Annotated in this window: 390 protein-coding genes and 8 tRNA genes (2 of these 398 cut by a window edge); 195 read left to right on the top strand and 203 right to left on the bottom strand. The window is 68.3% G+C overall.

What is annotated here, in order from left to right:
- The 3 genes from JQX13_RS42125 to JQX13_RS42115 all read right to left on the bottom strand — a co-directional run.
- On the bottom strand, window positions 1-70 hold the 5' end (the start) of the coding sequence (locus JQX13_RS42125) for a 3-deoxy-7-phosphoheptulonate synthase (protein ID WP_203405051.1). Its footprint begins 1,004 nt before the window's first position; the window shows 70 of its 1,074 coding nt (coding positions 1-70); the start codon lies at window positions 68-70; its stop codon lies beyond the left edge, outside the window.
- 42 nt (window positions 71-112) lie between these two features.
- Window positions 113-1,129 (bottom strand): endolytic transglycosylase MltG, encoded by a 1,017-nt coding sequence (mltG, locus tag JQX13_RS42120; protein ID WP_203405050.1) that lies wholly within the window; start codon window positions 1,127-1,129, stop codon window positions 113-115.
- Between the two features lie 110 nt (window positions 1,130-1,239).
- On the bottom strand, window positions 1,240-2,166 hold the full coding sequence (locus JQX13_RS42115; protein WP_203405049.1) for an MBL fold metallo-hydrolase: 927 nt from the start codon (window positions 2,164-2,166) through the stop codon (window positions 1,240-1,242).
- A 65-nt stretch (window positions 2,167-2,231) separates the two neighbouring features.
- On the opposite strand from JQX13_RS42115, the gene JQX13_RS42110 reads away from it, so the two are divergent.
- Both JQX13_RS42110 and JQX13_RS42105 read left to right on the top strand, forming a co-directional pair.
- Window positions 2,232-3,125 carry a LysR family transcriptional regulator gene (locus JQX13_RS42110; RefSeq protein WP_203405048.1) on the top strand — a complete coding sequence of 298 codons (894 nt, stop codon included), beginning with the start codon at window positions 2,232-2,234 and terminating at the stop codon, window positions 3,123-3,125.
- Window positions 3,126-3,226: 101 nt separating this feature from the next.
- On the top strand, window positions 3,227-4,555 hold the full coding sequence (locus JQX13_RS42105; RefSeq protein ID WP_430384115.1) for a M24 family metallopeptidase: 1,329 nt from the start codon (window positions 3,227-3,229) through the stop codon (window positions 4,553-4,555).
- 110 nt (window positions 4,556-4,665) lie between these two features.
- On the opposite strand, the gene JQX13_RS42100 is transcribed toward JQX13_RS42105, so the two are convergent.
- From JQX13_RS42100 to JQX13_RS42085, 4 genes are all read right to left on the bottom strand, one after another.
- Entirely contained in the window at window positions 4,666-5,727 is a 1,062-nt protein-coding gene (locus JQX13_RS42100) for a DUF2891 domain-containing protein (protein WP_239014180.1), read from the bottom strand.
- A gap of 42 nt (window positions 5,728-5,769) precedes the next feature.
- Complete coding sequence (locus JQX13_RS42095) at window positions 5,770-6,783, bottom strand: PKD domain-containing protein (RefSeq protein WP_203405046.1); 1,014 nt, start codon at window positions 6,781-6,783, stop codon at window positions 5,770-5,772.
- A 137-nt stretch (window positions 6,784-6,920) separates the two neighbouring features.
- Window positions 6,921-7,520, bottom strand: a complete 600-nt coding sequence (locus JQX13_RS42090) for a hypothetical protein (RefSeq protein WP_203405045.1) — start codon at window positions 7,518-7,520, stop codon at window positions 6,921-6,923.
- A gap of 89 nt (window positions 7,521-7,609) precedes the next feature.
- Complete coding sequence (locus JQX13_RS42085; RefSeq protein ID WP_239014179.1) at window positions 7,610-9,535, bottom strand: ATP-binding protein; 1,926 nt, start codon at window positions 9,533-9,535, stop codon at window positions 7,610-7,612.
- Window positions 9,536-9,777: 242 nt separating this feature from the next.
- On the opposite strand from JQX13_RS42085, the gene JQX13_RS42080 reads away from it, so the two are divergent.
- From JQX13_RS42080 to glnD, 3 genes are all read left to right on the top strand, one after another.
- Window positions 9,778-10,542, top strand: coding sequence for a DUF3592 domain-containing protein (locus JQX13_RS42080; protein ID WP_203405044.1), 765 nt, complete (start codon window positions 9,778-9,780; stop codon window positions 10,540-10,542).
- A gap of 100 nt (window positions 10,543-10,642) precedes the next feature.
- A complete protein-coding gene (locus tag JQX13_RS42075; protein ID WP_203405043.1) occupies window positions 10,643-12,220 on the top strand; it encodes an N-acetylmuramoyl-L-alanine amidase in 1,578 nt (525 codons plus the stop codon).
- 86 nt (window positions 12,221-12,306) lie between these two features.
- Window positions 12,307-14,997, top strand: coding sequence for a [protein-PII] uridylyltransferase (glnD, locus tag JQX13_RS42070; protein WP_203405042.1), 2,691 nt, complete (start codon window positions 12,307-12,309; stop codon window positions 14,995-14,997).
- Here the strand turns inward: glnD and JQX13_RS42065 are convergent, their stop codons facing one another.
- Window positions 14,998-15,795, bottom strand: coding sequence for a TVP38/TMEM64 family protein (locus JQX13_RS42065; protein WP_343211043.1), 798 nt, complete (start codon window positions 15,793-15,795; stop codon window positions 14,998-15,000).
- A gap of 293 nt (window positions 15,796-16,088) precedes the next feature.
- Here JQX13_RS42065 and JQX13_RS42060 point away from each other — a divergent pair, with 293 nt between their 5' ends.
- The 6 genes from JQX13_RS42060 to xerD are packed head-to-tail and all read left to right on the top strand — an operon-like array spanning window position 16,089 to window position 21,095.
- The gene (locus JQX13_RS42060; RefSeq protein WP_203405041.1) at window positions 16,089-16,526 is read left to right on the top strand and encodes a general stress protein; all 438 of its coding nucleotides are present in this window, start codon (window positions 16,089-16,091) and stop codon (window positions 16,524-16,526) included.
- A gap of 37 nt (window positions 16,527-16,563) precedes the next feature.
- Window positions 16,564-16,902 carry a hypothetical protein gene (locus JQX13_RS42055; RefSeq protein WP_203405040.1) on the top strand — a complete coding sequence of 113 codons (339 nt, stop codon included), beginning with the start codon at window positions 16,564-16,566 and terminating at the stop codon, window positions 16,900-16,902.
- A gap of 34 nt (window positions 16,903-16,936) precedes the next feature.
- On the top strand, window positions 16,937-18,163 hold the full coding sequence (locus JQX13_RS42050) for a sodium:proton exchanger (protein WP_203405039.1): 1,227 nt from the start codon (window positions 16,937-16,939) through the stop codon (window positions 18,161-18,163).
- Entirely contained in the window at window positions 18,160-19,458 is a 1,299-nt protein-coding gene (locus JQX13_RS42045; RefSeq protein WP_203405038.1) for a cation:proton antiporter, read from the top strand. Before JQX13_RS42050 ends, JQX13_RS42045 begins: the two co-directional genes overlap by 4 nt.
- Before the next feature lie 11 nt (window positions 19,459-19,469).
- A complete protein-coding gene (locus tag JQX13_RS42040; RefSeq protein WP_203405037.1) occupies window positions 19,470-20,081 on the top strand; it encodes an L-threonylcarbamoyladenylate synthase in 612 nt (203 codons plus the stop codon).
- A gap of 57 nt (window positions 20,082-20,138) precedes the next feature.
- On the top strand, window positions 20,139-21,095 hold the full coding sequence (gene xerD, locus JQX13_RS42035) for a site-specific tyrosine recombinase XerD (protein ID WP_203405036.1): 957 nt from the start codon (window positions 20,139-20,141) through the stop codon (window positions 21,093-21,095).
- Between the two features lie 38 nt (window positions 21,096-21,133).
- Here the strand turns inward: xerD and JQX13_RS42030 are convergent, their stop codons facing one another.
- A complete protein-coding gene (locus JQX13_RS42030) occupies window positions 21,134-21,568 on the bottom strand; it encodes a DUF3574 domain-containing protein (RefSeq protein ID WP_203405035.1) in 435 nt (144 codons plus the stop codon).
- Window positions 21,569-21,698: 130 nt separating this feature from the next.
- On the opposite strand from JQX13_RS42030, the gene JQX13_RS42025 reads away from it, so the two are divergent.
- The gene (locus JQX13_RS42025; RefSeq protein ID WP_203405034.1) at window positions 21,699-22,301 is read left to right on the top strand and encodes a Uma2 family endonuclease; all 603 of its coding nucleotides are present in this window, start codon (window positions 21,699-21,701) and stop codon (window positions 22,299-22,301) included.
- Window positions 22,302-22,356: 55 nt separating this feature from the next.
- Here the strand turns inward: JQX13_RS42025 and JQX13_RS42020 are convergent, their stop codons facing one another.
- The 3 genes from JQX13_RS42020 to JQX13_RS42010 are packed head-to-tail and all read right to left on the bottom strand — an operon-like array spanning window position 22,357 to window position 24,656.
- Window positions 22,357-22,854: a tetratricopeptide repeat protein gene (locus JQX13_RS42020; RefSeq protein WP_203405033.1), complete on the bottom strand. Its 498-nt coding sequence runs from the start codon at window positions 22,852-22,854 to the stop codon at window positions 22,357-22,359.
- The gene (locus JQX13_RS42015; RefSeq protein ID WP_203405032.1) at window positions 22,839-23,435 is read right to left on the bottom strand and encodes a serine/threonine-protein kinase; all 597 of its coding nucleotides are present in this window, start codon (window positions 23,433-23,435) and stop codon (window positions 22,839-22,841) included. Before JQX13_RS42015 ends, JQX13_RS42020 begins: the two co-directional genes overlap by 16 nt.
- A gap of 27 nt (window positions 23,436-23,462) precedes the next feature.
- Complete coding sequence (locus JQX13_RS42010; protein ID WP_203405031.1) at window positions 23,463-24,656, bottom strand: DUF4388 domain-containing protein; 1,194 nt, start codon at window positions 24,654-24,656, stop codon at window positions 23,463-23,465.
- 236 nt (window positions 24,657-24,892) lie between these two features.
- On the opposite strand from JQX13_RS42010, the gene trpS reads away from it, so the two are divergent.
- The 7 genes from trpS to JQX13_RS41975 all read left to right on the top strand — a co-directional run bounded on the left by trpS (window position 24,893) and on the right by JQX13_RS41975 (window position 34,661).
- On the top strand, window positions 24,893-25,906 hold the full coding sequence (trpS, locus tag JQX13_RS42005; RefSeq protein ID WP_203405030.1) for a tryptophan--tRNA ligase: 1,014 nt from the start codon (window positions 24,893-24,895) through the stop codon (window positions 25,904-25,906).
- Window positions 25,907-25,924: 18 nt separating this feature from the next.
- Window positions 25,925-26,791: a segregation and condensation protein A gene (locus tag JQX13_RS42000; protein ID WP_203405029.1), complete on the top strand. Its 867-nt coding sequence runs from the start codon at window positions 25,925-25,927 to the stop codon at window positions 26,789-26,791.
- Window positions 26,778-27,755, top strand: a complete 978-nt coding sequence (scpB, locus tag JQX13_RS41995; RefSeq protein ID WP_203405028.1) for an SMC-Scp complex subunit ScpB — start codon at window positions 26,778-26,780, stop codon at window positions 27,753-27,755. The genes JQX13_RS42000 and scpB overlap by 14 nt, the downstream gene beginning before the upstream one ends.
- 31 nt (window positions 27,756-27,786) lie before the next feature.
- Complete coding sequence (locus JQX13_RS41990) at window positions 27,787-29,904, top strand: pseudouridine synthase (RefSeq protein WP_203405027.1); 2,118 nt, start codon at window positions 27,787-27,789, stop codon at window positions 29,902-29,904.
- 66 nt (window positions 29,905-29,970) lie between these two features.
- Window positions 29,971-32,091, top strand: a complete 2,121-nt coding sequence (locus JQX13_RS41985; RefSeq protein ID WP_203405026.1) for a HEAT repeat domain-containing protein — start codon at window positions 29,971-29,973, stop codon at window positions 32,089-32,091.
- A gap of 1 nt (window position 32,092) precedes the next feature.
- On the top strand, window positions 32,093-33,754 hold the full coding sequence (locus JQX13_RS41980) for a cyclic nucleotide-binding domain-containing protein (RefSeq protein WP_203405025.1): 1,662 nt from the start codon (window positions 32,093-32,095) through the stop codon (window positions 33,752-33,754).
- 82 nt (window positions 33,755-33,836) lie between these two features.
- Entirely contained in the window at window positions 33,837-34,661 is an 825-nt protein-coding gene (locus JQX13_RS41975) for a hypothetical protein (RefSeq protein ID WP_203405024.1), read from the top strand.
- 7 nt (window positions 34,662-34,668) lie between these two features.
- On the opposite strand, the gene JQX13_RS41970 is transcribed toward JQX13_RS41975, so the two are convergent.
- Window positions 34,669-35,916: an SLC13 family permease gene (locus JQX13_RS41970; protein ID WP_203405023.1), complete on the bottom strand. Its 1,248-nt coding sequence runs from the start codon at window positions 35,914-35,916 to the stop codon at window positions 34,669-34,671.
- A 66-nt stretch (window positions 35,917-35,982) separates the two neighbouring features.
- Here JQX13_RS41970 and rtcA point away from each other — a divergent pair, with 66 nt between their 5' ends.
- Window positions 35,983-37,056 carry an RNA 3'-terminal phosphate cyclase gene (rtcA, locus tag JQX13_RS41965; RefSeq protein ID WP_203405022.1) on the top strand — a complete coding sequence of 358 codons (1,074 nt, stop codon included), beginning with the start codon at window positions 35,983-35,985 and terminating at the stop codon, window positions 37,054-37,056.
- A 16-nt stretch (window positions 37,057-37,072) separates the two neighbouring features.
- On the opposite strand, the gene JQX13_RS41960 is transcribed toward rtcA, so the two are convergent.
- From JQX13_RS41960 to JQX13_RS41905, 12 genes are all read right to left on the bottom strand, one after another.
- A complete protein-coding gene (locus tag JQX13_RS41960) occupies window positions 37,073-37,267 on the bottom strand; it encodes a hypothetical protein (RefSeq protein ID WP_203405021.1) in 195 nt (64 codons plus the stop codon).
- 27 nt (window positions 37,268-37,294) lie between these two features.
- Window positions 37,295-38,746: a hypothetical protein gene (locus JQX13_RS41955; protein WP_203412638.1), complete on the bottom strand. Its 1,452-nt coding sequence runs from the start codon at window positions 38,744-38,746 to the stop codon at window positions 37,295-37,297.
- A 1,013-nt stretch (window positions 38,747-39,759) separates the two neighbouring features.
- A complete protein-coding gene (locus JQX13_RS41950) occupies window positions 39,760-40,548 on the bottom strand; it encodes a glycosyltransferase (RefSeq protein WP_203405020.1) in 789 nt (262 codons plus the stop codon).
- Window positions 40,545-41,465: a radical SAM protein gene (locus JQX13_RS41945; RefSeq protein WP_239014178.1), complete on the bottom strand. Its 921-nt coding sequence runs from the start codon at window positions 41,463-41,465 to the stop codon at window positions 40,545-40,547. The genes JQX13_RS41950 and JQX13_RS41945 overlap by 4 nt, the downstream gene beginning before the upstream one ends.
- 100 nt (window positions 41,466-41,565) lie before the next feature.
- On the bottom strand, window positions 41,566-42,630 hold the full coding sequence (locus tag JQX13_RS41940; protein ID WP_203405018.1) for an SPASM domain-containing protein: 1,065 nt from the start codon (window positions 42,628-42,630) through the stop codon (window positions 41,566-41,568).
- Complete coding sequence (locus JQX13_RS41935) at window positions 42,627-42,854, bottom strand: hypothetical protein (protein WP_203405017.1); 228 nt, start codon at window positions 42,852-42,854, stop codon at window positions 42,627-42,629. The genes JQX13_RS41940 and JQX13_RS41935 overlap by 4 nt, the downstream gene beginning before the upstream one ends.
- 30 nt (window positions 42,855-42,884) lie before the next feature.
- Window positions 42,885-43,718: a serine/threonine-protein kinase gene (locus JQX13_RS41930; RefSeq protein WP_203405016.1), complete on the bottom strand. Its 834-nt coding sequence runs from the start codon at window positions 43,716-43,718 to the stop codon at window positions 42,885-42,887.
- A 65-nt stretch (window positions 43,719-43,783) separates the two neighbouring features.
- Window positions 43,784-44,593, bottom strand: a complete 810-nt coding sequence (locus tag JQX13_RS41925) for a sigma-70 family RNA polymerase sigma factor (RefSeq protein WP_203405015.1) — start codon at window positions 44,591-44,593, stop codon at window positions 43,784-43,786.
- A 19-nt stretch (window positions 44,594-44,612) separates the two neighbouring features.
- Window positions 44,613-45,524, bottom strand: a complete 912-nt coding sequence (locus tag JQX13_RS41920; RefSeq protein ID WP_203405014.1) for a cyclic GMP-AMP synthase DncV-like nucleotidyltransferase — start codon at window positions 45,522-45,524, stop codon at window positions 44,613-44,615.
- 10 nt (window positions 45,525-45,534) lie between these two features.
- Window positions 45,535-47,340: an SAVED domain-containing protein gene (locus JQX13_RS41915; protein WP_203405013.1), complete on the bottom strand. Its 1,806-nt coding sequence runs from the start codon at window positions 47,338-47,340 to the stop codon at window positions 45,535-45,537.
- A gap of 101 nt (window positions 47,341-47,441) precedes the next feature.
- Window positions 47,442-50,837 (bottom strand): serine/threonine-protein kinase, encoded by a 3,396-nt coding sequence (locus JQX13_RS41910; RefSeq protein WP_239014177.1) that lies wholly within the window; start codon window positions 50,835-50,837, stop codon window positions 47,442-47,444.
- Between the two features lie 87 nt (window positions 50,838-50,924).
- Complete coding sequence (locus JQX13_RS41905) at window positions 50,925-52,028, bottom strand: M48 family metallopeptidase (RefSeq protein ID WP_203405011.1); 1,104 nt, start codon at window positions 52,026-52,028, stop codon at window positions 50,925-50,927.
- A gap of 75 nt (window positions 52,029-52,103) precedes the next feature.
- Between JQX13_RS41905 and JQX13_RS41900 the strand changes: the two genes are divergently transcribed.
- The 8 genes from JQX13_RS41900 (at window position 52,104) to JQX13_RS41865 (ending at window position 66,015) form a co-directional block, all read left to right on the top strand.
- A complete protein-coding gene (locus JQX13_RS41900; protein WP_203405010.1) occupies window positions 52,104-55,457 on the top strand; it encodes an AAA family ATPase in 3,354 nt (1,117 codons plus the stop codon).
- Entirely contained in the window at window positions 55,454-58,951 is a 3,498-nt protein-coding gene (locus tag JQX13_RS41895; protein ID WP_203405009.1) for an AAA family ATPase, read from the top strand. Before JQX13_RS41900 ends, JQX13_RS41895 begins: the two co-directional genes overlap by 4 nt.
- Window positions 58,948-61,248: an AAA family ATPase gene (locus JQX13_RS41890; RefSeq protein ID WP_239014176.1), complete on the top strand. Its 2,301-nt coding sequence runs from the start codon at window positions 58,948-58,950 to the stop codon at window positions 61,246-61,248. The genes JQX13_RS41895 and JQX13_RS41890 overlap by 4 nt, the downstream gene beginning before the upstream one ends.
- Window positions 61,249-61,284: 36 nt before the next feature.
- Complete coding sequence (locus JQX13_RS41885) at window positions 61,285-62,157, top strand: serine hydrolase (RefSeq protein WP_203405008.1); 873 nt, start codon at window positions 61,285-61,287, stop codon at window positions 62,155-62,157.
- A gap of 62 nt (window positions 62,158-62,219) precedes the next feature.
- On the top strand, window positions 62,220-63,098 hold the full coding sequence (locus JQX13_RS41880; RefSeq protein ID WP_203405007.1) for an outer membrane beta-barrel protein: 879 nt from the start codon (window positions 62,220-62,222) through the stop codon (window positions 63,096-63,098).
- 30 nt (window positions 63,099-63,128) lie between these two features.
- Window positions 63,129-63,836: a response regulator transcription factor gene (locus JQX13_RS41875; RefSeq protein ID WP_203405006.1), complete on the top strand. Its 708-nt coding sequence runs from the start codon at window positions 63,129-63,131 to the stop codon at window positions 63,834-63,836.
- Window positions 63,811-65,421, top strand: a complete 1,611-nt coding sequence (locus tag JQX13_RS41870) for a sensor histidine kinase (protein ID WP_239014175.1) — start codon at window positions 63,811-63,813, stop codon at window positions 65,419-65,421. The genes JQX13_RS41875 and JQX13_RS41870 overlap by 26 nt, the downstream gene beginning before the upstream one ends.
- A gap of 39 nt (window positions 65,422-65,460) precedes the next feature.
- Complete coding sequence (locus JQX13_RS41865) at window positions 65,461-66,015, top strand: DUF7710 domain-containing protein (protein ID WP_203405005.1); 555 nt, start codon at window positions 65,461-65,463, stop codon at window positions 66,013-66,015.
- 54 nt (window positions 66,016-66,069) lie between these two features.
- Here the strand turns inward: JQX13_RS41865 and JQX13_RS55705 are convergent, their stop codons facing one another.
- Window positions 66,070-67,233, bottom strand: coding sequence for a hypothetical protein (locus JQX13_RS55705; RefSeq protein ID WP_203405004.1), 1,164 nt, complete (start codon window positions 67,231-67,233; stop codon window positions 66,070-66,072).
- 3 nt (window positions 67,234-67,236) lie between these two features.
- Window positions 67,237-68,544 (bottom strand): hypothetical protein, encoded by a 1,308-nt coding sequence (locus JQX13_RS41855; RefSeq protein ID WP_203405003.1) that lies wholly within the window; start codon window positions 68,542-68,544, stop codon window positions 67,237-67,239.
- Between the two features lie 137 nt (window positions 68,545-68,681).
- Between JQX13_RS41855 and JQX13_RS41850 the strand changes: the two genes are divergently transcribed.
- A complete protein-coding gene (locus JQX13_RS41850) occupies window positions 68,682-69,389 on the top strand; it encodes a glutamine amidotransferase-related protein (RefSeq protein ID WP_203405002.1) in 708 nt (235 codons plus the stop codon).
- Window positions 69,390-69,440: 51 nt separating this feature from the next.
- The gene (locus JQX13_RS54815) at window positions 69,441-69,887 is read left to right on the top strand and encodes an aldo/keto reductase (RefSeq protein ID WP_239015473.1); all 447 of its coding nucleotides are present in this window, start codon (window positions 69,441-69,443) and stop codon (window positions 69,885-69,887) included.
- On the opposite strand, the gene JQX13_RS41840 is transcribed toward JQX13_RS54815, so the two are convergent.
- Window positions 69,846-69,919 (bottom strand) — tRNA-Arg (locus tag JQX13_RS41840). The two genes, JQX13_RS54815 and JQX13_RS41840, sit on opposite strands and share 42 nt — an antisense overlap.
- Before the next feature lie 82 nt (window positions 69,920-70,001).
- Window positions 70,002-70,637 carry an endonuclease III gene (gene nth, locus JQX13_RS41835; protein ID WP_203405001.1) on the bottom strand — a complete coding sequence of 212 codons (636 nt, stop codon included), beginning with the start codon at window positions 70,635-70,637 and terminating at the stop codon, window positions 70,002-70,004.
- 76 nt (window positions 70,638-70,713) lie between these two features.
- On the opposite strand from nth, the gene JQX13_RS41830 reads away from it, so the two are divergent.
- Complete coding sequence (locus JQX13_RS41830; RefSeq protein WP_203405000.1) at window positions 70,714-71,619, top strand: LysR family transcriptional regulator; 906 nt, start codon at window positions 70,714-70,716, stop codon at window positions 71,617-71,619.
- On the opposite strand, the gene JQX13_RS41825 is transcribed toward JQX13_RS41830, so the two are convergent.
- Window positions 71,570-72,115: a carboxymuconolactone decarboxylase family protein gene (locus JQX13_RS41825; protein ID WP_203404999.1), complete on the bottom strand. Its 546-nt coding sequence runs from the start codon at window positions 72,113-72,115 to the stop codon at window positions 71,570-71,572. The genes JQX13_RS41830 and JQX13_RS41825 overlap by 50 nt on opposite strands.
- 19 nt (window positions 72,116-72,134) lie before the next feature.
- Window positions 72,135-72,872: an SDR family oxidoreductase gene (locus JQX13_RS41820; RefSeq protein ID WP_203404998.1), complete on the bottom strand. Its 738-nt coding sequence runs from the start codon at window positions 72,870-72,872 to the stop codon at window positions 72,135-72,137.
- A gap of 207 nt (window positions 72,873-73,079) precedes the next feature.
- On the opposite strand from JQX13_RS41820, the gene JQX13_RS41815 reads away from it, so the two are divergent.
- Window positions 73,080-74,024 carry an AraC family transcriptional regulator gene (locus tag JQX13_RS41815; RefSeq protein WP_239014174.1) on the top strand — a complete coding sequence of 315 codons (945 nt, stop codon included), beginning with the start codon at window positions 73,080-73,082 and terminating at the stop codon, window positions 74,022-74,024.
- A 30-nt stretch (window positions 74,025-74,054) separates the two neighbouring features.
- Here JQX13_RS41815 and JQX13_RS41810 read toward each other — a convergent pair whose 3' ends face one another.
- From JQX13_RS41810 to JQX13_RS41795, 4 genes are all read right to left on the bottom strand, one after another.
- Complete coding sequence (locus tag JQX13_RS41810; RefSeq protein ID WP_203404997.1) at window positions 74,055-76,535, bottom strand: non-ribosomal peptide synthetase; 2,481 nt, start codon at window positions 76,533-76,535, stop codon at window positions 74,055-74,057.
- 51 nt (window positions 76,536-76,586) lie between these two features.
- A complete protein-coding gene (locus JQX13_RS41805) occupies window positions 76,587-77,831 on the bottom strand; it encodes a Bcr/CflA family multidrug efflux MFS transporter (RefSeq protein ID WP_203404996.1) in 1,245 nt (414 codons plus the stop codon).
- A 152-nt stretch (window positions 77,832-77,983) separates the two neighbouring features.
- Window positions 77,984-79,201, bottom strand: coding sequence for a cytochrome P450 (locus tag JQX13_RS41800; RefSeq protein WP_203404995.1), 1,218 nt, complete (start codon window positions 79,199-79,201; stop codon window positions 77,984-77,986).
- 191 nt (window positions 79,202-79,392) lie between these two features.
- The gene (locus tag JQX13_RS41795; protein WP_203404994.1) at window positions 79,393-80,829 is read right to left on the bottom strand and encodes a GuaB1 family IMP dehydrogenase-related protein; all 1,437 of its coding nucleotides are present in this window, start codon (window positions 80,827-80,829) and stop codon (window positions 79,393-79,395) included.
- Window positions 80,830-80,923: 94 nt separating this feature from the next.
- On the opposite strand from JQX13_RS41795, the gene JQX13_RS41790 reads away from it, so the two are divergent.
- Together JQX13_RS41790 and JQX13_RS41785 are read left to right on the top strand one after the other, a co-directional pair.
- Entirely contained in the window at window positions 80,924-81,694 is a 771-nt protein-coding gene (locus tag JQX13_RS41790; RefSeq protein ID WP_239014173.1) for an ABC transporter ATP-binding protein, read from the top strand.
- On the top strand, window positions 81,691-83,421 hold the full coding sequence (locus JQX13_RS41785; RefSeq protein ID WP_203404992.1) for a putative ABC exporter domain-containing protein: 1,731 nt from the start codon (window positions 81,691-81,693) through the stop codon (window positions 83,419-83,421). The genes JQX13_RS41790 and JQX13_RS41785 overlap by 4 nt, the downstream gene beginning before the upstream one ends.
- A 21-nt stretch (window positions 83,422-83,442) precedes the next feature.
- Here JQX13_RS41785 and JQX13_RS41780 read toward each other — a convergent pair whose 3' ends face one another.
- The 6 genes from JQX13_RS41780 to JQX13_RS41755 all read right to left on the bottom strand — a co-directional run bounded on the left by JQX13_RS41780 (window position 83,443) and on the right by JQX13_RS41755 (window position 87,576).
- Entirely contained in the window at window positions 83,443-83,742 is a 300-nt protein-coding gene (locus JQX13_RS41780) for a hypothetical protein (protein ID WP_203404991.1), read from the bottom strand.
- A gap of 61 nt (window positions 83,743-83,803) precedes the next feature.
- Entirely contained in the window at window positions 83,804-84,790 is a 987-nt protein-coding gene (locus tag JQX13_RS41775; protein ID WP_239014172.1) for a type VI immunity family protein, read from the bottom strand.
- Entirely contained in the window at window positions 84,787-85,356 is a 570-nt protein-coding gene (locus JQX13_RS41770) for a hypothetical protein (RefSeq protein ID WP_239014171.1), read from the bottom strand. The genes JQX13_RS41775 and JQX13_RS41770 overlap by 4 nt, the downstream gene beginning before the upstream one ends.
- Before the next feature lie 186 nt (window positions 85,357-85,542).
- Window positions 85,543-86,712, bottom strand: a complete 1,170-nt coding sequence (locus tag JQX13_RS41765; protein ID WP_203404989.1) for a fatty acid desaturase family protein — start codon at window positions 86,710-86,712, stop codon at window positions 85,543-85,545.
- A 207-nt stretch (window positions 86,713-86,919) separates the two neighbouring features.
- Window positions 86,920-87,201 carry a cytochrome c gene (locus tag JQX13_RS41760; RefSeq protein ID WP_239014170.1) on the bottom strand — a complete coding sequence of 94 codons (282 nt, stop codon included), beginning with the start codon at window positions 87,199-87,201 and terminating at the stop codon, window positions 86,920-86,922.
- 21 nt (window positions 87,202-87,222) lie between these two features.
- On the bottom strand, window positions 87,223-87,576 hold the full coding sequence (locus JQX13_RS41755; protein WP_203404988.1) for a hypothetical protein: 354 nt from the start codon (window positions 87,574-87,576) through the stop codon (window positions 87,223-87,225).
- 79 nt (window positions 87,577-87,655) lie between these two features.
- On the opposite strand from JQX13_RS41755, the gene sppA reads away from it, so the two are divergent.
- The 12 genes from sppA to JQX13_RS41695 all read left to right on the top strand — a co-directional run bounded on the left by sppA (window position 87,656) and on the right by JQX13_RS41695 (window position 99,388).
- Window positions 87,656-89,371 (top strand): signal peptide peptidase SppA, encoded by a 1,716-nt coding sequence (gene sppA, locus JQX13_RS41750; RefSeq protein WP_239014169.1) that lies wholly within the window; start codon window positions 87,656-87,658, stop codon window positions 89,369-89,371.
- Window positions 89,372-89,384: 13 nt separating this feature from the next.
- A complete protein-coding gene (locus JQX13_RS41745) occupies window positions 89,385-89,924 on the top strand; it encodes a zf-TFIIB domain-containing protein (protein ID WP_203404987.1) in 540 nt (179 codons plus the stop codon).
- Window positions 89,925-89,939: 15 nt separating this feature from the next.
- On the top strand, window positions 89,940-90,566 hold the full coding sequence (locus JQX13_RS41740) for a hypothetical protein (protein WP_239014168.1): 627 nt from the start codon (window positions 89,940-89,942) through the stop codon (window positions 90,564-90,566).
- 124 nt (window positions 90,567-90,690) lie between these two features.
- Window positions 90,691-91,779, top strand: a complete 1,089-nt coding sequence (locus JQX13_RS41735; RefSeq protein WP_203404985.1) for an Mrp/NBP35 family ATP-binding protein — start codon at window positions 90,691-90,693, stop codon at window positions 91,777-91,779.
- A 31-nt stretch (window positions 91,780-91,810) separates the two neighbouring features.
- Entirely contained in the window at window positions 91,811-92,275 is a 465-nt protein-coding gene (locus JQX13_RS41730; protein ID WP_203404984.1) for a hypothetical protein, read from the top strand.
- A 4-nt stretch (window positions 92,276-92,279) separates the two neighbouring features.
- Window positions 92,280-92,684 carry a hypothetical protein gene (locus JQX13_RS41725; RefSeq protein ID WP_203404983.1) on the top strand — a complete coding sequence of 135 codons (405 nt, stop codon included), beginning with the start codon at window positions 92,280-92,282 and terminating at the stop codon, window positions 92,682-92,684.
- A gap of 68 nt (window positions 92,685-92,752) precedes the next feature.
- Window positions 92,753-93,601 carry a 3-hydroxyacyl-CoA dehydrogenase family protein gene (locus JQX13_RS41720; RefSeq protein ID WP_203404982.1) on the top strand — a complete coding sequence of 283 codons (849 nt, stop codon included), beginning with the start codon at window positions 92,753-92,755 and terminating at the stop codon, window positions 93,599-93,601.
- 18 nt (window positions 93,602-93,619) lie between these two features.
- A complete protein-coding gene (locus JQX13_RS41715) occupies window positions 93,620-94,396 on the top strand; it encodes an enoyl-CoA hydratase-related protein (protein WP_203404980.1) in 777 nt (258 codons plus the stop codon).
- A 135-nt stretch (window positions 94,397-94,531) separates the two neighbouring features.
- A complete protein-coding gene (locus JQX13_RS41710; RefSeq protein WP_203404978.1) occupies window positions 94,532-95,674 on the top strand; it encodes an acyl-CoA dehydrogenase in 1,143 nt (380 codons plus the stop codon).
- A 9-nt stretch (window positions 95,675-95,683) separates the two neighbouring features.
- Complete coding sequence (locus JQX13_RS41705; protein ID WP_203404976.1) at window positions 95,684-96,172, top strand: AgmX/PglI C-terminal domain-containing protein; 489 nt, start codon at window positions 95,684-95,686, stop codon at window positions 96,170-96,172.
- Between the two features lie 10 nt (window positions 96,173-96,182).
- Window positions 96,183-97,328, top strand: coding sequence for an acyl-CoA dehydrogenase family protein (locus tag JQX13_RS41700; RefSeq protein ID WP_203404974.1), 1,146 nt, complete (start codon window positions 96,183-96,185; stop codon window positions 97,326-97,328).
- 350 nt (window positions 97,329-97,678) lie between these two features.
- Complete coding sequence (locus tag JQX13_RS41695; RefSeq protein WP_203404972.1) at window positions 97,679-99,388, top strand: 30S ribosomal protein S1; 1,710 nt, start codon at window positions 97,679-97,681, stop codon at window positions 99,386-99,388.
- A 114-nt stretch (window positions 99,389-99,502) separates the two neighbouring features.
- On the opposite strand, the gene JQX13_RS41690 is transcribed toward JQX13_RS41695, so the two are convergent.
- Window positions 99,503-101,221, bottom strand: a complete 1,719-nt coding sequence (locus tag JQX13_RS41690; protein WP_203404970.1) for an HAD-IG family 5'-nucleotidase — start codon at window positions 101,219-101,221, stop codon at window positions 99,503-99,505.
- Window positions 101,222-101,620: 399 nt separating this feature from the next.
- Here JQX13_RS41690 and JQX13_RS41685 point away from each other — a divergent pair, with 399 nt between their 5' ends.
- The gene (locus JQX13_RS41685) at window positions 101,621-103,759 is read left to right on the top strand and encodes a serine/threonine protein kinase (RefSeq protein WP_203404969.1); all 2,139 of its coding nucleotides are present in this window, start codon (window positions 101,621-101,623) and stop codon (window positions 103,757-103,759) included.
- Between the two features lie 4 nt (window positions 103,760-103,763).
- Entirely contained in the window at window positions 103,764-104,423 is a 660-nt protein-coding gene (locus JQX13_RS41680) for a response regulator (protein WP_203412450.1), read from the top strand.
- 36 nt (window positions 104,424-104,459) lie between these two features.
- On the opposite strand, the gene JQX13_RS41675 is transcribed toward JQX13_RS41680, so the two are convergent.
- The 3 genes from JQX13_RS41675 to JQX13_RS41665 all read right to left on the bottom strand — a co-directional run bounded on the left by JQX13_RS41675 (window position 104,460) and on the right by JQX13_RS41665 (window position 108,006).
- Entirely contained in the window at window positions 104,460-105,695 is a 1,236-nt protein-coding gene (locus tag JQX13_RS41675; RefSeq protein ID WP_203404967.1) for a cytochrome P450, read from the bottom strand.
- A gap of 326 nt (window positions 105,696-106,021) precedes the next feature.
- On the bottom strand, window positions 106,022-106,483 hold the full coding sequence (locus JQX13_RS41670) for a hypothetical protein (protein WP_203404966.1): 462 nt from the start codon (window positions 106,481-106,483) through the stop codon (window positions 106,022-106,024).
- Window positions 106,484-106,794: 311 nt separating this feature from the next.
- Complete coding sequence (locus JQX13_RS41665; RefSeq protein WP_239015472.1) at window positions 106,795-108,006, bottom strand: hypothetical protein; 1,212 nt, start codon at window positions 108,004-108,006, stop codon at window positions 106,795-106,797.
- 247 nt (window positions 108,007-108,253) lie between these two features.
- Here JQX13_RS41665 and JQX13_RS41660 point away from each other — a divergent pair, with 247 nt between their 5' ends.
- On the top strand, window positions 108,254-110,311 hold the full coding sequence (locus JQX13_RS41660; RefSeq protein WP_203404964.1) for a trehalase family glycosidase: 2,058 nt from the start codon (window positions 108,254-108,256) through the stop codon (window positions 110,309-110,311).
- 10 nt (window positions 110,312-110,321) lie between these two features.
- On the opposite strand, the gene JQX13_RS41655 is transcribed toward JQX13_RS41660, so the two are convergent.
- The 4 genes from JQX13_RS41655 to JQX13_RS41640 form a co-directional block, all read right to left on the bottom strand.
- A complete protein-coding gene (locus JQX13_RS41655; protein ID WP_203404962.1) occupies window positions 110,322-112,733 on the bottom strand; it encodes an LPS-assembly protein LptD in 2,412 nt (803 codons plus the stop codon).
- Between the two features lie 83 nt (window positions 112,734-112,816).
- Window positions 112,817-114,043 (bottom strand): type II toxin-antitoxin system HipA family toxin, encoded by a 1,227-nt coding sequence (locus JQX13_RS41650; RefSeq protein ID WP_203404961.1) that lies wholly within the window; start codon window positions 114,041-114,043, stop codon window positions 112,817-112,819.
- Window position 114,044: 1 nt separating this feature from the next.
- On the bottom strand, window positions 114,045-115,676 hold the full coding sequence (locus tag JQX13_RS41645) for a DUF262 domain-containing protein (protein ID WP_203404958.1): 1,632 nt from the start codon (window positions 115,674-115,676) through the stop codon (window positions 114,045-114,047).
- Window positions 115,677-115,818: 142 nt separating this feature from the next.
- The gene (locus JQX13_RS41640; protein ID WP_430384229.1) at window positions 115,819-116,157 is read right to left on the bottom strand and encodes a BlaI/MecI/CopY family transcriptional regulator; all 339 of its coding nucleotides are present in this window, start codon (window positions 116,155-116,157) and stop codon (window positions 115,819-115,821) included.
- A 253-nt stretch (window positions 116,158-116,410) separates the two neighbouring features.
- On the opposite strand from JQX13_RS41640, the gene JQX13_RS41635 reads away from it, so the two are divergent.
- Complete coding sequence (locus JQX13_RS41635) at window positions 116,411-118,129, top strand: ATP-binding protein (RefSeq protein WP_239014167.1); 1,719 nt, start codon at window positions 116,411-116,413, stop codon at window positions 118,127-118,129.
- Window positions 118,130-118,152: 23 nt separating this feature from the next.
- Here the strand turns inward: JQX13_RS41635 and JQX13_RS41630 are convergent, their stop codons facing one another.
- Together JQX13_RS41630 and JQX13_RS41625 are read right to left on the bottom strand one after the other, a co-directional pair.
- Window positions 118,153-118,839 carry a hypothetical protein gene (locus JQX13_RS41630; protein ID WP_203404955.1) on the bottom strand — a complete coding sequence of 229 codons (687 nt, stop codon included), beginning with the start codon at window positions 118,837-118,839 and terminating at the stop codon, window positions 118,153-118,155.
- A 115-nt stretch (window positions 118,840-118,954) separates the two neighbouring features.
- Window positions 118,955-120,178 carry a cytochrome P450 gene (locus tag JQX13_RS41625; RefSeq protein WP_203404954.1) on the bottom strand — a complete coding sequence of 408 codons (1,224 nt, stop codon included), beginning with the start codon at window positions 120,176-120,178 and terminating at the stop codon, window positions 118,955-118,957.
- A gap of 127 nt (window positions 120,179-120,305) precedes the next feature.
- Here JQX13_RS41625 and JQX13_RS41620 point away from each other — a divergent pair, with 127 nt between their 5' ends.
- From JQX13_RS41620 to JQX13_RS41600, 5 genes are read left to right on the top strand one after another with little or no spacing between them, the layout of a single operon-like run.
- Window positions 120,306-121,649, top strand: a complete 1,344-nt coding sequence (locus JQX13_RS41620) for a M16 family metallopeptidase (protein ID WP_203404953.1) — start codon at window positions 120,306-120,308, stop codon at window positions 121,647-121,649.
- The gene (locus tag JQX13_RS41615; RefSeq protein WP_203404952.1) at window positions 121,650-123,029 is read left to right on the top strand and encodes a M16 family metallopeptidase; all 1,380 of its coding nucleotides are present in this window, start codon (window positions 121,650-121,652) and stop codon (window positions 123,027-123,029) included. It begins immediately after the preceding gene.
- Complete coding sequence (locus JQX13_RS41610; protein ID WP_203404951.1) at window positions 123,026-123,751, top strand: RluA family pseudouridine synthase; 726 nt, start codon at window positions 123,026-123,028, stop codon at window positions 123,749-123,751. The genes JQX13_RS41615 and JQX13_RS41610 overlap by 4 nt, the downstream gene beginning before the upstream one ends.
- Window positions 123,752-123,778: 27 nt before the next feature.
- Window positions 123,779-124,273, top strand: a complete 495-nt coding sequence (locus JQX13_RS41605; RefSeq protein WP_203404950.1) for a hypothetical protein — start codon at window positions 123,779-123,781, stop codon at window positions 124,271-124,273.
- On the top strand, window positions 124,270-124,836 hold the full coding sequence (locus JQX13_RS41600) for a hypothetical protein (RefSeq protein ID WP_203404949.1): 567 nt from the start codon (window positions 124,270-124,272) through the stop codon (window positions 124,834-124,836). Before JQX13_RS41605 ends, JQX13_RS41600 begins: the two co-directional genes overlap by 4 nt.
- 5 nt (window positions 124,837-124,841) lie before the next feature.
- Here the strand turns inward: JQX13_RS41600 and JQX13_RS41595 are convergent, their stop codons facing one another.
- The 9 genes from JQX13_RS41595 to JQX13_RS41555 form a co-directional block, all read right to left on the bottom strand.
- Window positions 124,842-125,651 carry an anti-sigma factor family protein gene (locus tag JQX13_RS41595; RefSeq protein ID WP_203404948.1) on the bottom strand — a complete coding sequence of 270 codons (810 nt, stop codon included), beginning with the start codon at window positions 125,649-125,651 and terminating at the stop codon, window positions 124,842-124,844.
- A complete protein-coding gene (locus JQX13_RS41590) occupies window positions 125,648-126,211 on the bottom strand; it encodes an RNA polymerase sigma factor (RefSeq protein ID WP_203404947.1) in 564 nt (187 codons plus the stop codon). The genes JQX13_RS41595 and JQX13_RS41590 overlap by 4 nt, the downstream gene beginning before the upstream one ends.
- A gap of 21 nt (window positions 126,212-126,232) precedes the next feature.
- A complete protein-coding gene (locus JQX13_RS54810; protein WP_239014166.1) occupies window positions 126,233-126,997 on the bottom strand; it encodes a c-type cytochrome in 765 nt (254 codons plus the stop codon).
- 12 nt (window positions 126,998-127,009) lie between these two features.
- Window positions 127,010-128,128: a metallophosphoesterase family protein gene (locus JQX13_RS41580; RefSeq protein WP_203404946.1), complete on the bottom strand. Its 1,119-nt coding sequence runs from the start codon at window positions 128,126-128,128 to the stop codon at window positions 127,010-127,012.
- A gap of 3 nt (window positions 128,129-128,131) precedes the next feature.
- Entirely contained in the window at window positions 128,132-129,397 is a 1,266-nt protein-coding gene (locus tag JQX13_RS41575) for a cytochrome-c peroxidase (RefSeq protein ID WP_203404945.1), read from the bottom strand.
- A 91-nt stretch (window positions 129,398-129,488) separates the two neighbouring features.
- Window positions 129,489-130,862, bottom strand: a complete 1,374-nt coding sequence (locus tag JQX13_RS41570) for a M50 family metallopeptidase (RefSeq protein WP_203404944.1) — start codon at window positions 130,860-130,862, stop codon at window positions 129,489-129,491.
- Window positions 130,863-130,874: 12 nt separating this feature from the next.
- Entirely contained in the window at window positions 130,875-131,555 is a 681-nt protein-coding gene (locus tag JQX13_RS41565; protein ID WP_203404943.1) for a hypothetical protein, read from the bottom strand.
- Window positions 131,552-132,955: a hypothetical protein gene (locus JQX13_RS41560; protein WP_203404942.1), complete on the bottom strand. Its 1,404-nt coding sequence runs from the start codon at window positions 132,953-132,955 to the stop codon at window positions 131,552-131,554. The genes JQX13_RS41565 and JQX13_RS41560 overlap by 4 nt, the downstream gene beginning before the upstream one ends.
- Window positions 132,956-132,993: 38 nt before the next feature.
- Window positions 132,994-133,572, bottom strand: coding sequence for a hypothetical protein (locus JQX13_RS41555; protein ID WP_203404941.1), 579 nt, complete (start codon window positions 133,570-133,572; stop codon window positions 132,994-132,996).
- Window positions 133,573-133,776: 204 nt separating this feature from the next.
- Here JQX13_RS41555 and JQX13_RS41550 point away from each other — a divergent pair, with 204 nt between their 5' ends.
- The 15 genes from JQX13_RS41550 (at window position 133,777) to JQX13_RS41480 (ending at window position 147,604) form a co-directional block, all read left to right on the top strand.
- Window positions 133,777-134,601, top strand: coding sequence for an MlaE family ABC transporter permease (locus JQX13_RS41550; protein ID WP_203404940.1), 825 nt, complete (start codon window positions 133,777-133,779; stop codon window positions 134,599-134,601).
- 23 nt (window positions 134,602-134,624) lie between these two features.
- Window positions 134,625-135,359: an ABC transporter ATP-binding protein gene (locus tag JQX13_RS41545; protein ID WP_203404939.1), complete on the top strand. Its 735-nt coding sequence runs from the start codon at window positions 134,625-134,627 to the stop codon at window positions 135,357-135,359.
- A 19-nt stretch (window positions 135,360-135,378) separates the two neighbouring features.
- The gene (locus JQX13_RS41540; protein WP_203404938.1) at window positions 135,379-136,905 is read left to right on the top strand and encodes an MlaD family protein; all 1,527 of its coding nucleotides are present in this window, start codon (window positions 135,379-135,381) and stop codon (window positions 136,903-136,905) included.
- A 112-nt stretch (window positions 136,906-137,017) separates the two neighbouring features.
- The gene (locus JQX13_RS41535; RefSeq protein WP_203404937.1) at window positions 137,018-137,941 is read left to right on the top strand and encodes a PfkB family carbohydrate kinase; all 924 of its coding nucleotides are present in this window, start codon (window positions 137,018-137,020) and stop codon (window positions 137,939-137,941) included.
- A 155-nt stretch (window positions 137,942-138,096) separates the two neighbouring features.
- Window positions 138,097-138,444: a TIGR02266 family protein gene (locus JQX13_RS41530; RefSeq protein ID WP_203404936.1), complete on the top strand. Its 348-nt coding sequence runs from the start codon at window positions 138,097-138,099 to the stop codon at window positions 138,442-138,444.
- A gap of 28 nt (window positions 138,445-138,472) precedes the next feature.
- Window positions 138,473-139,204 (top strand): metallophosphoesterase family protein, encoded by a 732-nt coding sequence (locus JQX13_RS41525; protein ID WP_203404935.1) that lies wholly within the window; start codon window positions 138,473-138,475, stop codon window positions 139,202-139,204.
- A 135-nt stretch (window positions 139,205-139,339) separates the two neighbouring features.
- Complete coding sequence (locus JQX13_RS41520; protein WP_203404934.1) at window positions 139,340-140,062, top strand: hypothetical protein; 723 nt, start codon at window positions 139,340-139,342, stop codon at window positions 140,060-140,062.
- Between the two features lie 52 nt (window positions 140,063-140,114).
- Window positions 140,115-140,957, top strand: coding sequence for an archaetidylserine decarboxylase (gene asd, locus JQX13_RS41515; RefSeq protein WP_203404933.1), 843 nt, complete (start codon window positions 140,115-140,117; stop codon window positions 140,955-140,957).
- A gap of 26 nt (window positions 140,958-140,983) precedes the next feature.
- On the top strand, window positions 140,984-142,228 hold the full coding sequence (gene hisS / locus JQX13_RS41510; RefSeq protein ID WP_239015468.1) for a histidine--tRNA ligase: 1,245 nt from the start codon (window positions 140,984-140,986) through the stop codon (window positions 142,226-142,228).
- A gap of 95 nt (window positions 142,229-142,323) precedes the next feature.
- The gene (locus tag JQX13_RS41505) at window positions 142,324-142,731 is read left to right on the top strand and encodes a S24/S26 family peptidase (protein ID WP_343211042.1); all 408 of its coding nucleotides are present in this window, start codon (window positions 142,324-142,326) and stop codon (window positions 142,729-142,731) included.
- A complete protein-coding gene (locus JQX13_RS41500; RefSeq protein ID WP_203404930.1) occupies window positions 142,728-143,018 on the top strand; it encodes a PqqD family protein in 291 nt (96 codons plus the stop codon). Before JQX13_RS41505 ends, JQX13_RS41500 begins: the two co-directional genes overlap by 4 nt.
- Window positions 143,015-143,518, top strand: coding sequence for a hypothetical protein (locus JQX13_RS41495; protein WP_203404929.1), 504 nt, complete (start codon window positions 143,015-143,017; stop codon window positions 143,516-143,518). The genes JQX13_RS41500 and JQX13_RS41495 overlap by 4 nt, the downstream gene beginning before the upstream one ends.
- Window positions 143,519-143,529: 11 nt before the next feature.
- Window positions 143,530-146,595, top strand: a complete 3,066-nt coding sequence (locus JQX13_RS41490) for a PQQ-binding-like beta-propeller repeat protein (RefSeq protein ID WP_203404928.1) — start codon at window positions 143,530-143,532, stop codon at window positions 146,593-146,595.
- A gap of 6 nt (window positions 146,596-146,601) precedes the next feature.
- A complete protein-coding gene (locus JQX13_RS41485) occupies window positions 146,602-146,799 on the top strand; it encodes a hypothetical protein (protein WP_203404927.1) in 198 nt (65 codons plus the stop codon).
- 19 nt (window positions 146,800-146,818) lie between these two features.
- The gene (locus tag JQX13_RS41480) at window positions 146,819-147,604 is read left to right on the top strand and encodes a hypothetical protein (protein WP_203404926.1); all 786 of its coding nucleotides are present in this window, start codon (window positions 146,819-146,821) and stop codon (window positions 147,602-147,604) included.
- A gap of 12 nt (window positions 147,605-147,616) precedes the next feature.
- Here the strand turns inward: JQX13_RS41480 and JQX13_RS41475 are convergent, their stop codons facing one another.
- Complete coding sequence (locus tag JQX13_RS41475; RefSeq protein WP_203412447.1) at window positions 147,617-149,836, bottom strand: S9 family peptidase; 2,220 nt, start codon at window positions 149,834-149,836, stop codon at window positions 147,617-147,619.
- Window positions 149,837-149,849: 13 nt separating this feature from the next.
- On the opposite strand from JQX13_RS41475, the gene miaA reads away from it, so the two are divergent.
- On the top strand, window positions 149,850-150,755 hold the full coding sequence (gene miaA / locus JQX13_RS41470; protein ID WP_203404925.1) for a tRNA (adenosine(37)-N6)-dimethylallyltransferase MiaA: 906 nt from the start codon (window positions 149,850-149,852) through the stop codon (window positions 150,753-150,755).
- Entirely contained in the window at window positions 150,752-151,567 is an 816-nt protein-coding gene (locus tag JQX13_RS41465) for an SDR family oxidoreductase (protein WP_203404924.1), read from the top strand. The genes miaA and JQX13_RS41465 overlap by 4 nt, the downstream gene beginning before the upstream one ends.
- Window positions 151,568-151,579: 12 nt before the next feature.
- On the opposite strand, the gene JQX13_RS41460 is transcribed toward JQX13_RS41465, so the two are convergent.
- From JQX13_RS41460 to JQX13_RS41450, 3 genes are all read right to left on the bottom strand, one after another.
- Window positions 151,580-153,313, bottom strand: coding sequence for a response regulator (locus tag JQX13_RS41460; protein ID WP_203404923.1), 1,734 nt, complete (start codon window positions 153,311-153,313; stop codon window positions 151,580-151,582).
- Between the two features lie 47 nt (window positions 153,314-153,360).
- Window positions 153,361-154,320, bottom strand: a complete 960-nt coding sequence (locus tag JQX13_RS41455; protein ID WP_203404922.1) for a diguanylate cyclase — start codon at window positions 154,318-154,320, stop codon at window positions 153,361-153,363.
- Between the two features lie 363 nt (window positions 154,321-154,683).
- On the bottom strand, window positions 154,684-155,436 hold the full coding sequence (locus JQX13_RS41450; RefSeq protein ID WP_203404921.1) for a tetratricopeptide repeat protein: 753 nt from the start codon (window positions 155,434-155,436) through the stop codon (window positions 154,684-154,686).
- Window positions 155,437-155,529: 93 nt separating this feature from the next.
- Here JQX13_RS41450 and JQX13_RS41445 point away from each other — a divergent pair.
- The 6 genes from JQX13_RS41445 (at window position 155,530) to JQX13_RS41420 (ending at window position 158,488) form a co-directional block, all read left to right on the top strand.
- Window positions 155,530-155,615, top strand: a tRNA-Leu gene (locus JQX13_RS41445).
- 86 nt (window positions 155,616-155,701) lie between these two features.
- Window positions 155,702-156,355 (top strand): response regulator, encoded by a 654-nt coding sequence (locus JQX13_RS41440; RefSeq protein ID WP_203404920.1) that lies wholly within the window; start codon window positions 155,702-155,704, stop codon window positions 156,353-156,355.
- 24 nt (window positions 156,356-156,379) lie between these two features.
- On the top strand, window positions 156,380-157,747 hold the full coding sequence (locus tag JQX13_RS41435) for an RsmB/NOP family class I SAM-dependent RNA methyltransferase (RefSeq protein ID WP_239014165.1): 1,368 nt from the start codon (window positions 156,380-156,382) through the stop codon (window positions 157,745-157,747).
- A 74-nt stretch (window positions 157,748-157,821) separates the two neighbouring features.
- Window positions 157,822-158,220: a hypothetical protein gene (locus JQX13_RS41430; RefSeq protein ID WP_203404919.1), complete on the top strand. Its 399-nt coding sequence runs from the start codon at window positions 157,822-157,824 to the stop codon at window positions 158,218-158,220.
- Between the two features lie 54 nt (window positions 158,221-158,274).
- A tRNA-Ala gene (locus JQX13_RS41425) sits at window positions 158,275-158,347 on the top strand.
- Window positions 158,348-158,415: 68 nt separating this feature from the next.
- Window positions 158,416-158,488 (top strand) — tRNA-Ala (locus tag JQX13_RS41420).
- 189 nt (window positions 158,489-158,677) lie between these two features.
- On the opposite strand, the gene JQX13_RS41415 is transcribed toward JQX13_RS41420, so the two are convergent.
- Together JQX13_RS41415 and JQX13_RS41410 are read right to left on the bottom strand one after the other, a co-directional pair.
- Window positions 158,678-159,781: a polyprenyl synthetase family protein gene (locus tag JQX13_RS41415; RefSeq protein WP_239014164.1), complete on the bottom strand. Its 1,104-nt coding sequence runs from the start codon at window positions 159,779-159,781 to the stop codon at window positions 158,678-158,680.
- A gap of 358 nt (window positions 159,782-160,139) precedes the next feature.
- Entirely contained in the window at window positions 160,140-161,063 is a 924-nt protein-coding gene (locus tag JQX13_RS41410; RefSeq protein WP_203404917.1) for a class I fructose-bisphosphate aldolase, read from the bottom strand.
- Between the two features lie 210 nt (window positions 161,064-161,273).
- Here JQX13_RS41410 and JQX13_RS41405 point away from each other — a divergent pair, with 210 nt between their 5' ends.
- Both JQX13_RS41405 and JQX13_RS41400 read left to right on the top strand, forming a co-directional pair.
- Window positions 161,274-162,728, top strand: a complete 1,455-nt coding sequence (locus tag JQX13_RS41405; RefSeq protein WP_239014163.1) for a TolC family protein — start codon at window positions 161,274-161,276, stop codon at window positions 162,726-162,728.
- A 66-nt stretch (window positions 162,729-162,794) separates the two neighbouring features.
- The gene (locus JQX13_RS41400; RefSeq protein ID WP_203404916.1) at window positions 162,795-163,358 is read left to right on the top strand and encodes an MlaC/ttg2D family ABC transporter substrate-binding protein; all 564 of its coding nucleotides are present in this window, start codon (window positions 162,795-162,797) and stop codon (window positions 163,356-163,358) included.
- Between the two features lie 101 nt (window positions 163,359-163,459).
- Here JQX13_RS41400 and JQX13_RS41395 read toward each other — a convergent pair whose 3' ends face one another.
- Both JQX13_RS41395 and JQX13_RS41390 read right to left on the bottom strand, forming a co-directional pair.
- Complete coding sequence (locus JQX13_RS41395) at window positions 163,460-164,641, bottom strand: N-acetyltransferase (RefSeq protein WP_203404915.1); 1,182 nt, start codon at window positions 164,639-164,641, stop codon at window positions 163,460-163,462.
- Between the two features lie 4 nt (window positions 164,642-164,645).
- Window positions 164,646-166,187, bottom strand: a complete 1,542-nt coding sequence (locus JQX13_RS41390; protein WP_203404914.1) for an aminotransferase class I/II-fold pyridoxal phosphate-dependent enzyme — start codon at window positions 166,185-166,187, stop codon at window positions 164,646-164,648.
- Between the two features lie 402 nt (window positions 166,188-166,589).
- On the opposite strand from JQX13_RS41390, the gene JQX13_RS41385 reads away from it, so the two are divergent.
- The 7 genes from JQX13_RS41385 (at window position 166,590) to JQX13_RS41355 (ending at window position 175,379) form a co-directional block, all read left to right on the top strand.
- Entirely contained in the window at window positions 166,590-169,076 is a 2,487-nt protein-coding gene (locus tag JQX13_RS41385) for an efflux RND transporter permease subunit (protein ID WP_203404913.1), read from the top strand.
- On the top strand, window positions 169,073-170,020 hold the full coding sequence (locus tag JQX13_RS41380) for a phosphatase PAP2 family protein (RefSeq protein ID WP_203404912.1): 948 nt from the start codon (window positions 169,073-169,075) through the stop codon (window positions 170,018-170,020). The genes JQX13_RS41385 and JQX13_RS41380 overlap by 4 nt, the downstream gene beginning before the upstream one ends.
- Before the next feature lie 16 nt (window positions 170,021-170,036).
- Window positions 170,037-171,233 carry an aminotransferase class I/II-fold pyridoxal phosphate-dependent enzyme gene (locus JQX13_RS41375; protein WP_203404911.1) on the top strand — a complete coding sequence of 399 codons (1,197 nt, stop codon included), beginning with the start codon at window positions 170,037-170,039 and terminating at the stop codon, window positions 171,231-171,233.
- A gap of 65 nt (window positions 171,234-171,298) precedes the next feature.
- On the top strand, window positions 171,299-173,200 hold the full coding sequence (locus JQX13_RS41370; protein WP_343211041.1) for an acyl-CoA mutase large subunit family protein: 1,902 nt from the start codon (window positions 171,299-171,301) through the stop codon (window positions 173,198-173,200).
- A gap of 112 nt (window positions 173,201-173,312) precedes the next feature.
- Complete coding sequence (locus JQX13_RS41365) at window positions 173,313-174,041, top strand: class I SAM-dependent methyltransferase (RefSeq protein ID WP_203404910.1); 729 nt, start codon at window positions 173,313-173,315, stop codon at window positions 174,039-174,041.
- Complete coding sequence (locus JQX13_RS41360; RefSeq protein WP_203404909.1) at window positions 174,034-174,438, top strand: cobalamin B12-binding domain-containing protein; 405 nt, start codon at window positions 174,034-174,036, stop codon at window positions 174,436-174,438. Before JQX13_RS41365 ends, JQX13_RS41360 begins: the two co-directional genes overlap by 8 nt.
- A complete protein-coding gene (locus tag JQX13_RS41355) occupies window positions 174,405-175,379 on the top strand; it encodes a hydroxymethylglutaryl-CoA lyase (RefSeq protein WP_203404908.1) in 975 nt (324 codons plus the stop codon). The genes JQX13_RS41360 and JQX13_RS41355 overlap by 34 nt, the downstream gene beginning before the upstream one ends.
- A gap of 63 nt (window positions 175,380-175,442) precedes the next feature.
- On the opposite strand, the gene JQX13_RS41350 is transcribed toward JQX13_RS41355, so the two are convergent.
- Window positions 175,443-177,002, bottom strand: a complete 1,560-nt coding sequence (locus JQX13_RS41350; RefSeq protein WP_203404907.1) for a penicillin-insensitive murein endopeptidase — start codon at window positions 177,000-177,002, stop codon at window positions 175,443-175,445.
- Between the two features lie 194 nt (window positions 177,003-177,196).
- Between JQX13_RS41350 and JQX13_RS41345 the strand changes: the two genes are divergently transcribed.
- The 9 genes from JQX13_RS41345 (at window position 177,197) to JQX13_RS41305 (ending at window position 187,826) form a co-directional block, all read left to right on the top strand.
- Window positions 177,197-178,216, top strand: coding sequence for a DUF2169 family type VI secretion system accessory protein (locus tag JQX13_RS41345; RefSeq protein ID WP_203404906.1), 1,020 nt, complete (start codon window positions 177,197-177,199; stop codon window positions 178,214-178,216).
- A 5-nt stretch (window positions 178,217-178,221) separates the two neighbouring features.
- On the top strand, window positions 178,222-179,331 hold the full coding sequence (locus JQX13_RS41340; protein WP_203404905.1) for a beta-ketoacyl synthase N-terminal-like domain-containing protein: 1,110 nt from the start codon (window positions 178,222-178,224) through the stop codon (window positions 179,329-179,331).
- Window positions 179,328-180,473 (top strand): AHH domain-containing protein, encoded by a 1,146-nt coding sequence (locus JQX13_RS41335; RefSeq protein WP_203404904.1) that lies wholly within the window; start codon window positions 179,328-179,330, stop codon window positions 180,471-180,473. Before JQX13_RS41340 ends, JQX13_RS41335 begins: the two co-directional genes overlap by 4 nt.
- A 26-nt stretch (window positions 180,474-180,499) precedes the next feature.
- Window positions 180,500-181,090 carry an imm11 family protein gene (locus JQX13_RS41330; RefSeq protein WP_203404903.1) on the top strand — a complete coding sequence of 197 codons (591 nt, stop codon included), beginning with the start codon at window positions 180,500-180,502 and terminating at the stop codon, window positions 181,088-181,090.
- A gap of 22 nt (window positions 181,091-181,112) precedes the next feature.
- Window positions 181,113-181,883 carry an Imm49 family immunity protein gene (locus JQX13_RS41325; protein ID WP_203404902.1) on the top strand — a complete coding sequence of 257 codons (771 nt, stop codon included), beginning with the start codon at window positions 181,113-181,115 and terminating at the stop codon, window positions 181,881-181,883.
- A gap of 8 nt (window positions 181,884-181,891) precedes the next feature.
- On the top strand, window positions 181,892-182,356 hold the full coding sequence (locus JQX13_RS41320) for a DUF4150 domain-containing protein (protein ID WP_203404901.1): 465 nt from the start codon (window positions 181,892-181,894) through the stop codon (window positions 182,354-182,356).
- On the top strand, window positions 182,356-183,675 hold the full coding sequence (locus JQX13_RS41315) for a TIGR02270 family protein (RefSeq protein WP_203404900.1): 1,320 nt from the start codon (window positions 182,356-182,358) through the stop codon (window positions 183,673-183,675). Before JQX13_RS41320 ends, JQX13_RS41315 begins: the two co-directional genes overlap by 1 nt.
- Window positions 183,676-183,681: 6 nt before the next feature.
- Window positions 183,682-184,467, top strand: a complete 786-nt coding sequence (locus JQX13_RS41310) for an Imm49 family immunity protein (protein WP_203404899.1) — start codon at window positions 183,682-183,684, stop codon at window positions 184,465-184,467.
- A 92-nt stretch (window positions 184,468-184,559) separates the two neighbouring features.
- Window positions 184,560-187,826, top strand: a complete 3,267-nt coding sequence (locus JQX13_RS41305) for a C45 family autoproteolytic acyltransferase/hydolase (RefSeq protein ID WP_239014162.1) — start codon at window positions 184,560-184,562, stop codon at window positions 187,824-187,826.
- Between the two features lie 3 nt (window positions 187,827-187,829).
- On the opposite strand, the gene JQX13_RS41300 is transcribed toward JQX13_RS41305, so the two are convergent.
- The 7 genes from JQX13_RS41300 to JQX13_RS41270 form a co-directional block, all read right to left on the bottom strand.
- The gene (locus JQX13_RS41300; RefSeq protein WP_203404897.1) at window positions 187,830-188,855 is read right to left on the bottom strand and encodes a nucleoside hydrolase; all 1,026 of its coding nucleotides are present in this window, start codon (window positions 188,853-188,855) and stop codon (window positions 187,830-187,832) included.
- A 13-nt stretch (window positions 188,856-188,868) separates the two neighbouring features.
- Complete coding sequence (locus tag JQX13_RS41295; RefSeq protein WP_203404896.1) at window positions 188,869-189,891, bottom strand: alpha/beta hydrolase; 1,023 nt, start codon at window positions 189,889-189,891, stop codon at window positions 188,869-188,871.
- A 465-nt stretch (window positions 189,892-190,356) separates the two neighbouring features.
- Window positions 190,357-191,157, bottom strand: coding sequence for a hypothetical protein (locus JQX13_RS41290; protein ID WP_203404895.1), 801 nt, complete (start codon window positions 191,155-191,157; stop codon window positions 190,357-190,359).
- An 87-nt stretch (window positions 191,158-191,244) separates the two neighbouring features.
- The gene (locus JQX13_RS41285) at window positions 191,245-191,796 is read right to left on the bottom strand and encodes a hypothetical protein (RefSeq protein ID WP_203404894.1); all 552 of its coding nucleotides are present in this window, start codon (window positions 191,794-191,796) and stop codon (window positions 191,245-191,247) included.
- A gap of 331 nt (window positions 191,797-192,127) precedes the next feature.
- Window positions 192,128-193,363 carry an ISL3 family transposase gene (locus tag JQX13_RS41280; protein ID WP_203404893.1) on the bottom strand — a complete coding sequence of 412 codons (1,236 nt, stop codon included), beginning with the start codon at window positions 193,361-193,363 and terminating at the stop codon, window positions 192,128-192,130.
- A gap of 426 nt (window positions 193,364-193,789) precedes the next feature.
- The gene (locus JQX13_RS41275) at window positions 193,790-194,221 is read right to left on the bottom strand and encodes a RidA family protein (RefSeq protein WP_203404892.1); all 432 of its coding nucleotides are present in this window, start codon (window positions 194,219-194,221) and stop codon (window positions 193,790-193,792) included.
- Window positions 194,222-194,256: 35 nt separating this feature from the next.
- Window positions 194,257-198,228, bottom strand: coding sequence for a serine/threonine-protein kinase PknK (locus tag JQX13_RS41270; RefSeq protein ID WP_203404891.1), 3,972 nt, complete (start codon window positions 198,226-198,228; stop codon window positions 194,257-194,259).
- Between the two features lie 268 nt (window positions 198,229-198,496).
- Here JQX13_RS41270 and JQX13_RS41265 point away from each other — a divergent pair, with 268 nt between their 5' ends.
- Both JQX13_RS41265 and JQX13_RS41260 read left to right on the top strand, forming a co-directional pair.
- The gene (locus JQX13_RS41265; RefSeq protein WP_203404890.1) at window positions 198,497-199,576 is read left to right on the top strand and encodes an amidohydrolase family protein; all 1,080 of its coding nucleotides are present in this window, start codon (window positions 198,497-198,499) and stop codon (window positions 199,574-199,576) included.
- Window positions 199,566-199,940, top strand: coding sequence for a metal-sulfur cluster assembly factor (locus JQX13_RS41260; RefSeq protein ID WP_203404889.1), 375 nt, complete (start codon window positions 199,566-199,568; stop codon window positions 199,938-199,940). The genes JQX13_RS41265 and JQX13_RS41260 overlap by 11 nt, the downstream gene beginning before the upstream one ends.
- Before the next feature lie 54 nt (window positions 199,941-199,994).
- Here JQX13_RS41260 and JQX13_RS41255 read toward each other — a convergent pair whose 3' ends face one another.
- From JQX13_RS41255 to JQX13_RS41245, 3 genes are all read right to left on the bottom strand, one after another.
- Window positions 199,995-201,941, bottom strand: coding sequence for an alpha/beta hydrolase (locus JQX13_RS41255; RefSeq protein WP_203404888.1), 1,947 nt, complete (start codon window positions 201,939-201,941; stop codon window positions 199,995-199,997).
- 57 nt (window positions 201,942-201,998) lie between these two features.
- Window positions 201,999-202,460 carry a TerB family tellurite resistance protein gene (locus JQX13_RS41250; protein WP_203404887.1) on the bottom strand — a complete coding sequence of 154 codons (462 nt, stop codon included), beginning with the start codon at window positions 202,458-202,460 and terminating at the stop codon, window positions 201,999-202,001.
- 95 nt (window positions 202,461-202,555) lie between these two features.
- Window positions 202,556-203,605 (bottom strand): alpha/beta fold hydrolase, encoded by a 1,050-nt coding sequence (locus JQX13_RS41245; protein ID WP_203404886.1) that lies wholly within the window; start codon window positions 203,603-203,605, stop codon window positions 202,556-202,558.
- Between the two features lie 126 nt (window positions 203,606-203,731).
- Between JQX13_RS41245 and JQX13_RS41240 the strand changes: the two genes are divergently transcribed.
- Window positions 203,732-205,105, top strand: coding sequence for a hypothetical protein (locus JQX13_RS41240; RefSeq protein ID WP_203404885.1), 1,374 nt, complete (start codon window positions 203,732-203,734; stop codon window positions 205,103-205,105).
- 341 nt (window positions 205,106-205,446) lie between these two features.
- On the opposite strand, the gene JQX13_RS41230 is transcribed toward JQX13_RS41240, so the two are convergent.
- The 14 genes from JQX13_RS41230 to JQX13_RS41165 all read right to left on the bottom strand — a co-directional run bounded on the left by JQX13_RS41230 (window position 205,447) and on the right by JQX13_RS41165 (window position 221,899).
- A complete protein-coding gene (locus JQX13_RS41230; RefSeq protein ID WP_239014161.1) occupies window positions 205,447-208,764 on the bottom strand; it encodes a Kelch repeat-containing protein in 3,318 nt (1,105 codons plus the stop codon).
- A 75-nt stretch (window positions 208,765-208,839) separates the two neighbouring features.
- Complete coding sequence (locus JQX13_RS41225; RefSeq protein ID WP_203404884.1) at window positions 208,840-209,289, bottom strand: hypothetical protein; 450 nt, start codon at window positions 209,287-209,289, stop codon at window positions 208,840-208,842.
- A gap of 13 nt (window positions 209,290-209,302) precedes the next feature.
- Complete coding sequence (locus tag JQX13_RS41220) at window positions 209,303-210,454, bottom strand: zinc-dependent alcohol dehydrogenase (protein ID WP_203404883.1); 1,152 nt, start codon at window positions 210,452-210,454, stop codon at window positions 209,303-209,305.
- 110 nt (window positions 210,455-210,564) lie between these two features.
- The gene (locus JQX13_RS41215; protein ID WP_203404882.1) at window positions 210,565-211,356 is read right to left on the bottom strand and encodes an SDR family NAD(P)-dependent oxidoreductase; all 792 of its coding nucleotides are present in this window, start codon (window positions 211,354-211,356) and stop codon (window positions 210,565-210,567) included.
- A gap of 118 nt (window positions 211,357-211,474) precedes the next feature.
- Window positions 211,475-213,385, bottom strand: coding sequence for a two-component system sensor histidine kinase NtrB (locus JQX13_RS41210; RefSeq protein WP_203404881.1), 1,911 nt, complete (start codon window positions 213,383-213,385; stop codon window positions 211,475-211,477).
- Between the two features lie 137 nt (window positions 213,386-213,522).
- A complete protein-coding gene (locus tag JQX13_RS41205) occupies window positions 213,523-214,074 on the bottom strand; it encodes a VOC family protein (RefSeq protein ID WP_203404880.1) in 552 nt (183 codons plus the stop codon).
- A gap of 50 nt (window positions 214,075-214,124) precedes the next feature.
- Complete coding sequence (locus JQX13_RS41200; protein ID WP_203404879.1) at window positions 214,125-214,907, bottom strand: SDR family oxidoreductase; 783 nt, start codon at window positions 214,905-214,907, stop codon at window positions 214,125-214,127.
- The gene (locus JQX13_RS41195) at window positions 214,904-215,683 is read right to left on the bottom strand and encodes a cupin domain-containing protein (RefSeq protein ID WP_203404878.1); all 780 of its coding nucleotides are present in this window, start codon (window positions 215,681-215,683) and stop codon (window positions 214,904-214,906) included. The genes JQX13_RS41200 and JQX13_RS41195 overlap by 4 nt, the downstream gene beginning before the upstream one ends.
- Window positions 215,680-216,744, bottom strand: coding sequence for a zinc-dependent alcohol dehydrogenase (locus JQX13_RS41190; protein WP_203404877.1), 1,065 nt, complete (start codon window positions 216,742-216,744; stop codon window positions 215,680-215,682). The genes JQX13_RS41195 and JQX13_RS41190 overlap by 4 nt, the downstream gene beginning before the upstream one ends.
- The gene (locus JQX13_RS41185) at window positions 216,741-217,124 is read right to left on the bottom strand and encodes a hypothetical protein (protein WP_203404876.1); all 384 of its coding nucleotides are present in this window, start codon (window positions 217,122-217,124) and stop codon (window positions 216,741-216,743) included. The genes JQX13_RS41190 and JQX13_RS41185 overlap by 4 nt, the downstream gene beginning before the upstream one ends.
- The gene (locus JQX13_RS41180; RefSeq protein ID WP_203404875.1) at window positions 217,121-217,876 is read right to left on the bottom strand and encodes a cupin domain-containing protein; all 756 of its coding nucleotides are present in this window, start codon (window positions 217,874-217,876) and stop codon (window positions 217,121-217,123) included. Before JQX13_RS41180 ends, JQX13_RS41185 begins: the two co-directional genes overlap by 4 nt.
- Entirely contained in the window at window positions 217,869-219,053 is a 1,185-nt protein-coding gene (locus JQX13_RS41175; RefSeq protein ID WP_203404874.1) for a sedoheptulose 7-phosphate cyclase, read from the bottom strand. Before JQX13_RS41175 ends, JQX13_RS41180 begins: the two co-directional genes overlap by 8 nt.
- 253 nt (window positions 219,054-219,306) lie before the next feature.
- A complete protein-coding gene (locus JQX13_RS41170) occupies window positions 219,307-220,185 on the bottom strand; it encodes a sugar phosphate isomerase/epimerase family protein (RefSeq protein ID WP_203404873.1) in 879 nt (292 codons plus the stop codon).
- On the bottom strand, window positions 220,178-221,899 hold the full coding sequence (locus JQX13_RS41165; RefSeq protein WP_203404872.1) for a GMC family oxidoreductase: 1,722 nt from the start codon (window positions 221,897-221,899) through the stop codon (window positions 220,178-220,180). Before JQX13_RS41165 ends, JQX13_RS41170 begins: the two co-directional genes overlap by 8 nt.
- A gap of 149 nt (window positions 221,900-222,048) precedes the next feature.
- Between JQX13_RS41165 and zwf the strand changes: the two genes are divergently transcribed.
- Complete coding sequence (gene zwf / locus JQX13_RS41160) at window positions 222,049-223,593, top strand: glucose-6-phosphate dehydrogenase (RefSeq protein WP_239014160.1); 1,545 nt, start codon at window positions 222,049-222,051, stop codon at window positions 223,591-223,593.
- Window positions 223,594-223,596: 3 nt separating this feature from the next.
- Here zwf and JQX13_RS41155 read toward each other — a convergent pair whose 3' ends face one another.
- Entirely contained in the window at window positions 223,597-224,217 is a 621-nt protein-coding gene (locus tag JQX13_RS41155) for a DUF2239 family protein (RefSeq protein WP_203404871.1), read from the bottom strand.
- Between the two features lie 161 nt (window positions 224,218-224,378).
- On the opposite strand from JQX13_RS41155, the gene agmC reads away from it, so the two are divergent.
- Together agmC and JQX13_RS41145 are read left to right on the top strand one after the other, a co-directional pair.
- Complete coding sequence (gene agmC / locus JQX13_RS41150; protein ID WP_203404870.1) at window positions 224,379-226,115, top strand: adventurous gliding motility protein AgmC; 1,737 nt, start codon at window positions 224,379-224,381, stop codon at window positions 226,113-226,115.
- Window positions 226,116-226,236: 121 nt separating this feature from the next.
- Window positions 226,237-226,821 (top strand): hypothetical protein, encoded by a 585-nt coding sequence (locus JQX13_RS41145; protein WP_203404869.1) that lies wholly within the window; start codon window positions 226,237-226,239, stop codon window positions 226,819-226,821.
- A gap of 21 nt (window positions 226,822-226,842) precedes the next feature.
- Here the strand turns inward: JQX13_RS41145 and JQX13_RS41140 are convergent, their stop codons facing one another.
- Entirely contained in the window at window positions 226,843-228,747 is a 1,905-nt protein-coding gene (locus JQX13_RS41140; protein WP_203404868.1) for a TIM44-like domain-containing protein, read from the bottom strand.
- A 102-nt stretch (window positions 228,748-228,849) separates the two neighbouring features.
- On the opposite strand from JQX13_RS41140, the gene JQX13_RS41135 reads away from it, so the two are divergent.
- The gene (locus tag JQX13_RS41135; RefSeq protein WP_203404867.1) at window positions 228,850-229,626 is read left to right on the top strand and encodes an enoyl-CoA hydratase-related protein; all 777 of its coding nucleotides are present in this window, start codon (window positions 228,850-228,852) and stop codon (window positions 229,624-229,626) included.
- A gap of 21 nt (window positions 229,627-229,647) precedes the next feature.
- Entirely contained in the window at window positions 229,648-229,911 is a 264-nt protein-coding gene (locus tag JQX13_RS56020) for a hypothetical protein (protein WP_203404866.1), read from the top strand.
- Between the two features lie 21 nt (window positions 229,912-229,932).
- On the opposite strand, the gene JQX13_RS41125 is transcribed toward JQX13_RS56020, so the two are convergent.
- Window positions 229,933-230,634 (bottom strand): head GIN domain-containing protein, encoded by a 702-nt coding sequence (locus JQX13_RS41125; RefSeq protein WP_203404865.1) that lies wholly within the window; start codon window positions 230,632-230,634, stop codon window positions 229,933-229,935.
- A 164-nt stretch (window positions 230,635-230,798) separates the two neighbouring features.
- Window positions 230,799-231,803, bottom strand: a complete 1,005-nt coding sequence (locus JQX13_RS41120) for a Kelch repeat-containing protein (RefSeq protein ID WP_203404864.1) — start codon at window positions 231,801-231,803, stop codon at window positions 230,799-230,801.
- 302 nt (window positions 231,804-232,105) lie between these two features.
- Between JQX13_RS41120 and JQX13_RS41115 the strand changes: the two genes are divergently transcribed.
- Together JQX13_RS41115 and JQX13_RS41110 are read left to right on the top strand one after the other, a co-directional pair.
- Entirely contained in the window at window positions 232,106-233,650 is a 1,545-nt protein-coding gene (locus tag JQX13_RS41115; RefSeq protein WP_203404863.1) for an aldehyde dehydrogenase family protein, read from the top strand.
- Between the two features lie 30 nt (window positions 233,651-233,680).
- Window positions 233,681-234,931, top strand: coding sequence for a saccharopine dehydrogenase family protein (locus JQX13_RS41110; protein WP_203404862.1), 1,251 nt, complete (start codon window positions 233,681-233,683; stop codon window positions 234,929-234,931).
- On the opposite strand, the gene JQX13_RS41105 is transcribed toward JQX13_RS41110, so the two are convergent.
- Entirely contained in the window at window positions 234,921-235,490 is a 570-nt protein-coding gene (locus JQX13_RS41105) for a hypothetical protein (protein ID WP_203404861.1), read from the bottom strand. The genes JQX13_RS41110 and JQX13_RS41105 overlap by 11 nt on opposite strands.
- Before the next feature lie 20 nt (window positions 235,491-235,510).
- Window positions 235,511-236,149 carry an autotransporter outer membrane beta-barrel domain-containing protein gene (locus JQX13_RS41100; protein ID WP_203404860.1) on the bottom strand — a complete coding sequence of 213 codons (639 nt, stop codon included), beginning with the start codon at window positions 236,147-236,149 and terminating at the stop codon, window positions 235,511-235,513.
- 265 nt (window positions 236,150-236,414) lie between these two features.
- Here JQX13_RS41100 and JQX13_RS41095 point away from each other — a divergent pair, with 265 nt between their 5' ends.
- The gene (locus JQX13_RS41095; RefSeq protein WP_203404859.1) at window positions 236,415-237,617 is read left to right on the top strand and encodes a glycoside hydrolase family 16 protein; all 1,203 of its coding nucleotides are present in this window, start codon (window positions 236,415-236,417) and stop codon (window positions 237,615-237,617) included.
- On the opposite strand, the gene JQX13_RS41090 is transcribed toward JQX13_RS41095, so the two are convergent.
- Complete coding sequence (locus JQX13_RS41090; RefSeq protein WP_203404858.1) at window positions 237,590-238,192, bottom strand: hypothetical protein; 603 nt, start codon at window positions 238,190-238,192, stop codon at window positions 237,590-237,592. The genes JQX13_RS41095 and JQX13_RS41090 overlap by 28 nt on opposite strands.
- 404 nt (window positions 238,193-238,596) lie before the next feature.
- Window positions 238,597-241,329, bottom strand: coding sequence for a M16 family metallopeptidase (locus tag JQX13_RS41085; protein WP_203404857.1), 2,733 nt, complete (start codon window positions 241,327-241,329; stop codon window positions 238,597-238,599).
- Window positions 241,330-241,643: 314 nt separating this feature from the next.
- Here JQX13_RS41085 and JQX13_RS41080 point away from each other — a divergent pair, with 314 nt between their 5' ends.
- Window positions 241,644-243,101 (top strand): chondroitinase-B domain-containing protein, encoded by a 1,458-nt coding sequence (locus JQX13_RS41080; protein ID WP_203404856.1) that lies wholly within the window; start codon window positions 241,644-241,646, stop codon window positions 243,099-243,101.
- Here JQX13_RS41080 and JQX13_RS41075 read toward each other — a convergent pair.
- Complete coding sequence (locus tag JQX13_RS41075; protein ID WP_203404855.1) at window positions 243,083-243,235, bottom strand: hypothetical protein; 153 nt, start codon at window positions 243,233-243,235, stop codon at window positions 243,083-243,085. The genes JQX13_RS41080 and JQX13_RS41075 overlap by 19 nt on opposite strands.
- A gap of 297 nt (window positions 243,236-243,532) precedes the next feature.
- On the opposite strand from JQX13_RS41075, the gene JQX13_RS41070 reads away from it, so the two are divergent.
- A complete protein-coding gene (locus JQX13_RS41070) occupies window positions 243,533-244,687 on the top strand; it encodes a glycoside hydrolase family 5 protein (protein WP_203404854.1) in 1,155 nt (384 codons plus the stop codon).
- Window positions 244,688-244,696: 9 nt separating this feature from the next.
- Here JQX13_RS41070 and JQX13_RS41065 read toward each other — a convergent pair whose 3' ends face one another.
- Together JQX13_RS41065 and hutG are read right to left on the bottom strand one after the other, a co-directional pair.
- Complete coding sequence (locus JQX13_RS41065; protein WP_203404853.1) at window positions 244,697-246,082, bottom strand: formimidoylglutamate deiminase; 1,386 nt, start codon at window positions 246,080-246,082, stop codon at window positions 244,697-244,699.
- A gap of 15 nt (window positions 246,083-246,097) precedes the next feature.
- Entirely contained in the window at window positions 246,098-246,895 is a 798-nt protein-coding gene (gene hutG, locus JQX13_RS41060) for an N-formylglutamate deformylase (protein ID WP_203404852.1), read from the bottom strand.
- Between the two features lie 329 nt (window positions 246,896-247,224).
- Here hutG and JQX13_RS41055 point away from each other — a divergent pair, with 329 nt between their 5' ends.
- Together JQX13_RS41055 and JQX13_RS41050 are read left to right on the top strand one after the other, a co-directional pair.
- Window positions 247,225-248,013 carry an alpha/beta fold hydrolase gene (locus JQX13_RS41055; protein WP_239014159.1) on the top strand — a complete coding sequence of 263 codons (789 nt, stop codon included), beginning with the start codon at window positions 247,225-247,227 and terminating at the stop codon, window positions 248,011-248,013.
- Window positions 248,014-248,027: 14 nt separating this feature from the next.
- Window positions 248,028-250,016, top strand: a complete 1,989-nt coding sequence (locus tag JQX13_RS41050; RefSeq protein WP_203404850.1) for a PAS domain-containing hybrid sensor histidine kinase/response regulator — start codon at window positions 248,028-248,030, stop codon at window positions 250,014-250,016.
- A 293-nt stretch (window positions 250,017-250,309) separates the two neighbouring features.
- On the opposite strand, the gene JQX13_RS41045 is transcribed toward JQX13_RS41050, so the two are convergent.
- Window positions 250,310-250,528, bottom strand: a complete 219-nt coding sequence (locus JQX13_RS41045) for a hypothetical protein (RefSeq protein ID WP_203404849.1) — start codon at window positions 250,526-250,528, stop codon at window positions 250,310-250,312.
- Between the two features lie 24 nt (window positions 250,529-250,552).
- Between JQX13_RS41045 and JQX13_RS41040 the strand changes: the two genes are divergently transcribed.
- From JQX13_RS41040 to JQX13_RS41005, 8 genes are all read left to right on the top strand, one after another.
- Window positions 250,553-251,296: an ABC transporter ATP-binding protein gene (locus JQX13_RS41040; RefSeq protein WP_203412441.1), complete on the top strand. Its 744-nt coding sequence runs from the start codon at window positions 250,553-250,555 to the stop codon at window positions 251,294-251,296.
- Between the two features lie 5 nt (window positions 251,297-251,301).
- The gene (locus tag JQX13_RS41035; protein ID WP_203404848.1) at window positions 251,302-252,108 is read left to right on the top strand and encodes an ABC transporter permease; all 807 of its coding nucleotides are present in this window, start codon (window positions 251,302-251,304) and stop codon (window positions 252,106-252,108) included.
- A gap of 48 nt (window positions 252,109-252,156) precedes the next feature.
- The gene (locus JQX13_RS41030) at window positions 252,157-253,152 is read left to right on the top strand and encodes an LLM class flavin-dependent oxidoreductase (RefSeq protein WP_203404847.1); all 996 of its coding nucleotides are present in this window, start codon (window positions 252,157-252,159) and stop codon (window positions 253,150-253,152) included.
- Between the two features lie 57 nt (window positions 253,153-253,209).
- Window positions 253,210-254,202 (top strand): protocatechuate 3,4-dioxygenase, encoded by a 993-nt coding sequence (locus JQX13_RS41025; RefSeq protein ID WP_203404846.1) that lies wholly within the window; start codon window positions 253,210-253,212, stop codon window positions 254,200-254,202.
- Between the two features lie 163 nt (window positions 254,203-254,365).
- Window positions 254,366-254,965 carry a TetR/AcrR family transcriptional regulator gene (locus JQX13_RS41020; protein ID WP_203404845.1) on the top strand — a complete coding sequence of 200 codons (600 nt, stop codon included), beginning with the start codon at window positions 254,366-254,368 and terminating at the stop codon, window positions 254,963-254,965.
- A gap of 7 nt (window positions 254,966-254,972) precedes the next feature.
- On the top strand, window positions 254,973-255,425 hold the full coding sequence (locus JQX13_RS41015; RefSeq protein ID WP_203404844.1) for a hypothetical protein: 453 nt from the start codon (window positions 254,973-254,975) through the stop codon (window positions 255,423-255,425).
- Window positions 255,422-256,921, top strand: coding sequence for a DUF3943 domain-containing protein (locus JQX13_RS41010; protein WP_203404843.1), 1,500 nt, complete (start codon window positions 255,422-255,424; stop codon window positions 256,919-256,921). The genes JQX13_RS41015 and JQX13_RS41010 overlap by 4 nt, the downstream gene beginning before the upstream one ends.
- Before the next feature lie 60 nt (window positions 256,922-256,981).
- Window positions 256,982-258,832, top strand: coding sequence for a two-component system sensor histidine kinase NtrB (locus JQX13_RS41005; protein WP_203404842.1), 1,851 nt, complete (start codon window positions 256,982-256,984; stop codon window positions 258,830-258,832).
- 1 nt (window position 258,833) lies between these two features.
- On the opposite strand, the gene JQX13_RS41000 is transcribed toward JQX13_RS41005, so the two are convergent.
- From JQX13_RS41000 to JQX13_RS40985, 4 genes are all read right to left on the bottom strand, one after another.
- Window positions 258,834-261,158 (bottom strand): hypothetical protein, encoded by a 2,325-nt coding sequence (locus JQX13_RS41000; protein ID WP_203404841.1) that lies wholly within the window; start codon window positions 261,156-261,158, stop codon window positions 258,834-258,836.
- A gap of 13 nt (window positions 261,159-261,171) precedes the next feature.
- Complete coding sequence (locus JQX13_RS40995; RefSeq protein ID WP_203404840.1) at window positions 261,172-261,834, bottom strand: trypsin-like peptidase domain-containing protein; 663 nt, start codon at window positions 261,832-261,834, stop codon at window positions 261,172-261,174.
- Window positions 261,831-262,610 (bottom strand): hypothetical protein, encoded by a 780-nt coding sequence (locus JQX13_RS40990; RefSeq protein ID WP_203404839.1) that lies wholly within the window; start codon window positions 262,608-262,610, stop codon window positions 261,831-261,833. Before JQX13_RS40990 ends, JQX13_RS40995 begins: the two co-directional genes overlap by 4 nt.
- 177 nt (window positions 262,611-262,787) lie before the next feature.
- A complete protein-coding gene (locus JQX13_RS40985; RefSeq protein WP_203404838.1) occupies window positions 262,788-263,408 on the bottom strand; it encodes a nuclear transport factor 2 family protein in 621 nt (206 codons plus the stop codon).
- Window positions 263,409-263,748: 340 nt separating this feature from the next.
- Here JQX13_RS40985 and JQX13_RS40980 point away from each other — a divergent pair, with 340 nt between their 5' ends.
- Complete coding sequence (locus JQX13_RS40980; protein ID WP_203404837.1) at window positions 263,749-265,002, top strand: TonB C-terminal domain-containing protein; 1,254 nt, start codon at window positions 263,749-263,751, stop codon at window positions 265,000-265,002.
- A gap of 339 nt (window positions 265,003-265,341) precedes the next feature.
- Here the strand turns inward: JQX13_RS40980 and JQX13_RS40975 are convergent, their stop codons facing one another.
- On the bottom strand, window positions 265,342-265,686 hold the full coding sequence (locus tag JQX13_RS40975; RefSeq protein ID WP_203404836.1) for a YtxH domain-containing protein: 345 nt from the start codon (window positions 265,684-265,686) through the stop codon (window positions 265,342-265,344).
- A 243-nt stretch (window positions 265,687-265,929) separates the two neighbouring features.
- Between JQX13_RS40975 and JQX13_RS40970 the strand changes: the two genes are divergently transcribed.
- The 13 genes from JQX13_RS40970 to JQX13_RS40910 all read left to right on the top strand — a co-directional run bounded on the left by JQX13_RS40970 (window position 265,930) and on the right by JQX13_RS40910 (window position 279,145).
- A complete protein-coding gene (locus tag JQX13_RS40970; RefSeq protein ID WP_203404835.1) occupies window positions 265,930-267,459 on the top strand; it encodes an acyl-CoA carboxylase subunit beta in 1,530 nt (509 codons plus the stop codon).
- Window positions 267,460-267,494: 35 nt separating this feature from the next.
- Window positions 267,495-268,640, top strand: a complete 1,146-nt coding sequence (locus tag JQX13_RS40965; protein ID WP_203404834.1) for an acyl-CoA dehydrogenase family protein — start codon at window positions 267,495-267,497, stop codon at window positions 268,638-268,640.
- A complete protein-coding gene (locus JQX13_RS40960; RefSeq protein ID WP_203412440.1) occupies window positions 268,640-269,509 on the top strand; it encodes a hypothetical protein in 870 nt (289 codons plus the stop codon). The genes JQX13_RS40965 and JQX13_RS40960 overlap by 1 nt, the downstream gene beginning before the upstream one ends.
- A 4-nt stretch (window positions 269,510-269,513) precedes the next feature.
- Window positions 269,514-270,554 (top strand): methylmalonyl Co-A mutase-associated GTPase MeaB, encoded by a 1,041-nt coding sequence (gene meaB, locus JQX13_RS40955; protein WP_203404833.1) that lies wholly within the window; start codon window positions 269,514-269,516, stop codon window positions 270,552-270,554.
- Between the two features lie 5 nt (window positions 270,555-270,559).
- Window positions 270,560-271,333, top strand: a complete 774-nt coding sequence (gene rnc, locus JQX13_RS40950) for a ribonuclease III (RefSeq protein WP_203404832.1) — start codon at window positions 270,560-270,562, stop codon at window positions 271,331-271,333.
- A gap of 73 nt (window positions 271,334-271,406) precedes the next feature.
- Entirely contained in the window at window positions 271,407-271,964 is a 558-nt protein-coding gene (locus tag JQX13_RS40945) for a peptidylprolyl isomerase (protein WP_203404831.1), read from the top strand.
- Between the two features lie 141 nt (window positions 271,965-272,105).
- On the top strand, window positions 272,106-273,047 hold the full coding sequence (era, locus tag JQX13_RS40940; RefSeq protein WP_203404830.1) for a GTPase Era: 942 nt from the start codon (window positions 272,106-272,108) through the stop codon (window positions 273,045-273,047).
- Window positions 273,048-273,058: 11 nt separating this feature from the next.
- On the top strand, window positions 273,059-274,522 hold the full coding sequence (gene der, locus JQX13_RS40935; RefSeq protein ID WP_203404829.1) for a ribosome biogenesis GTPase Der: 1,464 nt from the start codon (window positions 273,059-273,061) through the stop codon (window positions 274,520-274,522).
- 79 nt (window positions 274,523-274,601) lie between these two features.
- On the top strand, window positions 274,602-275,411 hold the full coding sequence (locus JQX13_RS40930; protein WP_343211040.1) for a tetratricopeptide repeat protein: 810 nt from the start codon (window positions 274,602-274,604) through the stop codon (window positions 275,409-275,411).
- Window positions 275,412-275,421: 10 nt separating this feature from the next.
- A complete protein-coding gene (locus JQX13_RS40925; protein ID WP_203404828.1) occupies window positions 275,422-276,582 on the top strand; it encodes a PQQ-binding-like beta-propeller repeat protein in 1,161 nt (386 codons plus the stop codon).
- The gene (locus JQX13_RS40920; protein WP_203404827.1) at window positions 276,579-277,010 is read left to right on the top strand and encodes a (deoxy)nucleoside triphosphate pyrophosphohydrolase; all 432 of its coding nucleotides are present in this window, start codon (window positions 276,579-276,581) and stop codon (window positions 277,008-277,010) included. The genes JQX13_RS40925 and JQX13_RS40920 overlap by 4 nt, the downstream gene beginning before the upstream one ends.
- Window positions 277,010-277,894 (top strand): ribonuclease H-like domain-containing protein, encoded by an 885-nt coding sequence (locus JQX13_RS40915; RefSeq protein ID WP_203404826.1) that lies wholly within the window; start codon window positions 277,010-277,012, stop codon window positions 277,892-277,894. The genes JQX13_RS40920 and JQX13_RS40915 overlap by 1 nt, the downstream gene beginning before the upstream one ends.
- 132 nt (window positions 277,895-278,026) lie before the next feature.
- A complete protein-coding gene (locus tag JQX13_RS40910) occupies window positions 278,027-279,145 on the top strand; it encodes a serine/threonine-protein kinase (RefSeq protein ID WP_203404825.1) in 1,119 nt (372 codons plus the stop codon).
- Here the strand turns inward: JQX13_RS40910 and JQX13_RS40905 are convergent, their stop codons facing one another.
- The gene (locus JQX13_RS40905; RefSeq protein WP_203404824.1) at window positions 279,146-279,694 is read right to left on the bottom strand and encodes a hypothetical protein; all 549 of its coding nucleotides are present in this window, start codon (window positions 279,692-279,694) and stop codon (window positions 279,146-279,148) included. It abuts the gene before it with no gap.
- A gap of 408 nt (window positions 279,695-280,102) precedes the next feature.
- On the opposite strand from JQX13_RS40905, the gene JQX13_RS40900 reads away from it, so the two are divergent.
- On the top strand, window positions 280,103-282,184 hold the full coding sequence (locus tag JQX13_RS40900) for a S46 family peptidase (RefSeq protein WP_203404823.1): 2,082 nt from the start codon (window positions 280,103-280,105) through the stop codon (window positions 282,182-282,184).
- Window positions 282,185-282,276: 92 nt separating this feature from the next.
- On the opposite strand, the gene guaA is transcribed toward JQX13_RS40900, so the two are convergent.
- Window positions 282,277-283,830: a glutamine-hydrolyzing GMP synthase gene (gene guaA / locus JQX13_RS40895; RefSeq protein WP_203404822.1), complete on the bottom strand. Its 1,554-nt coding sequence runs from the start codon at window positions 283,828-283,830 to the stop codon at window positions 282,277-282,279.
- Window positions 283,831-283,925: 95 nt separating this feature from the next.
- Here guaA and JQX13_RS40890 point away from each other — a divergent pair, with 95 nt between their 5' ends.
- Window positions 283,926-284,549, top strand: coding sequence for a hypothetical protein (locus JQX13_RS40890; RefSeq protein WP_203404821.1), 624 nt, complete (start codon window positions 283,926-283,928; stop codon window positions 284,547-284,549).
- 31 nt (window positions 284,550-284,580) lie between these two features.
- On the opposite strand, the gene guaB is transcribed toward JQX13_RS40890, so the two are convergent.
- Window positions 284,581-286,038: an IMP dehydrogenase gene (guaB, locus tag JQX13_RS40885; RefSeq protein WP_203404820.1), complete on the bottom strand. Its 1,458-nt coding sequence runs from the start codon at window positions 286,036-286,038 to the stop codon at window positions 284,581-284,583.
- Window positions 286,039-286,206: 168 nt separating this feature from the next.
- Between guaB and JQX13_RS40880 the strand changes: the two genes are divergently transcribed.
- Window positions 286,207-288,633, top strand: coding sequence for a TIGR02266 family protein (locus JQX13_RS40880; protein WP_203404819.1), 2,427 nt, complete (start codon window positions 286,207-286,209; stop codon window positions 288,631-288,633).
- Window positions 288,634-288,693: 60 nt separating this feature from the next.
- On the opposite strand, the gene JQX13_RS40875 is transcribed toward JQX13_RS40880, so the two are convergent.
- The 6 genes from JQX13_RS40875 to JQX13_RS40850 form a co-directional block, all read right to left on the bottom strand.
- Window positions 288,694-289,443, bottom strand: coding sequence for a DedA family protein (locus tag JQX13_RS40875; RefSeq protein ID WP_203404818.1), 750 nt, complete (start codon window positions 289,441-289,443; stop codon window positions 288,694-288,696).
- Between the two features lie 340 nt (window positions 289,444-289,783).
- Window positions 289,784-290,239 carry a Crp/Fnr family transcriptional regulator gene (locus JQX13_RS40870; RefSeq protein ID WP_203404817.1) on the bottom strand — a complete coding sequence of 152 codons (456 nt, stop codon included), beginning with the start codon at window positions 290,237-290,239 and terminating at the stop codon, window positions 289,784-289,786.
- Window positions 290,240-290,277: 38 nt separating this feature from the next.
- Complete coding sequence (locus JQX13_RS40865) at window positions 290,278-290,793, bottom strand: gamma carbonic anhydrase family protein (RefSeq protein WP_203404816.1); 516 nt, start codon at window positions 290,791-290,793, stop codon at window positions 290,278-290,280.
- Between the two features lie 10 nt (window positions 290,794-290,803).
- The gene (gene miaB / locus JQX13_RS40860; protein WP_203404815.1) at window positions 290,804-292,186 is read right to left on the bottom strand and encodes a tRNA (N6-isopentenyl adenosine(37)-C2)-methylthiotransferase MiaB; all 1,383 of its coding nucleotides are present in this window, start codon (window positions 292,184-292,186) and stop codon (window positions 290,804-290,806) included.
- A 92-nt stretch (window positions 292,187-292,278) separates the two neighbouring features.
- Window positions 292,279-292,782 (bottom strand): hypothetical protein, encoded by a 504-nt coding sequence (locus JQX13_RS40855; RefSeq protein WP_203404814.1) that lies wholly within the window; start codon window positions 292,780-292,782, stop codon window positions 292,279-292,281.
- A gap of 12 nt (window positions 292,783-292,794) precedes the next feature.
- Entirely contained in the window at window positions 292,795-294,192 is a 1,398-nt protein-coding gene (locus tag JQX13_RS40850) for a VWA domain-containing protein (protein WP_203404813.1), read from the bottom strand.
- Between the two features lie 102 nt (window positions 294,193-294,294).
- Here JQX13_RS40850 and JQX13_RS40845 point away from each other — a divergent pair, with 102 nt between their 5' ends.
- The 3 genes from JQX13_RS40845 to JQX13_RS40835 are packed head-to-tail and all read left to right on the top strand — an operon-like array spanning window position 294,295 to window position 296,635.
- Window positions 294,295-295,020 (top strand): SDR family NAD(P)-dependent oxidoreductase, encoded by a 726-nt coding sequence (locus tag JQX13_RS40845; protein WP_203404812.1) that lies wholly within the window; start codon window positions 294,295-294,297, stop codon window positions 295,018-295,020.
- The gene (locus JQX13_RS40840; RefSeq protein ID WP_203404811.1) at window positions 295,017-295,853 is read left to right on the top strand and encodes a dihydroneopterin aldolase; all 837 of its coding nucleotides are present in this window, start codon (window positions 295,017-295,019) and stop codon (window positions 295,851-295,853) included. Before JQX13_RS40845 ends, JQX13_RS40840 begins: the two co-directional genes overlap by 4 nt.
- On the top strand, window positions 295,847-296,635 hold the full coding sequence (locus tag JQX13_RS40835; protein WP_203404810.1) for an SDR family NAD(P)-dependent oxidoreductase: 789 nt from the start codon (window positions 295,847-295,849) through the stop codon (window positions 296,633-296,635). The genes JQX13_RS40840 and JQX13_RS40835 overlap by 7 nt, the downstream gene beginning before the upstream one ends.
- 3 nt (window positions 296,636-296,638) lie before the next feature.
- Here the strand turns inward: JQX13_RS40835 and queD are convergent, their stop codons facing one another.
- The 11 genes from queD to JQX13_RS40780 all read right to left on the bottom strand — a co-directional run bounded on the left by queD (window position 296,639) and on the right by JQX13_RS40780 (window position 306,901).
- Window positions 296,639-297,001, bottom strand: coding sequence for a 6-carboxytetrahydropterin synthase QueD (gene queD / locus JQX13_RS40830; RefSeq protein WP_203404809.1), 363 nt, complete (start codon window positions 296,999-297,001; stop codon window positions 296,639-296,641).
- A 26-nt stretch (window positions 297,002-297,027) separates the two neighbouring features.
- Window positions 297,028-298,317 carry a class I SAM-dependent RNA methyltransferase gene (locus JQX13_RS40825; protein WP_203404808.1) on the bottom strand — a complete coding sequence of 430 codons (1,290 nt, stop codon included), beginning with the start codon at window positions 298,315-298,317 and terminating at the stop codon, window positions 297,028-297,030.
- Window positions 298,318-298,444: 127 nt separating this feature from the next.
- The gene (locus tag JQX13_RS40820) at window positions 298,445-299,101 is read right to left on the bottom strand and encodes a CoA transferase subunit B (protein WP_203404807.1); all 657 of its coding nucleotides are present in this window, start codon (window positions 299,099-299,101) and stop codon (window positions 298,445-298,447) included.
- Between the two features lie 9 nt (window positions 299,102-299,110).
- Entirely contained in the window at window positions 299,111-299,809 is a 699-nt protein-coding gene (locus tag JQX13_RS40815) for a CoA transferase subunit A (protein WP_203404806.1), read from the bottom strand.
- A 90-nt stretch (window positions 299,810-299,899) separates the two neighbouring features.
- The gene (locus tag JQX13_RS40810) at window positions 299,900-301,078 is read right to left on the bottom strand and encodes a thiolase family protein (protein WP_203404805.1); all 1,179 of its coding nucleotides are present in this window, start codon (window positions 301,076-301,078) and stop codon (window positions 299,900-299,902) included.
- A gap of 668 nt (window positions 301,079-301,746) precedes the next feature.
- Window positions 301,747-302,550: a hypothetical protein gene (locus JQX13_RS40805; protein ID WP_203404804.1), complete on the bottom strand. Its 804-nt coding sequence runs from the start codon at window positions 302,548-302,550 to the stop codon at window positions 301,747-301,749.
- Between the two features lie 59 nt (window positions 302,551-302,609).
- Window positions 302,610-303,425: a class I SAM-dependent methyltransferase gene (locus JQX13_RS40800; protein WP_239014158.1), complete on the bottom strand. Its 816-nt coding sequence runs from the start codon at window positions 303,423-303,425 to the stop codon at window positions 302,610-302,612.
- Between the two features lie 31 nt (window positions 303,426-303,456).
- Entirely contained in the window at window positions 303,457-305,622 is a 2,166-nt protein-coding gene (locus JQX13_RS40795; RefSeq protein WP_203404803.1) for a diguanylate cyclase, read from the bottom strand.
- A 2-nt stretch (window positions 305,623-305,624) separates the two neighbouring features.
- Complete coding sequence (locus JQX13_RS40790) at window positions 305,625-305,861, bottom strand: FtsB family cell division protein (protein WP_239014157.1); 237 nt, start codon at window positions 305,859-305,861, stop codon at window positions 305,625-305,627.
- A 105-nt stretch (window positions 305,862-305,966) separates the two neighbouring features.
- Window positions 305,967-306,488: a TlpA family protein disulfide reductase gene (locus tag JQX13_RS40785; RefSeq protein ID WP_203404801.1), complete on the bottom strand. Its 522-nt coding sequence runs from the start codon at window positions 306,486-306,488 to the stop codon at window positions 305,967-305,969.
- On the bottom strand, window positions 306,485-306,901 hold the full coding sequence (locus JQX13_RS40780; RefSeq protein WP_239015461.1) for a Fur family transcriptional regulator: 417 nt from the start codon (window positions 306,899-306,901) through the stop codon (window positions 306,485-306,487). The genes JQX13_RS40785 and JQX13_RS40780 overlap by 4 nt, the downstream gene beginning before the upstream one ends.
- Before the next feature lie 255 nt (window positions 306,902-307,156).
- Between JQX13_RS40780 and JQX13_RS40775 the strand changes: the two genes are divergently transcribed.
- From JQX13_RS40775 to JQX13_RS40760, 4 genes are all read left to right on the top strand, one after another.
- Window positions 307,157-308,380 carry a hypothetical protein gene (locus JQX13_RS40775; protein WP_203404800.1) on the top strand — a complete coding sequence of 408 codons (1,224 nt, stop codon included), beginning with the start codon at window positions 307,157-307,159 and terminating at the stop codon, window positions 308,378-308,380.
- Window positions 308,381-308,397: 17 nt separating this feature from the next.
- Window positions 308,398-308,727, top strand: coding sequence for an FmdB family zinc ribbon protein (locus JQX13_RS40770; RefSeq protein ID WP_203404799.1), 330 nt, complete (start codon window positions 308,398-308,400; stop codon window positions 308,725-308,727).
- 298 nt (window positions 308,728-309,025) lie between these two features.
- Window positions 309,026-309,616 carry a hypothetical protein gene (locus tag JQX13_RS40765; protein WP_203404798.1) on the top strand — a complete coding sequence of 197 codons (591 nt, stop codon included), beginning with the start codon at window positions 309,026-309,028 and terminating at the stop codon, window positions 309,614-309,616.
- An 11-nt stretch (window positions 309,617-309,627) separates the two neighbouring features.
- Window positions 309,628-310,368: a hypothetical protein gene (locus JQX13_RS40760; protein ID WP_203404797.1), complete on the top strand. Its 741-nt coding sequence runs from the start codon at window positions 309,628-309,630 to the stop codon at window positions 310,366-310,368.
- A 44-nt stretch (window positions 310,369-310,412) separates the two neighbouring features.
- Here the strand turns inward: JQX13_RS40760 and JQX13_RS40755 are convergent, their stop codons facing one another.
- Both JQX13_RS40755 and JQX13_RS40750 read right to left on the bottom strand, forming a co-directional pair.
- Window positions 310,413-311,165 carry a PHP-associated domain-containing protein gene (locus JQX13_RS40755; RefSeq protein WP_203404796.1) on the bottom strand — a complete coding sequence of 251 codons (753 nt, stop codon included), beginning with the start codon at window positions 311,163-311,165 and terminating at the stop codon, window positions 310,413-310,415.
- A gap of 65 nt (window positions 311,166-311,230) precedes the next feature.
- On the bottom strand, window positions 311,231-311,506 hold the full coding sequence (locus JQX13_RS40750) for a hypothetical protein (protein WP_108070312.1): 276 nt from the start codon (window positions 311,504-311,506) through the stop codon (window positions 311,231-311,233).
- Window positions 311,507-311,714: 208 nt separating this feature from the next.
- Here JQX13_RS40750 and JQX13_RS40745 point away from each other — a divergent pair, with 208 nt between their 5' ends.
- The 7 genes from JQX13_RS40745 to JQX13_RS40715 all read left to right on the top strand — a co-directional run bounded on the left by JQX13_RS40745 (window position 311,715) and on the right by JQX13_RS40715 (window position 325,277).
- On the top strand, window positions 311,715-311,906 hold the full coding sequence (locus JQX13_RS40745; protein WP_203404795.1) for a hypothetical protein: 192 nt from the start codon (window positions 311,715-311,717) through the stop codon (window positions 311,904-311,906).
- Window positions 311,907-312,090: 184 nt separating this feature from the next.
- Entirely contained in the window at window positions 312,091-316,593 is a 4,503-nt protein-coding gene (locus tag JQX13_RS40740) for a HEAT repeat domain-containing protein (protein ID WP_203404794.1), read from the top strand.
- Window positions 316,594-317,272: 679 nt separating this feature from the next.
- Entirely contained in the window at window positions 317,273-319,273 is a 2,001-nt protein-coding gene (locus tag JQX13_RS40735; RefSeq protein ID WP_203404793.1) for an alpha-1,4-glucan--maltose-1-phosphate maltosyltransferase, read from the top strand.
- Window positions 319,274-319,289: 16 nt separating this feature from the next.
- The gene (treS, locus tag JQX13_RS40730; RefSeq protein ID WP_203404792.1) at window positions 319,290-320,951 is read left to right on the top strand and encodes a maltose alpha-D-glucosyltransferase; all 1,662 of its coding nucleotides are present in this window, start codon (window positions 319,290-319,292) and stop codon (window positions 320,949-320,951) included.
- Window positions 320,948-322,285 (top strand): phosphotransferase, encoded by a 1,338-nt coding sequence (locus tag JQX13_RS40725; RefSeq protein ID WP_203404791.1) that lies wholly within the window; start codon window positions 320,948-320,950, stop codon window positions 322,283-322,285. The genes treS and JQX13_RS40725 overlap by 4 nt, the downstream gene beginning before the upstream one ends.
- Entirely contained in the window at window positions 322,282-324,480 is a 2,199-nt protein-coding gene (gene glgB / locus JQX13_RS40720; protein ID WP_203404790.1) for a 1,4-alpha-glucan branching protein GlgB, read from the top strand. The genes JQX13_RS40725 and glgB overlap by 4 nt, the downstream gene beginning before the upstream one ends.
- Before the next feature lie 287 nt (window positions 324,481-324,767).
- Window positions 324,768-325,277: a DoxX family protein gene (locus JQX13_RS40715; RefSeq protein ID WP_239014156.1), complete on the top strand. Its 510-nt coding sequence runs from the start codon at window positions 324,768-324,770 to the stop codon at window positions 325,275-325,277.
- Window positions 325,278-325,344: 67 nt separating this feature from the next.
- Here the strand turns inward: JQX13_RS40715 and JQX13_RS40710 are convergent, their stop codons facing one another.
- The 3 genes from JQX13_RS40710 to JQX13_RS40700 all read right to left on the bottom strand — a co-directional run bounded on the left by JQX13_RS40710 (window position 325,345) and on the right by JQX13_RS40700 (window position 333,114).
- The gene (locus tag JQX13_RS40710; protein ID WP_203404789.1) at window positions 325,345-327,642 is read right to left on the bottom strand and encodes an FAD-binding protein; all 2,298 of its coding nucleotides are present in this window, start codon (window positions 327,640-327,642) and stop codon (window positions 325,345-325,347) included.
- Window positions 327,643-327,730: 88 nt separating this feature from the next.
- Complete coding sequence (locus tag JQX13_RS40705; protein ID WP_203404788.1) at window positions 327,731-332,011, bottom strand: protein kinase domain-containing protein; 4,281 nt, start codon at window positions 332,009-332,011, stop codon at window positions 327,731-327,733.
- An 11-nt stretch (window positions 332,012-332,022) separates the two neighbouring features.
- On the bottom strand, window positions 332,023-333,114 hold the full coding sequence (locus tag JQX13_RS40700) for an acyltransferase domain-containing protein (protein ID WP_203404787.1): 1,092 nt from the start codon (window positions 333,112-333,114) through the stop codon (window positions 332,023-332,025).
- A 268-nt stretch (window positions 333,115-333,382) separates the two neighbouring features.
- Between JQX13_RS40700 and JQX13_RS40695 the strand changes: the two genes are divergently transcribed.
- Window positions 333,383-335,161: a serine/threonine-protein kinase gene (locus JQX13_RS40695; RefSeq protein WP_203404786.1), complete on the top strand. Its 1,779-nt coding sequence runs from the start codon at window positions 333,383-333,385 to the stop codon at window positions 335,159-335,161.
- Between the two features lies 1 nt (window position 335,162).
- Here the strand turns inward: JQX13_RS40695 and JQX13_RS40690 are convergent, their stop codons facing one another.
- A complete protein-coding gene (locus tag JQX13_RS40690; RefSeq protein ID WP_203404785.1) occupies window positions 335,163-336,359 on the bottom strand; it encodes a trans-sulfuration enzyme family protein in 1,197 nt (398 codons plus the stop codon).
- A gap of 80 nt (window positions 336,360-336,439) precedes the next feature.
- Window positions 336,440-336,661, bottom strand: a complete 222-nt coding sequence (locus tag JQX13_RS40685; RefSeq protein WP_203404784.1) for a microviridin/marinostatin family tricyclic proteinase inhibitor — start codon at window positions 336,659-336,661, stop codon at window positions 336,440-336,442.
- A 299-nt stretch (window positions 336,662-336,960) separates the two neighbouring features.
- On the opposite strand from JQX13_RS40685, the gene JQX13_RS40680 reads away from it, so the two are divergent.
- Window positions 336,961-337,182 (top strand): hypothetical protein, encoded by a 222-nt coding sequence (locus JQX13_RS40680; protein ID WP_203404783.1) that lies wholly within the window; start codon window positions 336,961-336,963, stop codon window positions 337,180-337,182.
- A gap of 177 nt (window positions 337,183-337,359) precedes the next feature.
- Here JQX13_RS40680 and JQX13_RS40675 read toward each other — a convergent pair whose 3' ends face one another.
- Entirely contained in the window at window positions 337,360-337,815 is a 456-nt protein-coding gene (locus JQX13_RS40675) for a YaiI/YqxD family protein (protein WP_203404782.1), read from the bottom strand.
- 223 nt (window positions 337,816-338,038) lie between these two features.
- On the opposite strand from JQX13_RS40675, the gene JQX13_RS40670 reads away from it, so the two are divergent.
- The 3 genes from JQX13_RS40670 (at window position 338,039) to JQX13_RS40660 (ending at window position 340,828) form a co-directional block, all read left to right on the top strand.
- The gene (locus JQX13_RS40670) at window positions 338,039-338,521 is read left to right on the top strand and encodes an FKBP-type peptidyl-prolyl cis-trans isomerase (RefSeq protein ID WP_203404781.1); all 483 of its coding nucleotides are present in this window, start codon (window positions 338,039-338,041) and stop codon (window positions 338,519-338,521) included.
- Between the two features lie 173 nt (window positions 338,522-338,694).
- Window positions 338,695-340,407 (top strand): PA14 domain-containing protein, encoded by a 1,713-nt coding sequence (locus JQX13_RS40665; protein ID WP_203404780.1) that lies wholly within the window; start codon window positions 338,695-338,697, stop codon window positions 340,405-340,407.
- A gap of 127 nt (window positions 340,408-340,534) precedes the next feature.
- Complete coding sequence (locus JQX13_RS40660; protein WP_203404779.1) at window positions 340,535-340,828, top strand: hypothetical protein; 294 nt, start codon at window positions 340,535-340,537, stop codon at window positions 340,826-340,828.
- Window positions 340,829-340,897: 69 nt separating this feature from the next.
- Here JQX13_RS40660 and JQX13_RS40655 read toward each other — a convergent pair whose 3' ends face one another.
- Complete coding sequence (locus JQX13_RS40655) at window positions 340,898-342,667, bottom strand: DUF4832 domain-containing protein (protein ID WP_203404778.1); 1,770 nt, start codon at window positions 342,665-342,667, stop codon at window positions 340,898-340,900.
- Between the two features lie 135 nt (window positions 342,668-342,802).
- Here JQX13_RS40655 and JQX13_RS40650 point away from each other — a divergent pair, with 135 nt between their 5' ends.
- Window positions 342,803-345,145, top strand: a complete 2,343-nt coding sequence (locus JQX13_RS40650) for a Kelch repeat-containing protein (RefSeq protein ID WP_239014155.1) — start codon at window positions 342,803-342,805, stop codon at window positions 345,143-345,145.
- A gap of 81 nt (window positions 345,146-345,226) precedes the next feature.
- Here JQX13_RS40650 and JQX13_RS40645 read toward each other — a convergent pair whose 3' ends face one another.
- Complete coding sequence (locus JQX13_RS40645; RefSeq protein ID WP_203404777.1) at window positions 345,227-347,122, bottom strand: S8 family serine peptidase; 1,896 nt, start codon at window positions 347,120-347,122, stop codon at window positions 345,227-345,229.
- Window positions 347,123-347,283: 161 nt separating this feature from the next.
- Complete coding sequence (locus tag JQX13_RS40640; protein ID WP_239014154.1) at window positions 347,284-347,850, bottom strand: TetR/AcrR family transcriptional regulator; 567 nt, start codon at window positions 347,848-347,850, stop codon at window positions 347,284-347,286.
- Window positions 347,851-348,074: 224 nt separating this feature from the next.
- Here JQX13_RS40640 and JQX13_RS40635 point away from each other — a divergent pair, with 224 nt between their 5' ends.
- From JQX13_RS40635 to JQX13_RS40625, 3 genes are all read left to right on the top strand, one after another.
- Window positions 348,075-349,379 carry a glycosyltransferase gene (locus JQX13_RS40635; protein ID WP_203404775.1) on the top strand — a complete coding sequence of 435 codons (1,305 nt, stop codon included), beginning with the start codon at window positions 348,075-348,077 and terminating at the stop codon, window positions 349,377-349,379.
- A gap of 19 nt (window positions 349,380-349,398) precedes the next feature.
- Complete coding sequence (locus JQX13_RS40630) at window positions 349,399-351,135, top strand: MDR family MFS transporter (RefSeq protein WP_203404774.1); 1,737 nt, start codon at window positions 349,399-349,401, stop codon at window positions 351,133-351,135.
- Window positions 351,136-351,207: 72 nt separating this feature from the next.
- Complete coding sequence (locus JQX13_RS40625; protein WP_203404773.1) at window positions 351,208-352,509, top strand: UDP-glucose dehydrogenase family protein; 1,302 nt, start codon at window positions 351,208-351,210, stop codon at window positions 352,507-352,509.
- 11 nt (window positions 352,510-352,520) lie between these two features.
- Here JQX13_RS40625 and JQX13_RS40620 read toward each other — a convergent pair whose 3' ends face one another.
- Both JQX13_RS40620 and JQX13_RS40615 read right to left on the bottom strand, forming a co-directional pair.
- On the bottom strand, window positions 352,521-353,303 hold the full coding sequence (locus JQX13_RS40620) for an arylamine N-acetyltransferase family protein (RefSeq protein ID WP_203404772.1): 783 nt from the start codon (window positions 353,301-353,303) through the stop codon (window positions 352,521-352,523).
- 283 nt (window positions 353,304-353,586) lie between these two features.
- Window positions 353,587-355,146, bottom strand: a complete 1,560-nt coding sequence (locus JQX13_RS40615) for an FAD-dependent oxidoreductase (RefSeq protein WP_203404771.1) — start codon at window positions 355,144-355,146, stop codon at window positions 353,587-353,589.
- Between the two features lie 79 nt (window positions 355,147-355,225).
- Between JQX13_RS40615 and JQX13_RS40610 the strand changes: the two genes are divergently transcribed.
- Together JQX13_RS40610 and JQX13_RS40605 are read left to right on the top strand one after the other, a co-directional pair.
- Window positions 355,226-355,741, top strand: coding sequence for a hypothetical protein (locus JQX13_RS40610; RefSeq protein ID WP_203404770.1), 516 nt, complete (start codon window positions 355,226-355,228; stop codon window positions 355,739-355,741).
- Between the two features lie 70 nt (window positions 355,742-355,811).
- Window positions 355,812-356,144 carry a GNAT family N-acetyltransferase gene (locus JQX13_RS40605; protein WP_203404769.1) on the top strand — a complete coding sequence of 111 codons (333 nt, stop codon included), beginning with the start codon at window positions 355,812-355,814 and terminating at the stop codon, window positions 356,142-356,144.
- Here the strand turns inward: JQX13_RS40605 and JQX13_RS40600 are convergent.
- From JQX13_RS40600 to JQX13_RS40585, 4 genes are all read right to left on the bottom strand, one after another.
- Window positions 356,117-356,198: transfer RNA gene (locus JQX13_RS40600), tRNA-Arg, on the bottom strand. The two genes, JQX13_RS40605 and JQX13_RS40600, sit on opposite strands and share 28 nt — an antisense overlap.
- Window positions 356,189-356,710 carry a gamma-glutamylcyclotransferase gene (locus tag JQX13_RS40595; protein ID WP_203404768.1) on the bottom strand — a complete coding sequence of 174 codons (522 nt, stop codon included), beginning with the start codon at window positions 356,708-356,710 and terminating at the stop codon, window positions 356,189-356,191. The genes JQX13_RS40600 and JQX13_RS40595 overlap by 10 nt, the downstream gene beginning before the upstream one ends.
- Before the next feature lie 28 nt (window positions 356,711-356,738).
- A complete protein-coding gene (locus JQX13_RS40590; protein WP_203404767.1) occupies window positions 356,739-357,317 on the bottom strand; it encodes a GbsR/MarR family transcriptional regulator in 579 nt (192 codons plus the stop codon).
- Complete coding sequence (locus JQX13_RS40585) at window positions 357,314-358,318, bottom strand: polyprenyl synthetase family protein (RefSeq protein WP_203404766.1); 1,005 nt, start codon at window positions 358,316-358,318, stop codon at window positions 357,314-357,316. Before JQX13_RS40585 ends, JQX13_RS40590 begins: the two co-directional genes overlap by 4 nt.
- Before the next feature lie 181 nt (window positions 358,319-358,499).
- Here JQX13_RS40585 and JQX13_RS40580 point away from each other — a divergent pair, with 181 nt between their 5' ends.
- Window positions 358,500-360,032 carry an MFS transporter gene (locus JQX13_RS40580; RefSeq protein WP_203404765.1) on the top strand — a complete coding sequence of 511 codons (1,533 nt, stop codon included), beginning with the start codon at window positions 358,500-358,502 and terminating at the stop codon, window positions 360,030-360,032.
- 96 nt (window positions 360,033-360,128) lie between these two features.
- Here the strand turns inward: JQX13_RS40580 and JQX13_RS55700 are convergent, their stop codons facing one another.
- Together JQX13_RS55700 and JQX13_RS40570 are read right to left on the bottom strand one after the other, a co-directional pair.
- Window positions 360,129-361,799, bottom strand: a complete 1,671-nt coding sequence (locus tag JQX13_RS55700; protein ID WP_203404764.1) for a type IV pilus twitching motility protein PilT — start codon at window positions 361,797-361,799, stop codon at window positions 360,129-360,131.
- Window positions 361,800-361,805: 6 nt separating this feature from the next.
- Window positions 361,806-362,201, bottom strand: a complete 396-nt coding sequence (locus tag JQX13_RS40570; RefSeq protein ID WP_239014153.1) for a hypothetical protein — start codon at window positions 362,199-362,201, stop codon at window positions 361,806-361,808.
- Window positions 362,202-362,507: 306 nt separating this feature from the next.
- On the opposite strand from JQX13_RS40570, the gene valS reads away from it, so the two are divergent.
- Complete coding sequence (gene valS, locus JQX13_RS40565; RefSeq protein WP_203404762.1) at window positions 362,508-365,183, top strand: valine--tRNA ligase; 2,676 nt, start codon at window positions 362,508-362,510, stop codon at window positions 365,181-365,183.
- Window positions 365,184-365,201: 18 nt separating this feature from the next.
- Here the strand turns inward: valS and JQX13_RS40560 are convergent, their stop codons facing one another.
- From JQX13_RS40560 to JQX13_RS40540, 5 genes are read right to left on the bottom strand one after another with little or no spacing between them, the layout of a single operon-like run.
- Window positions 365,202-366,431 (bottom strand): TIGR02270 family protein, encoded by a 1,230-nt coding sequence (locus JQX13_RS40560; RefSeq protein WP_203404761.1) that lies wholly within the window; start codon window positions 366,429-366,431, stop codon window positions 365,202-365,204.
- Window positions 366,432-366,439: 8 nt separating this feature from the next.
- Window positions 366,440-367,270 (bottom strand): hypothetical protein, encoded by an 831-nt coding sequence (locus tag JQX13_RS40555; protein ID WP_203404760.1) that lies wholly within the window; start codon window positions 367,268-367,270, stop codon window positions 366,440-366,442.
- A gap of 2 nt (window positions 367,271-367,272) precedes the next feature.
- Complete coding sequence (locus JQX13_RS40550) at window positions 367,273-368,391, bottom strand: PAAR-like domain-containing protein (protein WP_203404759.1); 1,119 nt, start codon at window positions 368,389-368,391, stop codon at window positions 367,273-367,275.
- A complete protein-coding gene (locus JQX13_RS40545; protein WP_203404758.1) occupies window positions 368,388-369,446 on the bottom strand; it encodes a hypothetical protein in 1,059 nt (352 codons plus the stop codon). The genes JQX13_RS40550 and JQX13_RS40545 overlap by 4 nt, the downstream gene beginning before the upstream one ends.
- Window positions 369,443-370,477 carry a DUF2169 family type VI secretion system accessory protein gene (locus JQX13_RS40540; protein WP_203404757.1) on the bottom strand — a complete coding sequence of 345 codons (1,035 nt, stop codon included), beginning with the start codon at window positions 370,475-370,477 and terminating at the stop codon, window positions 369,443-369,445. The genes JQX13_RS40545 and JQX13_RS40540 overlap by 4 nt, the downstream gene beginning before the upstream one ends.
- Window positions 370,478-370,497: 20 nt before the next feature.
- Here JQX13_RS40540 and JQX13_RS40535 point away from each other — a divergent pair, with 20 nt between their 5' ends.
- The 3 genes from JQX13_RS40535 to JQX13_RS40525 all read left to right on the top strand — a co-directional run bounded on the left by JQX13_RS40535 (window position 370,498) and on the right by JQX13_RS40525 (window position 372,749).
- Window positions 370,498-371,058: a 2'-5' RNA ligase family protein gene (locus JQX13_RS40535; protein ID WP_203404756.1), complete on the top strand. Its 561-nt coding sequence runs from the start codon at window positions 370,498-370,500 to the stop codon at window positions 371,056-371,058.
- Between the two features lie 84 nt (window positions 371,059-371,142).
- Window positions 371,143-372,036 carry a transporter gene (locus JQX13_RS40530; RefSeq protein ID WP_203404755.1) on the top strand — a complete coding sequence of 298 codons (894 nt, stop codon included), beginning with the start codon at window positions 371,143-371,145 and terminating at the stop codon, window positions 372,034-372,036.
- Window positions 372,033-372,749, top strand: a complete 717-nt coding sequence (locus JQX13_RS40525) for a hypothetical protein (protein WP_203404754.1) — start codon at window positions 372,033-372,035, stop codon at window positions 372,747-372,749. The genes JQX13_RS40530 and JQX13_RS40525 overlap by 4 nt, the downstream gene beginning before the upstream one ends.
- Before the next feature lie 21 nt (window positions 372,750-372,770).
- On the opposite strand, the gene JQX13_RS40520 is transcribed toward JQX13_RS40525, so the two are convergent.
- The 4 genes from JQX13_RS40520 to JQX13_RS40505 are packed head-to-tail and all read right to left on the bottom strand — an operon-like array spanning window position 372,771 to window position 375,712.
- Window positions 372,771-373,559 carry a hypothetical protein gene (locus tag JQX13_RS40520; protein WP_203404753.1) on the bottom strand — a complete coding sequence of 263 codons (789 nt, stop codon included), beginning with the start codon at window positions 373,557-373,559 and terminating at the stop codon, window positions 372,771-372,773.
- A gap of 5 nt (window positions 373,560-373,564) precedes the next feature.
- Window positions 373,565-374,335 carry a hypothetical protein gene (locus tag JQX13_RS40515; protein WP_203404752.1) on the bottom strand — a complete coding sequence of 257 codons (771 nt, stop codon included), beginning with the start codon at window positions 374,333-374,335 and terminating at the stop codon, window positions 373,565-373,567.
- Window positions 374,332-375,063, bottom strand: coding sequence for an ABC transporter ATP-binding protein (locus tag JQX13_RS40510; protein WP_203404751.1), 732 nt, complete (start codon window positions 375,061-375,063; stop codon window positions 374,332-374,334). Before JQX13_RS40510 ends, JQX13_RS40515 begins: the two co-directional genes overlap by 4 nt.
- 4 nt (window positions 375,064-375,067) lie before the next feature.
- Window positions 375,068-375,712 carry a TetR/AcrR family transcriptional regulator gene (locus JQX13_RS40505; RefSeq protein ID WP_203404750.1) on the bottom strand — a complete coding sequence of 215 codons (645 nt, stop codon included), beginning with the start codon at window positions 375,710-375,712 and terminating at the stop codon, window positions 375,068-375,070.
- Window positions 375,713-375,856: 144 nt separating this feature from the next.
- Here JQX13_RS40505 and JQX13_RS40500 point away from each other — a divergent pair, with 144 nt between their 5' ends.
- The 6 genes from JQX13_RS40500 (at window position 375,857) to JQX13_RS40475 (ending at window position 382,601) form a co-directional block, all read left to right on the top strand.
- Window positions 375,857-377,419: a sigma-54-dependent Fis family transcriptional regulator gene (locus tag JQX13_RS40500; RefSeq protein WP_203404749.1), complete on the top strand. Its 1,563-nt coding sequence runs from the start codon at window positions 375,857-375,859 to the stop codon at window positions 377,417-377,419.
- A 189-nt stretch (window positions 377,420-377,608) separates the two neighbouring features.
- On the top strand, window positions 377,609-379,138 hold the full coding sequence (locus JQX13_RS40495; RefSeq protein ID WP_275424910.1) for a catalase: 1,530 nt from the start codon (window positions 377,609-377,611) through the stop codon (window positions 379,136-379,138).
- A 47-nt stretch (window positions 379,139-379,185) separates the two neighbouring features.
- On the top strand, window positions 379,186-379,824 hold the full coding sequence (locus JQX13_RS40490) for an ankyrin repeat domain-containing protein (protein ID WP_239014152.1): 639 nt from the start codon (window positions 379,186-379,188) through the stop codon (window positions 379,822-379,824).
- A 112-nt stretch (window positions 379,825-379,936) separates the two neighbouring features.
- On the top strand, window positions 379,937-380,755 hold the full coding sequence (locus tag JQX13_RS40485; protein WP_203404748.1) for an ABC transporter ATP-binding protein: 819 nt from the start codon (window positions 379,937-379,939) through the stop codon (window positions 380,753-380,755).
- Entirely contained in the window at window positions 380,752-381,534 is a 783-nt protein-coding gene (locus JQX13_RS40480) for an ABC transporter permease (RefSeq protein WP_203404747.1), read from the top strand. Before JQX13_RS40485 ends, JQX13_RS40480 begins: the two co-directional genes overlap by 4 nt.
- A 29-nt stretch (window positions 381,535-381,563) precedes the next feature.
- Window positions 381,564-382,601: an ABC transporter substrate-binding protein gene (locus tag JQX13_RS40475; protein WP_203404746.1), complete on the top strand. Its 1,038-nt coding sequence runs from the start codon at window positions 381,564-381,566 to the stop codon at window positions 382,599-382,601.
- A gap of 803 nt (window positions 382,602-383,404) precedes the next feature.
- Here JQX13_RS40475 and tesB read toward each other — a convergent pair.
- Entirely contained in the window at window positions 383,405-384,274 is an 870-nt protein-coding gene (tesB, locus tag JQX13_RS40470; RefSeq protein WP_203404745.1) for an acyl-CoA thioesterase II, read from the bottom strand.
- A 207-nt stretch (window positions 384,275-384,481) separates the two neighbouring features.
- Between tesB and JQX13_RS40465 the strand changes: the two genes are divergently transcribed.
- On the top strand, window positions 384,482-385,018 hold the full coding sequence (locus JQX13_RS40465) for a hypothetical protein (RefSeq protein ID WP_203404744.1): 537 nt from the start codon (window positions 384,482-384,484) through the stop codon (window positions 385,016-385,018).
- Here the strand turns inward: JQX13_RS40465 and JQX13_RS40460 are convergent.
- Together JQX13_RS40460 and JQX13_RS40455 are read right to left on the bottom strand one after the other, a co-directional pair.
- Window positions 385,005-385,448: a protease gene (locus tag JQX13_RS40460; protein WP_239014151.1), complete on the bottom strand. Its 444-nt coding sequence runs from the start codon at window positions 385,446-385,448 to the stop codon at window positions 385,005-385,007. The genes JQX13_RS40465 and JQX13_RS40460 overlap by 14 nt on opposite strands.
- 249 nt (window positions 385,449-385,697) lie before the next feature.
- A complete protein-coding gene (locus JQX13_RS40455; RefSeq protein WP_203404742.1) occupies window positions 385,698-386,798 on the bottom strand; it encodes a M35 family metallo-endopeptidase in 1,101 nt (366 codons plus the stop codon).
- 566 nt (window positions 386,799-387,364) lie between these two features.
- Between JQX13_RS40455 and JQX13_RS40450 the strand changes: the two genes are divergently transcribed.
- The 5 genes from JQX13_RS40450 to JQX13_RS40430 all read left to right on the top strand — a co-directional run bounded on the left by JQX13_RS40450 (window position 387,365) and on the right by JQX13_RS40430 (window position 396,325).
- Window positions 387,365-391,489: a M4 family metallopeptidase gene (locus JQX13_RS40450; RefSeq protein WP_203404741.1), complete on the top strand. Its 4,125-nt coding sequence runs from the start codon at window positions 387,365-387,367 to the stop codon at window positions 391,487-391,489.
- A gap of 3 nt (window positions 391,490-391,492) precedes the next feature.
- On the top strand, window positions 391,493-392,287 hold the full coding sequence (locus tag JQX13_RS40445; RefSeq protein WP_203404740.1) for a hypothetical protein: 795 nt from the start codon (window positions 391,493-391,495) through the stop codon (window positions 392,285-392,287).
- Window positions 392,288-392,478: 191 nt separating this feature from the next.
- Window positions 392,479-394,908, top strand: coding sequence for a PQQ-dependent sugar dehydrogenase (locus JQX13_RS40440; RefSeq protein ID WP_203404739.1), 2,430 nt, complete (start codon window positions 392,479-392,481; stop codon window positions 394,906-394,908).
- A 68-nt stretch (window positions 394,909-394,976) separates the two neighbouring features.
- Window positions 394,977-395,669, top strand: coding sequence for a 2OG-Fe(II) oxygenase (locus tag JQX13_RS40435; RefSeq protein ID WP_239014150.1), 693 nt, complete (start codon window positions 394,977-394,979; stop codon window positions 395,667-395,669).
- Window positions 395,666-396,325, top strand: coding sequence for an SRPBCC family protein (locus tag JQX13_RS40430; protein WP_239014149.1), 660 nt, complete (start codon window positions 395,666-395,668; stop codon window positions 396,323-396,325). Before JQX13_RS40435 ends, JQX13_RS40430 begins: the two co-directional genes overlap by 4 nt.
- A gap of 9 nt (window positions 396,326-396,334) precedes the next feature.
- Here JQX13_RS40430 and JQX13_RS40425 read toward each other — a convergent pair whose 3' ends face one another.
- From JQX13_RS40425 to JQX13_RS40400, 6 genes are all read right to left on the bottom strand, one after another.
- Complete coding sequence (locus JQX13_RS40425) at window positions 396,335-399,370, bottom strand: DEAD/DEAH box helicase (RefSeq protein WP_203404738.1); 3,036 nt, start codon at window positions 399,368-399,370, stop codon at window positions 396,335-396,337.
- A gap of 110 nt (window positions 399,371-399,480) precedes the next feature.
- Entirely contained in the window at window positions 399,481-400,395 is a 915-nt protein-coding gene (locus tag JQX13_RS40420; RefSeq protein WP_203404737.1) for a hypothetical protein, read from the bottom strand.
- Window positions 400,392-400,583: a hypothetical protein gene (locus tag JQX13_RS40415; RefSeq protein WP_203404736.1), complete on the bottom strand. Its 192-nt coding sequence runs from the start codon at window positions 400,581-400,583 to the stop codon at window positions 400,392-400,394. Before JQX13_RS40415 ends, JQX13_RS40420 begins: the two co-directional genes overlap by 4 nt.
- A gap of 94 nt (window positions 400,584-400,677) precedes the next feature.
- Window positions 400,678-401,745, bottom strand: a complete 1,068-nt coding sequence (locus tag JQX13_RS40410; protein WP_203404735.1) for a hypothetical protein — start codon at window positions 401,743-401,745, stop codon at window positions 400,678-400,680.
- Window positions 401,746-401,837: 92 nt separating this feature from the next.
- Entirely contained in the window at window positions 401,838-403,433 is a 1,596-nt protein-coding gene (locus JQX13_RS40405) for a carboxylesterase/lipase family protein (protein WP_239014148.1), read from the bottom strand.
- Between the two features lie 371 nt (window positions 403,434-403,804).
- Window positions 403,805-405,553: a DUF4215 domain-containing protein gene (locus JQX13_RS40400; RefSeq protein WP_203404734.1), complete on the bottom strand. Its 1,749-nt coding sequence runs from the start codon at window positions 405,551-405,553 to the stop codon at window positions 403,805-403,807.
- A gap of 1,099 nt (window positions 405,554-406,652) precedes the next feature.
- Here JQX13_RS40400 and JQX13_RS40395 point away from each other — a divergent pair.
- A complete protein-coding gene (locus tag JQX13_RS40395; RefSeq protein ID WP_239015458.1) occupies window positions 406,653-407,807 on the top strand; it encodes an MFS transporter in 1,155 nt (384 codons plus the stop codon).
- Here the strand turns inward: JQX13_RS40395 and JQX13_RS40390 are convergent.
- Window positions 407,783-408,694 (bottom strand): glycoside hydrolase family protein, encoded by a 912-nt coding sequence (locus tag JQX13_RS40390; protein WP_203404732.1) that lies wholly within the window; start codon window positions 408,692-408,694, stop codon window positions 407,783-407,785. The genes JQX13_RS40395 and JQX13_RS40390 overlap by 25 nt on opposite strands.
- Complete coding sequence (locus JQX13_RS40385; protein WP_203404731.1) at window positions 408,691-410,670, bottom strand: glycoside hydrolase family 3 protein; 1,980 nt, start codon at window positions 410,668-410,670, stop codon at window positions 408,691-408,693. The genes JQX13_RS40390 and JQX13_RS40385 overlap by 4 nt, the downstream gene beginning before the upstream one ends.
- Window positions 410,671-410,867: 197 nt before the next feature.
- On the opposite strand from JQX13_RS40385, the gene JQX13_RS40380 reads away from it, so the two are divergent.
- Both JQX13_RS40380 and JQX13_RS55695 read left to right on the top strand, forming a co-directional pair.
- A complete protein-coding gene (locus JQX13_RS40380) occupies window positions 410,868-413,696 on the top strand; it encodes an ELWxxDGT repeat protein (RefSeq protein WP_203404730.1) in 2,829 nt (942 codons plus the stop codon).
- 137 nt (window positions 413,697-413,833) lie between these two features.
- A complete protein-coding gene (locus JQX13_RS55695) occupies window positions 413,834-413,962 on the top strand; it encodes a hypothetical protein (RefSeq protein WP_275424909.1) in 129 nt (42 codons plus the stop codon).
- 65 nt (window positions 413,963-414,027) lie between these two features.
- Here JQX13_RS55695 and JQX13_RS40375 read toward each other — a convergent pair whose 3' ends face one another.
- Window positions 414,028-414,525 carry an Hsp20/alpha crystallin family protein gene (locus tag JQX13_RS40375; RefSeq protein ID WP_203404729.1) on the bottom strand — a complete coding sequence of 166 codons (498 nt, stop codon included), beginning with the start codon at window positions 414,523-414,525 and terminating at the stop codon, window positions 414,028-414,030.
- 290 nt (window positions 414,526-414,815) lie between these two features.
- On the opposite strand from JQX13_RS40375, the gene JQX13_RS40370 reads away from it, so the two are divergent.
- Entirely contained in the window at window positions 414,816-416,627 is a 1,812-nt protein-coding gene (locus tag JQX13_RS40370; RefSeq protein ID WP_203404728.1) for an NUDIX hydrolase, read from the top strand.
- An 18-nt stretch (window positions 416,628-416,645) separates the two neighbouring features.
- On the opposite strand, the gene JQX13_RS40365 is transcribed toward JQX13_RS40370, so the two are convergent.
- Window positions 416,646-417,365 (bottom strand): siderophore-interacting protein, encoded by a 720-nt coding sequence (locus tag JQX13_RS40365; RefSeq protein ID WP_203404727.1) that lies wholly within the window; start codon window positions 417,363-417,365, stop codon window positions 416,646-416,648.
- A gap of 31 nt (window positions 417,366-417,396) precedes the next feature.
- Window positions 417,397-418,338, bottom strand: coding sequence for a helix-turn-helix domain-containing protein (locus tag JQX13_RS40360; protein WP_203404726.1), 942 nt, complete (start codon window positions 418,336-418,338; stop codon window positions 417,397-417,399).
- A 139-nt stretch (window positions 418,339-418,477) separates the two neighbouring features.
- Between JQX13_RS40360 and JQX13_RS40355 the strand changes: the two genes are divergently transcribed.
- Complete coding sequence (locus JQX13_RS40355; RefSeq protein WP_203404725.1) at window positions 418,478-419,215, top strand: SDR family oxidoreductase; 738 nt, start codon at window positions 418,478-418,480, stop codon at window positions 419,213-419,215.
- Between the two features lie 47 nt (window positions 419,216-419,262).
- Here the strand turns inward: JQX13_RS40355 and JQX13_RS40350 are convergent, their stop codons facing one another.
- On the bottom strand, window positions 419,263-419,787 hold the full coding sequence (locus JQX13_RS40350) for a DinB family protein (RefSeq protein ID WP_203404724.1): 525 nt from the start codon (window positions 419,785-419,787) through the stop codon (window positions 419,263-419,265).
- A 268-nt stretch (window positions 419,788-420,055) separates the two neighbouring features.
- Here JQX13_RS40350 and JQX13_RS40345 point away from each other — a divergent pair, with 268 nt between their 5' ends.
- Genes JQX13_RS40345 through JQX13_RS40335 form a run of 3 tightly spaced genes read left to right on the top strand, consistent with a single transcriptional unit; the run spans window position 420,056 to window position 425,170 of the window.
- Window positions 420,056-422,269 (top strand): peptidase domain-containing ABC transporter, encoded by a 2,214-nt coding sequence (locus tag JQX13_RS40345; protein ID WP_203404723.1) that lies wholly within the window; start codon window positions 420,056-420,058, stop codon window positions 422,267-422,269.
- 22 nt (window positions 422,270-422,291) lie between these two features.
- Window positions 422,292-423,668 (top strand): HlyD family secretion protein, encoded by a 1,377-nt coding sequence (locus JQX13_RS40340; RefSeq protein WP_203404722.1) that lies wholly within the window; start codon window positions 422,292-422,294, stop codon window positions 423,666-423,668.
- Window positions 423,665-425,170, top strand: a complete 1,506-nt coding sequence (locus JQX13_RS40335; protein ID WP_203404721.1) for a TolC family protein — start codon at window positions 423,665-423,667, stop codon at window positions 425,168-425,170. The genes JQX13_RS40340 and JQX13_RS40335 overlap by 4 nt, the downstream gene beginning before the upstream one ends.
- A gap of 87 nt (window positions 425,171-425,257) precedes the next feature.
- Here the strand turns inward: JQX13_RS40335 and JQX13_RS40330 are convergent, their stop codons facing one another.
- Genes JQX13_RS40330 through JQX13_RS40320 form a run of 3 tightly spaced genes read right to left on the bottom strand, consistent with a single transcriptional unit; the run spans window position 425,258 to window position 426,949 of the window.
- Window positions 425,258-426,046, bottom strand: a complete 789-nt coding sequence (locus JQX13_RS40330; protein ID WP_203404720.1) for a hypothetical protein — start codon at window positions 426,044-426,046, stop codon at window positions 425,258-425,260.
- Window positions 426,043-426,513, bottom strand: a complete 471-nt coding sequence (locus JQX13_RS40325) for an SMI1/KNR4 family protein (protein ID WP_203404719.1) — start codon at window positions 426,511-426,513, stop codon at window positions 426,043-426,045. Before JQX13_RS40325 ends, JQX13_RS40330 begins: the two co-directional genes overlap by 4 nt.
- Window positions 426,514-426,517: 4 nt before the next feature.
- Window positions 426,518-426,949, bottom strand: coding sequence for an HNH endonuclease (locus JQX13_RS40320; protein ID WP_203404718.1), 432 nt, complete (start codon window positions 426,947-426,949; stop codon window positions 426,518-426,520).
- Between the two features lie 1,063 nt (window positions 426,950-428,012).
- Between JQX13_RS40320 and JQX13_RS54795 the strand changes: the two genes are divergently transcribed.
- From JQX13_RS54795 to istB, 3 genes are all read left to right on the top strand, one after another.
- A complete protein-coding gene (locus tag JQX13_RS54795) occupies window positions 428,013-428,567 on the top strand; it encodes a hypothetical protein (RefSeq protein ID WP_239014147.1) in 555 nt (184 codons plus the stop codon).
- Window positions 428,568-428,643: 76 nt separating this feature from the next.
- The gene (locus tag JQX13_RS54790) at window positions 428,644-429,297 is read left to right on the top strand and encodes a Mu transposase domain-containing protein (RefSeq protein ID WP_239014146.1); all 654 of its coding nucleotides are present in this window, start codon (window positions 428,644-428,646) and stop codon (window positions 429,295-429,297) included.
- Complete coding sequence (gene istB / locus JQX13_RS40310; RefSeq protein ID WP_239014145.1) at window positions 429,294-430,058, top strand: IS21-like element helper ATPase IstB; 765 nt, start codon at window positions 429,294-429,296, stop codon at window positions 430,056-430,058. Before JQX13_RS54790 ends, istB begins: the two co-directional genes overlap by 4 nt.
- A gap of 889 nt (window positions 430,059-430,947) precedes the next feature.
- Here the strand turns inward: istB and JQX13_RS40305 are convergent.
- From JQX13_RS40305 to JQX13_RS40280, 6 genes are all read right to left on the bottom strand, one after another.
- Window positions 430,948-431,856, bottom strand: coding sequence for a GGDEF domain-containing protein (locus JQX13_RS40305; RefSeq protein WP_203404717.1), 909 nt, complete (start codon window positions 431,854-431,856; stop codon window positions 430,948-430,950).
- 123 nt (window positions 431,857-431,979) lie between these two features.
- Entirely contained in the window at window positions 431,980-432,456 is a 477-nt protein-coding gene (locus tag JQX13_RS40300) for an SMI1/KNR4 family protein (protein WP_203404716.1), read from the bottom strand.
- Window positions 432,457-432,458: 2 nt separating this feature from the next.
- Entirely contained in the window at window positions 432,459-433,004 is a 546-nt protein-coding gene (locus JQX13_RS40295; RefSeq protein ID WP_239014144.1) for a hypothetical protein, read from the bottom strand.
- A 212-nt stretch (window positions 433,005-433,216) separates the two neighbouring features.
- Window positions 433,217-434,155: a DUF2381 family protein gene (locus JQX13_RS40290; RefSeq protein ID WP_203404714.1), complete on the bottom strand. Its 939-nt coding sequence runs from the start codon at window positions 434,153-434,155 to the stop codon at window positions 433,217-433,219.
- Between the two features lie 117 nt (window positions 434,156-434,272).
- Window positions 434,273-436,108 carry a serine/threonine protein kinase gene (locus tag JQX13_RS40285; RefSeq protein ID WP_203404713.1) on the bottom strand — a complete coding sequence of 612 codons (1,836 nt, stop codon included), beginning with the start codon at window positions 436,106-436,108 and terminating at the stop codon, window positions 434,273-434,275.
- 248 nt (window positions 436,109-436,356) lie between these two features.
- Window positions 436,357-437,706, bottom strand: coding sequence for an IS1380 family transposase (locus JQX13_RS40280; RefSeq protein ID WP_203404712.1), 1,350 nt, complete (start codon window positions 437,704-437,706; stop codon window positions 436,357-436,359).
- A gap of 212 nt (window positions 437,707-437,918) precedes the next feature.
- Between JQX13_RS40280 and JQX13_RS40275 the strand changes: the two genes are divergently transcribed.
- From JQX13_RS40275 to JQX13_RS40265, 3 genes are all read left to right on the top strand, one after another.
- On the top strand, window positions 437,919-438,713 hold the full coding sequence (locus JQX13_RS40275) for a hypothetical protein (RefSeq protein WP_203404711.1): 795 nt from the start codon (window positions 437,919-437,921) through the stop codon (window positions 438,711-438,713).
- A 122-nt stretch (window positions 438,714-438,835) separates the two neighbouring features.
- Window positions 438,836-439,189, top strand: a complete 354-nt coding sequence (locus JQX13_RS40270; RefSeq protein ID WP_239014143.1) for a helix-turn-helix domain-containing protein — start codon at window positions 438,836-438,838, stop codon at window positions 439,187-439,189.
- A 56-nt stretch (window positions 439,190-439,245) separates the two neighbouring features.
- Entirely contained in the window at window positions 439,246-440,331 is a 1,086-nt protein-coding gene (locus tag JQX13_RS40265) for a tyrosine-type recombinase/integrase (protein ID WP_239014142.1), read from the top strand.
- Window positions 440,332-440,376: 45 nt separating this feature from the next.
- Here JQX13_RS40265 and JQX13_RS40260 read toward each other — a convergent pair.
- From JQX13_RS40260 to JQX13_RS40190, 15 genes are all read right to left on the bottom strand, one after another.
- A tRNA-Asp gene (locus JQX13_RS40260) sits at window positions 440,377-440,453 on the bottom strand.
- A gap of 74 nt (window positions 440,454-440,527) precedes the next feature.
- A tRNA-Pro gene (locus tag JQX13_RS40255) sits at window positions 440,528-440,604 on the bottom strand.
- 92 nt (window positions 440,605-440,696) lie between these two features.
- Complete coding sequence (locus tag JQX13_RS56610) at window positions 440,697-441,131, bottom strand: integration host factor subunit alpha (RefSeq protein ID WP_203404710.1); 435 nt, start codon at window positions 441,129-441,131, stop codon at window positions 440,697-440,699.
- A 111-nt stretch (window positions 441,132-441,242) separates the two neighbouring features.
- A complete protein-coding gene (gene pheT, locus JQX13_RS40245) occupies window positions 441,243-443,654 on the bottom strand; it encodes a phenylalanine--tRNA ligase subunit beta (RefSeq protein ID WP_203404709.1) in 2,412 nt (803 codons plus the stop codon).
- Window positions 443,654-444,703: a phenylalanine--tRNA ligase subunit alpha gene (gene pheS, locus JQX13_RS40240; RefSeq protein WP_203404708.1), complete on the bottom strand. Its 1,050-nt coding sequence runs from the start codon at window positions 444,701-444,703 to the stop codon at window positions 443,654-443,656. Before pheS ends, pheT begins: the two co-directional genes overlap by 1 nt.
- Window positions 444,704-444,853: 150 nt before the next feature.
- Window positions 444,854-445,201 carry a 50S ribosomal protein L20 gene (gene rplT / locus JQX13_RS40235; protein ID WP_203404707.1) on the bottom strand — a complete coding sequence of 116 codons (348 nt, stop codon included), beginning with the start codon at window positions 445,199-445,201 and terminating at the stop codon, window positions 444,854-444,856.
- Window positions 445,202-445,291: 90 nt separating this feature from the next.
- On the bottom strand, window positions 445,292-445,501 hold the full coding sequence (rpmI, locus tag JQX13_RS40230; RefSeq protein WP_203404706.1) for a 50S ribosomal protein L35: 210 nt from the start codon (window positions 445,499-445,501) through the stop codon (window positions 445,292-445,294).
- A 100-nt stretch (window positions 445,502-445,601) separates the two neighbouring features.
- A complete protein-coding gene (infC, locus tag JQX13_RS40225) occupies window positions 445,602-446,357 on the bottom strand; it encodes a translation initiation factor IF-3 (protein ID WP_239014141.1) in 756 nt (251 codons plus the stop codon).
- 60 nt (window positions 446,358-446,417) lie between these two features.
- On the bottom strand, window positions 446,418-448,346 hold the full coding sequence (gene thrS, locus JQX13_RS40220) for a threonine--tRNA ligase (RefSeq protein ID WP_203404705.1): 1,929 nt from the start codon (window positions 448,344-448,346) through the stop codon (window positions 446,418-446,420).
- Between the two features lie 73 nt (window positions 448,347-448,419).
- Window positions 448,420-448,491 (bottom strand) — tRNA-Val (locus JQX13_RS40215).
- An 87-nt stretch (window positions 448,492-448,578) separates the two neighbouring features.
- Entirely contained in the window at window positions 448,579-449,301 is a 723-nt protein-coding gene (locus JQX13_RS40210; protein ID WP_275424908.1) for a uracil-DNA glycosylase, read from the bottom strand.
- Window positions 449,302-449,327: 26 nt separating this feature from the next.
- Entirely contained in the window at window positions 449,328-450,515 is a 1,188-nt protein-coding gene (locus JQX13_RS40205; protein ID WP_203404704.1) for an AI-2E family transporter, read from the bottom strand.
- Window positions 450,516-450,628: 113 nt separating this feature from the next.
- Entirely contained in the window at window positions 450,629-451,015 is a 387-nt protein-coding gene (locus JQX13_RS40200) for a PEGA domain-containing protein (protein ID WP_203404703.1), read from the bottom strand.
- A gap of 23 nt (window positions 451,016-451,038) precedes the next feature.
- Window positions 451,039-451,818, bottom strand: a complete 780-nt coding sequence (locus JQX13_RS40195) for an LPP20 family lipoprotein (RefSeq protein WP_203404702.1) — start codon at window positions 451,816-451,818, stop codon at window positions 451,039-451,041.
- Window positions 451,819-451,918: 100 nt separating this feature from the next.
- Entirely contained in the window at window positions 451,919-452,260 is a 342-nt protein-coding gene (locus JQX13_RS40190; protein WP_203404701.1) for a PilZ domain-containing protein, read from the bottom strand.
- 157 nt (window positions 452,261-452,417) lie between these two features.
- Between JQX13_RS40190 and JQX13_RS40185 the strand changes: the two genes are divergently transcribed.
- Window positions 452,418-453,128: an FKBP-type peptidyl-prolyl cis-trans isomerase gene (locus JQX13_RS40185; RefSeq protein ID WP_203404700.1), complete on the top strand. Its 711-nt coding sequence runs from the start codon at window positions 452,418-452,420 to the stop codon at window positions 453,126-453,128.
- An 86-nt stretch (window positions 453,129-453,214) separates the two neighbouring features.
- On the opposite strand, the gene JQX13_RS40180 is transcribed toward JQX13_RS40185, so the two are convergent.
- From JQX13_RS40180 to uvsE, 5 genes are all read right to left on the bottom strand, one after another.
- Complete coding sequence (locus tag JQX13_RS40180; protein WP_239014140.1) at window positions 453,215-453,964, bottom strand: SGNH/GDSL hydrolase family protein; 750 nt, start codon at window positions 453,962-453,964, stop codon at window positions 453,215-453,217.
- A 128-nt stretch (window positions 453,965-454,092) separates the two neighbouring features.
- The gene (locus tag JQX13_RS40175) at window positions 454,093-456,075 is read right to left on the bottom strand and encodes a hypothetical protein (protein WP_430384228.1); all 1,983 of its coding nucleotides are present in this window, start codon (window positions 456,073-456,075) and stop codon (window positions 454,093-454,095) included.
- A 206-nt stretch (window positions 456,076-456,281) separates the two neighbouring features.
- Complete coding sequence (locus JQX13_RS40170; protein ID WP_203404698.1) at window positions 456,282-456,485, bottom strand: cold-shock protein; 204 nt, start codon at window positions 456,483-456,485, stop codon at window positions 456,282-456,284.
- A gap of 122 nt (window positions 456,486-456,607) precedes the next feature.
- Window positions 456,608-458,512 (bottom strand): M2 family metallopeptidase, encoded by a 1,905-nt coding sequence (locus JQX13_RS40165; RefSeq protein WP_203404697.1) that lies wholly within the window; start codon window positions 458,510-458,512, stop codon window positions 456,608-456,610.
- Between the two features lie 43 nt (window positions 458,513-458,555).
- Window positions 458,556-459,482: a UV DNA damage repair endonuclease UvsE gene (gene uvsE, locus JQX13_RS40160; protein ID WP_203404696.1), complete on the bottom strand. Its 927-nt coding sequence runs from the start codon at window positions 459,480-459,482 to the stop codon at window positions 458,556-458,558.
- A gap of 124 nt (window positions 459,483-459,606) precedes the next feature.
- On the opposite strand from uvsE, the gene JQX13_RS40155 reads away from it, so the two are divergent.
- Window positions 459,607-460,134, top strand: a complete 528-nt coding sequence (locus JQX13_RS40155; protein WP_203404695.1) for a DUF3105 domain-containing protein — start codon at window positions 459,607-459,609, stop codon at window positions 460,132-460,134.
- Window positions 460,131-461,225 carry a heparan-alpha-glucosaminide N-acetyltransferase domain-containing protein gene (locus JQX13_RS40150; RefSeq protein ID WP_203404694.1) on the top strand — a complete coding sequence of 365 codons (1,095 nt, stop codon included), beginning with the start codon at window positions 460,131-460,133 and terminating at the stop codon, window positions 461,223-461,225. The genes JQX13_RS40155 and JQX13_RS40150 overlap by 4 nt, the downstream gene beginning before the upstream one ends.
- A 45-nt stretch (window positions 461,226-461,270) precedes the next feature.
- Here JQX13_RS40150 and JQX13_RS40145 read toward each other — a convergent pair whose 3' ends face one another.
- A protein-coding gene (locus JQX13_RS40145; RefSeq protein WP_203404693.1) for a thiol-activated cytolysin family protein crosses the window boundary here: on the bottom strand, window positions 461,271-461,373 show its 3' portion. 1,469 nt of this gene lie beyond the right edge of the window; the window shows 103 of its 1,572 coding nt (coding positions 1,470-1,572); its start codon lies beyond the right edge, outside the window — the gene reads right to left on this strand; its stop codon occupies window positions 461,271-461,273.

Below are 461,373 nucleotides of genomic sequence, written 5' to 3'. Positions count from 1 at the left end.
CCTTGATCTCCGCGGGGGAGGGCATGCGGTCGAAGCCGACGACATTCAGGTTTTCAGTGCGAGCGGTCATGGAGGGCCCGGTATTCTAACAGGGCCACCACCGCCATGTGTTTCAGTACACGTTGTACTTGCGGCGCAGGGCCTCGTGCTCCTCGGCGTTGCGAGAAGGGTGGAGGCGCCGCTCGGCGTCGTGGAGGTAGTACCAGAACTCGCTCGGCTTGGGAGCGAGCGCGGCCTGGAGTGATTCCACGGTGGGCGCGCCGATGGGCCCCGGAGGCAATCCCTTGCGATGGCGCGTGTTCCAGGGGTCCTGGAGGTCGCGCAGACGCTTGAGGAAGGCCAGCCGATCATTCCACTCGGCCAGCTCGTAGCGGGAGGTCGCGTCCACGCCCAGCGGGAATCCCTTGTCGACGCGCTTCCAGAGGATGCCGGCGACCAGTGGCCGCTGCGCCGGCACGGGCTCCTCACGCTCCAGCATCGAGGCCATCACCACCACCTCGTGGAGGCTGCGGCCACTGCGGGCGAGGGCCTCCTTGTTGGGCGTGTAGAAGCGCTCGGCGAAGGTGTCCAACTGACGCTGGAGCAGCTCCTGCACCTTGAAGGCACCGGGCACCACCCGGTACGTCTCGGGGTAGAGGTAGCCCTCGAGCGTGCCCTTGGGGAGAGGGAAGGGGGCGGTGAACCGCTCGGGTTGGCTGGCGGCGGCCACGTAGGCGCCGGGCTTGATGAGGCCCGCCGCGGCGAGCGCCGCATCGGTGTCGCGCAGGCGCCAGCCCTCGATGACGACGAAGGGGACGTCATCGGGGATGGGGCTGCCCTCGAGCGCGGTGGCGATCTCCGCCATCGTCATGGAGGGGCTCACCGCGTGGCGGCCGGCCTTGGGGGCGAAGTGGCCGCGGCGGAAGAGGTGCCATCGCCAGAGCCGGGCATCGCTGATCAGCCCCTGTGACGCGAGCTGCGGCCCCAGGCCGCGCCCCGTGGTGCCCTTGGGCACGGTGAACTCCACGGTGGGGGCACCCGGAGGGGCCACGGAGCGCTGCACCTGGCCCTCCGCCCAGAAGAATGTACCGGCAACCGCGCTCACGGCGAGGACGACGACCCCGACCAGGACGAGAAGAATGCGCTTCATCACCGGCGCAGGTTAGCACCCGCGCGGGCTTCTACGGTGGATGAGTCAGCGGCCCGGGGGGTGCTCTGGCTGGTAGAGAACTCCCTCGCCAGGCGAGTGGGCTTGCTTGTTTACAGCTGGTGGCCGAGGTGTACCTCGAGGGTGGGGTGCTCGGTGGCGAGCTGGCGCAGGCGCGCGAAGCTGTCGGCGCTCTTGGGGATGTCGCTGGAGAAGGTGCCCGGCTCGACGTCGTGCTCCCAGCCCCAGCGGGTGTGGCTCGCGTCACCGGTGAGGAGCACGGGGCCCTTCGTCGTGCGCACGAGGTACGCGGTGCTTCCCGGCGTGTGGCCCGGCACCCAGAGCGCCCACACCGAGCCGTCCCCGAAGATGTCGAGCACCCCGGCGAAGCGGCCGGTCGCATCGGGTGCGAAGGCCCACTCGCTGATGGGGGCCTTCCCCTCGAGCGCGCGATCCGAGTTGCCCTGCATGAACATGTTCTGGAATTCGCGGAACGAGGCCTCGCCCGGTCCGGTGTAGACGGCTGTCCCCGCGGGGACATCCGCCATGCCCGCGATGTGATCGAAGTGCAGATGCGTGAGGAACACGCCCTGGAGGGGCACCTGCTGCTTCGCGAGCCAGTCTCCCAGCGGTTCGTTGAACTTCATGGTTTCGAGCTTCATGACCGAGGCCACCAGCCCGCGTACGGCGGCCTTGCTGGGATTGTCGCGCAACGCCTTCTCGACGCCGGTGTCGACGATGAAGGTGCCGTGCGTGGGGTGGCGCAGCACGTGGAAGAACACCTGGATCTTCTCCGGCCCGTCGGTGAGGCCCGCCTCCTTCGCGCGCGGGTGCTCGAGATTGATGAGGCCACTCCGGTCGACCTGCCAGTCGCAGGAGGCGACTGTCTCGAACACGATGGGGCCGGGTTGGTCGATGACCGCCAGCATGTCCGCGGACGAGCGGGGGACACCGAGGGTGGACTTCTGGGTGGCATGGGAGCTCACCGCGCATCCGGAGAGCAGGGCAGCGAGGGCAGTGGTGACGAGCAGGTTTCTCATGGGCGCGACCCTACCCATTCGCTGGTGGATTGAAATCGAGCGTTTCGGCATGATGCCATCCATTCATGGATATCCCCTGGGAAGACGTGCGGTTGTTCCTGGCGGTGGCGGAGACGGGCAGCCTGAGCGGCGCGGCGCGGAAGCTGCGCATCGGACAGCCCACCGTGAGCCGCCGTCTGGCCGCGTTGGAGTACTCGCTCGGCGCGGCGCTCTTCCGGCGGAGCGTGGACGGGGCCTCGCTCACCAGCGCGGGCGAGCGGCTGTTGGTTCCGGCGAAGAAGATGGCGGAGTGGGCCGGTGAGGTGGGCCGGGCCGTGGACTCCTCGGACCGGTCGCCGCGAGGGCTCGTCCGCATCACGGCGAGTCCTTATCTGTCTTTCGACTTCCTCGCGCCCTTCGCGGCGTGGCTCGCGGGCAAGCACCCGGGCCTGCGTCTCGAGGTGCTCTCGAGCGTTCAATACCTCGACCTCAACCGGGGAGAAGCGGACCTCGCATTGCGCGGCAAGGCGCCGTCCCAGGAGGGATTGAAACAGGTGCTGGCGCTCGAGTTCGAGAACGCCGTCTGTGTTTCGAAGTCGCTCGCCGCGAAGCTGCCACGCAAGCCGAGCCTCTCCGACCTGCCGTGGATCGCCTGGTCACCCCCGTTCGACCTGCTGCCGCCCAATCCGCAACTCGAGGAGCTCATTCCCGGGTTCACCCCGGCGTTCACCTCGGACAACTACCTCGTCCAGCTCGCGGCGGCGGAGGCCGGCATCGGCGCGATGGTGATGGCCCGCTTCCGGCACCGATTCTCGCGCCCGACGTCGCTCGTGCCGCTGTCCATCGACCTCGGACCCTTCCAGCGCAGCACGCTCCATCTGGTGTGCGCGAAGTCGGCGCTCGACATCCCACGCGTGCGCCGGGTCTCGGAGTTGCTCGTGTCCGAGCTCGAGAAGACAGGGGTCTCGAAGGCCTCATGACACCTGGAGGACATCTCGGTGAAATGGAGGCAATCGGGTTGGTCGAGGTCGGGCCCTGGGTGAGAATGGCGGCCCCTGTTGCCCCAGGAGGCATCCGCTCGATGCGACGTGCCCTGCTCTCCGCTATCCTACTCCTCATGGCCCTGCCCGCGAGCGCCGCCGAGCCCCACGCCCAGCGAGCCTGGCCGCGCATCCGGAAGGCTCGTATCCAGCAACTGCTGCCGGAGGCCATGGCGCGGGCGAAGGTGGACACCTGGGTCGTGCTCTGCCGCGAGAACGACAATGATCCGCTGGCCGCGCACGTCGGCTGTGAGAACGCGGGCTCTCCCGCCGCTTTTCTCTTCCTGAAGCAGAAGGCCGGGGTGCGTTCCATCGCGCTCTCTCCGGCCGGCGAGGCCAAGGCGCTCCAGGACGTGGGCCTTCATGACGAGGTGCTCTCACTGGATCGCGGCACGGACCTGTACGCCCGGGTGGCCGCGAGGCTCGCCGAGGCGAAGCCCCAGCGCATCGCGGTGAATTCCTCGAGCACGCTGACGGTGGCGGACGGGCTGTCGGCCACCCAGCGTGCGCGGCTCGAAGCGGCGCTGCCTCCCGCGTTGCGCGCTCGCCTCACGTCCTCCGAGGAGCTCGTCTTCGAGTGGCTGTCGGTGAAGCTGCCCGAGGAGGTGGAGATCATGCGCCGTGCCGCCGCGCTGACGGCCTCGCTCCAGGAGGAGGCCTACCGCACCGTGGTGCCGGGGAAGACGCGTGACTCGGACGTGGCGCGCTTCCTCAAGAAGCGCATCGCCGAGCTGGGCGTGGAGGATGGCTGGCAGCCGGACCAGAACCCCAATGTGAACTCAGGCGTGGACCGTGGCCACTCGCACGCGACGGACCGGGTCATCCAGCCGGGCGACTTCATCCAGACGGACTTCGGCATCAAGGTCGAGGGCATGTGGGTGACGGACATCCAGCGCTTCGCCTACGTGCTCGCCCCGGGCGAGACGCAGCCGCCGAAGGACGCGCTGGAGAAGTGGGAGAAGTCGAAGAAGGGCAACCGGGTGGCGCTCGCGGCGCTGAAGCCGGGAGTGCGCGGCTATGACGTGGACAAGGCCCAGCGGGACTGGATGCGCGAGGCGGGCTCGGAGCCGGTGATGTGGGGCACGGGGCATCCCGTGGGGTATTGGGCGCACGACGTGGGGCCGGCGCTCTCGGGGGCGCAGACGGGCAAGCCGCCCACGGGCAGTGCACTCGAGCCCATCCGCCCCGGGCAGGTCTTCGCCTTCGACGGCTTCTTCGCCTGGAAGCTCGCGACTCCTGGCGAGACGAAGACGCTCTCAGTCGAGGAGATGGCCGTGGTGACGGAGAAGGGCGCGGAGTACCTCATCCCGCCGCAGGAGGAGCTCATCCTCATCCCCTCGCCAGCGGCTAAAGGACCTGGCGGAACGTGAGGCTCATCCGAGGCGGCGCCTCGGGTTCGGGCGGCAGTGCGTGCATCCACTCGTGGGATCGGCGACGAATGCCTCGATGTGCCCGACTCCCCCGATGAGGGGATGTGGATTCATGGCTTCCGCAGGCCCCTCCCGGTCACGAGGTACACGGCGAAGCTGCCCAGCCAGTGGCCGCCCTCGTAGTGAGCGCCCGTCACCGCCCGCAGTCCCGCCTCGCGGTGCAGTCGTGCCGTCGCCTGGAGCGAGCGGAGCCGTTTGTCCGCGGGCGGAAGGCCGGAGACGATCCCCTCCAGCATCCACGCCCGGCTCAGGTTGAGGCCATCCAGGTGCGCCAGCTTCGGATCGCTCGGATCGGTCACGACCGCCGGCTCGAGCCACTTCGTGGAGCCATCGCTCGGAATCTCCGGCAGGAAGCCGCGCAGCCACGTGGCGAAGCGCGCCGGTGGGAGGATGCGCCTCATCAAGTCCGCCTCGGCGAGGCACGGCGAGAGGAAGTCCTGTCCGGAGGGTTCGTAGGCGAGCGGTCCCCGGCGATCCCTTCCGTAGAATGCCTCCACGCGCTCCGTCAGCAGTTGCTCCATCGCGCGATCCTCCGCCTTCCGCGCCCAGTCCAGGATGAGCCCGAAGGCGAAGGCCGTCTGATCGTGCTCGCCCTCGCGGATGGGCCGCGAGAGCTTGGGGAGCCACTCGCGGATCCGATCGGCCGCGCGCGCCTCGAGGGGCTTCAGCGTGGCCGACCACTCGCGCGCCTGGGGATCGTCCCACTCCCTCAGCTCCGCCGCGAGCTGGAGCAGCCACGCCAGTCCGTAGGGGCGCTCGAAGGAGACCCGGCCCGGGGCGCTCAGGTAGCGCACCTCCGCGTCGATGTTCACGGGCGTCAGGCTCCTGGCCACCGCCTCCCGGGCGCGCGCGGCGAAGGGCGCGTCCGGATGGGTCCTCGCCAGCCGCACGAGGAGCCAGTGCCCGTGCACGGCGGAGTGCCAGTCATAGCAGCCGTAGAATGCGGGGGTGAGCTCGCGGGGCGGGCGTACGTCCGCGTCACCGCTCATCACGTGGGCGATCTTGTTCGGGTACTCCCGGTGGACGCAGGCGAGCGCGAGGTCCGCGAAGCGCGTCGCGGCCTCGACGCCGAAGTCCGCGGGCGAGGGCGTGTTGGCGGACAGTGTGGCCATGAGGATCGTCAACGTGAGCGGCGACATCATGAGGCGTGCGGGTCAGTTGTTGAGCGCGCCGGCGAGAACCCACGAGCGGATGCGGGTGAGCTCGCCGGGGTGCTCGTCGAAGTGGGCCTGGTTGTTCGGCGGCATCCTGTTGCCGCAGGGCATGGGGGGGCTGCCGAGCTTCGTCACCATCAGGGACTCATCGGGCTTGCCCGGCAACACGCGCTTGAGGCCCGTGGGGCCGCAAGGCGTTCCCGCGGCTCCGACGTTGACGATGGAGGCGTAGGACTTGTCCGCGTCCAGGGTCAGGTTTCCGCGACCTGGAGAGCCGGTGTGGCAGCCAACGCACTGCGCGTTCCAGATGGGCTGGATGTGCGCGGCATAGGAGGGGACGTCGACCCGCACGTCCACCGAGCGCGTCACGGAGTCGGTTCCATCGGACACGGTGACCTGGAAGGTGTAGGTCGTGGCCTCGTTGATGTCGGAGGAGCGCCACTGGGCGGTGGCCGCCGTCGGGTTCGTGAAGGTGCCCTGGCCGGCCGGGCTCGTCGTCCAGGTATAGGTGAGTGTGTCGCCGTCCGGATCGCTGGCGACGATGGTGAGCTCGGCGGTGTCACCGGCGATCACCGAATCAGGGGCGGTGATGCTCTCGGCCACCGAGGGCGCGCGGTTGGGGGTGGCGACGTTGGCCACCGCCACATCCACCGTGGCCTGGCTCGAGCCTCCCTTTCCATCCGAGACCGTCACCTGCAGGGTGAAGGTCGTGTCGCTCGCCAGGAGGGGCGCGGTCCACGTGCGGGTCTCTCCCGTCTCGTCGCTGAAGGTGCCCGTGGGCGCGGCCGGGAGCTGGGTCCAGGAGTAGGTGAGGGAATCTCCGTCCGGGTCGCTGGCGGTCACCGAGAGCGTGGTGCTCGCTCCCTCGTTGATGGAGGTCGGCGTCGCGGTCACCCGGGTGATGGTGGGGGCCCTGTTCTCCTTCTCCTCATCTCCCTGGAACAGATCGCATCCGAGCCCTCCCAGGCTCAGCAGCAGTACCGCATGGAACGACGTCCTTTGAAACGCGAGCATGGCACTTCCCCTGTTGTCACGTATTGCCTGTTTGGCAGGGAGCGCTGCCTAGCGCACGCAGGTCCGATAGAAAAGAAAAACGGCCCGGGCACGCATCCGCGCCCGAGCCGTCTTGTTGTCTCATGATCCGCGAACTTTCAGGCCTGCGGCACCGACCAGCTCCCCGTCCACTCGGTGGGCTTGTCCGGATGCAGCGAGGTGACCTTGTAGTTGCAGTGCTTCTCGCCGCTCGGGTCCGGGCTCCGGATGGTGTAGAGCGGCGACAGCCGCGAGCCGCGCTCCGTGCCAGCGTACTGCACCTCGTACTCCTTGCTGGTGGTGCTCGTGGTGGTGGTCTCGCCGCGCTCGGTCTTGCGCGTCGTGGTGCACTGGACCTCGAACTTCACCTTCCAGGTGCCCTTGTCGCCGACGCGCGGCACCTTGAGCTCGGCGCGCATCATGTACTCGCCGGGTGGCAGATCCTCGGCGTTGACGCCGACGAACTCCTCACAGTCGCGGCCCTGGCCCTTGCAGATGCCGATGCTCTGGTCGCTCCAGGGCTGCACGCCCTCGCGCACGTCCGTGAGCAACGGACCCACCAGGCCCTGCTCGAAAGCCGAGAGCCCGGACGAGCTTCCCGAAGAAGAAGATGATGAAGATGTGGCGCAATCCGCCGGGCTGGCCGCGTGGGCCGTGTCTCCGCCCTTGCATGCCAGGAGCGTGCTCGCGGCCGTGAGTGCCAGGATGAATGTTCTCATGGTGTTCCCCCCTCGTGTGATGTCGAGTGAGGACGCTATAGCACCGGCTCCCGGGCCCGGCTGTGAACGGGTTCACACTCGCGGCCGGCTCAGCTCCGGGGATCCTCGCACTGCATGGGCAGCTCGAGGGTGAAGGTGGCGCCCTGACCGGGCCCCGCGCTGTCACAGGTGAGGCTCCCGGCCATCTCGATGGCGGCCAGCGCGCTGATGTGCAGCCCGAAGCCGTGGCCGTCCTTCTTGGTGGTGAAACCCTGGGTGAAGAGACGCCCGAGGTGCTCGGCGGAGATGCCCTTCCCATTGTCGGACACCTGGATGCGCAGTCGATCCTCGGGAGCGGGCCGGACGCGCAGGGTGAGGCGCTTGTCCGGGCGGCCACTGTCGATCAGCGCGTGGCGCGCGTTGCTCAGCAGGTTGAGGAGGATCTGCAACAGCTTGTGCCGATCCAACAGGATGGGCGGCACCTCGGCGTACTCGCGCTGGATGTCGATCTTCGCGCGCTCGAAGGTGACGGCGTGCAGGCGCAGGGCGTCATCGATGAGCCGGGTCACGGACATCAGCTCCATCATGCCGGCGACGCGGGCGTGTCCCTGCTGCATGGTGACGATGGACTTCACGTGATCCAGTCCGTCGGTGAGCGTCTGCTGCTCGGCCAGCAGCGCCTGTTGATCCTCGGCGAGCTGCCCAGAGAGGGCGATGAGATAGGCCGGGAGCTGCTGCCCGCGGGGATCCGTGGCGAGGAAGGTGCAGAGATCCTCCTGATGCTCACGCAGGAGCGCCGCGGCCCGGATGAGCCCTCCCACGCGAAGGCCGCGGATGCGGTCGGTGATGAGGCTGGCCGAGACGTTGACGCTGTTGAGGGTGTTGCCCACGTTGTGCATCAGCCCCGTGGCCATCTCCGCCATGCCCGCCTGCCGCGACACGTCCAGCAGGGTGCGGTGCATCTCGCCGAGCTTCATCTCCGCCTCCCTTCGCTCGGTGACGTCCCGTCCGAAGAGGGTCACGCCCTGGGGCTGGCCGTCCTCTCCGAAGACGGGCTTGATGGAGATATCCACCACCCGCACCCGATCTCCCTGCGTGTGGATGTCCTCGAGCCGTACGCTTTGTCCGGTGATGGCCTGGCTGATGCGCTGTCGTATCTTCTCTTGGATCCCCGCGGGTTCCTGGATGGGGAGCGGCTCGCCCGGCACCGGCTCCCTGCCATGGCGCTCACGGAAGGCCCGCCGCATCGCCGAGTTGGCGATGATGACCCGTCCCTCCATATCGAGCGAGCACACCTGATCATCGGTGTTCTCGATGAGGCTGTGCAGCTTGCGCTCGCTCTCGCGGAGCGTGCGCAGTGCCTGCTCGCGTGCCGTCTGGGCGTGATCGCGCGCGGAGGTGTGCAGCCAGCTCACGGCCCAGATGCCCAGCATGCAGAGGGCGGCGAAGGTGTCCAGCATCCACAGGTGACCGGCCGGGATGGGGGTGGCCACGACGCCCGGGGTCGTGAACCGGAGCGGGTGGAGGATGCCCACGTACAGGCTCACGAGCACGGTGAGGACGAGCCCCGGACGTGCCCCCACCAGGTAGACCGAGAGCGCCGGGAGCAGCATGGCCGCCGCGTGGGAGGCCGTGTAGGGCCAGCCGCTGGTGAGGCTGGAGACCACGAAGGCGCCGGCGATGGTCCAGCAGACGAGCAGCGCGGAGAGCTCGTGCGAGGAGCGCTGGCGCAGGAGCGTCAGCGCGAGCGCGTTGAGCAGGAGGGAGATGAGCGCGACCGGGCCGTCGCTCCAGGCCTGGGGGTTGAACGGGAGGAAGAGCAGGGCCAGCACGTCGACGAGCATCAGGCCCAGGGCGATGCAGACCAGCAGGCGGTAGCGGCCGAGATCCTCCGGTGGGGCCCGGCGCAGGGGCTCCGACAGGAAGACGTCCAACCGGGAGAGGAACCGTCCCCCGGCTCTCCGGGGCAACGGCTCCCGGGATGTCACGAGCCCCGGCGCGGCCTGTTCCATTTCAGCGGTGGATGTTCTCGACATGACGAAAGCGAATCCCCCATGCCGCGAACTCGAGGAGGGTCTGTGAACAATCATACACCGTTGAAGAAGAAGCCTGGCCCACTTCTTCGCCTCCGCCACGGGCAGGCCGTTGCAGTCGCTGTTGGCGGGCAGTGCTCGGTGACGTGGGACGAGTCGAGGCGGGCCCGCGTCCTGTTCGAGCACGACTTCCTCGCTGTGAGTACTCGCTGACCTGGGTGTGAGCCGGGAGGTAGGATGGGGGCATGCAGCTCGCCATCCCCCAGGCCCCCAGGCGCGTCCCCCTCTCGAAGGTTCCCGGAGCCATTGCCCGGCTCCTCCGGGTGCTGGCCATGGGGCTGGTGCTGATGGCGGCGCTCGGCGCGGGAGCGTCGGCCCTGGGCCGTTTCGTGGTGGAGGAGCAGGGCTTCCTCTCGCGAGCCCAGGAGCTGGAGGGCCGGGTGGCGGCCATGACGCTGCCGCCCCGGGGCGAGCGCGAGGGCGCCGAGGCGAAGCTGGAGGTGCTCTACGCCGTGGACAAGGTGCAGTACTCGGCCAGTGGCGTGCGCACCCATGCCGAGTACGCCGAGGGGCTGGCTCCGGGCGCCCTCGTCACGCTGCTGGTGGATCCCCGCGTGCCGGACAAGCCCCGGGAGGCGGCCTACGTGCGCTCGCGCGCGCAGGCGCTGGGACTGGTGCCCTGGGGATTGGGGCTCGGGGCGTTGGTGGCCGTGGGGCTCTTCGCCCGGGAGCTGCGGCGGACATTGCGCGCGGAGCTGGAGCCGCTGCGCAAGGGCATGCTGGTGTGGCTGACGCCGGACGGCCCGCTGCCCGAGTCCCGTCGGGAGGTGCTCTTCCCCGCCACCTTCCGCAAGCAGGAGCAGACGCTCGCGGTACGCGCGCGCCTGAGCCCCGGTCGGGCTCCGGTGCGCAATGGGGAGAAGGTGCTGGCGGCGGTGTTGTCCTCTCTGCCCGGCCAGGCCCGCGTCATCGACGAGGAGCTCGCCCGGGCGCTGGGTTGGGTGCGCTGAGACCCTCGTCGAGCCAGGGTTCATTGGGGGGCGAAAATTTGCGGGGGCAGGGGGGCCGTGACACACGTCTGTAGCCCTCTCCGTCCTTGGAGGACTCCTCATGGTCCCTCGCCTCATCCTGTTGCTGGCCCTGTTGTCGCCGATCGCCGCCCAGGCGAAACGTGACGCGGCCGAGGAGGCCTACCAGGAAGCCCGCAGGTCCTATTACGCCCTCAAGGACGACGCGGCGCGACGCAAGCTGCGCCACAACTGGCTCAACGTGGCGCGCAAGTTCGAGTCCGTGGCCAGCCGCTTCCCCAAGAGCGCGCGAACCGCCGAGGCCCTCTACACCGCGGCGGAGCTGCTCAACGAGCTGAGCCGCATCTCCTTCGTCGTCGAGGATCAGCAGGCGGCCATCGCCGACTACACCCGCGTGGTGGAGTCCCACTCGCGGCACCGGCTCGCGGACGACGCGGCGTTGGTGCTCGCGCGCATCTACTTCGAGCGGTTGGATCAACCCGAGGCCGCGCGTCGCGTCATCACCAACAGCCTCGCCGTCTACAAGGGCGATCGTGCCCGGGAGCTGAGGGCGCTGCTGGCCACGCTGCCACCGCCTCCTTCGCCCAAGACGCCCGCGCCCGCGCGCCCCAAGGCCCCGGTTCGTGCTCCGGAGCCGACGCCCGCGCCAGCTCCGGCCGAGCAGCAGGCTCCGGTGGTTCGTGTCGAGCTGTCCAAGCCGGCCAATCCGGACCCGGCCCCCGCCCAGGCCGTGGCTTCCGCCCCGGAGGTCGCGAAGCCCGAGGTGTCACCGTTGATCGAGGCCATCAACAGTCAGTCTCGAGAGCCCGCCGCGAAGCAGCCCCAGGCCCCGCAGCCGGTGGAGGCGCTCGCGTCCAACAAGCCCGTGACCGCTCCGGTGGACGAGCACGTCGCCCAGGCCCGCCTCGAGGCCGTGGCCAAGGCGTCCAACGCCTCCGAGCTGACGCTGGCGGAGCAGCTCGGGCTGAAGGTGCGCCGGGTGGTCATCGACGCCGGACACGGTGGGCACGACACCGGCGCCATCGGCCGCAAGGGCACCCAGGAGAAGGAAGTGACGCTGGCCATCGCGCGCAAGCTCGCTCGTGAGCTGCGCACCCGCGGGCTGGAGGTGATGCTCACCCGCGAGGATGACCACTACCTCAAGCTGGAGGAGCGCGCGCGTCTGGCCAACGAGATGAAGGGCGACCTCTTCATCTCCATCCACTGCAACGCGGCGCCCTCCTCGAAGCTGCGGGGCATCGAGACGTATACGCTCAACACCTCGGCGGATCGCTACTCCATCCGGCTGGCGGCGCGCGAGAACGCGTCCTCGGAGAAGGGCATCAGCGACCTGCAGTTCATCCTCGCGGACCTGGCCACCAAGGCCAACACCGAGGAGTCCACGCGGCTGGCCAACCAGGTGCAGAAGAACCTGGTGAGCCACCTGTCCAGCCACTACAAGGGTGTGAAGAACCTGGGCACCAAGGAGGCGCTCTTCTACGTGCTGCTGGGCGTGAAGATGCCGGCCATCCTCGTGGAGACGTCCTTCCTGTCCAACCCCGAGGAGGAGAAGCGTCTGGCCTCGGACGCGTACCAGGAGGAAGTGGCCCAGGCCATCGCTCACGGCGTGGAGGACTTCCTGGGTGGCCGCCGCCAGATGGCCACGGTGAACGTGCGGTGAAGGTGCAGTAGCGGGACCGTGGCGCTTCTTGCATCCTTCGGTCGTGACGGGGTCGCCAGGCCCGTCCGAGCGATTGCGAGTCAGCCATGAGCGTCCCGCCCATTCCGCCACCGCCACCGTCCAGCCATCGCGAGGCCATCGGCTCGCTCCCCGGGTTCCCCACCGGTGCGCCCGAGGACCGATTGACCCGCGCGCGTGAGTACCTCCGCGACTCCCACGCCCGCGCCGAGTCCTTCCACCGGGGCGGCGCCGCCGGCCTGTCCACCTGCCGCCTCCTCTCCGCCGCCACGGATCGGCTCGTCCAGGGGCTCTTCTCCGAGCTCTCCGCCGAGCTCCACGCGCCCCCGGGTCTCGCCCTCGTCGCGCTCGGCTCCTACGGGCGCCGCGAGCTGTCTCCCCAATCGGACCTGGATCTGCTCCTGCTGCGCGGCCCCGGTGTCTCCGAGGCGTCCGTCGCGCCCCTGGCCCGTGCGTTCCCCACGCTCCTGTGGGATCTCAAGCGCGCCGTCGGCTGGAGCGCCCGCGGCCCCGACGAGTGCGTCCGCGCCGCCGACGCCGATCACACCATCCGCACCGCGCTGCTCGACGCGCGCTTCCTCACCGGCGACGCCGCCGTCTCCGACGTGTTCGAGGCGAAGATCCTCCCCGCGCTCCTCGCCCACCGCGCCGACGCCTACATCCAGGACAAGGTCCAGGAGCTGCGCTCCCGCCGCGAGCGCTTCGGCGACTCCGTCTTCCTGCTCGAGCCCAACCTCAAGCAGGGTGATGGCGGCCTGCGCGATCTGGAGACGGCCCTGTGGATCGCCCGCGTCCGCTTCCGCACGCGCGGCCTCACCGGCCTGCTGCAGCAGTCCATCCTGCCCGGCTCGCAGGTGACGCGCCTCAAGGCCGCCCGCGACTTCCTGCTGCGCATCCGCCACCAGCTCCACTTCCTGCGCGGACGCAAGGAGGATCGGCTCACCTTCGATCTCCAGGAGGAGCTGGCGCGCTTCCTCGGCTACCAGCAGGGCCCCGTGCTGCCCGTCGAGGCCTTCATGCGCGACTACTACCTGGCCGCCAACGCCCTGCGCCAGGCCGCCGACGCGCTCATCGCCCGCTGCGAGGAGCTCCGCCTCGCCCGGAAGATCTCGTTCCTTCCCGAGCGCCGGCTCGGTGCCTTCAAGGTCTTCCGCGGCAAGCTCACCGTGTCCGATCCGGGCCTCTTCACCCGGGAGCCCGCCTCCATCCTCGACTTCTTCCGCACCGCCGAGGAGAACGGTCTGCCCCTCTACTCGTGGGCCCGCGAGCAGGCGGTGCAGGCCCTGCCCGCGTTGGAGGTCGCTCGCGCCACGCCCGCCGTCACCGCCGCCTTCAAGGCCCTCTTCGCCCGGCCGGGCACCCGGGGCGAGCGCCTCTTCGAATTGCATGACGCCGGCGTGCTCGGCGCCGTGGTGCCCGAGTTCGGCCGCGTCACCGCCCACCACCAGCACGACCTGTACCACGTGTACACCGTCGACGTTCACACCCTCTTCGCCGTGCGCCGCCTCTACGCCCTTCGCGCCGGAGACCTGGTGGAGCAGGAGCCCGAGCTCTCCCGCGAGATGCGCGACCTGAAGGATCCGCTCCCGCTCTACCTCGGCATGCTCCTGCACGACGCGGGGAAGGGGATGGGAGGCAACCACTCGGAGAAGGGCCGGTTGCTGATGGTCGCCCTCGGCGAGCGCCTGGGCCTCTCGCCCCGCCAGCGCGAGGTGGCCGAGTTCCTCGTGAAGGATCACCTGGTGATGAGCCACACCGCCCAGCGCCGCGATCTGAGCGACCCGGCCCTCATCGCCGACTTCGCCCGGAGCGTGGGCGACGTGGAGAAGCTCACCTGCCTCTACCTCCTCACCTGGGCGGACATCAGCTCGGTGGGGCCTCGCATGTGGACGGGGTGGAAGGCACAGCTCCTGCGCGAGCTGTATGAAAAGGCCCGGGCCCACCTGGTCGGCTCGGCGGCGCCCTCGGGCGAGACTCCCTTCGAGCGTGTGCGCTTCCATGCGCGCTGGGCCCGGGTCCTCGGCGAGACGCGGGCGCGCGAGCTGGGCCGGGTGCTCCCCGAGCGCTACTTCCTCGGGACGGATCCCTCGCACGCCACGCTCCATGCGCGCCTGCTCGCGTGCGCCCGGAAGCGTCCGCTGGCCGCGGCCCTGCGCCACCACCCGGAGGCCGGCTACAGCGAGCTGTCCCTCGTGGCCCCTGACAGGCCCGGCCTGCTCTCGCTGCTCACCGGCGTGTTGTCCGCCCACCGCATCGACATCCTCTCCGCGCGTATCATCTCCACCTCGGACGGGCTCGCGCTGGACGTCTTCGACGTGCGGCCTCCCCATGGGCACCTGCTCGAGCGCTCGCGCTGGCGCATGGCCCGGACGGATCTCCTGCGCGTCCTCATGGGCGAGGTCTCCCTCGAGGACGTGCTGCGCCGCCGCCGCACGGGCTCGCTCCTGCATCGCCACCTGCCGCCCGTGCCTCCCCGGGTGACGGTGGACAACCGCGCCTCCCGCGACTTCACCGTGGTGGACGTGGTGACGCAGGATCGTGTCGGCCTGCTGCACGCCATCTCCTCCGCCCTCACCCGGGCCGGCGTGCAGATCGCCGTCGCCAAGGTGGCCACCGAGGCCCACCGCGCCATGGACTCGTTCTACATCACCCGGCAGGGCGCCCGGGTGGAGGGCCCGGGCGACGAGGCGGCGTTGGTGGGGGCGATCACCGCGGCGCTGGAAGCGCTGGAGCGGGAAGGGGCGGAGATCCGCGCCTGATCACGGGCCCGCGGGCGGGAGCTCCTGGAAGGTGGAGATCGCGGGCCGGCCGAGTTGCCCCTTCGCCGCGAGCGGTGCACCCCGCTTCGGGGCCCGCTTCCCGTGCTGCTCCTCCTCGCCCGCCGGAGCCTCCTCGTTGATCTCGTGGTAGATGCGGCGGCCGAGCAACGCGCCCAGCACCAGCGACGCCACCATCCCCACGCCGGACACCACCGTCATCACCGTGTGGCCCTGCGCCAGTCCGCTGCCGAACTGCGCGGTGAGGAACGTGCCCGGGATGGTGCCCAGCAGCACGCCCAGCGTCAGGGGCCAGAAACGCGCCCCCGCGGCCGTCGCCGCCGCGATCATCACGTCCGTGGGAAACAGCGGGTTGATGCACATGAGCAGCGCGAACTTGAAGCCGTGCCGGCGCGCCACGCGGGTGATCGCCGGGTAGCGGCTGCCCGCCATGCGCTTCATCAGCCGCGTGCCCAGCCAGCGCGACAGTCCGAAGATGAGCGCCGCGGCCAGGAAGCTGCCCAGCAGTGAGTAGAGCGTCGCCGCCCGGGTCCCGAAGATCATTCCGCCCACCGCGGTGAACACCTGGCCGGGCAGGAGCGTCACCGGCCGCACCGCCAGGAAGAGGACGAAGAGCACCGGGGCCCACTTCCCCATCGGCGCCAGGAAGCCGTGCAGCTCCTTCTGGTTGATGAAGTCAGGCCCCAACAGCCGCAACATCGTCAGCCCCGCGATCGAGGCCAACACGGGCGTCAGTATCCGGAGCCAGACCTTCAGACCGCCTCCGCCGCCACCATTCACGCAAACCCTCCCGGGCTGGATTGGCGTGAAAGGTGGGACAGCGAACGGGAATCGGCAATGCGTAGTGGCGTGTTGTTGACAGTGAAGCATCCGGGCGGGCAGGCCGTAGTCTCGCCCGTACGGAGAGCGTGTACCCCCAACCCCCTGAAATTCCTGGGGATATGGATGTGCTCTGTCCGGTGTGAACGGCTGGCGGTGTACGGAGCTTGCTTGCATCGGGGCGCTTCCGTCCCAAGTTTTGGGGCAAGGGGCACCCTCGCGGGGAAGGGGGAGTCAGCAGGAGGAGGCAAGACATGCAGCAGGACAAGGACAACAAGGGCAGCATGACGGTGGCCGAGGCGGGGCGGAAGGGCGGAGAGACCGTCCGCAACGAACGGGGCCGGGAGTTCTACGAGACGATCGGCCGCAAGGGCGGAGCGACCGTGAAGGCCGAGCGGGGTCGTTCCTTCTACGAGGAGATTGGCCGCAAGGGCGGAGAGACCGTCAAGGCCGAGCGCGGCGCGAAGTTCTACGAGGAGATCGGCAAGAAGGGCGGAGACCGGGTGAAGGCCACGCGGGGTCCGAACTTCTACGAGGAGATCGGCCGCAAGGGCGGCCAGAAGGTGAAGAAACTCATCGAGGAGGGCAAGCGGGCGGCTCGGGCGGCCATGGAGAAGCAGGAGGGCGCGGCGGCGGAGTCGCCATCCGCGGCGGAGCCTCCCAGCGAACCGGGCCCGGACCGCACCGAGTAGCGTGACGGAATGGCCGCGGACCGGATAGACACGGGTCGTGTACCTCTTCCTCGCGTTCCTCGACCACGCGGACCAACCTGAACGGGCCATTCAACGGCTCCGGGATTTCGGTATCCCGGAGCCGTTGGTCGTACGGGCCCGAAGTGCCGCGGCGACCCTGTCCGCCGAAGTCCCCGTCTTCGCCGGTCTGCGCAGCCTCGCGCTCGGAGCGGACGAGGACCGGCTCATCCTGGTGAGCCTCCTGCCGGCCCTGCCCGCCGAGGAGGTGGAGCGGCTCGTCCACCGCGTCCAGTTGGAGATGGATGCGGACGACCCACCGATGGGCCGCCTGGTGGCCCTGCCGGTGATCGGAGCCCCCGTGCATCGCCGGGAGTGACGGCACGGCCCGGAGCGGTGTAAGCACCTGCCTCGTGCAGGTGCTGCTCGTTCTACTCGCCATCGCGGCGCTATCGCTGCTGGCCTCGAGCCGGACGGTGCTGGACCCTGGCCGTTTCCCGGCCCTGGCCCAGCTGGCCGCCAGTGGTCTGCTCTTCCTCGCCTTTGGCGCGGTGATGGGCCCGGACGCCCTGCGCCTGCTGTCCTGGAAGGATCTGGCGGCGCTGCGCCCGTTGCTCGCCCTGGGGCTGGGTATGGCGGGTGTCATGATCGGCCTGAACCTGGAGCCCCGGTTGCTGCGGCTGCTGCCCCGGGAGGTGTACGCGGCGGCGCTCGCTCATGCCGGGACGGCGTTCCTCTGGGTGGCGCTGCCCCTGGCGGGTCCACTGCTGTTCACCATGGGGCTGCCTCCCGGGGCGGCGGTGGCGGCGGCGGCGCTGCTGGGGGCGTCGGCGAGCCTCTCCTCCGGCCACTTCGCGGTGCTGGGCTATCGCAGCGGGCGCATGGAGCGCCGACGCGGGCTGTCCGTGGCACTGCTCACCATGTTGGATGATGCGGTGGGGCTGGGGGTGCTCGTGCTGGCGCTCGCTTTCGGCGCGGCGGCCAATCCCCTGGAGGGGCTGGGCCTGGTGGCGCTCGCCCTGCTGCTGGGCATGGCGTGTGGAGCGCTGCTCGCCTTCCTCATGCATGGAATCAAGGATCAGGGCGAGCTGATGGCGGTGCTGCTGGGTGGGGTGGCGCTGGTGTCCGGGGCGGCGGCGTACCTGAGGGTGTCGGCGTTGCTGGCGGGGGTGGCCTGTGGGGCGACGCTGGCCCTGGTGGGGAGCCGCGCGGTGGAGCAGGCGGCGCGCATGCTCGGACGCTTCGAGCGGCCCTCGTACCTGCTGCTCGTCTTCCTGGTGGGCGCGCACGTGCATGCGCGCGACGTCATGGCGTGGGCGCTGCTCCCCGCGTACCTGGGCCTGCGCTTCCTGGGCAAGGTGCTGGGAGGCGCGCTCGCGCAGCGCATCGCCGGGAACACGCTCGCGCTGCCGCCGAGGCTGGGCTACGCGCTCATCTCCCAGGGCGGGCTGGCGCTGTGTCTGGTGGTGGAGTACCTGACGCTGGTACCGGGGCCGCTGTCCCAACGCGTCTTCGACGTGGTGGTGGCGGGGGCCTTCGTCAACGAGGTGCTCGGCAGCCGGGCCTTCCGCCACGTGCTGGAGTCCACCTCCGAGCAGGCCCCGACAGGAACGCCGCAGGCGCCTGGAGGTCCCTCATGAAGGGCGCGCTCCTGCGCTTGCTGCTGTTGGTGGTGGTACTGGCGGCCATTGGTCGGGCCCAGGTGTGGCGCGTGGACGCCGGCACGTCGGTGACGCTCGCCGCCGGGGCGCTGCTGCTGTGCGGATTGTTCGCGGGGAAGGTGGCCAAGGGGATCGGGCTGCCCCGGCTCACGGGCTACCTGCTGGTGGGCGTGGCGGTGGGGCCCTATGCCCTGGGCTTCATCCCCGGCGCGGGCGTGAAGGGGTTGGAGCTGGTGAAGGGGCTCGCGGTGAGCCTCATCGCGCTGGTGGCGGGCACGGAGCTTCAGTTGGGGCTCATCCGCAGGGTGGGCACCAAGGTGGCGGCCCTGTGCGCCGCGGTGTGCGGGGTGACGTTCCTGGCCATCTTCGGGGCACTCTTCGCGCTCAAGCCGCTGTTGCCCTTCCTCGCGCCCATGTCGGTGCCCCAGGCGCTGGCCGTTAGCGCGCTCGTGGCCTCCGTGGTGGTCTCCTTCTCGCCCACGGTGACGATCGCCATCGTGCAGGAGACGAGCGCGCGCGGCAGCTTCACCGAGTTCCTCATGGCCCTGGTCATCATCGGGGATCTGCTCGTCATGGTGGGGTTCGCCGTGGCGGCGGGCCTCACGCGGGCGAGCTTCGGCGGCGGGCTGGATTTGTGGGGGCTGTTGCGCGAGGTGGGGTGGGAGCTGTTCGGCTCGGTGGTGGTGGGGGGCGTGCTCGCGGTGGCGATGCTGGTGTACATGCGGCAGGTGAAGCGCGAGCTGCCGCTCTTCCTGGTGGGGTTGTGCTTCGCCTCGGCCGAGGGCGGCGCGCGCCTGCACCTGTCTCCGCTGCTGGTGTCGCTGGCGGCCGGGGCGCTGATCGCCAACCTGGACGAGCGCGAGGGCGAGCGCATCCACCATGCGATCCAACGGGCGGGCCTGCCCATCTTCGCGCTCTTCTTCGCCGCGTCCGGGGCGGGGCTCAAGCTGAACGCGCTCATGACGGTGGGCCCGGCGGCCCTGCTGCTGGTGGCGCTGCGCGCGGTGGCCATCTACGGCTCGTGCCGGCGCTTCGCCCCGGTGGAGGATGTCCGGCTGCGCCGCTACCTGTGGATGGGGCTCATCTCGCAGGCGGGCGTGACGTTCGGACTGGCGGCGCTCATTTCCCGAACCTTCCCGGACTTCGGGCCGCAGGTGGAGGTGCTCATCGTGGCGATGATCACCGCCCACGAGCTGATCGGCCCGGTCCTCACCCGGCGTGCCCTCCAGCGGAGTGGGGAGATACACTCCGAGGACGCTCCCGGAGCGGCCTGAGGAGACACATCATGGCGGCAGCGCCCATCATCGAGGTGAACGCGGATCACCCGCAGCCCCGGCATGTGCAGCGCGCGGTGGAGGTGCTCTCCAGCGGCGGGGTGATCGCCTACCCGACGGACACGTACTACGGCCTGGGGTGCGATCTGGGCTCCAAGAAGGGAATCGAGCGGCTGTATCAGCTCAAGGGTCGGGACAGGAAGAAGCCCCTGTCGATCCTGTGCCCGGACCTGTCGGACGTGGCGAAGTACGCGCGCGTGAGCAACTTCGCCTACCGGACGATGAAGAGCCTGACGCCCGGGGCCTTCACGTTCATCCTCGATGCCACGCGCCTGGTGCCCGAGGCGATGATGTCGAAGCAGAAGCAGGTGGGCATCCGCGTGCCGGACTCGGGGCTGGCACGGGCGCTCGCCGAGGCACTCGGGCGGCCCATCGTCACCACCTCGGCCACCAACGCGGAGGGCGAGCCCCTCATCGACGCCAGGGACATCAAGGACACGCTGGGGCACGGGTTGGATCTCATCCTCGATGGCGGCGTGAGGCTGATGGAGCCCTCGACGGTGGTGTCGCTGATCGGCGACCAGCTCGAGGTGCTGCGGCAGGGCAAGGGCCAGCTGGACTGAGGGCCCGTCCCGTCCACAAGGTTGCTGGAACTCCGCGCTCGGCTAGCCTGCGAACCCATGGAAGGGTACCTCGACGCGTTCATCGCCTTCATCCGCGCCGAGCGCGGGCTGTCCGGCAAGACGGTGGATGCCTACGCCGCGGATCTGTCGGTGTACTTCGCGGACTTGAAGCGCAAGGGCATCACCGACGTGACACGCGTGAAGCCGGATGACATCACCGGCCACCTGGTGACGTTGAACACGCGTCGGCTGTCCCGGCGCAGCCAGGCGCGGCACCTGGCGGCGATCCGCGGCTTCCACCGCTTCCTCGTGGCCGAGAAGTACGTGGACAAGGATCCGACCGAGGACATCGACACGCCGCGCTCGGCGCGCAAGCTGCCCGTCTTCCTCACGCTGGAGGAGGTGGAGCAGCTGCTCGCCGCGCCCGACGAGCGCACCCCGGCGGGCCTCCGGGACAAGGCGATGCTCGAGGTGCTGTACGCCACGGGCCTGCGCGTGAGCGAGCTGGTGGGCCTGGGCATCAACGACATCCAGCTGGGCGCGGGCTACCTGGTGGCGAAGGGCAAGGGCTCCAAGGAGCGCATCGTCCCGGTGGGCAGCATCGCGGCGGAGAAGGTGCGGGCGTACCTCGAGGGACCCCGGCAGCTGCTGCTGGGCGAGCGCGAGTCGAAGGCCCTCTTCGTCACCCCACGTGGGGACGGCTTCACCCGGCAGGGCTTCTGGAAGCTGCTCAAGCGCTACGCGCTCAAGGCCGGCATCCGCAAGCCGCTGTCACCGCACAAGCTGCGGCACTCGTTCGCCACGCACCTGGTGGAGCGCGGAGCGGATCTGCGCGCGGTGCAGGCCATGCTGGGCCACGCGGACCTGGCCACCACGCAGATCTACACGCACGTCAACAGCGCGCGGCTGCGGGCCGTCTACGACAACGCCCATCCCCGCGGAGACGACGTGCGTGGCCGGGGAGGCGCCATGGGCGGCCGGGCCGCGGCGAAGAAGCGGGCAGGGGGCACGTAGCGCACCCGCGGGCCTGCCCGTTCATCGGACGGAACTGCTCAGAAGGCTACGCAGGAGAGGGTGTCGACGCGGAGCACGGACTCCTGGTCGAAGCGCCGCTTGTACTCCTCGCGGATGGTGTCGATGTCCGTCGAGCGCTCGGGGGCGCCATCGTGGAGCAGGACGATGACCTTGCTGTTCTCGTGGATGAGCTCCCCGTTGTCCATCTGGTACTGGCCATCCGCGTCGAACATCGTCAGCCCGTCCTTGAACCGGGGCGTGACGGAGGTATCGACGAAGTCCTGCCACTCGGCTTCGCTGACGGGCTCGGCGTTCTCCCGGTCGAGGCCGAAGAACAGCTCCGTCCGGTGAAGCTCCGAGCCCACGGCACAGGCATCCTCGTTTCCGCAGGCCGTGACGGTCAATCCCAGGGCCAGCAGGAGGGGCAGGTGGAGGGAGGCGGGCTTTCTCGGGAGCACGGGTAGGGTTTTCATGGAACGGGGGTTCTACCTCGGGAGGGAGTCCCTCGGCGCGCGGCTGTGAACTCCTTGTCATCTCGAAGACCCTACCGGAAAAGTCAGGCCCTGATGTAGAATCGGAGTACTCGGAAGGAAGGGGGCGGAGATGGGGAAGGCGAAGAAGCCGGCGACGTACGAGGACCTCGAGGCACTGCCGGTCGGGTGGGTGGGGGAGATCCTGAGCGACGAACTGGTTGCCTCACCGCGACCCGCCATGCCCCATGCTCGGGTGGTCTGGGCCCTCGGTGCCCTGCTGGGCCCCGCTTTCGACCTGGGGCAGTCCGGGATTCGCGGCGGATGGTGGCTTCTCCATGAGCCGGAGCTTCATCTCGGCCGGGATATCGTGGTGCCGGACCTCGCGGGTTGGCGCCGGGAGCGGGTGCCCGTCCCTTCGTTCATGAACGAGCCCTTTTCGACGGTGGCTCCGGACTGGGCGTGCGAGGTGCTCTCTCCCTCGACCGAGGACGTCGACAGGAAACGCAAGCTTCCGCTCTACCACCGGGAAGGTGTGATCCATGTCTGGCTCATCGACCCGTCGACGCGCACCTTGGAGGTATACCGCCGGCAGGAGCGGGATTGGCTGCGAGTGGCCAGTCACCGGGGCGACGGGGAGGTACTCGCTGAGCCGTTCGACGCGCTCCCGTTGAAGCTGGGCTCACTGTGGTGGCCCCGAGCCGGAGCCACACAGGCCCCGGTACCCTCACCCTGAGCTGACTGCTCGTCGCCGAGACACACCGCGCCCGTTCCACGGCGGCGCGGAAGTTCTACTCCGGGAGCTCGCCCCAGCGCTGGTGGGCCAGCTCGAGGGTGCGGGCGTTCTCGGGCACCTGGTGTAGGAAGCGCTCGCGAAGGGTGGGGTCGGGGATGTCGCTGGCCCGTTCCCACACACACTGGAGGGCCTTGCGCAGGGCGGCCTCTCCCGCGCTGACGTCTCCTTGCGCGAAGCAGGCCCGCGCCAGCGCCAGTCGCATGGCGACTGCGTACACGCCCGAGTTTCTCATCTGCTCCAACTCTCGCACACCGTGCTCCGCCGCCTCCCGAGCCTCCGCCGCGCGTCCCTGGGCGAGAAGTACGGCGCTGAGGTGCGCGCGGGCGTGGAGCAACTCGTTCCCATACGGAGTCAGCAACTCACAGGCCTTGCGCGCGTACGGCTCGGCCTCGCGCGGCTCACCAAGGTTCGTCATCACCTTGGCCAGCACGGCGTGGGCCATGCCCAGTCTGTAGGAGTAACCGTTCTCCGCGCCAATCATCCACTTGGGCACCTGGGCATGGGCCTCCTGCCAATGTTGGGGGTTGGGACTGTTGGCCAGCGCCTGGCACAGGAAATCCTGGGTCGCTTCATTCCGGAGAGGATCCAACTGCGAGTTGGCAAGATGTCGCGGTGGACGATGCCCTGGCGGTGGGCGGAGGCGAGGGCCTCGGCGGCGCGGCGCAGCAGGGCGAGGGTCTCGGGGAGGCCAAGGGGTTGGCGGGAGAGCCGGCGCGCGAGGTCTTCGCCCTCGAGCCACTCCATGGCCAGGAAGGGCTGGCCCTCCTCCGCGGTGCCGTGGGCCACGTAGGAAACGATGGCGGGGTGGCTCAACCCGGCGAGCAGAATGGCTTCGCGGTTGAAGCGGTAGGCGACATCCGGGGCCGGGGAGGAGGAGGCATGCAGCAGCTTGAGGGCAACGTCGCGGCCCGTGCTCAGGTCGGTGGCGCGGAACACGGAGCCCATGCCGCCGCGGCCCGCCATTTCCTCGATGCGGAACCGGTCCGCGACGAGGGTCCCGGGGGACAGGGAGGCGCGCTCGCTGCCTCCATCTGGAGATCTGGGAGGGTAGGTAACCGTGCTGTCGACGGCCATGCTGGGTTCCTTCCTCCCACGCTCCGCCTACCTGCTCAACCCTCTCCCAGTGGACGAGGGGTCATACACGGGGACTCCGTAGGGGTCCGTTCTGGACCTTCGCTTCGGCGCCGTGTTGTCCGGCATCACCCGTGCGATGCCCGCGTCAACCAGCCGTCTCAGCGCCCGGTAGGCCGCCAGCTCGCCCATGGCCGTGTTCCTCAGGACCTCGCGCACGCTCCGGCTGCCCCTCAACTTCGCGTACAGGTACAGATCGTCCGCCGTCAGCGAAGGCGGGAGGGGGCGCGGCAGGGGCTCGAAGTAGAGCCGCCCGTCCAGCGACAGCACCTCGTCCGCCAGCGCCACCGTCAGCCGCACCTCCGCCTCCCGGTAGAGCGCGTGCGCCTCCGGCACGGGCGCACGCTCCAGCGCCTGCGCCACCACCGCCACCGCTTCCTCGCACCGGCCCGCTTCCACCAGGCCCCGCGCCAGCGCCAGCAGATCCGCCAGCGCCGTCGCCTCGCCCACCTTCGGGCCCCGGGCCTTGCGTGGCGTCAACGCCCCTCTGCGGTACAGGCGCAGCACCCACCGCGCCCCGTGCAGGGGACCTTCCGGTGACGCCGCAAGCAGCTCGCTCAGCGTCGCCCCCTTCTCGGCCAGCTGCAGCAGCTGCTCCTCCGCCGCCGACACCCGCTCCACCGCGAACTCCCGGTACACCCCGAACGTGGTGCCCGGCCCCGGGAACAGATCCCAGAACACCTTCCACTCGCGCAGCCGCGCCAGCGCGTCCCGGTGCAGCTCCCTCAGGCCCAGCTGCAGCTCCACCGCCCGCCCCAGCGGCGGCAGTCCCGGGCGGAACTCCACCTCGCCGGACTCCCACCCGTAGCAGTCGAAGAGCGCCTCGCGCGCCTTGTGCTCCATCGCCTCCATCAGCCGCGCCTTCGCCACCAGCCCCCGCTCCACCAGCAGCGTGCCGAAGGGCACCTCCGCCGCCTCCGCCGCGTCGAAGGCCGCCGCCGCCCCCGCCGCGTCCAGGATGCGCAGCCTCGCCAGCACCTGCCCCAGGTGCTCCCTCGGCTCACTCGAGCTCTCTCCCACCAGATACCCGCGCCGGAAGAAGAAGTGCCGGCGCACCGCCCCCCGCTCCACGCGCAGCATCCCATCCACGGCCGGTGCCTCGAAGAACGCGGGCATCAACAGCTGCAGCCGGTAGCTCGCCAGATTCCCCTTGAACCGTTCCATGCCGAAACTTCCTTCTTCCTGGGGGGGAAGGGCAGGGTAGCGAACGCTGCTCCCCGCCGCAACCCTTTGATTTCACACACTTTTGTCTCGCGTCCCGAGAAGTTCACGGTAGTCGGGATGGCCGGGGAGCGGGCGGGCAGGAGGGAAGGGTGGGAAGGGCTTGCAGGAAAGTTGCAGGGTGCCTCTGGGTGTGCGAACCAGGGCTGTCACCCCCTTCGTGTATAGGCGTGGAAGTCATGCGGATCCTCTCGGGAGTCCAGTCCTCGGGCCGGTTGCACATCGGCAACTACTACGGAGCCCTCCGGCAGTTCGTCCAACTGCAGGATGAGGGCGAGGCGTATTTCTTCATCGCCAACCTGCACGCGCTCACCACCGTGCGAGATCCCAGGCTCGCCGAGGAGCTCACGCGAGAGGCCGCCATCGCCTACCTCTCGCTCGGGTTGGATCCCAAGAAGGCCATCCTCTTCCGGCAGAGCGACGTGAAGGAGGTGCTGGAGCTCAACTGGATCCTCGGCACCGTCGTGCCGCACGCCCACCTCGAGCGCGCCCACAGCTACAAGGACAAGGTGGCCAAGGGCATCAGCCCGGACTTCGGCCTCTTCGCCTACCCGGTGCTCATGGCCGCCGACATCCTGCTCTACAGCGCGGATGCCGTGCCGGTGGGCAGGGATCAGATCCAGCACATCGAGTTCGCCCGTGACTGGGCGGTGAAGTTCAACGTGACCTACGTGCCCGGGTACGATCCCCAGGATCCCGAGGGCAAGGAGAAGGGGCACAGCCCCGGCATCCTCAAGCTCCCGGCGGCACGCATCCAGGAGAGCACCGCGGTGGTGCCCGGTATCGACGGACAGAAGATGTCCAAGTCGTACGGCAACACCATCGAGCTCTTCGGGGACGAAAAGGAGATCAAGAAGCGGATCATGAGCATCAAGACGGACTCCACGCCCGTCGAGGCTCCCAAGCCCACCGAGAACGCGCCCCTCTACGATCTGCTCAAGGTGATGCTGCCCGAGTCCCGCTTCCAAGAGGTGGATGCCTCGTGGCGAGCGGGCGGCAAGGGCTACGGCGAGTACAAGAAGCTGCTCGTCGAGGCCTTCCATGACGCCTTTGGTCCGGCGCGCAAGCGCCGCCAGGAGCTGATCAACGATCCGGCCGAGCTCGAGCGCATCCTCCAGGATGGCGCCGAGCGCGCCCGTGCCGAGGCCTCCCGCCTGATGCAGCGGGTACGCCGCGCCGTCGGCATCCCCTGACCCCGTGAAGGAAGTTCGGTGACCGCAGGTCGTCGCAGCACCCCTCCCACCGAGGAGACCCTCGAGGCGGACGTCCCCACCAGTGTGGGTGACGCCTTCCGGGTCGCCTTGCCCAATTTCGAGGGGCCGCTCGACCTGCTGCTTCACCTCATCAAGGAACACCGGCTCGACATCTTCGACATCCCGCTCGCGCTCATCACCGAGAAGTACCTGGAGCACCTCGAGCGGATGCGGGAGATCAACCTCGACATCGCCGGCGAGTTCCTGGTGATGGCCGCCACGCTGGCGCACCTCAAGAGCCGCATGCTGCTGCCGCGCCAGGACACCGCGGAGCAGCCGGTGGACGCGGTGGCGGAGCTCCAGCAGGAGGAGGCGGAGGATCCCCGCGCCGAGCTGGTGCGCCGGCTGCTCGAGTACCAGAAGTACAAGGCCGCCGCCGAGCAGCTGGCCATGCAGGACATCCTCGAGCGCGACGTCTTCCCGCGCCGGGTGCCCGTGGAGGCCGTGCCCATCCCCGAGGAGGAGGTGGGCCTGCAGGAGTTCTCCGTCCTCAAGCTCATCGAGGCGCTCGACCGGGTATTGGAGCGCCTGACTCCCAAGTTGCAGCACGAGGTGGTGCGCGAGCAGGTGAGCATCACCGAGGCCATCCGCCGGATCGCCGAGCGCTTGAAGGGCCAGGAGTCCTGCTCGTTCGAGAGCCTCTTCGATGAGCAACGGACGCGGCAGGAGGTGGTGATTACCTTCCTGGCCATCCTGGAGATGGTGAAGAGGCGTCTGCTCAAGGTCCGCCAGGAGGCCCCCCTGGCGGACATCATCCTCACGCCCAACGGAGACGCCCTGGAGCGGCTGCTCCCATCGGAGGTGGACGAGAGTGACTACCGGTAACAACGGCCCCGAGGACACCGGCCCGAAGACGCCGCGCGGCTCCGGCGGCCCCAGCCCCTTCACCGAGGAGGAGATCGCCGCCGTCACCGGTCCCGGCGACGAGGACGAGCTGGAGGACTCCGACGTCGCCACCATCGAGGCCGACGAGGTCCCGGACCTCCAGACGTCCTTCGAGAAGCTCGTCCAGAAGAGCCGCAACCTCTCCCCGGAGCGCATCCGCACCATCGTGGAGAGCGTGCTCTTCGTGGCGGACAAGCCCCTGGACCTGGACCAGCTCTTCGAGGCCACGGGCATCGATCGCGAGAAGATCCAGGAGGCGCTCAATCAGATCTCCGGCGTGCACAGGGATGGCATCAGCGGCATGGTCCTGTACGAGGTGGCCGGCGGGTGGCAGTTCCGCACGGATCCGCACTCGGCGGAGTACGTGCGGCGCTACCTGCGCGTGAAGCCCCAGCGCCTCACCCGCGCCGCCGTGGAGACCCTGGCCATCATCGCCTACCGGCAGCCCGTTACCCGTCCCGAGGTCGAGGACATCCGCGGCGTGGACTGCGGCGCCGTCATCAAGGCGCTGTTGGATCGCAAGTTGATCAAGATCCTGGGCAAGAAGGAGGAGGTGGGCCGGCCCATGCTGTACGGGACGACCCGTGAGTTCCTCGAGTTCTTCGCCCTGAAGGATCTGTCCGCCCTGCCCACGCTGCGCGAGTTCCACGAGCTGACGCAGGAGCACCAGGAGATCGTCGAGAAGGAGCGGCCCGCCGTTCCGGGTGCCAGTGGCACCGTGGAGACGTTGGCGGACCCGGAGTTCCAGAAGCGGATGGAGAAGAGCGTGGCGGCCTCCGAGGCGGCGCTCGAGGAGCTGGAGCAGGCCATGGACGCCGCGGAGCAGACACAGAAGGCGGCCAGCAGCATCCTGAACCCGACCCCGCCGCCCTCCGAGGGCGACAAGGGGTCCGAACCCGCTTGACGGGTGGGCGAAGAAGTGGAAGGTGGCGGAAATGGCGGCTGAACGTTTACAGAAATACCTCGCGCGCGCGGGCGTGGCCTCGCGCAGGCACGCGGAAGAGCTCATCACCGAAGGTCGTGTCACGGTGAACAACGAGAAGGTCACCGAACTGGGCACGAAGGTGTCTCCGGGTGACCTGGTGACGGTGGACGGCAAGCTCGTCTCGCCGCCGGAGGAGTCCTCGTACTTCCTCCTCTACAAGCCCGTGGGCGTGGTGACGACGCTGTCGGATCCGCAGGGCCGGCCCACCGTGGCCAGCTATATCGAGCAGACCGGCAAGCGGCTCTTCCCGGTGGGCCGGTTGGACTACGACGCGGAAGGCGCGTTGCTCGTCACGGACGACGGGGCGCTGGCGCACAAGCTGACGCACCCGAGCTTCCAGGTGCCGCGCACGTACCTGGCGAAGGTGAAGGGCACGCCGGACGCGGCCACGCTGGACAAGCTGCGCGGAGGCGTGCGGCTGGAGGACGGCATGGCCACGCCGCTGTCCGTGGAGGTCTTCGAGCAGGCCGAGCGCAACACCTGGCTGAAGCTGGTGGTGGCCGAGGGCCGACCGCACCTCATCAAGCGGCTGTGCGCCGCGGTGGGCTACCCGGTGGTGCGCCTGTACCGGCCGTCGTACGCGGGCATCACCGTCGAGGGCGTGCGCCCCGGCGAGCTGCGGCCGCTCACCGAGAACCAGGTGCGCATGCTGCAGGAGGTGGCCGACGGGAAGGCCACGCCTCCCGAGCGGGAGCTGAAGCTGCCGCCGCGGCGTCACGGGCGTTCGGCACCGGGCTTCGCGGCGGACATGGACGACGAGGATTTCGGCGAGGAGGCTCCCGCGCCGGTGCGTTCGCGTGCGGCGGGGAAGCCCGCGCGGGCCACCCGGACGGAGCGCCCCGCGCGGAAGGCCGTGAAGACGGAGCGTCCCGGGAAGGCCGAGCGTCCGGCTCGCGCCGCGGGTCGTCCCGAGCGCAAGGAGTGGGCACCGCGTGGTGGGGGTGGCTCCCGGCCCGCGTTCCGTGGCGCGGCGGGTGGCCGTGCCGAGCGCCGCACGTGGACGCCTCGCGAGGACGAGCAGGAGGAGAGCCAGGGCGAGTTCGGCGAGGAGGCTCCTCGTCGAGAGGCTCCTCGTCGAGAGGCGCGAGCCGAGCGGGGTGAGCGTCCGGAGCGCCGTGAGTGGGCGCCTCGTGGCGAGGGGCGCGGTGGCGAGCGCGGTGCGCGTCCCGAGCGCAAGCCGTTCGCTGGCGGAAGTGCCGAGCGCCGGGTTCCCGCCCGCGCTGAGCGTCCGGAGCGTCGTGAGTGGGCGCCTCGTGGCGAGGAGCGTGGTGCGCGTCCCGAGCGCAAGCCCTTTGGTGCGCGCGCTGAGCGTCCGGAGCGTCGTGAGTGGGCTCCGCGTAGCGAGGGTCGTGGCGGCGAGCGCGGTGCGCGTCCCGAGCGCAAGCCGTTCGCGGGCGGAGGTGCCGAGCGCCGGGTTCCCGCCCGTGCTGAGCGTCCGGAGCGTCGTGAGTGGGCGCCTCGTGGCGAGGAGCGTGGTGCGCGTCCCGAGCGCAAGCCCTTTGGCGCGCGTGCTGAGCGTCCGGAGCGCCGTGAGTGGGCTCCGCGTAGCGAGGGTCGTGGCGGCGAGCGCGGTGCGCGCCCCGAGCGCAAGCCGTTCGCGGGCGGAAGTGCCGAGCGCCGGGTTCCCGCCCGCGCTGAGCGTCCGGAGCGTCGTGAGTGGGCTCCGCGTAGCGAGGGTCGTGGCGGCGAGCGCGGTGCGCGTCCCGAGCGCAAGCCGTTCGCTGGCGGAAGTGCCGAGCGCCGGGTTCCCGCCCGCGCTGAGCGTCCGGAGCGTCGTGAGTGGGCGCCTCGTGGCGAGGAGCGCGGCGAGCGCGGTGCTCGTCCCGGGCCTCGGGGCACGGGCGCAGCGAGGCCCGCGCGCAAGACGTGGGGTGCCTCCGGCGAGGACTCGGGACGCCCGGTCCGCCGCGGCGCGGCACGTCCGGAGGGCGAGGGAGCCGGCGAGGGCTCGAAGTCCTTCGTGAACTGGCGCACCAAGAAGCACCAGGAGCCCACGCCCGAGTGGAACGCCCGCCCGCCCCGGGGCGCTGGGGGGCCCAGGGGGCGAGGCCCTCGTAAGGGCCGCTGAGTCGTGGGCGGTCGCGCGCACCGCTGATATAACCGCCCGCGTCTCATGTCTTTCCCCCGGAGACCGATGCGAACCGGCGCGCGCACCTTCCTCTTCGTCCTGGCCTTCCTCCTCACCGCCGGGTGCAGTGGGAGTCGGGATCAGCTTCTCGCGGATCTGCAGAGCCCACGCCCCGAGGTGCGGGCTCTCGCGGTGAGGAAGCTGGCCGAGGAGTCCCGTCCCGACGACCTCGCCCTCTTCACCCGCGCGGCCAAGGACATGGCCTCCATCGTCCGCGGCGAGGCCGCCGCCGCGCTCGGCAAGAGCCAGGATCCCCGCGTGGTGGATCTGCTCGGCGAGCTGCTCGAGGACTCCGATGAGGATGTCCAGGGCAAGGCCGCCATGGCGCTGGCTCAGGTGAGGAACGACAAGGCCAAGGCCTACCTCACCCTGCAGTACGGTCGCCGGGGCCGGCAGACCCGCCAGGTCATCGTCCAGGCCCTCAAGCAGGCCAACGTGCCGGGCGCCATGGCCGAGGTCGTCGCCGCTGAGTCCAAGGCCATCTGGGAGCGCAACCTGCTGGCCCTCACCGAGGGCACCCTCCCCGAGCGCGTGGGCGCCGCCGAGGAGCTGGGCAAGAGCGGCCGCCCCGATGCCTTCAAACGGCTCGTGCCGCTGGTGCGCGACAGCCAGATCGTCCTCGCCGCCGCCGCGGTCCGGGGCCTGGGCGACCTGGGCGACAAGCGCGCCGTACCCGCCATCCTGCCCCTGCTCGACGAGAGCTTCCCCGAGCTGCGCGAGTCCGCCATCACCGCGCTCGTGCGGCTGCAGGAGCCCGAGGCCATTGCCCGGCTGCAGGCCGTGGCCGTGGAGAAGAGCACCGTGAGCCCCCTGGCCATCGACGCCCTCCTCGGTCTGCCGCGCCAGCCCCAGACCGATGCGGCGCTGTGCTCCATCGCGCTCGACGCCGAGACCTCCGAGGCCATCCCCGTGGCCCGGGTGATGCGCGAGCGCGGGGGCTGTCCGCTCGAGCCCATCGCCGAACGCCTGTCTCGCCCCGCGTCCGCCGTCAGCGGGTTGCGGGTGGTGATCGGCCTCGGCCCCCTGGCGAAGGACCTGCTGCCCAAGGTGCTGCCCCACGTCTCCCAGGGTGACGCCGCGCTGCGCGCGCTCGCGGTGGACGCGGCCGCGGCCATCGGGGACGCCTCCGCGGCCCCCGTGCTGCAGAAGGCCTTCGAGCAGGAGCTCGCATCCGTGCGGGCGCTTCGGCAGGACTGGGTCACCCAGGCGTTGCCCGAGCGCTACGGGCCGGGGTTCGACCCCTCCCAGCCCCAGGAGGGCTCCGCGACGGACCGGGAGAAGCAGAAGGGCGAGAAGCACGCCAGCCTCATGTCGCGCGTGAAGGCGCTCAACGCCGCCAAGGCGCGTGGCCTGGGTCGGCCCGTGGTGCGGCAGCGCGCGCCCACCGAGCTGTTCGACGACGTGGAGTCTTCCCAGCTCGAGCCCCTGGCCGGGCTGCTGCGGGCGCTCGGGGCCGTGAAGGCGCCCGGGGCGTTGGAGCTGCTCAAGGGCTTCGCTGGTGACTCCAGCGTGACACTGCGCACGGCCGCCCTGGTGGGGCTGACGCGGCTGGGGCCCGAGGGGGTTGCGCTCGCCAGGAATGGCCTGTTCGAGGCCGAGAGGGATCTGCTGAAGGCCCTGGCCCAGGCGCTCGCCGAGCAGGGCGAGGCCGGACAATCCGCGCTGGTGGAGCTGCTGCCGCAGATCAGCGGCGAGAAGCTGGTGCTGCTCGACGCGCTGAGCAGGACCGGCGCGCCGGCTTCCGCGGTGGAGCCGCTCCAGAAGGTGGTGTCCGAGGGCGGTCCCGAGGCGGTGCTGGCCGCCTCGCTGCTCGGCCGGATGAAGGCGAAGGCGGCGGTCCCCACGTTGGTGAAGGCGCTGGAGGATCCCACGAGCGTCGGACGGCGCGAGATGCTCACCGCCCTGGGGGAGATTGGCGACACCTCGGCGGCCGAGGTGGTGGCGCGCGACCTGTACCATGATCTGCCGGAGATCCGGGCCGCGGCGGCCGGTGCGCTGGCGAGGATCGGCACGGGCGCCCAGGCCGACGCACTGGACGCGCTCAAGAGTGACTACTACCGTCGTGTCCGTGAAGCCGCTGTGACGGCGTTGGCGAAGACGACCACAGCAGCGGAGGGGGCACGCTGACATGGAGCCACGGCAGCTCAGGGACAAGGCCAACGAAGCGCTCACCAAGGGACGCTTCGCCCGAGCAGCCGAACTCTTCGAGGAATACTGTCAGCTGGACCCGAAGGACCACCAGGCGCGCGTACGCCTGGGAGATGCCTGGGTGAAGGTGGGCGACAACGCCCGCGCCATCACCGCCTACCAGGCCGCCGCCGAGGGCTTCGCCCGAGAGGGTTTCCTCCCGCGAGCCATCGCCGCCAGCAAGCTCATCCTGGAGCTGGAACCCTCGCATCAGGGGGTTCAGCAGATGCTCGCTGGCCTCTACGCCCGTCGCGGAGGAACGGGAGGTGGGGCTCGCGCGGTGACGCCCGCGCCCGTGACGCCTCCGCCGACAGGACCCGCCGAGCCGCCGGCTCCGACGACCCGGGCCGCGCTGTTCATCGAGCTGCCACCGGAGCTCGACGAGGCCCTGGCCCGGGACGAGGCCACCGATGTGGAGCTGGAGCTCAGCGACGCGGAGAAGGGGAGAACGGAGGCCGCGCCGTCCCAGCCGACCATGGCCAAGGCCGCGCCTCCGGGGCTGCGCCGCCGCTCGAGCGACGCCCAGCCACCCGAACCCGCGCCTCAGCCCCAGCCTCAGCCCCTCCGGGTGGCCGAGATGCCGGCGACGTCCCCTGTGGACGTCCAGCCCCCGGTGCCGGGCAATTCGCCCTTCACGGAGCTCGTCGTCCAGGCCGACTCGCTCCTGCATGCGGTGGAATTGGCGGCGCTCGCGGCCGATGGCGCGGGCAAGGCGGTCGAGGAGGAGACCGTCTCCGAGGCGCCTTCCCAGGACGACGGGCTGCCGAAGATCCCCCTCTTCTCGGATCTCCCGCGGGACGCCTTCATCGCGCTCTTCGAGCGCTGCCCGCTGCGCCGCTTCCCCGAGGGCACGCGCATCATCGAGCAGGGCACCCGGGGTGATGCCTTCTACGTCATCTGCGCGGGCCGCGTGCGCATCGAGCGGCGGAGCGGCTCCGAGCTGCGTTCGCTGGCCGTCCTGGGCGAGGGGGCCTTCTTCGGCGAGATGGCACTGCTGTCCGGTGCGCCGCGCTCGGCCTCGGTGGTGAGCGCCTCCGAGGAGACACAGGTGCTGGAGATCTCCGCGCCGGTGCTCGCGGCCCTGTCGCGCCGCTTTCCGCAGGTGGCCAGGGCGCTGAGGCGCTTCTGCCGGCAGCGGCTGCTGTCGGACGTGGTGAACACCTCGGCGCTCTTCCAGCCCTTTGGCCGCAAGGACCGGCGCGAGCTGGTGGAGCGTTTCCGGGCCCGGGAGGTGCGCCGGGGAGACGTCATCATCCACGAGGGCCACCAGGTGGACGGCCTCTACGTGGTGCTCTCCGGCGAGGTGGCCGTGAGCAAGGGTGGCCAATCGCTGGCGCGGTTGCGCGAGGGTGAGTTGTTCGGGGAGATGTCCCTGCTGCAGAAGACGCCCGCCAACGCCACCGTGACGGCCGCGCGCAACACCTCGCTGCTGCGGCTGCCCCGCGAGGACTTCGACACCCTCATCCTCACGCACCCGCAGATCCTCATCCTCGTCTCCGAGCTGACGGAGGCCCGTCAGCGCAGCAACGAGGCCCTCCTTGGGGGGCATACGAACGTCGCGGGAGAGACGGAGGAGCCGCACGAGGAGCTGTTGCTGTTCTGAAGCCTGCTCCCTCTGGGAGAGAGTGTGCTCGATCTGACGCCGTTCGTTGGGTGGACACGGAAATCTGCTGTATGTGTGAGGAATGGCGCGGAACTCTTCTTTCCTCTTCCTGGCGCTGCTCACCGCGAGTTGTGCCTCGCAGCGGCTGGCCGGCTCGGACCTGGATCGGGTAGCCCGGCCCGCCTTCATCTCCCGCATCGAAATCGATGCCGGCCCGCGGAGCCTCGTGTTCCGCGAGGACAACGCCTACAAGGGCAAGCTGAAGAAGCTGGAGCCGAAGGAGGCGGATCGCCGGCTGCAAGCGAAGCTGGCCTCGGCGGTGTCTCGCTTCGAGGTCTCCGAGCGCCTGCGGGTGAACACGTTCCGGCAGCTCCCGCCGGAGCGGCCATGGGTGGACGCGTTGGACCCCGCGCGGGTGGCGACGATCCTGGAGAGCTTCCTGGTGGAGGAGGTGCCGGCGAACGCCCCGGACTATGATCTGCTGGCGCGCCTGGGCGCGGACACGGTGGTGGAGTTCGTCATCCAGGACTACGGTATGCGCAGCGATGACGGGCGCGCGGGCGCGTACATGAAGGGCTACGCGCGCATGTTCAAGATCAACGGGCGCTCGGAGATCTGGCGCCGCCCGTTCCAGGTGGATCGCGTGGCCGAGGGCGCGGAGCACCTGGATCCCTTCAAGGTGGGCAAGGATCCGTCGCTGTTCCGCCAGGAGCTCACGGCGATGCTGGACGTCCTCTCGGATCAGTTCGCCCAGGAGCTGAGCCCGAAGGATCGCAAGGGGAGCGTGCCGCCCGAGGCGCAAGGCGAGCCGGATGGCGTGAACCGCCCGGGCCGCGAGCCGCCGCGGCCCACGACGCCCCCCGAGCCGACCCTGGCACCGGGTGAGCTGCCGGATCCGGATCCGTAGGCCCTGATCAGAACAGCGCGTGCTCGGCGAGGAGCACCGCGAGCCCCAGCACGAAGCTGATGAGCGTGATGGGGAGGCCCACGCGCAGGTAGCCGAGGAAGCTGATCTCGGCCTTGCCGCGCGCGGCCTCGAAGACGATGAGGTTGGCCACGCTGCCCACGAGCGTGAGGTTGCCGGCCAGCGTGGAGCCGAGCGCCAGCACGTGCCAGCCCAACACCGGCTCGTGCAGCGTGGGAACCCAGGCGCGCGCCAGCATGACGAAGGGCACGTTGCTGAAGAGGTTGGAGGCCACCAGCGTCAGCCCCGCGAAGCCGAGCGTCTCGCGCCAGGGCGGCCCGGACATGAAGGGCGAGAAGACGCGGTAGATCTCATCGGCCCAGCCGGCCTTGTTCACGCCGTAGACGACCACGAAGAGACAGGCGAAGAAGAGCAGCAGCACGTAGTCCACGCGCTCGATGGCCTGGCGTGGGAAGCGGCGGGCCAGCGTCATCAACACCGCGGCGCCAGTGAGGGCGCTCCAGCTCATGGGCAGGCCGGCGAAGAAGGCGGCGACCACCCCGAGGAGCGTGACGAGCGTGAGCCCCAGCAGCGGCCGATCCACCGCGGGCGGGGGCGGATGGGTCTCGAAGCGCTCGTGGGACAGCTCCTTGCGGAAGACGAAGAGGAGCCCCGCGACGACCACGGCGGTGGAGACCACGGCCGGCAGCGCCATGTAGGCGACGAACTGCGCATAGGGCAGGCCGGAGGCGCCCTGGATGAGCATGTTCTGCGGGTTGCCGGTGAAGGTGGCCACCGAGCCCGCGTTGGAGGCCATGCACACGGCGAGCAGGTAGGGGATGGGGGGCAGGCGCGCGTCCTCGACCACCACCAGCACGAGCGGGGTGAGCATCAGACAGAGGGTGTCGTTGACGAGGAAGGCGGACAGGAAGGCGCTGGTGCACGCCACGGCCACGAGGAGCAGCCGGGGGGTGTGGGCCTTGCGCAGCGCCCAGGCGCCGGCCGCGCGGAAGAAGGCCGCCTGCGAGAGGTAGTCCGCGATCAGCATCATCCCCAACAGCAGCACCAGCGTGTTCATGTCCACGGCGTGCCGGGACGGGTCGGCGCTATAGTTGAAGACCTCGGCGGGGGCGACGACGCCGGCCACCACCATCAGGACCGCCCCCACGAGCGCGCCGCCCGGGCGGTCCAGCTTGGGGTAGGGGAGGCGGATGCCGGCGATGAAGACGTAGGTGAACAGGAAGATGGCGAGGGCCAAAGCGGGCGGACAGTAACCGAATGCCTTCTGCTACGCTGCGCCGACCTTTTTTGGACGGGGAGGGGCATGGCAGGCGCCGACCGCCACGACGGACCGGTGGAGCTCGATGGGAGTGAGGGCGAGGGAGGAGGGCAGATGCTCCGCTCGGCGCTCTCGCTGTCGCTCATCACCGGGCGGCCCTTCCACATGACGCGGGTGCGGGCCCACCGCGAGCCGCCGGGGTTGCGTCCCCAGCACCTCGCCTGTGTCCGGGGCGCGGAGGCCATCAGCGGAGGCCGGAGCGAGGGCGCGGCGGTGGGCTCCTCGGAGCTGCGCTTCGAGCCGGAGCCGGTACGTCCGGGTGACTACGTGATCGAGGTGGGCACCGCGGGCAGCACACCGCTGCTCTTCCAGTGCCTCTTCTACCCGCTAGCGCTTGCGGGGGGAGGCTCGCTCACCTTGCGAGGAGGGACGCACCTGCCGCACAGCCCCAGCTACCACTACGTCGTCGGGGTATGGCTGCCGGTGACACGGGCGTACGGGCTGCACACCTCGCTGCGCCTGATGCAGGCGGGCTTCTACCCGGAAGGAGCGGGGGAGTTCTTCGCCGAGGTGGAGCCGGTACGCGATCCCCCGAGCCGGGTGGAGCTGCCTGCGCGCGGGACACTGCGGGACATCTCGGTGGGCTCGTTCGTGGGCGGATTGCCGTTCTCCATCGCGGAGCGGCAGTCCAGGGCGGCGGTGGCGGCGCTGCGCGAGCGAGGCATCTACAGCCACGCGGAGAACCGGCCGCTGCCGACGACGCGCTCGGCGGGCTCGGTGACGTTCATCCTGGCGCAGTTCGAGAACACCCTGGCCGGCTTCACGGCGCTGGGGGAGCGGGGACGTCCGGCGGAGGAGGTGGGGCGCGAGGCGGCCGAGGATCTGGCGCGCTTCATGGAGAGCGGGGGCGCGCTGGACGAGCACCTCGGGGATCAGATCCTCCTGCCCGCGGCGCTGCTGGCGGCGGGGAAGCTCGGCCCGGCTTCACCCGGTACGACGCGCTACACGACGGAGCGGGTGACGGAGCACCTCACCACGCACGCCCGGCTCATCGAGCGCTTCCTCCCCGTACGGGTGACGGTGGAGCCGGGAGGCGCGGTCGAAGTCGTCCCCGCGTGACGAACCAGGTGCCGCTCTACGTCCCTTCCGACTCCGGGGACTTCGGGCGGAAGAGCGGGCAGCTGAGCACCGGCTGCGGTGGGTACTTCCGTGGCAGCAGCGGGCAGAGGATGAACGTGGACGTCTTCGTCCGCACGTACTTCGGCGGTGCGGCGCAGCGGTGGCAGAGACTCGTCGGGAACGGCAGTGGGGACGGAGGGGCCTCATCCATGACCCCCTCCGTCTATCACGCCCTCCCTCAGGGCATGCTGGCGTTGGGGCAGGCGAGCTGCCCCCCGTTGAGGAAGTAATCGTTCGCTCGCAGCAGGGCGTGCCCGTTGTCTGTGGAGGGGTTCGTCTGGGCCTGTTCGCCCGCGCCGAAGATCATGCCAATGCCATGGGCGGCGGCGACCTCCTGTGGGTGGTCGAAGAAGTAGTCCAGACGGTTGTCCTGCCAGTGCAGGTCGTAGCCGGGCATCGACATGTTCCCCACGGGGATCTGCCACCACAGGTTGGGCAGGTTCATCCGCTCCGAGAGTGCCTTGGCGAACCGGAAGGCCTGGCGGAAGTTGGGGAGCGTGGCATTGGTCGCGTCCCACCAACTGTTGCGCCCCAGCCGCACCTGGTAGTACTGGGCGTCGCGGTCGCTCGTCTCCACCACGACATAATCCCCCGAGCCCCCGCCACACTCGCGCAGGAAGTCGGCCACCTTGATCGCCTCGGCCTCGACGTCGAGTGAGGGATCCCGGTTCATCATGGCGTCGATCTTCGTGGCCCACGCCGAGGCATGCAGGCCCACCTTGGCATTGGGAGCGTACTTGCGCGCCATGGCGATCATGCAGCGGCCCATGCCGGCAATCGTGTTCTCGATCGCCCCGCAGTCCGTGGGGTTGGCCGAGGCGACCGCCGCCGGAATCATGTGAGGATTCGTGTTCACCTGCTGGGCATACGCCCAGAAGTCTGGCTCGATGTGGAGCAGGACGGTGGAATTCCCGATCTGCTTCAGCACGAAACGCCAGTCATTGTAGTAGCGCTGCATCATGGCGACGTCCTGCGCCTTGGCGACCTCCTGCGCTCCCTCCGCCACGCGGCTGGTGTGGAGTATCTCGTAGTAGGTGATCATGGGGATCTGCCCCAGGAGGGTGGTCTGCGAGAGGAAGTCGCGCAGGTACTGCCCGGGGGCGAGCTGGTCCCACTGCCAGCAACCCCACCACCCACAGCCGTTGGAATTCCAGCTGGCGCAGGACTGCCCCGCGGCGGAGCAGCTCGTGCTGCACGAGTTGCACACATCCTCGCTGTCGAACAGTCCACCCGCGAGGTAGATGTAACGGATATCGAACGGAGCCTGCCCGGCCACGTCGTCGTTCGTCTTCGCGCCAACGAGCACGTGGTCCTTCCCGAGGGAGTCGAGCAGCGGCCCACCGAGGCAGCCCGTTACCGGGGGCGTACCGGCATCGGAGCCGGAGCCCGCGTCGGGAGTGCCAGCGTCATGGCCCGTACCACCGTCGGAGCCGGAGCCCGCGTCGGGCGTGCCAGCGTCATGGCCCGTGCCGCCGTCGGAGCCGGTGCCGCCGTCCGTAGGCGGGCACTTCCTGCACGTCCCGCCTCCCTTGTTGGGAGCCGCCTCGGCCACGGTCGGTGCTCCGCCAAGGGTATAGAAGACCAACAATCCGGGGACCAAGAGCAACAACCAACGCGAGCTGGATCGCATGTGGAACCTCGTGGGTTTCGCGCCTGATGCTTCGACGTAAAACCAGACTCTCGATCCTCGAGAACGACCACTCGCAGTTCATCTTTATCTTCTAATTCATGTTTGTGATTTCGATGCGGGTGGAAGTTTTTGGTGTCTTTCTGGGATTTCCAATACGGATAAATGTTTTCAGTAGCTGATTTATCGGAATGTCAATCCGAGTCGCGCTCTGGGTGTCAGCGGGCGTTCGGGGTCCGCGGTACGAGCCCCTGCTCGCGGAGGAACGTGACGGTCCGTGCGATGCCCTCGACGAGCGGTGTGGGGCGGCGCGGACACGGGGGAGAGCAGGGTCATCAGCGCCGCGGGGGCGGTGGGCGGCACGCATCCTTCGCCAGCGGCCCGGAGGAGCTCCGTGGCCAGTTCCCGGTTGCTCACGTGGGTGTCGGAGACGAGGAACCGTTCCGAACTCCTCGGACGAACCAGGTGCGGTGTGCGGCAGGTGGGTTGCTGGCTCGATTTGGAAGCCTTGAATGGGCACCCATTATGCCTACATTTCTTCACATTTCATGCAAAGCCTGGTGTTGAGTGGTTATGCCTACATTTGCTCCATTTGTATGGGTGCAATCCTGACTCAAATGCATATCAAATTCGAAATTAATTACAAAACGCATCGCCATGTTGTCGGTTTTGCGTGTTTGTGTTTGTGTTTGGTTTTTGTTTGAGAAGTGTGCTTGTTTGTTATTTATTGAAAATAATTGTCATTGTGCATGAAATTAGAGGGCGCGTAGTGGAAGAAAATCCTTGCATCATCCGGCATTCGGCCGAGACGGGCGAACGCACCCGGATCGTTCTCGCGCGGGAGGGGGCCGTGAGCAGCCTAGGGCTGGCACTCGAGCCGTGGGCGGAGCTCGCGGGTCTTGGCCCCTGGTGCCCTTCGGTGAGCGAGCCGGGCTGCCTCTTGGCATGGTGGGCAGTCTGGCGCCCCTGCCTCCATCGGAACCCGCCAGCGCCAGCCTTGCTTCTTCCTGCTCCCGTCAGGCGGATTCCGAGTTCGGCAGGTTTCCGAAATGCATGGCCATTGGCACGGTGGAGGGGGGACTGTTGAGGCTTGAGACGTACTGGTCTGTCTGCAGCCGGCAGCCCTTTCCATAACGGAACAGGGTTCGGGCGAAATCCAGGAGACTCGGGCGGTAGTGGTGGTGGACGATCGCCTCTGGCCGGTAGTTCAGCAGATACCCGCGCTCCAGCAGCTTGAAGCACAGTCCCGGGTCTTCTCCCCCGGGCTGGCGGAGCTCCTCGTCGAAGCCACCGACCTCCTCCAAGGTGCTTCGCCGGAAGGCGCAGTTCGCCGTGACGACGTACAGGTAGCGACCCTGGTGCAGGTAGGGATCGAGCAGCTTGTGATAGCTGTAATACCGGCTGAACACGTCGTCACCGACCGCGAGAGTCCGGCCTCCGACTCCCGCGACTTTCGGCGATGCATCCTGGAGATGTGTCACCAGCTCCCTGGCCCAGCCTGGCTGAACGATGCAGTCGTTGTCCGTGAAGGCGATGAACGGATGCCGGGCCGCCGCGATGCCGCGGTTGCGCGCGGCGGCGGGGCCGCGTCTCCACCGCTGGCGCAGACACTCGATGTCGAGCCTAGTGTCGAGCCCGTCCAAGAGCCGATCGGTGGGCTCGGGAGAGGCGTCGTCGACCAGAATCACCTGAAACCGATCCGGCGAGGCCTCCAGTGAGGACAACATCCGCCGTGTGAGTTCCAGACGGCCGAAGCAGGGGACGACCACGGAGAGGGGCAGCGTGTGACTTTGTGTCTGGCTCATGGAGCCTCCTGCTTGCGATGACAATTCAGCATTCCGCAGTTCCTCCGGCACCCGGCCATCACGTCACGGGCCTGGATCGCGAGGTCCGACTCCCACAGCTCTCGCAGACCTGACTGGCGGACGTTGCCGATGACGCGTCCGTCCAGGAGAGCGCGCATGAAGAAGCAGAGCTGCACGTTTCCATGCTGGTCCACCATCATGTTGCGCTCGGCGCTGCCGCACACCTGTTCGCCGATGAAGTCCGGATCCCGGGCGTAGAGCTTCATCCACCGCAAATCATTCTCGGTCGTGGCGACAGGGGCTCCTGCGTTCTTCAGTTCCAGGAGCCGATCGATGGCAGCGTCCACTCGCGTGACATCCCTTGGAAAATGCCGCTCGAAGAAGGTGTCCCGGCGGGATGCCCTCATGAACGTGCGGGAGAGCATCTGGAATGTCATGCCGTCCACACCGAGTTCCCGCGCGAATTCCACATACGCGTCGAGCTCGCCAACGTTCCCATCGAAGATGATGGTGTTGGTGAGGAGTCGCAGGTCCGAGCCAGGAAAGGTCTCTCTCCGTCGGGCGAGCAGCCGACGGATCACCGAGACCGCCCGGTCGTGGGTCCCCGGAGCCCCGCGTATCCAATCGTGCAGCGCCGGTCGATGGGAATCGAGCGACACGAGCAGGTACTGAGGTCCCTCGAGGAGCAGCCGATCCACGGCGTCCTCATCCAGGAGGGTGGCGTTGGTGTTCGCGGCCACCGGCAGGGACATCCGCCGGCAGGTGCGCGTGAGTGAGAAGAATTCATCCTTCTTGTGCAGAGGCTCGCCACCCGTGAGCACCACGGTGGCGCCGGGAGACCAGGTGGCGAAGGGGTGCAACAGCGCCGTCTTCTCCTCCGTGCTCAGGGCCGTGGGCGGTTCCTGGGAATGCCACATGTGGCACTGCCGACAGCGGAGGTTGCACTCGGTCGTCACCTCTATGAAGAGGGTGCGGGGCGGAGCGGGTTGCATTCCGTGTGATCGATTCGAACGAGGCTCAGCCCTTTCGGACATGGACGTCCTTCAGGAAGTAGCAGCCCCGGCAGTAGGGATGGCACCGGGGTGTATTGAGGTTCTCCCGGAAGAGCTGTGCGAAGGCTCCTCGCCAGACGTGCTCGAAGGGTCTCAGCGACAGGTTTCCATACGTGTACGGGTTGAACATGTTGCAGACCTGCACATCGAGGTCCCAACGGATGACGACCTCCTTCCAGGGACGATCGCAGCCCGAGCCCGCCGTACGAGAGGCGGACGCCAGTGACACGTGGTGCCCCGCGAGGGTGTCTGGGAGAAAGAGCCGGATGCCCGAGCGCTGGGCCCGGTTCTCCGCCTCCCCGAAGACGGCGAGGAGTTCCTCCATGCACGGCTGGATCCATGCATCGCTGCGCTGCTTCACCACGTTGACGAGGAGATGGGGGATGCCCCACTCCGCGGCCCGGTCCACGAGGGCGGGGAGCTCGGCGCGGTTGGCCCCCTGGAGGGTGAAGAGCAGGAAGAGCTGCTGCTCGCGGTGCTGTCGCCGGGCATGTTCCGCCACGGCCCGGAGGGTTCCCACCAGCACGTCCCAGCGCGCCGGACGCCGCAACCGCTCGAAGAGCGCGGGCTGAGCGGCATCCCAGGAGAAGAGCAGGGTGGCGCCCTCATCCACCATTCGTGTGTAGAGCGGCACGGCTCCTGTTCCGTTGGTGATGAGCTCCACCTGGACGGGATGCTCCCGGAGCACGTCGAGGTACGCGCCGAAGTCCGGAATGAGCGTACTCTCCCCCAGTCCGTTGAGCCGGACCTCCCGGACATGCGGAAGGAGCTGAGAGGCCAGATCCTTGAAGGAGCCGAGAGGCATGACGCGCGCCAGATTCACGCCGTTGGCACCAACCCTGCACATGGGGCAGTCGAGGTTGCACGTGTTGGCGAGCTCGATGATGACGCGCTCGGGCCAGGGGAGCTCCGGTGCTCGCCGCACCTTCTGGAAACGGCTGCTCCAATGAACACGCTCGGCCTCGGGCAGGGCATCGAAGTTGCGCTGGGCGAGGACCAGGGCGTGGGACTCGGGAGGCAGTGTGCTCATCGCCGGCCTCCGAAGTGCCAACCGAGATTGTAGGAGACGCGCTGCACGATACGCAGCCCGAGGAACGCGAGCTGATCGCGCAGGGGCAATCCGTCCTCGACGTAGAGCGCCCGATGCCAGGTGAGATCCCTCCAGAGTTCGGAGATCCCGAGCGAAGGTGGGCGCAGGCCCTCCCAGGTCCGGCGAGAACGCCTCCACCAACCATTCAAATCGACCAGCGACATCTCTCTCCCCCTTCGTTCGATATGGAAACGTCAGACGACGAGCCGCTCCATCACCTCGCGCATCGTGGGGCGTTGGGCGGGCTTCTTGCCCAGCATTCCGGCGACGAGGTCACGGAGGGTTACTGGCACCTGGCCCTCGAGCAACTCGAGCGCCGGTGGCTCCATGAGATGGAGGTACATCAGATCCTTCTGCTGCTCGGCGATGAAGGGCAGGCGGCCGGTCACCAGCTGGAACAGGAGCACTCCCAGTGCATAGACGTCGGCCTTCGGGTCGACGCGCCTGGATTCGATCCATTGTTCCGGGGCCATGTAGTCCCACGTCCCGAGCATCGCGCTGCTCCCCGTCGAGACGGGAGCGGGGCCCGGTCCGGCGCCTCCATCCGGGTGATCCTCCGCCCCGCCGGGGGGGACCTTCGCGAGGCCCAGGTCCGCCAGCTTGACCTCCAGGGATGGCAGCTCCTCCCGGGCCAACAGCACGTTGGCCGGCTTCAGATCGCGGTGGACGATGCCGCGTTCGTGTAGCGCGGTCAGCGCATCGGCCAGCTGCGCGCTGATGCGCACCGCGGCTCCCGGCGGAAGAGGACCTCCCGTTCGCGAGAGCAACTGGTGGAGGTCCACTGGCAACCATTCCAGGATCATGAAGGGCGGTCCCTCGGGAAGGGTCCCATACGTGAAGGCCGTCACGATCCGCGCGTGCCTCAGGCTCTGGAGCGCACGTGCCTCGTTGAGGAAACGCGCGACCACTTTTTCATGCGCGTTCCACTCGGGGAACAGGACCTTCACCGCGACCGGATGTCCGAGGGTCTCATGGCGGCCCTCGTACACCTCGCTCATGGCACCGATCGCCACGCGACGGACCAGCACGTGCTCTCCGATTCGTGAACCTGGTGACAGCATGGGCACCTCGTACGCCCGTCTTCCGGGTCGCGTTACGATTGGGGGGTTGCTGGCCGTAGAGCCTGGAGGCGTTCGATCCAGTGGAGCATGGCGCGAAGCTCGTCCGCGCAATCTGGGTTCTCGGCGATGAACGCAGCCGGCTCTACCTTCTCCCCCGCATCACGCCGCCGCAGATACGTCAGAAGGGCGGCCGCCGCGTCGTTCACGGTGGCCGTGAGGCTGGGGGACTCCCCGGTCTCCGCGCCCAGGCTCTCCGCCATGCGCGCTCGCAGCGCCTTCAATCCCCGCTGCAGAAGTCCCGCCACCGAGGGCTCCGTCCGGCCCAGGCGTCGAGCGGCCTCGGCAACCGGGAGCTCCTTGAGGTGACAGAGCCAGATCGCATCGCGCTGATCGTCCGGGAGTCGATAGAGGTGCGCGAGGAGCAGCCGCCATTCCTCCTGGACGGAAGCGACCTGGCTGGGGCTCTTCTGCCGTGTGGCAGCCACAGCCGCCTCGGGGCTGTCCAGGGGAACGGTGCTGGGCGCGCTCCGTTTCTTCCTCCGCTCGTTCCGGACGGATTGCGCTGCCTGGTTGCGGAAGATGCGATGCAGCCAGGCGAACCACTCCGCCTCCGTGGTCCCGTTGAACGAGGACAGATGGCGGTACGCGAGCTCCGCTGTGTCCTGTGTGATGTCCGAGGGGCGGGCAAGGCCTGGTGGCACATGGGCGAGATCCCGTGCGGCCCACTGGCCGATTCTCGGCCGACACCGCTTGAAGAGCTCCGCGCGCGCGCCCTCATCCCCGGCACGTGCGCGGCGGAGCAGTTCCTCGATGGACACTTCGGGGAGCTCTTCGTGGCCCATGTGCTGATGCTCGAGGTCCCTAGCGCGATGGGAATTGTGCGCCGAATGCGCGCTGGAGCGGGGCGGCGGATTGGGTCCTCGCTGCCTCCTCCAACCATCCACTGAGTTTATCGAGGCGCTCACGGAACTCCTTCATCTGCTGATCGTTCATCCGTGCGAAGACGTCATCCTGGGGCGCGGTGGGAAAGCGCAGAGACAATCGCGAGCCGAAGTGTTGGCGCATCGCTCGCACCAGGGCGGTGGTCGCCGCGAGATCATCGTACTGGGCACTCTGATGCCAGCCTGTCTTCACGGGCTGGAACCAATGGTACGCGGCGACGGTGAGCGCGAGCCCTGTGGGTGCCGCTTTCCCCTCTATGGGGAAGTGCTCGTCCTTCCATCGCTTCAGGTAGCGGATGACCCGGCAGAACTGTCCCGCGTCCTCACCCGTGAATCTTCTCTCGAGGGCTTCCATGAAGCCCTTGCGATCATCGGGCTGCCACTTGCGCTGCTCCGGGAGCGCGTTCTGCTTACCGAGCGCCAGGTACAGCGAGCCGGAGGACGGAGCCTTCGCCAGGATGGCCAGGTCGACGTGATAGATGACCTCGCGCGCCTCCTGGTAGTACACCGTGATGCACGGGCGGCGCCATTCCACCCTGGCGGTGTGCTCGCTCACAGCCTTGTAGACCCACTCCTTGACCTTGACGGGATCGTTCGCCCGAGGGTCGAGGTCGAGTTCGATTCCCACGTCGAGGTCGTAATGCCCGTTGAGAGGCTTGATGCCCGTCCCCATGACGTAGCTGCCCTGATAGAACGGTTGGAAGGAGACCGGCAGGTTGTCCCGGAGCCGTTTGAAGATGCGTTGGCTCTTCTCGAGGAGCTCCGCGCTTTCTCCGTGGCGTTTCAGCTGAATGATTTCGTGGAACTGCCGGAACATCGGCTGGAATGACATGTGATCTCTTTCAGTGCAGCGTCAGGGTGAAGGCCGAGCGCAGGACCTCGAGGATTCCCTTCCCGTCGCGGGCGCGTACTCTCTCGAGGAGCGCGTTGATGTTGAAGTCGGGGCGCGTTCCGTGCCGATGAAGGCGGCCCTCGTGATAGACGCCGAGCTCGGGAACGTTCACCCGCGCGGTATCGAGCGCGAAGAAGACGCGCTCGTCGTGGGCAATCACGGTGGGGCCCGCCAGCTCGATGAGGGGGCGCTGCGCGAGGCGTGCGAGGATGGACTCGAGCGTCGTCTTCTGTCCCCGTCCGGCGCCGCGCTCCAGGAGCAGGTACTGCCAGTACCAGATGAGGTACCGGTTGAGGCGGCGGGTCTGGATCTCCTGCAGGGGAGGGCCATCGTCGTCGAAGGCCCACATGGTCTCGGTCGCGATCCGGACCAGGTCCACGAAGAACTTCCGTGGATCGGCGACCTCATCCGGAGCCCGCGTCTTCGTGAGCGCGTACTCGTGCAACATCGCCCAGACGTCCGCGTGATAGTCGATCTCCTCGAGCACCTTGGGGAAACGCCCGATCTCCTTGCTCGACCAGCTGGTGAGTGCCTGAGGCCCACGATGGGCCAGCTCGTGAAAGACGAGCATGCGCAGGGCGCGGCGCCGCCTCGCCGCTTCCGGAATCCTCCGCGCGAGTCGTGCCAGCCAGTGCGCGTCGATCTGCCAGGCGTTGCTGGAAGAATCGAGGCGGAAGCTGTCCTCCACGGCTCGTAGCCCCACCTCCACCGTCGTCTCGGACAACGGTGTCTCGTACAGGGCTGACAGGTGCAGCCAATGGGCGGAGAACTCCAGAAGTGCCTCGGTCCCCGGCAGGAGCCCCGCGATCCAGCTTCGTCCCGGGTTCTCCTGCTCCCGCCGGGCAAGCTCCTTCATCTGTTCGAGGTCTTCCAACAGGTTCCCGCGATCACCGTCGGCCCGGGATTGCTCTTCCTCGGTCAGCGGCAAGGGTTCGAGGTGGCTCGGGGCGTTCACGAGCAACGCACGCAGGTGGTACGGCTCGTTCTCCACGTGCCGCGCGTACTGGTACGTCTGCACGGGTGGGTGCATCGTCTTGTTGATCTGCGCGCCGAGCAGGAGCGCCATTCCCGGTTGGACCGAGGCGAACAGGTGGACGCGCTGGATGCCCGGGAACCGGGTGCCGATGACATTCAGGGCCTCCCGGAACGCGCGGGCGACCTCCTGCATCTCCTCCTGGCGGGTAAAGGCGTCTTCGGCGGGCGACTCCAGCGCGATGTCGAGCTCCAACAGGGGATTGGAAACCACCCGCTGCGTCATATGGGGATCGACGCGGTGTGACGTCGAGACCCGGATGACGGCGACACCCGATGACTGATCCCTGTAATCCGGCAGTTGTACCCGCGCGAGGCGGGCAGGGGCTCTTCCGGGCTCGGGGAACCATCCCCAGGCTCGTCGCGCATGGTGGTGCGGGATGACCTCCACCTGCTGCCAGGTGTAGAGCAGGAAACCAAGGTAGAGCGCGAGTGGGACGGGCGAGGAACCGAAGTACACGAGCCGATAGTCGGGGTGTTTCTCCCGGAGCGGCGCGAGCTTCGTGCGGAACAACTCCTCAAGCGTGCGCTGGGCCTTGCCCCAATCACGAGAGTGGACCGCCTGCCTGGCGATCTCCGCCATGTCCAGTTCGACATCCAGCCGGGGTAGGAGCTTGTAGGCATCCGGCAGCGCGCCGGTCATGTCCCTCGGCGAGATGCCGATCTGCTCGGGTTGGGACAGGAGGATCAACCCGCTCCGGGGTGTGTCGTTCGGCTCGTTCATGGAATTCTGGTCCAGGAGGAAGAGGGATCCCGATCTTCATGGACGCCATCCGCGCACGGATCGAGCGCGACCGATTTCTTTTTATTTTTTCGGGCTCGGCTTCAGTGGCAGGCCAGCCGCTGGAAGCGGACGTCCCGCGGGTCCTTGCTCAGGAATTCGTTCACCAGCGCACATCGCTCATCGCGTACGTGTCTGGCGTGGGTCGGGTCGCCTCGGGTGTGCGCCAGGTGTTCGTCCCCGTACAGGCCCTGGCTCAGGGCCAGCGCGTAGCGCTTGTTTTCTGGCTCTCCCTTGCGCAGCGCTCGTCCCAGGTCTTGCGCCTCGTGGTAGTGGAGGTCCGCGGAGCCGAGTCGGCCCTCCGTGACCCGGAGTTCCGCGAGTGCGATGTGAATCCGGGCCAGAATCCACCGGAAGTATTCGTTCCCCGGGTTGGAGCGGACGAGTGAATCTTCGAGCTCCAGCGCCTGCGCGAGAGCGATGCTCGCTGTCTTCAGGTCTCCGCCCCGGCGGTGTATTTCCCCGACCTGGCAGAGCGCTTCTGCCAGCAGGGCGCGATCGTAATCCTTGTCGCGATTATGTTCGAAGAGCAGGAGGGCTCGCTCATTCAATGAGGCCGCAGCCGCTGTTCGACCCCTCTCGAGCTCCAGGTCCGCCTGCTCGGACAGGCTCGTCGCGAGGGTCCGCCTGTAGTCCCTGATCTCGTCGGCGTTGCCCTCCACGGGTGGGCGTTCGAAGAGCGTGAGGGCTTCACCGAAATGGCGCTCGGCCTCATCCAGGTGGCCGAGCGCCAGTGCGACCTTCCCGCGCTTCGAGTGATTCAGTCCCAGCAGGAACGTGAGGAACTTGTCCTCGGGCTGGAGCTCGAGGTTCCGGTGAAGCTCCTCCCATGCACCCTTCAGGTGGGTATCCGCCTCATCGAGCGAACCATCGAGGAACGCGAGGTCCCCAAGCCGGTGTTTGGTTTCAATGATCGTCCCACGTATCTCGGGCCTCTGGCGATGCTGTTCCTGGAACGAGGCCAGCCTCTCCTCGTAGGCGCGCAGCAGCTTCCGCCGGATGTCGAGCGTGCCCGAGAGCCTGCCGAGCTCCCAATCCGCATTCGAGACGAAATCACTCATGACTGCGGAGAGCTGCTGGAGGAGCTCCTTGACGTTCTGTTGCTCCTGGAGGGCACGAGCCTCACTTGCCTCGGCCCGCCGTCGTGCTTCCTCGGCGCGAACCGCGAAGAGCACGATCGCCGCCATGGCCACGGCCGATGCGAGCATCAGCGTGCGTTTGATCCAGGTGCGCCGCCGGTCGAGCCGTTGCGCGGCATCGAGGAAGCGCATCGCGCGGTCACTCGTCATCCGCGTGAACTGATCGCGCGGGCGTGTGGGGCCCGTGTGCCCACGATAGTGCGCCAGCAGGGTGCCCGAAGGCAGCCAATCGGCCCGACACTCCGCCTGTTCCCACTCGTGCGCGGCCGCCTCCAGAGCGGCATGCCGCTCGAGCGGCACGCGCTCACGCTCGATCCACTCCGCGAGGGATGGCACCTTCTGGAGCAGGGTCTCGTGGACCAGGTCGACACGTTGCTGCGTGGGCTCCGGTCCTCCGGAGAGCACGACGAGCCGCAGCCCCGGAGCCTCGTCGTCCGGAGCCCCGGTCCTCATCCCGGACAGCCACATCAATACCTGCTCGGCACGTTCACCGCCGCCCGCCGCCACGACCACCTCCTGCCTGGTTCGCGGACGGCGGGTATCGGGGACACCCCGGCCCACCTGCACGAGCTCCAGGAGGATCCACTTCGCGCGCTCTCGCCCCTCTTCACCCAGGCCGTCCAGGAGTTGCTCGGCCTGCCGCGCCAGCGCGCCTCCGACACCGCCGAGCTGTTCATAGCGTTCGTGCGTCAGGAGCGAGCCGCTGCGCAGCGACCAGAGCCCACGGAGCGCATGGCCGAGCAGCGGAAGCTGACTCCCTTCGTTCCTGACGTCCTGGACCATCCGGGCTGGAAGGCCCTCGGAGAGCCGCAGCCCCGCACGCCTGGCCATTCCCTGGATCACCTGCGTGAGTGCTTCCTGATCCATCGGGCTCAAGTGATGGCGCGTGGCCTCGTTGAGCTGGCGCGCGAGGAGGGGCATCCGCTCCAGACAGTGGATGAAGTCGCTGCGCAGGGTCGTGAGCAGCCGCAGGGGGGAGCCGGTCGCGGCGAGCGCGGTGGCCACGAGCTCGTCCAACCGGGGGCAATCCGCCGCGCCAATCGTGAAGAGTTCCTCCATCTGTTCGAGGACCAGCAGCAAGCAACAGCCTGGAGGCATGTGCTCCGTCACCAGGGTCCGGAGGGCTCCGGGATCCGTACGGAACGCGTGCTCGAGCTCCTCTGGGGTCTGTTCGAGGCCCGTGCCCGTATAGGCCGCGACGAGCGCCAGTGCGAGACCGCGCAGTGGCTCGTCGGAGGGTCGCATGCTGGCGATTCGCCACAGCGGGGCGTCCTGGGGACGGTTCTCCTTCAATCGGGGCAGGAGCCCTGCCTGGACCAGTGAGGACTTTCCGATGCCACTCGGCCCTTCGATCTGAATCCAGCGCCGCTCGCCCGTACGTGCCCTCTCGAGCTGTCTCAACAACTCGTCGATCTCCGCCTTGCGCCCGAAGAACAGCTCGACCTGGGCCTCCGTGAAGGGCGCGAGTCCTGGGAGGGGGCACTCGTCCTGCCCGCCCTCCCAGAGCTGGCCCAGCTTGTCCCGGCACTGGAGCATCGTCGGCCGCTCCGAGGGCGCCTTGGCGAGCATGGCGGTGGTGATGAAGGTGGAGAGTGCCCCCGGGAGCGCTGGCACGACGGACTGCAGAGGCGGTGGTTCCGCATGCAGGTGGAGCGAGAGCATTTCGATGGACGTATCGGAGATGAACGGAAGGTGCCCGGCGAGGAGCTCGTAGAGCAACACTCCCAACGCATACACATCCGCGCGGCCGTCGATATCCGCCGCGTTCCGACATTGTTCGGGTGCCATGTACGCGGCGGTACCGAGGAAGATGGGCGCCACGGTCTGCACCTGCGTATCCCCATGCGCTCCAGTCGCGGCTGGTGGCACCTTGGCGATACCGAAATCCAGGAGCTTGATCCGGTGGCCTGGTGCGATGCTCTCGTCGGGGCACAGGAAGACGTTTTCGGGCTTCAGATCCCGATGGACGATCCCTTTCGCGTGAATGTCGGCCATCACGTCCGCGATCTGCCAGCCGATGGCCAACGCGGTCTCGAGCGGTACGGGGCCTGGGTGGCTTCGCATCCAGTCGCGAAGGGAGAGACCGGCGAGGAGCTCCATCGCGAGGTAGACCGTGCCGTCATCGAGCCGGTCGCATTGATGAACGCGCACGACACCGGGATGCTGGAGTCGCGCCAGGGCGCGCGCCTCCTGAATGAATCGGGCGACGAGCTGGGGGTCCCGCGCCGCATCCGGCGAGAGGAGCTTGAGCGCGACCTCCTGCTCCATACGTTCGTGGACGGCGGCGAAGACTCGTCCCATGCCGCCGCTGCCAATCAAATGCCTCAGCCGGTACGGGCCGATCAGGTCACCAGGAAGCCCCATGATCCAAACGATAGCGGAGTCCGGTCAGTCCAGAGGGTGTGAGGCGGCTCGGAGCGCCTCGTCCACGAGCCAGGCGGGCACGGAGAGCGCTTCGGCCACACGCCGCAGCTCCAGGAATCCCTCGTCGGACACGTTTCCATCCGGGGCCGCCACCAGGGTGAGGTGCTGCACCAGCCGGGCCCTCTCGGAGAGGGTCGTCTCCTGGGCCCGTCGCGGCAACTCGGCATGCGCGGGCATCTCCTCCTGCTGCGAGGGAGGCTCCAGCTCCCGGAGGTCATCCGCCAGGAGGCGGTCTGCATCCTCGTCCAGGTGCCCCTCCTCGCTCGCGTAGCGGCCCGCGATCCTCAGGAAGGTCCTCGTCCTGGCGAATGCCGCGATACCGCGCAGCCGTGGCGGACCGAAAGCGTGGGTGCTGAAGAGGCCGAGCGTCTCCTCGTCCTCGCGGGGTTTCTCCCGAGCCGAGGCTCCGGACAGCAGCGCATCGACCTGGCGTGTATGGGCCCGCAGCTCGGACTTCACGGGCGCGGAGGTCATACCGCTCGCCAGCTTGAACAGGGCGCTCGCGGCGGCCTCGGCGTCCCTGGCGCACAGCAGTCCCGCGCGGTCCGCGCTGCTCTCCGCGGCCCGGCTCCACTGGTACAGCCGGAGGGCCGTGGTGTTCCGGACGATCCGCCCCGAGCCTTCCCCCGCCAGGGCCGTGGCCGGCAGCGGGAGGGCGAAGTGCCCGAAGGCGAGGTGGCCGAGCTCGTGTCCGAGGACGAAGCGCAGCTCGGCCTCCGGCAGCACCTCGAGCAGCCTCGCGGAGAGGACGATGGCGGGGGTCTCCGGAGGGCGATGCACCGCCGCGACCCGGAGTCCCGGCTCCGGATGGACGAACACCTCCACTGTTCCCTCGTAACCGAGCGTCTCCTGGCACGAGGCCAGCGCCCCCATGATCCCCGGTGCCGTCGAGTGCGTCAGCCGGAACGCGTCCGACAGCAGCCGTCTGCGCCTCGCGAGGGAGGCAGACCCGGCCGGGTGCTCGTCCAGGTGACGCAGTGCCCGTTGGATGTCCTTGTCGGCGAGCAGCTCGTCGCGCAGGCGCCGCTCGGTCGCGGACTGGAAGAGGATGGGGTTCACGTGCGCCATGATGAGGTACGCCTCCTTCCACCAGCGTACCCCACCTATCAGGGAAGGTCTGCGCGGACATAGACTGCGCGGCTCATGGCCCCTTCCGATGCCGCGCCCGGGACCCTCGATTTCTCCACGCCGCTTCTATGCCAGCAGCTCTGGAGCGGTGACTATCAGGTGTTTCCCGTAGCCGCGCCCACCCTGACGAGCCACGCACACAGCCTCGAGGCCTGCCTGTCGGAGCAGCGGCTGTTCCTCGAGGAGCATCTGTCCAAGGTGGAGCCCGAGGAGCTCGCCCGGTTCTCCCTCCCCGCGCAGGTGCGGCTCGAGACGCTGGAGATCCTGGCGCCGCGCGCCGATCTGCCCAAGCGTCTCGTCAAGCCGACCACCCTGGAGCTGGCCGCGGTCGTCGTCCCGCTCCCGGAGGAGACCTGGGTCTTCGTTCCCGCGCTGGATCACACGGTCTATGTGGGCCCGAAGCAGGACGTCCGCGAGACCGTCCGCGCGGACGTGGAGCGGCTGCTCGCCGCGCAGGAGCCGACCGCCCACGAGTACCTGCGGCTGCTGCCTCCGAGATCGGTGACGCTCGAGACCCTCCCGCTCACGCTCCGGCGTCTGGACGTGAGCGACAAGGCCCGGCAGGCGAAGAAGAAGTGGGAGGAGAAGCTCGAGCGCGACCGGGCGAACGAGGTGCTCCTCTCCGTCTCCACCCCCTTGCACACCCGTGACGAGGCGAAGCACGGGCCACCGCTCGTCGGCCGGGATACCGAGCTCACGCTGCTGTCCGGCCTGCTCGGAGGGGAGAAGCGGCAGGGCGTGCTGCTCGTCGGCCCCGAGCTCGTGGGCAAGTCGGAGTTGCTCCACGCGTGGCTCCGTGCCGAACGGAAGGCGGGCCGCCACCGCCAGGTGTTCGCGACGAGCGGCTCGCGGCTGATCGCCGGCATGTCCGGCTTCGGCCAGTGGCAGGAGCGCGTGCTTCGCGTGATGCGCGCGGCGCAGGAGCTCGATGCCGTCCTCTATTTCGAGAACCTCGGCGAGCTGCTCGCGCAGCACTCCACGGAGTCCATCGACATCCCCGGCGCGATGAAGCCCTTCCTGGAGGAGGGCAGGGTGCGCTTCCTCGGCGAGCTCTCGCCCGATGCGTTGGATCTGCTGGAGAACCGGCACCCGGGCCTCTTCGCCGTGCTCGCGCGCGTGCGCCTGGAGCCCCTGGTGACCCGGCACACCCGCGAGGCGCTCCGGAGCCGGGCGGCCTGGCAGCGGCAGGCGGAACCCTCCAGGCCCACGCTGGCCGATGACGCGGTGGAGCCCCTCGTGGACCTGGCCGAGCGCTACCTGCCGAGCCGCGCGCTACCGGGCAAGGCCGTGCGTTTGTACGAGGAGATGCGCGCGGGCCTGCAGCAGGAGCGCACGGGGGATGGCCGGGTGCCCGTCCTCACTCGCGAGCGGGTGTATTCGCTCTTCAGTCTCAAGACCGGCGTTCCCGAGTTCCTGCTGCGCGAGGACCGCGCGCTGCTCGCCGCCGAGGTCGAGGCGCACTTCCGCCGCCAGCTCGTAGGCCAGGAGCTCGCGGTTCGCCGCGTCGTGGAGACGCTGTGCATGGTCAAGGCGGGGTTGCAGCCGCAGGGCAAGCCGCTGGCCACCTTCCTCTTCGTGGGCCCCACCGGCGTCGGGAAGACGGAGCTCGCGCGGCTGCTCGCCACGTTCCTCTTCGGCTCGCCGGAGCGGATGTTCCGCTTCGACATGAGCGAATTCATGGACGCCTGGGCCGCCGAGCGTCTCATCCGAGGCAACAATCAGGGCGAGGGGCTGCTCACGCGCCGCGTCCGCCAGCAGCCCTTCTGTGTGCTCCTGCTCGATGAGATCGAAAAGGCCCACCCGGCCGTCTTCGATCTGCTCCTGCAGGTCTGTGGGGAAGGGCGACTCACCGATGCCCGGGGGCAGACCGCCTGGTTCCACAACGCCCTCATCATCATGACGAGCAACCTCGGGGTGGCGCATCGCCGCGCTCCGCTGGGCATCGGTGCCACCGCGGTGGAGGATTCCTCGTACTACTTGCGCGAGGTGCACCGGCACTTCCGGCCCGAGTTCGTCAACCGCATCGATCAGCTCATTCCCTTCCACCCGCTCACGGCCGAGCAGGCGGCGGAGGTGGCGCGACTCGGGGTGGACAGGCTGGGGCAGCGGCGCGGGTTGTTCCAGCGCGGTATCTCGCTCCACGTCCCGCCGGAGATCACCACCGCGCTCGCCGCGTCGGGGTACCAGGAGGCCTATGGCGCTCGCGCCATGCGGAGGCACCTGGATCAGCAGCTCGTGGTCCCCATCGCCCGTGTGCTCTCCGCGGCCGGGCCCGATGCCCAGGGGGGACACGTGGAGATCTCCTCGCGTCCGGAGGGGCTCTCGGTGGAGCTGTCCAGGGGGAGTCCGAAATCGGCTCGGAACCAGCTCCGCCTGGTGTACGGCCTGCAGGAGAAACGGCGGGAAATCGACACGCTCTTCCGGTTGGACGCCGTGGAGCACCTCGCGGAACAGCTCCGCTTCCTGGTGGCCCAGCTCGCGCAGGGCGACCAACGAAATGCTCGCGGACCCGAGGCTGTCTCGGTGGGGAAACAGCGGCACGAGCACAGCCGGCTCGAGGAGCTCTGGTCCGAGAGCCAACGGCTGCGCTCGGCGCTGCTCGCCGCCGAGGAGCTGGCGCTGATGGCGCTCTTCGAGCAACAGGACGCCACCCCTTTCGTGGACGACGGCCACGAGCAGATCCGGGCGCTCCGCCGATTGATGCCCTTGGTGCTGCTCGCCCTGCAACCCCGGCGGGATGGGATCACGCTCATCCTCCAGGAAGCGGGGGAGACGCGGGCGCTCGATCGCTGGCTCCTGCCGCTGTTCGAGGATCTCCCGCGGCGCGGCTGGTCGGTCGGCGGTCGCCCCTCCATCACCAGCAAGGGCAGCGACCGCACGCGCAAGTGGGCCGACGAGGTCCTCGGCCTCGAGCAGCTGCGGAAGGCGCTCATGAATCCCTCGCGCACCTTCCGGGAGATCCTGCTGTCGGTCAGTGGTCCGTATGCCGGAGCCTTCCTGGCGCTCGAGGCCGGGTTGCATCGCTTCCCGCCCACGGAGAAGGAAGCGCCGGTCCTGCTCACCGTCAGGCCCGTGGGGATGGTCACCATCCTCTCCGAGAAGGAGCTCGAGCTGCCCGCCATCGCCCCTCCAACGCAACCGCCCCTCAAGGAGCTCCGGTTGACGCCGGCCGAGCGTGAGCACCTCCCCGAGGGCTGGCTCGCGCTGTGCGATGGCGCGCGCAAGCTCCAGCTCGACGGCGGGAGCTACTTCCAGCAGCTCGAGTTGATCCTCCTCGAACACATCCTCCACCTCGAGCGCTCCGGCGGTTTCGATCCCGAGAGTGGGTTCTCCTTCGTGCTCGACACGATCAGGGGCGCGAACCGATGAACCTCACCATCGCCGTCTACCAGAGCCGGTATGCCTCCGGTGGCTTCCGGTGGACCACGCTCGCACTCGGCCCCCATACCCGCGACCGCGAGGGCCGGAGCACGGTCAAGATCCAGCAGAAGCTCGTGGAGGACCTCCGGAACATCATCGGCGAGCTGCCGGTCCGTGAGCTCTCGTACTTCCAGCTTCCTCGCGGCATCCGCCTGGAGCGGTTGCAGCTCGAGCTCGACTTCAAGCGCGTGCGCGCCGGAGCCGAGACCCCCCGGCTATCGGGGCTCTTCCCGTTGATCCTCGAGCCGCGCTGGCGCACGCGCGACGAGCTCATGACCATCGCGTACCACCCCGCGCGCCAGGGCGAGTGGTTCCCGGTCGATACCGGCGCCAGCCTCGAGGAGCAGGCGAAGGTCTTCTTCACCCGCTCCTGGGCCGGGCTGGAGTCCTACGAGCTCGAGGAGCTGCGCTCCAACCGCAAGGACAGCCTCAAGGCGCTCGCGTTCGTGGCCAGACCGAAGTCGTTGCTCGACACGCTCGGTAAGAAGAACGGCCCCTGGGACGATCTGGAGATCGAGGACCGGCCCGGCAAGGAGAAGGGGAAGAAGAAGAAGAGGTCGGGCAACGGCAACCGGGTGCTGGGCAACCTGGGAACGAACCTCACCCTCCAGGCGGCGGAGGGCTCGCTCGACACCGGCATGGCACGGAGCCCCTACCGCGAGCAGTTGCAGCTCCTGCTCAGTGGCGAGCGGCGCACGCCGGTGCTGCTCGTCGGGCCTCCGGGTTGTGGGAAGCGGACCCTGCTCAAGCGCTTCGTGGCCGAGCAGCTCGAGGCCGAGGGCTTCCAGACCCACCGCAACCTGGACAAGGTGACCGAGGTCTGGATGCTCGCCGGCAAGCGGATCATCGCCGGCATGAGCTACGTCGGCGACTGGGAGCAGCGCTGCCTCGAGCTGCTCGAGGACGCGAAGGGCGGACGGCGCATCCTCTTCATCGAGGACCTACATGCCTTCGGACGCATCGGCCGCTCGCGCGACAGTGACGCCAACCTCGCGCTCTTCTTCCAGGGAGCGCTCGCGCGGGGGGAGATCACTCTCGTGGGCACGGTGACACCGGAGCAGCTCCAGCGGCTCGAATCGGATGCCCCGTCCTTCGCCGCGCTCTTCACCCAGCTCCACGTGCGGCCCACCCGCACCGACGAGACGCTCCGCATGCTGCTGCACGAGTCGCGCGAGCTGGAATCCAAGCACCGCGTCTCCTGGGAGGTCCCGCTCTTTCCGGCCCTGCTCGAGCAGGCCCAATCGCTCTTCTCCGGGAGCGCGCTGCCGGGCAAGGCGCTCGATCTGTTGCGTGCGCTGGCCACCGACGTGGGGGCTCCGGAGAAGCGCATCGGGATCGAGCAGTTCTTCGAGTACCTCTCGCGCCGCACGGGTCTGCCGGATTTCCTGCTCCGCCCCCAGGAGAAGCTGGCACCGGAAGAGGTCCACGAGGCCCTCTCGCGCAAGGTCATGGGGCAACCGGACGCGGTGGAGGTGGCGTGCGATCTCGTCGCGCGCATCCACTCCGGGCTCACCGATCCCCGGCGGCCCTATGGTGTCTATCTGTTCACCGGTCCCACGGGTACCGGGAAGACCGAGCTCGCACGCGCGCTGGCCAGCTACCTGTATGGCGATGCCTCGCGCATGGTGCGGCTCGACATGGCCGAGTTCCAGACGGCGGATGCCGTCGCGCGGCTCACTGGCGATGCCTGGCAGCCGGAGGGCCGTCTCACGCGCCTCATTCGCGAGCAGCCGTTCTCGCTCGTGCTGTTCGATGAGATCGAGAAGGCGCACTCCTCGCTGCTCAACCTGCTCCTGCAGACGTTCGACGAGGGCCGGCTGACCGACGCCTCGGGCGAGACGGCGGATTTCACGCATACCGTCATCGTGATGACGAGCAACCTCGGGGCCCGGCGCAAGCCGGCGGTGGGCATCGGGACTCCGGACTCGCGGGCCCTGGCGCTCGACGCGGACCGCGCCGTGCGCGAGTTCTTCCCGCCCGAGCTCTTCAACCGCATCGATCACATCGTGCACTTCGCGCCGCTCTCACGGGAGGTGGGCGAGAAGGTCGTCGAGAAGGAGCTCGCGCGGCTGCTGTCGCGGCACGGGTTGACCTCGCGCCACATCTTCGTGTCCGCGGACGACGCGGTGAAACGCCGCATCGTCGAGGAGGCCTTCGACCCGCAGCTGGGCGCGCGCCCGCTGAAGCGCTACCTGGAGGAGAAGGTCGGGCAGGTTCTCTCCGAGGCCATCATCCAGGGACCCCAGGCCCTGATGCGGCTGTTCCAGCTCTACACCCGGGACGGTCGTTTCGAGGTGCAGGCCGATGCGCTGATCCCCCGGGAGCCGGTGGTCGAGGGTTTCGCGCTGGAGCCGCTCCTGTCTCTCCCTGTCGCGCGGCTGCGCGAGAGGATGCTCGAGGCGCGCGAGGTGGTACGGGAGATGGGCGAGAGCGCCGCCCTCGGTTCGCTGTCCGAGCAGGTCCGCTTCCACCTCGAGCGGCTGCGCGCGGGCGAGCGTGAGCATGCCGAGTCGCTGTACACGCTCGATGCGATGCGGATGTACCTGGAGGAGTTCGCCTCCCAGCTCGAGTCCTTCGCCCGCGCTCCCGAGGAGGAGGCGCGCGAGATGATCGAGGTCGAGCGCTTCGGCATCCTGGAGCGGCCCAGGATGGACAGCTGGGATGGGGAGCGCGTCCGGATCTTCGACCGGCGGGCGCTCGCGCCGGTGAAGGTCGTCTCCCGCGAGCAGATGCTCGATGCGCTGGCCGAGGTGTACTTCCTGCAACGCATCCTCCGGAATCTCTCCAGCCCCGACCAACACGTGATCACCCTGGAGCTGCTGCCGCTCGGGCAGTGGCGGCAGGGCGCGTCCAACGGCTCCCTGCTCACCCGGTGGCTCTGCACGGCCTACGCCTGGTCTCGAGGCGCCATCGAGTCCTTCGCCGTGCACCTGCCCGGAGGCGCCGTGGTGACGGGAGGCGCCCGGCGGCTCCGGGAGTTCCTGGGCTCGTCGATGGCGGAGCCGGTGCACGCCGCGATCAAGCTGGTGGGTCCCGGTGTGCGGCCCTTCTTCGAGGGGGAGGGGGGACTGCACGTCTGGCAATCCTCGGGGCGGCTTCCGGAGATCGTGAAGGTCCGTGTCCACGAGGCGAGCGCGCCCGAGCCCTCGGAGTTGCTCGCGTTGCACGCCGTGAAGCTCCAGGCCTTCCACAAGGCGCGCCAGGAGGGGGTGAGCCCGCTGCCGGAGGATCCCGAATCGGCGGCCCCCGTCGTTCGCGCCTACCGCTTCGAGCCGCCCGCGCGGCCAGGGACGATCTCGGTGCTGGAGCTCGATGACTACCTGCTCACCCACAGCGGCGGCCACCGCGTGAGAACCCCGGCGGACGCCCTGCCAGCCCTGTGGCGGTTGAGGATGAGCCAGAACCCGGTGGACGGCCGCGAGAACGAGCGGGTGACGCCATGAGTGACAAGAGCCTTCGCGTCTACTTCACGACCCACCACGATGGCCGGCTCACCGGGCAGCTCCTGCCCGTCTGGGACCGCTTCTTCGATGCGCCTCCGCCTTCCGCCTACGGCACCAGCGAGGCCGAGGTCTACGCCCTGCTCGAGATGCAGGTGCGGCAACTGCTGCTCCAGGATTCCTCCGCGCTCGAACGCTTCCTGTGGGAGGAGACCCTGGAGGCCCGGACCATCTCCGTGGAGATCCACCCGCAGACCGTGCACAAGAAGCGGCCGGTGATCGCCAAGGCGCTCGTCCCGCTGAAGCTGACGTATGTCTACGGGAAGATGGAGAGTGGTGCCTGGCGCGTGCGGGTGCCGCGCTTCGGCTGGTCGTTCGTGATCGAGGATCTCTCCATCGCGCGCGAGGTGTTGCAGAACGCGCTCACCGCCGTGCTGCTCGGGGAGAAGCCCAAGGGCCTCTACGACTTCCGCCATGAGGGCCCGGAGTACGTGTGCAGCTGGGACCCGGGAGGGCTGCAGCGGGACTCCCGGAGCGGCAAGCGCGAGGTCCAACGGCCCGAGGTGCTGGAGCAGATCGGCGAGGAGCTGACCTCTCGCGCCCTGGGCGGCAGGCAGCCGGCGCTGGTGTACGACGGTGAGGCGATGCGCTCCTGGCTCGCCCATGCGCGGCGGCAGCCTCCGCAGTCGCTGTTGCTCGTCGGAGGGCCAGGGGTCGGCAAGACGAGCCAGGTGCTGATGCTCGCGCGTTTCATCGCCGAGCAGCGGCGTGAGGACAAGGAGACGCGTCTGCCGGACATCTGGCGCACCAGCGCCGAGCGCATCGTGGCCGGCATGGTGTACCTGGGCATGTGGCAGGAGCGCTGTCTGAAGATCGTCGACGCGCTCTCATATGAGAACGACTATCTCTACGTGGATCGGCTCACGTCGATCCTCGCGCCCCAGCCGGATGGCTCGTCGATTGGAGATCTGCTCCTCCCCGCCGCGATGAGCGGGGAGATCTCCCTCATCGCCGAGTGCACCGAGGCCGAGCTCGAGCGCTGCCAGCGGCGTTTCCCGGAGGCCCTGCGGCCCTTCCGCGTCATCCGCATCGAGCCTCCACCGGCCTCTCAGGTCCCTGAGTGGATGCTGCGCTACCAGTCGGCGAAGCGCAGCCGCGTGAGCATCCACGCCCTGGGCCTGAGACAGCTCGTGGGGCACCTCGAGACGTTCCAGCGCGACAGTCTGTTCCCGGGAAAGGCCTTCCGTTTCCTCGACTGGCTCGAACAGCAGGGGGAACGGGGCAAGGCCCGCACGCTCTATCCGCGTGATGTCTCCGAGGCCTACGCGCGCTACACGGGACTGCCACTCCAGCTCATCAGCGATGAGATCCCCGCCGAGCAGGCCACGCTCGCGGCGCAGCTGAGGCAGGGTGTCATCGGTCAGGAGCGCGCCTGCGATCTGGCCGCGGGCGTGCTCGCGCGGTTCAAGGCCGGGCTCAATGATCCGGACAAGCCCGTGGGCACGTTGCTCTTCGCCGGGCCCACGGGCGTGGGGAAGACGGAGTTGTCCAAGCAGCTCGCGCGCACGCTTTTTGGCAACGAGGATCGGATGATCCGGATCGACATGTCCGAGTACATGCTGCCCGGCTCGGCCCAGCGGCTGATGGAGGTGGGCCCCGGCATCACCAGCCTCGCCGAGCGCGTGCGCCAGCAGCCCATGTCGCTCGTCCTCTTCGACGAGCTCGAGAAGGCCCACCCGGATGTATTCGATCTGCTGCTCGGCATCCTGGGGGAGGGGAGGCTCACCGACAGCCTGGGACGGCTGGTGGACTTCCGGATGACGGTGGTCTGCATGACGAGCAACCTCGGCGTCGAGCCATCCGAACCGGCGGGCTTCGGTGCCGAGCGGGGCTCGGAGGACTTCCTTCGGGCCATCCGTCAGGCGTTCCGTCCGGAGCTGTTCAACCGCATCGATCACGTCATCCCGTTCCGCCGCCTGTCGGAGGCGGACGTGCTGCGCATCGTGGACCTGGAGCTGGAGAAGGCGGCGTCACGGGCGGGACTCCTGCGGCGCAGGCTGCGGCTGGTGGTGGAGCCGGACGCGCGAGCCTGGCTGGCCCGCAACGGGTACGAGCCGAAACTGGGAGCCCGGCCGTTGAAGCGGCTCATCGAGGCGAAGGTGATGGCCCCCATCGCGGTGCGGCTCTCGGCCGACGCCGCTCTGGAGGGGGCGATGCTCCCGGTGGTCGTGGCCGGCAGTGCCGCCGAGCGGATGCTGAGGCCGGAGTACCGCGCGCTCGCGACGGTGCTCGATGGGTGAGGGGAGCTGGACGTGGCGAAGATGTAATCTCCGGCCATGTTCTCCACCGCGCTCCTGCTCCTCCTCGCCGCGACACCGTCTGGCACCGAAACCCTCCGCGCCTCCCTCCAGGAGCGCATCGCCCAGGTGAAGGGCGCGTCCGTGGCGGTCGCCTTCCAGCACCTCGGTGATTCCAAGGACTCACTGTTCCTGGAGGCCGACCGCTCCTTCCATGCGGCCAGCACCATGAAGGTGCCGGTGATGATCGAGCTCTTCCGACAGGCCGATTCCGGCAAGCTGTCGCTGGACCAACCGGTGACGCTGGCCAACCAGTTCGCGTCCATCGTGGATGGCTCGCCGTACTCCCTGGAGGCCAAGGACGACGAGGACGCGGCCCTCTACGAGCGGCTCGGCAAGCCGGTGCCGGTGCGCGAGCTCGTCAAGCGGATGATCACCCGCTCGAGCAACCTGGCCACCAACACGGTCATCGCCCTGGTGGACCCGAAGCGCGTCACGAAGACCCTGCGCTCGCTGGGGGCCCGCCAGATGGCCGTCCTGCGCGGTGTGGAGGATGGGAAGGCGTACGAGAAGGGTCTGAACAACACCACGACTGCGAGGGATCTCGCCACCGTGATGGCCGCCATCGAGCGGGGGCAGGCCGCGTCACCCGCTTCCACGAAGGCCATGCGCTCCATCCTGCTGGCCCAGGAGCTGAACCAGGAGATCCCAGCGGGACTGCCCGCGGGCACTCCCGTGGCGCACAAGACGGGGCAGATCTCCGGTGTCCTTCATGACGCCGCCATCGTCTACCCGTCGGGCCGTTCGCCCTATGTCCTCGTGGTGCTCACCAGCGGCATCCCGGACGAGAAGGTGGCCCGCGCGCTCATCGTGGAGCTCTCCCGGCGGGTTTACGCGCACGTGACTCGCTGACGCCTGGAGCCACGTACGGGCGAAGTGCTATGTGCTGGCGCCCTTCTTCGGAGGAGAATTTCTTGCGTACGCTGTTCATCTCATTGGCCGTGCTCGCCACGGGTTGTGCCACGACACCGCCGGCCAAGACCGCGGCCCAGCGCCTCGCGGAGCTCAAGCGCGAGCGCCAGGAGCAGGGGGCCGGGCAGGATCAGGTTTCCGAGCAGGCCGATGCCCCGGAGGCACGGCAAACCGAGAGCACTCCCACGAACGAGGCTTCGGCTCAGCCCACGGAGGAAGCCCAGCCGTCCACTCCGGTTGCCTCCGTGAATGAGCCGTCTCCGGAGCCGCCCGAGCCCCCGGAGCCGCCCGAGCCCCCGGAGCCGCCCGAGCCCCCGGAGCCGCCCGAGCCCCCGGAGCCGCCCGAGCCCCCGGAGCCGCCCGAGGCTCCGACCCTGGTGGTGGTCCCTGTTCAGCCGGAGGAGACGACGGGTCCTCGCGCGGGTCGGTTCGGCATCCGCGGCACGCTGTTCGGCGCTGGTTTCGGCCTTCCCACGATCAGTACGCCCCAGGGTTCCGGCTCGACGGTGGGCGTTCGCTATTTCCTCAGCGACTGGGTGGGCATGGACTTCGAGGTGGGCTTCGCCCTCGCGTCGGCGGACAAGGAGATCGTCACGGGGCTGGGCGCGGGCATCGGGCTGAACCTCTACGGCGGCACCCCAGGAGACGCGTTCCGTCCCTACTTCGCGGCCGGGTTGGGGGCGACCGGCGTCACGGGCAGCGGGCTCGAGGGCTCCACCTCGGTGTCGTTCTCCGCGGGTGGAGGAATGGAGTTCTGGCTGATCCCCCGACTCTCGGTGAACGCGGGCCTGATGCTGTCACTGGCCGCCGACCCGGAAAATGACGTCCTCTTCCTCGGGACGGTTCGCCCGGGAATCGGCCTGACGCTCTACACGAAGTGAGGCAATCGTCCGTGATAGGGTTCGGATGCCGTGACCGAACCTCCTTCCATCCTGGTGGTCGATGATGATCCACACCTGCGTGAGGTGGTGGGGTTCGCCCTCACGCAGGCGGGCTTCCATGTCGAGCAGGCCTCCGATGGGAGAGCAGGCCTGGAGCAGGTGCGGCGCTCGGTGCCCGCGCTGATCGTCCTGGACATCATGATGCCCGAGATGGATGGGCTGGAGATGTGCCGCGAGGTCCGCCGCACGCACGAGATTCCCATCGTGTTCCTCTCCTCGCGAGACGACGAGGTGGACCGGATTCTCGGGCTGGAGCTGGGCGGTGACGACTACATCACCAAGCCCTTCAGTCCGCGCGAGCTGGTGGCGCGCATCAAGGCCGTGCTGCGCCGGGTCCGAGCCACCCCGAGCGCGAGTCCCGCGGCACCCGCTGCCACGGCCTCGCAGGTGCTGCAACGGGGGCCTCTGCGGCTGGACCTCGACCTGTGGCGCGCGTACTGGAACGAGCGGGAGGTGGTGCTGACGGTCACCGAGTTCCACCTGCTCGCCGCGCTTCTCCGCGCGCCCGGCAAGGCGTTCACCCGGGACGAGCTGATGACGCGTGTCTATGAGGACGTGGTGGTGAGTGATCGCACCATCGACAGCCACGTGCGGCACATCCGGCAGAAGTTCGCCGCGGCCGGAGGCGAGGTCATCCAGACGGTGCACGGCCTTGGCTACCGGCTCGCGATCCCCTGAGTTCACGCGCGCCCGCCCGCGCCTGTGGATGGTCTTCGCGGCGGTGGGGCTGGGGACTCTCGTGCTCGCGCTGCTCGGCCTGGTGCTCGTCCGGGTCTATGACGATCAGCTCATCCGCCAGACGGAGAGCGAGCTCATCGCCCAGGGCGTCGTGGTCTCCGAGGTGTACCGCGATTTGCTGCGCGAGAAGGTGGGGACCCGGGACTATGGCCTGAGCCGTGTCGCGCCCTGGCCGTTCCCGACAGCCAAGGGCTCGCATCTGCGGCCCATCCTCCCTTCACTCCGGGCCTCGGACGAGGTGCTGCCCCCGGCGGAAGGACCCCCGGATTCCGCCATCCCCGCCGAGCCCCTCGCGCGACAGGCGGGCGACCAGCTCGCTCCGCTGCTCATCCACGTGGGGCGATCCACGCTGGCCGGCATCCGGGTGGTGGACCTTCAGGGCGTGGTGGTGGCCAGCAGTGCCTCGGGCCTCGGAACCACGCTGATGGCCCGGGAGGAGGTCCAGCGGGCCCTGCGCGGCGAGCTCCGGAGTGTGCTGCGCCGGCGCATCGCGGATCCCGAGGACGCACCGCTCGCCTCGCTGAGCCGCGACACGGGTGTGCGGGTGACGGTGGTCCTGCCCGTGCTCGAGGAGGAGAAGGTCTGGGGCGCGGTGGTGCTCTCCCGTACGCCCATGACGTTCGCCAAGGCCGTCTACGCGGACCGGTGGAATCTCACGGCGACCGGGTTGGTGTTGCTGGGCGTGGTGGCGCTGATGTCCCTGGCCGCCGCGGCGCTGGTGGTCCGTCCGGTGCGAGCCCTGGTGCGGCAGACGCGAGCCATCGCCGCCAGCGCGCCCGAGGGCTTCGAGCCGGTTGCACGCCCGGTCGTGCAAGAGCTCGCCGAGCTCTCCGAGTCCCTGGCCGGAATGGCCACCGCGCTGAGGGATCGCAACCAGTACATCCGCTCCTTCGCGGCGAACGTGTCGCACGAGTTCAAGACGCCGCTGGCCTCCATCCAGGGCGCGGTGGAGCTGCTGCGCGACAGCGCCGACAGCATGTCCCCCGAGCAGCGCGAGCGCTTCCTGTCCAACATCGACGCGGACGCGCGGCGTCTCACCCGGCTGGTGCAGCGGCTGCTGGAGCTCGCGCGCGCGGACTCGCTGGTGGCCCGCCCCTCGCGGACGGAGGTTGCTCCGGTGCTGGAGGCCCTCGCGGAGCGTGGCCGGGCGCAGGGACTCGCCGTGGAGGTGGGCGCGGTATCGCCAGGGCTCACCCTGGGGCTGCCCGCGGAGGTGCTGGAGGACACCGTCTGGCAGCTCATCGTCAACGCCTCGCAGCACGGGGGCGAGGGCGTGCGGGTGCGGCTGGAGGCGGACGCGGTGCCGGGCGAGGGGAGGGGCTGGGTGGTGGTACGGGACGATGGGAGGGGCATCTCCGAGGCCAATAGGGCGCGCGTCTTCGATGCCTTCTTCACGACGGCGCGGGAGCGGGGAGGCACGGGGCTCGGGTTGACGATCGCCCAGTCGATGCTGCGCGCCTTCGGTGCCCGCCTGGAGCTGCTGCCCACGGAGGAGAAGGGGACTGCCTTCGCCGTGGTGGCGTAGGCTACGTCACCTGGTCCTCAACGGAGGTCGCGACTCCCCATGCGTCGGCTGCGCTTTCCCATCGTCATGCCCTATCGCCGGTCCAGTGATTACCTCGTGTGGATCCCGGCCACTCGCGAAGTACTTCTTCCGTTGGGGGCACCTGGCTACGTGGAGGACGATCCCACCCGTACGGGTGGCATGCGTGAATTCTTCTGGGCCTTCGAAGCGGAGAATGGACTGCGGTTCCAGGTTTCATGGGATGAGGGCGCGGGGGGTGCTCTCGTCCAGGCCGATCCACCCGATGCACAACAGACCATCTCGGCCCTACGCGCCCTGGGAGTGGATGCGGCCTTCGAGATAAATACGGTTCCCGAGGGGCTTCCGCTGCGGCGATACCATGCATTCGGAGCTGTGTGGCTCTTCACGGGCCAGGGCGCGGCGCAGCCAACGGCCGTCTTTTCTCGCAAGCAACTGGCCGACGAGTGGCTCGCCAGGACGAAGTACTCGGGCACGCTCGTGGCGTACCCTCTCGACGAATCTCGCTATGACATGGAAAGGCGGCTGGGTAGATACCCTCTGCCACTCGCTGGCTCGGCAGCCGCCTCCCGTTGAAACACGGAGGCGACTACCCTCACCCCCCGCCCTCTCCCAGAGGGAGAGGGGGCATCACCGGAAGTAGCTCTTGGAGATGTCCACCGAGTAGCCCAGCTCCAGCGTCGGCGCGGAGGCCGACACGAGGTACTGCCGGAAGTGGAGCACCTTGCCCGGCAGCGGCGTCTTCGTCTCGAGCCCCGCGTCTTCTCCCTCCCTGGCCTCGTACTGCTCCATGCTTCCTCCCTCCCGCCGGTAGTTGAAGACGGCCGGGAAGTGCGCCCGCCCCCGCACCGTGCCCACCGGCCAGGACACCCGGGGCAGCGCCAGCTTCAAACGGCCCGACAGGTGGAAGACGCCCAGATCCCTCGCCAGGACCACCTCCAGCGAGGCCTCCGTCTCCCCGAAACGCGCCGGGGCTACCTTCAACTTCAGCCGGCCGTCCTTCTCGTCGGGCACGAGCGGGACCGAGTCGAGCAGCACCCGCTCGAGGTGGTGGCCCTCGGGGAGCTCCAGCTCCAACTCCTGCTCGCGATCCAACCGCAACGCGTAGCGCACGCGCACGGAGGCCTTGCCCTCCAGCGTGGACACCCAGGAGGCCTGGGCCTCGGGGATGCTCGGCTCCATCGGCGGACGCACCACCTGACGGGCCACCTTCGGCGTGACGGCGGTGCGCCAGCCGATCCTCAGCACGCCCTGCCGGGGATACACCTCGGAGTCCTCACTTCCGGAGGCGGCCGGCTCGGTCAGCGTGAAGGCCGTGGCGTCCGCTTCCAGCCGGAGCGGCACTGGCGTGACGTGAGGTCCGAAGCGCAGCTGCACCTGGCGCTCGGGGCCGGTCACCGTGGGTCGCAGGGCGAGGCTGACATCGAAGGCGTAGCGGCCCGGCGTTCGCGTCACCAGGCTCAGCTGCCCCTCCAACGCGCCCACCGTGGCTTCCTCCAGTGAGGGCAGCTCGGTCAGATACATATCCGGGTCGAGCTGCAGCAGCCTCACCCGCGTCCAGTGTCCGCTGGCGAGGACTTCCACCTCGAAGTGCGCATCCACCAGCAGGGCGTCCGCGGTGAGGCGCCCCTCGAGCTGGCTCTTCACCACCAGGGCATCCGTGGGGGGGGCGGGGGGCGTCTGCTCCTGGTGCTTCGCATACAGCGGGAGCAATTCCTGGAGTGGCACCGTCGCCGAGCCCGAGGGCGTTTGCGCGGTCAGCATCAATACGAGCACGAGAGAAGAGGTCCACATGGTTCACCTCGCTTCCTGGGTGACGGGGGCGTGCGGCGGCTCGCCTCCGGGTGGGAGATCCGAGAGCAGGGCCCGCACACTCGCGCGGGTGGAGAGGGCCATCAGGCCGAGCAGCGCCGCGAGGAGCTCCAGCGTGTAGATGAGTCCGGTGTAGCCCTGGAGGATGACGGCGGTGGTGGGCACCACGAGGGTGGCGCCCCAAACGCCCGCCAGCCGCGAGGTGCGCTCTCCTGGATAGAGACGCTTCGCGTAGGCAACCACGGCGGCGCCGAGGCCGAGGGTGGCCAGCGCGTAGGCCACGTAGAAGTTCATGAAGGCCGCCAGGTACGCGAGCAGCACGAAGAAGAAGCCGTAGGCGGCGGCCAGCAGGTAGGACTCGTAGAAGGCCAGCGGTCTACGGTGGTGGATGCTGAAGGCGGCGAGCAGGGCCAGCAGGCCGAGGAAGGGCACCCAGGCCCGGCCCGCCATGGTGGAGACGACGTCGTCGTACGCCTCCTCCGAGGGGAGGATGACTCCCAGGTTCACGCCGGACTCGAGCGACTGGAAGGCCCAGTCGAGCGCCACCGTGTCGCGTCCGGTCTCCACCGTGTTGGCCACGAGGACCTGGGGCGGATAGTCATAGTTCTCGCCCCCCTCCACGGTGAGGTGCAGCCGCACGTCGCGGGCCGGCAGCGAGGGATCCAGCTTGTAGAGGAAGGAGTCGAGACCCCGGGCGCGGTAGCGGATGGAGAAGTGGCTGGTGGCGCCCTGGGGGATACGGCCCGTCCAGACGAGACGGTTTCCGGACTCGCCCAGGTCCAGGTCCGCCTCGCCGCCGTTGACGAGGAACTGCAACTCCGAGAGGAGCACCTGGGACTTGTCCACCTCGATGGGGAAGATGAAGGCCACGTCGATGTCGTGGCCCTCCCGGTTGACGGCGGCGTAGTCGGCGGAGAGGGTGAAGTCGAAGCCGGAGAAGTAGCGCAGGCCGCGCTTGCGGTAGTTCATCCGGGCCTGCACCTGCACGTGCTGCTTGTCGAAGGGCAGGGGCTTGAGCTCGGTGAAGATGGTGCCGCTCTGCACATAGCGCAGCGAGGGCGCCGGCTGCACGACGGGGGCGCCCCAGCGCTCCTCGACATCCCGGGCGAGCTCCGAGCTGGCGAAGTCGGTCCGGTCCGCCACCTGGCTGGCGATGACGGCGGTGGCGAAGACGACGATGAAGAGGCTGCCGAAGACGTGGTGGCGGACGAGCCACGTCAGCGCCCGCCTGACCGCCGAGCCCGTGGGACGCGGCGGCGGCGTGGGTGTGGGGTTGAGGGTGTCTGGGCTCATGGGCCCAGAGTGGGGCAGGGGGGTGCAGTGCGAATGGATGCCCCGTGCACTTCCCCAGGAATGTTCGTGCAGAAATTGTTGCGGGGCCCGAGCGGTACTCTGGTTTGTTGGGAACGGACTCCCACCCTGGAGGAGACATGCGCGCGGTGGTGATGCAGCACGAGGAAAACGAGGGGCCAGGGCTGCTCGGTCCGGCCCTGGAGGCGGCGGGCTTCACGCTGGTGAAGCGCTTCCGTGGTGTGAAGCGGGAGGACCTGGACGCGGAGCTGGTGGTGGTGATGGGCGGCACCATGGGCGTCTACGAAGCGGACCGCCATCCCTTTCTCGGAGAGGAGCTGGCTCTACTGATCGAGCGGCTCGCGCTCGGGCTGCCGGTACTGGGCATCTGCCTGGGCGCGCAGCTCCTGGCGGCGGCGGCCGGCTCCGAGGTCTTCGTCGGGAAGAACGGGCTCGAGGTGGGTGTGGCACCCGTGCGCTGGACGAAGGAGGGCCTGGCCGATCCCGTCATCGCGGGCGTGCGCCCACGCACTCCCGTGGCCCATTGGCATCAGGACACCTTCAAGCCCGTGTCGGGGGCCACCCTCCTGGCCTCCACGGATCGCTACTCGCAGCAGGCCTTCCGGCTCGGCGACTCGTATGGGTTCCAGTTCCACCTGGAGCTCACCGCGGACGAGCTCGAGCGCTGGTACACCGAGGGCGCCGAGGAGCTGGTCGAGCTGTACGAGAAGAACCTGGACGAGCTGCGCTCCCAGCTCCCCAAGCTGCGCGCCGCGGAGCCCGAGAACCGGGAGCTCATCGAGCGGCTCGCCCACCACTTCGCCCGGGTGGCTCGCGCCTCCAGGTGAACACTCGTGGCTCCCGGGGGAGGGATGATCCACATTCCGCTTCCGCGGTGATTGTCCCCGGCGGATATAGGGGCGATCAGGATTCGCAACCCAAGGGGAGACTCACATGCAGAAGCGGCAGCTCGGCAACTCGGATCTCCACATCACTCCGATCGGCTTCGGAGCCTGGGCCCCATCGGTGGCTCGGGTTGGACCTACGCCTGGGGTCACCAGGACGATGAGCAGTCCATCCGCGCCATCCAGCACGCGCTCGAGCGGGGCATCAACTGGATCGACACCGCCGCCGTGTACGGGCTCGGCCACTCGGACTTCCAGGAGCCCAAGCTGTCGCGCAACCTGGCCCTGGTGGAGCTGCTGAAGAAGATCGGCGAGCGGCACGGGCGTGCCCCTTCCGAGATCGCCATCGCGTGGACGCTGCGGCGGCCCGTCGTCACGGGCGAGTGGGGAAGGGGAGAGCGCTTCCTGGAGGATTCGAACCTCCGGCCTTCGGATTCGTAGTCCGACGCTCTATCCAGCTGAGCTAAGGAAGCGTGGGGCGCGAGGTACCACGGCGGCTGGCGCAGCTCAATCTTCTTTTCACCTCGCGCAACCTGCGCCTCCAACGGGTGGTGCCTACTCCACCCCGATCCTCGGGCAGGTGTCGTTCAGGGGGCAGGCGTCGCACCTGGGCTTGCGGGCCGTGCAGGTGTAGCGGCCGTGAAGCACGACCGCGGGCCCGAAGAAGGTCCACTCATCCTGGGGGACGAGCTTCATCAGATCCTTCTCGATGTCGTCGGGCTTCTCCTTCTTGGTGAGGCCCAGACGCTGGCTGACCCGGGCCACGTGGGTGTCGACGATGACGCCCGAGGGGATACCGAAGGCGGTGTTGAGCACGACGTTCGCCGTCTTGCGGGCCACGCCGGGGAGGGTGATCAGCTCCTCGATCGTCTTCGGCACCTCGCCCCCGAAGCTGGCGAGCAGCTCGCGGCTCATGGCCTGCACCGACTTCGTCTTCTGCTTGTAGAAGCCCGTGGGCTTGAGGTCCTCCTCAAGCCCGGCGGTGTCGGCCTCGGCGAAGGCCCGGGGGCCCTGGTACTTCTTGAAGAGGGTCGCGGTCACCCGGTTGACGCGCTCGTCCGTGCACTGCGCGGCCAGGATGGTGGCGACGAGCAGCTCGAAGGGGGTCGTCCAGTTGAGCTCGTAGCGAGCTCCCGGGTGGGCCTCGTGGAGGCGGGTGAGGACGGTCTTGGCGGTCTGGGCGGCGGTCATGGTAGGTGGAGCTCCTTCTGCTCCAACGCTAGACGGCTCCTGGAGGCGCGGCTACTGTTCCCTCGGGAGAACAATCGTGGGCGCATCCCTCGACGACCTCGTCGCGATGACCGTGTTCGCACGCGTCGTGGAGGCCAACTCGTTCTCGGGCGCCGCGGCCCGGCTCGGCCTGTCCAAGTCCGCGGTGAGCACCCGCATCACCGCGCTCGAGCGCAGGCTGGGCGTCCAGCTCCTCCAGCGCACCACGCGGCGGCTGTCCCTCACCCACGAGGGCGCCCGCCTCTATGAGCGCTGCGCGCACCTGCTCTCCGTAGCGGACGAGGCGTCCGATCTCCTCGGCCACGTCGGGACCATTCCGGAGGGCACCGTGCGCGTCGCCGCCCCGGTGGGCCTCTCCCTGCACCCGCTCGTCTCCGTGCTGGAGAAGTTCGCGGAGCGCTACCCCCGGGTACAGGTGGATCTGTCCGTGTCGGACCGGCAGGTGGACATGCTCGCGGAGGGCTTCGACGTGGCGGTGCGGCTCCGCCCGCATCCCCATGAGCGCACCCTCATCGAGCGCAGGCTCGGAACCGAGCGGACCGCCATCTGTGGCGCTCCCTCGTACTTCGCCAGACGCGCGCCTCCCCAGACTCCGCACGACCTGACCCATCACAACTGCCTGCGCATGAAGGGCAGCAAGTGGGTCTTCCAGGGGCAGGGCGGTGCCCCGCTCCTCGTTCCGCTCTCGGGTACGCTCGTCGCGGATGATATCGCGGTGGTGCGCGAAGCGGCGCTCGAGGGCATGGGGCTGGCGCGCCTGCCCCGGTCGCTCATCGACGCGGACCTGAGGGAGGGACGGCTCGTCACCGTCCTCGATGCCTACGTGCCCGACGTGTTCACCATCACCCTCGTCTACCCCCAGCGCAAGCACCTGCCCCACAGGGTGCGCGTGTTCATCGACTTCGTGACCGAGCACTTCCGGAAGGTGTTTCGCGGAGGGTGAGCTCAATCCCCCGTTCGTCGAACAGTTGCTTCAGGACCTGGGACGCGTCGATGGCGCGAGGGAAGCCCGCGGGCACGGTGATGAGATAGACGATCTCCTTGAGCTCCTCCGGCTTCACTCCGGCGTTCAGCGCGTAGCCCGCGTGGATCTTGAACTGGGCCAGCTGGCCCAGGGAGGCGAACGCCGCCATCGCCGCGAGCTGGCGCGTCCGCACGTCGAGCTCCTGGCGTCCCCAGACGTCGCCGAGAGCGTAGGCCGCCGTCGCCTCGGCGAGGAATGGGAAGTCGCGGCGCATCGCCTCCAGCGCCGGTTGGGGCTTGCCGCCATTCAGCTCGGACACGAGGGCCTCGCCTCGTGCGACGCGGTCGGCGACGGTGGGACTGGTACGCGCGGGCTCTCCTGGCGGGCTGGCCCGCGCGGTCGGTATCGCGTGCACGCAGCCGCCGAGGGAGAGTGCCAGGAGAGGGGGAATCAGCATGAGGGGACGCAAGCGCACGGCGGTTCCTCCCGGCGGTTCAGTACGGGCTCGCGGTGGGCCGGACGATGATCTCGCTGACGTCGACATCGGCGGGCTGCTCGATGGCGAAGGCGATGGCCCTGGCGACGGAGTCGGCGGGAATCGCGATCCGCCGGAAGTCCTTCATCGTCTTCTGGGCAAGGGGATCGCTGATGCTCTCCGCGAGCTCCGATTCGGTGACTCCCGGCGAGATCACCGTCACCCGGATGTCGCCACCGACCTCCTGGCGAAGCCCCTCGGAGATGGCCATGACGGCGAACTTGGTCGCGCAGTACACGGCCGCCGTGGGCGAGACGCTGTGGCCACCGATGGACGAGAGGTTGATGAACTGCCCGCTCCGCTGCTTCTTCATCAGCGGCAGTCCCGCGGCGATGCCATGCAGCACCCCCCGGATGTTCACGTCGATCATCCGGTTCCACTCGTCGACCTTCAGCGCCTCCAGCATGGACAGCGGCATGACGCCCGCGTTGTTGATGATCACGTCCACGCGGCCGAAGGTACCGAGCGCGAAGTCGACGAACGCCTCCATGTCCTCGCGCCGGGTCACATCCAGCTGCCGGTACCGGGCCGAGCCTCCCTCGGCGGTGATGGCCTTCGTGAGCGCCTCGAGTCTGTCGGTGCGCCGGGCACCGAGCACCACGTGCGCTCCCTGCCTGGCGAGCAGGCGGGCCGTGGCCTCGCCAATGCCGCTGCTGGCCCCGGTGATGACAACGACCTTTTCCTTGATTCCGGACATGGCTATTCCCTCGCAGGTTTGTGTCGAACGCCCGGGGCTGGTGCGCCCCGGAAGCGAGCCAAAACTACGAATCAGGCGCTGTCCGCCGGTAGACCATTCCTGGCGCGCTCTTGCCTATTCCTGCAAGGCGCCGCGAAGTCGTGGGGCACTCCCCAATCGAAGGGAGTAGTCTGATTCTCCATGGCGATGACCTCCAGGGAAAGACCCGTGAGCGGTTCGAACGGTGAAAGCGGGAACCAGAAGGACTCCGCGCGCCTGGCCGAGCTGGCCTCGCTGATCGAGCGCTTCACCCCGGGCGATGGCGTGCACCCGACAGCCATTCCACGCGTGTCGCTCCTGCGCGCCGAGCGGCCGGGCGAGCCGCTGCACGTCCTCTATCAACCCGCGCTGTGCGTCATCGCCCAGGGGAGCAAGCAGGTGATGCTGGGCGAGGAGGTCTACCCGTATGACGCCTCGCACTACCTCGTGGTCTCCGTGGACCTCCCCGTCACGGGCCAGGTGACGCGAGCGACGCCCAAGGCGCCGTACCTCTGCTTCCAGCTCGATCTGGACCCCGTCGAGCTCGCCGAGCTGATCCTGAAGGCGGGCCTGCCCGCGCCGGTGCAGCGGGGCCCGTCCCGAGGCCTGTTCCTCAGCCAGACGACTCCGGCGCTGCTGGATGCGGTGCTCCGGCTGGTGCGCCTGCTGGATGCGCCCGAGGACATCCCCATGCTGGCTCCGCTGGCCATCCGCGAGATCCTCTATCGCCTGCTCAAGGGGGAGCACGGCTGGAGGCTGGGGCAGATCGCCACGGCGAACAGCCAGGCGGAGCGCATCGCCCGGGCCATCGCCTGGATCAAGAGCCGCTTCGCGGAGCCGCTGCGCATCGAGGATGTCGCGCGCGAGGTGCACATGAGCCCCTCCTCGCTGCATCACCAGTTCAAGGCCGTTACCGCCATGAGCCCGCTGCAGTATCAAAAGCAGCTCCGGCTCCAGGAGGCCCGCCGCCTCCTGCTCAGCGCGGACGTGGATGTGGCGACGGCGGGCTTCCGGGTGGGCTACGAGAGCCCCTCACAGTTCGGCCGCGAGTACCGCCGCCTGTTTGGCACGCCGCCCGGGAGGGATCTGCGACGGCTGCGGGAGATGGAGCCGGGCCTCCTGTCCGCGCAGTGAGCCTCGCGGCCATAGAGCATGGATCCGGAGTCACAGCCGCAGGACGTGCAGCCGCAGCTCCGCGCCGCCCTCTGGCACCTGGGCGAAGGGGCGTGTCCCCTCGTGGACGAACCCACGCACGTCCAGGCGTGCCTCGGTGCGATAACCCAGCTCCTCGCAGACCTGCTGCGTCAGGGCATGAGAGTTGACCGTGACGACTCCCCGGTAGCCCCGGGCGCGGGCCGAGGCGATCACCGCGGTCTCGAGCTCGCGCGTGACCCGGGCCACCTCGCGCTGCTGCCCCGCGACCGCGAGCAGCAACACGTAGACCCATTCGCCCGGTCCTGGATCCGACTCGTGGTGGCACCAGGGGTCCGAGAGGGCGCTCATGACTGCGTCCAGCGGCCCGAGCGCCGGAGCCAATACGAAGCGGCCCTCCCGTGCATGGGTATGCACCCGCGAGAAATCGGCGGCCACCACGCACCCCACCAGGTCTCCTCGCTCATCAGTGGCCACGAAGGACAGACCTTCCATCCCGCAGGCCTCGAGATAGCTGGTGAACAGCGCATGCAGATCAGCTCGCGTCCCGCCAAGCACCCGCGCGAGCGGATCGATCTCCTCGAAGCGATCGGCGAGCAGGTTCACCGCCGCCGTGCCTTGTTCCCCCCGCGCCGTCTCGACCCCGCGCAGGATGAGCCCGTGGGGGGTTGCCTCCTCCGTGCCTCCCCCTCGTCTCAGCGCTCCGAGAGAGGGCGCCGCGTAGAACCGCTCCAGGGACACCGTCACACCTGCCTCGCGCAGTCTCCGGAGCAGGTCCACCGCGAGCAGGGAGGTGCCTCCCGCCTGGAAGAAGTCGACGTCCTCCGCCACTGGAGTCCGGGGAAGGATCGCGCGCCAGGCGGCCGTGTACGGATCCTCGTTGGGAGTGGCACGCTCCACCCCGAGCGCCAGCAATCGCTGGCGATCGAGCTTTCCATTGGGCAGCAGCGGAAACCGCTCGATGAGATACAGGGCAGGCCGCGCATGGGGCGGTAGCGTCTCGGCGCACGCCGCTCGGAGGGTCTCCAGCGCCACCGCTCCCGGCTCGCGCGGTTGGACGAACCCGAGCAGCGAGGGCCCCGCCGCGTCTTCATGCACCAGCGCCACGGCGTCCATGACGCCCTCGCACCGGAGGAGCGTGCGCTCGAGCTCGGCGAGATCGAAACGGTTGCCGAACAGCTTCACCTGCCGATCCCCGCGGCCTTCGTGGATGAGTGTCCAGTCTCCGTCGATGGGGTCGCGGACCATCCGGCAGAGGTCCCCGGTGTCGTAGCGCCGTCCGTCCTCCGCCCACGCGGCGGAGGCGCTTCCGTGTCCGAGATAGCCGAGTGCGAGGTTCGCGCCTCGCACATGGAGGGTGCCTCGCTCGCCCGCACTCACGGGCGCTCCCGCCTCATCGAGCAGCTCGAGGGTGGTGTTGCAGAGGGGCCGCCCGATGGGAACCGGATCCTCCCCAGCGCGAACCACGTGCGCGGTGACGTCGCCCATGACCTCGGTGCTGCCGTAGAGATTCAGCAGCACATCGCCCGGCCGCCGCGCGAGGAATGTCCCGGCGAGCGCGGGGGGCAGGGGTTCGCCACTGCATGTCCACATGCGCAGCTTCTTCAGGGGCGCGCCCGCCGCGTCGGGACGGGGCGGCAGGTGCGGCACGAGGAGCCGCAGCAGGGAGGGCACGACGATGAGGCGGCTCACCCCATGGCGCTCGGCGAAGGCGATCAACCGCTCGGGGTGTCTCTCGAGGCCATCGGGCGCGACCGCCACGGGGACTCCCTGGAGGAGCGCGCCGAACAACTCCCAGATGGAGTCGACGAAGCCGAGAGGGGTCTTGAAACAGCACACCTCGCCCTCGGTGAAGGGGAACGCCCGCCACATCCACTGGAACCGGTTCTGCGCCGCCCGATGCGGCAGGCACACGCCGCGTGGCCGTCCGGTGCTCCCCGAGGTGTACAGCACCGCGAAGGGGCGCTCGCCGGCTGGAGACCTGGATGACAGGGGCTCGGGCACCTGGGGCGCCGCGTCTTCCCGCTCGAGCGGTGCACGCGGGTCGAGTATCCAGCACGGGCTCGTGGAGGCGAGTGGCCGCACGAGCGCTTCGTGCTCGGGTCCGGTTACGATGAGGGAGGGGGCGGCATCGGCGATGATGTGTGCCAGTCGTGCGGGGGGATGAGAGGGATCGAGCGGCAGATAGGCACCGCCCGCCTGGAGCACGGCGAGGAGCAGCTCGATCAGCGCGGGCCCACGCGACATGCACACGCCCACGAGCGGCGTCCCCTGGGGGAGGGGTGAGGCGGTTCCGCGCAACCGCGTCCGCAGTGCTCGTGAGAGGCGATGGGCCCGGGTGCTCAACTCATGAAAGCTGAACGAGCCCTCGTCCGTGAGGAGTGCCGGTGCTTCGCGGCGCGCGGGGCTGGCCGCCATCATCTGTTTGAGCGCGCCCTCCATCGTCCAGTCCGCCGAGAGCGGGACAGAGGGGCCATGAAGTACGCTCCACATGAAGACCAGCCTGCGGCTTCGCCCATGGAAAGGCAAACCCGCCGCGCGTGGTCATCGCGCCAGGGACGCCTCCGGGGGCGGGAGCTGGGACTCCTCGTCCTTCTTGCCCACCTCGGCCTTGACCCTCAGCGCGAACACCCAGGCCGCCACGGCGCACGTCCCCATCACCGCCGCCATGGGCAGCATGCTGCCATCGTTGAGGAGCCCGACGCTCGCCGAGGCCAGCGCCGAGATGGCGAACTGCAGGGAGCCGAGGACGGCGGACGCCACTCCCGCCCGGGCTCCGTGATCCTCCAGGGCCAGCGCCGCCGCGTTCGGCGTCACGAAACCGATGCTCGTGATGAACAGGAGCAGCGTGGGCGCGATGGTCGGGACGCTCCCGAGCCCGGTCACGGCCAGCACCACGAGGCCGGCTCCCATCAACACCGAGCCGAGCGTCGCCGTGATGGCGATCCGCTCGGGGGCGAAGCGGGCGAGGAGCCGCCGGTTGATCTGGCTCGCGGTGATGAGCCCCGCGGCGTTCATGGCGAAGAGCCACGCGAAGCGCTCCGGCGCCACGTGGTGGATCTCCATGAACACGAAGGGCGAGCCGGAGATGTAGGCGAACATGCTGGACTGCGCGAAGCCACCAGCGAGCGTGGCGGCGAGGAATCGCCGGTCGGTGAAGAGGACACGGAGGTTCGTCCCGAGCGTGACGGTGCGCTTGGGGTGTTGGGTCGCGGGCTCCGTCCCGGGAATGGCCACCAGCGTGAGCACCAGGGCGATGCCGCCGAGGACGGCGAGCACCCCGAAGATGGCCCTCCACCCGGCGAAGCCGAGGACCCACCCACCCAGGAGCGGCGCGAGGATGGGGGCCGCACCCATGATGAGCATGAGCAACGAGAGCACGCGTGCGATCTCCCGGCCACTGTAGTGGTCACGGACGATGGCCCGCGCGATGACCGCTCCGGCGGCTCCGCCCACCGCCTGGAAGAACCGCAGCGCGATGAGCCAGTGGATGCTCGGCGCGAACGCGCAGGCGGCGGACGCGAGGATGTAGATGCTGATTCCCGCGATGAGCGGACGCCGGCGCCCGAACCTGTCCGAGAGGGGGCCATAGGCGAACTGGCCGATTCCCAGCCCCGCCATGAACGCCGCCAGGGTGAGCTGGACCGAGGACGCGGTGGTCCCGAGGTCTCCCTGGATGGTGGGGAGACTCGGAAGGTACATGTCGATCGACAACGCGCCGAACGCCGTCAACATGCCCAGGACGAACAGCAGGAGGGTTCGCCGTGGAGGCGCGGGGGGAGTGCTCATTTCACGCCTCTTAACGGCTGAGACGTGGGTGACCAAGGCTCCCCGCGCTGAAAACAGTGTTTCGCTACGAGAACAATGCGCCGCCGGGTTCTCGTTCAGCGACTCCGGGTGGGAACATACCCTCACCCTGGCCCTCTCCCCAGCGCGAGGGCTCAGTTCTTGCGGAGCCAGAGCGAGCGGGGCCCGCGCAGGAAGAACGACATTCCGTAGTCGATGTGCTCGGGCTGGCGCTGCGCGAAGCCCAACCGCGGCGCGCGGGCCATCAACTCCTGAAGCGCCACCGGCGCCTCCAACCGCGACAGCGGCGCTCCCAGGCAGAAGTGGATGCCGTGGCCGAACGAGAACAGCCCCGTCGTATCGCGCTGGGGATCGAAGCGATCCGGGTTCGGGAACTTGCGTGGATCATGGTTGGCGGACGCCACCATCACCACCAGCGTCGAGTCCGCGGGGAGCTTCCCACCGCTCAGCTCCACCTCCTGGGTGGTCCGGCGCGTCAGCCCCAGCACGGGCGAGTCATAGCGCAGCGTCTCCTCGCACACGGCGGCGCAGGCCGCGATGGTGGGATCGCGCCGCAACCACTCGTACGCCTCCGGGTTGCGGATGAGGGCGACGAGCGCGTTGCCGATCAGGTTGGTGGTGGTCTCGTTACCGGCGGCCAGCAGCAGGATGGCGAAGGAGTTCACCTCCTTGGGCGTCAGCGGCTCCGCGCCCTCGCCGCCCTGGACGAGCATGGAGATGAGGTCGCCCCGAGGCTCGCGGCGGCGCTTCTCGGCGATCTCCGTCATATAGGCGAGCATCTCCTGACCGAGCCGGATGTTCTTGTCCGAGGCCTTCCCGTCCCGGATGATCTCCGCGCCGGATTCGACGAGCGAGTCGCTCCAGCGCTTGAAATCCCGGCGCCGCGAGGGCTCCACACCGAGCATCTCCGCGATGATGGTGACGGGCAGGGGAGAGCCCAGTCCGTCCATGAGATCGAACTCGTCATGGGCGGTCATCTCCGCCACGAGTCCCTTGGTCAGCTCGCGAACGCGGGGCTCCATCTCGGAGATGCGCTTGGGGACGAAGGCGCGGCTCACCAGGCCCCGCAGCCGCGTGTGGATGGGCGGATCCGAGGTGAGGAGGTTGGACACCGAGCCGAGCTCCAGGGAGGACCGCTCCGAGGGCAGCTTGCCGGCGATGCGGATATCCGCGGACGAGAACAGGGCCGGGTTCTTCAGGATGTACGCCGCGTCCTCATAGCGGCTGACGGCGTGGGCCTGGAGGCGCTCGATCCAGAAGAGGGGCGCCTTCTCTCTCATCTCCGCGAAGTAGGGGTACGGATTTCTGATCACCTCGGGATCGAGGGTGTCGAAGCGCTCCAGCAGGCTCATAGAGGGGTGTCTCCTTCGGGTTGACTGCGTGACTGAGGCTTGCTTCGAGAAGCTGACCGCGTATTCAACGCGTTGAACCCATATACAATTTCAAGGATATCCGTTCAACCAAGACAAGCCATGGGCCATGCGGTCGCCCGGAGGGACGCCGGATGCAATCAAAATATGAGAGGAATTGAGCCGACCTTTCCCTACCAGCTCGTACGCACCGGGCGGCCCTCCTCGTAGCCGGCCGGGCTCTGCACCCCCACCACGGCCTGCCGGTGGAAGTCCTCGAGCGTCCGCGCGCCCGCGTAGGTGCAGGCGCTGCGCACGCCCGCGATGATGGTGTCGAGGATGTCCTCGACACCGGGACGCTCGGGATCCAGGTACATGCGCGAGGTGCTGATGCCCTCCTCGAAGAGCTCCTTGCGTGCGCGCTCGAAGAGCGACTCGCCGCGGGTGCGCGCCTTGACGGCTCGCTGGGAGGCCATGCCGAAGTTCTCCTTGTAGAGCCGGCCGTCGCTGTCGCGCATGGCGTCCGCCGGGCTCTCGTAGGTGCCCGCGAACCAGGAGCCGATCATCACGTTGGCCGCGCCGGCCGCGAGCGCGAGCGCCACGTCGCGCGGGTGCCGGACACCGCCGTCCGCACAGGCGTGCTTGCCGTGCTTGCGCGCCTCCTCGGAGCAGTCCAGCACCGCGGAGAACTGTGGCCGGCCCACGCCCGTCATCATGCGCGTGGTGCACATGGCGCCGGGTCCCACGCCGACCTTCACCAGATCCGCGCCAGCCGCGATGAGATCCCGCGTGCCCTCGCGGGTGACGACGTTGCCCGCCATGATGGGCACGGAGGGGGAGAGCGAGCGGAGGAGCTCCACGCCCTCGAGCATCTTGCGCTGGTGGCCATGCGCCGCGTCGATGACGAGCAGATCCGTCCCCGCGCGCAGCAGGGCCTCGGCCTTGCCCTTCACGTCGCCGTTGATGCCGATCGCCGTGGCGATCAGCAGTTGACCCCGGGCATCGAGCGCCGGCTTGTAGAGCGTCGAGCGCAGGGCGCCCTTGCGCGTCACCACGCCGACGAGCCGGCGCCCCCGGACCACGGGCGCGCACGAGAGCCGCTTGCTGGCCAGGCGATCGTAGATGGGCTCGAGCGGCGTGCCCTCGTCGATGGTGACGAGCTCCGTGGACATCACCCGCTGGAGCTGGGTGAAGCGATCGAAGCCCGCGGCGTCGTTCTCCGTGAAGACGCCGAGCGGCTCCTCGTGCTCGTTGACGACGATGACGGCACCGTGGGCGCGCTTGTGGATGAGGTTGAGCGCCTCCTGGATGGTGTCTCCGGGGCGCAGGGTGATGGGCGTCTCGTAGATGGGGTGACGCGACTTCACGTAGGAGATGTTGCTCGCGACGATGTCGAGCGGGATGTCCTGGGGCAGCACGGCGATGGCCCCGCGGCGCGCCACCGTCTCGGCCATGCGCTTGCCGGAGACGGCCGTCATGTTGGACACCACGAGGGGGATGGTGGTGCCCAGGCGATCGACCGGGGTCAGGTCCACTTCCAGCCGCGAGCCGACCTCCGAGCGGCCGGGCACCATGAAGACGTCGCTGTACGTGAGATCGTGGGCTGGCTTCTGGTCATCGAGGAACCGCATCACACCTCCAGGAGGGGCGTACCCTACCGGTCTACCCCTTCATTGGAATCCATCCCAGCGGGCGCGTATTTTGTGTCTCATGAGTGAAGTCCCGATGACGGCGCCGGTCCTGGAGGTGCAGGGCCTGGAGAAGACCTACGGCGACGTGAGGGCCGTGCAGGGGTTGACGTTCCAGGTCGCTCCCGGCGAGGTGCTCGGGCTGGTGGGGCCCAATGGGGCGGGGAAGACGACCACGCTGCGCTGCCTGGCGGGCATCCTGCCTCTATCGGCCGGGCGCGTGGGGGTGGCCGGGAATGATCTGGCGAGTGCCCCCGTGGCGGCCAAGCGGGCCCTGGCGTTCCTGCCCGATGAGCCGCGCCTCTTCGAGTACCTCACCGTCTGGGAGCACCTGAACTTCGTGGCCCGGCTGTACGGGGTGGAGGACTGGGAGGCGCGGGCCCGGGCGCTGCTCGACGAGATGGAGCTGGCCAACAAGGAAAAGGCCCTGCCCGGAGAGCTGTCGCGCGGGATGAAGCAGAAGCTGTCCATCGCGTGCGGCTTCCTGCACTCGCCCCGGCTCATCATCCTGGACGAGCCTCTCACGGGATTGGATCCGCTGGCCATCCGCCGCATGAAGGCTTCGTTGCGCCGGCGCGCGGAGGAGGGGACGGCGCTGGTGCTCTCCTCGCACCTGCTGCCGCTGGTGGAGGAGCTGTGCCACCGCATCCTTGTCATCGCCGGGGGGCGGGTGGTGGCGCTGGGGACGCTCGCGGACATCCGCGCGCACCTCAGTGGCCCGGAGGGAGCGGGTGCGTCGCTGGAGGAGCTGTTCATCCGCATCACCAGCGCGGCTCCCGAGTCCCGGCAGGAGCGGGAGACCTCGTGAGCTTCCCTCGTGCGGTGGCGTTCCTCTGGGTGGCCTCGGCGCGCAACCGGGTGATCCGCCAGATCCAGCGCCTGCGTCAGCCGAAGTACCTCGTGGGAGCGATGGTGGGGGGGCTGTACCTGTACTCCGTCTTCCTGCGGCGGCTGGGCCATCCCGGACGGGAGGGGATGGCTCCTCCGGTGGCGCAGCTCTTCAGCCAGTTCATGCTCACGGCCGCGATGCTGGGGACGATCCTCTCCGCGTGGGCGCTGGGGCCGGATCGGCCCTCGCTGTCCTTCAACGAGACCGAGGTCCAGCAGCTCTTCGCCGCGCCCGTGTCGAGACGGGGACTGCTTCACTACAAGCTCGCGCGCGGCCTCGTGGGCTCGGTCGTGGGTGCCTTCTTCGCCACCGTGTTCGTGAGCGGCGTGGTGCGCTCGCATCCCGTCTTGTTCTTCATCGGCGCCACGGTGACGCTCGCCACGGTGAACCTGCACGTGACGGCGGCCTCCTTCATGCGCACGAGGCTCGCCCGGCACGGTGGGGTGGGGACGGTGCTTCGCTGGGCTGGCCTCTCCGCGGTGATCGCCCTGATGATCGGCGCGGGGATGGCCGCGTTGCGCGAGCACCCCTTCCCCCAGGAGTTGACGCATCCCCGACAGCTCCAGGCGTGGCTCCTCGCGTTGATGGACTCACCGGCGCTGTGGCCGGGACGGTTGCTGGTGGCCCTGCCGCTCGCGCCGGATGCGTGGGCCTTTCTGAAGGCCCTGCCGCTCGCGCTCGGGCTGCTCGCGGTGCACTACGTGTGGGTGATGAAGGCGGCGGTGCCCTTCGAGGAGTCCGCGGTGCGCCGGGCCGAGGAGCGCGCTCGACTCCGGGAGCAGCTCTCTCGGCAGGGAGGCCGCCCCACGCCCATTCGTGCGGGCTCGACGCTCTTCCGGCTCGCGTCCACGGGCCGGCCGGAGGTGGCGATCCTCTGGAAGAACCTCGTCGCCGCACGGCGGCTGGGCGGGGCGGGGCGGCTCCTCGTCGCGGGACTGGTGGGTGGACTGGTGGCCTCGGTGTCCTCGGGAGGGAGCCTGGGGGAGATCCTCTCCAACGTGCGCATGTTCATGGTGCCCATGTGCGGAGGGCTCGCGGTGGTGCTGTGCTTCTTCGGCCCGTCCGCCGTGCGCGTGGACCTGCGGATGGATCTGCCCCGGCTGGAGCAGCTGCGGGCGTTGCCGCTCACCGGGCGGCAGGTGGTGGCGGCGGAGCTCGCCGCGCCGGCATTGCTGCTCGGGGTGACGCAGATGGGGCTCGTCCTGCTGGTGGTGGTGCTCGCGGCGTGGCAGGGGGGCGAGCGGACGGAGTTGTGGGTGGCGGCCGGCCTGGGCGCGCTCTGGGTGCTGCCGGCGGTGTCGCTCGGGGGCCTCTTCGTGCAGAACGCGGCGGTGGTGCTCTTCCCGGCGTGGCTGCCACCCGAGGGCGAGCGGGTGCGCGGTCTCGAGGCGCTCGGACAGCGGTTGCTGACGCTGGCGGGTACGCTGGTGGTGCTGTTGGTGGGGCTGCTGCCCGCGGCGCTCGTGGCGGCCCTGGTGGGCTTCGGGCTGGACCGGCTCCTGGGCTTCGGCGTGTGGGCGTTCCCCTTCGCGGGACTCGTCGCGGCGCTGGTGCTCGTGGCCGAGGTGGCACTGGGCGTGGTGGGCCTGGGCCATGCCTTCGACCGGCTCGATGTGTCGAGGGAGGGCTCCGAGACGGCCTCCTGAGCCGGGGTGCCGGCGGGGGGCTCAGTGGGGTCTGGCTGGCTCCGGGGGCGCGGCCAGCGTGCGCACCACCATGGAGCGGCACGCCGAGCACACGACTCCGCTGCGCTCCCAGTGCACCTGATCCTCCAGTTCCTGGGGCGACTCCGGCCCTTCCTCGAGCTGCTTCAGGAGCGCGGCGAGATCCTCTCCCGCGCTTCCTCCTCCAGAAGGGTCCAGCACGTCCTGCTCACCTTCGAGGACGAGGGTGAAGCGGTAGTACACCGCGCTCGGGGCGATACCGCGCCCGCAGGCGTCGCACGTCTTCGGTCGAGGGCCGGACACGAGAGGAGACAGTAGTCGGAGTGGCGGCCCTGGCTCCAGTCGTGGCGCGGAGCGGGGTGAGTCAGTCGAGGAAGCGGCGCCACCACCGCCGGACGTCCTCCTCCGAGTAGCCCCGCCAGGAGTTGACGAAGCCGGGGGAGAATGCCTCCGACCAGGGCTCCAGCACGCGCGCGAGCTCGCGGTAGGCGGGCAGGTCGAGGCCCTGAGTCAGATCTCCAGCCTCGGGCCATGGCCCCAGCGTCACCAGGGCGCGCTCGCCCTCCATCTCCTGCACGGTGGTTCCGGGGGAGTGAAGCCGGGAGCGCAAGCCCGCCGCGCCGCCCACCTCGCCCAGCACCGGCCGGCCGAGGAAGTTGAGCCAGTGCACACCATCCACGCGCGTGCCCTGTCGACACAGAAGTCCCCAGCGGGGCACGTCCAGCCCTGGGTAGCGGAAGAGTTCCTCACGGATCTCGGATAGATGGCGGGTGCGAGAGCCCAGGAACTCGAAAGCCAGGCCCGCATGGCCCGTGGAGAACCGCAAAGGAGAAGCCATCTCCAGGGCCAGCTCCCGCACCCGTCCCGGACCGTGCTGCTCAAGGTACTCCGTGGGAAGGGTGGCGCTCAACACGCTCACGCTGCCTTCAGGAGGAGAACGCCATGGCAGGCGGGCACAATACGTGAAGCTATAGCTGGTGGGATTCGAGGGGTCTCCATCGATGCAGAGGTACGTCTCGAAGCCACTCTTCACCATCTGATCGAGGAAATCCCTATCATGATCATCGGCGAAGCGGACGAGCCGGTCTGGACGCAGCAAGTGTCGAATACGAGCCCACTGTTCTGCATTCAGGAAGGCGTACTCACCGCCACCGGGAGCCCAGCCGCAGACGGTTTCGGGTCCCTCCCCCACGGCGCGTATGTAGCTATCGAGGGCCCTGCTCACCCCAGTTGCCAGATTCACATGGTCATGAGGCATGTAGAAGACGAGGTGGACGACCTCTCTGATGAGCAGTTGCTCTCCCTGTCTGGTGGGTCCGTAGCGGCGGATACGGGGATAGTGTTCGATCATGGGCTGATTCCAAGCTGGGGCGTTACGATGCCCGAGGGGCAGTTGCCACCCAGTGCGTCGTATTTCCTCAGTTGCGCGCGCACATCAGAACTCTTTGGGCCAAGTGGGTTGCTTTTGCTCGCGAGCGTACAGGGAAACTTGAAATCGAAGATGCACTGAACCCTGGTGGGATTGCGCGCGAAGTGCAGGACGATGTCTGGCTTGAGAGAGCCCGTCCATTGGTCGGTCAGAACGGATTGCCTTGGCGCCGGGCCAGGTGAATAGCGGGGTTCGATCGAGATGTTCTCCGGGAAGCGCGTGAGGAGCCGCTGCCGGACACAGGCGAAGGCGGCCTCGTGTTTCATCGTCCCGAGCTCCATGGCCCGCGTCACTTTGCTCCCATTGTTGTCGTAGCCGACCACCCTGTCGCACTCGGCGTCGTCCGGGGCTTTTCCCTTGCCGTATTCCCGCTCGTTGACCTGGAAGTCCGCCTCCCTGGCGCACTCGATGAGCAGCTGCTCGACGAGGCGCAGGTCGGTTTCTTCGAGGAACTCCTTGAGGGTGGCGAGCGCCCTGGCCGTTTCCACGGCGCGCGACACCCACGGGAGGACGGGCCTCCTCGCCCGGCGCGGTGGTGTAGCAGGCGGGGTTGCGCAGGCAGCCACTCGTCGCCGAGTCCGTGGACTGGGCGTAGCGGCCTCCGGGCGGTGGCCTCATGGGCGCCTGCGTGGCACAGCCGGCCAGCAGCACGGCGCCCATCAGAAGACCCCTCATCACCGGCCCGGCGTGGGCAGCGTGCGCATCGAGGTCCGGCCCACCATGATGTCGACGAGCTTCTTCACGCGGCGGAAGACGCTCTCCTGCACGTAGGGCACGCCGTGCTTCTCGCACAGCGCCTTCACCCGGGGTTGGATCTGCTGGTACTTGCTCATGGGCAGGCTCGGCCAGAGGTGGTGCTCGATCTGGTAGTTGAGCCAGCCGTGGAGGAAGTCGACCACGTCGCCACCGGTGGCGTAGTTCGCCGAGCCGACTACCTGCCGCACGCAGAACTCCGCGTGGCCCTCGGCGCGGCCGTGGAACCGGTAGAGATCCTCGCCCGCGTGGTTCGGCGCGATCAGCACGAAGCTCTGGATGTTCGTGAGCACCTCGGCGAGGACGCTGTTGGCGAACACGCAGAACACGGCCCACGGACCGAGCGGAGCGAAGAGGGCGGGGAGGAGCGCGAAGCGCACGCCCGCGTAGGGCAGGAGGCACGTCCGCCAGAAGTCCCGGCCCTCGGCGGTGAGTGGATTGAAGGCCGTCAACAGACGGAGGTTGCCGCCATCATCGGGCAGGCCCGCGCGCCGCCGCTCGGCGCGCCGCCACTCCAGGAAGGTGTTGGGCGCGTAGTACGTCACCTTCCAGGTGCAGGCGAAGAAGGCGACGATCGCGTACTTCGCCACCAGGGGCATGGAGGAGCGGCGCAGCCACTCGGTGTTCTCCTCCACCAGATCCGGATCCGCCGTCTCGCCGGTGCGCCCGTGGTGGAGCGCGTTGTGCTCGTGCCGCCAGGCGTCGGGGTGGATCCAATCCGGCCAGTCGATGAAGCGGCGCCACCCGGTGGCGAAGTGGCGTCCCGTGGAGTGCTCGGGCATGCCGGGCACGCGGTCGTAGCCGCGGTGCGTGACGTGGTGCGCCATCATCGTCCAACGGGCCGTGCTGCCCTGCGCGATGAGCAGCGCGGAGAGGGGATTGGGCGCGATCCAGGCCGTCGCATAGCCGAGCGCCGAACACACGCGGCCCCAGCGCTGAATCTTCCGGAAGTGCGCGAGGTCCTCGGGTCCGAGCGACGCCTCCATCTCCATGCGGAGGGCTTGGAGGTCACGGGCGAAGGCCTCGTCATCGAGGCCCGGATGGGAGGACCGGGGAGGCTCCTCCATGCGCAGGGCGACTGCCGTTTTCATGGGGGGTCTGCTCGCTTCTGGCTGTGCGTGCTCGGTGGAGTCTCGAGGCTCGCTCATCACGAGGGGGGGCGTGAGCCGCCAGGATCTACCATCGGAGGGGGGCGTCCCCGAAGAAACAACACTGTGTGTGGACGCCTGGGTTCCTGCCCGCGCGGCATGCGGGCGGCCGCGGGCTTCAACACCTGGCCTGATGCCAGGGGAACGCGCTCACTCGGGCTTCAGGTACACCGAATGACAGGAGACACACGTCTGCACGAGCAGGCCGTAGCTCTCGGCGAGCGCCTTGTCGTCACGCTTCTCGGCGGAGGCCGCGACGGCCTGGGCCCGCATGCGCACCTCGTCCTGGAGCACGAAGAAGCGCTCGGGAAGGAAGGTGCCCGGGTCGTCCTCGCCGCCGACCTCGGGGCGCACCAGCCGGGGCTCGGAGGCGATGCGCTGGGCGGCGGCTCGCGCCACGTCATGGCGCAGCAGCGTCACCCCGAACATCAAGTGGGAGCCCCTCGGCGCGCGCTACGCCTGCTCGTCGTCACCCTCGGCGACGCGGGCGCTCGAGACGCCGAACACGTTGGCCTCGGCGATCTCCTTGGTGGTGCCCTTGTAGATGCGCCAGGCGAAGGGCGCGGTCACCAGGAACGCGATGCACGCCAGGCCGATGGCCTTCCAGGGAATGGGCTCTTCCTTGATCTGGATGTCCTTGCCGTAGGCGTTGATGTTGTACTTCGGACGGGAGCGAGCGGCTTCACGCTCCTCCTGGGTCATCTCCTCACCCTGGAACTCATGGAGTTGCCGCCGCTGTGCCAGGGCGGCGCCGCCAGTGACGAGCACGAAGACGACCAGCAGATGCGAGAAGGAGGGCAGGCGCATGGGCGCGCAGCCTACCACGACCTTACAGGTGCGCAGAACAAGGCTTGCGTCATCCCCGACGGTCCATTAGGCGCGGATCGTGCGCCTCCTCTTCGTTCCCCTGATCAACCTGTTGTTGTTCCTGCGGCACCTGTTGGGTCTGCCCTTCCGTCTGATGGGGACCCGCGGCAGGCCCGCGTACGTCCGGTTCCGGCTGACGGGGGATATCCCGTACCGGGAGCTGCCCCGGCGGCGGAGTCTGGGGTTGCTGGGGGGGCAGAACCGTCCGGAGCCGGCCACGGTGACCTCGTTGGAGGCCTTCCGCGAGGCGCTGGAGCTGCTGGCGAAGGACCCGAAGGTGAAGGGCATCCTCCTGGAGCTGGAGGACCTGGCGGTGCCGCCGGCGAAGCGGGACGTGCTGGTGAAGCTGCTCGAGGGCTTCCGGGGAGCGGGCAAGCGGGTGGTGGCCTGGGCGGTGGGCGTGGACAACCTGGGGTACCAGGTGATGTGCGCGGCGGACGAGGCGCTGCTGTCCCCGGCGGGGCGGCTGGAGCTGGTGGGCTACGCGGCGGAGGCCATGGCGGTGGGCGAGGGGCTCGGGCGGCTCGGCGTCCAGGCGCACTTCTTCCGGCGGGGCGAGTACAAGACGATGCCCGAGCTCTTCACGCTCCCGCACGTGTCGAACATCCAACGGGAGGTCCTGGAGTCCTTCCTGGACGAGCGGTACGCCGAGCTGGTGGACACCCTCGCGAAGGGGCGGCGGCGCACGCCGGAGCAGGTGAGGGCGTGGATCGACGGAGGCCCCTACAGCGCCAGACGCGCGGCGGCGGAGGGGCTCATCGACGGGGTGTGTGACGAGGCGGCGCTGCCCGAGCGGCTGAGCGGAAAGGGCGCGGAGGGAAAGGACGCGGAGGACGAGGAGGAGGGTCTGGGGCCGATGCCGATGTACCGGGCGAGGCTGCCGTGGCCGCTGGTGCGCTGGCGCCGGTTGAGGCCCCTGCCCCGGCTGGCGGTGGTGCCGGTGTCGGGGATGATCGTCACGGGGAAGGGCGGGGCGGGGGTGACGGGCCAGATGGCGGGCTCGGAGTCGGTGGTGAAGGCGCTGCGCGCGGCGGGGCGGAACCGGAGGGCCAGGGCGGTGGTGCTGTTCGTGTCGAGCTCGGGAGGCTCGGCGGTGGCCTCGGAGATCATCCTGGAGGCGGTGCAGCGGGTGGCGAGGAAGAAGCCGGTCATCGCCTTCGTGGACCGGGTGGCGGCGAGTGGTGGCTACATGGCGGCGCTGGGGGCGAAGGAGATCTGGGCCACGCCGCACGCCATCGTGGGCTCCATCGGCGTGTTCGCGGGGAAGTTCGACACCTCGGGGTTGATGGAGAAGCTGGGGGTGCACCGCACGCTCATCACCCGGGGGGAGAACGCGGGCATCTACTCGTCCACGCGGGGCTTCACCGAGCACGAGCGGGTCTTGATGGAGGCCGAGGTGGAGGAGACGTACCAGGCGTTCCTCGAGCACGTGGCGAAGGCGCGGGGCCGGACGAAGGAGGAGATCCACGCGCTGGGGGAGGGGCGGGTGTACAGCGGCACGCGGGCGCTCGCGGCGGGGCTGGTGGACCGGACGGAGGGCTTCGAGGAGGCGTGCCGGCGCGCGATGGAGCTGGCGAAGGTGCCGGGGCGCTTCGAGCTCCAGGTGTACGGGGGCGAAGGCCGGCGCTTCTCGCTGCTGAAGCTGCTGCTGGGGGGCTCGCACGCGGGGACATATGCTTTCTGCCCGACGGCCTGGAGTCTTCAGGGTTTCGGGGAAGGGGAGCGCTTCGAGTAACCTCCGGGCCCGCATGGCGCGCCACTGTCCCCTCTGCGAGAACGAGCCCCTGCGGCCCCTGCGTGTCTCCGACGTGGAAGTGGATACCTGTCCCCGCTGTCACGGGCTGTGGTTCGACCGGGGCGAGCTGGATCGGTTTCCGGATCGGCCTCCGGCGCGCACGTTCCTGGCGGCGGCGAGGCAGGCGCCCTCTCGGTGCCGGAGGCGGGGTCATCTGGTGGCTCGCGAACAGACCGTGTGCCCCACGTGCCGGAGCGAGCCGGTGGCCTGTCCGAGCTGTGGTTCGCGGCTGACGTTGGTGGTGACGAGCGCCTGTCCCATCGACGTGTGCCCGCGCTGCGAGGGGGTCTGGCTGGACGCGGGCGAGTTCGAGCTGCTGGAGGGGGTGACGAATCCCCAGGCGCGGCCGGCGGGAGCGGTGGTGGCGGCCTCGCCCCTGAAGTGCTCGGCATGCGGGTTGGGGCTCCAGCTTCGGGACGCCTTCGCGTATGAGGGCGACGTCTACTGCGCCAGGTGCCGGCCCCCGAGCGCCGTCCAGCTCCACACTTCTTGAAGGATGACCCGCCCCATGGCCTCCACCCCTCCTTTCCGGCTCTCCCTGACCACCCTGTCTCTCGCGGCCGTCCTGGCCGTCACGGGTTGTGCGCATACTCCCGGACCCAGGGAGGTGGCCTCGGCCTATGCCCGGGCGTTGGAGGAGAATCGGCTGGCGGATGCCCTCGCGCTGACGAACGCGCCGCCAGAGGAACAACCGTCGTTCCTCGAGCACTACGCGAATGCCTCGGTCCGCGAGGCACGGGCCGCGGAGGTGCGCGCGGCCCTTCCGGAGCTCCAGACGCGGGCGCCCGCCCTCTCGCTGATCCAGGCGAAGGAGGGCTGGCGGGTCGTCGAGGAGGCGTCGGCGGACGCGCCCCGGGCCGTCCTGACACGCTTCCTGGACGCGGTGGGGGCGAGCGACTGGACCACGGCCTGGTCGCTGCTGAGTGAGCCGTTGCGTGTTCGCTACACCCCCGAGCGTCTGCGCGAGGACTTCGAGCGCGAGCCCCTGGCGGCCGAGCGGGTGCGCCGGGCGAGGCTCGCGCTGAAGGGGCAGGCGCGGGTGACGGGCTCGGAGGCGGAGTTCCCGCTCGGGAAGGAGCACGGGGTGCGACTGGTGCGGGAGGCAGGCGAGTACCGGGTGGCGGCGCTCGAATGAGAAGACATGCGACCCGGAGCGCGGGCGATTAGAGGAGGTTGACACGATCCGGGCCGCTGGCTATTCCGCGCCCTTCCGAGAGGGGACCCCACCTCCCGGGTTCCAAAAGGATTCAGGTACTCAGATGAGCGTTTCCGAGCGCGACATCCTCGCGGCGATGTCGAAGGTGATGGATCCCGAGCTGCACATCGACCTCGTGAAGGCCGGGATGGTGAAGGACATCCGCGTGGAGGGCGACAAGGCGAAGCTCAAGATCGAGCTGACCACGCCGGCCTGCCCGCTGAAGGGAAAGATCCAGGCGGACGCCGAGGCGGCGCTGAAGCAGGTGCCGGGGCTGAAGACGTTCGACATCGAGTGGGGCGCGCAGGTGCGTTCGGCGCCGGTGGGCATGGGCGGGCCGCAGGGCCAGGCGATGCTGCCGCAGGTGAAGAACGTGATCCTCGTGGGCGCCGGCAAGGGCGGTGTGGGCAAGAGCACGGTGTCGGTGAACCTGGCGGCGGCGCTGGCGCGCGAGGGCGCGAAGGTGGGCCTGCTGGACGCGGACTTCTACGGTCCGTCCGTGCCGTTGATGACGGGCATCACCGAGAAGCCGGTGAGCCCGGATGGCAAGTCGCTGCTCCCGCTGGAGAAGCACGGGCTGAAGGTGATGTCGATCGGCTTCCTGGTGGAGGCGGATCAGGCGCTCATCTGGCGCGGGCCCATGCTGCACGGGGCGCTGATGCAGCTGGTGCGGGACGTGCGCTGGGGCGAGCTGGACTACCTGGTGCTGGATCTGCCGCCGGGCACGGGTGACGTGGCGCTGTCGCTGTCGCAGTCGGTGAGGGCGGCGGGCGCGGTGCTGGTGACGACGCCGCAGGACGTGGCGCTGGCGGACGTGGTGCGCGCCAAGCAGATGTTCGACAAGGTGCACATCCCGGTGCTGGGCATCGTGGAGAACATGAGCCAGTTCGTGTGCCCGCACTGCTCCAAGGCCACGCCCATCTTCAACCAGGGCGGCGGCCACAAGGCGGCGCAGATGTTCAGCATCCCGTTCCTGGGCGAAATCCCCCTGGATCTGAAGATCCGCGAGTCGGGTGACGCGGGCGTGCCGGTGGTGCTCAGCGCGCCGGACAGCCCCGAGGCCCAGGCCTTCAGGGCGATGGCGCGCAACATCGCGGGCCGCGTGTCCACCGAGAACATGCGGGTGGCGGTGAAGCTCCCCGTTGTAAGCTGAGGATCCCCCGCGACCCCCACCGAGGACCCCCATGACAACCGGCAAGGAACCCGACAACGACTTCGATCCGCTGCTCGGCGACGAGCCGGGGAAGGAGGGTTCCCGCCCGGGGTTCGTGCCCGAGTTCGTGCGCAAGGTGGCGGTGGCGGGTCTGGGTGCCCTCTTCATGACGGAGGAGGGCATCCGTTCGCTGGCCGGCCAGCTGAAGCTGCCCAAGGAGGCGCTCGGCTACATCCTCGGGCAGGCGGAGAAGACGAAGGACGAGGTGGGCCGGGTGGTCTCCGAGGAGCTGCGGCGCTTCCTCCAGTCGGAGAAGCTGCGCGACGAGTTCCTCAAGCTGATGTCGGGGATGACCATCGAGGTGAAGGCGCAGATCCGTCTGGTTCCGGACCGTGGCGAGGACGCGGAGCAGGGCGAGCCGGCGCGCTCCAAGGTGGTCGTCACCGAGCTGAACACGCGCCGCGGCGGCAAGAAGTCCGCCTCGAAGAAGGAGTGACGGCGTGGAGGGCGAGGGGCGGCGAAACTGGCGTCAGCACCCGTTGCTGAGGCGGCTCCCCGTGCTGCTGCTGGTGGCGATGGGCCTGTGGCTGTGGAAGGGCTCGGACGTGCCCGAGCGCGAGCTGGTGTGGCGGCTGGTGGGCCCGGGCTGGAGCGAGATCCGCGCCCTCGACCTGCAGGTGAAGAACGCCGAGGGCGAACTGGTGAAGCGCGAGACGCACTCCTTCCAGGGGGGGCCGCCGGGCTCGGTGACCCTGAGGACGGAGCTGCCCGCGGGGTCGTACGAGGTGTGGGTGTTCGCCCGGGGTGAAAGTGGACCTTCCAGGCCCCCACGTGTGGAGCGCCTGACACTCGGAGAAGAAGACGTGCGCGTCGAGCGGGGACTCCCGGTACCCACGAGCCGTTGACCGGTGGGGGGGCCAGGGCTATAGCGCGCCCGGTTCCTCGATTACCGAGCAAGGGGTCTCGAAACGCCATGGCAACGGAGCACATCGTCGTCGTCGGGGCAGGGCAGATGGGGTCGGGCATTGCCCAGGTCGCGCTGCAGGCGGGCCTGCGGGTCACTCTGGTGGACGTCTCGAAGGAGGGTCTCGCCAAGGGGGCCGAGCGCATCAAGGCCGGCCTGAAGAAGCTGGTGGAGAAGGGCAAGCTGGACGCGGCCCGGCTCGAGGCGGCGAACACGAACCTGGCGACCTCCACCAGCGCCACCGAGGTGAAGGACGTGGACTTCGCCATCGAGGCGGTGACGGAGAACGAGGAGCTCAAGCGCCGCATCTTCGTGGAGCTGGACGGCGTGGTGAAGCCGGGCGGCATCCTGGCCACCAACACCTCGTCCATCCCCATCACCCGCATCGCCGCGGCGACGAAGCGCCCGGAGAACGTGATCGGGATGCACTTCATGAACCCGGTGCCGCTGATGCAACTGGTGGAGCTGATCCGGGGCGCGGCGACGTCGGACGCGACGTACCAGACGACGCGGGCGCTGGCGGAGAAGATGGGGAAGACCACGGTGGTGTCCAAGGACTTCCCGGGCTTCATCGTGAACCGCATCCTCATCCCCATGCTGAACGAGGCCTGCTTCGCGCTGATGGAGGGCCTGGGCACGGCGGAGGACATCGACACGGCGATGAAGCTGGGCACCAACCAGCCCATGGGCCCGCTGCAGCTGGCGGACTTCATCGGCCTGGACACGGTGCTCTACATCGCCGAGGTGCTCCACAAGGGGCTGGGTGACGACAAGTACCGCCCGAGCCCGCTGCTGCGGCAGTACGTGGACGCCGGCTGGTACGGCAAGAAGAGCGGTCGCGGTTTCTACAAGTACTAGGACGAGGCAATCCCCGACATGGCCTACGAGAACATCCGGCTGGAGACCGAGGACGCCATCGCGATCCTCACCATCGATCGTCCCAAGGCGCTCAACGCCCTCAACAGCAAGACGCTCCAGGAGATCGAATCCGCGCTCAACGCCCTTCCTCCCACGACCCGTGCGCTCATCGTCACGGGCGGCGGCGACAAGGCCTTCGTGGCGGGCGCGGACATCGCGGAGATGGTCTCCATCACCGCGGCGCAGGCGCGCGAGTTCGCCGCGCTCGGCCACCGCGTCTTCCACACGCTCGAGCAGCTCCCCATCCCCACCATCGCCGCGGTGAACGGCTTCGCGCTCGGCGGTGGCTGTGAGCTCGCCCTCGCGTGCGATCTCATCTACGCCTCGGAGAAGGCGAAGCTGGGGCTGCCCGAGGTGACCCTCGGCGTGATTCCGGGCTTCGGCGGCACGCAGCGCCTCACCCGCGTGGTGGGCAAGATGCGCGCGAAGGAGCTCGTCTTCTCGGGTGAGCGCCTGGACGCGGCCAAGGCGAAGGAGATCGGCCTGGTGCTCGACGTGCTGCCGGCGGATCAGCTCCTGGCCCACTGCAAGGCGGTGGCGGGGAAGATCCTCAAGAACGGTCCGTTGGCGGTGTCGCAGGCCAAGCGGGTCATCGAGTTCGGCGCCGACCAGGATCTCCGGGCGGCCAACGAGCTGGAGCGCCAGGGCTTCGCGGTGCTCTTCGGCTCGGAGGACCAGAAGGAGGGCATGAAGGCCTTCCTGGAGAAGCGTACCGCCGCCTTCACTGGCAGGTAGGCGGCCAGAAACACCCGGGAGCCCCGGGACGGCTAATGGGCGCGGCAATTGGCGCTTGCCCGCCCCTCTTGCAATCCCTGATCCCAGGAGGCATGCCCGTACTATGTACCTCCGCGCCCTTTCCCCAGGAGTGCCATGAACTTCGAGCTGAGCGACATCCAGCGCGAGATCCAGCGGATGTGCCGCGAGTTCGCCTCGCGCGAGCTGACCCCCAACGCCCGGAAGTGGGACGAGACGCACCAGTGGCCCGTCGAGGCGGTGAAGAAGCTGGCCGAGCTGTCGCTGCTCGGCGTGGCGGTGCCGGAGCAGTACGGCGGCGCGGGGCTGGACAACGTGTGCTACGCGCTGGCCATGGAGGAGATCAGCCGCGGCTGCGCCTCCACCGGCGTCATCATGAGCGTGAACAACTCGCTCTACTGCGATCCGGTGATGAAGTTCGGCACCGAGGAGCAGAAGGCGGAGTTCCTCACGCCCTTCGCCCGGGGCGAAAAACTGGGCTGCTTCGGCCTCACCGAGCCCGAGGCGGGCAGCGACGCGGCCTCCCAGAAGACCACGGCCGTGCGCAAGGGTGACGAGTACATCATCAACGGCTCGAAGAACTGGATCACCAACGGCCCCCGGGCGGACGCCATCGTGCTGTTCACGATGACGAACAAGGAGGCGGGCAACAAGGGCATCTCCGCGTTCCTGGTGCCCACCAACACGCCGGGCTTCATCCGCGCCGAGCCGGACAAGAAGATGGGCATCAGCGCCGCGCACTCGTGCAGCATGTTCTTCGAGGACATGCGCGTGCCGGCCAGGAACCTCCTGGGCAAGGAGGGCGATGGCTTCAAGATCGCCATGAGCACGCTGGATGGCGGGCGCATCGGCATCGCCTCGCAGGCCCTCGGCATCGCCCGCGCGGCCTTCGAGGAGGCGGTGCGCTACTCGGGCGAGCGAAAGACGTTCGGCAAGCCCATCCGCGAGCACCAGGCCATCCAGTTCATGATCGCCGACATGGCCACGGAGATCGACGCGGCCCGGCTGCTCGTGCTGCGAGCGGCGATGCTCAAGGACAAGGGCGTGCGCCACTCCGCCGAGAGCGCCATGGCCAAGGTGTACGCCAGCGAGATGGCCAGCCGTGTGGCCAACAAGGCCCTGCAGGTGCACGGTGGCATGGGCTACTCCAAGGAGATGGACGTCGAGCGCCACGTGCGCGACGCGCGCATCACGGAGATCTACGAGGGGACGAGCGAGATCCAGCGCATCGTCATCTCGGCCAACCTGTTGAAGGACTGAGGAGTCGAAATGAAGCGTTCCCTGTTCGCGGTGGTGGTGTTGCTCGGGTCGGGCCTGGCGTTCGCGCAGGGCTCGCCCGGCAAGAAGGGCTCGGCCCAGAAGGAGACCGGTACCGAGGCGTCCGCCCCCGCGCAGGAGAAGAAGAAGGCGGCGGGCCCGGTCCGGCCTCCGCCGCCGGACATCAACCGGCTGCCCTTCACTCCGGACTCCATCCGCATGGTCATGGAGTACTACGCCTTCGACATCCAGGAGTGCTACGAGGAGATCCTCGCGACGAAGGGCAGCGCGGTGGAGGAGGGTCGCATCATGACGACCTTCACCATCACGACGGACGGCTTCGTGCGCAACGCCAAGGTCGCCAAGGCGGGCACGACGCTGAAGAACCCGCGCCTGCACGAGTGCGTGGTGAACGTGCTCTCCGGCATCAACTTCCCGCAGCCGCCGGACCGGCGCGAGTACCCCATCGAGTATCCGTTCAACCTCAAGGCCATCAAGTAGGACCCCTTCCGTGAACCTCGAGCTCACCGAGACGCAGACGCTCATCCGCGACACCGCGCGCAAGTTCGCGCGGGAGCGGGTGGCGCCCCAGGCGCGCAGATTCGACAAGGAGGAGATCTTCCCCACCGAGCTCTTCAAGGAGCTGGCCTCCCTGGGGCTCATGGGGGTGAACATCCCCTCCCAGTACGGCGGCGCCGAGGCGGGCGTCGTCGCCTACTCCCTGGCGATGATGGAGATGGCCGCCGCGTGCGCCTCCACCTCGGTGGCCATGGCCGTCACCAACATGTGCGCCGAGCTCATCCAGAAGTTCGGCACCGAGGCGCAGCGCCAGAAGTACGTCACGCGCATCACCTCGGGCGAGGCGGTGGTGGGCTCGTTCGCGCTCTCCGAGCCGCACGCGGGCTCGGATCCGCGCGCCATGCGCACCACGGCGGTGCGGCGCGGGGACAAGTGGGTCCTCAACGGCAGCAAGCAGTGGATCACCTCCGGCGCCTACGCGGGCGTGATGGTGGTGTGGGCGCTCACGGGAGGGCAGGGGAGCAAGGGCATCTCCGCCTTCATCGTGGAGGGTGGGACGAAGGGCCTCATCGTCGGCAAGCATGAGGACAAGATGGGCCTGCGCTCGTCCAACACCGTGAGCCTCACCTTCGAGGACATGGAGATCCCCGCGGAGAACCTCCTGGGCAAGGAGGGCGACGGCTTCAAGCTGGCGATGATCGCGCTGGACGGCGGGCGTATCGGCATCGCCTCGCAGGCGTGTGGCGTGGCGCGGGCGGCGCTGGAGGCCTCCATCCGGTACGCGAAGGACCGCAAGGCCTTCGGTCAGCCCATTGGCGAGTTCCAGGGCCTGCGCTTCATGCTGGCCAACATGGCCACCGAGCTCCAGGCGGCCGAGCTGTTGACGTACCGGGCGGCGTTCCTCAAGGACGAGGGCCAGCCGTTCACCCGCGAGGCCTCCATGGCGAAGCTGTACGCCAGCGAGATGTCCAACCGGGCGGTGGACAAGACGGTGCAGATCCACGGCGGCTACGGCTACATCGACGAGTTCCCCGTGGAGCGCTACTTCCGGGATGCCCGGGTGCAGACCATCTACGAGGGAACCAGCGAGGTTCAGCGGCTGGTGATCGCCCGCGAGACGTTCAAGCTCCTCGACTGACCGCCCGCTCTGCTGGCGGAGGTCCGCGCCCCTCGTGCGCCGGGGCGATGGCGCGACTACCCATGGAGGTAGCACCTTGTCCTCCGGTAGGCGCCCGGAGGCCTGGCGACCTGGCCCGTGGGACAGGCACTCTGGGGTGGCGGGGGTCCCCTCCCACCCGGAGCCGCATTATCAAGACTGTAAACAAGTACCCCGCGCTCGCTTGACTGCCGGTGTAACCGGTGTCTAGGGTGCGCGGCTTCGAGTCAACCCCGTTGTGGGGTTGGCTCGCGGGTCACTCGTAGCTCCCCGCGAGTGACTGCCGTCCACAACCGGGGGCAGCAGTACCGTTTCGAAGGACTCCCAATCTCATGCAGCAGAATGTGAACCAGCAGATCGGAGATGTCGGCGACGAGGATTTTGCCGCGATGTTCGAGGCCTCGCTCAAGGAGCGTGGCGGTGAAGGCATCCTCAAGGAAGGCGAGATCGTCAAGGGCACCGTCGTTCAGGTGACCAAGGACTACGCCATCGTCGACATCGGCTACAAGTCCGAGGGCCAGGTTCCGATCTCCGAGTTCACCAGCCCTCGCGGCGAGGTCTCCGTCAAGGCGGGCGACCCTGTCGAGGTCCTCCTGGAGAGCCGCGAGAACGATACCGGCATGGTCGTCCTCTCCAAGGAGAAGGCCGACAAGATGCGCATCTGGGACGAGATCAGCGCCGCCTGCGAGCGCGATGAGATCGTCAAGGGCACCATCGTGGGCCGCGTGAAGGGTGGCCTCTCCGTCGACATCGGCGTGAAGGCGTTCCTCCCCGGCAGCCAGGTGGATATCCGCCCGGTGCGCAACCTCGACCAGTACATCTCGAAGGAATTCGAGTTCAAGGTCATCAAGTTCAACAAGAAGCGCGGCAACATCGTGCTCTCCCGCCGCGTGCTGCTCGAGAAGCAGCGCGAGGAGATGAAGAAGGAGACCCTCAAGAATCTCAAGGAGGGTGCGGTCCTCAAGGGCGTGGTCAAGAACCTCACCGACTACGGCGCCTTCATCGACCTCGGCGGCATCGACGGCCTCCTGCACATCACCGACATGTCCTGGGGCCGCATCGGTCACCCCAGCGAGATGTTCAACGTGGGTGACGAGGTCCGGGTCGTCGTCCTCAAGTTCGACCCCACCCAGGAGCGCGTCAGCCTCGGCCTCAAGCAGATCCAGGAGGATCCGTGGCACCGCGCCGACGAGAAGTACCCGGTCGGCACCCGCGTGCGCGGCAAGGTCGTCTCCATCACCGACTACGGCGCGTTCATCGAGATCGAGCAGGGCGTCGAGGGTCTGGTGCACGTGTCCGAGATGTCCTGGACCAAGCGCCTCAAGCACCCGAGCAAGATGCTGGAGGTGGGCCAGGAGGTCGAGGCCGTCGTCCTCGACATCGATCCGAAGGCCAAGCGGATTGCCCTGGGCATGAAGCAGATCGAGCAGAACCCCTGGACGCTGCTCGAGGACAAGTACCCGATCGGCTCCGTCATCAAGGGTCAGATCCGCAACGTCACCGACTTCGGCGTGTTCGTCGGCGTCGAGGAGGGCGTGGACGGCCTGGTGCACGTGTCCGACATCTCGTGGACCCAGCGCATCAAGCACCCGGGCGAGATGTTCAAGAAGGGCGACGAGGTCGAGGCGGTGGTGCTCAACATCGACGTCGAGAACGAGCGCTTCAGCCTGGGCATCAAGCAGCTCCAGCCGGATCCCTGGGACACCCTGTCCGAGCGCACCCCGGTGGGCAGCCGCGTGAAGGGCAAGGTCACCAAGGTGACGGACTTCGGCGCCTTCGTGGAGATCGAGCCCGGCATCGAGGGCCTCGTGCACGTCTCCGAGCTGAAGGAGGAGCGCGTCGAGAACCCGCGTGACGTGGTGAACGAGGGCCAGGAGGTCGAGGTCAAGATCATCGACATCAACACCCAGGACCGGAAGGTGGCCCTGTCGATGAAGGCCCTGATCGGCGAGGGCGAGGACTACCGCGAGTACCTCCGCCGCCAGGCCGAGGGCTCCAAGGCCCGCCTCGGCGACGTGATGGCGAGCAAGCTGAAGAAGTAGTCGCTTCGTCCCTCACGCAGAGGGATACGACAACGGCCGGGCTCCCTTCGGGGAACCCGGCCGTTTGTCTTTCCAGCCCTCGGATTCAGGAGTCCCCGGGGCGGGGGAGGGGTCTCAGCGCTCGCGCTCGCCCTTGGGAGGGCCCTCGCTGCCCACCAGCGACAGCTTCGCCGACCACGAGCCGGCCATCTCGTGCGGCATCAGCTCGCGCGGTGAGCGGTAGTACTGCATCGGCGAGTCGTGCAGGAAGTTCGACACCCGGCTCGTGTACAGGCACGCGTAGCGCTCCACCTGCTCGCCGAAGCGGCTGTTCTCGTGCCCCTCCTTGAAGAGCAGTCCCCAGTACGGGTTGAAGCCTTCCTCCACCTCGAGCTCCAGCGTGTCGGCGATCTCCGTCGCCTCCCGCAGGGCCCAGCGCAGCTTGTCCAGCTCCACCTTCGTCCCGCGCCGCTCCTCTTCCAGCCGCGCCAACTCCTCGGCCGTCAGCTCCCCGCGGTCGATCCTCCGGTCCAGCGCGTTCAGCACGCCCTTGTGGTGCGCCACCGCGTCGTCCAGCCGCTCCCGCGCCAGCTCCACCTCGGACAGCTTCTCGATGCGCTCCCGCTGCCCGTCCGTGTAGGTGATCTCGTCCTCGATCTCCTGGACGATCATGCACGTGCGCCACAGCGAGGACTTCTTCGACTTGAGGATGTCCCCGTAGATGTGATCGCCCACGTACAGCACGCTCTCGCCCGCGTAGCCCGTCTGCCGCTCGAACTGCTGCAGGTTGCCGCCCTGGTACACCTTGCCGCGCTCCAGGTGGGTAGCTTCGCCCACCACGCGCGCCTCCTCGCCTGGCCCGGCCGTCTCCAGCTCCAGGAAGGGCCGCTGCTCGGAGAAGAACGCCGGCTTCGCGGCCAGCGTCACGATGTAGTCGAAGTAGTTGCGCCAGCTCGGGTACTCCGCCAGCTGCCCGTCCAGCAGGTAGCGCATCACCGCGTCCGTGTAGTCCCACGCCGAGTTCGTCAGCAGGAACAGCCGCTTGCCGCCCGAGCGCAGCTTGTGCAGCGCGGGGCCCAGCTCCGGATCCTGGAAGATGTAGCGGCCCAGTTCCTTGCGCACCTCGCGCTTGAGCGAGTTGTCCCGGTGCACCGTGTCGATGGCGTCGCGGATGTCGTCGTACAGCTTGCCGTAGTCCACGCGCTGCCCCAGCGACTCCAGCAGCTCGATGATGCCCGCGAACAGCCAGGCCTCGGGCAGGGCGAAGAGCGTATCGATCCACGCGAACTGGGGGTTCTTCAGCTGCACCCGCTGGTTGCGGTAGAGATTCTTCCACACCTCGCGCTCGAGCGGCCTCAGCCCGTGCCAGGCCCGCCCCACGTAGCCGAAGCGGTCCATCTTCAGCAGGTTGCCGTTCGTCTTGTCGACCGCCAACCCGCGGATCACGAAGTGGTGGTCGTACTGCAGCTGGCCAATCACCGTCGGGTAGCCCCGCTCGGAGACGAGCTTGGCGAGCGTCATGTCGTACGCGAGCTGCTCCAGCCGGCGCATGTGATAGATGGCCAGCGTGTAGTCCATGTCGAAGCCGATGAGCTCGACGCTGGTCATGCGCAGGTTTCGGTTGACGAAGATGTCCCGCGCGCGTGGCACCTCGCGGGTGTGTACCCGGGGGACGCTCAGCAGGCGGGCGAGCTCGAGATCCGCGAAGAGGCTCTGGGCGCGGCGCTCGGCGTCCTCGGCGTGGGCTCGATTGCGCGAGGAGCGGAAGCTGCCATGTAGGGGATCCGAGGTCGTCGGGCTCCCGGGGATGGGTCCGGTCGGTGAGAGTTTCGGTGACACAGGACAGACAGACATAACACGCGGTCCTCGGGCGGCACCATCCATATGGCCAGTCCTCCTTGCGGGCCGCCGAGCCGACGTGGCACGCTCGCGGGTCCGCATGCGATCGCCCGCCAGACGCCCCCCGTCCGACGCAGAGATCCACGCGCGGCTGTCCGCCCGAATCGAGGCCCTGGAGGACCGTGTCCGCCGGCTCGAGGTGTTGGTGCGCGGCGCCGTCGTGGCCGGGCGTACGCGTTCCAAGGGGGCCTCCTCCGGTCGGGTGCGCCGTCAGACGGCCGCTCCCAGGGGAGGCGGCCGGGCTCGTCCCCGTTGCCCGGGCTGCACGCTGGAGTTCCCCCAGGGACGCCGGGGCGAGGCCTGCGTCTGGTGCGGGTTCCTGTTCGACGCCGTCCGGCCCCGGAAGAGGAAGGGATGAGCAGCGCCTACCGGTTGACCGGCCGCATCGAAGCCGGAGAGCTCGCCGATCTCTACGAGGCCGTCCAGGAGCCGGGTGGCGCCAGGGTCGTCATCAAGCTCTTCCACCCGAAGACGTCGGATCCGCGCTACGCCGCCGTGCTGGCCCAGACGTACAGCGTCCTCAACCCGCTGCACCCCGAGGGCGTCCTCCACGTCCTCGACATGGGCTTCGTGAAGAACCGGCTCGCCGTGGTGCGCGAGTCCGTGGATGGCCACACCCTGGGCACCGCGCTGCAGCGGCTCAACTCCAAGGAGGTCCTCCTCCCGCCGCCCGTCGCGCTCCACCTCATCATCCAGCTGCTCGAGTCCGTGGAGCGGGCCCACGCGGTCGGCGTCGTCCACGGCGCCATCACCCCGGGCAACGTGCTGCTGTCGCGCGCCGGCCTGCCCGCCGTGTGTGACTTCGGTGCGCTCCAGGCGCTCATGGGGGTGCCGGAGCTCAAGCGCGCCTTCGTGGGCCGCGGCCGCAGCGCCTATCGCGCCCCCGAGGTGGGCCGGGGTGACATGCCCGACGTGCTCTCGGACATCTACTCCATGGGCGCCATGGCCTACGAGCTGCTCACCCTGCGCGAGGCCGTCGTCCCCGACGGAGGTGTCAGCACCCGCCGCGCCGGTCTGCCTCCGCCCAGCCGCCTGGATCGGCGCCTCCATGCGCGGTTGGATCCCATCATCCTGCGCGCGCTGGAGGCCACGCCCACGAGGCGGTTCCGCTCCTGCGCCGAGTTCGCCGGCTCGCTGCGCAACTTCCTCTCCACCAACGGAGGCCTGCCCGGTGCCGAGGACTCGCGCCGCTTCGTGGCCGAGCTCTTCCCCAACGAAGTGTCCGTCGGGCTCGGTCCGGTGCCGTTCTCCGAGCGCTTCACGCTCACGCCCATCTCCGGTGTGTCGCTGGCCCAGGTGAGCGCGGATGCATTGGACAAGTCCGTGGTGGTGCGGCCCTCCTTCAGCCCCGCCCTCAGCGAGGCGGACACCATGGAGGCCCCGCCCGCCTTCGACGACTACCTGCCCGAGCCCACCGTGGTGCCGGGGCCCGCGATGGATCGCCGCGTCCTCGACTCCACCCATGTCTTCACGGGCGACCCTCCGAAGGAGGAGGTCCTCGAGCCCACCCACGTCAGCGCCAAGGCGTCTTCCGAGGCGGGCCGGAGCGCTCCGCCGGGGGATGACGAGCAGACCTGGGTGGCGCCTCCGGGGGCGGCTCCGCCCAAGCCGCGCCGGGGGCCCGTGCTCGGGGGCGCCGCCGCGGCGGCGAGGGAAGGCACGCGCGTGGGCAAGCATCCCCGCCTGCGCGTGGTGGAGGACTACTCCCGTCCCGAGTCTCCATCCGAGGCCCCCTCTCCGGCGGGAGATGCCGAGGACCGGATCGACACCGAGAAGATCGAGGGGACGGTGATCCGCTCGCGCGTCCCCGAGGGGACGGTGACGCGGGCGCGCGTGCCTCCGTCCCTGGTGCGCGGGCACGTGTCCGAGCAGCCGCCCACGACGGCCGAGCCGGATCGCTCGTACATCCCCATGCCCCCGCCCACGTCGCCCGAGGTCAAGGCGGCGGTGTCCCAGCGGCGCCTCTTCACCGAGGAGCGCAACCTCCAGGAGGACGCGCGGCGCCGGCGCCGGATGTTGGCCGTGGCGGGCGCCATCGCGCTCGTGGGCGCGGTGTGCTTCGCCTTCGCGCTGTGGCGGTTCTCACAGCGGCCCCAGCTCGAGACGGATCCCAAGGTGTCCGCGGTCAGTGGCGCCGTGGAGCAGTACCTGCACGATGAACCTTCCACGCCGCCGCCGGAGCCCTCCAAGCCCAGGCACAGCCCTCCAGCGGAGCCGGTGGTGGTGTCCACCCCGGGGACGCGCGAGGACTCCCCCAAGCCCGGCGTCGCGTACCTGTCGCTCGAGGCCAACCGTCCGGCACGCGCGTACATCGATGGCGTGCGGGTGAAGCGCAACCTGCCCCTGGTTCGCTACCCGGTGAGGTCGGGCACCCGTGAGATCATCATCGAGACGATTGGCGTGCCGCGGCACCGCGAGGTGTTCCAGGTGAGCCTGGAGCGCGGCGAGCACAGGAAGCTGCAGCAGCTCTTCAATGACTCTCTCCACCGCTGAGGCCATGGACCGGACCCGCGTCTTCGTCGTCGAGGATCAGCCGACCCTCTTGCGCAACCTCCTCAAGGTGCTGGGGAGCTTCCCGGAGCTGGAGGTGGTGGGTAGCTCCCAGGATGGGGAGCAGGCGGTGGAGGAACTGGTCCGGGTGCGCCCGCAGCTGGTGCTGTTGGATCTGGAGCTACCGGGCCTCAACGGGATCGAAGTGACGCGGCGGGTGAAGCGCCGCGCGCCCGAGGTGGAGGTGCTCATCCTCACGTCCTTCGAGGACGAGCAGAAGGTGTACGAGGCGATTCAAGCGGGGGCCTCGGGCTACCTGGTGAAGCGGGTGGGGCCGGAGAAGATCCGCTCGGGCATCCGCGAGGTGATGGAGGGCGGCACGGTGCTCGAGCCCCTCATCGCACGACGCTTCTGGAACTACTTCCAGTCCATCCAGGCGAAGCCGCCCGAGGCGGAGAAGCAGAACCCCTGGGGCCTCACCCCGGCCGAGTTCGACGTGCTGCGCTACGTGGCCAAGGGCCTGTCCAACGCCGAGGTGGGCCGGGTGATGACGCTGGAGCGGCGCACGGTGCGCACGCACCTGTCCCACATCTACAAGAAGATGGGCGTCAACTCGCACGTGGAGGCGGTGGTGCTGGCCCTGCGCGCGGGCCTCGTGGAGTTGTGAGGGGAGGGGAGTACGGCTCCCCTCCGGTCCCTCGCTTCACCAGCGCACGGGCAGCGAGTCGAAGCCGCGGAAGGACAGACCGTGGCACTTGACCTGGGGAGGCTTCGTCTCGTCCAGGCGCAGGTTGGGCAGGCGCTCCAGCAGCATGGAGATGCCGATCTCCAGCTCGCGGCGCGCCAGGCCCGCGCCCATGCAGTGGTGCGCGCCGAAGCCGAACGAGATGTGCTTCTGGTGGTAGCTGTCGCGGGTGATGTCGAAGCGCTCCGGATCCGGGAAGACCGAGGGATCCCGGTTGGCGGCGGCCATCACCAGGAAGACCATGTCGCCCTTGCGGATCGTCTTCCCGTGCATCTGGATGTCCTCGGAGGCGATCCGAGTGATGGCGGGCACCGACGTGGTGTAGCGCAGCATCTCCTCCACCGCCGAGCGCAACAGCCCCATGTCCTCCCGGAGCATCTGGAACTGATCCGGGTGGGTCAGCAGATCGTACACGCCGTTGCTGAGCTGATCCGTGGTGGTGGTGTGCCCGGCGAACAGGATGAGGCAGGCGTTGGCCACCAGCTCTTCCGGGGTCATCTTCCCCTGCTCCTGCGCCAGGAGCATCTGGCTCAGTCCGTCCGTGCCAGGCGATTGACGGCGATGCTCGATGATGGGGAGCAGGTACTCCTTCATCTCCACCATGGTCTTGTTGGCGTTGCTGGCCAGCAACTGCGAGTCGGCGCCCACGGGAGGCGAGCTGTACAAGGCCAGGTGCTCCGACCAGACCCAGAAGCGATCACGATCCTCGGGCGGCACGCCGAGCAGCTCGGCGATGGCGAGCGCGGGCAGCGGATAGGCGAGATCCTTCACCAGATCCATCTCGTGCCGCGACGCCAGCTGCTCCAGCAGCTCGCGCATGATGCGGTGGACGGTCGGCCGCAACTCATCCAGCCGCTGGGGCGTGAAGCCCATGCCCGTCTGCCGACGCAGCCGCACGTGCTCCGGACCATCCCGCATGAACATCTGGTTGCGGACGGTCTGCATGAACTCGCGCGTGATGTCCGGGCTCAAGCCCTGGACCTGGTACTCGAAGAGCTTCGCCCGGTTGGCGCTCATGCGCGGATCACGGTAGGCCGCCATCACGTCGTCGTAACGGGTGAGGAACCATGCGTGGACCGCGTCGGACCAGTGCACCGGTTCGTTCTCGCGCAGGTACTGATAGAGCGGGAACGGGTTGAGCATGTTCTGCGGGCTGACCAGGTTGCGGTCAAGCGTGGGAGCTGCGCTCGACATGGGTGCCTCCACGGTTGAATTGTCGGATCTGGCCGGTCCTGTCATGGCGCGGCAGAGTAATGTCGGCTTGCTCGGCTGTCGAGAACACAGAGCAGGAGCCATGCCAGCAGTTCTCGAGACCTCGACGCGCATCATCGTGTTGGAAAGCTACGAGCCGGGTGTCTCTTTTCTGGTGTTTGTGAGGGCTCGCGGTCCTCTCCAGGCGCGAGCTGTTGGCTCTGGAAGCCCGGACAGGCGATCGGTTGCGGGCATGAGCCGCTCGTCGAGAAGCACGGCCGCTACGACGGAGTACGTGGGCTGATGCCCGGCACGGGCGCGCTCACCGCCTACGGCGCGTTGCGCACCAGCCGCAGGTGGGGCTTCTTGCCAGTGCGGGGCCCCGGGCCGACGTACGCGCCGGGAGCGTGCGGCACATAGGGCTGATCACGCAGGCGCTCATATGGGTTGTGCGTCGGCGCGAAGGGATCCGACGGCCCGCGCAGTCCCGAGCGCAGGAACACCAGGAAGAGCATCGTCAGCAGCAGGGAGACGGTGACGAGCGTCAGGCTGTAGTGGGTGAACAGGCTATCGAGCGCCGGGGCGGGATCCGGCATGAAGAGCATGGTGACCAGCAGCAGCCACCACGGTCCGCACACCAGGAGGCCCGCGCATCCGATCCAGATCTTCACCCGCGCCCAGAAGGTCCGCGGCACGGGAAGGCTCGGCATGCTCGTCGACACCGGATGACGCCGGGGCGGCTCGTCCTCGTGCGCGATCCTCGCGAACACGAGCGCCGGCGCTCCCGCCACGCGCGCTCCGCCCGCCGGGACTGCCACTGCGGACCTGTGACGCCAACGGGCCCCGAGGACCAGGGCCAACAAGACGTAGGGGACGAATACGGTGGCGCCCATCCGGAAGGCCTCGCTGGCTCCGTGCAGGAGCACGACACAAGCGAGGCCAGACAGCAGCGACCGGAGGCGAGGGGGCGAGAACGCCAGCATGGAGCGAACGGTAGCAGAGAAGAGGGCTTCCTCCAGTTTGCCACCTGTGCGGGCCCGTTGCGACTCCAGGCGTGGGCGGGCGTGTTCGCTTCAGGACGCGCGGTGCGTGCTCGCCCGGTTCAACCCGCGGTGGGATCCACCAGCGGCTCCGGCATCGCCCACAGCGCCGAGGGATCTCCATACGCCTGCTCGAAGGCGTAGAGGATGCCCGTCCAGCGATCCCAGAAGGTGGCCCAGTTGTACTCGGTGGGGGGCGAGGTGAGGAGGCTGCCGTCCGGGTCCGGCTGGCTGTAGGCGTAGTCGGCGTAGTTCCACTCGAGTGTGCCGAAGTACGTCCTCAGCAGCGGCGTGAGAGCCTCCAGCAGGGCGGAGCGGGACACCTCGTCCGCATGGGCCACGGCCGGGGTGAAGACGGGCTGCGCCATGTCGTGCTGCTCACGCCAGGCCACATAGTTGTTGCCCATGGCGATGAGCGCGTCGCGCGCGGCGGGCGTGGGCGCCAGGCGTGCCTCCTCGTAGAGCGCGAATGCCGCCACCAGCAGACTTTTCCAGTGCATGCCCGGGAAGAGGGTGTCGATCAGATAGGGACGGGGCGTGTCGTTCGCGTGGGCCAGCGCGTACGCGTAGGCGACCCGGGCCTCCTGCGCTATGGCGTCCTGGAGCACGAACTCCGTCAGGACGCGCTCGGGTGTCACCTCGCCGGTGAGCCCCCGGCGCCAGTCCAGATAGAGGCGCGCCGAGCCGCCAATGTCCGTGAAGATGGCCAGGTTGCCCTCGTGCAGCGTGCGCTCCAGGGTGATCACCACGGACTCCGCCTTATCGAGCGGCAGGACGCCGGGCGCGCTCCAATAGAGCGAGGCGAAGCGTGATGCGGTGGTGGAGAAGGTGCGCGGATCGGCCAGCGCCTCCCAGTTCATGGCCGTGGTGAGCGAGGCGATCGACGTCGCCGCGTCGATGGGCAGGCCCCGCAGGACGAGCTCCAGCGAGAGGTTCTCCACGGTGAGCCGCACGGTGCCGACGATGCCAAACCGGTCGAGCGCCTGGAGCACCGAGAGGGAGGGTTGTCCCCGCGCCGCGTCGATCATTCTCCGAGCGAGGGCCGCGCCGAGCATGCCCTGGCCTCCCGTCTGCGAGGCGTGCGGTGCGAAGACGAACCAGTTGGGGCGGACGTTGCTGCTCCCGCCGGGCTGGAGGTTGGGGTCGAGCAGCCCGCCCAGCTCATAGGCGATCTCGATGTACCCCAGGGTGATGCGGCGGTTGTCCTCCATCGGGGTGGGGGCTTCGTCGGCGCGCGCGGGGGGCGCCACCGTCAGGGCGGTGAGCAGCAGCACCGCGGTGGTGAGTGGGCGGAGCAACGACGGAGGCGAGAAGCATTCGAGGTGTACGGCGCGGTCGTGAATCTCCACGATGGGTCTCCAGGGTGGGGGTCTGGTGGAGCGCGACCACGCTAGTCCTCTCGCGCGGCGCTCCAACTCGTTTCTCAGGAAGTGTTTCCGCGCGAAACTTTGAAATCAAAGCTTCGGCCGGGACGAAGCTTTGATTTCAAATCATCGGAGCCGGTCTGGAAGGAAAGCGAGCATGTCTCTCATTGAGAATGAGCAGACGTTGCGACTCGTGTACCTTGCTCGTCGCTCATCTGCGAACAGGTCGAAAGTGCCCACCCGGACGCCGTCCTCCCGTTTTCCCCCCGCCTCCATCCCCCTCCAGAACCGGTCCTCGCGCAACGTCGTTCGCGCGGACTCCAGCACGCCCTTCACCGCGTCACCGGTTCCCACCACCGCTCGAGCCGAGACTCCGGGCTCGCTGTCCGCGAGCTCGTCGACCGCGCGCCTCGCCTTCTCGTTGCTGATGGCCCTGGATCTCGACGGCGACGGCCGCCTCACGGCGCGCGATGCCGGACGCGCGAGCGAGAACGGATTGCGCTTCGCGGTGGACCTCGAGCTGGGCCCGGGCGTGCGGCTCGAGCTGGCTGGAGCGGAGCGGCTCTCGCATGCCGCGGACGTGCTCGCCGGGGAGATCCTCGAGGGCCGGGGCGATGTGCCCGGGCTCCCCGTGGAGCGGATGTTGGAGTCGCGCACCACCGCGCTGCGACAGTTGATCGATCACGGCTGGGAGGGGCTCGTCCGCCGCTCGGATCGCGCCGAGGACCTGAAGAAGGCGCTCCAGGTGATGCCCGTGAGGGACCCCGAGGGCCGGCAGCGCGTGTACGTCCCCGCGAGAGATCGCAAGGCCCTCAAGAAGCTGCGCGCCGACGCCCGGCGCTCCGGCGGCCTGGAGGTGGTGCCGCTGCAGAGGCCTCGCGAGGCAGCGGACTGGAACGCGCTCATGCGCCAGCCGGGGATGCTCTTCCTCCCGCGTCCGTACATCGTCCCGGGCGGGCGCTTCGTGCAGATGTTCGGCTGGGACAGCTACTTCAACGCTCGCGGCGCCCTGGCCTCCGGCCAGTACGAGATCGCCCGGGACATGCTCGAGAACCAGCTCTACGAGATCGAGCACTACGGGAAGATCCCCAACTCGAACCTCAGCTACCACCTGTCGCGCACCCAGCCGCCGCTCATGCCCCGGCTGGCGCTGGAGCTCCAGGCGGTACGCTCGGACCGGCGCCTGTTGAAGCGGGTGGCCCGGGCCGCCGAGCAGGAGCTCGAGGAGGTCTTCCGCACGGGCCCTCGCGCCACCCCGAGCGGGCTCTCCCGCTACAAGGACGACGCCGAGGGGCCCGACGCCGAGGATCTGTCCAAGTTCTACGGCTCCCGGCCGGACGACGCCGAATTCCACCGCCACGACCGCGCCATCCGCGAGAGTGGTTGGGACATGTGCCACCGCTTCGGCACGGCCATCCACCACCACGAGCCGGTGTGCCTCAACTCGCTGTTGTTCCAGTACGAGATGGATCTCGCGGCGATCCTCCGCCAGGTGGAAGGGGAGGACTCGCTGCGGGCGGCCCGGTACGCGAAGGCCGCGCGGGCCCGGGCTCGCACCATGCGCGCGCGCTTCTGGGACGCCGAGCGGGGAATGTTCTTCGACCATGACTTCGTGGCCGGACGCCGCTCCCGCTACGAGTCCCTGGCCACCTTCTATCCGCTGTGGACGGGCTGGGCCTCCCGCGAGGAGGCCGCCACCGTGGCCGCCTCGCTCCCGCGCTTCCTCCATGACGGCGGCCTGACCTCCAGCACGCGCGCCTCGCGCGAGGCCGCGGGCGGAGAGGATCTGCAGTGGGACTGGCCCTTCGGCTGGGCGCCGCACCAGATCATCGCGGCGGAGGGGTTGCGCCGCTACGGCTTCCACGCCGAGGCCGACGCGGTGGCCTACCGCTGGCTGTCCATGGTGCTGGACATCGCCGGGAGCCATAACGGCCTCGTCAAGGAGAAGTACGACGTGGTGCGCAGGTCGGCCGAGGTGCCCGTCGAGTACGGCAACCAGGGCGCCGATCGCGGCTCGCTCCTGGCTCCCCGGACCGAGCGGACGCTGGGCTTCGCCTGGACGAACGCCTCGGTGCTGCTATTGCTGGACGGATTGTCTCCCGAGCTGCGCGAGGCCCTCGACGCGGGTCTTCCCGCCGACCGGGTGCTCGGCCCTCGGGGCGAGGGGGGCAGCGGCCGTCCGCGCAAGAAGCGGGTGTCCCGCATCGCCGCCTGACGGGAGCCGCTCAGCCCCCGAAGGTGCCGAGGTTGGCGATCGTCACGAACAGCCCTTGCTGGAAATACACCGGCGCGGGCACCAACCTGCCATAGGCCTGGATCTGGAAGCAGTTGCACTGGGGCGTGTACGAGAGGGTCAGGGTCTGGGAATTCACCTGGACCACGTCGCATCGTCCCGGAGCCCTCCGGAACACCTCCGCGTCGTACCTCACCCCCAGGCCGAACGGGAGCCGGGTCCCGGCGCCGAACAGCACGCGGTCGACCTGCTGGAGCGCCGGGTTGTTGGTGTCGGAGCACGACCCGCCGTCGCCCACCGGAGCGGTCGCGGGCAGGGGAGGAGGCAGCAGCATGTCGATGGGCCGGCGCACCTGCTCCGAGCTTCCCAGGGTCCGCTCGTATCCGGCATTCACGTCCAACAGCCCATTGCGAAGGACGCTCCAGCCCACCGAGGCCGAGAGCTGGGTCAGTCGCTCCTCCACATTCGGGGTGAACAGATCGAGCCGCGCCGTGGCCGTCGCCGTCACCGGCCCGATCACCGTCAGGAGACGCCCGGACGTCTCTCCCATCCGCCGCTCGAGGAAGTCCACTCCCTGGACCACATCCAACCGCCCCAGCTCGCGCGTCCCCGTCCCGCTGCGCATGAGCAGCTTCTGGCGCAGCGCCACCTGGCCCTGGAAGAACCCGTTCTCGGGCACCGCGGCGTCCACCTCGTCATAGACCGAGGGGGCGCGCTCGCCGAAGACGCGTGGCACCGCGCGCAGCTCCACCGACGGCATGATGCTGTGACGGATCGCGGAGGCTCCCGTTCCGAACACCCGTGACAGCTCCGAATCCAGCAGCAGTCCCACCATCCCGTACGCGCGGTTGTGCGTCTCCCGCGTCACCTCGTAGAGATAGAGGCTCTCGCGCACCGCCAGGTAGGGGGTGAAGCGCAGCACGCCCCCCATGTCGAACGTGGCGTTCACGCGCGGCAGGATGTCCAGGCGGCTGCGCGCCTGCCGCTCACCGAGATCGAAGCGGCCATTGCCCTGGGTGCCATCCGCGTCGGCCAGGAGCGGCCAGAACACCCCGTCCGTGCCCTCGTCCCCCAGCAGCCCGCGCAGGGGCGACAGTCGCGAGAGCTCCACCTGGACGCTCCCCGTGAGCGGGCCGAACAGGGGCACCGTGGGGATGGCGTAGCGCAGCGTGGGCAGCTCCTGGAAGACGGGAGGTCGCGAAGCGTCACCGATCAGCGGATAGCCCCAGCGGACGTCCTGGCGGTAGGCCAGGGCGAGCCCCGCGTAATGATCCTCGCCGCGGTGGTACAGGGTGGCCGTGGAGGGGACGTAGTAATACGAGCGGAGGAAGTTGCTGGCGGTCGTTGTGTCGGCGAAGAGGAAGCCGTCCGAGTACAGCGTCACGTCCGCCCGTGCATGCAGGCCGTGGCCGAGCTCCTGCCGGTGCTCGAAGATGCCCCAGCCTCGGAGCCCCCGCTGTCCCGCATCGGGGGCGAGCACGTTGGGATCGAGCGGCTCCCGCTCGAGCTTCAGATCCTGGTAGAGCCGAAGCCAGACCCGCCCGTCGACTCCGGGCGCGGGGGCGTACCGGAACTCGGCGGCGAGCCGCGGGCCCTTCACGCCGAACGCGCCCCCACTGCCGAAGGCGTACCCCGGGGAGAGCGTGAGATCGTAGCTCCGCCCGAGCGTGAGGAAGAGCGGCAGATCCACCTGGAATCCGCTCACTCCGGAGGCGGTCCACTCGGGCATGAGCAGGCCGCTTTGGCGGTTGCGCAGCGGAAGGGAGATCCACGGCACCCAGAAGACGGGGACGTCGAACACCCGCAGCGTGGGCGAGGTGAACGTGGCGCGCTCCCCGGGCGTCAGCTTCGCGCTGCTCGCGGTGATGCGCCAGCTGCGATCGAACACGTCGCACCCGCAGGACGCCGTGAAGGACGCGGGCTCCACCTGGTACGCGTTGTCCTCCAGGAGGCGGAAACGGCGCGCGGTGAAGGAGAACGCGTTGGTGCCCGTCTGGGTCAGCTCCCGGGCGGTGGCGTCCTCCCGGCCGGCGAGATCGACGAGCGCCTGGGGCGTCACGCCTTCCTTCTGGAAGAAGGTTCCGCCCTCGGCCTCCACCTGGCGGGTGCTCAGGTCCACCGTGAGGCGGTCGGCGAAGCCGGCCAGGCCGTTGCTCACCAGCAGCACGTTCCCGCTCGCCACCGCCACCCGCTTGTCGAAGTCGTAGGTCAGCTCATCGGCGCGGAGCACCGACGACCCCGAGCGCAACAGCGCGTGCCCGGAGGCCCGGCCGATACGGCCCTCGACGACGGCCTTGTCACCTGTGAGGACTGCCTGCTCGCCAATGACGGAGTCCGTCGACGTGGGCAGATCGAGCTGCCCGGAGAGGGTGAGGGCGAGGGTGAGGAGGACCAGGCCGGACATGGGGGTGGGGACTCAAGTCCAACTCCCGTCCGTCGGCAACCAGAAGCCGCGGTCCGGCAAGGATCCCCCCACGCCGAAGGTGCCTATTCCACCTGGAGCAGCGGCACGGTCTTCCAATGGGCCTCAATGCGTTGCTTGAAGGACTCTGGGATGGACAGCTCTGCCCTCAGGTCCGACCAGAGCTGGAGGGTCGCTTCTACCGCCAGCTTGACTTCGGTAATGACAAAGTGGGCCGGAACTTCCAACTTTCGGGCCAGTCGCTCGAAGGATGCCATCGTGACGTCCTTGAACCGCTTGGAGCGCGCGAGGTTCAGGGCGAGCGTGTCGTTCGGCATGTACTGGATGGTCGAGACGAGATCATACGCGGGGGAGAGCTCCGCATGCACGCCATCCGGATACAGCAGTGACCAGTTCTTGTGGTGAGCATCGCCATTGCCGCTGGCGATGATGAAAACCAGACGGTGGAGGAACTCCTGGAGGGCTTTGGGGCCGGCGACGTTCAGGAGCACTTTTGCGACTGTCTCATAATTATATCGCTTGTACTTCTCATCCGAGTACAGGCCGAGCACCTGGGCCATGTCCTCCATGTGGATTCGATGCCCCGGGGCAGGGCGATCGAAGCGCCGGATGGCGAAGGCCGTGTCCTCCCGAAGTTGGATGCCCTCGGGGAGTCCTTGGAGGTCGGCGACCGGAACGAGGATGATTTCGGGAACGTTGATGCCGGCCGCGCTGGCCCAGCGCATCATCGAGTACTCGTTTTCCGGGACGTGGTCATAGCGGTTGTCTGGGAGCTTGACGATCCAATCTCCACCGCGTCCACCCATAGGCAGGGTCATACCCCGATCCCGGCGAAGCATGGAAAATTTGAGCTGGACGCCAGCAAGCGAGAAGCGGATTGGCTCCTGTTCGTGGGGGAGGGTGGGCTCAGTGGTCTCTGAGGAGCCGATGGCATTCCAGTCGAGCGGGGCAGCCGGGGTGACCATGGTGGCCCCCGGGAGATCCTCCCCGAGGCGAGCGATGAGGAAGAATTCGCGGTGCTTTGAAACGCCCTCTCGCTCGGCGATGAGTTCCCGGAGAGGCCCTTCTGGGAGGAGGTTGGAGAAATAAGGTGGAAGTCGCATCCGGCTGTGATGCCGCCGGGTGAGGTCATCCTCGAAGAACTGTCCCAGCACGGGGCGGGGGTATCGCTGGCGATATTCCTCGGAAATAACGAACTCGGAGACTTCGTCGGGCAGGAGAGTCAGAGTCCCGACGTGAACCTCTCCCAGGCGAACTTCGAGGACACCTACTTCCGTACTCTGAGCTTGCACCTCAGTCCTCCTCGTCGGGAACGATCAGGGACTGAAGCGACCTGCGGTCGGACTCATCCCAGCGTGCGCGTGAGTTCAGGAATCGCCACACATGAGCATCCAGGATGCTCTCGCGGTGGCGAAAGAAGTCCAGGTCATGCTGGGCGCTTCGATGGTGGAGCGCATCGATGCTCTCGGTGGGAATGCCGTGACTGAGCAGGACTTCCGGAGCGGGTGGAGGAATGCCGCGGAGGAGCTCCAGGGGCGACTGTCCATCCACGAGAGGATGGAAGATGCGATTGGCGAGGTTTCGCAGGTGCGGGGATGTAGGCTCAAGGAGCTGCTTGAATGCTGCCGATCCCTCCTTTTCGAGTAAGGCGGAGGCATCGATGAACTCGCCTGACTGAAGGTGCCGGGGATGGAGTGCCAGCAGGGCATTGGCTTGGAGCTTGGTCTGTGCTGTCCGAAAGTTGTATTGGCTCAAGGTGAGGTGTTTAGGACTGGTGGGCGGCAGCTCGGAAAGCAGCGCTTGGATGGTCCTCTCCTCGTCTGATCCGATCACGGACAGGGATTTGCGCACGGCCGGGATACTCTCGCCGCGATGATGCTCGGTGATGGCTCCGCGCCACACCCAACGCGCGAGTAGCTCCCGCGAACGAGCATGGGGCTCCGGGTGGAGCGTGAAGAACCGCGCCAAAAGTACCAGCGGAAGCTTGTAGGGCAGGAGTTCGATGTGGGGGATCTCCACATCCCGCTTGAGGAAGATGATGGTGGCGCGCAGCGCGTGCTCGGCCTGACGCAGGGCCTCGCTCAGTTCGCTCTCCTCTGCGATCTGCTGCCGGAAGTCCCGCGTGATGTCGAGGCCCCGGACTGCCAGAACCGCCTTGAGCAGCCATTGCTCATCAATGGTGCCGAATCTCAATGTCTGCAAACGCTCAGAGAGTGCGCGAAGGTCTGAGGGCTCTGCCTCGCCCGTGCTTCCGTGAAGAGCATTGAACACGTCCGCTCGGCGCAGGGGCTTCCCGGCGGAATTCAGCCGGTCGAAGATGACACGAAGCGTCTGTTCCTCATCCGCCTCGACGATGTAGGCAGGAGCCCGATACTCCCGGAAGGCCTTGCCCAGCCTTAACGCCGTGCGCATGTGTTCGGGCTTCTGGGCTCGACCAGGGTATCTGTCCAACCATCCCAGGAGCATCTCGCTGTCGACGACGACATTCATCGGTAGCCAGTGGGATGGGGGAGGGCTCCTCTTCGAGGGACGGACAAGGGCCTCGTGTTCGAGGTCGAAGTAGACGACGAAGTTGTCATGCTCCCCCTCCGTGTGGGGCAGGTGGAGGAGGGCACCGGTGAGCGCTGTGATGCGCTGCTGTCCATCCACGACCCATAGTGCTTCCGTGGAGTGGGGGGCATCGATGCGGACTGGGCCGAGGAAGAAGCTGGCTGCGGGGGCCTCCTTCTTCCAGAAGAGAAGGGTTCCAATCGGATAGCCCCGGTAGACACTGTCCAGGAGTGCCACCACATCCTTGGCCTTCCATCGGAATGGGCGCTGGAACTCAGGGATGCGAATCTCCCCCCGCCGGACGCGGTCCAGGAGATCCTCGATACTGAACGCCGTCGCGTGGGGGCGTCGTTGGAGCGGTGAGGGGGGGGGCATGGTTTTCCTACTGACGTGTCTGTAGCACGGTTCCCGACGCTCACGAGGGAGAACGGGGCCGGTGCCCTGCGGTGAGGCGAGCCCACGGTGAGGAGGACCGCCACGCTCACGTAGCTTGTGGCCAGCTCTCTCCAGAAGGCACTCATGACCGGGAGCCCTTCTTGCCGAGCAGCTCGCGGATCTGCTCCACCTCCTCGGGGGAGAGCGGGACGGCCTCGACCAGGCGCTCCACCAGGGCGGAGGGCGTCCCGGCGAACACCGTCTCCACCAGGTGGCGCACGCTCTGGACCTCGTACGCCTCGCGCGGCAGCAGCGCCGAATACAGGTGCCCCCGGCCCACCTTCCGGCTCCCCAGCACCCCCTTCTGCTCGAGGATGCGCAGCACCGTGGACACCGAGGTGTAGGCCAGCTTGCGCTCCGGTGGCAGCGCCTCCAACACGTCCGCCACGCTCACCTCGCCCTTGCGCCAGACGATCTGCATCAGCTCCAGCTCCACGGGCGTGAGCGGCCTGGGCCCTTCGTTCCGCGATGGCTTGGACACGGTTCCAACCTCCAGCGTCCAAACTACTAAGACCTTAGTTGAAAAACAACTAAGACTTTAGTTGGTGGATCCCCTCCAATGTCCTTTCGTCAACAAGGCGAGGGGAGCACGCGGGGATGCGAGGTCCGCCGGGGTGATGATGATTGCCCTGAGTGGAAATCTGGAGCATCCTCGAAATTAGAGGAAACCATCGGTGAGTGGACGAATGGAGTGTGGCGACTGTGAGTCCGCGACGGAGAAGGCGCTGCGTGCCAGCAACCTGTTGCTCCAGGCGCTCACCGAGGTCCAGACGGAGTTCATCCAGGGCCAGGACGTGCACCGGCTGTTCGACAAGTTGCTGTCGGTGCTGTTGAAGCTGACGGGCAGTGAGTACGGCTTCATCGGCGAGGTGTTGCACACCCCCGAGGGCCAGCCCTACCTGCGCACGTACGCCATCACCAACATCGCCTGGACGGACGAGCTGCGGGCGTTCTTCGCGCGCGAGGCGCCCAGGGGCATGGAGTTCCGCAACCTCCAGACACTCTTCGGCGCCGTCATGACGAGCGGCAAGCCCGTGGTGGCCAACACGCCGGACGGAGATCCCCGCCGGGGAGGGCTCCCCAAGGGCCACCCGCCGCTGCGCGCCTTCCTGGGCCTGCCGTTCCATTCCGCCACGGAGATGGTGGGCATGGTGGGCATCGCGAACCGGCCCGGTGGCTACGACGATGGGGTCATCGCCTTCCTCCAGCCCCTGCTGACCACGTGCTGCGCCATCCTCCAGGGGCTGCGCAACGAGCAGCGGCGCCGCCACGCCGAGGAGGAGCTGCGGCGATCGGTGGAGAGCCTGCGCACCCTCATCGACGGCACCCCGGATGCCATCTTCGTTCACTGGGGGGGCTCGGTGCTCTTCGTCAACCCCGCCGCCGTCCGCCTGCTGGGCCACGAGGATCAGGAGGCGCTGCGGGGCCGGCCCGTCTCGGAGCTCGTCCTGCCCGGATGCGAGGACGCACTCACCGCGCCCTCCAGCGTCAGCGCCCCTCGTGAAGCACGGTTCCGGCACCGCGAGGGCCGGCAGGTGCTGGGCGAGGTGGTGACGGTCTCCCTCGCCTCCAACGGACAGCCGGTGATGGTTTCCATCTCCCGCGACATCACCGAGCGCAGCCAGGTCCAGGAGAAGCTGCGGGCCAACGAGCGCATGGCCTCGCTGGGGACGCTCGCCGCGGGCGTGGCCCATGAGATCAACAACCCCCTGTCGTACATGCTGAGCAATCTGCGCTTCGTGGACGACGAGCTCGCCGCGATGGCCGAGTCGGGGGAGGGGATGGCGAGCGAGCGGGGACAGGAGGTGCGCGAGGCCCTGAAGGAGGCCCTCTCGGGCAGCGATCGGGTGCGCGACATCGTGCGCGATCTGAAGACCTTCTCGCGAGGCAACGAGGAGCAACGCGGGGAGGTGGACGTGCGGTCGGTGCTCGACTCGTGCGTGAACATGGCCTGGAGCGAGATCCGCCACCGCGCCCGGCTGGAGAAGGCCTATGACGAGGTGCCGCCCGTGAGCGCCAACGAGTCGCGGCTCGGGCAGGTCTTCCTCAACCTCATCGTCAACGCCGCCCAGGCCATCCCCCACGGGGATCCGAAGACGCACGAAATCCGCCTCTCCACGCGGCATGAAGAGGGCCATGTGGTGGTGGCGGTGCGGGACACCGGCTCCGGCATCCCACGGGAGCACCTGGGGAAGTTGTTCGATCCCTTCTTCACCACCAAGCCGGTAGGGGTGGGCACCGGGCTCGGCCTCTCCATCTGCCACGGCATCGTCACCGCGCTGGGTGGGCGCATCGACGTGCACAGCGAGCTGGGGCGGGGAACCACCTTCCAGGTCTTCCTCCCGGTGGGCGGCTCCCCGGGTGTGCGGCCTCCGAACCCGGCCGCGTCCTGAGAGGAGCGGCCAGCGCGGGGTGACTACTGCTCGTACTCGTACTCTCCGCCCGGGTAGACGAAGGAGTCACGGGGCGAGTACCAGCACCAGCCCTCCACCTTCTGCAGCGGGCTCGCGGGGCGCAGCGCGTACGTCGGGTGATCCTTCGCGAGGAACTCCAGGGAGACGAGCTCGAAGGGCGTGGCGAGCTCCCCGACGTAGGGGTAGTTGCCGGCGATCAGCCTCTTGCCCACCCTCGTCACGTACGTGAGGTGGCCGCGCGCCACGGAGCCGATCTTCGAACCCACCCGGGCCACCGTGCGGATGATGGGGGTGCCGTCCACGCGCGTGGTGGCCACCAGCTCGTTGCCGTGCAGCTCCAGCGTCGTCTCACCCGGGGAGGCCGGCACGCCCCGCTCGCGCGCGTAGTCGCGGACGCGCTCCGAGGAGTTGAGGTAGTGGGTGAAGAAGCGCGCGGGCGTCACGCCGTCGGGGGCGCGGCGGCCCGCCAGATCCAGTCCCATGTACGTCATCGAGTAGGCGCCGAAGTGCGAGGACTGCTCCTCGGAGTCGACGACGTACTGGTTCATGAAAAGGGCGTGGTTGGGGGCCGGCTGGAGCCCGGGAGGCAGCAGCACGGCGGCGGCCTTGGGATCGGCGGGAATCCAGCTCGAATACAGCATCCGGCTGTTGATGACGAGCTGCGGTGCGGCGAGCGGCGTGCTGGTCATGAGTGCTCTTCCTGGTGAAGTGAGGACCCGGGCCGGCCCCCCGCGGTCACGGGGGGCGAGCGATAGCATGGCCGGACCCGGATGTGCACTGGCACTCCGAGCGCGGGCTCCTCCACTAACGCCGCTCGGCTCGCAGCCGGAGGCTCTTGGGGCCCCGCAGCGAGAAGGTCGTGCCGTAGTCGAGGTGGCCCTCCTGGCCGGGGGCGAACGAGACGCGGCGCACCCGGCGGAAGAGCTCCTCGAAGACGACCTTCGCCTCGAGCCGGGCCAGCGGCCCTCCGATGCAGAAGTGCACCCCGTGGCCGAAGGCGACATGCCCCTGGGTGTCTCGGGTGATGTCGAACGTGTCCGGGTCGGGGAACTTGCGCGGATCCCGGTTGGCGGCCCCGAGCAGGAGCATGATGCGCGAGTCCTTGGGGATGGGCGTGCCGGCGATCTCCGTGTCCGCCGTGGTGATCCGGAAGATGACCTGGGCCGGCGTGTCGTAGCGCAACATCTCCTCGACGGCGTTGGGGATGAGCGAGGCATCCTCCGCCAGCCGCTCCATCTCGGCCGGGTGGTTGAGCAGGGCCAGCGTTCCGTTACCAATCAGGTTGGTGGTGGTCTCGTTGCCGGCGAAGAGCAGCAGCCGGACGAAGCCGATGACGTCCATGGAGGAGAGGAAGCCGCCCTGCTGCTCGTTGGACTCGACCAGGGCGCTGATGAGATCGTTTCCGGGCTCCTGGCGGCGCCGCTCGATGGCGGCCTCCAGGTACGCGTGGATCTCCCGGATGCCCGTGGCGATCCACTCCAGGTCGAGCCCTCCGACCGTGAGGGTGACGCTCTGGGAGATGGCGTTGGACCAGCGCTTGAAGTCCAGGCGGCGCTCGGGCTCGATGCCGAGCATCTCGGCGATGACGATGATCGGCAGGGGCACCGCCAGGTCCGCCATCAGATCGAACTCCTGCCGGGTCAGCATGGCGTCGAGCAGCTCACGGGTGAGCTCGCGGATCCGCGGCTCCAGGTCGGCCACCCGGCGGGGGGTGAAGGCACGGCTCACCAGGGTGCGCAGGCGCGTGTGCTGGGGCGGGTCCGAGGAGAGCAGGCTGTTCTCGCTCCTGAAGTAGCGGAGCACGTCCTCGCCGAGCTCCTTGGGCATCAGGGCGCTGACGGACGCCATCTTCGAGGAGAACAGGGTCGTGTTCTTGAGGACGGGAGCCATGTCCTCGTGGCGCGACAGGACATAGGAGCCCCGGAAGGCCTCGACGTAATGGACGGGCGCGGATTCGCGCAGGGCGGCGAAGACGGGGTAGGGGTTGGCCACCATCTCGGGGGTCAACTTCAGGGCTTGGGGCTGCATGGTGCGTTCTCCAAGTGTACGAGCCCCTGGAATATGCCGCAGCCCCGGGCGGCTGGCGCCTGGCTGACACTCGCGCCCCCAAACGCGTGCTTCCCCCCGAGTGAAGGCGTGTATACGGTGGGCTTCTATGCCGAAGGCACCTGCGAAGCCCGCCGAGCGCACGGCGGATCCCGTCCTGCAATCCCTGTTCGACGTCCAGGAGGCCACGCTTCCCAACGGTCTCCGGGTTCGTCTGCTGGCCAACCACCAGACGCCGGTGGTGAGCCTCTACACCTTCTTCCAGGTAGGCAGCCGCAACGAGCGGCCCGGTATCACCGGCATCAGCCACCTGTTCGAGCACATGATGTTCAACGGGGCGAAGAAGTACGGCCCCAAGAAGTTCGACATGGTGCTCGAGTCCAACGGTGGCCGCTCCAACGCGTACACGTCCACGGACATGACCGTGTACTACGAGGACTTCGCCTCGGACGCGCTGGAGAAGGTGTTGGACCTGGAGTCGGACCGGATGCGCTCGCTGCGCATCAACGACGACGCGCTGGCCAGCGAGCGCCAGGTGGTGATGGAGGAGCGCCGCGTCCGCGTGGACAACGACATCACCGGCATCATGGACGAGGAACTGGGCACGCTCGTCTGGAAGGCGCACCCGTACCGCTGGCCGGTCATCGGGTGGATGAAGGACATCGAGAACATCACCCGCCAGGACTGCGAGCAGTACTTCCGCACGTACTACGCGCCCAACAACGCGGTGCTCTACATCGTCGGGGACATCGACCCGAAGCAGACGCTGGCGCTGGTGCGCCGCTACTACGGGGACATCCCCAAGGGCCCCAGGCCCGAGCCCGTGCTCAACGCCGAGCCCGAGCAGAAGGGCGAGCGCCGCGCCGAGGTGCGCCACCCCGCCCAGTCCCCGGCGTTGATGATCGCCTACCGGGGCCCGGCGGCGCGCGACCAGGAGACGCTCCTCCTGGACGTCATCCAGTACGGGCTGGCCAAGGGCGAGGGAAGCCGGCTGGTGAAGAAGCTCGTCTACGAGACGCAGCTCGCCGTGTCGGTGGCGGTGGACTGGGGCTGGCGGATCGATCCCGGCATCATCCTCTTCTACCTGGAGCTGAAGCCGGACTCGGATCCGCGCAAGGTGGAGGAGGCGCTGTACGCGGAGCTGGCGCGCGTGGCCGAGGAGGGCCTGACGGAGCGCGAGCTGCAGAAGGCGAAGAACAACCTGCGGGCGGATCACCTGCGGGAGCTGGCGACGAACAGCGGGCGGGGCCACGCCATGGGCCACTACGAAGCGCTGCTCGGCTCGTGGCGGGACGGGCTGACGCTGCCCTCGGTGTACGCGGCCGCCACGAACGAGCAGGTGAAGGCGGTGGCGGCGAAGACCTTCGCACCCGAGCGCCGCTCCGTGGTGACGCTCATCCCCACCGCGGGAGCACCCGCGGACGCAAGCGCTGATGGAAAGGACGTCGAGTAGATGGCCACCCGAGCCACGAGCAAGAAGAAGGCGGTCGTGACGAAGAAGGCGGCCCCCACGACGGGCGCCCTGACGCTGCCCACCCTCCATGAGAGCACCACCTCGAGTGGGCTGAAGGTGCTGGCCGCCGAGCGCGGGCCGTTGCCCCTGGTGGCCGCGAGGCTCGTCATCCGCGCGGGCAGCGCGACGGATCCGGCGGACAAGCACGGCCTGGCGGACTTCACCGCGCGCCTGCTGCGCCGGGGCACGGAGAGGATGAGCGCGGACGAGATCGACGAGACGATCGAATTCGTCGGCGCGAGCTTCTCCGTGGGGAGCAGCGAGGACGTGCTGTCGCTCTTCGTCACCACGCCGGCGGAGCACTTCCCGGCGATGCTGTCCATGTTGGGGCAGCTGGTGCGCGAGCCGTCCTTCCCGGAGCGCGAGGTGGAGCTGGCGCGCGAGCGGGCGCTGGCGGGGTTCTCCAACGACCTGGACGATCCGGCGGTGATCGCGGACCGGGCCTTCACGCGGGCGCTGTGGGGCAAACACCCGTACGGGCACGACATCGGTGGCAGCACGGCGCACGTGAAGACCTTCACGCGGGACGACCTGGTGCGCTTCCACCGGGAGCGGGTGGGTCCCCGGGTATCGCTGCTGACGGTGGTGGGCGCGGTGAGCCCGCAGCAGGTGGCGGACGAGGCGGAGAAGGCCTTCGCCGGCTGGGAGGGCGGACCGGAAGCGCCGGTTCGGCTGCCATCGGCCGACAAGGTGACCACGGGCCGGATCCTGCTGGTGGACAAGCCGGACCAGACGCAGACGCAGGTGCGCATCGGCGGGCCGGGCTTCCGGGTGGGACACCCGGACTACTTCCCGTCCACGACGATGAACAACGCGCTGGGCGGCGGGTTCACCTCGAGGTTGGTGAACGAGGTGCGCGTGGAGCGCGGCCTGACGTACGGCATCCACAGCTACTTCGACATGATGAACGCGGGAGGTGTGTTCGGCATCTCCACGTTCACCCAGACGGACCGGACGCGGGAGATGCTCGACGTCACGCTGGGTGAGGTGGCGAAGGTGCGCCAGGAGGGAATCACCGCGGCGGAGCTGAAGAAGGCGCAGCGGTACCTGGCGGGGCTGTACCCGCTGCGGACGGAGACGAACGAGTCGGTGGCCTCGGTCATCAGCGACATCCGGGTGCACGGGCTCGGGGACGACTGGGTGGAGAAGTTCCGGGATCGGCTGATGGCGGTGAAGCAGAAGCAGACGGTGGAGGTGGCGGCGAAGTACCTCTTCGCGCAGCCGCCGCTCATCGTGCTGCTGGGACGCGCCTCCGAGGTGAAGAAGCAGCTCAAGGGGCTGGGGACGGTGAAGGTGGTACCGGCCTCGGACTACGAGTGAGCGGTGGGGTACGCGTCCTCTTCGAGGGCGCGGGGCTGCTCGCGGTGGACAAGCCGGCGGGGATGCTGGTCATCCCCGGGCGCGGCGAGGGGAGTGGTCCCTCGCTGCGCGAGGTGCTGGAAGAGCAGCTGAAGCGGAAGGTGTACGTGGTGCACCGGTTGGATCGGGACACCTCGGGGGTGATGGTGTTCGCGCTGGAGCCGGAGAAGCACCGGACGCTGTCGATGGCGTTCGAGTCCGGCAAGGTGCGCAAGCGCTACCTGGCGCTGGTGGAGGGCCGGCTGGAGACGCCGCGGATGGTGGACGCGGCGCTGGTGCCGGCGCGCAAGGGGCGGATGCGGGTGGCGAGGCCGGGGGAGGAGGGAAAGCCCTCGAGGACGCGGGTGAGGCCGGTGGAGGTCTTCACGGCGGCCTCGCTGGTGGAGGCCGAGCCGCAGACGGGGCGGACGCATCAGATCCGCGTGCACCTGCTGTCGGAGGGGCACCCGTTGCTGGTGGATCACCAATACGGGCGGGCCGATCCGTTGAAGGCGAATGAGCTGGGAGGGGAAGGGGAGGAGGAGGTGCTGGCGAGGACACCGCTGCACGCGGCGCGGTTGGAGTGGCCAGCACTGCCGGGAGTGGAGGCGAGCGCGCTGGAGTCCCCACTGCCGGAGGACATGACGCGAACCGTGGAGCTCCTGCGCAAAGCCCCCTCTCCCTCTGGGAGAGGGTTGGGGTGAGGGTCTTCTTCGATAGGGGGATGAAGCATGTACGTCCGGTTGATACTGACGGTCGGCTTCCTCATCGCCAGCGGAGCATGCACTCACGCTTCCAGAGAGGTTCGGGACGCGCCCCAGGCCCGGAGCGCGACGTGGGATGCATACGGTGACGAGCCTGAGGAGGGCGTACGCACCAAGGGCAACACGGTTGCCACCCGCATTCATGCGTTGATTGCGCAGGGACGGTTCGCCGAGGCCGAAGCGCTCATCGCCGAGGCCAGCGCAGGGGGGCTGCTCTCACAACCTCACGCCACTCGCCTGCTGAACGACATCGCCAGGCTCAACACCAGGCTGGGCGATATCCCTGCCTCGCTGCAGCGTGCCAAGGACTTCCCATCGCAGCTTCGCGAATACACGCTGTACCAAATCGAGAAGATGCTGAGTGGAAAGGACTTCAGCATCGCAACGCAAGCGCAGCTCAAGATGGCGAAGAAGCTCATTCTCGAGGCCCCGCGTTTGATGGAGAAGGGGGGCGATCTGTGAAGCACCCCCTTCTCGACGAACTGGTGGCGAGAATGCGGGCTGCTCGCGCGGCGGGAGACGCCAACCAGCCCAGCGAGGAGCAATTGAGACTGCACCGTGAGTTGGCCGAGTCATGTCCCGCGTTCGTGCCCAACCTCATGGAGCTCGCCCGGCTCTTGCGTCTGGATGACAACCCCCCTTCTGATTCAACCAGTGAAGCGGTGGAAGTGGAGCTGCGGCAACTGCTCGAGCAGGCTGTTCTGGCTTCGGGCCGGAGCGCCCCGGCGCTGGTGGAACTGGCCTACTTCCTGGACATCTTCCACGACTCACCGCCTGAAGCTGAAACGCTCTTCGAGGAAGGTGCACGCAAAGCGCTGGGGACGCTCGAGGAGGCCTGGGCAGGACTCATCAGCTACTGGTCTTCGAAGAGGACCCGGGAGTCACTGGCTAAGGCGCTCCAGCTTGGCGAAACAGCGGAGAAGCTCTTCCCTGAGTCCGAGCGCATCGGCCACGAGTTGAGATTCGCCAGGGAACTCGCCGTGGCGGATGGCATCCTCCCTCCTGGATGGCCTCACCTTCGATGAGACGCTCAACGGATGCCGTGGAACTCGTCCACGCGCTGGAGCCCGGAGCTCTGTCCGTGGCACACCGCGCACGAGGCACGTCCGTCCGCCGGGCGGCGGGAGACGAGAGAGTAGCTCAGCGCGCCCTCGCTCCACGAGATGACGTGGTAGCCGTGCATTTCGCGCGACTCGAAGCGGACGCTGCGGAACACCTCGGTGCGCGACTCACCCGAGGGCTTGCCGGCGTAGGGCCGCGGCGCGATGGCGAGGCTCACGGGCTCGCCCTCCCTGCGGTAGCTCACGACGGCCGCATAGGCGCCATCCAGGGGCACCATGCGTGCGCCGTCGAGCTTGAGCGTGGCGTCGTCGAGCTTCGGCAGCACCACCTGGAACGGGAGGCGCGCCGACAGGAGGGCGGAGAGCCGGGTGGGATCCCGCTCGGCGACATCCAGGGGCAGCAGACCATTCACGAGCCCCTGATGGGTGATCACGGCCGCCTCGGCGAGCGAGGAGGCCTTGGCCGTGGAGCCCGGGACGAGGAACACCAGCAGGGCCGCGGCGAGGGCGGCCAGAGCCCCACCCAGGGCGACGAGACGGCGGCGGGGGTGCCGGTCGGCTCGAAGTGCCTCCACGCTTCGACGGAGCCCTGCGGGGACGGGGGCCGGAACCCAGGCATTTCGCACCACGGTGCGAAGGGTTCTCAGGTCCTCGGCCTCGCGGGCGCAGGTGGTGCAGGACTCCAGGTGTCGCTCGAGGTCAACGCGGGGCAGGGGAGTCGCCTCACCGTCGAGGTACGCGGACAGGAAGGTCCGCACCGAATCGCAGGAGGGGCTCATTGTACGTCTCGCTGATGGTCGCCCGGGGCGACGTCTTCCGTTCTGGGTAACAAGGCCTCCTTCAACGCCAATCTCCCGCGATGGAGGCGCGACATCACCGTGCCGGCGGGCACGTCCAGCACCTGCGAGATCTCACGATAGCTCAGTCCCTGGAGATCTCGCAGCACCACCACTTCCCGAAGCTTCAGGGGCAGCTCCCGGATGGCGGCATCGAGCTGGGCGGGAGTCACCGCCTTCCACCGCACGGGCTCCGTCTCCGGCTCCGGAGGAAGGGACTCCTCGTCCAGCTCGACCTCCGGATGGCGGGATTGATCCCTTCGGCGTGTGCGGAAGAGGTTGTGGAGGATCGTCAGGAGCCAGGCGCGCAGTGAGGTGCGCTGCTCGTAACGATCCGCCGCGGCGAGCGCCCGCACGTACGTGTCATGCGTGAGATCCTGCGCGTCCGCTTCGCTGCCGCACAACCGGAGGGCGGTGTCGAAGATGGCGGGAAGGTGCTGCACTGCCTCCTCGTCGAACGAGGGGGTGCGTCCGCTCCCGTGGGCGCTCTTGCGGTTCCACATGGCCAATCCCGTGCCGAGGACTCAGTGCTTGCCGTACTCCAGCTTCACACCCTTGCGCTGGGCGTAGATATACGCCTCCATGGCCTTCATCCGGGGGTCGTCCTCGGCGAGCGGCTTGCCGCGCACGGGGTTCTCGATGCACCAGTTGATCATGTCGCGCAGCAGCGCCACGCGGCCGAGCTGCACCTGGTACTTCGGGTAGGTCTCCGGGTGGGTGTTGGAAGCATCGGGGTGGCACATGTCGCAGGACACGGCCACGGTGCTGCCGAGCTCCTTCGCGTCATGGAAGACCTTGTGCCCCTCCTGGACGATCTGCTCGGCCGATGCCTTCCAGAGCGCCTCGTCGCGAGCACTGAAGGCGCCGTAGGTGTGTCCCGCCTGGACGTTGGCGTCCTGCTTCTTCTGGACGGCGTCCGCGTTGGACGAAGCGCTCTGTCCCTGGTTGGCGACGGGAGCCTTGGTGGCCTGGGGGGGCGTGGGAGGCTGGGCGTTCGCCAGGAGCACGGGGGCCGGATCGTCCCAGTGGGCGTTCGGGTTCTTCTTGCGCCACTCCGACATGAGGTGGTTGGAGATCTCCTGCGCCTTCTTCCTGTCGATCTTCGACGGATCCTTCACGCCGTCGACCTCGAGCGTCGTCTCGCCGTCGCACAGGGCGATCACGACGTCGCCGTCCTTGGACCTGGGGACCTGGTGCTTGGGAGCCTCGTCCTTTCGAGGAGCGGCTCCGAGCGAGAGGAGACCGAGGGCGGCGAGCGCCGCGATACCGGATGTCTTGCGCGCGTTCATCGTTGTGGGCTCCTAGTAGGACGGAAGCTTGGTCGCCGCCGGGCGGTCGTTCTTCCCGTTGGACGCGAGGTAGCTGGAGCGGATGGTGACCGGGTTGCGGTCCCAGAGGTTGTAGAGCTTGTCCACGAGGCCCGCCTCGAGCACATCGAAGCGGCCATCTCCGCAGCCATCGAAGTTGCTGAAGGGATCGGCGCGGTTCATCTGCACCGTCAGGGAGGGGAGTCCCTCGGGGGCGTAGGGCCACGGCCAGGCGGTGGAGAGCATTCCGTGGAAGCTGATGTTGCCGATCCGGTTGCTCAGCATCTGGTGCGTGTGACCGTGGATCACCGTCACGTTCTCGAAGGGGCGGAGGATGGCCTGCACGTCGTCCGCGTCATCCGTCCAGAAGTTCCACGGCTTGTAGTATTTGTAGAGCGGCGAGTGGCTGAAGATGATGAGCGGGGTCTTCTTGTCCACCTTCGCCAGATCGCGCTTGAGCCATTCGCGGCCCGCGGCGCCGACCTCGAAGCGGGACTGCAGGCCGTTGTCGAGCCCCGCCACCGTCTGCATGCGCTCCATGGGCGTCATGCCGCGCTCGGTCCAGAAGTCCTTCTCGTTCACGCTCATCAGCGTGACGAAGTGCACGCCCTTGTGATCGAACGAGTACTGCGGCTCGCCGAAGAGCGAGCGCCAGTGCTCGCCCATGTCGAGGAACCAGTCGTGCTCGCCCACCATCATGCGCACGGGGGCCTTGACGCTCTTGAGGATCTCCTTGCCGAGGTCGAGCTCCTCCTTCTGTCCGAGCTGGGCCAGGTCGCCGCCGAAGAGGACGAAGTCCGGCTGGGGATCCAACCGGTTCACGTCATCGACGGCGCGCAGGATGGAGCGCACGAAGCGGTCATTTAGCTCCTTCTTGTACAGGTGCGTGTCGGAGATGTACGCGAAGGTGAAGCGGGGCTTGGACGGGGCCGCGGAGGCCACGTCGATGAGCTGGAAGCTGTGGGGGGAGATGAGGGCCTTGGACGCCGCGATGCCCGCGGAGATGCCGGCGATCTTCATGAAGGATCGTCGGTCCAGGCGCCGCAGTCCGTCGAAGAAGGCGTCGCGCTCCTCGTAATGCCGGGTCTCGATGCTCTTGATGGGCTTGCGCATGGGTCACTTCTCCGGGGAACGGACGGGCCCATAGAGGCCCAGCTCGGCGGGGTTCTTGATGTCGAGGTTCGGGTTGGGGGCCAGGTCGCCGAGGTTGCCCTTCTTGCCGAGGGCCGCGGCGGTGTCGCGCTCGGGACGGATGTTCTTGCGGGCGCGCTGGCGTGCGAGCTCCTGCTTCTCCAGCTGGGAGAAGTCGTCCGCGGTGAGGGCGAACATGAAGGCGACCAGATCGTCGATCTCCGGCTCGGTGAGGCCCAGCCGCTGCATGCCTCCGTCGAGGAACGGATTGGCGATGCCTCCCTTGTTGTAGTGATCGACCACGTCCCAGAGCGTCGTCAGCGAGCCGTCATGCATGTACGGGCCGGTGACGCCCACGTTGCGCAGGGTCGGTGTCTTGAAGCCGCCGATGTCGTTCTCGTTCTTCGTCACCAGGAAGCGGCCCAGCTCGGAGAACTTCGTCTCCAGGGCGAGCTCGTCGATCTGCTTCTCGTCCCCGGTGCGGACGATCTTCAGGGCCTCCGCGGCGAGCTTCGGGAAGTCCTGTTTGTGCGCGGCGATGCCGATGTTGTGGAACTTCTGATCGGAGAAGAGGGGAGAGACGGCGTTGCCGGCGTGGCAGGTGTTGCAGCGCGCCTTGCCGTTGAAGAGGGCCCAGCCGCGCTTCTCCGACGCGTTGAGGGCCTTGGCGTCACCAGCGAGGAACCGGTCGAAGCGGGCATTGCCGGAGAACTGCATCCGCTCGAAGGCGGCGATGGCCGAGGCGAGATCGTCGTAGTTGGGCTCGCGACCGAAGACCTTCTGGAACTCCGTCCGGTACTCCGGGATGCCCTTGACCTTCGCCACCACCGCTTCCGGGGAGGGCATTCCCATTTCGATGGGGTTGAGGATGGGCAACATGGCCTGTTCCTCGAGCGTCCCCGCGCGCCCGTCCCAGAACTGGGTGGCGGCGAACAAGGCGTTCAGGACCGTGGGGCTGTTGCGTTGGCCCACCTGGTTCTTGATGCCGACGGACGTGGCCTTTCCATCGGTGAACGCGCGCTTCGGGTCATGACACGTCGCGCAACTCACCGAGTCATCGGCGGACAGTCGCTTGTCGTTGAAGAGTTTCTCTCCCAGGGCCACCCGCTCGGGGGTGGGCCGCCGATCGGGTGGGACCGAGATGTCGTACAGTGCCGCGGACACGCCAATGGGAAACTTCGGGGGCGATGCTTCGCCCGCGAGCGCGGTCCCGCCCCAGGCGAGAACCGCCATGCAAGTGAGCGCTTTCATGGTCACCTCGATCGAAAGAACTCCGATCGCGGCGCTTATTCCGTGAAAGGCTCACAGGGGCGGGTTTCCCCGCCATCCCGCTGCCCGCGCTCTAGGCGGCGCCCTGCTTGCGGCGGGCGAGCCACTCGGCGATCTCCGGAGCGGCGCGGACCTCGGCCAGCGCGGGCTCCTGGGCGAGCGTCTCGAGGTCGTCATAACCCGCCTCCAGGGCGCACTTCAGCCACGCGGAGGCGGGCGCCACCTGACCGGCGCGCGCGTGGTTGCGGGCGGCCTGGTACGCGTCCTCCGCGCGGCCCGCGGCCTCGAAGGCGCGCGCGTGGAGCAACGCCGCTCCGCCGAAGTCGCCCCGGGCCACCGCCACGTCCGCCAGCACCGCGTCCCGCTTCGCCGGCGTCTTCCAGGCGAACTCCCGCGCGATGCGCTCGGCCTCGTCCAGACGCTGGGCCTTCACCAGCAGGCGCACCGCCAGCGCGGCCACCGCCTCCGTGCGCTCCTTCTCCAGCGCGGCGAGCGCGTGGGGCAGGGCGCGCTCCGGCAGGCCCGCGGCTTCGAACGCCACCGCCAGGCTGTAGGGCCGCGCGGCCTGGGGCGGATCCACCTTCTCCAGGTGGGACAGGGCGTAGCGGGGATTGCCATCGGCGAGCGCCACCCAGGCGAGCAGATCCCTCGCCGCGTTGCTCTCCTCGCCCGGCTTCGCGGCCGACAGGGCCAGGTGCCCCAGCCGCGCCGCCTCGCTCTCGTTGCCGGAGCGCAGGGCCTGCCAGCCGCGCGCGAGCGCATCCGGCTCGGTCTCCGTGACCTTCACGGGCTCCAGGGGCTTGATGTCCCTCGTCACCTGGAGGGCCTGCCAGCACTGGTAGCCGAACATGCCGAACATGAAGACGATGAAGAAGGCGCGGAAGTTCAGCGCCAGGGCCACCACCGCGCCGGCGGTGAGGACGCCCACCCACAGGGAGATGCGCTGCCGTTTGGGCCCGAGCACGCCGCGCACGATGTGGCCCCCATCCAGCGGGGGGACCGGCAGCAGGTTGATGATGCCCCACCCGAAGTTGACCCACAGCAGGTCGACCAGGATGATCTGCCCCATCTCGCTCTTCGGGGGGATGAAGATGTTGACGGCGAGCATCAACCCGCCGAAGAGGAAGCCGGTGAACGGCCCGGCCGCGGAGACCGCGACGTCCCGCCAGCGGCTGAGCGCCCGGTCGAAGTAGGTCAGTCCGCCTCCCATGTAGAGCCGGATGCCCGCAACGTCGCAGCCCAGGCCCATGGCCATGAGCGCGTGTCCGAGCTCATGCACGAGGATGGAGACGAAGACCACGGCCATCCAGGACAGCACGGCCTGCCAGCTCCGGCTCCCGAACAGTCCGAACATGGCCGTCATCAGCCAGAAGCTCGGCTCGACGAGGATCGGGATTCGTCCGAGGTTGAACTGCCAGGAAAAGGGGGAAGAGGAGTCGATGCTCATGAGTCTCGTGAATCAGTTCTTCTGCTTTTTGCTCACCAGGAAGGCGTTCGAGGTGGCTCTGTTGCCCTGTTCGTCCTCGATCACGAGGACGAAGTCCTCGCCGTACTCGTTGATGGTGAGCTCCTGGAGGAGCACGCCCCCGGAGAAGGTGCCGCTGGAGACGGAGTCGATGATCTCGCCACCCCTGTAGATGATGATCGTGGCCGGACCCGCGAAGGAATCGGCCTTCGAGCTCTCGGCATGGATGGTAACGATGAAGGGCTGGCCCTGGATCTGATCCCCAACGGATTCGATCCAATAGCTGATCCACGGCGGTGTTCCACCCTCCTTGATCTCATAGGCGTCGGAGAGGGTGGCTTCGCGCCCGTCCCCCAGGGTCACCCGGATGGAGTAACGGCCGACAGTCAGCCCCGGGGTCACCGTGCCCTGGAACCGTCCGTGACCCAGGTAGGCATCCAGCTTCACCGACAGCCAGCCAATCTCCAGCATCGGCTGCTCGAGCATCTGGACGGACTTGTCGCTGTAGTTCACGAGGAAGCGCGGATCCGTGTCGAGCTGCACGGTGACACGTTGCGACTCGGTGAAGAACTGCTCCGCGGGTGTGATGGAGAGGATGTGAGGCTCGGCCAGGGCCGGTGGCTCGGATGTACACGCGCACAGCAGAACCAGGAGAAGGGGCAGGAACTTCCTCATAAGGAGTACCTCACCCCCAGCGAGGCGGACAGGCCGCCGAGCTGGGCGTCGATCTCACTTGCCTGAGCCGCGGCGTAGCTGCCCCGCAGCTCGAACAGGGCGCTCGCCGCGCCGAAACTCCAGGCGGCCTGGGCCGCCACGAAGCCCATGAACGACTGTCCGCGCTGGATGCGCGGTTCCGCGAAGAACGAGCTCGTCACTCGTTGCTCGAAGAACATTACCCCAGCTCCCGCGCGGCCGTGGACGGACAGGGGCCCGCGCTCGAAGATCAGTCCCCTTGCGGACAACAGCAGGGGGAGGGCGACCACCCGCGAGTCCAGGGGTCCCAGCTGCTCCACGAGGGGATGGCTCACCAACTGGCGCACTCCCGCCTCCGCCTCCAACCAGAAGAGGCGGTTCGCGAGCGGGGGCAGGCGGTAGGCCAGGCCCACCGAGGCCAGGGGCCCGCGGTTGTCGCCGCCGGCGAGGAAGCCTCCGGCCAGCAGGTGGAAGGACAGGTGGCTCCAGCTCACGTACTTCGCCCAGTCTACGGAGGGCTCGGGCTTCACCTCGGGAGGGGGCGCCACCTCGGGAGGCGGCTCGGGCGGAGGGACGTAGGCCACGATGGGAGCGGACACCGGGGCGGTGACGCGCGCGGCGCCGGCACCGTCCTTGCGGTGCACGTCCACCACGACGACGTTCGAGCCGGAGTCCGGCTTCACGCGGAACATGCCCGGGGCCTGCTCCCGTGCGCTCCCTCCGCGCACATCCAGCTTCAACTCCGAGTCGGGCACGGGCTGCTCGCCCAGCACCATCAACCACCCGCTGCCCTCCACCGGGAGCACGTCGGGGCTGATGAACGCGAGCAGGGGCCGCTCGGGAGGCACGTCGAGCCGGGTGGTCCGGTGGGTCTGCTGGCCCTTGGCGGTGGCGAGCACGCTGGCCTCGCGCACGCCGGGAGGCACTTCCACCTGGACCTGGGCGCGGCCCTTGCGGTTGGTGCGCACGGGGCCGAAGCGCATGTCGGCCACCTGGACCACCACCTCGGCGCCCGCGCCCACGTTCGTGTCCACATCCAGCGTCGTGCGGCCCAGCAGGGGGATGTGCAGGGTGGTGACCTCCGGCGGGCTCCCGGGGGGCTCGACCCAGAAGGCGAGCACCGCCAGGAGCGGATAGCGGATGTCCGGGGGCACCCAGCGGTACGAGTACACGCCCCGCGCGGTGGCGGGCAGCGGCACCAGGCTGCCCGTGGAGGCCGCGGCTCGAAGGGCGGGCGTGCCGCGCGGCACCTTCACCTGCACCAGCACCGCCTTGTCCTGGCCGAGCACCACCTGGGCGGGGGTGGCCGTCACCGGGAAGGGAGCCGCCACCGCCAGGGGCGACAGGAGGAGCAGCAGGGGGAGGAGAAGCGGCGCGCGCATACGGGGAGGCCTACCGTCCAGCCTCCCCGGCGCCTCTGTCAACCCTCAGCGGGGCTGGTTGGCGAGGAAGCGGGCTCTTGCGTCTCCTGGGCCTGTGGCTTGTCCGCTGGGCCCGTAGCTTTCGCGCTGGGTGGATTGAAGGTGGGCTTCTCCGCGGGGGCGGCGCCGGCGGCGTGGACGAGCGTCTTCGTCTCCGACTTGAAGGTGATGTCCACCTTGTTGCCGCGGACCGCCGTCACCAGGCCCAGCCCGAAGGAGGGGTGCTGGATGACCTGATCCACCTTGTAGGAGTCCTTGGGGCTGTACCTCGGGGCGTTGGCGATGTCCTTGCCGGCCAGCTGCTCCTCGAAGGAGATGACAACCTTGTCCTCGCTCGACCTGCTCGCCCTGGGAGCACGCGTACCGCTGGTGCCGCCGCCGCTGCTGGCGCGCGAGGAGGGGCTCGGCTTGTCCGTGGTGCCAGGGGCCGAGCGGAAGGCGTGGTCTCCGCCGCAGGTGTTACAACGAACCCGGGCGATCTTCGTGCCGACCATCGCCAGGATGGTGTGGGCGAGCGTGAGACGGCACCGGGTACAGAACGCGTCGACCTCGCCGCCGACCTTGTGTTGGGTCGCCATGACTGTGTGCTTCTCGCTTCTTTAATGAAGGGGGATGAAAAAGGGCGGCGGAACATAACGGCAAGCGGTCACGGGAGAAACCCCCTTGTGGAGCCTCGTGTCACACAGCCTGGATGGCCGGGGTGCCGGGAGGCGGAGGGGGGCTCTGGTGGCCAGCGCGATTGCTTGTGCCGGGAATGGGGCCACGTAGAGTAGGGCCCACCCGTGGCATCCGACAACGCACAGAAGGCGGAGCAGCAGCCTCAGCCTCCCTCCCTCCTCGTCCGCTCCGTGGAGGACGTGGGGCGGAGCGCCATCGCGAACGTGGAGGAGTTGGGCAACCTCGTCACCCTCGGGGTGGACGTGGCCCGCTGGAGCGTGCGCCGGCCCTTCCGCTGGCAGAACCTCTTCTTCCAGCTGGACTTCGTGGGCGTGGGCAGCGTCTTCATCGTCCTGCTCACCGGGCTCTTCACCGGCATGGTGTTCGCCCACCAGTCCTCGCGCGCCTTCGAGATGTTCGACGCGGAGAGCCTGGTGGGCCCCACGGTGGCGCTCGTCCTCACGCGCGAGCTGGCCCCCGTGTTCTCCGCGCTGATGGTCACCATGCGCGCCGGCTCCGCCATGTGCACCGAGCTGGGCACCATGCGCGTCACCGAGCAGGTGGACGCCCTGGAGACCATGGCCGTCAACCCCGTCCAGTTCCTCCTGGTGCCCCGGATCCTGGCCGGCCTGTTCATGGTGCCCGTCCTCACGCTGCTCTTCGACACCTCGGGCATCCTCGGCGCCTACGCCGTCTCCGTGGGCACCAAGGGCGTGTCGGCCGGTACCTTCATCACCCGCACCCAGCAGTGGTTGGACCCGGTGGACGTCTACGAGGGGCTCATCAAGGGCGCCGTCTTCGGCCTGTCGGTGACGCTCGTCTGCTGCTTCAAGGGCTTCAACGCCTCGGGTGGCGCCAAGGGCGTGGGCAAGGCCACCACCGAGGCCATGGTGTCCAGCGCCCTCTCCATCTTCATCCTCGACTTCATCGTCGGGGTCCTCCTGCACTGACCGTGGACACGAACCCCCCGCCGATGATCGAGATCGTCGGCCTGCACAAGTCCTTCGGGGAGACCAAGGTCCTCACGGGCATCGACCTCGCCGTGCCCGCGGGCAGCACCTGTGTCATCCTCGGGGGCTCGGGTTCGGGCAAGACGGTGCTGATGAAGCACATGATCGGCCTGCTCAAGCCGGACCAGGGTCGGGTCATCGTCGACGGCGAGGACCTCGTCCCCATGGGCGCCGAGGAGCTGGAGCGGGTGCGGCGCAAGTTCGGGATGGTGTTCCAGGCCGCGGCCCTCTTCGACTCGATGGACGTCTATGAGAACGTGGCCTTCCCCCTGCGCGAGCACAGTAGGATGCCCGAGGAGGAGGTCCGCGCGCTGGTGCGCTCGAAGCTGGATCTGATGGGTCTGCCGAAGAGCGTGGAGAGCAAGTTCCCGGCGGACCTGTCCGGCGGCATGCGCAAGCGCGTGGGCCTGGCACGCGCCATCGTGATGAATCCGAAGATCGTCCTCTATGACGAGCCCACCACGGGGCTGGATCCCATCACCACCGACTACGTGGACGAGATGATCCTCGCGGCGCAGCGGGAGTTGGGCATCACCAGTGTCGTCATCAGTCACGACATCGCCTCGGCCTTCAACATCGCGGACCAGATCGCCTTCCTCAGCAAGGGCGTCATCCTGGAGCAGGGACCGCCGGAGCAGGTGCGCGCCTCGCAGCACCCGACGGTGAAGGTCTTCCTCGAGACCTGGTTCGGAAAGTAATGATTAGGAGCTACACCCGGTGAAGAAGCTCATCACACCGTTCCGAGTCGGCCTGCTGGTGATCATCGCCGGCGGGTTCCTCTTCGGCTTCATCCTCTTCACCCGCAAGGGGGGGTTGGGCGAGGACGAGGCCCACCAGGCCCACGCCTACTTCCGGGACGCCTCGGGGCTGGGGCCCAAGAGCCGCATCCAGATCGCCGGCATCCCCGTGGGCGAGGTCGTGGACGTCAAGCTGGAGGGCACCCGGGCGAAGGTGACCGTGCGCATCCGCCGCGACGTGCCCCTGCACCAGGACGCCGCCCTGATCAAGCGCTCGGAGTCCCTGTTGGGTGACTACCTGTTGGAGCTCAACCCGGGCACCGAGATGACCCCGCCCATGGCGCACGACGGGGAGATCCGCAAGGTCATCGACGTGCAGGGCATGGAGGCCGTCTTCGCCTCGCTCAGTCAGATCACCTCGGACATCCAGCAGGTGACGGGGGCGCTGCGCGACGTGCTCGGCGGGGACAAGGGCGCCGGCTCGCTCGAGCGCATCGTCGACAACCTGGTGCGACTCTCCGACGCGGTGGACCTGACGGTGCGCGCCAGCTCCGAGCGGCTGGACGCCATCCTGCGCAACTTCGAGGGCGTGAGCGCCGACGTGCGCGGCATGACGGCCTCCAACGAGGAGAGCGTCCACCACATCGTGCAGAACATCGAGCACATCACCCGCGATACCCGCGAGGTGCTGTCCACGGTGCAGAAGATCGTCGGCAGCGGTGGGGAAGGGGACCTGAAGGAGAGCGTGGCCAGCCTGAAGCAGACGATGAACCGGCTGGACAGGACGCTGGCCAACATCGAGGAGGTCACCACCCGGGTGAAGAACGGCGAGGGCGCCGTGGGCGCGCTGGTGGCCGACAAGCGCCTGGGCCAGAAGCTCTCCGAGTCCGTGGAGGACCTGTCGGACATGGCCTCCAGGCTCACCGGCATGCAGACGGAGGTGGGCCTGCAGGCCACCTACCTGATGGGGCAGGGGTCCTCGAAGAACAGCCTGTCGCTGCGGCTGGCCCCCAGGCCGGACAAGTACTACCTGCTGGAGCTGGTGGATGATCCGCGCGGCACCATCGAGACGCAGACGATCCAGTCCAACCCGCCCAGCTCGGGCGAGCCCGTCATCCAGCAGCAGAAGATCACCCGCGAGGGCATCAAGTTCAGCGCGCAGTTCGCCAAGCGCTACTACTTCACCACGCTGCGCTTCGGTATCATCGAGTCCACCGGCGGCGTGGGCGCGGACTTCCACTTCTTCAAGGATCACCTGATGTTGAGGATGGATGCCTTCAACTTCTCCGTGGACGAGCTGCGCTATCCACGCATCCGCACCTCGCTCAGGGCCCAGGCATTCGACCGGCTCTTCATCACCGCTGGCGTGGACGACATCCTCAACAACCCCCAGCACGATCTGAACACGCGCCGCATGCTCGCCGGCCGGGACTTCTTCTTCGGTGGCGGCATCTACTTCACGGATGACGATCTGAAGTCCATCCTGCCTGTCCTGCCCTCGCCCTGAGTGGGGTTCCGGCTTGACCTGACTGGCTGAAAAGTCGTACCTCGCACAGGCACGGGCGGTCTTCTGGGAGAGCCCCGTGCCAGTCTTGACGGCCTCTCCCCCTGGAACGCCCATGTCTCTTCTCGTCGTTGGCTCGGTCGCGCTGGACTCGGTGGAAACCCCCTTCGGGCTGAAGGAGGACGTCCTCGGCGGCTCCGCCACCTACTTCTCCACCTCGGCGTCCTTCTTCGCTCCCACGCAGGTGGTGGCGGTGGTGGGCGAGGACTTCCCCCAGGCCCACCTGGAGTTCCTCGAGGCCCGAGGCGTGGACCTCGAGGGCGTCACCCGGGAGAAGGGCCGCACCTTCCGCTGGAAGGGCCGCTACGGCTGGCAGCTCAACGAGGCCGAGACGCTCGACACCCAGCTCAACGTCTTCCAGTCCTTCTCGCCCCGCCTGCCCGAGAAGTACCGCGACGCCCAGTTCGTCTTCCTGGGCAACATCCACCCCGAGCTCCAGTCCCAGGTGGTGGACCAGGTGAAGGCGCCCAAGCTGGTGGCCGCTGACACCATGAACTTCTGGATCAACGGCAGCCGCCCGGCGCTCCTCAAGACGCTCAAGCGCGTCAACCTGCTCTTCGTCAACGACGCCGAGGCGCGCCAGCTCTCCGGCGAGCACAACATCGTCCGCGCCGCCCGCGCCATCCTCGCCATGGGGCCCCAGCGCGTGGTGGTCAAGCGCGGTGAGTACGGCGCGCTCCTCTTCGAGCAGGAGCACATCTTCGCCTGTCCGGCCATGCCCCTGGCCGACGTGTTCGACCCGACTGGCGCCGGAGACACCTTCGCCGGTGGCTTCATGGGCACGCTGGCCATCGCCAGCCACGTGGACACCGAGGTGCTCCGCCGCGCCATGGTGATGGGCAGCGTCATGGCCTCCTTCACCGTGGAGAAGTTCAGCCTCGAGCGCCTGCGCGAGGTGAGCCGCGCGGAGATCCGCGCCCGCTTCTCCGACTTCAAGCGCCTCACGCACTTCGAGGACCTGGGCCCCCTGGAGGGCTGAGCCGGCTCCGGGAGGGGGGGAAGAACCCCCTCCTTGACGGAATTTTACGCTGTCACTAATCTGCGCGTTCGCGAATCTCGATTCCTGGGAAAAAAGCGGCGGGTGGATGGGGGAGAGGGCGGGGCGGGACGGCCGCGCAGCGGAGGACAAGCGGGTTGCGGACGGAGAACCGAAAGTACGTACGTTTCCCCTCGCGCTTGCGCTGTTGGTGCGAGTCGGAAAACATCACCCTCTACGCGCGTATCGCGAACTTGAGCGAGGGGGGGCTGTTCCTGCAGACGAATACTCCGCTGGATACGGGGCGCCGGACGCTGTTGCGGCTGAGCGGCGGGCCGGCCCGCGAGGTGGAGGCCGAGGCCACGGTGGTGTGGAGCCGGCCGCAGCGGCAGGATAAAGGCCCACCGGGGATGGGGTTGAAGTTCGAAGTGCTGGATTCTGGCGCGCTGGCACTGCTGAGGCGCATCATCTCCGAAGAGCAGCGAGGACCCACGTTCGGCAACTGAGCTCGGACCTGGGACCGGCGAGGCCCACATGCGAATCGCGATCATCTCCGACATCCACTCCAACATCGAGGCACTGACGGAGGTGCTGCGCGTCGCGGAAGAGCAGAAGGTGGATCGGCTCGTCTCGCTGGGAGACGTGGTGGGCTACGGGGCCTCGCCCAATGCCTGCTGCGATCTGGTGCGCTCGGTGACGGAGGTCACGCTGCTGGGCAACCACGACGCGGCGGTGGCCGGGCGGATGGACTACTCGTACTACTACGACGCCGCCCGCCACGCGCTGGACTGGTCCGCCAGCGTGCTGTCCGACGAGAACATGGAGTGGCTCAGGAGCCTGCCGTACACGTACCGGATCGGCGATGTGGGCTTCAGCCATGGCTCGCCGGTGGAGCCCAAGGCGTACGAGTACATCTTCGCGCTGGAGCAGGCGCGGGAGCTCGCGCCATATGTGGAGCACCTGCCCGAGGTGACGTTCATCGGGCACAGCCACCTGTGCAAGGCGTTCGCCATTGGCAATGGCGAGGTGCATGACGTGGTGGCCCAGAAGTTCGGCATCCGCCGGGGCTACAAGTACATCATCTCGGTGGGCAGCGTGGGCCAGCCGCGGGACTACGACAACCGGGCGTGCTTCGTGATTTGCGACACCGGGGCGCGCACGGTGGAGTACCTCCGGGTGGAGTACGACATCGAGTCGGCGGCGCAGAAGATCTTCGATGCGTCGCTGGCGCTGAACTTCGGCAAGCGCCTGTTCCTCGGAGTGTAGCCCTCGCACCGGTTCCTCGACCAGGGCCCGTCAGGCGCCCGGGCTCACTGCCGGCATGGGCGTGAGTCGGCCAGGAAGCAGGGAGGCACGAAAAAGGGGCGCGGCGGCCTGGAAATGGCGTAGAAAACCGGCCCCGTGCGTACCTACAGCTCCTTTCGCGGCCGGACGCTCGCCGGCCTCCTGACGGCTCTCTTGTTGTCCGCGGCTCCCTTGGCTTGCCGCAAGCCCGCCCAGCCCTCCGAGGCGTACGCCCAGGCGCATACGCGCTTCGGCAAGCTGTACGCGGCGAAGGGGGATGACGCCTTCGTGGATCCGGAACTGGCCGAGGTGGAGTCCCTGCTCGCCCAGGTCCCGGCGGATAGTCTGGACGCGGCGGCGGCCAACGAACTGCGCGCACGCATCAATGCGGGCAAGCAGCTGGCCGCGGCCCGGGACCAGGCCAAGGCCGACGTCCTGGAGCAGATTCGCGAGCCGGGGACGATGCCCGCGGATTCCACCGCCGCCGCCAGGGCCGCGGAGCCCCCCTCGAACGTCGAGACCCCTGAAGCGGCCGTCGACGCTGGCACCGACGCCGGAACGGCGGGCGCTCCTGGGATCGGCACTCCGGTGTCCGAGCTGGCGAGCGCCTTCTCCGGCTGCTTCCAGAAGGGCGAGCAGTTGGAGGTCAAGGGTCGTGGACCCCGCGATCGCTGGGAATTGGCGGACCGCCTGGCGTGTCGCCAGCAGTATGGCCAGCTGCAGGATCAATTGTTGATCGTCGAAGACGGCAAGGTGCTCGGTATGGTGCCCCGGAGCGCGATCCAGGAGATCCCCAGCGACGGCGGTACGACCGGCTCCACCCCGGACGGCGGTCGCTGAAGCGGCCTCGCGCATCCAACTCCCAGAATCCTTCACGCGGAAACCACGGGTCATGAACGAACAGACCTTCATGAAGCTGATGCAGATCCTCCCCAAGTCCGCCCTGTCCACGGCGGTGGGGATGGCCACGCGCCTGCCCGCTCCGGCGCCGTTGCACCGGGCCGCCATCAAGGCCTTCGCCAAGGCGTACAACGTGGACCTGGCCGAGGCGGAGCACGCCCTGGAGCACTACCCCACGTTCGCGGAGTTCTTCACCCGCGGGCTGAAGGTCGGCTCGCGTCCCGTGGATCCGGGCGAGAAGGTGGTGGTGTCTCCGGTGGACGGCGCCGTGTCCCAGGTGGGCTACGCCGAGCACGGGCGGGTGATGCAGGCCAAGGGCATCCACTACACCGTGGGCGAGCTGCTCGGGGACGAGACGGCCGCGAAGCCCTTCCACGGCGGCGCCTGGACCACCATCTACCTGTCCCCGCGCGACTACCACCGCATCCACTCGCCGCTGGGCGGGAAGATCACCGGGTACTCGTACATCCCCGGTGAGTTCTGGCCCGTCAACCCGGCCTCGGTGAAGAACAAGCAGGCGCTCTTCTGCGTCAACGAGCGGCTCGTCACGTACCTGGACACCGTGGCCGGCAAGTGCGCCGTGGTGAAGGTGGGCGCCACGTGCGTGTCGCGCATCCGCGCCGCGTACGAGGACGTCATCACCCACGAGGGCAAGCCGGGCAAGGTGCACCGCTTCGACACCCCCATCCCCGTGGAGAAGGGTGGGGAGCTGGGCCGCTTCGAGATGGGCTCCACCGTCATCCTCGTCTTCGAGCCGGGGCGCGTGAAGTGGGACGACAGCTTCCAGCCCGAGGCGGTGGTTCGCATGGGCCGGCGTATTGGAGAAATTCCGTGAGTCAGAAGATCACCGGCGTCAAGGGCATGAACGACATCCTCCCCGGCGACGTGGAGGTCTGGCAGCACGTCGAGCGCACCGCCCGGGAGCTGTTCTCGCTCTTCGGCTACGGTGAGGTGCGCACGCCCATGGTGGAGGACACCGCGCTCTTCGTGCGCAGCGTGGGCGAGACGACCGACATCGTCGGCAAGGAGATGTACACCTTCGAGGACAAGGGCGGCCGCAGCCTGTCCCTGCGTCCCGAGGGCACCGCTCCGGCGGCGCGCGCGTACATCGAGCACTCGGTGGTGAACCAGGAGCCGCTCACTCGCTGGTTCTACATGGGCCCCATGTTCCGCTACGAGCGGATGAAGACGGGCCGCTACCGTCAATTCCACCAGATCGGCGCCGAGGGCTACGGCTCCAAGGAGCCCGCTCAGGACGTGGAGCTGATGGACATGGTCGTGCAGCTCCTGCTCAAGCTGGGGCTGACGGACGTGTCGCTCAACATCAACTCGCTGGGCGACGACGCGTGCCGGCCCGCCTACCAGACGCGGTTGGTGGAGCACCTGCGTGCGCACTCGAGCGAGCTGTGCTCGGACTGCCAGGTGCGCCTGGAGAAGAACCCGCTGCGGGTGCTCGACTGCAAGAACGAGCGCTGCCAGCAGATCGCCAGCGCCGCGCCCAACATCCTCGAGTCGCTGTGCGATCCGTGCCGCGCGCACTTCGCCGAGGTGCAGCGCAAGCTGGACGCGCTGGAGATCAAATACGTCGTCAACCCCCGCATCATGCGCGGGCTGGACTACTACACGCGCACCACGTTCGAGTTCATCGCCGCGCACCCCGTGCTGGGCACCGCCAGCACCGTGGGCGGTGGAGGCCGCTACGACAAGCTGGTGAAGAGCCTGGGCGGGCCGGACGTGCCCGCAGTGGGCTTCGGACTGGGGTTGGATCGGCTCTGTCTGCTGCTCAAGGAGAGCGGTCAGCAGTTCGGGCGGCGGACGGATCTCTTCATCGCGGTGGCGGACGAGGGCTCGGCGGACGCGGGCTTCACGCTGACCAGCCGGCTGCGCCGCGAGGGCTTCCGCGTGGAGTTCGACACGCGCGGCGGCAGCCTCAAGAGCCAGATGAAGCGCGCGGACAAGGTGGGCGCCGTCTTCACACTGGTGCTCGGCGAGGCCGAGCGTCAGAGCGGCCAGGCCCAGCTCAAGCGCATGGCGGGGGGCGATCCCACGCCCGTGCGGCTCGACGAGCTGGCCCAGACGCTGCGCACCATTCTCAAATCCCAATAACTGGGAAAACCTGCAAAACCCTTGAGAATCCAAGGGTTTGGAGCGGTCGCCGGCTTGGTGTGACGCGAAGGTGACGTTACAATTCCGTTCCAGTCATGCCTCCAGACTGGACGCACGAACGTCGAGACGAGGGCCTGTGCTGGATTCCCATCCGGGGAGACAGCATGTGGCCCTCGTTGCGTTCGGGGGACCTGGCGGGCGTGGAGCCGCTGGTGGAGGCGCCGCGTCCCGGTGAGGTGGTGCTCGCGCGCTTCGCGCATGCGCTGGTGGTGCACCGCGTGCGCCGGAGTGACGCGGACACGTGCGTGCTGCTCGGGGACAACGCCTGGGCGGAGGATCCGCCGCTACCGCGTGCGCGGGTGCTGGGGCGGGTGTGCCTGGTACGCCGGGGCGGCGAGGTGCTCGCGCCAGGCCGATGGGACCAGGGGCCACGGCGCTGGGGCCGTTGGCGCGTGGCGGTGAAGCGCGGGCTGGCGGCGCTGCTCGGACGGAGGCGCGCATGAGCTTCCGGGCCGACAGAATCCCCCGCCGACGCGAGGGCGCGGACGGGCAACGCTTCGGCTCGGACTTCGTGGTGTTGGATCCGGAAGGACGGATGCTGCGGGGCCTCAACGACACCGCGGCGCGTATCTGGGAGCTGAGTGACGGGACGCGCACCGCGCGGGAAATCGCCGGCGTGGTGGCGCACGAGTACGGCATGGACGTGGAGCGGGTGCTCGAGGACTGCCTGCGGTTCCTCGAGCGGCTCGCGGGTCATGGGCTGTTGGACGCAGGGGAGGTGCTTCGATGAAAGCGCTCGAGATGGCGTCGGTGGTCCTGTGGCTGGCGGCCTGTGATGAGGGGGCTCCTCCCAGCTTTCCTGGAGAAGAGGCGCCGCCGTCGGACGCCGGACCCGTGATCCCCGTCGAGGTGTCATGGAACGGCATCTCCCCGTCCGTGAGGTCCACGCCTCCGCTGCCGCCGCGAGTGGGCAGGGCGGAGGTGCTCTACGTGCCCGAGGGCACGCGGGGCCTGTCGGACGTGACGGCGGTGGAGGTGCGGCTGCGCGTGAGCGGCCTCGTGGGCTCGGTGTCGGTGGACGCGGAGTTCCTGGCCCCCGGCCCCGCGGCCTACGAGAAGCACACCCGCATGGTGGAGGCCGTCGTCCCCACGGAGGCTCGCGAGCTCGTCTTCAGTCTGCCGGTGGCGGGGACGAACATTCCCCTCCATGGACTGAGCGGGAGGTGGGAGGCGCGCTTCTTCGTCGATGGCTCGCCCCTGACCGCCGTCTCCTTCACCCTGGAGCGCTGAGGAGGCCCGCCATGAACGCACGCCTGCTCCCGATCCTGCTCCTGCTGCTCCCTGCCGCCGCGCTGGCCCAGAACGCGTGGACCGTCACGCCGGTCGATGGCACCTCCGTCATGGGGGAGATCTCCTCGCTCGTCTTCGAGGTCCGCAACACCTCCACCAGCACCCGCCCCCTCAACGAGATCAGCCTCGCGGTCGATGGCACCGCCTACGACGTCGATGGTGGCGATGCACCGGCGGGCTGGACGGTGAGCACCATCGATCGCAAGGAGCGTCGCATCACCTATCGGGCGGGTGGCGCCTGTCCCGGGTCGTTCGGGCTCGCGCCGGGAGCCTCCGCGCGCTTCACGCTGCGGCTCGTGGGCATCGCGGCCAACGCCGACGCCACCGACGCGTTGGTGGCCGGCAATGCCAGCAAGAAGGCCTCCGAGGCGCGTGACATGTGCACCAACACGTCGTTCTCCGGTGACCCGACGCTGGCGCGCTGGAAGCGCGTGGGTCTGTCCGCGACCCTCACGGTGCTTCCGCGGACCCTTCAACTCGGGGGCAACGTCACGGTGCAACTCATCGTCGTGAACCGCTCGCTGGTGAATCAGGCCAACATCACCCTGAGTGGCCCGGTGGTGGTGGGCAGCGCGGCCTTCGACCGGACGGTGACGGCCTTCTCTCCCGCCTCGCTCTCCCTGGATCCTGGTTCCACCGGCGCCTTCACGGGGAAGCTGCAATCCACGGGGGAGGGGACGGCCGTCTTCCATGCCTCGGCGGGCAATGGCACGGTGAGCACCGCGCCGACCTCCTCGCTCCAGGTGAACGTGAGCAGCTTCCCGGCGCTTCTCGAGGCGCTGCCCGCCAGCATCGCTCCGGGCGATACGGTCACGGTCCGCCTCGTGGTGTCCAACCCGTCCCTGTCCACGTACCGGGAGGTGGTCCCCCGCGCGCCCGGCTTCGTGGGGACGGCGGTGCCCTCGTTGCTGAGCGGACCCACTCCCGCGAGCGCCGCATCGCTTGGCCCCGGCTCGTCCCTCTCCTTCATCTGGAAGTACCGGATGGAGGGCCCCATCGGGAGCACCTTCCAGTTCGAGAGCCAGGCGGACGCCGTGCGTGGCACCACCCCCATCAACACGGGCCTGGTGGTCTCCGCGCAGGGGCGCATCGTGGAGCACCGGTTGGCCATCGAACCCTCCTCGCTCATCTCCGGCGCGAAGAACCGGACGCTCCAGTACACCCTCTACAACGGAGGCACGGTGGAGCTCCGGACCGTGAAGCTGCTCACTCCGGACCCGGCCTTCTTCACCGTCTCGGCGAGTCCGTTCGCCAATGATCACAGCGGCTGGGGCACGAGCTCCAACAAGGGCTACACCTGGACGGCGCCCTCCGGCCAGCCCGGCATCACTCCGGGCACACAGAAGACCTTCTCGCTCGACTACTCCGCCATCGGCACCGTCACCAGCGACACCGCCTTCAGCCACCAGTTGGAGCTGACACAGGTGAGCGGAACCACCACCAACACGCTCCGCGTGGACGCGCCGGTCACCGTGTTCGTCAACCGCGTGGTGCCCGAGGTGGAGTCGCTGGTGGCGATCGCCGGGCAGGGCCGCAATACGCTGGTGTGGACCAACCCGTCCGAGCATGACGGAGTGCTCGTGTTGCGCGCCGTGGGCGCCGCCCCCGACACCGCGCCCGAGCCGGGCCGGCGGTACACGCCAGGCGAGACGGTGGGCAACGCGACAGTGGTGTACGCGGACGAGCTGAGCGTGGCCTCCACCGTCGAGGACACCGGGCTCGTCAACGGTACGGCCTACGTCTACCGGGTCCACAACCATGACGCGCTGCACCGGTATTCGCCCGGCAACGCGCCGCAGTCGCTCGGGCTGAAGTCCGTTCCCACGAGTCGCGGGCCCGGCCAGCCGCTGTGGTGCTACAGCGTCGGCTTCTCCACGCTGCAGCAGCCCATCACCGAGCTCGGCGTGGGCATCTTCACCTCCAACACCTCGGGGCGCGTGACGGCCCACCTGACGAACACGTCCACGCCCCCGCTCGATGGCGACGAGCGCTGGCGGCCCGTGCGGCTCGAGGGCGCCGTGCAGAGCCGCTTCCCCGTCGTCCCGCTGTACGGCCTGCCCGGCCAGTACATCCTCACTGGAGACCAGGCGGGCTTCACCTACGTCATCCGCACCAACACCGGCGAGGTCCTCTGGCGGAGCACCACGTCGCTCGGCACCATCCAGTCCTTCCCGGTGGCGCAGCTCTACAACACCTCCAGCACCAACGCGGCCTACAAGGCGGCCTTCCCCGGGCGCGACCTGGCCTTCTTCGCCACACGGCAGAGCACCGGCACCGACAACAAGGTGGTGGCGCTCGATGCCGCCAGCGGCGCGCCCGTGTGGACGTACGCCCCGGGAGACCTCGGCATGGTCAGCGGGGGCATGCTGATCGACTACACGTACAACCGTCTGTACGTGGGCGCCCGCTCCAATGGGGGAACCCTGGCCTCGCTGCGCATCCTGGACTCCCTCACCGGCAACGAGCTGGCCCGGTTGTCTCTCGGGGACATCGACTTCGGCATCGTCCGCTATGGCTCGGCGACGCCCCTGGCGCTCGTGACGAACAGCGATGGCGGGGTGTACGGCCTCGACATGGTGGGGATGACGGTCGCCTGGAGCGTGTCCGTGGCGAGCCGACCCTCGGCTTCCGTGCCCGCGTTCTCCCAGTTCGCCCGGCCGGTGAATGGTGGCTTCGTCGTGAGCATCCTGGGCGCCAGCGACGCGGAGGGCAGGGTGGAGCGCTGGAGCGTCACCACCTCCTCCTCGGGCACCACGGCGAAGAAGGTCTGGTCCACCCCCATCCCGAGCCCGTCCGGGAACTTCTCGTTCACCAGCGGCGGCGTGCAGCGCCTCTACGTCGGCGGCAAGGACGAGAAGCTGCACGAGCTCGACTTCACCACGGGCGCGGACGGCAAGCAGGTCTCCCTCCCCGGCGCGCTGGCCATTGGCACGCCCACGGTGGACAGCACCGTGTCGCGTCTCCACGTGGGCACCCAGGACGGCCGCGTCTGCGCCTTCCAGGTGCCGTTCCCTTGAGGCCCCATGACACACGAGCGCTCTCCTGCCTCCAGTGGAACCCCGCCCGTGCCCGACGCGAGGGAGTCGGGGCCGGCAACGGGCTCACGCGTCTACGAGCCGCCCGCGGTGCTCTGGGCGCAGGCCTTCGTCGCGCTCGCGCAGGTGTCCTTCCGCGACGACTTCGGCTGCGACATTCCGGCCTCGTGCCCGGACCTGCCATGAGGTTCATCCATCCCATGGGGTGACGCTCTCGCTGGCGGGTTGGACGGTGGCGCTCGAGTCCGAGGAGCCGGCGTTGGAGGAGGCGCTCGCCCGCGCCTTCCCGGCGTTCCTCACCTCGGCGCCGGCCCGGGCGCATGTCCGTGTGCTGCGCCCGTCCGTTTCGGGTGCTACGCCGGGTGTGCGATCCCTGCCCGAGCCTCGCCCGGCCCCCGGTGGAGGCCTGCGGGTGGATGGGGAGGACTACGTCGCGGACATCGCCCCCGAGGGCCGGAGCGCCACCGTGACGGGCGAGGGCCGCTTCCCCGTGGACACGGTGTTGAAGGTGATGCTGGCCGGGGAACTGGCGAGGCGCGGAGGCCTGCTGGTGCACGGGGTGGCGGTGGAGCACCAGGGCCGGGCCGCCCTCTGGACGGGACACTCGGGAGCGGGGAAGAGCACCCTGGGGGCGTTGTGGGCGAGGGCCGGTGGCACGGTGCTGACGGACGAGTTGGTGGCGGTGTGGCCCGAGGCGGACGGCTGGCGCGCGGCCGGGACGCCGTGGAACGTGGGTGTTCCCCAGGAGGCATCCCTGCGCGTGGTGGGGACGCTGGGTTGGGATGCGGCCTCGCGATGGGAAGCGCAGGGGGCGGGAGAGGTGGCGCGGGTGCTGCTGCTCAATGCGCTCCTGCCCGAGGCCTTCGCCGCCGGACGCCGTTACCTGCTGAGTGCGGCGAGCCGTCTGCTGGCGAGCGTGGAGACGGCCCGGCTCGTCTTCGCGCGGGATGCGTCCGCCGTGAACGTGGTGCGCGCGGCTCTGGAACGCTGACCCGAACGAAGCTCAGAGATTCTCCTGGAAGTGGCGCATCATCCTCGCCCAGACCCGCTCGTGCACGTCGGGGTCGGCGAGCATGTGGGTGAGCCCGCTCAGCGGCAGCACTTCATGAGGCTTGCCCGCGCGGAACAGCGCATCCGAGAGCTTCAACGTGTGCGAGAAGAAGACGTTGTCGTCGGCGGTGCCGTGGACGAGCAGCAGCTTGCCGATGGGCTTGTCGGCCTTCGCGTAGGTGAGCAGCGAGTTCTTCTCGTACGCCTCGGGATGCTCCTCCGGCAGCCCGAGGTAGCGCTCGGAGAGGTGGCTGTCGTAGTCGCGCCAGTCCGTCACCGGGGCGCCGGCGAACGCGGCCTTGAAGACGTCCGGGCGTGAGAGCACCGCGAACGCGGCCATGTACCCGCCGTGGCTCCACCCCTCGATGCCCACGCGCGAGAGGTCCATCTCCGGCACCTCGGCGGCGAGCGCCCTCAGCGCGGCGATCTGATCATCGAGCACGCCGACGAAGTCGAACTTGATCTTCCGTTCCCACGCGCGATCGCGCAGCGACGTTCCGCGGCCATCGAGCTTCACCACGATGAAGCCGTGGTCCGCGATCCACTGTGCGGTGAGGTTCATCGCCATGCTTTGATGAACCAGCGGATAGGCGGCTCCGTAGATCTCGACGATGACCGGCAGCTTCACGCCCGGCTTGAAGTTCCGGGGCCGCACGATCGAGGTCCAGAACCGTTCGGGTCCGACCTGCCGCAATTCGAACCGGGGCTGGTACGGGGGCTCGCGCGCGACGGAAGGCAGCTCGCCGAGGCGCGTCCCATCGGCTCGATGGACGTACACCCGGCGCAGGCTCGTTGGTCCTTCGCTCATGACGACGATCAATCCGCCCCGGTCGGAGACAATCGCCCTTTCGAGCGCGGGGCCGCCCGAGGTGACGCGCTCGGGCTCACCGCCGCCTTTGACCCGCCACAGGTACTGCTCGGTCGGGTTCGGCCCGCCCAGGAAGTACAGGACATCGTCCTTCGGCTGATAGCTCACCAGCGTCCGGAATCCGGCGTCCGGCTTCACCAGCGATCGTGCCAGGCTTCCGTCGGCGCGGCGGAGCTCCACTTCGGGTGCCCCGTTGCGCTCGGTGGACCAGAGAAAGCCGCTGCCGTCCTCCAACCACTCGGGGAAGCTCTGATCCAGCTGGAGCCACGCGTCATCTTTCTCGATGAGGAGTGGGCGCGTCTGGCCCGTCCGCGGATCCGCCGCGAGGAGCACTTCCTCCGTCTGCGCGCGGTTCTGCACCAGCAGGGTGAGCGGGCCCTTCTTCGGCCACCTCACCGTCGCCAGGTAGGGGTACTTCTCGGCGTCCCACCGGATCTCCTTCGCCGCGCCACCCGTGACCGGTGCGACGAGGAGCCGCACCCTGGCGTTCGGCTTGCCGGGACGTGGGTACGCGAACGGTTGGGCGCCCCGCTCGGGGTTCGCCGGATCGACGAGGTTGAGCTTCTCGACGCCGGACGTATCGGCCTCGGCATAGGCGATGTGCTTCGCGTCGGGGCTCCACCAGTAGCCGGAGAAGCGGCCCATCTCTTCCATCGCCACGAACTCGGCGAGGCCGTGCGTCCGCTCGGGAGTGCCTCCACGAGTGAGCCGGTGCTCCTTGTTGGTGGCGAGCTCGACGCGGAACACGTCGTTGTCCCGGACATAGGCGATCTGCCGGCCATCGGGGGAGAACCGCGGGTCGACGGGCCACTCGCCCGTTCGGAGCTGGGTGACCTTTCCGGAGCCGCGCTCGACGACATAGAGCTTGCCCGAGAGCGAGAGCAGCACCTTCTGGCCATCGCTGGAGAGCGAGTACGAGGTGAAGCCACGGCCCGAGACGCGCATCCGCTCACGGCGAACCTTCTCCTCGGGCGACAGGGTCTCCTCCGCGCCAGCGATGACGCTCTCCGGCGTGAGCACCTCGCGGGTTTGTCCGGTGGCGGGGTCGAATGAGAACAACGAGCTCGCGCCCGACGTGGGCGGGCTCCGGAGGAAGAGCACCGTCCCTTCATCGGGGGTGATCCGCACCGCCATCGGCCGGCCCAGGTTGAAGTATCTCGTCTCCGTGAGCTGCCGGAGGAGGGTGTCGGGTTGGGAGGGGGCGGCGGCGCTCACCAGCGCGACCACGGCTAGCAACGGGAGAATGGGAGTCCTCCTTCGATCAGGTTTGGCGGCGAGTATCCTCCAATGACGTGGTACGAGCATCCCTGGAGTGTCGATGAAGCCCCACCTCACCGTCATCGCCGGACCCACGGCATCCGGAAAGACAGCGATCGCCATCGAGCTGGCCCGCCGGCGGGGTGGGGAGATCGTCAGCGCGGACTCGCAGCAGGTGTACCGGTACTTCGATATCGGTACGGCGAAGCCCTCGGCGGAGGAGCTGGCCGCGGTGCCGCACCATCTCGTCTCCGTGGTGGAGCCGCTCGAGCCGTTCTCCGCCGCCGAGTACCAGCGCCAGGCCGACGCGGCCATCGCGGACATCACCTCGAGGGGCAAGCCCGTCTTCGTGGTGGGCGGCACGGGGATGTACCTCCGAATCCTGCTGCACGGTCTGGTGGAGGCCCCGGGCGCGGATCCCGAGCTGCGCGCCGAGCTGGAGGCACTCGCCGCCGCCGAGGGCCGGGAGGCCGTGCACCGCAAGCTCGCCGAGGTGGATCCGGAGACCGCGGCGAAGCTGCCCCCGAGGGATCTGGTGCGAATCATCCGGGCGCTGGAGATCCACAAGCAGACGGGCAGACCGGCCTCCGAGTTCCGCAAGGAGCACGCGTTCGCAGGGGAGCGGTATCCCTTTCGGATGTACGTGCTCTCGCCGCCGCGCGAGGAGCTGTACCGGGTGATCGACGCGCGCGCCGCCGCCATGTTCCAGCGCGGACTGGTGGACGAGGTGCGCGAGCTGATCGCCCGGGGTTACGCGGAGGCGGCGCCCATGCGCAGCGTGGGGTACGTGCAGGCGAAGGCGGTGGTGGACGGGACGCTCTCGGTGGAGGAGGCCATCCAGCAGACGGCCCAGGAGACGCGCCGCTACGCCAAGCGGCAGCTCACGTGGTTCCGGAAGGAAGCGGGGGCGATCTTCGTGGAGCCTCCGTATGACGCCGATGCGTTGTCGAAGGGGGAGATGCCATGAGCACGAAGGGATCGAAGGTCGTCCTCGTTACCGGGGCGTCGTCCGGCATTGGCCGGGCCTGCGCGGAGCTGCTGAGTGCTCGAGGCCACACCGTCTACGGTACGAGCCGCAAGCCATCGCCCGCGCCGACCGGCTATCGGATGCTGGAGCTGGACGTCACCCGGGAGGAATCGGTCCAGAAGGGGGTGAGCACCGTGCTCGAGGAGCAGGGCCACGTCGACGTCGTGGTGAACAACGCCGGTTACGCCCTGGCCGGCCCCATCGAGGAGACCTCGATGGAGGAGGCGCGGCGCCAGCTCGACACCAACTTCTTCGGCGTCCTGCGCGTGTGCCATGCGGTGCTGCCGTCCATGCGGGCGCGGGGCTCGGGCCTCATCGTCAACGTGAGCTCGCTGGGCGGCGTGGTGGGCCTGCCGTTCCAGGGGTTGTACAGCGCCAGCAAGTTCGCCCTGGAGGGGCTGACGGAGAGCCTGCGCCAGGAGGTGGCGTCGTTCGGCATCCAGGTCACCTCGCTCCAGCCTGGAGACGTGCGCACGCCCATCACCGAGAACCGTGTGCGGGTCCAGCGGTGTGGCCCCGACTCTCCGTACCGGAGCGCCTTCGAGACGGCCCTCGGCATCATCGAGAAGGAGGAGCGGGCCGGTGCCCCTGTCGAGCTCGTGGCCCGGCGGCTGTTGGAGCTGGTGGACCGGAAGCAGGTGGGCGTGCGCTACAGCGTGGGCCACCTCTCCCAGCGGCTGCTCACGTCCACCAAGGCGTTCCTCCCGGCGCGCCTCTTCGAGCGGATCCTCATGTCCTACTACGGCCTGTGAGCGCCCTCTCGCTCAGGAGGCGTAGCGGCCCGTCTCGTCGGACACGGAGCTCTCCGGCGAGGCGTGATGGGGCTGGGTCGCCGGCGCTCCGGCCGCGACGTGGCCCATGAGCAGGCGCAGCAGCCGCTCGGGCTCCACGGGCTTGGGCAGGAAGGCCTCGGCTCCGGCGTCCAGCGCGCGCTGGCGCACGTGTGGCCGGTTCAACCCGCTCATCACGAACACGCGGGTGTCGCGCGTGAGCGGGTGCTGCTTGAGGCCCTCGCACAAGCGCAACCCATCCACCCAGTGCAGCACCACGTCCAGGAGGATCGCCGTGGGGGGCCGACGCGCCACCGCGCAGAACAGCGCCAGCTCGTCCGCGAAGGCCACTACCCGCGCGCCCGTGGACTCCAGCAGCTGCGTCATCGCCTCGCGCGCGTCCGCGTCGTCATCCACGATGTAGTAGAGGTCCGGCTCCAGCGAGGGGATCGTCGCCGGCAGGGGCTCCACCGTCGTGCGCACCCACGAGGCCATCGTCTCGCGCACGCCCGCCCACCGCGCCGAGGACAGCAGGGCCAGCGGAGTCGGAGAGGACAGCCCCAGCACGCCGCCGCCCATGCCGCCCGACGAGCCCCGGTTGCGGGCCGACAGGAAGGCCTGGGGCGCGCGACGTCCCGCGCGGCGCAGCCAGGTGACGGCGCGAGCACCCGCGGCCGAGTCCTCGAGCAGCTCGCCGAGTCCCTCGCGCACGTACCGGCGCTCCAGGGCAGGGCCCTCCAGGCCCGCGTCCAGCAGCGCCACCGCCGCGCGGCTGCACGAGGCGAGCGTCTCCGACAGTCCCATCTGGAGCGGGTGGCCGAACGCCGCCGCGCCCACCGCGAGCTGCCCGGGCGCCACCAGCGTGCGACCCGGCCCATAGGGCAGCCGCGTCGTCTCCAGCGCGGCCAGCTCGAAACCTTCCTCCACCAGCCCGTCGCGGGCCGCCATCATGAGCACCTGGCACAGGTCCGCCGGCGTCACCGTGGCCCCGAAGGCGAGCGCGTACACCGAGTGCGCTCCGGGCAGCAGCAGCAGTCCGTCCACCGAGGGAAGAGGGGAGAGCCACAGCCGTGCCAGCGGCGTCACGGACAGGCGAGGAGAGGCGTGCCGCAGCCGCGCCTGCACGGCCGCCACGGTGGGCGCGGGCTTGAAGCCGGGGAAGAAGGCATCTCCCAGCGAGGGCCCGGCGCCGGTGGCCAGCACGGCCGCGTGGAAGCGCTCGCCACTTCCCTGGGCCCTCACCACGAGCGGGCCATTCTTGCGCACCGCGGCGGGAGCATCCGGCGCCGCGGGCTGGTTCTCCACCCGGTCCACGTGCCTCTGAACGAAGCGAGCACCCTGGGATGCGGCCGCGCCCGCCAGCACCTCCCGCACCAGCGCGAGCCCGCCCTGGCCCTGCGGCCATCCATCCACCACCCACAGGCCACCCGGCGAGGAGGGCACCACCTCGCGGTTGCCATGGGAAAGAATCTCCACCCCGCGCAGCTCGTGTGCCCGCCACTCCGGGGGCACGCGGCAGCCGAGCGCGGCCAGGCGCGAGCGGCACTCGGGCGTGAGCATGGCCGGCGGCGCGATGGTGCCCGGCTCACCGCTCTCGTACACCCGCACGTCGAGCGCGCATCCGCGGGCCCGGCCATTGAAGAGCAGTGAGGCGGCCAGCCCCGCTCCGGCGATCCCCCCCCCGATGATGGCCACCCTCGAACCGTTCGCCAGCCTGCTCACGTTCATCCGCGCCCTCGCTCCGCCGTCCATCGAACCTCTGGGGGTTTTGGTTGTCAGTGCCGCTGTACCTTGGGGGGTGGCATCTCCGTCGCTCCGTACACCACGACCCGATCGCGCCCCTCACGCTTGGCCTCGTAGAGCGCCGCGTCCGCGGCGGCCATCAACGCGTCGGTGCTCTCCTTCGGGTGGGCGGCCGAGTGATCGGCGATGCCCACGCTCACGCTCAGCCCGAAGGGCGCCGGCCGCCCGTCGCTGCGTGTGACCTTCACGGTACGCAGCCCGGCGCGGATCCGCTCGGCGAACACCGCCGCCTCGGCCGCCGTCTGGTGCGGCAGCAGCGCGACGAACTCGTCTCCACCGAAGCGCGCGGCGAAGTCCACCTCGCGCAGGTTGGTGCGCAGGTGAGTGGCCAGTGCGAGGATCGCCCGATTGCCCACGTCGTGCCCCATGCCATCGTTGATGGCCTTGAGGTGGTCCAGGTCGATGATCACCACGGACATCGGATATTGGTAGCGGTTGGAGCGCTTGAACTCCTCGTCCAGCCGGATGGACAACGCTCGGAAGTTGGCCAGGCCCGTGAGGGCGTCCGTCTGGGCGAGCACCTGGAGCCTCTGCTGCTGCTCGCTCTGGCGCAGGGCCCGGTCGATGCGCGCCATCAATTCGCGCGCGCTCGCCGGCTTGTGGACGAAGTCCACCGCCCCCATTTCGAGGCACCGCTCCAGCGTGGCCTCGTCGGAATCACCGGTGAGGAAGATGACGGGTACGGACTCGGTCGCCTTGTCGTGCTGTAGCGACTCGAGCACCGCCAGCCCGTCCTCCTGATCCAGGAAGCGATCCAGCAGCACCAGATCCGGCTGGCGCTCGCGAGCGAGCAGCAGTCCCGACTGTCCGTCGCTCGCGCCCAGTACGTCGAACCGGGCGGTGAGCAACTCCACCAGGCTATCGCGAGTGCCCGGGTCATCCTCCACGACCAGGATCAGGGCCCTCTCCCCTTGGCGGTCGTGCCGTTCCATGATGGTACGCTCCACTTCCTGCGCCTGCCTGGTAATGGCAGGCCGAAAGTCTCGAGTGCCACGCCCGGAGGGGTGACCCTCCCGCCCATCCTCCGCCGCCGCCCACGGCGAGCACCCCTCCACGCCCTCCTCCTTCACCCGAGACCCCCGGCTGCCAAGTCCGCTGTCTCTTCACTTCCCGGGCTCGCTCGCCCGGTCATGTGCCGACCTCAGGAGCAAGGGTCGTGCCCCTCTTCAAACCGGGAGAGGGGAGAGTGATTCCAGGGACTTGCAGCACCCTCCTTGGGAGGAGACGCGTCCGACTAGGCAAGAGTTGCAGCGTTCCCGGGTATGCCGCCAGTAGGAATTCCCGCCAGCGGGTGATCAGCGTCGCGGGTTGAACTGAACGCGCCGGCCGCCGCCCCCGCCGCCGAGCACCTGGGGAGGAGGCGCCTCGAGGCCGAACTGCCACCACATGGGCTCATACGGCTTCATCTTCAGCCGCTTGTCGTTCTGGAGGGCGGAGAGGCTGTTCTTCAGCTTCTCGTCGGAGGGGTTGGCCTCCACGCCCCGGCCGAGCACCTTGAGGGCCTCGTCCTTCTCCTTGTTCTGCGTGAGACACCAGGCATAGACGGCCCACACCAGGGGCTCCTTCTTGCCGGAGGTCACCGCGGCCTCGAAGGACTTCTTCATCGCCCCGAAGTCCTTGCGCTGGAAGTAGAGGGCGCCCTCCATGGCCTTGGCCATGTAGTTGCGCGGGCTGGCCCTGGCGAAGTGCGCCTTGGCCCCGTCCAGATCCTTGGACATGTACTTCAACATTCCAATCTGGGAGTGGATCTCCGGGCCCACGAGGAACTGCCACTTCTCGTAGGCGAGTCCGGTTTCCAACATCTTGATGGCCCGCTCGACACGCGCCTGGGCCTCCTTCTGACTGGTGGGCTGCCCCTGGAGCTCCTTCTGGACGGAGGTCATCAGGACCTGGAGCTGGTTGCCGATACGCCGGGCGAGCAGGAAGTACGTCACCGCGAAGGCGATGGTGCCCGGGATGATGCCGGCCCAGACGGAACCGAGGCCGGAGAGCTTGACACCCAGGGTAATGGCGACACCCACACCCAGGGCGATGAGAAGGTTGTACATGGCGCCCGTTTAGCGATCGTTGTGGGGGACCGCAATCTTCGGATGCGTCCGGCGCGGCATCGCGGTATACGTCCGCTTGTTCCAACCCCAAGGGGCCCTCTGTCGAAATTGGTAGACGAGGCGGACTCAAAATCCGCTGCGGCTGACCCCGCGTCCCGGTTCGAGTCCGGGGAGGGCCAATCCGGGGAGTTCTCTCGCCCGATGGGAAGGGGCACTCCCAGGCGTGCGCAGTGAGACTCCAGGAGTGCAGGGTGGGAGGCCCCCGATGAAGGTTCTGCTGGTGGAGGATGACGCCAGTCTCCGTGAGGGGATGGTGGAGCTCATCTCCGAGCAGGCCGAGGTCCGGGAGGCCGGTAGTGTGCCCCAGGCGCTGGCGGCGCTGCGCGAGGAGCTCTTCTCGCTCGTCATCACGGATCTGCGCATCGGCGAGACGGGGGAGGGTGGGCGCATCATCCTGGAGGCGGCGCGCAAGCGGCTGCAGCCGGTGGCCATCGTCAGCGCGTCCACCGCGGACGAGGTGGTGAGGATGCTCCGGCCGCACGAGCCGGACGCGGTGCTCGCCAAGCCCTTCCAGATCGACGACATGCTGGCGCTGGTGGAGCGTTTCGCCGGGTTGCGTGGCGAGGTGGAGCGGGCGGCGGCGGGTCCCGTGCCCGCGGAGGGGGCGTGGACGCAGGTGGCCGAGGGCATCCGGATGTTCGAGGAGCCGGGCGGACGCCTGTGGGCGCGGATGGCGCCTGGGACGAGCCATCCGCGGCCGGCGCATCGCGGGGGGACGGGCGTGATGTTGGTGGAGGGCTCGCTCGAGGTGGAGGGCGAGCGGCGGGTGGCGCGGCAATACTTCTATCTGTCGGCCGGACCGCGTGAGGCGCGGACCCACGAGGGGTGTCTGGCCGTCTCGCTGGCGCTCCGCGGGTAGCGGGGCGCGGCAGAACGTTCGAGCGTGAAGACCCTCTGGCCTGACACATTCCTGGACGAGGATCGCCTGGGGCGTCCCTCGCGGCGCGCGGCGACGGCGGCCCTCGAAGCGCACCTGTCGATCCTGAAGGGCGAGCCGCTGAAGGCCGCGTTGGGCAATGCCCTGCGGGAGGCGGAGAGCCTGGGCGGCCAGGAGCGGCGCTTCACGGCCCTGGCGGTGCGGGAGATGTCGCGACACCAGCGGCTGTTGGATCTGGCGTCGCGCACGCTGGGGCACCCTCCCAGCAAGATCGGTCTGCTCGAGGATCAGGCGCTGGTGCGCTACGTCCTGTGGCGCCGGCTCTTCTGTGGCGCGAGCTGGGCGCGCATCGGCCCCGAGGTGAAGCTGCCCGGCCCCGTGCGCCCGCGCACCATCAAGGATGATCTGCTGGCCCGGGTGGTGGAGTCGCCGCTGCCGGAGCCGGCGGTGCCGGAGTCCGGGCCGGAGCGCCTGGCCACGCGCTACTCATTCCCCAACTGGTTGGTGCAGCGGCTGGCGGAGCTGCACCCGGAGCCGGTGTTGGAGGCGATGCTGGCGGCGCTGGACGAGGAGCCCACGCTGCACTTCCGGGCGCGCCCGTCGGGCACGCGGGCCGAGGTGTTGGCGCGGCTGACCGAGGAGGGCGTGGCCGCGGAGCCGGTGGAGGTGGCCCTGGACGCGGTGCGCATCGCCGAGGCCAGCCATCGGGTCTTCGAGACGCGGGTGATGAAGGAAGGCCGGCTGCAGGTGCAGGACGTGGGCAGCCAGTTGATCGTGGAGGCCTGTCGCCCGCTGGAGGGCTCTCTGACGGGGCGGACGGTGGCGGACGTGTGCGCGGGGGCGGGCGGCAAGACGCTCGCGCTGGCGGACGAGGTGGGGAGAGCCGGGCGGGTGCTGGCCGGAGACCGCTCCCGTCGCAGGCTGGCCCAGGCGCGCGAGCGCGCGAGGGAGCTGTCCCTGCGCCACGTGTCCTTCCCGCATCCACTGCCCATGTCGCAGGCGGACGTGGTGCTGGTGGACGCGCCGTGCAGCGGGACGGGCTCGCTGGCGAAGGAGCCGGATCAGAAGTGGAAGCTCACCGCGAAGGCCGTGGAGGAGTTCCACGACACGCAGCTCGCCCTGCTGGAGGAGCTCGCGGGCCAGGTGAAGCCCGGAGCGCTGGTGGTGTACGCGACGTGCTCGCTGCTGCCCGAGGAGAACGACGCGGTGGTGCACGACTTCCTTGCCCGGGTGCCGGGCTTCACCGTGGAGCCCCTGGCGCCCATCTTCGGTCCCGAGCGGGCCGCGGTGCTGTGCGATGGACCCTTCCTCAGGGCGCTGCCTCCTCGGGTACCGGGCGGGGGCTTCTTCGCCGCCCGGCTCCGGAAGGGGTAGGCCCGCGGGGTTGACAGTCCCGGCGGGCACACGCTACGCAGGAAACAGGCTCTATTTCCGAGAGGTTGCGCCCGGTGGCAGCCGACCCCAAGCAGTCCGAGGCCCTCCGTCAGCTCCAGGAGGCTTTCCAAACCGCCCAGGCCCAGATGGCCCAGCTTCGCCAGCAGGTGGAGAAGCATGCCGAGCTGGCCCGGGTGAAGACGCAGCGCGACTTCATCCAGTCGGAGAAGGAGCGGGCCCTGCGCGAGCTGGGCGAGGCCGTGTTCAAGCAGGTGCAGAAGGGCCGGCTGGAGCTCCCCTCCACGTTCGCTCCGCTGCTCAAGGCGCTCGAGCAGGCGCAGCAGAAGGCCGAGGCCCAGGCGCGGGAGATCGGCGATCTGCTCCAGGAAGGGGAGGAGGCGGCCCAGCGTCTGAAGCAAAAAAACGCAGGAGGGGCGAATTCGGGAGTAGCGCCCCGCACGAAGAAGTTATAAAAGGGCGCCGCTTTCGACGGACGGCAACCACTTCCCAGGTGGTTCCGGGGTTTTGGGGCTATAGCTCAGCTGGGAGAGCGCTTGAATGGCATTCAAGAGGTCACCGGTTCGATCCCGGTTAGCTCCACAGTAGAAAAGGCCCGTCAGGAAATCTGACGGGCCCCGTCTTTCCCCTTCGGGGGCACAAGTGAATAAGGGGCTATAGCTCAGCTGGGAGAGCGCTTGAATGGCATTCAAGAGGTCACCGGTTCGATCCCGGTTAGCTCCACAGTGAAAAGGCCCGTCAGGTCGGTACCTGACGGGCCTTTTCATTTGCTTCGACTGGGTGTTGCTCCTGCTTCCCGTGGAGCGAGCGCGTGGAGCCCGAGCCCGAGTCCGTCGAGCGGAACGCGAGGGAAGGGCGCCAGCGAGCTGGAAGAGGGAGCCCGGGCGCGAGGCCCGGACGTCGCCGAGGTGCTCAGGCCTCGCGGATCATCAGCATCTGCAGCAGATCGCGCAGCATCTGCTTGAGACCGCCGGCCTCGGGCAGGGTCGCCAGGATGCGCGCGGCGGCGTTGGTGGAGCGCTCGATGATGCGCTCGGTGGCGGCGCGGCCCTCGTGGAGCTCCACCAGCTCGCGCGCGCGCTGCAGCATCGTCTCGTCCTTGGGGCCGGGGATGCAGAGCGTCTCGAGCTCCTGGCGGGCCTCGGGCGTCGCGCGGAGGTAGGAAGCCAGCAGCGGGAAGGTGCGCTTGCCTTGCGCCAGGTCCGAGTCGGTCGGCTTGCCGACCACGGAGGACTGTCCGTACAGGCCGAGCAGATCGTCGCGCAGCTGGTAGGCGGTGCCCACGTAGCGGCCGAAGCGCTCCAGCTTGTTGATCAGCTCTGGATCGCCGCCGGACAGCATCGCCCCGCACACGAGTGGCGCGGTGAAGCCGTACAGCGCCGTCTTCAGGTAGGCCACGCGCAGCGCGTGGTAGATGGACAGCTCGGAGAGCGGCTGGTGCGGCAGCCGGATGTCCATGTACTGCCCGGCCGCGGTGTAGCGGCACACCTTGAGGAAGTAGCGCGTGGCCACGTCCGCTTCCGGCAGGTTGCAGCCCAGCATCACCTCGAGCGAGCGCCCGTAGAGGTGATCGCCGATCACGATCGCGAGGTTCTCACCGAGCCGCCCCTCGCCGAGCATCTTGTGGAGCGCGGCGCCCCCACGCCGCGTGTCCGCCTGATCCGCCACGTCGTCGTGGATCAGCATGAAGGTGTGCAGCAGCTCCGTGGCCGCCGCGAACCGCCACAGGCCCGACGGCGCCCGCGTGTCGCCCCGGCCGAGCGCGTAGCCCACGAGCACCAGGCCCGGACGGATGCGCTTGGAGGGCCGCAGGCTGTAGCTGCGCACCTGCTCGAGCACCTTGTTCCACGCCGGATCCAGGTGACGCTCGTCCTCGAGCTCGAGGATCTGATGCAGCACGACCTGCGTCTGGTACTGCACGGTCTTCGCCCAGGAGACGAAGTCCACGGGAGACGCCGACTGCTGCTGCTCTGCCGCCGGGGTGCCGGCCGCCTGTGGAGACTTCCGCTCTTTCATGACGGGGTTTTTGGCAGCACCCGAGGTTCCGCGCGTCGGCATCGTATCCTGCACTGCGGCAACCAACGTCAGCATGGCGAACCTCCGGGGCTGGGCGGCTTGGGGGGTCGGGCAAGCCCCATGGACATTCTTTCCGGTTTTAATAGCAGAAAATTTTTATACAGGCAAATCCGTTTTGAGAGGAGAAATATTGCTCACCGAGTGAGAACGGAAGGGCCTCAGAGGGAAAATCTGGTAACGGGTCATTTACTACTCATATGTCTTTGATGACCCATCCGTGCTGAGTACAGCGACATCACAATGAAAAAGCGGCCGGTCCCGAAGGAGTCCGGCCGCGGAGAAACCCTTGTCGTGACGGCTACTTGGCGTTCTTGAAGATGTTCATCACATCCTTCAGCAGCTTCACGGACTCCTCATGCGGACGCTGGAAGGCATTGCGACCCATGATGGAGCCGAAGCCACCACCCGCGGCGATCTGACGGATCTCCTCGAGCAGGTCCGGGGTGGTCTTGTTCTCTCCACCGGAGAAGATGACGATGCGCTTTCCGTTGAAGGCGGATTTCACCACGTCGCGAATCCGCTCCTCCATGGTCTTTGTGGGGATGCTGTACTTCTCGTAGACCTTCTTGGCCTCGGTCTGCTCCAGGAAGTCCTTGGGCGGCTTGACCTTGATGATGTGGGCGCCGAGCTGGGCGCTGATCTGCGCGGCGTAGGAGATCACGTCGATGGCCTGCTCTCCCTCCTTGGAGATGCTGCCGCGCGGGTAGGCCCACAGCACCGTGGGCATGCCGTAGTCCTTGGCCTCGCGGATCAGATCGCGCAGGGCCTCGTACTGCTCGTTGCGGTAACCGGAGCCCGGGTAGATGGTGTAGCCGATGGCCACACAGCCCAGACGCACCGCGTCCTTCACCGAGCCGGTGACGGCGGACATGGGGTGCTCGGGCTTGCCGAGCGTGTCCGAGTTGTTGAGCTTGAGGATCAGCGGGATCTCACCCGCGTACTTGCCGGCCACCGCCTCCAGGAAGCCCAGGGGCGCGGCGTAGGCGTTGCAGCCCGACTCGATGGCGAGCTGGATGTGGTACTCCGGATCGTACCCCGCCGGGTTGGGGGCGAAGGAACGCGCCGGGCCGTGCTCGAAGCCCTGGTCCACCGGGAGGATGACCAGCTTGCCGGTGCCGGCGAGCGTGCCGGTGTTGAGCAGGCGGGCCAGGTTGGTCAGCGTGCCGGGGTTGTCGGACGGGTACCACGAGAGGATCTGCTTGACGCGGTCGGTATACGCCATGTGGCTCCTCGAAGTTCGGGGCGGAAGGCCCGTGACTTGACGGGCGCGGATTCTGCCCACCCGGAGGCCTTGTACCAAGCAGATCATTCGACTCTTCGTCACGGCGCGAACGCTCGGGGTGCACGATCCCGATGACGGACGGGTCACGAAAGTGGATGCTGCGCCGCTGCGAACGCCCCGGGAGGCAGCGGGGCTCTGGAGAGGCGAGTGGTGAACCGTAGAGATTCGCGACGTGTCCTGGGAGTGGGCCTGGTGCTCGCCGCGGCGCTGGCCGGAGCGCAGGATGCCTCGGCTCCGGCGCCCGCCCCCTCGCAGGAGGTAGCCGCGCAGGAGCCGCCCCCCGCGTCCGGGGAGGTGAAGCGCGAGCCGCTCACACTGGAGCAGCTCGTGCAACGCGCGCGCAAGCAGGACGCGCGGGTGGAGGAGGCGCGAGCGGAGCTGCGCCGGTTGGAGGCGCTCCTGCGCCAGGCGCGGTGGGCCTGGTTCCCGAAGTTCGAGACGACGATAGGCGCGGGGGGCCCCATCCCCGAGGCGCGCAACGACGGCCTGGGTGGTCCCCCGACGACGGAGGCCTCGTTGGAGGGGGATTTGAGGTTCGGCCGGATGGGGGTGACGGCCTTCCTCGAGTCGAACGCGGTGCTGCCGCTCTACACCTTCGGGAAGCTGCGGGCGCTGGAGAAGGCGGCGGAGCAGGGGCCCGTCATCGGTCGGGCGCTGAAGGCGCGCGCGGAGGACGAGGCGGGATTCCAGGCGGCACAGGCCTTCTTCGGCTACCAGCTGGCGCGCTCCGGGCTGGCTCAGCTCGAGGAGACGTCGAAGCGGCTGGAGGACGCGGCGCAGCGGCTGCAGGAGATGTTGAAGGCGAAGTCCGAGCAGGTCTCGAAGATGGACCTGTACAAGGTCGGATACTTCCGCAATCAGCTCGACGCGCGTCGGCTTCAGGCCGAGCAGGGCCGTCAGCTCGCGCTGGCCGCGATCCGTCTGCTGGCGGGCATTCCTCCCGGAGAGCCGGTGGAGGTGGTCGAGGTGGATCTGGAGCCGGAAGGGGAGGTGACGCCCCCGACGCTGGAGGAGTCCCTCGCGGCGGCCGAGCAGAAGCGGCCGGAGCTCGCCGGCATCACCGCGGGCATCGTCGCGCGAGAGAAGGAGGTCTTCATCCGCGAGCGCAGCTTCTACCCGGACTTCGGGCTCGCGGGCTTCCTGACGCTCCGCTACACCTCGAGCGCCACACCGCAGCGGGATCCCTTCGCCTACGATCCCTACAACGAGCGCGAGGTGGGGGTGGGGCTGGTGGCCCGGTACACCTTCGACTTCCCGACGAAGCAGGCGCTGTTGGATCAAGCGCGAGCGGAGCTCGACAAGCTGAAGGCGCAGCAGCGGCTGCTCCAGGCGGCCATCCGCCTGGAGGTGACGAAGACACACGGGGAGCTGGTGGCTGCGTGGCAGCGGGCCCAGGAGTTCGCCGAGGCGGAACGGGACGCGCGGCGCTGGGCCACGGCGGCCATGACCGCGTTCGATCTGGGCACCACCGGCACGCGCGATCTGATCGAGGCCTTCTCGGCCTATGCCCAGTCGTCGGCCGACCGGGCGCAGAGCTGGCATGACTTCCAGGTTGCCCAGGCGGAGCTGGCCCGGGTCACCGGCACCGCGCCCAGGGAGCCGTGAATAAGTCCGCGCCGCGGACTGTCATCCCACCCATCTTCACTTTCAGCACTTTGGAGTCACACAGATATGTTCGCTTCCCTGCTCGCCGCCGTGCTGCTCACCGCCGCGCCCGGCCCCCTCGAGGTCGTGAAGTCCGGCAACGCCGACGTCCAGAAGGTCGCCTCCGCGAAGGGCGCCACGGCGGATCAGCTCTCCAAGGTGGTGGAGAAGTTCGTGGATTTTGGTGAGCTGTCCAAGCGCGCGCTCGGCGATACGTGGAACAAGCTGACGGCCGCGCAGCGCAAGGAGTTCTCCAGCACGATGGAGGGCCTGCTGCGCGCCTCCTACGCTCAGAAGGCTCTCGGCCAGGGCAAGGCGCAGGTGCGCTACGGCAAGGAGTCCGTCGAGGGCAACGAGGCCTCCGTGGACACCACCATGAACGTGAACCGGGACAAGTTCCCCGTGGAGTACAAGCTCTACCGCCCCAACGAGAAGGGTGAGTGGCGCATCTACGACATCGTCACCGACGAGGTGTCGCTCCTGGAGACGTACCAGGGCCAGTTCCGCAAGCTCCTGGCCGACAAGGGCTTCGACGGTCTGCTGGCCACCCTGAAGGCCAAGCGGGCGCAGCTCGAGAAGTCGGTGCAGTGACGCGATCGCGGTGACGGAACGCGAAGACCCCACGTCCGACCCTCTCCTCAGGAGGGGCGGGGTGGGGTCTTCTCGTTGGAGCCGACGGGGACTCCGGGCGACTACAGCGGCTTCTCGTAGACGCGGTACTGCTTGGAGCGCTTGCCGCCCATGGACTCGATGGCGCGGTTGACGAGGTGGTTGTCCTCGAGCGTCCAGGAGATCTCCCCGCCCTCGTAGCCCAGCTCGCGCGCCTTGTTCAGGGTGTCCAGGTAGAGGATGGCGTCCAGGCCGCGGCGCCGGTAGCCCTCGACGGTGCCGAGCAGGACGAGGCGCAGCCGGCGGATGCGGCGCGAGGCCAGCAGCAGCTTCGCCAGGCCGATGGGCAGGCCGAACGTGGTGAGCCGGCCGTTGGCGGCCTTGATGGCCTCGTTGGCGTCCGGGATGGTGAGCCCGAAGCCCACCGGCTCTCCCTTCACCTCGGCGATCAGCGCGAGCTCCGGCCGCACCATCTGCTTCAGATCGCGCGCCAGGTGATCGAACTCGCCCTCCGTCATCGGGACGAAGCCCCAGTTCTTCTCCCAGGCCATGTTGTACATGGCCTTCACCCGGGCCACCTCGGCGTCGAAGTCCTTCATGTTCACCGGGCGCACGGTGACGCCCTCGCGCTGGCGGATCTTCTCCGCGATGCGCGCCACCTTCTCCGGCGGTGGGGTGGAGGAGGACAGCTCCCACGCGTACAGATCCTTGGCCTTGGTGAAACCGTTGGCCTCGACGAGCGCCGGGTACCAGGAGGGGTTGTACGTCGTCATGATGGCCGGCGGGGTGTTGAACCCGTCGATGAGCATGCCCACCTCGCCATTGGTGGAGTAGCTCATCGGGCCGATGACGGAAACGAAGCCCTTGGCGCGCAGCCAGGAGGCCGCGGCCTCGAAGAGCGCCCGGGCCACGCCGGCGTCATTCACGCACTCGAAGAGGCCGAAGAAGCCCACGTTGCTGCCGTGGAACTCGTTGTAGCGGGGGTTGTTCACCGCCGCGATCCGCCCCACCACCTCCTTGCCCCGGCGGGCGAGGAAGAACTCCACCTCGCCGAACTCGAAGAAGGGGTGCTTGCGCGGATCCATGAAGTCCCGGCGCTCCATCTCCAGGTGCGGCACGAAGTTCGGGTCGCCCTGGTAGATGGAGTAGACGAAGCGGATGAAGGCCGTGCGATCCGCCGAGGTGCGGACGGGAGTCACCTCCACGTCGGCGGGGAGGGGCGGCAGCCTGGACTCGGGGTTCTGCTTCTCGGCGGCGACGGCCATGGTCTCAGCTCCTGTCCTCGTGCCCGTTGCGGATGAGGAGGTTGGCGCCCTTCTCCAGCAGCATCCCGGGCAGGTTCGCGCGCTTCTCCCACAGCTTCATCGGCATCTGGCCCAGCTTGCGGATGTCCTCGGGCTGGAGGTTGGCGGCGCGCCAGGTGAGCGACTCCACCGCGTCGAACAGCTTGCCGGCCACCTCGCGCGACGACATGCGCGAGAGCTGATCCAGCGAGAAGCCGTTGCCTCCGTTGAGGCCCGCGCTGGCGGCGGCCCACTTCTCCGACGCCTTGTTGGCGAGCACGAAGGTGCCCGGGCGGGCGATCTGCACCGGGGTGTACGAGGACGGCCGCGTCTGGGGGATGATGTCCAGCTTCTTGCCAATCTGCTCGAAGATGTCGAGCACCCGGTCCAACTGCTCGTCCGTGTGCGTGGCCATGTAGCTGGTGCGGATGAGCGCGTGGCCCGCCTCCACCGCCGGCGGCACCACGGGGTTGGCGAACACGCCCGCCTCGTGCAGCGCCTTCCAGAAGCGGAAGCACTTCACCTGATCGCCGATGTGCACCGGCACCACCGGCGTCACCGACACGCCCGTGTCGAAGCCCATGGCGCGGAATCCGTTGTGCATCTTCTCCGCGATGTCCAGCAGGCGCGCGCGCCGCTGCGGCTCGGCCTCGATGATCTCCAGCGCCTTGGTCGCCGCGGCGATCGACGCCGGCGTCATGGACGCGGAGAAGATGACCGAGCGCGACTTGTGCCGCATGTAGTTGACGACGTCCTGGGGACCGGCCAGCACGCCGCCCAGCGACGCGAAGCTCTTGGAGAACGTGCCCATGACGAGGTCCGTCTCCGCCTCGAGCCCGAAGTACTCGGAGGTGCCGCGGCCCTTCTCTCCCAGCACGCCCATGGAGTGGGCGTCATCCGTCATCACCCGCGCGTTGTACTTCTTGGCCAGCTCCACGATGCGGGGCAGGTTGCAGAGGTCGCCCTCCATGGAGAACACGCCGTCGGTGATGATGATCTTCCCGGCCTTGGGCTCCTTCTCCGCCGCCTGCTGCAGCAGCTGCTCGAGGTGGTCCAGGTCGTTGTGACGGAACTTGCGCTCGGTGGCGAACGACAGTCGGATGCCGTCCACCAGCGAGGCGTGGTTCTGCCGGTCCGCGAAGACGATGTCGTGGCGGCCCAGGATGGAGGACAGCGCCAGGTTCGTCTGGAAGCCGGTGGAGATGACCACCGCGGCCTCGCGGTTGAGGAACTTCGCCAGGCGCTGCTCCAACTCCTCGTGCAGCGCCAGGGTGCCGTTGAGCAGTCGCGAGCCGGAGCACGTGGTGCCAAAACGCTCCACCGCCTTGATCGCCGCCTCCTTCACCCGCGGGTCCGCGCTCAGGCCCAGGTAGTTGTTCGAGCCCACCATGATGATGCGGCGGCCCTCGATCTGGACCTCGGTGGCACCGAAGGACTCCTCGATGGACCGGTAGTACGGGTAGAGGCCCGTCGCCTTGGCAATGCGGTAGTCCTTCCAGCTGCGGCACTTCTCGAACACGTCACTCATGGCGGTCTTCTCTTGTGCGGGAGATCCGGCTCCGCGAATCCGGGGCGCGCTTCCCTGCGGTGTTCATTGCGACCTGGGGCACCGCAGCGCGCGTCCTCCTCGGGGGGCTAGGCGTGGCCGTCAATATTGAGTCACCCTCCGAGTGTCAAGGCATCGACTGTCCGGAGGCCCGCGCACCCTCCGGAGGGGCCCTCCAGGGGGGTTGACACGTCCAGATATTCCCACATGAGAGCAGGCGAGTGCGCAACCGGTTGCACACTCGGGACTTGCATGCCCTGGTCGGAAAACGACCGGGGGAGGATGGCTTCCCGCTCGGAAGGTGTTTGCCCCGGGATTCGCTGAGGCCGTGACAGGTGGCTGGAAGTTTGCTTTCTGCGGGCCTCCACTCGACTGGGGTCAAGCTTGGCTGAGTCTCTTCGTCGTCGTTGGTCCGAGGCCTTCATCCGTGGAACGCTGACGCGTCCCTGGAGGGTCCTCCTCGCATTCACGGTCCTGGCTCTCGGCGGCGCGTTGCTGTCCGGGCGGCTGGAGTTCCGTGGCTCCTTCGTGGAGCTGCTGCCCAGCGAGGCCCGCGAGGTGAAGGACCTCAACCGGGTGGCCCAGAAGGCCGGAGGCGACGGCTACCTGGTGGTGCGCGCTCAGGGGGCGAAGCCCGAGCAGCTGCGCGCCTTCTCCGACGCGCTGGCCAGCAAGCTCGAGGCGCTGCCCGAGGTGCGCTACGTGGAGCACCACTTCAACGTGGAGTTCTTCAAGGAGCGCGGCCTGCTGCTGCTGCCCACGGAGAAGCTGCGCGAGCTGCGCCAGGACGTGGACGCGCGGCTGCGCTACGAGAAGCAGCAGGCGCTCGCGGTGGACCTGCTCGACGCGCAGGACGCGCCGCCGGACTTCGAGGCCATCATCAAGAAGTACACCCCGGACGCCCCCATGCGCGAGTACCTCGGGAGCGCGGACGGCTCCGAGGTGTACCTGATGGTGAAGCCGGGCGGCACCGCGGGCGATCTCGTGTTCGCGCAGAAGCTGGTGGACGACGTGAAGCGCGTGGCCGCCGAGGTGGCCCAGGGCTGGCCCGGGGTGCGGCTGGACTACGCGGGCGCCTTCCAGGCCCGGCTCGAGGAGGATCGGGTGATGCGCCGCGACCTGACGCGCGCGGGCATCCTCTCCGCGGTGATGGCGGTGGGCATCATCCTGCTGGCCACGCGGCGGCTGTGGGCGCTGGCCGTGGTGGGCGTGCCCGTCGTCTTCGGCGTGTCGCTGACGTTCGCCTTCGCGGAGCTGGCCATCGGCCACCTCAACATCGTCACGGGCTTCCTGGTGGCCATCCTCATCGGCCTGGGCCTGGAGTACGGCATCCACCTGGCCATGCGCTACTGGGAGGAGCGGCGCGAGCACCCGGCCGCCGAGGCGCTGGCCGAGGCCGTGCGCGGCACCTTCGCCGGAGCCATCACCTCGGCGCTGACGAACGCGGCCGCCTTCTTCGTGCTCGTGTTCGCCCAGTTCGAGGCCTTCAAGCAGTTCGGTCTGCTGGCCGGCGTGGGCGTCATCCTCTCCGTGCTGATGGCGTACGGCCTGGGCCCCGCGCTGCTGGTGCTCGCCGAGCGTCTGCGGCCAGGTCGCAAGCCGGCCGCGAGCCACGCGCCCGAGGCCCCGGAGAAGGCCTTCCAGCCGACCGGCAAGCGCTGGCCCACGCCGGTCATCGCCGGCATCCTGCTGGCGGTGCTCGGCTTCGCGGGCTACTCGCTCTATGTGCTGCCGCGCGTGGGCTTCGAGACGAACATGCGCAAGCTCAAGGGCGATGCGTCCTCCGTGCAGCTCGATGACCACATCGTCGAGCAGCTCGGCTCGCCCCTCAACCCCGCCATCCTCCTGGTGGACGATCTGCGGCAGGCGCAGGTGGTCCAGCAGGTCATCACCGACGTGAAGACGAAGCACGGCGAGGAGTCCACCTTCAAGCAGTACGCGTCGCTCAATGATCTGCTGCCGCAGGACGTGCCGGCGCACCAGGAGCAGCTCGCCGCGCTGCGCGAGACGCTGCGGAAGCTGCCCGAGAGCGCGCGCAACGATCCGCGCGTGGAGACCGTGAAGAAGATGCTGGATGCCCAGCCGTACGGGCCGGAGCAGGTGCCCGAGGAGGTGCGGCGCCGCTTCGAGGCGCTCGACGGCAAGGGCATGTTCCTCCTGTTGTTCCCCTCGGTGTCCAACCACGACACCCGTGAGCTATCGGCGTGGGCCTCGCAGATCGACGAGGTGGTCGACGGAGCCAGGGCCCGGGGCGTGGACCTCGCGGTGCTGGACAGCAACCGGATCGCCGCCCGCATCTTCTCCATGGTGCGCGGGGATGGTCCGTTCATCCTCTGGGCCGCCGCGACCGTGGTCTTCCTGACCATCCTCGCCAGCCTGCGCAGCTTCAAGCGTGCCTGCCTGGTGGCCGGGCCACTGTTCCTGGGCATGCTGTGCCTGGCTGGCGGCATGTACCTCTTCGACGTCCAGCTCAACTTCATCAACGCCGTGGTGCTGCCCAGCCTGCTCGCCATCGCCGTGGACAACTCGGTGCACCTCTACCACCGGTACGAGGAGGAGGGCCCCGGCTCGCTGGGTCACGTGGTCCGTCACACGGGCCTGGCGGCGGTGGTGGCCACGCTGTCCAACGCCGCGGGCTACGGCGCACTGTTGATCTCACATCACGCCGGACTGCGCTCAATCGGTCAGATTGCAATTCTGGGAGTGGTGTGCACCTTCCTGGGCACCACGGTCTTCTTCCCGGCCATGCTCGCGTTGATGGAGCGGTGGTCCGGGCGGAGGAAGGAGGGGGGCATGATTCGGAGCCTGGAGATCGGCGCGCCTGTTGCCACTGAGGCCGCTTCGGAACCGGGGGAGCGTAAGTCGGCGTGAACCCTTGGACCTCGTACAACCAAGCTCGAGCGAGGGCTCGGGACGTCCACCTGCGGGGAGTCGACATCGTCATTGTCGTCGCCTGCTCACTGGCCGCCCTGGCGCTCGTGGGCCCCGCGCGGTGGGCTCCTGGCTCCACGAGGTCCGCCGTTCATTTCGCCATCTTCGCGCTCGGGCCCCTGGTGCTGCGCACCCTGGAGTCCTACTTCCCCCGGCACCGGCTGCTGGCCTTCGTGGCCTCCTTCTGGCTGCTGCCCGTGTTGAGCCTCAGCCATGGGCTGCTCAATCCGATGGTGACCGCCGTCACCCCGGGGTTGCGCGACGCCCAGCTCGCCACCATGGACCAGCGGCTGTTCGGCTTCCAGGCCTCGGTGCTGCTCGGGCACGTGGTGCCGCCCTGGCTCACCGACATCCTGATGATCTGCTACTACGGCCACTTCGTCTGGCCGTTGGCACTGGGCCTGGTGATGTACTTCACCGGTCGCCGTGACGCCTTCCACGAGTACCTGCTGGCGCTCAGTCTCTTCTTCACCTTCAACTATGTCTGCTACGCGTTGGTGCCGGCCATCGGCCCGCGCTACTTCCTCTTCAGCGAGTTCTCCCAGCCGCTCCAGGGCGTGTGGGTGACGCCCTTCCTGGACTCGGTGATGCGCATGCCGCCGTTCGCCCGGGACTGCTTCCCCTCGGGCCACACCGGGACCACGCTGGTGGTGTTCGTGTACGCCTTCCGCTTCGTCCCGCGCTTCTTCCGGGTGATGTTGGTGCCGGGGCTCGGCCTCATCCTCGCTACCCTGGTAGGCCGCTTCCACTACGCGACGGACCTGATCTGCGCGGTGCCGCTGGTGATGGTGGTGGTGGGCCTGGCCCTGGGCTGGAGCCGGGCGACGGCGCGGCGCGAAGCGGTGGCGCGCCCGATGCGGATGGACGCTATCGTGCGCCCCTGAACAAGGGAGCGTACGCATGAGCAGGCCAATCCTCGCGGGCCGCGTGGCCCACCTCGGCACCACCGTCTTCTCCGAGTTCAGCGCGTTGGCCCTGAAGCACGGGGCCATGAACCTGGGGCAGGGCTTCCCGGACTTCGACGGGCCCGAGGCCATCAAGGAAGCCGCCCGCAGGGCCATCACCGATGGGGTGAACCAGTACGCCCCCAGCACCGGCCTGCGAGACTTGCGCGTGGCCATCGCCGAGCACGGCGCGCGCTTCCACGGACACACCGGCATCGATCCGGACACCATGGTGACCGTCACCAGCGGTGCCACCGAGGCCATCCTCTGCGTGATGTTGGGCCTGGTGGATCCGGGCGACGAGGTGGTGGCCTTCGAGCCCTTCTACGATTCGTACGACGCCAACATCGGCTTCATCGGTGCGAAGGCGCGCTATGTGCCGCTGCGTCCGCCGGATGCCGCGCACGCCACCTGGTGGTTCGACCGCGACGAGGTGCGCGCGGCCTTCGGTCCCCGGACGCGGTTGCTCATCCTCAACACGCCCCACAATCCCACCGGCAAGGTGTTCACCCGCGAGGAGCTCGAGTTCCTCGGCGAGCTGTGCGCCGAGTTCGATGTGCGGGTGCTCTCGGACGAGGTGTACGAGCACATCGTCTTCGGTCCGGCGCGGTACGTGCGTCCCGCCACGGTGCCCTCACTGACCGACCGGACGGTAGGCGTGAGCAGCGGCGGCAAGTCCTTCAGCCTCACCGGTTGGAAGATTGGATGGATCATCGCGCCACCGGCCTTGCGTGACGCGGTGCAGCGGGCCCACCAGTTCGTGACATTCGCCACGGCGTCGCCTCTGCAGGCGGCGATGGCGGCGGCGCTGCGGATGCCGGACGCGTATTTCCAGGAGCTGTCCGCCACCTATCTGGCCAGGCGCGAGCGTCTGCTGTCGGGCCTCGCGGAAGCGGGGCTGAAGGCGTACGTGCCCGAGGGCAGCTACTTCATCATGACGGACATCTCCGGGTGGGGCTTCGCGGACGACGTGGCCTTCTGCCGCCACCTGGTGACGGAGGTGGGAGTAGCGGCCATCCCTCCGAGTGTTTTCTATGGTCCCGAGCACAAGTCCCTGGGGCAGGGGATGGCGCGCTTCGCCTTCTGCAAGACGGAGGCGGTGCTGGATGAAGCGGTGCGCCGGTTGAAGGTGGGACTCGCTCGGGGCCGCTGACGTCTGGACATCGGGAGCCGGGCGGCTTGCGACCCCTACACCCCGATGCTACATCCCGCGCAACCATGCCCTCCTCTCGTTCCCCGACCGAGTCCAAGAGGCTCTCCGCTCCCCGTTCCAACCAGTCCGCCAAGAAGGCCGGCCGGTCCTCCACCTCCACCAAGGTGTCGAAGGCCAGCAAGCCCGCCAAGGCGGCGAAGAAGGCCATGAAGGCCGCCACGAAGGCCGTGAAGGCAGTCGCGAAGAAGGCCGCCAAGGCCGCTCCGCGCAAGAAGAACGGGGTGGTGCGCTCCTATGACCCGGCCGCGGTGAAGGCGGTGGGCAAGGCCACCGAGAAGTGGGCGAAGAGCGACCTGGCCGCGGTGACGCAGAAGATGCCGCTGCGCCGCAAGTCGTTCGTCACCGACTCGGGCATCCCCATCCCCGACGTGGTGACGCTGGCGGATCGCAAGACGGAGTCCCCGGATCGCATCGGGCTGCCGGGCCAGTTCCCGTTCACCCGCGGCCCCCAGCCCACCATGTACCGCGGCCGCCTCTGGACGATGCGCCAGTTCGCCGGCTTCGGCACGCCCGAGGACACCAACAAGCGCTTCAAGTACCTCATCAGCCACGGCATGACGGGCCTGTCCACGGCCTTCGACATGCCCGCGCTCATGGGCTACGACTGCGACCACTCCATGAGCCGCGGCGAGGTGGGCAAGGAGGGCGTGAGCGTCTCCTCGCTGCGTGACTTCGAGACCCTGTTCGACGGCATCCAGCTCGACAAGGTCACCACCTCGATGACGATCAACGCGAGCGCGATCGTGGCGCTCTGCATGTACATCGCGGTGGGTGAGAAGCAGGGCGTTCCGATGGCGAAGCTCGCGGGCACCATCCAGAACGACATGCTCAAGGAGTACATCGCGCAGAAGGAGTGGATCGTCGGCCCACGGCCCGCGGTGCGGATCGTGACGGACATGATCGAGTTCTGCACGAAGAACATGCCCAAGTGGTACCCGGTCTCCGTGAGCGGCTACCACATCCGCGAGGCCGGAGCGACGGCGGTGCAGGAGCTGGCCTTCACGCTGGCCGACGGCATCGGCTACGTCGAGGAGTGCGTGAAGCGCGGCCTGGACGTGGACGACGTGGCGCCGCAGCTGTCCTTCTTCTGGGACGTGCACAACGACTTCTTCGAGGAGGTCGCCAAGTTCCGCGCCGCGCGCCGCATCTGGGCCCACGTGATGCGCGATCGCTTCGGCGCGAAGAACCCGCGCTCCATGCAGCTCAAGACGCACGCGCAGACGGCCGGCGTGTCGCTCACCGCGCAGCAGCCCTACAACAACGTGGTGCGCACGGCGCTGCAGGCCTTCGCGGCGGTGCTCGGCGGCACCCAGTCACTGCACACCAACTCGCTCGACGAGACGTACGCGCTGCCCACCGAAGAGTCGGTGACGATCGCGCTGCGCACCCAGCAGCTCATCGCGCACGAGTCCGGCGCGGACCGCGTGGTGGATCCGCTCGCCGGCAGCTACTACATCGAGTACCTCACGGACGAGATGGAGAAGCGGGCGCTCGAGTACATCCGCCGCATCGACGAGATGGGCGGCATCATCCGGGCGGTGGAGGAGCAGTACCCGCAGAAGGAGATCGGCGAGAGCGCCTACCGCTTCCAGCGCGAGGTGGAGCAGGGTGACCGGCTCATCGTCGGCGTGAACGCGTTCAAGTCGGACAAGGACGCGCCCATCGAGCTGCTGCACATCGACGAGAAGGTGGCCGAGTCGCAGATCGCCCGGCTCAACCAGGTGAAGGCGGAGCGCGACCAGGCGGCGGTGGACGCGGCGTTGGCGAAGGTGGAGGCCGCGGCGCGGGGCACGGACAACATGGTGCCGCCGGTGCTCGAGGCCGTGAAGGCCTACGCGACGCTGGGGGAGATCTGCGACGTGTTCCGCAAGGTCTGGGGCGCGTACCGCGAGGGCGGCGCGTTCTGAGCGCCCCCTCCCTCCCTCTCCCTCTGGGAGAGGGTCGGGGTGAGGGGATGTGCCGGGTCTCCGGGTCACAGGGTCGGATAACCCGTGGCCTTTGGCCCTGGAGGCCAACGCCATGAGCTTCTTCGGCGAGCTGTACCTGCGCTCCACGCTGCCGTTCATCTCGGAAGAGATGACGGCGAAGGAGGCGGCATATCTCGCGAAGCACTTCGCGGATCTCCGGGTGCCCGGGCCCGTGGTGGACCTGGGCTGTGGCCACGGCCGGCACGCCGCGCGCCTCAATGCGCAGGGCCCCCTGGCGGGCCGTGTCATCGGCCTGGAACTGGATGCTCTTTCACTCCAGGAGCGGCTCCCAGGCTTTCCAGCGGTGCGAGCGGATCTCCGCTCCCTCCCATTCCGCACGGGCTCGCTGGCGGGGGCGTACGCCTGGTATTCGACACTGTTCGTCTTCTCGGACGAGGAGCACGTGGCCCTGCTGAGCGAGGTGGCGCGGTGCCTGCGGCCGGGAGGGCGTCTGGTGCTGCACACCGTGCCGTACGAGCGGCTCGCGGCCCAACCCGAGGCCTCCTTCTCCACTCGATTACCGGACGGAAGCCTGCTGGAGGAGCGGAGCCGTTTCGACGCGGCGCGTGGTCGGGACGAGGCCTCCAGGCGACTGACATTCCCGGACGGACGCGTCCTTTCAGGGCAATATGCCGTCCGTTACTATCCCCTTGCGGATTTGATCCAACTGTTGGACTTCACGGGATTTTCGATGTGCTGGGTGCATGGCGGGCTGGAGGGGGAGCCGCCGTCGGGCACGTCAACCGATCTCATCGTGGGAGCTGAGCTGCGACATGGCTGAGAGGAAGCTACGAATTCTGGTGGCCAAGCCGGGCCTGGATGGTCACGACCGCGGAGCGAAGATCATCGCTCGGGCCTTGCGCGACGCGGGCATGGAGGTCATCTACACGGGGTTGCACCAGACGCCCGAGATGATCGTCAACGCCGCCATCCAGGAGGACGTCGACGCGATCGGCATGTCCATCATGTCGGGAGCGCACATGACGCTCTTCCCGGCGGTGATCGATCTGCTGAAGAAGAGCAACGCGAATGACATCGCGGTGTTCGGCGGGGGCATCATCCCGGACGACGACATCCCCAAGCTCAAGAACCTGGGGGTGACGGAGATCTTCACACCCGGAAGCTCGACGCAGGACATCGTCCAGTGGATACGAACCAACATCGCGGCCCGCGCGTGACAGGGCTCGGCAGGCTGCCGGAACGGGTCGACATCTACGAGGTCGGCCCTCGCGACGGCCTGCAGAACGAGCTGCGCACGTTGCCCACGCGCGACAAGGCGCGGCTCGTCGAGGCGTTGATCGCCGCGGGGGAGAAGCGCATCGAGGTCACGTCCTTCGTGTCCCCGAAGTGGATTCCCCAGCTCGCGGACGCGGAGGAGCTGCTGCGTCTGGTGGGGCGGCGCGAGGGCGTCACCTTCTCGGCGCTGGTGCCCAACCTCAAGGGCCTGTCGCGCGCCAAGGAGGCGGGCCTGGAGGAGGCCGCGGTCTTCATCTCCGCGTCCGAGGCCCACTCGAAGAAGAACATCAACAAGAGCATCGCCGAGGCGGTGGCCGAGGCGAGGCAGACCACCGAGGCGGCCCTGAAGGCGGGGATGCGGGTGCGTGGCTACCTGTCCACGGTGTGGGGCTGCCCCTACGAGAACGAGGTGCCCGTATCGCGCGTGGTGGAGATCAGCCGCGCGCTGGTGGACGGTGGCATCTACCAGCTCAGCCTGGGTGACACGATCGGCGTGGGCACGCCGAGGCAGACGGACGCCATCCTCTCCGCGCTGCTCGAGCACATCCCGGTGGAGAAGCTGGCGCTGCACCTGCACGACACGCGCGGCACGGCGCTGGCGAACGCGCTGGTGGGCCTGCAGATGGGCGTGACGACGTTCGACGCCAGCATCGGCGGGTTGGGCGGTTGCCCCTACGCTCCGGGAGCGGCCGGAAACCTGGCCACCGAGGACATCGTCTACATGCTCCACGGCATGGGCGTGCAGACGGGCATCAACCTCGACAAGCTGGTCGAGGCGGGCATGGTCGCCCAGGAGCTCATCGGCCGGAAGCTGGCGGGGAAGTTCCTCCAGGCGGCCCTGGGCGAGCGCGAGAAGAAGGCGAGCCGTCGGGCCCAGACCTGATCCGCGTCACCCGGGAGCGGGGGAGCGCGGAGTCCCCGCGCTCCCGCTCCGCTCCCACACCCACTACCGCGTCAACGACGGCATCACCGGAAGGATCGACGCCGAGGTGTGGGTCACCGCCGGCAGGCTCACGCCCGAGGGGACCTCCCGAGGCGTCTCGGGCACGCCGGGCTTCGTCCCGGGCGTGCTCGCCGGCGCGCTGCCGCCCGTGTTCTCGGGCTGCGCGGCCACGGCGGGCTGCTCCGAGGAGGGCGGGGGCGTCGCGGCGGCCGGCGCCTGCAGGGTGACCTCCGCCGTCTGCTCCGGGACGGGGGCGGGAGCGGCGGACGCCGGAGCGGCCTGGGGCGTCTGCTTCGTGGCCACGGCCGGCGCCTGCTCGACGAGCTCGGGCGGCATCCGCCGCGGAGGAACGACGAGGGGCGGAGGCACGGGGCAGCGGGTGCAGGGGCCCCGCAGGGGCACCGCGAGCACCTGGCCGAGGCGCAGGAAGGTGCTGCGCATCCGGTTGGCCTTCTTGATGGACTGCACGCTGGAGCCATAGCGCAGCGCGATGGCGCCGAGCGTGTCGCCCGAGCGCACCCGGTGCATCTGGATGTTCTTGTCGGGCTGCAGCGCGAGCAGCGGGGCGATGCGCCGTCCCAGCTCCTGGGCGCGCGGGTTGTAGAAGCGCACGTGGAAGTGGTCGCGGTGGCCGCGCGCGTGCTTGATGAGGGACTTCGAGCCGGCGTGGAAGAGCGAGTCCAGCCACTCCTTGTTCTCGCCCTTGCGCAGCGCGTACTCGTACAGGACCTTCTGGACGCGCTTGTCCACGAGGATCATCTGCACGTCGGTGTGCACGGCGAGCGCCTTGATGAGGGCCCAGTTCAGCTCGAGGTCGATGTGCTTCTCGCGCGCCCGCACCCGGATGGGCTCGGCGGTGGGGTAGTAGAAGCCCAGGTCCACGTCCCGGCCGTTCTGGTGGCTCTTGTGGGGCCGCAGGTAGCCGCCCTCGCGCGAGCTGAGCTGGTTCACCCGGAGCGGGGGAGCCTTCGGATACGCGGCTCGCACCTCGCGGATGGCCTTGGCGATGTAGTCCAGTGTTTCCCGGGTGCCCCACGCCAGCTCGGGCGAGACGACGATCCAATCATCCCCCTCGGGGAAGCGCTCCGCGTTCACCATCCGGCCGCTCTCGACGAACCCCACGGAGATGGACCCGAGGCTGGCGGGGTCCTTCTTCCACATCTCCGTCAATTGCTCGTCCGACAGCTCCGCGGTGTACAGCGGCCCGGTGGGGGCCTCGCCCGTCGTTGCCTGGGCCTCCTGGGCCTCGCCCTCATCCGCATCCGAGGCGTCCGCCGGCTCATCCTCTTCTCCCTCGTCGTCACCACTGTCCGCGGCGCCGACGGAGGCCTGGAGGGCCGCGTCATTGTGCTCGACCACCTGTGTCACGCGCTCCGGGAGCACCGGAGGCTGTGACGCCCCGTTCTCCTGTGAAGGCGCTGTGTCGGGCTGGCCGGCCGCCGAGCCAGGAGACGCCGAGGCCTCCAGGGACGGAGCCGCCACATTCGACGAGGCGATGGTGGGCACAACGTGCGCGGTGCAGCCGGCGCACAGCCACAGGATGATCCAGGATGTAGAACGCACTCGCGACGCAGCATGGCCCGAAATTGTTCCTGGCCAAAGTAAAGCGTCGAGGCTGGCTGGGACTCCGGGCAGGTATCGCGGCCGGACCTTCTCCGTGAGTGAAGGGATGCTTCACCCACCGTGCCCCACTCCTCCCTCCCATTTCCGGGTCAAAACAGGCACTTTCCGGGCCGTGACATAATCGAACGAGCGCCATGCGGAACCCCATCGACAACCGAACCCCGTTCGTCTGCGAGCCCCTGGCTCTGGCGGACCCGGAGGGGCGGCCTCTGCTGGTGGTCGTCGTCAAGGCCACCTACCTGCTCGCGCAGGGGCAGCTTCGCGTGGCGGACGAGCAGGTGCCCATCCAACTCGCGGGCGAGTATTGGGGAGAGCCCGAGACGTCCAGCTACCGCTACGAGCCGGAGTGCGCGCCCGGCAAGCCCGCGACGGACATCGTGCTGGTGGGGCATGCGCATGCCACCGAGCGGAACACCACGTCGCTCGTGGTTTCCTTGCAGGTGGGGCCGCTGCGGAAATCCGTTCGTGTCACGGGCGATCGCGTGTGGTTCAAGAGCCTGGGGACCCTCTCGATGACCCGGCCGCTCCCCTTCGAGCGGATACCCCTGCACTACGAGCGGGCCTTCGGTGGGTGGGACCGGAGTCACCCGGCCCCGGCCCGGCACACCTTCGAGCCGCGCAACCCCGTGGGAGTGGGCTTCCGCTCGGACTCACGGCGGTTCGAGGAAGGGCTCCGCCTGCCGAACCTGGAGGATCCGGAGCAGCCCCTGAGGCAGTTCGGCCAGGTGGTGCCACCGGCGGGCTTCGGCTTCATCTCACCGCACTGGCAGCCGCGCGCCGCCTACGCCGGCACCTACGACGAGGCCTGGCGCAAGCAGCGCATGCCCCGGTTGCCGAGGGACTTCGACCCGCGCTTCTACAACGCCGCCTCGCCCGGACTGGTGGCACCGGGCTATTTGAAGGGAGACGAGCCCGTCTCGCTCGTCAACGCGTCTCCCCAACCGCTGTCCTTCCAGCTGCCCGCCCAGCCGCCTCCGGAAGTCACCGTGCGCCTGTCGTTCGCGGGGGACACCCGGCTGGAGATGAAACTCGATACCTGCATCATCGATACCGATATCCATCGCATCATGCTGCTGTGGCGGGGGAGTGTTCCCTTGAAGGATGGCCCTGACGATGTCTGGGACATCGCGGTGTCGGCTTCTTCCTCTAGATAGGGACCATGGCGCATCTGGCGATAACGGGTCTCGGCCTCGTGACGACGGTCGGGCATGATGTGGTGACGGCGTACGGAGCCCTCCGTTGCGGAATGGTGAGGCCCTGGCCCGTGGACTTCGAGGTACCCGCGGATGACGGGAACGCCAATACGCTCCTCACCGCCCATCCACTGCGTGGCATCACCGATGGATTCCAGGGCATGGGGCGCTACCTCCGCATGGCGACCCACGCCGTGGAGGATTTGCTGCACCATGCCTCGCTCCATCAGGAAGGGGCCGGGTTCTGGCAGGGCACTTCTCTCTACGTGGGCCTCTCGCGCACGAGGAACGCGGAGATCGACTTCTACGACGAGCTCCTCGAGGAGCACCTCGTGGGTGAGCTCGCGTCTCGTACCCGGCTTCCCATCATGGAGAACCGCCGGCGCGTCCTCTTCCGAGGCCATGCCGCGGCGCTCTGGGCGCTTCACGAGGCTTCGGTGGCCATCGAGCGCGGCCAGACAGAGCGCGCGCTCGTCGTGGGCGTGGACAGCCTGCTCGAGAGCGATACGCTCCAGGTGCTCGCGGCCTCCAGACGCTTGAAGACGAACCTCACGCCTCGCGGGCTCATGCCCGGCGAAGGCGCGGCGGCCTTCCTCGTCGAGCCCCTGGCCAGGGCCAGGGCACGCAAGGCCACCCTCCAGTGCGTCGTGGAGGGGATCTCACTGGGACAGGAACGGGAGAGCCGGGCCTCCGGGGCTCGCTCCGCCGGTGTTGCCTTGTCCGAGGTCATCGAGAAGGTCCTCCCTCGCGACAGGGCGATTGCATCCATCTACGGAGATCTGAACGGAGAGGATGCCCGGGCGGAGGAGTGGGCCAACGCGCTTGTGCGTCTCTCCGCGAACCGGGCGCTCTCCTCGGCCGCCCAGTACTGGCTTGCCGCATCCCTGGGGGACACGGGCGCGGCCAGTGGTGCCCTCTCGGTGGTGACTGGAGCACGCGCTTTGTTCCGTGGCCATGCCGCCGGAGGCGATGTGCTGATCTGGTCCAGCGCCGACACGGGGGCGGTGGCCGCCGCGCTCCTGCGCCGGGCCGAGTCTCCTGTTTCTTCCCCACAGCAACACGGAGTTCGTCGATGAGCTCGGATAAGAGTTCTAAAGCCGTCAATGCTCCGGACAGCAGACACATCGATGACAGGAAGGTCCTCACCGATCTTCACAACAAGGCCCCGGGCAAGCCGTGTTTCTGGAAGCACGGCTACGGCGAGTCCAACGACGAGTGCATCGCGATTCCCTCGGCCCGGTACGACACGCACCCGTGCCACTACCGCGCCAACGGCATCAAGCGAGCGGAGAGCGAACCGCACGTCTACAACACACGCCCTCATCCGGTATTGGGGGGCCGGGCTCGAAAGGACAACCGGGAGGTGGCGATGTTGCTCGGCTACATCGTCCTGGACATCACCCGGCGCAAGGAGACCCACAGCAGGACGACGCCGGAGTTCACCCATCTCGCCGAGGACATCGCGGCCCATAAGGAGCGCTCGGGGGCGGGCAAGGGGATGAGATTCCTCGATGCGTACAGAGGGCGGTACGGGAAGTCACTGGGTTGGCTCGCGCAGGATCCCCACGCCTGGGACGTCAAACACCGCATGATCCTGCACCCCAAGGACTTCCGGCGGGTCTTCGGCGCGACCAAGGACAACGAGGTCAAGAACTACGAGTCCGATTTCACGGGGGTCTCGTCCGAAATCCGCGAGGACGTGTGGCAGCGTGTCGCGCCCGTCAACTTCCACATCAAGGAGACCAACGTTCCAGGAGGGCAGGGCCTCGGGAAGTGGTACCCGTACGAGCACGACCACCACCACATGATCCCCGCCAGCGCCTTCCAGGAGTACGTGCTCAATGGACCCAGCTCCAATCCCAGCGAGATCAACTACATGTCGCGGGCGAGGGTGGTCATGCAGGGCTCATGGAACATCCACAACCAGGTCAACATGATCCTGCTGCCGAACGAGGTCTACCCAGCACGCATCCTGGATCTGGCCGCGCACATCCCCTGGCAGATGGGCGCGGACCACAAGCCCTATTCGAAGTCGCTCGAGAAGAAACTGGAGCCCATCCGTAAGATTCTGGATGACGCCCTGAGGAATCCCTCCGAGCAACCCCATGATGCCGAGGAGAACGCCGCCACCGATTTTAGTCGAGAGATGACAGATCTCTGCAATGAGCAGCGAGAAGAATTTCTCGAAAAGGGTTTTTTCGTTCTCGAACCGAAGTGATGGCACGAGCCATAGATGGGTGAGCAATGAGCAATGAAATATCTTATCTGGTTTTCACCACAAATGAGGACCCTCGGGTTGCCCACATAAGGGACATCAGCGGAAATGTTCCCGATGACTCGAAGCTCGCGCGTGGTGTCAGCCTGAAAGGACTCATTACGGAGTCCACCACCTTCAGCCTGTCCGAGGAGGGGGGGGACATGCTCTGCGATTTCGTCGACAACATCTCGGCAGAGTTGATCATATCTTCCAAAGCTCGGGAGGTACTCGAAGCTGAAGGTGTTGCTGGGAACGTGGTCGAGTATTTGCCGTTCACCTTGAACGACAAACGCGGACGTCCGACGAAGGGGCGGTTCTACGTCGCCAACCTTCTGTTGACAGTGCCATGCATGGATCGCGAGAATTCAGCGTTCAACGTGAGCAGCGTTGATGGGCGGGTTCTCAGGGTCAAGAAATTGAAGGTTTTGAAGGAGAAAATCCCTCCTGATGCAAAACTCTTCCGGTTGGGAGAGTGGCCAAGAGTCATCGTCATTCGCTCAGATCTGGTCCAGCGGCTCAAGGACGAGAAGTTAACTGGATTGGCGGTTTGCGAGCAGGGCGAGCGCTTCACGTGGTGACTGCTGGCTCACCGGAGACACCATGGATCCATCACTCATCAACGCCAACCTGATCCAGCTCATCGAGCTGCGGATCGCGGAGCTGCGCAAGGGGAACGTGCACCCCAAGCACGTGCTCGACCTGGCTCGCATGTTCCGGCGCCTGGGCTGCGGTGAGCTCTTGTCCGGCAACGACGCCGGTACCTTCTTCTTCTGCCTCTTCCGCGCGGCCGACACGTACCTCCAGTTCCTCGAGCGCAAGCACTCCTGGTCCGACCTGGACCCGTATTACATGGCGCGCGGCCGTGCCGAGCCCCTGCTGGATGCCCTGGCCCTCGGGGATGTGGCACTGGCCCAGCGCATCGACGCGCTCGCGGAGACGACGTGGCGCGAGGGCATGGAGTACGAGGAGGACTTCTGGTTCTTCCTGCTCCTGCCGAAGCTCGCGTCCCCCACCTCGGATGCGCAGTCGCTGCTCGATGGGCTGAGGCAGATGGAGCAGGCCCTCCAGGGAATCACATATCCGCGATATGACGTGCTCAAGGCGTTGCTCCACGGTGATGTCAGTGGTTTCGAGCAAGGGCTGGAGGCCCTGACCGACGCCTGGGCGGCCGAGATGGAGCGCGAGGGCGGTTCGGGAATGGGCAACCCGTATGCCCTGTCCACCGAGGCCGAGGTGTTCGTCGAGGGCGTCGCGCTCGTCCGGGTCGCGAGGATTCGGGGCCTGAGCATCCGCTCCGAGTACCGGCTCGTCCCCGCTTCCTCTCTCTCCACTCCCCCCGAAGGGCTCCAACGCCAGCCCCTCTGGACATGAGGTGACCCATGGCCAACACGGTCGGTGTGAACAAGATGTCCGTGGTGACGCAGAGCAGCAACGGGACCACCGTGGCCTTCCCGGACGTCTGCAAGACGCCCAGCCCGGGAGGGCCCATCCCCATCCCGTACCCCAACATCGCGCGCTCGGCGGACACGGCCCAGGCGAGCAAGACCGTGACGGTGGAGGGCAAACCCCCGTGCCTGAAGGACTCGAACTTCAGCACCAGCACCGGTGACGAGGGCGGCACCGCGGGCGGCGGCGTGGCCTCGAGCAAGACCAAGGGCAAGGCCGAGTTCGTCAACTACTCCTTCGACGTGAAGATCGAAGGCAAGAACGTGGCCCGCGCCATGGACCTCATGCTGCACAATGACAAGAACACGCCTCCGGCTCCGTTGCTCCAGCCGCCCGTCGTCGCCATCGGCCAGGGCTCGGACAAGAAGGTGTGTCCCATCTGCAAGGAAGAGTACTAGTGGCCTTGCGCGAAGATCTGCTCCCCCGCTGGGATATCTTCGAAGAGCACCTGGACGAGGCCTCCTTCCTGTGGTCCAGGCGTGAGCGGTGTCTGGTCTCGCCGCTGTTCGATCTCGACGAGACGGGCCGCGAGGAACAGCGTCTGCTGGCCCACCTCGAGGCGCTCGCGGAGGGTGGGAGGCTCATCACCGAGCGGCTCGTCGAGCCCGCGTTGGAGTCGGACGAGCCGGAGCGCATCGCCGCTGCGGCCTGGGTGCTGCTCGCCGAACGCGGAGACGCGGCGTACGAGGGTCTGCTGATGGCCCTGGAGGAGGGGGAGGAGGGTCGTCGGAGGGCCATCCAGCGTGCGCTGGAGCTCTGGGAAGGACCCGAGAGGGCCGAGCGGCTGAAGCCCCTGCTCACTTCACCCATCGCCGCCCTGCGGGTCCTGGCGCTCCAGGTGTCGGCGTTCCATGCCGAGGCGCCGGATGCGCGGACCCTGGCCCCGCTCCTCGCGCACGAGGACAGCCGGGTCCGGAGCGCGGCGCTGCGTTGCGCGCGGTTCCTTCCCGAGGCTTCTCGCGCGGGCCTCATCCCCGCCGCACTCGCCGCGCCGGCTCCCGCCGTGCGCAGGGCGGGTATCGAGCTGGGGCTCCTGTCTGGCTCACGAGCGGCCTGGGTGGCCTGCCGAGAGCTGGCCCAGGTGCCCTCCGCGGAGCGCGCCTGGGCGTGGGGGGTGTTGGCGTTCGGAGGCGGGGACAGGGAGTTGGAGCTCGTGCTGAGGGGTCTGGGTGAAGAGAACGCCCGGGCTTCGGCCCTCTGGGCGCTGGGCTTCAGTGGACGGCTTGCCGCGGCGGATGCGTGTCTCGAGGCGATGCGCGAGGCTCCTGTCGCCGCTCTCGCGGCGGAGTCCTTCTCCGCCATCACGGGCCTGCGCATCGAGGGCCGCTACGCCGGAGCACCGCCGGAATCGGACGAGGCGCTGCCTCCCCTGGAGGAGGACCTCGAGACGGACCTGGTTCCGAAGCCCGAGGAGGATCTCCCCGTGCCGGCCGTCGATGCCATCGCCAGGTGGTGGCAGCAGGCCCGCGGGCAATTCGACCCTCGTATGCGTTACCTGTTCGGGCAGCCGTTCAGCGGCGACACGCTCCTGCTGGCGCTCGAGCGGGCGGCCATGCGCCGCCGGCATGTCCTGGCGCTGGAACTGGCCCTTCGCACCGCCGGAGCGGTCCGGCTCCAGACACACGGTCTCGTGGCACGCCAACGCGGGCAACTCGAGGCGGCTTCGGGCTCACGCATTCTGGTCAACACCTTCGACAAGCTGATGACCGCGGGGTGAGGGACCATGGGTATCAAGGAACTTGAGTTCACCAACGAGAACATCGGGCAGCTCATCGATCTGCGGCTCGAGTCGCTGCGTCAGGGGGGCGTGCACCCCAAGCACGTGCTCGACGTCTGCCTCCTCTACCGGAGGATGGCCTGCGGGCTGCTGCTCGCCAACTACGACGCCGAGGGCTTCTTCTTCTGTCTGTACCAGGCCGCGGATGCCTGGCTGCAGTTCCTCGAGCGGAAGCATCTCGGGTCCGGGGTGGATCCGTATTACATGGCACGCGGTCGCGCCGAACCCCTGCTGGATGCCCTGGCGCTCGGGGACGTGGGGCTGGCCCGGCGCATCGATGCGCTCGCGGAGACGAAGTGGCAGGAGGGCATGGAGTACGAGGAGGACTTCTGGTTCTTCCTCCTCCTGCCCAGGCTCGTGTCTCCGGGCGGCACACGGGAGGAGTTGCTCGAGGGAATGGATCGCATGGAGCGGGTCCTCGAGGGCGCCGAGTACCCTCGCTTCGACGTGCTGAGCGCGCTGGTGCGGGGGGATCCCCAGGGCTTTGAAAAGGGGTTATTGGCCGCGATCGAGGCCTACGCGTCCAGGATGGAGCGCGAGCGCAAATCAGGGGTGGGAAATGCATTCGCCCTGGCCACCGACGCCCACGTCTTCGTCGAAGGCATCGCGCTCGTCCGGTTGGCGAGGGTACGGGGTATCCGCACCCGCTCGCAGTATCCCCTCATTCCGCCCATTGTCCTGAACTCGGCGCCACCCGGAGGAATCCAGCGCCGTCCCATCTGGAAGGAGTGACGGCCGAGGGTTGACGATGGGGGGCGGAGCGGGAGAAGTACGCGGACCCCGCATTTCCACCTCACTCCGGGAAGGACATGACCCCTCTCCGAATGACCTCGCGATTCCTCGGCGCACTGCTGCTCACCGCGGGAGCGCTCCACGCGCCCGCTTCATGGGCCGCGCAGGTGCCCGTGCTCAACGCTGGCTTCGAGTCACTGGCCTCCTCGGGACATCCCACCGGCTGGACCTCGACGGGCGAGGGCAGGGTGACCTCCAGTCCGGACGGCAAGGCCGAGGGCGCGCGGGGGCTCTTCATCGAGAACCCGGCCAGCGGCGCCGAGACCACCGTCCAGTCCGAGCCCGTGAAGCTCCAGGTGGGCCGCCTCTACCGTCTGAGCGCGTGGGTGCGCACCCGGGGCGTGCAGGCCGATCCCCAGGCGCGCTACCCCACGGCGATCGGCGCCTGCCTGTCGATGAAGAGCTTCCCCTTCACCAACTGCTCGCCCACCCAGGGCGCGGACCAGGACGGCCGCGTCTCGGTGCTCTTCTTCGCCATCCAGGCCTCGGACCGCGTGCAGGTGCACCTGGGCCGCAACGGCAAGGCCACCGGCTCCGCCTGGGTCGATGACGTGCGCCTCGAGGAGGTGGACGACATCACCGCCTACATCCCCATGGAGTCCGTGCGCTGGGCCGGCAAGGGCTTCCGCTACGACGACGGCGGATGGAAGTACATCCACATCGAGGGCGAGCCGTACGAGCGCGGCCAGCAGTACGGCGAGCTCGTGGCCGAGGACATCGTCCGCTACATGGAGAAGCTGGGCATCCAGAAGAACCGCCAGGACGCCGTCAATGGCTGGTCCCAGGTGCGGTTGCTCACCGACTCGATCTTCCTGCGCAAGTACGACCCCGAGTACCTCGAGGAGATGAAGGGCATCGCCGACGGCGTCAACAAGGCCGGCGTGAAGTTCAAGGACCGCGAGCTGGATGTGCTGGACATCGCCTCGCTCAACTCGGCGGTGGACCTGGGCCAGCTCGAGGACGCCAACCGCGTGAGCGCCACGTCGCTCACCGGGCGCTCCTTCCTCAAGGCCGAGGACGAGTCGGCCCGGGCGGGCGAGGGTGATCACTGCTCGTCCTTCGTGGCCACCCGCTCGGCCACCAAGGATGGTCAGTTCATCATGGGGCAGATCTTCATGTGGAACGGCTACACGGGCGTCCACTGGGACGTGATGCTGGACGTGCAGCCCACCCGCGGCCACCGCTTCATCATGCAGACCTTCCCGGGCGGCATCCACAGCGGCGCGGACTGGTTCATCAACGACGCGGGGATCGTCATCGGAGAGACCACGGTGGGTCAGACGCCCTTCGATCCCGATGGCACGCCCCAGAGCAACCGCATCCGCAAGGCGGCCCAGTACGCCTCGTCCATCGAGGACGTGACGCGCATCCTGAAGGATCGCAACAACGGCCTCTACACCAACGACTGGACCCTGGCGGACGCCAAGACGGGTGAGGGCGCCTGCTTCACGCTCGGCACGAAGAAGACGAAGCTGTGGCGCACCGGAAGCAGGGGCAACGCCGCCAACACCCCGGGCAACCTCAAGGACTTCATCTGGGCCAACAACAACAACCGGGACCTCGAGGTGCGCAAGGAGTACATCCCCAACCCCCAGAACGCGCCCGTGGACCTGGCCTTCAACACCTGGAACCGGGACATCGCCTTCCAGAAGTACTTCGAGCAGTACGGCAAGGGCGGCATCGACCTGGACAACGCCATCCGCATGATGGCCTCCAGCCCCATCAACCGGCCCCACGCCTGCGATGGGAAGATCACCACCGGTGAGATGGCCAGCCGGCTCATGTTCCTCGCCCATTACGGCAAGACGACCCTGCGCGAGAAGATGGTGGGTGGCCGGTGGATCCAGGACCTCCCCGGCGCCTCGCCCCACCTGACGCTCGGCTACACCACCTTCAGCCCCATCTTCGTCGCCGACAAGCTCAAGGCCGCTCGCGCCAAGGCCCTCGCGAAGGAGGAGAAGGCCGCTGCGACGAAGCGGGATACCACCAAGGTCAAGGACGCCCTCGGCTTCGACAAGAAGCTCCTGTGGGCCAACACCATGTTCCCCGCCACCGATGGCGAGAACTGGCTCGTGAGTGGCACGGCCGCCTACTGGAACCAGCTCAACAAGCTGCCGGACTCCGCGGACAAGGCCTTCGAGCAGCAGCGCGATGCCCTGGCGGAGCTCAACAGCCGCTACCTGTACCTCACCTCTCGCGAGGAGGATGTGGTGCCCACGGCCGCGCGCACCTCGTACAGCCGTTACGGCACCTACGCGATTCCGCGCATCAAGGGCACCTTCCTGCTGCATCAGCTGCGGCTGCTGCTCGGCAACAAGGCCTTCTCGAAGGTGATGCGCACCGTCCACGAGCGCTACGCCAACAAGAACATCACCACGGCGGACTTCGTGCGCACCGCCTCGGAGGCCGCGGGGAGGGATCTCAAGCCCTTCATCTCCCAGTGGGTGGAGCGCGGCGGCCTGCCCGAGCCGCGCATTGCTGCCAGCGCCACGAAGGCCAAGGACGGCTACGACGTGACGGTCAAGGTGGAGCAGGGGGGCAAGCCCTATCACTTCGTCTCCTCCGTGGAGCTCGTCTCCGCCAAGGGCTCGACGCTGGAGCGCGTGGAGGTGAAGGACGCGCGCGAGACCTTCTCCTTCCACGTGGCCGAGCAGCCCGTGCGCGTGGTGTTCAACCCGTCCAACGACATCCCCGTGCCGCGAGAGCACTTCCAGGTGCTCTCCAACGCGCTGGATGATTTCAGCCAGCTGCTCTTCGTCCACGGTACTGCTCGCGGCGTGGAGGCGGATCGCACGCTGACCCTGAACTTCCGCGATGTCGTGGCGGATGCCTTCACGGACCAGCTCGCGCCGCTCGAGCCGGACGCCGAGGTGACGGATGCGCAGCTGGCGAGCCGGGACTTGTTCGTGCTCGGTGGTGCCGAGGACAACGGGCTGGTGGCGCGGCTCGCCGCGGAGAAGAAGCTGCCGGTGGAGATCGGCCGCCGGTTCTTCCGCTGGCAGGGGAAGACGTATGGGCGCTCGGATGACGGGCTCGCGGTGGCGCTGCCCAACCCGTGGAACCCGAAGCGGATGCTCTACCTCTACCTGGCCAACAGCGGCCCGCAGCTGTGGCACATGACCCGCTCCTTCATGCCGAGCCAGCTCCAGGGCTGGGCGCTCTTCCGGGGCGGCGAGGTGAGCGCCAAGGGCTACCACGGCGTCGACGCGCTGGCGGTGGACCTGAAGACGGCGGAGCCGAAGAAGGAGTCCCCGGCTCCCGAGGTCAAGCCTATCGGCTCGGCGGCGGGCTCGGACTGAGGCCTACTCGCGGGAGTTGAGCACCTCCAGCAGCAGGTCCTCGAAGCGCTGGGCGTCGGCGCCCACGCCCACGCGGGTGCGCTGCCCGCCTTCGGCCACGCGCGTCCGTCCCGCCGAGGCCCCGTCGATCACCACCTCCAGGGCCTGCGGCTCGAAGGTGACGACCTCGGGATGGAAGGCCGCCATGGCCGCCAGCGGGTCCCACCAGAACAGCCGGCCCGCGTCGACACCCGCGAGGATGTTGGGGTGGTTGGCGACGGCGGAGACGACCTTGGCGGGCCCGGTGGTGGCCTGCTCGGAGAGGCGCTGGGCATAGGCCCGCGTCAGCGGGATTTTGTTCGTCGCATCCAACGGGACGAGCGAGACGCTCTCGGCCGGCAGCGAGCGCAGCACTGCGGCCGCGGCGGGCGGGTCCGCGAAGATGTTGAACTCCTGCGTCTTGTCGAAGGCGTCAGACACCCCGCAGCAGAGGTTGCCGGGCACGGACACGGCCCCACCCATGATGAAGGTCCGCGCAATCCGCTCCTTCAGCTCGGGCTCGGCCTGGAGCGCCGCGGCCAGGTTGGACAGCGGCCCGGTGGCCACCACCGTCACGGGCTCGGACGCGGCCAGGGCCACCTCGGCCAGCAGCGCCGGGGCGCTCTTCTGCGTGGACTCCGCGCTGGCGGTGCAGTCGGCGAAGATGTTGTCGAGAATGCCGTCCACGTTGTCCCGGATGCGGGCCGGGAAGGCATTGGGCGTGATGGGCGTGGCATCGGCTACGGGGACCTCCTTCAGCCCGCAGGCCTCCAGCACGCAGCGCACGTTGCGCACGGCCTTGCCCGGGTAGCCGGCGCCGCTGTTCGTGACGGTGACGGCGGCGAGCCGCAGGGTGCCGCGCTGGTGCTCCTGGCACAGGTACGCGAGCGAGGCGATGTCGTCATAGTCCGAGTCCACGTCCGCGATGACGGGCGGGGGGGACGAGCGGCAGGCGGCGAGCAGCAGCGTGGTGAGCGCGGCGAAGGGGAGATTGCGGCGACGGGTATTCATATGGGGAGCTCCTCTACCTGTTGTCTTTGTTCTGCTGCCCCTGGTGTGGCTCGCGTCCCATCAACTCCAGTGACGCGCGTCCCAACAGGCCGTAGGGATTGCCATACGTCTCATTCATCTCGAAATGGTTGTAGCCCACGCCCACGAGGACCTTGTGGGGCTTGCCCGCGGCCTTCAGCGCCTCCGCGAAGTCGCGCGTCTGGCGGATGAATTCGGGACTCTCGTTCGTGCCGTAGGCGAGGACGATGGGCGCGTGGAGGAACCGCAGCTGGCGCTGGGGGCTCAGCAGCTCGAGCGTCTCCGGCGTGAAGCGGACGTACGAGGCGCGCGCGGAGAGCGAGACGGGGTAGAGCTCGAACATGCCGCTGCTGCACACGCCGCCCTTCACCGTGTCGGCCGGCAGCCCGTGCTGGCTCCAGTCCGTGGTCATCACCACGCCGCACAGGTGGCCACCAGAGGAGTGGCCGGAGACGTAGAGCTGGTCACGGTCGCCGCCGAACGTGCCGGCGTTGCGGTACGCCCACTCCACGGCCCGGCGAACCTGCTCGGCCATCTCCAGGAGGTTGCCGCCGTTCTCCAGCGTGTTGACGAAGTCGAGCGCGAGGTAATGCACCCCGGCCTCCATGAACATCTCGGCCGGCACCGCCGCGTTGCGTGCCGAGCCGCGCTGCCAGGAGCCACCATGGATGTAGACCATGATGGGCGCCTTGCCCTTCGCCTTCGTGCGGTAGAGATCGAGGAACTCGTACCGCGAGAGCCCGTACTGGAGGCGCTCGGGCTCGCCGTACCGGGAGCGCACCGCGTCGCTGTTCACCTGGTCCCGCATCCGCGGGTCCGGCGGGGCGTTGTCCCAGAAGTTCTGGTCATACAGCGCGTCGATTTGATTCTGCGTATAGCCTCCCCAGATGATGGGCCCGCTGGGCGGGGGCAGCTGGGCAGACGCGGGTGCCGCATGAAGAACGGCGGCGGCGGCCACCGTGATGGCGAGGCGCGAGAACACGTGGGGACCGGGGAGCTTCCTTCCTTGCGGTTTCATGGCCTTCTCCTCGTTTGTTGTTCGGACAATACAAAACCCTCCGGCTGCGGGCCGGCCGTGCGCCCGCGCTCGAACTGCTGCCGAGGCCCGCATCGCGTCCCCGTGATTCGGCCTGAGGGTCCGGAGGTACCAGCTCCGGGCTCTCTTCTTTTGGGTGCCCTCGTCCCGGCCCTCTGCGCTACCCCCACCTACCTCTGCCCGCCAGTCTCATGCCGCGACGCTCGGCTCGTCCAAATTCCCGCGCTTCCTCGTGAACGCCAACAGTTCGAGTTGTGCTGTTTGGCTGGTTGTGAAGAAGCGCTGTCAGCAGCGCATAGAAGCGGGAGTATTCTTCCTTCACTCTTGACTGAGTCTGCTTCCCGGCCACATCCAACTCGTCCCAAGCGAGATCTGCACCAAAGTAATCAAACCCAGAGCCCGCAAGATCGCTGACAATGCCGGTACTTCCGAGGTGACCTCGTAGTATTAATGCTGTCCCAACTCCCTGTCCCAGGCAGCCAACTGTACGGCCACCGCGTATTTGTCGGCGCTGGAGAAATCCTCGAACTTCTCCAGGGGAAGCGCGGAGAGGCGCTCGTGCAGGAAGTCCGGGTCGCTGAGCACCTCGTGGTGCTTCAAATCGTTGTCCCCCTCCACCAGGACGGGAATCACCCGGAGCACGGCCTCCTCGCAAGCCTCGCGGGTAGCGCGAGACATGCGCTCCACCGTCAGGGCTAGGTGCTCGCGGACCGAGGCCGGGCCTCCGGGGCACCAGGCCTCCAGGGTCTTGCCGTAGATATCCTCCATGAGTTCTTCCAGCGTGTACTTCCTACCGGGCCAGAACGCGTAGCGAGGGCCCTGGAGCACATCCCAGAAGCGGAGCACCGAAGCGAGCCGGTTCGCCACGCGCTCCGCGCTCCGCGGCGGGGACGGAGACACGGTATATTCCAGGGCGCCCCACGGGGTGCCCAGGCAGAAGGACTCGAAGGCGTCCCTCATGCGTTGACGCTCCTCCTTCGGGACGCCTCCATTCAAGTCCATGAAGACGTCGCCGAACATGTGCATCCACCAGCGCGTGCGGCCCAAGTCGAATTCGGCCGCTGAGTGCATCACCAGCACCTCGCCGGGCGGCACCTGGCGCATCTGCCGGGGATGGGGAAAGGCACCGGTCTTGAGGTACTCCCGGGCCCACCAGCGTCCCTCGGCTCTCGCCTTGCGGCGGATGGCGGCGGTGGTGCCGTAGAGCCACGCTGGAAACTCGAGCACCGAGGGCTGTTCCGGGGTCATGGCTTTTCGCCCTACCACAGCGGTCAGACGCGCCTCAAGCGCCGGGCACTTCGCGCGCTCCGAGGGCGGCAGGCGCCTCGCGCCCGCTCAGCGGCAGTCCACAGGCAGGTAGACCTGGCCCTGGAATCCCTTGGCGCGTTCGTTCCCTTCATAGGCGGCTCGGATCGCCTGCTCGGCCAACTCACCGCGCTGTTCTATTTCTTCCCTGGGCAACTCCTCTGCCTTCTGGGCCGTCCGCTCCTTCCAGGAAGCATTGGGCTTCTTGCGCCGGTAGCTCCAGCGGTACAGCGTCACTCCGGGCTCTGGCGTTCGCCAGGACAACTGCCAGAGTGCTCCCCCGTTCTCGAATTCGAGGAAGAGCGACCCCTCGAAGCCGGTGCCTCCCACGAGCCTCTTGTCAGGCTCGGCAACCTCGTTGAGTGCCGCCAGGTAGCGCCCCGCCTCTTTTCTCCCTATCTCGCGTGACTTCTCATTGTCCGGCTTGAGCTCGAACAGCACGAGGAGGCGGGTATCAGTGATGTCCGGGCGCAAGCGCCTCACGAACTCTGGAAGACGCTCGGGGTCCCCCAACTCCCCCTTCTCCACAATTCTGTAGAGGTCGACGGTGTTGAGAAAGACGACGCTGGTGGGATGCTGCACGCTGTACGCTCTGCCAATGGCCTCATGTGCGACCTTGCCAAGAAAAGCGGGTCTTCGGTACGTCGAGTGGGCAGGGTCGAGGAACCGAGGCCGGGTGCGCACGGGGAGGACTTGGGGTTCAAGGGTGTGCGGAGCCGCGCGATGGCCATGGGACGCAAGTCCCCGCGAGAGTTCGAGGCATGAATGAGACAGGGGCACGACCTGGGGTGCCAGAAAGCCGCGGCTGTGCATGACAGGGCGCCTGGCTCCGCTGCCCTGCTGGCCGGGTTGCAGTCGAATCTGTCGGCGCTCCGGAGCTCGGTCCCCAGCTGCCTGCTTCTACTGCGAGGGGCTACGCCGCTACTGGCAGGGGCGGCGTGAACTCCATGCCTCCGCAGCACAGCAGTATCATCGCCCTGAATGCCTTGGGATTGCGCAAGCCATAGGCGCGACGGATGAGGGCTCGAATCTTGTTGTTGATTCCCTCCACCACTCCGTTGCTCAGCCCCGTCTCGACATAGGCGAGAATGCCGTCCTTGTGCCGCTGGACTGTCTTCGCCAGCTTCGCGAAGGGGGCGAGCCTGGAGTGGCTGGCCCACTGACACCACTTGTCCAGGTGCTCCGAGGCCCGCTTGGGCTGCACGTAGTCCATGCCCCGTGCCAGGCTCTCCTTGAGCAGATAGGCCCGGTAGAGCGTCTGGTTCGTCTTCTTCAACTCGCTGAGCTTCTCTCCCTGGCGCACCGTCAGGTTCCACGGATTCTTCAGCAGCGCCCAACGGCTGTGCTTGAGCGCCTTGCCCTCCTGGCTCCCCGCCTGCTCCCGCACCTGCTGCCGGCGCACCGTGTCCAGCGCTTCGTTCGCCAGCTTCTGCACGTGGAAGCGGTCGAACACCTTGCGCACGTGTGGGGCCCGGTTGCCCACCGCCTTGCTGAAGGCCGCCGACAGGTCCATCGTCGCGTGCGTCAACTGCTTCGTCCTCTCCTCTCCCAGCTCGTCGAAGAAGCCGTTGAGCGTCTCTTCGTTCTTCCCCTCCGCCACCCAGACGACTCGCGAGCGCAGGTGGTCCACCACCAGACTCACGTACTGGTGCCCGGCGCGCCAGCCCAGCTCGTCCACCCCAATGACTTGCAGCCCCTCCAGGCGCCCAGGCGACAGGCGCTCCTCCACCAGCCGCTCGATGATGGTGCCCACCGTGCGCCAGTTGATGCCCAGCAACCGGCAGATGGACGACTTGTCCAGACGTTGCGCCTGCCAGGCCACCAGCTCCTCGAAGGCGTGCGTGAAGCTCGAGCCGTGCGCCGCCCAGGGCACCCGCTCCACCCTCACTCCATGCTCCCGGCAGCGCACCCGGCGCGGGGCGTACCGCAGCCAGAAGATGGTTTCTCCCAGCGCCAGGTGCCGCCACAGTCGCCCGGGTTTCGTGTCGTAGCCTGGGGCGGGCCGGCCGCACACTCCACAGCGCGGCTTGCGCTGGCGGGGGCGCACCTGCACCACCAGTCCCCCGGGCCCCATCTGCACCCCGCGCACGCTCATCCCCTGGATGCGCAGCACGCGCCCCATCACCTCCCCCACACTCGGCCCCGCCACTCCCCGCCTCCCCGCCAGCACTCGCAGGGGCGGCACGCACTGCAACTCCGCGACCAGGGCTCTTGCGAGAGTGACAGCCACCTCTCCGCACTGCCCCTCTCCTGTCTCTCACCGGAGACCCTCCGTCCACCCTGGCGCGCCCACCTCAGCTACAGAAGATCCAGAAAAGCGCTCCAGGGCTCACTGGAGTCCGGCTTACGGCCAGGGATCGTGGAGGAGGGCGGCTCCGCCTGGGCTGCGAGGGCCGTTACGAGCACCAGGATAAGACCCGCCAGCCTCCAGGTGCTCCTCGTCCTGGTTCCACCTTTGTTCATGTCCAACATGCTCCTCCCAGTGCAGGGCAAGGTTGGAGAGGGGACCATGGCTTCGTCATGGGAGGCGGCGGGAATCGAACCCGCCGCGCCGAATTGTCGAACCTGGAAACGCTCAGCCCTGGACGGGAAGGGCGGCTACCGCCTCGACCTCGAAGAGCATTCCATCGAGAGCGAGTCTCGGTACGGGGATCAACGTGCAGGTGGGCTTCGGGCCGTCGCCGAGCGCATGCGCGAGCTCCGCCCCGAAAACACGCAACTTCTCCTCGGTATGGTCCACCACGAGCACCGTGAGCTTGACGATATCGCTCGTCCGGGCTCCGGCGGCCGTCAGGGCCGTACTCAGGTTGCTCAAGGCTTGCCGAACCTGCAGCCGGAAATCCGGCTGGAGCGCTCCCGCTTCGTTCTCACCTCCTTGCCCGGCGATATAGACGAGCCGTGTCCCGGGGGAGACCACCGCCACGTGTGAATAGCCATTGGGTGATGGGTCGTAGAGTCCTGCCGGGTTCTTCAGCACGAACGAGGCGTTCTGGGTCTGCTTCGACATGATGTTTCTCTCCTTGGGGAAATGTCCGCCCTGGCTCACGCCGCCGCGTCGTTCCAGCGCTGCCGGGCCAGCTCCAGGAGCCGGGCGTTCTCGGGCACCTGTTGCAGGAACCGCTCGCGGGCGGTGGGGTCGGGGATGTCGCTGGCGCGAGCACGTACACACCGCAACGCCTCGCGGAGCGCCGCGTCTCCCGCGGGATCATCTCCCCGCGCGAAGCAGGCTTCCACCCGTGCCAGGTGCATGGCCACGGCGTACACCCCGTTGTTTCCCATCCGTTCCAACTCCTGGACACCGAGCTCCGCCACCTGCCGGGCCTCCGTGAGCTTCGCTCGAGAGAGCAGGAGGGTGCCGAGGGTCGTTCGCGCGTCGACGAGGTAGAGCCGGAAGGGCGCCAACAGCTCACAGGCCTGGCGTGCATGGGTCTCGGCCTCGTCCAGCTCGCCGTCGGCCGCCGCCAACCTCGCGAGTATGACGTGGCCGACTCCTTCCCGGAGCGAATTGGCCTCCTGGCTCCCCGTGTACTCCAGGATCATGGCCCGAGCCTCCTGGCGGTGCACGGGCTCGGGGCTGCCGGAGAGCAGCATGAGCAACCGTTCCTGCACATAGGCGGCCATGATGTGCTGTTCCAGCCGCCGAGCGTCGGCCAGGGCCCCTCGCAGCTGTGCCAGGGCGCCGGCCATGTCGCCCAGCGCGGCCAACGTTTCCCCGAAGAGGGTTTGGAGGACGTTGATCTGTATCGTGTTCCTGCCCTGTTCCATTTCGCTCTCACGGAGCTCACGGATCCCCAGCTCGAGCTGGGTGAAGGCTTCCCACGGCCTGGCTTCGAAGAAGTGGAAGAGGACGCCCTTCGTCAGTCTGATGTGACTGCGCACCAGGACATCATCGGCCAGGAGGGGAGCGACTACCTCCTCGAGCCGCGCGATCGAGGCCTCCGCGTTCTCTCGTGCCCCCGAGAAGATGTGCATGTCCTGCAACATGTGAACGGCTTGAATGTAGGCCAGGACGGCTTCCGGCTCGGGAGTGGTTCGTCGCAGGAGCTCGCCCAGCCTGCCCACCTCCTCCAGGTGGCCGTGATAGAGGTTCCCGACGAGCAGTCCGCCCATCAACCAGCACCACAGCCGGCTCCCCACCTTCAATTCGTTCAACACGGCACTGCCCTGTGCCAGGGACATCGGCAGATCATCCATCCAGAAGGCCACCACGGCCTGGAGCGCCCGCAGCCGCGTCAGTGGCGCACCGCTCATGCCACAGGCCAGGGCCGCCTCCAAGCAGCGCATCGCCCCCTGGAGGTCTCGCCGCTCGAAGAGCTGCTCGGCGGCTCGGGTGTAGAAGTGGGCGGCGCGCTCCAGCCGCTGTCCGCGCTGGTAGTGCGTGGCGAGCTCCATCGGCTCATGCTCGCCCACCTGCTCCAGCCAGACCCCCGCGAGCTGGTGGCCCACGACTCGATGGCCGTCCGGTACCAGGGCATAGGCCGCATCCCTCACCAGCGCATGCCGGAAACGGTACTCCGCCACTCCCGGGAAGCGGCTGTCGGGCAGTGCCTCGATGACTTCCTGCTCCACCAGTCGCTCCAGGTACTCCTCCACCTGCTCCGCCTCGAGCTCCCGATGCACCAGTCCCTTCACGCCTCCCGACCAGAACGTGCGGCCGAAGATGCTCGCCGCCAGGAGCACCCGCCGGGCTCCGGGCTCCATGCGAGTCAGTCGCGCCTGCAGCACCGCCAGCACCGTCCCCGGCGCCTCCTCCCCTCGGCCCTCCGCCGCCATGCGGATGAGCTCCTCCAGGAAGAGCGCGTTGCCGTCGGCCATCTCCACCGCCCGCCGCACCACCGCCTCGGGCACTTGCGGCCCCAGTACCTCCCTCACCAGCCGCGCTCCCGCCTTGTGGCCCAGACCCGGCAGCGACACTTCCTGCAGGTGCCGGGACCAGAGTCCCGGAAAGAGCTCCTTCACCTCGGGCCTCGCCAGCGCCAACACCATCAGGGGCTGCTCGGCCAGCTTCCGCAACACCTCGTCCACCAGCTTGAGGGTCAGCGCATCGCTCCAGTGCAGATCCTCCAGCACCAGCAGCACCGGTTGGTGGGCGCACTCGGCCTCGAGGAAGGTCACCAGCGCCTGACCCACCCGCGAGCTCATCAGCCGGGGGTCGCTCCGTGCCGCTTTCAAGCGGGGACTGTGTTCCTCGGGGAAGGGGATGGCGCACAGCTCGCCCAGGAACTCCACGGCCTCCTGAGCCCGCTCATCGGGCAGATGCAGGGCCACGCGCCGGTACAGCCGAACGCGGCGCGCCTCCAGATTCCCTCCCTCCGCGATGTCACACAGCTGCCGCAGCGCCTGGCCCAGCAAACCGTACGAGGCTCCCGCGTGCATCGGCTCTCCGCGTCCCTGCAACAGCAGGAATCGCTGCTCCTTCCGCTCGATGCGGCGCAGGAACTCGTGGCGTAACCGGGACTTGCCCACTCCCGCCGCGGCCGTCACCAGGAGCGCCCGCGCGGCAGGCGTCTCGATGCAGGCGTTGAAGGTGAAGTCGAGCAGGGCCAGCTCGTGCTCGCGGCCCACGCAGGGGGTCGGCTTGCCCAGCAGGGGACGGGAGGCGTCGGCACCCAGCTGCTCGCCTTCCAGCAGGAAGGTTCCCGACTCCGAGCGGGTGAGCTGGAAGCCGGGCCCGAGCAGCCCGGCCGTGACATCGTCCAGCACCACGGACGAGGTCGAAGGCATCCGCTCGGCCCGGCGCAGCAACCGGCCCGCCCTGTCCATGGACTCGCCCACCGGCAGGCGCTCGTCGAGGATGCTCAGACCCGTGACCAGCACCACCGCGGCTTCCGGCCAGCGCTCCTTGAAGGTGAGCGCGAAGCGCGCCGCCAGCACCGCCTGATCCGTGGCGGTGCCGTGCTCCAGCACCAGCGTGGCGACCAGTGAGCCGTCCGCCAGCAGCTCCACCTGCGCCCCATGGGGGAAGAACTCCGTGCGCAGCGAGTCACGCAGCGCGAGGCCCTGCTCCCAGTTCACGGTCTCCTCCTGGGTCACGCCCAGGAGGGACACCAGCAGGACGCTGACCAGCTTCTGCTCGCCCCCTTCCATCCGGTGGAGGAGCAGGTCCGTCCTGGCGCCGGGCAGCGGCACCTCGGGCGCGGACTCCAGGGCCGCGAGTGCCTGCAACAGGGAGGTCGCATCCGGCAGCCGCCGCTTCGGGTCCTTGATCAACATCCGGTCCACCAGCAGCTGCAGCCCGGCGGGCAGGTGAGGACGGAGCGCGTGCAGCGGGGCCGGATCGGCGTACAGGATCTTGGCCAACGCGGCGGCGAAGTGGGGCGCCGCGAAGGGCGGCTTCCCCGTGAGGCACTCATACAGCACACAGCCCAGCGAGAAGATGTCCGCGGAGGGGAGGATCTCCGACTGGCTGGAGGCCTGCTCCGGCGACATGTAGCCCGGGGAGCCCACGACGGTGTTGCTCCCCGTCACGGTCACCACGGCGGGCTCGGTGAGACGGGCCAGGCCGAAGTCCAGCACCACCACGTCCTCGGGATGGCCGCCTCTCAGGAACAGGTTGGCGGGTTTGATGTCGCGGTGGACGATGCCCTGGCGATGGGCCTCGGCCAGTGCCTCGGCGGCCCGGCGCAGCAGCGACAAGGACTCGGACAGGCTCAGTGGCCTCCGCCGCAGGCGCTGCGCCAGGTCCTCACCCTCGAGCCACTCCATGACCAGGTAGGGCTGGTCGCGCTCGGTGGTGCCATGTGCGACGTAGGAGACGATGCCGGGGTGGCGCAGCTCCGAGAGCAACGTGCCCTCGCGATGGAAGCGGTGCACCGCCTCCGGAATCGTGGCCCCATGCAGCAGCTTGAGGGCAACGGGCTGGCCCGTCTCGCTGTCCCTGGCGCGATAGATGGAGCCCATGCCGCCACGCCCCGCCAGGGTCTCGATGCCGAAGCGGCCACCGACGATCGCCCCTCGCGGAAGAACTCCAGGTGCGCTGCTGGATGGAGCCATGTCGTCGCTGGAGCTGTACATGCCGTGCGCCTTCCCCCTGAGGCTCGAGCTCGAACCACGCGCTCGCGTGTGCGATGGACAACTTACCAAATCCGCATCTGACTGAATCACCTGGAAGGTAGGACAACCGGGGCGTGGGTGGCCTGATATGCACCAATCTTCCAGCCGCGATGTATGAATCCAGTGAGGCACTTCACTCCGAGGAAGAGGACCCACTCGAGGCGGCAATCGCAGACGTCCCCGTGGCGATCATGAATAGGCTGTCCTTCCACTCCAAAGGGGAGCCCTGGTGATTGGTGACGCCTTCGTTGTCGATGCGGTGACGCATGCCTACAACCTCCATCCGTCCAACTACCGCGCGGGGAGGTATGCCGAGTCCCTGGCGCAGTTGATCTTCGGGCTGCACACCGGCTTCTCGGGGGATGGCTATCGGATCGAGCAGCCGGAGCGCTTCCTCAAGGACTGGTCCGTCAAGGAGCTGGCCCGCATCCTCTTCGTGGAGAGCGATATCGATCTCGCGGTGCACCACGTACTGCCACTGCAGACGCTCTACAGCGACGGGCTGTGCTCGTTGGAGAAGACGCTGGAGATCCGCAAGCTCTACCCGGACCGTTTCCTCGTCTACGCGGGGGTGGATCCGCTGCGTGGCACGGCGGCACTGGAGGAGCTGGAGCAACAGGTGGAAGCGCTGAAGCCGAGCGGGTTGAAGCTCTACCCCGCGGCCTGGTTGGGCGAGTCGTTCCGCCACACGGGCTGGCGCATGGATGATCCGACCATCGCGTTCCCGCTCTTCGAGCGCGCGCGCAAGCTGGGCATCAAGAACATCGCGGTGCACAAGGGCCTGCCGATGGGCGCCGTGCCGCTCGAGCCCTACAAGGTGGACGACATCGGTGGCGCGGCGGATGCGTTCCCCGAGCTGAACTTCGAGATCGTCCACGGCGGCATGGCGTTCCTGGACGAGACGGGGATGCAGCTCTCCCTGTTCCCCAACGTGTACGTGAACCTCGAGGTGACGGGGGCGCTCATCGTGAAGCGCGAGCGCTGGTTCGCCGAGGCCCTGGCCGGGCTGCTCAAGTGGGCGGGGCCGTCCAAGATCATGTGGGGCTCCGGCACGGTGTTCTGCCACCCGCAGCCGGCGATCCAGAAGTTCTGGAATGACTTCCAGCTCCCGGACGACCTGGTGAGCGTGGCGGGCATGCAGGTGACGCCGGAGGTGAAACGGATGATCCTCGGCGAGAACTATGCCCGGTACGCGGGCATCGACATCGCCGCCGCGAAGGCCCGCATCGCCCATGACGCCTTCTCCAAGGAGCGCGCCAACGGGAAGCCGGGTCCCTACAGCTTCCGGGAGGAGAGCCATGGCCACTGAGGCGGAGCTGCTGGCTCGCATCCAGTCCATTCCGGACCCGTGCAGCTACGGCGCGGGAGTGCCGCTGAGTATCGGGGAGATGGGGCTGCTCCAGAAGGTGGAGAACGACGCGGGGCGGGTGACGGTGCGCATGCAGCTCACCTCGCCCATGTGCATGATGGCCGCCTACTTCATGCGCGAAATCGAGCAGCGCCTGATGGCGGAGGAGGGCGTCGCGTCGGTCCAGGTGGAGTTCGATCCGGCCTTCGAGTGGAAGCCCGAGGACATCTGCTCCGACGCGCGCCAGCGCCTGCTGGACCGGCGCATCAGCATGATTGGTGGCCGCATGCTGCCCCGCGACAAGACGCCCGAGACTGGCTCCTGACCGAGGTCGAGCCGCTCGGTTGCTCCCACCGACTTCCGCGTCCTCACACGGCCCTCAGGAGGAGGTCTCTCCGAGGAACGCATGGAGGGCGTCGACACAGACCTCGGGCACTCCCTTCTCGGAGCTGTCGTGGCGCATGGTGGCGGCATGCCCACCCTCGTAGAGGGTCAGGGTTCCCACGGGCATGGCTCCGCATGCGGCGACGAGCCGGTCCTGGCGCGAGTACATCGACAGCACGCGTAGGTGGCTGCGCGTGGGCTCCCGGAGCTGGAAGGGCTGGGGGATGTGGTGCTCCACCAGCGATTGGATGGCGGTTCCGGGCGACTCGCCCCGGGCCTGGGCCAGATGCGCGACGAGATCCAGCGGGCGCCGGACACACGAGTCCAGGGTAAGGGCCGTGACGCGCGGGTGCAGGTCGGCCACGAGCACGGCGGCGATCGCCCCGTGGGACGCCGAGACGAGGACGACCTCGCTGGCACCCAGGCACTCGGTGACGTAGTCGATGACATCCCAGAGCAGGACCGTCTCCCAGCGGCCCGCGGTCACCAGGGCCTGCCCGCTGCTGTTGCGCACTCCCATGTGGGTCAGGACGAACAGCCCATCGAGCCCCCTGGCGAGCAGCGCCGAGACGAGTGCCGCCTCCGCCTCGACGGAGGCCCGGAAGCCGGGAAGGAAGAGCACGGCCCGCCGGCAATCCCCCGAGGGGATGCACAGCAACTCGCAGAACGGGCCATCCGTGCGGGTCAGGGGCGGGGTCGCCGTGAAGTGCCGGTGGCGGCTCAGGAGCGTATCGAGCGCCACCCGGGACGTCCTCAAGGGCTCGTGGCACAGGATGTCGGTGGGGCGGTGGGGACTGCCCGCGCGCCCGAGCTCGGTCCAGTGGGGGTAGGGTTGGACGGGCAGGTCCGGCACCTGGAGCTCCTCCCGCGCCGGGAAGGCCCGCTTGAGCGCCTTGGCCAGTCCCCAGGGCTCCGTCTCGGTGGCCAGCGCCGCGAGGCTGAGCGGCTCCCGGCTCGTCGTGAACGGCAGCGGCCGGGGCTCCCCCTGCGCGAGGGCGGGAAGGTGCGGGTGCTGGCGCTTCCAGGCCTCGAGCGCACAGGCCCGGACGAGCTCGCTCTCGGCCAGCCGTGCCTCCACGCCCGGCACGGGCACCAGCTCGGCGCCCCGGTCGAGCTCGACGCGGAAGGCCGCTTCGTCCTCCTGCTGTGTCTCGTCGATCGTGACGAAGAACCGGCCGGGCTCGACGTGGGGATCATAGGGAATCCACATCCACCAGTCCCGGACGAAGGCGAAGGAGCGGGCGTTGGCGATGCCCGCGTCCGATACGGGGCGGACGAGCACGGAGGGCGCGGAGCCGCCCCGGGCGAGGCTTCCCTTGCGCTCGAAATACCGCACGTACTGCTCCCAGCCCGGCTCCGCCAGGAGGGTGACGTAGTCGGTGGTGTGGGTCTTGGGGCCGGCGTCGACCAGCACCCACCCGTCCTGCCAGCAGACGTTCTTGGGCGAGAGATCGACCAGGAAGCCCAGGCGCGTGTGGATGTCGGCCACCTGCCGCAGCACCTCGACGAAGGAGTCGCGCTGCTCCTGGCCAAGGGCGCCCTGGAGGATGAGCATCTGCAGGGTGGACCCGTGCAGCAACTCCTTGAGCAGGGCGTGGCTGGTGCGCTCGATGATGCGGGCGGGGCGCAGTGCGGTGAGGCCGGACAGCGCCTCGGTGGCGGCGGCCTCCAGCCGGAAGAACTCCTGGAAGGTGCGGATGGCCGCGCGGGCCCGCTTCAGGGCGAAGCGCTCCCCGGTGTCGGCGCAGCGGGCCTCGGAGACCGTTCCGACCAGGCCGCTGCCCAGGGGGGCGCCCAGCCGCAGGGTCCGCTCTCCGAGCCGCACGACGGTCCCCGGTGGGAGCTTCGTCGTCGCGGAGATCATCTCGCGTTTGAGCGCATCGCTCCGGGTGACGGAGCTGAACAGGGCCAGTTGGTTGGAGGTCAGGCGCAGGCGGTACATGGCGGGAGGAGGGAAGGAGAGGGGAGACCTCTCCTTCCCTCATGACCTCTCACGGCATTACTTCTTCTTCGGGAACAGCGCCTTGCGCAGATGCTTCACGGCGTGCTCGAGCTCGACGAGCGACTCGATGGACTTCACCGTCGTCTCGTTCACCCCGAGGAGTTGGGCGGCCCGTGCGACGGAGTCCTTCTCCTCCTGGGCGTACTTTCCATCCGCGCGGGACAGCTCGATGGCGTCGCGCACGAGCATCCGCGCGCGCAGGCCGCCGGGCTTCATCTTCGGCAGGACGGATTCGAGATTGGCGCCGTGGCCGTCGAAGGACTCGACCTCCTTGGCGAGGTCCGGCGTGAGCCCCAGCTTCTCGAGCCCCTTGCGGAGCGCCTTCAGCTCGGCCTCATGGGCCTCCCCGTCGGCGCTGATGATGACCTTGAGCGCCTTGAGGTACTGCACCGCGTCGTCGTCGGATTTGGGCAATCGCCCGTAGCGTTGCGCAACGGCGGTCTCGTCGAAATGAGCCATGTCACTCTCCGATGGTGGATAGAACGCCGTCCCTTCCCTAACACATCCGCACCCGCTCCGGCATGTGTTGGGGCTTCCCATAGCCGAAGGGCCGCTCAGCCGGCCTCGGGCCGCACCGGGAGGAACTGCAGCAGCGCCTCCAGGTAGCGCTCGAAGTCCTCCACCTGGGGGACGTGGCCGACGCCGGGGAGCTCCACCAGGCGGGCGCCCGGAATCGCCGCCGCCGCCTTCCGGCCGAGCGTGGGGTAGTCACCGAGCGACGCCCTCACCGACTCGGGCGCCCAGGGCCGGCCGAGCGCGGTGCGATCCCTCTGGCCGATGATGAGCAGCGTGGGCACGCGCACGTCGGGGAACTCATGCACGACGGGCTGGGTGAAGATCATGTCGTAGGCCAGCGAGGAGACCCACGCGATGCGCTCGCGATCCGGGCCGCGCAGCCAGCCGGCCTGCATCCGCACCAGCTTGTCGTACTCCGGCTTCCACTGGCCGCCGAAGTAGCTCACGCGCATGTACTCGCGCACGCTCTCGGGCGTGGATTTCAGCTCGTTCTGGTACCACGCGTCGATGGTTCGGTAGGGCACCACCCGCTTCCAGTCCTCCAGGCCAATGGGGTTGACGAGCACCAGCCCGGAGAAGCGCTCGGGGAACATCAACGCCAGGCGCGTGGCGAGCATCCCGCCCATGGAGTGGCCCACCACCACCGCGCGCTCCACGTGCAGCGCGTCCAGCAGCTCCCGCGTGTGGGTGGCCAGGGCCTGGAAGGTGAACTGGAAGCGCTCGGGCTTGCTGGACTTGCCGAAGCCGATCTGGTCCGGCACCACCACGCGGAAGCCTCGCTCGGAGAGCGCGCGGATGGTGTCCTCCCAGTGGCCTCCCGCGAAGTTCTTCCCGTGCAGCAGCACCACCGTGGTTCCGTTGGGCTTCGCGGGGGCCACGTCCATGTACGCCATGCGCAGCTGCAGGCCCTGGGCTTCGACAGGGTGGAAGCGCACCTCATAGGGGTACGCGTACGTGGTCAGCTCGGCGTCGTACGCGGGGCCACCCGCGGCGTCCGGGGTCGGAGTGGCGGTGGCGGGCGCGCCCTGGCCATGGGCACAGGCCGCCGCGGTGAGGAGGAGAGAGAGCAGGAGCTGTCGGATCATCATGCCGGCAGGGTAACGGCGCCGGTAGGGTCGGCCTACTCCTTTTGATGCTCGGGGGGCGGGGGGCCGTTCTGGGGAGCGAACCAGCTGCGGAGGAAGCTCAAACATGAGATAGGACCTCATCATCACATGAGGATTCTCTTCACCAACCACCATCTGGATGTCCGAGCGGGTTCGGAGCTGTACTGCCTGGAGCTTTGTTCCGCGCTGAAGCGCGCGGAGCACCAGGTGGCCATCTTCACCTTTCAACGGGGGCGCATCTCCGAGGAGTTCGTCCGCCGGGGCGTTACTGTCTTCTCGGTGGGAGAGGGAGCGCTCATCGAGGCGTTCGATCCGGAGATCCTCCACGTCCATCACTCGCCGTGCCTCTACTATCTGGGGGCGCTCCGGCTTCGGGCGAGAGCGATTTTCTCCTCGCTCGGCGTCCTGCCGACCCTCGAGGCCGCCCCCATCGTCTGGGAGGGGGTAGCGCAGGGGCTGGGGGTCTCCGAGGAAGTGGTGGATGGGTTGCGCGCGACGCGGTTCGGAGCGGCGGTGCGGCTCGCGGTGTTTCGCAACTGGTTCGACGATGACGGGCTGGTGCCAGCGGCCCCCGGGCATCCGGGAGAGGCCCGGCGCATCGCCGTGGTGACCAACCACCTCGACGAGACGCTGGCGAGCTCCCTGGACGCCTTGTGTGTCGCGCGCCCGGGACTGGAGTGGACGCACTTCGGCCTGCCACACAACTCCGTGGAGATCACCGCCGAGCTGCTGCGGGACTTCGACCGGGTCATCACCATCGGTCGGACGGCGCTGCTGGCGGCGGCTCTCCAGAAGCCTTGCCTGTTGTACGACGTGCACGGGTGCGACGGGTTGCTGACGGTGGAGCGGCTGGATGCCCTGGCGACACGGAACTTCTCCGGCCGGCTCACCCGGTCTCGCCCGTCACGCGAGGAATTGGAGAGGCTCCTGCTGGACGAGGCGAGGCGGGTGGACGTGGCCGCGCTGGCGGAGCGCATCTGGCGCGAGTACTCGCTCCGCCGGCGGGTGGAGGAGCTGGAATCGTTCTACGCACGGCTGCCGGAGACGGGGGTGATGCTCGGAGAGCAGACCCGGCTCGCCTATGGTCGGGAAGGACAGGTGTATGCGGACGCCTTCCTGGCTCGGCTGTACGCTCACGGGTTGGCCGAGACGAGGGCGCGGGAGTTGGGCGAGGCTCAGGCTCGTCAGCGCGAGCTCGAGGCCGAGCTGGCGGCGCTGAAGTCAGGACTCGAAGCCGAGCGTGCCCACACCGAGAGGCTCCAGGAGCAGGTGCGGCAGCTCTCGGCCACGCTCACGAGCAAGGACGCCGAGCTCTCTCACCTGTACTCCACGCTGGGGGAGATCGACTCCAGCCTCGCGTGGGAGGTGGTGCGCAGGTTTCGAAGCATGAAGGACCGGCTCATCGCCGTGCCAGGCTCCCCACGGCGTCGGTTGTATGATCGGCTGCTGCAGCGGCTCAAGGAGAGGCGAGGGCGGGGGTAGCGGGGTTGCGAAGCTCCCGGAAGAACGCGCGCACGTCCTCGAGGAACAGCCCGGGAGCAACTCGTAGATGGAGCCGGGCCAGCCGTGCGTCAGCAGCAGCGGCAGGGGAGAGGGCCCCTTGCCCCGGACATGCCAGAAGTGGATGTCGACACCGTCCACCTCGCACAGGAATTGAGGGAAGCGATTGAGCTCGGCCTCGTGCCGGCGCCAGAGGAGACGTCGGCGCCGCGTTCCCAGGGAGCACCGGGCAGCGGATCGGAAAAGAACCGAGGAGGGGAGGCGACCCGAGGGTTCGAGTCCCTGCTGGCCCACTGAGCCGCCTCACCGGTGGCCGGCCCTCCTCAGGGCGTGTACAGCTCCACCGTGGCCAGGAAGCCCGAGGAGGCGCTGTGTCCCCCCGTCAGCAGCACACGACCCGAGGGCAGCAGCGTCGCCGTGTGCCAGACCTGCGCCGCCGTCGGGCCGCTGGTGCGCGCCCAGGTGCCCGTCCCCGGGTCGTAGAGCTCCGCCGTGGGCGCGGAGGTGGAGAGGCTGTCGCCGCCCGTCACCAGCACCTGGCCCGAGGGCAGCGGCGTCGCCGTATGGTCGCTCCGCGTCGAGCTCATCCCGCCGGTGCTCGTCCAGGTGTTCGTCCCCGGATCGTACAGCTCCGTCGTGGTCAGCGAGGCGGAGCTGTTGTAGCCACCCGCCACCAGCACCTTGCCCGAGGGCAGCAGCGTCGCCGTGTGCCTTTCACGCGCCGAGGCCATGCTGCCGGCGCTCGTCCAGGTGCCCGTCCGCGGATCGTACAGCTGCGCCGTGGCTTCGTAGGAGGATCTGCCCGAACCGCCCGTCACCAGCACCTTGCCCGAGGGCAGCAACGTCGCCGTGTGCCCGCTCCGCGTCGCGGCCATGCTGGCGGTGTCGGTCCAGGTGCCCGTCCGCGGGTCGTACAGCTCGGCGAACGCCGTGGGGCCGTAGTTGCGCTCCCCGCCCGTCACCAACACCTGCCCCGAGGGCAGCAGCGTCGCCGTGTGCCATCTGCGGGGCATCGTCATGTCGCCGGTGCTCGTCCAGGTGTCCGTCTCCGGGTCGTACAGCTCCGCCGTGACGAGGTAGCCGGAGCCGTTCAGCCCGCCCGCCACCAGCACCTTGCCCGAGGGCAACAGCGTCGCCGTGTGCCCGCTGCGGGGCATCGTCATGTCGCCGGTGCTCGTCCAGGTGTTCGTGCCCGGATCGTACAGCTCCGCCGTGGCCAGCCAGGTGGAGTCGTTGAAGCCACCCGCCACCAGCAGCCTGCCCGAGGGCAGCAGCGTCGCGGTGTGTCCCTCCCGCTTCGAGGCCATGCCGCCGGCGCTCGTCCAGGTGCGCGCTCCCGGGTCGTACAGCTCCGCCCCGGGCAGGTCGTCCGCGCGCTGTCCACCCGCCACCAGCACCCGGCCCGAGGACAGCAGCGTCGCCGTGTGCCCACCGCGGGCCGTGGCCATGTCTCCGGTGCGCGTCCATGTGCCCGTGCGCGGGTCGTACACCTCCGCCGTGGCCAGGAAGCCCTCGCTGCTGTACCCGCCCATCACCAGCAGCGTGCCCGAGGGCAGTTGCTCCACCGCGTGCATCTCGCGCGCCGAGCCCAGGCTGGCGGTGCTCGCCCAGGTGCCCGTCCGCGGGTCATACAGCTCCGCCGTGGCCAGCGAGGCGGAGCCGTTGTTGCCGCCCGCCACCAGCACGCTGCCGGAGGGAAGCAGCGTGGCCGAGTGCCACCTGCGGGCCGAGGCCATGCTGCCGGTGCTCGTCCAGGTGTGCGTCCACGGGTCGTACACCTCCGCCGTGGCCAGGAAGGTATGGCGGGCCGTGTACCCGCCCGTCACCAGCACCTTGCCGGAGGGAAGCAGCGTGGCCGAGTGCCACCTGCGGGCCGAGACCATCCTGCCGGTTTCGGTGGACCACGTTCCCGTGTGCGGGGAGTACACCTCCACCGTGTCCAGGAAGCCGACGCCGGTCCAGCCGCCCGTCACCAGCACCTGTCCCGAGGCCAGCAGCGTCGTCGCGTGGTCGTAGCGCGCCAGGGCCAGGCTGCCGGTGCGCGTCCAGGTACCCGTCTCCGGGTCGTACACCTCCGCCGTGGCCAGGGCGCCGGAGTCGTTCTCCCCGCCCACCACCAGCACCTTGCCGGAGGGCAGCAGTGTCGCGGTGTGTTTGCCCCGTGGCTCGGCCAGGCTGCCGGTGCTCGTCCACGTGCCCGTCCGCGGGTCGTACAGCTCCGCCGAGGCCAGCCACTCGGAGGTGGTGGAGCCGCCCGCCACCAGCACCTCGCCGGAAGGCAGCAACGTCGCCGTGTGCGCCTGGCGCCTCGAGGCCATGCTGGCGGTCGGCAGCCACCGGGGGCAGTCCGGCAGGCCCCCCACCTGGAAGCGGGTGACGGCCTCCTGGTCCAATTCGTTGCGGACGGTGGCGGTGACGACGATGGGCGACGCCGTGCCCGCCGGCAGGCACGCGGGTGCCGTCCAGACGACGGTGCTCGTCGTCGCGGTGTCCTCCGCCGTCCCCAGCGTGCCGACGGCCGCCAGCCACGCGAAGCCCAACGCCGCGCCCTGCGGGTCATGGGCCGAGACGTGGAAGCGGACGGTGCCCCCGGGCTGGACGAAGGCTGCGTCCTGGTGCGCCTCGGCGAAGGCGGGGGGCTGGGGCGCTCGCATCTCGAAGCGGGCGCTGGTGGCCACGGGCAGCGCGCCCAGGCGGGCCTCCAGGACGTGGTGACCCGGCGCGGACACGCGGACGTCGGTGAAGGTGGCAACACCGCTGACGGGCGCCGCCGTGGCCAGCGTGCCGCCTCCCTCCAGCGCCAGTGCCACGGACGAGGTGTCCTCCGTGGCGGGGTTGCCAAAGGCATCCGACAGCGCCACCTGGACGGAGAAGGGCGTGCCCGCCATGCCGTCCACCGGCTGCTGCGCGAAGGCCAGCGTGGCCGTGGCGGCCGCCTTCACGGTGAAGGTGGCGCTGGTGGCCCCTCCCTGTCCCGGGAGCGAGGCCCGCAGCGCATAGCCGGTGCCCATCCTCTTCAGCACCACCTCGGAGAAGCGCGCCGTGCCATGGGCGGCGCGAGAGGAGAGGGAGCCTTCCAACGTGGCGCCCTTGGGACCCTCCGCGAGGGACAGCACCACCTCCGAGGTGTCCTCCGTGGCGGGGTTGCCGAAGGTGTCGTAGAGGGCCACCTCGGTGGTGAGGGGCACGCCCGCCACGCCATCCACCGGTTGCTGCGTGAAGGACAGCGTGGCCGCGGCAGCCGCCTTCACGGTGAAGGCGGCGCTGGTGACCGCGTCCAATCCCGGTGTGGAGGCCCGTAGCGCGTAGCCACTGCCGGCCTTCTTCAGCACCACCTCGGAGAAGCTGGCGACACCGTTGACGGCGCGCGCGGTGACGGGGCCTTCTAGCGTGGCTCCCTCAGGGCCTTCCGCCAGGGTCAGAGTGACTTCCGAGACCTCGGTGAGAGGGCGGCCCCCGGTGTCCCGTACCGCCACCTCCACCACGGCCAGGGGCGCGCCCGCCACGGCCTGTTCGGGCTGCGTCAGGAACACCATCTGGCCCACCACCTGGGGCGGGGGCGAGTCGGTGCAGCCCACCATCCATGCCAGAAATCCAATCGCCCACAGAAACCGGGCGCCATTCATCCGCTGTTGATTCACGTCTTCTCCCCCTCCTGGTTCAGAGCGGGGCCTTCCGTACCAGGAATAGGGACGACGTCAACGATGGGCGGCGCCTCAGTCGCGCGCGCGGCGGATGAGGAGCAGGGCGGCGGCGAGCGGCAACGCGACCGGCAGGTACCGCCGTGCGTTGTAGCTCCACGAGTCGACCCTGTCCCCCAGCATCATCAACAGCCAGTGGCGCGGATAGTGGTCCGGATACGAGTAGGCGAGCTTGCGGATCACCCCGGAGAGCCCGCGCAGCGGGATGGAGGTGCCAAACACGGGTGGCATCTGCTTGTTGGGGCGGCCGTGCATGGGCGACGCCGGCTCACCGGGCTGGCGTTCCGGTGGGTAGCGCGTATTCGGAAACGGCTGCGGGTTCTCCCTCATCATCGGGACACCCGGCCGGCGTGAGGGATCGAGATCGACGCCCCAGTAGTCCGGCCTTGTCACGGGCTGAAGGGATTGGTACCCGGAGCGCCGCTGGACTGTCTCCGGAGTGGTCACCTCTGGCGTGGGATTCATCAGCGTCTCCGTTCTAGTGAAGGGTTCCGTTGGGGAAGAGCGCCACCTTGATGCAGCCGTCCTTCTTCTGGGCGAACGTGTGGTAGGCCTGGGGCGCCTGCTCCAGTGGCAGCCGGTGGGTGAAGACCTTGCTCGGCTTGATCCGCCCGGCCCGGACGTGCTCGAGCAGGTGCGGCATGTAGCGCTTCACGCTGGCCTGGCCGGTACGCATCGTCTGCGCCTTGTTCATATAGGTGCCGATGTCGACACCGTTGAACGGAGGGCCATAGCCGCCCATGAGGGAGATCGTCCCGCCCTTGCGCGTCGCGTGGATCGCGAAGTTGATCGCCTGCGGCGAACCCGCCTCCAGCTTCCCGTAGACGCCGAGCACGCGATGTACCGGCGAGCCCGCGGCCTCGCAGCCAACGGCGTCGATGGTCGCGTCGGCGCCCCGGCCTTCCGTCATTCCCTTCACCGTGGTGACGAGGTCGAGGTCCTTGAAGTTGAGCGTCTCGACACCGAACCAGTTCCTCGCGAACTCGAGGCGGTAGTCGATGTGATCGACGGCGATGACCCGGCCGGCGCCCATCGCCCAGGCCGACCACATCGCGAACAGGCCCACCGGGCCGCACCCGAGCACCAGGACGGTCTCGCCCCCCCGGAGATCGCACATCTCCGCCGCCTGATAGCCGGTGGTGAAGGCGTCCGTGATGGGGAGTGCGTCGAGCTCCTCGACATCATCGGGAATCTTCTCGGCGTCCACCCCGATGAAGGGAACGCGGACGTACTCGGCCTGGCCCCCGTCATATCCCCCCATGGTGTGCGAGTAGCCGTATATCCCCGTCGCCGCGTCGGTCGCCGGGTTGGTGCTGTCGCAGCACGCGGTCAGGCCCCGGGTGCAGAAATAGCAGCCGCCACAGAAGATCTGGAACGGCAGCATGACCCGATCACCCTTCTTGATGCCCTGGGCGCCGGGGCCGACCTCCTCGACGATCCCCGTGAATTCGTGACCGAAGGTGAACCCGATGCGGGTATCCGGGATGAGCCCGTGCAGCAGGTGGAGATCGGAGCCGCAGATGGCGGCGCTCGTCACGCGAACGATGCCGTCCTGGGGATGCTCGATCTTCGGGTCGGGCTTGTTCCGGACTGCGACTCGGTAGGGGCCTTCATAGGTCAGCGCTCTCATGCCCACAGGCTGTGAACGCGAGCCCCGATTGCCAATTTGCTCTCCCCTGCAAGGAGGGCAGGTGAGCCGCCAACCTCACCGCCTCCGGGTCGCTGGCGGAGACTCCAGGCTCAGCCGGCCTGCTTCATCGCGAGGAGCGACACTCCCGACGCGGTCATGCCGCCGTCGATCGCGAAGTCCTGGCCGGTGATGAACGAGGCCTTGTCGCTGAGGAGGAAGGTGACGAGCGAGGCCACCTCGTCGGGAGTCCCCACGCGGTTCATCGGGTGGAGCGCCGCGGCGAAGGCACGCCCCTGGGGCTCATCGAGCCGCCAGCCCGCCGTGGCCATCTCCGACTCGATGACGCCGGGGCTCACCGAGTTGATGCGGATGCCCTGCTGCGCGTACTCGACCGCGGCGCCGCGCGTGAGCGAGATGATGGCGGCCTTGGTCGCGCTGTAGACGGAGACTCCGGGCACGGCCCGCATGGCGCCCACCGAGGCGCAGTTGACGATGGCGCCTCCGCCGCTCGCGAGCATGGCCTTGAGCTGGTGCTTCATGCACCAGAAGGCCCCGCGGAGGTTGGTGTTCATGAGGAACTCGTAGTCCTCATTGGTCGTCTCGGTGAACGGCTTCATGATGCCGCCGCCCGCGTTGTTGAAGGCTCCGTCGAGCCGGCCATGGGTGGAGAGGGCCGTCTGGACGAGCGCCTCGACATCGCGCTCGCTCGTCATGTCCGCCTTCACCCAGGTGGCCTCGCCACCCCGCTCCTTGATGCGCGCGACGAGCTCACGGCCCTTCTCCTCGCGCCGCGCGCTCGCGACGACGCGGGCTCCCGCCTCGGCGAGCGCGAGCGCCGTCGCCCAGCCGATACCCGAGCTCGCGCCAGTCACGAGGATGACCTTGTCCTTCAGCATGCCCATGTTGCTTCCCCTTGCCCTGTACGTGTACGAAGTGAGAACGGGCGCCCGCGGTGAGGAGCCACCAGGCACCCGGTTGAGGCGGAGCGCATCGTAGCCGGGCCGGGTGACGCGGCCCACCTCAGGCCTGGGCCTCCATCGGCAGCTCGAGCGTGAAGGTGGCGCCCTGACCGGGGCCCGGGCTGGTGCAGGTGAGCCGGCCCTTCATCTCCGCGGCGGCCAGGGCGCTGATGTGCAGGCCGAAGCCATGGCCCGTCTTCTTGGTGGTGAAACCCTGGGTGAACATGCGCCCCAGGTTCTCCGGAGCGATGCCGACGCCGTTGTCGGCCACCTCGATGTGCAGCTGCTCCCCCGAGGGCGAGAGCCGGACGTGGATGCCCAGGCACTTGTCCTGCCTCGGGCTCTCCACCAGCGCATGCCGCGCGTTGCCCATCAGGTTGATGAGGATCTGCAGCAGCTTGTGCCGGTCGACGTAGATGAGGGGAACCTCGGCGTAGTCGCGATCCACGCGGATGCCCAGGCGCTCGAAGGAGACGGCGTGCAGGCGCAACGCCTCGTTGATGAGCTGCGGCACGGCCACCTGCTCCACGGCGCCCGCGGTCCGCGCGTGCTTCTGCTGCATGCTGACGATGGACTTGATGTGCTCGAGGCTTTCACCCAGGGCGTGCATCTCCTGGATCATGCCGTCACGCTCCTCCTGGAGCTGGTCCGACAGGGCGATGAGGTAGGCCGGAAGCTTCTGGCCCTGCGGATCCCGGGCGAGGAAGGAGGGGATGTCGGAGGCATGCTCGCGCAGGAGCTGGGCGGCCTTGGTCAGGCCGGAGATGCGGGACTTGCGGAGCCGCTCGGTGACGAGGCTCGTGGAGATGTTGACGCTGTTGAGGGTGTTGCCCACGTTGTGGAGCACGCCAGTGGCGACCTCGGCCATGCCCGCCTGACGCGAGACGTCCACCAGGGTGCGGTGCATCTCCCCCAGCCGCGTCTCGGCCTCCCGGCGGGCGGTGACGTCGTGGCCGAAGAGCGTCACGCCCACCACCCGGCCGTCCGCTCCCACAATGGGATGCAGGCTGATGTCCATCACGATGCGGGAGCCCTCGCTCCCATACACCTGCTCGATGCGCAGGCGCTGGCCCTGGAGCACCTGGGCCAGCCGTGCCTCCCATTCCGCGCGCCGCTCGGGCGTCTCATTCTGGAAGAGCGGCAGCCCCGGCTCGAGCACGATGCCCGCGCGCTGGTAGGCGAGCTTCGCGGCCGAGTTCGCGGTGATCACGCGCCCCTGGGGATCCACCGAGACCACGATGTCGTCGGTGCTCTCGAGGACGCTGTTGAGCTTGCTCTCGCTGTCCCGGAGCTCCCTCAGCGTCCGCTCGAGCGAGGCCTGCGCCGCGTTGCGCGCGGTGCTGTGCAGCGCGCTCAGTCCCCAAGCGCCCAGGAGGCAGATGCCCGCGAAGAGGTGGCCGAACCAGATGTTCCCGGCGGTGAAGGCGCTGGGGTCGATGCCAATCTGTAATCGGTAGTACGGGTGGGCCAGCCCCACTGTCGCGAACACCAGGAGGGTGATGGGCAGCCCCCGGCGCGGCCCCACCAGGTACACGGCGAGGATGGGCAGCAGCATGTTCACGGCATGCTCGCCACCGGTGGGTTTCTTGTTCACGAAGATGGACCCCACCAGCCCGATGCTCAGGGTCACCAGCAGGAGCATCGCCGGCGCCGTGGGAGTGCGGGCCCTGCGTGCCAGCACCAGTGTCCCCAGGTAGCCGATGCCGGCGAGGAGGGCCGCGTACGGGACGGTGCGCAGTTGGAGGGACCGCAGGATGAACAGCGCATTGGCCAGGGTCAGGAAGCAGGCGGCACCGACCATGACCCGGTAGCGGACGCGATCCGCGGGCTCGGCCCGCCGCAGGGACTCCGAGAGCAGGGCGTCCAGCCGGGCCAGGATCCATGAGCGGCTCGCCACGGACAGGCGGGCCTGTCCTCGAGGCTCGAATGGCTTGGGGGAGGGAGAGGGCTCGTGGGTCGTGGTGTTCGCCATGGCTCCGTGGCGGCACTCGCGGGGGGGGCAGGGATCACGAGCGGCGCCAGCGGGACGATTGTCCACCAGGGAACGGTTTTTCACCAGGAGACCGGTCAGGCGGGGGGAACCCGCGCTGCCGGTTGGCCTGGAGGGTTCTACCGGGAGTCCCAGGGCTCGCTCGGATCGAACAGGCGGGCGTCCGTGTCCTTCTCGTACGGCATGCCCTGGGGCATGTGGAGGACCTCCATCTGCATGCCCCACGGGGTCAGGAAGTAGACCCAGCGGTCTCCGGCGATGGGCCCCTCGGTGATGGTCTGGGGCTCGCCGAGGATCTTCACGCCGGGCACCGACCGGAGGTAGTCGACCGCGGCATCCACGTTCTCGACGCCGATCGCCAGGTGGTGGCCGCCCCAGTCGCTGTTGCGCGGGAGCTGCTGCCGCTGGCCGGGCGCGGTGTACTCGAACAGCTCGAGGTTGGTGGAGGGCCCGAACCGGAGCATGGCGATGTGCGTCGAGGCGCGGGGGTGCACGTTGAGGTGGCGGGTCATCCAGTCGCCCGTCTTGTCCTCGACGGGACCGCTCCGGTACAGCAGCTCGGCCCCGAGGACGTTGACGAAGAAGTTGACCGCCTGATCGAGGTTGGGAACGGTCTCGGCGACGTGGTGGACGGCGCGCGCGCCGGGAATGCCCTTGGTGGTACGGCTCATGGTGGATTCCTTTCCTGTGTGGGAATGGAGTCGTCGCGGCCTGGATGTGATCAAGAGCGGCCCGCGTACTCCTGGTTGGGGATGGCGCTCATCAACAGCAGGCCCCCGTCGACGGTGAGGGTGATGCCCGTGATGTAGGCGGCGTCCGGTCCCGCCAGGTGGGCGATGATCGCCGCGACCTCGCGGGAGCGTCCGGGCCGGCCGAGGGGAATCGCGGGCCGGGAGATCTCCGCGGCGTCACGGCTCTCGGGGACTCCGTTCATCGGCGTGGCCGTCTCTCCCGGGCTGATCGCGTTGACGGAGATGCCGTACTTCGCCAGCTCCAGCGCCATCACCTTGGTGAGCAGGCCCAGTGCGCCCTTGGAGGCGCAGTAGGAGGAGCCTCCCAGGATGGGCACCAGCTCGTGCACGGACGTCACGTTCACGATGCGCCCACCGCGCCCCCGCGCCACCATGCGGCGTGCCGCCACCTGCGCGCACAGGAAGGGGCCCGTGGTGTTGATGGTGAGGATGCGTTGCCAGTCCTCCGGCGTCTCCTCGAGGAACGAGGCACGTCGGTTGACGCCGGCGTTGTTCACGAAGACGTCCACGCCGCCCAGCTCGCTGATCGCCCGCTCCACCGCGTCCGCCGCGGCCGGTGGATTCGTCAGCTCCATGCGGAAGGGCAGGGCGCGCACCCCGTAGGCCTCCACCTCCGCCGCGACCTGCCGGGCTCCCTCGGTGTTCGAGTTGTAGCCGATCCCCACGTCGAAACCCTTCTCGGCCAGGGCGATGGCGGTGGCCTTGCCGATGCCGGAACTGGCACCGGTCACGATGGCGATACGCTCGTTCATGTCTCTTCCTCCAACAGTTCGTAGCCGGCCTGGGCGAGGCTCCCCGCGCCCAGGTAGCCGTAGACGGTCCGGGTGGTGACGCCGGGATCGGTCTGGAACCCGTGCCATTCGCCGGCCGGGATGTAGGCCAGGTCGCCCGGGTTCAACCGCACCGGGCCGTCCTTCGTGAGGTGTTGTCCGCCCCCTTGCAGCACCAGGAAGAACTCATCGGCATTCGGGTGCCGGTGGAGCTGGTGGCTGCCTCCCGGGGTGAAGGTCGAGGTGGCCACGACCACCGAGCGGGTACCGACCGTCTGCGAGGTCGCCAGCCAGTGCACGCCCATGTCGATGAAGCCACCGGCCTCGCCCAGGGGGCTGTGCTTGCCGTGGTCCGCCATCCGGGAGATGCGGCAGCCACACCCGCCGCCGTTCACCGCGTGGGGCAACGCGTCCCGGGGATCGTTGGTGCCCCCGTACACAACCAGGAGCACCGCGTTCCGGTCCTTCTCTGTCTCGAAGGACCGGCGGGTCCCCGGTGGGTTGAACACACCCTCTCCGGGAGTCAGCTGCCAGGTGCCCCCGCCTTCCGTGAGCCAGTCCCCCTTGCCCGACAGCAGGAAGGTGACCGACTCGGCTCCGGGCAGGCTGTGCGCCGGCAACCGGGTGCCCCCGGACAGCTCCTGGACCATCAGCATCCCGAGCGCCTCCGGGATGAGCTCCCGGTTGACCAGCCACTGCACGCCCGCGGTCCGCGTCCGCGCGGACTCGTCCCAGGCCGCGACGGTTCGCCGGATCATGACTCCCTCCGATCGTCGTTGAAGTTCAGCAGCACCTTGGGGGGACCCGAGCGGCCGTGCGCGAGCAGCTCGAAGGCGTGTCCGGCCTGCTCCGGAGGAAGCACTCCGGCGATCAGCGGCTTCGCGTCCAGCACGCCGTCGACGAAGAGCTGGATCGTCCGGTCGTAGTAGTCCAGGCCATGCCGGATGCCGAGGAGATCGATCCCTCGCAGGACGAGCTCTCCGGGAGCGAAACCGGCCACTGGATCGTTCGCCACGCCGACCACCGCGACCCGACCACCGGTCTCGGTGAGCTCGATGCTCCGCATGAACGCTCGCGAGGAACCGGAGGCCTCGATGACCAGCGAGTACGAGCCGTTCCGGGCTTGATCCGGCCGCAGCGTGCGCCGGGCCCCGCAGGCGGCGGCCAGCTTCAGCCCCGCCTCGTCGATGCCGATCGCATCCACGCTCCGCGCCATCCGCGAGGCGAGCTGCACGGCGAGCAGACCGATCGTTCCGGTGCCCACCACCGCGACCTCGTCCTCCAGTCCGCAGCCGGCCTTGTCGAAGCCGCCCACCACGGTGACCGCCGGCTCGATGAACGCGGCGCTCAGGTCGGAGAGGGCGTCCGGCAACACGGTGAGCGAGCGCATGGGCATGCGGATGTACTCGGCCGCGGCGCCCTGCAGTCCGTAGAGGCCGACCTCCACCAGCCGCTCGCAGTGTTGCCGCTGGCCGCGCTGGCACATCCGGCACAGCCCGCAGGGAACCATGGTCTGGCCCACCACGCGGTTGCTCACGGAGATCCCCTTCACGTCCTCGCCCACGGCGACCACCCGGCCGCACCACTCGTGGCCGAACACCAGCGGGAAGTGGGCCCTGCCGTCCTGCAGGTACGAGGCCTTGCCGTGCAGCAGCTCCAGATCCGTGCCGCACAGCCCGACATACGCGGGGCGGATCAGCACTTCGTCCGGCCGGGGTCCGGGGATTGGAATCCGCGTGAGCTCGACACGCCCCGGCGCCGTGATGGCCACCGCGCTCATCGTGCCTTCCGGCCAGGTGCTTGGTTGAATCGTACTCATGCCACGGGTCTCCTCAGGGGAAGGGATTGGGAAATGGCGCGGGGCATCACCTCGAGCCAGAGCAGCTCCAACCCGTTGGCCCCACTGGCGAGGCGCATCTCCGAGCCGGCGGGCAGGAGCACCAGGTCTCCCGTCACGATGGGGCGCCCCTTGAACTCCGGGTTCGAGTCCAGGAGCTGCCCCGTGCCGGCGAGGGCGAACCACGCGCTCTCGGTACCCTCTCGGCCTCGGAGCGCGAACTCGGTGCCCGGCGCGAGCCGCACGTAATCGAAGGACTCGCACTCGGAATGCAACATCCCGCGCCGTGCCAACGAGCGCCATCGGATCTCCTCGCCGCGCTCGCGCGTGCTGGAGGTCCTGTCGATGGTGGAGATGATCATCGCGCTCCACCTCCCGGCACTTCGAGGCTCGCCAGGAAGTACTCCAGTCCGTCCTCCCCGGCGGTGACGGACATACCGGTCCCCAGGGGAAGCGTGACGGAGACGCCGTACTTCAGGGGCACGGTCGCCCCTCCCGAGGAGATCTCCCCGGAGCCGCGGAGCGCGAACAGGGTATGCTCCTCGCCCTCCGCGGACAGCTCCGCCCGCTGTCCGGGCTTCAGGTCCACCAGGCGGATGCTGCGCAGGGGGCCGGTGAAGACGGTGCGTGGATTGACTTCGTAGGTCTGTCGCAGGTTGAGAACCACGGCGTTCGGCACGTCGCTTCCTCCTCGTTGGGTTTGGGTTCTGCTGGGGACATCCGGGGAGCCCGAGCCGCGCAACGCCGCCGCGGTGGCCGGGCTCATCACTTCGATCACCAGCCAGCCCAGGCCCTCGTCTCCGACGTTGCGCAGGCCGTGCGTGGTCCCGAGTCCCGTCAGGATGAGGTTGCCCGGGCCCACCGGGTGCCGCTTGCCGTCGAGCGTCATCTCTCCGCGGCCGGAGAGGATGAAGTAGATCTCCTCGGTGCGGGTGTGCACGTGCTCCCCGCTGACGCCGCCCGGGGGAATCCAGGCCCACTCGACGGCCTCCCACGCGCCGAACAATCCGGCCCGCCGCGCCAGGCACTTCCACTGGGAGAGCCCCCTGGTGCCGTGCACGCCGTACACCACGGAGGGATCCTCGAGATCTCCGATGATCAGCCCCTCACGCATGGGCGGCCTCCAGCGTGAGCTGCGAGTCGGAGTCCATCTCCCGCAGGGTGGAGATCGCCTCGCGCAGCTCGGACGGTTGGACGTCGTTGACGAAGCACGCCGAGCCGATGCCGATGGCGAGCGGCAGCCGCTGGAGCCCGTCGCGGTGACGGACCGTGTCGGCCAGGGCCTCCTCCAGCACCGAGGGCTCGCAGAGCCGGTGGTACACGGGGAGCTCCAGCTTGCGCATGAGCGCGAAGATGCGATCCCGCTCCTCGATGCTGATGAGCCCGCGCTGCACGGAGAGGATCGTGGTCAGCGCCATGTCGATGTTCACCGCCTCGCCGTGCAGCAGCTCCGGCAGCGCCAACATCTCCACGGTGGGGCTGAAGGTGTGGCCGTAGTCGACCACCCGCTCCAGCTTGTGCTCCCACAGGTTCAGCTCCAGTTCCTCGAGCATCCCGGTGATGGCGCGATCGATGACCTGCGTCGCCGCCCGATCGCTCTCGGGAGTCCTTCCCTGGAAGCGCTCCTCGATGAGCGTGGTGCCGTGGCGCTCGAGCAGCTCGAACAGGGTCCGATCCTTGATGAGGGCGATCTTCAGGATCTCCGCCAGGCCGTTGACGATGTGCCGGGTGTCCAGTGTCCGCAGGAAGCTGCGATCGAGCAGCGTGTCCTTGGCGGGGAAGTACGTCCCGAGCCGGTTCTTGTGCGAGGAGTGGTTGACCCCCGTCTTCGCGCCCACGCCGGCGTCCACGAGGCCGATCAGCGTGGTGGGGACCCGCACATACGGCGTGCTGCGGCGGTAGAGGCTCGCGGCGAGCCCGACGATGTCCATGAGCACTCCGCCGCCGATGGCGATGATGGGCTCGTGGCGGCGCGAGAGGCCGAACTCGTTGATGCCCTTCACCACGGCGAAGACCGACTCCATGGTCTTGTCCGTCTCGGAGATGGGCAGCGTGACGATCTGGTACTTCACGCCGTGGTGATGGAGGTAGTGACGGAGCTGGACCCCGTAGAGGCGGTCCACGAGCGCGTCGATCACCACGAGTCTGCGGAGGGGGCCGGACCGTTGGGTGGCGCCCGCCTCCAGCAGCGCCCGGTTGTTGGGGTCGAGCAGGCCGTCGACCACCCGCACCTGATAGTGGACGGGCAGGGCCGCACTGACGATCCAGGTCCGCGACATGTCTTGATTCAAGATCTCGTCTCCTATTGTTTCCGTGTACTGGTCTGTCTGATGGCGCGGGACGCGGATGTGACGGTCAGCCCTGACACGTCGCGAGGATGAAGCGCGATGCCTGCTCCCGGCTCAGCTCGACGGGGCTCGCCTCTTGCGGCTTCGGCTCTACCCCCGCTTGGGGGAGCTGCGCGCCGGCCGCGGGCGACGAGCGTGCCGGTCCTGCGCTCCAGCTGGAGACGGGACGAGAAGACGTGGTGGACGGGAGCCGTCGTCAGGCGACACCGGCATCGGCGAGTGTCCGCTGGAGCGATTCGCGAGAGAGCCGCGCGATCTCCGCGGGCGACCGACCGTCGTTCGTCGGAGAGAAGACCTCCGGGTTGACCTGCCTCAGCGCGTCCTTCTCGGCAAGGATCTGCAAGAGTTCGACCAGCGGGAACTCGCCCTCGCCCGGCCAGTCGCGCTCGAAGCAGTTGGTCTCCAACGTCACGCCGGGCGGCAGTGACAGCGGGCCGTCGTTGAGCTGGACGACGTGGATGCGCTCACCGGGAACCTCGCGAAGCATCTCGGGCGTCGAGCCGCTGCGGACATAGTGAAGCGTGTCGAAGACGATGCCCGCGTCGGCATCCCCGGAGTCGGCGACGATCGACCAGGCGTCACGGACCGTTCGCACACCCCACAAGGGTATATTCTCCAGATCGAGGATGACACCGCTCTCCGCAGCGCGTCGGGCCGCCGCAGCGAAGTGCTCGACCACCTCGTCGTGGGTATACACGCCCGCGGCGAAGGTGGCGTTCACGCTCGCATAACGGATCTGCAGCGCCTCGCAGAGCTCGAAGAACTGCGAGGCCGGGATGTCGAAGTCCCGCACGTACTGCGCATCCATGTTCGTGGGCAGCCACAGCGGGTTCCAGTTGCTGAGCGGGTCGAGCCGGGTGAGCTCGACGCCGGCGTCGGCGGCCATCTTGAGCATCTCCTCCGCCGTCCGGCGCTCGAGCTCGGCTCGAGCCTGGTGGGGGTGCATCGACAGCTGGCCGAAGCCGGCAAGACGAGTGGCCTCCAACTGCTCGGCGTACGACAGGTGTCGCACGTTGGAGAAGGGCATCATCAGGGCCCCCTGGATCCGGGGACCCTGCGAAGTCGTCTCAGCCATTCCTGTTCCTCCCGGCATCGGTCCGAGAGAGGATGAAGCGCGAGGCCTGCTCCCCAATCATGATGGTGGGGGCATTGGTGGGGCCGGAGGTGATCTCCGGCATGATCGACGCGTCCGCCACGCGCAGGCCCTCGAGGCCATGGACGCGCAACCGCGGGTCCACCACCGAGCGCTCGTCCACGCCCATGCGACAGGTGCTGGTGGGGTGGAAGAAGCAGGTGGTCGCCTTGCGGATCCACTCCACCATCCCGGCGCGGCCGAGCGGTCCGGGCATGAGCTCACGCTTGCGGAAGCGGTCGAAGGCGCGCGAAGCACCCAGCTCCCGGGACAGCTCGACGGCGACCCGCAGCGCCTCGACGTCCGCCTCGTGGCCCAGGTAGTTCATGTCGAGGACTGGCGGAGCGGAGGGGTCCGCGGAAGCCAGCCGCATGCGGCCCCGGGAAGCGGGACGGACCAGGCCGGGGATGATGGAGTAGCCGTTGTCGGGCAGGGGGCCCAGTTCGTCGGTGACGACGGGGAACTGGTGGAGGATGGGTTGGATGTCGGGGCGGGAGAGCCCCGGCTGGGACCTCCACCACAAGGTCGCCTCGGCGCCATTGCCCCGAGGCGGTGGCAGGGGAATGCGGCTCTCGTAATTGATGCCCGCCACCAGGATGTGATCCTGCAGCTCCTGGCCCACGCCCGGCAGGGCGTGCACTACGGGGATGCCCAGGGCGCGGAGCTCGTCCGCCGGCCCCACCCCGGACTGCATCAGCATCTTCGGGGAGTTGATGGCACCGGCCGACAGCACCACCTCGCGCAGGGCGCGCACCCGGCGCACCTGGCCGCCATGACGGAACTCCACGCCCGTACACCGGCGGCCCTCGAAGATCAGCCGCGTCACCTCGGCGTGGGTGAGCACCGTCAGGTTGGGCCGGCGCATGGCCGGAAAGAGCAGGGCCCGGGCCACGCTGAAGCGCTCGCCGTCGGCGACACTCAGGTCGAAGAAACCCGCGCCCTCCATCCGCTCGCCATTGTAGTCGCGCGTCGTCGGGAACCCCGCCAGCTGGGCAGCCTCCATGAAGGCCCGGGCGAGAGGATGCGGATCCACCGCGCGGGAGATGCGCAGCGGGCCACCCACGCCCCGGTACTCGTCCTCGCCACCGGAGTAGTCCTCCAGGTCCTTGAAGACGCGGCGGACCGTCTCGTCATCCCAGCCGGGATTGCCCTGGGCGGCCCAGCCGTCGAAGTCCAGGCGGTGGCCCCGCGCCCAGACACTGGCGTTGTTGCTGGCGCAGCCTCCGAGCATCTTGCCGCGAGGACAGGGGACGATCCGATCCGCGGCATGCCGCTGGGGCACCGTCTGGTAGTTCCAGTCCAGCTCGGTGCCGAGCAATTGCTTCCAGCGCGACGGGATGAACACGTCCGGATGCGTGCCGGGGCCTCCCGCCTCGAGCACCAGCACCTGATTGGCCGGGTCCTCGGACAGCCGGGCGGCCAGCACGCACCCGGCCGAGCCCGCGCCAATGACGATGAAGTCATGGGCCTCGCGAGGGTTCTCTCGCAGCCGGCGCTGGTTCTCCCAGGCGGCCAGGGCCTCGTCCGCCAGTGCCGCCGCGCGCTCGGCTGGGACGCCCGCCTGCCCCGCGGCCAGGAGGAAACCCTCCCGGTCCAGTTCGCCACTGCGCACCTGGTGGACGAGCAATCCGAGGCCGCCCTTGCCGTTCCGCTCCATGATCTCTCCTGTGAGGGATTGGGTCTGCACAGGAGGAGTCCGGGCGCTGCGTTTGTGAGTCCCGCGTGACCTTCATCCTCGCGGGGTCACAAGCTTCACAGGCTCCATCCAACCGTCAGGCAAGTGCCAAGGAGCCAGACTTGGAGCGGATGATGCAATCAGCGATGAAGGTATGGGATGGGATCGAGGCAGCCGGCGAGCGCGCCAGGGAGATCCCCGAACCGTGCACGATGATCCTCTTCGGAGCGTCCGGTGATCTGGCGGCACGCAAGCTCGTTCCCGCGCTCTTCCGGCTCTTCCAGGAGGGACAGCTCCCGGCGGAGTTCACCCTCGTCGGGGCCTCTCTCTCCCAGTTGGGGCACGAGGGATTCCGAGCGCGGATGCGCGCCGCCGTCGAGCGGGCCCACGGGGCCGGCAGGGTGGACGAGAGGGCGTGGAACACGTTCGCCCGGGGGCTGTTCTACATGTCGATGGACATCACCTCGGCCTGGGACTACGCGCGGCTGGGCGAGTTGCTCGGCCAGGTGGAAGAGGAGCGCCGGACGCGGGGCAATCGTCTCTTCTATCTCTCGGTGTCACCCACGTTCTTCGGTGACGTGGTGGAGCGGCTGGGCGAGTCGGGGTTGTCCCGATCCAACGCGAAGGGCTGGTCACGCATCGTCGTCGAGAAACCCTTCGGCACGGATCTCGAAAGCGCGCGGCAGCTCAACACCCGCATCCGCCGGTACTTCGACGAGCAGCGCATCTACCGGATGGATCACTACCTCGGGAAGGAGATGGTGCAGAACCTGCTGGTGCTCCGGTTCGCCAACGGCATCTTCGAGCCGCTGTGGAACCACCGGCACATCGATCACGTCCAGGTGACGTGCGCCGAGCCCCTGGGCGTCGAGGGGCGGGGCCGGTACTACGAGCAGTCGGGGGCGATGCGGGACATGATCCAGAACCATGCCTTCCAGGTGCTCTCGCTGATCGCCATGGAGCCGCCCGCGAGCCTCGATCCGGAAGCCGTGCGTGACGAGAAGGTCCGGGTGCTGGAGGCGGCACGGCCCTTCACCCCCGAGCGCATCCGCGCCGAGTGCGTGCGCGGGCAGTACGGGGCGGGCCTCATCGCTGGCGAGCCCGTGTGCGGGTACCGCGAGGAGCCGGGCGTCTCGCCCACCTCGGGAGTGGAGACCTACGCGATGCTCACCATGCGCTTCGACAACGCGCGCTGGGCCGGCGTGCCCTTCTACGTGCGCTCCGGCAAGCGGATGAAGGAGCGTGTCACGGAGGTGGTGGTGCAGTTCAAGGAGGGCAGGGGGAACCTGTTCGGCACCGAGCAGCGGGAGCGGCTGTCCGCCAACCAGTTGATCATCCGGATCCAACCGCGCGAGAGCGTCACGTTGCGAGTGGCGATGAAGGCTCCCGGGCGAGCGGTGCGCGTGCGCGACATGGACATGAGCTACTTCTACGAATCCATGCGGGAGGGGCCGCCGCCCGAGGCCTACGAGCGGCTGCTGCTGGACAGCATGCTCGGGGTCTCCACGCTCTACACGCGGGAGGACATGGTCGAGCGGGCCTGGGAGCTGGTCATGCCCGTGCTGGATGAGTGGTCCAGGGGCGGCGCCGAGCCGAACTACGCCGCCGGGAGCTGGGGCCCGGAGGCGGCCAGCCGCCTGCTCGCGCGCCACGGGCACACCTGGAACGGGGAGTGAGGTTCAGGAGGCGGTCGCCTTCTCGTCCCGGATGGCGATCGCCACCAGCTTCCGGAGGTGATTCCTCACGTCCTTCGGCCAGGTCTGGATCTGCGCATCGAAGCGCTCGTGACTCTTCGCGAAGAAGGCGCGTGAGGCTTCCTCGAAGCCGGGGAAGTCTCCCGCCATGGCCTGCATGAACTTGTAGGCCGCCTCCCACGAGCGCCGCGCCCGATCCGTCCCCTGGCTCGCGCGCTTCGCTTCCTCGACGAGCTTGCGCAAGGTCACCGACGCTCCGCCGGGCTGCTCGTTGAGCCACTCCCAGTGGCGCGGCAGCAGCGACACTTCCCGGGACACCACCCCCAGCTTCGGCCGGCCCGGACCGGACCTTCGCGGCTCCTCCGCTTCCTCGGACCCGCCCGCCGCCCGGGCCATCTTCTTCGCGAGCTTCTCCAGGAACTGCTCCCGCGTCCCCCGGAAGTCCGGGTGGATGGGCTCCCCGGTCTCGTCGTCGAAGATGAGGATCTGAGAGCTCTCGTCCCTGTCGAGCCGCTCCTTCGCCTTCAAGGCGACGTCCTCCAGCGCCCCCGAGCCGATGAGCTGGTGACCCGCGAAACCCGTGTAGTTCTTCTGCTTTTCCGACACCGTACCCGACTCCTTCGTGCAACCCGGGGAATTTACCCGGGTAGAATTCAGGCAATAACACCTGGGTGGAACTCCTGTCAATATCACCCGGGTAGAATCATCCGTCGGGCTCGATTTCCTCGCCAGGGAGTGATGCCGCTCTCCATGGCAACATCCTCTCCATGCGGATTGCCCTGTTCTTGATTGGGTTGCTCGTGGCGGGTCGCTCGTGGGCGGAACCGGACACCTTCGAGCTGGGTTCGGGCAAGGACGGCGAGCTGATCATCACGTCCTCGGGCGTCGTCCTCAACCGCTATGCGCGGCTCACGGCCGACGCGGCGGAGGGCACGAGTACGCTGACGGTCGCGGACGCCACGGGGTTCGCGGCTGGAGACCTGGTGCTCCTCCACCAGTCCACGGGCCTGTCACCCGCGCCGGACTCTGGAGATCAGAATCCCATCGACCTCGGCGACGGACCGGTGGGCCGCTTCGAGTACGCGCGGGTGGCCTCGGTGTCGGAAGGAGGGGTGCTCGGCCTCACCGCGCCGCTGCTGTATGGCTATGCGGCCAACCTGTCGCAGGTGGTGGAGGTGCCCGAGTACACGGCGCTGGAGGTGAGCTCGGGGGCCTCGCTGCGCGCCGAGCCCTGGGACGGGGGCGTGGGCGGCATCCTCGCGATGATGGTCACCGGCAGCCTGCGCAACGACGGCCTCATCACCGTGGATGGCGCGGGCTTTCGGGGCGGTGCCCTGGACCTCTCCTACATCAACCTCAACGAGTGCACGGGCCTGGACACGCCGGTGGACGCGGGAGGCGCCTACAAAGGAGAGGGTCTGGTGGCCGGCAGCGCGGGCACGGCCTCCGGGCGTGGCAACCTGACCCACGGCGGCGGAGGGGGCATCTGCCACAACTCCGGCGGTGGAGGCGGAGGGCATGCCGGGATGGGAGGCCAGGGTGGGCGGGCCGCCCCCGCTGACAACGAGCGGGACGTGGGAGGCCTGGGCGGGGCGCCACTGGTGTACCTGCCCTATGAGCGCCTCGTCTTTGGCGGTGGCGGTGGAGCGGGGGAGGGCAACAACGGCGCCAACACGGGAGGCGGGAGCGGGGGCGGATTGATGCTCATCCGTGCCGGGAACGTACAAGGCCAGGAGGGACGCTTCAGCGCGATGGGAACCACCGCACCGGGGAAGGCCCGGGACGACGGCGCGGGGGGTGGTGGGGCGGGCGGGGCCATCTCCATCCGGACCGCGAAGAGGCTGGAGTGCGGTCTGGCGGAGGCCTCGGGCGGCCCGGGAGGCAACGTGGGCGAGATTGCCTTTCCCGTCGGAACGGGAGGTGGAGGTGGCGGGGGCGTGGTGTTCCTCCAGGGCTCTCCCCTGGCATGCGAGACCCGGGTGCGCGCCGGGGAGCCCGGCCGGACGGAGGTGGACGGCGGCACGCATGGGGCCGGCCCCGAAGACGTGGACGGCGGGACGGTGCGCGGCTCCGAGCAGATCGACTCCAGCCCCTTCCGGCTGCCCGACCCGCCCAGGTTGACGCAGCCCGTGAACGGAGCCACCCAGGTAGAGCCGACGCTCCGCATCGAAGGGCGTGTCAGGCCTGGCGTCCAGCGGGTCCATCTCTTTCTCGATGGAAGGCCCCTGACGCGGCTCGAGCCGGAGTCCAATGGCCACTTCGCGTACGACGTCCCCGAGGCGCTCCCGCAGGGCGTCCATGAGCTGCGCGCCTCCGCGGAGCTGCTCGGCGTACGCAGCCCCGTCTCCGCGCCCAACACCTTCGAGGTCAACAGCGTGAGCCTTCCCATGCCCCCCATTGCACTGGACGTGGGATGCGGCTGCGGAAGCGCTTCGGGCATGGGGCTCTGGGCCGGGGTGATGCTGCTGGCCGCATGGGCCGCGCGCCGCCGCCGCCCGCTCTGACCCCTGCCTGCCTGGCGGGGGCTCGGTCGCCTCCTCCCCGAAGCGGGAGTCACAACGCGTCCGTCACGCATTCCATTCCTGGGAGGGGGTGACGACCTCTTCCTCTGGAGGAACAAGCGCCATGATGGACTCACGCATCGATCAACGCATCAAGCGGAGCTGGGACTTCTTCCTGGCGAACGTGGGGGGACTTCTGCTCGGGGGACTGGTGGTGCTCGTGGGATGGTTCGTCATCATCCCGGGACCCTGGTTCACGCTCAACCTGCTCCAGGAGACGATCGAATCCGCTCGCACCGGACGCCCCGTCCGCTGGCAGGCCTCCTATGAGCGGCAGGGCAACTTCCTGAAGAGCTGGGGACTCACCCTGGCCATGGGGATTCCCATCGCCATCGGCTACATGCTCCTCATCGTTCCGGGCGTGCTCCTCTCGCTCTACTGGTTCCACGCGCCGATGCTCGCCGCCGATGGCCGCAAGACACTCGACGCCCTCGCCGAGAGCGGCCGCGTCTTCCGGCGCAGGAACGACTGGGCGGCGTACTTCCTCAACTGGCTCATCCCGGCGGTCCTCGCGGGAGTGGCCGGGCTCACCGCCTTCGCCATCGTCCTCACGCTGCCACTCACCCTGGCGTACCTCGCCTTCTGCTACACCGACGAGGTCGGTCCGGTATCGACGGTCGCGCTGCCCAGGCGCGAGGTCGTGGTGTAGAGGCCGCGAGGCCGGGGCTCGCTACCGCTCGCGCAGCAGCTCCGGCAGCTTGTCGGTGAGATCCAGGTGGCCGGCGGCGAACTCGAGCATCCGCCGCTCCTTGCGGTCGATCCGCCCATCCACGAGCGCCATCTCCACCAGGTTGCGCAGGAAGACCTCGGCCTCGGGCGTGCGGCGCTGGACGAGCCGGGTGAAGAGCTGGGGCCCCATGTTGAGGGCCATCTCCACGTTGCTCCAGGGCACGCTCCAGCGGCGCGCGCACAGCTCGAGCAGCTTGCGCTCGGAGCGGCCCACCTCGCCATCGGAGGCGGCGAGCGCGGCCATCATGTAGAGCAGGCGCTGGCGCTCCTGGGGATCCGTGATGACGTCATCCACCGGCCCCTGGACGAACGCCGTCTGGTCCACCGCGGGCGTGCGGGCGTCCCAGGACTCGAAGGGAGCCGCCGAGGCCAGCACCCAGTCCCGCTCGCCACTGCCGAGCGCGGTGCCGCAGTAGTCGCAGGTGATGGCGGCCGAGTCGGTGAGGGGCGCGTTGCACTGGGGGCACCGGTTGGTGGACATGCCGTTGTCGGTGTTGGTCCGAGCGCCGTGCTTGCGCAGCAGCGTGAAGACCCAGCGCTGCGGGACGGTTGGCAGGGAAGGGGGGCGCTCGTTGGCGGGGCCAACGCCCATGCGGGCGCTCCAGCGCACCTCGATGTGGGCCCGGTCGAAGCCGTTCGGGTCCAGCTCGAAGCCGCGGGTGATGACCCCGCCCACGGCGCACTCCAGGAACACCTTGCGCCGGCCCTGCTGGCGCAGCTCCCCGAGCTCCTCGTCCAACCTGTCGATGGCCTGGGGCGCGGCCACCTTGTGCAGGCGCTTCGTGGTGCCGTGGCTCTGGGCGTCGATCCACTTCCAGAACAGCAGCGAGGCGCGGTCCTCGAGGATCTCCAGGTTGAGGGCCGGGTCGGCCTCGCGCGCCTCGCGCAGGTTGTCCACGTGGGCGTAGTGGCGCACGTGTTCGATCCCCTGGGTGATCTCCGAGAGCGTCCAGTCGTAGTTGCCCGAGTTGACGATGGCGTTGCAGTACTCGCAGCGGTTGGAGGCCCCGCCGTTGAACGGGGCGCCGCAGTGGGGGCACTTGCCCTGGAAGAGGTCCTCGCCGAGCCGTGTCTGGACACCGGGCTTGCGGACGAAGGACCAGACCTCGGTGAAGGACTCCAGCGACGCGCGCTTCGCGGCGGCGAGGGCCTCGGCCTCGGAGGCGGAGGCGGCCACGTCGGTGTCGCGCATCCGGGCGCGCACGCGCATGTGGACGGTGTCGAACCACTGACCCTGGTCGAGCCCGATGAGCTGCACGTCCAGCACCTGGATGTCGGTGATGGCGTCGCGCACGCCCTGGTCCTTCATGAGCTGGAGCTGCACCTCGAAGCGCTGGTAGGTGGCGTCCGAGAGGAAGGGCCGCACGGGGGACATGTCCCGCCGGAACCAGGCGTCCTGAAGCGCCAGGAAGAGCCGCTGCGTCCTGTCGATCAGCGGCTGGAGCTCGAATTGGGGATCCTTGAGCCGCAGTGCGTTGACCCAGCCCTCGACGTCCCGGGTGGAGACGGTGGTGCGCTGCTCGGCCTCGCGCTGCTGGATGGCCCGCCGGGTGGCGCCGGTGGGGTGGAGGTTGCGCTGGTAGAAGTACCAGCCGGCCACTCCGATCCCGATGAGCGGGAGCATGACGTGGGGATAGAGGAAGGTGAGCCGCACCAGCCAGTAGATGAGCTCGATGGGAAGGCTGCCACCCTCCCCTCCGGAGTCGCGGTTATTGGAGGGCGCGGAGTAGTTCTCCCCGCCGCCGCCGCGGGCGAGCGCCACGAGGGGGATGAGCAGGACGAGCCCGAGGCCCGGAAGGAGCCAGGGAGCCCAATGAGCGAGGGAGCGGTTCCATGCGGTGCGCATCGTCAACAAGACTAACCGTTTCCGCCTTGTCAGGCCCGGGGAGTCGCCGCAGGCTGGGGGGTCGATTGGTGGCCCGGTGTAGGGCCCGGTAAGGGAGGGTACATGGCGGAGTTCAAGGTCGACGCACGAGGACCCATCGAGATCTGGACCATTGACGGCGAGGGGCGGCGCAATGCCATCAGCCGGGCGATGTTGAAGGAGTTCGAGGAGATGGTGGCCCGGGTGTCGAGTGGTCACGACACGCGGGCGGTGATCATCACCGGGGCGGGGGACAAGGCGTTCTGCGCGGGGGCGGACCTCAAGGAGCGCAGCACGATGAGCGAGCCCGAGGTGCGGGCCTTCCTGGACGGGCTGAGGCGCACCTTGCGGTCGCTCGAGAAGAGCGACTGCGTGTTCATCGCGGCGATCAACGGAGCGGCCTTCGGAGGCGGGACGGAGCTGGCGCTCACGTGCGACCTGCGGGTGGCGGCGCCGGCGGCCGAGCTGGGGCTGACCGAGGTGAAGCTGGGCATCATCCCCGGAGGAGGCGGGACGCAGCGCCTGGCGCGGCTGGTGGGGCCGGGACGGGCGAAGGATCTGATCCTCACCGGGCGGCGCATCAACGCGGCGGAGGCCTTCAGCATCGGGCTGGTGAACCGGCTGGCGCCGGAGGGGCACCTGCTGGACACGGCGTATTCGATGGCGGAGAGCATCGTGGAGAACGCGCCCATCGCGGTGGCGACGGCGAAGCACGCCATCGACGAGGGCCTGTCGAAGGAGCTGGACGAGGCGCTCGCGCTGGAGCTGCGCCACTACGAGAAGGTGCTGGCCACGGAGGACCGTCTGGAGGGACTCAAGGCCTTCGCCGAGAAGCGCAAGCCCGTCTACAAGGGCCGTTAGGCCGCGCGGGAGTCCAGCGCCATGAACGACGCTCATTGTGGGCTGGCCATGCCCTGGCCCGGCTGCGGGAGTTGTTCGGCGATCCGCTGCTCGTGCGAGGCCCGGGTGGCGTGCCGCATCCGACACCGCGCGCCGAGGCGCTGGCCCCCGCGGTTCACCGCGCGCTGTTCGACGAACGCTTCACCTGCGTGGTGCGGCGTGGCCACCCGGCGGCGGCCCGGCGTCCGCGATCAGATCGCCTTGATGGCGCAGCCGGTCAAAGCCGAGCGCCCGCGCGAGGCGTGAGCGCTTCGAGGGCGGAGGGGCCTACTTGTACTCGACCTTGGAGCCGCCGGAGCTGTCCACCTGGACCTGCTTGGGCTTCGTGAAGGACTTCACCATCGAGCCACCGGACAGCTCTCCCGTGATGCTCCGCTCGGGGGCGGCCTGGATCGCGGAACCCCCACTGGCCTCGACCTCGAGCGACTCGGCCTGGACCTTGTTCGCCTCGATGACCGAGCCGCCGCTGGCGGAGATCTCCAACTCATCCGTGCGGCCCTTCAGCGACAGCTGGGAGCCGCCGCTGGCCTCCACATCGAGCTCCCGTGCGTCCACGTCGGTGATGCGCAGTTGGGAGCCGCCGCTGGCCCTCACCTCGAAACTCTCCACGCGGGTGGCCTCGACGTTGACGTGGGAGCCGCCACTGGCCGTCACCCCCTCCACGCGCGGGTTGGTGACATAGAGGCGTACGTCCTTGAGCCCCTTGGAGAAGAACATCCCCGACTTCTCCACCTTCGTCGTCAGCACGCCGTCCCTCACCTCGAGCTTCACCCGGGACAGCTCGTCCGCATTGCCCTCCAGGCGCACCGACTTGGGACCTGGCTTCACCTCGGCGTGGATGCCGTGGCTCACCGCCACCTCGTGGAAGTCGGGCACGTCGATCTGCCCCCCGTTGGCGGCGGCGTCCTGCGCGAGGACGGGAGCGGAGACCAACAGGAGGGCGGGGAGGAGGTGGGAGCGGAGCTGCATGGTGGTGGACCTCGGGAAAGGAGAGGCGCGGGGCCTCGTGTCACCCTGAGTACGTGCCGCCACCGGCGCGATTGCACCCCGGGCCGCCCGGTTGCCTGCTTCCGGGCGGCCCGACCTTGATTTCCATCAGGGATTTCGAGGGGTTGCCCTTGCCGAGCGCCTGGTCAGGGAGTGAACGCCTCGACGGAGACGATGGGCCCGAGCCGCGTCTGGGCCGCGCCGCCGGGGACGTAGACCGTCGAGCCGACCGCGGCCGCGCCAGTACCGTGGCGCGGCGTCAGCATCGGAGCGAGCACCGACCAGGTATCGCGCTCGGTATCGTAGACCTCGTTGTCACCGTAGACGCCCTGGGAGCCCGGAGCCGGGTTGCCCTCGCCACCGATGACGTAGATCTTCTTGCCGATCACCGCCGCCGCGACACCGCCGCGCGGAGTCGGCAGCGGCGCGCGCGTCGACCAGGTACCCGTCGAGAGCTCGTAGGCGAAGACGGTGCCCTTGACGTTCTCGACGCCGTTGGCCCGTCCGCCGAGCACGTAGAACGTGCCATCCACGATCGCGCCGCCGACGTGATCGCGCGGCTCGGGCAGGTCCGGGAGGGTCTCCCAGGTGCCCGTCACGACGTCATACGACGAGAAGGTCGCCACCGTGTCCTGGAAGTCGGCTGCGAGCGAACGCAGCCCGCCCGCGAGGTAGATCTTCGTGCCGCTCACGCCAACAGCCGAGCTCCCGCGCTCCGTCCCCGCGGGCATGGGCGAGAGCTCCGTCCAGGTGTTCGTTCGCGGATCGTACTCGAACGCGTTGCCGACGGCGTACCAGGGGAAGTCGCTGACCATGCCGCCGATGACATAGAGCTTCCCACCCACCGCCGCGACATTCGGGTGGTTCATGGGCATGGGAATAGGCGCGGCCTGGGACCACGAATCGCTCCGCGGATCGTAGACCGAGACGAGCGTCGTGTTCGCCGGATTGACGCCAGCGACGACGTAGACCTTGCCGTCGAGCGCGGCGACGCCGTGCTCCTGTCGAGGGCCACCCTCGATGGGAGCGACCTCACGCCACGCGCCCGGTGGCTCCGTGGGCGTGTCGGTTCCGCCCCCGTCGCCGTTGCCGCAGGCGAGCGTGAGCAGGGAGAAGCAGAGGGAGAAACAGAGGGAGGTGATGGAGCGCATATCGCGTTTCCTTCCTGGAGGATTGACCCGGGAGAATCTGCGCCCGCCGCGTGCGCTACACCAATCGAACGGGGATATGAGCGGTATGCACGGCGTGCATGGTGCGATCGCTCACGGGCCACCCGAGGGGTTCGCTGTGACGCATCAGGCAGTGCAGCCCGCCTCGAGGGTGGGGCTCTCGACAGCCCCGTCCGTCGGGGCCGCTTGCGACGAGCGGACACGCCACACACCTCTGACGCAAGACGTCGAACTGGCGGGTGAAGCCATCCGTCGTCGATGGCTTCGCTTCCTGGAGGTGTGCTGTGTCTCGAGTCCTGATTGCTTCCGCCGAGTGGTCCTATCTCCTGTCCCGCTTACGTGCGCTCGCTCCCGAGGCTTTCGACAGCCAGGGCAGGGTGCTCAACCTGATCGCTCGCGAGTGGGGCAATCCGGGCCACGGTAAACCCTATCTCTCACCGGTGGATGGCTCCCAATTGGGGGCGCTACCCATGCTCGACCTGGCGACCGCCACGCACGCGGTGGCCTCCGCGGCCAGCGAGGCTGAGGAGTGGGCCCGGGTGGACCTCGACACGCGCAAGGAGCGTGTCAGCGCCTGCCTGGAGCTCCTGCGCGAGAACCACGAGCTGCTCGCGCTGCTCCTCACGTGGGAGATCGGCAAGCCGGTACAGCAGTCGCGGGTCAGCGTGGAGCGGTGCATCTCCGGCGTGAAGTGGTACGTGGAGAACATCGACTCGATGATGGAGGGCCGCAAGCCGCTCGGGCTCATCTCCAACATCGCCTCGTGGAACTACCCCATGTCGGTGCTGGTGCACGCCATGCTGGTACAGGTGCTCGCCGGCAACGCGGTCATCGCCAAGTCTCCCACCGACGGCGGCCTCCTGGCCCTCACGCTCTCGATGGCCTTCGCCCGCCGCTGTGGGCTCCCGGTGTCGCTGGTGAGCGGCTCCGGAGGAAAGCTCAGCGAGGCCCTGGTGCGGGATCCCCACATCGCGTGCCTGTCCTTCGTGGGCGGCAAGGCCAACGGGCGTGACATCGCCTCGAGCCTCTATGATCGCAAGAAGCGCTACATGCTGGAGATGGAGGGGGTCAACACCTACGGCATCTGGCGCTTTAGCGATTGGGCCTCGCTGGCGAAGCAACTCAAGAAGGGCTTCGAGTATGGCAAGCAACGCTGCACGGCCTACCCGCGGTTCGTGGTGGAGCGCAGCCTGGTGCCTCGCTTCCTCGAGATGTACCTGCCGGTGCTCGCGTCGTTGAAGGTGGGCCACCCGCTGCTCGGGGAGACGCCGGAGTCGAAGCCACCCGCCGTCGATTTCGGACCGCTCATCAACAGCCAGAAGGTCGAGGAGCTGCACGCGATGATGAGCGAGGCCGAGTCCAAGGGGGCCATCCCCCTGTACAAGTGCCGGCTGGAGCCGGACATGTTCCTGCCGGGCCAGGACGTGTCGGCCTACCTCGGGCCCTGCGCCTTCCTCCACGTGCCGAGGAACTGCCGCCTCTACCACAACGAGCCGTTCGGCCCGGTGGACTCCATCGTCGTGGTGGACACGGAGGAGGAGCTCATCACGGAGATGAACGTCTCCAACGGCGCGCTCGTGGCCTCGATCGCCTGTGACGAGCCCGTGACGGCCCGGCGCATCGCCTCGGAGCTGCGCGCCTTCAAGGTGGGCATCAACGCCGTCCGCTCCCGCGGCGACCGGGAGGAGGCCTTCGGTGGCATCGGCCAGTCGTGGCAGGGCTGCTTCGTGGGAGGCGCCTACCTGGTGCGGGCCGTGACCGAGGGTCCTCCCGGCGAACGACTCTTTGGCAACTTCCCGGACTACACCCTGTTGCCGGAGACGCGTTGAGGGGCCGCGAAGAAGTATGGTCGGCGCCCCATGCCCAAGACAGCGAACGTCGAATTCGACATCATCTTGTGGGGCGCCACCGGCTTCACCGGCCGCCTCGTCGCCGAATACCTCGCGAGAACCCAGGACGCCCACCGGGCGCGCTGGGCCCTCGCCGGCCGGGACCGCGCACGACTCGAGCAGGTGCGCGCGTCGCTCGCCGCGAAGCACCCCGCCTGTGCCAGCCTTCCCCTCGTGCTCGGGGACGCGAAGGACCCGGCCTCGCTGGACGCCCTGGTGGCCCGCACGCGCGTGGTCATCACCACCGTGGGTCCCTACGCGCGCCACGGTGACGAGCTGGTGGCCGCCTGCGCCCGCAGCGGAACGGACTACTGCGACCTGACGGGCGAGGTGCAATGGATGCGTCGGACGATCGACGCCCACCACGCGCGCGCCCGGGAGACGGGGGCGCGCATCGTCCATACCTGTGGCTTCGACTCCATCCCCTCGGACCTGGGCGTGCTCGTGATCCAGGAGCACATGCGGCAGCAGCATGGCTCACACTGCAACCGCGTGCGCTACCTCGTGACGAAGCTCCGCGGCGGCGTCAGCGGGGGTACCGTGGCGAGCATGCTGCAGGCCGTGGACGAGACCCGCGCGGACCCTTCCGTGCGCCGGGTGCTCGGCAATCCCCATGCGCTCGACCCGGAGCCGCGGCGCGGTCGTCCCGAGGAGCGAGATCAGCTCGGCGTGCGCTACGACGCGGAGCTCGGGCGGTGGACGGGCCCCTTCGTGATGGCGGCCGTCAACACCCGCGTGGTGCGGCGCTCCAACGCGCTGCTCGGCTACCCCTGGGGCCAGGACTTCCTCTACTCCGAGGCGTCGAGCTTCGGGCCGGGCGTGAAGGGGATGCTCTCCGCGGCCGGCATGTCCGCGGGGCTCGTCGGTGGCCTCTTCGCCGCCGCGAGCATTCCTCCGGTGAGGCGCCTGATCGAGAAGCGGTTCGCCCCCGGGGAGGGTCCCTCGGAGGAGGAGCGCGAGCGGGGTTCCTTCGAGATCCGCCTGATAGGAGAGGGGACGTCCGCGAAGACCGGACGCCCCGTGCGGCTGGAAGGGAAGGTGGCCGGTCGGGGCGATCCCGGCTACGCGGCCACGTCCCGGATGCTCTCCGAGTCCGCCCTGTGTCTCGCCTTCGACGACATCCCCAAGGAGGGCGGCGTCCTCACCCCCGCCTCGAGCATGGGCATGAAGCTCGTCGAGCGCCTGCGGCGGGCGGACATGACCTTCGAGGTCACGGGGTAGGCAGGAGCAGGTAGAGGTAGTTGACCCGGACCCTGAAGGCCATGCAGGCCCGTCCGCGCAGGGTCCACTCCTCGTTGGGGAGTGCCCCCTTTGCCTGGAGGTAGAGCTCCACCGGGCCGTCCCGGTTCAACCGGGTCAGGTCCACCTCCTCACCCCGGAGCTGGACGCCCTGAACGCCGGCTCCTGGCTGTCGCTCGTAGGCGAGGAGCATGGTCGCTTGGGAGAGGTCGGTGGCGCCCTCGGGCCGCATCGCCAGCATCGCCTCGTCGATGGTGTCGAACCGGGAGTTGTCGTCGGTCTGCAGCGTCACCTCGGTGAGCTGGAGGGTGAGCGAACCCACGGTGTCGCTCTCGATGCTGCCGGGGAAGGAGAAGGGGAGGACCGTGCTCACCTCATAGGACCCCGGCGGCGCCGCCGGCATCACGAAGTCCTCCAGTTGCTTGCACATCCGCTCCTCCTCCAACTCCACGAAGAAGAGGTCCTTGAAGGAGAAGTCCGAGCAGCCCCCGAGGAATCCGGACAGGGACAGCAGCAGCAAGGCGCGTCGAAGATGGCTCATGGTGATCTCTGTCCCTGGAATCAACGGAAGTAGATGAGGAAGCCCAGCTTCGCCGAGGGGGAGGTGAATCGCAGCCCGACGGGATCCGCGCTGATCCCCGGGTCCTCGAAGACGGTCCGGAGAAAGGCCTCGGAATTCCCAGCGTCGAAGGACCAGTAGCTGATGCCCGCGCGCACGAAGAAGACGAAGTGGCGCGGTGAGCCGAGCTCCAATCCGACGGTGGCGGAGGCGAAGTCGTAGCTGAGATCCTTCAGCAGCTCGGCGCCCTCATCGGAGCTGGAGCCGCCGAGCCTCTGGTAGAGCGGGCGGTAGTCGGCACCGAAGTAGTGGCCGACATCCACATTCAGGGAGGGCGTGATGGGGAAGTAGAAGGCCACGCCGACGCCCGCGCGCACCGCCACGCCGGCCGTATTGGTCGCCAGGCCTCCGCTGAAACGCAGCCACGGCAACGGGCGGTAGAGCACCGAGGCGCCCGCCAGATCGGGAAGGCCCCCGTCGAGCATCAATCCCCAGCGCGTGTGGGGCCTGACGCTGGGTGCACCGGGCTCAGTGGGTGCACTGGGGGGAGGGGAGGCGACCACCGCCTCGGGTTGGGACGCCGGGGCGTCGGGCGCGACGCTCCCAAGAGAGAGCGCCAGGGCGAGTCGAATCAAGGGCATGAGGAGGTTCCTGGAAGCTGTCCATGGTCATGGACGCGCGGCCTCCGAGGGGTCGTAGCAGCTCCTCGAACGAATGTGCTCGAACTCACTGTGGGCCCCCCTCGGACAACGCGGCCCCAGTCTAATGTTTGCGAAAGTACGAATCAATCAGACTCCTGTCACACTGTCATTGCGATTCTCCGACTTCCTGGATTAGCGCTCGAGACCGGGCTTGTCGGAATCTCGAAAATGACAGGTCCTCCCTACCCCAAGTGAGGAGCAACAGATGAATCGCGGTGAATCCACGAAGGCTGGAGTCCGGGGGTTTCTGGCGGTGCGGTGGATGGTGCTGATGTTCGCCGTGCTGCTGGCGACGGGCGCGTCCGCGGCCACGTCGGGTTACACGATCACCTCCACCACCAGCGTGCGGTTCTACGTGAACGACGCGCCGTGGGCGGATCTGCACTACCAGGTCAATGGTGGGACGCAGCTCAACGTCCGGATGACGGCCAGCGGCACGAATCATACGTACAACGTCACGGGCGTGCCGACGGGCGCGACGGTGCGCTACTTCTTCACGATCGGCAGCTACTCCGGCGGCGCGACGGACACGGCGTGGGCGCAGTTCTCCATGTCCGGCACCAACCCCAATCCTGGCGGTTCCTGGACCGTGGTGTGGGAGGACACCTTCGACGGCAGCGGTCAGCCCAACGCGGCCAACTGGAGCTACCACGTCGGCAACGGCTGGAATCCGGGCGCGGGGGCCTTCTCGGGCTGGGGCAACGGGGAGTGGGAGTGGTACCGGCCGGAGAACACGTACGTGCAGAACGGCAACCTCGTCATCAAGGCCGAGTACCACACCACGCCCACGGTGATCGCCGGCCGTAACTGGTACCAGCGCTCGGGGCGCATCACGACCAAGGGCAAGCGCTCCTGGACGCATGGGCGGATCGAGGCCCGGATCGCCATGCCCAACGCGATTGGCACCTGGCCGGCCTTCTGGATGATGGGGACGGCGTGCGACGACACCGTGACCACGAACTACGCCGCGCCGATGAGCCACTACGACGTGATGGCGTCCAACTGGTCCAGCTGCGGCGAGATCGACATCATGGAGCACAAGAACAGCGAGACGAACACGTACCAGAACCTGTTCTGGGACTCGCGCATCGGGCTCTATCCGTGGGCGAACGGCATGAACAACGATCAGCCGGGCAACATCTACGTGGGCAACGTCACGCAGTTCCACCTGTACACGATCGAGTGGGAGCCCACGCAGATCCGCTGGTACGTCGACCGTGAGACGAACCCCTCGCCGGTGCACACCGTGGACATCACGGCGAGCAACAAGGAGGAGTTCCAGAAGCCGTTCCACATCATCCTGAACCTGGCCCTGGGCGGTCAGTTCACGGGCAATGCCGAGCCCAACCTGGCGGACTTCCCGATGTACATGTACGTCGACTACGTCCGGGTCTGGCAGCGCAAGTAGGACCGGAGCCTCGGCTTCCACGGGGAGACGGGTTCGAAGCCTGTCTCCCAACCATCATGGCTCGGGGTGGCCCGTGTCCACGTGTGACGCCCCAGCTCGCGCGAACCGCACCAGCTCCTCGAGGACGCCTGGCGTGTAGAACACATCATTGTGGGTCGCCCCCTCCACGAGCCGCACGGTGGCGCGAGGGAACAAGCGGCCCAGTGTCCTCCCCCATCCGCCGCGAGCCCATAGCCCGGGTACTCCATCACATAGAAGCCGAGCCCGGCCTCCTTGAAGCGCCACGCCACCGGGATCTGGTCCGCGAGCTGGTCTCCGTTGCCATGAAAGTGCACCACCGTTGGCGCTCCCGGCGGCGCGGGTATGTGCAGCACGTAGACCGTCGAGCCCTCCCTCCCAGGAATCCGCAGCAGCGTGGCGCCGGGCATTTGCGGCTCGCGCGCCCCTGGAGGCACCGGGAAGAGGATGTTCCTCTGAAAGAGGAACACCTGGAGGCAGAGTACCAGGTAGGCGAGAACCACCGTCGCGATGACGAGGAGCAACATCCTGCGCGCCCCCAAGGGACTGCGTGCCATGGAACGACCCTACACCGCTCTGCCCCTGGGGCTGGCTGGCATCCAGAGGAGATCGTCACCTCCACTGCTCTCTCCACCGGGTCTGTGCGCCACTTCAACCCTGGAGTGTGAGGGCTGTCACAGCTGCGGAGGCAACATGTCTGTCATCTGGAGGCGATTCATTTCAAATGGTTTCAGCGCCTCTCCGACAACGAGGAGGCAGGTGTTCGTTTGAGCCTCCCGCGGCTGGAGAGGTGTACCAACATGCAAGGCGATCGAGATCGTCTTGCCAGCGTTCGCGCCCGTCCTGAATACGGTGGGACCCCCATCTCGAGCGGTACGCGCCGGGAACTGATGGGGCTTTGGGGCGTTGGGAACAGCTTGTTCGCGGTAGGCGCTGGCGCCGCCATCCTGCATCGGCAAGGCTACGGCGTGGGCATCTCCTGCACCGCGGCCCGCACCACCGCCGGGTCTCCGAGGATGGAGAAGACGAATCGCCCCTGGGTACACGCGGTGAAGTCCTGGCTCACCGCCTTCTCCGTCACGGCGGACAGATGGGCGGGGAGCTCGTCCACCGCGCCCAGGGACCAGCCGAGGTTGCGGGCACTGAGCACCGCGGTGACGCGCTCTCCCGAGGTGCCAAGCGACACGGCGTAGTCGTTGAGGAGCCGCCTCTGGGTGCGCGCGAGCTCACCCGGACGGAAGGTGCCCGCGGAGAGCTCCGCGAGGTGCTGCGTGAAGGCCTTGAGCGCATGGGGGAGGTGGGCGTTGTCCACCGTGCCGCGAAGGACGAGCTGCGAGGTGCCGCCACGAAACAGGGCACTGGAGCCGTGAAAGCCATAGCTGGCGCCCAGCTCGTGACGCAGGGCCTGGGTGAGCCGCTCGCTCGCCAACTCCGCGAGCACCGAATAGCGCGTCGCCGCGGCTTCGTCCGGGGTGGGCAGGAGGCAACCCACCTGCAGCTGCGCCTGGGTGGCGCCCGGACGCTCGGTGATGACGAACCGGGGCTTGCCGACGATGCTCTGCTCCGGGGGAGGCGGTGCCGCGAGGGGCAGGCCATCGCCCTTCGCATGCCAGCGGCCGAGCCACTCGCGTGCGAGCTGCTCCACCTGATCCACATCCACTTCGCCCACGATGGCCACGGTGCCGTTGGCTGGATGGTGTGTCTGCTTCAGCCACTCATGGATGGCGCGGGTCGAGATCGTCTCCACGTCGCTCGCGGTGGCCACCTGGCCATAGGGGTGATCTCCGTAGAGTGCCTTGCGGAAGTCGCGCTCGGCGACCATCTGCGGCCAGGCCTCCACGGAGCGGATGTAGGGCAGCACCTCCTCTTTGTAGTAGCGCACCAGCGAGTCCTCGGTGCGTATCGAGGACATCTCCTCGGAGAGGATGGCGAGCATGTTGCCCACGTTGCCCGCCGCGCCGGAGAGGACGTACTGGACATGATCTCGCCCCACGAGACGCCTCATGCGGAAGCCAAAGTGCCTGGGGGTGCCCGCCCGGTTGGTCTCGGGATATGCGAGCCGGTTGGCGAGCTCCGCCGCCCCGAGCGGGCCGGTGTCCGAGCTGCCTCCGCGAAGGGTGAGCCCCACCGTCACCAGGGGCATTCCGGGCCGGTTGCCGATGATGACCTCGAGCCCGTTCTCCAGGCGCACCGTGCGGTAGCTCGCGACGCCCGGAGCGGGGACTCGGGGAACCAGCGTGGCGAGGACCTGTGCCTCGGCATCGTCCTCGCTCGAGGACACCGAAATCCCCACGGGGGAGGTGCTCGTGTCGGACACCGTGGTGCCCAGCGGGCTGACATAGACGACGTGGGCACGCTCGCGGGGCAGGTACTTGTAGGCGAAGTCGGTGATGTCCGAGGCACTCAGCTGCGCCAGGGCCTGCAGTGAGCGCGAGTAGGCCCGGGCATCGAGGTTGAAGTGGGTGAGCTCGGCCCGCCGCACGGCGCGGCTGACGACGTGCTCGGCTTCCAGTGCCATGTCGCTGATGGCCGACAGCCGCATCTCGCCGAAGCGCGCATTGCGCACGAGCTGCTCCGTGGCATCACCGGACGTGTTCCACACGCGGAAGAGCTGGTTGAGCACCGCCTCCGCGGACCGCTCCGGATGGGCGCCCTGGCGCAGGACGATCCGGCACACCAGCAGCGAGGCCGTTCGGGCTGGAACGAGATCGGTCTGGATGCCGGCGATGTCTCCATCCTCCCTCATCGAGGCCCAGAGCTCGCGCGCCATGGCGGTGCGAACGAAGTCGTGGATGGCGCTGGCCGAGTCGAAACCACGCGGCAGCACCCAGCTGATGTAGAGCTCGGGGGTGGGCACCGCGGCCTCGTAGCGCGCCAGGGGGGCCTTGGGGACGAGGGGGGGCTCAGGGGGCTGCTCCGGCAACCGCTTGTCGGGAGCGAGCGGAATGCCCTCTCCGACGAGCGCCGGCGGAAGCTGCTCGGCGACGAGCTTGTCGATGGTGGCCAGGTCCACGTCCCCCACGATGACGAGGGTGATGTTCTCCGGGCGGTAGTGCTGGCGCACGAAGGAGCGAGCGTCCTGGAGGGTGAGCGCCGAGAGCGACTGGTGCGTGCCGATGGACGAGCGCGCGTAGGGGTGCCCGGCGGGGAAGGACGCCTCCTGCAGCCAGGTGAAGACCTGGCCGGTGTAACCCGTCTCGTTGCGCTCACGCAGCTCGTTGCGCACCACCTCGCGCTCGACCTCGAAGACCTTCGCGTCGACGCCGGCCAGGGGAGCCCGGAGGCGATGGCCCTCGATGCGCAGCAGCTCGGCCAGCGCCTCCTTGGGCGCGGCGGCGTGGTACAGGGTGTAGTCCAGACTGGTGAAGGCGTTGACCTCACCCGCCCCCGCGCGAGCGAGCAGCGTCCACACGTTCGACTTCGCATCCGGCCTGCTTCGGAAGGTGAGGTGCTCCACGAGGTGGGCAAGCCCCTCCTGCTTGGACGGGTTGTTCGCCGAGCCAACGCCTACCAGGCTCACCACCGCCACCACGGGACTGCGAGAATCCTCTTCGACGATGACGCGCATGCCCGAGGGCAACCTCAGGTCGCGCAGTGGGAAGTTCACATCGCGCATCACCAACTGGCCACGGGAGGGCAGGGTGGAGCACGCGAGTGGGCTCAGCAGGAGGAGGGAAACGAGCAGCGCGCTCACACGAGGCGCCCAGCCAGAAGAAGAAGGACGCACGGCCCTGCTGCGTTCCGAACAAGACGGATGGCTCATGAACATGAGTGCATTCCCGAGACTGCCGCCCCCCCCATCATCCATTGGAGCCGGGCAGCTCTGGCATTGGGTGTGGCGGGCAGTCTGGCATGTATACAGGCACGGCATCCACTCTCAGGCGCGGGCGGGGTGTCCGTCACGCCCGCGTCACGGGCTGAAGGTATTTCGGAGGATTTGACCCACGACGCGTGACGGAACCGAGGCAGACTGGCACCCCCCCCACTCTTCTTGGAGGAAGAGCCACCATGCGAATCCCGTCATTGGCGCTGATCCTGGTGTCCAGCACCAGCCTCGCCGCGGTCAAGAACGTCTCCACCGTCACCGAGTTGCAGTCAGCGCTCGCCTCCGTCCGGGCCGGCGACGAGATCGTCCTCACGGACGGTACGTACGCCGTCAACACGAACCTGAACTGTGCGGCGGATGGCTCCGCGTCCCAGCCCATCATCGTGAGGGCCGCGAACCGGCACGCGGCCCTCATCCGGTTCAACGCAACCGAGGGCTTCAAGGTGTCAGGCAGGTACTGGGTCTTCGATGGCCTGACCATCGAGGGGGTCTGCGCCCAGGACCAGAACTGCGAGCACGCGTTCCACGTCACGGGCCACGCGGAGAACTTCGTCCTGCGCAACAGCCGCGTCCGCGATTTCAACGCCCAGCTCAAGGTGAATGCGACGAAGAACGCCAGCGGCGTCTACGAAATCCCTCACCGGGGGCTCATCGAGAACAATGAGATCTACGACACGCGCATCCGGAACACGTCGACGCCCGTCACCAAGCTCAACATCGACACCGGTGACGACTGGATCGTCCGCGACAACTCCATCCACGACTTCTCGAAGGCCAACAACGGCATCTCCTACGGCGCGTTCATGAAGAGCGGTGGCAAGCGCGGCGTCTTCGAGCGCAATCGCGTCATCTGCACCAAGGATGCCCCCGCCGGAAACACGCGCATCGGCCTGTCCTTCGGGGGTGGTGGCACGGGGAACGCCTATTGCGCGCCGGCCTTCGACCCGGCCGTTCCCTGCAACCCCGAGCACTCCGATGGAATCCTGCGCAACAACGTCATCATCAACTGCTCGGACGTGGCCATCTACCTGAACAAGGCCGCCAACACGAAGGTGCTGTTCAACACGCTCATCGCGACCACCGGCGTGGACTTCCGCTACGCTTCCTCCACCGGCGAGGCTCACGGCAACGTGCTGTCCTCCGTCATCCGCACCCGGGAGGGCGGCACCTTCACCGCCGGCACGAACATGATGAACGTGACCTCGGCCACCTGGGACTCCTGGTACGTGGCGCCGCTGGCCGGAGACCTGCGCATCGAGGGCAACGTCTCCAAACTCATCGGCGGTGCCGCCGCGCGCTCCTCGGTGACGGACGACCATTGCGCCCGGCCACGGCCGTCGTCGGGGGCCTACACGCTCGGCGCGCTGGAGCATTCGCTGGGCGACTGCGGCACCACCAGCACGCCCCCGGACGGCGGCACGCCCTCGGACGGCGGAACGCTCCCGGACGGCGGAAAGCCAGCGGATGGCGGTACGGGGACGGGAGGTGACGGTGGCACCGGGGGCGGCGTGGGTGGAGGCTCCGCCGAGGAGCCCCAGGACGACGAGGGTGGCTGCAGTACCAGTTCCGGCCTCGCCGCCACCTTCCTCTCCCTGCTCGTGCCGGCCGTGTTGCGCCGCCGTCAGCGCGTGAGCCGGTAATACAGCGCCCGTACCCGCCGGGGTCCGACGATACGCTCTCCCACCCGGGTCATCCCCAGCCGCTCCATGACCCGGAAGGAGGCCACTGGACCGAGGGGACGGAGCAGGAGGTGGGGGGGGCGAAGCTCCAGCATGAGGGGTCTCCTTTCACGTCATCGGATGGAGTGCCGGCCCCGCCGATGTGACATGGGGAGTGCATGGGAAACCCATAGGGGGTTTCCAGGATGGAGCCACCGTCCGGGACCTGTCCTGTCGAGTGAACAGGTCCTGTCCTCGGAAGAGGACAGTCGAGGCGAGGGAACGGGGCCGCCGCGCGCGGGGCGTGAAGCAAGTTCCTGGATCGTCGGGGAAAGCGGTAATTGGCCCTGGACTTGCTTCTGACCGGGCGCAACAGGCCACTCCTGGCCGAATCCCCCCCGGAGAAACAATCAATGATGCGCAGACCGATGAAGATGGCGTGCCTCCTGGCCTTCGGGCTCCTCGCGTGTGGAGGGCCCGAGTGGGAGGCGGACGAGGAGCTCGGGACCGAGGAGGCCGCCGTCGCCAACCCCACCGGCCGCTTCTACATCGTCGGCAAGGACATCGTGGGTCCGAGCGGGAACAAGTTCTATCCCGTGGGCGCCAACCTCGACGGGTGGGACTTCTTCCAGCGCGATACGGAGAACCACGCCGAGGCGGCCAAGAAGTGGGGGTGGAACATCGTCCGCATCAACGGCGCGCAGCTGCCACACCCCGAGTTCAACACGAAGGGGCTCGTGTCGGGTGACCTGTCGAAGCCCAACTTCGACAAGATCGACCGCATCGTCCAGGCCTATACCTCGAGGGGAATCGTCGTGATGATCGAGTTCCACGACAAGGTGTGGAACGGGAACAGCATCGACACGACGAAGTTGAACCAGACCCGGGATGCCTGGGTCGCCCTGGCGAAGAAGTACAAGAGCAACACCTTCGTCTGGTTCAACCTGCTCAACGAGCCCACCTGGGGCCAGTCGGAGGCGAACTACCTGAGCGTCCACAAGACGCTGCGCAACGCCATCCGGGCCACGGGCGCGGAGAACATCATCGTCATCGACGGCGGCGTGGCGGGGCAGGAGTGGAACCGCTGGGGCATTCCGGGAAACCTGATCCCCCGCTACGGGCCGGAGCTCGCGAAGGACCAGTGCAACATCCTCTTCTCCATCCACATGTACAACGCGTGGGCCGAGGCCGGCGGCAGCTCGCCTCACAACGCGGAGTTCATCTCGTATGTGAAGTCGGTGCAGGACAAGAAGCTCGCGCTCATCGTGGGGGAGACGGGCTGGAACAAGACCGACGGCGACGTGCCCCGCTTGAAGGCGGGAAGCCTGGTGGCCTTCAACAACGCGCCCGCCTATGGGGTGGGCATCATCGGATGGCACGGTACCCCGAACTGGGATGACACGTTCTTCCTGACCAGCTCTGGCCAGTTCCACGCGGTCAACGATTGGTCCAACCCCACCAACCTGACGGACTTCGGCAAGAAGCTGTGGGCGCTCTCTAAGAACAAGCCCAAGCTCGGCGCCTTCACCGGCAACTACGCGGACAGCCGCTGTGCCTCCGCGAAGTAGCCTTCCAGGTCAGGCCATGGCCTGCAGCCGGTCCAGCTCGCGCCGGTAACGTGCCAGCAGGGAGTCCTCCGCTTCATGGTGCCGCTCGCGCACCACGAAGCGTCCGGCCACCATGACGTCGCGGACGCAGTCACTCCCACTGGCGAAGAGGTAGGAGTCGAGCAGCGCATCCCGCGTGCGCCCGTAGAGCTTGGGGTGCTCCGCGTCGAGGACGACGAGATCGGCCGGGGCGCCCACCTCCAGCCCGGGCGCGGACAGCCCCAGCGCTCGGGCCCCTCCGGCCACCGCGGCGCGGTAGAGGCCCGCCCCCACCGATTCCTCCGAGCCCACACGCAGCACGTTGCGGCGCCGTGCCACCAGCCGCTGGCCGTACTCCAGGAGGCGCAACTCCTCCGGCGCGCTGACGCTGATGTGGCTGTCCGAGCCGACTCCGAACACGCCTCCCTGGCGCAGGTAGTCCACCGCGGGGAAGAGACCATCCCCCAGGTTGGCCTCCGTCGTCGGGCACAGGCCGGCCACGGCGCCACTGGCGGCCAGCCGGGCCACCTCCTCGGAGGTGAGGTGCGTGGCGTGCACCAGGCACCATCGCGCATCCACCGGCACGTGATTCAGCAACCACTGCACGGGGCGCTCTCCACTCCAGGCCAGGCAGTCCTCCACCTCCTTCACCTGCTCGGCGATGTGGATGTGGATCGGCGCCCGCGCGTCCAGCGCGCGCATGCCGGCGAGGGCCTCGCGCAGTTCCTCGGGCGTCACGGCGCGCAACGAGTGTAGCGCCAGGCCCACGCGCACCGCGGGTTCCTCCGCCGTCACCCGCCTCACGGACTCCACGACGCCGAGCAACCCCTCCACCGTGTGGAGGAAGCGCTTCTGTCCCTCGGAGGGGGCGCGTCCGCCAAAGCCACCGTGGGCATAGAGCGTGGGCAGGTGCGTCAGCCGGATGCCCGTCTCGCGCGCGGCGGCCACGACGCGGAGCGAGCTCTCCGCCCGGTCGGCATACGGCGTCCCATTCTGGTCATGGTGGAGGTAGTGGAACTCGGCGACGGAGGTGTAGCCGGCCTTCAACATCTCCAGGTACAGGAGCGCGGCCACCGCCTGCAGGCCCTCGGGGGTGAACCGGGCGAGGAAGCGGTACATCGTGTCCCGCCACGTCCAGAAGTCGTCCTCGGTGCGGCCGGCCCGTTCGGCGAGTCCGGCCATGGCTCGCTGGAAGGCATGCGAGTGCAGGTTGGGCAGCCCTGGCACCACCGGCCCCGGGGCCCGCGCGCCCTCGGGCTTCGCCCCGCGCTCCACCGCGGAGATGACGCCCCGGGCATCGAACCGGAGCAGGACATCCTCCGCCCAGCCGTCCGTCAGCAGCACGGAGCGGCAGAACAGGCTCGTCTCACGGCTCATGGGAAGTCCTCGTGCTCAGGAGCGGCCGCCGGAGCGGGCGAAGTCGGCCAGCACCTCGACGAAGCGCCGGAGCGTGGGCCGGAGGGCCGCAGCACGCTCCTCGCGGAAGGTGAAGGGCGCGTCCTCGTCCATGTAGTTGCACTGGGCCATCTCGAGCTGCACCGCGTGGTAGCCGGTGGTGGGCCGCCCGTAGTTGCGGGTGATGTAGCCCCCCTTGAAGCGGCCGTTGAGGACGTGCGAGTAGCCGCTCGCGGCGCAGGTGGCCACCAGCCGCTCGGTGACTTCCGGCGCGAGGCTCCGCCCGTCCGCGGTGCCGATGTTGAGATCCGGCAACCGCCCCTCGAACAGTCGCGGGACCACCGAGCAGATGGAGTGCGCATCGAGCAGCACCGCGATTCCATGCCGCGCGTGGAACCCGGCCAGCGTCTGCTCGAGGCGCTCGTGGTAGGGGCGCCAGTAAGTCTCGAAGCGCGCCTTGCGCTCGGTGGGCTCGGGAGCACGGCCGGGGCGGTAGAGCGGGCGCCCGTCGAAGAGCGTCTCGGGGAAGAGGCCGGTCGTCGCGGTGGCGTAGAGCGGCGTGTCATCCGGCGGGCGGTTGAGGTCGACGGTGTAGCGCGAGTAGCGGGCCACCAGCACGCTGGCGCCCACCTCCTCGAGGAAGTCGTAGAGCAGCGGCAGGTGCCAGTCGGTGTCCGGAAGGCTCTGGGCGCCGTCGGTGAGCCGCTCGTGCAGCCCCTCGGGGAGCTGGGTCCCCACATGCGGCATGCTGACGAGCAACGGGATGCGTCCCGGCTTGAAGAGGTAGGGCTCCATGGATCTCGCGTCGTGCGTGTCGTGGGCGCGAATCTATACCGGGAGGGAAGGGGAGATGCCCAGCCGAGACGGTGGGGCGCCCGCTGCGAGCAGCCCGGCCGGTGCGAAGGGGGAATTTCACGTACCGCGAAATCCGTTGCAGGATTGGCGTCTTATTCCTGTCGAGAAAGATCACGTGCGTTACAGCCGAAGCCCGCGCGTTCTCACGTGTGTGGAACGTTAAAATATTCGCGCCGCCAGGCCCACGACCCGCCCCGTCGCCGGGCAGAAGTGGTATGGTGGGCTATCGACTGGTGTAAGCTTCCGATTTCATTCGGGTTTTCTTGAGCATGAACGCCATCAAGCGGAACAACGTGAAAGTCCTGGGCCGCGGTCACAAGGCGATGATCTTCTCCCACGGGTATGGGTGCGATCAGAACATGTGGCGGCTCATCACGCCGGCCTTCCAGGATGATTATCAGCTCGTCCTCTTCGACCACGTGGGGAACGGGCAGTCGGATATCTCCGCCTACAACCGCATCAAGTACAACTCGCTCAGGGGCTACGCGCAGGACGTGCTGGAGATCTGTCGCGAGCTGGATTTGAAGGAATCCATCTTCGTCGGTCACTCGGTGAGCGCCATGATCGGGGTGCTGGCCGCGCTCGAGGAGCCGGACCGGTTCGAGAAGCTGGTCCTGATCGGGCCTTCCCCCTGCTACATCAATCACGACGATTACGTGGGCGGATTCTCCCGGGGAGACATCGAGGAGCTGCTGGAGTCCCTGGACAGCAACTACCTGGGCTGGTCGAGCACCATGGCGCCCGTGATCATGGGCAACCCGGATCGCCCGGAGCTGGGAGAGGAGCTGACCAACAGCTTCTGCCGCACCGATCCCGAGATCGCGAAGCACTTCGCGCACGTGACGTTCCTCTCGGACAACCGGGCCGACCTGCCGAAGCTGAAGACCCCGTCGCTGATCCTTCAGTGCTCGCAGGACGTGATCGCTCCGGAGTCCGTGGGTCAATACGTGCACCGGATCCTGGCCAATAGCCGGTTGGTAGTGATGAAGGCCACCGGACACTGCCCCAACCTGAGTGCGCCTGAAGAAACCATCGCGGCCATGAAGACCTTTTTATGAGGGGCGGTTGAATTTTGGGAGGTCAGCCAGAGAAGAACGTAGAGGTTCATGAAGCGCTGAATGAGGACAGCGCGGAGGACCTCTATGAGAATGCTCCGTGTGGCTACATCTCCACGCTTCCGGACGGAACCATCATCAAGGTCAACCAGACCTTCCTGGCCTGGACGGGTTACCAGCGGGAAGAGCTCCTCGCCGGCAAGCGCTTCCAGGATCTCCTGACCGTTGGAAGCAAGATCTTCCATGAGACGCATTACGCCCCCCTGCTGCGAATGCAGGGGTTCCTCAATGAGATCAACTTCGAGTTGGTGCACAAGGATCGTCAGAAGATCCCGGTCCTGATCAACACCACTCAAAGAAGAGACGCCGTCGGCAATCCTCTTTCGAACCGGACGACCGTCTTCAACATCTCCGACCGGAAGAAGTACGAGCAGGAGCTGCTGCTGGCCAGGAAGAAGGCCGAGCAGGCCGTGAAGGCGAAGGCGGACTTCCTGTCGATGATCAGTCACGAGATTCGCACCCCGATGAATGCCATCGTCGGGCTCTCGAATCTCCTGCAGGAGGCCCAGCTCTCGCCCCAGCAGCAAGAGTATGTCCGCATCCTGAAGCTCTCCTCCGAGAATCTGCTGAGCCTGCTCAACGACGTCCTCGATTTCAGCAAGATCGAGGCGGGCAAGGTGACGCTGGAGGAGCGGAGCTTCGATGTCCGCCAATTGATCGACAGCATCGCCCATGGCCTCGGCATCAAGGCCGAGGAGAAGGGGTTGCGGGTCCGGGTCGAGGTCGACAAGCGGGTGCCGACCCTCCTCGTTGGCGACCCGATCAAGCTCCGGCAGATCCTCACGAACCTGGTGAGCAATGCCATCAAGTTCACCGAGAAAGGGGGAGTCACGGTCGCGCTGCGGGTCCTGGAGTCGTTCCCGGATGCGGCCTCCCTCGAGTTCAGGGTCACCGACACGGGCATTGGGATCGCCGAGGACCGCCTGGGATCCATCTTCGAGGAATTCACCCAGGCCAGCTACGAGATCAACATGAAGTACGGGGGAACCGGCCTGGGCCTCGCCATCACCCGGAAGTTGCTGGATCTGCATGGCAGCAAGATGTCCGTGGAGAGCGAGCAGGGAGTCGGGTCATCGTTCTCCTTCAACCTGCGCTTGAAGATCGGTCAGGAGGCCAGGTCGGATGGCCCGAGGGCACCGGATCCGCAGTCCATCCGAGGCGTCAAGGTCCTGGTCGCGGAGGACAACGACGTCAACGTCTTCGTGATCGAGCGCTTCCTGCGGAACTGGGGGGTCGAGTTCGATGTGGTGGAGAATGGGCAGGAGGCCGTGGAGAAGGTCACGGCGAACCATTACGACGTGGTGCTGATGGATCTCCAGATGCCCGTGATGGATGGTTACGACGCCACCCGGAAGATCCGGAGTCTTCCCGAGGAGAAATTCCGACGGCTGCCCATCATCGCCTTGTCCGCCTCCACGCGGATCGGACTGGAAGACAAGTTGGAGCACGCGGGGTTCACGGACTTCGCCAGCAAGCCCTTCGAGCCGGAGGAGCTCTTCTCGAAGATCGCCGAGCACGGTTCCCGGTCCATGCCCGTCTCCGCGGGGCAGCTCCCCGTGCGGGACAAGGAGCAGGAGGTGTTGGGCTCGGCCCCACCTTTGCGGAGTTTCAGCCTCGAGGAGTTCCGGTCGCTGACCGCGGGGGACCAGAAGGCCTTGCTCAAGCTGTGCTCCACCACCCTCAAGAACTGTGAGATCTACAAGCATGAGTTCCAGGATGCGCTCGATACGGGCAACCTGGAGCGGTTCGCGTTTCATGCCCACAAGGCAAAGATGACCCTGGAGCTGCTGCGGGCCCACGCGCTGCTGGCCGCTCTGAGTCAGGGCAAGGCGCTCCTGGCGGAGAAGGAGGGGGACCCGGCCAGACTCCAGTCCGTCGGACAGGCCATCCAACGAGAACTGGATGCCATCATCGAGGTCTTGAAGGCGGAGCTGCAGCAGGGATGACGGTAGGTTGAGCGGGGGAGGGCAGGGCGCCTGGTGCCAGAGTCGCTTGAACGAGCGGACCTCCGTCGGGGCCCTGGTCGACGTCTGAGCAGTAGGCGCTCACGAAAGAAAGGACCGAGGATCAATGTCGCGGCCTTCGTGGCTTCCGATCTGGCTCGCACCCTGACCTCGACCGAGGTCAACATCTCCGCCGGAGCGATCGTGGACTGATGGAGTGTCCACGAAGTTCTTGGACGGAGTCATGTTGCGCATGCGCATGGGGGGAAGACCCTCACCCGGAAACATCCAGGCCGTCATCCCTGCTCGGACTCGCGCACCGCCTTCTCGCAGATCCCGACGCAGCGGAGCGCATCATCGAGCGGATTGAACGCACCGGACTCGATCTCGGCGGCCCTCATCGGGTTCTGCCGGAAGTAGTAGAGCGTGGTGGGGTGGATGGGCTCGGTGCACAGGGTCATGGGCGAGCGAAAAAGGTTGTCGCGCTCCGCCGGGGGCATCAGAACAAGGGCCACGTGGAAGGAGCGGTCGTGGAGAGCATATCGAAGGTCCTGTCGGTCCAGGGCCTGCGCAAACAGTACGGAGCCACCGTCGCCGTCGAGGGCATCTCGTTCGACGTGGGCCGCAATGAGATCGTCGGGCTCCTGGGGCCCAACGGGGCAGGGAAGACCACCACCATCAACATGGTCCTCGGTGTCCTCGAGCCGAGCTCGGGGTCCATCCACATCGAGGGCGTGGACCTCGCGAAGCACCGGGCCCAGGCGCTCGAGCGCACCAACTTCGCCGCCGTCTACGCGCCCCTTCCCGGAAACCTCACCGTGCGGCAGAACCTGCGCGTCTTCGGGCTCATCTACGGCGTGAAGGGGTTGTCCCAGCGCATCGAGGAGCTGATCGCGCAGTTCGACCTCGAGCGGTTCCGCGACGTGAAGTGCGGCGTGCTCTCCTCGGGAGAGCAGACGCGGGTGGCCCTGGCCAAGGCCATGCTCAACCAGCCGCGGCTCCTGTTGCTCGACGAGCCGACGGCCTCGTTGGATCCCTCGACGGCGCGCGACATCCGCGCCCGGATCCGCGAGTTCGCCACCCAGGGCACCGGTGGCGTGCTGTGGACCTCGCACAACATGTACGAGGTCGAGGAGGTGTGTGACCGCGTGCTCATCGTCTCTCGCGGGAAGATCCTTCTCGAGGGCGACCCCAGGACCCTGCCGGGCGAGCACGGCAAGGCGACGCTCGAGGAGCTGTTCATCACCGTGGCGCGCGAGCCGCTCGCGCTGGAGCGGGTCTGACGCTCATGTCCTTCAACCGTGCCGCCGCCGTCGTCCTTCGTCAGTTCTATCTCATCCGCGGGAGCCCCTCGCGCGTCTTTCCACTCTTCGTGTGGGTGGCCATCGACATGGTGTTGTGGGGCTTCATCACCCGCTACCTCAACACCGTCACCGGGGCCGGTGGCCCCGACTTCGTCCCCTCGCTCCTGGGCGCGGTGCTCCTGTGGGACTTCCTGACCCGGGTCATGCAGGGCGTGACGATGGCGTTCTTCGAGGACGTGTGGTCGCGCAACTTCCTCAACATCTTCGCGACGCCGCTGTCGATCTCCGAGTACATCAGCGGGCTCGTGCTCTCGAGCATCGCGACGAGCTCGATCGGCCTCATCGTGATGATCGTCGTGGCGAGCACGGCGTTCGGGCTGTCCCTGTTCTCCTTCGGCCTGTTGATCGTGCCGTTCCTGTTCGTGCTCTTCCTCTTCGGAATCGCGCTCGGCATCTTCGGCGCCGCCATCGTGCTGCGGCTCGGGCCGTCCGCGGAGTGGTTCGTCTGGCCCATTCCCGCCGTGGTCTCGCCGTTCGCCGGCGTCTTCTATCCGATCGCGACGCTCCCGGAGTGGATGCAGCTCATCGCGCACCTGCTGCCGCCGTCCTACGTGTTCGAGGGCATGCGGACGATCGTCGCGGGAGGGGCCTTCTCGGGGACGACCCTGCTCTGGGGCGTGGGGCTCGCCTCGTTGTACATCCTGCTGGCGCGCCAGGTCTTCACGCGCGTCTACCGGCAGGCCGTGCGCACGGGGCTCATCGCCCGTTATAGCGCCGAGAGTGTGAGCTGATGATGATGTCCCGGCGTGGAAGCTGACATCCCGTTAAGAGGCGTGGCCATGGTTCCGTTCTCCGTTCTCGATCTCTCCCCCATCCTTCAGGGCAGTGACGCTGCCCAGTCCTTCCGCAACACCCTGGACCTGGCGCGGCATGCGGAGCGCTGGGGCTACCGTCGCTATTGGCTGGCCGAGCACCACAACATGCCCGGTGTCGCCAGCGCGGCGACCTCGGTCGTCATCGGCTATGTCGCCGGTGGCACGTCGACCATCCGCGTGGGCGCGGGCGGCGTCATGCTGCCCAACCACTCGCCGCTGGTCATCGCCGAGCAGTTCGGCACGCTGGCGTCCCTCTATCCGGGCCGCATCGACCTGGGGTTGGGGCGCGCGCCGGGCACGGATCAGCTCACCGCCCGCGCCTTGCGTCGCGATCTGGCGAGCAACGCCGACGAGTTCCCCCAGGACGTGCTCGAGCTGCAGTCCTACTTCAAGCCCGCGGCGCCCAATCAGGCGATCCGGGCCGTGCCGGGCGCGGGCCTGAACGTGCCCATCTGGATCCTGGGCTCGAGCCTGTTCGGCGCCCAGCTCGCCGCCGCGCTCGGCCTGCCGTTCGCCTTCGCCTCGCACTTCGCGCCCGACCATCTGATGTCGGCCCTGCGGATCTACCGCAGCCAGTTCAAGCCTTCCGAGGCGCTCGAGAAGCCCCACGCGATGATCGGCGTCAACGTCTTCGCGGCGGAGACCGACGCGGAGGCCCGGCGGCTGGCCACCTCGGCCCAGCAGCAGTTCGTCAACCTGCGGCGCGGTCAGCCCGGCCCCCTCCAGCCGCCCGTGGACAGCATGGAAGGGCGCTGGTCGGAGCTGGAGAAGGCAGGCGTCGAGCATGCGCTCTCCTGGTCGGTCATCGGCTCCCCGGAGACCGTGCGCCAGGGACTGGCGGCCATCCTGGAGCGGACTGGCGCGGATGAGATCATGGTGACGGCGCAGATCTACGACCACGCCGCACGCCTGCGCTCGTTCGAGATCGCCGCCCAGGCCCGCGACGCGCTGGCGGGTTAAGGGATTCTTAATAAGTCGTTTCTACCGTGCCCTTCAGTTGTCCCCCTGGAGAGCACGATGACCAAGAAGACGAACACCCTGGTAGCGCGACAGCCCGCCGACTCCCTGCCCAGCCGGAGGCAGGCGCTCGGTGTCATTGGGGCCCTCGGCGCTTTCGGCGCCATGGTGATGCTGAGCTGCGGCGAAGACGATTCTGGCGGTGGCACGACGACCCCGGACTCAGGTACGGGCGTCGTCGACCCCGGATTCTGGGCGACCGGTGGCACCGCCGCGATGACCGCCGCCAGCACCTACCCGGATCCATTCGCCGCGGGCCTCGGCACGACGTGCGCCCTGCTGTGCGAGGCGACCCTGGGTCCCTGCTACGCGGAGACGCTGGAGCGCAAGGACATCAGCGAGGGCCACGACGGTCTGCCCGTGCGCCTCGTGTTCCTCGTGGTGGACGAGACCTGCAAGCCCATCCCCGGCGCGAGCGTCGACATCTGGCATGCCGCGCCGGAGGGGCTCTACTCGGGCGAGGACGCCAGCACGTTCTGCACCGCGGATGACCCGTCCGCCACCTCCGCCCGGTGGTTCCGCGGCGTCCAGACGACGGATGCGAACGGCCGGGTGGAGTTCGATACGTGCTTCCCCGGCTGGTACAGCAGCCGGACGATCCACATCCACTTCACGGTCCGTCTCAACGGCGAGGAGTACGTGACCTCGCAGCTCGTCTTCGATGACGCGCTGAACGACGACATCATCGGGACCCAGCCGCTCTACAAGGAGCGCGGCCCCCGGGACACGACGAACGCGACCGACAACGTCGTCTCCGCGGAGTCGGCCCCCGACTACATGCTCCAGACCCAGCGCATGTCGGACGGCGCGATGCTGGCCTGGAAGACCCTCGTCATCCGCTCCTCGCTGTCGAACGCGGCGTGCCAGATGCCGGGTGGCGGCGGTGGAGGCCCCGGCGGTCCTCCTCCGGGCGGCGACGGCGGCGTGCGCCCCCCGCGTGGTGATGGCGGCATGGGTCCCCCTCCGGGTTGGGATGGCGGCACGGCTCCCTGAGCCGGGCCCGCTGCCCACGTTGCCTCAGGTTTCAATACCCCGTCGTAGCGAACCTTGTCGCAGGTCGGGTTGCGCCCCATATTCCTGAGCCGTATATCCTGGGCTCAGGATTATGAACCCGCGTTCAACATCTCGAACCAGGCCTCAGTCCCTCCGGGTTCGGATGAAGGAGGAGGCGCGCGCCGCCATCCTCGACGCGGCGGAGCAGGTGCTGGCCGAGCAGGGCCTCCACGCCACGCGCATGGACGACATCGCCGCGCAGGTGGGGGTCTCGGTCGGGACGCTCTACAACTATTTCGAGGATCGGCAGCAGCTCCTGCTGGCGCTGCTCGAGGTGCGCGCGAGGGATTTGCTGGCGCTGCTCGACGCGGAGCTGGAGCGCAGCCAGGGTTCTCCGTACCGGGCCCGGTTGTACGGCTTCGTCCGCTGCGTCCTCGAGCATGCCCAGTCGCACTTCCGGCTGTTCAGTGTCCTCCTGGAGGAGGGGCCGCGGCACAGCCGTCCCAAGGACGAGCCGGCCTGGCGCCGTCACCAGCAGGAGCTGGCGCGCGAGCTCCTCCGCCGCGTCGAGCTCCTCGGCGAGGACGGTCTGAGACAGGGCGCCCTGAGGCCCGAGGACGTCCGGCACTACCCCATGTTTCTGCTGGGCATGGTCCAGGGTGTCCTACTTCAACAATTCCACCAGAAGCAGCCCGTCCCGGTCGATGAGTCCATCGCGCCGTTGCTGCGCTGCTTCCTCGATGGCGCCACCCCGCGCCCGTGAGCGAGCCATGCTGACGACGCTCCTGACCGCGACCTTGCTGACAACGGCCCCGGTCTCCACCGCCCCGGCCTCCACCACCCCATCCCAGCAGGAGACCCGGCCGGCTCCGGTCGTCGAGGCCTCGCCGGAGCCCTCCATGCGGAGCCGGGCGCCCATCATGGCGGGTGTTGGCGCGACCCTCGCGCTCTCCGGCACGGTGCTCTGGATCGCCGGGAACTTCCAGCAGGGGCTGACGGCTTCACCCCGCCAGAGCTCCGGCGAGCTCACCCCCGCGGCACGGACCGCGCAGCAGAATCAGCTGGGCGGGGTGGCGTTGGCGCTCGTCGGGGCGTGTGTCGTGGGAGTCTCGGCGGTGATGTGGAGTGGGATGCCTCCTCCGGAGCGGCCACGCAAGGTGTCCGCGTCCGTCATGATCGCTCCGAACGGGGGGGGGCTGTCCCTGACGGGTACCTTCAAGTGAGAGGGGGAGGGCTGCTGGCACTGCTGTGCGTGTGCGGAACGCTCGCGCGCGCCGAGGGCCCGTTGCCCTCCGCGTCCGGCGAACCGGGCTCCGTGCTCGAGCCCCTGCCCATCCTGTCCGCGGATGCGCCCCTCCTGCCCGCGGATGCGCCCCTCCTGCCCGCGGATGCGCCCGTGCGGACGACGAACTACCTCGTCCCGGCCATCGAAGCGACGGCGGTGAACCTCGGCCTCTTCTCCTTCCACAACCTGATCTCCCGCGAGCCGTTCGCGCTGATCTCCTGGCAGACGGTGCTCAGCCACCTGGATGGCACGGATGGCTGGACGTTCGATGTCGACAACTTCGTCACCAACCAGTTCGCCCACCCGTACCACGGCTCGTTCACCTTCGCCGGGGCGCGCTCCTCGGGCGTGCCGTTCTGGCAGGCGGGGCTCTACACCTTCTTCTCCAGCCTGGCGTGGGAGTATTTCGCGGAGAACGAGCCGCCCTCCATCAATGATCAGATCACCACGACGCTCGGCGGCGTCTTCCTGGGCGAGGTCCTTCACCGGACGTACCGCGTCCTGACGGAGCCACGGGCAGGGAAGGTGAGCACGGTCCGGAGGCTCGCGGGAGTGCTCGTCAGTCCGGCCTCGTCACTGAACGACTGGATTTTTGGTGGCGAGATGAACCCGGGTGACATCGACTCGTCTCCGCCGCTCTATGGAGAGCTCGCCCCGGGCGTGAGCCTGATGACCCGCTTCGTGGACAGGACGGGAGCCGAGCGGCACCCGCTGCTGACCCAGGGGCCCCAGGTTTCCTTGTCGGGCGAGCTCACCTACGGAGCGCCGGGAGATCCCCAGTGGCGCTACCGCCATCCCTTCTCCTATTTCGACGCGTCCGCGGGGGTGACCTTCCCCGGGGTCCTCATGGCGAATCTCTACATCCGGGGACTCGTCGCGGGGGCCCAGTACGGCGGAGAGGAGAGCTCGACGCGCGGACTCTGGGGGGTGTTCGGCCTCTACGACTACGGCGCGAACAACATCGTGCGGGTGTCGTCCGTGGGAGTGGGCTTCGGGACCACGCTCCAGACGCGGCTCGGCAGCCGGTCGCTCCTGCAGGGCACCGCCATCCTGGGGGGCCTGGGGTTCGCCGCGGCGGGAAACCTCGGCTTGGATCCGGAGATCCCGCGCGACTACCACATCGGACCGGGAGTGCAGGCCATCCTGGAGGCGAAGCTGGTGCGCCGGGGCCTGGGAATGCTCCGGGTGCGGGCGAAGAACTGGTGGGTGACGGGCGCGTACACGGAGCCCCGGGAGGGCTTCGAGTCCATCACCTACATTACCTGGGATGGCCGTGTGCGGGTCGCGCCTGGGCTGGCCGTGGGGCTGGAGATCCCCATGGCCCTGCGCGCCTACGACTTCGGCCCGACACAACATCAGGTGATCGGCGGGGGAGGGATGCGTCTGACCTTGAGTTATATGTCCGACGATGTCTTCGGAATGTCGGGCCCCTGAGGGCTGACAGGGGGGTGGCGCCCTGTCACGGGGGCGGCCGTGTGCGCTATATAAGGAGGAATGAGCCAGGGGCCGCGTGCGTGGTTGCTCAAACGACTGGATGCGTTCCTGTCGGAGGAACAGCGCCGGTCCCCACCGGACGAGCTGAGCCGCTACCGCTTGCTGGTGGGGGGCACGCTCTTCCTGGTGGTGTTCAACCTGGTGCTGGCGCTGTCGGCGTCACTCTTCCAGGAAGTCAGCCTGCCACGCTTCGAGCTCGGGCTGGGGATGGCGGTGCTCTTCGGGCTGGTGCTGGTGGTCCTGCGCCGGGGGAGCTCGATCCGGCCCGCGGCCATGATGGTGTGCGGCCTGTTCGTGAGCGGATACATCGCGGCCACCATCGCGATGCCCGATCCCGCCATCGCCGCGCACGCGACGGCCATGCTCATCCCGGCCCTGGCCGTCTACCTGATGGGGCCTCGGCTGGGGCTCGTCATCACGGGGTTCTTGTGCCTCAACGCGAGTGTCATCCTCCCGCTGTGTCTGTCGGGGTTCGGCACCCTGGAGCCGATCTTCGCCCGGCCCAGGTTGTGGGCCGCGGGAGTGACGGACTCCCTGGTCCTGCTGCTCGGCTGGGGGCTGAGCTCGCTGTTCTGCGCCGCGCGCGACGAGGCGATCGCCACGGTGCGCGAGAGCGAGCGCAAGCTGCTCAGTCTCGTCGAGAGCACGGATGATCCGGTCTGTTCGCTCGACCCGCAGGGACGCATCCTCACCGCCAATTCCGCGGCGAAGCGGATGTTCCGCGAGGCGTTCGGCCGGGACGTGAAGTCGGGAGATGCCCTGGACGAGCAGGCCACGGAGGAGCGACGTGCCGAGTGGCGCGCGGCCCTGGCCCGGGCCTTCGGGGGACAGTCCGTCCGCTACGACATCCCCTTCCGGGTGGGGGAGCGCTTCATCAATCTGGACATGTCCCTGCACCCCATCCAGGGCAACAAGGGGCAGGTGATCGGCGTGACCTTGTTCGGGCGGGACATGAGCGAGCGCAAGGCGGCCGAGGCCCGGCTGGACGAGCTGCATCGCAGCCTGGTGGACATGTCCCGCCGGGCGGGCATGGCGGAGGTGGCCACCGGGGTGCTGCACAACGTGGGCAACACGCTCAACAGCGTCAACGTCTCGGCCACGCTCGTCATCGATCGGCTGCGCGCCTCACGGGTTCCCCTGCTGGTGCGTGCCGTGGAGCTCCTGCGTGAGCACGAGGCGACGCTGCCGGCCTTCCTGACGCAGGACGAGCGGGGCCGCAAGCTCCCGGAGTACCTCTCCACCGTGTCGCAACACCTGGCGGGAGAGCTCGAGGCGCTGCTGGCGGAGATGCAGGGGCTGGCGCGCAACGTGGAGCACATCAAGTCCGTGGTGAGCATGCAGCAGGAGCATGCGCGCTATGGCGGCAGGGTGGAGCAGGTGACGGTGCCCGAGCTCATCGACGACGCGCTGCGCCTGAACGCGACCTCCTTCGAGCGGCTGGGCATTCGTGTCCACCGCGAATGCGAGGAGGTGCCTCCGATGCTGGTGGATCGGCACAAGCTGCTGCAGATCCTGGTGAACCTGCTGGGCAACGCGCGGCACGCGTTGGTGGAGAGCGGGCGCGCGGACAAGCAGCTCACCCTCCTCGTGCGCAGGGAAGGGGAGGAGTGGCTGCGCATCGAGGTGGGGGACAACGGGGTGGGCATCGCTCCGGAGCACCTGCCCCGGCTCTTCGCCCACGGCTTCACCACGAAGAAGGACGGACACGGCTTCGGGCTGCACGCCAGCGCGCAGGCGGCCGAGGAGATGGGGGGGCGGCTCGGCTGTGTGAGCGGTGGGCGCGGCCAGGGTGCCACCTTCACGCTCGAGCTGCCCCTGCGCGCACGGGAGGCCCAGGCGGCCTCGGCCTGACTCAGTTCCGGTACAGCAGGAACAGCGGCATGTCGATGGAGACTCCCGCGTTGACCCGCCATGCCGGGTTGGGCGTCACGCCCCCCGCGTCGAGGTCATACGCCGCGCCCACCGAGAGCGTGAAGGGTGTCCTCGGCAACATGCCCTTGAGCCACAGGCCGGGGCTGATCGCCTCCGCCACGCGCGGTGCCTTGCGCTCCTCCACGCCGACGAAGTTCGTGTAGCCCGCCAGGTCGATGGCCTGGAAGAACACGCTCCAGGTGAGCCCGGCCCGGCCCAGCTGGTAGTCCACGCCGAAGGGCACCAGCACCCGTGGCTTGAACGGCTCTCCCCCGGGCGCGCCGGAGAGGTACCAGGCACCGCCAAACCCCACCATGCCGCTCAGCGAGACGAAGTGGTGCACGTCCGGATCGCTCCGCCACCGCCAGCTCCCCACCGGCGTGGTCGAGGCGAGGATGACCGCCTTCACCTCCTCGGCGTCCTTGGCGTCGGCGAGCGCCACCAGCAGGCCTCCATACCGGGTGAACCCGTCCGGCAGACAGACACACGGCCGCCGCTCGCACCGCCACTCGGAGGCTTGTGCCTCCGGCTCCGTCATCGCCGGGGCCTTCCAGACCTCCGCCTGCTCGCACCGGTTCGCGGCCTCGTCACCGTACCGGCTGGTCCTGCTGGAGATCGCCTGGTGCTCGAGCAGCAGTTGGTACACGGTGGAGATGTCCCGGGCGATCGCCGCCACCACCATGCGCAGCACGTCCCGGGAGGCCAGGAGGACGGTGCGCACCTCGAGCAGGGCCTTCTGGTTCTCCTCCACCTGGATGTCGGAGGCCGGCATCCACCCGCCCAGCAGCCTGTTGAGGCGGAGCAACCCATCCAGCGCCACATCCGCCGCATCCAGCGCCGACACCCCCTCCTGGGCCAGCAGCCTGGTGGCCTCGGCGACCTGCGCGGGCGTCCCATTGCCCGATACCGCCCCGAGCCGCCGCGCCTGCTCCACCAGCTGCCGCAGATCCGTCGAGACCGTGGCGACTCCCTCCGCCGACTCCGAGAGGGGAGCGGCGAGCGCGGCCCAGACCTTCAACCGCGAGTGGGTCCCGATCGGCTCGTACACCCAGCCGCAGCTCTCCCGCTGGAGCGCGAGCAGCATCACGGCCAGCCCCCGGGCCCGCGAGTCCATCTGGGGAACGAGGCCCCGGTTGGCGTCGTCCACCAGCTCGGTGTAGCGCGTGAAGGCGCCGGGCATGGCGCTGACGCACGCGAGCCGCGTGTAGAGCTTCGAGACGGTGGCGGGCGAGCCCGGCTCCAGCGGGAGGGCCTCGAGCCGGCGGGACAGCGTGTCCAGTGCGCGGACCGGGTGCACCCCCCCGACCATCGCGTCGACCAGCTCCCGGACGGCCGGCGCGGCGCGTGCGTACTTGCGCTCATCCGCCTCGGAGACGACCTCGAAAGCCAGGTGCGAGGGGATGGCCCGGAGGTCCTCCTCCACCGTCTTGCGCAGCAGCGCGAGCGAGGCCATTCCTCCCGCCCCGAGCGACGCCGCGAAGACATTGTTGTGCGCCGCGGTGCAGGTGCTCGGCAGCCAGTCCCGGATGTGCCCCCGCATCTGGCCCCAGGTGTCCTTCACCTCCCGGGCGCAGATCCGCTCGTCGAACTCGAGGAGCACGTACAGCACGGCCTCGGCCTCGGCGCGAGTCTGGAGCGCCAGGGCCAGCCCCTTGAAGAGCTGGTCCAGGAACGCGCTCAGCTCGATCCCCGGCAGCAGGCCCGCCAGGCTGGTGGTGGTCTCCACCCCCGCGTTCAAGGAGAGTCTGGAGCTCGCCAGGTCCAACACCCCCTGGGTGGCGGCCAGCGCATCCTGCTGCGCCTGGGGGGCGGACTTCGACAGCCGCACGGTGGCGAGCGCGGACTCCAGCGCGGTCAACGCCTGGAGGAGCGGTTCGCGCGCACTGAAGTACGAGGCCAATACCAGGGCGTCCGAGTCCAACAGCGCCGCCGCGTCGAAGCCGGTCGCGTTGGGGCCGTGGTAGCGCGTGCACCAGCTGGCGATCTCGGGAGTGGCCTGGAGGTTGGCGCACACCCCGCGGATGCGCTCGGAGAGGTTGCCCCGGAGCGGACCCCACCATTGGGCGAAGGTACTCATCGTGTCGAGGGACGAGGAGCCGCCCCCGGTGGAGCCGCTCACGGGCAGGCCGTTGCCAGCGTTGGGCCCGGCGCCCATCGGGGCTCCGGGAGGTGGGCCCTCCACCTGGGGAATCTGCCTGGCGGCCGCGATCGGGGCGGTGAAGAGCAGCAGGGCCAGGACCACGCCAGTTCGTGCGTGCGGATGCATCCAGACTTCCTTTCTAGACATCGAAGCCCAGCGCGCGCATGGCCTCGACCACGTCGTCGCTGGAGAACGCAATGGCCTCACCCCGCTGGGTGTCGGCATGGAAGGCGCGGTGCAGACCGATGACCTCCTCGGGCAGCTCCGGGCCCGAGCTCCGCAGCAGCGGGCCTCCGCTGAAGGCCGGGAGGTTGCTCGCGGGGTAGTGGAGGAGCCCCTGCTCGTCGACGGTGACGGTGATGGGGATGGACACCTGGGCGCGCGGCTGGAACAGGGTCCATCCCCACAGCGCGGCGCTGCCTTCCTTCTCCGAGTCGGCGACCAGGGGCGGCTGCATCGGTCCGCAGACCTCCCAGGGCATGCGGAGCACCGCCAGATCCGTGGAGGGCACGTAGCCGGCGTTCTCGACGAAGCGCGAGGGAATCACGACGGCATCGGCCCAGGCCCGCACATTGCCCAGCTCCACCTTCACCTGGGCCGCGGCGAAGAGCCGGGCTCCCGCGCGGAACATCACCGCGTGGGCCACCGTCACCACCAGGCGCGGGTGGACCAGGAGCCCGCTGGCCGTCTGGGAGCGGTTCCAGGCGAAGGACTCGAGACACGCCACCGGCGTGAAGCTCCCCGCGAGCGGCTGGTTCGGAAAGAAGCGAGCGAGCCTCGCCGCCGACCAGCCTCCGATCATTTCGTCACCGGGATGAAATGTTCGACTCCACCGACGTCGACCGGGAGCGCCTCCGGCAGCGGCGGAGCCTCCGGCACCTGCTCCACCCGGAACTCCAGGCACGGGTGGGTGGACCACCTGCGGGGCGCGTCCACCAGCCGGACCTGCTTCACCCCTTCGAGCCTCTGGATCTCGGGCAGCTTCCGCAGCGCGGCCGCGCGCAACTGCTCGAACGTGCCCGGCGAGGGGGCATTCGTCGAGGGAGGAGGCGTCGGGGTCACCTGCACCGGACGGCCCGGCAGGACGGGAGTCAGCTCGGAGGGAATCTGGCCCGCCAGGACCGAACGGGTCCGCCGCACCTCGGTCAGCACGTTGAGCAACTCGTACCAGAAGGAGGCGCCAACGGAGGAGGCCGCACCGGTGAGCAGCACCTGCGCCACGAAGCTGAAGCGAAGCGTGGAGAGCTCGGGCCAACCGCACGAGCCCAGGAAGGCATTCGCCCCCGTCAGCAGCGCGATCAGGATCCCGATGAACAGCGTGTTCTCGGCATTGGCGGCCCGCGTGAGCCGATCCACCTCGTTGCTGCCGAGGGAGACCGGCAGCAACGGCTTCGAATCGACGTAGGCCTCACCGGTCCGCAGGTCGACCTGGATGTTCCCGGATTGCTTCTTGCGCTTGCCGAGCGCCACTCTGGGCCGGAGCGGTTGCCAGTCCCGCCGTTTGAACACGGCCGCGAGGCGCTCGGAGCTCAGGGAGAGCACGAACAACACCAGGAGGCCTCGCAGCAGGGATTCCATCTCCTCCGAGTATAGCTTTCGCTTCCGACTAAAACACGGACGTCCTCGGGTCGCACGAAGAGACATACCAGGGGCCGAGGCCGCCTACGGACAGGCGCGCGAGGGAGGTATCGCCACCAGCTGCATCACCCAGGGACAGCTCCTGATGAAGCGCGGCGAGCTGGACGCCGCCGAGCTTCAGCCCTTGACGGGAGGGAGGTACTTCGCCGGCAGCGGCTGCTCGGGCGACTCCGGTGTCCAGGCGACCGTCAGCACCCACCAGCGCTTGCCATCGTTGACGAGCTGGATGCTGTTGACGCCGCGCATGAAGGGCTTCGGGTCTTCCCCGCGCAGGGCCTCGTAGGTGCTGAAGACGTGCACGAGGGGACCGAAGCGCTCCTCGACGCGGTGGACCTCCCGCTCGCGGAATCCCGCCTCGACGAGCATCTTCCCGGACTGGGTGATGTACTCCTCGGGGGTGATCATCCGGTAGCCGGTGGTGCCGTCCTTGCGCTTGCCGGAGGGGATCATCCGCGCACCGGGCGCGAAGAGCGAGCGGAAGCGATCCCAATCACGCGCCTGGCCCTTGGGTCCGGAGATGACGTCGTAGAGCGCGGCGACGAGGGCCTCCGGCGTGGCCACGTCCTCCGGCTTCGCCGCCGGGGAAGCGGTGGCCTGGGCGGGCGCGGCCGGAGCGGGGGCGGTAGGGGAGGGGGGGGTGGGCTTCTTGGGCTCGGCGGCGAGCGCCGGAGCCGTCACACCGGAGGAGAGCAGCGCCGCGACGAGCGGCCACGCGCGAGGATTGAGGGGGGAGTGCATGGGCATCCTCTGGACTGCGGGGACCCGCATCATGGCCCACCCCCCTCGCGGCGGCGAGCACTCCGTCACTACAGTCGCGAGCCCTGTCCCCATACGCCTCCCAGTCCCATCTTCACGTTCGGAGGCGTGGAGATCTTCGGCTCGCGCAAGGTGCCCAGGGAGAAGCTGCTGTGGCGCACAGGAAATCGATCACCAGCCTGCTCGTAAGGTGCTCGCCCTGCTGTCGGGACAGGATTTCGGTGACGACGTGACGGCCTGGCGACGTTGGGTCGAGCAGGCGCGCTGAGAGGAGGGAAGGGAGTTTGTGCGGAAGGCGCATCTCTGCCAGCGTGGAGTTCCGATGCGGCGCTCCCGTCTGCTCCAGGCCCTGCTCGTCTCACTGGCCTTCCATGTGGGCCTGGGGCTCATGCTGTACCTGGCGCCGCCCTCCCATCCCGGGCCGCCCTCGAACCTCCAGCAGGAGCCCCTCCAATTCGAGGTGGTCGAACGCACGCCGCCTCCCGTGGCGGAGCCCCCCCAACCGCCACGAGTCACCCGTCGGCCTCCCCGGGCCACACCCGCCCCACCGCCCCCGAGCGCCACCACCGCCGCGCCACCTCCGCCGACCCCCTCCGCGCCCACCCCGCCCGCCGCCGAGGCCTCGGCGGCACCCGAGGTCATCCCAGATGCACCCCGCGCCGTGCGGCTGTTCCCAGGCCATGGGGGACTCGCCGTGGCGCCCCCCGCGACCAGCACGTCTCCGGGAATCTCCACGGGACGCACGTGGAGGCCGGGCGACGGACCCACCGCCGAGCAGCGCCTTGCCGAGGAACGCGAGCGGGTCCAGGGCCGCGTCCAGGGATTCCTCGATGACGGCGTGGCGGCGCTGCGCGTGGAGAACGGCCTCGTCGACAGCTTCTTCGGGCAGATGGACACGGCGCTGGAGAAGGGACTCTCGGGCGCGCCGCTCTTCGCGTACGACGGGGTGCTCAAGCACTTCTTCAAGCCGGGTCCCTGGACCACTAGCGGACTGCAGGCGCTGCAATCGAGCGCCGCGAACTTTGGCTCGACCGGCAATCCGTACTCGGCGGGAGCGCTCGCGGGGGCGGGGGTGCGGCTGGAGGACGCGGTGCGCTCGGGGGCGGCGAGCGCGCAGCGCCGATCGAGTCCCTCGAACGTCGACAAGCTCGAGGCGTACAGCAAGGGCGCCGGTTCTCTGCACGCGGAGATCGATGTCGCGCAGTCGCGCACGGGGCAGGTGTTGTCGGTGAAGCTGAGCAGGAGCTCCGGCAATCCGCTCTTCGATGCGTACGTCCTCGAGCGGGTGCCCGAGTCCCTGGCGAAGCTCCCACCCGCGTCCGAGCACTTCTCCAAGAGGGCGAAGGGAGAATCCGTGCGCAGTGTCTGGGCCATCGACGGGCACGTCAGCTTCGCGCGCACCATCAAGGTGACGAAGCTCGACGCGCTCGACGCCGGGGATGTGGCCTACATCTCGGGGCTGTTGGCGCTGGGGATGTTGTCGGGCGGATTCGACGAGGTGCGCGGCGAGGTGATCATCCCGGACCTCCGGAGGCCGCACTTCGACATCCGGACCGAGTTGCTGCGCGTGTATTAACGGCGGGGTCGGCGGCGGAGGGCCCCGAGCCCGAGCACCGACAGGGCCATCATCACGAAGCTCCCGGGTCCACCGTGGCGCCGATTCCATCCAGGACGATGCCCGGGCTCGGTGGCGAGGTGTCGTCCTGTTGGCCCCAGGCGACGAGCGGGAGAAGACCGTGAGGCGCCAGCCCCGGAGCCCCGAATCCAGTGACTTCAGGCACTTGCAAAGCAAACGGGCCCGGGAGGCAGCCCCATGGCCGCCACCGGACCCCGAGCCCCAGGGATTCCTCGCCGGGAGGGCGGGGAAGCACAACCTCTGGCTCCCCTCCCACCCTGGAGGACATCCAGGCAACTACTAGGCGCTGGCGGTCTTCTCCGAGCCCACGTTGATGCCCTGCTTGCCGAGGTAGCCCATGGCCTTGTCCTTCACGTCGGTACGCAGCTCGGTGCCCGTCTTCGGCGCGAGCATGAGGGCGGCGATGCCACCGACGGCGCAGCCGATGACGAACGCGCCGATGCCGAACGAGCTGCGGGCGGGCTTGTAGGTGGTGAGGCCCACGTAGCGCAGCACGTCATCGGGGTCGAACTCCTCCCACTGACCCTTGGCGTACTGGGGAAGATCCTTGAGGACCTTCTTGGCGAGGTACTTCCGGTACAGGTCGCTCTTCACCGCAAATCTGGCCTTCTTCGCGAACAGCATTCCGTCCTCCTCCTGAGAGCCACTCGAAGAGAGGTGGCCTCCTCCATGGCGGCCCCCCCCCGTGGAGCGACAAGGTAGGGTGGGGCGAGCGAGGTGGCACCCCCTGGGCAACGTGTCTGTAACTCGGGAATGAGGGCAGGCGTCGGCTGGAAGTCAGAGCAGGACTTTGACGCGCTGTGCCCAGGCTCGGAGTGAACGGAGACAGCAGCCAGGCGAGCACCTTTCTGCTATGCCCCCGGCGCCATGTCATTCGATGAGAAACTGCTCGAGAAGATCGCCCAGGTGGAGAAGGGCGGGGCCGAGAAGTACCACGCGAAGAACCGGGAGACGGGCAAGCTGTTCGCCCGCGAGCGCATCCGGCTGCTCGTGGACGAGGGCTCGTTCGTCGAGGACGCGAAGCTCGCCAACAACCTGGACCCGGAGCTCCCCTCGGATGGCGTCATCATCGGAGTGGGGAAGGTGGCGGGGCGTCCGGTGGCGATCATGGCCAACGACTCCACGGTGAAGGCGGGGAGCTGGGGCGCGCGCACGGTGGAGAAGATCCTCCGCATCCAGGAGACGGCGAAGCAGCTGCGCTGTCCGCTGCTGTACCTGGTGGACTCGGCGGGAGCGCGCATCACGGACCAGGTGGAGATGTTCCCCGGCCGGCGTGGCGCGGGCCGCATCTTCTACAACGAGGTGCACATGTCCGGCGAGGTGCCGCAGGTGTGCCTGCTCTTCGGGCCCTCGGCGGCGGGCGGCGCGTACATCCCGGCCTTCTGTGACATCGTCATCATGGTGGACGGCAACGCCTCCATGTACCTGGGCAGCCCGCGCATGGCCGAGATGGTCATTGGCGAGAAGGTGACACTCGAGGAGATGGGCGGCGCGAAGATGCACTGCTCGGTGTCCGGTGTCGGCGACGTGCTGGTGAAGACGGAGCAGGAGGCCATCGAGGCGGCGAAGAAGTACATCTCCTTCTTCCCGGAGAACTTCACCCAGGCGCCGCCCCGGGCCGCTTCGCTGGCGCCCAGGAGCAGCGGCAAGCGGGTGGACGAGATCATCCCCGCGGACCAGAACAAGCCCTTCGACATGTACGCGCTCATCAACGAGCTCATCGACGAGGGGAGCTGGTTCGAGGTGAAGAAGCTCTTCGCCCAGGAGCTCATTACGGGCCTGGCGCGCATCGATGGCCGGCCGGTGGGGATCGTCGCCAACCAGCCCAAGTACAAGGGCGGCGTGCTCTTCGTGGACTCGGCGGACAAGGCGGCGCGATTCATCTGGCTGTGTGACGCCTTCAACATCCCGTTGCTGTACCTGGCGGACGTGCCGGGCTTCATGATCGGCACGAAGGTGGAGCGCGCGGGCATCATCCGCGCCGGCGCGAAGATGATCTCCGCGGTCTCCGAGGCCAGCGTGCCGAAGATCTGCGTGGTGGTGCGCAAGGCGTATGGCGCGGGCCTTTACGCCATGAGCGGCCCGGGTTTCGCTCCGGATGCGACCCTGGCGCTGCCCCAGGCGATGATCGCCGTGATGGGCCCCGAGGCGGCGGTGAACGCCGTGTACTTCAACAAGATCCAGGAGAAGCCCGAGGCCGAGCGGGCCGCCTACGTCCAGCAGCTCCGGGACGAGTACCGTCAGGACGTGGACATCTACAAGCTGGCGAGCGAGCTGGTGGTGGACGAGATCGTCCCCGGCGACCGGCTGAGGCAGGAGCTCCAGCAACGTTATGAGTTGTATTCCCGGCGCTTCCAGCCCCGGGAGACGAAGAAGCACGGCGTCTACCCGGTTTGATGGCCCCTCACCCCCCTCTGCTATACATCCCCGACATGGACTTCGAACTTCCCGAAAGCCATCGAGCCCTTCAGTCCTCCCTCCGTGACTTCTGCGAGCGCAAGGTCAAGCCCTACGCGCGCGAATGGGACAAGGAGGAGAAGTTCCCGATGGAGGTCGTCCGGGAGCTGGGTGAGCTGGGCGTGCTGGGCATGCTGGTGTCCGAGGAGTACGGCGGCGCCGCCATGGACTCGCTCGCCGTGGCGGTGGCGGTCGAGGAGATCGCCCGCTACGACGGCTCGCTGGCCCTCACCGTGGCCTCCCACAACGGGCTGGGCACCAGCCACCTGCGCGTCTTCGGCAATGACGAGCAGCGGCGCAAGTACCTGCCCAAGCTGGCCACCGGCGAGTACCTCGGCGCCTGGGGCCTCACCGAGCCCGGCAGTGGCTCGGACGCCGCGGGCATGAAGACCACGGCCGTCCGCAAGGGCGACAAGTGGGTGCTCAACGGCGCGAAGATGTTCATCACCCAGGGCACCGTGGGCAGCGTCTTCGTGGTGCTGGCGGTGACCTCGCCGGAGAAGAAGCAGAAGGGCATCACCGCCTTCATCCTGGAGAAGGGGCTGCCCGGCTTCAGCCAGCGTCCCATCCACGGCAAGCTGGGCATGCGCTCCTCGGACACGGCAGAGCTGGTGCTGGAGAACGTGGAGGTGCCGGACTCGCAGCGGCTGGGCGAGGTGGACCACGGCTTCATCGACACGATGAAGATCCTCGACAAGGGCCGCATCACCATCGGCGCGCTGGCGGTGGGCCTGGCCCGCGGGGCACTGGAGGAGTCGGTGCGCTACGCCCGGGAGCGCACGGCCTTCGGCCAGCCCATCTCCGAGTTCCAGGGTCTGCGCTGGATGTTCGCGGACATGAAGACGGAGACGGACGCGGCGCGACTGCTGGTTCACCGCGCGGCCTACCTGGCCGATGCGGGCCAGCCGTACAGCCAGGAGGCCTCCATGGCGAAGCTGTTCGCCTCCGAGGTGGCCACGCGGGCCTGCGGCAAGGCGGTGCAGATCCACGGCGGCTACGGCTACACCCGCGAGTTCCCCGTCGAGCGCTACCTGCGCGACGCGAAGCTGTGTGAGATCGGCGAGGGCACGAGCGAGATCCAGCGCACGATCATCGCGCGCGAGGTCTTCAAGAAGGCGTGATGGACAAGGCCCGGCTGACACAGCTCGGACTGGAGGTACGGGGCGAGGGGGAGAGCCTGGAGGCGACCCTCGTCCTGACCGAGCCCCTGGAGAATCCGGTGGGAGGCCGCCAGGTGGAGCGGGTGAGCTTCCAGGTCCAGGGGGAGCAGCTGGTGCCCGTGGACCCGCCGGAGGTGGTGGGGCTGCGTCCCATCGCACTGGGCTCGGTGCAGGGGGCTCGCGAGGTGGAGGCGGAGGTCGCGGACGCCTTCAACGAGCACCTCTTCCACGTACAGCGGCGCTCCGCGGAGCTGCGGGCGCTGGGGCTGAGCCCCGAGGTGGAGCCGGTATCGCTGAGGCTGTCCACGCACCTGTCCGAGCACGGGCTGGCGCTGACGCTGGTGGCGGACCGGCAGGGCAACTTCCAGGTGTCGAGCGCGGTGAGGGACGGGCAGGCCCTGTCCGTGCCGCAGGGACACACCTTCGAGCTGTCCGAGTTCCGTGAGCGCGGCGCGTTGGTGGGTTACCTGGCCGCGCTGTTTGGCGAGCAGGGGCCTGCGGAGGCCGCCCGGACGAGGCCCGAGGCCAGCGAGGGCGTGGTGGGCTTCTCGGAGGTCGTCCGGGCCTTCGGGGAGGGAGCACTCGTGCCCCCGCGTAGTGGGCTGGAGCTGCTGGTGCTGCTCGAAGTGGAGGGGCGGCCCTACCGTTTCGCAGCGGCACGCGTGGCTGGCCGGACCTTCCGGGGTCTGTTGGCGGGGGCTCAGGGCAAGGTATGGGCGGAACGTTTCGAACTGGATGAATTCCCCGGAGTCGTCCCGCTGGTGGCGGGCCTGCTGAAGGTCCCCGCCGAGGCCGTGAAGCTGATAGGCCCGGGCGCTCGACAGGAGTAAGGGTTTGGCAACGAAGGCGAGTCTGTCCCAGAGGGTTCTGCAGGGCGATGTGCGGGCCGCGTCGCGCCTGATGCGCAACATCGACGATGGCGAGCCGGAGGCCACGGAGGCCCTGCGCGAGCTGTTCCCCAAGACGGGGCGGGCCTACATCATCGGTATCACCGGCTCGCCGGGAGCGGGCAAGTCCACGCTGACGGATCGGCTCATCGCCCACCTGCGCAAGGCGGGCAGGACGGTGGGCGTCATCGCGGTGGACCCGACGAGCCCGTTCACCGGCGGCGCCATCCTGGGCGATCGCATCCGCATGCAGGACCACGCGACGGACCCGGGCGTCTTCATCCGCTCGCTGGCCACGCGCGGGCACCTGGGCGGCCTGTCGCGCGCCACGGGCGACTGCATCCGGGTGATGGACGCCATGGGGCGCGACGTCATCATCGTGGAGACGGTGGGCGTGGGGCAGGACGAGATCGACATCGCGCAGATGGCGCACACCACGCTGGTGGTGACGGTGCCGGGCATGGGCGATGACATCCAGGCGATCAAGGCCGGCATCCTCGAGGTGGCGGACATCTTCGTGGTGAACAAGGCCGACCTGGACGGGGCGGACCGGGTGGTGCGCGAGCTGCGGATGATGTTGGAGCTGCGCCACGCGGTGAAGGCGCCGCCCATGGACCATGACGCCCACCACCGGATGGTGCGCGCCAAGGCCGAGGGCACGCACGTGGAGGAGCCCGCGGGTCCCCGGGAGTGGGAGCCGCCCATCCTCAAGGTGGTGGCCGCGAGGGATCAGGGGGTGGCCGACCTGGTGAAGAACATCGACGAGCACCGCGCCTTCCTGGAGGAGACGGGCCAGCGCAAGACGAAGGAGCGCACCCGTGCGGCGGCGCAATTCGTGGCCCTGCTGCGCGAGCGGCTGCTCAAGAGCGCGCTGTCGCGTCTCGAGCGGGAGCGGGGCCAGCTGGACGAGGTGGCCGGGCGCATCGCCGAGCGTCAGGCGGATCCCTACGCGCTCGCCGAGGAGCTCGCGAGCCAGCTCGCGGAGTAGAGGCCGTGGCGACCCTTCAACCCTCCGAGCGAGTGAAGGCCCTGGAGGAGCGGCTGGGGACGACGTTCACCCGTCCCGAGCTGGCCCTCACCGCGCTGACACACAAGAGTTGGATCAACGAGCACCGGGGCGAGGGATTCCAGGACAACGAGCGACTGGAGTTCCTCGGGGACGCGGTGCTGAACCTGGCCGTGGGCCACCGGCTGATGGAGCGCTTTCCCCAGATGAAGGAGGGGGAGCTCACGCCGTTGCGCGCCCGCATCGTCAACGAGGAGGGCCTCTCGCGCATCGCCCGTCGGCTGGGGCTGGGCGAGCTGCTCCAGTTGGGGCGGGGCGAGGAGCTGAGTGGCGGCCGGGAGAAGAGCTCGCTGCTGGCCAACGCGCTGGAGGCCGTCTTCGCCGCCATGTACCTGGGCTCCGGGCTGGAGCCGGTGATGGCGCTGGTGGACCGGCACTTCTCGGAGGCGCTGGAGGGCGTGGCGCAGGCGCTCGGCCGGCAGGACTACAAGACGAAGCTGCAGGAGGCGGCGCAGGAGCGCCTGAAGCTGACGCCGCGCTACCAGATCGTCTCCGAGACGGGCCCCGACCACGAGAAGATCTTCGAGGTGGAGGTGGTGCTGGGCCCGGACGTGTATGCCCGGGCCACCGGCCGCAGCAAGAAGGACGCGGAGCAGACCGCCGCCCACGCCGCCCTGGAGTGGCTGGATCGAGGGGAAAAGCCGGGGCAGGGGGTGGCTCCGGTACCCGCTCCAGGTCTGAAGGACGACACCCCGGCCTGAAACTGCTTGGCCGCCCTGGGGTCGGGGAATAAGGTCCCGCGCCTTAGTGGGTTTGGACCCAAGGGAGGCAGCCATGGGAATGATGGATGAGGCGCGTGCGGGCAAGGAGCTCTACGCCACCTTCGACACCACGGAGGGGCAGATTGTCGTGAAGCTCTTCCCGAAGGACGCGCCGGAGACGGTGGAGAACTTCGTGGGGCTCGCCACGGGCGAGAAGGAGTGGACGCACCCGGCCACGCGCGAGCGCATGACGGGCAAGCCGCTCTACGACGGGACGATCTTCCACCGCTGCATCGCGAACTTCATGATTCAGGGTGGGGATCCGCTCGGCCAGGGCATTGGCGGGCCGGGGTACAAGTTCAAGGATGAGTTCCAGAGCGGCCGTCGTTTCGACAGGAAGGGCTTGCTGGCCATGGCCAACGCCGGCCCCAACACCAACGGCAGCCAGTTCTTCATCACCGTGGTGCCGACGCCGCACCTCAACAACCGGCACACCATCTTCGGTGAGGTCGTGAAGGGCCAGGACATCGCCGACCGCATCGCGAACGAGATTCCCAAGGGCGCGGGCGATCGGCCGCGCACCGATGTGCGCATCAACAAGCTGACCATCTCTACCTCCGCACCGGCCTAGGCCCCGCAGCCACCCTGGAGGCGGTTGCTCGCCTGCCTGGGAGGGTTCACGGCGGGTCAGATGTTCTATGTCGTTCCGAGTAGTTCCGGGGAGTCCCCGCGGAGGGGACTCCTGATCACCTTCGACCTTCGAAGCACCTAGATGGCCCAAAAGACACACCGCAGCGGGTTCGCCGCGCTCATTGGTCGTCCCAACGTGGGCAAGAGCACGCTGCTCAATCAACTGACTGGCGAGAAGCTCGCCATCGTCTCTCCGAAGCCGCAGACCACCCGGAACCGGATTCTGGGCGTGGTGACGCGGCCGGAGGGGCAGGTGGCCTTCCTCGACACGCCCGGCATCCACCAGGCCAAGGGCGAGCTCAACCGTTACATGGTGGACGTGGCCCTCCAGGCGGCGGACGAGGTGGACCTGGTCCTCTTCGTCGTCGAGCCGACGGGCGCGGACAAGCCCGAGGTGGGGCCGGGCAACCGGTTCATCCTCGAGCGACTGCAGAAGGCGGGCAAGCCCACCTTCCTGGTCATCAACAAGATCGACACGGTGCCCAAGCCGGTGCTGCTGCCGCTCATCGACCTGTACCGCAGGGAATTCCCCTTCGCCGAGGTGGTGCCCATCTCCGCGAAGGAGGACGACGGGGTGGAGAATCTCTTCCAGGCGGTGCTCCAGCATCTGCCCGAGGGAGAGCCGCTCTTTCCCGAGGACGTGCTGACGGATCAGGCGGAGAAGACGCTGGTGGCGGAGTACATCCGCGAGCAGGTGCTGCGGCACTGCCGGCAGGAGATTCCGTACTCCACGGCGGTGCTGGTGGACTTCTTCGACGAGTCCGAGCGCGAGCCGCCGCCTGGAACGCCCCCCGGAAAGCTGGCGGGCCTCATCCGGATTGCCGCCTCCATCTACGTGGAGCGTGACAGCCAGAAGGCCATCATCATCGGGAAACAAGGGCAGATGCTGAAGACGATCGGGACGGACGCGCGCAAATCCATCCAGCGGTTGCTGGGGGCGCACGTGTACCTCTCGCTACGGGTCCGGGTGGAGCCTCGCTGGAGCGAGCGTCCCGAGGGCCTCAAGAAGCTCGGTTACGAGTAGGAAGTACGTGCATGAAGCCTTTGGTCGCCATCGTGGGTCGCCCCAATGTGGGCAAGTCCACGCTTTTCAATCGCCTCGCCCGGCGTCGCATCGCCCTGGTGGAGGACATCCCCGGAGTCACCCGCGACCGGCAGTACTGGGACGTGGAGTACGAGGGCCGGGAGCTCACCATCATCGACACGGGCGGTTTCGTGCCCGGGGAGAAGGACTCCCTGCTGCAGCAGGTGCGCGAGCAGGCGCAGCTGGCGGTGGAGGAGTGTGACGCCATCATCTTCGTAACGGACGCCCGTGCCGGGCTGACATCCGCGGATCAGGAGGTGGCCTCCTACCTGCGCCAGAGCGGCAAGCCGGTGGTGGTGGCCGCCAACAAGCTGGACAGCGAGTCGCAGTCCCTCCAGGCGCACGCCGCCGAGTTCTTCCGGCTGGGCCTGGGTGATGTGTTCCCCATCTCGGCCGAGCACGGCCTGGGCGTGGGCTCGATGATGGAGACGGTGGTGGGCAAGCTGCCGCCCCTGTCTCCGGAGGAGCTCGAGGCCCGGAAGAAGGCCGCCGAGGCCGAGGAGCGCGCGGAGCGGGGGGAGGAGGAGGGGACGGAGGAGGGGACGGAGGAGGCGCCCGCCGAGGAGGAGGAGGAGCGTCCCATTCGGGTGGCCATCATTGGCCGGCCCAATGTGGGCAAGAGCACCCTGGTCAACGCGCTGCTGAAGGAGAAGCGGGTGGTGGCCAGTGAGGTGCCGGGGACCACGCGCGATCCGATCGACTCGGAGCTCAAGTACAAGGACCGGCAGGTGATCCTCACGGACACCGCGGGTATCCGGCGCAAGAAGACGATCGCCCACCGGCTGGAGAAGTTCTCGGTGGTGGCGGCGCTCAAGGCGATGGAGCGCAGCGACGTGGCGGTGCTGTTGATGGACGCCACGGAGCCGGCGGTGGACCAGGACGCCAAGCTGGCCGGTATCGCCGAGGAGAAGGGCCGCGCGCTGGTCATCGTGGTGAACAAGTGGGATTTGATCAGCACGGATCAGCGCAAGCAGGAGATCTTCCGCGAGGAGCTCAAGCACGCGCTGAAGTTCGTGGGGTACGCGCCCATCGTGTTCACCTCGGCGCTGAATGGCTCGAAGGTGGAGAAGGTGCTGGAGCTGGCGGTGGAGCTGGCGGACCAGTTCCGCTACCGGGCGCCCACCCCGCAGCTCAACCGGCTGCTCAAGCACATCGAGGAGAACCACCCGGCACCCATCGTGGGACGAGGGCCACTCCGGGTGTACTACATGGCCCAGGTGGGTACGGCACCTCCCACCTTCGCGCTCACGTGCAACCGGCCGGACGGGGTGCCGGACATGTACAAGCGCTACCTCACCAACCAGCTGCGCAAGACGTTCGACCTGCGGGTGCCCATCCGGATGCTGTTCCGGGAGCGGCCGGGCCAGGCCAAGCGCGCGGCGAGGAAGAAGCCCAAGCTGGCCGGGAAGCATTGAGGGCCGTCCGCGTTGACACTGTGGGTGCGCGCTCCGTAGATTGCGCGCCCTTCGACCCCCGAGAGAGGTGCGAACCACCGTGGCCGAGAAGTCCGAGAAGATGACGAAGCAGGAGCTCCGTGCTCCGGATGCCTTCCAGCTGTATGGCGCCGAGGCGAGCGACTGGCTGGAGAAGCGGCGGCAGCTGATTGGCGCCGCGGTGGCCGTGATCATCGTGGGCGGACTGATCGCCGCGCTGGTGCACTACTTCTCCAACCGAGGCGAGGAGAAGGCCTCCAAGCAGCTGGGCCAGGCGCTCCAGGTGCTGGATCGGCCGGTGATCGCCAGCACGGAGCAGTTGCAGCCGCTGCAGGGAGAGGATCCGCCCTTCAAGTCCGACAGGGAGAAGGACGAGGCCATCGTCAAGTCGCTCTCGGACTTCCGCGCGGCGCACAAGGGCACGGAGGCCGCGGTGACGGCGGCGCTGCCGCTGGGCAAGGCCCAGTACCGGCTGGGGGACTACGACGGGGCGCTGGCCTCCTTCGGCGAGTACATCCGGGACGCCGACAAGAAGGATCCGCTGACGGCCTCGGCCTACGAGGGTCAGGGCTACGCCCATGAGGCGAAGGGGCAGTTGGATCAGGCGCTCGCGGCCTTCCAGGAGATGGCGAAGGTGGAGTCGGGCGAGTTCCTCCAGGGCATGGGGCAGTACCACCAGGCGCGCATCCTCGTGGCGCAGGGCAAGAAGGACGAGGCGGCGCAGATGCTGGCGGATCTGAAGTCCTCCCAGCCGAACACGGCGGCGGGGCGGCTGGCGACCGAGCGGTTGGCGGTGCTCGCGGCCCAGGGCGTGAAGGTGCCCGAGCCGAAGACGGCGCCGGCGGCCAACCAGGCGCAGGACGCGGGGTAGACGCTGACCTATGTGGACCGCGAGCCGGTGGAAACGTTGGGCAGGCGGGCTCGCGGCGGCGGGTCTGCTCGGTGCATGCACCACGGTGCCGGTGTACGGCAACCCGGTCACCTCCGCCCCGGTGCAGCCGCCACACCATTTCTTCTCGGTGGACTGGTGGACGCAGCTCGTCAGCCCCACGCTGCTCGAGTATGCGCCGCGTGAGCTGGCCCAGCCGGCCTACGACGCGAAGAACGAGCGAGTCATCGCGCTCACCCGCGACGGCTACGTCCGGAGCCTTGGCGCGGAGGGCCAGGAGGCCTGGCGCTACCGGGTGGGCAACCGCTTCTACGCGGGCGCGACGGTACACGAAGGCATCGTCTATGTGCCGGGCACGGACGGTGTGCTGTACGCCCTGGACGGGAAGACGGGCGAGCTCAAGTGGAAGTACGAGGCGGGCGAGGCGCTGGCCACGGCCCCGGCGCTCGCGGGCGACCTGTTGCTGGTGGCCTCGCAAAGCGACACCCTGTTCGCGGTGAAGAGGGCCACGGGCGAGCTGGCGTGGCTGTACCGGAGGGATCCACCGGCCGGCTTCACCATCCACCGGGCATCCGCGCCAGCGGTACGCGAGCAGACGGCGTGGGTGGGCTTCTCCGACGGCACGCTGGTGTCGTTGGACCTCACGGATGGCAGCGTGAGGTGGGAGCGGTCGCTGGCGCCGAGCGGCGTCCCTCAGTTCGTGGACGTGGACACCCAGCCCGTGCTGGACGAATCGGGGCGCGTCTACGCCGCGTCGTACGCGGGCGGCCTCTACGCGCTCGACGCCGAGACGGGTGACGTGGTGTGGAACTCGGTGGCGCAGGGCATCACCTCGCTGCTGGTGCACGCGGGCGTGGTGGTGGCCACGGGGGATGATCGCCTGGACGCCTACATGGCGGACAGTGGCAGGCTCATCTGGTCGCAAACCCTCCAGGAACGTGCCGGGATGGAGCCGGTGTTGGCCAAGGGGATGCTCCTGGTACCGGCACAGCGCTCCTTGCTCTTCGTGAACCCGCGCACGGGCCAATCGCGCCTGGCGTGGAACCCGGGAGAAGGAATCTCGGCTCCGCCCCGGGTGGTGGGGACGAAGGCGTACGTGCTGTCCAACAACGGCTACCTGTACGCCCTCCGGTTGGACGGGAGGAGCGGTTGACGCAGGGGGCGGCGAAGCGGACGGTCCGCGTGGTGGCCGCCCTCATCCCCCAGCCCGGGGATGACTCGCGGTTCCTGGTGCAGCAGCGGCTGCCGGGTGGGAGCCGGGGGCTGCTCTGGGAATTCCCGGGCGGGAAGGTGGAGCCCGGGGAGTCCGAGCCGGAGGCGCTTGCTCGGGAGTGCCGGGAGGAGCTGGATGTGCGGCTCCACGTGGGGAGGCGGCTATGGGCGGGGACACACGAGTATTCGGACCTGACGGTGGAGCTGGTGCTGTACGCGGCCCGGCTGGAGTCGGGGGAGCCGAAGACGCTGGGGGCGAACGCCCTGGCGTTCCTGACGCCGGCGGAGATGCAGGCGCTGCCGTTCTGCGAGGCGGACATTCCGCCCCTGGAGGACCTGGTGGCGGGCAGGTTGGGTCCGCTGGGCTGATGCTGCGGCGCACCTTCCAGCTGATTCCGGGCGTGGGTCCCTGGAAGGAGAAGGATCTGTGGGCCCGGGGCATCCAGACCTGGGATGACTTCCCCCAGTCTGGCGTGGTGCTCGGCCAGAAGCTGGACGATGGGGCCCGCCGGCGTCTGGCGCTGGCACGCGAGGCCCTCGAACGGCGCGACCTGAAGGGCCTGGCCGCCATGGTGCCGTCGCGGGAGCACTGGCGGCTGTACCCCGAGTTCTCCCGCGACGCGGTCTACTTCGACATCGAAACGGACGGCGCGCAGGAGCAGGTGCCCACGGTGGTGGCGCTGTTCGATGACGGCGGCCTGCGCGTCTTCATCCAGGGCCGCAACATGGACGCGCTGCCCGAGGCGATGGCGGAGCGGCGGCTGTGGGTGACGTTCAACGGCTCGTGCTTCGACGTGCCGGTGCTGCGTCAGTACTTCGGCAAGGCCTTCCCGACGCCGGACGCGCACATCGATCTGCGTTTCGTGTGCCGGCGGTTGGGCATGGGTGGCGGTCTGAAGGAGATCGAGGACAAGCTGGGGCTGGCGCGGCCGCCACACATGAAGGGCGTGAACGGGTGGGACGCCGTGCTGCTGTGGCGCGCGTACCTCGCTCGCGGGGACGTGGAGGCGCTGCGCTTCCTCGTCGAGTACAACCTCTATGACTCGTTCCAGCTCCGATCGCTGATGGACAAGGCGTACAACCGCGCCCTGGACGACCTGAACATGGACGCCGAACCCCGGGTGCCGGTGTTCGAGCGTGGCGAGGTCCTCTACGACGTGAGCCGGCTCATCATGGAGCTGGGGCCCACGGAAAGAGACCTGCGGGTGCTGGAACGGGTCCGCGCCCAGGACCGCGATCTGCGCCAGGACTGATTCCCCTCGGGAGAGGTCGGGCGGCCGTGTCAGCCCGGTCTGGTAGGGTGGTTGACGCTGGAGGTTCGGCGTGCAGGCCCTACCTCTGGCATTCCATTGGCGCGGCGTTGGCGTCGCGAAGGAGAGCCCGAGATGTCCGTCGACAGGCCCGAGTCCTCGAACCACCCCCGGCTTCTGTTCTCCGTGGATGGGACCCGTTACGAGCTCGTCCGCAAGTTGGGACGGCGGAGCAATGGCGAGCTGATGCTCGCACGGCGTCGCTACGCGAAGGGGCCCGCGGGCTCCGTGATCATCAAACGGCTGTCACGGCCGGTCAGCGAGAAACAGAAGCAGCGATTGAAGGAGGAGGTCCAGTTGGCGTACCGGCTGGATCATCCGGGCATCGCGAAGGTGCACCAACTGGTGCTGCATGGCGGCCTGCCATACGTGGTGATGGAGTACGTGGAGGGCCGCTCGCTGGAGACGGTGCTGAGCATCGCGGCCATGCGGCAACGGCCCATGTCCGAGGCCTTCGTCTGCCACGTGGTGTCCGAGGTCGCGGACGCGCTCCACCATGCGCACACGCGAACGGACGAGCACGGACAGCCCCTGGGGATCGTCCACCGGGACGTCAACCCGGAGAACATCCGGGTGGGCTCCAACGGCGAGGTGAAGCTGGTGGATTTCGGCGTGGCATACTCGCTATTGCCCGGGCGGGAGGCCACCACGGCGTCCGTGCTGCGCGGGGACATCGCCTATGCATCCCCGGAGCGCATGCGCCTGGAAAAGGTGGATCACCGCTCGGATCTGTTCTCACTGGGGCTGGTGATGCTGGAACTGCTCACGGGCAGGCACCTGTTCGACCTGGACGACGTGGAGCAGGCGGCGCGGGGGGCCGGGCCGGAGTCCGCGGCGCTGGCCGAGGTGCGCTGCGAGGAACCGAGCTGGGTTCCGGTCACGGAGATGGCGGCACGCATCGCGCGGTTCGGGCCGGAGGACGTGGAGCGGGCCACCCGGGGGCTCTCCGAGCCGCTGCGGGCCGTGGTGCACCGGACGCTCCGGAAGGATCCCTCCGAGCGCTACCAGTCCGGACTGGAGCTGCGGGATGCGCTCCGGGAGTTCCTGGTCATCCAGGGACGCACGTACGGGCGGCCAGAGGCCGCGCGAGAGGTGCTCGTGGCCATGAAGGAAGCGGAGCTGTTGCGTGAGTCCGCGGACGTGCTCGAACCGGACGTCTTCCCAGAGGTACCACCTCGGAGGACCGAGCACTGATCAGCGCTGACGCCGTTTTTGTTTCTTCGTGGGCGGCGGTGGCTTTTCCTTTTCGCCAGAGACCTGGAAGGGAATCCGGACGTCGGCGACCTCGCGGCCCTGGGAATCGGTCATCGACGTGCCGGTCTGCGCGTCGATGACCAGGGTGTATTTGTGGCCGGTCTTGAGGGGCGTGGGCAGGGAGATCCGGTACAGCAGCCCGTCGGGGGATTCCTCGGCCTCGTCATCCGAGACCATGGCGCGATCGACCTCATCGAACAGGCGGACGCGGTAGTTGCGCAGCGCCAGCGAGCTGCGCACCTCGAGCGTCGACGTGGGATCGATGAGCGGACGTCCTTCTTCCTCGCCAACGAGGGGAATGGATTCCATCCCGGCATCCGCGAGCGCGTACTGGAGCGTGAAGGACGCGGGACCCCATCCCGCGTCGACGCCGGCGTCCGGCTCGGTGGCGATGACGCCCGCGTCGGTGGTGGGGGCGGAGGGCTTGGGGCATCCAGCCACGACGAGCGCGGCCGCGCAGACGGCGAAGCTCAAACGGAGGAGTCGCATAGGGGCTGGAGACCCTATGTCCCAACGCCCAGGCGGAGAAGCCCGAAAGCCGGCGACCCGGCGCTGGGAGGCGCCGTTCTGGAGGCTGGAGAACGGGCCTGGGGCGGACCGGCGCCCACCCCGTCTCCCTCTGATGAAGGGTCTGATAAGATGCGTTATGTAAACTAAGCTCCCTGGCTTTCCGTGGGGCCCCTGACCATGGTTCCGGCGGCTGGCTGGCGCGGGCCTCCCTTCCGCTTCCGGCGGCTCCCTCTTCCCGACGAGCCGCGTCATCGCGACGCCCTCCTGGCGCTCGGAATCAAAGTTCCGCTCAGGGGTTCAGGGGCCGGGAATTTTCTCCCCGCTTGACCGGGACTGGCGGTTCCCAGGACAACCCCACCGCACCTCCGGATCCCGGAAAGGAATTTCATGAAGCGTCTGCTCCTCGTCGCCTCCCTGATCGGCGCCGCTCCCGCGCTCGCCGATGAGGGCATGTGGACGTACAACAACTTCCCCTCCTCCAAGGTCAAGGAGAAGTACGGCTTCGAGCCCTCCCAGCAGTGGCTCGACAAGGTCCGTCTGTCCTCGGCCAAGTTCGGCTACGGCTGCTCGTCGAGCTTCGTCTCCCCGAACGGCCTGGTGATGACGAACCACCACTGCGCCCGTGGCTGCATCCAGCAGCTCTCCACCGCCAAGAAGGACTTCATCGCCAACGGGTTCTACGCCAAGACCCAGGCCGAGGAACTTCAGTGCCCGGCCCTGGAGGTCAGCCAGCTCGTCCAGATCACCGACGTCACCGACCAGCTCAACACCGCCACCAAGGGCCTCACCGGCAAGCAGTACGCCGACAAACTCAAGGCCGAGATGGCCAGCCTGGAGAAGGCCTGCACCACCAGCGCCGACGTCCGCTGTGACGTGGTGACGCTGTACCAGGGCGGCAAGTACAACCTCTACAAGTACCAGCGCTACCAGGACGTCCGGCTCGTCTTCGCCCCCGAGCACGCCATCGCCTTCTTCGGCGGAGACCCGGACAACTTCGAGTTCCCCCGGTACGACCTGGATGTGACCTTCGTGCGCGTCTACAAGGACGGCAAGCCCGCGAAGATCGACAACTACTTCAAGTGGTCCGACAAGGGCGCCCAGGAAGGCGAGCTCACCTTCGTCTCCGGTCACCCGGGCAGGACCTCGCGTGGCCTGACCGTGGCGCAGCTCGAGCTCCTGCGGGACGTCACCCTGCCCAAGCAGCTCTTCAAGCTGTCCGAGATCCGCGGGATGATCTCCGAGTTCCAGAACCGCGGCGCCGAGCAGAAGCGCATCTCCACCAACATGCTCTTCGGCGTGGAGAACGCCCTCAAGTCCATGAAGGGCAAGCACGAGCAGCTGGTCGACAAGAACTTCTTCGCCCAGAAGGTCGCCGCCGAGCAGGAGCTGCGCAAGAAGGTCGACGCGGATCCGAAGATGAAGGCGAAGTACGGCGCCGCCTGGGACGAGATCGCCCGCGCCCAGGACACCTTCCGCAACATCCGCAAGGACTACGAGGCCATGGAGTCCGGCGGCATCAACTCGCAGCTCTTCGGCCTGGCCCGTACCCTGGTGCGCTACGCCGAGGAGACCACCAAACCGGACGCGGAGCGCCTGCGCGGGTTCAACGAGGCCAACCTGCCCATGCTCCAGAACCAGCTGATGAGCAAGGCCCCCATCTATCCGGAGCTGGAGATTGCCCAGCTGACGTTCTCCTTCACCAAGCTGCGTGAGGAGCTGGGTCCGGATCACCCGTTCGTGAAGAAGGTGCTCGGCAAGGAGTCCCCGGCCTCGCTGGCCACCCGCCTGGTCAAGGGCTCCAAGCTGGCCGACCTCAAGGTCCGCGAGCAGCTCTCCAAGGGTGGCAAGGCGGCCATCGCGGCCTCCAAGGATCCGATGATCCAGCTGGCGGCCCTGATCGACCCGGACGCCCGTGCCATCCGCAAGACGTACGAGGAGCAGGTCGAGGCCGTCGTCCGCAAGAACAGCGAGCTGATCGCCCAGGCGAAGTTCGAGGTCTACGGCACCGGCATCTATCCGGATGCCACTGGCACGCTGCGCCTCTCCTTCGGCGCCGTGAAGGGCTACATGGAGGATGGCAAGAAGGTGGAGCCCATCACCCTCATGGGCGGCACCTTCGATCGCCACACCGGCAAGGAGCCGTTCGCCCTCCCCAAGAGCTGGCTCGCCGCGAAGAAGGACTTGACGGCCACCACCCCGATGAACTTCGTCACCACCAACGACATCATCGGCGGCAACTCCGGCTCGCCCGTCATCAACAAGGACGCGGAGATCACCGGCCTGGTGTTCGACGGCAACATCCAGTCGCTCGGCGGTGACTACGGCTTCGACGAGAGCGTCAACCGCACCGTCGCCGTCCACAGCGAGGCCCTCATCGAGTCGCTCAAGAAGGTCTACAAGGCCGACCGCATCCTCGAGGAGCTGCGCCCCGGCTCCACGCCCGCCGTGAAGGCCAGCCCGGCCCAGTAGTCCCCACCTGTAGCACCCTGAAAACGGAAGGGGCTGCCCGGATGCACCCGGGCAGCCCCTTTGTTTTCCGCCTCGGCGCCCTTCCCGCGCGGCTACTCCCACTCGATGGTGGCGGGCGGCTTGGAGGAGATGTCGTAGACGACGCGATTGATGCCACGCACCTCGTTGGTGATGCGCGTGGAGATGCGCTCGAGCACCGGGTACGGCAGCCGCGCCCAGTCCGCCGTCATGCCGTCCACGCTCGTCACCGCGCGCAACACGCAGGTGGACTCGTAGGTGCGCTCATCCCCCATCACGCCCACGCTCTGCACCGGCAGCAGCACCGCGAAGGCCTGCCACAGCTCCTTGTACAGCCCCGCGTCGCGGACCTCCTGCTGGACGATCGCGTCCGCGCGGCGCACCAGCTCCAGCCGCTCCTCGGTGATCTCCCCCAGCACCCGGATGGCCAGGCCCGGCCCCGGGAACGGCTGCCGGGAGACCATCTCGTCCGGCAACCCCAGCTCGCGGCCCAGCGCGCGGACCTCGTCCTTGAAGAGCTCGCGCAGTGGCTCCACCAGCTTGAGGTTCATCTTCTCCGGCAGCCCGCCCACGTTGTGGTGGCTCTTGATGGTGACGGACGGGCCCTTGTACGACACGGACTCGATCACGTCCGGGTACAGCGTGCCCTGCGCCAGGAACTCCGCGCCCTGCACCTCGCGCGCGGCCTCCTCGAACACCGCGATGAACTCGCGGCCGATGATCTTCCGCTTCTTCTCCGGATCCGTGACGCCGGCGAGCTGCTCCAGGAAGCGCGCCCGCGCATCGACCGTCTTCAACGGCACGTGGAAGCGATCCACGAAGAGCGCCTCCACCTGCGCGCGCTCCCCCTGCCGCAAGAGGCCGTTGTCCACGAAGATGCACTGCAGCCGCGCGCCGAGCGCCCGGTGCAGCAGCAGCGCCGCCACCGAGCTGTCCACGCCACCCGACAGGCCACAGATGACCCGGCCGTGCTCGCCCACCTGCCGGCGGATGGCCTCCTCCGCCTCCTGGATGAAGCCCCTCATCGTCCAGCTCCCGCTCACCTTGCAGTCGGTGAACAGGAAGGCGCGCAGGATCTCCTTGCCCAGCGGGGTGTGCACCACCTCCGGGTGGAACTGCAGGCCGTAGATGGGCTTGCTCTTGTGCGCCGCCGCCGCGAAGGGCGAGTTGCCGCTGCGGCCAATGGACTCGAAGTCCGGCGGCAGGGCGTCCACCCGGTCTCCGTGGCTCATCCACACCTTCACCCGGTCACCCTGGCGGAACGCGGCCAGGGGGCCTCGCGCCGCCAGCACCTCCACCTCGGCGGCTCCGTACTCGCGGTGCGCGGAACGGTCCACCCGCCCGCCCAGCAGCTTGGAGAGCAGCTGGAGCCCATAGCAGATGCCCAGCACCGGCAGCCCCGCCTCGAAGACGAAGGGATCGCACTTCGGGGAGCCCGGCGCCTCCACCGACGCCGGCCCTCCGGAGAGGATGATGCCCCGTGGAGCGAAGCGGCGGATGTCCTCCGCGGGCAGGTCGGGACGATGGATTTCGCAGTACACCCCGAGCTCCCGCACACGGCGGGCGATCAGCTGCGTGTACTGGCTCCCGAAATCGAGGATCAGGATCTTCTCGGCGTGAATATCCACACACTCTCCATGGGGGGCGCGCGTTGACGGATGCGGCCCTTACCGCTACAAACTTTCGGAAATCAACCATTAAGTCCCGCTCGATGAGGTCCTGGATGCGCCTGCCCGCCGTTGCAACCGTCCTGTTGCTGTCCACCACCGGTTGCGTGAAGGAGATCTCCTCGGAGGAGCGACTGGATCGCGAGACCCAGTTCCTGGGGGCCAGCGGGAGCACCCCGGATGCCGTGGCGCTGGGCAAGATCCATTGCGACGACACCGACGACGCCCTCAACCTGGCCCGGAACGTCAACCGCCCGGAGACCGACCGGGTGCTGAGCTACATCGACCTCTACACCTCGCTGATGAGGCGCAACGCCACCTTCGAGGAGGCGATGAACCGCAACCCGGACCTCCACTACACCGAGGGCAGCCAGGGCCTGGTGGCCGCCCGGGAGAAATGCATCCTGCAGACCGCGGACGTGAGGATGGAGTTCGAGACCTACGTGCGCGAGCTCGTGGAGGTTCCCACCGTGCAGGAGATCAAGGGCGGCAACACCGTCACCGTGGCCCGGCTGGACTTCAACATCCTGCGCCAGGCCATCGAGGCCCTGAATCCGGATGACAAGGAGACCCTGCTGAACCGGGTGGTCAACGCGGAGAAGAAGGTGGCGCCCCCCAAGGTCGAGGAGGAGCCCGCCGCCGCCCCCAGCCCCAGCCCCAGCCGCAGGCGCGGCAAGTAGCGGGCGTGCCCCCCGGCCCCTCACGAGCGCCCTACTCCACCCGGTAGTTGGGCGCCTCCTCGGTGATGAGCACGTCGTGCACGTGGCTCTCCTTGAGCCCGGCCGAGGTGATGCGCACGAACTGGGCCTTGGTGCGCAGGTCCTCGATGGTGGGGCAACCCACGTAGCCCATGCCGCTGCGCAGCCCGCCCAGCATCTGGTGGATGTTCATGGACAGGCTGCCCTTGTACGGCACGCGGCCCTCGATCCCTTCGGGGACGAGCTTCACCGCCTCCACCTCCGACTGGAAGTAGCGGTCCTTGGAGCCCTGCTTCATGGCGCCCATGGAGCCCATGCCGCGGTAGCTCTTGTAGCTGCGCCCCTGGTACAGGATGACCTCGCCTGGCGCCTCCTCGGTGCCCGCGAAGAGCGAGCCGATCATCACCGTACAGGCCCCGGCGGCGAGCGCCTTGACGATGTCGCCGGAGTACTTGATGCCGCCGTCGGCGATGATGGGCACCCCGTGCTTGTCCGCCTCGCGCGCGCAGTCGTCGATGGCGGTGATCTGGGGCACCCCCACGCCGGCCACCACGCGCGTGGTGCAGATGGAGCCGGGACCGATACCCACCTTCACCGCGTCCACGCCCGCCTCGATGAGGGCCCGGGTGGCGGCGGCCGTGGCCACGTTGCCGGCGATCAGCTCGAAGCCGCGGAAGTTCTTCCGCGTGTCGCGCACCGCGTCGATCACTCCCTTGGAGTGGCCATGGGCGGTGTCGATGACGATCACATCCACGCCGGCCTTCACCAGCGCGTCGATCCGGGCCTCGCGATCCGCCGAGGCCCCCACGGCGGCCGCGCACAGCAGCCGGCCCTTGGCGTCCTTCGCCGCGTTGGGCCGCGTCCGGCGCTTCTCCATGTCCTTGATGGTGATGAGGCCCCGGAGCTCGAACTGCTCGTCCACGACGAGCAGCTTCTCGATGCGGTGCTCGTGCAGCAGCTTCTGGGCGTCGGCCTGGCTGATGCCCTCGCGGCCGGTGACGAGCTTGCGCGTCATCACCGCCTCCACCTTCTGATCCAGATCCGTGACGAAGCGCACGTCGCGGCTCGTCACGATGCCCACCAGCTTGCGGCCCCGCACCACGGGGATGCCGGAGATGTTGTTGTGCCGCATCAGCTCGATGGCGCGCGCCAGCGGCGCCTCTGGCTCGACGGTGATGGGGTCCACCACCATCCCGCTCTCGAACTTCTTCACCTTCATGACCTCGAGCGCCTGCTGCTCGGGGGTCATGCTCTTGTGGATGACACCGATGCCGCCCTCCTGCGCCATGGCGATGGCGGTACGGGCCTCGGTGACGGTGTCCATCGCCGCCGACAGCAGCGGGATGTTGAGCCGGAGGTTGCGGGTCAGCCGGGTCGAGAGGTCCGCATCTCGAGGAAGAAAGGTGCTCTCGGCTGGCTGGAGGAGAACGTCATCGAAGGTCAGCGCGAGCCGGATGTCGGAGGTCAGCAAGTGGGCTCCCGGGAGCGGCGGGTCATGCCCGCAGTGAAGCGGCTTTCCATAAGAGGAGAAGATCAGGGGCGCAACGCGCACTTTCACGAGCCGTACGCCTGAGCCACCGGCGAATGATGCTAGGATCGCCCGCTCCCCCCCTTGGTTCCGCCTCGCACAGGACCCCCTTTGACGCAGCCAAACAACAAAGCCGCGGGAGAAGCGCTCGGGTTGGTCGTCAAGCTGCCGTTCTCGACCCCCGAGGAGTTCCTGGCCAGGTACGGAGCGAACGTCACCCGAGGAGGCATCTACCTCCGCTCGAAGACGGTGAAGCCTCCGGGTTCGGCGGTCACCCTGGACCTCAAGCTGGCCGATGGCTCGCGCCTCATCCACGCCTCGGCCGTCGTCCACTTCGTCACCGGCCAGGCCGGTCAGGGCATCTCCGGCATGGGGTTCCGCTTCCTGACCGTGGACCCCGCGACCCGGCAGTTCCTCGACTCCGCGGTGGCCGCCCTGCCACACGCCCAATCATCCCTGCCTCCACTCCCAGCAGGCGTTGGGCCCGCTGATTACACGGTTCCCAACGCCCAGAAGACGCCGACGCTGGCGGATGATGCTCCTGCGGTCGCCCCGGGGCCCACTCCCGCGCCCGGGGAGCAGTTCCCCATGCCATCGTTCACCCCGTGGCCCGGAACCATTCCCGAGGTCCCGGAGCCGCCCGCGTCCCCGCCACGGCCCGCCCCTCCCCCTCATCCGGGAACGGACCCCACCGCCCGGTCTCCGGCGTTCACCCCCGCAGAAGTCCCGGTGGCGACCCAGGCCCCGGTGACCTCGACGCCTTCTGGGCCCGCCTCGTCCATCGCCCCGAGCGCCCCTCCCTTCGATCCACCCACCGAGGAGCCCAAGCGGACCGGGCCCATCATCGGCATCGACCTGGGGACGACGAACTCCTGCGCCGCCTACGTGCGCAACAACAAGCCGGGCGTCCTCCCGAGCAGGGAGGGACACAACACCGTCCCCTCCATCATCGCGCTCAACACCCGCGGCAAGCTCGTGGTGGGCCACCCGGCCAAGGGGCAGATGCTCACCAACCCGCGGCAGACGGTGTACGGCGCCAAGCGCCTGGTGGGCCGCCCCTACGAATCGCCCCTCGTCCGGCAGATCAAGGATCGCTTCGCCTACGAGATCGCCCCCGGCGATGGCGGTGAGGCGGCGGTGCGGCTCGGCGATCGCATCTACACCCTGCAGCAGATCTCCGCGCTCATCCTCCGCGAGGTGAAGGAGGTGGCCCAGAACCAGCTCGGCCAGCCCGTCTCGCGCGCGGTCATCACCGTCCCCGCCTACTACAACGACAACCAGCGCCAGGCCGTGCGCGAGGCCGGCCGGCTCGCCGGGCTCCACGTGGAGCGCATCCTCAACGAGCCCACCGCCGCCGCGCTCGCCTACGGCTTCGGCCGCAAGCTCAACCAGCGCGTGCTCGTCTACGACCTCGGCGGCGGCACCTTCGACGCCTCCGTGCTGGAGCTCAACGACACCCTCTACGAGGTGGTCTCCACCGGCGGCGACACCTTCCTGGGCGGCATCGACTTCGACAACGCCATCGTCGGGTACCTGCTGGAGCAGTTCCAACAGCAGCTCGGCATCCCCTTCCAGGGCGACCGGGTGGCCCTGCAGCGCATCCACGACGCCGCCGAGCGCGCCAAGTGCGCCCTCTCGGAGCGATCGCAGGTGCGCGTCCACGTGGCCTTCCTCACGATGATCAACGGCAAGCCCGTCGATCTCGACGTCAACCTCACCCGCGAGAAGCTCGTCGAGCTCACCGAGAAGCTCGTCGATCGCACCCTCGAGGTCTGTGCAGACGTGCTCGACGCCAAGGGGCTCACCCCCCGGAACATCGACGAGATCATCCTCGTGGGAGGGCAGAGCCGCTTCCCGCTCGTGCACGAGAAGATCTCCTGGTTCTTCGGCAAGGCGCCCACCAAGAGCGTGCACCCGGACGAGGCCGTGGCGCTCGGCGCGGCGCTGCTGGCGCACAGCCTGGGGCAGCTCGAGGGCGTGGTGCTCATCGACGTGCTCCCCATGGCCATCGGCGTGGGGCTGCCCGGTGGGCGCTTCAAGCCGGTGCTGGAGCGCAACGTGTCGCTGCCCACGACCAAGAGCTACCAGCTCGCCACCAGCCGGGATGATCAGCAGGAGCTCGATCTGATCATCCTCCAGGGCGACTCGGAGCGGGCCGTGGAGAACGAATACCTGGGGACGTTGAAGATCTCCGGGCTGCCTCCGGGGCCGCGCGGCTCGGTGAAGGTCTCCATCACCTTCGAGGTGAGCAACGAGTGCATCCTCAAGGTGACCGCGCGCGAGCCGACCAGCGGCGTCGAGGTCATGAGCATCTTCAGCACGCGCGACACCCCGGAAGAGGTGAAGGCGAAGCTGGGGCTCCACCACCCGCACACCTCGTCGCCGGCACGGACGCAGACGGGAGCGGGTGCCACCCCGGTGTACAAGCCCACGGCGGCTCCGCCGGTCCCGCTGCCCATCGCCATGGCCGCGACGGCGCGAGACGTGGCCCCGGGGGGCCTCGTGGGCTGGTTGAAGCGGATCCTCGGACGCACGTGAGCCGGAAAGCAGGGGCCCGAATCTCCCGGGGCCCTTCCCTTCCGGCTCGGGGGGAGGACGTCAGTCGCGGACTTGCAGGCGCTCGGTGCTGGAGGGCTTCTCGAAGACGGGCGCCGCGGCCGACTGGGCCTCGGGAGCGCCGGCCAGCAGGTGCGCGGGCACCGGCGAGGCCTTCACGGCGGCCTTGAGCGCCGCGCTGCGCAGGGCGGCGATCCGCTTGCGCCACACGAAGGCGACCAGGCCCACCACCGCGAGCACGCCCACCACCACCAGCTGGCCTTCCTTCATCCGGTCGATGGCGTAGTCGAGCTTGTCACCGAAGTGGAAGCCGAGCCACACGAAGAACGGCGCGGACAGGAGCGCCGCCAGGCCGTCCCAGAAGATGAAGCGCCAGTAGGACATGCCCGCGGAGCCGGCGGTGAAGTACGTCACCGCGCGCACCCCGGGCAGGAAGCGGGCGATCATCACGATCTTCTGCCCGTGCAGGGCGAACAGCCCCTCCACCCTGGCACGCTTCTCGGGAGTGACGACCCGGGCCAGGAAGCCCGTGGGTGAGCGGCCCACCTGCGTCCCCAGACGGCGCCCGGCGAGGAAGATGAGGCTGTCGCCCACCAGGATGCCTCCGAAGCCGATCAGCATCATCATGGGCAGGCTGGCCGCGCCCTTGTGAGCGAGGAACCCGCCCAGGATGAGCGAGATGTCCTCGGGCAGGGGCACGCCCAGCCCGCAGGCCACCAGGATGCCGAAGACGGTGGCATAGGCGAGGAAGCCGTGGGTACTACCCAGCAGGTTGGTGAGGAATTCTTGCACGCTCGTCTCGTCTCTCTTCACGTCCGTGGAGGCCAGGCGGGCGTCACCCGGACCCTGGCTTCCAGCGCCCCCGCATCAACCAGGGGCGCCTCGTCAAAACTCCGAGCCACATGCCATGGGCCAGTGTACCCCCCACGGCTGGCTGCCCCATCATCTCCCGTCGACCTGTTCTCCTCTTGGAGTCCGAGCAGCCTTAACCACGCGCCTCCATGGCCGCATGCCCTCCTCGTCACCCCCAATGGGTATGTGCGGGTAGACATGGGTAGGAGCACGCGCGAACATCCCTCGTATCGTTCACGGGGAAGGTAGCACGAGGTGCAAGGGGTACATCGTTACAACGTCACGTCTTGCCGACGAGCGACTTCATGGCCTCGCGGTTGTCGCGGACCTTCTGGCCGAAGTGGGTGACGATGCCCATCAGCAGCTTCATGCAGGCCTGGGGCTTCTGGGCGGTCAGCTTCTGGAAATCCGCGTGACGGATCTCCACGGCGGTCACATCCGTGACGGCGATGGCGGTGCACAGCCGCTCGCCCTTCTGGATGAGCGACAGTTCACCCAGGGGCTCACCCGTGCCTACATCCCCGAGCGTCACCTCCTCGCCCGCGGTGTTCCTCGCACTCAGGCGGACGGTGCCATCTCCCACGATGAAGAGGGACTCTCCCGGACGGTTCTCCAGGAAGAGCGCCGAGCCCTTGGGGAAGGCCCGGGCCATCCCGATGGCGGCGAAGATCTGGATGCCGACATCGGTGAAGTCCTTGAAGAGCGGGCTCGCCTTGAGTGCGGCTGCGACCTCCATGCGGTGTGGTCCTAACACGCACGCTGGCGTGCGTCACGTTAACGGCTGGCGCGGTGGTCGGCGGCCGTGTGGACGTAGTGCTTCGCGGACTCGAGAAGGAAGGCGCGCTCCTCGTCGGTGAGGGTCCGCTTCACCTTGCCCGGAGAGCCCACCACCAGCGAGCCCGGAGGAATCTTCGTCCCCGGGGTGAGCAACGTGCCGGCGCCGATGATGCAGTCGTCGCCGATCTCCACGCCGTCCATGACGATGGCGCCCATGCCCACCAGCACGCGGTTGCCCACCGTGCACCCGTGCAGCACCACGTGGTGCCCCACCGTCACGTCGTCACCGATGTGTGTCGCGTACCGGTTGCTGGTGACGTGGATCATCGTGAGATCCTGGATGTTGGTCCGCTGGCCGATGCGGATGGGATTCACGTCCCCCCGCAGCACCGAGTTGAACCACACCGAGGAGTCCTCCCCCAGCTCCACGTCTCCGATCACCTGGGCCGAGTCCTCGATGAAGCAGCTCGGGTGGACGCGCGGGGTCTTGTCCTTGAAACGTCTCAGGGCCATGGGTTTGGGCTCAGGCGACGACGCAGGAGAGCTCGGGTTGAGGGGCCTCGGCGGCGGGCATCACCGTGGGCGGGCTCAGCATCGCCGTCTGCTTCCCGGCGAGCTGGTTGGGCGTGGCGCTCTCCACCAGCACCTTCACGAAGGACCCGGCCGGCGCGTCGCCCTCGAAGTTCACCGTGCGGTTCTCCGGCGTGCGCCCGAAGCGCTTGAGCGGGTTGTAGCGCGAGGGCCCCTCCACCAGCACCTCCACCTCCTGCCCCACCAGCGCCGCGGTCACCTCGGCGCTGATGCGCCGCTGGATCTTCTGCAGGCGCTCCAGCCGCTCGATCTTCACCTCGTGCGGCACCGGACCCCACTCGTCCTCCTTCAGCGCCGCGCCCGTCTTCGGCCGGGGGCTGTAGATGAACGAGAACTGGTTGTCGTAGCGGACCTTCTCCGTGAGCTCGAGCGTGAGCGCGAAGTCCTCCTCCGTCTCGCCGGGGAAGCCCACGATGATGTCCGTGGTCATCGCGATGCCCGGACGCGCCGCGCGCAGCTTCTCCAGCCGCTCCAGGTACTGGGCCACGGTGTAGTCGCGCCGCATCCGCTTGAGCACCGGGTTGGAGCCGCTCTGCACCGGCAGGTGGAAGTGCGGCATGATCTTCGGCTGCGTCCGGAAGGCCTCGATGAGCTCGTCCGACAGATCGTGCGGGTGGCTCGTGGTGAAGCGCACGCGCTCGATGCCCGGCACCTCCGCGGTCCGCAGGAGCAGCTGCGCGAAGCTGATGCCGCCCCGGTACGAGTTCACGTTCTGCCCGATGAGCGTCACCTCGCGCACGCCCACCCGGGCCAGGTCCGCCACCTCCGCGAGCACGTCCGGGAAGGGCCGGCTCACCTCGCGGCCACGGGTGTGCGGCACCACGCAGAAGGAGCAGACGTTGTCACAGCCCTTCATCACCGTGACGAACTCGGTCACCTTGCCGCGGCTCGTCTCGGGGTCCGCGCGCGGGAAGACGTACTCCTCGGAGTCCACCCAGGCCGTCTCCACCACCCGCTCGCGCTCGCCCTGCACGCGGCCGATGATCTCCGGCAGCTTCGCGATGGAGTCCGGGCCGAAGACGAAGTCCAGGTAGGGCACCTTCTTGAGGAGCTTGTCCTTCTCCTGCTGGGCCACGCACCCGCCCACGCCCAGCAGCGTGCCGCGGGCCAGCTTCACCGTGCGATAGCGGCCCAGGGCGGAGAGCATCTTGTCCTCGGCCTTCTCCCGGATGGAGCAGGTGTTGAGGATGATGAGGTCCGCCTCCTCCGGAACCGGCGTGGGCCGGTACTCCAGCTTGCCGAGCACCTCGCTCATGCGGAGCGAGTCGTTGACGTTCATCTGGCAGCCGAAGGTGTGGATGAAGTAGCGCTTCATGTGTCTTTCCGTACGGAGAACGGGCTCTTATGCGATGGCCCCCGGCGGATTGCAACGGTTGCGGGGGACCGGCGGGCAGGCGGGCGGGCGCCTCAGGGCCGGGTCAGGGCCTTCTGCATCCGGGTATGGAGGGCGACCAGGCGATCCTCGTGCTGGTTCAACAGATCGATCGCCTCCTGTCCGTAGCGCCGGGCCAGGGGCTCCAGGTCCTCGATCCGGTGCAGCTCGTCGCGGGCCTTGCGGGCCTTCTCGACGGACACGGCATCGGTCTGCTTCTCCAGCTCCGCCAGCCGGCTGCGCACCTTTCGCGCCGTCCAGCGCTGGCCGGAGTAGGCGCGCAGCAGGGCGTTACCCAGCTCCACCACCTTCACCGCCAGCCCGGACGCCTGGAGGCCCAGCTGATGCGCCGTGGCGAAGGCATCGTGCGCCACCGCGGCCTGCTCCATGTGGGCGAGGAAGGCCTCCTGGTAGCGGAAGAGGCCCTCCAGCTCGGCGGGGGTGAGGGGGTGGGCGGAGAGCCGCAACGTGCGCGAGTCGGCCGCCTCCATGAGTCCGGCCGGCGCGCCATCGATGTCATCGAACATGGAACGGGACATAGGGTGTGCCTCTCAGGCGGGGACGAGCTGCTCCGCGATGCGGGACAGATCGGCCACGGAATTCACCACCACGGTCTGGTGGCACTGTTTCGAATAGGTGAGCATCTCGCTGTCCCCGAAGCCCCAGTTGGGGCGGTCCTCGGGGCAGATCCACAGGAGCCGCTTGCACTTCTGCTTCAGGTCCTTGAGTGCCCAGGCGTTGTTGGCGTTGTAGTTGTTGCGGCCGTCCCCGATGATCATCACCGTGGTACGGCGCGTGATGCTGCCGAGGTAGTCGCGCGAGAAGGCGGCCAGCGCCCGGCCGTAGTTGGAGTTGGCGGTGAGCGAGACGGCCTCCCCCATGGTGGCCAGATCGATCGCGCGGTCCACGTCCTGCTCCTTGAAGTACTGCGTCACCTCGCCCACGTCCGACACGAAGACGAACGAGCGCACGCGCACGAAGAGCGACTGCAGCGTGTAGGTGAAGAGCAGCATCATCCTCGAGGCGTTGCGCACCGAGTCCGAGACGTCACAGAGGACGACGACCTCGGGGCGCTCGGGGCGGCGGGCGCGGAACACGGGCACCATGGGCACCCCACCCCACGGCAGGTTGCGGCGCAGCGTGCGGCGCACGTTCAGCGTCCCCCGCCGCTTCGAGCGCTGCTTGCGGATGAGCCGGGCCTTCAGCTTCTCCGCCAGCGTCTTCACCGCCGCCTCCATCTGGTTCACCTCGGCCTGGCTGAGCTGGTGCAGGGGCTTGTCCACCACGCCGCCCGTGGGCTTGCGGATGCGGGCCTCGGCCTGACGCTTCACCTCGCGCCGCGCCGCGTCCTCCACCTTGCGCATGGCCTCGGCCACGTGGCGCGAGACGATCTCCACGCCCTCCGATGGCAGGCCCCGCTTGCGCAGCTCGTCCTCGAGCGCCTTGAGCTCCGAGCGCGCCCGCTCAATGCCCGCCGCCACCATCAGCCGCCGCGAGAAGAAGCCCGTCTGCATCGAGCTCTGCATCTGCGACAGATCCAGCTGCAGCGTGGCCGAGCGGAAGATCTGCGCCAGCCTCGCCCGATCCCCCATGAGCGCCGCCTGGGCCAGCGGGGACAGCTCGGGGAAGAGCTGGTTCATCTGGTAGAGCAGCATCGTCAGGTTGTCGCCCTCGATGAGCCCCTGCTCCTGGATCTGCTGGGCGAGCGACTTGTCGAGCGCCTCGAACGTCTTCGCCGCCCCCGAGAAGAAGAAGTCGAAGGCACGATTGAAGACGTCCACGTCCTGCTGGCGCTTGACCATCGTGGTCCGCAGCACCGAACGGAAGATGGACCTGTCCTGGAGGCCCACCTCGGAGGCCGCCCGGCTGGCGTCCGAGACCTCGGACGTGCTGACACGCACCCCGTTCTGGCGGAGGACCTCGGCGAACTCGACGATGCGTGCGTCCATGTGGTTATAGGCCCCTCGAATCCGTGCAGACGTTCTAACAGCCCCGGGCCCGCGATGTGATCCTGTATACCCGGCCGCCAGGCAAACCCGACGGAGTCATTCATGCCCACAGCAGTCGTCACCGGAGCCGGCGTCCGGCTCGGCAAGGCCATCGCCCTGGCCCTGGCCGAGGCGGGTTACGACCTGGCCCTGCACGTCCACCGCTCGACCGAGGGAGCCGAGGAGGTCGCCAGGAAGGCTCGCGCCCTGGGCCGCACCGCCACGGTGTACCGCGCCGACCTGGGCTCGCCCCGGGAGGTGGAGTCGCTGGCGGTCACCCTGCGTGAGGCCCACCCCGCCATCGACGTCCTGGTGAACAACGCGGGCCTCTACGAGCGGGTGGCCTTCGAGGACATCACCCGGGAGCAGTACCACCGGATGCTGGGGGTCAACCTGGAGGCGCCCTTCTTCCTCACCCAGGCGTTGCTCCCGGCGCTGCGGACCGCCCCCCAGCCGCTGGTGGTGAACATCACCGACATTGGCGGCGAGCGGCCGGAGAGCCACTACGCCCACTACTCCGTCAGCAAGGCCGGGCTGATCATGCTCACCCGGGCATTGGCGGTGGAACTCGCGCCCCGGGTGCGGGTGAACGCCGTCTCTCCGGGTACGGTCGTCTTCCCGGAGAACTTCGATGAGGCCGCACGGCAGGCCCTCCTCGCCCGCATCCCCCTCGGAAGGGAAGGCTCGGCCGAGGATGTGGCCCGGGTGGTAGTCTTCCTGGCCCGCGAGGCCCCCTATATCTCCGGACAGGTGATCGCCGTGGATGGAGCCCGGAGCGCCCAGCTATGAACCGTTCCCTCTCCGACACCTTCGCGCCCGCCCCTCGTGACGAGCAGGGCCGCCCGTTTGATGTCATCGAACTGCGTCACCTCACCGTCCAGTGCATCGTCGGGGTGTATCCCGCCGAGCGCGGCACGCCGCAGCCGCTGGAGCTCGACGTGGCCCTGTACCTGGACACCCGGAAGGCCGCCGCGGAGGGCAGTCTCCGTGACACGGTGGACTATGCGCGACTGACCGGGGAGCTGCGCTTCCTGCTGGAGACGGCCGACTTCCGCATGCTGGAGACGGCCGCCGAGGCCCTCTGCCGCTACATCCTGGCCCCGCCCACCGCGGACTCGGCGCGAGCCCCCGTGCGGGCCGTCACCCTGCGACTGACGAAGCCGGAGGCCCTGGGACGCGTCGGCCTCGCATCGCTGCAGGTGCACCGCACGGCGGACGAGTACCGCTTCGAGTTGGAGGAGAAGCCCTTTGGCCGGGTGGACATCCTCTTCCAGGACGCGCACGTCGGCATCTACCGGCTGCGCATCGCGCCGGGCCGCACCATCCCCACCCACGAGCACCGGGTGATGAACGAGGCCGAGTTGGTGCTGGGCCACGGGCTGCTGCTCCAGGGCAAGCCCGTGCCGGCGGGCACGGGTTTCCGGTGGCCACGGCATTTGCCGCACCGCTACGACAACCCGAGGCCCATCGAACAGACGGTGCTGTGCGTGGACCGCCCGGCCTTCATCCCCCATGACGAGGTGGAGGTCCCAGAACCTCCGGGCGGACTGGTTCCGGTGGAGGGGCGCCCCTACTACCCGGCGGCGGCGAGCGCTCCGGAGGCAGAGGGCGAGCGATGGTGAGCACACGGCCCGTGGGCACCCGGAAGGTGCTGGTGACCGGCGGGGGAAGTGGCATGGGCCTCGCGGTGGCCGAGGCGCTGCTGCGGGCGGGAGGCCAGGTGGCGGTGAGTGGGCGGCGGGCGGAGCGGCTGGAGGCGGTGGCGCGAGCCTGGCCGGGTCAGGCGGTCGCCCTCCCCTGCGATCTCGCCTCCCCTTCCGAGCGTGTGGGACTGCTGACTCGGGCACGAGAGGCACTGGGCGGACTGGATGGACTGGTCCACTCGGCGGGGGTGGTGGAGCACCAACTCCCTGGCCTCATTTCCGAGGACGCCCTGCGGGCCCAGCTCGAAATCAACCTGGTGGCCCCCCTGCGCCTGGGCGAGGAGGCGCTATCGGTCCTGGAGGACGGTGGGGGCATGGTGTTCATCGCCTCCACCCTGGCCGTGCGGCCGTTGCCCACGAGTGCCGTCTACAGCGCGGCCAAGGCGGGGTTGCTGGCGGCCATGCGCTCCCTGGCCCTCGCGGGGGCCGCGCGGCGGGTCCGGGCCAACGCCGTCTGCCCGGGCGTGGTGGACACGGAGATGGTCCGGGCCCCGCGCTTGAATCCCGGTGAGCCGATCCCCGAGGGCGAGGAACTCCAGCGGCGGATCTCCGCCCAGTTGTCCACGCTGGGGGCGCTCCACCCACTGGGACGACTCGGGAAGGCCGAGGAGGTGGCCGACGCGGTGGTGCACCTGCTCTCGGCACCGTGGACGACCGGCAGCGAGCTGGTCATCGATGGAGGACTGCTGCTGCGCGAGTGAAGCTCAGTCGTGCTCGCCGCGGTAGATGCAGCCCGAGGTGCAGGTCTCGCGCACCATCACCTGGGTGAGCTGCGGGAGCCGAGGCCGGACCCGCTGCCAGATCCACCGCGCCAGGTTCTCGCTGGTGGGGTTGGACAGTCCCTCGATCTCGTTGAGGTAGTAGTGATCGAGCTGGGCCTGGATCGGCTTGAAGGCCTCGGTGATGTCCGCGAAGTCCATCACCCACCCCGTGTTCGCATCCATCGTGCCCTGGACGTGCAGGGTCACCCGGTACGAGTGGCCGTGCAGCCGGGCGCACTTGTGACCCGGGGGGACATTCGGGAGGCGATGGGCCGCCTCGAAGGTGAACTCCTTGAAGATTTCCAAAACGGGCTCCTGTGTGCCGCGGGAGCCTACCCGGGCAGCTCGAAGGACATCACGGATTCCACGTGATGCGTCTGGGGGAACATGTCCACTACCTGAAGTGCCAGCGGCTTGTAACCGGCCTCCACCAGGCCCGCCGCGTCCCGTGCCAGCGAGCCCGGATCGCACGCCACGTACACCGCCCGCTTCACGCCCAACGTCTTGAACCATCGGGCGAGTCCCGGGGCCCCGGTCCGAGGAGGATCCGCCAACGCCAGGTCGAAGCGCCTTCCCTCGCGCATGAGGCCCTCGCACACCTTCCGGGCATCTCCCTGGACGAAGCGCACGTTGGCCACCCCACCCTCCCGTGCGCTGCGCTGAGCCAGCTCCACCGACGCGGGGGAGGACTCCACCCCCAGCACCGAGGCCGCGCTCGCCGCCAGCGGGAACGTGAAGTTGCCGTTGCCCGAATACAGCTCCAGCACCGAGTCCGTTTCGCGCGGAGCCAGCTCGTACAGGGCCGACGTCACCAGCCCCACATTGGCCTCGGCATGGGCCTGGGCGAAGGCATCCGGACGCAGGTACAGCGGCACCTCCGGCCGCAGCGGCGACACCGAGCGCAGCGCCGGCTTCCCAATGACGCGCGGCGAGCCCTCCTTGGGCACCAGCACCGCGCCCTCCAGCCGCAACGAGCGCACCGCCGTCTCGCATGCCTCCACGTGACGGGGCGTCGCCTGTCCCTTCAGCAGCACCGCGAAGGACGCCTTGGCGCCCTCGGCCAGCAGGTGCACCTCCTCCGCGTCCCGGGACACCGGCTTGAGCAGCGGCGCCAGCTTCCCCGGCAGCCCCGAGAGCACCGGCACCAGCGCGGGACATTCGCTCACCGGCACCCGGTCATGGCTCCGCCGGCCGAAGTACGACAGCTCGTCCTTGAGGAAGTGCAGCACCGAGCGCCGCCGGTAGCCAAAGTCCCTCGGTGCCACCAGCAGGGGCCGCACCGTGAAGGTGTCCCGCTTCAACCGGCCCAGGTGCTCCAGCGCGGAGAGGACGATCTCCTGCTTCGCGGAGCGCTGGGCGGGCTCGGCCAGCTCCAGCCAGTCGCACCCGCCACACCGGGCGCTCAGGGCACAGGGCGAGGGGCGCCGATCCGGGCTCGTGGCCAGCACATCGCCGAGCAGGTGCCCGCGCACCACCTTGCCCTCCTGCTCCAGACGCACGCGGACACGCTCGCCGGGGAAGGCACCGGGCACGAAGACGGTGCGGCCCTCGTGGGAGGCCACGCCCTCTCCGAGCTGCCCGAGGCGCTCGATGGTCAATTCAATGGGGGTATCCGGAAGCATGGGAAACGGGGAACTGGCACCCGCTCGGGGTGCCATCCTTATTCGACCTCCGCTCCGGCCTGGGTATTCCGCCGCGGCCCCGGAAGACGGGACCGCGGCGGCACGACGGGAGAACCGGAGGTCCGGTTCAGATCTTCATCTCACGCACGTCCGGGGCGATCTTGAGCTTGGGCTCGGTGATGGCCTGGACCTGCTCCACCGTCACGCCGGGGGCCAGCTCGCGCAGCACGAGGCCCTCGGGCGTCACGTCGATGAGGGCGTACTCGGTGACGATGTGGTTGATGCACTTGAGGCCGGTGATGGGGAGCGAGCACTTCTTGAGGATCTTCGGCTTCCCCTCCTTGTTGACGTGCTCCATGGTCACGAAGACGCGCTTGGCGCCCACCGCGAGATCCATGGCGCCGCCCGGGCCCTTCACCATCTTGCCGGGGATCATCCAGTTGGCCAGGTCCCCCTGCTCGCTCACCTCCATGGCGCCGAGTACGGCCAGGTCCACGTGGCCGCCGCGGATCATCCCGAAGGACAGCGCCGAGTCGAAGAAGGCGGCGCCCTTCACCACCGTCACCGTCTCCTTGCCGGCGTTGATGAGATCCGGATCCTCCTCGCCCTCCATGGGCCAGGGTCCCATGCCGAGGATGCCGTTCTCGGACTGGAACATGATGTCGATGCCCTTCGGAATGTAGTTGGCGACCAGCGTGGGGATGCCGATTCCGAGGTTCACGTAATAGCCGTCGCGCAGCTCCTGGGCGATGCGCTGGGCAATCTGCTCACGGGTCAGGGGCATGGCGTCCTCTCAAGCCTTCTTCTGCACGGTGCGGCGCTCAATCCACTTCTCGAGATTCTTCGACTGGACGATGCGGTGCACGAAGATGCCGGGCAGGTGCACCTGGTCCGGGTCGATCTCGCCGGCGGCCACGATGTGCTCGGCCTCGACGATGGTGACCTTTCCCGCCATGCACATCATCGGCGAGAAGTTGCGGGCCGTCTTGCGGAACACCAGGTTGCCCCAGGTGTCCGCCTTCCAGGCGCGCACGATGGTGAAGTCCGCCTTGAGCGGCGTCTCCAGCACGTGCAGCCGCCCGTCGATCATCCGCGTCTCCTTGCCCTTGGAGAGCTCGGTGCCCGCGCCCGACGGCGTGAAGAAGCCGCCGATGCCACAGCCACCCGCGCGGATGCGCTCGGCCAACGTGCCCTGCGGGTTGAGCTCGACCTCCAGCTTCCCGGAGAGCATCTGCTGCTCGAAGACCTTGTTCTCGCCCACGTAGCTGGCGACGATCTTCTTCACCTGGTTGGCCTTGAGGAGAATCCCCAGGCCCAGCTCGGTGGTGCCGCAGTTGTTGGAGATGATGGTCAAATCCTTCGTCCCCTTGCGGTGCAGCGCCGCGATGAGGTTCTCCGGATTGCCGCACAGCCCGAAGCCGCCGCTCATCAGCGTGGCGCCATCCGGGATGTCGCGGACGGCCTCGTCCGCGCTCGCGATGATCTTGTTCATGACCCCTCCTACGAGAACGGGGCGAGGGCCTTCTCGTGGACCCTCACCCCGCCCCTCTCCCAAGGGAGAGGGAGTATGCGTCCCGTTGGTCTAGCGCTCCACCATCAGCGCGATGCCCTCGCCGCCACCGATGCACAGCGACGCCACGCCCCGCTTCTTGTTCTGATCCTTCAGGGTGTGCAGCAGCGTCACCAGCAGGCGCGCGCCCGAGGCGCCGATCGGGTGGCCGAGCACCACCGCGCCGCCCCGCACGTTCACCTTCGACGCGTCCAGCCCGAGGAGCTTGTTGTTGGCGAGCGCCACCACCGCGAACGCCTCGTTGATCTCCCAGAGGTCCACGTCGCCGACCTTGTGGCCCGTGCGCTTGAGCAGGTTGTTGATGGAGTCCGCCGGAGCGATGGTGAACTCCACCGGCTTGCGGGCGGCCCCGGCGTAGCCAGCGATGCGGCCCAGGACGGTGCGGCCCTCGGCCTTGGCCCGCTCGGCGCTCATCAGCACCAGCGCCGCGGCGCCGTCGTTGATGGAGGACGCGTTGGCCGCCGTCACCGTGCCATCCTTCTTGAAGACGGACTTGAGCGTGGGGATCTTGTCCGGCTTCGCGTTCTTCGGGCCCTCGTCCTCGCTCACCACCACGTCCCCACCCTTTCCGCCGGGGACGGTGACCGGGACGATCTCCGCGGCGAAGAGGCCGGCCTTCTGCGCCTCGATGGCGCGCCGGGTGGACTCGAGCGCGTACTCGTCCTGGTTGGCGCGGCTGATCCCCTGGGTGACGGAGCACTCCTCGGCGCAGTTGCCCATGTGGACGTTGCCGTAGGGATCCCACAGACCGTCGTGGATCATCGCGTCCTTGAACTCCACGTTGCCCATGCGGGCGCCGCCGCGCATGGTGTGGCTCAGGTAGGGCGCGTTGCTCATGGACTCCATGCCGCCAACCACCACCACCTCGGCGTCACCGAGCGCCACGGCCTGGGCGCCGGCGATGACCGCCTTGAGGCCCGAGCCGCACACCTTGTTGATGGTGACGGCGGGGACGCTGTCCGGAATGCCGGCGAAGATGGCGGCCTGACGCGCCGGCGCCTGGCCCACGCCCGCCTGCAGCACGCACCCCATGATGGTCTCGTTGACCTGATCCGGAGAGACACCCGCGCGCTCGAGTGCCGCCTTGATGGCGACCGCGCCCAGCTGCGGCGCCGTCAGCTTCGACAGGGCGCCCTGGAAGGCTCCGATGGGGGTACGGGCCGCGCCCACGATGACCACTTCACGAGCCATGAACTGCCTCCTTGGGGTGCTGAAGACAACTTGGGATAACCGTCGGGAGCGCCCTTATCACCACGCCTTGTGAGAGGGTCAAGCTCCCTTGCCCGCCCTGGAGGCGCATCGTCCACTAAAACGAGAGATGTTCTTCTCGCTCCGAGGAAAGGGCGGAATCACCCGGCGCTAACACGATGCGTCATGCGCTCGGGCCGATGTCAGCTCCCTCGGGGGCGTCGCGTCCCCTCGCACGGCAGGAGCCCTTCCCCATGCGCATCCAGCTCACAAGCTTCGACCCAGACCCAGGAAGCACTCCGGCTGGAGCTCGAGGCGCGCGAGAAGGCGCGTCGGGTGGTGACTCGTGAACAGCGTCGGTCACCAGGTCACTGCTCTCAATTGATGAGAGTTCGGTACCAATCCCGAGCGTCCCGGCACGGAGTGCTGGAGAGAAATGACTCGGGCCGGGAATGGCTCGTCCCGAAGTGGGTTGTGAGCGTCGGGTGAAGGGCGGCGCAGTGTTGACTCCTGGAAATCGTGCGCGACATGCACGAAGGAGTGATGCGCAATCCTTCGCCTCTGGTTATCAATGACGTGCCGCCAGGGTTTTCCCCCTCTCCCTGGCGCGCCCCTTGCCCCGGGGCCCGGAGAAACTTTCCTCCGAGCCCTGGGGCAAGTCTTTTATGGGCTCACTGGCACTCGAAGGGGATGGACGAGATCGAAACCGAACCGGTCTCGTCGATCTTCATCGTGGTGCCCGCGATGACGCCGGACACGGCGCGCGCCGTGGCGATGAAGCCGGAGGGCGTGAGGTCGACGTGGTAGATGAAGCGGCACCCGCCGACCCACGTGCTGTCCGGGACCGGAGCGTTCGTGCCATCCGTGCAGCTCAGGGGCGCGAAGCCGACCTCCGCGATGTCGCTCGAGTACCGGTCCTTCTCCTGCAGGAAGGCCCGCTCGGCGGTGAAGAGGTGCCGGATGTCCCGGAGGCCCTCGCGCTGCTGGGCCGAGCACATGAAGGAGGCGGCCGGCAGGCACTCGTCCCAGCCCACGTAGCGGCTGACACCGTCACGCTCCAGCGTGAGGTTGATCTTGTTGAATGAGGGCGCGCCGATCCGCAGCGTGATGCCCTCGGCCGGCGTGCCCGCGGCCCCCTGCGCAATGGCGGTGTAGGACGAATTCGGAAAACCCGTCATGGCCGTCACCCTGTAGGCGAAGTGGCAGCCGGCGACCCAGCCCGCTCCCGGCACGGGCGCGCGCGTGCCATCGGCGCACGCCGCCGGCGCGAAGCCCACCTCCGCCAGGTCCAGCGAGTACCGATCCCTCTCCTGCAAGAAGGACAGCTCGGCCTGGTACAGCGCCTTCACTTCCCGGATGCCCTCGCACTCGACGGTCCCACAGTCGACCGGAGTGCCCTCCGCCATCGCCGGCAGGGCCCACGACAAGGACAACCCCCCCACTACGGACAGCCACTGCATCGTGTGACGCATCATGTGACTTCCTCCCTTGCGCGCGCGACCGTAGCTGGATTCCGGGGGGATTGAGCAGAAGCTCAATCGTTGGACGAGGCCGCCGGAACACGACCCCAGATGACGGACGTGTAACGGGAGCCGGGCTCGGCCTCGATGCCCAGCTTCTTCAGATCGTCCGAGTACTTCGAGCCCTTCACCACCACCCATCGCCGCGCCACGCGCCGCGCCTCCTCGAGCGTCTCGGGCGTGAGCGGAGCGTGCTCGGCGAAGCGGCGGAGCATCTCGAACGCAGGCTGGGACTTCCTGGGCTTCTCGAACATCGGATCGAAGAAGACGACGTCGAACGAGCCCGAGTGCAGCGAGCGCAGGTACATCTGCGCGTCGGCGTGCACCGTCTCCACGCGGCACGAGTCCGGGCCGTAGTCGTAGGCCTTCAGGCCCTCGGACACGACGGCGTGGAGCGCGAGGCTCTTCTCCAGGCCCACCACCCTCCCGGAAGGCCCCACCACCAGCGCCGCCACCAGCGCGTCCTGTCCGAGCCCGAGGGTGCAGTCGAGGAAGTGGTCTCCCGCGCGCAGCTCGGCCACGCGCACGAGGGCGTCATCTCCGCCTGTCTGCCCCGAGAGGATCCGCAGCCGGCGCAGGTGCGCCATGCCCGGATTGAAGCTGAAGGAGCCTTCCTTGTCCCAGAGCGACACGCCCTCGCGCTCGAAGACGATGAAGGCCTCCGCCGCGGACTCCAGCAGCGGGCCGATCGGCTCCTTCCTGCGCCGGGGGATGAACGGCAGGCCCCACTGGCGCGCCGCCTCTCGGGCCCGTGCGCTCAGCGAGTCCTCCGGCTTTCCGCTCGTCGTCACCGCCAGGGGGACACGGCTCCGCTCTTTCACGACCCTCACCCCCACCCTCTCCCAGGGGGAGAGGGGGCTCTCAACCCTCGACAGCCTGCAGCTTCCTTCCGCCCTGCGCCTCGGCCACCGTCACCGACTGGTTCCGGCCGTGCCGCTTCGCGTAGTACAGGCACTGGTCCGCCTGCTCCACCAGCACCAGCTTGTCCGTGCCGTGGTCCGGCGCCGTCGCGATGCCCAGTGACAACGTCACCTTCAGCGGCCCCATCTCCGTCTGGAACACCTCGGCCTTGATGGCCTCGCGGATCCGCTCGGCGATCACCTTCGCGCCCTTGGCGTCCGTCTCCGGCATGAGGATGGCGAACTCCTCGCCGCCGTAGCGCGCGACGATGTCCGTGTCCCGCGCCTGCTGCTTCAGGATGCGCGCCACGCCCTTGAGCACCTGGTCTCCCGTCAGGTGGCCGTAGGTGTCGTTCACGCTCTTGAAGTGATCCACGTCCGTGAGGATGAGCGAGCACTTGCGCCCGTAGCGCCGCGAGTGCGCCAGCATCTCGTCCGCCTTCGCCTGGAAGGTGCGGTTGTTGTACAGGCCCGTCATGCCGTCCGTCGTGGCCATCCGCTCCATGGCCTCGTACAACTGGGCGCGCAGCACCGCCTGCGCCGCCTGGATGGCGATGACCTCCAACATCCGCAGCACGTCATGGTCCAGCGCGGACTTGCGGCGCGAGCCCGCCACCAGCGTCCCGAGGATCCGGTCTCCCGCCGTGAGCGGGAAGATCTTCAGCGCCCCGAGGCCACGCACCTGCGTCTCCTCGTCGAAGATGACCTGCCGGTCCATGGCCTTGATGTCGCGCCCGGGCAGCGGCGCGCCGTAGCGCACCACGTTGGCCACCAGCCCATTGTTATCCGGGAAGGAGCGGCCCTCGAGCGCCTTGCTGCCCTGCGCCGTGACGCCGAGCATCCGCGCCACCTTGTGGACGCGCTTGCCCTCCACCTCGCTCACGATGGTGACGGCGCAGAAGTCCAGCCCCGCCAGCTGCCGCGCGCTCTCCAGCACCGCCAGGAACACCTGCTCCGGGCTGCCGGCGCGGTTGAGCTCCTCGATGGCACGGAAGAACCGGTCCTTCTCGTCGCGCGTCTTGCGGATGTACGTCATCACCCGCTCCACCTCGATGGAGCGCAGCACCTCCGCCGCGATGGTGGTGAAGAGCTTCTCGTCGTCATCCGAGAACGGGTTGTGCGTCAGCCGATCCGCCACCAGCACGCCGCGCACCAGCCCGCTGCCCTCGATGATGGGCACGGCCAGCACGGCCTTCAGCTCGGGGGCGCCCCCGTCGTACCAGGTGATGCCCTTGAGCCCATGCACCGAGTGCATCCGCACCGGAGCCCGGCGCTTGAGCACCCCGCCCAGCATGCCCTCGCCCGCGTTGAACGTCTCGCGCTGCACCCGGTCCGACATGCTGCGGCAGTCGTACAACTTCAGGCCCTTGTCGTCCGAGGAGAGCAGGAAGGCCGCGCAGGTGTGCGTCTTCAGGGCCGTCTCGGCGATCTCCAGCCCCGCGCCCACCGCGCCTTCAATCTCCTTCACGGACGCCAGCACCCACTTCTCCTCGTCCTTCACGTCGGGCGGGTTGTCGTGGGAGCCGGAGCTGACGAGCCGGAAGGTGCGGGCGCGCTCCTCGACCTCCTTGATGCGCTTCTCCACCGCGGAACTCTCCGCGCGGCGGGCGGCGGCGATGCGCGAGGCGAGCACCAGCTGGTACAGGCCCGCGAAGAGCGAGAGGAAGAGCGAGTGCGTGAAGAAGGCGGTGAGGTTGCGCTCCTGCCCTCCCAGGGTGACGAGCGCGTCGAACGCGAGCGCCACACCGAGCAGCGCCAGGCCCGCGTTGCGCGGCAGGAACGCCACCAGGAAGGCCATGAGCAGGTAGATGAGGGGGAACACCGCGCCCCCGGCGATGGCCACCACGATGAAGGCCGACGCGATGAGCACTGCGCCCAGCTCCAGGTCATCACGCAGGAAGAGCGGCGCGCCCACGGCGCCCCGGGTGAAGCGCCTCCACCCCATCACCGCCAGCGCGGCGAGCAGGAAGAGGACGATGGAGGCCTCCGTCCAACCGAGGGTCTGCAGCCCGCGGAAGCCACCGCGGGCCATGTGGACGAAGCAGGCCAGCACGGCCGCGGCGGGCACGGAGCGCACCGCGAAGCGCAGGAACTTGGAGACTGGAGGGATGACCGAGAGCGCGGACATGATTACTCCAGGTGGAAGACGATCTCGCCCGGCTTGATGTAGCCGAGCTCCTCTCGCGCGGCGCGCTCGAGGGCGGTGGGGTCGTTGCGCAGCGCGTTGATCTCGCGGCGGAGAACGTCGTTCTGTTCGGACAAGATGCGGTTGCGCTCCTGGATGGCCTCGACGTCCTGGCGCAGGAGCAGGTAGCGGCGGAAGCCCTTCGCGTCCACCACCGAAACCAGCGTGAGGAGCGCGGCCACACACGCCGCTATGCCCAGAAGCTTTCGCCGCACCGTCATGAGTGGGCGGAAGGTACCAGTGGCGACTCCCCCGGCAAGAAATCCGCTCCAGGCCTGTAGCGGGCTTCAGCGGCGCAGCAGTTTTTCCACCGCTCGTGAGGTGTCCTCGTGGCTGGCCACGCCCTGCCACGCGCCGGCCACCTGGCCCTCCTTGTCGAGCAGGAAGGTGGCGGGCAGCGCGGGAATGAGCCCGAAGGCGCTCCGGCCCTGCTGTATGCGCTCGTCGGACACCAGCACCGGGAAGTTGAGCGCGTACTGCTCCGCGAAGGGCGCCAGCGTCTTCGCCCCATCCAGATCCAGGCCCACCAGGACCACCTGGAAGCCCTGGGGACCGTACTCCTTCTGGAGCGCCTCCAGCGTGGGCAGCTCCGCCACGCACGGGAAGCACCAGGTGGCGAAGAAGGCCACCATCACCACGCGCCCGGACAGCCGGCGCCAGTCATGCGGCGTGGGGCCCACATAGGGCAGCGCCAACTCCCGCAGGTACGGCGAGGGCCCCAGGGTCGCACCGGGCGTCTCGGGCACCCGGCGGCACCCGGCCAGGGCCAGCACCAGCGCACAGCCCACCGCCAGGACCGAGCGCCTCATGCCTCGCTCTTGGCGGCGGCTCGCTGGCAGTTCCGGCACACCCCGTACAGCTCCATCTTGTGCGACGTCACCTTGAAGCCGTGCTTGGCCGCCACCGCGTCCTGCATGTGCTCGATGCGGTCGTCCTCGAACTCGACGATGGTGCCGCAGTGGGTGCAGATGAGGTGATCGTGGTGGTCGCGCCCGGCGGCCGCCTCGTAGCGCGTCTGCCCGTCACCGAAGTTGCGCGCGTGCGCCAGGCCGCACTCGTTGAGCAGCTTCATGGTGCGGTACACCGTGGCCACCGACACCTTGGCGTCCTGTTCTCGCACCTTGTTCCACAGCTCCTCCACGGACAGGTGACCGCCCACGGAGAAGAAGGTGTCGATGATGAGGCTCCGCTGACGCGTGCTCTTCAGCCCGTGCTGGGCCATGTAGCGCTGAAGGACCTCGTCCATGTCCTGATGATTCACGGCTCGCCTGCCTCCCGACCCACCACGGTGGCCCCAGGTCTCATCGAATGTCCACCGGCCGAACGAACGGGATGCATGCACCCCCGTTCGGGTGTAACACCGACTTGCACCTTCTTCTGGCTGTTTAGATTGGGGCCCGTCGGATTCATTGACACCCGTCTGCCAGCAAAGATAGAGGCACCCGGCCTTGTAAACGAGCATTTTTCCGCAACTTTCATGAACAGTCACTGGCAGAGACAGCGGCAACCCGATGACGTACCCACCCCGGTGGCGGTGGCGGTCTCCGACTTCTGTCGGAGAGCGAAGTCGCCTGCAACCCCCACCGAGGTGCGCGAGGCGCTCGCCCTGCTGTCCGAGGCCGACGACTTCCGTGTACGGACCTTGACGGATGGCGAACCGGCGGCCACGCCGCTCGGCCCCTTCGCGGTGGTGGACGTGCTCCAGGGGACCGACCCCTCGCTCGCCGCGGTGCGGCAGGGGTGCGGCTATTACGACGTGGTGCAGGCGCTGGCCCGCCTCCATGAGGAGAAGCGGCCGCCCGCCCCCGCTCCCGCCCCGGAAATCCCCTCCTTCGCCACGCCCGCGCCCAGGGCCGGCATACCAGCCCCCGTGCCCGCGAAGCCCGAGAAGGCGCCCAGGACGGCCGGAGAGACGCTCCAGCAGCGGATCGCCCCCCGGAAGCGCGCCGCGCCGGAGCTCGCCCCGCCGGAGTCGGACTACGACGAGTCCGAGGCGCCGAGCTTCCTCAAGCGCGATCTGCCGAAGCCCCGCGGACGCTTCACCCGCCTGGACGCCCCCAGGACGAGCCTTCAGGAGCTGACGCGCGCCTCCGGCAAGGAGGCGCTGGAGGCGGCGCTGGAGTCCCACGAGCACCGCTTCGCCCTGCTCAAGTCCTTCGCCCAGCAGTACAATGGCGCCCGGGGCGAGCTGTCGCTGGTGGAGCTGGAAGGAGTCCTGAGGGCTCACGGGTTGATGGAGGCCATGGAAACCCGCGAGCGCACGGCCATCCTCGCCGCCTTCACGGATCAGCGCGGCGCCGCCGGCCGGGTCAGCTGGGCCCTGGGGCTCAGCCCCTCCGAGCTCAACCAGCTCGAGGCGAAGCTCGGCATCTCCCGGGAGGTCGAGGAGCTGCGCGAGCGCTTCCGCCGCGAGGCCCTCACCGCGCGCAACCTCACCCAGCGGTTGGATCTGCTCGGGCGCGAGAAATACCTGGCGGATCTGGGAATCAAGAAGCGTTTCACGGACATGCTCCGCAGGGAGCTCGAGGTGCTGGTGCGCGACGAGCTCCCGGGGGCGAAGACCCTTGCCCAGCTCGCCGAGACGGTGGCCCGCAAGCAGGGAGCCCCGTCGGAGCTGGTGCTCCGCGCTCTCGAGCGCCTGGGAGTGGCCGAGGGGCTGCGCAAGCGGACCTCGGACGACTCCCCTCACTCCACGCCTTAGAAGGAAGAGGCTCAGCCATGCCCATCTACGAGTACGCCTGCAAGTCCTGTGGAAAGATGATCGATGTCCTGCAGAAGGTGAGCGACCCGACGCCGGAGGCCTGCACCGCGTGCGGCGCCCAGGGCTCGCTCAGCAAGGTCGTCAGCCGCTCCAGCTTCGTCCTCAAGGGCGGCGGCTGGTATTCGGACCTGTACAGCTCGACGAAGAAGGACGGGAGCTCCTCCAGCAGCAGCTCGTCCTCCTCTTCTTCCTCTTCCAGTTCCAGCAGTAGCTCGTCGGACTCGGGGTCGAGCGCCTCCAGCACGTCGAGCGCCCCGGCGGCGGCCGCCTCCGGCGCCAAGAGCTGAGCGGCTGAAAAGTCGCGTGGACCCTGGAGCGGGGGGAAACTGGCCTCCGTGCCATTCCCTCCCTCCAAGCGCCCACCTCGCCATTGCGTGCTCTGTGGCCATCCGGAGCTGATCGACGCCCGGGGCCTGGGCCGTTTCCTGCTCGTTCCGGATCCCGAAGGCCGGGGTCCCATCTGTCCGCCATTGAAGGGCTGTGGCGTGCAGAGGCAGCGTGAACGCGACAACGCACCGCTGACGCCGAGCCCCCGCTGAGCTAAGGAAGGGCCCCTCCCGCGTAGTCAAGCCGAGGTGTGCCCGCATGTTGGTTCCCCTGCTGCTCGCGTCATTGTTCGCCGTCACCCCCGTCGAGTCGGCCCCCGCCGCCGATCCGACGGTGTCCTTCGCCCGCTCCATGGAAGGCCGCCACGCGCGGCTGCTCGAGGGGCTGGACCTGGCGGCCACCTTCAAGCCCTCCGAGACGCCACCGCTCCGCCTCACGGACGCGATGCGCTTCGGCCTCATGGACGCTCCCCTGCCCCTGGACACCGGCGGCGGCGTGGACGCGGAGACGCGCCAGGTCCTCGCGCTCGTGCTGGGGCTGATCATCGGCTTCGGCACGGGCCACCTGATCGCGAGGGATCGCGACGGCTTCATCCTGTTCCTGGTGGTGGACCTGGCCATCATCGTCGTCAGCAGCGTCTTCAGGTTCGCCGTGGGCGGTTGGTTCTGGGGGCTGGGAGGCCTCGCGCTGCTCGTCTCGCACGTCATCCAGGGCATCGACGCGCTGGGCAAGGCGGGTGGGCCGCGCCTCGTGGAGCAGACACGCCAGAGGGCGGTGGAGGTGGCGGACGTCTCGCGCGGACGCGACGCCCCGCCCACCACCACCCGCGCCTTCGCCTTCACCTTCTGATCGAGGTTTCCGTGAAACGACTACTCGCCCTGCTCGCCCTCGTCCCCCTGGCCCTGGCCACCGGCTGCGCGAGCCAGACCCTGCTCAGCGCGGAGGATCGGACGAAGCTCCAGCATGATCTGACCACCGGCCCGTCCTCGGAGCGCTACCTGAAGGCCTCCAGCTACATCACCCCGTTCTTCGGGGACTCGTCGAAGCGGCTGCTGACGCCCTACCCGCCGGAGGAGGTGCGGCTGCTCAACGACACCAAGGGCAACCCCATCAACCCCGGCCCGGTGCAGGCGCTGATGCCCGCGGGCACGAAGGTGCGCGTGCTGAAGGTGGAGTTCCCCACCGCGTGGGTGATGGCGGAGCGGGTGCTGTACTCCCCGCGCACTCAGCCCTGGGTGTACCTGGACGTGAAGGGCGCGCCGCCGGGGCCTCCGGTGATCCTCGTGCTCCCGCCGCAGCTCAAGACGAAGGAGGAGGTGCTGACCGAGCTGGATCGGCACCTGCTGACGCAGGATCCGGCGCCGCGGATCTCCAAGTTCCAGTCGCGTTTCCAGGACGCCCTCCGGCAGAAGAAGGTGCTGGAGTACATGCCGGAGGCGGCGGTGGAGATGTCCTGGGGCGCGCCGGAGAGCATCCGCCGCACGCTGGACGGGCAGCAGGTCCACCAGGAGTGGGTGTACCCGGGCGGCAAGCGCCGGGTGTTCATCACCGACGGACTGGTGACCCGGGTCGACGAAGGCACGCCCGCCGAGTCGAAGTAGGAAACACGAAGGTCCCCTCTCCCCTCGCGGGAGAGGGTCGGCCTCTAGCGGCGGCGCCGTCCACCACCGCCGCCACCACCGCCGCCACCACCCCCGCGGCGCTTGCCACCACCCCCGCGAGCGGCCTGGGCCTCGCCCGGACGGGTGAGCCGGGGCAGCTCGCCGGCCATGACGGGGTAGAAGTCCCCGGCCAGCAGCGCGGCCACCAACTGCGCCTGCGTCTGGATGGGATTCTTGAAGAAGGTGGCGCCATAGCCCACCTCGTCCAGGGAGCCCCGGGCGTCGCTGCCACCGGTGCACGGCAGCTTGAGCGCCTCCGCGGCCTCCACGGCCAGGTCGTTCGACGTCTGCTTCACCCGGGCGTTGTAGCCCTCGACGGCGCACAGCACCCCGCCCAGCGTGCGGACATAGTCCATGGCCGGGTTGGGCGTGTCCCGATCGTACGGGCGCGCCGCCACGATGGCCGCGCCCAGTGAGCGCACCTTCGGCAGGCACTCGGCGGCGCTCCAGGGCTTCTCGCGGTTGCTGCCCCACATCTGCACCGGCTCGGGCGCCAGCTCCGGCTTCGGGAAGAAGCACAGGTACTGTCCCCGGTCGGTGATGAGCTCCAGACCGACGAAGACCTTCACCTTGGACTTCGCGCCGATCTCGAAGAGTTCGTCACAGCCGTCCTGGGTATTGGTTTCGGTGAAGGCCACGCCGTCCAGACCGAACAGCGCGGCACGGTCCAGGACCGCGCGCGGATCCAGGTCGCAATCCTTCGAGAGGTAGGAATGCGCGTGCAGATCGATGAGCATGTGCGCCGCTCCCTAACAGGCTCCCGTGGGAGCTGTCGAGTCTCGGCGCACCACCCCGCCCACAATCAGGCGAACGCGTACCCCTGGAGGCCCGTCTGCTTCGTCTGGGTGTTCTTCTCCTCGTGGGTGCGGATGAGGTAGCCCATCAGCATCAGCGACGAGGTGTTCTCCAGCACCCGGGACGGATCCTTGGAGATGAGGTTGGCGCTGTAGTTGAGGAAGAACTGGGCCAGGTCCTCGCCCGCTTCCTTGACGATCAGCGCGTTCAGCGCGGCGGGATCCATCGTCCGGATCTCGTTGATGAAGTCCACCGCCAGGTCCTTTTTGGTCTTCACGTCCACGGCCATCCCCCTTCGCCCATCCCCACCCCGAGGGCCCCTCCCCCGGGCGCCAGATCCAGCGACCTCTGAAATCTAGGCACGCCCCCCCGGGCGGGAAGCCCCGGCCCCTCCCTGGCGCCTACAGGTAAGCTTTTTTGACACCTGTGAATAGCGCGCGATAACCTTCCTCACACTCAGTACGAAAAAAACACAGCGCAAGGAGTGGCAGATGTTCACGGGCGTGAAGGTGTTCTCCGCGACGAAGGCGAAGGAGCGGGAAGAGCTGGGTGAGAACGTGACCCGCTGGATCAGGAGCAACTCGGATCTGGAGATCGTCGACCGGGTCGTGTGCCAGTCCAGCGACAACGAGTTCCACTGCTACACGCTGGTCCTCTTCTACAAGCACAAGTCGCAGCCGTAGCCTGATCCGTTCCTCGCGGATCACCCCCAGCCAGGCGCGGCTCCGTCGGCTCTCCCCCAGGCCCGACGTCGAGCGCGCCTCATCTCCCCTTTTGCCGGACAGCCCCTCGGTCGGTCCGTAACGCGGTCCCTTCATCCGCGAGACCGCCGGGTCCCCTGCCCTATTCCCCGCCGAGCGCCTGGAGATGTTCACACGCCAACGGCGCGGATGGCGTCCGCACGATTCGCCCCGGCGACTAGAGTCCGCGGCCATGGCGAACTCCGAGGCGGGGCTGGCGGAAGTGGAAGCGCTCTACCGGAAGACGGTGAGGGGTGCGTTCGAGCACCTGACCTTCAAGGGTCTCACGCATACAGGCCAGCCCGTGAGCCTGCCGCTCGAGGAAGTGTACGTCGGGCTGAAGGTCCTGGCCGAGGTTCCCGAGGTGGTGGATGACCTCAGCGCCGCCGAGCGCAGGCTCCTTCACGAAGCAAAGCTGCAGGGACGCCTGGAAGAGGAGCAGGACCGGGAGCTGGACAGCTTGCGCTACCGGCGCTGGCGGGAAGAGGCACGCGGCGAACAGACACGCCTCCAACGCCGGAGCCTCGATGCCACGCAGGTGGAGCTGGCCGAGCCCGTCATGGTCCTGCTGGGAGACCCGGGCTCTGGCAAGACGACGCTCCTCCATTACCTGGCCCTGCGCGCCATCGGGCCGGAGCAGACGGGTGGGACGCGGAAGGGACGCCTCCCCCTCTTCGTCCCGCTCGCCGCGTATGACGAGCACCTCAGACGCACGGACGACACCGCCACGCTCGAGCAGTTCCTCGCTATCTACTGGGCGCGCTGGAGCCACCTGCGTGGCCTGGAGCCGCTGTTCCACCAGGCCCTGGAGGAAGGCCGGGCCCTGGTCCTGCTCGATGGCTTGGACGAGGTGCTGGAGCTGACGACGCGGCGGCGCGTGGCCCAACAAGTCAGCGGCCTGCTTCAAAAGTGGGAGGGCCGAGGTAACCGCTTCGTGCTCACCAGCCGATTCATCGGGTACCGGGAGGTCCGGCTTCCGGGCGGAGTGCCGCACTACATGGTGCTGGATTTCGGGCCGGAGGAGATAGAGCGGTTCGCGCACAGGTGGTGCGAGGCTTTCGAGGTGCTGGCCTCGGGTGGCGAGCGCTCGGAGGGGGTGCTGCAACGTGCGCGACAGGAAGCGCAGGCCTTGCTGGAGGACGTGCAGGAGAAGCCAGGCGTGGCGCACCTGGCCTCCAATCCCCTCCTCCTGACGATGCTGGCACAGTTGCGGCGGCAGGAGGGTCGGTTGCCGGCCCGGCGGATAGAGCTCTACGCGCGCTACGTGCGCATGCTGCTGGAGCATTGGGCCGAGCGCGTCCAACCCGATGTGGCCCACCAGCACTTGATGGACCTGGCGCTGTGGCTTCAGCGCCACCGGCCCAGCGGGACGGCGCGACAGAGCGACCTGGTGAAGGTACTGCGTCACCAGGAGATGCGGGATATCGCCGGCCTGCTCGGAGAGAGGGGCCACGATGCCCATGGCTTCCTGCACCTCACCTTCCAGGAGTACTTCGTGGGGCGGGCCCTGGCGCGTGAGTCCCCGGAGAACCGGTGGGAGCTCCTCCGGCCCCACCTGCATGACCCGCGCTGGCATGAGCCGCTCTTGCTGTGTGCGGGCCAGTTGGGAGTCATCGAGGGCCGGGAAGAAGAGGTCGATGACCTGCTGGGGAGAATCCTGGGAGCGGGCAGTGAGCACGAGGAGGTGCTCCACCGGGATTTGTTCCTGGCGATAGCGGTGCTCGAGGAGGACGTCACGCGCTCCAAGAAGAGGCTGAGCGACATGATGGCTCGACTCGAGCCCTTGCGAATGGCTCGGGTGCCTTCGGTCCGCCAACGAGCACTGGCGGGAATGGCTCAGTTGATGCGGCTGGGACATGAACCGGCAAAGGAGGCGTTCCTCGCCTGGATTGAGGAGCAAGCACATACATCGGAAACCTCTCGAGCACTGGCGAAGGTGCCCCCCGGAGAGATTCCCGCGGAGCTTCGCGGAAAGCTGCTCGAGTGGCTGGAGAGAGAGGGCGGCAGGAAGTGGATCGTGGCGGTGGATGTGCTGGGTCCCATGGCGGGCAGCGACGAAGCCGTGCTGCAGGCTCTCCTCCCCCGGATCGATGACGACAGCCCGGGCGGGCCTCCATCCGTGGTCTGGGCGCTGGGACGCGTGGCGGGCAGCAGCGAAGCCGTGCGGGATGCCTTTCTCGCTCGGCTCGCCGACAAGGAATTCGATGTGGGGAGCGCGATGATCCAGGCGCTGAGCGCCATGGTGAGCAGCGACGAAGCCGTGCGTCAGGCCTTCTTTTCTCGGCTCGCCGATGAGCTCCCTCATGTGCGTGAAGCAGCGGCCGAGGCCCTGGGGGCCCTGGCGGACCGCGATGAGTCCGTGCGGCAGGCCCTCCTCTCCCGACTCACTGACGAGAACTGGCCGGTGCGCAGCTCAGCAGCCTGTGCGCTGGGGGCCATGGCGGGCAGCGACGAATTCGTGCGACAGGCCCTCCTCGCCCGGCTCGCTGACGAGGACTCCGATGTGCGTGAAGCAGTGGTCGATGCGCTGAGTGCCAGTGTGGGCAACGACGAATCCGTGCGGGATGCCCTCCTCTCCCGGCTCACCGACGAGGACTGGCTCGTGCGTAGAGCGGCGGCCGAGGCGCTGGGCGCCGTGGCGGGCAGCAGCGAAGCCGTGCGGCAAGCCCTCCTCGCTCGGCTCGACGACGAGGTCCCTCATGTGCGTGAAGTGGCGGCCCTGGCGCTGAGCACTGCGGTGGGCAGCGACGAAGCCGTGCGGCAAGCCCTCCTCTCTATGCTCGATGACGAGAACTACGGTGTGCGTCGAGTGGCGGCCGAGGCGCTGGGAGCCGTGGCGGGCAGCGACGGAGCCGTGCGTCAGGCCCTTCTCTCTGTGCTCGACGATGAGCAGGGAGAGGTGCGTCGCGCGGTGTCCGAGACGTTGGGAACCCAGGTGGGAAGCGACGAAGCCGTGCGACAGGCACTCCTCTCCCGGCTTGGCGGCGAGCGCTGGGAGGTGCGTAGCGCGTCGGTTCGGGTGCTGGGTGCCATGGTAGGCAGCGACGGATCCGTGCGCCAGGCCCTCCTCGAGCGGCTCGACGATGAGCACTGGCAGATACGTGAAGCGGCGGTCGAGGCGTTGGGAGCCGTGGTGGGCAGCGACGGAGCCGTGCGTCAGGCCCTCCTCGAGCGGCTCGACGACGAGGACCCCGATGTGTGTGAAGCGGCGGTCGAGGCGTTGGGAGCCGTGGTGGGCAGCGACGGCGCCATACGTCAGGCCCTCCTCGATCGACTCGCCGACGAGCACTGGTGGATGCGTGAAGTGGCGGCCGAGGCGCTGGGAGCCGTGGCGGGCAGCGACGGAGCCGTACGGGAAGCCCTCCTTGCTCGACTCGATGACGAGACCTCCGACGTGCGTAGCGCGGCAGCCAAGGCGCTGGAAGCAGCCGTGGCGGGCAGCGATGGAACCGTGCGTCAGGCCCTCCTTGCTCGACTCACCGACAAGCACGAGAAGGTGAGGAGAGCGGCAGTCCAGGCGCTGGGAGCCGTGGTGGGCAGCGACGGAGCCGTGCGTCAGGCCCTCCTCTCCCGGCTCAACGACGAGGACGGGTTTGTGCGTCAAGCGGCAGCCAAGGCGCTGGAAGCCGTGGCGGGCAGCGACAAGGCCGTGCAGCAGGCCCTTTTCGCTTTGCTCGACGAGAGGGAGCTCGGTGTGATTCAAGTGGCAGTCGAGGTACTGGGCACCGCTGCGGGCAGTGACGGGTCCGTGCGTCAGGTCCTCCTCGCTCGGCTCGCCGACGAGCACGGGTTTTTGCGTCGAGCGGCAGCCGAGGCGCTGGGGGCCGTGGTTGACAGTGACGGATCCGTACGAAAGGCCCTCCTCGCTCAACTCGACGACAATAACGAGTGGGTGCGTGCAGCGGCGGTCCGGGCATTGGGAGCCGTGGTGGGCAGCGACGGAGCCGTACGAGAGGCCCTCCTCGCTCGACTCAACGACAAGGTCTGGACGGTGCGAGCTGCAACGGTGATGACTCTCTCGGAGAAGAGTCGTGCGGAGGATGTTCCAGTAGAATCCTTCATTCCCTGGCTGGGAGCTGTCGGCTACTCATCCCAAGAAGATCTGCCTGAGCAGGTTCGTCGCTCCGTCGCCCGGGTTGTCGCCCTCGAAGCTCACCACGATGAACATTTGTTGAGGCGTTTGTTGGAGTGGGTGCGTCACCCGGAGTGGGAGACGCGCCAGGGCGCCGCGATGGCACTGATGGCCATTCCCGGAGGACCGCCGCCCCACGCGAAGCCGGCCCTGCTTGGCCTGCTCGACGATCTTCGTGATGAAGGGGCTTGGAGTGAACGCCTGGACATGGCCGAGAGCCTGCTCAATGCGCGTGACCGGGAAGCGAGCAAGAAGGCCATCGACTGTGCGATGAGCGCACTCGATTACGGCATCCAGCCCTGGCACGACGGCGAGCTCACCGGGCAGGTGCGCAGCAGGGCCGCGGAGCTCCTCGGACGGTTGGAGCCAACCCATCGCAACGAGCGCGTGCTCCAGCGATTGCTCCGACTCCTGCAGGAAGACGATGAGGAAGACGTTTGCGACACTGCCTACCAGGCCGCGTTGCGCCTCATCGCGGCACCTGTCGAGCGCCGGTAGAGGCCCGAAACCAAACCTCCAGCCCTGTCAATCGCTATGAGCAATCAAGACTGGCGCCCTCGACTCACCACCATCGATGACCCGATTGCAGACGATCGATGGTCTCTCACCACCCAACAGGGAGAAACAAAGGTCTGCAGGATCGTCGTCGGCCGTCCGCAGCCTCTTCCTGGCGAGGCGGATAGAGCCTGGTACTGCCCGCTCTCCATCGAAGGCTACCTCCCCGGCATCAAGTGCGTCATGGGGGTTGGTCCTGTTGATGCGCTCATGAATGCGATGACGCTCGTGCGGAGGTTCTTCGAGGAGAACTCTGATGTCACGCCCAGAGCAGGAGAGCCGCCCAGCGAGGGCTCCTAGTGCCGAGGCGGTCCGAACTCGGCGCGACATATTTGCTCGCCCGTAGCACCGCGGACCTCCCAGTTTGAAAAGTCCCGGTAACGGTACTCGCCCGCTCGCCAGCCCGGATGGCGGGTAGCCGGACCTCCCCAGCCTGCCCGCTCGCGCGGCGGGGAAACCGGCCATGAGAACAGTCCGGGCAGCGGGTGTGCACCTTGGGGGGCCATTCCTAATGTTCACGGGCCGACGTGACGGACGCCTGGAGCGTCCAACATCGACGCATGGTGAAAAACAGCGCCGGAGCATCGCGGCGCAGGGACCTATAAGGGGCCGCCTGCACTTTATGAGCGAGCGAATCGGAAGCACGGTCATCGAGAATGTCCGGCCACAGCTGGACGCCGGCCGATGGGCAGTGAAGCGCGTCGAGGGTGAATCCCTCACGGTCAAGGCCGACATCTTCAAGGAGGGCCACGACGTCCTGGTGGCCGTGGTGCGTTGGAGGCAATCCGCGCCGAAGGAACAGGCGACGGAGTGGACCGAGACGCCCATGGAGGCCAAGGGCAACGACCTGTGGGAAGCCTCCTTCCCCCTGGCGCGCAACGGCCGCTACGAGTTCACGGTCGAGGCCTGGCCGGACCTCTTCGCCACCTGGGTGTCCGAGCTCAAGCGCAAGGTCGACGTGGGCCGCGACGTGCGCAGCGAGCTGCTCGAGGGCGCCGCGTTGCTCGAGGGCGCCGCCGCCCGGGCCACCCAGGCCAAGGAGCCCGAGGACGCCAGGCGTCTGACCGAGGCCGCCCAGTCCTTCCGCAAGGGCGTCTCCCCCAACGCCATCGCCACGGCGATGGATCCGGGGCTCGCGCTCATCGCGTCGAAGCACGCGGACCGCTCCATCGCCTCCCGGTACGACCGCGTGCTCGAGGTGTTCGTCAACCGCGAGAAGGCGCGCTTCGGCTCCTGGTACGAGTTCTTCCCGCGCTCGGCGCTGCGCGACGGCCGCACGCACGCCACCTTCAAGGACGCGGAAAAGTGGCTGCCGTACGTGCAGTCCCTGGGCTTCGACATCATCTACCTGCCGCCCATCCACCCCATCGGGCGCACGGCGCGCAAGGGCAAGAACAACAGCCTCACCGCGGGCCCCGAGGACGTGGGCAGCCCCTGGGCCATCGGCGCCGCCGAGGGCGGTCACAAGGCCGTGAATCCCAAGCTCGGCACGCTGGAGGACTTCCGCGGCTTCGTGAAGGCCGCCAACGACCTGGGCATCGAGATCGCCCTGGACATCGCCTTCCAGTGCTCGCCGGACCACCCCTACGTGAAGGAACACCCGGAGTGGTTCCAACACCGGCCGGACGGCACCATCAAGACGGCCGAGAACCCGCCCAAGCGCTACGAGGACATCGTCAACTTCGACTGGCTGGGCCCCGGACGCGCCACGCTCTGGCCCGAGCTCAAGTCGGTGGTGATGCACTGGGTGGAACAGGGCGTGCGCATCTTCCGCGTGGACAACCCGCACACCAAGCCCCTGCAGTTCTGGGCCTGGCTCATCCGCGAGGTGCAGACCGTCCGGCCCGACATCGTCTTCCTCTCCGAGGCCTTCACCCGTCCCAAGGTGATGAAGCACCTGGCCAAGGTGGGCTTCCAGCAGTCGTACACCTACTTCACCTGGCGCAACTTCAAGCAGGAGATGGAGGAGTACCTGGAGGAGATCACCTCCGAGCCCGTGTCCGACTACATGCTCGGCAACCTCTGGCCGAATACGCCGGACATCCTCCCCGAGTTCCTCCAGCGGAGCGGACCCGGTGGCTTCCGGCTGCGCGCCGCCATGGCCGCCACGCTCTCCAGCTCCTGGGGCATGTACTGCGGCTACGAGCTGTGCGAGGGCACGCCCGTCAAGCCCGGCAAGGAGGAGTACCTCGACTCGGAGAAGTACGAGCTCAAGGCGTGGGACCTGGACCGGCCGGGCAACATCCGCGACTACATCTCGCGGCTCAACACCATCCGCCGCGAGCACCGCGCCTTCCAGCTCTACTCCAACCTGCGCTTCTTCAAGTCGGACAACGACCAGGTGATGTTCTACCTGAAGCGCACGCCGGACGGCTCCAGCCAGGTGCTGGTGGCGGTGAGCTTCGATCCCTTCCACGCCCAGGAGTCCGTGCTCCACGTGCCCCTGGCCGAGCTGGGCATCCAACCGGACGAGACGTACCAGGTCCACGAACTGATGACGGACGAGCGGAGCCTGTGGCAGGGATCCACCGCGCACGTGCGGCTCACGCCCGAGCAGCCCGCTGCCATCTGGGCCGTGTACCGCTTCCGCCGCAGTGAGCAGGCGTTCGACTACTACGAATGAGACACCCCACCACTTTATGACCCGGACGGATCCGCTCTGGTACAAGAAGGCAGTCATCTACGAGCTACACATCCGAGCGTTTTATGACTCGAACGCGGATGGGCACGGGGACATCCCCGGGCTCATCGAGAAGCTGCCGTACCTTCAGGACCTGGGCGTCACGTGCCTGTGGATCCTCCCCCACTACCCCTCGCCGTTGAAGGACGACGGCTACGACATCGCGGACTACTACGCGGTGCACCCGGACTACGGGACGCTCGCGGACTTCCAGCGGCTGGTGGACGAGGCCCACAAGCGCGACATCCGCATCCTCAGCGAGCTCGTCGTCAACCACACCAGCGACCAGCACGCCTGGTTCCAGGAGGCCCGGAGGGATCCCAAGAGCCCCAAGCGCGACTTCTACGTCTGGAGCGACACGGACGACCGGTACCAGGGCGCGCGCATCATCTTCCTGGATACCGAGCGCTCCAACTGGACGTGGGACCCGGTCGCCAAGCAGTACTTCTGGCACCGCTTCTTCAGCCACCAGCCGGACCTCAACTACGACAACCCCGAGGTCCAGGAAGCCATGCTCGACGTCATGCGCTTCTGGCTGAACATGGGCGTGGACGGCTTCCGCTGCGACGCCGTGCCCTACCTCTTCGAGCGCGAGGGCACCAACTGCGAGAACCTCCCGGAGACGCACGCCTTCCTCAAGAAGCTGCGCAAGGCGATCGACTCGGAGTACCCGGACAAGATGCTCCTGGCCGAGGCCAACCAGTGGCCCGCGGACGTGCGCGTCTACTTCGGTGACGGCGACGAGTTCCACATGGGCTTCCACTTCCCGGTGATGCCCCGCCTCTTCATGGCGCTGCGCAAGGAGGACCGCACCCCCATCGTGGAGATCCTCCAGCAGACGCCGGAGATCCCCGAGACGTGCCAGTGGGCCATCTTCCTGCGCAACCACGACGAGCTGACGCTGGAGATGGTGACGGACGAGGACCGGGACTACATGTACCGGGAGTACGCCACCGATCCGCGCATGCGCATCAACCTGGGCATCCGGCGCCGGCTCGCCCCGCTCATGGACAACGGCCGGCGGCGCATCGAGCTGATGCACAGCCTGCTCTTCACCCTGCCCGGTACCCCCGTCCTCTACTACGGGGACGAGATCGGCATGGGCGACAACATCTACCTGGGCGATCGCAACGGCGTGCGCACGCCCATGCAGTGGACGCCGGACCGCAACGCGGGCTTCTCCCGGGCGGACGGCGCGCGCCTGTACGCCCCCATCATCGGGGACCCCGTCTACGGCTACCAGAGCATCAACGTGGAGGCCCAGGAGCGCGTCCGCTCCTCGCTGCTCAACTGGATGAAGCGCATGCTCCGGGTGCGCCAGCGCTACCCCGCCTTCGCCATGGGCCGGCTGCGCTGGCTCAACCCGGACAACCGCAAGGTGCTCGCCTTCGTGCGCGAGTACGAGGGCCAGACGATCCTCATCATCTGCAACCTGTCGCGCTTCGCGCAGCCGGCCGTCATCGACCTGCGTGACTGGGAGGGCCAGGTGCCCGTGGAGCTCATCGGAGAGACGCCCTTCCCGCGCATCTCCGGCAGCCTGCCGTACCAGCTCACGCTCGGCCCCTACATGTTCCTGTGGTTCCGCCTCGAGAAGCTCGCCCCTGGGAGAGGAATGCCGTGACGACGCCCATCGATCTGACGAAGCTGCCAGACTACCTGCGCAACCAGCGCTGGTTCGCGGGCAAGGCCTGGCCCATCAAGTCGGTGTCCACGGTGGACCATGCCACCGTGCCACTGCCCGGCGGGCGTGACTTCACCCTCGCCGTGGTGGAGGTCATCTACGAGCTCGGCCACCCGGACCGCTACCTGCTACCCGTGCTCCCCTCGAGCGAGGGCATCCAGGACGCCCTGGATGACGTGGAGGCGCTGCGTGCCCTCTTCCAGGTCATCCGCGAGAAGCAGACGCTCCCGAGTGCCTCGGGCCGGTTCGTGGGCGAGTGGCTGGACACCCCCGAGGGCCTGATGGCCCTCCCCTCGCCCGTGCCGGTGCGGCGGCTGCAGGTGGAGCAGAGCAACACCTCGGTGGTGGTCGCCGAGCAGGTCATCTTCAAGGTCATCCGCAAGCTGGAGGCCGGCATCAACCCCGAGTACGAGGTGGGCCGCTTCCTGGCGACGAAGACGTCCTTCCGGGCCACGCCCACCCTGCTCGGCGCGTTGCAGTCCGAGGGCCCCGCGGGCGCCACCCTCGCCGTGGTGCACCGCTACATCCCCAACGTCACCGACGGCTGGCGCTACACGCTGGACAACTTCCGCCGCTCGGCCCGGCTGTCCGACACCTTCCTCGGGGAGCTGCGGGTGCTGGGCCAGCGGTTGGGCGAGCTGCACAAGGCACTCGCCTCCAGCACCGACGAGCCGGGCTTCACCCCGGAGCCCCTCCTCGCGGAGGATCTCCAGCGCTGGAGCGCCTCCATGGTGGGCGAGCTGGGCGTCACCCTCAACGACGCCATGCGCCACTTCCCCGAGCTGGAGGGCCGCCGCGAGGGCCTCATGGGCCGCGCGAAGCAACTGGCGCAGGTCTCCCCCTCGGGGCAGAAGATCCGCATTCACGGAGATCTGCACCTCGGACAGGTGCTCCGGACGGAGGGGGACTGGCTCCTCTTCGACTTCGAGGGAGAGCCGGGGCGCAGCTTCGCCCAGCGGCGGGAGAAGTACTCGGCGCTGCGGGATATCGCGGGGATGTTGCGTTCCTTCGACTACGCGGAGGCCACGGTGCAACTGGAGGGCCTGGCCGCCGGCGAGCGCGTGGCACCGGCACGCGGGGCCTTCCTGGAGGGCTACCGCTCCACCACGCGAGGGGCGCCCTTCCTTCCCCAGGACGACGCGAGCTTCGACGCGATGCTTGACGCGTTCGAGCTGGAGAAGATGCTCTACGAAGTGCGTTACGAGCTACAGAACCGGCCGGACTGGGTGCGCATCCCCGTCCAGGCACTCATGAGGATGGAGGTTCGCAAGTGAAGAAGCCGATGGATCGGCTGCAGGTGGATGCGGAGCTGCAGCAGATGGTGGAGCTGAGGCACCCCGAACCGCACCGCGTGCTGGGCATCCACCCGGATGGGGACGGCACGGTGGTGCGGGCCTACCGCCCGGAGGCGGTCTCCATCCACGTGCTCCCGGAGTTCGGTGGGCGCATTCCCATGACGCACCGGATGGGAGGCGTCTTCGAGGCCCGGATCAACGGCAAGGGGGACGCCTTCAACTACCTGCTGGAGGTGGAGTACCCCGGCAACAAGACGTTCACCCTGAGGGATCCGTACAGCTTCCTGCCCACGCTGGGCGACATGGACCTGTACTTCGCGGGCGAGGGCCGGCACGAGCAGCTGTGGAAGCGCATGGGGGCCCACCCCATCCACCACAACGGCATCAGCGGCGTGGCCTTCGCGGTGTGGGCGCCCACGGCCGCGAGCGTGTCCGTGGTGGGTGACTTCAACAGCTGGGATGGCCGGCTGCACCCCATGCGGCGCATGGGCTCCTCGGGCATCTGGGAGCTGTTCATCCCCGAGGTCGGCGAGGGCACGCGCTACAAGTTCGAGATCCGCCCGGGCGGCGGCGGCCGCCTGCTCAAGGCGGATCCGTTCGCCTTCCGCACCGAGGTGCCGCCGGCCACGGCCTCGGTGGTGCACGACCTGAAGCACTTCCAGTGGACGGACGAGAAGTGGATGACGGAGCGGGCCACGCGCGACGTGGACCACTCGCCCTGGTCCGTCTACGAGGTGCACCTGGCGTCGTGGCGGCGCGTGGTGGAGGACGGGGACAGGTCCCTCTCCTACCGGGAGATGGCCCCCGCGCTCGCGGAGTACGTGAAGAAGACGGGCTTCACCCACGTGGAGCTGATGCCCGTGTCCGAGCACCCCTTCGGCGGCTCCTGGGGCTATCAGGTGGGCAACTACTACGCGCCCACCGCGCGCTTCGGCCACCCGGATGACTTCCGCTACCTGGTCAACTACCTGCACGAGCAGGGCATCGGCGTGCTGCTGGACTGGGTGCCCGGGCACTTCCCGCGGGACGCGCACGCGCTCGGCCAGTTCGACGGCACCGCCCTCTACGAGCACGCGGACCCGCGCCAGGGCACGCAGCCGGACTGGGGCACCTACGTCTTCAACTTCGGCCGCAACGAGGTGCGCAACTTCCTCATCGCCAACGCGCTCTTCTGGCTCGAGGAGTACCACATCGACGGACTGCGCGTGGACGCCGTGGCGTCCATGCTCTACCTCGACTACAGCCGCAAGCACGGCGAGTGGATTCCAAACCGCTGGGGTGGCCGCGAGAACGAGGAGGCCATCTCCTTCCTGCGTGAGCTCAACGACAGCGTGCGCCGCAAGTTCCCCGGCGCGGTGATGATCGCCGAGGAGTCCACGGCGTGGCCCAAGGTGAGCCAGCCCACCCACGAGGGCGGGCTCGGCTTCCACTTCAAGTGGAACATGGGCTGGATGCACGACACGCTGACGTACTTCTCGAAGGATCCCATCTACCGCCAGCACCACCACAACCAGCTCACCTTCGGCCTGCTCTACGCCTTCAGCGAGCACTTCATGCTGCCGCTGAGCCATGACGAGGTGGTGCACGGCAAGGGCTCGCTGCTCGGGAAGATGCCGGGAGACGACTGGCAGAAGCGCGCCAACCTCCGGGCCCTGCTCGCGTGGATGTGGGCGCACCCGGGCAAGAAGCTGCTCTTCATGGGCGGCGAGTTCGGCCAGCCCTCCGAGTGGAACAACGACCGGAGCCTGGACTGGCACCTGTTGGGAGATCCCGGCCATGCCGGCATCCACGCGATGGTGTCGGACCTGAACAGGCTCTACCGGAGCCACCCGGCGCTCTACGACGCGGACAACGAGCCGCTGGGCTTCCAGTGGCTGCAGCCGGACTCGGCGGCGGCCAATGTGTTCGCCTTCGTGCGGCGCTCGCGCCAGCCGGGAGGCCACGTGGTGTGCATCGCCAACCTGTCGCCCGTGCCCCGCGAGGGCTACCGCGTCGGCTTCCCCCGGCACGGCAGCTACGTGGAGCTGATGAACACGGACGCCCGGGACTACGGCGGCTCGGGCATCGGCAACCTGGGGCGCATCCACACCGATGCCTTCGGGTGGGACGGACAGGAGGCCTCGGTCCAGCTGACGCTGCCTCCGCTGTCGGTGCTGTGGTTCACCCCGGGGTGAGCCCACCCTGAAGGAGGGAGGCGCGGCTCACACCAGGTGGGCCCCCTCCCCTCCCGCTCCAGCGTGGGCCGCGTGGGGAGGGGCAGGAGCGCGAGCACCAGGCCCTTCTCAGCGGGGATGGACCCGCACCACGCGCCCGACCACGGCCTCGCGGCCCCACCCTGACATCTGACACGTCAGTGGCCCGCCAGGACGCACGGGCGCTCGCTCCCCCGCCCGGGGATTCATTGCCACTCGGAGTGCGGATGCGAACGGTGTCTGAAACGTACCGTGAAGGAGGAACACGCATGGCCACGGCAATGACCCTGACGAGCCTGGAGGCGCGGCTAGCGAACCACTCGGTGCTGCCACTTCGAGCCACGCTCGGCTCGACGATGCTCTACCACGGCATCTCCAAGCTGAAGCCCGAGGGCCTGGAGCAGACGGCGCAATTCTTCGAGAACATCGGCATCAAGCCCGGCCGGACGTGGGCGCTCGCGACGGGCTGGACGGAGGCGGTAGCTGGCGTGCTCACCTTCCTGGGCATCGGCACCCGCGTGGCCGCCGTCTCCATCCTCGTGACGCAGGCCATGGCCATCGCGAAGGTGCACGGCCCCAAGGGCTTCAACAACCAGGCGGGTGGGTACGAGTTCAACCTGACCCTGATCGCCGGCGCACTCGGGTTGCTGCTGGGTGGACCCGGCAACCTGTCGGTCCACCACGCCGTCCAGCCCCGGGTGCGCCGCGGGGGCCTCCTGGGCCTGCTGCGTCGCCAGCGCGTCAGCCCGATCGGCCGGTTCGCCCCGCTGCTCGCGTAGCTCCGGAGGGCTCCGCCCGTGGGCCGTCACGCGACCCGGGGCGGAGCCTTCGTTGAAAGCCCCGGACTCACCCCGTCGGGAGCAGATCGCGCGGTCCCTGCCTGGCCGAGGTGTCTTCGGCCTCATCCGAGCGGCCGCGGAACAGATCGCTCACCCCGAAGAACACCTTCAGGACGACGATCGAGAGATACAGCCGGCCGCGTCGTACGCCTCGCCGGGCGACGGCCTTGATGCGGCTGGGGGTGGCCCGCTGCCGCGCCCCGATTCTCCGCACTTCGCACTCGGGCTCGGACCGCGCCTCCGGCTCATCCAGGCCGAGGTGCTCCTTCCAATACGTGCTCAGGAAGAGGTCATCCGGATCCATGAACCGCCGGAGCTGCATGAACCGCTCCCACATGGGGTATTGCGTGCGCAGATACCTGGCATCCGCGTGGGAGCCCGGCGAGGGCAGGTACTTGCCCCAGTGCAGGCGGAAGTCGATGTCCTTCTCTCGCAGCAGACACCAGAACCGTTCGAAGAACGCCTCCCGCTCCCAGCGGTCCGCGCCCGTACGGAACCAGAACACGTCCAGTCGGAGGGAATGCCTCCCGTGGCTGGGGCTCATCCAGAAGCGGCTCTTGCGCCCGGGGTAGATCTCGAAGGCATATGCGCCGGTGCGGCCCATGCCCTCCGCGTCCTTCGAGGCCTCGATGTCGTCGGACCTGGGATTGAAATACGCCTCGAGGACCGTCATCACCTTGTCGGCCTGGCCGAGGTCGATGAACAGCTCGGTGAAGTCCGTGGGCATGTGCTTGTCGGAGATCTGATCGTCCATTGGCAGCGCCCTGTGCCAGGCGTCCCGGAACGGCTTCTCCCCCTCGCGCAGGAAGAGCCTCAGGACCCTGCGCACCAGCCTCTCGGTGGACGGCGCATAGGGCAGTCCGTCATCCGCGAGGAAGTTGTAGAACGGATTGATGATGAGCCACTGGAAGACGCGAGGGACCGAGACGAAGGGCCTGCGCGTGAAGCGCTTGCGGCGGTGCAGCGGCGGCTCGTGCGCCTCCCCGTCGCGATGTGCCGACCAGAGCTCCACCTTGTCGACGCCCTTCTGGGGCCACCAGAGCAACCGGGTGTAGGTGTCCCCTCCTTCGTTCTTCTCGTAGTAGCTCTTCAACCCCACCATTCCCGCCTCGAACAGCTTGATGGCGCACTTGCCGGACGCGCTGGTGACCTGCCTGCCCACGACGTCGTAGCGAGGCTCGCACTGGAAGGTGACGGTGGAGATGATGCCCAGCAGTCCCATGGACACGCCCACGGCGTAGAGCGGATTGTTCTGCTCGTCGTTCGGGTCGTCGGGGTTGGGCGCCAGGTCGTGCACCCTGCCGGTGCCGTCGATGATGCGCAGGCCGATGACAGCCCCGCCCAGGTCGTGATGGAGGGTGCCTCCCATCGAGCCCGTCGAGAGGAAGCCGGCCACCGTCTGGTGGGAGATGCCTCCAAGGTCCGGCAGGGCCCAGCCCTTCTTGTCGAGCTGCCACAGAAGGCTGTTCTCCTTCGTCGACAGGGGATCATTCGGATCCACCCCCAGGTGGCACCCGCCCTGGACGGTGACACGCATCCGCTCCTCGTCCCATTCGATGAGCCGGTTGTACCGGTCGAGCTGCACGTTGATGTGCTGTCTCCCCCTATCGGTGTAGATGGCGCGGCGGGGCTTGCAGTGCTCGGAGCCGCGCACCCGGATCTGGACTCCCAGCGCCCGGGCCTTCTTCACGAGCAGGAGGAGCTCCTCCTCCGTCCGGGGATGTTCGAAGCGCGGATCCACGGGCGGGTGGAGGTAATCGTTCACGCGCAGCTGGAGCCGGAGGCCCAGGCTCGCGCCCACCAACAACAGGGAGGCCCCGGCGACATAGATGAGCGTCTCGCGCGTGGGCGCATCCCGCTGGATGGCGCCAATGAGGTGCACACTCTCGATGGCGAAGAACACCAGCTCCGCCACGGTGGCGAAGCCGATGATCAGCCCCAACCGGCGGAGCTGGGCGCGGGAGGACCGGAGCAGCGCCTGGATCGCCGCGAAGGTGATGATGGCGATGAGGGGCACCTCGATGAAATGGAAGGCCCAGACGCACGCGGCGCCCTCGCACGTGGTGAACGAAGTGACGAAGAACGGCTTCGGGTGCGCGAGAACCCCGCTCGCCAGGACCGACGCCGCCAGGGTGAGCCACCCGTAGAAGCGAATCTTCTTCCCTAGCGCCCGCCACTCCGCCTCCTCGACGTCTAGCGTGCCAGCGGAGGCCACCGCGCGCTCGGGCCGCATCACAAGCGGGACGGACGAGGTCTTGGATGTACGAGGGGATTCGAGGGAGGACGGTCCTTCGTCTACACGCATTCCTGGCTCCACCTGAGAAGTAGTCGAGCCCCCGCGCAGGCGGAGGCTCGAGCGCCCGAGGCATCGCGCCAGGAACCCGGCACGAACCTCAGGGCGGTTCCAAGAAAGTGGGAGTAGGCGTCGGGTAGATGTGACCGGCCTCCCAGGGCGCGGCGGCCAGGAGCCCGTCGATGTCGGGTTCCCCGGCGTGTGCCTCCTGGATCCTGGCACGCACCAGGCGGGCCACCCGGAGCTCGGGCGAGTCGAGGCCGGGCGGCAGGGGGTCGAGGTGCTCCGTCAGGAGCTGCTGTGCCTCCCTGCTCCGCCCCTGCTCCTCCAGCAGGTGGCACAGGTTGAGGACGGTCCGCAGCTCGAGACAGCGGGCACCCATCTCCCGGGCGCGCTGGAGCGAGTGGAGGAACTCACTCCTGGCCCTGGCGACGTCGCCCTGGCGCAGCAACAGCTCGCCCCGTAGCCGGTACAGCTCCGCGTCCTCGAGGTGCTGGCCCGTCCGGTGTCCCCAGGCCAGGCCCTCCGCGACCGCCTCCAGTCCCTCGGAGATCATCCCCAGCCGCAAGCGGGCATCCGCGAGCATGCAGAGGAAGTAGGGCCAGCCCGTCTCCGCATTCACCTTCCGCAGTCTGTCGAGCCCGTCCATCAACAGGGCATGGCCCTCCTCCTTCTGCCCGAGCCACACGAGCGCCCAGCCCCGTTTCACGGGCGTCCACCACTCCACGCGCAGGAGCGGATACCGCTCGAAGAGGGCATTCTCCCGATCCGTCATCTCCAGCACCCGCCGCGCGTCGAACCTCGCCTGGTAGAGGGTGCTGGCCGCATGGCAGATCAGGATGAGGGTGTAGGGATGAGCCAGCCGCTCCGCGCGCCGCAGCGCGGCGTCGATCAGCCGCTGCCCTTGCTGTTGATGGCAACGAATGGTCAGCGTCAGGGCCTCATAGGCCTGCGCCATCGCCAGCGGATCCGGCTCGAGCACCCCCAGCGCTGGTGGCTCCCGCTCCCCTCCCTCCGTCCCCCGGGCCACGGCTTCGCTGAACTGTTTCCGGGCCTCCACCACGTGTCCCTGCACGAGCTGACTCATACCCGCCATCAACCGGCCGACCACCAGGAGCTGGGGCTCGTGAACGCGTTCGCCCAGGGAGACGATCTGCTCTGCCAGCGCCAGGGCCAGCGGGAAGTTCAACCGCATCATGTTCTGGTTGAAGAGCCCCCGGCTGGCGGCGACGAGGATCGGGGTGTTCCTCACGTCATGGAAGATCCGCGTGACACGCGCGTAGATCCGCTTCACCTCGGGTGCCGAGTAGTTCCGGGCCGCGCTCAAGGCTTGTCCGAGGAGCACCAGCAGCCGGAGCTCCTCCTCGGCCCGTCGGGGCGTTTCCGGCAGGCGTCCGAGGAGCTGGAGCGCCTGCTCCAGGTGGCCCCCGGACTCCTCGAAGGCCGAGCGATGCAGCGCCAACTCCCCGGCGCGCGTCCAGAACCGGATGGCCGGTTCCAGCTCCCCGGCCTGCGTGTAGTGGTGGGCGATCAGCTCGGGAGGCGCGGTGGTGGTGCCCTGGCGCGGGTGTTCCAGAAGGCGGGCGATTTGATGGTGGTACCGCCGCCTCCGGGGTTTGAGCAGGGACTCGTAGGCCGCCTCCTGGATGAGGGCATGCCGGAACGCGTAGCCAGGCTCCGGCTCATCCCCGCTGTGCAGCAGCAGCCCCTCCTCGACCAGCTCCTCGAGATCCCTCTTCAACGTGGGGCCCTCGCGCCCCGACAGGACGGCCAGTTGCTCCAGCGTGAAGCTCCGGCCGATCACCGCCCCCATCCACGCCAGCTCCTTCTGCTCCTGCGGAAGAGGATCCAACAGGGCCGTGAGCAGCTCCTGCAAGGTGACGGGAAGCGAGCCCACCGTGGGCGCCGCGCCATCGGGCCGGGCCCGGGTGAGCACCATGCGGGTCATCTCCTCGACGAAGAGGGGGATGCCCTCCGTCTGTCTCACCAGCAACGCGAGCGTCTCGTCCGTCAGGCCGGGCCCGTGACCGGTGAGCCTGCGCACCATCTCGGTGGTCTCGTCCGCCCCGAGCCGCTCGAGCATGATCTGGAAGAAGCCGGGATGGTGGGGCCACGGGTGCCGCAGCTCGGGACGCGTGCTCGTCACCACGCACAGCTTCGTCATCTCGATGCGCTCCGCCAGGAGCGTGAGCAGCCGCAGGGTGGACGGGTCCGCCCAGTGCAGGTCCTCCATCACGAGCAGCAGCGCTCCCGAGCCACCCGCTCGCGGGAGCCTCGCGGGAAGTCTCAGCAGGAGCGAGACCAGTGTCTCCAGGGTGCGCTCGCGTTGTTGCTCGGGTGAGAGCAGCAGCGGGGGCAGTCCCTCGCGAGCGGGCAGATCCAGCAGCTGCCCGAGCAGTTGCGATTCTTCCGGCGTGGACATGTCGAACGCCTTCAGCGCCTCCTCCAGACGGGTCCACCGCGCCTCGGCCGGAGCGTCCGGATCCAACCCGAGCAGCTGCACCACCCACCCGAGCACCGGGTGGAAGGCGCTGCGGCTGAACTGGGGCCAGCACTGGCAGGACACGCAGGGCGCCCCTTCCCGGAGCGCATGCGCACACAACTCCTGGACGAGCCGGGACTTGCCGATCCCCGCCTCGCCGCGGAGCAGCACCATCACCCCACGTCCCTGGCGAGCACCCACCCACAGCGCGAGGAGCTGGCGCAGCTCGAGGGTCCGATCCACCAGCGGCGTGAGACCCCGTACCCGCGCCCGCTCGAAGCGGATCGTCTCGGGCCGCTCGCTCACCAACTGGTGGACGTTCACCGCCACCGCGCCCAGCGAGGAGTAGAAGGTCCGCGGGCCCAGCGACGTCGTGACGAAGTTCCCCCGTGCTCCCTGCCAGGTGTTGTCGCTGAGGAGCGCCGTGTCGGGTGCCGCCCGCTCCGCCAGCCATGTCGCCAGGCGGGGCGCCTCTCCCTGGATGGAGGGCGAGAGCCCCTTCGTCCCGGACGAAGGGGACATGTCCAGCACCACCAGATCCGTATGCACCCCCACATGCACCGCGAGCTCCGTCTGGGCCGCCCGCGGTAGCTCCTCCGCCAGCCGCGTCAGCGCGAGCGCGGCCCGCACCGCGTCCAGCACGTCATCCTCCCGGGCCAGCGGATAGCCGAAACACCCCAGTACCTCGTCGCCCATGCGGACCGCCACCCAGCCCCCGTACCGCTCGATGACTCGCGCGCAGGCCTGATGGAACGCCGCCTGGAGCTCACTCAGGTCCTCGGCGTCGAAGGAGCCCAGGTTCCCCGAGAACCGGCAGCACACCAGCGTCACCTGGCGGCGGTGGGGGATGAAGCGCGAGGGCGGCGCCTCGGCGGAGGGAACCAGGCTCCACTCCAGCACCCGCAGCCGCTCGTGCATCTCGAGCGCGCTCTGGAAGCGCCGCGCCGGCTCCTTGGCCAGCGCCCGTGTCAGGAAGCGGTCCACCTGCTCGGGGAGATCCGGGCGGCGCGTGCGCACCGACGCGACGGGCTCGTCCGACAGCACCCAGGCGCGGAGCTCCTTCAGGTTCCCCGAGGGCTGGGGGAGCTCTCCGGTGAGCATCTCGTACAGCAGAAGCCCGGCGGCCCAGGTGTCGGTGCGCATGTCCTGGGGCTGACCCCGCCACTGCTCCGGTGCCATGAAGGCGGGCGTCCCCGAGCGGACCAGGTCCACCCCCAGCGAGGAGGCGAGCCGCGCCAGGCCGAAGTCGAGCAGCTTCACCTTCCCGTCCGGGAGGATGAATACGTTGCTGGGTTTGAGATCCCTGTGGATGATCCCCCGCGAGTGGGCATGCGCCAGCCCGGCCGTGATGTCGCTCAGGATGCGCAGCGCGCGTTGCAGTTCCAGGGGGCCGCGCCGCACGAGGTCCTCCAGCGGCTGTCCCGACAGGCACTCCATGATGATGAAGGGAGCGCCCTTCCACTCGGAGACATCGAAGATGCGGACGATGTTCTCGTGATCCAGCTGGGCGACCAGCCGGGCCTCTTCCTGGAGCAGCCGGTCCAGCGTCTCCCGGTTGAATTCCCGGCCCGGGGAGATGAACTTGAGCGCCACGACACGCCGCAGCACCTCGTCCCGGGCCCGGACGACCAGCCCCATGCCCCCCTTGCCGAGCCTCCCGAGGATCTCGAACCGCCCGCCATCCCGCCCCCCGAGCCGCGTTCCGGGTTCAGGAGGCGAAGGGACGGGCGAGAATTCGACGATCTCCCGTAGGAAGGAGTCGCCGAAGTCCGAAGAACCCTCTCCGCTCTCGTGGCCGTCCTCGTCGCGCCGGGTCATGCTCTCCCCCAGCGGGTACGATGGAGAGAGCCCGGCGCGGATGGCATCCCCCGCCACCGTCCCGCTCGGCCGCTCGGACAAGCCCCTCCGTTTCAGGCCACGTTGGCCAGGGGAGGCTCCCCGGACTCGGAGGAGGAGGACTCCTCCTGCTTGCGTCGCGAGCCGGGCTCCGACGACAGGCGCCGCAGCGTCCCCAGCAGATCCCGTGCCGGCTCCTTCCCCCGCCGCATCGACACGAACAGCGACCCGCGCCGCCCCGCCCGCTCCAGGCACGACTCCAGCGAGTGCTTCACCAACGGATGCGGGCTGACCTCCAGGAAGGTGTCGTGCCCGTCACCCAGCAGCGTGTCCACCGCCTCGCGGAACAGCACCGGCTCGGCCAGGTTGCGCACCCAGTAGTCCGCGTCGAAGTGCCGCCCCGCGAGCCCTCCGCCCGTCACCGTGGAGATGATGGGCAGCAATTCCGGCCGCGGACGGAGTCCCTCGAGCCTGCCGCGCAGATCCTCGCGCAGCGGCTCCACCTGGGGGCAGTGCGCCGCCACCTCCGAGTCGATCCGGCGAGCTGGCACGCCCCTGCTCCTCAGCGCCACCAGCACCTGCTCCAGCACCGGCGGCTCCGCGGCCAGCACCGTCCATTCCGGGCTCGCGTGGATGACGCGCCACACCCGGCCCGTGAACTCGGGCAGCGCCTCGACGGCCCGCTCCCAGGGCAACCCCACCATCGCCATGGCCCCCTTCCCCCGGAGCATCCCGATGGTGCGGCCCTGGTGGCAGATGACCCGCATCGCCTCTTCCAGCGTCAGCACACCCGCCACGTACGCCGCCGCCACCTCGCCGATGCTGTGCCCCACCACCGCCGCCGGTTCGATCCCCCACGAGCGCCACAGCGCCGCCAGGGCGATCTCCATCGACACGATGGCCGGACAGCTCACCTCGATGTCGCCCAGGCGCGCGTTCTCCGCCGTCAGCGCCTCCATCAGCGACCAGCCCATGAACCGCTGGACGTGGACATCACAGGCCTTGAGCACCATCCCGAAGACCGTCGAGAGCTCCAGCAGGGCCCGTCCCATTCCCGTCCACTGCGAGCCCTGACCGGAAAACACGAAAACCGGCCGGCGACGCTCCAGCTCACGGCCCGTCGGCTCCTCGTGCCTCATCAGGGACTCCTTGGAGCTCCAACGCATGCTCCACTCCCCTCGCCAAGGGGTGCCCACCCGCCCTGAGAAGGCGGGTCAAAACAGCCCCACAGAATCAATTCAGCCTGGGTGGATTATTAGCCTCTTTTTCAGAGTAGGTGAAGAAAGTTTTTCCAGGAGTAATGGATTACGAGGACTTTTGATGATCTTGAGGTCGAAGTAACCCCAGGGGTTCCCCGTATGGGGCAGATTCCACACAAGTTCCCAGTTGCTCACTGGCGGTGGAAGGCGGGGAGGTCGTAAAACTACGGAACTCATGAGCCAGGTTCGTTACGAAATACTCGGTCCCCTCATCCCTGGCGAGGGCTCCCGCCCATCTCTCGCGCTGGCCCTCGAGGACGGCGCTCCACCGCGGCCCGTGGTGCTGGTGTGGGCCCCCGCCGACGTGGTGCAGGACGCGGCCATGCTGAGCCGGCTGCGGCGGGAGACGGAACGCGCCGTCGTCTTCGAGCACCCCAACATCCTGCGCGTGCACGGCCTGGTGACACTGGATGGCCGCGTCGCCCGGGTGACGGAATTCGCCGATGGAGAATCCCTGCGCCAAGTGCTGGAGGCGGGCCAACGCCTGCCGTTGCCATTCGCCGCGCTGATCGCCGCGGATGTGGCCAAGGGCGTGCACTACGCCCACGTGGCGGGCAACGATGATGGAACGCCGCTGATCCACGGAGATATCCGCCCGGAGACCGTCATGGTCTCCTTCAATGGTGTCTGCAAGCTGTCGGGGTACGGGGCGCTCGGGGTGGCGCCGCGGGAGCGCAATGGCCGCCGGGTGCGCAACCGGCGCCTGTACAGCGCCCCCGAGCAGCTCATGGGCGGCCGTGAGGCCTCCTCCGTCCTGACGGACGTGTTCCTCCTGGGCCTGTTGCTGTACGAGTGCCTCTCGGGGCGCAAGCCGTTCCAGGACTCGATCGACCAGGACAAGGCCATCCTCAACCGGCCGCTGCCGCCGCTGCCGGCCGAGGTGCCGCTGCGCTTCAACGAGGTGGTACGACGCGCCACGGCGAAGCGCTCCGGCGATCGCTACCCGAGCGCCCTCGCCTTCCGCGATGCGCTGGTGGAGGTCGCGGGCGATCTGTCCTCCTCCGCGGCGTTCGCGGAGTACCTCACGAAGGTGATCCCCGCCAACGGCGAGGCCCGGGTCGCCCGGAAGAAGATGATCGAGGAGGGCATCGCCGCGGTGGCGAGCCGCGCGGCGGCGCCCATCACCGCGTCCACGCCCATCATCCGCGGCGCCGCGCCCGCCTACACCCCCCCGCCCATCTCGGGCTCCGCGCCCACCATCACGGCGCCCATGCCCGTGATCGCGCCGGCGGCCCCTCCCGCTCCGAGTACGCCCTCCCCCGCCGGGCCCGAGGCCCCCGTCGCCGCCATTCCCCCGGTCGCGCCGCCGGGTGCCGCGCCCGCGCGTCCCCATCGCTCGGCCGTGCCGCTCGTCGTGGGTGTGGGCGCGCTGCTGCTCGTGAGCGCGGTGGGCACCGTCTGGAGCACCCGGAAGAAGGCGGATCTCTCGATCCCCGAGGACACGGGCAATGCCACCGTGAGCTTCGAGCCCCCCGTGCTGCTCGAGGCCGAGCCCCCGGATGCCGGGATGATCCAGAAGGCCACCCCCACGCCTGGCGTCGCGCGCACGATGGTCTCGCTCTCCGTGAGCCCCAGTGTGGCCGTGGCCATCGACGGCCGGGCGGCCGGCGTGTCGCCCCTGACGGTTCCGCTGACGCCCGGACGCCACCTGCTCACCTTCACCGACGAGTCGAAGGGCCTGAAGACGGCCCGGCTGATCGACGTGCGCGCCACGACGGACACGGTGTCCTTCACCATCCGCCTGGGCATGGGCTCGGTGCTGCTCCACGCGCCGTCGGGGGCCCGGGTGTCCCTGGATGGCCAGGACCTGGGGACGGCGCCGATCGCCGAGAGGACGCTGTTCGAGGGCGAGCACACCCTCCGGGTCACCCAGAAGGACGCGGTCTGGGAGAAGGCCTTCGTCCTGCAGGGAGATCAGCGCCTGGTCTTCGACGCCGACCTCGAGTCCGAGTGACTCAGGGGGACAGGGCCTGCTCGAGGTCGCGGATGAGGTCCGCCGGGGCCTCCAGTCCGATCGACAGGCGGAAGATGCCGTCTCCCGCCCAGGTCCGGTAGCGCGCCAGGAGCTCGGGCGGGAGCTGGAAGGAGGTCCGCTGCAGATCGTCCGTGGGCAGGTAGAAGACGAGGCTGTGCGGCTTGCCGAGCGAGACGGCGTACTTGATGACCTTCAGCCTGTCGGCGAGGCGACGCGCCACCGCCGGGCCGTCCTCCGCCTGGAAGGCGATCATCCCCGAGGTATTGCGCAGCTGCCCGCGCGCGAGCTCCGCCTGCGGATGTGAATCGAGCCCGGGATGGAGGACGTGGTGCACGCGCGGGTGGGACTCGAGGAACGAGGCCACTGCCCGGGCCGAGGCCTCGTGGGCGGCCATGCGTTGAGGCAGGGTGGCGAGGCTGCGGAGGATCAACCACGCGGGGAAGGGATTGAGCACGGCGCCCAGGTGGATGAGCGAGTCCTGACGCAGGGCGGCCAGGTCCGTCCGCCGCCCCACGACGACACCTCCCAGCACGTCACCGTGGCCCCCGATGTACTTGGTCAACGAGTGGATGACGAAGTCGGCGCCGAGGGCGAGCGGCTGCAGGCCCATGGGTGTCGCGAGCGTCGAGTCCACGGCGAGGCGCGCCCCGGCGCCGTGCGCGAGGGAGGCCACCGCCGCCACGTCGGTGAGCTTCAGGATGGGGTTGCACGGCGTCTCGATGTAGACGAGCCGCGTGTTCGGCCGCAGGGCGGCGCGCACCTGGTCGAGGTCCGAGGTATCGACGAGGCTCACCTCCACGCCGAAGCGCCGCAGCTTCCCGCGGACGAACTCCGCCGCGCCCGCGTAGCAGATGTCACTGATGACGAGGTGGTCTCCGGGCGCGAGCAGGTGCAGCAGGAGCCCGGTGATGGCGGCCATTCCGCTGGCGAAGCAGAGGGCATCCTCTCCGCCCTCGAGCTCGGCCAGACGCCGCTCCAGGGTGCGCACGGTGGGAGTCGACCAACGCGCGTAGAAGTAGGGCGACTCCTCCTGCATGTCCTCGGCGGAGAACCCCACCCCCTCGGGGTGGGCGCGGAAGGTGGTGGAGAGCACCAGGGGCGTGTTGAGCGGAGCCCCCTCCTCGTCATCGGCATCGGCCTGCACGAGCCGGGTCCGCACGTCCCATTCTGAAGCCACCGGTCACCTCGTTCGTTGGAGCGCCCCGGTGAGGGTGCATGCGCGACACGGCTCTGTCCACGGGCTTCGTGGCCACGCCACTAATAGCCGGACACATCCGCGTCGTCGGAGGGGAACTTCAGGGTGACGATGGGCCCGCCTCCGCCTCCGCCTCCGCCGCACTCGTCCGAATCCGAGGGGTACTTCTTGGACACGGTGCCGGTGCCGCCCGCCACCTGTTCGAGCTCCTGCGTCTCCAGCAAACGCGCGAAGAAGGGCTTCTTTCCCTTCCTCGACTCCGAGTCCTTCGCGTTCTTCTTCATGTCGGATCTCCTGTCGGTCCTTGGGATGCACGAGCCACCGCATCGCTCGGGGGGGCGGCGCTCCAGTGACTCGATAGGACCGAGTCCGCACGGGCCAGATGTGACGACCCACGTTTCGCGGGCGCGCTCCCCTGCCCGCCCACCACGGAAAGAACCAGGAAGATCAAGGGCTTCCCCCGGGCGGCCCGGGTGCGGACAAAATACGGAAGCAACCTTTCGGGACGCACCGCGATAATCGCGGGAGAGGCAGGGTCCGAGCCTCCGCAGCCCACCCTCATCTGGAGCATCTGGAGACTGTCATGTCCGTGAGCCACGCCGCGAATGACGCCACGCATGCGGCGTTGAAGCATTCCACCGGCTTCTCCCCGGAGGAGAAGAAACTGCTGTCCGGTCTCTCGGGAGCCGATCGGGCGAGGGCCGAGGCCCAGCTCTCGCTCCAGAAGCAGCAGGAGACCGTCGCCTTCATCTCCAAGGTCCTGAAGAACGACACGACGATGCAGGTGCTCAACAACATGAAGTAGCCAGCCCTGCTGACGGAACGAGCGCCAGCTCGAGCGCGATGGCCTCGAACGGTTCGGGTTGGCATGTGGTCGGGCTGGACGCGGGCCGCGGTACAGCTCACCGTCGGGGATCTCCGCCACCATCTCCTCCGGGGCTGCCTGGAAGGCCGCCTCGACGGACGGAGGAACGCCGCGCGATCAGCGGGTCTTGAGCAGCCGGGTGAGCTCCCGGTCCAGGGTGGCGGCGAACTGCTGGCGATCCTGGGCGGAGAATCCCCCGGGGCCACCGGTCATCACGCCACTGTCGCGCAGCTCCTGCATGAAGTTCCGCACGGAGAGGCGCTCGGCGATGTTCTCCTCGCTGAAGAGCTCGCCGCGCGGATCGATCACCACCACGCCCTTGGGGACGAGCAGCGCGGCGAGTGGGATGTCCTGGGTGACGGCGAGATCTCCGGTCTGGGCCGAGGCGGCGATGTGACCGTCCGCCACGTCGAGCCCTGCGCCCACCTGCACCGTGGAGACGAACTCCGAGAGGGGCAGTGACAGGCGCTTGTTGGCCACGAAGACGGTGGACACCCGGAGCCGTTGCGCGGCTCGCAGGAGGATGTCCCGTACCGGCCCCGGACACGCATCGGCATCGACCCAGATCTTCATGCGGCCGGGCATTCTGGCAGAGGGATGGAGGGAGGACACGCGATCTCCGCGGATAGAAGCGGACAGCCAGCCCGCTTGTGGTAGACGGCACGGCAACGCACTCGCCTGGCAGGGCAGGTGAGCGTCGAGCTTCGCTGCAAGAGAACGTAGCCAACCCCATCATGAGCCGAGCGTGGCAGGAGCCCCCGCGCATGCCTCGCTGCCACGCCCGAGGAGGGCATCCATGGAAATCGCGAAGGACAGCGTCGTCGCCATCGACTACCGACTGCACCTGGGAGACGGGAAGATCATCGACGAGAGCGACCCGGGAGATCCGCTCGTCTACCTGCATGGGTACGAGGAGATCGTGCCTGGGCTCGAGAAGGCACTCGAGGGGAAGACGCCGGGCGCGTCCCTGAAGGTGCAGGTCTCTCCCGAGGACGGCTACGGGGAATACGATCCGGATGGCGTGGAGGAGGTACCGCGCGAGGACTTCCCGCCGGACATGGAGCTGGAGGCGGGAGGGATCGTCACCGCCACGGACGACGAGGGGGATGATGTGGAGTTCCTCGTCAAGGAGGTGCGTCCCAAGACGGTCGTGGTGGACTTCAACCACCCGCTGGCGGGCAAGACGCTCCACTTCGAGGTGACCGTCAAGGAGGTGCGCGCGGCCACGAAGGAAGAGCTGGAGCACGGCCACGCCCACGCCCCGGGCCACGAGCACTGAAGAACGGGGGGATGCGCTCCGCGAAGCGCGTCCCCCGCGTGCCGGGGACCCCGCGGAGACCAGATCCGCTCCACCCCACGTGATGAAGTGTTGTCAGCAGTATCCTGAGATGCCGGTTGCCTCGGGCCCTCCTGGTGATTGAAGGTCGGCGCCCCCCATCAAGGAACTGCCCGATGCGACATCTCCTCTCGTCCCTCACCAGGGCCGGCGCGCTCGCGCTCGCCACCCTCCTGGCCTGCGGCCCCATTCAGGATCCGCCGCCCTCCCCCACCGCCCCTGCCACGAGCGCCCAGGCCCAGACCTCCGCCAATGGACTGGTGACGCTGGAGTCCGTGGCCACCGGCAGGCCCTACACCTTCGCCACGGCGGAGGTGGGCACGAAGCTCTACATCGACCGCGCCTACACCATCACGGGCCTGTCCTGGCGGCTCCAGGGCGGCGTGCTGCTCCAGGCGGCCAATGACGACAAGCTCTACACCGGCACGCAGCAGGTGCGGTTGGACCTGAACGCGGCGGCCACCGTCTTCGTGGCCATGGACCGCCGCAACACCGTGCTGCCGGCGTGGCTCGCGGACGGCACCTGGGCGCTCACCAACGAGATCTTCGCCACCAATGATCAGTCCGCCACCTCCTCGAATCCGTCCACGCCCATGAAGGTGTACGCGAAGTCGGTGCCGGCGGGGACGCTCGTCCTGGGGGGCGGAATGGCCCCGCCCGCGCAGGGCACCAACGCGCAGTACGCCGTGGTCATCCAGTACGCCACTTCCTACCCAGGGGTGATGGCGCGCTTCTTCCCCAACCTCCAGATGCGGGGCGTCCCGGTGCTGCGCTACCTGCCCGACATGAGCCTGAGCGCCGGCCTCGAAGCTCCCGTGGACGGCATCCCGGCGGACTTCTTTGGCGTGCGCTTCGAGGGCTTCGTGACGCCCGAGTACTCGGAGACGTACACCTTCCGCACCTCCGCGAGCGGCGGCGTGCGCCTGTGGGTGAATGGCCGGCTCCTGGTGGATGACTGGTTCGAACACGACCTCGAGCAGCATTCCGGAAGCATCCGGCTCGCGGCCGACATCCCCGCCAGCGTCGTGGTCGAGTTCTTCGATGCGATGGACCTCGCCTCGCTGCGGCTCCAGTGGGCGAGCGTCAGCCAGCCGCTCCAGGACGTCCCTGTGTCGCGCCTGCGGACGCCGATACAGGTTCTTCCTCGTCCGCTGGGGGCGCACTGCTCGGAGGACGCCGAGTGCCGCTCGGGCAACTGCAGCGTGTACCCGGTGGGCAACGTCACCATCTGGAACGAGGGCGATGCCGTGTGCGCCCCCGAGGTGCCCGAGGGCGAGCCCGGTGTGAAGGCCGAGTACTTCTCCTCCGAGTTCCTCTACAACCGCGTCGCGGTGCGCCGTGAGGACGCCGTCTCCGGCTCGTGGGGCGCCACGGCTCCGGCGCCAGGTGTGCCGGCGGACCGCTGGTCCGCGCGCTGGTCGGCCACGCTCACCGCGCCGGCCACCGGCACGTACACGCTGTGGACCACCACCGAGGACGGTGTGCGCCTGTGGCTCGATGGCGCGCTGCTGATCGACAGATGGCTCGAGGCGGAGGGTGGGCAGACGCGTGCCGCCACCGTGTCCATGACCGCCGGCAGCAGGCACGACCTGGTGATGGAGTACTTCGAGGGCTACGGCAATGCCCAGGCGCGGCTGGCCTGGTCCGGCCCGGGCTTCCCCATGCAGACCCTCACCTCCGCCCTGACCACGCCGTCCCTCTTCGCCTGCAGGCCGCTGGGCTCGCAGTGCAGGTCGGACGCGGACTGCTGCGGCGCCTTCTGTTCCGTGCACCCGGTGGGCAACGTCACCATCTGGAACGAAGGCGCCACCGTGTGCAGCCCGCGGTGAGCGGAACGCCGTTGGCGGGCGGCCTTCCCGGTGATCTAGGATTCCTCTGGCAGTGAACCCCCCCACCCACTCAGCGCCGACGTGGAGCGCTCCAGGAAGCCCCGATGACCCTCCCTTTGCTGACCTCGTGAAGTCGTGGACCCGCCCGCTGCTCGTCGCGAGCTGCATGGCCTTCGCTGGATGTGGTGCCGGAGTGGAAGAGCCTTCCGTGCCCGGCGCCGACGAGCAGAGCTCCACGCGGAACGCAGCGGAGTACTGGGAGGGCGACTGCGACGGACCCAATGATTGCCCGGTGTCCAGCTCGATCGTCGACTGTGGCCCCGGACAGCCCCAGGCCTACGCCTGGAGGACGAACGACGGTGGCTACTGCATCGAGCGGAATGCCTGTGGCCCGAACGGGCTGGCCTGCCCGATCTGGTAGCAACCCGGCAAGTGAGGGAGCGCCCTCGCCTCGAGGCCCGCTCCCCCACCGCCGTCCGCATTGGAGACCTCAGTTCACCGTCACGGTCCGGTGGAGATCATTGAACCCGGTGGAGGCCTCCCAGACGTTCTGGTTCGCGAGCTGGATGGCGTACTCCGGACGCGTGCTCAGTGACGGCGCTGGATCCGGAAGGTTCAGCAGCAGCGCGTAGCTTCCGGCGGGAAGGGTCGACGGAATCGTGACGGTCTGGCTGATCGTCACGCGCGTCCCCGGCATCCATCGACGCGGATCCGCCGACAGGGGCAGGCGGTAGGTGGCGCCGCTCGAGGTGTTGCGAAGGATCAGCTGCACCGACCGGGGATTGAAGGGAGCGGCCCACCCCTCGTTCTCGAGGGTGAGCTCGATGGGCATCGCCGCGCCACGGGTGGCGGTTTCCGGGAAGGTGCCCGACACGAGGGCGAACCTGTACCCGAGCCGGCGGTCGATCTCGGGCCTGCACCCGCCGGTGTCCCAACTGCTGATGACGGAAGGCTCGTAGTCGGCGTTCAGATAGGAGTAGTGGAACAACCCCATCTCGTTCAACGCGGAGGCGCACGCCGAGCGCGGCGGGTTGAGGTTGCAGGTCTCGCCACCCATGGCGAGGTAGTTCGTCTCGGCGGCCAGGTACGGGTATTCGACCGTCGTGTTCTCGTAGGTCCCCCAGTCATCGGGGCTGGCCAGGAAGCAGTCGTTGTGGTGTCCGATGCGAGCGTTCGCGGTGCCGTTGTAGGCCTGCGAGGCGGAGAGCGCCGTCGAACCGTACAGGGTGCGTTTGAACTTGGGGGTCCGCAGCTGGACCATGCGGGTGGTCGGGAGGACGGCCAGGAGCTTGTCGACCACGGCCTTCCGGTTGTTCCAATCGGTTTGCGACAGGTTCCCCGCGTTCCCGAAGTTCTGCGTGTAGTACCACTCGCCCCAGGCACCGATGAGTCCGGCCTGCACCACGGAGATGACATCGCTGTTGGCGCTCAGATACGGCGCCAGCTGATCCAGGTGCGCGGTGACACGGCTCAGGGGGGCGTCGTCCCCGTCGGGCGAGGCGGTATAGGCGAAGCGAACGATCATCTTGAGTCCCGCGGCCCGGACCGTGTTCGCCTGCCGTTGGAAGCGATCCAGCTGGGCCTGGCTGATGGGACTGTTCTTGAATTCTGAGAGATAGAAGATGCAGAAGATCTGGGTGATCTTCTCGTTGGTTCTGTAAGCCCTCAGCGTGGACTCGACGAAGTCGCTTTGGTTGCAATCACCGGTGTAGTGATAGAAGCCGCGCTCCGGGTTGGCGAGGGTGGCGCTGCTCGCCGTGTACTGCGTCGTCGTGCCGGAGCCCGTGCCCCCACTGTAGACGTGCGTGTACTTGGGGGACGTCTCGAGCGGCGTTTCGACCTGGAAGACGAGATCCGCGTCATTCGGGGTCGCGCTCTCTCCGAGGGAGGCTCGCGAAACCGTCCACTGAGCAACACTCGCGGAGGCCGTGTGCGTCACCGCCTCGATGAACTGCCAACTCCAACCACCTCCCAGGTGCTTGTACAGGGAGCCGTTCTCGAGGAGGTAGTCCGCTCCAATTCCTTGTTGTGAGAATCCGGTAGCGGGATTCCGGTCGACGTCGATGTACGCGCGCCGGAAGGCCGGGGTCCCACTGTATTGGAACTGGTACGAGACGGAGGTGGCGTCGTTGCCGAGCACCACCGAGGTGATGGCCGCATGAGCGGGCCGTGACCCGAGTGTCAGACTCGATAGCAACAATCCAAGAGCAGCGAGCTCCGTGATGAGCGGGTGGTGGAACCGGCGTGGTGAGCGATGCATGTCCATTCCTCATGCGGAACAGCAGGGTCTGTATTCGACCCGGAGCCATATACGTCAGTCCGATGGGAATCCACCGTCGGATATACAGTGCCGCGCGTCGCGCGATGAACGTGCGACTTTTCGACGGAGGAACACATGAATCAGAGGGGGCGCATGCTGCTGCCAGGGTTGGTGGCTGCATGGATGATGATTGTTTCGGGTTGCCAGCCGGAGGTGGTGAGTTCCTCCCAGTCCTCCCCCGTGCCGGAGAGCGGCACCGTGACGCTGCGGCTGGAGGCGAAGGATCCGCAGAACACCGCGCTCGGCTTCACGTGGGAGGCGAGCACGGGAACGCTGGGCGCTCCCACGAACACCACCTCGACGAGCGAGGTCGCCTGGACGGTGCCCGAATGCGTGCCCGGCGAGAAACCCGTGTCCATCACGGCCACGGTGAGCAACGCGCTGGGGCTGTCCACGTCCAAGGCCTTCACCATCCGGGGAGCGCCGGGTTGCCCGCCCTCCGGCTCGTGGGCCTCGACGGGCGGGTTGAGCTGGGCCCATGAGCCCCATACGGCGACGCTGCTGCCCTCGGGCAAGGTGCTGGTGATTGGCGGAGACCAGTGGTCCTCCGAGTCCGCGGCCCGGATGACGGAGCTGTACGACCCGGAGACGGAGCTGTCCATCCTGGGCGGGCAGCTGGTGACGTTCCGCGCGTCCCACACCGCCACGCTGCTGCCCTCGGGCAAGGTGCTGGTGGCCGGAGGCCTCAAGATGCTGGGCTTGGGCGACCACGCGACGGCGGAGCTGTATGATCCGGAGACGCGGACGTCGGTCCCGACGGGCTCCATGGCCGTGGCCCGTGCCGATCACACGGCGACCCTGCTGCCCTCGGGCAAGGTGCTGGTGGTGGGAGGCCGTGACGCCAATGGCGTGAGCCACGCGACGGCGGAGCTGTACGATCCGGCGACGGGCACGTGGAGCCCGGCGGGGACCCTGTCCGCGCCACACCAGTCCCACACGGCGACGCTGCTGCCCTCGGGCAAGGTGCTGGTGGCCGGAGGCGCGACGACGGTGGTGGAGCTGTACGACCCCGAGACGGGAGCGTGGAGCACCACCGGGGCCCTGGATGACGCCCGGTCCTGGCACGCGGCGGCGCTCCTGCAGTCGGGCAAGGTGCTGGTGGTGGGGGGGAAGACCGCGAGCACGACGCTGGCGACGGCGCAGGTGTATGACCCGGCGACGGGCACGTGGACCTCGACGGGAGCCATGGCCCATCCGCGTGAGAAGCTCGCGGCCACGGTGCTGGCATCGGGAAAGGTGCTGGTGGCCACGGGAATGAACCAGTGGACGGCTTACAGCAAGACGGAGCTGTACGATCCGGAAACGGGAACCTGGACGGCCACCGGCTCGCTGTACATGGGCCGGGGCCAGGCCTCGGCGACGCTGTTGCCCTCGGGCAAGGTGCTGCTCCTCGGAGGCCTGGGTAGCAGCTACAACCTCTTCAACACGGAGGTGTATGACCCGGCGAAGGGCACCTGGAAGAGCACCTCCTCCGTCTCGTACACCGGTCGTCACGAACACACGGCGACGCTGTTGCCCTCGGGCAAGGTGCTGGTGGCCGGAGGCCGCACGGACCGAGCCGATCTGTACGACCCGGCGACGAGGACCTGGGCGTACGGGGGCTACACTTTCGAGCACACGGGGGGGGTTACGGCGACGCTGTTGCCCTCGGGCAAGGTGCTGCTGGCCGGAGGGAGACCCTACATCTTCGACGATCCCCCGGTGGAGCTGTACGACCCGGAGACGAACACGTGGAGGTGGGTGGCCTCCATGAACGAATCGCGCAACGGGCACACGGCGACCCTGCTGCCCTCGGGCAAGGTGATGGTGGTCGGAGGCAGCAGATCGACCACGACCACGGTGGAGCTGTACGATCCGGCGACGGACACGTGGGCGCTGTCGGGCAACACGTCCGAGCCCCGTAACGGGCACACGGCGACGATGCTGAAGTCGGGCAAGGTGCTGGTGGCCGGAGGCGGCAGAACGGCCTCGGCGGAGCTGTACGACCCGGAGACGAACACGTGGACGCTGACGGGCAGCATGATCCAGGACCGTAGCTCGCACACGGCGACGCTGCTGCCCTCGGGCAAGGTGCTGGTGACAGGAGGATTCACGGACATCGCGGCCTTGACGGCCACCGCGGAGCTGTACGACCCGGAGACGGACACGTGGACGCCGGTGAGCAACATGGCCAGTGCCCGTGGCTCGCACACGGCGACGTTGCTGAACTCGGGCAAGGTGCTGGTGGTGGGGGGTTACAATGTGCCCATCGCCAAGGACGTGGAGCTGTACGACCCGGAGACGGACACGTGGTCTCCCGCGGAGGATTCCGGCCAGGCGCGTACGGACCACACCGCGACGCTGCTGCCCTCCGGACAGGTGCTGGTGGTGGGCGGCCCCAACTACAACATGAACCTGGCGGTGCTCTACACCCCCTGACATCGCCTCTGGCTTCACCCGCCTTCGGAGGAATCACCTCCGAAGGCGGGTGGATGTCAGGACTCGCTTCAGCCCCGTGCCTCAGGGCGTGATGAACCGGATGATGCCGTCATTCACCGTGATGCCCCACACCGTTCCGTCGGACGCCGCGGAGATCTGCTTCAGCATGCCGGGCATCTGCGTCCAGGCCGAGCCACTCCACTTGTAGACGTTGCCGGAGCCATCGAGCGCCCAGATGTGGGCGGCGCTGCCGACGGACACGTAGGTCATCCCCGTGGGGATGTCGTACGCCCACTCGGTGCCGTTCCACTTCAGGACGCGCAGGGAGTCCGCTGGATTGGTGGCCCACAGCACACCGTCGGAACCGGCGGAGATCTGCGCGACACAGCAGACCTTCTTGTCCCAGTTCCATGCGGACTCATTCCACTGGAACAACCAGCCCTCGTTGTCCAACCCCCACACGGTGTTCGCGTTGACGACCGAGACCTGCTTCATTCCCGAAGGAATGGAGAACGCATCCCACTCGGTGTCAGCCCACCGGAGGACGCGCATGTCATCGGGGGGGTTGGTGGCCCACAGCGTGCCATCCGCGGCGCCGGAGATCTCTGTCACGCAGCATCGCTGATGGTCCCAGGCAGACCCGTTCCACTTGTAGTGGTTTCCATTGGTGGCGAGTGCCCAGATGGCGTTCGCGCTCCCGACGGAGAGTTGCTTGATGGTGGCCCCGTCCGGAAGCGCCGCCACCTCGGACCAGTCCCCCTGGAGGGGGATGACGAGCGAGTAGAGCAGCCGGTTGGGAGAGCCCTTCACGTCCTGCACGGCGTCCGGGGTGCTGCCATCGAGGAGGGCCTTCGTCACGGCGGCGGGAGTCGCGGAGGGGTTCTTCTCCAGGAAGAGCGCCGCCACGCCAGCCACGTGCGGCGCGGCCATGGAGGTGCCGCTGATGGTGTGGGTCGCATCGTTCGCGGTGTACCAGGTGGACTTGATGTCCTGGCCCGGCGCGAAGAGGTCCACGCAGGAGCCCCAGTTGGAGAACCAGGCGCGCTTGTCCTCGATGGACGTGGCCCCCACGGTCAACGCCTCGGGGGTGCGCGCCGGGCTCTTCTGGCACGCATCCCCGTCGTTGTTTCCCGCCGCGACGACGTACGTCACGCCCGCCGCGATGGACTTGCGGACCGCGTCATCGATGAACGGGTGGGCACCACCACCCAGGCTCATGTTGGCCACCGCGGGCTTCTGGCGGCTCCGGGTCACCCAGTCGATGCCCGCGATGACTCCGCCGAGGCTCCCCGACCCTTCGCAATCGAGCACGCGTACCGGGTGGAGGATGACGTCCTTGGCCACGCCCCAGGTGGAGCCTCCGATGGTGCCAGCCACGTGGGTTCCGTGCCCACCGCAGTCCTCCGCGCCCCGGCCGTCGTTGATCGCCGTCGCGCCGTTACCGATACGCCCCGCGAAGTCCACGTGGGAGGTGCGAATGCCCGTATCGATGACGTAGACGTGCACGCCCTTGCCCGTGGTGCTCTGCACGTAGCGCTGGTCGAGCGCCCGGGTGCGCGTATCGATGCGATCCAGGCCCCAGGTGGCACTGTCCTGGACGCTCTCCAGCTTGATCCGGCCATCCTGGCCGACGGTCTTCACGCGGGAATCCGAGGCGATGGCGAGCGCCTTGAGGTCATCGAGCCCGTTGGCCGAGAAGCCCACCAGGCTGCTCTCGTAGACGTCCAGCAGGGAGCCCCCGTGTTGGGCGAGCAGCTCCTCGGCCGTGGCCCGGGCCTTGTCCGGTGTGACGGCCGCTTCATCGAAGAGGAAGAGGTACTGGCCCTCGATGGCGTCATCGGGCCGGACGATCTTGGAGGTATCGGGCGGATCCGGCTCCTTCGGAGGCGTCGAGGGGCAGGCGGTGAGCCCGAGGCAGGAAGCCAGCATCAGCGCCTTGGGAAGGCGCGACGACAGACGAGACTTGAGGATGGTCATGGTAGCGCCGCGCTCTTCAAATCCCCGGCCAACACCCGACAGGGGGCGGACAGGCACGAGCTCAGAGGAAGGGTTCGTGGGTGCGCGTGTCCGTCAACGCGTCGATCTCACAGCTTGACGTGTCACCTGGACTCGTTGACGCGCCAGCCCCACTCCCTCCCCTACTTCCGCTTGTCGGGTGACAACGCCCCGAAGAGCAGCAGGTCCACCACCTGGTGGAGGAAGTCGTCGTCGATGTCCCGGCCCTCCATGAAGAGCCGGTGCTGGAGGATGCCCGCGAGGAAGCGGAAGAGCCGCGCGGCCTCGAAACCTGGAGCGAACTCGCCGCGTGCCCTGGCTGCGTCGATGACGGGGAGCGGCAGGGCGTCCATTGACTCACGCAACTGACTGGCGATGGCCATGAACTCCGGGTTGCGCTCCTCGGCGATGAGGATGCGCCTGAGAGCCTGTCCCCCCGCTGAGCTCATGGCGGCGGCCATGTGGCGCCCGACCTCGAGCAGATCGCCACGGAGCGAGCCCGTGTCTGGCTGGACGATCCAATCGACCGTGACCGACCGGAGCGCCGCTCCCACCAGCTCCTGCTTCGTCGGCCAGCGCCGGTAGATGGTGGTCTTGTTGACCCCAGCGCGAGCGGCCACGTCGTCGATTCGCAGGGCGCCATAGCCAATGATGGAGAGCTCCTCGAGCGTGGCTTCGAGTACGCCTCGCACCACCGGCTCTCCGCGCACGAGCACTCGCTTCTTGGAGGATGAGGATTTCCGCTTCGCTCCCACTTGGCTCCCACTGCATCACACACTCTCAACGCCGGCAACCCTGGCGCTCGGGCGAGCATCGCAACTTCTCGTTGCGATGCTGACGCGACGGATCTATAGGCATCGCAACTTCTTGTTGCGGTCGTTCACGCGGATGCGTGAGCCCCTCTCCCCCGACTCCCCCCGTGCAGGACACGAGCATGCCCTCGATCTCCGATGCTTCCCGAAAGCCCGCCACGTTCTTGCTGACGAGCTCGACCGCGCCAGGACACTTCCTGCGTGTGCTCGATCTCGCGCAGCAGCTCACCTCCCGTGGACACCGGGTGCTGTTCAAGGCGAAGGCCACCAAGGCGGCCGAGGTGAAGGCCGCCGGCGCGGAGCTGCTCCCCTACGAGCACCAGCTGGATCTGCAGGACCTCGCGACAATCGGCGCACACTCCGAGCTGCCACGCTGGATGCCGAGGGTTCCGTTCTTCCTCGCGCAGTTCCGCGGCTTCGCGCATGCGAACAATGTCCAGCTCGCGCTCGAGCTCGAGCCCATCCTCACGCGCGAGCAGGTGGACTGCGTGGTCTACGACTTCTTCGAGGTTGGCGCGGCCTGGGCCGCGGAGCGTGCCGGCATCCCCTGGGTGAGCGCCGGGAACATGGGCACCACCCTCACGCGCGATGAGCTGCCCTTGATGTTCAACGTGCAGCCGCCGCTGCGGCACCTCGGCAAGGTCCCCGCGCTGGCGCACGCGTTCTTCAACCAGTTCATCTCCCTGCGGGCGCCACGAGCCAGGCTCGGCCTCCCTCCCCATACCGGCCGTACGGCGGAGCTCGTGCAGTCGATGATCTCGCCCAGGCTGCACATCGTCATGGCCCACCGGGGCCTCGCCGGTGACATCCCGCTCCGAGACAACCAGCTGTTCGCCGGTCCGACGGCCTTCAACGTCCCCGCCAAGGCCCGCGAAGAGGCGCTGCGGGTCGATCCCGGGACCGTGATCATCAGCACGACGACGACTCCCGGTGACAACGGCCTGTTCCGGAGGGTGTTGGAGGCCGTCGCGCCGATGAACGTCCCCGTCCTCGCCACGTCCGCGGGTGCCCGGGACATTCCCGCGGGGCTCGGCGCCCATATCCGTATCGAGCAGTACGTTCCGCACGATGCGGTGTTTCCCCAGGCGCGGGCGCTGATCACCCATGGTGGCTGGGGAACGGTGGGACGCGCCCTGACGTACGGGCTGCCCATGCTGGTCATCCCCCTCTTCGGCGATCAGATCCTGAACGCGACGCTGGTGGAGCGAGCGGGGCTCGGGCGCTACCTGCCCCTGAAGAAGGCGACCCCCGAGGCGATCCGCGCCGAGCTGAACGCGCTCCTGGCGGACGACGGAATCCGAGCCCGCGCCCAACGCGCCGCCGCCGAGATCAAGCAACTCAAGGACGAGCAGGTCGCCGCCCGAGCGCTCGAGCGGATCGCCTTCGAGCGGAGAGCGGGCGGCACGACCCGGGCCTCCGCGGCCTGACAACGGCCTGGACATCACCATGACAATGACTGTTACCGCCCCCGCGACGATGCCCGGCGAGCGCATCGACTACGCGAATACACTCTCGCCGCGCACGAAGGCGCTCGTCCTGGCCGGCGTGATGATGGGCCTGTTCCTGGCCGCGCTCGATCAGACGATCGTCGCCACGGCCCTGCCACGCATCGTCGCCGAGCTCCAGGGCATGGAGCTCTTCGCGTGGACCTCGACGTCGTACCTGCTCGCCAGCACCACCATGGTGCCCATCTACGGGAAGCTCTCGGACAGCTTTGGCCGCAAGACGGTCATCCTCGTGGGGATCGGCATCTTCCTGCTGGGCTCGGTGCTGTGCGGCCTGGCGGGCTCCATGCTGGCGCTGGTGATCTTCCGGGGGATCCAGGGGCTCGGCGCGGCGGCGATCACCTCCACCGCCTTCGCCGTGCCGGCGGACCTGTTCGTCCCCGCCGAGCGAGCGCGCTACCAGGGCATCTTCGGCACGGTGTTCGCCGTCTCCAGCATCATCGGTCCAGTCCTGGGCGGCACGCTCACGGACACGGTGGGCTGGCGCTGGGTCTTCTTCATCAACCTGCCGCTCGGCGCCATCGCGGTCGCGTTCATCGTGAGCAAGATGCCACGGCTGCACAGCGGCCTCGCCAGCAAGGTGGACTGGCTCGGCGCCCTGCTGTTGATCATCGCGACGGTGCCCTTCCTGCTCACGCTGCGGGGGAATCGGCCGCTCGAGGCGTGGCTGTCACCCGGGGTGCTCGGGATGCTCGCCCTGTCGCTCGTGGGGTTGGTGCTGTTCATCCTCGTCGAGCGACGCACGCCTCACGCGATCATCCCGTTCGCGCTGTTCCGCAGCCGCGTGTTCGTGCTGGTGTGCCTGACGTCGGTGTGCACCGGCGCGGCGTTCTTCGCCGCCCTGCTCTTCCTGTCGATCTTCGCCGTCAATGGGCTCGGAGCCACGGCGAGGGAGGCGGGAATGGCGATGATGCCGCTCACGGCCGCGGTGGTGCCGACCTCGCTCCTGACGGCGCGACTGGTGAGCCGCACCGGTCGCTACAAGGGGGTCATCGTGGTGGGCCTCGTGCTGCTGTGCCTGGGGCTGTTCCTGCTGAGCACGCTCACGGCGGAGAGCACCCTCTGGGACATTGGCGTGAGCACCTTCGTCTTCGGCTGCGGCATGGGCCCCGTGCTCCCGATGCTCACCCTGTCCATCCAGAACGCCGTGCCGCCACATCAGGTGGGTACCGCCACGGCGGGCCGGCAGTTCTTCCAGCAGCTCGGACAGGCCCTGGGCAGCGCGGTCTTCGGCATCATCCTCACCACGTCGCTGGCTCATGCGCTCACGGACACGCTCGGGCCCGTGCGCGCGGAGCTGCCCGTGGCCATGCACGAGCGGTTCGATCGCTGGTTCGATACGGAGAGCCTCCAGAGAGGCGGAGTGTCGGAGGAGAGCCCTGGCGCAGGTCAGGGCTCGGCCAGCGCGCGCATCGCGGACGAGGTCCGCGCGCACTACGACACCCTGCGACGCGAGCCCGGCGCCAACGAGGAAGCGCTCACGCGGGAGGAAGCGCGGGTGCTCGAGCTCGGTCGCGCAGGCGAGCAGGCGGTGCGCCTGTCATTCACCAAGGCCGTGACGCGCGTCTATGATTGGGCACTGCTCGTGGGGCTGTGCGCACTGCTCCTCGCCTTGTTCACCCGCGAGATCCCACTGCGCAAAGCCACCGCTCCGGAGCCTTCGTTGGCGAGCGAGTAGGCCCCCCTCACCTCTCCGCAATCACACGCTGACGGTCGTCAGCGGAACGCTTCAAGCACCACGGGAAGACACATGCGACTTGCAGTCATTGGAACGGGTTACGTCGGCCTGGTGGCCGGTGTGGGGTTCGCGGACATCGGGAATGACGTCGTCTGCGTGGACGTCGATGAGACGAAGATCGCGCGCCTGAAGCGCGGCGAGGTCCCCATCTACGAGCCCGGGCTCGACGCCCTCATCGAGACCAACGTCAAGGCCGGGCGCCTGACCTTCTCGACGGACCTCGCCACCGCGATCCGCGCCGCCGAGGTCGTCATCATCGCCGTGGGCACGCCGCCCGCGGCGGACGGCTCCGCGGATCTGTCCGCCGTCTTCGCGGTCGCGGAGACCCTCGGGAAGAACCTGAACGGCTTCAAGGTGGTGGTCACCAAGAGCACCGTGCCCGTGGGCACCGCCGATCGCATCGAGGAGCGCATCCGCCGTCACACGGATCAGCCCTTCGGCGTCGCCTCCAACCCGGAGTTCTTGAAGGAGGGCGCGGCGATCGAGGACTTCCTGAAGCCGGATCGCGTGGTGATCGGCTCGAACAACGCGCGAGCGCTCGAGGTGCTGCGGACCCTGTACACCCCACTGGTCCGCACGAGCGAAGACATCCACGAGATGGACGCGCGCTCGGCCGAGCTGACCAAGTACGCGGCCAACGCGATGCTCGCGACGCGCATCTCGTTCATGAACGACCTGGCCGTGCTCAGCGAGAAGCTGGGCGCGGACATCGAACGGGTGCGCAAGGCCGTGGGCGCGGATCCGCGCATCGGCCCCAGGTTCCTGTACCCGGGCGCGGGCTTCGGCGGCTCGTGCTTCCCCAAGGACATCTCCGCGCTGATCCAGATCGCGCAGGGGGCGGGGCACGATCTCGAGGTGGTGCGCGCGGTCGAGTCCGTGAACAAGCGGCAGAAGCGGCTGCTGTTCGAGAAGCTCCGCCGTCACCTGGACGGAGCGCTCGAGGGCCGGACGGTGGCGGTGTGGGGGCTCGCGTTCAAGCCCCAGACCGACGACATCCGCGAGGCCCCCGCGCTCGTGCTGATCCGCGAGTTGCTCGAGGCCGGCGCGAAGGTGCGCGCGCACGACCCGGAGGCCATGAACAACGTGCGAGCGGTCCTCGGCGACCGCATCACGTACTGCGAGAACATGTACGAGGCCCTCGAGGGCGCGGATGCCCTCGCGCTCCTCACCGAGTGGCAGGAGTACCGGCGGCCGGACTTCGAGCGGATCAAACGCCTCATGCGCACGCCCACGCTCCTCGACGGTCGCAACATCTGGGAGCCCCAGGAACTGCGCGCCCTCGGATTCTGGTACACCGGCATCGGGCGGCCGTAGGGCAGCGCCTGCTACGAGGGAGGCCACGAGGAGTTGTTGAGGACCCCTCGAGGGATGCCGAAATGTTCGAGCAGGGCCTGCTCGACGTCCTCCTCCATCTCGAGGATCCGCACCCTACGCAACCCCGCCTCCGTGATGATGAGGCGCTGCCCGCTCAAGGTCACCCTGCCCGTGGCTGTCTTTCGCGTGCAGAGCCGATTCTTGCGAAAGAAGGAGTCCGGAGAGGTCTGGTGGTAGAGGCACATCTCCGAGAATTCCTCCAACCGTCTCGGTACACGCGAGAACACATAGAGGAGCCGCCACGTGCCCTCCGGTTGCTCTTGTGAGAGTGCCCAATCGCCGCCCCGCTGCTCCAGGCGGAACATCTTCCCTTGCGAGGCCCACTGCCCCGGTATGAGCGGAAGTGGATCCGCGAAGGCGTCACCGAAGCCCACGTCGACGAGCCAGGAGCCGTCCCACGTGACTTCCAGGAGGAGGTGATCGAATTCGGGGCCGTTGTCCTGGACGCCATCCGAGGACACCCGCCCCGACAGGTACGTCACCTGGAAGCCCAGCTTGCGCAGGAGCGCGGCGAACAGGCCGTTCAGCTCGTAGCAGAACCCGCCTCGGCGCTGCCGGATGAGCTTGTCGAAGAAGGCCGCCTCGTCGAGGACGATGGGCCGCTGGCTGTGGATGTCGAGGTTCTCGAAAGGAACGGATTCGATGTGACGACGATGCAGCGCGCGCAGGGTATCCAGCCCAGGCACGTGAGGCCCCGCGTAACCAATCCGCTGAAGGTACTGGCCGACGTCCATGGCTCCCCCCAAACCGGCTCCAGAATACCGCCTACATTGTAAGGTGGTATAGGTGGGCAGCGCCGTCTACCGCGCAAGAGCCGACCTCACGGGCATGCCCGCCTGTGAAGCCCTCTCGCGCGGAACAGGTGCCAGAAAGTTCAAATTGACCGCAGTGCGGTGAGCACATGCCTGAGCAGAAGGGTCTCTGTGTGCTGCCGGCCAGCCGAGGCGGCCGGAGGGGCCGCGGCCCACCCAGAGGCGGACACTTGGAACCGGCTATCGGACGGAGGAGTGAGTCCGGTCAGAAGCCGAAGCGGGCCTCGAGCACCGTGTCGACCGTACGGAAGGCACCGATCGCCCAGCCCGGACGGTTGCTCCACGCCTCGCCGACGAGCATCAGGTCCTCACGACCTTTCAGCGGCTCGATCGACCAGCGCTCGATCTCGGCGATGGTCATCGAGGTCCCGGAGCGAACGTAGTACCAGCCGGCTGGCCACACGTGGAACGTCGTCTCGAGCGGTTTGGGCACGGCGATCTGCTGCCCCGGAGCGCCCGTGTTGAACGTCAGGTTCAGTCCGCGCACGACTTCAGCCTCCACCGCCGGAAGGCCGCCCTTCTTGAACAGGTCCTCCCAGAAGGCGACGCACTTCGGCTCCTCGGCGTAGACGGAGCGAAGGACGTGCGCCCCGGCCAGGTAGGGCTCCCGCGGGATCTCCGTGTGCTGGACGCAGTGGTCGGTGGTGTAGACCCGAAACGGCTTGCCGGTCAGGTCCTCGCGCTTCGGGTTGTCCACGTTCTCCCACCAGGGCGAGCTCCAGCGCTGGTTGATGACCACGATGCGGAGCGGAATCAGCGCCTGGTACGCGGGCTGCGCGCGAATCTCCTCGGCGAGCGGGCCTTGGACGAAGTCGAACCCCGACGGCGGCGCCGCGATGACGAGCTTTCGCACCGTCACGTCGTAGCTCGGCGTCCGCAAGGCGTAGCCGGCGCCCGGGCCGGGGCCCGCGGTGTCCAAGGAAAGGAGCGGCTCGGACGTGTAGATGCGCACGCCCCGGGCCGCCGCCCTCTCGGCCAGCTCGAGCGGAAACATGCTCATGCCGCCGACGGGGTAATGGTTGACGCTCGAGAGTTGCATCTCCTCCTCGAGGATTTCGATGTAGTTGGCGGCGGAATGGGCGAGGTCGAAGTCGGAGTGGAATCGCGACACGCTGCGCAGGTACTCGGACGAGGCCGGGCCGGCGACGGCGTCGACGAAGTCGCGGAAGTTCGGATACGCCTTCGCCCTGGCCTTCTCGCGCAGGAGCAGCGCGTAGAGCTCGTCCTCGCGCGTCGTTGCCGGATCGTCATCGAGCGGTCCCTTCAGCCCCGGGAAGAGGTCGACGAAGTCGTCGGGGGAGTAGCCGAAACGGCCTTTGACGAGCATGAGGTGGCCGCGCGGCTCCGGCGTCTCGAGCTCGATGTCGAGCTCGCGTGCCAGCTCCTTCACGTAGCCCTGGCTGTCGTTGACACGACGCGCCCCCCACCCGACCCGCACACCGCCGAGCGTCTCGTCGCGCAAGCGCCCGCCGACCTCGACCTCCTTTTCGAAGAGACAGACGCCCGCGCCGAAGCGCGGCGCCAGCCGATACGCCATATAGGTCCCGGCCGGGCCGCCGCCGACGATGCCGATTTCGCACGAGAGGGACCGTCGCTCGGTCGCAGCGACATGCGTCGTCGCTGGGTCATGGACCTTGCAGCCCGCTGCGACGAGGAGCGCCACCGCGCCGAGCACGGCGGCCCACGGTACGGCGCGGCGCCTCTGGCTCGCGGTCAAGTTGGAACTGCCCAAATCGGGGACGCGGACTTCTTTGAGTTCGGCCATGAAATTTCCTGTCAGAGGGAGCATCCGCTTCGATATCGACTCCTTCGGGCCGTCCAACAACTTCGTCACCTGAGGGGCCATGAACCTCGAGCAGCTACGGAAGCATCCGTCCTTTCCATTCCTGGCCTTCAAGCAGAACGATCTGGAGTTCCTGCTGCTGGAGATGTTTTGGGCCGAGTTCTTCCGGGACTGCCTTGAGAAGCCCGAGGATGCACGGGACTGGGACCCACTGTTCCCGGCCGAACGGGATGGCGTGCCGATCCTCGTCGTCGCCAATGCCAGCCGCAACCGGGCCGTGCGCATCCACCTGCGAATCAACGAGGACGACAAGCCCCTCTACCCCGCGGGCAGTCCGGAGATGCCCGGCGAGTACTTCCTCCCCCTGGACCTGTGGCTCGACGAGGTTCGCGACGCCACAGGCGCCACGGCGTACCCAGCCGTGGTCATCTCCACGGACATGTCACCGTCCGCGCTGGACATGACGCGGCAGGTGCTAACGCAGTTCTGCCGGGAAGACGAACCCGCGGGGCCCACCCAGGCCTGGATTGACAGGTATTACGAGGAACTGGCGGAGCGCGGCTACCATTGGAAGTGAGCCGTCACGCTTCCATCCGAAAATTCGACGCCTCGGACCGCGAGGGTGTCCGGCGCATCCTGCGTGAGGCGTGGGCCCAGTGCTCTACGCGGGACTGGGTGTGCTCGAATCGATGTACACGCTGCTCGAGGACGACTCGCTCACCTTCCTCCTCCCGAAGGCGGGTGAGACGGCCCTGATGGCCTGTGTCGACGGCCAGCCGGCGGGCGTCCTGGTGACCCGGCGTGTGCGGGGGGTGGACTGCACTCTGGCGTTGTACATCCACCCGAGGTTCCAGCGGCAGGGGATTGGCAGGGCGCTACTGACGCGGGCGGGATTCATCTCCGCCGAGTTTGGGGAGACCCACCAGATAGCTCGAAACTCCAGGGCTTTTCATGGTCGGGGAGACAGGACTCGAACCTGAGTCCCCTGGTCTCGGACCCAGGGGGCTCGACCCACCGCCATCCCCTACTCCCCGCGGCGCAGCCGCTCGATGTACTCCGCGGGCAGTCCCGCGCTCTGCGCGCCACGCACCAGCGCCTCGATGAACCGCTGGCTGAGGGGGCCCTCGGTGGACGCGCGCCTCGGCGACGTCACGAACGCCGTGGCCTGCAGTTCCTGCCCCTCCACCCGGACGCGCACGAGCCGCTCCACGCACATGCTCGTCACCGCGCCCTCCTTGTGCTGGATGATGGGCCAGTCCTTTCCGCCAATCTCGAAGAGCCTCCCGTACACGCTCCTGCCCGGCGCGTCCGTCAGCCCCGCCACCCGCCCTCCCCACCACCTCGAGGGGAAGTCGTACACCAGGTCCACGTCCAGCGCCTCGGCCAGCTTGCCCTCGGGCAGCTCGAAGAAGTCGTAGCCGTGCTGCGAGCGCCACTCCTCGAAGGCCGCCCGGTCCAGGATCGTCGAGTAGGCGAAGTACAGCTTCGAGGCCGCGGTATCCGCCGTGTTCCGCGCCTTCATCACCTGATCGTAATGCGAGTCCATGCCGTGCTCCTCGGGCCCCCAGGCCGTCTCACTGCCGGTTCGAGTCCTCGCGCAGCGCGCCGAGGATGGCGCCCACGTCCAGGCGCGCCGTCTTGATGAACAGCCGTAACGCGCGCTCGACGTGCTCGGCAAGGGTGGCCATCTTCTCCAGCCGGGAGAGATGTTCGGGAGGAACGTTCCCCGCCGCCTGGGCGAGCCGCCGGGCCTCGGCCAGATCGGCGCGGATGCGCTCGATGAAGCCGGCCTCCCGCTGCTCGATCACATGCGACACCATGCGGATGAGATCCGTCTCGGCGGCGTAGCGCCAGGCGCTGTCCTGGGGCGAGCGCACGCGCCGCACCACGCCCCAGCGCTCCAGATCCCTGAGCAGCATGGACACTCCGCCCTTGGAGAGCTCCAGCTCGCGCTCGAGCTCTCCGGCGGTGAGGGGCTCGCCGCGCAGGTACAGCAGGGCCCAGACGCGGCCCTGGTTGCGCTTGAAGCCCCAGAACTCAATCACATTGCCAACGGCATCGACGGCGATGGCTTCCCAGGGAGCGAGACGTCCGTTGTTCGAGCCCACCCCCCGGGCCGATTCGAGACCGCCTGTCCACAGGTAGCCTTTCATGCAGCGCGGCTCCGTTCCTGCGCCTGGGCGGCGATGCCCACGGACAGCTTGCGTGCCCAGTCCACCAGCTCCGCGCCCGTGCCCTGCTGGCCGTACGGCCCGAGCGCGTCCAGGGCGGCCTCGAGCTCCTTGTTCATCCGCTCCATGGCCAGCTCCACGGCGCCGGTGGCCTCGATGGCGTCGCCGATGGCGCGGGTGCGCTCGGGGTTCACCGTGGTGAAGGCCCAGGCGTCCTTCAGCTTGCTCTTCAGGCTGCCGTCACGCGCCACCGCCAGGAGGATGGGCAGCGAGGGCGTCCCCGAGAGCACGTCGGCGTAGCGCGGCTTGCCGGGATCCGTGCCAAGCACGTCGCGGATGTCATCGGCGATCTGGAAGGCCACGCCGAAGCGGCGGCCGAAGCGATCGAAGCGCTCGGCGGCCTCGGGCAGACCGGCGAGCGTGGCGGCGGCACTGCCACACCAGCCGAAGAGCGAGCCCGTCTTGCCCTCGGCGACGTAGCGCAGGCGCTCCAGGGGCAGATCCAGGTTGCCGCGGGACTCCACCTCGGTGATGGCGGCGCGGGACATCTCCATGACCACGGCCAGGGCGCTCTGGGTGAGGCGCGAGTCCAGGGTGGACAGGCGGTGGAGCGCGGTGGACAGGATGAGGTCCCCGCTCATCACCGCGACGATGTTGCCCCAGCGGGCGTTCACCGTGGGCCGGGCGCGGCGGTACATGCCGGCGTCCACCACGTCGTCGTGCAGGAGGCTGGAGGAGTGGATCATCTCCGAGGCCACGGCCACGTCCACGAGCTTCTCGGGGGCCACGCCCACCGCGCCGCCGAACAGGCGCACCAGGAGGGGGCGGGCGCGTTTGCCGCCGGTGCCGATGCACAGGTGGCGCGCGGCCTCCATGAGCGTATCGCCCTTCACACCTGGGCCCGCATCCCCATCCTCGAGCATCGAGCCCAGCCGCTGCTCCACGCTCCCCAGAAAATCCGCCAGTTCACGCGCGAGTTCCATGTACCCCTCTTCTCCTCTGGGCCCGTTCATATAGTTCAAGACCGTGTGAACTGCACCTGCTTCCTGCATGGCCGGGCAGGCGGAGGGGCCTGCAAGGGCGGCAGGCAGGCCCGGGAGGTCGGTTTGAGTGGGCGCGGTGCGTCGTGAGACAGACTCGGCCTCTACAGCCACAAGGGTTCGTGTGTCACTCGCCGTCGTGCGCCGCAACGTTCTGCGCAGCTTCGCTGCCCTGGCATCCGCCGTTCCCCTCTTCCGGCCTGGAAACTCGCTGCCGGGTTCCGCCGCCCCGCTGCTGGGGGCTCCCGCCGCGAGCACCACCGCGACGTCCGCTCCGGACACCGCGGGACGCAGGGCCCTGCGTTGCTCGCTGAAGGCCTCGGTGTCCGAGGGCATCGTGGCGGAGGTGTTCACCGCGTGCGCGGGAGCCACGGTGCTCACCGCCTGGGCGCTGGCGCTGAAGCTGGGGCCCTTCCTGGTGGGGGTGATGACCGCCCTGCCCTTCTTCGCCCAGTTCATTCAATTCCCGGCGGCGTGGCTGACGTCCACCTTTGGCTACCGGCGTGTGGCGCTGGTGGCGGTGTTCCTGTCGCGTCAGGTGATGCTGCCGCTGTGCGTGTTGCCCTGGCTGCCGCTGACGCTGGAGGGGCAACAGCGGCTGCTGGTGGCGGTGGCGGCGGTGTCGGCCGTGCTGGGCGTCATCGGCAACAACGCCTGGGTGGCGTGGATGGGCGAGCTGGTGCCCGAGTCCATCCGGGGGCGATTCTTCGGCCGGCGCACGGCGCTGTGCACACTGGGTGGCACGCTGACCTCGCTGGTGGCGGGCGTGGTGATGGACAAGCTGCGCCCTCCCGAGGGCGTGGGCGTGGGTCTGCCGCTGCTGGCGGCGCTCGCCTGCGTGGCGGGCCTGGTGACCACGGTGCTGATGGCGCGCCAGCATGATCCCGCGCCGAGCAGGGAGAAGACGAAGCTGGACTTCCACGTGGCCCTGCTGCCGCTGCGTGACGATCGGGCGCGCCGGGTGCTGCTGTATCAGGTGGCCTGGAACGCGGCGGTGGGTCTGTCCGCGCCCTTCTTCTCGTTCCACATGCTGAAGAACCTGAAGATGAGCTTCCTGACCATGGCGCTGTACCTGGCGGCGGTGGCCGGGATGCGCATGCTCACCGCGCCCCTGTGGGGCAAGCTCATCGACAGACTGGGAGCCCAGCCGGTGCTGCTGGCGTGCTCGCTGGGAATCGGCTTCATCCCCGCCATCTGGCTGTTCCCCACGGCCACGTTCCTCTGGCCGCTGCTGCTGGACGTGGTGATGGCCGGCGCGCTCTGGGGTGGCCATGGCCTGGCCATCTTCGCGCTGCCGCTGTCGGTGGCACCGCGCAAGGGCCGTCCCTTCTACCTCGCGGCGTTCTCCACGGCGGGTGGGTTGGCCTACGCGGCGGCCTCGACGCTGGGCGGGGGACTGGCGAGCCTGCTGCCCACGGAGTTCACCCTCGGGGGCCACCTCTGGGTGAACCTGCACGTGCTCTTCGTGCTGTCCGCGGTGACGCGGGTGGCCGCGGCCTTCCTGGCCATGCGCATCGTCGAGCCGGACGCGAAGCCGGTGCGCTCATTGGGGGCACTGGTGTCGCTGGTGGGCTCGTGGCTCCAGGCCCGTGCGGCGCGGGAGCCCGCTCAGGCCCCAGTGCTCGCCGACAGCCCGTCCGCCAGCACCAGGCCCTGACCCACTGGCCGCGTTCCTCCGCGACTTGTCCGACTGTCGGACAGGTCCGAGGAGAGAGCGCGGCGGCGCCCCACTCCCGAGACTCATTCCGGGGACTCAGGAGGTCGGCAGGTCGATCTTGAAGCCCGCGCGCTCCAGCATCTGCTTGAACTCCGCCTTGGCGATGGCCTTGACGTACGCATCGTTCGGCTCGCACAGCTTCTTCTTCACCAGATCCAGCAGGGCATCGTTGAGCGTCTGCATGCCGATGCCGCGCGAGGTCTGCATGATGGAGGGAATCTGGAACGTCTTTCCCTCGCGAATGAGGTTGGACACGGAGTTGGTGCACAGGAGCACCTCCTGCGCCGGCACGCGGCCTCCGCCGATCTTCTTCACCAGCATCTGCGAGATGACGCCCTTGAGGGACTCGGAGAGCATCATGCGGATCTGCTCCTGCCGGTCCGCGGGGAACTGGTCGATGATGCGGTCCACCGTCGAGGGCGCCGTGTTGGTGTGCAGCGTTCCGAAGACGAGGTGGCCCGTTTCGGCCGTTTCGATCGCGATGGCGATCGTCTCGAGGTCTCGCATTTCGCCCACCAGCACGATGTCCGGGTCCTCGCGGAGGGCGGCGCGCAGGGCGTTCTTGAAGCCCTGGGTATGGACGTGCACCTCGCGCTGGTTGACCAGGCACTTCTTGTTCGGGTGCACGAACTCGATCGGGTCCTCGATCGTGATGATGTGGTCCTCGCGATTGCGATTGATGAAATCGATCATCGCGGCCAGCGTCGTGGACTTACCCGAGCCCGTCGGACCCGTGACGAGCACCAGCCCCTTGCTGAGGAAGCACAGGTCGAGGATGTGCTTGGAGAGCCCCATGTCCTCGGCGGTCATGATCTTGTTGGGGATCTGCCGCATCACCGAGCCGATGCCCTTGCGATCCTCGAAGACGTTGACGCGGAAGCGGGCGCGCTCGGTCTCGTAGGCGAAGTCCGTGTCGCGCATCTCCTCCCACTGCTTCTTGTTCTTCTCCGGAGCGATCGTCCAGAGCATCGCCTTGAGGCGCTCGGGGGACAGGGGCCGGTAGTCCTCCTGCGGCACCATGTCGCCGTCGATGCGCAGCATGGGCACCACGGTGCTCGACAGGTGGAGGTCCGAGGCCTTCTTGTCGAGCATGCGATCCAACAGCGCGCGCAGGGCCTGGAGCGCATCCGTGTCCGCCCCATCCACCGGCAGCACCTGGATGGCCGGCTTCTGCTCGGCGGCGGGAGCAGCAGCGGGAGCGGCCGGGGCCTTGGCGGCCGGAGCCGCGGGAGCACGGGCGGGAGCGGCGGAGGCGAATGCACCGCCGGCGCCACGGGCCGCCAACTCCATCATGTCGGAGGGCGAGGCCAGCTCCAGCTTGTCGTCCTCGGACGCGGGAGGCAGATCCAGGGCAACGGGGGCCGAGGGCGCCGCCGCCACGGTGTTCACCGCCGGCTGCGAGGGCGCCTTGTAGGGCACCAGAGCCACCTTCAAGTGGCCCCCGACGTTCTGCACCTTCACCTGCACCGCGCCAGCGGGAGCGGCGTACGGGAAGTTGGTGACTCCCTCGGCGGGGAAGTTCCCGCGCATGTCGGCGGGGAGGATCTCCGAGAGCGCGCCGATGATCTGCTGCGAGTTGAGCCCCGCTTTCACCATGGGCACGTTGCCCGAGGCGGTCCGCAGGGTGATGCCACTGCCGGTCTCCAGCATGATGGCGACACCGGATTCCTTGTAGAGCTTCTCGATGAAGGCGTCGAACCGAGCCATGGCTTCTCAGCGGCGAAGGGTTTCCACGTACGCGACGTGACGTTTGTTGACGAGCGCGACCTTCTCCCCCTCCAGAACGGGGATGAACGGGGGCGCGCTGTTGAGGTAGTCCGTCAGGCGCGAGTGCGCCTCGGGCAGCACGTAGGTGATGAGCCCACGCAGCTTCTGGCCATCCACCAGTCGCACCTCCACCTCGTGCTCGGTGGGGATGGTGAACTGATCGACGACGTTGGGCTCGAGCTCGGCGGCCACACGCGCCAGGGCGAGGTTCTCGCACCGGACGAACGTCATGGCGTCCGTCTCCGCGTCCACCGCGGGGATGAACTGCGAGCCACTGTTGTTGAGCAGGTCCGACAACCGCTCGCCACCGGTGTGCCCGGGCGCGGCTTCGGCGAGGAACACGGCCACTTCACGCGACGAGCCGCCGGGAAGGACGAACTGGGCCGCTACGCGTCGCTTGGGAACGGAGAGGGATTCCAGCATAGGGGGGGGTCAGCGAGATGTGCGTTGTTTAGCACATTCGACGTGCCCCCCAGGAATCCGGACCCCGGGTACGCACATTTCCTACCCTCAGTCGTACCGAGCGGCCGCGGCACATCCGGCGCCAGTCCCCGCGATCAGCGATCTCCACTCGGAGAAACCGTGGTAGCAGGGGGATTTTTCCTTGCCAGCTTCCCTTCCTACAACGTCCTACACACCCACTTCGCCATGAAGACGTTCCGTTCCATCAATCCCGAGCTCCTCCCGAAGCACTTCGAGGCAGAAAACGTCGAGAAGCGCCTCGATGCCTGGTGGGAGTCGGAGGGTCTCTACCGGTACGATCCCTCGCGCTCGCGGGAGGAGACCTTCGTCGTCGACACGCCGCCGCCGACGGTGTCCGGCTCGCTGCACGTGGGCCACATCTTCAGCTACACGCATACGGACGTCATCGCCCGGCAGCAGCGTATGCTCGGACGGAACATCTTCTACCCCATGGGCTGGGACGACAACGGCCTGCCCACCGAGCGCCGGGTGCAGAACTACTTCAACGTGCGCGCCGACGTCCGCACCCCGCACGAGCCCGGCCTGCGCATGGAGCAGGTCTCGGCCGAGGCCGCCAAACAGCCGCCGCGCACGGTGTCTCGCCCCAACTTCATCGAGCTGTGCCACCAGGTGACACAGCAGGACGAGCAGGTCTTCAAGGGGCTGTTCCGGCGCATCGGCCTGTCGGTGGACTGGAGCGAGGAGTACGCCACCATCGACGATCACAGCCGCCAGCTGGCGCAGCTCTCCTTCCTGGACTTGTACGAGAAGGGCCACGCGTACTCGGTGACGGCGCCCACGATGTGGGACGTGGACTTCCAGACGGCGGTGGCGCAGGCGGAGGTGGAGGATCGGCCGCAGGCGGGCGCGTTCCACGACATCGAGTTCGGCGTGGAGGGCTCGGACGCGCGCTTCACCATCGCCACCACGCGGCCGGAGCTGCTGGCGGCGTGCGTGGGCGTCACCGCGCACCCGGAGGACGAGCGCTACAAGGGCCTCTTCGGCAAGCGCGCCATCACCCCGCTCTTCCGCGTCCCGGTGCCCATCTTCCCGAGCGAGCTGGCGGACCCCACCAAGGGCACGGGCATCCTGATGGTGTGCACCTTCGGTGACGCCACGGACGTGCTCTGGTGGCGTCAGCAGAAGCTGCCGCTGCGGCAGATCATCGGGCGCAACGGGCGGCTGATGCCCGTCACCTTCGGGACGCCGGGCTGGGAGAGCCTCGACGCCACGGCGGCGCAGGGTTTCTACACGGGCCTGCAGGGCAAGTCGGTGAAGCAGGCCCGGACGGCCATGGTGGAGCTGCTGCGGCGCGAGGACGCCGCGTCGAAGCCGGGCCTGGGCGTTCCGCTGATCGGCGAGCCGAAGCCCCTCCAGCGCGACGTGAAGTTCTTCGAGAAGGGAGATCAGCCGCTCGAGTTCATCTCCACGCGCCAGTGGTTCGTGCGGTTGATGGACAAGAAGGAGCAGCTGCTGCGCTTCGGTGAGCGGGTGAAGTGGCACCCCGAGCACATGGGCTCGCGCTACCGCAACTGGACGGAGAACCTGCAGCTCGACTGGTGCATCAGCCGCCAGCGCTACTTCGGCGTGCAATTCCCCGTGTGGTACCCGCTGGACGCGGAGGGCAACCCCGTCCACGACAAGCCCATCCTCGCGACGCGCGAGCGGCTGCCGGTGGATCCAACGGTGGATCTGCCCCCTGGCTACGAGGCCTCCCAGCGCGACCAGCCCAACGGCTTCACGGCCGAGTCGGACGTGTTCGACACCTGGTTCACCAGCTCGCTGACGCCGCAGATCGCCTCGGGGTGGGTGCTGGACGAGAAGCGCCACCGCAACCTGTTCCCGGCGGACATCCGGCCGCAGAGCCACGAGATCATCCGGACGTGGGCCTTCTACACCATCGCCAAGGCGATGCTGCACGAGGACTCCATCCCCTGGAAGCACGTGATCATCTCCGGGTGGATCCTGGATCCGGACCGCAAGAAGATGTCCAAGAGCAAGGGCAACGTCATCACGCCCATGCACCTGCTGGAGAACTACGGGGCGGACGCGGTGCGCTACTGGTCGGCCTCGGCACGCCTGGGCACGGACACCGCCTTCGACGAGAAGGTCTTCAAGGTGGGCAAGCGGCTCGTGACGAAGCTCTTCAACGCGGGCAAGTACGTGCTGAGCCAGACGGCGCAGGAGCACCCCATCACCCACGAGTTGGACCGGGCCTTCGTGGCGAAGCTGGCGGGCGTGGTGGAGGCGGCGACGGCGTCCTACAAGGACTTCGAGTTCGCGCCGGCGCTGGCGAACACGGAGAGCTTCTTCTGGTCGAGCTTCACGGACACGTACCTGGAACTGGTGAAGGCGCGTGCGCGCGGTGAGTCCGCCGGTGGCGAGGATGCGCGCGGCTCGGCGGTGGCGGCGCTGAGGCTGGGCCTGAACGTGCTGCTGCGGCTGTTCGCGCCGGTGCTGCCCTACATCACCGAGGAGGTGTGGAGCTGGGCCTTCGCGGAGGAGACGGGGCACAAGAGCATCCACCGCGCCCCGTGGCCCGATGCGAGGACCTTCGAGGGCATCGCGAAGCCGGAGAACCCGGCCTCGTTCCAGCTCGCGGAGGGCGCGCAGCAGGCGATCAACAAGCGCAAGAGCGAGTCGGGAGTGGGCGTGGGCCGGGGCGTCGCTCGCATGAAGCTCGCGGCGAATGCCGCCACCCTCGCCGGCTTCGAGCGGGTGCGGGAGGACGTTCTGTCCGCGACCCGCTGCCAGAGCGCGGAGCTGGTGGAGAAGGCGGAGCTGGCCGACGGCACGTTCGAGATCATCGACTTCGAGCTGGCGCCCGCCGCGGAGAAGACCCCGGAGCCCACCGAGGCGTGACGACTCCGGCGCTCCGGCTCACATGAGGGCAGCGAGCCACTGCCGCTGCCTGAAGGCCGAAGCGCCGACATCGAGGAGTGGCTGGCCGGGGTGTCTCAGGGCCAGCTCCAGGGCCGCGGCCTTCCGCTCACGCTGGCGGCCGAACTGGAGTGCGCCCCGGAGCGCCTCCGGTGTCATGGGCCGTCCGAGCAGATGGCGCGCCTCCGGGTGGAAGTCCCTTTTCCGCTCGGCCCACCATGACTCCACGGCCTCCGGAGCCGGCCAGGGCGGCTCCTCATCGGGATCATCCTCGGCCTCGATGCCTTCCGGAGCCTTCCCTTCGAAACGGGGCTCCGAGAGGTCGGCTCCGGTGATGAAGCGGAAGGACTCCCCTGCCACGCGGGCGAACTCCGGCACGCGCATCACGTGTAGCAACCAGGGAATGAGGAATGGATCGCCCAGGGCCGCACTGCCGAGGAAAGCGAGACGGCGGTGCTCGGGCCGCTCGGTGAACCCCATCAACCACGCACGGGCATCACGGTGTGTCATCCGCCTCACGGCCAGTTCACAGGAGTCCATCGCATGGGGACCACCCTGCTCGGCGAGGGAACGGAGGACGGGCAAGGCCGCCCTCTCTCCCAACAGAACACACGTCCTGGCGGCGGAGAACCTGCATCCCTCATCAGCGGAGGCCAGGGACTGACTGGCAAGGGGAAGCAACTCCCGGCGACCCTGCTCGCCCACGACCTGGAGAGCCCGAGCGCGGAGCTGCACGTCGGTACTGGCGAGCGCCCGGGAGAGCGCTGCACCCGCGTCCTGACGATGCGCGGCATACCCGGAGAGGGCCACCCGGAGCAGGGCGGGTTCCTCCTCCTTGGAGAGCTGCTCGATGACACCCGCCACCCGAGGCCACGGCAACCAGGAGAGCGCCGCGAGAAGAGCTTCCAGGCCGGGCTCCGACTCACGAGCGAGCTCCAACACGGGCGGGAAGCGGGCCCTCGGCCCGGTGTCGAGCGCGGAGACGGCCGAGGTGAAGATCTCCCCCATTCCGGCCACGGGCAGTGCCTCATCGACAATGGCTCGGGCGGCCTCGCCCGCGACACGCAATCCATCCAGATGAGCCTCGATGCGCTCGTCGAGCCGCTCCAGTTCCACGAAGGTGTAGTGGGGGGCGTGTATGGCCCCGCGACGCAAGCTCCAGAGGAAGGAGGACTCCTCGAAGTGGAGCGAAACGAATTCGGGCAATGGACCGTTGGAAGGAAGCGGCATGGGGTGGCTCATTCTGGAATGGGGTGGCCGAAGAAGTAGCGCACGCCCTCCTCGTACCGGGCAGCCCGCGGGCTCTCCAAGAACCCCTCGAGGATGGCAGCGGCCGTGAGCGGCTGGAACTCTCGGTCCTTATAGAAGCCCGAGCAGTCGATGCCCGTGCTGGCCTCGAATCTCCGCCGGTAGAAGGGCTGCATGGCTCTCTCGAAATGGCTGTCACCCAGGCTCCTCAGCATCCGGCGAGCCAGCGACACCACTCCAAAACGCTCCCCGTGCAGCAGAATGACGTCATCCGTCCCGAACTTCTGTTTGAGTTCCTCGTACTGCTCCACCACCCGATCCTCATAGGCAAGCAGCTCATCTTCGGTCGGGAAATCGGACAGAGGACCCCATTCCATCTCCAAGATAGTCGACAGCATGAGAGGTAACGCATCCATGCTTTGGAACCCGAAATATCTATCGTAAGACTTGAGGAAGGCTGGTATGGCGGACAGGCTGCCCCATGCCTCGAATGCATGACAAAAATCTCCCGCCCTATCGGGATCCAAAGTATCATCCAACTCAAGAACCATGCGATTGAGACAGAACGCCGTGCCCGCATCTCCCAAAATCTGAGCACAGGCCCAGCGCAGGAGGTGGGATCTGGTCGCAGCATGGATGTCCAAAAGTCGGGCAATCCGGTTGAAATCTCCAGCTTTCGCCTGAGTCAGGATTCCCTGCACTTCCAACCAGAGAGATGAACTCTCATCCGCTTTCAAATCCGGGTCATCGGCAGAGGAACTGGGAACAAAGTATCCACGGCTCTTCCAATCCACTGGCTCCCAATAGAAGAACGGTCTCATTGCTACCTCCCCTGCCACTCCTCGGTAAAGAAATCATCAATTGCCTGACATACCCTGCACAAAGTCTGCTGCGGCTGGAGGTTGTTCGGGCTGGTTGGACAACCGGACGCCTCCTTGGGCACCAAGTGGTTGATTCTCTCCAGCTTCTTGGCCTTCGTGCTCAGCTTCTTGTAGTCCCGCGCATCCTTCAAGAGTTGAGCATCATGAGGCTTTTGGTGCTTTTCTAATTGTTCGAGTGCTTCCAACTCCCGCTTCGTCATCTTGGTAGTAGCTCTCAAGGCCTGCGGCCTACCGGTATCATGCAGAAATTCGTCCAAGAAATCCGCTGCACTTTTGAGCCTCACGCCAGTCATTCTCTCGTAACTCTCCCTGTATTGCCTGATTTCTTTACCCCATGCGGCTTCAATATCTTTTCGTCGCTGCCCCCCGCGTTCACTTGCTCTGAATACATCACAGGGGGGTTCGGGAAAGACCCGGCCATTACATTTACAGAGCTTCTGCTTGTCCTCCATCAGCAATTTAAAATACTCCCGCCGGGACGTATCAATGTCCACCCTATAGAACTCCTCCATCGTCAGCGGCTCATCGTCCTCCTTGAAGGCCGCTGGGCAGGTGTCCTTCCCGCAGCAGGGGCACTGCCCCTCTTTCATCCGCTGTTGGGCAAGCTCCTGCGCCTGCGCGATCTGCGCCTCCGACAGGTTCGGGAACGGCGGCGTCGCTCCCGGGTAGCTCCCGTGATTCGACGTCGTCAGGTCCATGTGCCGCACCACCCCCTTTCCCTCCACCTTCACGTCCATCGACCACGAGGCGAAGTACGTCTTCCCGGTGAGCGTATGCGTCACCACGCTCGCCCCGAAGCTCCTCGTCGCCGCCTCATTCCCCAACGGAGAGGACTGGTAGTAGGACTCGTCCTGGAGAGCCACCTCCTTGTTGGCGATCTGCACCGTCCGGCTTCCCGCCTTCAGCTCGTTCGCGGAGGAGCTGTCCGCGTACGGCACTGGCACGGGGCCCGCTGGCGGTGGAGGCGGGCTCATGCACACGTCCGGAAAGGCCGCCGTTACCTTCCCGGCGCCGCCCTTCCTCACCACCTCGTTCCCGTTCGCATACACCTTGCCGCTCATCGGCGTCCCTCCCCAGCTTGTTTCGGCCGCTGCACCACCGCCACCGCCCTCTCTCCAGATGCACTGCTGGTGAAGCACATCGCGCGCTCTCCGGGCGCATAGCCCCGCTGATAGGCCTGCGTCACCCGCACGAGCTGACAGAGCCCCGCCGCGGCTCCCACCTCCCCGATGGACTCGGCACACAGCCACAACGGGAAGGATTCCCGCTTCACCCGCAGCAGGCGTGTCAGCGCCAGTGCCTGTTCCTTGAAGCCATACGACTCCCCCGAGATATCCGACAGGCGCAGGTCCATGTCCTGCATCCTCAGCCCGGCCTCCTCCAGGGCGGCGTGCCCGGCCCGCACCAGCCCGTCCGCGCGGAGGGGCTCCTCATTGAGTACCGAGGCAGGCTCCCGGGCGAAGCCCAATCCCACGAGCGTGGCCAGCGGCTGGCGAGTCCTCCCCATGTGGCCCTCCACCCGGACGCACGCCGCCGCCTCTCCGGGAATGACACCGTCTGCGTTGCGCCGGGTCTTCAGACGCCCGTGTTCCTCCAACCAGAGCAGCGAGCGGGCGTTGAGGAAGGAGTCCACCGCGCAGACGAGGCAGGCATCGGCCCGGCGCTCCATCACCCACTTCCGAGCTGTCTCCAGCGCCTGGAAACCAGCGGCGTTACCTCCCGGCAGCACGCGCGACAGGCGAGGGTGGAACCTCCGCTCGAGCCGACGCTCCACCCGGGCCACCAGCTCGCCCGCGATGTCCGCTCCGCTGCCGGGGCGCTCTGGCTCGGCCACCGCCACCAGCAGGGGAACGTGTTCGAGCCCAGCCCCTGCCTCTCCGCCCAGAGCATCCGAGATCGCCATCGCCAGCAGATCCACCAGCCGCTCGTGGCGTCCCCTGTCGAGCGGCAGCACTGGGACCGCCGAACCGGTAACGGGCTTGCGCGCATCGTCCCAATAGGGAAGCCGCCCAAAGGCGGACAGGCCCGCTCGCATGGCGGCGCTAGCCGAAGCGGCATTCAGCCCCACCGGGCACACCATGCCCGTGGCCGTCACGTGTAGCCGGATGGTGCTCATCGCTGGCCCACCTTTCGCTGGCTCTTCCGGTACATGGCCACGACCTCGGCGAGCGATTTGAAATGCCGCTTTCCGCCGCCTCGCCCGGGTGGCAAGCGAACCGGCTGATGTCCCACCAGGATCTCCCGCAGCCTCCCGGGTTTCCTGCCCAGGGGAACCGAGCTCCGCCAGGTCAGCATCATCCGATGCGAATCCGGCTCGACGAGGAGGGTGTCCAGGAGAGGCTCGAGGCACTGGTCCCGATCGTCGAACCGGAAGGTGACGGGGAACCGCAGCGAGGGGACACGAGCCACCAGTGCGCCCTCTCGTGTCATTCCCGTACAGCGCAAGGTCTCTCCGCCCCGGAGGTAGGGCACCTGCTGATCCACAGGCGCGCAGAGGAAGTACTGCGTATCGAAATCGCGTGGCAGGAAGGGATGGTCCTCCTCCAGCCATCGCTGGTCGTAGGTTCCCGCGTGGGAGAGGCGCGGTTGCCAGCTCCGGCCGACCGGACCGAACCCCATGGGCTGTGGAGTGTCCTTCCATCCGGAGATGGGTTGCCGGGGATCCTCCATGTTCGGAAGACGCGTCCCCTCCGCCGCCTGGGCATCAGGATTCTTGTGGTAGCCCACCCCCACCGGGTTGCGCAGCTCAGCACCCTGGTGACGCAACTCCGGGTGTGACACATCCGTCCCGCCAAAGGCCCGCTCATAGACGAGCGGCATCTGGACGAAGGCCTGGGGCGGAGAGGAACGCAACCCGAGCAGTCCTCGTTCCCACCGGCGATCTCCGGTGACCCGGATGGACTTGCGCAGCGTCCCCAGCTCCAGTGTCACCAGGAGCGAGTCGACTGCCCGTCCCGTGGGCGACACGGCCTGGCCGTTGAGGAGAATGTCCGCCCGGGGTTTGAAGGGCGCGAAATCGCACTCATATTGGATGCTCGTGGACCCGGGGTCACCCCGGTGGACATCCGCCCCCCTCGGGTGATGAGGCGAAATCGCAGGAAAAACGATTGCCTCAACGGGATGGACGCTACCATGTGCTACCGACAACGCTTCAGCGAGAATGGCTCATGGCCAATCCAGCGTGGACCCATCGCACGGCGGTCGTCTTCATCCCGCCCGCCGAAGTCTGGCCACCCATCCAGGCGATCCGACGTGTGCATGATCGCCAGGTCCAGCGCTGGATGCCTCATGTCACCCTGCTCTACCCGTTCGCACCTCGCTACGAGCTGCCGAAGCTGCTGCCCGCGCTCGAGGCCGCCTGCTCCGCGCTGAGCCCTTTCGAGGCGACCCTCGCCTCGTTCCGGGTCTTCCAGCACCGCGCCGACCGGAGCACCCTCTGGCTCGCGCCGGAGCCTCGCGAGTCCTTCGCGCGCATCCAGGCCGCGCTCCAGGCCGCCGCTCCCGATTACACCCAGACCTCGCGCTTCGCGGGTGGCTTCACGCCTCACCTCAGCGTGGGCCAGTCCGGAAGCCCCGAGCAGGTGGCGGAGCTCCGCTCACGGCTGAGTGAGACCTGGACGCCCCTCGTCTTCCAGGTTGCCGAGGTCAGCATCATCGCGCGTGAGGGAGATCGCCCCTTCGAAGTGGTGCGGACACTCCGACTCGGAGCCACGCCACTTCCGGGTTGAAAGTGTTCCGTGAAGCACTCGGAGGAGGCCCCGCGACAACTCGCCGCAGTGGGTCACCTCACCCCGGCCGATAGAGTACCTCCCATGTGGAAGTCCTCGCTCGTCGCCGCGCTGACCCTGGCCACCCTCCTCGTCTCCACGGAGGGGCGTGCCTGTGCCACCTGCGCCTGTGGAGATCCGACCCTCACCTCCATGGGCACCGAGCAGCCCTTCGCCGGTCGCCTGAGGTTCGCCACCCAGATGCGTGCCTGGGGCATGACGACAGGCCAACAGTCCGTCGACGCCGTCTCCCTCCGCGAGCTGCGCATGGACCTGTCGGTGGCCTATGCCCCCCTCTCGTGGCTCTTCCTGTCGGCTACACTGCCCCTGCAGACCCGGGCGGTGCGGGACGTCAGCCTCGCGCGGGAGACGTCGTGGGGGCTCGGCGACATGGAGGTCAGCGCCAAGGCCTTCGTCTTCCGGGATCGTGAGTTCTCGCCGGACCACCTCTTTGGAATCCTCGCCGGCGCCCGGCTCCCCACCTCGACCACGGTGCGCGACGCGGATGGGAGAATGCTGTCGCTCGATGCCCAACTCGGCACCGGCTCCCTGGATCCGCTCCTGGGTCTCTCCTATTCGACCTTCCGCGCGGACTGGTCCTTCTTCGCCAGCGCCACGGGCTACCTCCCCACGCGTGGCCGCGAGGGCTTCCGCGCCGGCCCCTCCCTGCGCACCACCCTGGCCGCGCAGTACCAACCCGACCCTCGCTGGGCCCTGCACCTCGCGCTGGATGGCCTCCTGGATGGCGTCAGCGACACGAACGGCGTGCGCGATCCGGTGGGCAGTGGCGTCATCGCCTACGTCTCCCCGGACGTCCTCTTCAGCCCGGCCACCGACGTGGTGATGTCGCTCGGCGTGCGAGTGCCCGTCCTCAACTTCCTGCATGGCAACGTCCGACAGCTGCCCATCCTCCAGGCCGCCGTCGCCTACGACCTATGAAGATCCACCCCTCCCTCCTCCTGCTGGCCCTCTGCGCGTGCGGCTCGCGCGAGGAGGGCATCCGGCTGCACCTCGACCTCGACCTCCGTCCCGCCCGGGAGGCGCGGACGGAGGGCCAGGTCCGCCAGTTCACCACCGCGCAGGGCGCTCGCGTCGCCCTGACCCGAGCCCATGTCACCCTGGGCAGCGTGGAGATCTTCCCCTGCCAGACGACGAGCAGGACGTGGCGATGGCTGCGCGCGCTCTCTCCCATCGGCACGGCCCATGCGCACGAGGCCAGCACCCCCCGTCGGTTGGGCATTCCCCACGTGAGTGGCCTGGAGCGTCCGGATGGCGAAGCGCTGGCGCTGGGCACCCTGCAACCCCCTCCCGGCAGCTATTGCCGCGCCCGGCTCGTCTTCGCTCCGGCGGACGCGGACGCCGAGGGGCTGACGACCGCGAGGGACATGGAGGGGAAGACCCTGCTGCTGGAGGGACGGTTCGAGCCCCCCAGCGGTGAGGAGCCCGCCCAGACCTTCCATCTGGAGAGCGCCAGCCTCGCCAACGTCGAGGTCTGGCTGGAGGGAATCTCCCTCTCCGAGGATGCGCTGGAGGCGAGCCGCACCATCCACCTGGCCTATGACACGTGGATGGATGGTGTGGACCCCACGGCGGACGACGCCGCCGAGCAGGTGCTGAAGAACATCGCCCACTCCGCCACGCTCGGGCCCTGAGCGTCTCCGGTCACCGCGTGCTCAGCGGAGCTCCGTGCGCTCGAACACGCGGGCGCCGAGCACCAGCGCCCCCCAGGAGGCCACGAAGGCGGCGGCCAGCGCGATGACTCCCAGGAGAGGCATCGACGCGTCGAACCAGATGAAGTTCGCCCCCAGCACGATCAGCTCGCGCAGCCGCTCACGCCCATCGAACAGGTCGGGGCGGTAGAGCAGCACCGCGCTCGGGAGGACTGGCACGAGCCAGAGCACGAACGCGATGAGGAATCCCTGGAGCGCATCGCGCACCCGGAGCAGCGGGACGACGAGCACGGAGAGCAGCAGCACCGCCAGCGCCGTGAAGACGAGCCCGGACCCCAGCGCCCCCGCCACGCTCACGGTGGCCCCGTCTCCGGTGAAGGGACGCACGAGGAGCGCCGTGGCCAGGGACATCGCGACGCCCACGACCGTGGAGGCGAGCAGGACGGGACCCACCCGGGCCACCAGGAAGGCTCCGCGGGAGATGGGCTTGCTGAGCAACAGCTCCAGGGAGCGGTTCTCCCGGGGCTCGACGAGGGCCCTCATCAACCCCGTGGCACCGCAGAAGAAGGCCAGGAAGTAGATGCCGATGTACTCGTTCAACAGGATCACGGCACCGAGCCCGCGGATCAGGAAGGCTCGCTCCATGAAGGCGTTGACCGCGGTGGGCAGCCGCGGAATGAGCGCGGCCGTGAGGACCACGAGGATGATGCCCACGAACAGGGACAGGAGGGGCACCCACCCAACGGCATGGCGAGCCTCGAGGAGACGGTAGCGGCGAAGAGTGGCTTGCATGATCGTCACACCTCCAGATGGCGCACCCGCAGGGCGCCGAGGGCGAGTACGGCCGCGTTCATCCCCATCAAGACGGCGATGGGCAGCAACACATGCCCGGGACGCAGGTCATCCACGTGGCCGAGCACGGAGATGCCCTGGGTGATGGGGTTGAAGAAGGCGAGCCCACTCCAGGCGGGGTTGTAGAAGCCCATGAAGGCCAGACCCACGAGCAGGCTGAGGACCAACAGGCTCACGAGCCCCGCGAGCGCCCGCTTCCGGATGAGTACGGCCATGAGCGCGCTGAAGCAGACGGCGAAGAACGCGGCGAAGAGGTGCACCGCCATCGACGCGAAGAAGAGCCCCGAGCGAAACCCCGGCATGCTCCGAGCAACGAGGGGCGCGACGGCCAGATGCGCGCCCACGTAGAGCACCGCCATGACGGCACAGGCCGACAACGTCCGCACCAGGAAGTACGAGGCGGGTGATACGGGCTTGGACAACAACACCGCGAGTTGCCCCGTCTCGCGCTCGCGGATGACCAGGCTGCCCGCGAGCACCACGCTGAGCACGAGGATGCTCTTGTTCATCGCCAGATCGGTCCAGATGAAGAGGAAGAGGATGAAGGGATCCGTGGTGGTGAACCACCCCTTCAAGGCCGAGAGCACATGCTCGGGCGGCTTCGCCACGAGGACGGGCATGGAGATCGCCGCGTAGGCCATCATCCCCGCGGCCAGCCACGTCTTGCGCTCGCCGAGCATGGCGCGCACGTCGAGCCAGAGGAAGCGCGCCTTCATGCGGCCCTCCGCGCGAGCGACAGGTAGAGCTCGTCCATGTTCGAGGAGCGGTACTCGCTCTTGAGCGCCTCGATGGGACCGAAGGCGACGAGCCGGCCCTGGTGCAGCGCCGCGACGCGCCGGCAGAGCGTCTCGATGTCCGACAGGATGTGGCTGGAGAAGAGCACGGTGACGCCTCGCTCGGAGGACAGGTGGCGCAGGTGCTCGAGCAGCTCGTATCGACCGAGCGGATCCAACCCGGAGGTCGGCTCGTCCAGCAGGACGATACGGGGCTCGTTGATGAGGGCCTGGGCGAGCCCCACCTTCTGCGTCATACCGGTGGAGAAGCCACCGAGCTTGCGATCCGCGGCGGCCTGGATGCCGAAGAGCTGGAGCAGCGACTGGATGCGCGCCTCGGCGACGTCCGCCTCCAGGTCGAACATGGCGGCGATGTAGTGGAGGAACTGGCGCGCCGTCATGTGGGCCGGGAGCGCGTAGCTCGCCGGGAGGAAGCCGCACTGGCGGCGCACCTCGAGGCTCTCGCGCACCACGTCGTGGCCGAGCACCCGGGCACTGCCCGACGTGGGACGCGTCAGCCCGAGCAGCATCCGCAGCGTGGTCGTCTTCCCCGCGCCGTTGTGTCCCATGAATCCGAAGATCTCCCCGGACTCGACGTGGAAGCTCACTCCATCCACGGCCCGGACGGAGCCGTAGATGCGGGTCAGCCGATCGATCTCGATGGCATGCATGGCGTTACCTCTTGGATGGCGCGGAGAGTCCCGCGATGAAGATGTCGATGACCGCGTCGAGCAGCCGCTCGCGGGTGATGCGGTCTCCCGTGGTGATGAGCGCGGTGTGGTAGTGCAGGAAGCGCAGCAGGCCGATGACGAAGGGCACCGCGTCGACGTCCAGGTCGGCGCGGAGCTCGCCCCGCTCGATGCCCTCGCGCACCCAGCCGCGAATCATCTCCACCTGGACATCCGCCTTGCGTGGGTTGTCCCCGGCCTTCGCCAGGGATTGGAACACCGCCAGCTCGGGATCCTCGCGGCCGAGTCGCTCGAACAAGGCATCGCGAGCGAACTCGCGGTAGGCGAAGCGCAGAGTGGCGCGCAGCCGCTCGCGGGGCGACTCCAGCGGCAGCACCTCCTCGGCGTACCGACGCCCGATCTCCACGAACAGGGCCTCGATGACCGCGTGGAGCAGCACTTCCTTGCTCTCGAACTCCAGGTAGACGGCCCCCTTCGCGATACCGGCGTCGCGGGCGATGTCCTCGATGCGGGTGCGGCGGAACCCGAAGCGCTCGAAGTGGCCCTTGGCCACCTGGAGGATGCGCTGGCGCCGGGCCTCGGCGGATGCGCGGCCGGCGGATGACGCCGGAGGATGGGAGGATGCGGCCATGGAGACAATATGACCAGGTTCGTATTTTCAGTCAAATGGTCATGAAGCCAAGCCTCCCCGGCTGGCGCCACAACGCGGGGTCGTTGCCTTGGACAACGAAATAGCGTTGCCCCGGCTGCCTGGCCGCCTTACTCAGGCCCTTCCATGATCACCGGCGATTTCCAGACCCTGACCGGTCGGCTGGAGGAGCTGACCCGCCTGGCCGGCACCCCGGGGCGGCTCGAGGAGCTCCTCACCCGCGCGCTCGACGCGCTCGGCTCGACCATTCCGCATGATCTCGTGGCGCTGCTCGAGCTGGAGGCGGGCGTCCTCCAGGTACGCGTGGCGCGAGGCCCCCTGGTGGACAAGCGGGTGCTCGCCCACCGGCTGCCGCTCGAGCGCCACCCCACCCTGCGCAGCGTGATGGAGACGCGCCGGGCGCGGGTACTCGAGGAGCACCACCACTCCGGGGACGAAGGCGACCCGTACGATGGCGTGCTGGAGCTGCCGCATGGTCACTCGTGCATGGTCATCCCCGTCTTCGCCGGCGAGAGGAACCTCGGCGTCATCACCTTCGACAGCCGCACCTGTGGCCTCTACCCGCCGGAGCTGGTGTCCATGGTGACGGTGTACGGCCAGGTCATCGGTCTGGCCATGGTGACCGCGGAGCTGGCCGGGGCGCTCGACCGCCACCGCCGCCGCTTGCAGGAACACAATCGGCTGCTCGAGGACGAGGCGCGTGGTGGGGAGGACGCGGGCGAATCGCTCGCGCGCTCACGCCATCCGGAGATGCGCCGGGTGGTGGACGCGGCCCGGCAGGTGGCGGTGACGGACGCGCCGGTTCTCCTCTCCGGGGAGACGGGCACTGGCAAGGAGGTGCTGGCGCGAGCGCTCCACGGTTGGAGCAACCGGCGCGACATGCCCTTCGTGAAGGTCAATTGCGCCGCGCTCCCGGCCGGGCTGGTGGAGAGCGAGCTGTTCGGCCATGTGAAGGGTGCCTTCAGTGGCGCGGTGCGGGACCGTCCGGGCCGCTTCCAGTTGGCGGACGGAGGCACCCTGCTGCTCGACGAGGTGGGCGACATGCCCCTCGAAATCCAGGCCCGGCTGCTGCGCGTGCTCCAGGAGGGGACACTCCAACCGGTGGGCTCCGATCACACGATGAGGGTGGACGTGCGCGTCATCGCCGCCACCCACGTGGATCTGGAGAAGGCGGTGGAAGAAGGCACCTTCCGGGAGGATCTCTACTACCGGCTCTCCGTCTTCCCCTTGCGGCTGCCGCCCCTGCGCGAGCGACGCGAGGATCTGCCCCAGCTGGCGGCGCACATCCTCGAGGGCATCCAGCGGAGGACCGGCCGCGGCCCCTGGCTCCTGAGCGAGGAGAGCCTGTGCCGGATGCAGTCCTACGAGTGGCCGGGCAACATCCGCGAGTTGGTGAACGTGCTCGAGCGTGCCCGCATCCTCGCCCGGGGAAGCGAGCTGGACGTGGAGCTGCCGCGCGTCCGCAACCGCCCACCTGCTGGCGCTGCGATGAAGACGAACGTGGAGCAGCCCTCTGGGAGCAAGCTGCCCTCGCTCGTCGAGAACGAGCGTGCCTACCTCGAGCGGTTGCTGGCACACACCGAGGGCCGGGTGTACGGCGCCGGGGGCGCGGCCGAGATCGCGGGCGTGCCGCCCACCACCCTGCAGAGCCGGCTCGCTCGCCTCGGGCTCAAGCGCAAGGCACGGTGAGCGCCCCGGCAACGACGATATTTCGTTGCCACGACGACCCGTCGTTGATCCTCTCGGACCCTCCGCGATAACTCCCTGAAACTCCTGGGGTTCTGGCGTTGGTCCGTTTCCCGCAGTGGTGCAGGTGCAGCGGGTGGCCCGGTGAGCTCCACGGGCGCCCCCTACCCCGACACGAGGAGCGACGACCCCATGAGACACCTGATTCGCACGACGCTGATGGCCCTGGCCCTGGGTGTGAGCGGAGGCGCCCTGGCCGCCTCGCCGCTGACCACCGATAGCGGCGCCCCGGTGGGCACCAACCAGAGCAGCAAGACGGCGGGACCGCGCGGCGGCATCCTGCTGGAGGACTTCCACCTCATCGAGAAGCTGGCGCGCTTCGATCGCGAGCGCATTCCGGAGCGGGTGGTGCACGCGCGCGGCGTGGGCGCCTATGGCGAGTTCGTCAGCGACGGTGACTTCTCGAACCTCACGCGCCTGTCGATGCTGTCGGCCAAGGGGAAGAAGACGCCCATGTTCGTGCGCTTCTCCACGGTCATCCACCCGAAGGGCTCGCCCGAGACGCTGAGGGATCCGCGCGGGTTCGCCCTCAAGTTCTACACGGACGAGGGCAACTGGGACGTGGTGGGCAACAACCTGCCGGTCTTCTTCATCCGGGACGCCATCAAGTTCCCGGACATGGTGCACTCGCTGAAGCCCTCGCCGGTCACCAACCGCCAGGATCCCAACCGCTTCTTCGACTTCTTCAGCCACGTGCCCGAGAGCACGCACATGCTGACCCAGGTCTACTCGGATCTCGGCATCCCGGCGAACTACCGGCAGATGGACGGGTTCGGCGTGCACGCCTTCAAGTTCGTCAACGCGAAGGGCGAGGTGAAGTACGTGAAGTTCGCCTGGCGCAGCCAGCAGGGCGTGAAGTCGCTCACCGCCGAGGAGGCGGAGCGGCTCCAGGGGAAGGACTTCCAGCACGCCACCCATGATCTCTACGAGAGCATCGGCAAGGGCCAGTTCCCCTCGTGGGTACTGACGGCGCAGGTGCTGGATCCAAAGGATCTGGACGCGTTCGATTTCGATCCGCTGGACGCCACCAAGGTGTGGCCCGAGAGCAAGGCCCCGGTCATCAAGCTGGGCCGCTTCACGCTCAACCGGATGCCGGACAACTTCTTCGAGGAGACGGAGCAGGCCGCCTTCTCGCCGGGTGTGATGCCGTCCGGGGTGGAGCCGAGTGAGGACCGGTTGCTGCAGGGCCGCCTGTTCGCCTACGCCGACACCCAGCGCTACCGGGTGGGAACCAACTACCTCCAACTGCCGATCAACCGTGCCCGGAGCACCGAGGTGCGCAACAACAACCAGGCGGGCAGCATGAACTTCGCCAACACCCGCCTGGACGTGAACTACGAGCCGAGCATCATCGGGCGCACGGGGGACGATACGCGCTTCCTGCTGTCGCGCGCGCCGCTGTCCGGGACCACGCAGCAGCAGCCCATCCAGAAGACGCTGAACTTCGCCCAGGCCGGTGAGTTCTACCGGGCCCTCCCGGCGGATGCTCGCGCCCGGCTGGTGAAGAACTTCGCGGCCGACCTCGGCCAGGTGAAGAGCGCCGAGGTGAAGACGCGCATCGTCGGCTTCCTGCTCCAGGCGGATCCCGAGTACGGCGCGCAGGTGGCGCGCGCGGTGGGGGTCAAGCTGGAGAAGGCCCGCACCGCCGACGTGGTCCCCTGAGCCGACGCGGGGAGCCGCGCACCCTCTTCTCTTCCGGAGACACCCTCATGAGTACCTTCAAAACCAACACCCGAGTCCGGCGCGCGGTGGGCGCCGCGACCCTCCTCGTCCTCACGGTCCTCGCCCTCTCCTCGGGGATGGCGCTCTTCCGGCCGACCCACGCGGAGGCGGCTCCGGCGGGAGTCCGCCGGGAGCTTGCCGTCACCGAGGCGGAGAACATCCTCCTCGCGGCGGCTCGCGAGGGAGACACCGAGGTGGTGCGCGGACTGCTCGCGGCCGGCACGCCCGCCTCTCCCCGGGACGCGCGCGGCTACACGCCCCTCATCCTCGCCGCCTACCACGGGCACCTGGAGACGGTGAGAGCGCTCATCTCGGGCGGGGCGAACCCCTGCGCGCCGGACACCCGGGGCAACACCGCGCTCATGGGCGCCGCCTTCCGGGGGCACCAGGCGGTGGTGGATCTGCTCATCGAGAGCGGCTGCCGCGTGGATCAGCAGAACCTGCTGGGCCAGACGGCGCTGATGTTCAGCGCGCTCACCGGACGCATCGACGTGTCTCACGCGCTCGAGCGGAACGGCGCCCGCCGCGAGGTGCGGGACGCCCAGGGCCGCACCGCGGAGGACTGGGCCGCCACCCAGGGCGTGGAGCTGCCCGCACCGCACCAGGGGGCACCCACCGGGCAGTAGCCCGTCACTCCCGATAGGGGGTCCGCCGAAGGAAGCGATGCCGCTGGCCCTCCATGCGGTCACTAGGGCATTGGCCAGGGGAGCGCCATGCGGTTAGAAACCGTTCTACCACATGGCTTCCCCCAGCCCGGTCCCCTCCGATTCGCTCCCGCCCGATGACGGCAGGGGCGGCGTCCGCGTGCAGATCTCCGGCCTCCGGCGGATCTTTCCAGGCGGCGTCCCCGTGCTCGACGGGATGGACCTGGACATCGCCGCGGGCTCGTTCGTGGCCCTGGTGGGTCCCTCGGGATGCGGCAAGTCCACCCTGCTGCGCCTGGTGGCCGGGCTGGACAAACCCGACGCCGGTACCCTCACCTTCTCCCCGCCCCTCGAACGAACCCGAGGCGCGCGCACGCCCATCGCCTACGTCTTCCAGGACGCGCACCTGCTGCCCTGGCGCTCGGTGCTGGACAACGTGGCCCTGCCGCTGGAGCTGGCCGGCGTCCCCGCCTCCGAGCGCCATACCGCGGCGCACGCCCTGCTGAAGGAGGTCGGGCTCGGCGATGCCACCTCGCGCTACCCGGCCGAGCTCTCCGGAGGCATGCGCATGCGTGTCTCCCTGGCTCGGGCGCTCGTCACCCGTCCCCGGCTGCTGCTCCTGGACGAGCCCTTCGCCGCCCTCGATGAACTGACGCGCAACCGGCTGGACGATCAACTCCTGGCGCTGTGGAAGGAGCTGGGGATGACCGTCCTCTTCGTCACCCACTCGCTCTCCGAGGCCGCCTACCTGGCCGAGCGGGCCGTGGTGCTGTCCCGGCGTCCCGCGCGCGTGATGCTGGACCACACGCTCGCCCTGCCCCGGGAGCGCACCCCCGTCCTGCGCGCCGAGCCCGACTTCGCCCGCGAGATGGGCCTGCTCCTCCAGGCTCTGGAGCGAGGAGACGCCACATGAAGACCTCATTCCCGAGCGCGGCCCTGGCACCCGTGGCCGCGCTCGCCGTGCTCCTGGGGCTCTGGGAGGGCGTGACACGCGCCTTCGCCGTCCCCGTCTGGCTGCTGCCGCCTCCCTCTGCCGTCGCTATTGTCGGGGCCCACGAGGCGACGGCCCTGCTGAGCGCGGCGCTCACCACGGGACGCTCCGCGTTGCTGGGTTTTGGGCTGAGCGCGACGGTGGGCGTGCTCGCCGCCATCATCCTCTCCTCGTCGAGGTTGCTGGAGCGGGCGTTCTATCCCTACACCCTCTTCCTACAGACGGTGCCCGTCATCGCCATTGCCCCACTGCTGGTGCTGTGGTTCGGCCCGGGGGGACGCGCGGTGGCCGCCTCGTCCTTCATCGTCTCGCTCTTTCCCGTGATCGCCAACACGCTCTCTGGGATGCGATCGGTGGAGCCGGCGCTGCGGGATCTGTTCCGCCTCTACGGGGCGCGCCGGCTCGCCACGCTGTGGAAGCTGGAGCTGCCCGCCGCGCTGCCGCACCTGTTCACCGGCCTGAGGGTCGCCTCGGGGCTGGCCGTCATCGGCGCCATCGGCGGCGAGTTCGTCGCCGGCTTCTCCGAGGACGCCGCCGGCCTGGGCATCCTGGTGCTGTCCGCCTACCGGCAGCTGCGAACGGATCTCCTCTTCGCCGCGGTGCTGGCGGCCTCGGTGGTGGGGCTGGCACTGTTCGGAGCGGTGAGCCTGACGGGCTCCCGGCTGCTGAGGCGCTGGCACCCGTCGGCTTCGGGCTCATGAAGCACTACTTCTTCAGGAGGGAACCACAAGTGAGAAGACGTCTCGTCGGATTGCTGGGCTGTGTGGCGCTGCTCGTCGCCGTGGGGGCGTGCTCTCGCTCGAAGGAAGGCACGAAACAGGCCGAGGGCACGGATGCGGGCAGTAGCGCGCAGGAGGCGCGGACGGCCCAGGTGAAGCTGGCCCTCAACTGGGTGCCCGAGCCCGAGTTCGGCGGCTTCTATGCCGCGCGGGAGACGGGAGCCTTCAAGCGGCACGGGCTGGAGGTGAACATCCTCGGCGGTGGAGCGGGCGTGCCGGTGATGCAGATGGTGGCCTCCGGACAGGTGGAGTTCGGCATCGTGGCCGCGGATGATGTCCTCACCGCCCGGGTGCGCGGCGTGGACGTGATTCCCCTGTTCGCCGTGTACCAGACGTCACCCCACGGCATCATGGTGCACGCCTCACGGGGGGCGAAGGGCATCAAGGACGTGCTCGCCTCGGGGACCATCGCCCTGGAGCCCGGCCTGCCGTATGCCGCGTACCTGAAGAAGAAGTACGGCTTCGACAAGGTGAAGGTGGTGCCCTACGACGGTGGCGTGGCTCGCTTCGTGGCGGACAAGGACTTCGCGCAGCAGTGCTTCATCACCTCGGAGCCCATCGCGGCGCGCAAGCAGGGTGCGGACCCGACCGTGTTCCTGGTGGCCGAGGAGGGCTTCAATCCCTACCAGGCCGTGGTCATCACCCGCCGGGAGTTGTGGAAGGAGCAGCCGGAGCGGGTGAAGGCGTTCGTGGCGGCGGTACGCGAGGGCTGGAGCAACTACCTGGAGAACCCGGATCCCGCCAACGCGGTCATGGCGAAGCTGAACACCACGATGGACGCGGAGACGTTCGCGGCGGCGGCGCAGGCGCAGAAGCCGCTCATCGAGACGGAGGAGACGCGCGCCCGGGGGCTGGGGACCATGAGCCGCGAGCGGTGGGAGACACTGGGGCGTCAGCTCGTGGAGCTGGGCCTCATCGAGAAGGCGCCGTCCGTGGACGAGTTCCTGCTCCCAGAGCTCACGGCGTCGGCCAGCAAGACCTCCCCGTAGCACGGAGGGAGCAACTGGCAAGCGAGTCGGGGTGGCGGCGGCTGGGTTCTCCACCGCCCCACAAACAATGACAAACAAAATCGACACAAAACAAACAAAAGACAAAACAAAATCCCGCAATCAATTGCACCAGCAAACAAAAAAACAAACACAGAGCAACGCGCACGTCATTAATCAATCACAAACAGAGCCCCAAGAAAAAACAAATAAAACACAAACAAACCCGCTTGTATTTATGTATGTAATTGACGTGCAGTGCTACATCTGCTTTATTTGTATGACTTGTCGCGATATGTAGGCATGGACTTTGATGTTTGACTTTACAGCCTCATTGAAACGCGGAAATATGCCGAAATGTGGGCTCAATAGCTGGAATACAGAGCCCGCAGATGTCACGACATGTAGGCATGATGACTGAGGGGGGCTCCAAGAAACGCCAGATTGAAGTGGGATGTATCGGCCGGCGTGTTTCAATGTAAGTGTAATGCGGGGTGAAGGAGGCATCCGCCAGATTCGGGAATGGCGCGGCCATGAGTCGCCCGCGAGCGGCCCTCTGGCACACGCATCCCCGCGCCTCATCACCCTCGGGCTACTGGATGGAGCCTGGCGTGCACGGCCGGCCATCCGCGCGGCGTTCGCGCGTGGCCTGACCACGACCTGCCCGACCGGGCTCGGGGTGGCGAGCGCGACGCCTCACGCGGGGCCGCGCTCGAGCCAACACCGTAAAGACAACGCCCTACCCCACCCCACACGGGGCGAGGGTAGACCCATTCAACGACACAGCCGGACCGCGGCCCGCGCGTTCAGCGCACGTCCTGACGCACGCGAACGAGGCCCTCCTGGGCCACGGACGCCACCAGGCGCCCCTCCCGGGTGAAGATGTGCCCGCGCGACAGCCCTCGGGCATTGCCCGCCCAGGGGCTGTCCATGGCGTACAGGAGCCAATCGTTCACGCGCACGTTGGCGTGGAACCACAGGGCGTGGTCGAGGCTCGCCATCTGCATGTTGCGCTGCATGAAGCTGGCGCCATGCGGCTGGAGCGCGGTGGTGATGAGGTTGAAGTCGGAGGCGTAGGCCAGCACGTACTTGTGCACCTGCGGATCCTCCGGGAGCGGCCCGTCGGCGCGGAACCACACGTACCTGATGGGCTCGCACACCTTGGGATCGAACGGGTCCACCTGCGTCACCGGGCGGATCTCGATCGGCTTGTCGCACAGGAGCTTGTCCCGCACCCGCTCGGGGATGAGGTGGGCCTTGCGGCGCAGCAGCTCGCGGTCCACCGGGAACTCCTCCGGCCCGGGCACCGCCGGCATCTTCGCCTGGTGCTCGAAACCGGGCTCGTCGCCCTGGAAGGAGGCCATCATGGTGAAGATGGGCTGGCCCTTCTGGATGGCCGTCACGCTGCGGGTGGTGAAGCTGCCACCATCACGCACACGTGTGACGGTGTAGACCACGGGCAGGCTGGCGTCGCCGGGGCGCAGGAAGTAACCGTGCAGCGAGTGGACATGGCGCTCGGGCGCCACCGTCTGGCTGGCCGCCGAGAGCGACTGACCGAGCACCTGTCCACCGAAGAGCTGCCGGTACCCGAGGTCCTGGCTCCGGCCACGGAACAGGTTCTCCTCGATGGCCTCCAACTTCAGAAGCTCCAGCAGATCCTCCAGAACTCGACTCATTGCGTCACACCTCCAATGTGGTCGCTTTAGAGGAAATGGAGGGACTCCGCCAGAGACAGCCGCGGGAGCCAGCGCCAGGGCCCCGGCCCCTCGCGGGGTAGCCGCGTCTGGCGGGGAAGAAAGAGAATACGGCCGTTCCCCGAGCCGTCAGGAATGTCCGTACACTGCGGTCAGTTCCTACCCCCCCCTTGGAGGAGATCCCTGCCCATGCGCATCCTGGTGGTACTCGCCTGCTTGATGGGACTGTTCGGCGCCTTCCCGGCACACGCCTCGGGTCTCGAGGACGTCTTCGGGCGGGAGGTTCCGCTCGGACAAGGGCGGCCGGCGGTGGTGCTGTACGCCAACCGGGACACGCGCCAGGTCCTCCGCGAGCACGCCATGCGGTTCGCCTACGAGCTGCGCCACGAGAACCCCATCGTGGTGGTGCATGTGGACCTGCGAGGCATCCCTGGCTTCTTCATGGGGGCCGCGAGCCGGGAGATCCGCAAGATCCACAGGGATTCGCTCGACAAGGTCCGGCAGCTGTTCCTGGAGCAGGGCCAGCAGCCGCCGGACGACCTGGAGGCGTCGTTCTACATGGTGGCCGACTCCAGCGGCGAGCCGCACAGCGCGCTGGGGCTGGTGAAGGGCTTCCAACAGGTGCTCATCCAGGCGATGAGCCCCTCGGGCCTGGAGCTCGCGCGAGGGCCGTTCCCCCAGGCCTCCGAGACCATCCGCCAGGTGCTCGAAGCTAGGGCGCGGTGATCGTCGTCTCGATCACCGGGCACTGCACCGGCATGGACTGGAGCTGATCCAGGCTCCGGGGCACGTCCGACTGCTGGTCGGCGACATCCATGAGCTGGTTGCGGAACTCGATGCGATAGTGCCCCGGCTGGTTCATCTCGTAGGCCAGGGTCAGCTCCACCCGGGCCTCCACCGACGCACCGGGCGCGATCGCCACGTAGCTCTCCGCCGACGGGTTGCCCCGCTTCACCATCGGCCCCTGGTAGGGAATGTCGGTGCCGTCGCGGGTCACCTGGAAGTCATTGCCGCGCAGGCCCTCGAGCGGCGTACGCCATTTGAGCACGAACAGGGGCCGCGCCGTGCGGTTGGTGAGCTGGAAACGAACCTCCACGGGCTCACCCGCACGCACACTCGGAGGCACGCTCAACGAGCACTCCAGGGGCGATGCCATGGCCGGGTTCTCCTTCTGAGGTGGGGCCTCCTGTTGCTGCGCCGGCTCCGGCTGCGCCGGGATGTCCTTGCGCGTACATGCGCTACCACCGAATGCCAGACAGCACAGCGCGACCCAACCAACGTGTCCACGAATCATAGGACGGATGCTCTCCGCTCCAGGCGCGTCTGGGATGGGCTCACGCGCCAGAAAAGAAAAACGGGAGCGTCGCCGCTCCCGTTTCCCATCAAATCCCTACCCTAACCGAGATCACGGCAGGGAGGGCGTGTTCTCCGCGAAGTATTCATGGTTGTCCGCGTTGTCCAGCGCCCGGGTGGGGCTGGAGGTCGCCAGGCTCTTGGCCGCGGTCTGCCCGTAGGCGTGGTCATCCGTGCCCGCCACCACGTTGAAGTGGCTCATCTCGTGGACCAGCGTGCCCGCCTTGGAGTCCGTGCCCGTCGTGGGGGCGCTCCAGAAGGCGTTGCACACGTAGATCTTGTACGGCTGGGTCGGGTACACGTAGGCGTAGTAGCTGTCGTTGCAGCTGCAGTCGACCACGATCGCCGCGTTGGCCAGGGCGTTCTTGATGTTGGTGAAGTGGTTGCGCGCCGTGGTCAGGTTGGTGCTCGAGAAGGTGCCGAACCATGTCTTGTAGCGCGTGGTGCTGGCGGAGATGCCGTTGAGGTAGGTCGACGCGTTGTTCGCGTAGGTCCTCGCGTACGTCAGCGCCGAGCTGATCGACGACTGCTCGGAGCTGGTGCAGGCGCCGGAGTACGACAGGCCCTGGGCGGACACGGTGCCCTGCGCCTGGAGCTCGGACAGGCCGCTGTCACGGCCCTCGATCCACAGGTTCACGAGGTTCGAGTCGAGCTGCGCCGCCTTGGTGAGCACCGCGCTGTGCTGCTCCAGCGAGCGCGCCGCGTAGCGGACGGTATAGCTGCCGGTCTCGGACAGATCATACATGCCGGAGACGGGCGCCGAGCCCGACAGGCTCTCGCCGGGCTGCAGGGTGATGTAGTCCTCGGGGCGCGGCGCCGCGCGTTTGATGTGCGGACCGATGTACTCCACGGGCTCGCCATTGCGCGTCACCTCGAAGAGGCCCTCCTTGAGGCGCCCATCCGGGATGTAGAACTTGAGCAGTTGCACCGGCTCCGAGGAGATGTTGGTGAGGGTGACCGTCACCGCCACGTCCTCGCGGGCGCTGAGGGAGGCCTTGGCCACGGACAGGCTCACCGCCACCTCGCCCGTAGCCTGCGCGTCGACCTGCTCGGAGGCAGTCTCGCCCTCGGCCGGAGCGCCACACGCGCCCAGCATGGACACACCGACGATTCCTCCCACCAGCCACTTGAAACCGCGAACGCTCTTGCTCACGCAGTGACTTCCTTTCCGACTGTGGACCGGTAGCTCTCTGGCTACACCGGTTAATCAACACTTATAGCAAAAACATGGAATCCGTCCACGAAGAGTCTTCAATGAAATGCTTTGAAATAATTATTTCCCTGTAAATCCATTGAAGCATCAACGAAGGATGACATGCAAAGGGATTTCAGGAATTTCATGTTTTACCTGTTTGAGTGGCCGATCCGCTGTTCACCGGGTCTGGACTTATTCAGCCCGAAGGTCCACTTGTGTATACTCCCGCCGCTGCGCTGAAGGCGAAAGTCGAGGGGCAGGCGCCCTGGCAGTACGCGGTCGGACTTTTCGAGCATCAGCGGAGTCGTAGTGCCGCTCCCGGCGCTGGTGCTCGATGTGGGTGCCGGACGGCCGGTCACCTCCTCGATGAAGTCCGGTGGAGTCAATCCATGTCCATGCCGTGGCCTCGCTGGCCTCTGCTCCTCGCCACGTTCTTGACGGCGGGTCCCTCCCTCGCGGGTGAAAGAATCACCCCGCTCTCCCAATCCGCGTTCACACAGCTCCGTGCAAGGGAGCCGTCACGCGTGGCCGAATCCCTTTCGACGCTGCGAGCGCAGAAGACCCGCCTCGGGCTGAACGACGGGGATGACTTCCGGATGTCCGGCGCCCATACGGACCGCTTCGGCCTCACGCACTCCCACTTCCAGCAACTCCACCAGGGCGTGCCGGTCTGGGGGGCCATGGCCATCACCCACCTGGATCCAAGCGGACGGAGCCTGCCGGTGACGGCGGACGGGCTGCGCACGGGCATCCGCATGTCCACCCAGCCCACGGTGGACGCGGCCAGCGCCATCTCCCTGGCGACCCTGGAGATCTCCCCGCGCGGCCTGATGGGTGCCGAGCCGAGCGCCGAGCTCGTCATCTACCCGGAGACGCGCCGGGTGAACCTCGCGCCGCACAAGTCCTTCAAGCAGCTGAACGCGGCGGACTTCAGGCAGGAGGTGGTGGGCTACCGGCTCGCCTGGCACGTCCACGTCGAGCTGGACAACCCCCAGGATGGCATCGCCCACACGGACCTCCTTCTCGACGCGCGTTCCGGCGAGGTGCTGAAGAAGTGGAGCTCGCTGCAGACCTCGGCGGCCATTGGAAAGGGCAACTCCCAGCACAACGGGAGCGTGCAGCTCAACGTCTGGAAGAACGCCGAGGGCCTCTACGAGCTGCGCGACACGACCCGCGCGCTCGGCGAGGGCCTGCGGACCTATGACGTGAACCACGCCGATCTGCAGAACGGCGCCGAGGCCACGCTCACCCTGTACACGGACCCCGACAACACCTGGGGTGACGGGGCGAACTACGTCCCCGGACAGCCCACGCTCGGCGACAACGGCCAGACGGCCGCCGTGGATGCGCACTACGGCCTGCAGGCCACGTGGGACTACTACCTGAAGATCCACGGCCGCCTGGGCATCGACAACGCCGGCACCCCCACCTTCAACCGGGTGCACGTCAGCAACCTCTACAACAACGCCTTCTGGAACAGCTCGTGCTTCTGCATGAGCTACGGCGACGGCTCCTACCCGGGCGACCCCACGGGCTCCAAGTCGCTCGCCGCGCTCGACGTGTCGGCCCACGAGCTGAGCCACGGCGTCATGTCGCAGACGGCCGCGCTCATCTACTCCGGCGAGTCCGGCGGCCTGAACGAGGCCAACTCCGACATCTTCGGCACCATGACGGAGTTCTGGGTGCGCAACGGCCAGGGCTCCACCATCGGAGATGGCACCAAGGGCAACTGGTTCATCGGCGAGAGCCTGAACCCGTACGCTCCGATGCGCTACATGCACAAGCCGAGTCTGGACGGCGTGAGCGTGGATGCCTGGTACCCCGGCATCGAGAACATCGACGTCCACTTCAGCAGCGGCCCGATGAACCGCGCCTTCTACTTCCTGTCCCAGGGCGCGGACAAGGCGAGCTTCGGGCTCGAGACCTCCAGCGAGTACCTGCCCGAGGGCATGGAGGGGATCGGCAACGACAAGGCGGCGGCCATCTGGTACCGGGCCATCACCGTCTACATGTTCCCGTCAGCCAACTACCTGGTGGCCCGCACGGCGTCCCTGCGGTCGGCGGCGGACCTCTTCGGCGCCGCGTCCAACGAGTACCGCGCGGTGCAGAACGCCTTCGCCGCCATCAACGTGGGCTACACCGCCAACACCTATGATGACCGGATGGCGCCGTCCGTCACCGCGAGCGTCTCGGGCACCGCCCCTGGCCTCCAGCTGCACGCCCTGGGCACGGACAACGTGGGCATCACGCGCGTGGAGTTCCTCGTCGACGGGGCCATCGTGGGCACGGATTCCTCGCTGCCCTTCACGGTGCCGCTCGACACCACCACGCTCTCCAACGGAACGCACCAGTTGGTGGTGAAGGCCTACGACCTGGCTGGCAACGTGGGCCCGTCGGCGCCCTACTCCTTCAACGTGGCCAACAGCTTCGATCAGCTCCTGAGGGATCCGGGCTTCGAGAAGGCTGGCGAGGGATGGGAGGCCGATCCCCGCGGCAACATCAACCATCCCGTGACCGGCGCGCACACGGGCCAGGGTTACGTCTGGCTCAACGGGTACGGCACCGTCCACGTGGACAACCTCTACCAGGACGTCACCATCCCCGCCTCCGCCGCGCGGGCCTCGCTGACCTTCTACCTCGAGCTCACCACCGCGGAGCCGGCCACCGCCGCCAGGGACACCCTGGTGGTGCAGGTGCGCAGCACCTCGGGAGAGGTGCTGGAGACGCTCGCCACCTGGTCCAACCTGGACGCGACGCTCGGGTGGGTGCAGCGCAGCTTCGACCTCTCCGCCTACGCGGGCCAGACCGTCCGCATCTACCTGGAGGGCAACGAGGACGCCACGCTCGGCACCAGCTTCAAGCTGGATGACTTCACGCTGCGCGTGAGCGGCTCCGCCGACTCCGAGACACCTTCCGTGACGGCCCAGGCCGTCGTGGTGGGCGGCAAGGTGGGGCTCTTCGCGAACGTGTCGGACAACGGCCATGTCGACGCCGTCGAGTTCTTCCTGGATGGTGCGTCGGTGGGGACCGCGTCCAACGTGTTCACCCACGTGGTGGACGCCTCGTCGCTGTCCAACGGCGCGCACACCGTCATGGCCCGAGCCGTGGACGCGGCCGGCAACGTGGGGGAGTCGGCCCTGGTGGCGTTCTTCCTCGACCGCAACCAACAGCAGCGGGTGCTGAACCCCGGCTTCGAGGACTCGACCGCCGCGGGTCAGGCGCTCTGGCCGATCACCACGACCCTGACTGGCTCGTCCCGCTTCTTCACGAACAGCTCGTTCGCCCACACGGGCGCGAGGTTCTTCCTCTTCTGGTCGAACCTGGGCCCCCACACGTCGTCCGTGGGCCAGACCCTCACCATCCCAGCGGACTCCACCTCGGCCATCTACAGCTTCTGGCTGCGCCTCCACAACAGCGCGTTCACCGATGGGGAGGCGCACCACACCCTCATCGCGAAGGTGCGGGACTCCAGCGGCACGGCTCTGAGGACGCTCCAGTCCTTCTCCAACCTGGATGACACCGCCGGCGACTACTATGAGCACCGCTTCGATCTGAGCGCCTACAGGGGCCAGACGATCCAGCTCGTCTTCGAGGCCAACCAGACGGAGGCGCCGCAGCTCCCGGATGGCGTCACCCAGATGTTCCTCGACGACGTGACGCTGACCACCACGAGCACGCCGGACACGCTGGCGCCCCAGCTCACCGCGTCCGTCAGTGGCACCTACGGGAAGACGGTCCAACTCCACGCCGCCGTGAGCGACAACGTCTGGACGTCGCGCCTGGAGTTCTCCGTGGACGGCAACCCGGTGGCCACGCGCACGGATCCCCATGGCAGCTACACGGAGCCGTTCGACGCGGCCGACCTGACCAACGGTCCCCACACCCTGACGGTCAAGGCGGTGGACATCTCGGGCAACGAGAGCACCGCGGAGGTGGCCTTCGACATCTTCAACTCCAAGGTGGAGGACGTGGCCGGCCCCACTGTCAGCGTGGGCCTGGAGGGCATGTTCGAGACGACGGTCCTGAAGGCCGAGGCCACCGACGACACGGGCGTCACCGCCGTGGAGTTCTACGTGGATGGCGCGTTCAAGGGCCGGGCCCTGGCACCGCCCTACACGCTCCCCTTCAGCCTCCTCCCGCTGTCGCCCGGCGAGCACACCCTGGAGGCGGTCGCGTACGACGCCTACGGCCACTCCAACAAGGCCTCGACCACCTTCACGAGCGAGGCCGTCTCCGTGAGCGTCGGGTCGCCCTTCATCGTGGTGCCGGTGGGCGGCTCGGCCACCCTCACCGCGAGCGTCGCCCATGCGGTGGACACGTCATTCACCTGGGTCCTGAAGGAAGGACGCATCTGCGGTTCCCTCTCCGCGGATGGCGTCTACACCGCGCCCACCGCGACGGGCTTCTGCCACGCCACGGCCACCAGCACCGTCGCCCCCGGAGCGAGCGCTACGACGACCATCAAGGTCTTCACCGGCGATCTCAACGGAGATCATGTCGTGGACGGAGAGGACATGGGCCGGATGGCCCGGGCCTACGGCGCCACCGACTCCGACGCCCCGCTCTACAGCGAGGACGTGGATCTCGATGCGAGCAGCTCCGTGGACGACAACGACGTCACCCTCTTCGTCAGCCAGTTCGGACGGTAAGCCATGAAAACGTTGACTCAATTCATTGTTCCGCTGCTGCTCGGGCTGCTTACCGCCTGCGGCAACCCCAACGCGGGGCCGGTGACGATCTCACCGAAGACCGCCACCATGAACGCGGGTGAGAAGCTCACCTTCACCGCCACCGTCAAGGACGCCAAGGAGCCCCGGGTGCTCTGGTCGGTGGAGGGCGGCGATGCCCACGGCACCATCACCAGCACGGGTGTCTACACCGCGCCCTCGGAGCCCGGCACCTACACCGTGGTGGCCACGAACGCGGTGGACACCTCGAAGAAGGACACGGCCACCGTCACCGTGCCGGGCACCTCGGGCGTTGGCTATCAGGATCCGACGGGCACCGGCTGGCGCTTCGTGAAGAACACCAGTGCCTCCACGGACAGCCGGCTCGTGCTGGATCTCGTGGGCCCCGCGGATCAGTCCGGCCGGGGCGTGGGCCTGACGCTCTCGGTGGACCCGACCCGGGCGAGCTGGGCCAAGGTGTCCGACGCGGACACCGAGTACGTGACCAACCGGCTGTTCGAGCTGGGCGCCGAGCCTCGGCTCTTCAAGAGCAACGTCAAGGAGGGCACCCTCACGGTCGGCGTGTTCCAGAAGGGCACGCTCGGCCCGGCGACGGCGTACTCCGGGGCCCTGCTCTCGGTGGCGCTGGATCTGAAGACCGGCCCCTCGACGCCGGCGGGAACCCTCGTTCCCATCTCCGTCGTCAAGGCGCACGCCCTGTCGGACAGCGGCGCCCTGGGTGCCATCGACGTGGCCGTGGGGACGCTCACCACCCGGTGAGCCGGTGAGTCCTCACTCCTGGTAGTTCGAACGGCGGTCTCCTTCCCGGGAGGCCGCCGTTTTCATGTACCGCGTCACCCGGCGCGACTGGTTGTGGCAACAGGGTTGTAAAAAGCCGGTGGGGGGTGCGGCGCGAGCGCGGACACATGACGGACGGAAGTCGCACTTCGCGTGCGTTAGCTTCATCGGTCATGCGTTCATCCCTCGTGACGTCGTTGTTGCTCCTGCTGTGGTGTTCCCCCTCATGGGCCGCGGTGCCCGAGGGCTTCTCGGAGACGAGCTACACGTCCAGCGAGCTGACGCCCGCCACGAGCATGGCCTGGGCGCCGGATGGCTCGGGCCGCCTGTTCATCACCCTCAAGAATGGCGTGGTGCGGACGGTGGCGATGAAGAACGGTGCCCTGGAGACGCAGGCGGGGACGAACACGCCCGTCTCCAGCGTGTTCGCGACGGAGCCCGCCATCTACACCAACAGCGAGTGCGGCCTCATCGGCATCGCGTTCGACCCGAACTACGTGGTCAACCGGTACGTCTACTTCTTCGTCACCGTCTCCTCCACCGAGCAGCGCATCGTCCGCTACACGGACGCCAATGGCGTGGGCACCGCGCGCACGGAGGTCGTCACCCGGCTGCCCACCGCCGGGCAGAACCATAACGGTGGCGGCCTGGGCTTCGGCGCGGACGGGAAGCTCTACTGGTCCATCGGCGACCTGGGCAACGGCACCGGTGTGAATGCCGACCTGACGTCGCTCGCGGCGAAGGTGGGGCGCGCCAACCTGGACGGCACGCCCGCCAACGACAACCCCTTCTATGACGGCGTGGGCCCCAACAACGAGTACATCTGGGCGAGAGGCTTCCGCAATCCGTTCACCCTCACCTTCCAACCGGCAACCGGGGAGCTGTGGAGCAACACCGTGGGCACGGACTACGAGCAGGTCTTCGTGGTGAGCATGAGAGACCACGCCGGCTACAGCAGCTACGAGAACAACCAGCCCGCCGGGTACCTCCCGCCGGTCATCAAGTACCGCACCAACGGCGTCGACATGCGCAACCTCACCGCGGGTGGGGCGGTGCGCAGCGGGGGCGTCACCACCTTCACCACCACCAGGCAGCACGGCTTCCGCAAGGGAGAGAAGCTCACCCTCGCGGGCGTGGACGACGCGAGCTTCAACGGTACCTTCTACGTCGCCAGCATCCCCGCCTCCCCCTCCGCCACCACCTTCACCGTGGCACAGCCGGGGCAGCCGGATGCGAGCAGCGGGGGCGGCACCGCGACGACGCAGGCGCTGGGCGGCTCCATCACCGGCGGCACCTTCTATGACGCCACGCTCTTCCCGCCGGAGTACCGCGGCAACTACTTCTTCGGGGACTACAACTCCGGGCAGGTGACTCGCGCCACGCTGGCGGCGGACAACTCGGTGGCCACGGTGGATGAGTGGGGCACGGGCTTCTCGTCGAACGTGGACATGGAGGTGGGGCCGGACGGAGCGCTGTATGCGCTCGGGTACAACAACGGCACCGTGCGCCGCATCGCCCCTTCCGCGCCCGGTCAGAAGTTGGTGGTGTCCGGACTCAACCCGCGCGTGGTGGAGGGCGGGCGCACCGCCTTCACCGTGCGCCTGGCCCAGGCGCCCACCGCGGCCGTCACGGTGCAGGTGACTCGGGCGATGGGTGGCTCGGAGGATTTGAGCGTCGCCAGCGGAGCGTCGCTCACCTTCTCCCAGGCGGACTGGAGCGTGCCTCGCGTGGTGACGATCGCGGCGGCGGAGGACGCGGACTCCAATGCGGACATCGCCACCTTCACGGTGACGGCGGCGGGACTGGGGGAAGAGTCAGCGAGGGTCACCACCATCGACAACAACGCCCCGAGGCTGGTGCTGTCCTCCTCACGGGTATCCGTCCCGGAGAACGGCACCGCCACCTTCGGCGTGTCGCTGTCCAAGCAGCCCTCGGGTCGCGTCACCGTCAACGTGGCCCGCACGCATGGCGACGCGGACATCATGGTGCAGGACGGGGCTTCGCTCACCTTCACTTCCGTCGACTGGAACACGCCCAGGACAGTCACGCTGTGGGCCGCGTCGGACGCGGACAACCTGACCGGGGTCGCCACCATCACCGTGGCCGCGGCGGGACAGGACGCGCGCTCGGTGGAGGCCGTCGAGGTGGATGATGAGCCGCTGGCCCCCGTCATCACCTCCACGCCCCTCACCACCGCGGTGGTGGGCATCCCCTTCAGCTACGACGTGGAGGCGGAGGCCCGGCCGGCCCCCCTGTATGAGTTGGTGGGCGTGCCGCCGCCAGAGGGGATGACCATCGACGCGACCACCGGCCTCATCTCCTGGACGCCCTCGGCGGCGGGCTCGGCGGACGTCATCGTGCGGGTGAGCAACGGCGAGGCGCCGGACGCGGAGCAGGCCTTCACCATCACGGTGTGCGTCGGTGACGGGAACTGCGCGCTGGACCAGCCGGACGCGGGGACGGGCGGGGAGCAGGTGCCGGAGGGCGGCTGCGGTTGCGGCGCGGCCCCGGTGGCGCCGCTCGCGTGGCTCGCGCTGGGCACGCTGGCATTCCGGCGGAGGCGGGCGCGCGGTGTACAGCGCGTTGGCCAGTTCGAACACTGAGGGCACCCGGGGAGCCAACAAATTCCGGTTCCCAATTTCCGCCCCTGCTTCAGGGCCACAACATATCCGTGCTGATCGACTTCTCGGCCCGGCTGAGGCCAAATCCCTCCATGCGCTTCCAGCCACCGTGGAGCGGAGCCTTCCGTCTCCAGAGCTTCTTCCACCGCACGCCCGACGCCCTGCCCGTGGACGCCATCGAGGCCATCCGGTCGGCCATCCTGGGCTCCTCCCTGCTGGGCGAGACCAACCTGTCCTCCCATTTCTCGGGGACCTATGGCTTCTCGGTGACGTTCCGACGCGAGGCCCTCTCCGAGGTGACGGACCGCTTCCCCGCCTTCGCCCCGTTCCTCCAGGCCGCGATCCTGCCGGAGTGCAACGCGTTCCTGCTCAACCCGCTCCTGGTCCAGAACGGGCGCGGGGTGGATGCGCACCTGGATCGCAGCATGACCTTCTACGGAGCGGGCGCCGACGGCCCGCTCGCCGTGAGCGTGCTCTACGTCCAGGTGCCCGAGCAGCTCGCGGGGGGCGAGCTGCGGCTGTATCACCGCGGCGCGAGGGTGGCGGCGTTGGCGCCCCTGCCACGCTCGCTGGTGACGTTCCGGGGAGACCTGGTGCACGAGGTGGTGGCGGTCGAGGCCGGGGCTCCGGAGCTCTCGGCGGCGCGCATCAGCCTGGTGGTCGAGCAATACCGCATGCCGGAAGCGCTGCTCATGAAGGTGCCCCGGTTCCAACTGCGGACCCGGGAGGGAGCGCTGGCATGAGCGACATGCGCGAGTTGACGATGGAGTGGTGGGTGGGCCAGAGCCGGGAGCAGGTCTTCGCGGCCATCGAGGACCCCTTCCGGATGCGACGCTGGTACGGGGCCCCACCGGGAGGCCATCGCCTTGGAGAGGAGGGAAACGACGAAGAGGACGGGCCGTTCCGGGTGAATCTGCTCGATGCGAAGGGCGCTCCCCTGACGCAGACCGGCCGCATCCTCGAGATGTACCCTCGCATGGGATTCTTGATGGAGCTGAGCTGGGACGGCGGGGACCTCGGCCACGAGACGACCCGCGTCACCTTCACCCTCCTCCCCGATGGCGAGGGGACTCGCATCAAGATCCGCCAGGGACCGTTCTCGAGCCGGGAGGTCGAGGAGGCCTACAGGGCATACTGGGACGTCAACGTGGGACGCCTGATCCGCGTCGCCTCTGGAGAGACCGTGCCCTGCTTCGAGGAGTTCTGGGAGGAGTCGAATGGCTTCGTCGAGCCGCTCGGCATGGCGGCCTATACCGTCCTGGCCGGCATGCGGGAGGCCGGTGCGGCGCCCGAGCTCATCGCTCAAATGGAGGAGACGCTCTACACGCACCTCTCCCGCGTGCCGGAGGAGACCGCGAAGGTGTTGGGAACGGTCCTCCGCGCGCGCCTCAACCAATAGGGGCGGGAGTCAGTCGAGCAACTGCATGAGGTCCGCCCGCGTGATGGCCGCGGCCCCGGAGGCCCCACCGAGCGCGGACTCGAAGAGAGCGCGCTTCTTCTCCTGCAGGGTGAGGATCTTCTCCTCCACCGTGCCCTGGGACACCAGCCGGTACACCATCACCGGCCGCTGTTGACCGATACGGTGCGCGCGGTCCGCCGCCTGCGCCTCCACGGACGGGTTCCACCACGGGTCCACCAGGAAGACGTGGTCCGCCGCCGTGAGGTTGAGCCCCGTGGCGCCCGCCTTGAGGGAGATCAACATCACCGGAGGGCCCTTCGGATCCTGGAACGACGCGGCCACGGCGCCGCGGTTGGACGTGCCGCCGTCCAGCCGGATGAACCCGATGCCCGCCTCCTTCAGCGCCGGCTCGATGAGATCCAACAGGGACGTCCACTGCGAGAAGACGAGCGCCTTGTGCCCCTCCTCCACCGCGGTGCCGAGCGCCTCGACCAGCGCCTCCACCTTGGAGGACGTCTTCGCCTGCTGTCCCGGCACGAGCGCCGGGTGGCACGCCGCCTGACGCAGCCGCAGCAGCGCCTCCAGCGCCTTCAGGACGCTGCCCCCCTCCTCCAGCTGGGACACCACCTCCTCGCGCGTGGCGGCGTACACCGCGTCATAGACGGCGCGCTCCCGCTCGTTGAGGGTGACGTGCAGCACGGAGTCGGTGCGCGGCGGGAGCTCGGGTGCCACGTCCCGCTTGAGCCTGCGCAGCACGAAGGGGCGGATGCGCGCGCGCAGCTGCTCGGCCGCGCCCTTCTGGTTGTCCGATACGGGCCGCGCCCACCGCTCCTCGAATTCCTTGCGCCCCCCGAGCAACCCCTGGTTGGTGAAATGCATCAGGCTCCAGAGCTCCTCGAGCCGGTTCTCGATGGGCGTACCGCTCAAGGCGATCCGGAAGGAGGCCTGCAGCCCGTACGCCGCGCGCGCCACCTGGCTGTCCGGGTTCTTGATGGCCTGGGCCTCGTCCAGCACCACCGTGTCCCACGTCTTCGCCCCGAGCACCTCCGCGTCCAGGCGCAGCAGCGCGTAGGTGGTGAGCGTCACGTCGGCCGTCTCGTCCAGGGTGCGGCCGGGGCCGTGGTACACGGAGACCTTCAACGAGGGACGGAAGCGCCTCACCTCCGCCTCCCAGTTGGGAAGCACGCTCGTGGGGGCCACCACCAGCGTGCCCGGCCCCAACATGCAGAGGGTCTGCAGCGTCTTGCCCAGACCCATGTCGTCCGCGAGCACGCCGCCGAGGCCCGCCTGCCGCAGGAAGGTGAGCCAGCTGACGCCCTGGAGCTGGTAGGGGCGCAGCGTCGCGGTGAGATCCTTCGGGAGCTGCACGTCCGGCAGCTTCTCGAAGCCCTCCACCAGGGGCGCCAGACGCTCGAGCCCGGGCGGAGGCGGATGCTCCAGCGCCTCGCACAATCCGGTGAGCTGAGGAAGGGCGTGGTTGGCGAGCCGCCCGTCCTTCCCGCGAGCGGCCAGCAGATCCGCCACGCGCTGGCCGTGCGTCTTCAACCACGCGGTGGGCAGCGGCGCCCACCCGCCGCCCTCGAGCGGCACCAATCCCAGCCCCTCCTCCCACGCGCGCATCACCGCGCCCGCGTCCACCGAGCGCGGCGCGCCCGGCCCCGCGCCCTCGACCTGGAAGTCGAGCGAGAACTCCACCCGCGGCACACCCGTCTGCGTGGCGCCCGCCTCCACCGAGAGCATGGGACGCAGCTGCACGTTGGGGCTCACCACGCGCGCCGCGTCCCCGGTGAGATCGCCGCGCCAGCGCCGCAGCTTGTCGGCGAGCTGCACGGCCTCCTTGCCGTGCACCGTCACGCGCCGGCCGGGCACCATGTTCAGATCATCGCGCAGCTGGTGGATGAGCTTCTGCTCGGCGGCCTCGTCGCGCACGGGCACCGCGCCCTTCAGGTACACCATGCGCCCGTTGTCGATGCGCACCGAGGGCGGAGAGCCGTACACCAGCGTGGGCAACACCGAGAGTCCGGAGTCCAGCTGGTTGAGCTCCAGGGAGATGCGCGGCTCGAGCGTGCGGTCGATGGGCGGAATCCGCTGGCTCCTCACGTCCACCGGCATGCGCCGCGCGAAGTCCGGCAACACCTTGCCGGTGAGGTCCCCCATCTGCTCGGGTGAGAAGACACGCTCCTGCGGCAGCTTCTCCAGCCACGCACCCGTGAGGCTCTGCTCGCCGAGCCGGCAGAGCGTGCCTCCGCACACCGCCACCCCGGAGCTCACCACCTCGGTGATGCGCGGATCCTTCTCCACCTTGAGCACCGTCTGCTCGCCCCGGTCCTCCACGGTGACACGCGGAAGCAGGGGCTCGCTCGAGACGGACACCAGGACGCCGTCGAAGAGCACGGTGCGCGCGGGCTCCAGCACACGCAGGAGCGCATCGAGCCGCTCGGGAGGAAGCGCTCCCCGCGTGGGCCGCATCAGCAGCTTGTCCGCGAGCAGATCGCACGGCTCCACCTGGATCCGGGCCGCCTCCACGGGGTTCGTCAGCACCGACGCCAGACTGCGAGCCAGCAGCCGAGCGGTGTTGTCCGGACGCACCAGAAGGCGCTCGAGTTGCAGCCCTCCCTCCACGCGCTTGAAGCGGTACACCATGCGCTCCGGCTTCGGCGTGGCACCCGGGCGCGGGCCGGCCTGGACCGAGGAGGCCGCGGCGGGCCGTGCCGGCATGGACGAAGCGGGAGCACGTGGCGCCGGGGCGCGCTGTGCGGGGGGACGCTGGGCCACCGAGTGATGGAGGATGATGGCCGCCGCCACCACGTGCTCGCAGGGGTCCACCCGGCCGCGGCAGTCACACTCCCAGATTTCGTCCTCCGGGTAGAGCACGGTGGTCAGCGGGGCGGGCCGGCCGGCCGCGCGCACTCGCAGCACGGCCTCCTCCTGCCCGACGGACTGCACCGAGACGGCACCCGCGCGGGCCAGACCCATGCCGACGGACCAGGTGTCCGGGCGCGCTTCCTCCCGGACGGCTTCGAGCAGCTCGGCGGTCACAGACATACGAAGACCGCATCCCTACCCTCCCGGCGGTCCCCGCGCAACAAAGGCACCCGCCCGGTCGCGTCGGAGCCAATTGCTCTTGAGGTGCGGTGCTCCCCCGTGGCGGGCCCCTACCTCGTGAGGGAGTGCTCACCGAGCCAGCTCTGCTGCTCGGCATCGACGCCCGTCGGACCCGGCCGGATGATGAGGCGCTCTACGGACGGGATGTTGATCTCGAGCGTGGTCTCCGCCGTCACCTCATCATCGACCGAGAGCGTCACCTTCTCGGGAATCTGGAGCGCGAGTGCTTTGAAGGCGCCTCGTTCGTCGACGAGGAACGCATACGCGAGTTGGCGCTCCTTGTCCTTGATGTGCTCCCCTCCGTTCCCTGACTCCGAGGACTTCTCTCGGAGGCGTATCCAAAGCACGCTGCTGGACGACTTCTCCAGTGGCTGGAGCTTCATGCCAATGGGCTTCACCTGCTGCCAATGATCAGGCGTGAAGGGATATTGCGTGGCGAGCGGGCTGTAGGACACAGGTCCGCTCTTCTGGTGCTTGCGCACGAGCAACCACTGCTGCTGGCCGCCACGAGGCTCGGAGTGTTTGGCCAGGCGAACCAGGGTGAACTGCCGATCACCAACATTCAGGCGCTCGACGACTTCCCAGTATGAATCCAGTGACTCGTCCTCAACACTCCATTGCAGAACCTTTGCGTAGTTGCGCAGGAGAGACTGCTCGCTGTCTTCATCGTCGATGGCACCAGCAGGCACGATCGTGGGAGGCTTCACGGCTGTGGCGGCCTGGGGGCCTGCATCCATGGCGGCCGCCTCCGCGCCTGTGCTCCCGGCATCGGTTTCCGAATCCGCCCCTCCTCCAGCATCAACCACCACAACACCCGCATCACCAGCCACGAGATTGGGTGCGGTCTTCTTGTCAGGGCACCCCGGAACGACCATCAGCCACGCGAGCCAGAGCATGGCTCTGATGACGCGACACTGCGTGAGCGCATTCGACATTGCTCCGGATACATGGCGGAACGCAATCATCGAGAATGCTCCAGGGAGCCATACAAATGGGTCGAGTTACTCCCCTTGGCATCAGCCTTGACGCTGGCGAGGTCCGCGACGGACTGCACCGAGACGGCACCCGCGCGGGCCAGACCCATGCCGGCGGACCAGGTGTCCGGGCGCGCTTCCTCCCGGACGGCTTCGAGCAGCTCGGCGGTCACAGACATACGAAGACCGCATCCCTACCCTCCCGGCGGTCCCCGCGCAAAAAAGGAACCCCCGGGCCCCCGCGCGGCCGGCCCTTCACCCACCCGTAAGCACTCAGGGGGCGTTCGGGTCCCCAATTCCCTTGAAGGGATTGAACGTGTACGTCGTCGAGAACCGGGAGGACGGGCTGAAGTAGTGCGCCGCGAGCTTCGCCGGATCGGAGGCGATCTCACCGCGCTGGATGGGACCATCGTTCCCGTCATCCCAGCCCCAGGGCGCGTTCGCCGAGTTCGAGGAGCAGAGGCCCGCGATGAGGCCGCAGCCACCACTCGTGTCTCCCCGGAACGTGCCCTCGGACACGAACAGCTCGGAAAGGCCCCGGCGCTGCCACAACCCCTCGGAACCGTAGATGTCGATGAGCTTGTAGCGCACGTCGGAATCGGTGGCCGACGAGGGCTCCTCGGCGGTAGTGAGCGAGGGGTAGTACTTCACGCCGTCACCCACGATGTCATAGGCCGGCCAGGCCTTGAGCCCGTGCCCCTTGGCCTCCTGCGCGGTGATGGGGTGCTGGACTCCCTCGAAGGGCGCCAACGACAGCTTGCCGTCGACCGACTCCGCGCCCGCGCTGATCGGGCTGCCATCCGGCAGGAACGAGAAGAAGTCCTTGTGCGCCACCGTCACGGCGCCGATGAGCTTGCCGTACTCGGTCCCGTCACGCTCCACGATGAGCAGCACGCCTTCGCCGTCGTTCTCGTGCTCCGTGTCGAAGATGGTGTCGGACCAGTCGCGCGGGTGGAAGAAGGTGTAGACGATGTACCAGTGCGAGCTCGTCTCCACCACGGACTGATAGGCATGCGCGGTGAGCGGCCTGGACGCGGCGTTGTCCCAGTTGTTCGTCCCGCTCCAGTCCCCATCGAAGTCAACCCGGCTGATGTAGTCGGACCGGCCGCCGAGCGAGTGCGAGCCCGTCACGTCCACGTCCTGGTAGTGGATGGGCGCCCAACGCTTGGCGAGGGCGGCCCGGAACGCGGACGAGCCCACACCCGTCGCGAGCGCCTCCTGGGCCTCTCCAACGGTTTCATCTTCCAGAGAGCTCGCTCCGCAAGCGGAGAGCAACATCACGGCAACAGGGACGACGGCGCGCGCAATGACGCCAGAAGACTGACGACGAATGAGGAGCATCGGTGATCCCGCCTTTCTTGGGGCGGACCACTAAACGATTTCCCGAATCATCAGGTAAACTGTTTTTTCTCGTTACCCTCTTTTTACGTCCGTCACATCCCGGTCGCCGCCGCGTTCGCGGCTGCCTCGGTCGCGTCCAGCCGGGCCTTCCACGGATCGGGCTGAGCAACCGGTTCGCCGCTCGCCGAGAAATCCAGGATCAGGTCCGTACCGGGTTCGTATCGTGGCCATTGGGGCAGACCCTGTCCGTTCGGATCACTCGTCCTGGCGAAGTTGGCGAAATAGGCGTTGGCCTCGCGTCCGACCTTGCGGTCGAGCTCGGTTGCCTCCGCCCCGTACCTGGCCTGGACCGTGTCGAACACGTAGGGGATCTCGGTCGCGTGCGGAGCCCCGGTCTTCCACTCGTCACGCATGGAGTCGGCGACGTAGGAGAAGCGGTAGTGGTAGGCAGGCAGCCCCTGGGCGGCCACGAGTCGGGCCGTGTACCGCGCGGGCTCGATCATGGTGCGATCCATCGCGGTGAGGGCGACCAGCGTGCGCACGTCGGCCTCTCCGGTCGGATCATAGGCCGCGCGAGCCGCCGCCTGATCCGGGAAGGGAGCGAACACCTCGTCCCTGGTCCGGGCGAAGCCGAAGCCCAGGTCCGCGCTGGTGGCCCCCACCATCACCGGCACCCTGGCCCAGCGGCCGGCACGGTAGGCGACGTCCGGCCACTCGACGACGATCTGACCGTCGAGGATCGGGCCCGAGTAGGTCGGCACGCCCATGTTCATCATGCTGAGGTCACCGATCCGCTCCACCGGCAGGGCGCGCAGCGCGGCCAGCGCTTCCGGACCCGTTTGCTGGATACCAACGCTCCTGGCGAACTCCACGCCGACGGACTCCGCCGAGCGCGGCCCACCCGGCGTGTCTTCGCTCAGCTTGCTACCACCGAGCAGCGGACCCCGCCCTCCGCCCGACATGATGATGGCCTTGTGGAACAGGCCTCGAGCCTTCGGCGAGGTCAGCAGGGTGTGGACCGAGCCGCCACCAGCGGACTCGCCAAAAATGGTGACGTTGTTCGGATCACCCCCGAATGCGGCGATGTTGTTCCTCACCCACTCCAAGGCCGCGATCTGATCCATGTAGCCGAAGTTGCCGGTGGGGGCACCCTCCGCCTCGGCCGTGAGCGCCGGGTGTGCGAAGAAGCCCAACCGTCCGAGGCGATAGTTGAAGCTGACCAGCACCACGCCCTGCTGGGCGAACCGCGAGCCGTCGTACACGGACGGAGACGAGCCACCGTTCACGAAGCCGCCGCCGTAGATCCACACCATCACCGGCAACCTGCCGTCCGCGGGCGCGTCGGCCGCGCGCCAGACATTGAGGGTCAGACAGTCCTCGGCGGGCGGAGTCCCCAGCGGGGCGGCGTCGCCCGCGAAGGGGACCTGCATGCAGTCGTGACCGAAGGCGGTCGCCTGGCGCACACCGCTCCACTCCTGGACGGGTTGGGGCGGGCGCCAGCGCAGGTCGCCCACGGGCGGCGCGGCGAAGGGGATCCCCTTGAAGGCCAGGACGCCGTTCTCCACCGAGCCCTGCACGATGCCCCCCGAGACCCGCACCTGCTCGGGCGACGTCGAGGGCTTCTGGGCCGATGCGCACCCGGTGACCGCCGCTGCCAGCGCCGCCAACATCACCATCCGCGACTTCATGCTCCCTCCGAGAAGAACCGGGCGGGCCGGAGGCACCGCCCGTCGACGTTCAAGCGCGGGACCGTGTACCAGCACCGCCTCCCGTCCCGCGCCGCGAGATCCGTGAGACTCGCAAAGTGAACGTTTCCGGCCGATGTCTTCACGTCCAAGCCAGGAGAAGAAAGTCTCGTCAGGGGCCTGAACGAATCCAGAGCAGGAGACCCTCCGGGCCCGGTCTTCAGCAACTTGTCCGATTGCCGGACAGGTTGGAGGAAAGTGCGGCCGGAGGGCAGCGGGGATGAGGTCGTGACTGGCGCACGGCTTCGACACGAAGGAACGCGAACGGCCGCTCCGGGTGGTGATCCCCCGAAGCGGCCGTCCTCACGACCCGCTCACCGGGGGATCAAGGCGAGCTCGACCTTGCAGGTAGCGGAGCAGCCGTCGCCGCCCACCTTGTTGCCGTCGTCGCACTCCTCGCCCTTGTCCTCCTGGACGACCTTGTCGCCGCAGCGGGGTCCCCACACGCAACCGCGGGCGCACTTGCCATAGTCGCCGTTGTTGATGCCGTCATCGCACTCCTCGCCCGGGTCGACGATCTTGTTGCCGCAGGTGGCGCGGCACTCGGTGCGGCGCGTGACGAAATCGGTGAGTGTGAGCTTGTACTGGGAACCCGTCGTGTGGCGCTCGGCCTGGAACACGACGGCCTCATAGATGCGGCCCTTGACCAGGCCGAGCTCGCTTGCCTTGCTCTTGAGGTTGATGGTGCCAGACAGCGGCCCGTGGACGCCGCCCAGGTCGAGCGCCAGACGGCCGTTGATGAACACCCAGACGTCATCATCACCGTAGAAGTCGAGCACCTCGGTTTCCTTGTACTCGAACCAGTAGCGCACCTCGCTCGTGAAGCTGAAGTTGTGGCCGCCTGACCGCGAGGACTCCTTGCCAAGGGCCACCCAGCCCTTGTTGTCGAGCGGGAAGAAGGAGGTGTTCTCGAACACGTAGGAGGTGGAAGTGCCGTTGCGCTTCAGGGTGAGCTTGTCTACCACCGGCACGTTCACGTTCGCCACGTCGCGGTACCACTGATCGAACGCCTCCTTGCCGTGGGTCGTGCTGGAGGAGCCGCTCGTCTTGGCGTATTGGGGCTTGCCGTCGCTGCTGAGCGTGCTCGTCACGATGCCCGACTCCGTGCCATTGGCGTTCTCGAAGTCGATGTGGCCCCTCGGCAGGCCGCCACTGGCCGCCAGGTCATAGCCACGGAAGTCGCGGTAGACGATGGGGAGTTCCACCTGCTGGGGCGGAGTGGACTCGGTGATCGTGCAGACGAAGCCCGACTCGGTCTTGCAGTCCGGCGAGCAGCCGTCGTTGGCGCGCCTGTTGCCGTCGTCGCACTCCTCCGTGGAGACGCCGGCGGGAAGCATCAGACCATCGCCGCACACTTCCTCGCAGGTGCCATTCGTGCACTTGGGCTCGCGCTTGCACAGCGGGGTGCACCCATCCCCCAGGTTGTTGTTGCCATCGTCACACTCCTCCGTGCCCTCGACGATCTTGTCGCCGCAGGTGGTGCGTGTGCACTTCTCGCCGATGGTGGGGCACTTCCAGCCCTCCTCGAGCCGGCAGACCGCGCTGCAACCGTCATTCGCCGTGGCGTTGCCGTCCTCGCACTCCTCGTCGCCCGCGATGATCTTGTCACCGCACCTCGCGGCCACGCACCGCCCACCCGTCGACGGGCAGTTCCATCCCGCCTCCGTCCCGCAGTTGGCCGAGCAGCCATCGCCGGCCGTCGTGTTGGCGTCGTCGCAGGTCTCGGCGGCCTCAACCTGGCCATTGCCGCACGTTCCCGTGAAGACGCAGGGGACGCCCGGGACCTCGCACGTATAGCCCTCCGCGCGCTCCTTGCAGTCGGCCGAACAGCCATCGTCCGCCGCCGTGTTGCCATCGTCGCAGACCTCGCCGGCCTGGAGGATGCCATCACCACAGCGGCCGCCCGTGGGCAGACCCGCGTCGGTGCCGGCGTCGGTGGACGGCTCGGACGTACCCGAGTCCGGGGTCGGGGTCGGGACCGGAGTCGGATCGCAAGCTATGAGGGAGAGGAGGGAGGCCAGCGCGAGACCCGCGAGCCGTGAACGGGTTGGGGAATTCGCCATGAATAAACCGAACCTGAAGGGGGGGGATGGTTGGAAACGGAACCATTGTAGCGCCTCTGGCCGCCTCATGGATCGTTTCCCTTGCCTCCTTGCTTCCATGGCGCTTCCAACCGTGAGCCCATTCCCGGATGCGAATCATTTCCGCGTCCCGAGTCTTATCCATCAAGAGAGCGTTGTCGCTCCGGGGTGCGACAGCGGGCGCCAGATGCCTCGCGGCTCCTACACTTCGAATCAGGGGAGGCCCGGTTTCGTGTCCAGGACATCCAGCGCGGGATTCTTGGAGAAGAAACCAGAGGGACTCAGCGTGAACCTGAGCACCGGGTCGCTGTTCTCGAGCGACCTTCCATTAACAAGACATAACCGAAGAAGAAATGTCTGACCGAGCGGTACGCGAATCTGGGAATGGGGTGCATGTCAGCAATCAACCCGCTTCCCGGATGAGGCGAACCGGCCCTCGCGAAAGTACTCCTCCGCCGAGGACCGGCTCCCTCCATCCCCATCCCTCACGCCCGAGCCGTCCGGACTGAAGCAGGCCCGACTGCCCTGCTCTGACTGGCGTACTGCCCCGACCTACCCGCCGCCCCTACTGCCACTGCCCCTACTGCCACTGCCCCTACTGCCCCGACCTACCCGCCCCCCCGTACTGCCCCGACCTACCCGCCGCCCTTACCGCCACTGCCCCGTACCGCCCCGACCTACCCGCCGCCCTTACCGCCACTGCCCCGTACTGCCCCGACCTACCCGCCACCCGTACCGCCCCGTGCTGCCATGAGACCTCATAGCAGGGCACGTGCCAGGCTTGGACCCGAGACACGGACCAAGTGTTTTCAAGCACTTGGGCGGAGTAGCACCGGGAAACGGGGGCACGGGTCTCCCCTCTCCAGTAAAAAATCGGGTGCACATCCCCCTGCGCCGCCCAAGACCTTCCAGACATGGAACAAGCAACCGGCACCCAGGACATAGGCCCTGCGTGGCGACGAGCTTCGCGGCAGGAGTTCCGGTGGCAATCTCGGAAGTGAGCGGTTAACGGATGCCCATGACAAAGCAGACATCTCCCCCATGACCGGTACGACGTCGGTGGTCGGCTGCCCTGTTGGCGGTGGCGTTCACCGATGAGCTCGCGACGGGCGTGGTGCCCTCCGGTGCACCCGAGCTCCTCGGCGCGTTCGGACTGACGCCTGCCCAGGCGGCGGGCTGGACCCTGTTCGCCTTCCAGGTACTCGGCGCGGTGCTCGAGCCACCGCTGCTCGCGATGGCACATGGCCGTCGTGAGCGGCCGATGCGGGTGGCGGGCCTGGCACTGATGGCGGTGACCACCCTGGCGGCGGCGCTCGCACCCTCGTACTGGCTGCTCCTGGCGGCGCTGGTGCTCTATGGCCCGGCGAGCGGCCTCGGCGTCAATCTGGCCCAGGCCGCGCTCGTCTCCGCGGACCCGAAGCGGAGCGAGGCGGTGCTCGCACGCTGGGGGTTGCTCGGGCTCGTCGGGGACCTGTTGGCCCCCGCCGCGCTGGCCGTTTCGGTGGCGCTGGGCACGGGCTGGAGGGGCGCGCTGATCGCGGTGGGGGTGCTCGCGGCGTTGCAGGCGGCGGTCGCGCTCCGCGCCCCCGGCACCGGGGATGGCACGAGCGAAGAGCAGGAAGTACCCGTGCTCGAGACCCTGCGCGCCGCCGTGCGCAGTCCGCCGCTCGTGGCCTGGTCGGTGATCGTGGTGCTGTGCGGCCTGATGGACGAGGTGCTGGTCGCCTTCGGAGCGCTCTTCCTGTCCGAGCGCCTGGGCGCGAACGCCACCGAGCGGGCCGCCATTCTCTCCGCCGCGGTGCTGGGCGGAATACTCGGGGCGGTGCTGCTCGAGCGGGTCGCGTCGCGCTTCCGTCCGTCCACGCTCCTGGCCATCTCGGGCCTGGGCTGTGCCCTTGGCTACTCGGCCTGGCTGGCGGCGACCACCTGGCTCACCAGCGCGTTGGCGCTCGGAGTGGCCGGGCTGTTCGCGACCGCCCACTACCCGCTGCTGCGGGCGAGGGCCTTCGCGGCCATGCCGGAGAGGCCCAACGTGGTGCTCGCGGCGGGCTCCTTGTTCGGCGCGTTGGAGCTGACGTTGCCGCTGCTCGTCGGCGCGGTGGCGAACGGCCCCGGACTCTTCGCGGCCCTGCTCGTCCTGCTCGCCCAGCCGCTGGGGGTACTGCTGGCCGCCGTAGCGGCCCACCGGGGTGAGCGAGTCCCCGCCGCGCGTCAGCGGAAAGGCAGGGAGAGGTAATGGGCGCCCAGCTCCGTCACGGCGCCCGGAGCGCCCAACAGGCTCGCGAAGCACGGGTCGTTCTGCCACCGTCCCGTGAACCAGGCGTAGCGGAACACGTCTTCACGGTTCTCGCAGACCGCCACCATCTCCGTCATCTGGGCCTTCTGCCTGGCGACCGAGTCGATCTGCGCGCCGTCCTGCTGGCTATGGCAGTTGGCGAATTCCGTGACCCAGAACTGCTTGCCATACTTCTTCAGCCGGTCCAGCTGACCCGCGAGCCCATAGTCATACCAGTGAAACGCGAGGTAATCGATGCGGGGATCGCGATTCCCGTTCGCCGCGCGGTAGGTCGCGTAGAACGCATCGAGCCAGACAACCGGGTCCGAGTAACCCGGATAGGTGCCCCAATTCATCGCGGGCCCGACCAGCTTGACCCCCGTCTTCTCGGCGACGCTCTCGTACCTGGGCCACAGCCGTGCCGCGTCCTGGGGCGACATGTTGGCCTGGTCGGTGAGGTTGGGCTCGTTGAGGAGCAGCAGGTACTTGATGTCTGGATTGGCCTCGAGGAAGGCCTCGATGCTCGCGCTGTCGAAGTCCCCGTTCCACAGCATGGGGATGAAGTCCATCCCGTAGCGCGTCCGGTAGTCTGCGGGCACATTCGAATGGGGCCGAGGGCTCCAGTTGTACCACCAGCTCACCCCTGGGGCGACGGCAGCGAGGTCCTCCGGAGTCGCGAGGTCGAAGGCAATCCCCCGTTTGGCGCTCTTGGTGGGAAGAGACGTCGGGGTGCCCGAGTCAGGGGTACCCGCATCAGACGAGGGCAAGGCCCCCGTGCCCGACGTGCTCGCACCACAACCCAGCAGCAGGAGGACAGCGATGAATGAGGGAGCGACCAGACGCCTCATGTGTCTTCACCTTGGAGAGGGAGAGAGTCCCTTCTACCTCGGTAACCCAGCCCGAAGAACACGGGGTACAGCGGATGGGCCGTGTCGTGCGGCATGTCCGACCGCCGGGCCTCCACCTCCGCCATCGAGGAGGGCAACTCGAAGGGCAGCTTGCCTCGTGGCTCGGCCTTGCCCGTCAAGACGTCGAACAGCGCGGAATCGCTCACGCCGAAGTTACCGAGGAGGGCGCTGACCTTGTCCTTCACGTTCGTCAGGATCGCCGGGCGATCCAGGTAGACCGTGACGAGGGTCGGCACCTTGGCGCTCACGCTCTTGATGATCTCATAGTCGGCGTTGCCATCCTCGAAGGCGAGGTTTCCTTCATGCTGCCGGAGTCCGAACACGTACTGGGGATGGAGGGTTTCGAACGGGGCCTCGGTCCGGATGATCGCGACGTCCGCTTCCTCGGGGGTGCCGACGACCGTCAGACCATATCTGGCGGCAACCGCACCTTCGATGCCATGGAGGTAGACCTTCCGGATGTTGGCTTTCAGGGGGAGGATCTCGTTCTTGTTTTCCAGCAGGACGAGTGAGCGCCGCTGGGCCTCCGTCGCCTCTTCCTGGAAGGCGGAGCTCCCCACCACCTCACCCGCTCCTTCCACATCGACGTACGGGTTCTCGAACAAACCTTGTTGGAACTTCTGCAGCAGGATCCGGTACACCGACTCGTCCAGGCGCGCCTCGGTCACCAGGCCGGCGTTGACCGCGGCCACGAGCGCATCGGGATCATCGACCCCACCAAACTGATCCAACCCCGCGTTCACGCCCTTGGCGAAGCGCTCCACCCTCGACAGGGTCTCCACTCCCCAGGGAGTTCCAAACCCCACGAAGGAGGGCTTCTGCCCGGGAGGCGCGCCGTTCACACACGCCTCATCACAATCGTTGGTGATGGCCCAGTCCGAGAGGATGACTCCGTCGAAACCGTACCGGCCTCGCAACAGGTCCGTCAGGAGCTGCTTGTTGAAGCCCGCGCCGACCTGCTCCAGGGGCTGTCCGTTCAAGGTGACCCCTTCGAGGATGGAGTAGGTCGGCATCACCCCGCCGGTCTTCGCGGCGAAGGCGCCCTCGAAGGGCTTGACGTGGTACTCGAAGTTGTTGCCCGGGAACACCGCGTACTTCCCGTAGGCATTGTGGCTGTCGAAGCCATCCTTCGCGGCGCCGTAGCCCACCCAGTGCTTCACGACGGCCACCACGCTGTCCCTGCCAATCCCTTCGCCGCCGTTCTGGAAGCCCTCGATGTAGGCCCGCACGAGCTTCCTGGCGAGATCGGCGTCCTCACCGAAGGTCCCATTGATGCGCGACCAACGCGGCTCGGTGGCGAGGTCCGCCTGCGGAGAGAGCGCTTCCTGGATGCCGACCGCACGGTACTCCCGCCGGGCGATGTCTCCGAAGCGCCTCATCAGGGCCTCGTCACCGATGGCCGCGAACCCCAGGACCTCTGGCCACTGGGAGAAGCTCCCCGCGGCGACGCTGGCGCCAGGCGTGAACTGAAAATGATTGCGAGGGTCCGTGCTGATGGTGGCGGGAATGCCCAGGCGCGTCGCTTCCGCGATCTCCTGCAAGGCATTGTTCTCCTCGGCGAGGAACCGCGCGGCGCCGTCCAGTCGCGTGATGAAGCTGTTGACGCCCTTCTCGGCGATCATCCGGGTGGCGAGCGCCCTGTCATAACGCGTGACGCCTTCCGTCGCCTGGGTGGGCGCCGTTCCATGCATCATGACGCCCGCTTTCTCCTGCAGCGTCATCCGGCCGAGGAGGTCCCTCGCCCGCTCTTCAGGAGTCCGCCGCCAGTCCTCGTAGGGCTCGACCTGACCATTCTTGTTCAGGTCCTTGAAGCGCAGACCGTCCTTGACGATGAAGCCGACTCCCCTGCCCCCGAGCTCAACCTGATGCGCGGCCGAAGCATCGGCGATGTCCTTGCTACACGATGACACGCTCATTCCCAATATCACCCGGCCCATGGCCTTGTTGGATTCCAGCAGCCTGGGCTCCGGTGATACGTGGAGGACCGGCGCTTCCGCAACGCGAACATGCCGGGCAGAGCGATGACACGCGACGTCATGTATGGAATGATCGACACCGTGAGGCATATGCATTCCGGTTACCGGAGCATGTGCCCCACTGGAGGCAATTCGACATGACTCCCCACTTCCTTCCTCGGCGAGGTTTCTGGCTCGCCTTGTTGCCGATCCTCAGCTGCACACCATCCACCCCGGATGGCGGCACCCTTCCCTCCTCCGCTGCGCCCACCTCCCAGGCCCTCCCACTGAACACGGGCCCCACGCTGCTACGCGACATCAACACCCTGCCGAGCCCCTTCCCGCCCATCCTCACCGACACCTACTCCTATGGGGGAGGCGTCGCCACGCTGGCCAATGGCACGACCCTCATGGTGCTCGAGGATCACCTGACGGGCCTGGAGCTATGGCGCAGCAATGGCACCGCGGCGGGCACCACGCTGACGAGGGACCTGACCCCAGGCCTGCTGTCGAGTTCCCAGGGGCCCACCGCCCTGACCGCCGCCGGCAACGTGGCCTACTTCTTCAGCGCCACGAGCTTCGCCGGGAAGCTGGGCCTGTGGAAGACGGATGGAACCACACCCGGGACGCTCGTCCTCCACGAGTTCGACAGCGTCCTGGATGACCACGGCTGGCGGCAAGGTGAAATCGCGGCGCTCGGTTCCTCCGCCTTCTTCTCTTTTGATGACGGGCTGTGGAAGACGGACGGCACGGTGGCGGGGACCCGGGAGCTCAAACGCTTCCCGCCCGCGGAGCTCTACGACACCGAGAGGCGCGGCATCGAGGTCGCGCAGGCGCTGGGTGACGTGATGCTGCTCGTGGCCAATGACGCCGCCTCCGGCATGGAGCTGTGGAAGACGGATGGAACGGAGGCGGGGACCGTGCTGGTCAAGGATCTCGTCCCCGGCCCCGCGTCGAGCTGGCCCCGGTGGTTCACCCGCTCGGGCTCGAATGTCTTCTTCGCCGCGGGACCCGAACAGGCACGGAACGAGCTCTGGAAGACCGACGGAACCCCGGAGGGCACCGTCCGGCTGCTGGAGTTCCCCATCCATATGAATCACATCGGCGGGATGGCCGCGGCGGGAGGCACCCTCTTCTTCTCCACCTACAGGTTCTCCACCTTCGGGGCGCTCTGGAAGACAGATGGAACCCCGCAGGGAACCGTGGAGGTCATGCCCTTCAATAGCTGGCGGTATCACGACCTGACGCCCGTGGGCAACCGGGTCTTCTTCGTCGCGCACGACAGCGCGGGCGAGGAACTGTGGACGAGCGATGGCACGGCCACTGGCACGTCGCGCGTGGCGGACCTGTGGCCTGGAGCGGGCGACGCCCAACCGACCAACCTCTTCGCATGGAAGGGCCACCTCTACTTCCAGGCCACGCCCCGCGAACGGGTGCTCGCCCTGTACAGGACGGATGGCACGGCCGCGGGCACCGTGGAGCTGAAGTCCTGGGAGGGCTACACCGGGGACTCCATTCCCAGCAGACTCCATCCCATCAACGTGGGCGACAGCCTGGTCTTCCGCGTCGAGCCGCTCTCCGGCGGCGTCGAAATGTGGCGCACCGACGGAACCGTGGCGGGAACGCGAATCCTCGAGCCGCTGAGGCCGGATGCGACACAGTCATCCCAGGTTGGCCTGAGGAATGTCGGCATCCTGAATGATCAGGTCTTCTTCCTGGCATCCGACGATGGCGTGACGTCCTCGCTCTGGAGGAGCAATGGCACGGCGGCTGGCACGTCGCGCGTCCGGCGCTTCGAGGGCGCGTCGACGTACTTCTTCTTCGCGGAAGGAACCGCCGGCCAGCGAGTGGGCAGTCAGCTGTTCTTCGTGCCCGACAACGACATCCACCGGGCGGAGCTCTGGAAAACGGACGGAACGGAGGCCGGGACGGTGCGTGTAAAGGATTTCGCCACGGGTCCCGGTGAGTACAACAACGTGAGCAACCTCGTCGAGCTGGGTGGGGCGCTCATCTTCTCCACGGGAAGCTACGCGCCGGTGAGGCTCTGGCGCAGCGACGGGACGGAAGCCGGGACCACGCAGTTCGTCCCCTCGGACACGTCGGGCGACTTCATCATGGAGAAAACCCGCCTCGTGAAGCTGGGCTCCCAGATCCTCTTCTTCGCTCAGGACGAGGAAGAGAACAAAGCGCTCTGGACGACGGATGGCACCTCAGCGGGGACGCGGCGGCTCGAGCTCTTCACGCCGGGTGAGGAGTCGGACTACGCCTACGTCGGTGAGGTGGTGGCCGGAGAGGGCGCCATCTACTTCGAGGTGAACCTGTACTCGTGGAAGACCCAGGAGCAGCTCGTCCAGCTCTGGAAGAGCGACGGGACGGAGGCGGGCACGGTGCCGCTGATCACCCAGGGGCTCAGCAGCATCGACAAACTCGCCTGGGCGAACGGGCGTCTCTATTTCTCGGGAGAAGACGCGGTGCACGGCGCGGAGCTCTGGGTGAGCGACGGAACGGTGGAGGGCACCCGGCTGCTCGCGGAGCTCGCCTCCGGACCGGCGTCGAGCTACCCCCACCAGTTCACGAAGCTCGGCACCTCCGTGTTCTTCACCGCCCATGACGCCACGCACGGCTTCGAGCCCTTCGTGACGAACGGCACACCCGAGGGTACCGTCCGGCTGGCGGATATCTGGCCGGGCGCCGAGTCCGGCATGCGCATCCTCGATGAGGACCAGACGGCCTTCATCACACCGCTCGCGCTCGAGGACCGAGGTGTCGTGATCTTCACGGCCGCGGAGCCGGAAGGCGGTGCGGAACTGTGGCGCACGGACGGCACGGCGGCCGGCACCTACCGGTGGGTGGATGCAGTGCCTGGCGCCATCTCCGCCGACCCCTCCAATCTCGCACGGGTCGGAGACCGGCTCTTCTTCTTCGCGGTGGACGAGGCACATGGCCGCGAGCCCTGGGCCGTCTCACTCGACCACCCCGGGACGTGACATCTCCAGAGCTGATCTACCTGGAGCATCGGTGATGACCTCGCGCTCGCGTCCGAGAGCGCGGTAGCGTCGTTCGAGCATTGCAGGATCAAGGAAAGGCACGATGAATCGCACCCACTCTCATCGAGCAACACTGCATGTATGGGCACCATGCCGCGGGCGTGGCGGACCGGCAGTCCGCGACCTATGAAGCGACCCTGAGCAACGGCAAGCTCGTTGTCACCCGGGTGAGCAAGAGCAAGAAAACGCACCACACGTGGGAGTAATCCCGCCGGATACAACGAGGGGCGGGAGAAATCCCCCCCGCCCCTCTGCGAACAACACCTACGAACTACGCCTTCGCCTTCTCACCCTCGCCCGGGCCCTTGACGAGGATGCGCTTGGGCTGCACCTCGGGCTTTTTGGGCACCACCACGTTCAGGACGCCGTCCTTGAGCTCGGCCTGGACGTGGTCCACGTCGATGCCCTCCGGCAGGGTGAAGGAGCGCGAGAAGCTGCCGAAGCTGCGCTCGTAGACGAAGTGCCTGTCGCCCTCGTCCTTCTTCTCCTCCTGCCGCTGGCCGGAGATGGTCAGCCGGTTGCCGGTGAGGGAGATGTCGAGCCCGTCCTCCTTGATGCCAGGGAGGTCCGCCTTGAAGACGTACGAGTCCTTCGTCTCCTTCACCTCAAACGCGGGGATGAAGTTCGTGACCTCCGTACCACCGACCACGCCGCGGGACAGCTCACGGAAGGGGTCCCACCGCAGGAGGTCCTGCATCATCTCGAACGGATCCAGACCACGGTTCCGCACGAGGCCCCGATCGGTATCGTTCCTTCGAATGATGGCCATGACAAACGCCTCCTTACTTGGATGTGATTGAAGTTGTTCGAGAAGGTTCCCTCGAGCTCCACCCGGGGGAACTCCCTCTCTCCAAGGGCCAATGTAACCAGCGGTTGGCGTTGTCCAGTCGCCCCCGACTCACGACCCCAGATAGGAGGGCCACGCTCCCTGATTGCTTGCCCGCCAGGCAGGCAACCCGGGGCTCATCCCAAGCCATCCGGAACCCGGGCCCACGGCCCTCGAGGCTCCTCGCTGACTTCGTGGGGAATACGCCTGAGACCGTGGCAGTCTTGCGCGCCATGCGACTTCCCCACGCGCTGACCCTGGCCTTCACGGCCCTCACGACGCTCGCGGCCCATGCCGCGCAGCCCGCCTCCCCCTCCCTGCCCCCTGGCTACTGGCCCGAGGAGAAGGTGGCGGAGATCCTCGCCAAGACGGAGGAGGTGCGGCTGGCGCCCGACCTCTCGCGCCTCACGCCCGACGAGCAGGCCGCGGTGAAGGATCTGCTGGAGGTGGGACAGCTCCTCCAGGGCATCTACGAGGCCTCACGCCACCACCAGGCCCTCGCGTCGCACGCGCGGTTGCAGGCACTCGACAAGAAGCTGGGCAGCCCGAAGCGCACGCAGGACCTGCTCACGCTCTACCGCCTCTACCAGGGCCCCATCGCCAGCACGCTGACCAACGCGCGCGAGGCCTTCCTTCCCGTGGATCCGCAGGTGCCCGCGCGCAACGTCTACCCGCCGGACGCGACGCGCGCGGAGGTGGACGCGTTTCTCGCCGCGCACCCCGAACAGCGCGCCTCGCTGATGGACGAGCTCACCGTGGTGCGCCGGGCCACCGCGGACAACCTGCGCCAGGACGTGAAGGTGCTCCAGACGTACCCGGTGCTGGACTCGCTGCACCCCGGACTGCGCGAGGCGCTCCAGGCCCGTGCGAAGCGGCCCGACGCGAAGAGCCTGTACGCGGTGCCCTACGCGGTGGCCTACGGGCCGGAGTTGGTAAAGGCATACGGACTGCTCATGCGCGCGGCGGGACGGCTGGATGCGAGCGACGAGGAGCTGGCGCGCTACCTGCGCAACCGCGCGAGGGATCTCCTCACCAACGACTACGAGAGCGGCGACGCGGCGTGGGTGACAGGCCGCTTCAAGCACCTCAACGTGCAGCTCGGCCCGTACGAGACGTATGACGATGCGCTCTATGGCGTGAAGGCCTTCTACGGCGTGTCCGTGCTGTTGCTGAACGAGCAGGCGACGGCGGAGCTGCGCAAGCGAATGGGCGGACTGCAGGGCGTGGAGGACTCGCTGCCGTACCCCACGAAGAAGCGCATCCGCGAGGACGTCCCGGTGGGCGTGTACGAGGTGGTGGCGGACTTCGGCCAGGCGCGCGGCACCAACACCGCGTCGATCCTCCCCAATGATCCGCTCTATTCGCGCCGCTACGGCCGCACCATCCTGCTGCGCGAGAACATCATGAAGAACCCGGACCTGTTCGCCGCGGACGAGCGCATCTGGCGCACCGCGACGGCGGACGCGCACGCGAAGGACCTCACCTCCGAGGGCAACTTCCAGCGCACGCTCTGGCACGAGGTGGGCCACTACCTGGGCCCGGACCGCGACACGAAGGGCCGCACGCTGGACGTGGCGCTCGAGGACTACGCGGACGCCATGGAGGAGATGAAGGCGGACCTGGTCAGCCTCTTCGCGCTGCACACCTTCCAGAAGAACGGCTCGCTGGATGCCGCCAGCCTGCGCGCCGTGCAGGCCTCGGGCATCCGCCGCACGCTGCAGAACGTGCGCCCGCGCGAGGACCAGCCGTACCAGCGCATGCAGCTGGTGCAGTTCAACTGGTTCCTGGAGCACGGCCTGCTTCGCGCGGACCCGAAGACGGCGCGTCTCACCATCCAGTACGACCGGTACCTGGACACGGTCAGCTCGCTGCTCGAGGAGGTCATCAAGCTCCAGCACGCGGGAGACAAGGCGGCGACGGAGAAGTTCTTCGCGCGCTGGAGCGCGTGGACGCCCGAGCTGCACGACGTGCTCGCCGCCCGCATCCGCGAGGCCCAGGGGGCGCGCTTCCGCGTGGTTCGCTACGGGTCGCTCGGCGAGAAGTGATGGAGGAAGGAGAGTTGCTCAGTCGAGCCCGCGCTTCCCCGCGGACCAGTACGCCTTCACCTTCTGCGCCGCACTCACGCCCTCTTGCCGGAGCCGTGCGCGCAGCGCCTGGATGGCCTGCGCCCGACCCGTCATGACGAGGTGCGCGCCAGGACGCCGCTTCAGTGCGGCGCCCAGACGCTCCGCTACGGCGGGCAGGTGTTCCTCGTCGGGCGCGCGCTCCACCAAGGCGCTGTCCGACAGGTGGAGCTCCCGCAGCACCGGCTCGGACGCGTCTCGGGAAGAGACCTCGAACACCCGCTCGACACCATCCGCGCCGGCCCGCAGGTTCCGCAGCGTGTGGGCCACGGCGAAGGACGTCTCGTCTCCGAACAGCACCACGGGTCCCTGAAGGGACGAGAGCGCCAGGGAACCGCGAGGCCCCATGAACTGGCAGCGGTCCCCCACCCGCACGTCGCGGCCCCACTCCGCGCCGGGGCTGTGGCCATGGAGGTAGACGAGCAACTGCGTCGCCCCGCGAGCCGAGTCCCACGCCAGGGGCGTGTACGTTCGCATCCCCACGCGTGGAAGGAACACCTGCACCTTGTCCCCCGCGCTCCAGGAGACGTCGCGCAGCGCCTCGCCTTCCAGCTCCATCCAGCGAAAGCGAGGTGAGACGTCACGCACCTGCGTGACCCGCGCGTCGCGGAACAGGAACCGCCCCAGCATTCCTCCGAGAATCGCCTTCCCTGATGCCATTGCGTATCACTCCCGGGGCACCCTGCCCCTTTCACGCGGACCATCCTCGCACCGGCCCGCCAGAGCGGGATGAACTCGTGTGACGGGAACATGAAGAAGCGTGAAGCGCTCCAGGGTCATCTCCGGAACGTGGCTGCACGGCGCGCGCGAACTGGCCCGGGGTGAGGCCGATGATGCGCTTGAAGTGCCGGTTGAGCTGGCTCTGATCATAGAGCCCCACCCGGAGCGCGACCTCCGAGGGTGTCAGGCCCTGGGTCAGCAATCCCATGGCCCGGGCGATGCGCAGGTGGGTGAGGTACGCGTAGGGAGGCATCCCCACCTCTTCCCGGAAGGCGCGGCACAGGTGGAACTTGTCCAGTTCCGCTTGCCTGGCCAGGGCGTCCAGCGAGATGCCCTGCTCCAGGGCCTCGTGCAGCGCCTCGAGCGCCCGGCGGACGGGCAAGCGAGAGCGTCGCTCCGGCTCGTCCGAGTCACCGAAGCACGAGGCCAGTGCACAGAGCGCCTCGGTCAGTGCCGTCTGGAGCTCCAGTGTGTTGGAGGGCTCCACCCTGCCCTCGCCCAACAAGGCATGGAGACGAACGAAGGGAGCCGCCGTGGGCTGCCCGCGCTCGAGCTGTACCCGCCGCAGGTGGGATGAGGCCGGGTAGCCCAGCGCCTCACGGGCCTCGGTGACGAGCGCCTCATCGAAGGAGATCACCTGGAAGCGGGAGGGACCCTCGCGGCGCAGATCGCGGTGGACATCTCCGAGCTGCTTGAGGTCGAGCGTCCCGGGAGTAGAGACCCGGACCTCGCCACGGCACCACCACTCCGAGCGGCCCGAGTACGTCATCGTCACCGAGAAGCGCTCCTTCACGGAGCGCCACAGCCGCTCGTCGGTCCTGTAGCGCACGACCCGCAGGCCCGGCAACTCAGGGGGGAGGAAGACCCGGATGGAGAGCGGGCCGTCGGAGACGGCGCGAAGCGGAGTGCTCACACCTCGATTCTAACGCGAGCCGCCACCGTGGCTTGGGCGTTCTTGGCGGGACAGGCCCCGCCAACAATGCCCAAGATCGTCGTGCGTCCGCCGTCTACACCCTTGCCGCTCCTCCAAGGAGACAGGAAGGGAGAACATCGTGTCGGGAATCAAAGACAAGGTTGTCGTCATCACGGGCGCGAGCAGCGGAATCGGTGAGGCGACCGCACTCCTGCTGGCTGAGCGCGGTGCGAAGGTCGTACTCGGCGCGCGCCGAGCGGATCGCCTCGAGGCTCTGGCTGCCCGTATCGCGGGAGCGGGTGGCGAGACAGCCCATGCACGCACGGACGTCAAACGGCGCGAGGACCTCTCCAACCTCGTCAAGTTGGCATGTGAGCGGTATGGCAAGCTCGACGTTCTCGTCAACAACGCCGGTGTCATGCCGGTCTCTCCCCTGGACGATCTGCGCGTCGAGGATTGGGAGGAGATGATCGACGTCAACATCAAAGGTGTTCTGTATGGCATCGCCGCGGCGCTGCCTGTCTTCCGCGAGCAGGGGTTCGGGCATTTCGTCAACATCGCTTCCACAGCAGGACATCGCACGGTACCGAACCAGTCGGTCTATTCAGGCACGAAGTTCGCCGTGCGCGCCATCTCCGAGGGGTTGCGCCAGGAGGCCGGCGACAAGCTGCGCGTGACGATCATCTCGCCTGGTCTCGTCCGGACGAACTTCGCGGAAGGCGTGACGAATCCGGAGGTGAAAGCCCAGCTCGCCGCATCCCGGGACAAGTTCGCGATGCCACCGGATGCGATCGCCCGCGCCATTGCGTTCGCGCTCGAGCAGCCGGCCGATGTCGATGTGAACGAGGTGGTCATCCGGCCCACCGCGCAGGTGTGACTCTGACCCGGAGACCCTCGCCAGCGAATTGAGCGCCTGTTGCGTTCTCAGCCGGCCCTGACCGCGTAGAGGAAGCGTGCGTAGCCGATCTCGGCGGCGTTCTTCGTGAGCTCGACATTGACCCACGCGACGACGTCGCCGAACGGACGGTCCTGCAAAGGCCATCGTGTCCGCTGTGCCGATCGCAGGTCGTCGTCGGTGACCTGCTCGAGCACTGCTCGCCACTGATTCTGAAGTCCGCCGATCCACTGGCGTACGCCTTCAGCGGTACCAGGCCACATCACGTTCTCGCGTGAGAGGGTTCCGTCGCCGAATGAGTGATTGAGTACCATGGACCACCAGAAGCCGAGGTGCCACGTCAGCCACGCGATGCTCGACGGACCGATGTCGTAGTCCTCGCGATCCGGCCAATCGGCGAGCCACCTTCCATCAGGGGCTCGGTGCACATGCAATCCCTTATGAGCAGGGCGCCACAAGCACTCCTCGGTGGTGAGTCCGTTGAGGTGGAATTGGGTGAGCGCCCACGCCGTTTCGAACTGCCGACTCAAGTAGTCACGAACTTCGTTGGTCATGGGCGGAGCATATCCCCTACCGCGGGGCAGGGTCCCACGAAGCGCGAAGGCGTCCCCATACTGAAGTTTGAGTTGCAATGACATCAAGGTTGTCCCGTTTGGCTCCAACACGGTTGAGCTCCCTCCCCTCCTCTCGTGAAACCCTCGGTTTTTCCGAAGGGAGTATGTCAGTTTATCTGTTTTTCGCGGAGGCAAAGCGAAGGTATCTCTAGCGACAGCATGGGCAATTCCGCTCGCTGACGGCGCGAGAGCGACCCCTCTCTCCTGAATGTACTACCCAAACATCGACTCCCCCGCTTCCGGCAACGCGCCCGTCCACTCCGACACGCGCACCCCCGAGGTGCTCGAGCAACTCCTCTCCGAGCTCGCCCATACCGCGGGTGTCGAGCCTGCGAGCAACGCCGTACGGACGGTGCTCCTCGATGCCTCGCGGCAGTGCACCGGCTCTCTCGAGGACACGTGGAGCCAACACCTCCTGCACGCGGGTCAATCGCTCGGCCTCACCCTCACCACCTTGCGGCGCTCACCTGAGGACGTCCTGCGCCAGGGCAGCAGCCAGGGGCCGATCGCCACCGTGTGTTTTACGGAGCATGGGGCCCGGTGGGTCCTGCTCGCCGAGTGGGCAGGCGCCCGAGTTCACGTGCGCTCCAACCTGCTGGCCTCCGGACAGGCGTGGATGGACCGCCAGGGGCTCTCCCAGCTGCTTGCTCCCTTCGCAGCGCAATCCCTCACCTGGGTGCTCGCCGAGGAGGCGGAGCCCATCCACGCCCTGCGAGCCAGTGAGGGAACCCCGCCCAAGCCCCCCTCCCCCTTCGTTCGGCTGCGCGCATTGATGCACCTGGAGGCCGCGGACCTGCACGCGGTGGTGATGTATGCAGTGGGCGTTGGGCTCTTCGCCCTGACTACGCCAATCGCAGTCCAATCACTGGTCAACACCGTGGCCTTCGGCGCCCTGCTCCAGCCGCTGGTGGTGCTGAGCATCCTGCTGCTGGGCGGCCTCGTGTTCGCCGGCGGCCTGCGCGCCATGCAGAACTGGGTGGTGGAGATCCTCCAGCAGCGTCTGTTCATCCGCGTCGTCAGCGATCTCAGCCACCGGCTGCCGCGCGTCCAAGTGCGAGCCTTTGATCGCGCCCACGGGCCCGAGCTCGCCAACCGCTTCTTCGACGTGGTCTCCGTGCAGAAAGCCAGCTCCACGTTGCTGCTCGAAGGCCTCTCCGTGGTGCTCCAGGCAGGCATTGGCCTGCTGATGCTGGCCTTCTACCACCCGCTGCTGCTGGCTTTCGACGTCCTGCTCCTGCTGGCCCTGGCCGGCATCATCTTCGGCTACGGGCACCCGGCCACCGCGGCGAGTCTCAAAGAGTCCAAGGCCAAGTACGCGGTGGCGGCCTGGCTCCAGGAGCTGGCGCGCCACCCCATCACCTTCCGCCAGCGCGGCGGGAGTGCCCATGCCCAGCGGCGTGCCGACGAGCTCGCCCGTGAGTACCTCACCACCCGGCGCAAGCACTTCAAGTACCTCTTCCGGCAGATCCTCGGGGCCCTCGGCCTCCAGGCAGTGGCTAGCGCGCTGCTGCTCGGGCTGGGCGGCTGGCTCGTCATCAACCGCCAACTCACCCTCGGCCAGCTCGTCGCCGCCGAGCTGATCGTCACCGCGGTGGTGGCGGCCATCTCCAAGTTCGGCAAGCACCTGGAGGCCTGGTACGACCTGCTCGCGTCCATGGACAAGCTGGGCCAGCTCGTGGACTTGCCCCTGGAGCAAGACACCGGAGAGAGCGTCCCCGCGCGCTCCGGCCCCGCGGCGCTGGAGCTACACGGGCTGGAGTTCCACTACCGCGAGGGCGCGCCCGTGCTGAGCGGCGCCAGCCTCGAGGTGCGGGCCGGAGAAAAGGTGGCCATCACCGGCGCCACCGCTGGCGGCAAGAGCACCCTGGTGGATCTGCTCTACGGCCTGCGCGCGCCCTCTGGGGGTCGCATCCTGCTGGACGGCACCGATTTACGGGATCTCTCGCTCGCCTCGCTACGCCGCGACGTCGTGATCGTCAAGGCGCCGGAGATCTTCGCCGGCACGCTCGTGGATAACGTCCGTATGGGACAGCCGGAGCTGCCCTTGAGCGAGGTCCGCCGGGTGCTCGAGGCCGTGGGCCTGGGAGAGACGCTCGCCCGGCTCCCCGAGGGCCTCCACACCGAGATCAGCACCGGTGGCCTGCCGCTGTCCTCGGGACAGGTGGCGCTGCTGCACCTGGCGCGCGCGCTCGTGCTCCGCCCGCGACTGCTCGTCCTCGACGAGGTGCTGGACACCCTCGACCCACAGGCGCGCGACCACGTCCTCCAGACGTTGATGGCCGAGGACGCCCCCTGGACCCTGCTCCTCATCACCCGCGGCCCCGAGCTGCGCGACCGCTGCGTGCGCGCCTACGAGCTCCTCGGCGGCCGGCTCTGCCCGCGCCACCCCGAGCGGCATTCCCTGGTGGCCAACCCCTCCTGAGTCTGGAGCCAAGACCCTGACGATGCCCTCCTCGCGAAACGAAGAAACCCCCACGGAGCTGCCCGCCATGCGTCTCGTGCGGCACTCGACCCGGGTGGCACGCCTGGTGGCGCGGCTGCTCCTGCTCGCCCTGCTGCTCGCCGCGCTCGGGCTGCTGCTGGCCCCCTGGCAGCAGAACGTCACCGGCCAGGGCCGCGTCATCGCCTACGCGCCCCTGGAGCGCCAGCAGTCCATCCAGGCCCCCATCGCCGGGCGCATCACCCACTGGGCCGTCCAGGAGGGCTCGCGCGTGAAAGAGGGGGACCTGATCGTCGAGCTCTCCGACAACGACGCGGATCTGATGGCGCGCCTGCAGGAGCAGCGTAACGCCATCGAGGCCCGCCTCAGCGCCGCCCAGAGCCAGAGGATGGCCTACGAGTCCCGCGTGGAGGCCCTGCGCTCCTCGCGCGCGGCGAGCATCGAAGCGGCCGGCTCGCGCGTGCGCATGGTGCAGGAGCGCATCCGCTCCGCCGAGCAGTCGCTGGCCGCAGCCGAGGCGGCTCGCGAGACGGCGCGGCTCAACCTGGAGCGGCAGCGCACCCTGCACAAGGACGGTCTGACCGCTACCCGCAGCGTGGAGCTCGCCCAGCTCGAGCTCACCAAGGCCACCACCGACGCGGAGAGCGCCCGTGCCAGCCTGAGCGCCGCCCGCAACGAGCTCGGGGCGCTCGGCTCCGATCGCCAACGCATCCAGACCGATGCCGATGCCCACATCAACGACGGCCTCGCCAAATACGAGTACGCCAAGGCCGAGCTCGCCAAGGAGCGCATCGAGCTGGCGAAGCTGGAGAGCACCATGGCCCGCCAGTCCACCCAACAGGTGCGAGCGCCGCGTGCCGGCACCATCCTGAGGCAGGTGGCCCGGCAGGGCGCCGAGGTGGTCAAGGCCGGCGACACCCTCGCCGTTCTGGTGCCCGACACCCAGTCCAGCGCCGTCGAGCTCTACGTCCACGGCAATGACGCCCCGCTCATCTCCCCGGGCCGCCACGTGCGCCTCCAGTTCGAGGGATGGCCCGCCGTCCAGTTCGCCGGCTGGCCCTCCGTGGCCGTGGGCACCTTCGGGGGCACCGTGGCCTTCGTCGACGCAGCCGATGACGGGCGCGGCAGGTTCCGCATCGTCGTGGTTCCCGACAAAGACGAGGAATGGCCCTCCGGCCGCTTCCTCCGCCAGGGCGTACGCGCCAACGGGTGGATCCTCCTCGACAAGGTCCGCCTTGGCTATGAGATGTGGCGCCAGTTCAACGGCTTCCCCCCCGCGCTCTCCTCGTCGGAGGCGAGCCTGGCTGGCACGGAGAAGTCCGGCCACAAGTCCGAGGACAAGGACGATGACAAGGACGATGGCTCGGGAGGGAAGTCATGAGCCCGCTGCGCATGCGATCCGCCGCGCTGAGGTTGTTGGCCGTGTTGCTAGGAGTGACGGGTGCGGCCCCGCTCGCGCAAGCCACCGTCGCCCCGCTTACCCTCGAGGAGGTGCTCGACTCCGTGCGCGAGCGGCATCCTCAGGTAGCGGTGGCCCGGCAGGGCGTGGCCAGCGCCGAGGCCGAACTGCTGTCCGCGAAGGGCGGCTTCGACACCGTCTTGAAGACCAAAGGCGTCTACGTCCCCTTCAGCTACTACCCTCACGAGCGCCTGGATGCGGTTGTCGAGCAGCCCCTCCCACTCGGGGGGATGCGCCTCTTCGGTGGCTACCGCCTCGGGCAGGGCAAGTTCCCCACATACTACGGCCAATACGAGACGCTCAGCAGCGGCGAGCTGCGAGCCGGCCTCGAGCTCCCGCTGTGGCGCAATGGCTCCATTGACAAGCGGCGGGCCGACATCTCCAAGGCGCGCCTGCGGAAGGAGATGACCGGAACCACGCTCGCGGGTGATCGGCTCGAGCTGCAGCGCGAGGCGGCCTATCACTATTGGGACTGGGTCGCCGCCGGACAGCAGCTCGGCATTGTCAGTGCCCAGTATGGGTTGGCCGTCACCCGCCACGAGCAGCTCGCCCGCCGCGCTGCCGCGGGCGACATCCCGCAGATCGAGCACACCGAGAACGAGCGGGTGCTGCTGGAGCGCGAGGCCGAGCTGATCGCCGCCCGGCGTAAGCTGGAGCAGGCAGCGCTCAAGCTCTCGCTCTACCTGCGTGACACCGAGGGCGAGCCGCTCGTCGTCTCCCCCTCGCGCATGCCCGGCGGCCTGCCCGTCCCCAACGCCGTGCTCAATGCCCAGCTGGACACGCAGCTGGAGCAGGCGCTGCGGCAGCGGCCCGAGCTGCGTGAGCTGGCCCTCCAGCGCGAGCTGTTCCAGGTCGACGCCAGGCTCGCTCGCAACCAGGCGGCCCCGGCCGTGGACCTCGGCGTGTCCGTGGCGAAGGATCTGGGAGCAGGGCCTGCGAACCTGCGGCCCACCGAGCTGCAGGCCTCGCTTACGCTCGACGTGCCCCTCCAGGCCCGGGGAGCGCGTGGCCAGCGCCAGGCCGCCGAGGCCAAACGGGCCGCGGTGGAGGCCAAGACCCGGCTGGCGCGAGACAAGGTCGCCACCGAGGTCCGTGACACACTCTCGGCCCTGCACGCCGCCTATGAGCGGGTGGGCCTCGCCCGAAGTGCCGCGGACGTGGCACGCCGGCTCGCCCGGGGAGAGCTGACGCGCTTCGAGCAGGGCGCCACCAGCCTCCTATTCGTCAACCTTCGCGAGCAAGCCGCGGTCGACGCGGAGCTCAAGGAGATCAAGGCGCTGGTGGACTACCACCGGGCGGTGATCGATCTGCGTGCCGCCACGGCCTCGCAGGAGCCCGCCCCCCTGCTGGACGCAACGGGCCCCCAGCTTCCTGGAGACATGCTGGAGACGGGCTCCGCGACGCAGGGAATGACAGGCGGGTGAGAAAAGACGAAGGGCCCGGAACCTTGCGGAGGAGTCCTCGGGCCAGTCCCCGGCTGTCCCAAGTGAACACCGCGGCGAGGGGATAGCTCAGCGCTCCGGTGCCACCGGCGCTCCGGGTGGAACGATGCGAAAGGAGCCGTCGAAGTCACCGCCGTGTGCCCAGGTGAAGAGCCCGGGGTCGGTCTGCGGGAAGAACGGGTTGAGCTCCAGCAGACGGATGGCCGGAAGCGCGGGAGCCTCGGGCAGCGGCGTGACGGCGAACACATCGAACACCACGTCGTCCAGGTGGCAGGCCTCGCAGAAGGGCACGAAGAAAGCCTCGATGGCGGCCCGCAGCCTGGAAGCGTGCGCATGCAGCTCCGGGCTGGCCCCAAGGCCACGGCAGTTGTACTGAGTGACGCCCACCAACTGCCAGCCGCGCATGAAGCAGCGCAGTTCCGCCCAGGCCGGCAGATCGAGCCATTCCCGAACGAAAAGGCAGGGGGTGTACCCCTGGCGCAGCGCGAGCCGGAGGTCGAAGGCAACGCGCGCCGAACCACTCGTGAGCAGGGAGAGGGCCTCGGCGGCACTGGACACCCGCAGCCCTCGGAAGAGCGCATGCTGCGAGTCCTTCGCGCTGCGCGAGCCCAGCCGCACGAAGGCCCCTGAGGGGAAGTGTCGCAGCGCCTCGCCGAGCTCCCGCGACACCCGCTCCAGTCCCTCGGGCGTCTTCCGGGTGCTCCAGCCCCGGGGAGCCGCCCCGGCCTGGCGTCCCAGCACCTCCGCCTCTTCCCGGGTCAGCGGGAGAGACATCTGGCGGAGTGAGAGCGTGTGCAGAGCCCGAGGCCAGTTCTCCAGGTACGTCGGCCGGACAGTGGCGAAGTACTCCAGCGTCATGGAGGGTCGGTCAGCGCGCCCAGGAACTCATCCAGGCTGTTCGCGACAAACCCCAGGTAGTCGTACTCCTGGACCTCGTCCGGGTCCTCGGGCTCGTGCTCCCGCATCCAGAAGTAGACCTTGCCCTGGTTCTTCCCTCCCAGCGTCAGGAGGATGGGATTGCCGCCCGGGTCTCGTGCGATGGGAATCGTGTCCCGGGGAATGCGGTCCTCGTAGCTGACGAGGTAGTCCGCGATGGTTTCATGCTTGCCGTCCAGACCCAGGAAGTAGGCAATCAAGGCCCAATCCTTCTCCCCATTGCTCCTCGGCTGGACGAACTCGAAACCGCACGGCTCCGGGTGCCCCCCGTGGTGCTCCAGCAAGAATCGCTTGTAGTCCTCCGGGAACTTCCGGCCCAGCCGCTGCTCCGCCTCCTGGATGGCCTTGGGCGTAAGCGGTGCCTTCTCCTTGGTGAATTGAAGTGCCATGGCCTCAGTATCCCGCATCTTTCACGACGGATACGCCCCCTGTGTGGGGCACGTTGTTGTTGATACTCTTCGGCACCAGCATCATCCTCTTTCCGTCCTCATGGTGATGCCAAGTCATGCCCTCGGGTGGATCCGCCGTATCGCCAAAGCCCGCCTTGACGTTGGCGTCCCTGAAGTCGGACGTGTGGTTCCCCATCATGTCGATGGTCACGGTCTTCTGGGAATAGGGGGAGAAGTCCGGGTAGCCATCTTTGAACTGGATGGGTTTGCCGCCCGTGGCTTCGAGAATCTCCTTGCCCCTGGGTGTATTCGGGTCGGGGCTCCAGGCCGAATTGCCCTTCTCACCACTCCAGGTGCCGTCCCGGGGCAGTTGAGTGCCAAAGCGGTTGGCATTGGGGTTGGCGGGCCTGGTGCCATCCGGGCATGTCTTGCACACCTTCTTCTCGGCTGCCTTGGCTGCGCCATCCGACGCACGGCGGGCGCGGACGGCAGCCGCTGCTCGCGCCTGTGCCGCCTCTCCCGGGCCTTGTTGAGGTTGGCCGTGGCGGCATTGATAGCCTTGCGCAGGTTGGCCATCCGCTTGGCGAGCCGGGCGCCCTTGGCAGTCTTCGCGAGCGCGTCACCCGCGTAGGGAATCATCGAGACGAGGGACAGGCCTGCGCCGATGAGGTCTCCCTTGGCCAGGCTCATTCCGGCACCAATGGCGTCCGAGATGGTGTTGGCGTTCACGAGGAAGCGCGGGAATTTGGACGAGCCGAGCGTCGCGGCCTGAAACTGGCGGGCAGAGGTAGGAGGAGGTAGCGCAGAGAGCCGGGACGAGGGCGCCAAAAAGAAGAGGGCCCGGAGCTGGTACCTCCGGACCCTCAGGCCGAATCACGGGGACGCGATGCGGGAGGAGCACGCTCGCACGAGGCCGTGAGGCGGTCCAGTTTCCAGGCGTCTCGAGCCTGGGGACGCGTGGATTCACTGCGGATGGCGCAGTGCGCGCTCGGCACCTGCCGGGCACTCTTCTACCTGTGCCGTCGGCACGACCGGGGCCAGCGCTACTGCTCGCGTGAGTGTAGTGCGCAGGCGCGGCGCCAGAGCCAGAGGGAGTCGGGGCGACGCTACGCTCGCGGCTTCGCGGGCCGGTGGGCCGCGGCCAGGCGCCAGGCCCGGAGCCGTGAGCGGCGAGCACGGAAAGTCACGCATCAGGGTAGCCCGCCACTGGAGGGCGCGGGCACCTTGGCGCCGCCGACGCCAGAGGTCGCCCTGGAGGCCACCACTTTTCGCGTCGGCCAGGAGCCGACTGATGCGGACAGACGGGAAGAGAAGGACACGGGGCGAGTGCCCGGTGCCGAGGCGGACGAGGGACGGGCTGGCGAGGGCGCTGTGGCGAGCGTGCGAGCCCCTGCCAGTGCCGGGAGCGGTGCACGCTGCGCGGTGTGCGGATGCCGTGCGGACTTCGTCCGTCATGGGCCCTGGGAGCCACGCCCCGGGCCCCGGGCCAGGAGGGCGCCATGGTGACTGACGAGCAGCGCGCCCGCATCCGCCGCCTCTACTTCGCCGAGCACTGGAAGGTGGGCACCATCGCCGCCGAGCTGGGCGTGCACCACGACACCGTGAGGGGAGCCCTGGAGGTGGAGCGCTTCGTGCGCACCACCGCCCGGGTGAGGCCCACCATGCTTGACCCCTACCGGGATTTGATTGCCCAGACACTGGCGCAGCACCCCAAGCTGCGCGCCACGCGCTTGTACGAGATGCTCCGTGCTCGCGGCTACCAGGGCAGCGCCCTCCAGGTGCGGCGCTACGTGGCCCGGCACCGGCCGGTGTCCTCGGCCGAGGCCTACTTGCGGCTGTCCACGCTGCCGGGTGAGCAGGCCCAGGTGGACTGGGCCCACTTCGGCCGGCTGCGCATTGGCGGGGCCGAGCGCCCCCTGTGCGCCTTCGTCCTGGTGCTCTCCTGGTCGCGCGCTCTCTACGCGCGCTTCGTCCTGGAGCAGTCCCTGGAGAGCTTCCTGCCACTACCTGCGCCACTCCTTCTTCGCCGCACGTACCTACTCCTCGCTGGATGACCTCAACTCCCAGCTGTCGCGCTGGATTGAGGACACCGCCCACGCACGCCCCCTCCCACAGGACACCTCTCGCCGCGTGCACCAGGCCCTGGAGGAGGAGCGTCCCCGGCTGCTGGCACTGCCAGAGAATGCCTTCGGCTGCGACGTGGTGCGCACCCTCCACAGCGGCAAGACGCCCTACGTCCGCTTCGACGGCAACGACTACTCCATTCCCCACACCCTGGTGACAAAGCCTCTCACCTTGGTGGCCAGTGACTCGCTGGTGCGCCTGCTGGACGGCACCCGGGAGGTGGCCCGCCACACGCGCTGCTGGGACAAGGGCAAGACTCTCGAATGCGAGGAGCACCTGGCCGCCCTCGCCGCCCACAAGCGCCACGCCCACGAGCTGCGCGGGCGCGACAGGCTGCGCCAGTCCTGCCCCAGCGCCGACGCCTTCATCGCCGCGCTCGCCTCGCGCAACGCCCACCTCGCAGGCCATACCTCGCGCTTGCTCAAGCTGCTCGACTCCCATGGCCCCGAGGCTCTCGAGGCCGCCCTGTCCACCGCCCTCTCTCGCGGTGCCATTGGCGCCGAGTCCGTCGCCCACCTCCTGGAGCACTCCCGCCGCCAGCAGCACCTGCCTCCCGTCCTCTCTGTCTCCCTCCCCGACGACCCCCGCGTGCGCTCCGCCCGCGTCCAGCCCCACTCCCTCTCCGACTACGACGCCCTCTTGCGAAAGGACTCCCCGTGACTTCCTCCCTGGCTCATTCCCTCTCCGGGCTCGGCCTGCACCGCACCAGCGCCGAGCTCGATGACCTCGTCGCTCGCGCCACCAAGGCCCGCCTCTCTCCCACCCAGCTGCTGGAGCAGATTGTCCAACTGGAGTCCGACGAGCGCGCCCGCCGCTCCCTGGAGCGCCGCACCCTGCGCAGCCGCCTGGGCCGCTTCAAGCCCATGGCCGACTTCGACTGGAGCTGGCCCAAGTCCATAGACAGGCCCCTGGTGGAGAGCCTGCTGCGTCTGGACTTCCTCCAGGACGCTCGCAACGTGGTGCTGCTCGCCGCCCAGGGCCTGGGCAAGACGATGATTGCCCAGAACCTCGCTCACGAGGCCCTGCGCTCCGGCCACTCCGTCCTCTTCACCACCGCCTCCCAGCTGCTACTCGACCTCGGCTCGCGCGACTCTTCCCGCGCCTTGGAGTCCCGCCTGCGCCACTACGCTCGCGTGGGCCTGCTCATCATCGACGAGCTGGGCTACCTCTCCTACGACGCGCGCAACGCCGACCTGCTCTTCCAACTCGTCAACTTGCGCTATGAGAAACGCAGCCTCGTCCTCACCACCAATCAGGCCTTCAGCGACTGGCCTACCATCTTCCCCAACGCCAGCTGCGCCACCGCCCTCATCGACCGCGTCATCCACCACTGCGACATCGTCTCCATAGAGGGCGACAGCTACCGCCGCCGCGAAGCCGAAGCCTCTCTGGAGTCTCGCCGCTCCCGCCGCTCCGGCTGACGCCCTGGGGGACTACATCCCCCAGTCCCCCTGTGGCTCCGCTCCGGCCCGCCCCCAACTGCGGTGCGGGCCTCCTCGGAGCGCGAGCCCCGCCGCTCCTCGCCCCCAAACCGGCTGGTTCATTTTCCCGCGCTTCTTCATGTTCAGCGACACCGAGATGGGCATAGGGTCCACGATTCCCGCGATATCCACCGCCGCCTGCGCCAGGTCCGACTTCAGCGCATCCTGCAGCTTCGATAGGTGGGATTCGGCGCCCTGACCTTCTCGTCATGCAGGAGGAAGGCGTCACGCTGTTCCTTGGGGATTCGAAGCATGGGCAGGGTCCGTCCGCTCTTGTGGGAGTCTGAGCACGGCTCCCGGAGGGAGTCTGGATCTACGCTTGAGGGTTGGACAAAGTCCCACAGGGCGAAGGACGCGGCCATCAGTCTGCTGGACACGGCGGGCGCCCAGTTTCCTGGAGACGGGCTCCGCGACGCAGGGAATGACAGGCGGGTGAGAAAAGACGAAGGGCCCGGAACCTTGCGATTCCGGGCCCTTCTATTGGCGAGGAGTACGGGACTTGAACCCGTGGACGAGGGGGGCCCTAAACCCGCGACGGCACACGCCTTTCGAGGAATCGCGAGTGAATCCGGGCACTTCGAGTCCACGGGCCAGTCCCCGGCTGTCCCACCTGTTCCTCGGAGTCCCCTCCCGCCCTGGAGACATTTTGGAGACGGAAACAGGGGCGTTGGGTTGGGAGGGGTGAGTGACGGGGTCCAGGCGAGAGTACGGGCAGCATGGGTTGGTGTGTACTCCAAGGGTACTTCCCACCCCATGCTGACTCGGGCGGCTCCATTGCACGGGCCGTGCGGATGGGCGCACTCCCTGCTCACTCGACCCCCGGGTGTCGTCAGACTTCGATGACCACCGGTTTCGCCTCGTCTTCAACCCTCAGAGCGCAGCACCTGCGTCCATCCCCGAGCTTGGAGGCGGCCTTGGCCTCCTTCTGAAGGTGGTCAGCACGCACTTTCTCCTCATGGGGCTTTGCTTGTGGGCTGGTTATCGTCACCAACCCACAAGCCGACGACAGCTTCCGAGGCTCCCCCTTCACGCTGATCGCCTCTCCGGCGAGCGACACCAAAACTGAGCGCATGCGCTGCCGAGCCTCCACCAGCGGCGTCCCGGGCATGATGACCACCACTTCGTCGCCGCCCACGCGGTAGGCGTCTCCCGCGCCCGAGACCCCCTTCTCCACCGCATGGAAGAATGTCTTGATGGCGTCGTCACCTGTGGCGTGGTCGCCGTCCTCGTTGAAGGCCTTGAGGCCGTTCATGTCGAGGTAGGCGAGAGAAACAGGCGCCTCGGGGCTGCTGTTCAGGATGGCCATCGCCAGATCACGCTCAACGTGCCGTCCGTCGAAGAGGATGCCGAACATCTCCCGTTGGCGCGTCGCCTTCAGCTGGTCCTGAAGCTCGTAGAGACGCAAGCGCCCCATGTGCCCCATCTCCAAGGGTACTTCGCTGCCGCCCAGAAGAGACTCGATGAGATGTGCCCTCTCATAGCGCTCCTGGTTCTCCAAGGTCGCGGCAAGCGATTCGTGGAGCGGCCTGGGGTACTTGACCGAATAAAGCGTTGTCCGGCTGTCCGGTCCATTGAGCATCCCGCGCAGGATGAGCGATAGGACCATCTGTCGTTCCCTGCTTTGTTCAACAACACCCAAGACGCCGCGAGGGTAGCTCACGGTGACTGTGCGGCTCTGCTCAAGCCGAGCGAGGAACTGCATCTCCTGAAAGCGGGCGTCGTTCGTGTAGTCAGGCACGTCGGTCCTCCATCCTCTTGGGGCATAGCAGGCTGTGGCCCCGCAGCCGAGGCCAGACTCTTGTCTACTCAACAACCCCGGAGGCGACATCTACCCTCCGGTGGGGCTCGGAGTCAGCCGGGCTCAATCGTTCAGCCAGTAGGCTTGGCCCTCACGCAGGGCCCGCTCCAAGAAGTCCGAGAAGGAACTGGCGATCTGGTCACAATACTTTGGGTCCGGCCACGCCTCGTGCCAGCCGTCGATGACGGGGTAGCGGCCATTCTCCTGCCGGGCCACATCCACCAACAGGTAGTTGCCATCCTGCACGTCGCAGATGGCCCACATCGAAGCAGGGCCGTGAGCGTCGTCATCGTTCTTCTTCCCGAAGATGGCGACCCGCGCCCGGACGATCTTCGACAGGGGAAGGATGCGGTAGGGGGCATCCGGCAGCCGCTTGAACAGCTCCGCCCCGTTGCAGTGCAGGTAGAAGGCCCGGAGGTCAGGGTCCAGCCGCCAGCCCACCCGCTGCTCGAACTCCTCGATCTCCTCGGGTGTGGCGGGGGGATGGGGGAAGTGCGCACGGGAGACCTCTTCGAGCAAGCTGCTAAGGGGCGTGGCCATCGTCAGTTGTCCGTGTAGGGCAAGTCGGGGCCCACTGTATTCCAGGGAGATTTGCCGTCGTAGCAAGCGGGGTACTGCTCGTTGAAGACCTCGTGAACATCAGGCTCGGCGGGGATGATGTTGTTGGGGTCAACCGGATCCCCCCCGTGCTTGAGATCCCGGACGTGGTGCCCTGGCCAGGACACGTCACCTTTCTCCGGCCACGTTCCGAACTTCTCGCTCCAACCCCGCCGGAAGGACTCCCTCTTCCCCTCCCACTTCTTGCGAGCGGCGCGTGTGTCCTCCTTCGACAGCTCGGTGTAGTTGCAGCAGCAGTGATAGATGCCGTAGCGGCTTCCGGCCTTCACAGGGACGGGCAAGACGACGAGGCTTCCCTCCCAGTCGAACTTGAGATCGGCCAGCCACATGCAGCCCTTGAGCTTGTAGCTCGCGCCGCACTCCGTCTGGCACTGGTTCATGAACTCCCGGCGGCACTGCCAGGGACCGTAGAAGAGGGTCGTCTTCATCCGTCCGCCCGGCACGTTCAACCAGGGGAGTTCCTTCTTCACGGCGGGTTTGGCCCCCGGTGAGGGTGAAGGACCAGATCCGCCCGTTCCAGGGCCGTCCGCTCTCTGGGTTGTCGCACATCCGGAGAGGAGCACCACCAGCACCACCGTTCCGGCCAGCTTCATGGGAATTCCCCGTGGTGATGGCCACCCCTGATGGGTTGCCAGTCCGAGGGAATACCCGATGAGTCTGACATACGCCGAAGCGCCAGGGGTCAGGGGAAGGTCACGTTGCCGATGGTGACGAGCCGCATCCCGCTCTCGTCCCACAGCTTCAAGGTGAAGGGGCCTTGGGCTTCCCGGGCCGTCAGCTCGAAGTCCACCACGACCACACCCGGCTCCTTTGGGTTCGGCGGGACGGGCGAGGGCTGCCAGCCCACCTTCATCGGCTTGGGCTCTTGGCCCTTGCTCACCAGCGCCGCATCCGCGAACGCCCAGGGCTGCGTGCCCGGGTTCACCAGCTCCACGGCCACGGCCACCCGCACCACGTTCTCCTCGCGTGTGGTGCCGCGGTAGCTGAGGACACGGCGAATAGCGAGGGCGTTACTCGCGGGCCGGGTGATGCCCTTCGTAATGTCCTCGGCCTTCACGCCCTGGTCGTCCACCATCAATCCGCTGGCGATCAGTCCCGTGAGGCCGCTCGGCCCCTTCTCCAGCCGCATCCGCTCCAGTTCCAGGCCGAGCTGCTGGGACTTCTTGCGCTCCTCTTGGGTTTCCTTCTGGTAGTCCTCGACGGTGCGCTTGTGGCGGAACACGTTTACCTGTCGTGTCCCGAGCGCGGGGTGTCCCACCAGCATGAAGGTGGCGCTCGTCGGGGCCGCACCATCCGCGAAGCGTACCGTCACCTTGAACCGCTCCCCGGTCTGGAGGTCCGCCGGGGGATGGAGGGTGAAGCTCCGCGTCCCTGGGGCCACGTCCTCGAAACGCTCGCGCTCTTGCAGTTCCAGCGAGCCCGGCACCAGCAGCGAATCGAAGCGGAAGGTGATGGGCAGCTCCGGGCTGATGCACACCTCCTGCACCTTGCCGGTGGGCTCCGCTGGCAGCTCCACGCGGGACGGTGACGCCTCACAGTCCGGGAGACGCGGCTGGGCGATGGCGCTGGCCCCCGCGAGGAGCACCAGCGCCACGAGGGCGGCGGGGGACAAGACGGACACGGGGCGGGGACCTCACGCAAGGGGGAAGAGACCGGAGACGTGGCCTCTACCACACCTTCCCCCCTGGTAGTGCGTGGGCCGCGTCCAGCTTGCAGCCCACCAACCGCTAGGATGCTCCTACTCGAAGCGATCCACCGCCTTCACGGCTACGAGGGAGAAGACCTTGGCGGTGTTCGCTCCCCCGTCCGGCTCCATCTCGGCACCGCGCCCCTTCTCCCATATCTCCAGGCAGACCTTGTACGTGTCCCCCGTGGGCGTCTTGGCTTCGGTGAACCGGCCATAGACGCGACCTTCCCCGAAGTAGAGGCGTCCGTGGAGGATGGTCCCCCCCGGCAGTTTTCCCCACGTGCGGCTGGTCTCCACCGAGGTGAAGCCCTCGCGCACGGAGACGGGCTGGGGCTGGAGGCCCACATGGGGGAAGTCCACGTCAACCTTGTTCCCAATGTCGATGCCGAGCGTGTCGGTCATGGTCTTGACGGCGCCTGTTGGGCACGCCTCGGCCTCGGGGCCTGGACGTACCTGGGCACCGGGACAGGCCATGTTGGCGGCAGCGGCGGCGCCGACACACCACTTGGCCACGGGAGAAAGGGCCCCCTTCTGCTTCGTGTCCCCCTGGGGGCTGGGGGCCTGCTGCTTCTTCAAGGCGTCGTCCTTGGGTCGCGTCACCAGCGAGGCGACGACCGCAGGGGTTTGCTTCGCCGGGGGCGGAGCTGCGGCCTGTTCAGCTTCCGGCGGCGGCCACGAGGGCGCCACTTCCTGACCGAGAAGAGACTTCAACGTCTGGGAGGGGGAGGACAACGCCACGGGTGGGGGCGCGGGCTTCCACCGCTGCGCGAGCCACCACCCCACCAGGGCCGCGCCCACCAGCACGGCCATCCACACCAACGCACGCCGAAACGCATGGAGCGCCATGGCCTGCATGGGCACGTCCGCCACCGTTGCCGGAGTCGGTGTCGCCGGGGTGGGCTCCACGGGTGGCGCGGCTGCCTCGGGCTTCTCCTTCCGTGCTGCGGCTACCCGGCGCCCTCTCCTCGGTAGACGGGGACCGTCATGCAGGGGCACCCGCCAGGAAGCATCCGCACGGGCCAGCAGGTGCGTCAGCTCCTTCCCCAGCTCCAGGACGTTCGGGTAACGCTTCTCCGGCTTCTTCTCCAACAGCTTCATGCACAGGTCACTCACCACCTGCGGCACGTTGGGGTTGACGATGTGCGGCGGCAGGGGCTCCTTGTTGATGACTGCATTCACCGATGCCTCGTCATCCCACGCCACCTCGAAGGGGAAACGACGGGTGAGCAGCCGGTAGAGCACCACGCCCAGGGCGTATTGGTCGTCCGCCTTCCCGGGCCGGTAGGTGACTTTCCGCTCGTTCCAGTGCTCCAGGCCGAAGCGCCACGCCTCGGGGCTGCGGTAGTTGGGCGTACCCGGGGGGAACATGCCCTCGGTGATGGTGGCCTGTCCCTCACGCTTGGCGGCCCCGAAGTCCAACAGCACCGGCTCCCCGTCGCTGTCGCGCACGATGATGTTGGCCTCCTTCACGTCGCGGTGGACGACGTTCTCGTCATGCACCACGGCCAGCCCCCGCGCCACACCCACCATCTTGCCCACCACGGCCAGCGTGTCGGGGTTCTCTTCCCAGGCCCACACGTCGAGCGTGCGGCCCTCGACGTAGAGCATCTTCAAGCAGAAGAACTCGGGCAGCACGGGCGGCCAGTAGCTGAAGCCCACCTGCCGCACGAGGTTCTTGTGCTGGAAGTACATGGCGAGGGTGCCCTCGCGCTCGGCCCACTGCTTGGCCCGGTGGAGCGGGACGAACTTGAGGGCCAACAGGGTGCCAGACAGCTTGTCCCGTGCCCGGTACACGGTGCCGTAGCCCCCTCTATCCACCAGCTCTTCGATGATCGCGCCGTTGACGCTCGTGCCGGGCAGCAGGTCCGGCATGTCCCGCTCGTTCATGGCGCCCACGCTAGCCCGGATTATTCACCAGGGCCTGGCGAGAAGCCGCGAAGGGGCCGTGCGCAGACCCAGGGGGCACGATCTGACTCGTTGCCCCCATCTGTCAGGTGAGCGGAATTCAGGTTGGCAAAGGGGCGTGAAACCCGTGGGGTTGGATGCCAGTGACTCGCGCGCAGCACCAGACGCACCTCGGCCGTGTCGGCCAGGTGGTCGAAGCAGGAGCAGCGGGGTGTGCACCGCGAGTCAGCTCACGAGGGCACCCAGCTCAGCGAGCCGGCCAGGGCCATGAAGACGGCAGCCAGCGGGAAGGACGTCGGCAAGCGCACCCACAGCCGACGCGCCGAGCGTGTCACGTGGGCCGCCACCTTCAACAGGCTCAGCCGCAGCGTGTCCATCTGCACCGTGGCCAGGGCGGGAGCCTGTCGGCCCGCCTCGGTGCGCAGCGCATGCATCAACACGTAGGCCGCCGCGTGAAGCAGCAAGCGCAGGAAGTTGGCCCAGAAGCTGGAGCAACTCAGCCGGTCGGCCAGCAGGGCGTTCTTCAAGTCCTTTATGTAATTCTCGCACTGCCCGCGCTCGCAGTAGGCGTCGTAGAGCAGCTCGGGCGGGAAGCCTTGCAGCGAGGTGACGACGAAGCGCGGGTTTTCACCCTTGGCGCTCACCTCGGCCTTCATCACCACGTGGCGCTCGTGGGGCCAGGACTCGGCGGCGTAAGAGAAGGCGCCGAAGTGGCGCACGTAGGGGCGGCCCTGAGCGTACTGCTCGTTGGCGGCGGCCATGACAGCCTCGCCCCTGCGCTGGAGGACGGGATTGCGCGCCAGTCCCAGCAGGTAGTCGATGTCGCCCAGCTGCTCGTTGAGCTCCTCGAGCATTCGCATGACGCGCGGCATGGCGAAGCCCGAGTCGCCGCGCACCACCACCCGTACGTTGGGGAAGCGCTGCTTGAGAGCGACAATCAGCCGGCGCAGCACTCCGGCGGCTCCTCGTGCGGCATGGGCGGTGCCCGGCCTCAAAATGGCGGTGACGAGCTGGCCCGTGGTGCCGTCGAACACCAGCAGCGGATGGTACATGTGGGTGTCGTAGAAGCCGTGGAAGAGCGAGAGCTGCTGCTGGCCGTGCGTGGGGTCGTCCGTGCTGTCGATGTCGAGCACCACCACCTCGGGGGGCGAGGTGAAGGAGTCGAGGTAATGCTGCTCCAGGACGCCCAGCAGCTTGCGCACGCTGCGCCCGTCCACGGCGTTCTCCAGGCGGCAGAGCGTGGGCTGCGAGGACAGGGGCGAGCCGCTGTGCGGCATCAGGTCGCATGCCACCTGGAGGGCCGGGTCATGACGCAGGGCGTGCGCGTCGTTGCAGTCTTCGTAGCCCAGGGCCATCTGGTAGACGCGCTGGCGCACCTGCTCCAGACGCGAGTGCACCACCCGCGCCGGGTCGCGTGCGTCAGGAATGCAGGCGGCCAGCTTCTGCGTGAGCCCCAAACGCTCGTCCATCAGCCTCAGCAACAGCGCTCCCCCATCGCTGGAGGTGTGGGGCGCGTCGCACGTGAGCTGAACCGGAAGAGTGGGGTGGAAGTGGAGGACGGCTGGAGTACAGTGCGTCATACGGGCGGGCGCTTCCGAGTCGGCCTGAGTTCTGGATAAACCCAAGCTAAATCAGGGCGTTACGCCCGCAACCGCCCTCCTTCTCCTCTACCCTGGTGAATAATCCGGGCTAGGGTTCGCGACCCGAAAGACCGTCCTTCCTCGGCGGCTTGCCCCCCTTTCAACCCGAGGACCGCCGCGCCTGCCAGTGGCGCATGAGGAGGCGGATGCACATGGGTACTCCCCGTCCGGGCATGGGCCCCGTGCCCAGGAATCCCAAGCACCGGTTCAAGGGCCCGCAGGACGCCATGCAGTTGCTTCGCAGGCGGCGCACCAGGGAACAGATCGTCAAACTCGCCCGGAATTCCGAGTTGGCCATCTGCTTGGCGAAGACGTTCGCCTGGGTGAATCGCCACGAGGAGGCGCTGCTCTCGGAGGACTACTTGCGAGCGTTTCCCAAGTTGCCGAAGGGAGTGTGCGGCATTGATTCCAGCCAGCTCACGCCCCTGCTGGCCCCCCAGGCGCACCTCCTCGCTCAAGGGCTGGAGGTCGTCACGGCCTACTCCCACTTCCTCCAGGCGGGCGAGCAGCTCCGGGCCACCGTCAAGCGCTTCTACGAACAGCACCCGTGGGCTCGGGAGCACACGAGGCTCTGGCAGAGCGAGCAGCGGCTGTTCTGCGCATTCTCCCAGCTCGCGGTGGAGGCTGAGGGCATGGGACCCAAGCTCTCGCCGCAGGAGATGGAGGCGCTGGCGCTCGTGGTGGGCATCCGATTCCCGCGTGAGGAGTTCGAGCAGGACCCCAAGTCCAACAAGCAGCGCAAGGCCGCCTGGAAGAGCATGATGCGAGAGGTAGAAGAGAGTGGCGTGCTGCCGCTTCTTCGGACCATCGCCGCCGAGCACCTTCCACTCGGGCAAGAGGCCGTGCCGCCTGCGACTCCAGCCATGCAGCAGTCGGTCGTCTCGCCGCCGAGCACTCCACCGGAGGCCGCCGAGCATTCCGTAGGGGATGGGGGGGATAAGAAGTAGGTCGGAGCGCATGGAGTCCTCCCGCTCCCCCTCACCCAGCGCCACGTCCACCATGTGCCTCGTCTTCACGAGGTTCAGATGCGGGACGTGATTCAGTTGAGCAGTGATGGCGGGAGGCCACCGTGTCCAGCGTAGAGGCCGGGCTGCGTGAGTTCATCCGCGCCCTGGTGCGAGAGGAGCTGGCCGCGCTCCACGGGGATGCAACTCACCGCGAGCTGGTGCAGGTGCAGGCGAGTCCTCCGAGCAGCACCACGCCAGAGGGCCAGGACCAGCCCCCGCTCGACAAGGCCGTCTACACCGCCGAGGAGGTGGCCCGCCTTCTCGGGTGCAGCCCCAAGGCCGTGTACGCGAAGGTCTCGCGGGGCCAGCTTCCTGGCGCGTTCCGCGTGGGCCGCTCACTGCGGTTTCGCGGGAGCGAGCTGTTACCGTTCATTCTCGAAGGGCGTGTGCCGTCGCCGAGGAGGTCTCGGCGATGAGCGTGAAGGTCAGGGAGTACAAGAAGCGCGGCAAGAGCGGATGGTAGGTGGACATCATGTTCAAGTGGCCCGATGGCGAGCTGTACCGCGAGCGCGTGAAGGCTCCGGTGGGCTCCAAGTCGGGCGAGAAGGCGTGGGGTGAGCAGCGGCAGGCCGAGCTGCTCGCGCGAGGCCGCAAGGCCATGGACGTGGAGAAGAAGAAGGAAGTGCCGACGTTGAAGGAGTTCGCCCCCAGGTTCATCGACGGGGACGCCAGGGCCAATCGGCAGAAGCCCAGCACCATCACCAGCAAGGAGTCCCTGTTGCGGCTCTACCTGCTGCCGCGCTTCGGTGAGCGGCGGCTGGACGAGGTGACGAACGAGGACATCCAGCACCTCAAGGCGGAGCTGCGTGACCTGTCCACCAAGACGGTGAACAACGTCCTCACGGTGTTCAACCGGCTGTTGAAGGTGGCCGTGGAGTGGGGCGTGCTCGACAAGATGCCCGCGACCATCAAGCTGTTGAAGGCGCCCAAGCCCACCATGGCCTTCTACGACTTCGCGGAGTACGAGCGGCTGGTGGAGGCGGCGGGCAAGTTGGACTGGCGCATTCAGCTCATGGTGCTCCTCGGGGGCGATGCTGGGCTGCGCAGCGGGGAGATCATCGCGCTGGAGTGGCCGGACATCGACTTCCGCCGGGGCCAACTCCACATCCGGCAGGCCGAGTGGCGAGGTCACGTCACCGTGCCCAAGGGCGGACGCGACCGCCGGGTGCCGATGACGAAGCGGCTGGCGGCGTTGTTGGCGGCCAACCGTCACCTGCGAGGGGCCCGGGTGCTCTACCGCGACGACGGCGAGCCCGTGGCCAGGGCCACCGTCTCCCGCTGGATGAAGAAGGCACAGACACGGGCCGGGCTGCCGGTCACCGGGGCGCTGCACATCCTCCGGCATACCTTCTGCTCACGGCTGGCGATGCGCGGGGCTCCCGCCAAGGCCATCCAAGAGCTGGCGGGCCACGAGAGTCTCACCACCACGCAGAGGTACATGCACCTCACCCCGGCGGCGAAGGACGCAGCCATCAGCCTGCTCGACGCAGCGGACCCCCAGCATTCTGGAGACATGCTGGAGACGGGCTCCGCGACGCAGGGAATGGCAGGCGGGTGAGAAAAGACGAAGGGCCCGGAACCTTGCGATTCCGGGCCCTTCTCTTGGCGAGGAGTACGGGACTTGAACCCGTGGCCTCCGGCGTGACAGGCCGGCGTTCTAACCAACTGAACTAACTCCCCACATCACTTCCCCTCTGGAAGGGAGAAGTGAAGGCCCTGGAGTCCACCGCAAAGTGAAACTCCAGGGCCTTCGATGGTCGGGGCGACTGGATTTGAACCAGCGACCACTTGCACCCCAAGCAAGTGCGCTACCAGGCTGCGCTACGCCCCGATGTGTGTCCCGCCGGCGTCGGCGAGATGGGCTGCCTTATGCCTTCACCTGCCCCATGGGTCAAGTACGAGATCGAGCAGCCCTTCAAAAACTCATTCGGCCTTCGCCTTCATTCCGCCCACGGAAGCCTTGTACTCCGGGAGCTCCTCCAGCTCCTCGTCCAGATCCTCGGGATCCAGACCCGCGGCCTCGGCCGCGTCGGCGGCGGCCTCCTCCGCGGCATCCAGCTCGGAGTGGTTCTCCGGAATCTGCTCGCCGTTGAGCGCGGCCTTCAGCACCGCGCTCGGCCGGAAGGTCAGCACCCGACGCGCCGAGATCTCGATCTCCTTGCCGGTCTGCGGATTGCGGCCCACGCGCGCCTTCTTCTGGCGCACCTGGAAGTTGCCGAACCCCGAGATCTTGATCTTGTCCCCGCGCTCGAGCGTTTCCTTGAAGGTGTCGAAGACGAGCTCGACGATCTCCGCCGACTCCTTCTTGGAGAAGCCGACCTTCTCGTAGACCCCTTCGATGATGTCCGCCTTGGTCATGCGAGTACCTTCGCGCCCCTCTCTGCGGTGAACCCGGCGGACTGTGACAGCCTTCCCTGACAGCTGTCAACCCACCGGTTTCACTCAGGTTTTCCCCTTGGAGCCTCTCACTCAGGTCCGGAGGGCTCCGCCCAGTCGCTGGTTGACCTCGGAGATGATGCGCTGGTGGGCGGCGCTCACTTCCGCGTCGGTGAGGGTGCGCTCGGGCGAGCGGTAGCGGATGGCGTAGGCCAGGTTCTTGCTTCCCTCGGGGATGGGCTTGCCGGTGTAGACGTCGAAGATGAGGGCGTCCTCCACCAGGGGGCCACCGACCTCCAGGATGACGCGGCGGACCTCGTCGTTCTGGAGCTCCAGGGGCACCACCACGGCCAGGTCCCGGAGCACGGCGGGGAAGCGAGGCAGCCCTCCCCAGGCGGGAACCAGCCGGGCGGCCGAGTACAGGGGCGCCGTGTCCACCTCGAAGGCGAAGACGTCCCGAGGCAGCTCCAGGGCCTTGCTCACGCGAGGGTGCAGCTCGCCCACGTAGCCCAGCACCGTGCCGTCGGACAGCTCCACCCGGGCGCAGGCGCGGGGGTGGTAGGACGGAGCCTCGGAGGCGACGAAGCGGACGCCTTCCACATGGAGTGCGTGCAGCACGGCCTCCAGGGCGCCCTTGGCGTCATAGAAGTCCGCCCGGGCCTCCTTCTGGGTCCAGGTCCGCCCACCGCGCAGACCCCACACGAGGCCCGCGAGCCGGGGTACCTCGCGCGCGGCCGGACGCTGGCCCCGGCCACCCTCCGGATCCCGGAAGTAGGCCCGACCCATCTCGTACACGGCGACGGTGTCCACCTGATGACGCACGCTGCGGGAGAGGTTCTCCAGCAGGCCCGGCAACAGGCTGGTGCGCATCACCGACTGCTCCATGCTGAGCGGGTTGAGCAGCGCCACCGGCTTCTCCGTCCCTCCCAGCACCTCCAGCGTGCGCGGCGGAACGAAGGAGTAGTTCACCACCTCACTCAGGCCCAGGCCGGCCAGGGCCTGGCGGGCGCGACGCTCGGCCTCGGCGGCGGCCGGCTCGGGACCCAGCTCGGCGATGCCACGCGGCAACCGGGCGGGGATGTTGTCGTAGCCGTAGACGCGGGCCAACTCCTCCATGAGGTCCTCCTCGCGCTCCACGTCCACGCGAGCCCGAGGCACCTCGAAGGTGGTCTGCCCACTCCCCTCCTCCACCGACTTGAAGCCCAGGGTACCGAGGATGCGCCGGCACTCGGACTCGGGGATGGCCACGCCCAGCACCTTCTCCACGCGGCCGTAGCGCAGCGTCACCCGGCGCTGCGTCTGGGGCTGCGGGTACACGTCCACCCGGCCCGGAGCCACCGTGCCCCCCGCCAGCTCGGCGATGAGGGCCGCGGCGCGATCCACCGCGGGGATGACGGCGTCGAGGTCCGCGCCGCGCTCGAAGCGGTGCGAGGCCTCGGTGTGCAGGCCATGGCGCTTGGACGAGCGGCGGATGCTCGAGGGCTGGAAGTGGGCGGACTCGATCACCACGCGCGTCGTGCCCGCGCTCACCTCGCTGTCCGCGCCGCCCATCACGCCGGCCAGGGCCTGGGCCCGGTCACGGTCGCAGATGAGCAGATCCTCGGGCTCCAGCGCCCGCTCCTTGCCGTCGAGCGTGGTCATCTTCTCGCCCGGCTTCGCGGTGCGGACGATGATCTCCTGGCCCGAGACCTTGTCCAGGTCGAAGGCGTGCAGCGGCTGGCCGTACTCGAGGAGGACGAAGTTGGTGACGTCCACCACGTTGCTGATGGGGCGCACGCCACAGGCCTTGAGCCGATCCTGCAGCCACTGGGGCGAGGGACCGATCTTCACGTTCTCCACGACGCGGGCCGCGTAGCGCGGGCAGCGCGCCGCGTCCTCGATGCGCACCTTCACCTTCTCGGAGGTGGTGGAGCCGGACTCGGCGAGCTTCGGCTGGGGCGGACGCAGGGTGCCCCCGGTGGCCACCGCCACCTCCCGGGCCACGCCCAGGTGCGACAGGGCATCCGGCCGGTTGGGGGTGACGTTCACCTCCAGCACCACGTCATCCAACCCGAGCGCCTCGGCGATGGGCGTGCCGGGCTTCAGGTCCTGCGGGAGGATGAGCAGGCCGGAGGACTCCTCGGACAGGCCCAGCTCCTTGGCCGAGCAGAGCATGCCGAAGCTGTCCACGCCGCGCAGGGGCGCCTGCTTGATCTCCACGCCATTGGGCAGCTTCGTGCCGATGGTGGCCAGCGGCACCTTGTCGCCGACCTTGAAGTTCTTGGCGCCGCAGACGATCTGGAGCGGCTCCGGGCCACCCAGGTCCACCTTGGTGACGGACAGCTTGTCCGCGTTGGGGTGCTGCACGGACTCCTTGATCTGCGCCACCACCACGCCGCGCAGCCCCTCGCCGGGGCGCTCGAGGCCTTCAATCTCCAGACCCACGGCGGTCAGCTTGCGTGCCAGCTCCTCCACACTGGCCGGCAGCGCCACGTAGTCTCCGAGCCACTTGACCGAGATCTTCATCAGAACTGCTCCAGGAAGCGCGCGTCGTTCTCGAACATCATCCGCAGGTCATCGATGCGGTAGCGCAGCATGGCGATGCGCTCCACGCCCATGCCGAACGCGTACCCGGTGACCTGGGTGGAGTCGTAACCGCTGTACTTGAAGACGTTGGGGTGCACCATGCCGCTGCCGAGCACCTCCAACCAGCCGGTCTGCTTGCACACGCGGCAGCCCTTGCCGCCGCACGAGGTGCAGGAGATGTCCACCTCGGCCGAGGGCTCGGTGAAGGGGAAGAAGGACGGGCGGAAGCGCGTGCGCGTGTCCGAGCCGAAGAAGGCCTTCACGAAGGCGTCCAGGGTGCCCTTGAGTTCGGCGAAGCTGACGTCCTTGTCCACCAGCAGGCCCTCCACCTGGTGGAACATGGGCGTGTGGGTGATGTCCGAGTCGCGCCGGTAGACGCGGCCGGGCATGACGGCGCGCAGGGGTGGCTGGCGGTTGAGCATGAAGCGCACCTGCACCGGGGACGTGTGCGTGCGCAGCAGCACCGGGCTGTCCGCCTTCTGCGCGTGGCCGAGCGAGGCGTCGTCCACGTAGAAGGTGTCCTGCATGTCGCGCGCGGGGTGATCCTTCGGGAGGTTGAGCGCCTCGAAGTTGAAGTAGTCGAGCTCGATCTCCGGCCCGTGGGCCACCTCGAAGCCGAGCCGCTGGAAGGTGCGGACGATCTCCTCCATCGTCCGGGACACCGGGTGGCGGCTGCCGGGGGTGATGGCGCGGCCGGGCAGCGTCACGTCCAGCTTGGGGCCGCGCAGCTCGGCCTCCATCGCCGCCTCCTCCACGCGCTGGACGGCGTCGGCCAGGAGCTTCTCGATCTCGGCCTTGACCTGGTTGGCCACCTCGCCGAGGGCGCGGCGCTCGTCGGGGGGCAGCTTGCCCATTCCACCGAGGACACCGGACAACTCCCCCTTCTTGCCGAGGTAACGGATTCGGAGCGCCTCCACCGCGGACGGCTCCGAGGCGACGGAGATCTCCCGCCGCGCCGCGTCCGCGAGCGCTTGCAAGCGGTCTCGCATTGACTTCGCCTCCCACCCCGGCCGTGCCGGGGCAAAAAAAAGGGCCGCCCGAAGGGGCAGCCCGCTTTCAAACCCACGAGTGGCAACGGCCTTCCAGGAAGACCGCGGCCACCCGCTCTCGATGCCGGCCTGTGCGGCCGGCCGTCATTCTCAGGCCGCCTTCGCGATGTTGGCGACAGCGGCAAAACCGGCGGGATCCGCCACGGCCATGTCGGCCAGGACCTTGCGATCCAGGGCGATCTTGTTCTTGGCCAGACCGGCGATCAGGCGGGAGTAGGACAGGCCCACGGTGCGGGCGGCCGCGTTGATGCGGACGATCCACAGGGAGCGGAAGTTGCGCTTCCGCGCGGCGCGGTCGCGGGTGGCGTAATCCAGCGCGCGCTCCACGGCCTGGTTGGCCCGCTTGTAGCAGTTCTTGCGACGGCCACGGTAACCCTTGGCCAGCTTCAGAATCCGATTACGACGGCGACGAGCCTTGAAACCCTTCTTGACGCGCATTGCTGACTCCTAACTACGGTGAGGTGTTCGAAAACCCCCGGCGCATTGGCTCATCGCCACACCGACAGGGCCCTCTGTACTGCGTCCTGCTTAGTTCGCCCCGAAGGGGAAGAGCTCCTTGATCACCTTCTTGGCGTCCATGTCCTTCAGGTGCCCGGTGCCGCGGTGCTCGCGCTTGAGCTTCTGGGACTTGGCGTGGGTGAAGAGGTGCTTGCCGAAGGCCTTGGCGAACTTCACCTTGCCGGACTTCTTCACCTGGAAGCGCTTCTTGGCGCCGCTACGGGTCTTCAACTTGGGCATGTTGCGGTTCCTTCCTTCAACTACCAATCCGCCGCAGCGAATCGCCGTCAGCGTCTGTCAAGGGCCGTCGGCTTTGCAGCAATCCGACGGCCGGGTCCAACTATTTCGCGCCCCCGGACTGGGACGCCGGAGCGGCCGCCGCGGGAGCAGGCACGGGGGCCTGAGCCACTGCCTGATCCTCGGCCTTGCCGCCTGCCGCGGGAGCCTCGGACTTCTTGCCACCCTCGGACTTGCCCTCCGCCTTCTCCGCCGCCGCCGCCTGCTGCCGGGCAAGCTCGCGCGCCCTCGCCGCCACCTTCGGGTTCGGGGCGATGATCATGAACATCTGCCGCCCTTCCATCCGCGGCATCTGCTCCACCACCGCCACGTCCTTCAAATCCTTGATGACGTCGTCCAGGATGGCCGAGCCCAGCTCCTTGTGCGTGATCTCCCGGCCACGGAACATGATCGTGACCTTGGCCTTGTTCCCCTCCTCGAGGAAGCGGCGCACGTTGCGAACCTTGAACTCGTAGTCATGCTCCTCCGTCTTCGGGCGGAGCTTGATTTCCTTCAGGTGGACGACGACCTGCTTCTTCTTCGCTTCCGAGGCCCGCTTCTTCTCCTCGTACTTGAACTTGCCGTAGTCCATGATCTTGCAGACCGGCGGCTTGGCCATGGGGTTGACCTCGACGAGGTCCATCCCCGCGGACTGAGCACGCTCCAGGGCTGCTTCGATCGGCAGGACTCCGAGCTGCTCGCCTTCCGGCCCTACGACGCGGACTTCCCGAGCACGGATGCGGCGATTCGTTCTTTGGTCGCGAGCGATGTGAAAGCCCTCCAGCAGTGGGAGTAGGTACTCCCCTCGGAAGACGGGCAAGATACTTGCCAGCCTCCCGGAGTCAAGGCCTGTCAAGGGCCTGTGACTCCCAGTGCGACATCACGGCCAGGCGGCCTCTTTCTCCAGGAGCGCCTCGAAGGCCTCGAGCTTCATGGTCTTGAGGTCCTCGCCGCCATAGCGACGGGGGGACACCCCACCCGCCTCCACCTCGTTGTCTCCAACCACGAGGGTGAAGGGGATCTTCTGGAGCTGGGCGTCGCGGATCTTCGCGTTGAGCGTGAGCCCGCGCTCGTCGTAGTCGACCCGGTAGCCCTTGGCGCGCAGCTGGTCGCGCACCTTGAGGGCGTAGTCCCGCTGACGGTCCGCCACGGTGACGATCACGCCCTGGATCGGAGCCAGCCACGCGGGGAAGGCGCCGGCGAAGTGCTCGATGAGGATGGCGATGAAGCGCTCGAACGAGCCGTAGATGGCGCGGTGGAGGACCACCGGGCGGTGCTCGGCGTTGTCCTCCCCCACGTAGGAGAGGTCGAAGCGCTCGGGGGCCAGGTAGTCGAGCTGGATGGTGCCCAGCTGCCACTTGCGGCCGATGCTGTCGGACACGTCGAAGTCGATCTTCGGACCGTAGAAGGCACCGTCGCCGGGCTTCAGCTCGTACTGGAGGCCGAGGCTCTCCAGGGCGCTCTTGAGGCCGGCCTCGGCGCGATCCCACAGCGCGTCATCACCGAGCCGCTTCTCCGGCCGGGTGGACAGCTTCACCGAGTAGCTCAGACCCACCGCCTTGTAGACGCGGTCCAGCAGTTGCACGAAGCGCCGCACCTCGTCCGGGATCTGATCCTCGCGGCAGTAGATGTGGGCGTCGTCCTGGCAGAACTGGCGCACGCGGGTGAGGCCGCCCAGCGAGCCCGCCGCCTCGTTGCGGTGGAGCACGTCCTGGGTGTGCAGGCGCAGGGGCAGGTCCCGGTAGCTGTGCTTCTTGAAGCCGTAGTACAGGTGGTGACTCGGGCAGTTCATCGGCTTCAGCGAGAAGTCATGCTCCCCGCTCTCGCTGTCGAGCACGAGGAACATGTTCTCCTTGTACTTGCCCCAGTGGCCGCTCGTCTCCCACAGGCCCTTGTTGTAGAGCAGCGGGGTCTTGATCTCGACGTAGCCGGTCTCGCTCGTCAGCCGACGCATGAAGGCCGACAGGGTGTTGTAGAGCGTGGTGCCCTTGGGGGTCCAGAAGGCCGCGCCCGGCGAGTACTGGTGGAAGTGGAAGAGATCCAGCTCCTTGCCCAGCTTGCGGTGGTCGCGCTTGCGCGCCTCCTCCATCCGCGTGAGGTACTCCTGGAGCGCCTTCTTGTCGAAGAAGGCCGTGCCGTAGATGCGCTGGAGCATCGGGTTGCGATGGTCTCCGCGCCAGTAGGCACCGCTGGTGGACAGCAGCTTGATGACGCCGATCTTCCCCGTGGTGGGCGCGTGGGGCCCCAGGCAGAAGTCCACCCAGTCACCGTGGGTGTAGAGCGTGAGCGTCCTGGCGCCCTTGGCCGCGATGTCCCTGACGATCTCGACCTTGAACTTCTCCCCCTTCTCCTCGAAGAGCTTGATGGCCTCGTCCATGGACACCTCGGTCCGGACGAAGGGGAGGTTCTTGGCGATCTCCTTGTTGGCCTCTTCCTCGATCTTCTCGAGGTCCTCGGGCGTGAAGGGCTTCTCCCGGAAGAAGTCGTAGTAGAAGCCCTCCTCCGTCGCCGGACCGATGGTCACCTGCGTGCCCGGGAAGAGGCGCTGCACCGCGCTGGCCACCACGTGGGCGGCGTCGTGCCGGATGAGCTCCAGCCCCTCGGGGCTCTTCGAGGTGAAGATCTGGAGCTTCGCGTCCTCGTTGAGGGGGCGGGACAGATCCATGTCCTCGCCATTCACGCGCGCGAACAGGGCGGCCTTGGCCAGGCCCGCCCCGATGCTCTCGCGCACGAAGTCCCCGATGGTCATGCCCCGCGGCGCCTGCTTCTGGCTGCCGTCGGGGAGGGTCACCGTGATCTGATCCGCCATGCGAGACCTCGGAAAAGGACGCGGGCGGCAGGCTGTTGAGCCTGTCGCCCGCTGTGGAACCACTTTGCTGAAGTGGGTCGTAGTGGGATCGAACCACTGACCCCTACCGTGTCAAGGTAGTGCTCTACCGCTGAGCTAACGACCCGTTTGCCTCGGGACTTCTGTCGTCGAAGGCGAGCGGGGAATACAGCGGGCGCCCCGCAGCTGTCAAGGAAACAGCGCGCGCGGTGTTTCATCTTCCCCGACGATTTTCGATCAGCTCCCGGGCCCGGCCCATCACCGCGTCGAACATGGCGGGGGTGAGCCGGCCCGTCTGGGTGTTCTGCTGGCTCACGTGGTAGCAGCCCAGCAGCACCGGCGCCCCCGGCAGGGCCAGCTCCGCACCGTGGCCGAACGCGGGCCGGGGCGAGGGAATGTCCACCCCCACCCTCTCCAGCCAGGCGAGGGTCGCGCTCCAGGCGATGGCCCCCAGGGCCAGGACCACCCGGGTGGGCAGCAGCGCCATCTCCCGGTCCATGAAGGGCGTGCACCGGGCCAGCTCCTCCGGCAGGGGCTTGTTGTCCGGCGGCGCGCACTTGCACGGCGCGACGATGTAGGCCCCCTTCAACGCGAGGCCGTCCTCCCGGTGCTCGCTCCGGGGCTGGTTGGCGAACCCCGCCCGGTGCAGCCCGGCGAAGAGGAAGTCCCCCGAGCGATCCCCGGTGAAGACCCGGCCCGTCCGGTTGGCCCCATGTGCCGCCGGCGCCAGCCCGATGATGACCAGTTCCGCCCGGGCGTCTCCGAAGCCAGGGACCGGCCGGCCCCAGTACGTCCAGTCCCGGAAGGCCCGGCGCTTCTCCCGCGCCACCTGCTCCCGCCACTCCACCAGCCGGGGACACGCCCGGCAGGTGATGATCTCCTCATGCAGGCGCGCCCATTCCGCCGCGCCCTTCCCCGCTGCCTTGCTCTCGGACACGATGCCCTTCCCCGGCCCCGGACGACTCAGGCGGCCGGTCCCTCTCCCTTGTAGAGGACCGTCTTCTGGTAACGCTCCACCACCACGCGCAGCACCACCTTGAGGATGGCCGTCGTGGGCACCGCGAGCAGGATGCCGGTGAAGCCGAACAGCTCGCCGAAGGCCAGGATGGCGATGATGACGGACACCGACGAGAGGCCCACCTTGTCCCCCACCACGCGCGGGGTGATGACGAACCCCTCGGCCATCTGGCCCACCACGAACGTGCCGGCGACCACCGCGAGCTGCCACGGCCCCTGCCAGGACAGCATCAGCCCCAGCAGCGCCAGCACCACGCCCAGGGTCGTTCCCAGATAGGGCACCATGTTGCCGAACCCGGAGATGACGCCGATGACGATGGCCATGTCGATGCGCGCGAACCCCAGGCCCGTGCTGTAGAGCACCGACAGGATGGCCCCCACGGTGATCTGGCCGCGCACGAAGGCGGACAGGACGTCATCCACCTCGGAGAAGCGCCGGCTGACCAGCCCCACCGCCCGGCGAGGCACCAGCCCCTTCACCAGCCCCACCAGGTTCGGGTAGTCCTGCAGGAAGAAGAAGGCCAGCACCGGCACCACCAGCAGGCCCAGCAGCGTGGCCACGAACCGGGCGGTGTTGCCCGCGAAGCTCGCCACCAGCCGCGCCGCCGTGGGCCCCGCGCTCTGGAGCAGCTCCGAGGCCTGTCCCCCCAGCTCCGTCATGCGCTGCCTCAGCAGATCCGGCAACGGGCGCCCCAGCAGCGTCTCCACCTGCGGCACCACCCGCTCGCTGGCCCGGAGGAAGAAGTCCGGCAACTTGGCCGCCTCGTCGCGGAAGACGGGGATGAGGTACAGCACCGCCCCCACCATCAGCAGCACGCACGCGCCGAACACCACGCTCGAGCCCACGGCGCGGTTGAGGCCCCGGCGCTCCAGCGCGGTGACGGGCGGGTTGAGCACGTACGCCATGAAGAGCGCCAGCAACACCGGCACCGCCACCCCGCCGAATACCGACAGCAGCGCGAACACCAGCGCCAACGAGCCCACCATGCCCAGCGACCAGGCGAAGTCCACCCGCCGCGCCTCCGCCTCGGAGAGCCCCACCTCGGGCTCCGGTGGCTCCACCGGAGACGGCGCCGGCCCTGGCTCGAACCTGACCACCTGCAGGGGAACCTCCGCCGGGACCTCCCGCGCCATGGGCGCCTTCACCGCGCGCGCCTTGCCTCTCTTGTTACGTCCGATGGCGAACCTCCGTGCTGAGGTGAGGGTATACCGGATGTGCGCCCCGCGGCTCAGTCCGCGCCGCCGCGCTACGGCTCCACCGGCCGCAATTTGATGGTCAGCCTCGCACGGGCACGGCCTGGCTCGTAATACGTGGTGTACGGCCAGTAGCCGTCCTTCTTCACGTCGATGCGGTGCAGCCCCACCCCGACCTGGAGCCCGTTCGGCCCTCCATCGAAGTCGGTGCACACGCCCTGGACCACTCCATCCAGGTACACCTCGGCATCCGAGGGCTCGCACCGCAACAGCAGGTTGCCATCACGCGAATGAGAGGAACGCAGCAGCTCGCGCGCGCGGTCCGCCGCCGGGGATTGCACCTGCTCTGGACGGGGACCCGAGGCACACCCGAGAACCAGCCCCCCGAGCACCAGGGCAACCCCTCGCCTGCCCCGCCACTTCCCACTCCAGACCAGCATCACCAGGCTCCTCGCTCCCCCATCTACTTGATGAGGATCCCTACCCGCCCCTCGGTGAGCAGGCTCGGGTCCAGACCCTCGAGCGCCTTCGCCGCGTCCGGCCCCAACTGAAGATCCGAGCCCTCGAGCCGCGCCGCCTCCAGCATCAGCGGTTTCGTCCCCACCAGCTCCGACTTCCTGGCCGCCTCGGGGCTCTTGAAGAATCCGGCAACACCCGTGCTCTTCCGAGCCTCCGCAGACAACGACTCGACGCCATAGAGCTGCTGGCCGGACGCATCGAGCAACCGGGGCGCCAACGCCGGCACCATGCCCAGCTTCCGGGCGTCCACCACCAGCCCCGTGTACTTCGCCTTGGCGGCCTTCTTCGTCTCGGCGGGCTTCACCTCGGCCTGGGCGGGGGTGCCCGAGGGCGCCGGAGACACCAGCACCCCGGTGAGCGCCGAGAGCGGAACCTCCACGTCCATCTGCACGCCGCTGTCCGAGTAGTAGCGCTTCCCCACGACCGTATAGCCGCGGAGCACCTCCTCGACCTGGCGGCGCGTGTCCTCACGGGCCATCTCGTCGCCCACGGTCCTGTCCGCCCGGACGCGGACGCCCTTCACCTGCTCCAGCAGATCCGCGAAAGCATCCGCCTTCGCCGAGCGCTCCGCGCCCAACCTCGCCTGGGACGGGTTGGAAGCCTTCACGTCCGGTGGCCCATCCCCCGTCACCCGGAGGACCTGCCGCTGCCAATCCACCCCACTACCCTGTGCCAGTGCCGACAGCGGAGCCGCCAGCACCAGCGCCCACAGTGCACGCCTCACCTGAATCCTCCACGCTCTCGTTCAGATGGTCGGATTCAACCGGCCGGCTCCGAGCCAGGTCAAGGCGGCTCTGTCCATCCGCCCGCCAGAGGAGCATGGCTCAGTGGCCCTGCGTGTTGCGTGTCACGTAGTCATCAATCAGCCGGCGGTGCCGCTCGGTGAGCAGCGTGAAGCGAACGCCCGAACGCTCGTCGCGGCGCGGGCTGCCGGCCTCCACCCACTCACGCACCACCTCGCCCTCGGCGTAGATGACCTCTTCCGAGCCGGGCAGCTGGAACTGGAGCCCCACCCGCCGGGCGTCCTGCTCGGGCTCCAACAGGCGCGCCAGGCTCACGCCCTCCTGGCTGATGTCGGCGGCTCGGGCCATGTACGGGACGCCCCCCATGTACTTGTTCAGGTAGACGTCGAGGGGAACCCGCGCGCTCTTCCGCTTGTCGCTCATCCTCACACCCTCCCGGTGGCTCGGCTGCTACAGGTCGCTTCCTCGCTGCAGCAGGCTGTCGCGAAGGTACGAGCATCCGGACAGGCCGCAAGAAAACGACCAGCCAGAAGGCCCGGGCGGGCCTATCCTTCCGCCTCCATTGAGAAAGGCGGTTCACATGCGATTCGGAATGTTGGCGGCGGCACTGCTCGGCCTCGCCGGGATGCAGGCCCAGGCTCAGCAGGCGCAGGGACAAACACAGCTCAAGACCGAGGATGAGAAGACGGTCTATGCACTCGGCCTGTCGATCGGACGCAGCATCAAGGTCTTCGACCTGAGCCCAGCCGAGATCGAGATCGTCAAGAAGGGCATGACGGACTCCCTCACCAACGCCAAGCCCGCGGTGGAGCTGGACACCTATGGACCCAAGCTCCAGGGGCTCGCCAAGGCCCGGGGCGAGAAGGCCGGCCAGAAGTTCCTGGAGGAGGCCGCCAAGGAGAAGGGCGCGGTCAAGCTGCCCTCCGGCGTCATCTACAAGGAGCTGAAGGCCGGCACCGGCCCGAGCCCCAAGGCCTCGGACACGGTGAAGGTGAACTACCGCGGCACGCTCACCAGCGGCGTCGAGTTCGACAGCTCCTACAAGCGCGGCCAGCCCGCCGAGTTCCCGCTCGACGGCGTCATCCCCTGCTGGACCGAGGGCGTGCAGAAGATGAAGGTCGGTGGCAAGGCCCAGCTCGTGTGCCCCGCCAAGCAGGCCTACGGTGAGCAGGGCTCGCCTCCCACCATCCCGCCCAACGCCACCCTGGTGTTCGAGGTCGAGCTGCTCAGCATCGGAAGCCAGGGCGCGGATGTCCCGCGCGCGCAGCCCGCGAAGCCGGGCAAGCAGTAGGCGTTCGGGTGATTCGGGTGAGGGACTGACGGATGCTCAGACCCTCACCCCGGCCCTCTCCCAGACCAGGGGGAGGGCGAGCTGGCTCACAGACTGGAGCGGATCGCCTGGAACCAGCGCTCGGCCATCTTCGCCTCGCCCGTGGCGTTCGGATGGACTCCGTCGTAGGTGTCCGTCGACGCGTTGAACCCCGTCCACTGATCCACGACGATCACCGGCGAGGTCGTCGTGCTCTTCGACGTGGCGAACGCCGGGATGCGCTGATTGAAGGCATCCAGGGTGGTGTTCGATCTCGTGGACTGGATGACCTTGGCGAGGAACACCTTGACGCTCGGGTTCACCGCGCGGAGCTTGTCGATGATCTGCCCGATCTCCTGAAGGGTGCTGTCGATGGTGTTGCCCTGGAAGAGATCGTTCGTCCCCAGGTGGATCAACACGATGTCCGGCCGGTAGGTGGTCGCCCACCCGGAGATGCTGGCCAGGATCTGATCGGCACGCCAGCCCCAGTGCCCCTCGTGGTTGACGTCGAACCCGCTGACCGTGCAGCTGTTCGCGCCGGAGTACCCGCCCGTCTGGCTTCCGACGAAATCGGCGGTGTAACCGCCAGCGCGGATCTTCTGCCACAGCGGGCAGCGGTAGCTGGCATGGCCCGCGGCGGCCTGGGTGATGGAGTCCCCAATGGGCATGACCTTCCGGGTCACGAGCGCCTGCTCCTCCGTCGGTGTCACATCACCCTGCTCGACCGCATCGGCGCCTCCACAACCGAACGCGCCCAGCATCAAGGCACACAGTCCCGCTGCCGACTTCCGCAGGGTGCGCTTCACGAATCGAGACATGGGATTCCTCCTTGTTGGGGGTTTCGTACGACCTGGAATGGACCCATACAAACCTGTAACACAGGCCATACCCGCCTCAACTGGAATCCAATGAATACAGGTGAATTCCTACTTCCTGGGACGAATTCTCAATATCCGAGGAGCGCAGACTCCGTGGCTCGCAGCAGCGGCTCGGCGCTCACCGGCGCGCCCGTGGCGTTCGTCATCCACACGTCCGGAGTGAGGGCGCCCTGGCTCGCCATCCGCTCGAACTCCGCACCCAGGTTGCCCGCCTTGTGCAGGTGCTCCTCGATCTGGAACGCGATCAGGTGCCCCAGCGGATAGTCCGTCAGGTACAGGGGATAGGAGATCATGTGGCTGTAGATGCCCAGCAGCGGCGTCCCCTGCCCTCCCAGCACCGGCGCGTAGTAGCGATCCCACGTCTCCTGGGCGATGCGCACCACCGCCTCGCGCAGCTGCGCCGGCGTGGCCTCCGGGTGCTCGTACATCCAGTGCCACACCGCGATGTCCACCAGCGCCACCCCGGCGATCTCCCACGTCTGCCAGAAGTCGTTGAGCACCCGCTCGCGCTCACGGGCCGCGTCCGGCTTCGCCTGTCCCAGCAGCTCCAGGTCCCTGGCCTGGAAGACGAAGGCCAGCGCCTCGGTGAAGGCGTTGTTGGGCACTCCCGCCAGCAGCGTGTGGTCCACCGCGTAGAGCGAGAACACCTGCTCCACGTTGTGCCCCAGCTCGTGCACCGCGATGTTGTAGCCCTTGTAGTCCATGCCGTTGGGGCCCACCCGCGTCCGCAGCCGGGGGAAGTCCCCGCGCCGCATCGACTGCATCGCGTGTCCCGCCCCTCGCGATGGATCCACCCGGATGTGCTCCGACAGGAAGGCCGCCTTCTCCTTCGAGAAGCCCAGCCCCTGGAGGATCCGCGGCAGATCCTTCGCGAAGGCCTCCGCCGTCGGGTAGCGCTGGCGCGTCAGCTTGTCGAGCTCCGCCTCGGACAGCTTCGCGTTCGCCCTGAAGCCGGCGTACCACAGGTCCTGGGGCTCCAGCTTCCGCCCCAGCCGCTGCTCGATGAGCCGCGCCACCTTCGGAACCAGTGGGGACGTCAGCACCTGCTCCAGCAGCGCCTTCACCCGGGCCTCGGGCAGCTCACGCCCCAGCTCGAAGCTGCGCGCGATCGCCGTGGGCGCCACCGGTACGTAGGGGTCCTCCCTCCGGGCCGCGTGGAACTGCGCCAGCAGCTTCGTGTAGCGCACGTCGTCCTCGCGCTTCCCGTCCAGCACCACCGGGCGCTGGGGCGCGTCCGGCTCGAGCTCCTCCGCCGGTGCCGCCTTCACCTCGTTGGTGAACGGATTCCAGTCCACCCGGGGATTGTCGATGACGGCCGCGGGAATCGTCTGCGTGACGATGCGCTCCATCACCTTGATGATCATCCGCTGCTTCGCCACGCCCTCCGGATCCGCGTACCGGGACTTCAGCTCGTCCCGCAGATTCCAGTGGCTGATCAACCTCATCCCCTTCGGGAAGAGCCGGCGCCCCTGGTCATCCACCAGGTGGTGCATCCAGATGTTGTACTCGGCGATGTAGAGGTCCGCGTCCGCCGTCGCGCGCGTCGACGCCTGCCGCACCTCCGCGGGGACGCGGCGGCTGAAACGGCCGGTGAGCCGGGCCTCGGCCCACTGGCGGCGGGTGTAGCCCGGGCCCTTCTCCATCCGCTCGGCCAGCGTGGTGAGCGGGAAGTTGAGCAGCGCCACGAACCCCACCTTCGCCTGGAAGAGATCCTCGGTGGTGTGCGCGCCCGGGTCATACGCCGCGAGCAGCGGATCCACCGGCAGCAACGGCCCCAGGTCCAGATCCGTGGGACGCCGCAGCTCCCGGCTGATCTCGTTCAGGTGCCCGTCGAGCTGCTCGAAGGCCGTCTCCAGCCGGGCCAGGGTGGCCTCGAGCTGCTTCTCGTCGGCGATGAAGTACTCGCGCACGAAGGCGGCCAGGTCCCCGTCCTCCGCGCGCCACAACGCGGCCACCTGATCCACACCCCTCTCGATGCGGGCCCGCTGTGCCTCGCCATGGCGGGCAACGAGCTGGGCCTTCAGGGCGGAGAGATCGGCGGTCTGCGTCATGGGACGAGCCTCCGCGGGCGCGGCGCCCGCCTGGACATGGGGCTGGCCGGACGCACAGCCGAGCACGGCCAGCAGGGGAAACACCGGGGCACGCTTCAGGAGGAACCGGGATGAGAGGACAAACATGCGAGGACTCCGGACATGAAAAAGGGCCCGGCCCCAATGGGTCGGACCCTTTTCAGGAACAACCTACGAAGAGAGCCGGACTAGGCGGGACGCACGTTCTGCGCCTGCAGGCCCTTGGGGCCCTTGGTCACCTCGAACTCGACCCGCTGACCCTCGGCCAGGGTGCGGAACCCATCCATGTTGATCGCGGTGTGGTGGCAGAACACGTCCTCGCCACCGCCATCCTGCGTGATGAATCCGAACCCCTTCGCATCGTTGAACCACTTCACCGTACCAGTCGCCATTTGCTCTCTTCTTCCTTCAGACAAACGGGCGCGGAAATCTGCCGCCCGTCCCGGTCGGATGAGACCCGACCGAGCGGGCAAGAATGTAGGCTCGGCCGCTTTCCGTGTCTACCTCGCAACTCCTACCAACCGCACTTTTGACCCTTGTTCTGCTCCTGCAGCCAGGTTCGCAGCGGAGTGAAGTACTCCAGCATGGCTGAAGCATCCATCTCCCGCTGTCCGGTGAGGGCCTCGAGCGCGTCGGGCCACGGCTTGCTGGCGCCCATCTCCAGCATGGCCTGGAGCCGCTTTCCGGCCTCCTTGTTGCCGTAGATGGAGCACTCGTGGAGGGCGCCCTGGTGCCCGGCGGCCTGGCAGAGCGCGCGGTGGAACTGGAACTGGAGGATACGCGCCAGGAAGTAGCGCGTGTAGGGGACGTTGGCGGGGACGTGGTACTTGGCGCCCGGATCGAAGTCCTGCTCGGAGCGCGCCACCGGCGCGCGCACGCCCTGGTACTTCTCGCGAAGTGCCCACCACGCCTTGTTGTAGTCCTCCGGCTTCACCCGCCCGGAGAGCACCTCCCAGCGCCACTGGTCCACGAGCAGACCGAAGGGCAGGAAGGCCACCTTCTCCATGGCGTCCTTCATCTGCAGGTTGATGAGGCCCTTGTCCCCCTTGGGCACCTCCTTCAGCAGACCCATCTGCTTGAGATAGCCCGGCGTGATGGAGAGGGTGATCGCATCGCCGATGGCCTCGTGGAAGCCGTCATGCGCGCCCTGCTGATAGAGGGCGGGGAGCTTGTAGTAGTACGTGTAGTAGTAGTTGTGCCCCAACTCGTGGTGGATGGTGACCAGATCCTCCTCGGTGGGCTTGATACACATCTTGATGCGCAGATCGTTGTCGTAGGTGACGTCCCACGCGCTGGCATGGCACACCACCTCGCGGTCGCGCGGCTTGGTGAACTGCGAGCGCTCCCAGAACGTCTGCGGCAGCGGCTCGAGGCCCAACGAGGTGAAGAAGCCCTCGCCCGTCTTCACCATGCGGATGGCGTCGTAGTCCTGCCGCTTCAGCTCGGCGTCCACGTCCAGGCTGGGCTGCCCCTTGTAGGGCTCCACCAGGTTGTAGATGTTGTTCCACTCCTGCGCCCACATGTTGCCGAGCAGGTGCGCGGGGATGGCCTTGCCGGCGGGCACCTTGTCCTCGCCGTACTGCTTCGCCAGCCGGGCGCGCACGTAGCAGTGCAGGTCGTCATAGAGGGGCTTCACCTGCCCCCACAGCCGCTGGGCCTCCTTCTCGAAGGCCTCGGGCGGCATGTCGTAGTTGGAGCGCCAGAGCGCGCCGAGGTCCGGGAAACCGATCTCCTGGGCCCCCTCGTTGGAGATGCTCACCATGCGCTGGTAGAGCGGGCGCATCGGCTGCGCGATGGCGTGCCACCCCACCCAGGCCTCGAGCAGCTCGTCGTAGTCGCGGCTCTTCGCCATCACATCGGACAGCTCGCCCAGGTCCTTGCACTGGCCCTTGCCATCCTTGCCGCAGTACTTGCCCTTGCCGTAAAGGCCCTCGAGCTTCGCGGCGATGGAGGCCAGCTCCGAGCGCTTCCGCGCATCGCTGGGCGCGACCAGCGAGGAGGACACGCGCAACAGGTGCAGCGTGCGCGCGGTGTCCGCGTCCAGCCCCTGCACGTCCTTGAAGCGGGCGGCCTCCTTGATGGCCTGGTTGATGTAGCCCATCACCTCCTCGTTGACGGTGGCCGCGTTCCGCTCGGTGTCGTCGGTGATGTAGGTGGCCTTGATCCACTCGGCCGTGGACTGCCGTACCCACAGCCGCTTGAGTTCCTCGTTCACGCGGGTGGCGAACTGACGCGCGTCCTCGGCCGTGGGCTGGACCTCGGCGGACTTCTGCGTCTGAGTGGAAGACTCCGAGGCACGAGGCTCCTGGGAGGCGGCGGTGGAGCCATGCGCCGAGGGCGTACAGCCAGGAGTTGCGACGAGCGGCACGGCCACGAGGGCCGCGCGCAGGAGGTGCTTGACGGGAGGGGTACGATTCATGGCGGGGCACAACCGTAGAGGAATGCCCGCGCGAAACGCACCTCTAAAGTGAGGGGGTGTTCACGGGTTGGGCGAGGGATTCTTGACGCAGTGCGAAGAGCGCCAGGTCCTTGTCCTTGGCCTCCAGCATCAGGTCCGCCGGACCGTCCAGCGCCGCCACCACGGCCCGGAAATCCTCCGGGTCGATGCGATCCGCGTGAGCCCCCGGCCGGCCGTCCGGCTTCTGGCTCGCCAGGTGGAACTTGGGCCTCAGGTCCAACGCGCGCCAGGAGGCCGCCGACTCGCGCAGCAGCTCCTCGAGGGACATCACCGGCTCCGAGGGCTCGATGACGTTGTGCAGGTTGTCCGCGAGCCAGGGCAGCCCGTGCGAGCGCGCCAGCGGGGCGACCTCTCGCGCGCTCCAGATCTTGTCATCGTGCTCGAGGACGAGCCGGTTGCGTAGCTCCTCGGGCATGGCGTCCAGCATGCGATGCGCGTTGTCCAGGGCCTCGGGCCGGCCCGGCGCGGCACCTCCGAGGTGGAGGACCACGCGAGCCTCGGGCCCCTGGCCGAGCAGATCCAACACCCGGGCGCTGTAGCGCAGCTCGGCGATCGCGGCGTCGCGCACCCGCTGGTGCACGGACGTCAACGAGGCCGCCGCCGGCGAGGGGTGCATCGAGAGGCGTTGGCGCGAGCGCCGGGCGATATGCCCCAGCCGCTCGAATTCCCGCGCCCACCTCCGCCACCACTTCAGCGTGTTGACCGGGTGCGAGCCGAACGGGATGAGCGACGAGCCGATGCGGAACAGCTCGATGCCGTGCGCCTCGTTGAAGAGGAGGATCTGCTCGAGCTCGGAGAGGTTCTGCTCGATGAGCGCCTCCAGCCGCTGAGGCGTGGCCCCCGCGAGCCGGCACGTGTGGCTGGCTCCCAGGCCGAGGGAGAGGCAATTGGCGACGTAGCCGAGTCGATATGAAGAGAGTCCTTCTCGCACCCTTCTAGGATTCGTATGGACGGAAGCATCGCCCAGGCTCGCTGAACCCGACCGGGAGGCGATCGACCCGGCTGGCCCTCTGCCCACTCGTCCACCCGGGGCCGATGCGATAGAAGGACAACCGATGTCCCCGCTTCGTCGCGCGCTTCCCGCCTTCCTCCTGGCTCCATTGCTCGCCTGCAGCTCGAGCGAGCCAGACTGTTCCCGCTACGAAATCCAGCACGCACCGCCCCCCGAGAGCACCCGGCACCTCACCTGTTCGAGCACCGCGTGTGGAGACGGGCTGAACCCACCCACCAGCGGCGAGCATTGCAGTGACACCCTGCGCTGCCGGGTCCACGACACCGAGCCGAACCGGTGCGTGTGGCTGCACAACCTGGAGCACGGGCACGCGGTCTTCCTCTACAACTGCCCCGAGGGCTGCCCCGAGCTCGTGTCCACACTGGAGTCCGTCCGGCAGGAGGCGAAGGTCGGAAGCAACGGCGTGGTTCGCGCCCTCGTCGCTCCGGACTCGCGCATCCCCCATCGCGTGGCGGCGCTCCTGTGGCGGCGCTCCTGGGTCTCGGACGAGGCCGACCCGGACGCCCTGCGCTGCCTGCTGCGCTTCCAGGACGACGAAGCTCCCGAACCCGGCCTCGCCTGCCTCCCATGAGTCCCGCGCCTCCCTCCGATCGCGTCCGCGCCATCGACTGGCTGCGCGGCATCGCGGTGCTGTTCATGGTCCAGTGCCACGCGTTGGTGCTGCTGCGCCCGGAGCTGCGCCAGAGTCCGACGACGAAGTTCCTGCTCCGGATCGACGGGCTGGTGGCCCCGGCCTTCCTCTTCTCGGCGGGCTTCGCGCTCTCGCTGCTGCTGGTCCGCAGCGCCGCCAGTGGAAAGCGGAGTGAGCGGCTCGGGCGCAACCTGCGCCGGGCCCTGCAGGTGCTCGGCGTGGCCACGCTCGTCAACTGGATGTGGTTCCCCCTCTTCCAGCAGCCGAAGTGGCTGGTGCGCCTGGACATCCTCCACTGCGTGGGGCTGTCGCTGCTGATCCTCCTGCCCTTCACCGCGGGAATGGCCTCGCGGCCCCGCGTGCTGCGCGGCGTGGCCCTGGCCCTGGCGCTCGTCACCTTCTTCCTGTCACCGCTCGGCGAGGCCGTGAACGGGCCATGGGCCTACGTCCTCAACAAGTCCACCGGAGCCGTGTTCCCCCTGCTGCCGTGGCTCGGCTTCTCATGGCTCGGGGCCTATGCCGGGGCGGTGGCCGGCGAGCAGGGCCGTGCCGGACTCGTCCGCGCCCTGCTCTTCCTCACCGGGCTCGGCGCCGTGGGCTGGCTGGCGGCGGAGCCCCTCCGCAACCTGTACCCGGAGCACCGGTTCTTCGTCACCAACCCCTCCAACGCGGCCGAGCGATGGATGTGGATATGCATCGTGCTGCTCGGGTTGATGGTGCTGGAGCGGCGGATGGCGCGGGGGACCGCGCCCTCCCGGGTGCGGCGCTTCGTGGAGACGTTCGGCACCTCCTCCCTGTCCGCGTACGTCTTCCACGAGGGGCTGCTCTACTTCCACATCTTCGGCTTCTCCTTCGAGAGGGTGTGGGGCCACCGGAGCGGCTGGGGGCAGTACACGCTGCTGACGGTGGCGCTCATCGGCCTGACGTACGGGCTGTGCCTGGCGGTGGATGGGCTCCAGCGGCTCCCCCGGACCGTGGGCCCCCTTCTTCGGGCGAGGTGGGCGGCCCTCGGTGCCGGACAGTCGCGGTGAGGGCTCGGGCCCCCGCCGGCTGCCCGGCTCACCCCGAGGCGGCGCTCAATACGGCGTGACGGTGTAGCGCAGGCCGACCTTCAGGTTCTTGTACTCGCCGATGACCTCCTGGTACCCCTTCGGCGACCAGTCCTTCAGGTAGGTGCTG

The sequence above is a fragment of the Archangium violaceum genome, from assembly GCF_016859125.1.
Lineage (GTDB): Bacteria > Myxococcota > Myxococcia > Myxococcales > Myxococcaceae > Archangium > Archangium violaceum_A.
The sequence above is the reverse complement of the archived record's forward strand: the minus strand, read 5'-3'. Positions and strand labels throughout refer to the sequence as shown.

Bases quoted from the DNA above. Each gene is read 5' to 3' on its own strand.
- mltG (WP_203405050.1), bottom strand. From the start codon at position 1,129: ATGAAGCGCATTCTTCTCGTCCTGGTCGGGGTCGTCGTCCTCGCCGTG.
- JQX13_RS42115 (WP_203405049.1), bottom strand. From the start codon at position 2,166: ATGAGAAACCTGCTCGTCACCACTGCCCTCGCTGCCCTGCTCTCCGGA.
- JQX13_RS42110 (WP_203405048.1), top strand. From the start codon at position 2,232: ATGGATATCCCCTGGGAAGACGTGCGGTTGTTCCTGGCGGTGGCGGAG.
- JQX13_RS42105 (WP_430384115.1), top strand. From the start codon at position 3,227: ATGCGACGTGCCCTGCTCTCCGCTATCCTACTCCTCATGGCCCTGCCC.
- JQX13_RS42100 (WP_239014180.1), bottom strand. From the start codon at position 5,727: ATGGCCACACTGTCCGCCAACACGCCCTCGCCCGCGGACTTCGGCGTC.
- JQX13_RS42095 (WP_203405046.1), bottom strand. From the start codon at position 6,783: ATGCTCGCGTTTCAAAGGACGTCGTTCCATGCGGTACTGCTGCTGAGC.
- JQX13_RS42090 (WP_203405045.1), bottom strand. From the start codon at position 7,520: ATGAGAACATTCATCCTGGCACTCACGGCCGCGAGCACGCTCCTGGCA.
- JQX13_RS42085 (WP_239014179.1), bottom strand. From the start codon at position 9,535: ATGTCGAGAACATCCACCGCTGAAATGGAACAGGCCGCGCCGGGGCTC.
- JQX13_RS42080 (WP_203405044.1), top strand. From the start codon at position 9,778: ATGCAGCTCGCCATCCCCCAGGCCCCCAGGCGCGTCCCCCTCTCGAAG.
- JQX13_RS42075 (WP_203405043.1), top strand. From the start codon at position 10,643: ATGGTCCCTCGCCTCATCCTGTTGCTGGCCCTGTTGTCGCCGATCGCC.
- glnD (WP_203405042.1), top strand. From the start codon at position 12,307: ATGAGCGTCCCGCCCATTCCGCCACCGCCACCGTCCAGCCATCGCGAG.
- JQX13_RS42060 (WP_203405041.1), top strand. From the start codon at position 16,089: ATGCAGCAGGACAAGGACAACAAGGGCAGCATGACGGTGGCCGAGGCG.
- JQX13_RS42045 (WP_203405038.1), top strand. From the start codon at position 18,160: ATGAAGGGCGCGCTCCTGCGCTTGCTGCTGTTGGTGGTGGTACTGGCG.
- JQX13_RS42040 (WP_203405037.1), top strand. From the start codon at position 19,470: ATGGCGGCAGCGCCCATCATCGAGGTGAACGCGGATCACCCGCAGCCC.
- xerD (WP_203405036.1), top strand. From the start codon at position 20,139: ATGGAAGGGTACCTCGACGCGTTCATCGCCTTCATCCGCGCCGAGCGC.
- JQX13_RS42030 (WP_203405035.1), bottom strand. From the start codon at position 21,568: ATGAAAACCCTACCCGTGCTCCCGAGAAAGCCCGCCTCCCTCCACCTG.
- JQX13_RS42025 (WP_203405034.1), top strand. From the start codon at position 21,699: ATGGGGAAGGCGAAGAAGCCGGCGACGTACGAGGACCTCGAGGCACTG.
- JQX13_RS42015 (WP_203405032.1), bottom strand. From the start codon at position 23,435: ATGGCCGTCGACAGCACGGTTACCTACCCTCCCAGATCTCCAGATGGA.
- JQX13_RS42010 (WP_203405031.1), bottom strand. From the start codon at position 24,656: ATGGAACGGTTCAAGGGGAATCTGGCGAGCTACCGGCTGCAGCTGTTG.
- trpS (WP_203405030.1), top strand. From the start codon at position 24,893: ATGCGGATCCTCTCGGGAGTCCAGTCCTCGGGCCGGTTGCACATCGGC.
- JQX13_RS41990 (WP_203405027.1), top strand. From the start codon at position 27,787: ATGGCGGCTGAACGTTTACAGAAATACCTCGCGCGCGCGGGCGTGGCC.
- JQX13_RS41985 (WP_203405026.1), top strand. From the start codon at position 29,971: ATGCGAACCGGCGCGCGCACCTTCCTCTTCGTCCTGGCCTTCCTCCTC.
- JQX13_RS41980 (WP_203405025.1), top strand. From the start codon at position 32,093: ATGGAGCCACGGCAGCTCAGGGACAAGGCCAACGAAGCGCTCACCAAG.
- JQX13_RS41975 (WP_203405024.1), top strand. From the start codon at position 33,837: ATGGCGCGGAACTCTTCTTTCCTCTTCCTGGCGCTGCTCACCGCGAGT.
- rtcA (WP_203405022.1), top strand. From the start codon at position 35,983: ATGGCAGGCGCCGACCGCCACGACGGACCGGTGGAGCTCGATGGGAGT.
- JQX13_RS41960 (WP_203405021.1), bottom strand. From the start codon at position 37,267: ATGGATGAGGCCCCTCCGTCCCCACTGCCGTTCCCGACGAGTCTCTGC.
- JQX13_RS41955 (WP_203412638.1), bottom strand. From the start codon at position 38,746: ATGCGATCCAGCTCGCGTTGGTTGTTGCTCTTGGTCCCCGGATTGTTG.
- JQX13_RS41950 (WP_203405020.1), bottom strand. From the start codon at position 40,548: ATGAGCCAGACACAAAGTCACACGCTGCCCCTCTCCGTGGTCGTCCCC.
- JQX13_RS41945 (WP_239014178.1), bottom strand. From the start codon at position 41,465: ATGTGGCATTCCCAGGAACCGCCCACGGCCCTGAGCACGGAGGAGAAG.
- JQX13_RS41940 (WP_203405018.1), bottom strand. From the start codon at position 42,630: ATGAGCACACTGCCTCCCGAGTCCCACGCCCTGGTCCTCGCCCAGCGC.
- JQX13_RS41935 (WP_203405017.1), bottom strand. From the start codon at position 42,854: ATGTCGCTGGTCGATTTGAATGGTTGGTGGAGGCGTTCTCGCCGGACC.
- JQX13_RS41925 (WP_203405015.1), bottom strand. From the start codon at position 44,593: ATGGGCCACGAAGAGCTCCCCGAAGTGTCCATCGAGGAACTGCTCCGC.
- JQX13_RS41920 (WP_203405014.1), bottom strand. From the start codon at position 45,524: ATGTCATTCCAGCCGATGTTCCGGCAGTTCCACGAAATCATTCAGCTG.
- JQX13_RS41915 (WP_203405013.1), bottom strand. From the start codon at position 47,340: ATGAACGAGCCGAACGACACACCCCGGAGCGGGTTGATCCTCCTGTCC.
- JQX13_RS41910 (WP_239014177.1), bottom strand. From the start codon at position 50,837: ATGGGACGAGTCTTCGCCGCCGTCCACGAACGTATGGAGCAGGAGGTC.
- JQX13_RS41905 (WP_203405011.1), bottom strand. From the start codon at position 52,028: ATGGCGCACGTGAACCCCATCCTCTTCCAGTCCGCGACCGAGCGGCGC.
- JQX13_RS41900 (WP_203405010.1), top strand. From the start codon at position 52,104: ATGGCCCCTTCCGATGCCGCGCCCGGGACCCTCGATTTCTCCACGCCG.
- JQX13_RS41895 (WP_203405009.1), top strand. From the start codon at position 55,454: ATGAACCTCACCATCGCCGTCTACCAGAGCCGGTATGCCTCCGGTGGC.
- JQX13_RS41890 (WP_239014176.1), top strand. From the start codon at position 58,948: ATGAGTGACAAGAGCCTTCGCGTCTACTTCACGACCCACCACGATGGC.
- JQX13_RS41885 (WP_203405008.1), top strand. From the start codon at position 61,285: ATGTTCTCCACCGCGCTCCTGCTCCTCCTCGCCGCGACACCGTCTGGC.
- JQX13_RS41865 (WP_203405005.1), top strand. From the start codon at position 65,461: ATGCGTCGGCTGCGCTTTCCCATCGTCATGCCCTATCGCCGGTCCAGT.
- JQX13_RS55705 (WP_203405004.1), bottom strand. From the start codon at position 67,233: ATGTGGACCTCTTCTCTCGTGCTCGTATTGATGCTGACCGCGCAAACG.
- JQX13_RS41855 (WP_203405003.1), bottom strand. From the start codon at position 68,544: ATGAGCCCAGACACCCTCAACCCCACACCCACGCCGCCGCCGCGTCCC.
- JQX13_RS41850 (WP_203405002.1), top strand. From the start codon at position 68,682: ATGCGCGCGGTGGTGATGCAGCACGAGGAAAACGAGGGGCCAGGGCTG.
- nth (WP_203405001.1), bottom strand. From the start codon at position 70,637: ATGACCGCCGCCCAGACCGCCAAGACCGTCCTCACCCGCCTCCACGAG.
- JQX13_RS41820 (WP_203404998.1), bottom strand. From the start codon at position 72,872: ATGTCCGGAATCAAGGAAAAGGTCGTTGTCATCACCGGGGCCAGCAGC.
- JQX13_RS41810 (WP_203404997.1), bottom strand. From the start codon at position 76,535: ATGTGGAGCGTACTTCATGGCCCCTCTGTCCCGCTCTCGGCGGACTGG.
- JQX13_RS41805 (WP_203404996.1), bottom strand. From the start codon at position 77,831: ATGAGCACTCCCCCCGCGCCTCCACGGCGAACCCTCCTGCTGTTCGTC.
- JQX13_RS41800 (WP_203404995.1), bottom strand. From the start codon at position 79,201: ATGAGCCTGCTGGAGCGCTTCGACACCCTCGATCCCGAGGTGATCAGA.
- JQX13_RS41795 (WP_203404994.1), bottom strand. From the start codon at position 80,829: ATGCGGTTCCTCGATGACCAGAAGCCAGCCCACGATCTCACGTACAGC.
- JQX13_RS41790 (WP_239014173.1), top strand. From the start codon at position 80,924: ATGACGGCGCCGGTCCTGGAGGTGCAGGGCCTGGAGAAGACCTACGGC.
- JQX13_RS41775 (WP_239014172.1), bottom strand. From the start codon at position 84,790: ATGATCGAACACTATCCCCGTATCCGCCGCTACGGACCCACCAGACAG.
- JQX13_RS41765 (WP_203404989.1), bottom strand. From the start codon at position 86,712: ATGAAAACGGCAGTCGCCCTGCGCATGGAGGAGCCTCCCCGGTCCTCC.
- JQX13_RS41755 (WP_203404988.1), bottom strand. From the start codon at position 87,576: ATGCGCCTGCCCTCCTTCTCGCATCTGCTGGTCGTCTTCGTGCTCGTC.
- JQX13_RS41745 (WP_203404987.1), top strand. From the start codon at position 89,385: ATGGCGCGCCACTGTCCCCTCTGCGAGAACGAGCCCCTGCGGCCCCTG.
- JQX13_RS41740 (WP_239014168.1), top strand. From the start codon at position 89,940: ATGGCCTCCACCCCTCCTTTCCGGCTCTCCCTGACCACCCTGTCTCTC.
- JQX13_RS41735 (WP_203404985.1), top strand. From the start codon at position 90,691: ATGAGCGTTTCCGAGCGCGACATCCTCGCGGCGATGTCGAAGGTGATG.
- JQX13_RS41730 (WP_203404984.1), top strand. From the start codon at position 91,811: ATGACAACCGGCAAGGAACCCGACAACGACTTCGATCCGCTGCTCGGC.
- JQX13_RS41720 (WP_203404982.1), top strand. From the start codon at position 92,753: ATGGCAACGGAGCACATCGTCGTCGTCGGGGCAGGGCAGATGGGGTCG.
- JQX13_RS41715 (WP_203404980.1), top strand. From the start codon at position 93,620: ATGGCCTACGAGAACATCCGGCTGGAGACCGAGGACGCCATCGCGATC.
- JQX13_RS41710 (WP_203404978.1), top strand. From the start codon at position 94,532: ATGAACTTCGAGCTGAGCGACATCCAGCGCGAGATCCAGCGGATGTGC.
- JQX13_RS41705 (WP_203404976.1), top strand. From the start codon at position 95,684: ATGAAGCGTTCCCTGTTCGCGGTGGTGGTGTTGCTCGGGTCGGGCCTG.
- JQX13_RS41695 (WP_203404972.1), top strand. From the start codon at position 97,679: ATGCAGCAGAATGTGAACCAGCAGATCGGAGATGTCGGCGACGAGGAT.
- JQX13_RS41690 (WP_203404970.1), bottom strand. From the start codon at position 101,221: ATGTCTGTCTGTCCTGTGTCACCGAAACTCTCACCGACCGGACCCATC.
- JQX13_RS41685 (WP_203404969.1), top strand. From the start codon at position 101,621: ATGAGCAGCGCCTACCGGTTGACCGGCCGCATCGAAGCCGGAGAGCTC.
- JQX13_RS41680 (WP_203412450.1), top strand. From the start codon at position 103,764: ATGGACCGGACCCGCGTCTTCGTCGTCGAGGATCAGCCGACCCTCTTG.
- JQX13_RS41675 (WP_203404967.1), bottom strand. From the start codon at position 105,695: ATGTCGAGCGCAGCTCCCACGCTTGACCGCAACCTGGTCAGCCCGCAG.
- JQX13_RS41660 (WP_203404964.1), top strand. From the start codon at position 108,254: ATGTCTCTCATTGAGAATGAGCAGACGTTGCGACTCGTGTACCTTGCT.
- JQX13_RS41655 (WP_203404962.1), bottom strand. From the start codon at position 112,733: ATGTCCGGCCTGGTCCTCCTCACCCTCGCCCTCACCCTCTCCGGGCAG.
- JQX13_RS41645 (WP_203404958.1), bottom strand. From the start codon at position 115,676: ATGCCCCCCCCCTCACCGCTCCAACGACGCCCCCACGCGACGGCGTTC.
- JQX13_RS41640 (WP_430384229.1), bottom strand. From the start codon at position 116,157: ATGCAGATCGTCTGGCGCAAGGGCGAGGTGAGCGTGGCGGACGTGTTG.
- JQX13_RS41630 (WP_203404955.1), bottom strand. From the start codon at position 118,839: ATGACCAGCACGCCGCTCGCCGCACCGCAGCTCGTCATCAACAGCCGG.
- JQX13_RS41625 (WP_203404954.1), bottom strand. From the start codon at position 120,178: ATGCAGCCCCAAGCCCTGAAGTTGACCCCCGAGATGGTGGCCAACCCC.
- JQX13_RS41620 (WP_203404953.1), top strand. From the start codon at position 120,306: ATGCCGAAGGCACCTGCGAAGCCCGCCGAGCGCACGGCGGATCCCGTC.
- JQX13_RS41615 (WP_203404952.1), top strand. From the start codon at position 121,650: ATGGCCACCCGAGCCACGAGCAAGAAGAAGGCGGTCGTGACGAAGAAG.
- JQX13_RS41605 (WP_203404950.1), top strand. From the start codon at position 123,779: ATGTACGTCCGGTTGATACTGACGGTCGGCTTCCTCATCGCCAGCGGA.
- JQX13_RS41595 (WP_203404948.1), bottom strand. From the start codon at position 125,651: ATGAGCCCCTCCTGCGATTCGGTGCGGACCTTCCTGTCCGCGTACCTC.
- JQX13_RS41590 (WP_203404947.1), bottom strand. From the start codon at position 126,211: ATGTGGAACCGCAAGAGCGCCCACGGGAGCGGACGCACCCCCTCGTTC.
- JQX13_RS54810 (WP_239014166.1), bottom strand. From the start codon at position 126,997: ATGAACGCGCGCAAGACATCCGGTATCGCGGCGCTCGCCGCCCTCGGT.
- JQX13_RS41580 (WP_203404946.1), bottom strand. From the start codon at position 128,128: ATGCGCAAGCCCATCAAGAGCATCGAGACCCGGCATTACGAGGAGCGC.
- JQX13_RS41575 (WP_203404945.1), bottom strand. From the start codon at position 129,397: ATGAAAGCGCTCACTTGCATGGCGGTTCTCGCCTGGGGCGGGACCGCG.
- JQX13_RS41570 (WP_203404944.1), bottom strand. From the start codon at position 130,862: ATGAGCATCGACTCCTCTTCCCCCTTTTCCTGGCAGTTCAACCTCGGA.
- JQX13_RS41565 (WP_203404943.1), bottom strand. From the start codon at position 131,555: ATGAGGAAGTTCCTGCCCCTTCTCCTGGTTCTGCTGTGCGCGTGTACA.
- JQX13_RS41560 (WP_203404942.1), bottom strand. From the start codon at position 132,955: ATGCGCGCGCCGCTTCTCCTCCCCCTGCTGCTCCTCCTGTCGCCCCTG.
- JQX13_RS41555 (WP_203404941.1), bottom strand. From the start codon at position 133,572: ATGGCGACCCAACACAAGGTCGGCGGCGAGGTCGACGCGTTCTGTACC.
- JQX13_RS41545 (WP_203404939.1), top strand. From the start codon at position 134,625: ATGATCGAGATCGTCGGCCTGCACAAGTCCTTCGGGGAGACCAAGGTC.
- JQX13_RS41535 (WP_203404937.1), top strand. From the start codon at position 137,018: ATGTCTCTTCTCGTCGTTGGCTCGGTCGCGCTGGACTCGGTGGAAACC.
- JQX13_RS41525 (WP_203404935.1), top strand. From the start codon at position 138,473: ATGCGAATCGCGATCATCTCCGACATCCACTCCAACATCGAGGCACTG.
- asd (WP_203404933.1), top strand. From the start codon at position 140,115: ATGAACGAACAGACCTTCATGAAGCTGATGCAGATCCTCCCCAAGTCC.
- hisS (WP_239015468.1), top strand. From the start codon at position 140,984: ATGAACGACATCCTCCCCGGCGACGTGGAGGTCTGGCAGCACGTCGAG.
- JQX13_RS41505 (WP_343211042.1), top strand. From the start codon at position 142,324: ATGCCTCCAGACTGGACGCACGAACGTCGAGACGAGGGCCTGTGCTGG.
- JQX13_RS41500 (WP_203404930.1), top strand. From the start codon at position 142,728: ATGAGCTTCCGGGCCGACAGAATCCCCCGCCGACGCGAGGGCGCGGAC.
- JQX13_RS41495 (WP_203404929.1), top strand. From the start codon at position 143,015: ATGAAAGCGCTCGAGATGGCGTCGGTGGTCCTGTGGCTGGCGGCCTGT.
- JQX13_RS41490 (WP_203404928.1), top strand. From the start codon at position 143,530: ATGAACGCACGCCTGCTCCCGATCCTGCTCCTGCTGCTCCCTGCCGCC.
- JQX13_RS41485 (WP_203404927.1), top strand. From the start codon at position 146,602: ATGACACACGAGCGCTCTCCTGCCTCCAGTGGAACCCCGCCCGTGCCC.
- JQX13_RS41475 (WP_203412447.1), bottom strand. From the start codon at position 149,836: ATGCTCGTACCACGTCATTGGAGGATACTCGCCGCCAAACCTGATCGA.
- miaA (WP_203404925.1), top strand. From the start codon at position 149,850: ATGAAGCCCCACCTCACCGTCATCGCCGGACCCACGGCATCCGGAAAG.
- JQX13_RS41465 (WP_203404924.1), top strand. From the start codon at position 150,752: ATGAGCACGAAGGGATCGAAGGTCGTCCTCGTTACCGGGGCGTCGTCC.
- JQX13_RS41460 (WP_203404923.1), bottom strand. From the start codon at position 153,313: ATGAACGTGAGCAGGCTGGCGAACGGTTCGAGGGTGGCCATCATCGGG.
- JQX13_RS41455 (WP_203404922.1), bottom strand. From the start codon at position 154,320: ATGGAACGGCACGACCGCCAAGGGGAGAGGGCCCTGATCCTGGTCGTG.
- JQX13_RS41450 (WP_203404921.1), bottom strand. From the start codon at position 155,436: ATGTACAACCTTCTCATCGCCCTGGGTGTGGGTGTCGCCATTACCCTG.
- JQX13_RS41440 (WP_203404920.1), top strand. From the start codon at position 155,702: ATGAAGGTTCTGCTGGTGGAGGATGACGCCAGTCTCCGTGAGGGGATG.
- JQX13_RS41415 (WP_239014164.1), bottom strand. From the start codon at position 159,781: ATGAAAGAGCGGAAGTCTCCACAGGCGGCCGGCACCCCGGCGGCAGAG.
- JQX13_RS41410 (WP_203404917.1), bottom strand. From the start codon at position 161,063: ATGGCGTATACCGACCGCGTCAAGCAGATCCTCTCGTGGTACCCGTCC.
- JQX13_RS41400 (WP_203404916.1), top strand. From the start codon at position 162,795: ATGTTCGCTTCCCTGCTCGCCGCCGTGCTGCTCACCGCCGCGCCCGGC.
- JQX13_RS41395 (WP_203404915.1), bottom strand. From the start codon at position 164,641: ATGGCCGTCGCCGCCGAGAAGCAGAACCCCGAGTCCAGGCTGCCGCCC.
- JQX13_RS41390 (WP_203404914.1), bottom strand. From the start codon at position 166,187: ATGAGTGACGTGTTCGAGAAGTGCCGCAGCTGGAAGGACTACCGCATT.
- JQX13_RS41375 (WP_203404911.1), top strand. From the start codon at position 170,037: ATGAGCAGGCCAATCCTCGCGGGCCGCGTGGCCCACCTCGGCACCACC.
- JQX13_RS41370 (WP_343211041.1), top strand. From the start codon at position 171,299: ATGCCCTCCTCTCGTTCCCCGACCGAGTCCAAGAGGCTCTCCGCTCCC.
- JQX13_RS41365 (WP_203404910.1), top strand. From the start codon at position 173,313: ATGAGCTTCTTCGGCGAGCTGTACCTGCGCTCCACGCTGCCGTTCATC.
- JQX13_RS41360 (WP_203404909.1), top strand. From the start codon at position 174,034: ATGGCTGAGAGGAAGCTACGAATTCTGGTGGCCAAGCCGGGCCTGGAT.
- JQX13_RS41345 (WP_203404906.1), top strand. From the start codon at position 177,197: ATGCGGAACCCCATCGACAACCGAACCCCGTTCGTCTGCGAGCCCCTG.
- JQX13_RS41340 (WP_203404905.1), top strand. From the start codon at position 178,222: ATGGCGCATCTGGCGATAACGGGTCTCGGCCTCGTGACGACGGTCGGG.
- JQX13_RS41335 (WP_203404904.1), top strand. From the start codon at position 179,328: ATGAGCTCGGATAAGAGTTCTAAAGCCGTCAATGCTCCGGACAGCAGA.
- JQX13_RS41330 (WP_203404903.1), top strand. From the start codon at position 180,500: ATGAGCAATGAAATATCTTATCTGGTTTTCACCACAAATGAGGACCCT.
- JQX13_RS41325 (WP_203404902.1), top strand. From the start codon at position 181,113: ATGGATCCATCACTCATCAACGCCAACCTGATCCAGCTCATCGAGCTG.
- JQX13_RS41320 (WP_203404901.1), top strand. From the start codon at position 181,892: ATGGCCAACACGGTCGGTGTGAACAAGATGTCCGTGGTGACGCAGAGC.
- JQX13_RS41310 (WP_203404899.1), top strand. From the start codon at position 183,682: ATGGGTATCAAGGAACTTGAGTTCACCAACGAGAACATCGGGCAGCTC.
- JQX13_RS41305 (WP_239014162.1), top strand. From the start codon at position 184,560: ATGACCTCGCGATTCCTCGGCGCACTGCTGCTCACCGCGGGAGCGCTC.
- JQX13_RS41300 (WP_203404897.1), bottom strand. From the start codon at position 188,855: ATGAATACCCGTCGCCGCAATCTCCCCTTCGCCGCGCTCACCACGCTG.
- JQX13_RS41295 (WP_203404896.1), bottom strand. From the start codon at position 189,891: ATGAAACCGCAAGGAAGGAAGCTCCCCGGTCCCCACGTGTTCTCGCGC.
- JQX13_RS41290 (WP_203404895.1), bottom strand. From the start codon at position 191,157: ATGACCCCGGAACAGCCCTCGGTGCTCGAGTTTCCAGCGTGGCTCTAC.
- JQX13_RS41275 (WP_203404892.1), bottom strand. From the start codon at position 194,221: ATGTCGAAGCAGACCCAGAACGCCTCGTTCGTGCTGAAGAACCCGGCA.
- JQX13_RS41270 (WP_203404891.1), bottom strand. From the start codon at position 198,228: ATGTACAGCTCCAGCGACGACATGGCTCCATCCAGCAGCGCACCTGGA.
- JQX13_RS41260 (WP_203404889.1), top strand. From the start codon at position 199,566: ATGGCCACTGAGGCGGAGCTGCTGGCTCGCATCCAGTCCATTCCGGAC.
- JQX13_RS41255 (WP_203404888.1), bottom strand. From the start codon at position 201,941: ATGTACCGCCTGCGCCTGACCTCCAACCAACTGGCCCTGTTCAGCTCC.
- JQX13_RS41250 (WP_203404887.1), bottom strand. From the start codon at position 202,460: ATGGCTCATTTCGACGAGACCGCCGTTGCGCAACGCTACGGGCGATTG.
- JQX13_RS41245 (WP_203404886.1), bottom strand. From the start codon at position 203,605: ATGATGATCCGACAGCTCCTGCTCTCTCTCCTCCTCACCGCGGCGGCC.
- JQX13_RS41240 (WP_203404885.1), top strand. From the start codon at position 203,732: ATGAGGATTCTCTTCACCAACCACCATCTGGATGTCCGAGCGGGTTCG.
- JQX13_RS41225 (WP_203404884.1), bottom strand. From the start codon at position 209,289: ATGAATCCCACGCCAGAGGTGACCACTCCGGAGACAGTCCAGCGGCGC.
- JQX13_RS41220 (WP_203404883.1), bottom strand. From the start codon at position 210,454: ATGAGAGCGCTGACCTATGAAGGCCCCTACCGAGTCGCAGTCCGGAAC.
- JQX13_RS41215 (WP_203404882.1), bottom strand. From the start codon at position 211,356: ATGGGCATGCTGAAGGACAAGGTCATCCTCGTGACTGGCGCGAGCTCG.
- JQX13_RS41210 (WP_203404881.1), bottom strand. From the start codon at position 213,385: ATGGCGAACACCACGACCCACGAGCCCTCTCCCTCCCCCAAGCCATTC.
- JQX13_RS41205 (WP_203404880.1), bottom strand. From the start codon at position 214,074: ATGAGCCGTACCACCAAGGGCATTCCCGGCGCGCGCGCCGTCCACCAC.
- JQX13_RS41200 (WP_203404879.1), bottom strand. From the start codon at position 214,907: ATGAACGAGCGTATCGCCATCGTGACCGGTGCCAGTTCCGGCATCGGC.
- JQX13_RS41195 (WP_203404878.1), bottom strand. From the start codon at position 215,683: ATGATCCGGCGAACCGTCGCGGCCTGGGACGAGTCCGCGCGGACGCGG.
- JQX13_RS41190 (WP_203404877.1), bottom strand. From the start codon at position 216,744: ATGAGTACGATTCAACCAAGCACCTGGCCGGAAGGCACGATGAGCGCG.
- JQX13_RS41185 (WP_203404876.1), bottom strand. From the start codon at position 217,124: ATGATCATCTCCACCATCGACAGGACCTCCAGCACGCGCGAGCGCGGC.
- JQX13_RS41180 (WP_203404875.1), bottom strand. From the start codon at position 217,876: ATGCGTGAGGGGCTGATCATCGGAGATCTCGAGGATCCCTCCGTGGTG.
- JQX13_RS41170 (WP_203404873.1), bottom strand. From the start codon at position 220,185: ATGGCTGAGACGACTTCGCAGGGTCCCCGGATCCAGGGGGCCCTGATG.
- JQX13_RS41165 (WP_203404872.1), bottom strand. From the start codon at position 221,899: ATGGAGCGGAACGGCAAGGGCGGCCTCGGATTGCTCGTCCACCAGGTG.
- zwf (WP_239014160.1), top strand. From the start codon at position 222,049: ATGATGCAATCAGCGATGAAGGTATGGGATGGGATCGAGGCAGCCGGC.
- agmC (WP_203404870.1), top strand. From the start codon at position 224,379: ATGCGGATTGCCCTGTTCTTGATTGGGTTGCTCGTGGCGGGTCGCTCG.
- JQX13_RS41145 (WP_203404869.1), top strand. From the start codon at position 226,237: ATGATGGACTCACGCATCGATCAACGCATCAAGCGGAGCTGGGACTTC.
- JQX13_RS41140 (WP_203404868.1), bottom strand. From the start codon at position 228,747: ATGCGCACCGCATGGAACCGCTCCCTCGCTCATTGGGCTCCCTGGCTC.
- JQX13_RS41135 (WP_203404867.1), top strand. From the start codon at position 228,850: ATGGCGGAGTTCAAGGTCGACGCACGAGGACCCATCGAGATCTGGACC.
- JQX13_RS56020 (WP_203404866.1), top strand. From the start codon at position 229,648: ATGAACGACGCTCATTGTGGGCTGGCCATGCCCTGGCCCGGCTGCGGG.
- JQX13_RS41125 (WP_203404865.1), bottom strand. From the start codon at position 230,634: ATGCAGCTCCGCTCCCACCTCCTCCCCGCCCTCCTGTTGGTCTCCGCT.
- JQX13_RS41120 (WP_203404864.1), bottom strand. From the start codon at position 231,803: ATGCGCTCCATCACCTCCCTCTGTTTCTCCCTCTGCTTCTCCCTGCTC.
- JQX13_RS41110 (WP_203404862.1), top strand. From the start codon at position 233,681: ATGCCCAAGACAGCGAACGTCGAATTCGACATCATCTTGTGGGGCGCC.
- JQX13_RS41105 (WP_203404861.1), bottom strand. From the start codon at position 235,490: ATGAGCCATCTTCGACGCGCCTTGCTGCTGCTGTCCCTGTCCGGATTC.
- JQX13_RS41100 (WP_203404860.1), bottom strand. From the start codon at position 236,149: ATGCCCTTGATTCGACTCGCCCTGGCGCTCTCTCTTGGGAGCGTCGCG.
- JQX13_RS41095 (WP_203404859.1), top strand. From the start codon at position 236,415: ATGAATCGCGGTGAATCCACGAAGGCTGGAGTCCGGGGGTTTCTGGCG.
- JQX13_RS41090 (WP_203404858.1), bottom strand. From the start codon at position 238,192: ATGGCACGCAGTCCCTTGGGGGCGCGCAGGATGTTGCTCCTCGTCATC.
- JQX13_RS41080 (WP_203404856.1), top strand. From the start codon at position 241,644: ATGCGAATCCCGTCATTGGCGCTGATCCTGGTGTCCAGCACCAGCCTC.
- JQX13_RS41075 (WP_203404855.1), bottom strand. From the start codon at position 243,235: ATGCTGGAGCTTCGCCCCCCCCACCTCCTGCTCCGTCCCCTCGGTCCA.
- JQX13_RS41070 (WP_203404854.1), top strand. From the start codon at position 243,533: ATGATGCGCAGACCGATGAAGATGGCGTGCCTCCTGGCCTTCGGGCTC.
- JQX13_RS41065 (WP_203404853.1), bottom strand. From the start codon at position 246,082: ATGAGCCGTGAGACGAGCCTGTTCTGCCGCTCCGTGCTGCTGACGGAC.
- hutG (WP_203404852.1), bottom strand. From the start codon at position 246,895: ATGGAGCCCTACCTCTTCAAGCCGGGACGCATCCCGTTGCTCGTCAGC.
- JQX13_RS41055 (WP_239014159.1), top strand. From the start codon at position 247,225: ATGAACGCCATCAAGCGGAACAACGTGAAAGTCCTGGGCCGCGGTCAC.
- JQX13_RS41035 (WP_203404848.1), top strand. From the start codon at position 251,302: ATGTCCTTCAACCGTGCCGCCGCCGTCGTCCTTCGTCAGTTCTATCTC.
- JQX13_RS41030 (WP_203404847.1), top strand. From the start codon at position 252,157: ATGGTTCCGTTCTCCGTTCTCGATCTCTCCCCCATCCTTCAGGGCAGT.
- JQX13_RS41025 (WP_203404846.1), top strand. From the start codon at position 253,210: ATGACCAAGAAGACGAACACCCTGGTAGCGCGACAGCCCGCCGACTCC.
- JQX13_RS41020 (WP_203404845.1), top strand. From the start codon at position 254,366: ATGAAGGAGGAGGCGCGCGCCGCCATCCTCGACGCGGCGGAGCAGGTG.
- JQX13_RS41015 (WP_203404844.1), top strand. From the start codon at position 254,973: ATGCTGACGACGCTCCTGACCGCGACCTTGCTGACAACGGCCCCGGTC.
- JQX13_RS41005 (WP_203404842.1), top strand. From the start codon at position 256,982: ATGAGCCAGGGGCCGCGTGCGTGGTTGCTCAAACGACTGGATGCGTTC.
- JQX13_RS41000 (WP_203404841.1), bottom strand. From the start codon at position 261,158: ATGCATCCGCACGCACGAACTGGCGTGGTCCTGGCCCTGCTGCTCTTC.
- JQX13_RS40995 (WP_203404840.1), bottom strand. From the start codon at position 261,834: ATGATCGGAGGCTGGTCGGCGGCGAGGCTCGCTCGCTTCTTTCCGAAC.
- JQX13_RS40990 (WP_203404839.1), bottom strand. From the start codon at position 262,610: ATGGAATCCCTGCTGCGAGGCCTCCTGGTGTTGTTCGTGCTCTCCCTG.
- JQX13_RS40985 (WP_203404838.1), bottom strand. From the start codon at position 263,408: ATGCACTCCCCCCTCAATCCTCGCGCGTGGCCGCTCGTCGCGGCGCTG.
- JQX13_RS40980 (WP_203404837.1), top strand. From the start codon at position 263,749: ATGCGGCGCTCCCGTCTGCTCCAGGCCCTGCTCGTCTCACTGGCCTTC.
- JQX13_RS40975 (WP_203404836.1), bottom strand. From the start codon at position 265,686: ATGCTGTTCGCGAAGAAGGCCAGATTTGCGGTGAAGAGCGACCTGTAC.
- JQX13_RS40970 (WP_203404835.1), top strand. From the start codon at position 265,930: ATGTCATTCGATGAGAAACTGCTCGAGAAGATCGCCCAGGTGGAGAAG.
- JQX13_RS40965 (WP_203404834.1), top strand. From the start codon at position 267,495: ATGGACTTCGAACTTCCCGAAAGCCATCGAGCCCTTCAGTCCTCCCTC.
- JQX13_RS40960 (WP_203412440.1), top strand. From the start codon at position 268,640: ATGGACAAGGCCCGGCTGACACAGCTCGGACTGGAGGTACGGGGCGAG.
- JQX13_RS40945 (WP_203404831.1), top strand. From the start codon at position 271,407: ATGGGAATGATGGATGAGGCGCGTGCGGGCAAGGAGCTCTACGCCACC.
- era (WP_203404830.1), top strand. From the start codon at position 272,106: ATGGCCCAAAAGACACACCGCAGCGGGTTCGCCGCGCTCATTGGTCGT.
- der (WP_203404829.1), top strand. From the start codon at position 273,059: ATGAAGCCTTTGGTCGCCATCGTGGGTCGCCCCAATGTGGGCAAGTCC.
- JQX13_RS40925 (WP_203404828.1), top strand. From the start codon at position 275,422: ATGTGGACCGCGAGCCGGTGGAAACGTTGGGCAGGCGGGCTCGCGGCG.
- JQX13_RS40915 (WP_203404826.1), top strand. From the start codon at position 277,010: ATGCTGCGGCGCACCTTCCAGCTGATTCCGGGCGTGGGTCCCTGGAAG.
- JQX13_RS40910 (WP_203404825.1), top strand. From the start codon at position 278,027: ATGTCCGTCGACAGGCCCGAGTCCTCGAACCACCCCCGGCTTCTGTTC.
- JQX13_RS40905 (WP_203404824.1), bottom strand. From the start codon at position 279,694: ATGCGACTCCTCCGTTTGAGCTTCGCCGTCTGCGCGGCCGCGCTCGTC.
- JQX13_RS40900 (WP_203404823.1), top strand. From the start codon at position 280,103: ATGAAGCGTCTGCTCCTCGTCGCCTCCCTGATCGGCGCCGCTCCCGCG.
- JQX13_RS40890 (WP_203404821.1), top strand. From the start codon at position 283,926: ATGCGCCTGCCCGCCGTTGCAACCGTCCTGTTGCTGTCCACCACCGGT.
- JQX13_RS40870 (WP_203404817.1), bottom strand. From the start codon at position 290,239: ATGGAGGTCGCAGCCGCACTCAAGGCGAGCCCGCTCTTCAAGGACTTC.
- JQX13_RS40865 (WP_203404816.1), bottom strand. From the start codon at position 290,793: ATGGCCCTGAGACGTTTCAAGGACAAGACCCCGCGCGTCCACCCGAGC.
- miaB (WP_203404815.1), bottom strand. From the start codon at position 292,186: ATGAAGCGCTACTTCATCCACACCTTCGGCTGCCAGATGAACGTCAAC.
- JQX13_RS40855 (WP_203404814.1), bottom strand. From the start codon at position 292,782: ATGTCCCGTTCCATGTTCGATGACATCGATGGCGCGCCGGCCGGACTC.
- JQX13_RS40850 (WP_203404813.1), bottom strand. From the start codon at position 294,192: ATGGACGCACGCATCGTCGAGTTCGCCGAGGTCCTCCGCCAGAACGGG.
- JQX13_RS40845 (WP_203404812.1), top strand. From the start codon at position 294,295: ATGCCCACAGCAGTCGTCACCGGAGCCGGCGTCCGGCTCGGCAAGGCC.
- JQX13_RS40840 (WP_203404811.1), top strand. From the start codon at position 295,017: ATGAACCGTTCCCTCTCCGACACCTTCGCGCCCGCCCCTCGTGACGAG.
- JQX13_RS40835 (WP_203404810.1), top strand. From the start codon at position 295,847: ATGGTGAGCACACGGCCCGTGGGCACCCGGAAGGTGCTGGTGACCGGC.
- JQX13_RS40825 (WP_203404808.1), bottom strand. From the start codon at position 298,317: ATGCTTCCGGATACCCCCATTGAATTGACCATCGAGCGCCTCGGGCAG.
- JQX13_RS40820 (WP_203404807.1), bottom strand. From the start codon at position 299,101: ATGCCCCTGACCCGTGAGCAGATTGCCCAGCGCATCGCCCAGGAGCTG.
- JQX13_RS40815 (WP_203404806.1), bottom strand. From the start codon at position 299,809: ATGAACAAGATCATCGCGAGCGCGGACGAGGCCGTCCGCGACATCCCG.
- JQX13_RS40810 (WP_203404805.1), bottom strand. From the start codon at position 301,078: ATGGCTCGTGAAGTGGTCATCGTGGGCGCGGCCCGTACCCCCATCGGA.
- JQX13_RS40805 (WP_203404804.1), bottom strand. From the start codon at position 302,550: ATGATGCGTCACACGATGCAGTGGCTGTCCGTAGTGGGGGGGTTGTCC.
- JQX13_RS40795 (WP_203404803.1), bottom strand. From the start codon at position 305,622: ATGTCCGCGCTCTCGGTCATCCCTCCAGTCTCCAAGTTCCTGCGCTTC.
- JQX13_RS40785 (WP_203404801.1), bottom strand. From the start codon at position 306,488: ATGAGGCGCTCGGTCCTGGCGGTGGGCTGTGCGCTGGTGCTGGCCCTG.
- JQX13_RS40780 (WP_239015461.1), bottom strand. From the start codon at position 306,901: ATGGCCCAGCACGGGCTGAAGAGCACGCGTCAGCGGAGCCTCATCATC.
- JQX13_RS40775 (WP_203404800.1), top strand. From the start codon at position 307,157: ATGAACAGTCACTGGCAGAGACAGCGGCAACCCGATGACGTACCCACC.
- JQX13_RS40770 (WP_203404799.1), top strand. From the start codon at position 308,398: ATGCCCATCTACGAGTACGCCTGCAAGTCCTGTGGAAAGATGATCGAT.
- JQX13_RS40765 (WP_203404798.1), top strand. From the start codon at position 309,026: ATGTTGGTTCCCCTGCTGCTCGCGTCATTGTTCGCCGTCACCCCCGTC.
- JQX13_RS40755 (WP_203404796.1), bottom strand. From the start codon at position 311,165: ATGCTCATCGATCTGCACGCGCATTCCTACCTCTCGAAGGATTGCGAC.
- JQX13_RS40745 (WP_203404795.1), top strand. From the start codon at position 311,715: ATGTTCACGGGCGTGAAGGTGTTCTCCGCGACGAAGGCGAAGGAGCGG.
- JQX13_RS40740 (WP_203404794.1), top strand. From the start codon at position 312,091: ATGTTCACACGCCAACGGCGCGGATGGCGTCCGCACGATTCGCCCCGG.
- JQX13_RS40735 (WP_203404793.1), top strand. From the start codon at position 317,273: ATGAGCGAGCGAATCGGAAGCACGGTCATCGAGAATGTCCGGCCACAG.
- treS (WP_203404792.1), top strand. From the start codon at position 319,290: ATGACCCGGACGGATCCGCTCTGGTACAAGAAGGCAGTCATCTACGAG.
- JQX13_RS40715 (WP_239014156.1), top strand. From the start codon at position 324,768: ATGGCCACGGCAATGACCCTGACGAGCCTGGAGGCGCGGCTAGCGAAC.
- JQX13_RS40710 (WP_203404789.1), bottom strand. From the start codon at position 327,642: ATGCGTGTAGACGAAGGACCGTCCTCCCTCGAATCCCCTCGTACATCC.
- JQX13_RS40700 (WP_203404787.1), bottom strand. From the start codon at position 333,114: ATGCGTTGGAGCTCCAAGGAGTCCCTGATGAGGCACGAGGAGCCGACG.
- JQX13_RS40695 (WP_203404786.1), top strand. From the start codon at position 333,383: ATGAGCCAGGTTCGTTACGAAATACTCGGTCCCCTCATCCCTGGCGAG.
- JQX13_RS40685 (WP_203404784.1), bottom strand. From the start codon at position 336,661: ATGAAGAAGAACGCGAAGGACTCGGAGTCGAGGAAGGGAAAGAAGCCC.
- JQX13_RS40680 (WP_203404783.1), top strand. From the start codon at position 336,961: ATGTCCGTGAGCCACGCCGCGAATGACGCCACGCATGCGGCGTTGAAG.
- JQX13_RS40675 (WP_203404782.1), bottom strand. From the start codon at position 337,815: ATGAAGATCTGGGTCGATGCCGATGCGTGTCCGGGGCCGGTACGGGAC.
- JQX13_RS40670 (WP_203404781.1), top strand. From the start codon at position 338,039: ATGGAAATCGCGAAGGACAGCGTCGTCGCCATCGACTACCGACTGCAC.
- JQX13_RS40665 (WP_203404780.1), top strand. From the start codon at position 338,695: ATGCGACATCTCCTCTCGTCCCTCACCAGGGCCGGCGCGCTCGCGCTC.
- JQX13_RS40655 (WP_203404778.1), bottom strand. From the start codon at position 342,667: ATGCATCGCTCACCACGCCGGTTCCACCACCCGCTCATCACGGAGCTC.
- JQX13_RS40650 (WP_239014155.1), top strand. From the start codon at position 342,803: ATGAATCAGAGGGGGCGCATGCTGCTGCCAGGGTTGGTGGCTGCATGG.
- JQX13_RS40645 (WP_203404777.1), bottom strand. From the start codon at position 347,122: ATGACCATCCTCAAGTCTCGTCTGTCGTCGCGCCTTCCCAAGGCGCTG.
- JQX13_RS40635 (WP_203404775.1), top strand. From the start codon at position 348,075: ATGCCCTCGATCTCCGATGCTTCCCGAAAGCCCGCCACGTTCTTGCTG.
- JQX13_RS40630 (WP_203404774.1), top strand. From the start codon at position 349,399: ATGACAATGACTGTTACCGCCCCCGCGACGATGCCCGGCGAGCGCATC.
- JQX13_RS40625 (WP_203404773.1), top strand. From the start codon at position 351,208: ATGCGACTTGCAGTCATTGGAACGGGTTACGTCGGCCTGGTGGCCGGT.
- JQX13_RS40620 (WP_203404772.1), bottom strand. From the start codon at position 353,303: ATGGACGTCGGCCAGTACCTTCAGCGGATTGGTTACGCGGGGCCTCAC.
- JQX13_RS40615 (WP_203404771.1), bottom strand. From the start codon at position 355,146: ATGGCCGAACTCAAAGAAGTCCGCGTCCCCGATTTGGGCAGTTCCAAC.
- JQX13_RS40610 (WP_203404770.1), top strand. From the start codon at position 355,226: ATGAACCTCGAGCAGCTACGGAAGCATCCGTCCTTTCCATTCCTGGCC.
- JQX13_RS40595 (WP_203404768.1), bottom strand. From the start codon at position 356,710: ATGGACTCGCATTACGATCAGGTGATGAAGGCGCGGAACACGGCGGAT.
- JQX13_RS40590 (WP_203404767.1), bottom strand. From the start codon at position 357,317: ATGAAAGGCTACCTGTGGACAGGCGGTCTCGAATCGGCCCGGGGGGTG.
- JQX13_RS40585 (WP_203404766.1), bottom strand. From the start codon at position 358,318: ATGGAACTCGCGCGTGAACTGGCGGATTTTCTGGGGAGCGTGGAGCAG.
- JQX13_RS55700 (WP_203404764.1), bottom strand. From the start codon at position 361,799: ATGGCTCGGTTCGACGCCTTCATCGAGAAGCTCTACAAGGAATCCGGT.
- valS (WP_203404762.1), top strand. From the start codon at position 362,508: ATGAAGACGTTCCGTTCCATCAATCCCGAGCTCCTCCCGAAGCACTTC.
- JQX13_RS40560 (WP_203404761.1), bottom strand. From the start codon at position 366,431: ATGCCGCTTCCTTCCAACGGTCCATTGCCCGAATTCGTTTCGCTCCAC.
- JQX13_RS40555 (WP_203404760.1), bottom strand. From the start codon at position 367,270: ATGAGACCGTTCTTCTATTGGGAGCCAGTGGATTGGAAGAGCCGTGGA.
- JQX13_RS40550 (WP_203404759.1), bottom strand. From the start codon at position 368,391: ATGAGCGGCAAGGTGTATGCGAACGGGAACGAGGTGGTGAGGAAGGGC.
- JQX13_RS40545 (WP_203404758.1), bottom strand. From the start codon at position 369,446: ATGAGCACCATCCGGCTACACGTGACGGCCACGGGCATGGTGTGCCCG.
- JQX13_RS40535 (WP_203404756.1), top strand. From the start codon at position 370,498: ATGGCCAATCCAGCGTGGACCCATCGCACGGCGGTCGTCTTCATCCCG.
- JQX13_RS40530 (WP_203404755.1), top strand. From the start codon at position 371,143: ATGTGGAAGTCCTCGCTCGTCGCCGCGCTGACCCTGGCCACCCTCCTC.
- JQX13_RS40525 (WP_203404754.1), top strand. From the start codon at position 372,033: ATGAAGATCCACCCCTCCCTCCTCCTGCTGGCCCTCTGCGCGTGCGGC.
- JQX13_RS40520 (WP_203404753.1), bottom strand. From the start codon at position 373,559: ATGCAAGCCACTCTTCGCCGCTACCGTCTCCTCGAGGCTCGCCATGCC.
- JQX13_RS40515 (WP_203404752.1), bottom strand. From the start codon at position 374,335: ATGAAGGCGCGCTTCCTCTGGCTCGACGTGCGCGCCATGCTCGGCGAG.
- JQX13_RS40510 (WP_203404751.1), bottom strand. From the start codon at position 375,063: ATGCATGCCATCGAGATCGATCGGCTGACCCGCATCTACGGCTCCGTC.
- JQX13_RS40505 (WP_203404750.1), bottom strand. From the start codon at position 375,712: ATGGCCGCATCCTCCCATCCTCCGGCGTCATCCGCCGGCCGCGCATCC.
- JQX13_RS40500 (WP_203404749.1), top strand. From the start codon at position 375,857: ATGATCACCGGCGATTTCCAGACCCTGACCGGTCGGCTGGAGGAGCTG.
- JQX13_RS40495 (WP_275424910.1), top strand. From the start codon at position 377,609: ATGAGACACCTGATTCGCACGACGCTGATGGCCCTGGCCCTGGGTGTG.
- JQX13_RS40490 (WP_239014152.1), top strand. From the start codon at position 379,186: ATGAGTACCTTCAAAACCAACACCCGAGTCCGGCGCGCGGTGGGCGCC.
- JQX13_RS40485 (WP_203404748.1), top strand. From the start codon at position 379,937: ATGGCTTCCCCCAGCCCGGTCCCCTCCGATTCGCTCCCGCCCGATGAC.
- JQX13_RS40480 (WP_203404747.1), top strand. From the start codon at position 380,752: ATGAAGACCTCATTCCCGAGCGCGGCCCTGGCACCCGTGGCCGCGCTC.
- tesB (WP_203404745.1), bottom strand. From the start codon at position 384,274: ATGAGTCGAGTTCTGGAGGATCTGCTGGAGCTTCTGAAGTTGGAGGCC.
- JQX13_RS40465 (WP_203404744.1), top strand. From the start codon at position 384,482: ATGCGCATCCTGGTGGTACTCGCCTGCTTGATGGGACTGTTCGGCGCC.
- JQX13_RS40460 (WP_239014151.1), bottom strand. From the start codon at position 385,448: ATGGCATCGCCCCTGGAGTGCTCGTTGAGCGTGCCTCCGAGTGTGCGT.
- JQX13_RS40445 (WP_203404740.1), top strand. From the start codon at position 391,493: ATGAAAACGTTGACTCAATTCATTGTTCCGCTGCTGCTCGGGCTGCTT.
- JQX13_RS40440 (WP_203404739.1), top strand. From the start codon at position 392,479: ATGCGTTCATCCCTCGTGACGTCGTTGTTGCTCCTGCTGTGGTGTTCC.
- JQX13_RS40430 (WP_239014149.1), top strand. From the start codon at position 395,666: ATGAGCGACATGCGCGAGTTGACGATGGAGTGGTGGGTGGGCCAGAGC.
- JQX13_RS40425 (WP_203404738.1), bottom strand. From the start codon at position 399,370: ATGTCTGTGACCGCCGAGCTGCTCGAAGCCGTCCGGGAGGAAGCGCGC.
- JQX13_RS40420 (WP_203404737.1), bottom strand. From the start codon at position 400,395: ATGATTGCGTTCCGCCATGTATCCGGAGCAATGTCGAATGCGCTCACG.
- JQX13_RS40415 (WP_203404736.1), bottom strand. From the start codon at position 400,583: ATGTCTGTGACCGCCGAGCTGCTCGAAGCCGTCCGGGAGGAAGCGCGC.
- JQX13_RS40410 (WP_203404735.1), bottom strand. From the start codon at position 401,745: ATGCTCCTCATTCGTCGTCAGTCTTCTGGCGTCATTGCGCGCGCCGTC.
- JQX13_RS40405 (WP_239014148.1), bottom strand. From the start codon at position 403,433: ATGAAGTCGCGGATGGTGATGTTGGCGGCGCTGGCAGCGGCGGTCACC.
- JQX13_RS40400 (WP_203404734.1), bottom strand. From the start codon at position 405,553: ATGGCGAATTCCCCAACCCGTTCACGGCTCGCGGGTCTCGCGCTGGCC.
- JQX13_RS40390 (WP_203404732.1), bottom strand. From the start codon at position 408,694: ATGAGGCGTCTGGTCGCTCCCTCATTCATCGCTGTCCTCCTGCTGCTG.
- JQX13_RS40385 (WP_203404731.1), bottom strand. From the start codon at position 410,670: ATGAGCGTGTCATCGTGTAGCAAGGACATCGCCGATGCTTCGGCCGCG.
- JQX13_RS40380 (WP_203404730.1), top strand. From the start codon at position 410,868: ATGACTCCCCACTTCCTTCCTCGGCGAGGTTTCTGGCTCGCCTTGTTG.
- JQX13_RS55695 (WP_275424909.1), top strand. From the start codon at position 413,834: ATGTATGGGCACCATGCCGCGGGCGTGGCGGACCGGCAGTCCGCGACC.
- JQX13_RS40375 (WP_203404729.1), bottom strand. From the start codon at position 414,525: ATGGCCATCATTCGAAGGAACGATACCGATCGGGGCCTCGTGCGGAAC.
- JQX13_RS40370 (WP_203404728.1), top strand. From the start codon at position 414,816: ATGCGACTTCCCCACGCGCTGACCCTGGCCTTCACGGCCCTCACGACG.
- JQX13_RS40365 (WP_203404727.1), bottom strand. From the start codon at position 417,365: ATGGCATCAGGGAAGGCGATTCTCGGAGGAATGCTGGGGCGGTTCCTG.
- JQX13_RS40350 (WP_203404724.1), bottom strand. From the start codon at position 419,787: ATGACCAACGAAGTTCGTGACTACTTGAGTCGGCAGTTCGAAACGGCG.
- JQX13_RS40345 (WP_203404723.1), top strand. From the start codon at position 420,056: ATGTACTACCCAAACATCGACTCCCCCGCTTCCGGCAACGCGCCCGTC.
- JQX13_RS40340 (WP_203404722.1), top strand. From the start codon at position 422,292: ATGCCCTCCTCGCGAAACGAAGAAACCCCCACGGAGCTGCCCGCCATG.
- JQX13_RS40335 (WP_203404721.1), top strand. From the start codon at position 423,665: ATGAGCCCGCTGCGCATGCGATCCGCCGCGCTGAGGTTGTTGGCCGTG.
- JQX13_RS40330 (WP_203404720.1), bottom strand. From the start codon at position 426,046: ATGACGCTGGAGTACTTCGCCACTGTCCGGCCGACGTACCTGGAGAAC.
- JQX13_RS40325 (WP_203404719.1), bottom strand. From the start codon at position 426,513: ATGGCACTTCAATTCACCAAGGAGAAGGCACCGCTTACGCCCAAGGCC.
- JQX13_RS54795 (WP_239014147.1), top strand. From the start codon at position 428,013: ATGGTGACTGACGAGCAGCGCGCCCGCATCCGCCGCCTCTACTTCGCC.
- JQX13_RS40300 (WP_203404716.1), bottom strand. From the start codon at position 432,456: ATGGCCACGCCCCTTAGCAGCTTGCTCGAAGAGGTCTCCCGTGCGCAC.
- JQX13_RS40285 (WP_203404713.1), bottom strand. From the start codon at position 436,108: ATGAACGAGCGGGACATGCCGGACCTGCTGCCCGGCACGAGCGTCAAC.
- JQX13_RS40280 (WP_203404712.1), bottom strand. From the start codon at position 437,706: ATGACGCACTGTACTCCAGCCGTCCTCCACTTCCACCCCACTCTTCCG.
- JQX13_RS40275 (WP_203404711.1), top strand. From the start codon at position 437,919: ATGGGTACTCCCCGTCCGGGCATGGGCCCCGTGCCCAGGAATCCCAAG.
- JQX13_RS40265 (WP_239014142.1), top strand. From the start codon at position 439,246: ATGTTCAAGTGGCCCGATGGCGAGCTGTACCGCGAGCGCGTGAAGGCT.
- JQX13_RS56610 (WP_203404710.1), bottom strand. From the start codon at position 441,131: ATGACCAAGGCGGACATCATCGAAGGGGTCTACGAGAAGGTCGGCTTC.
- pheT (WP_203404709.1), bottom strand. From the start codon at position 443,654: ATGAAGATCTCGGTCAAGTGGCTCGGAGACTACGTGGCGCTGCCGGCC.
- pheS (WP_203404708.1), bottom strand. From the start codon at position 444,703: ATGCGAGACCGCTTGCAAGCGCTCGCGGACGCGGCGCGGCGGGAGATC.
- rplT (WP_203404707.1), bottom strand. From the start codon at position 445,201: ATGCGCGTCAAGAAGGGTTTCAAGGCTCGTCGCCGTCGTAATCGGATT.
- rpmI (WP_203404706.1), bottom strand. From the start codon at position 445,501: ATGCCCAAGTTGAAGACCCGTAGCGGCGCCAAGAAGCGCTTCCAGGTG.
- thrS (WP_203404705.1), bottom strand. From the start codon at position 448,346: ATGGCGGATCAGATCACGGTGACCCTCCCCGACGGCAGCCAGAAGCAG.
- JQX13_RS40205 (WP_203404704.1), bottom strand. From the start codon at position 450,515: ATGGCGCGGGAGGTCCCGGCGGAGGTTCCCCTGCAGGTGGTCAGGTTC.
- JQX13_RS40200 (WP_203404703.1), bottom strand. From the start codon at position 451,015: ATGCTGGTCTGGAGTGGGAAGTGGCGGGGCAGGCGAGGGGTTGCCCTG.
- JQX13_RS40190 (WP_203404701.1), bottom strand. From the start codon at position 452,260: ATGAGCGACAAGCGGAAGAGCGCGCGGGTTCCCCTCGACGTCTACCTG.
- JQX13_RS40185 (WP_203404700.1), top strand. From the start codon at position 452,418: ATGCGATTCGGAATGTTGGCGGCGGCACTGCTCGGCCTCGCCGGGATG.
- JQX13_RS40180 (WP_239014140.1), bottom strand. From the start codon at position 453,964: ATGTCTCGATTCGTGAAGCGCACCCTGCGGAAGTCGGCAGCGGGACTG.
- JQX13_RS40175 (WP_430384228.1), bottom strand. From the start codon at position 456,075: ATGACGCAGACCGCCGATCTCTCCGCCCTGAAGGCCCAGCTCGTTGCC.
- JQX13_RS40170 (WP_203404698.1), bottom strand. From the start codon at position 456,485: ATGGCGACTGGTACGGTGAAGTGGTTCAACGATGCGAAGGGGTTCGGA.
- JQX13_RS40165 (WP_203404697.1), bottom strand. From the start codon at position 458,512: ATGAATCGTACCCCTCCCGTCAAGCACCTCCTGCGCGCGGCCCTCGTG.
- JQX13_RS40155 (WP_203404695.1), top strand. From the start codon at position 459,607: ATGTCCCCGCTTCGTCGCGCGCTTCCCGCCTTCCTCCTGGCTCCATTG.
- JQX13_RS40150 (WP_203404694.1), top strand. From the start codon at position 460,131: ATGAGTCCCGCGCCTCCCTCCGATCGCGTCCGCGCCATCGACTGGCTG.